This window comes from Enterobacter sp. fkY84-1, from assembly GCF_052974705.1.
In genome coordinates, this window is record NZ_CP169393.1 from 3,939,499 (window position 1) to 4,396,246 (window position 456,748).

447 protein-coding genes, 6 tRNA genes, 4 rRNA genes, 1 other RNA gene, 2 pseudogenes and 1 riboswitch (2 of these 461 running past the window's edge) are annotated in these 456,748 nt (G+C 56.1%); of the genes and pseudogenes, 212 read left to right on the forward strand and 248 right to left on the reverse strand.

Annotated features, from left to right (window positions below):
• Positions 1-279: the 5' portion of a YggL family protein gene (locus tag ACEPLT_RS18790; protein WP_003862421.1), read on the reverse strand. Its footprint begins 48 nt before the window's first position; only the first 279 of its 327 coding nucleotides appear in the window; the start codon lies at positions 277-279; the stop codon falls past the left edge of the window.
• Positions 279-998, reverse strand: coding sequence for a tRNA (guanosine(46)-N7)-methyltransferase TrmB (gene trmB, locus ACEPLT_RS18795; RefSeq protein ID WP_045909936.1), 720 nt, complete (start codon positions 996-998; stop codon positions 279-281). Before trmB ends, ACEPLT_RS18790 begins: the two co-directional genes overlap by 1 nt.
• A gap of 144 nt (positions 999-1,142) precedes the next feature.
• On the opposite strand from trmB, the gene mutY reads away from it, so the two are divergent.
• From mutY to ACEPLT_RS18815, 4 genes are all read left to right on the forward strand, one after another.
• Positions 1,143-2,195: an A/G-specific adenine glycosylase gene (mutY, locus tag ACEPLT_RS18800; RefSeq protein ID WP_169809165.1), complete on the forward strand. Its 1,053-nt coding sequence runs from the start codon at positions 1,143-1,145 to the stop codon at positions 2,193-2,195.
• A gap of 26 nt (positions 2,196-2,221) precedes the next feature.
• Positions 2,222-2,494 (forward strand): oxidative damage protection protein, encoded by a 273-nt coding sequence (locus ACEPLT_RS18805; protein ID WP_008499765.1) that lies wholly within the window; start codon positions 2,222-2,224, stop codon positions 2,492-2,494.
• A gap of 124 nt (positions 2,495-2,618) precedes the next feature.
• Positions 2,619-3,695 (forward strand): membrane-bound lytic murein transglycosylase MltC, encoded by a 1,077-nt coding sequence (gene mltC / locus ACEPLT_RS18810; protein ID WP_021242082.1) that lies wholly within the window; start codon positions 2,619-2,621, stop codon positions 3,693-3,695.
• Positions 3,696-3,913: 218 nt separating this feature from the next.
• Positions 3,914-5,170, forward strand: coding sequence for a nucleoside permease (locus tag ACEPLT_RS18815; protein WP_008499767.1), 1,257 nt, complete (start codon positions 3,914-3,916; stop codon positions 5,168-5,170).
• 79 nt (positions 5,171-5,249) lie between these two features.
• Here ACEPLT_RS18815 and citG read toward each other — a convergent pair whose 3' ends face one another.
• Genes citG through ACEPLT_RS18855 form a run of 8 tightly spaced genes read right to left on the reverse strand, consistent with a single transcriptional unit; the run spans position 5,250 to position 12,561 of the window.
• A complete protein-coding gene (gene citG / locus ACEPLT_RS18820) occupies positions 5,250-6,053 on the reverse strand; it encodes a triphosphoribosyl-dephospho-CoA synthase CitG (RefSeq protein WP_032653334.1) in 804 nt (267 codons plus the stop codon).
• Entirely contained in the window at positions 6,031-6,570 is a 540-nt protein-coding gene (gene citX, locus ACEPLT_RS18825; protein ID WP_032653337.1) for a citrate lyase holo-[acyl-carrier protein] synthase, read from the reverse strand. The genes citG and citX overlap by 23 nt, the downstream gene beginning before the upstream one ends.
• Positions 6,567-8,090: a citrate lyase subunit alpha gene (gene citF, locus ACEPLT_RS18830; protein WP_032653340.1), complete on the reverse strand. Its 1,524-nt coding sequence runs from the start codon at positions 8,088-8,090 to the stop codon at positions 6,567-6,569. The genes citX and citF overlap by 4 nt, the downstream gene beginning before the upstream one ends.
• Before the next feature lie 10 nt (positions 8,091-8,100).
• Positions 8,101-8,976, reverse strand: coding sequence for a citrate (pro-3S)-lyase subunit beta (gene citE, locus ACEPLT_RS18835; RefSeq protein WP_032653343.1), 876 nt, complete (start codon positions 8,974-8,976; stop codon positions 8,101-8,103).
• Positions 8,973-9,266 carry a citrate lyase acyl carrier protein gene (gene citD / locus ACEPLT_RS18840; protein ID WP_032653346.1) on the reverse strand — a complete coding sequence of 98 codons (294 nt, stop codon included), beginning with the start codon at positions 9,264-9,266 and terminating at the stop codon, positions 8,973-8,975. The genes citE and citD overlap by 4 nt, the downstream gene beginning before the upstream one ends.
• Positions 9,267-9,282: 16 nt before the next feature.
• Positions 9,283-10,305 carry a [citrate (pro-3S)-lyase] ligase gene (citC, locus tag ACEPLT_RS18845; RefSeq protein WP_248213948.1) on the reverse strand — a complete coding sequence of 341 codons (1,023 nt, stop codon included), beginning with the start codon at positions 10,303-10,305 and terminating at the stop codon, positions 9,283-9,285.
• Positions 10,306-10,318: 13 nt separating this feature from the next.
• Positions 10,319-11,182: a fumarylacetoacetate hydrolase family protein gene (locus ACEPLT_RS18850; protein WP_021242089.1), complete on the reverse strand. Its 864-nt coding sequence runs from the start codon at positions 11,180-11,182 to the stop codon at positions 10,319-10,321.
• A 17-nt stretch (positions 11,183-11,199) separates the two neighbouring features.
• Positions 11,200-12,561, reverse strand: a complete 1,362-nt coding sequence (locus ACEPLT_RS18855) for a 2-hydroxycarboxylate transporter family protein (protein ID WP_021242090.1) — start codon at positions 12,559-12,561, stop codon at positions 11,200-11,202.
• 344 nt (positions 12,562-12,905) lie between these two features.
• Between ACEPLT_RS18855 and ACEPLT_RS18860 the strand changes: the two genes are divergently transcribed.
• Positions 12,906-14,531, forward strand: coding sequence for an ATP-binding protein (locus tag ACEPLT_RS18860; RefSeq protein ID WP_163341446.1), 1,626 nt, complete (start codon positions 12,906-12,908; stop codon positions 14,529-14,531).
• Complete coding sequence (locus ACEPLT_RS18865) at positions 14,521-15,213, forward strand: response regulator (RefSeq protein ID WP_008499779.1); 693 nt, start codon at positions 14,521-14,523, stop codon at positions 15,211-15,213. Before ACEPLT_RS18860 ends, ACEPLT_RS18865 begins: the two co-directional genes overlap by 11 nt.
• 88 nt (positions 15,214-15,301) lie before the next feature.
• On the opposite strand, the gene ACEPLT_RS18870 is transcribed toward ACEPLT_RS18865, so the two are convergent.
• A complete protein-coding gene (locus ACEPLT_RS18870) occupies positions 15,302-17,437 on the reverse strand; it encodes an ornithine decarboxylase (protein ID WP_232927432.1) in 2,136 nt (711 codons plus the stop codon).
• 182 nt (positions 17,438-17,619) lie between these two features.
• Here ACEPLT_RS18870 and ACEPLT_RS18875 point away from each other — a divergent pair, with 182 nt between their 5' ends.
• Positions 17,620-18,333 (forward strand): DUF554 domain-containing protein, encoded by a 714-nt coding sequence (locus ACEPLT_RS18875; protein WP_008499781.1) that lies wholly within the window; start codon positions 17,620-17,622, stop codon positions 18,331-18,333.
• A 95-nt stretch (positions 18,334-18,428) separates the two neighbouring features.
• Positions 18,429-18,504, forward strand: a tRNA-Phe gene (locus ACEPLT_RS18880).
• Positions 18,505-18,559: 55 nt separating this feature from the next.
• Here the strand turns inward: ACEPLT_RS18880 and ACEPLT_RS18885 are convergent.
• A complete protein-coding gene (locus tag ACEPLT_RS18885) occupies positions 18,560-19,087 on the reverse strand; it encodes a LuxR C-terminal-related transcriptional regulator (RefSeq protein ID WP_248248949.1) in 528 nt (175 codons plus the stop codon).
• A 672-nt stretch (positions 19,088-19,759) separates the two neighbouring features.
• Between ACEPLT_RS18885 and pgaA the strand changes: the two genes are divergently transcribed.
• The 4 genes from pgaA to pgaD are packed head-to-tail and all read left to right on the forward strand — an operon-like array spanning position 19,760 to position 25,896.
• Complete coding sequence (gene pgaA / locus ACEPLT_RS18890) at positions 19,760-22,198, forward strand: poly-beta-1,6 N-acetyl-D-glucosamine export porin PgaA (RefSeq protein WP_447088305.1); 2,439 nt, start codon at positions 19,760-19,762, stop codon at positions 22,196-22,198.
• 2 nt (positions 22,199-22,200) lie between these two features.
• Positions 22,201-24,144 (forward strand): poly-beta-1,6-N-acetyl-D-glucosamine N-deacetylase PgaB, encoded by a 1,944-nt coding sequence (pgaB, locus tag ACEPLT_RS18895; protein WP_232927435.1) that lies wholly within the window; start codon positions 22,201-22,203, stop codon positions 24,142-24,144.
• Positions 24,137-25,465, forward strand: coding sequence for a poly-beta-1,6-N-acetyl-D-glucosamine synthase (gene pgaC / locus ACEPLT_RS18900; RefSeq protein WP_032675489.1), 1,329 nt, complete (start codon positions 24,137-24,139; stop codon positions 25,463-25,465). The genes pgaB and pgaC overlap by 8 nt, the downstream gene beginning before the upstream one ends.
• Positions 25,465-25,896, forward strand: coding sequence for a poly-beta-1,6-N-acetyl-D-glucosamine biosynthesis protein PgaD (gene pgaD, locus ACEPLT_RS18905; RefSeq protein ID WP_008499789.1), 432 nt, complete (start codon positions 25,465-25,467; stop codon positions 25,894-25,896). The genes pgaC and pgaD overlap by 1 nt, the downstream gene beginning before the upstream one ends.
• A gap of 52 nt (positions 25,897-25,948) precedes the next feature.
• Here pgaD and gss read toward each other — a convergent pair whose 3' ends face one another.
• The 6 genes from gss to ACEPLT_RS18935 all read right to left on the reverse strand — a co-directional run bounded on the left by gss (position 25,949) and on the right by ACEPLT_RS18935 (position 33,378).
• Positions 25,949-27,811 (reverse strand): bifunctional glutathionylspermidine amidase/synthase, encoded by a 1,863-nt coding sequence (gene gss, locus ACEPLT_RS18910; RefSeq protein ID WP_232927436.1) that lies wholly within the window; start codon positions 27,809-27,811, stop codon positions 25,949-25,951.
• Positions 27,812-27,994: 183 nt separating this feature from the next.
• Positions 27,995-28,972: an ABC transporter ATP-binding protein gene (locus ACEPLT_RS18915; protein ID WP_232927437.1), complete on the reverse strand. Its 978-nt coding sequence runs from the start codon at positions 28,970-28,972 to the stop codon at positions 27,995-27,997.
• On the reverse strand, positions 28,969-29,946 hold the full coding sequence (locus ACEPLT_RS18920; RefSeq protein WP_232927438.1) for an ABC transporter ATP-binding protein: 978 nt from the start codon (positions 29,944-29,946) through the stop codon (positions 28,969-28,971). Before ACEPLT_RS18920 ends, ACEPLT_RS18915 begins: the two co-directional genes overlap by 4 nt.
• Positions 29,939-30,784 (reverse strand): ABC transporter permease, encoded by an 846-nt coding sequence (locus ACEPLT_RS18925; RefSeq protein ID WP_447088306.1) that lies wholly within the window; start codon positions 30,782-30,784, stop codon positions 29,939-29,941. Before ACEPLT_RS18925 ends, ACEPLT_RS18920 begins: the two co-directional genes overlap by 8 nt.
• A gap of 5 nt (positions 30,785-30,789) precedes the next feature.
• Positions 30,790-31,743 carry an ABC transporter permease gene (locus tag ACEPLT_RS18930; RefSeq protein WP_008499794.1) on the reverse strand — a complete coding sequence of 318 codons (954 nt, stop codon included), beginning with the start codon at positions 31,741-31,743 and terminating at the stop codon, positions 30,790-30,792.
• 45 nt (positions 31,744-31,788) lie between these two features.
• Positions 31,789-33,378, reverse strand: a complete 1,590-nt coding sequence (locus tag ACEPLT_RS18935) for an ABC transporter substrate-binding protein (RefSeq protein WP_232927439.1) — start codon at positions 33,376-33,378, stop codon at positions 31,789-31,791.
• Between the two features lie 245 nt (positions 33,379-33,623).
• On the opposite strand from ACEPLT_RS18935, the gene yghU reads away from it, so the two are divergent.
• Both yghU and ACEPLT_RS18945 read left to right on the forward strand, forming a co-directional pair.
• Positions 33,624-34,490: a glutathione-dependent disulfide-bond oxidoreductase gene (gene yghU / locus ACEPLT_RS18940; protein ID WP_008499796.1), complete on the forward strand. Its 867-nt coding sequence runs from the start codon at positions 33,624-33,626 to the stop codon at positions 34,488-34,490.
• Positions 34,491-34,648: 158 nt separating this feature from the next.
• On the forward strand, positions 34,649-34,981 hold the full coding sequence (locus ACEPLT_RS18945) for a glycine zipper domain-containing protein (RefSeq protein WP_032675495.1): 333 nt from the start codon (positions 34,649-34,651) through the stop codon (positions 34,979-34,981).
• A 119-nt stretch (positions 34,982-35,100) separates the two neighbouring features.
• Here ACEPLT_RS18945 and ACEPLT_RS18950 read toward each other — a convergent pair whose 3' ends face one another.
• The 3 genes from ACEPLT_RS18950 to ACEPLT_RS18960 all read right to left on the reverse strand — a co-directional run bounded on the left by ACEPLT_RS18950 (position 35,101) and on the right by ACEPLT_RS18960 (position 37,504).
• Positions 35,101-35,373: a hypothetical protein gene (locus tag ACEPLT_RS18950; RefSeq protein WP_032653384.1), complete on the reverse strand. Its 273-nt coding sequence runs from the start codon at positions 35,371-35,373 to the stop codon at positions 35,101-35,103.
• A gap of 202 nt (positions 35,374-35,575) precedes the next feature.
• Positions 35,576-35,830, reverse strand: a complete 255-nt coding sequence (locus tag ACEPLT_RS18955) for a hypothetical protein (protein ID WP_032653387.1) — start codon at positions 35,828-35,830, stop codon at positions 35,576-35,578.
• A 126-nt stretch (positions 35,831-35,956) separates the two neighbouring features.
• Positions 35,957-37,504: a methyl-accepting chemotaxis protein gene (locus ACEPLT_RS18960; RefSeq protein WP_025912490.1), complete on the reverse strand. Its 1,548-nt coding sequence runs from the start codon at positions 37,502-37,504 to the stop codon at positions 35,957-35,959.
• A gap of 550 nt (positions 37,505-38,054) precedes the next feature.
• On the opposite strand from ACEPLT_RS18960, the gene ACEPLT_RS18965 reads away from it, so the two are divergent.
• Positions 38,055-40,601, forward strand: coding sequence for an autotransporter family protein (locus tag ACEPLT_RS18965; RefSeq protein WP_223825737.1), 2,547 nt, complete (start codon positions 38,055-38,057; stop codon positions 40,599-40,601).
• A 181-nt stretch (positions 40,602-40,782) separates the two neighbouring features.
• Positions 40,783-41,823 carry an aldo/keto reductase gene (locus tag ACEPLT_RS18970; protein ID WP_023326069.1) on the forward strand — a complete coding sequence of 347 codons (1,041 nt, stop codon included), beginning with the start codon at positions 40,783-40,785 and terminating at the stop codon, positions 41,821-41,823.
• Between the two features lie 64 nt (positions 41,824-41,887).
• Here the strand turns inward: ACEPLT_RS18970 and ACEPLT_RS18975 are convergent, their stop codons facing one another.
• Positions 41,888-42,376 carry a TIGR00645 family protein gene (locus ACEPLT_RS18975; protein ID WP_008499805.1) on the reverse strand — a complete coding sequence of 163 codons (489 nt, stop codon included), beginning with the start codon at positions 42,374-42,376 and terminating at the stop codon, positions 41,888-41,890.
• Between the two features lie 82 nt (positions 42,377-42,458).
• The gene (locus ACEPLT_RS18980; RefSeq protein ID WP_008499806.1) at positions 42,459-42,962 is read right to left on the reverse strand and encodes an ESA_00282 family adhesion-associated protein; all 504 of its coding nucleotides are present in this window, start codon (positions 42,960-42,962) and stop codon (positions 42,459-42,461) included.
• Positions 42,963-43,065: 103 nt separating this feature from the next.
• On the opposite strand from ACEPLT_RS18980, the gene ACEPLT_RS18985 reads away from it, so the two are divergent.
• Together ACEPLT_RS18985 and ACEPLT_RS18990 are read left to right on the forward strand one after the other, a co-directional pair.
• A complete protein-coding gene (locus ACEPLT_RS18985) occupies positions 43,066-43,470 on the forward strand; it encodes a hypothetical protein (RefSeq protein ID WP_008499807.1) in 405 nt (134 codons plus the stop codon).
• A 1-nt stretch (position 43,471) separates the two neighbouring features.
• Positions 43,472-43,921, forward strand: coding sequence for a hypothetical protein (locus tag ACEPLT_RS18990; protein ID WP_023294557.1), 450 nt, complete (start codon positions 43,472-43,474; stop codon positions 43,919-43,921).
• A gap of 43 nt (positions 43,922-43,964) precedes the next feature.
• On the opposite strand, the gene exbD is transcribed toward ACEPLT_RS18990, so the two are convergent.
• Together exbD and exbB are read right to left on the reverse strand one after the other, a co-directional pair.
• Entirely contained in the window at positions 43,965-44,390 is a 426-nt protein-coding gene (gene exbD, locus ACEPLT_RS18995; protein WP_008499809.1) for a TonB system transport protein ExbD, read from the reverse strand.
• Between the two features lie 4 nt (positions 44,391-44,394).
• A complete protein-coding gene (exbB, locus tag ACEPLT_RS19000; protein ID WP_021242115.1) occupies positions 44,395-45,126 on the reverse strand; it encodes a tol-pal system-associated acyl-CoA thioesterase in 732 nt (243 codons plus the stop codon).
• Between the two features lie 251 nt (positions 45,127-45,377).
• Here exbB and metC point away from each other — a divergent pair, with 251 nt between their 5' ends.
• Positions 45,378-46,565 (forward strand): cystathionine beta-lyase, encoded by a 1,188-nt coding sequence (gene metC, locus ACEPLT_RS19005; RefSeq protein ID WP_023344922.1) that lies wholly within the window; start codon positions 45,378-45,380, stop codon positions 46,563-46,565.
• Positions 46,566-46,708: 143 nt separating this feature from the next.
• Positions 46,709-47,368, forward strand: a complete 660-nt coding sequence (gene yghB, locus ACEPLT_RS19010; RefSeq protein WP_008499812.1) for a DedA family general envelope maintenance protein YghB — start codon at positions 46,709-46,711, stop codon at positions 47,366-47,368.
• A 48-nt stretch (positions 47,369-47,416) separates the two neighbouring features.
• Here yghB and ACEPLT_RS19015 read toward each other — a convergent pair whose 3' ends face one another.
• A complete protein-coding gene (locus tag ACEPLT_RS19015; RefSeq protein ID WP_008502996.1) occupies positions 47,417-48,316 on the reverse strand; it encodes an AraC family transcriptional regulator in 900 nt (299 codons plus the stop codon).
• A gap of 194 nt (positions 48,317-48,510) precedes the next feature.
• Here ACEPLT_RS19015 and yqhD point away from each other — a divergent pair, with 194 nt between their 5' ends.
• Both yqhD and dkgA read left to right on the forward strand, forming a co-directional pair.
• Complete coding sequence (gene yqhD, locus ACEPLT_RS19020; protein ID WP_008502995.1) at positions 48,511-49,674, forward strand: alcohol dehydrogenase; 1,164 nt, start codon at positions 48,511-48,513, stop codon at positions 49,672-49,674.
• A gap of 105 nt (positions 49,675-49,779) precedes the next feature.
• Positions 49,780-50,607: a 2,5-didehydrogluconate reductase DkgA gene (dkgA, locus tag ACEPLT_RS19025; RefSeq protein WP_021242117.1), complete on the forward strand. Its 828-nt coding sequence runs from the start codon at positions 49,780-49,782 to the stop codon at positions 50,605-50,607.
• 97 nt (positions 50,608-50,704) lie between these two features.
• Here the strand turns inward: dkgA and ACEPLT_RS19030 are convergent, their stop codons facing one another.
• Positions 50,705-52,879, reverse strand: coding sequence for a YgiQ family radical SAM protein (locus tag ACEPLT_RS19030; RefSeq protein ID WP_045415160.1), 2,175 nt, complete (start codon positions 52,877-52,879; stop codon positions 50,705-50,707).
• A gap of 199 nt (positions 52,880-53,078) precedes the next feature.
• On the opposite strand from ACEPLT_RS19030, the gene ACEPLT_RS19035 reads away from it, so the two are divergent.
• Entirely contained in the window at positions 53,079-54,554 is a 1,476-nt protein-coding gene (locus ACEPLT_RS19035; protein ID WP_008502992.1) for a TrkH family potassium uptake protein, read from the forward strand.
• A 31-nt stretch (positions 54,555-54,585) separates the two neighbouring features.
• On the opposite strand, the gene ftsP is transcribed toward ACEPLT_RS19035, so the two are convergent.
• The 4 genes from ftsP to ACEPLT_RS19055 all read right to left on the reverse strand — a co-directional run bounded on the left by ftsP (position 54,586) and on the right by ACEPLT_RS19055 (position 59,736).
• The gene (ftsP, locus tag ACEPLT_RS19040) at positions 54,586-55,998 is read right to left on the reverse strand and encodes a cell division protein FtsP (protein ID WP_008502991.1); all 1,413 of its coding nucleotides are present in this window, start codon (positions 55,996-55,998) and stop codon (positions 54,586-54,588) included.
• A 58-nt stretch (positions 55,999-56,056) separates the two neighbouring features.
• On the reverse strand, positions 56,057-56,794 hold the full coding sequence (plsC, locus tag ACEPLT_RS19045) for a 1-acylglycerol-3-phosphate O-acyltransferase (RefSeq protein WP_008502990.1): 738 nt from the start codon (positions 56,792-56,794) through the stop codon (positions 56,057-56,059).
• Between the two features lie 163 nt (positions 56,795-56,957).
• Positions 56,958-59,216 carry a DNA topoisomerase IV subunit A gene (parC, locus tag ACEPLT_RS19050; RefSeq protein ID WP_045909972.1) on the reverse strand — a complete coding sequence of 753 codons (2,259 nt, stop codon included), beginning with the start codon at positions 59,214-59,216 and terminating at the stop codon, positions 56,958-56,960.
• 118 nt (positions 59,217-59,334) lie between these two features.
• Positions 59,335-59,736 (reverse strand): YgiW/YdeI family stress tolerance OB fold protein, encoded by a 402-nt coding sequence (locus ACEPLT_RS19055; protein WP_008502988.1) that lies wholly within the window; start codon positions 59,734-59,736, stop codon positions 59,335-59,337.
• Positions 59,737-59,874: 138 nt separating this feature from the next.
• Here ACEPLT_RS19055 and qseB point away from each other — a divergent pair, with 138 nt between their 5' ends.
• The 4 genes from qseB (at position 59,875) to ACEPLT_RS19075 (ending at position 62,913) form a co-directional block, all read left to right on the forward strand.
• Complete coding sequence (gene qseB, locus ACEPLT_RS19060; RefSeq protein WP_447088307.1) at positions 59,875-60,534, forward strand: quorum sensing response regulator transcription factor QseB; 660 nt, start codon at positions 59,875-59,877, stop codon at positions 60,532-60,534.
• Entirely contained in the window at positions 60,531-61,880 is a 1,350-nt protein-coding gene (gene qseC / locus ACEPLT_RS19065; RefSeq protein ID WP_232927440.1) for a quorum sensing histidine kinase QseC, read from the forward strand. The genes qseB and qseC overlap by 4 nt, the downstream gene beginning before the upstream one ends.
• A gap of 105 nt (positions 61,881-61,985) precedes the next feature.
• Complete coding sequence (locus tag ACEPLT_RS19070; protein ID WP_014833281.1) at positions 61,986-62,567, forward strand: NAD(P)H-dependent oxidoreductase; 582 nt, start codon at positions 61,986-61,988, stop codon at positions 62,565-62,567.
• A gap of 31 nt (positions 62,568-62,598) precedes the next feature.
• Entirely contained in the window at positions 62,599-62,913 is a 315-nt protein-coding gene (locus ACEPLT_RS19075; RefSeq protein WP_008502984.1) for a putative quinol monooxygenase, read from the forward strand.
• 96 nt (positions 62,914-63,009) lie between these two features.
• On the opposite strand, the gene ACEPLT_RS19080 is transcribed toward ACEPLT_RS19075, so the two are convergent.
• The 5 genes from ACEPLT_RS19080 to ACEPLT_RS19100 are packed head-to-tail and all read right to left on the reverse strand — an operon-like array spanning position 63,010 to position 67,683.
• Positions 63,010-63,897, reverse strand: coding sequence for a MurR/RpiR family transcriptional regulator (locus ACEPLT_RS19080; RefSeq protein ID WP_008502983.1), 888 nt, complete (start codon positions 63,895-63,897; stop codon positions 63,010-63,012).
• Positions 63,894-64,844 (reverse strand): iron-siderophore ABC transporter substrate-binding protein, encoded by a 951-nt coding sequence (locus ACEPLT_RS19085; protein WP_032676053.1) that lies wholly within the window; start codon positions 64,842-64,844, stop codon positions 63,894-63,896. The genes ACEPLT_RS19080 and ACEPLT_RS19085 overlap by 4 nt, the downstream gene beginning before the upstream one ends.
• 9 nt (positions 64,845-64,853) lie before the next feature.
• The gene (locus tag ACEPLT_RS19090) at positions 64,854-65,894 is read right to left on the reverse strand and encodes a FecCD family ABC transporter permease (RefSeq protein WP_032675504.1); all 1,041 of its coding nucleotides are present in this window, start codon (positions 65,892-65,894) and stop codon (positions 64,854-64,856) included.
• Entirely contained in the window at positions 65,891-66,874 is a 984-nt protein-coding gene (locus ACEPLT_RS19095; RefSeq protein ID WP_232927442.1) for a FecCD family ABC transporter permease, read from the reverse strand. The genes ACEPLT_RS19090 and ACEPLT_RS19095 overlap by 4 nt, the downstream gene beginning before the upstream one ends.
• Entirely contained in the window at positions 66,871-67,683 is an 813-nt protein-coding gene (locus ACEPLT_RS19100) for an ABC transporter ATP-binding protein (RefSeq protein ID WP_232927443.1), read from the reverse strand. Before ACEPLT_RS19100 ends, ACEPLT_RS19095 begins: the two co-directional genes overlap by 4 nt.
• A 385-nt stretch (positions 67,684-68,068) precedes the next feature.
• Here ACEPLT_RS19100 and ACEPLT_RS19105 point away from each other — a divergent pair, with 385 nt between their 5' ends.
• A complete protein-coding gene (locus ACEPLT_RS19105; protein ID WP_032675507.1) occupies positions 68,069-70,210 on the forward strand; it encodes a TonB-dependent siderophore receptor in 2,142 nt (713 codons plus the stop codon).
• A gap of 83 nt (positions 70,211-70,293) precedes the next feature.
• Here ACEPLT_RS19105 and parE read toward each other — a convergent pair whose 3' ends face one another.
• From parE to nudF, 5 genes are read right to left on the reverse strand one after another with little or no spacing between them, the layout of a single operon-like run.
• Positions 70,294-72,186, reverse strand: a complete 1,893-nt coding sequence (gene parE / locus ACEPLT_RS19110; RefSeq protein WP_008502977.1) for a DNA topoisomerase IV subunit B — start codon at positions 72,184-72,186, stop codon at positions 70,294-70,296.
• 28 nt (positions 72,187-72,214) lie between these two features.
• Positions 72,215-72,796 carry an esterase YqiA gene (gene yqiA, locus ACEPLT_RS19115; protein ID WP_032675509.1) on the reverse strand — a complete coding sequence of 194 codons (582 nt, stop codon included), beginning with the start codon at positions 72,794-72,796 and terminating at the stop codon, positions 72,215-72,217.
• Positions 72,796-73,623 carry a 3',5'-cyclic-AMP phosphodiesterase gene (gene cpdA, locus ACEPLT_RS19120; protein ID WP_008502975.1) on the reverse strand — a complete coding sequence of 276 codons (828 nt, stop codon included), beginning with the start codon at positions 73,621-73,623 and terminating at the stop codon, positions 72,796-72,798. The genes yqiA and cpdA overlap by 1 nt, the downstream gene beginning before the upstream one ends.
• Before the next feature lie 27 nt (positions 73,624-73,650).
• Positions 73,651-74,073, reverse strand: coding sequence for a DUF1249 family protein (locus ACEPLT_RS19125; RefSeq protein WP_003862516.1), 423 nt, complete (start codon positions 74,071-74,073; stop codon positions 73,651-73,653).
• Positions 74,070-74,702 carry an ADP-ribose diphosphatase gene (gene nudF / locus ACEPLT_RS19130; RefSeq protein WP_008502974.1) on the reverse strand — a complete coding sequence of 211 codons (633 nt, stop codon included), beginning with the start codon at positions 74,700-74,702 and terminating at the stop codon, positions 74,070-74,072. Before nudF ends, ACEPLT_RS19125 begins: the two co-directional genes overlap by 4 nt.
• Before the next feature lie 204 nt (positions 74,703-74,906).
• Here nudF and tolC point away from each other — a divergent pair, with 204 nt between their 5' ends.
• From tolC to ACEPLT_RS19145, 3 genes are all read left to right on the forward strand, one after another.
• Complete coding sequence (gene tolC, locus ACEPLT_RS19135; RefSeq protein WP_032675510.1) at positions 74,907-76,385, forward strand: outer membrane channel protein TolC; 1,479 nt, start codon at positions 74,907-74,909, stop codon at positions 76,383-76,385.
• 194 nt (positions 76,386-76,579) lie between these two features.
• Positions 76,580-77,245 carry a DUF1190 family protein gene (locus tag ACEPLT_RS19140; RefSeq protein WP_008502972.1) on the forward strand — a complete coding sequence of 222 codons (666 nt, stop codon included), beginning with the start codon at positions 76,580-76,582 and terminating at the stop codon, positions 77,243-77,245.
• 2 nt (positions 77,246-77,247) lie between these two features.
• Positions 77,248-78,408 (forward strand): glutathionylspermidine synthase family protein, encoded by a 1,161-nt coding sequence (locus ACEPLT_RS19145; protein WP_021242309.1) that lies wholly within the window; start codon positions 77,248-77,250, stop codon positions 78,406-78,408.
• A gap of 82 nt (positions 78,409-78,490) precedes the next feature.
• Here ACEPLT_RS19145 and ygiD read toward each other — a convergent pair whose 3' ends face one another.
• Positions 78,491-79,279, reverse strand: a complete 789-nt coding sequence (gene ygiD, locus ACEPLT_RS19150) for a 4,5-DOPA-extradiol-dioxygenase (protein ID WP_063616160.1) — start codon at positions 79,277-79,279, stop codon at positions 78,491-78,493.
• A gap of 196 nt (positions 79,280-79,475) precedes the next feature.
• On the opposite strand from ygiD, the gene zupT reads away from it, so the two are divergent.
• The 5 genes from zupT (at position 79,476) to ACEPLT_RS19175 (ending at position 85,473) form a co-directional block, all read left to right on the forward strand.
• Positions 79,476-80,249, forward strand: coding sequence for a zinc transporter ZupT (zupT, locus tag ACEPLT_RS19155; protein ID WP_032653443.1), 774 nt, complete (start codon positions 79,476-79,478; stop codon positions 80,247-80,249).
• Between the two features lie 331 nt (positions 80,250-80,580).
• Positions 80,581-81,141 (forward strand): fimbrial protein, encoded by a 561-nt coding sequence (locus ACEPLT_RS19160; RefSeq protein ID WP_032653446.1) that lies wholly within the window; start codon positions 80,581-80,583, stop codon positions 81,139-81,141.
• 74 nt (positions 81,142-81,215) lie between these two features.
• Positions 81,216-83,660, forward strand: a complete 2,445-nt coding sequence (locus ACEPLT_RS19165; protein WP_115437271.1) for a fimbria/pilus outer membrane usher protein — start codon at positions 81,216-81,218, stop codon at positions 83,658-83,660.
• 9 nt (positions 83,661-83,669) lie between these two features.
• Positions 83,670-84,428: a fimbrial biogenesis chaperone gene (locus ACEPLT_RS19170; protein ID WP_063616158.1), complete on the forward strand. Its 759-nt coding sequence runs from the start codon at positions 83,670-83,672 to the stop codon at positions 84,426-84,428.
• Positions 84,412-85,473, forward strand: a complete 1,062-nt coding sequence (locus ACEPLT_RS19175) for a type 1 fimbrial protein (RefSeq protein WP_032653455.1) — start codon at positions 84,412-84,414, stop codon at positions 85,471-85,473. The genes ACEPLT_RS19170 and ACEPLT_RS19175 overlap by 17 nt, the downstream gene beginning before the upstream one ends.
• A 44-nt stretch (positions 85,474-85,517) precedes the next feature.
• Here the strand turns inward: ACEPLT_RS19175 and ribB are convergent, their stop codons facing one another.
• Positions 85,518-86,171: a 3,4-dihydroxy-2-butanone-4-phosphate synthase gene (ribB, locus tag ACEPLT_RS19180; RefSeq protein ID WP_008502964.1), complete on the reverse strand. Its 654-nt coding sequence runs from the start codon at positions 86,169-86,171 to the stop codon at positions 85,518-85,520.
• Between the two features lie 106 nt (positions 86,172-86,277).
• Positions 86,278-86,428: riboswitch (FMN riboswitch) on the reverse strand.
• A 119-nt stretch (positions 86,429-86,547) separates the two neighbouring features.
• On the opposite strand from ribB, the gene ubiK reads away from it, so the two are divergent.
• Positions 86,548-86,844, forward strand: a complete 297-nt coding sequence (ubiK, locus tag ACEPLT_RS19185) for a ubiquinone biosynthesis accessory factor UbiK (RefSeq protein WP_003862539.1) — start codon at positions 86,548-86,550, stop codon at positions 86,842-86,844.
• Between the two features lie 114 nt (positions 86,845-86,958).
• On the opposite strand, the gene hldE is transcribed toward ubiK, so the two are convergent.
• Genes hldE through ACEPLT_RS19200 form a run of 3 tightly spaced genes read right to left on the reverse strand, consistent with a single transcriptional unit; the run spans position 86,959 to position 92,608 of the window.
• Entirely contained in the window at positions 86,959-88,389 is a 1,431-nt protein-coding gene (gene hldE, locus ACEPLT_RS19190) for a bifunctional D-glycero-beta-D-manno-heptose-7-phosphate kinase/D-glycero-beta-D-manno-heptose 1-phosphate adenylyltransferase HldE (protein WP_003862540.1), read from the reverse strand.
• Positions 88,390-88,429: 40 nt separating this feature from the next.
• Positions 88,430-91,285, reverse strand: a complete 2,856-nt coding sequence (glnE, locus tag ACEPLT_RS19195; RefSeq protein ID WP_232927444.1) for a bifunctional [glutamate--ammonia ligase]-adenylyl-L-tyrosine phosphorylase/[glutamate--ammonia-ligase] adenylyltransferase — start codon at positions 91,283-91,285, stop codon at positions 88,430-88,432.
• Positions 91,286-91,306: 21 nt separating this feature from the next.
• Entirely contained in the window at positions 91,307-92,608 is a 1,302-nt protein-coding gene (locus ACEPLT_RS19200) for a CYTH domain-containing protein (RefSeq protein WP_447088308.1), read from the reverse strand.
• 229 nt (positions 92,609-92,837) lie between these two features.
• Here ACEPLT_RS19200 and ACEPLT_RS19205 point away from each other — a divergent pair, with 229 nt between their 5' ends.
• Positions 92,838-93,458: a TIGR04211 family SH3 domain-containing protein gene (locus ACEPLT_RS19205; protein ID WP_025912514.1), complete on the forward strand. Its 621-nt coding sequence runs from the start codon at positions 92,838-92,840 to the stop codon at positions 93,456-93,458.
• A 60-nt stretch (positions 93,459-93,518) separates the two neighbouring features.
• Entirely contained in the window at positions 93,519-94,760 is a 1,242-nt protein-coding gene (locus ACEPLT_RS19210) for a multifunctional CCA addition/repair protein (RefSeq protein ID WP_232927445.1), read from the forward strand.
• A 10-nt stretch (positions 94,761-94,770) separates the two neighbouring features.
• On the opposite strand, the gene bacA is transcribed toward ACEPLT_RS19210, so the two are convergent.
• Together bacA and folB are read right to left on the reverse strand one after the other, a co-directional pair.
• On the reverse strand, positions 94,771-95,592 hold the full coding sequence (gene bacA / locus ACEPLT_RS19215; RefSeq protein WP_008502957.1) for an undecaprenyl-diphosphate phosphatase: 822 nt from the start codon (positions 95,590-95,592) through the stop codon (positions 94,771-94,773).
• 106 nt (positions 95,593-95,698) lie between these two features.
• On the reverse strand, positions 95,699-96,067 hold the full coding sequence (gene folB, locus ACEPLT_RS19220; RefSeq protein WP_008502956.1) for a bifunctional dihydroneopterin aldolase/7,8-dihydroneopterin epimerase: 369 nt from the start codon (positions 96,065-96,067) through the stop codon (positions 95,699-95,701).
• Between the two features lie 107 nt (positions 96,068-96,174).
• On the opposite strand from folB, the gene plsY reads away from it, so the two are divergent.
• From plsY to ureG, 10 genes are all read left to right on the forward strand, one after another.
• The gene (plsY, locus tag ACEPLT_RS19225) at positions 96,175-96,789 is read left to right on the forward strand and encodes a glycerol-3-phosphate 1-O-acyltransferase PlsY (RefSeq protein WP_008502955.1); all 615 of its coding nucleotides are present in this window, start codon (positions 96,175-96,177) and stop codon (positions 96,787-96,789) included.
• A gap of 90 nt (positions 96,790-96,879) precedes the next feature.
• Positions 96,880-98,346: an MFS transporter gene (locus ACEPLT_RS19230; protein ID WP_032653467.1), complete on the forward strand. Its 1,467-nt coding sequence runs from the start codon at positions 96,880-96,882 to the stop codon at positions 98,344-98,346.
• A 209-nt stretch (positions 98,347-98,555) separates the two neighbouring features.
• Positions 98,556-99,383: an urease accessory protein UreD gene (locus tag ACEPLT_RS19235; RefSeq protein WP_032653471.1), complete on the forward strand. Its 828-nt coding sequence runs from the start codon at positions 98,556-98,558 to the stop codon at positions 99,381-99,383.
• A gap of 10 nt (positions 99,384-99,393) precedes the next feature.
• Entirely contained in the window at positions 99,394-99,696 is a 303-nt protein-coding gene (locus ACEPLT_RS19240) for an urease subunit gamma (protein WP_003862556.1), read from the forward strand.
• Between the two features lie 10 nt (positions 99,697-99,706).
• Complete coding sequence (locus tag ACEPLT_RS19245) at positions 99,707-100,021, forward strand: urease subunit beta (protein ID WP_021242322.1); 315 nt, start codon at positions 99,707-99,709, stop codon at positions 100,019-100,021.
• Complete coding sequence (ureC, locus tag ACEPLT_RS19250) at positions 100,014-101,717, forward strand: urease subunit alpha (RefSeq protein ID WP_232927446.1); 1,704 nt, start codon at positions 100,014-100,016, stop codon at positions 101,715-101,717. Before ACEPLT_RS19245 ends, ureC begins: the two co-directional genes overlap by 8 nt.
• 9 nt (positions 101,718-101,726) lie before the next feature.
• A complete protein-coding gene (gene ureE, locus ACEPLT_RS19255; RefSeq protein ID WP_023326095.1) occupies positions 101,727-102,191 on the forward strand; it encodes an urease accessory protein UreE in 465 nt (154 codons plus the stop codon).
• A gap of 9 nt (positions 102,192-102,200) precedes the next feature.
• Positions 102,201-102,740: a HupE/UreJ family protein gene (locus ACEPLT_RS19260; protein WP_032653478.1), complete on the forward strand. Its 540-nt coding sequence runs from the start codon at positions 102,201-102,203 to the stop codon at positions 102,738-102,740.
• Complete coding sequence (locus ACEPLT_RS19265) at positions 102,740-103,414, forward strand: urease accessory protein UreF (RefSeq protein WP_032653481.1); 675 nt, start codon at positions 102,740-102,742, stop codon at positions 103,412-103,414. The genes ACEPLT_RS19260 and ACEPLT_RS19265 overlap by 1 nt, the downstream gene beginning before the upstream one ends.
• Before the next feature lie 9 nt (positions 103,415-103,423).
• Positions 103,424-104,041, forward strand: coding sequence for an urease accessory protein UreG (gene ureG, locus ACEPLT_RS19270; RefSeq protein ID WP_008503187.1), 618 nt, complete (start codon positions 103,424-103,426; stop codon positions 104,039-104,041).
• A gap of 87 nt (positions 104,042-104,128) precedes the next feature.
• On the opposite strand, the gene tsaD is transcribed toward ureG, so the two are convergent.
• The gene (gene tsaD, locus ACEPLT_RS19275) at positions 104,129-105,142 is read right to left on the reverse strand and encodes a tRNA (adenosine(37)-N6)-threonylcarbamoyltransferase complex transferase subunit TsaD (protein ID WP_008503186.1); all 1,014 of its coding nucleotides are present in this window, start codon (positions 105,140-105,142) and stop codon (positions 104,129-104,131) included.
• 236 nt (positions 105,143-105,378) lie between these two features.
• On the opposite strand from tsaD, the gene rpsU reads away from it, so the two are divergent.
• From rpsU to rpoD, 3 genes are all read left to right on the forward strand, one after another.
• A complete protein-coding gene (rpsU, locus tag ACEPLT_RS19280; RefSeq protein WP_001144069.1) occupies positions 105,379-105,594 on the forward strand; it encodes a 30S ribosomal protein S21 in 216 nt (71 codons plus the stop codon).
• A gap of 114 nt (positions 105,595-105,708) precedes the next feature.
• On the forward strand, positions 105,709-107,454 hold the full coding sequence (dnaG, locus tag ACEPLT_RS19285; RefSeq protein ID WP_023294585.1) for a DNA primase: 1,746 nt from the start codon (positions 105,709-105,711) through the stop codon (positions 107,452-107,454).
• Positions 107,455-107,608: 154 nt separating this feature from the next.
• The gene (rpoD, locus tag ACEPLT_RS19290) at positions 107,609-109,456 is read left to right on the forward strand and encodes an RNA polymerase sigma factor RpoD (protein ID WP_008503184.1); all 1,848 of its coding nucleotides are present in this window, start codon (positions 107,609-107,611) and stop codon (positions 109,454-109,456) included.
• Between the two features lie 88 nt (positions 109,457-109,544).
• On the opposite strand, the gene mug is transcribed toward rpoD, so the two are convergent.
• Positions 109,545-110,051, reverse strand: coding sequence for a G/U mismatch-specific DNA glycosylase (gene mug, locus ACEPLT_RS19295; protein WP_008503183.1), 507 nt, complete (start codon positions 110,049-110,051; stop codon positions 109,545-109,547).
• A 124-nt stretch (positions 110,052-110,175) separates the two neighbouring features.
• Between mug and ACEPLT_RS19300 the strand changes: the two genes are divergently transcribed.
• Positions 110,176-110,251, forward strand: a tRNA-Ile gene (locus ACEPLT_RS19300).
• 143 nt (positions 110,252-110,394) lie between these two features.
• The gene (locus ACEPLT_RS19305) at positions 110,395-111,225 is read left to right on the forward strand and encodes an abortive infection family protein (RefSeq protein ID WP_232927456.1); all 831 of its coding nucleotides are present in this window, start codon (positions 110,395-110,397) and stop codon (positions 111,223-111,225) included.
• Positions 111,226-112,023: 798 nt separating this feature from the next.
• Here ACEPLT_RS19305 and ACEPLT_RS19310 read toward each other — a convergent pair.
• Together ACEPLT_RS19310 and ACEPLT_RS19315 are read right to left on the reverse strand one after the other, a co-directional pair.
• Positions 112,024-112,497, reverse strand: a complete 474-nt coding sequence (locus ACEPLT_RS19310) for a hypothetical protein (RefSeq protein WP_126289368.1) — start codon at positions 112,495-112,497, stop codon at positions 112,024-112,026.
• Positions 112,475-112,777: a polymorphic toxin type 44 domain-containing protein gene (locus ACEPLT_RS19315; protein WP_008503179.1), complete on the reverse strand. Its 303-nt coding sequence runs from the start codon at positions 112,775-112,777 to the stop codon at positions 112,475-112,477. The genes ACEPLT_RS19310 and ACEPLT_RS19315 overlap by 23 nt, the downstream gene beginning before the upstream one ends.
• 299 nt (positions 112,778-113,076) lie before the next feature.
• On the opposite strand from ACEPLT_RS19315, the gene ACEPLT_RS19320 reads away from it, so the two are divergent.
• Positions 113,077-113,568, forward strand: a complete 492-nt coding sequence (locus ACEPLT_RS19320) for an Hcp family type VI secretion system effector (RefSeq protein WP_023294612.1) — start codon at positions 113,077-113,079, stop codon at positions 113,566-113,568.
• A 389-nt stretch (positions 113,569-113,957) separates the two neighbouring features.
• On the forward strand, positions 113,958-115,127 hold the full coding sequence (locus ACEPLT_RS19325; RefSeq protein ID WP_232927457.1) for a DNA repair protein: 1,170 nt from the start codon (positions 113,958-113,960) through the stop codon (positions 115,125-115,127).
• Here ACEPLT_RS19325 and ACEPLT_RS19330 read toward each other — a convergent pair whose 3' ends face one another.
• Complete coding sequence (locus tag ACEPLT_RS19330) at positions 115,128-115,892, reverse strand: siderophore-interacting protein (RefSeq protein ID WP_045406995.1); 765 nt, start codon at positions 115,890-115,892, stop codon at positions 115,128-115,130.
• A gap of 147 nt (positions 115,893-116,039) precedes the next feature.
• Between ACEPLT_RS19330 and ACEPLT_RS19335 the strand changes: the two genes are divergently transcribed.
• Positions 116,040-116,534: a PadR family transcriptional regulator gene (locus tag ACEPLT_RS19335; protein ID WP_008503175.1), complete on the forward strand. Its 495-nt coding sequence runs from the start codon at positions 116,040-116,042 to the stop codon at positions 116,532-116,534.
• Here the strand turns inward: ACEPLT_RS19335 and ACEPLT_RS19340 are convergent.
• Positions 116,531-118,090 carry a methyl-accepting chemotaxis protein gene (locus ACEPLT_RS19340; RefSeq protein ID WP_232927458.1) on the reverse strand — a complete coding sequence of 520 codons (1,560 nt, stop codon included), beginning with the start codon at positions 118,088-118,090 and terminating at the stop codon, positions 116,531-116,533. The genes ACEPLT_RS19335 and ACEPLT_RS19340 overlap by 4 nt on opposite strands.
• Before the next feature lie 337 nt (positions 118,091-118,427).
• The gene (locus ACEPLT_RS19345; protein WP_232927459.1) at positions 118,428-119,948 is read right to left on the reverse strand and encodes a methyl-accepting chemotaxis protein; all 1,521 of its coding nucleotides are present in this window, start codon (positions 119,946-119,948) and stop codon (positions 118,428-118,430) included.
• A 436-nt stretch (positions 119,949-120,384) separates the two neighbouring features.
• Here ACEPLT_RS19345 and ygjG point away from each other — a divergent pair, with 436 nt between their 5' ends.
• The 10 genes from ygjG to ACEPLT_RS19395 all read left to right on the forward strand — a co-directional run bounded on the left by ygjG (position 120,385) and on the right by ACEPLT_RS19395 (position 129,994).
• Positions 120,385-121,764 carry a putrescine aminotransferase gene (gene ygjG, locus ACEPLT_RS19350; protein WP_008503172.1) on the forward strand — a complete coding sequence of 460 codons (1,380 nt, stop codon included), beginning with the start codon at positions 120,385-120,387 and terminating at the stop codon, positions 121,762-121,764.
• A 510-nt stretch (positions 121,765-122,274) separates the two neighbouring features.
• Complete coding sequence (locus ACEPLT_RS19355) at positions 122,275-122,817, forward strand: fimbrial protein BcfA (protein WP_008503171.1); 543 nt, start codon at positions 122,275-122,277, stop codon at positions 122,815-122,817.
• A 72-nt stretch (positions 122,818-122,889) separates the two neighbouring features.
• Positions 122,890-123,423, forward strand: a complete 534-nt coding sequence (locus ACEPLT_RS19360) for a fimbrial protein (RefSeq protein ID WP_021242352.1) — start codon at positions 122,890-122,892, stop codon at positions 123,421-123,423.
• A 45-nt stretch (positions 123,424-123,468) separates the two neighbouring features.
• Positions 123,469-124,176, forward strand: coding sequence for a fimbria/pilus periplasmic chaperone (locus ACEPLT_RS19365; protein ID WP_008503169.1), 708 nt, complete (start codon positions 123,469-123,471; stop codon positions 124,174-124,176).
• 77 nt (positions 124,177-124,253) lie between these two features.
• Positions 124,254-126,881, forward strand: a complete 2,628-nt coding sequence (locus tag ACEPLT_RS19370) for a fimbrial biogenesis usher protein (RefSeq protein ID WP_447088309.1) — start codon at positions 124,254-124,256, stop codon at positions 126,879-126,881.
• Positions 126,882-127,889 (forward strand): fimbrial protein, encoded by a 1,008-nt coding sequence (locus tag ACEPLT_RS19375; RefSeq protein ID WP_232927461.1) that lies wholly within the window; start codon positions 126,882-126,884, stop codon positions 127,887-127,889.
• Between the two features lie 10 nt (positions 127,890-127,899).
• Positions 127,900-128,445: a fimbrial protein gene (locus ACEPLT_RS19380; protein ID WP_023326134.1), complete on the forward strand. Its 546-nt coding sequence runs from the start codon at positions 127,900-127,902 to the stop codon at positions 128,443-128,445.
• A 9-nt stretch (positions 128,446-128,454) separates the two neighbouring features.
• Positions 128,455-128,985, forward strand: coding sequence for a fimbrial protein (locus ACEPLT_RS19385; protein WP_023294617.1), 531 nt, complete (start codon positions 128,455-128,457; stop codon positions 128,983-128,985).
• Between the two features lie 10 nt (positions 128,986-128,995).
• On the forward strand, positions 128,996-129,697 hold the full coding sequence (locus tag ACEPLT_RS19390; protein ID WP_046092490.1) for a fimbria/pilus periplasmic chaperone: 702 nt from the start codon (positions 128,996-128,998) through the stop codon (positions 129,695-129,697).
• Between the two features lie 9 nt (positions 129,698-129,706).
• Complete coding sequence (locus ACEPLT_RS19395; protein ID WP_021242358.1) at positions 129,707-129,994, forward strand: hypothetical protein; 288 nt, start codon at positions 129,707-129,709, stop codon at positions 129,992-129,994.
• 100 nt (positions 129,995-130,094) lie between these two features.
• Here ACEPLT_RS19395 and lsrG read toward each other — a convergent pair whose 3' ends face one another.
• The 6 genes from lsrG to lsrA are packed head-to-tail and all read right to left on the reverse strand — an operon-like array spanning position 130,095 to position 135,780.
• Positions 130,095-130,388, reverse strand: coding sequence for a (4S)-4-hydroxy-5-phosphonooxypentane-2,3-dione isomerase (lsrG, locus tag ACEPLT_RS19400; RefSeq protein ID WP_008503162.1), 294 nt, complete (start codon positions 130,386-130,388; stop codon positions 130,095-130,097).
• Complete coding sequence (lsrF, locus tag ACEPLT_RS19405; protein WP_032675525.1) at positions 130,385-131,272, reverse strand: 3-hydroxy-5-phosphonooxypentane-2,4-dione thiolase; 888 nt, start codon at positions 131,270-131,272, stop codon at positions 130,385-130,387. Before lsrF ends, lsrG begins: the two co-directional genes overlap by 4 nt.
• Before the next feature lie 11 nt (positions 131,273-131,283).
• Positions 131,284-132,285 carry an autoinducer 2 ABC transporter substrate-binding protein LsrB gene (lsrB, locus tag ACEPLT_RS19410; protein WP_232927462.1) on the reverse strand — a complete coding sequence of 334 codons (1,002 nt, stop codon included), beginning with the start codon at positions 132,283-132,285 and terminating at the stop codon, positions 131,284-131,286.
• A gap of 1 nt (position 132,286) precedes the next feature.
• Complete coding sequence (gene lsrD / locus ACEPLT_RS19415; RefSeq protein ID WP_232927463.1) at positions 132,287-133,264, reverse strand: autoinducer 2 ABC transporter permease LsrD; 978 nt, start codon at positions 133,262-133,264, stop codon at positions 132,287-132,289.
• Complete coding sequence (gene lsrC, locus ACEPLT_RS19420) at positions 133,265-134,296, reverse strand: autoinducer 2 ABC transporter permease LsrC (protein ID WP_095428750.1); 1,032 nt, start codon at positions 134,294-134,296, stop codon at positions 133,265-133,267.
• A complete protein-coding gene (gene lsrA, locus ACEPLT_RS19425) occupies positions 134,293-135,780 on the reverse strand; it encodes an autoinducer 2 ABC transporter ATP-binding protein LsrA (protein WP_063616144.1) in 1,488 nt (495 codons plus the stop codon). The genes lsrC and lsrA overlap by 4 nt, the downstream gene beginning before the upstream one ends.
• A 215-nt stretch (positions 135,781-135,995) precedes the next feature.
• Between lsrA and lsrR the strand changes: the two genes are divergently transcribed.
• The 3 genes from lsrR to ACEPLT_RS19440 all read left to right on the forward strand — a co-directional run bounded on the left by lsrR (position 135,996) and on the right by ACEPLT_RS19440 (position 140,788).
• Positions 135,996-136,967, forward strand: a complete 972-nt coding sequence (gene lsrR / locus ACEPLT_RS19430) for a transcriptional regulator LsrR (RefSeq protein WP_008503156.1) — start codon at positions 135,996-135,998, stop codon at positions 136,965-136,967.
• Positions 136,968-137,000: 33 nt separating this feature from the next.
• A complete protein-coding gene (gene lsrK, locus ACEPLT_RS19435) occupies positions 137,001-138,581 on the forward strand; it encodes an autoinducer-2 kinase (RefSeq protein ID WP_106105408.1) in 1,581 nt (526 codons plus the stop codon).
• Positions 138,582-138,766: 185 nt separating this feature from the next.
• The gene (locus ACEPLT_RS19440) at positions 138,767-140,788 is read left to right on the forward strand and encodes an NADPH-dependent 2,4-dienoyl-CoA reductase (protein WP_032653528.1); all 2,022 of its coding nucleotides are present in this window, start codon (positions 138,767-138,769) and stop codon (positions 140,786-140,788) included.
• A 90-nt stretch (positions 140,789-140,878) separates the two neighbouring features.
• On the opposite strand, the gene rlmG is transcribed toward ACEPLT_RS19440, so the two are convergent.
• The gene (gene rlmG, locus ACEPLT_RS19445) at positions 140,879-142,015 is read right to left on the reverse strand and encodes a 23S rRNA (guanine(1835)-N(2))-methyltransferase RlmG (RefSeq protein WP_008503153.1); all 1,137 of its coding nucleotides are present in this window, start codon (positions 142,013-142,015) and stop codon (positions 140,879-140,881) included.
• A gap of 83 nt (positions 142,016-142,098) precedes the next feature.
• Between rlmG and ACEPLT_RS19450 the strand changes: the two genes are divergently transcribed.
• The 4 genes from ACEPLT_RS19450 to sstT all read left to right on the forward strand — a co-directional run bounded on the left by ACEPLT_RS19450 (position 142,099) and on the right by sstT (position 146,340).
• Positions 142,099-142,602 (forward strand): YgjP-like metallopeptidase domain-containing protein, encoded by a 504-nt coding sequence (locus ACEPLT_RS19450; protein WP_008503152.1) that lies wholly within the window; start codon positions 142,099-142,101, stop codon positions 142,600-142,602.
• A 70-nt stretch (positions 142,603-142,672) separates the two neighbouring features.
• Positions 142,673-143,671, forward strand: a complete 999-nt coding sequence (locus tag ACEPLT_RS19455; RefSeq protein WP_021242366.1) for a Gfo/Idh/MocA family protein — start codon at positions 142,673-142,675, stop codon at positions 143,669-143,671.
• A 251-nt stretch (positions 143,672-143,922) separates the two neighbouring features.
• Positions 143,923-144,888 carry a TerC family protein gene (locus ACEPLT_RS19460; protein WP_021242367.1) on the forward strand — a complete coding sequence of 322 codons (966 nt, stop codon included), beginning with the start codon at positions 143,923-143,925 and terminating at the stop codon, positions 144,886-144,888.
• A 210-nt stretch (positions 144,889-145,098) separates the two neighbouring features.
• The gene (sstT, locus tag ACEPLT_RS19465; protein WP_008503149.1) at positions 145,099-146,340 is read left to right on the forward strand and encodes a serine/threonine transporter SstT; all 1,242 of its coding nucleotides are present in this window, start codon (positions 145,099-145,101) and stop codon (positions 146,338-146,340) included.
• 86 nt (positions 146,341-146,426) lie between these two features.
• Here the strand turns inward: sstT and ACEPLT_RS19470 are convergent, their stop codons facing one another.
• Both ACEPLT_RS19470 and uxaC read right to left on the reverse strand, forming a co-directional pair.
• The gene (locus ACEPLT_RS19470; RefSeq protein WP_032664503.1) at positions 146,427-147,914 is read right to left on the reverse strand and encodes a UxaA family hydrolase; all 1,488 of its coding nucleotides are present in this window, start codon (positions 147,912-147,914) and stop codon (positions 146,427-146,429) included.
• Between the two features lie 17 nt (positions 147,915-147,931).
• Positions 147,932-149,344: a glucuronate isomerase gene (gene uxaC, locus ACEPLT_RS19475; protein WP_232927464.1), complete on the reverse strand. Its 1,413-nt coding sequence runs from the start codon at positions 149,342-149,344 to the stop codon at positions 147,932-147,934.
• Positions 149,345-149,818: 474 nt separating this feature from the next.
• On the opposite strand from uxaC, the gene ACEPLT_RS19480 reads away from it, so the two are divergent.
• The 11 genes from ACEPLT_RS19480 (at position 149,819) to ACEPLT_RS19530 (ending at position 157,181) form a co-directional block, all read left to right on the forward strand.
• Positions 149,819-151,117: an MFS transporter gene (locus ACEPLT_RS19480; RefSeq protein ID WP_008503146.1), complete on the forward strand. Its 1,299-nt coding sequence runs from the start codon at positions 149,819-149,821 to the stop codon at positions 151,115-151,117.
• 180 nt (positions 151,118-151,297) lie between these two features.
• Complete coding sequence (gene exuR, locus ACEPLT_RS19485) at positions 151,298-152,074, forward strand: transcriptional regulator ExuR (protein WP_008503145.1); 777 nt, start codon at positions 151,298-151,300, stop codon at positions 152,072-152,074.
• A gap of 344 nt (positions 152,075-152,418) precedes the next feature.
• The gene (gene yqjA / locus ACEPLT_RS19490; RefSeq protein ID WP_008503144.1) at positions 152,419-153,081 is read left to right on the forward strand and encodes a DedA family general envelope maintenance protein YqjA; all 663 of its coding nucleotides are present in this window, start codon (positions 152,419-152,421) and stop codon (positions 153,079-153,081) included.
• 2 nt (positions 153,082-153,083) lie between these two features.
• Positions 153,084-153,467, forward strand: a complete 384-nt coding sequence (gene mzrA, locus ACEPLT_RS19495) for an EnvZ/OmpR regulon moderator MzrA (RefSeq protein WP_232927465.1) — start codon at positions 153,084-153,086, stop codon at positions 153,465-153,467.
• Positions 153,468-153,610: 143 nt separating this feature from the next.
• Positions 153,611-153,979: a DUF1090 domain-containing protein gene (locus ACEPLT_RS19500; RefSeq protein WP_008503142.1), complete on the forward strand. Its 369-nt coding sequence runs from the start codon at positions 153,611-153,613 to the stop codon at positions 153,977-153,979.
• Positions 153,980-154,008: 29 nt separating this feature from the next.
• Entirely contained in the window at positions 154,009-154,314 is a 306-nt protein-coding gene (locus ACEPLT_RS19505) for a DUF883 family protein (protein WP_008503141.1), read from the forward strand.
• A gap of 1 nt (position 154,315) precedes the next feature.
• Positions 154,316-154,714: a phage holin family protein gene (locus ACEPLT_RS19510; RefSeq protein ID WP_014885329.1), complete on the forward strand. Its 399-nt coding sequence runs from the start codon at positions 154,316-154,318 to the stop codon at positions 154,712-154,714.
• Complete coding sequence (locus tag ACEPLT_RS19515) at positions 154,711-155,007, forward strand: YqjK-like family protein (RefSeq protein ID WP_008503139.1); 297 nt, start codon at positions 154,711-154,713, stop codon at positions 155,005-155,007. The genes ACEPLT_RS19510 and ACEPLT_RS19515 overlap by 4 nt, the downstream gene beginning before the upstream one ends.
• Positions 155,008-155,258: 251 nt before the next feature.
• The gene (locus ACEPLT_RS19520) at positions 155,259-155,651 is read left to right on the forward strand and encodes a DoxX family protein (RefSeq protein ID WP_008503138.1); all 393 of its coding nucleotides are present in this window, start codon (positions 155,259-155,261) and stop codon (positions 155,649-155,651) included.
• 71 nt (positions 155,652-155,722) lie between these two features.
• Positions 155,723-156,709, forward strand: a complete 987-nt coding sequence (locus ACEPLT_RS19525) for a glutathione S-transferase family protein (RefSeq protein WP_023326148.1) — start codon at positions 155,723-155,725, stop codon at positions 156,707-156,709.
• Between the two features lie 106 nt (positions 156,710-156,815).
• The gene (locus tag ACEPLT_RS19530) at positions 156,816-157,181 is read left to right on the forward strand and encodes a DUF805 domain-containing protein (RefSeq protein ID WP_008503136.1); all 366 of its coding nucleotides are present in this window, start codon (positions 156,816-156,818) and stop codon (positions 157,179-157,181) included.
• Positions 157,182-157,222: 41 nt separating this feature from the next.
• On the opposite strand, the gene yhaJ is transcribed toward ACEPLT_RS19530, so the two are convergent.
• Positions 157,223-158,125 (reverse strand): DNA-binding transcriptional regulator YhaJ, encoded by a 903-nt coding sequence (gene yhaJ / locus ACEPLT_RS19535; RefSeq protein ID WP_008503135.1) that lies wholly within the window; start codon positions 158,123-158,125, stop codon positions 157,223-157,225.
• Positions 158,126-158,229: 104 nt separating this feature from the next.
• Between yhaJ and ACEPLT_RS19540 the strand changes: the two genes are divergently transcribed.
• Positions 158,230-158,931, forward strand: coding sequence for a pirin family protein (locus ACEPLT_RS19540; protein WP_008503134.1), 702 nt, complete (start codon positions 158,230-158,232; stop codon positions 158,929-158,931).
• A gap of 61 nt (positions 158,932-158,992) precedes the next feature.
• Here the strand turns inward: ACEPLT_RS19540 and ACEPLT_RS19545 are convergent, their stop codons facing one another.
• Complete coding sequence (locus tag ACEPLT_RS19545) at positions 158,993-160,294, reverse strand: L-cysteine desulfidase family protein (RefSeq protein WP_232927467.1); 1,302 nt, start codon at positions 160,292-160,294, stop codon at positions 158,993-158,995.
• A gap of 20 nt (positions 160,295-160,314) precedes the next feature.
• Complete coding sequence (locus ACEPLT_RS19550) at positions 160,315-161,646, reverse strand: amino acid permease (RefSeq protein ID WP_063622503.1); 1,332 nt, start codon at positions 161,644-161,646, stop codon at positions 160,315-160,317.
• A gap of 348 nt (positions 161,647-161,994) precedes the next feature.
• On the opposite strand from ACEPLT_RS19550, the gene ACEPLT_RS19555 reads away from it, so the two are divergent.
• The 3 genes from ACEPLT_RS19555 to ACEPLT_RS19565 are packed head-to-tail and all read left to right on the forward strand — an operon-like array spanning position 161,995 to position 163,271.
• Positions 161,995-162,444, forward strand: a complete 450-nt coding sequence (locus ACEPLT_RS19555) for an STM2901 family protein (RefSeq protein ID WP_111967435.1) — start codon at positions 161,995-161,997, stop codon at positions 162,442-162,444.
• Between the two features lie 2 nt (positions 162,445-162,446).
• Positions 162,447-162,764 (forward strand): DUF1493 family protein, encoded by a 318-nt coding sequence (locus tag ACEPLT_RS19560; RefSeq protein ID WP_223540595.1) that lies wholly within the window; start codon positions 162,447-162,449, stop codon positions 162,762-162,764.
• Positions 162,765-162,785: 21 nt separating this feature from the next.
• A complete protein-coding gene (locus ACEPLT_RS19565) occupies positions 162,786-163,271 on the forward strand; it encodes an Hcp family type VI secretion system effector (protein ID WP_232927468.1) in 486 nt (161 codons plus the stop codon).
• Between the two features lie 75 nt (positions 163,272-163,346).
• On the opposite strand, the gene ACEPLT_RS19570 is transcribed toward ACEPLT_RS19565, so the two are convergent.
• The 11 genes and pseudogenes from ACEPLT_RS19570 to garL all read right to left on the reverse strand — a co-directional run bounded on the left by ACEPLT_RS19570 (position 163,347) and on the right by garL (position 175,246).
• A complete protein-coding gene (locus ACEPLT_RS19570) occupies positions 163,347-163,757 on the reverse strand; it encodes a Spy/CpxP family protein refolding chaperone (RefSeq protein ID WP_045371418.1) in 411 nt (136 codons plus the stop codon).
• Positions 163,758-163,906: 149 nt separating this feature from the next.
• Complete coding sequence (pflB, locus tag ACEPLT_RS19575; protein ID WP_232927469.1) at positions 163,907-166,201, reverse strand: formate C-acetyltransferase; 2,295 nt, start codon at positions 166,199-166,201, stop codon at positions 163,907-163,909.
• 15 nt (positions 166,202-166,216) lie between these two features.
• Positions 166,217-167,425 carry a propionate kinase gene (gene tdcD, locus ACEPLT_RS19580; RefSeq protein ID WP_063616165.1) on the reverse strand — a complete coding sequence of 403 codons (1,209 nt, stop codon included), beginning with the start codon at positions 167,423-167,425 and terminating at the stop codon, positions 166,217-166,219.
• Positions 167,426-167,455: 30 nt separating this feature from the next.
• On the reverse strand, positions 167,456-168,787 hold the full coding sequence (gene tdcC / locus ACEPLT_RS19585) for a threonine/serine transporter TdcC (RefSeq protein ID WP_008501506.1): 1,332 nt from the start codon (positions 168,785-168,787) through the stop codon (positions 167,456-167,458).
• A gap of 9 nt (positions 168,788-168,796) precedes the next feature.
• On the reverse strand, positions 168,797-169,786 hold the full coding sequence (tdcB, locus tag ACEPLT_RS19590) for a bifunctional threonine ammonia-lyase/L-serine ammonia-lyase TdcB (protein WP_023326154.1): 990 nt from the start codon (positions 169,784-169,786) through the stop codon (positions 168,797-168,799).
• A 100-nt stretch (positions 169,787-169,886) separates the two neighbouring features.
• Positions 169,887-170,807 carry a transcriptional regulator TdcA gene (tdcA, locus tag ACEPLT_RS19595; RefSeq protein WP_008501504.1) on the reverse strand — a complete coding sequence of 307 codons (921 nt, stop codon included), beginning with the start codon at positions 170,805-170,807 and terminating at the stop codon, positions 169,887-169,889.
• Positions 170,808-171,561: 754 nt separating this feature from the next.
• A complete protein-coding gene (gene wcaA / locus ACEPLT_RS19600; protein ID WP_050595321.1) occupies positions 171,562-172,386 on the reverse strand; it encodes a colanic acid biosynthesis glycosyltransferase WcaA in 825 nt (274 codons plus the stop codon).
• A 129-nt stretch (positions 172,387-172,515) separates the two neighbouring features.
• A pseudogene (locus ACEPLT_RS19605) lies at positions 172,516-172,833 on the reverse strand (pentapeptide repeat-containing protein); the annotation flags it as partial.
• A gap of 294 nt (positions 172,834-173,127) precedes the next feature.
• Positions 173,128-173,504, reverse strand: an RNA gene (gene rnpB, locus ACEPLT_RS19610) — RNase P RNA component class A.
• Positions 173,505-173,563: 59 nt separating this feature from the next.
• Complete coding sequence (gene garR / locus ACEPLT_RS19615) at positions 173,564-174,454, reverse strand: 2-hydroxy-3-oxopropionate reductase (protein ID WP_008501502.1); 891 nt, start codon at positions 174,452-174,454, stop codon at positions 173,564-173,566.
• Positions 174,455-174,475: 21 nt separating this feature from the next.
• Entirely contained in the window at positions 174,476-175,246 is a 771-nt protein-coding gene (gene garL / locus ACEPLT_RS19620) for a 2-dehydro-3-deoxyglucarate aldolase (protein ID WP_447088310.1), read from the reverse strand.
• Between the two features lie 373 nt (positions 175,247-175,619).
• On the opposite strand from garL, the gene garD reads away from it, so the two are divergent.
• The 8 genes from garD to ACEPLT_RS19660 all read left to right on the forward strand — a co-directional run bounded on the left by garD (position 175,620) and on the right by ACEPLT_RS19660 (position 183,668).
• A complete protein-coding gene (garD, locus tag ACEPLT_RS19625; RefSeq protein WP_032653570.1) occupies positions 175,620-177,191 on the forward strand; it encodes a galactarate dehydratase in 1,572 nt (523 codons plus the stop codon).
• A gap of 176 nt (positions 177,192-177,367) precedes the next feature.
• Positions 177,368-178,222 carry a tagatose bisphosphate family class II aldolase gene (locus tag ACEPLT_RS19630; RefSeq protein ID WP_032675539.1) on the forward strand — a complete coding sequence of 285 codons (855 nt, stop codon included), beginning with the start codon at positions 177,368-177,370 and terminating at the stop codon, positions 178,220-178,222.
• Between the two features lie 34 nt (positions 178,223-178,256).
• Complete coding sequence (gene gatZ / locus ACEPLT_RS19635; RefSeq protein ID WP_021242238.1) at positions 178,257-179,528, forward strand: tagatose-bisphosphate aldolase subunit GatZ; 1,272 nt, start codon at positions 178,257-178,259, stop codon at positions 179,526-179,528.
• 13 nt (positions 179,529-179,541) lie between these two features.
• The gene (gatA, locus tag ACEPLT_RS19640; protein ID WP_032653576.1) at positions 179,542-180,009 is read left to right on the forward strand and encodes a PTS galactitol transporter subunit IIA; all 468 of its coding nucleotides are present in this window, start codon (positions 179,542-179,544) and stop codon (positions 180,007-180,009) included.
• A 28-nt stretch (positions 180,010-180,037) separates the two neighbouring features.
• Positions 180,038-180,322 carry a PTS galactitol transporter subunit IIB gene (gatB, locus tag ACEPLT_RS19645; RefSeq protein WP_021242240.1) on the forward strand — a complete coding sequence of 95 codons (285 nt, stop codon included), beginning with the start codon at positions 180,038-180,040 and terminating at the stop codon, positions 180,320-180,322.
• Positions 180,323-180,326: 4 nt separating this feature from the next.
• Positions 180,327-181,700 (forward strand): galactitol-specific PTS transporter subunit IIC, encoded by a 1,374-nt coding sequence (locus ACEPLT_RS19650; RefSeq protein WP_447088311.1) that lies wholly within the window; start codon positions 180,327-180,329, stop codon positions 181,698-181,700.
• 40 nt (positions 181,701-181,740) lie between these two features.
• On the forward strand, positions 181,741-182,784 hold the full coding sequence (gene gatD / locus ACEPLT_RS19655) for a galactitol-1-phosphate 5-dehydrogenase (RefSeq protein WP_032653582.1): 1,044 nt from the start codon (positions 181,741-181,743) through the stop codon (positions 182,782-182,784).
• A gap of 110 nt (positions 182,785-182,894) precedes the next feature.
• Entirely contained in the window at positions 182,895-183,668 is a 774-nt protein-coding gene (locus ACEPLT_RS19660; protein ID WP_032653585.1) for a DeoR/GlpR family DNA-binding transcription regulator, read from the forward strand.
• 62 nt (positions 183,669-183,730) lie between these two features.
• Here ACEPLT_RS19660 and rsmI read toward each other — a convergent pair whose 3' ends face one another.
• Positions 183,731-184,594: a 16S rRNA (cytidine(1402)-2'-O)-methyltransferase gene (rsmI, locus tag ACEPLT_RS19665; RefSeq protein WP_021242243.1), complete on the reverse strand. Its 864-nt coding sequence runs from the start codon at positions 184,592-184,594 to the stop codon at positions 183,731-183,733.
• A 62-nt stretch (positions 184,595-184,656) separates the two neighbouring features.
• Between rsmI and ACEPLT_RS19670 the strand changes: the two genes are divergently transcribed.
• From ACEPLT_RS19670 to dolP, 4 genes are read left to right on the forward strand one after another with little or no spacing between them, the layout of a single operon-like run.
• Positions 184,657-186,822: a penicillin-binding protein activator gene (locus ACEPLT_RS19670; protein WP_232927470.1), complete on the forward strand. Its 2,166-nt coding sequence runs from the start codon at positions 184,657-184,659 to the stop codon at positions 186,820-186,822.
• Positions 186,780-187,175 carry a YraN family protein gene (locus ACEPLT_RS19675; RefSeq protein WP_045910089.1) on the forward strand — a complete coding sequence of 132 codons (396 nt, stop codon included), beginning with the start codon at positions 186,780-186,782 and terminating at the stop codon, positions 187,173-187,175. The genes ACEPLT_RS19670 and ACEPLT_RS19675 overlap by 43 nt, the downstream gene beginning before the upstream one ends.
• Positions 187,176-187,196: 21 nt before the next feature.
• Entirely contained in the window at positions 187,197-187,787 is a 591-nt protein-coding gene (gene diaA, locus ACEPLT_RS19680) for a DnaA initiator-associating protein DiaA (RefSeq protein ID WP_003861754.1), read from the forward strand.
• Positions 187,788-187,796: 9 nt separating this feature from the next.
• On the forward strand, positions 187,797-188,372 hold the full coding sequence (dolP, locus tag ACEPLT_RS19685) for a division/outer membrane stress-associated lipid-binding lipoprotein (RefSeq protein WP_024906379.1): 576 nt from the start codon (positions 187,797-187,799) through the stop codon (positions 188,370-188,372).
• Between the two features lie 65 nt (positions 188,373-188,437).
• On the opposite strand, the gene ACEPLT_RS19690 is transcribed toward dolP, so the two are convergent.
• Positions 188,438-189,475: a permease gene (locus ACEPLT_RS19690; RefSeq protein WP_223539615.1), complete on the reverse strand. Its 1,038-nt coding sequence runs from the start codon at positions 189,473-189,475 to the stop codon at positions 188,438-188,440.
• Between the two features lie 39 nt (positions 189,476-189,514).
• The gene (locus ACEPLT_RS19695; RefSeq protein ID WP_045910091.1) at positions 189,515-190,159 is read right to left on the reverse strand and encodes an NAD(P)H-binding protein; all 645 of its coding nucleotides are present in this window, start codon (positions 190,157-190,159) and stop codon (positions 189,515-189,517) included.
• Positions 190,160-190,287: 128 nt separating this feature from the next.
• Here ACEPLT_RS19695 and ACEPLT_RS19700 point away from each other — a divergent pair, with 128 nt between their 5' ends.
• Positions 190,288-190,806, forward strand: a complete 519-nt coding sequence (locus ACEPLT_RS19700; RefSeq protein ID WP_115876340.1) for a type 1 glutamine amidotransferase domain-containing protein — start codon at positions 190,288-190,290, stop codon at positions 190,804-190,806.
• On the opposite strand, the gene ACEPLT_RS19705 is transcribed toward ACEPLT_RS19700, so the two are convergent.
• Positions 190,786-191,220 carry a YhbP family protein gene (locus tag ACEPLT_RS19705; protein ID WP_232927472.1) on the reverse strand — a complete coding sequence of 145 codons (435 nt, stop codon included), beginning with the start codon at positions 191,218-191,220 and terminating at the stop codon, positions 190,786-190,788. The two genes, ACEPLT_RS19700 and ACEPLT_RS19705, sit on opposite strands and share 21 nt — an antisense overlap.
• Positions 191,221-191,234: 14 nt before the next feature.
• Between ACEPLT_RS19705 and ACEPLT_RS19710 the strand changes: the two genes are divergently transcribed.
• Positions 191,235-191,564, forward strand: a complete 330-nt coding sequence (locus tag ACEPLT_RS19710) for a GIY-YIG nuclease family protein (protein ID WP_008501484.1) — start codon at positions 191,235-191,237, stop codon at positions 191,562-191,564.
• On the opposite strand, the gene ACEPLT_RS19715 is transcribed toward ACEPLT_RS19710, so the two are convergent.
• Complete coding sequence (locus tag ACEPLT_RS19715; protein ID WP_045910092.1) at positions 191,551-192,054, reverse strand: GNAT family N-acetyltransferase; 504 nt, start codon at positions 192,052-192,054, stop codon at positions 191,551-191,553. The genes ACEPLT_RS19710 and ACEPLT_RS19715 overlap by 14 nt on opposite strands.
• On the reverse strand, positions 192,048-192,572 hold the full coding sequence (gene ubiT, locus ACEPLT_RS19720) for a ubiquinone anaerobic biosynthesis accessory factor UbiT (protein WP_045910093.1): 525 nt from the start codon (positions 192,570-192,572) through the stop codon (positions 192,048-192,050). Before ubiT ends, ACEPLT_RS19715 begins: the two co-directional genes overlap by 7 nt.
• A 211-nt stretch (positions 192,573-192,783) precedes the next feature.
• Here ubiT and ubiU point away from each other — a divergent pair, with 211 nt between their 5' ends.
• The 3 genes from ubiU to ACEPLT_RS19735 all read left to right on the forward strand — a co-directional run bounded on the left by ubiU (position 192,784) and on the right by ACEPLT_RS19735 (position 195,752).
• On the forward strand, positions 192,784-193,779 hold the full coding sequence (ubiU, locus tag ACEPLT_RS19725; protein WP_021242249.1) for a ubiquinone anaerobic biosynthesis protein UbiU: 996 nt from the start codon (positions 192,784-192,786) through the stop codon (positions 193,777-193,779).
• A 7-nt stretch (positions 193,780-193,786) separates the two neighbouring features.
• Positions 193,787-194,665, forward strand: a complete 879-nt coding sequence (locus ACEPLT_RS19730; protein WP_111967404.1) for a U32 family peptidase — start codon at positions 193,787-193,789, stop codon at positions 194,663-194,665.
• 79 nt (positions 194,666-194,744) lie between these two features.
• The gene (locus tag ACEPLT_RS19735) at positions 194,745-195,752 is read left to right on the forward strand and encodes a luciferase-like monooxygenase (protein ID WP_023326163.1); all 1,008 of its coding nucleotides are present in this window, start codon (positions 194,745-194,747) and stop codon (positions 195,750-195,752) included.
• Positions 195,753-195,838: 86 nt separating this feature from the next.
• Here ACEPLT_RS19735 and mtr read toward each other — a convergent pair whose 3' ends face one another.
• The 12 genes from mtr to ACEPLT_RS19795 all read right to left on the reverse strand — a co-directional run bounded on the left by mtr (position 195,839) and on the right by ACEPLT_RS19795 (position 209,523).
• Positions 195,839-197,083, reverse strand: coding sequence for a tryptophan permease (gene mtr, locus ACEPLT_RS19740; protein ID WP_008501478.1), 1,245 nt, complete (start codon positions 197,081-197,083; stop codon positions 195,839-195,841).
• 142 nt (positions 197,084-197,225) lie between these two features.
• The gene (locus ACEPLT_RS19745) at positions 197,226-199,121 is read right to left on the reverse strand and encodes a DEAD/DEAH family ATP-dependent RNA helicase (RefSeq protein WP_048028855.1); all 1,896 of its coding nucleotides are present in this window, start codon (positions 199,119-199,121) and stop codon (positions 197,226-197,228) included.
• A complete protein-coding gene (yrbN, locus tag ACEPLT_RS19750) occupies positions 199,114-199,194 on the reverse strand; it encodes a protein YrbN (protein ID WP_100122156.1) in 81 nt (26 codons plus the stop codon). Before yrbN ends, ACEPLT_RS19745 begins: the two co-directional genes overlap by 8 nt.
• A 107-nt stretch (positions 199,195-199,301) precedes the next feature.
• Positions 199,302-200,186: a lipoprotein NlpI gene (nlpI, locus tag ACEPLT_RS19755; RefSeq protein ID WP_008501476.1), complete on the reverse strand. Its 885-nt coding sequence runs from the start codon at positions 200,184-200,186 to the stop codon at positions 199,302-199,304.
• 108 nt (positions 200,187-200,294) lie between these two features.
• Positions 200,295-202,433: a polyribonucleotide nucleotidyltransferase gene (pnp, locus tag ACEPLT_RS19760; protein ID WP_045910096.1), complete on the reverse strand. Its 2,139-nt coding sequence runs from the start codon at positions 202,431-202,433 to the stop codon at positions 200,295-200,297.
• 242 nt (positions 202,434-202,675) lie between these two features.
• A complete protein-coding gene (gene rpsO / locus ACEPLT_RS19765; RefSeq protein ID WP_003861789.1) occupies positions 202,676-202,945 on the reverse strand; it encodes a 30S ribosomal protein S15 in 270 nt (89 codons plus the stop codon).
• A 154-nt stretch (positions 202,946-203,099) separates the two neighbouring features.
• Entirely contained in the window at positions 203,100-204,050 is a 951-nt protein-coding gene (gene truB, locus ACEPLT_RS19770; protein WP_232927473.1) for a tRNA pseudouridine(55) synthase TruB, read from the reverse strand.
• The gene (rbfA, locus tag ACEPLT_RS19775) at positions 204,050-204,454 is read right to left on the reverse strand and encodes a 30S ribosome-binding factor RbfA (RefSeq protein WP_003024988.1); all 405 of its coding nucleotides are present in this window, start codon (positions 204,452-204,454) and stop codon (positions 204,050-204,052) included. The genes truB and rbfA overlap by 1 nt, the downstream gene beginning before the upstream one ends.
• Positions 204,455-204,543: 89 nt before the next feature.
• Complete coding sequence (gene infB / locus ACEPLT_RS19780; RefSeq protein ID WP_045910098.1) at positions 204,544-207,231, reverse strand: translation initiation factor IF-2; 2,688 nt, start codon at positions 207,229-207,231, stop codon at positions 204,544-204,546.
• 24 nt (positions 207,232-207,255) lie between these two features.
• A complete protein-coding gene (gene nusA / locus ACEPLT_RS19785; protein WP_003861798.1) occupies positions 207,256-208,758 on the reverse strand; it encodes a transcription termination factor NusA in 1,503 nt (500 codons plus the stop codon).
• 28 nt (positions 208,759-208,786) lie between these two features.
• On the reverse strand, positions 208,787-209,239 hold the full coding sequence (rimP, locus tag ACEPLT_RS19790) for a ribosome maturation factor RimP (RefSeq protein ID WP_014833432.1): 453 nt from the start codon (positions 209,237-209,239) through the stop codon (positions 208,787-208,789).
• A 207-nt stretch (positions 209,240-209,446) separates the two neighbouring features.
• A tRNA-Met gene (locus ACEPLT_RS19795) sits at positions 209,447-209,523 on the reverse strand.
• Between the two features lie 287 nt (positions 209,524-209,810).
• On the opposite strand from ACEPLT_RS19795, the gene argG reads away from it, so the two are divergent.
• Complete coding sequence (gene argG, locus ACEPLT_RS19800) at positions 209,811-211,157, forward strand: argininosuccinate synthase (protein ID WP_023294661.1); 1,347 nt, start codon at positions 209,811-209,813, stop codon at positions 211,155-211,157.
• A gap of 179 nt (positions 211,158-211,336) precedes the next feature.
• Here argG and ACEPLT_RS19805 read toward each other — a convergent pair.
• The 6 genes from ACEPLT_RS19805 to rlmE form a co-directional block, all read right to left on the reverse strand.
• Positions 211,337-211,423, reverse strand: a tRNA-Leu gene (locus ACEPLT_RS19805).
• A gap of 9 nt (positions 211,424-211,432) precedes the next feature.
• Positions 211,433-211,765 (reverse strand): preprotein translocase subunit SecG, encoded by a 333-nt coding sequence (gene secG / locus ACEPLT_RS19810; protein ID WP_021242256.1) that lies wholly within the window; start codon positions 211,763-211,765, stop codon positions 211,433-211,435.
• Positions 211,766-211,988: 223 nt separating this feature from the next.
• Positions 211,989-213,326, reverse strand: a complete 1,338-nt coding sequence (gene glmM / locus ACEPLT_RS19815; protein WP_008501469.1) for a phosphoglucosamine mutase — start codon at positions 213,324-213,326, stop codon at positions 211,989-211,991.
• Positions 213,319-214,167, reverse strand: a complete 849-nt coding sequence (gene folP, locus ACEPLT_RS19820; protein ID WP_008501468.1) for a dihydropteroate synthase — start codon at positions 214,165-214,167, stop codon at positions 213,319-213,321. Before folP ends, glmM begins: the two co-directional genes overlap by 8 nt.
• A gap of 98 nt (positions 214,168-214,265) precedes the next feature.
• Positions 214,266-216,200 carry an ATP-dependent zinc metalloprotease FtsH gene (ftsH, locus tag ACEPLT_RS19825; protein ID WP_013098921.1) on the reverse strand — a complete coding sequence of 645 codons (1,935 nt, stop codon included), beginning with the start codon at positions 216,198-216,200 and terminating at the stop codon, positions 214,266-214,268.
• Positions 216,201-216,302: 102 nt separating this feature from the next.
• Positions 216,303-216,929: a 23S rRNA (uridine(2552)-2'-O)-methyltransferase RlmE gene (gene rlmE, locus ACEPLT_RS19830; RefSeq protein ID WP_003861812.1), complete on the reverse strand. Its 627-nt coding sequence runs from the start codon at positions 216,927-216,929 to the stop codon at positions 216,303-216,305.
• Between the two features lie 127 nt (positions 216,930-217,056).
• Here rlmE and yhbY point away from each other — a divergent pair, with 127 nt between their 5' ends.
• Positions 217,057-217,350, forward strand: coding sequence for a ribosome assembly RNA-binding protein YhbY (gene yhbY, locus ACEPLT_RS19835; protein ID WP_003861814.1), 294 nt, complete (start codon positions 217,057-217,059; stop codon positions 217,348-217,350).
• Positions 217,351-217,501: 151 nt separating this feature from the next.
• Here yhbY and greA read toward each other — a convergent pair whose 3' ends face one another.
• Positions 217,502-217,978, reverse strand: a complete 477-nt coding sequence (gene greA / locus ACEPLT_RS19840; RefSeq protein ID WP_003861815.1) for a transcription elongation factor GreA — start codon at positions 217,976-217,978, stop codon at positions 217,502-217,504.
• A 228-nt stretch (positions 217,979-218,206) separates the two neighbouring features.
• Between greA and dacB the strand changes: the two genes are divergently transcribed.
• The 3 genes from dacB to pmrB are packed head-to-tail and all read left to right on the forward strand — an operon-like array spanning position 218,207 to position 221,345.
• Complete coding sequence (gene dacB, locus ACEPLT_RS19845; RefSeq protein WP_021242259.1) at positions 218,207-219,640, forward strand: serine-type D-Ala-D-Ala carboxypeptidase; 1,434 nt, start codon at positions 218,207-218,209, stop codon at positions 219,638-219,640.
• Positions 219,641-219,642: 2 nt separating this feature from the next.
• The gene (gene pmrA, locus ACEPLT_RS19850; protein WP_008501465.1) at positions 219,643-220,305 is read left to right on the forward strand and encodes a two-component system response regulator PmrA; all 663 of its coding nucleotides are present in this window, start codon (positions 219,643-219,645) and stop codon (positions 220,303-220,305) included.
• Complete coding sequence (gene pmrB / locus ACEPLT_RS19855) at positions 220,302-221,345, forward strand: two-component system sensor histidine kinase PmrB (RefSeq protein ID WP_045407062.1); 1,044 nt, start codon at positions 220,302-220,304, stop codon at positions 221,343-221,345. The genes pmrA and pmrB overlap by 4 nt, the downstream gene beginning before the upstream one ends.
• A gap of 34 nt (positions 221,346-221,379) precedes the next feature.
• Here the strand turns inward: pmrB and cgtA are convergent, their stop codons facing one another.
• The 4 genes from cgtA to rplU all read right to left on the reverse strand — a co-directional run bounded on the left by cgtA (position 221,380) and on the right by rplU (position 224,221).
• Positions 221,380-222,555 carry an Obg family GTPase CgtA gene (gene cgtA, locus ACEPLT_RS19860; RefSeq protein WP_021242261.1) on the reverse strand — a complete coding sequence of 392 codons (1,176 nt, stop codon included), beginning with the start codon at positions 222,553-222,555 and terminating at the stop codon, positions 221,380-221,382.
• A gap of 15 nt (positions 222,556-222,570) precedes the next feature.
• A complete protein-coding gene (locus ACEPLT_RS19865; RefSeq protein ID WP_008501462.1) occupies positions 222,571-223,536 on the reverse strand; it encodes a DMT family transporter in 966 nt (321 codons plus the stop codon).
• Between the two features lie 96 nt (positions 223,537-223,632).
• Positions 223,633-223,890 carry a 50S ribosomal protein L27 gene (gene rpmA / locus ACEPLT_RS19870; protein ID WP_004385076.1) on the reverse strand — a complete coding sequence of 86 codons (258 nt, stop codon included), beginning with the start codon at positions 223,888-223,890 and terminating at the stop codon, positions 223,633-223,635.
• A gap of 19 nt (positions 223,891-223,909) precedes the next feature.
• Positions 223,910-224,221: a 50S ribosomal protein L21 gene (gene rplU / locus ACEPLT_RS19875; protein ID WP_003025032.1), complete on the reverse strand. Its 312-nt coding sequence runs from the start codon at positions 224,219-224,221 to the stop codon at positions 223,910-223,912.
• A gap of 257 nt (positions 224,222-224,478) precedes the next feature.
• Here rplU and ispB point away from each other — a divergent pair, with 257 nt between their 5' ends.
• On the forward strand, positions 224,479-225,450 hold the full coding sequence (gene ispB / locus ACEPLT_RS19880) for an octaprenyl diphosphate synthase (protein ID WP_008501461.1): 972 nt from the start codon (positions 224,479-224,481) through the stop codon (positions 225,448-225,450).
• 229 nt (positions 225,451-225,679) lie between these two features.
• Positions 225,680-225,967: a DNA-binding transcriptional regulator SfsB gene (gene sfsB / locus ACEPLT_RS19885; RefSeq protein ID WP_008501460.1), complete on the forward strand. Its 288-nt coding sequence runs from the start codon at positions 225,680-225,682 to the stop codon at positions 225,965-225,967.
• Between the two features lie 60 nt (positions 225,968-226,027).
• Here sfsB and murA read toward each other — a convergent pair whose 3' ends face one another.
• From murA to mlaF, 7 genes are all read right to left on the reverse strand, one after another.
• Positions 226,028-227,287 (reverse strand): UDP-N-acetylglucosamine 1-carboxyvinyltransferase, encoded by a 1,260-nt coding sequence (gene murA / locus ACEPLT_RS19890; RefSeq protein WP_008501459.1) that lies wholly within the window; start codon positions 227,285-227,287, stop codon positions 226,028-226,030.
• Between the two features lie 50 nt (positions 227,288-227,337).
• Positions 227,338-227,592 (reverse strand): BolA family iron metabolism protein IbaG, encoded by a 255-nt coding sequence (gene ibaG, locus ACEPLT_RS19895; protein WP_008501458.1) that lies wholly within the window; start codon positions 227,590-227,592, stop codon positions 227,338-227,340.
• A 126-nt stretch (positions 227,593-227,718) separates the two neighbouring features.
• The gene (gene mlaB / locus ACEPLT_RS19900; protein WP_021242262.1) at positions 227,719-228,012 is read right to left on the reverse strand and encodes a lipid asymmetry maintenance protein MlaB; all 294 of its coding nucleotides are present in this window, start codon (positions 228,010-228,012) and stop codon (positions 227,719-227,721) included.
• On the reverse strand, positions 228,012-228,647 hold the full coding sequence (gene mlaC, locus ACEPLT_RS19905) for a phospholipid-binding protein MlaC (RefSeq protein ID WP_008501456.1): 636 nt from the start codon (positions 228,645-228,647) through the stop codon (positions 228,012-228,014). Before mlaC ends, mlaB begins: the two co-directional genes overlap by 1 nt.
• A gap of 18 nt (positions 228,648-228,665) precedes the next feature.
• Positions 228,666-229,214: an outer membrane lipid asymmetry maintenance protein MlaD gene (gene mlaD / locus ACEPLT_RS19910; protein ID WP_008501455.1), complete on the reverse strand. Its 549-nt coding sequence runs from the start codon at positions 229,212-229,214 to the stop codon at positions 228,666-228,668.
• Between the two features lie 4 nt (positions 229,215-229,218).
• Positions 229,219-230,001, reverse strand: a complete 783-nt coding sequence (mlaE, locus tag ACEPLT_RS19915) for a lipid asymmetry maintenance ABC transporter permease subunit MlaE (protein WP_008501454.1) — start codon at positions 229,999-230,001, stop codon at positions 229,219-229,221.
• 7 nt (positions 230,002-230,008) lie between these two features.
• Positions 230,009-230,821: a phospholipid ABC transporter ATP-binding protein MlaF gene (gene mlaF / locus ACEPLT_RS19920; RefSeq protein WP_008501452.1), complete on the reverse strand. Its 813-nt coding sequence runs from the start codon at positions 230,819-230,821 to the stop codon at positions 230,009-230,011.
• Between the two features lie 227 nt (positions 230,822-231,048).
• On the opposite strand from mlaF, the gene ACEPLT_RS19925 reads away from it, so the two are divergent.
• The 11 genes from ACEPLT_RS19925 (at position 231,049) to npr (ending at position 238,968) form a co-directional block, all read left to right on the forward strand.
• Entirely contained in the window at positions 231,049-232,026 is a 978-nt protein-coding gene (locus ACEPLT_RS19925) for a calcium/sodium antiporter (RefSeq protein ID WP_008501451.1), read from the forward strand.
• 13 nt (positions 232,027-232,039) lie between these two features.
• The gene (kdsD, locus tag ACEPLT_RS19930) at positions 232,040-233,026 is read left to right on the forward strand and encodes an arabinose-5-phosphate isomerase KdsD (RefSeq protein ID WP_008501450.1); all 987 of its coding nucleotides are present in this window, start codon (positions 232,040-232,042) and stop codon (positions 233,024-233,026) included.
• Positions 233,027-233,040: 14 nt separating this feature from the next.
• Complete coding sequence (gene kdsC, locus ACEPLT_RS19935; protein WP_008501449.1) at positions 233,041-233,607, forward strand: 3-deoxy-manno-octulosonate-8-phosphatase KdsC; 567 nt, start codon at positions 233,041-233,043, stop codon at positions 233,605-233,607.
• Positions 233,604-234,179, forward strand: a complete 576-nt coding sequence (gene lptC / locus ACEPLT_RS19940; RefSeq protein WP_021242266.1) for an LPS export ABC transporter periplasmic protein LptC — start codon at positions 233,604-233,606, stop codon at positions 234,177-234,179. Before kdsC ends, lptC begins: the two co-directional genes overlap by 4 nt.
• On the forward strand, positions 234,148-234,702 hold the full coding sequence (gene lptA, locus ACEPLT_RS19945; protein WP_008501447.1) for a lipopolysaccharide ABC transporter substrate-binding protein LptA: 555 nt from the start codon (positions 234,148-234,150) through the stop codon (positions 234,700-234,702). The genes lptC and lptA overlap by 32 nt, the downstream gene beginning before the upstream one ends.
• Positions 234,703-234,708: 6 nt before the next feature.
• The gene (gene lptB / locus ACEPLT_RS19950) at positions 234,709-235,434 is read left to right on the forward strand and encodes an LPS export ABC transporter ATP-binding protein (protein WP_008501446.1); all 726 of its coding nucleotides are present in this window, start codon (positions 234,709-234,711) and stop codon (positions 235,432-235,434) included.
• A gap of 47 nt (positions 235,435-235,481) precedes the next feature.
• Complete coding sequence (gene rpoN / locus ACEPLT_RS19955) at positions 235,482-236,915, forward strand: RNA polymerase factor sigma-54 (protein ID WP_163341264.1); 1,434 nt, start codon at positions 235,482-235,484, stop codon at positions 236,913-236,915.
• Positions 236,916-236,937: 22 nt separating this feature from the next.
• Entirely contained in the window at positions 236,938-237,225 is a 288-nt protein-coding gene (gene hpf, locus ACEPLT_RS19960; RefSeq protein ID WP_008501444.1) for a ribosome hibernation promoting factor, read from the forward strand.
• Positions 237,226-237,307: 82 nt separating this feature from the next.
• On the forward strand, positions 237,308-237,799 hold the full coding sequence (gene ptsN / locus ACEPLT_RS19965) for a PTS IIA-like nitrogen regulatory protein PtsN (RefSeq protein WP_008501443.1): 492 nt from the start codon (positions 237,308-237,310) through the stop codon (positions 237,797-237,799).
• 45 nt (positions 237,800-237,844) lie between these two features.
• Positions 237,845-238,699 carry an RNase adapter RapZ gene (gene rapZ / locus ACEPLT_RS19970; protein ID WP_008501442.1) on the forward strand — a complete coding sequence of 285 codons (855 nt, stop codon included), beginning with the start codon at positions 237,845-237,847 and terminating at the stop codon, positions 238,697-238,699.
• Entirely contained in the window at positions 238,696-238,968 is a 273-nt protein-coding gene (npr, locus tag ACEPLT_RS19975) for a PTS phosphocarrier protein NPr (RefSeq protein WP_003861872.1), read from the forward strand. The genes rapZ and npr overlap by 4 nt, the downstream gene beginning before the upstream one ends.
• Positions 238,969-239,009: 41 nt before the next feature.
• Here npr and mtgA read toward each other — a convergent pair whose 3' ends face one another.
• The 5 genes from mtgA to lptF all read right to left on the reverse strand — a co-directional run bounded on the left by mtgA (position 239,010) and on the right by lptF (position 245,269).
• Entirely contained in the window at positions 239,010-239,735 is a 726-nt protein-coding gene (gene mtgA, locus ACEPLT_RS19980) for a monofunctional biosynthetic peptidoglycan transglycosylase (RefSeq protein WP_163341267.1), read from the reverse strand.
• Positions 239,732-240,385, reverse strand: a complete 654-nt coding sequence (elbB, locus tag ACEPLT_RS19985) for an isoprenoid biosynthesis glyoxalase ElbB (RefSeq protein ID WP_232927499.1) — start codon at positions 240,383-240,385, stop codon at positions 239,732-239,734. Before elbB ends, mtgA begins: the two co-directional genes overlap by 4 nt.
• A 232-nt stretch (positions 240,386-240,617) precedes the next feature.
• The gene (arcB, locus tag ACEPLT_RS19990) at positions 240,618-242,951 is read right to left on the reverse strand and encodes an aerobic respiration two-component sensor histidine kinase ArcB (RefSeq protein WP_008501438.1); all 2,334 of its coding nucleotides are present in this window, start codon (positions 242,949-242,951) and stop codon (positions 240,618-240,620) included.
• Between the two features lie 135 nt (positions 242,952-243,086).
• Positions 243,087-244,169, reverse strand: a complete 1,083-nt coding sequence (gene lptG / locus ACEPLT_RS19995) for an LPS export ABC transporter permease LptG (protein WP_008501437.1) — start codon at positions 244,167-244,169, stop codon at positions 243,087-243,089.
• Complete coding sequence (lptF, locus tag ACEPLT_RS20000) at positions 244,169-245,269, reverse strand: LPS export ABC transporter permease LptF (RefSeq protein ID WP_021242268.1); 1,101 nt, start codon at positions 245,267-245,269, stop codon at positions 244,169-244,171. The genes lptG and lptF overlap by 1 nt, the downstream gene beginning before the upstream one ends.
• Positions 245,270-245,535: 266 nt before the next feature.
• Between lptF and pepA the strand changes: the two genes are divergently transcribed.
• From pepA to ahr, 5 genes are all read left to right on the forward strand, one after another.
• Positions 245,536-247,047 (forward strand): leucyl aminopeptidase, encoded by a 1,512-nt coding sequence (gene pepA, locus ACEPLT_RS20005; RefSeq protein ID WP_008501434.1) that lies wholly within the window; start codon positions 245,536-245,538, stop codon positions 247,045-247,047.
• A 117-nt stretch (positions 247,048-247,164) separates the two neighbouring features.
• Positions 247,165-247,608, forward strand: coding sequence for a DNA polymerase III subunit chi (gene holC, locus ACEPLT_RS20010; protein ID WP_008502815.1), 444 nt, complete (start codon positions 247,165-247,167; stop codon positions 247,606-247,608).
• A complete protein-coding gene (locus ACEPLT_RS20015) occupies positions 247,608-250,463 on the forward strand; it encodes a valine--tRNA ligase (protein WP_045910116.1) in 2,856 nt (951 codons plus the stop codon). Before holC ends, ACEPLT_RS20015 begins: the two co-directional genes overlap by 1 nt.
• A 123-nt stretch (positions 250,464-250,586) precedes the next feature.
• Positions 250,587-251,090 carry a GNAT family N-acetyltransferase gene (locus tag ACEPLT_RS20020; protein WP_008502817.1) on the forward strand — a complete coding sequence of 168 codons (504 nt, stop codon included), beginning with the start codon at positions 250,587-250,589 and terminating at the stop codon, positions 251,088-251,090.
• An 83-nt stretch (positions 251,091-251,173) separates the two neighbouring features.
• On the forward strand, positions 251,174-252,193 hold the full coding sequence (gene ahr, locus ACEPLT_RS20025; RefSeq protein WP_008502818.1) for an NADPH-dependent aldehyde reductase Ahr: 1,020 nt from the start codon (positions 251,174-251,176) through the stop codon (positions 252,191-252,193).
• Positions 252,194-252,236: 43 nt separating this feature from the next.
• On the opposite strand, the gene ACEPLT_RS20030 is transcribed toward ahr, so the two are convergent.
• On the reverse strand, positions 252,237-253,877 hold the full coding sequence (locus ACEPLT_RS20030) for a dihydroxyacetone kinase subunit DhaK (protein ID WP_070531698.1): 1,641 nt from the start codon (positions 253,875-253,877) through the stop codon (positions 252,237-252,239).
• A 137-nt stretch (positions 253,878-254,014) separates the two neighbouring features.
• Here ACEPLT_RS20030 and ACEPLT_RS20035 point away from each other — a divergent pair, with 137 nt between their 5' ends.
• On the forward strand, positions 254,015-255,517 hold the full coding sequence (locus tag ACEPLT_RS20035) for a helicase HerA-like C-terminal domain-containing protein (RefSeq protein WP_163341278.1): 1,503 nt from the start codon (positions 254,015-254,017) through the stop codon (positions 255,515-255,517).
• Here ACEPLT_RS20035 and ACEPLT_RS20040 read toward each other — a convergent pair.
• A complete protein-coding gene (locus tag ACEPLT_RS20040; protein WP_100245852.1) occupies positions 255,497-256,438 on the reverse strand; it encodes a TIGR01212 family radical SAM protein in 942 nt (313 codons plus the stop codon). The two genes, ACEPLT_RS20035 and ACEPLT_RS20040, sit on opposite strands and share 21 nt — an antisense overlap.
• Before the next feature lie 687 nt (positions 256,439-257,125).
• On the opposite strand from ACEPLT_RS20040, the gene gltB reads away from it, so the two are divergent.
• Together gltB and gltD are read left to right on the forward strand one after the other, a co-directional pair.
• Complete coding sequence (gltB, locus tag ACEPLT_RS20045; RefSeq protein ID WP_219984009.1) at positions 257,126-261,586, forward strand: glutamate synthase large subunit; 4,461 nt, start codon at positions 257,126-257,128, stop codon at positions 261,584-261,586.
• A gap of 9 nt (positions 261,587-261,595) precedes the next feature.
• Positions 261,596-263,014: a glutamate synthase subunit GltD gene (gene gltD, locus ACEPLT_RS20050; protein ID WP_032675552.1), complete on the forward strand. Its 1,419-nt coding sequence runs from the start codon at positions 261,596-261,598 to the stop codon at positions 263,012-263,014.
• Between the two features lie 34 nt (positions 263,015-263,048).
• Here the strand turns inward: gltD and nanQ are convergent, their stop codons facing one another.
• From nanQ to zapE, 10 genes are all read right to left on the reverse strand, one after another.
• Complete coding sequence (gene nanQ, locus ACEPLT_RS20055; protein ID WP_047054290.1) at positions 263,049-263,516, reverse strand: N-acetylneuraminate anomerase; 468 nt, start codon at positions 263,514-263,516, stop codon at positions 263,049-263,051.
• Positions 263,513-264,382 (reverse strand): N-acetylmannosamine kinase, encoded by an 870-nt coding sequence (gene nanK / locus ACEPLT_RS20060; protein ID WP_032645685.1) that lies wholly within the window; start codon positions 264,380-264,382, stop codon positions 263,513-263,515. The genes nanQ and nanK overlap by 4 nt, the downstream gene beginning before the upstream one ends.
• A 46-nt stretch (positions 264,383-264,428) precedes the next feature.
• Positions 264,429-265,919 carry an MFS transporter gene (locus ACEPLT_RS20065; RefSeq protein ID WP_022651922.1) on the reverse strand — a complete coding sequence of 497 codons (1,491 nt, stop codon included), beginning with the start codon at positions 265,917-265,919 and terminating at the stop codon, positions 264,429-264,431.
• Between the two features lie 112 nt (positions 265,920-266,031).
• Positions 266,032-266,925 (reverse strand): N-acetylneuraminate lyase, encoded by an 894-nt coding sequence (gene nanA / locus ACEPLT_RS20070; RefSeq protein ID WP_032675554.1) that lies wholly within the window; start codon positions 266,923-266,925, stop codon positions 266,032-266,034.
• A gap of 122 nt (positions 266,926-267,047) precedes the next feature.
• On the reverse strand, positions 267,048-267,830 hold the full coding sequence (gene nanR / locus ACEPLT_RS20075; RefSeq protein WP_032675555.1) for a transcriptional regulator NanR: 783 nt from the start codon (positions 267,828-267,830) through the stop codon (positions 267,048-267,050).
• A 92-nt stretch (positions 267,831-267,922) separates the two neighbouring features.
• The gene (sspB, locus tag ACEPLT_RS20080) at positions 267,923-268,420 is read right to left on the reverse strand and encodes a ClpXP protease specificity-enhancing factor (protein WP_032676057.1); all 498 of its coding nucleotides are present in this window, start codon (positions 268,418-268,420) and stop codon (positions 267,923-267,925) included.
• A gap of 5 nt (positions 268,421-268,425) precedes the next feature.
• Entirely contained in the window at positions 268,426-269,064 is a 639-nt protein-coding gene (sspA, locus tag ACEPLT_RS20085) for a stringent starvation protein SspA (RefSeq protein ID WP_008502830.1), read from the reverse strand.
• 308 nt (positions 269,065-269,372) lie between these two features.
• Positions 269,373-269,765: a 30S ribosomal protein S9 gene (rpsI, locus tag ACEPLT_RS20090; protein WP_003860436.1), complete on the reverse strand. Its 393-nt coding sequence runs from the start codon at positions 269,763-269,765 to the stop codon at positions 269,373-269,375.
• Between the two features lie 15 nt (positions 269,766-269,780).
• Positions 269,781-270,209, reverse strand: coding sequence for a 50S ribosomal protein L13 (gene rplM / locus ACEPLT_RS20095; RefSeq protein WP_003860434.1), 429 nt, complete (start codon positions 270,207-270,209; stop codon positions 269,781-269,783).
• Positions 270,210-270,508: 299 nt separating this feature from the next.
• Positions 270,509-271,633: a cell division protein ZapE gene (zapE, locus tag ACEPLT_RS20100; RefSeq protein WP_032675556.1), complete on the reverse strand. Its 1,125-nt coding sequence runs from the start codon at positions 271,631-271,633 to the stop codon at positions 270,509-270,511.
• Positions 271,634-271,822: 189 nt separating this feature from the next.
• On the opposite strand from zapE, the gene zapG reads away from it, so the two are divergent.
• The 3 genes from zapG (at position 271,823) to degS (ending at position 274,919) form a co-directional block, all read left to right on the forward strand.
• Entirely contained in the window at positions 271,823-272,221 is a 399-nt protein-coding gene (zapG, locus tag ACEPLT_RS20105; protein ID WP_008502832.1) for a Z-ring associated protein ZapG, read from the forward strand.
• A gap of 171 nt (positions 272,222-272,392) precedes the next feature.
• Positions 272,393-273,760: a serine endoprotease DegQ gene (gene degQ / locus ACEPLT_RS20110; protein ID WP_021242281.1), complete on the forward strand. Its 1,368-nt coding sequence runs from the start codon at positions 272,393-272,395 to the stop codon at positions 273,758-273,760.
• Positions 273,761-273,851: 91 nt separating this feature from the next.
• Positions 273,852-274,919, forward strand: coding sequence for an outer membrane-stress sensor serine endopeptidase DegS (degS, locus tag ACEPLT_RS20115; RefSeq protein WP_008502834.1), 1,068 nt, complete (start codon positions 273,852-273,854; stop codon positions 274,917-274,919).
• A 55-nt stretch (positions 274,920-274,974) separates the two neighbouring features.
• Here degS and mdh read toward each other — a convergent pair whose 3' ends face one another.
• The gene (mdh, locus tag ACEPLT_RS20120; protein WP_008502835.1) at positions 274,975-275,913 is read right to left on the reverse strand and encodes a malate dehydrogenase; all 939 of its coding nucleotides are present in this window, start codon (positions 275,911-275,913) and stop codon (positions 274,975-274,977) included.
• A 397-nt stretch (positions 275,914-276,310) separates the two neighbouring features.
• Between mdh and argR the strand changes: the two genes are divergently transcribed.
• The 3 genes from argR (at position 276,311) to yhcN (ACEPLT_RS20135) (ending at position 277,797) form a co-directional block, all read left to right on the forward strand.
• Positions 276,311-276,781: a transcriptional regulator ArgR gene (gene argR / locus ACEPLT_RS20125; RefSeq protein ID WP_008502836.1), complete on the forward strand. Its 471-nt coding sequence runs from the start codon at positions 276,311-276,313 to the stop codon at positions 276,779-276,781.
• 375 nt (positions 276,782-277,156) lie between these two features.
• On the forward strand, positions 277,157-277,420 hold the full coding sequence (yhcN, locus tag ACEPLT_RS20130) for a peroxide/acid stress response protein YhcN (RefSeq protein ID WP_008502837.1): 264 nt from the start codon (positions 277,157-277,159) through the stop codon (positions 277,418-277,420).
• A gap of 110 nt (positions 277,421-277,530) precedes the next feature.
• The gene (gene yhcN / locus ACEPLT_RS20135) at positions 277,531-277,797 is read left to right on the forward strand and encodes a peroxide/acid stress response protein YhcN (protein ID WP_008502838.1); all 267 of its coding nucleotides are present in this window, start codon (positions 277,531-277,533) and stop codon (positions 277,795-277,797) included.
• A gap of 61 nt (positions 277,798-277,858) precedes the next feature.
• Here the strand turns inward: yhcN (ACEPLT_RS20135) and ACEPLT_RS20140 are convergent, their stop codons facing one another.
• The 5 genes from ACEPLT_RS20140 to aaeX all read right to left on the reverse strand — a co-directional run bounded on the left by ACEPLT_RS20140 (position 277,859) and on the right by aaeX (position 282,838).
• Positions 277,859-278,131 carry a barstar family protein gene (locus ACEPLT_RS20140; protein ID WP_008502839.1) on the reverse strand — a complete coding sequence of 91 codons (273 nt, stop codon included), beginning with the start codon at positions 278,129-278,131 and terminating at the stop codon, positions 277,859-277,861.
• 45 nt (positions 278,132-278,176) lie between these two features.
• Positions 278,177-279,631 carry an NAD-dependent succinate-semialdehyde dehydrogenase gene (locus tag ACEPLT_RS20145; protein ID WP_232927481.1) on the reverse strand — a complete coding sequence of 485 codons (1,455 nt, stop codon included), beginning with the start codon at positions 279,629-279,631 and terminating at the stop codon, positions 278,177-278,179.
• A 90-nt stretch (positions 279,632-279,721) separates the two neighbouring features.
• The gene (gene aaeB / locus ACEPLT_RS20150) at positions 279,722-281,689 is read right to left on the reverse strand and encodes a p-hydroxybenzoic acid efflux pump subunit AaeB (protein WP_008502841.1); all 1,968 of its coding nucleotides are present in this window, start codon (positions 281,687-281,689) and stop codon (positions 279,722-279,724) included.
• A 5-nt stretch (positions 281,690-281,694) separates the two neighbouring features.
• A complete protein-coding gene (gene aaeA, locus ACEPLT_RS20155) occupies positions 281,695-282,627 on the reverse strand; it encodes a p-hydroxybenzoic acid efflux pump subunit AaeA (protein WP_021242282.1) in 933 nt (310 codons plus the stop codon).
• Between the two features lie 7 nt (positions 282,628-282,634).
• Entirely contained in the window at positions 282,635-282,838 is a 204-nt protein-coding gene (gene aaeX / locus ACEPLT_RS20160; RefSeq protein ID WP_003860416.1) for a p-hydroxybenzoic acid efflux pump operon protein AaeX, read from the reverse strand.
• A 179-nt stretch (positions 282,839-283,017) separates the two neighbouring features.
• Between aaeX and aaeR the strand changes: the two genes are divergently transcribed.
• Positions 283,018-283,944 carry an HTH-type transcriptional activator AaeR gene (gene aaeR / locus ACEPLT_RS20165; protein WP_008502843.1) on the forward strand — a complete coding sequence of 309 codons (927 nt, stop codon included), beginning with the start codon at positions 283,018-283,020 and terminating at the stop codon, positions 283,942-283,944.
• A gap of 219 nt (positions 283,945-284,163) precedes the next feature.
• Entirely contained in the window at positions 284,164-284,778 is a 615-nt protein-coding gene (locus tag ACEPLT_RS20170) for a YagU family protein (RefSeq protein ID WP_032664521.1), read from the forward strand.
• 45 nt (positions 284,779-284,823) lie between these two features.
• On the opposite strand, the gene tldD is transcribed toward ACEPLT_RS20170, so the two are convergent.
• The 7 genes from tldD to mreB form a co-directional block, all read right to left on the reverse strand.
• Entirely contained in the window at positions 284,824-286,269 is a 1,446-nt protein-coding gene (gene tldD / locus ACEPLT_RS20175; RefSeq protein ID WP_021242283.1) for a metalloprotease TldD, read from the reverse strand.
• 84 nt (positions 286,270-286,353) lie between these two features.
• Complete coding sequence (yhdP, locus tag ACEPLT_RS20180; protein WP_447088312.1) at positions 286,354-290,151, reverse strand: AsmA2 domain-containing protein YhdP; 3,798 nt, start codon at positions 290,149-290,151, stop codon at positions 286,354-286,356.
• Between the two features lie 41 nt (positions 290,152-290,192).
• Entirely contained in the window at positions 290,193-291,662 is a 1,470-nt protein-coding gene (rng, locus tag ACEPLT_RS20185) for a ribonuclease G (protein ID WP_008502847.1), read from the reverse strand.
• Positions 291,652-292,245 carry a Maf family protein gene (locus ACEPLT_RS20190; protein WP_021242285.1) on the reverse strand — a complete coding sequence of 198 codons (594 nt, stop codon included), beginning with the start codon at positions 292,243-292,245 and terminating at the stop codon, positions 291,652-291,654. The genes rng and ACEPLT_RS20190 overlap by 11 nt, the downstream gene beginning before the upstream one ends.
• Before the next feature lie 9 nt (positions 292,246-292,254).
• A complete protein-coding gene (gene mreD / locus ACEPLT_RS20195) occupies positions 292,255-292,743 on the reverse strand; it encodes a rod shape-determining protein MreD (RefSeq protein WP_008502849.1) in 489 nt (162 codons plus the stop codon).
• Positions 292,743-293,759, reverse strand: a complete 1,017-nt coding sequence (gene mreC / locus ACEPLT_RS20200; protein WP_008502850.1) for a rod shape-determining protein MreC — start codon at positions 293,757-293,759, stop codon at positions 292,743-292,745. Before mreC ends, mreD begins: the two co-directional genes overlap by 1 nt.
• A gap of 62 nt (positions 293,760-293,821) precedes the next feature.
• A complete protein-coding gene (gene mreB, locus ACEPLT_RS20205) occupies positions 293,822-294,865 on the reverse strand; it encodes a rod shape-determining protein MreB (protein WP_000913396.1) in 1,044 nt (347 codons plus the stop codon).
• On the opposite strand from mreB, the gene ACEPLT_RS20210 reads away from it, so the two are divergent.
• Positions 294,834-295,067 (forward strand): hypothetical protein, encoded by a 234-nt coding sequence (locus tag ACEPLT_RS20210; protein WP_162230876.1) that lies wholly within the window; start codon positions 294,834-294,836, stop codon positions 295,065-295,067. The genes mreB and ACEPLT_RS20210 overlap by 32 nt on opposite strands.
• An 80-nt stretch (positions 295,068-295,147) precedes the next feature.
• On the opposite strand, the gene csrD is transcribed toward ACEPLT_RS20210, so the two are convergent.
• Positions 295,148-297,088, reverse strand: coding sequence for an RNase E specificity factor CsrD (gene csrD, locus ACEPLT_RS20215; protein ID WP_032675559.1), 1,941 nt, complete (start codon positions 297,086-297,088; stop codon positions 295,148-295,150).
• Between the two features lie 182 nt (positions 297,089-297,270).
• Here csrD and acuI point away from each other — a divergent pair, with 182 nt between their 5' ends.
• From acuI to ACEPLT_RS20285, 14 genes and pseudogenes are all read left to right on the forward strand, one after another.
• Positions 297,271-298,245 carry an acrylyl-CoA reductase (NADPH) gene (gene acuI / locus ACEPLT_RS20220; protein ID WP_232927485.1) on the forward strand — a complete coding sequence of 325 codons (975 nt, stop codon included), beginning with the start codon at positions 297,271-297,273 and terminating at the stop codon, positions 298,243-298,245.
• Positions 298,246-298,322: 77 nt separating this feature from the next.
• Positions 298,323-299,324, forward strand: coding sequence for a protein-methionine-sulfoxide reductase catalytic subunit MsrP (msrP, locus tag ACEPLT_RS20225; RefSeq protein WP_008502853.1), 1,002 nt, complete (start codon positions 298,323-298,325; stop codon positions 299,322-299,324).
• Positions 299,325-299,924 carry a protein-methionine-sulfoxide reductase heme-binding subunit MsrQ gene (gene msrQ / locus ACEPLT_RS20230; RefSeq protein WP_008502854.1) on the forward strand — a complete coding sequence of 200 codons (600 nt, stop codon included), beginning with the start codon at positions 299,325-299,327 and terminating at the stop codon, positions 299,922-299,924.
• A gap of 234 nt (positions 299,925-300,158) precedes the next feature.
• The gene (gene aroQ, locus ACEPLT_RS20235) at positions 300,159-300,611 is read left to right on the forward strand and encodes a type II 3-dehydroquinate dehydratase (protein ID WP_232927487.1); all 453 of its coding nucleotides are present in this window, start codon (positions 300,159-300,161) and stop codon (positions 300,609-300,611) included.
• A gap of 21 nt (positions 300,612-300,632) precedes the next feature.
• The gene (gene accB, locus ACEPLT_RS20240) at positions 300,633-301,097 is read left to right on the forward strand and encodes an acetyl-CoA carboxylase biotin carboxyl carrier protein (RefSeq protein ID WP_008502856.1); all 465 of its coding nucleotides are present in this window, start codon (positions 300,633-300,635) and stop codon (positions 301,095-301,097) included.
• Between the two features lie 10 nt (positions 301,098-301,107).
• Positions 301,108-302,457, forward strand: coding sequence for an acetyl-CoA carboxylase biotin carboxylase subunit (gene accC / locus ACEPLT_RS20245; RefSeq protein WP_003860388.1), 1,350 nt, complete (start codon positions 301,108-301,110; stop codon positions 302,455-302,457).
• A gap of 108 nt (positions 302,458-302,565) precedes the next feature.
• Complete coding sequence (locus ACEPLT_RS20250; protein WP_232927488.1) at positions 302,566-302,808, forward strand: YhdT family protein; 243 nt, start codon at positions 302,566-302,568, stop codon at positions 302,806-302,808.
• Positions 302,798-304,249 carry a sodium/pantothenate symporter gene (gene panF, locus ACEPLT_RS20255; protein ID WP_008502858.1) on the forward strand — a complete coding sequence of 484 codons (1,452 nt, stop codon included), beginning with the start codon at positions 302,798-302,800 and terminating at the stop codon, positions 304,247-304,249. Before ACEPLT_RS20250 ends, panF begins: the two co-directional genes overlap by 11 nt.
• 11 nt (positions 304,250-304,260) lie before the next feature.
• Positions 304,261-305,142, forward strand: a complete 882-nt coding sequence (gene prmA, locus ACEPLT_RS20260; protein WP_232927489.1) for a 50S ribosomal protein L11 methyltransferase — start codon at positions 304,261-304,263, stop codon at positions 305,140-305,142.
• Between the two features lie 127 nt (positions 305,143-305,269).
• The gene (locus tag ACEPLT_RS20265) at positions 305,270-306,010 is read left to right on the forward strand and encodes a carbonic anhydrase (RefSeq protein WP_021242291.1); all 741 of its coding nucleotides are present in this window, start codon (positions 305,270-305,272) and stop codon (positions 306,008-306,010) included.
• Between the two features lie 330 nt (positions 306,011-306,340).
• Positions 306,341-307,306 (forward strand): tRNA dihydrouridine synthase DusB, encoded by a 966-nt coding sequence (gene dusB, locus ACEPLT_RS20270; RefSeq protein WP_008502861.1) that lies wholly within the window; start codon positions 306,341-306,343, stop codon positions 307,304-307,306.
• A 23-nt stretch (positions 307,307-307,329) separates the two neighbouring features.
• Complete coding sequence (gene fis / locus ACEPLT_RS20275) at positions 307,330-307,626, forward strand: DNA-binding transcriptional regulator Fis (protein ID WP_000462905.1); 297 nt, start codon at positions 307,330-307,332, stop codon at positions 307,624-307,626.
• 177 nt (positions 307,627-307,803) lie between these two features.
• Entirely contained in the window at positions 307,804-307,968 is a 165-nt protein-coding gene (locus tag ACEPLT_RS20280; RefSeq protein WP_008502862.1) for a DUF2556 family protein, read from the forward strand.
• 138 nt (positions 307,969-308,106) lie between these two features.
• Positions 308,107-310,187, forward strand: a pseudogene (locus tag ACEPLT_RS20285) (putative bifunctional diguanylate cyclase/phosphodiesterase).
• Here ACEPLT_RS20285 and envR read toward each other — a convergent pair.
• Positions 310,103-310,822 (reverse strand): acrEF/envCD operon transcriptional regulator, encoded by a 720-nt coding sequence (envR, locus tag ACEPLT_RS20290; protein WP_008502864.1) that lies wholly within the window; start codon positions 310,820-310,822, stop codon positions 310,103-310,105. The pseudogene ACEPLT_RS20285 and the gene envR sit on opposite strands and share 85 nt — an antisense overlap.
• A gap of 388 nt (positions 310,823-311,210) precedes the next feature.
• Here envR and ACEPLT_RS20295 point away from each other — a divergent pair, with 388 nt between their 5' ends.
• From ACEPLT_RS20295 to ACEPLT_RS20325, 7 genes are all read left to right on the forward strand, one after another.
• Positions 311,211-312,350, forward strand: a complete 1,140-nt coding sequence (locus ACEPLT_RS20295; RefSeq protein WP_045372042.1) for an efflux RND transporter periplasmic adaptor subunit — start codon at positions 311,211-311,213, stop codon at positions 312,348-312,350.
• An 11-nt stretch (positions 312,351-312,361) separates the two neighbouring features.
• Positions 312,362-315,475, forward strand: coding sequence for an efflux RND transporter permease subunit (locus tag ACEPLT_RS20300; RefSeq protein ID WP_023294691.1), 3,114 nt, complete (start codon positions 312,362-312,364; stop codon positions 315,473-315,475).
• 304 nt (positions 315,476-315,779) lie between these two features.
• On the forward strand, positions 315,780-316,001 hold the full coding sequence (locus ACEPLT_RS20305) for a lipoprotein (protein ID WP_008502867.1): 222 nt from the start codon (positions 315,780-315,782) through the stop codon (positions 315,999-316,001).
• A 473-nt stretch (positions 316,002-316,474) separates the two neighbouring features.
• On the forward strand, positions 316,475-317,500 hold the full coding sequence (locus ACEPLT_RS20310) for an amino acid ABC transporter substrate-binding protein (RefSeq protein WP_021242295.1): 1,026 nt from the start codon (positions 316,475-316,477) through the stop codon (positions 317,498-317,500).
• 67 nt (positions 317,501-317,567) lie between these two features.
• Positions 317,568-318,749 carry an amino acid ABC transporter permease gene (locus ACEPLT_RS20315; RefSeq protein ID WP_008502869.1) on the forward strand — a complete coding sequence of 394 codons (1,182 nt, stop codon included), beginning with the start codon at positions 317,568-317,570 and terminating at the stop codon, positions 318,747-318,749.
• Between the two features lie 9 nt (positions 318,750-318,758).
• Positions 318,759-319,862 (forward strand): amino acid ABC transporter permease, encoded by a 1,104-nt coding sequence (locus tag ACEPLT_RS20320; protein ID WP_193148821.1) that lies wholly within the window; start codon positions 318,759-318,761, stop codon positions 319,860-319,862.
• Positions 319,863-319,869: 7 nt separating this feature from the next.
• Positions 319,870-320,628: an amino acid ABC transporter ATP-binding protein gene (locus tag ACEPLT_RS20325; RefSeq protein WP_008502871.1), complete on the forward strand. Its 759-nt coding sequence runs from the start codon at positions 319,870-319,872 to the stop codon at positions 320,626-320,628.
• Positions 320,629-320,734: 106 nt separating this feature from the next.
• On the opposite strand, the gene rrf (ACEPLT_RS20330) is transcribed toward ACEPLT_RS20325, so the two are convergent.
• From rrf (ACEPLT_RS20330) to ACEPLT_RS20355, 6 genes are all read right to left on the reverse strand, one after another.
• A 5S ribosomal RNA gene (rrf, locus tag ACEPLT_RS20330) occupies positions 320,735-320,850 on the reverse strand.
• A 43-nt stretch (positions 320,851-320,893) separates the two neighbouring features.
• Positions 320,894-320,969: transfer RNA gene (locus ACEPLT_RS20335), tRNA-Thr, on the reverse strand.
• Positions 320,970-320,983: 14 nt separating this feature from the next.
• Positions 320,984-321,099 (reverse strand): 5S ribosomal RNA (gene rrf, locus ACEPLT_RS20340).
• A gap of 66 nt (positions 321,100-321,165) precedes the next feature.
• Positions 321,166-324,069 (reverse strand): 23S ribosomal RNA (locus ACEPLT_RS20345).
• 182 nt (positions 324,070-324,251) lie between these two features.
• Positions 324,252-324,327: transfer RNA gene (locus tag ACEPLT_RS20350), tRNA-Glu, on the reverse strand.
• An 85-nt stretch (positions 324,328-324,412) separates the two neighbouring features.
• Positions 324,413-325,954: ribosomal RNA gene (locus ACEPLT_RS20355) — 16S ribosomal RNA — on the reverse strand.
• Together the 16S, 23S and 5S rRNA genes with 2 tRNA genes alongside form the textbook arrangement of a ribosomal RNA operon.
• 471 nt (positions 325,955-326,425) lie before the next feature.
• Between ACEPLT_RS20355 and ACEPLT_RS20360 the strand changes: the two genes are divergently transcribed.
• Positions 326,426-326,980, forward strand: coding sequence for a gamma carbonic anhydrase family protein (locus ACEPLT_RS20360; protein WP_023326204.1), 555 nt, complete (start codon positions 326,426-326,428; stop codon positions 326,978-326,980).
• Here the strand turns inward: ACEPLT_RS20360 and ACEPLT_RS20365 are convergent.
• Genes ACEPLT_RS20365 through dprA form a run of 6 tightly spaced genes read right to left on the reverse strand, consistent with a single transcriptional unit; the run spans position 326,956 to position 330,739 of the window.
• Positions 326,956-327,204, reverse strand: a complete 249-nt coding sequence (locus ACEPLT_RS20365; RefSeq protein ID WP_023326205.1) for a DUF1488 family protein — start codon at positions 327,202-327,204, stop codon at positions 326,956-326,958. The two genes, ACEPLT_RS20360 and ACEPLT_RS20365, sit on opposite strands and share 25 nt — an antisense overlap.
• The gene (aroE, locus tag ACEPLT_RS20370; protein ID WP_023326206.1) at positions 327,201-328,019 is read right to left on the reverse strand and encodes a shikimate dehydrogenase; all 819 of its coding nucleotides are present in this window, start codon (positions 328,017-328,019) and stop codon (positions 327,201-327,203) included. The genes ACEPLT_RS20365 and aroE overlap by 4 nt, the downstream gene beginning before the upstream one ends.
• A gap of 4 nt (positions 328,020-328,023) precedes the next feature.
• On the reverse strand, positions 328,024-328,596 hold the full coding sequence (gene tsaC / locus ACEPLT_RS20375) for an L-threonylcarbamoyladenylate synthase type 1 TsaC (protein WP_008503475.1): 573 nt from the start codon (positions 328,594-328,596) through the stop codon (positions 328,024-328,026).
• The gene (locus tag ACEPLT_RS20380) at positions 328,589-329,143 is read right to left on the reverse strand and encodes a DNA topoisomerase family protein (RefSeq protein ID WP_021242977.1); all 555 of its coding nucleotides are present in this window, start codon (positions 329,141-329,143) and stop codon (positions 328,589-328,591) included. Before ACEPLT_RS20380 ends, tsaC begins: the two co-directional genes overlap by 8 nt.
• A 26-nt stretch (positions 329,144-329,169) precedes the next feature.
• Positions 329,170-329,643, reverse strand: coding sequence for a DUF494 family protein Smg (smg, locus tag ACEPLT_RS20385; RefSeq protein WP_008503477.1), 474 nt, complete (start codon positions 329,641-329,643; stop codon positions 329,170-329,172).
• Positions 329,615-330,739, reverse strand: coding sequence for a DNA-protecting protein DprA (dprA, locus tag ACEPLT_RS20390; protein WP_025912246.1), 1,125 nt, complete (start codon positions 330,737-330,739; stop codon positions 329,615-329,617). Before dprA ends, smg begins: the two co-directional genes overlap by 29 nt.
• Before the next feature lie 127 nt (positions 330,740-330,866).
• Between dprA and def the strand changes: the two genes are divergently transcribed.
• The 5 genes from def to mscL all read left to right on the forward strand — a co-directional run bounded on the left by def (position 330,867) and on the right by mscL (position 335,643).
• A complete protein-coding gene (gene def, locus ACEPLT_RS20395; RefSeq protein ID WP_008503479.1) occupies positions 330,867-331,376 on the forward strand; it encodes a peptide deformylase in 510 nt (169 codons plus the stop codon).
• Positions 331,377-331,401: 25 nt separating this feature from the next.
• Positions 331,402-332,349, forward strand: coding sequence for a methionyl-tRNA formyltransferase (gene fmt / locus ACEPLT_RS20400; protein ID WP_008503480.1), 948 nt, complete (start codon positions 331,402-331,404; stop codon positions 332,347-332,349).
• Between the two features lie 52 nt (positions 332,350-332,401).
• Positions 332,402-333,688, forward strand: coding sequence for a 16S rRNA (cytosine(967)-C(5))-methyltransferase RsmB (rsmB, locus tag ACEPLT_RS20405; protein WP_232929282.1), 1,287 nt, complete (start codon positions 332,402-332,404; stop codon positions 333,686-333,688).
• 22 nt (positions 333,689-333,710) lie between these two features.
• Entirely contained in the window at positions 333,711-335,087 is a 1,377-nt protein-coding gene (gene trkA, locus ACEPLT_RS20410) for a Trk system potassium transporter TrkA (RefSeq protein ID WP_008503482.1), read from the forward strand.
• A gap of 145 nt (positions 335,088-335,232) precedes the next feature.
• Positions 335,233-335,643 (forward strand): large-conductance mechanosensitive channel protein MscL, encoded by a 411-nt coding sequence (gene mscL / locus ACEPLT_RS20415; protein WP_008503483.1) that lies wholly within the window; start codon positions 335,233-335,235, stop codon positions 335,641-335,643.
• On the opposite strand, the gene ACEPLT_RS20420 is transcribed toward mscL, so the two are convergent.
• From ACEPLT_RS20420 to rpsJ, 31 genes are all read right to left on the reverse strand, one after another.
• A complete protein-coding gene (locus ACEPLT_RS20420) occupies positions 335,644-335,859 on the reverse strand; it encodes an alternative ribosome-rescue factor A (RefSeq protein ID WP_023294702.1) in 216 nt (71 codons plus the stop codon).
• 57 nt (positions 335,860-335,916) lie between these two features.
• Positions 335,917-336,342, reverse strand: a complete 426-nt coding sequence (zntR, locus tag ACEPLT_RS20425) for a Zn(2+)-responsive transcriptional regulator (protein ID WP_032675567.1) — start codon at positions 336,340-336,342, stop codon at positions 335,917-335,919.
• 2 nt (positions 336,343-336,344) lie between these two features.
• Complete coding sequence (locus ACEPLT_RS20430; protein WP_232929284.1) at positions 336,345-336,713, reverse strand: DnaJ family domain-containing protein; 369 nt, start codon at positions 336,711-336,713, stop codon at positions 336,345-336,347.
• 107 nt (positions 336,714-336,820) lie between these two features.
• Positions 336,821-337,204 (reverse strand): 50S ribosomal protein L17, encoded by a 384-nt coding sequence (gene rplQ / locus ACEPLT_RS20435; RefSeq protein WP_001216368.1) that lies wholly within the window; start codon positions 337,202-337,204, stop codon positions 336,821-336,823.
• 40 nt (positions 337,205-337,244) lie between these two features.
• Positions 337,245-338,234: a DNA-directed RNA polymerase subunit alpha gene (locus ACEPLT_RS20440; RefSeq protein ID WP_002919219.1), complete on the reverse strand. Its 990-nt coding sequence runs from the start codon at positions 338,232-338,234 to the stop codon at positions 337,245-337,247.
• 25 nt (positions 338,235-338,259) lie between these two features.
• Positions 338,260-338,880: a 30S ribosomal protein S4 gene (gene rpsD / locus ACEPLT_RS20445; protein WP_004868345.1), complete on the reverse strand. Its 621-nt coding sequence runs from the start codon at positions 338,878-338,880 to the stop codon at positions 338,260-338,262.
• 32 nt (positions 338,881-338,912) lie between these two features.
• Entirely contained in the window at positions 338,913-339,302 is a 390-nt protein-coding gene (gene rpsK, locus ACEPLT_RS20450) for a 30S ribosomal protein S11 (protein ID WP_003863312.1), read from the reverse strand.
• Between the two features lie 16 nt (positions 339,303-339,318).
• Positions 339,319-339,675, reverse strand: a complete 357-nt coding sequence (rpsM, locus tag ACEPLT_RS20455) for a 30S ribosomal protein S13 (RefSeq protein ID WP_008503488.1) — start codon at positions 339,673-339,675, stop codon at positions 339,319-339,321.
• A 146-nt stretch (positions 339,676-339,821) separates the two neighbouring features.
• Positions 339,822-339,938 (reverse strand): 50S ribosomal protein L36, encoded by a 117-nt coding sequence (rpmJ, locus tag ACEPLT_RS20460; protein WP_000868187.1) that lies wholly within the window; start codon positions 339,936-339,938, stop codon positions 339,822-339,824.
• 31 nt (positions 339,939-339,969) lie between these two features.
• A complete protein-coding gene (gene secY, locus ACEPLT_RS20465) occupies positions 339,970-341,301 on the reverse strand; it encodes a preprotein translocase subunit SecY (protein WP_003863305.1) in 1,332 nt (443 codons plus the stop codon).
• Between the two features lie 7 nt (positions 341,302-341,308).
• On the reverse strand, positions 341,309-341,743 hold the full coding sequence (rplO, locus tag ACEPLT_RS20470) for a 50S ribosomal protein L15 (protein WP_003863304.1): 435 nt from the start codon (positions 341,741-341,743) through the stop codon (positions 341,309-341,311).
• Between the two features lie 3 nt (positions 341,744-341,746).
• Positions 341,747-341,926, reverse strand: a complete 180-nt coding sequence (gene rpmD / locus ACEPLT_RS20475) for a 50S ribosomal protein L30 (RefSeq protein ID WP_003863301.1) — start codon at positions 341,924-341,926, stop codon at positions 341,747-341,749.
• A 6-nt stretch (positions 341,927-341,932) separates the two neighbouring features.
• A complete protein-coding gene (gene rpsE, locus ACEPLT_RS20480) occupies positions 341,933-342,433 on the reverse strand; it encodes a 30S ribosomal protein S5 (protein WP_003863299.1) in 501 nt (166 codons plus the stop codon).
• Between the two features lie 14 nt (positions 342,434-342,447).
• Positions 342,448-342,801, reverse strand: a complete 354-nt coding sequence (gene rplR, locus ACEPLT_RS20485) for a 50S ribosomal protein L18 (protein WP_003863297.1) — start codon at positions 342,799-342,801, stop codon at positions 342,448-342,450.
• A gap of 9 nt (positions 342,802-342,810) precedes the next feature.
• Positions 342,811-343,344 carry a 50S ribosomal protein L6 gene (rplF, locus tag ACEPLT_RS20490; protein WP_003863296.1) on the reverse strand — a complete coding sequence of 178 codons (534 nt, stop codon included), beginning with the start codon at positions 343,342-343,344 and terminating at the stop codon, positions 342,811-342,813.
• A 12-nt stretch (positions 343,345-343,356) separates the two neighbouring features.
• Positions 343,357-343,749 carry a 30S ribosomal protein S8 gene (gene rpsH, locus ACEPLT_RS20495; protein WP_006178918.1) on the reverse strand — a complete coding sequence of 131 codons (393 nt, stop codon included), beginning with the start codon at positions 343,747-343,749 and terminating at the stop codon, positions 343,357-343,359.
• A gap of 30 nt (positions 343,750-343,779) precedes the next feature.
• The gene (gene rpsN / locus ACEPLT_RS20500; RefSeq protein ID WP_003863291.1) at positions 343,780-344,085 is read right to left on the reverse strand and encodes a 30S ribosomal protein S14; all 306 of its coding nucleotides are present in this window, start codon (positions 344,083-344,085) and stop codon (positions 343,780-343,782) included.
• Positions 344,086-344,099: 14 nt separating this feature from the next.
• Positions 344,100-344,639: a 50S ribosomal protein L5 gene (gene rplE, locus ACEPLT_RS20505; RefSeq protein WP_001096202.1), complete on the reverse strand. Its 540-nt coding sequence runs from the start codon at positions 344,637-344,639 to the stop codon at positions 344,100-344,102.
• A gap of 14 nt (positions 344,640-344,653) precedes the next feature.
• Positions 344,654-344,968, reverse strand: a complete 315-nt coding sequence (gene rplX / locus ACEPLT_RS20510) for a 50S ribosomal protein L24 (RefSeq protein ID WP_003863287.1) — start codon at positions 344,966-344,968, stop codon at positions 344,654-344,656.
• A gap of 10 nt (positions 344,969-344,978) precedes the next feature.
• On the reverse strand, positions 344,979-345,350 hold the full coding sequence (gene rplN, locus ACEPLT_RS20515) for a 50S ribosomal protein L14 (protein WP_002919748.1): 372 nt from the start codon (positions 345,348-345,350) through the stop codon (positions 344,979-344,981).
• Between the two features lie 166 nt (positions 345,351-345,516).
• Positions 345,517-345,771, reverse strand: a complete 255-nt coding sequence (gene rpsQ, locus ACEPLT_RS20520; RefSeq protein WP_008503489.1) for a 30S ribosomal protein S17 — start codon at positions 345,769-345,771, stop codon at positions 345,517-345,519.
• Positions 345,771-345,962 carry a 50S ribosomal protein L29 gene (rpmC, locus tag ACEPLT_RS20525; RefSeq protein ID WP_003863282.1) on the reverse strand — a complete coding sequence of 64 codons (192 nt, stop codon included), beginning with the start codon at positions 345,960-345,962 and terminating at the stop codon, positions 345,771-345,773. Before rpmC ends, rpsQ begins: the two co-directional genes overlap by 1 nt.
• Positions 345,962-346,372 (reverse strand): 50S ribosomal protein L16, encoded by a 411-nt coding sequence (gene rplP / locus ACEPLT_RS20530; RefSeq protein WP_002919759.1) that lies wholly within the window; start codon positions 346,370-346,372, stop codon positions 345,962-345,964. The genes rpmC and rplP overlap by 1 nt, the downstream gene beginning before the upstream one ends.
• 12 nt (positions 346,373-346,384) lie before the next feature.
• Positions 346,385-347,086, reverse strand: coding sequence for a 30S ribosomal protein S3 (rpsC, locus tag ACEPLT_RS20535; protein WP_000529945.1), 702 nt, complete (start codon positions 347,084-347,086; stop codon positions 346,385-346,387).
• 17 nt (positions 347,087-347,103) lie between these two features.
• Positions 347,104-347,436 carry a 50S ribosomal protein L22 gene (gene rplV, locus ACEPLT_RS20540; protein ID WP_002919773.1) on the reverse strand — a complete coding sequence of 111 codons (333 nt, stop codon included), beginning with the start codon at positions 347,434-347,436 and terminating at the stop codon, positions 347,104-347,106.
• A gap of 14 nt (positions 347,437-347,450) precedes the next feature.
• Positions 347,451-347,729, reverse strand: a complete 279-nt coding sequence (rpsS, locus tag ACEPLT_RS20545; protein ID WP_001138117.1) for a 30S ribosomal protein S19 — start codon at positions 347,727-347,729, stop codon at positions 347,451-347,453.
• Between the two features lie 16 nt (positions 347,730-347,745).
• The gene (gene rplB / locus ACEPLT_RS20550; RefSeq protein ID WP_008457150.1) at positions 347,746-348,567 is read right to left on the reverse strand and encodes a 50S ribosomal protein L2; all 822 of its coding nucleotides are present in this window, start codon (positions 348,565-348,567) and stop codon (positions 347,746-347,748) included.
• A gap of 17 nt (positions 348,568-348,584) precedes the next feature.
• A complete protein-coding gene (rplW, locus tag ACEPLT_RS20555) occupies positions 348,585-348,887 on the reverse strand; it encodes a 50S ribosomal protein L23 (RefSeq protein ID WP_000617546.1) in 303 nt (100 codons plus the stop codon).
• On the reverse strand, positions 348,884-349,489 hold the full coding sequence (gene rplD / locus ACEPLT_RS20560; protein WP_000424395.1) for a 50S ribosomal protein L4: 606 nt from the start codon (positions 349,487-349,489) through the stop codon (positions 348,884-348,886). Before rplD ends, rplW begins: the two co-directional genes overlap by 4 nt.
• A gap of 10 nt (positions 349,490-349,499) precedes the next feature.
• On the reverse strand, positions 349,500-350,129 hold the full coding sequence (gene rplC, locus ACEPLT_RS20565; protein ID WP_003863274.1) for a 50S ribosomal protein L3: 630 nt from the start codon (positions 350,127-350,129) through the stop codon (positions 349,500-349,502).
• Positions 350,130-350,161: 32 nt separating this feature from the next.
• Positions 350,162-350,473 carry a 30S ribosomal protein S10 gene (rpsJ, locus tag ACEPLT_RS20570; protein WP_001181005.1) on the reverse strand — a complete coding sequence of 104 codons (312 nt, stop codon included), beginning with the start codon at positions 350,471-350,473 and terminating at the stop codon, positions 350,162-350,164.
• A gap of 380 nt (positions 350,474-350,853) precedes the next feature.
• On the opposite strand from rpsJ, the gene ACEPLT_RS20575 reads away from it, so the two are divergent.
• On the forward strand, positions 350,854-351,327 hold the full coding sequence (locus ACEPLT_RS20575) for a prepilin peptidase (protein ID WP_032655644.1): 474 nt from the start codon (positions 350,854-350,856) through the stop codon (positions 351,325-351,327).
• Here ACEPLT_RS20575 and bfr read toward each other — a convergent pair.
• The 11 genes from bfr to fkpA form a co-directional block, all read right to left on the reverse strand.
• A complete protein-coding gene (gene bfr, locus ACEPLT_RS20580) occupies positions 351,311-351,787 on the reverse strand; it encodes a bacterioferritin (protein WP_063617109.1) in 477 nt (158 codons plus the stop codon). The two genes, ACEPLT_RS20575 and bfr, sit on opposite strands and share 17 nt — an antisense overlap.
• 72 nt (positions 351,788-351,859) lie before the next feature.
• Positions 351,860-352,054: a bacterioferritin-associated ferredoxin gene (gene bfd, locus ACEPLT_RS20585; protein ID WP_008503493.1), complete on the reverse strand. Its 195-nt coding sequence runs from the start codon at positions 352,052-352,054 to the stop codon at positions 351,860-351,862.
• 179 nt (positions 352,055-352,233) lie between these two features.
• Positions 352,234-353,418 carry an elongation factor Tu gene (gene tuf / locus ACEPLT_RS20590; protein ID WP_014068448.1) on the reverse strand — a complete coding sequence of 395 codons (1,185 nt, stop codon included), beginning with the start codon at positions 353,416-353,418 and terminating at the stop codon, positions 352,234-352,236.
• A 69-nt stretch (positions 353,419-353,487) separates the two neighbouring features.
• Positions 353,488-355,602 carry an elongation factor G gene (gene fusA / locus ACEPLT_RS20595; RefSeq protein ID WP_008503004.1) on the reverse strand — a complete coding sequence of 705 codons (2,115 nt, stop codon included), beginning with the start codon at positions 355,600-355,602 and terminating at the stop codon, positions 353,488-353,490.
• A 96-nt stretch (positions 355,603-355,698) separates the two neighbouring features.
• Positions 355,699-356,169 carry a 30S ribosomal protein S7 gene (rpsG, locus tag ACEPLT_RS20600; RefSeq protein WP_004106370.1) on the reverse strand — a complete coding sequence of 157 codons (471 nt, stop codon included), beginning with the start codon at positions 356,167-356,169 and terminating at the stop codon, positions 355,699-355,701.
• Between the two features lie 96 nt (positions 356,170-356,265).
• On the reverse strand, positions 356,266-356,640 hold the full coding sequence (gene rpsL / locus ACEPLT_RS20605) for a 30S ribosomal protein S12 (RefSeq protein ID WP_000246815.1): 375 nt from the start codon (positions 356,638-356,640) through the stop codon (positions 356,266-356,268).
• 124 nt (positions 356,641-356,764) lie between these two features.
• A complete protein-coding gene (tusB, locus tag ACEPLT_RS20610) occupies positions 356,765-357,052 on the reverse strand; it encodes a sulfurtransferase complex subunit TusB (protein ID WP_008503005.1) in 288 nt (95 codons plus the stop codon).
• Positions 357,053-357,059: 7 nt separating this feature from the next.
• Positions 357,060-357,419 (reverse strand): sulfurtransferase complex subunit TusC, encoded by a 360-nt coding sequence (tusC, locus tag ACEPLT_RS20615; RefSeq protein WP_032653688.1) that lies wholly within the window; start codon positions 357,417-357,419, stop codon positions 357,060-357,062.
• The gene (tusD, locus tag ACEPLT_RS20620; protein WP_023345014.1) at positions 357,419-357,805 is read right to left on the reverse strand and encodes a sulfurtransferase complex subunit TusD; all 387 of its coding nucleotides are present in this window, start codon (positions 357,803-357,805) and stop codon (positions 357,419-357,421) included. Before tusD ends, tusC begins: the two co-directional genes overlap by 1 nt.
• Complete coding sequence (locus tag ACEPLT_RS20625; protein ID WP_003861697.1) at positions 357,805-358,527, reverse strand: helix-turn-helix transcriptional regulator; 723 nt, start codon at positions 358,525-358,527, stop codon at positions 357,805-357,807. Before ACEPLT_RS20625 ends, tusD begins: the two co-directional genes overlap by 1 nt.
• Positions 358,528-358,693: 166 nt before the next feature.
• Positions 358,694-359,512: an FKBP-type peptidyl-prolyl cis-trans isomerase gene (gene fkpA, locus ACEPLT_RS20630; RefSeq protein ID WP_032653695.1), complete on the reverse strand. Its 819-nt coding sequence runs from the start codon at positions 359,510-359,512 to the stop codon at positions 358,694-358,696.
• A 238-nt stretch (positions 359,513-359,750) separates the two neighbouring features.
• Here fkpA and ACEPLT_RS20635 point away from each other — a divergent pair, with 238 nt between their 5' ends.
• Entirely contained in the window at positions 359,751-359,969 is a 219-nt protein-coding gene (locus ACEPLT_RS20635; protein WP_008503009.1) for a protein SlyX, read from the forward strand.
• A gap of 51 nt (positions 359,970-360,020) precedes the next feature.
• Here ACEPLT_RS20635 and slyD read toward each other — a convergent pair whose 3' ends face one another.
• The 4 genes from slyD to kefG all read right to left on the reverse strand — a co-directional run bounded on the left by slyD (position 360,021) and on the right by kefG (position 363,275).
• A complete protein-coding gene (gene slyD, locus ACEPLT_RS20640) occupies positions 360,021-360,611 on the reverse strand; it encodes a peptidylprolyl isomerase (RefSeq protein ID WP_008503010.1) in 591 nt (196 codons plus the stop codon).
• 94 nt (positions 360,612-360,705) lie between these two features.
• Positions 360,706-360,906, reverse strand: a complete 201-nt coding sequence (locus ACEPLT_RS20645; protein ID WP_008503011.1) for a YheV family putative zinc ribbon protein — start codon at positions 360,904-360,906, stop codon at positions 360,706-360,708.
• 12 nt (positions 360,907-360,918) lie between these two features.
• A complete protein-coding gene (gene kefB / locus ACEPLT_RS20650; RefSeq protein ID WP_008503012.1) occupies positions 360,919-362,724 on the reverse strand; it encodes a glutathione-regulated potassium-efflux system protein KefB in 1,806 nt (601 codons plus the stop codon).
• The gene (gene kefG / locus ACEPLT_RS20655; protein WP_014885493.1) at positions 362,724-363,275 is read right to left on the reverse strand and encodes a glutathione-regulated potassium-efflux system ancillary protein KefG; all 552 of its coding nucleotides are present in this window, start codon (positions 363,273-363,275) and stop codon (positions 362,724-362,726) included. The genes kefB and kefG overlap by 1 nt, the downstream gene beginning before the upstream one ends.
• Before the next feature lie 138 nt (positions 363,276-363,413).
• Between kefG and ACEPLT_RS20660 the strand changes: the two genes are divergently transcribed.
• Positions 363,414-365,318, forward strand: coding sequence for an ABC transporter ATP-binding protein (locus ACEPLT_RS20660; RefSeq protein WP_232929191.1), 1,905 nt, complete (start codon positions 363,414-363,416; stop codon positions 365,316-365,318).
• A 13-nt stretch (positions 365,319-365,331) separates the two neighbouring features.
• Positions 365,332-366,264, forward strand: a complete 933-nt coding sequence (locus ACEPLT_RS20665; RefSeq protein WP_021242218.1) for a LysR family transcriptional regulator — start codon at positions 365,332-365,334, stop codon at positions 366,262-366,264.
• 84 nt (positions 366,265-366,348) lie between these two features.
• Here the strand turns inward: ACEPLT_RS20665 and mdcH are convergent, their stop codons facing one another.
• The 8 genes from mdcH to mdcA form a co-directional block, all read right to left on the reverse strand.
• On the reverse strand, positions 366,349-367,245 hold the full coding sequence (gene mdcH / locus ACEPLT_RS20670) for a malonate decarboxylase subunit epsilon (RefSeq protein ID WP_023294708.1): 897 nt from the start codon (positions 367,243-367,245) through the stop codon (positions 366,349-366,351).
• The gene (locus tag ACEPLT_RS20675) at positions 367,245-367,862 is read right to left on the reverse strand and encodes a malonate decarboxylase holo-ACP synthase (protein ID WP_023294709.1); all 618 of its coding nucleotides are present in this window, start codon (positions 367,860-367,862) and stop codon (positions 367,245-367,247) included. Before ACEPLT_RS20675 ends, mdcH begins: the two co-directional genes overlap by 1 nt.
• 2 nt (positions 367,863-367,864) lie before the next feature.
• Positions 367,865-368,824 (reverse strand): AEC family transporter, encoded by a 960-nt coding sequence (locus ACEPLT_RS20680; RefSeq protein WP_023294710.1) that lies wholly within the window; start codon positions 368,822-368,824, stop codon positions 367,865-367,867.
• A 122-nt stretch (positions 368,825-368,946) separates the two neighbouring features.
• Positions 368,947-369,747: a biotin-independent malonate decarboxylase subunit gamma gene (gene mdcE / locus ACEPLT_RS20685; RefSeq protein ID WP_025910348.1), complete on the reverse strand. Its 801-nt coding sequence runs from the start codon at positions 369,745-369,747 to the stop codon at positions 368,947-368,949.
• On the reverse strand, positions 369,747-370,580 hold the full coding sequence (locus tag ACEPLT_RS20690) for a biotin-independent malonate decarboxylase subunit beta (RefSeq protein WP_021242213.1): 834 nt from the start codon (positions 370,578-370,580) through the stop codon (positions 369,747-369,749). The genes mdcE and ACEPLT_RS20690 overlap by 1 nt, the downstream gene beginning before the upstream one ends.
• Positions 370,573-370,872: a malonate decarboxylase acyl carrier protein gene (mdcC, locus tag ACEPLT_RS20695; RefSeq protein ID WP_023294711.1), complete on the reverse strand. Its 300-nt coding sequence runs from the start codon at positions 370,870-370,872 to the stop codon at positions 370,573-370,575. The genes ACEPLT_RS20690 and mdcC overlap by 8 nt, the downstream gene beginning before the upstream one ends.
• Positions 370,873-370,881: 9 nt before the next feature.
• Positions 370,882-371,739 (reverse strand): triphosphoribosyl-dephospho-CoA synthase, encoded by an 858-nt coding sequence (locus ACEPLT_RS20700; RefSeq protein WP_063436674.1) that lies wholly within the window; start codon positions 371,737-371,739, stop codon positions 370,882-370,884.
• Positions 371,739-373,394, reverse strand: coding sequence for a malonate decarboxylase subunit alpha (gene mdcA / locus ACEPLT_RS20705; protein ID WP_021242210.1), 1,656 nt, complete (start codon positions 373,392-373,394; stop codon positions 371,739-371,741). Before mdcA ends, ACEPLT_RS20700 begins: the two co-directional genes overlap by 1 nt.
• Positions 373,395-373,622: 228 nt before the next feature.
• On the opposite strand from mdcA, the gene ACEPLT_RS20710 reads away from it, so the two are divergent.
• Genes ACEPLT_RS20710 through ACEPLT_RS20720 form a run of 3 tightly spaced genes read left to right on the forward strand, consistent with a single transcriptional unit; the run spans position 373,623 to position 375,760 of the window.
• A complete protein-coding gene (locus tag ACEPLT_RS20710; protein WP_023616525.1) occupies positions 373,623-374,645 on the forward strand; it encodes a hydrolase in 1,023 nt (340 codons plus the stop codon).
• Positions 374,642-374,860: a YheU family protein gene (locus ACEPLT_RS20715; protein WP_008503016.1), complete on the forward strand. Its 219-nt coding sequence runs from the start codon at positions 374,642-374,644 to the stop codon at positions 374,858-374,860. Before ACEPLT_RS20710 ends, ACEPLT_RS20715 begins: the two co-directional genes overlap by 4 nt.
• 30 nt (positions 374,861-374,890) lie before the next feature.
• Positions 374,891-375,760 carry a phosphoribulokinase gene (locus ACEPLT_RS20720; protein WP_008503017.1) on the forward strand — a complete coding sequence of 290 codons (870 nt, stop codon included), beginning with the start codon at positions 374,891-374,893 and terminating at the stop codon, positions 375,758-375,760.
• Between the two features lie 84 nt (positions 375,761-375,844).
• On the opposite strand, the gene ACEPLT_RS20725 is transcribed toward ACEPLT_RS20720, so the two are convergent.
• Positions 375,845-376,249 carry an OsmC family protein gene (locus ACEPLT_RS20725; RefSeq protein WP_008503018.1) on the reverse strand — a complete coding sequence of 135 codons (405 nt, stop codon included), beginning with the start codon at positions 376,247-376,249 and terminating at the stop codon, positions 375,845-375,847.
• A 311-nt stretch (positions 376,250-376,560) separates the two neighbouring features.
• Between ACEPLT_RS20725 and crp the strand changes: the two genes are divergently transcribed.
• Complete coding sequence (crp, locus tag ACEPLT_RS20730; RefSeq protein ID WP_000242758.1) at positions 376,561-377,193, forward strand: cAMP-activated global transcriptional regulator CRP; 633 nt, start codon at positions 376,561-376,563, stop codon at positions 377,191-377,193.
• A 57-nt stretch (positions 377,194-377,250) separates the two neighbouring features.
• A complete protein-coding gene (locus ACEPLT_RS20735; RefSeq protein WP_008503019.1) occupies positions 377,251-379,338 on the forward strand; it encodes a YccS/YhfK family putative transporter in 2,088 nt (695 codons plus the stop codon).
• On the opposite strand, the gene argD is transcribed toward ACEPLT_RS20735, so the two are convergent.
• From argD to ppiA, 4 genes are all read right to left on the reverse strand, one after another.
• Positions 379,335-380,555, reverse strand: a complete 1,221-nt coding sequence (gene argD / locus ACEPLT_RS20740) for a bifunctional acetylornithine/succinyldiaminopimelate transaminase (protein WP_021242207.1) — start codon at positions 380,553-380,555, stop codon at positions 379,335-379,337. The genes ACEPLT_RS20735 and argD overlap by 4 nt on opposite strands.
• A gap of 85 nt (positions 380,556-380,640) precedes the next feature.
• Positions 380,641-381,204, reverse strand: a complete 564-nt coding sequence (gene pabA, locus ACEPLT_RS20745) for an aminodeoxychorismate synthase component 2 (RefSeq protein ID WP_008503021.1) — start codon at positions 381,202-381,204, stop codon at positions 380,641-380,643.
• A 30-nt stretch (positions 381,205-381,234) separates the two neighbouring features.
• Positions 381,235-381,819: a putative adenosine monophosphate-protein transferase Fic gene (locus ACEPLT_RS20750; RefSeq protein WP_063616643.1), complete on the reverse strand. Its 585-nt coding sequence runs from the start codon at positions 381,817-381,819 to the stop codon at positions 381,235-381,237.
• A 105-nt stretch (positions 381,820-381,924) separates the two neighbouring features.
• Complete coding sequence (ppiA, locus tag ACEPLT_RS20755) at positions 381,925-382,497, reverse strand: peptidylprolyl isomerase A (RefSeq protein WP_014885514.1); 573 nt, start codon at positions 382,495-382,497, stop codon at positions 381,925-381,927.
• 278 nt (positions 382,498-382,775) lie between these two features.
• Between ppiA and tsgA the strand changes: the two genes are divergently transcribed.
• Positions 382,776-383,960: an MFS transporter TsgA gene (gene tsgA, locus ACEPLT_RS20760; RefSeq protein WP_032675571.1), complete on the forward strand. Its 1,185-nt coding sequence runs from the start codon at positions 382,776-382,778 to the stop codon at positions 383,958-383,960.
• Positions 383,961-383,963: 3 nt separating this feature from the next.
• Here tsgA and ACEPLT_RS20765 read toward each other — a convergent pair whose 3' ends face one another.
• Positions 383,964-385,280 carry a cytosine deaminase gene (locus tag ACEPLT_RS20765; protein ID WP_447088313.1) on the reverse strand — a complete coding sequence of 439 codons (1,317 nt, stop codon included), beginning with the start codon at positions 385,278-385,280 and terminating at the stop codon, positions 383,964-383,966.
• Between the two features lie 239 nt (positions 385,281-385,519).
• On the opposite strand from ACEPLT_RS20765, the gene nirB reads away from it, so the two are divergent.
• From nirB to ACEPLT_RS20785, 4 genes are all read left to right on the forward strand, one after another.
• Positions 385,520-388,063, forward strand: a complete 2,544-nt coding sequence (gene nirB / locus ACEPLT_RS20770) for a nitrite reductase large subunit NirB (protein WP_021242204.1) — start codon at positions 385,520-385,522, stop codon at positions 388,061-388,063.
• Positions 388,060-388,386 carry a nitrite reductase small subunit NirD gene (gene nirD, locus ACEPLT_RS20775; protein WP_008503027.1) on the forward strand — a complete coding sequence of 109 codons (327 nt, stop codon included), beginning with the start codon at positions 388,060-388,062 and terminating at the stop codon, positions 388,384-388,386. Before nirB ends, nirD begins: the two co-directional genes overlap by 4 nt.
• A gap of 134 nt (positions 388,387-388,520) precedes the next feature.
• The gene (cysG, locus tag ACEPLT_RS20780) at positions 388,521-389,894 is read left to right on the forward strand and encodes a siroheme synthase CysG (protein WP_032675572.1); all 1,374 of its coding nucleotides are present in this window, start codon (positions 388,521-388,523) and stop codon (positions 389,892-389,894) included.
• 143 nt (positions 389,895-390,037) lie between these two features.
• The gene (locus ACEPLT_RS20785; protein ID WP_008503029.1) at positions 390,038-390,208 is read left to right on the forward strand and encodes a YhfL family protein; all 171 of its coding nucleotides are present in this window, start codon (positions 390,038-390,040) and stop codon (positions 390,206-390,208) included.
• A gap of 143 nt (positions 390,209-390,351) precedes the next feature.
• Here the strand turns inward: ACEPLT_RS20785 and trpS are convergent, their stop codons facing one another.
• The 12 genes from trpS to pilM form a co-directional block, all read right to left on the reverse strand.
• Positions 390,352-391,356 carry a tryptophan--tRNA ligase gene (gene trpS, locus ACEPLT_RS20790; protein ID WP_023298773.1) on the reverse strand — a complete coding sequence of 335 codons (1,005 nt, stop codon included), beginning with the start codon at positions 391,354-391,356 and terminating at the stop codon, positions 390,352-390,354.
• Positions 391,349-392,110 carry a phosphoglycolate phosphatase gene (gene gph, locus ACEPLT_RS20795; protein WP_023326223.1) on the reverse strand — a complete coding sequence of 254 codons (762 nt, stop codon included), beginning with the start codon at positions 392,108-392,110 and terminating at the stop codon, positions 391,349-391,351. The genes trpS and gph overlap by 8 nt, the downstream gene beginning before the upstream one ends.
• The gene (gene rpe / locus ACEPLT_RS20800) at positions 392,103-392,780 is read right to left on the reverse strand and encodes a ribulose-phosphate 3-epimerase (RefSeq protein WP_008503032.1); all 678 of its coding nucleotides are present in this window, start codon (positions 392,778-392,780) and stop codon (positions 392,103-392,105) included. The genes gph and rpe overlap by 8 nt, the downstream gene beginning before the upstream one ends.
• Positions 392,781-392,821: 41 nt before the next feature.
• A complete protein-coding gene (gene dam / locus ACEPLT_RS20805) occupies positions 392,822-393,634 on the reverse strand; it encodes an adenine-specific DNA-methyltransferase (RefSeq protein WP_008503033.1) in 813 nt (270 codons plus the stop codon).
• A 67-nt stretch (positions 393,635-393,701) separates the two neighbouring features.
• Positions 393,702-395,003 carry a cell division protein DamX gene (gene damX / locus ACEPLT_RS20810; protein WP_032675573.1) on the reverse strand — a complete coding sequence of 434 codons (1,302 nt, stop codon included), beginning with the start codon at positions 395,001-395,003 and terminating at the stop codon, positions 393,702-393,704.
• Positions 395,004-395,095: 92 nt separating this feature from the next.
• Positions 395,096-396,184, reverse strand: a complete 1,089-nt coding sequence (aroB, locus tag ACEPLT_RS20815; protein WP_008503035.1) for a 3-dehydroquinate synthase — start codon at positions 396,182-396,184, stop codon at positions 395,096-395,098.
• Positions 396,185-396,241: 57 nt separating this feature from the next.
• Positions 396,242-396,763 carry a shikimate kinase AroK gene (gene aroK / locus ACEPLT_RS20820; RefSeq protein WP_003861630.1) on the reverse strand — a complete coding sequence of 174 codons (522 nt, stop codon included), beginning with the start codon at positions 396,761-396,763 and terminating at the stop codon, positions 396,242-396,244.
• 286 nt (positions 396,764-397,049) lie between these two features.
• Positions 397,050-398,288 carry a DNA uptake porin HofQ gene (gene hofQ, locus ACEPLT_RS20825; RefSeq protein ID WP_032675574.1) on the reverse strand — a complete coding sequence of 413 codons (1,239 nt, stop codon included), beginning with the start codon at positions 398,286-398,288 and terminating at the stop codon, positions 397,050-397,052.
• Positions 398,200-398,568 carry a HofP DNA utilization family protein gene (locus tag ACEPLT_RS20830; RefSeq protein ID WP_371876917.1) on the reverse strand — a complete coding sequence of 123 codons (369 nt, stop codon included), beginning with the start codon at positions 398,566-398,568 and terminating at the stop codon, positions 398,200-398,202. The genes hofQ and ACEPLT_RS20830 overlap by 89 nt, the downstream gene beginning before the upstream one ends.
• A 25-nt stretch (positions 398,569-398,593) precedes the next feature.
• Positions 398,594-399,049, reverse strand: coding sequence for a HofO family protein (locus ACEPLT_RS20835; RefSeq protein WP_032675576.1), 456 nt, complete (start codon positions 399,047-399,049; stop codon positions 398,594-398,596).
• A 3-nt stretch (positions 399,050-399,052) separates the two neighbouring features.
• Positions 399,053-399,547, reverse strand: a complete 495-nt coding sequence (locus tag ACEPLT_RS20840; RefSeq protein WP_032675577.1) for a PilN domain-containing protein — start codon at positions 399,545-399,547, stop codon at positions 399,053-399,055.
• Positions 399,544-400,320 carry a pilus assembly protein PilM gene (gene pilM / locus ACEPLT_RS20845; protein WP_032675578.1) on the reverse strand — a complete coding sequence of 259 codons (777 nt, stop codon included), beginning with the start codon at positions 400,318-400,320 and terminating at the stop codon, positions 399,544-399,546. Before pilM ends, ACEPLT_RS20840 begins: the two co-directional genes overlap by 4 nt.
• A 120-nt stretch (positions 400,321-400,440) precedes the next feature.
• Here pilM and mrcA point away from each other — a divergent pair, with 120 nt between their 5' ends.
• Entirely contained in the window at positions 400,441-402,993 is a 2,553-nt protein-coding gene (gene mrcA / locus ACEPLT_RS20850) for a peptidoglycan glycosyltransferase/peptidoglycan DD-transpeptidase MrcA (RefSeq protein WP_032675579.1), read from the forward strand.
• An 80-nt stretch (positions 402,994-403,073) separates the two neighbouring features.
• Here mrcA and nudE read toward each other — a convergent pair whose 3' ends face one another.
• Positions 403,074-403,634 carry an ADP compounds hydrolase NudE gene (nudE, locus tag ACEPLT_RS20855; protein WP_008503041.1) on the reverse strand — a complete coding sequence of 187 codons (561 nt, stop codon included), beginning with the start codon at positions 403,632-403,634 and terminating at the stop codon, positions 403,074-403,076.
• 324 nt (positions 403,635-403,958) lie between these two features.
• Here nudE and ACEPLT_RS20860 point away from each other — a divergent pair, with 324 nt between their 5' ends.
• From ACEPLT_RS20860 to pckA, 5 genes are all read left to right on the forward strand, one after another.
• Entirely contained in the window at positions 403,959-406,094 is a 2,136-nt protein-coding gene (locus ACEPLT_RS20860) for an intracellular growth attenuator family protein (RefSeq protein WP_008503042.1), read from the forward strand.
• Positions 406,095-406,161: 67 nt separating this feature from the next.
• Entirely contained in the window at positions 406,162-406,845 is a 684-nt protein-coding gene (gene yrfG, locus ACEPLT_RS20865) for a GMP/IMP nucleotidase (RefSeq protein WP_008503043.1), read from the forward strand.
• Positions 406,842-407,243, forward strand: coding sequence for a ribosome-associated heat shock protein Hsp15 (hslR, locus tag ACEPLT_RS20870; protein WP_008503044.1), 402 nt, complete (start codon positions 406,842-406,844; stop codon positions 407,241-407,243). The genes yrfG and hslR overlap by 4 nt, the downstream gene beginning before the upstream one ends.
• Before the next feature lie 18 nt (positions 407,244-407,261).
• Entirely contained in the window at positions 407,262-408,146 is an 885-nt protein-coding gene (gene hslO / locus ACEPLT_RS20875) for an Hsp33 family molecular chaperone HslO (protein ID WP_161958630.1), read from the forward strand.
• A gap of 353 nt (positions 408,147-408,499) precedes the next feature.
• Positions 408,500-410,119: a phosphoenolpyruvate carboxykinase (ATP) gene (pckA, locus tag ACEPLT_RS20880; RefSeq protein ID WP_021242192.1), complete on the forward strand. Its 1,620-nt coding sequence runs from the start codon at positions 408,500-408,502 to the stop codon at positions 410,117-410,119.
• 66 nt (positions 410,120-410,185) lie between these two features.
• On the opposite strand, the gene envZ is transcribed toward pckA, so the two are convergent.
• Both envZ and ompR read right to left on the reverse strand, forming a co-directional pair.
• A complete protein-coding gene (gene envZ, locus ACEPLT_RS20885) occupies positions 410,186-411,532 on the reverse strand; it encodes a two-component system sensor histidine kinase EnvZ (RefSeq protein WP_008503047.1) in 1,347 nt (448 codons plus the stop codon).
• Complete coding sequence (ompR, locus tag ACEPLT_RS20890; RefSeq protein WP_001157751.1) at positions 411,529-412,248, reverse strand: osmolarity response regulator transcription factor OmpR; 720 nt, start codon at positions 412,246-412,248, stop codon at positions 411,529-411,531. Before ompR ends, envZ begins: the two co-directional genes overlap by 4 nt.
• A 228-nt stretch (positions 412,249-412,476) precedes the next feature.
• Between ompR and greB the strand changes: the two genes are divergently transcribed.
• From greB to feoC, 5 genes are all read left to right on the forward strand, one after another.
• Complete coding sequence (gene greB, locus ACEPLT_RS20895) at positions 412,477-412,950, forward strand: transcription elongation factor GreB (protein ID WP_008503048.1); 474 nt, start codon at positions 412,477-412,479, stop codon at positions 412,948-412,950.
• Between the two features lie 88 nt (positions 412,951-413,038).
• Entirely contained in the window at positions 413,039-415,369 is a 2,331-nt protein-coding gene (locus tag ACEPLT_RS20900; RefSeq protein WP_232929190.1) for a Tex family protein, read from the forward strand.
• Between the two features lie 319 nt (positions 415,370-415,688).
• Positions 415,689-415,916 carry a ferrous iron transporter A gene (gene feoA / locus ACEPLT_RS20905; RefSeq protein WP_008503050.1) on the forward strand — a complete coding sequence of 76 codons (228 nt, stop codon included), beginning with the start codon at positions 415,689-415,691 and terminating at the stop codon, positions 415,914-415,916.
• A 30-nt stretch (positions 415,917-415,946) separates the two neighbouring features.
• Positions 415,947-418,265, forward strand: coding sequence for a Fe(2+) transporter permease subunit FeoB (gene feoB, locus ACEPLT_RS20910; protein ID WP_021242189.1), 2,319 nt, complete (start codon positions 415,947-415,949; stop codon positions 418,263-418,265).
• Between the two features lie 12 nt (positions 418,266-418,277).
• Positions 418,278-418,517, forward strand: coding sequence for a [Fe-S]-dependent transcriptional repressor FeoC (gene feoC, locus ACEPLT_RS20915; RefSeq protein WP_008503052.1), 240 nt, complete (start codon positions 418,278-418,280; stop codon positions 418,515-418,517).
• On the opposite strand, the gene bioH is transcribed toward feoC, so the two are convergent.
• Complete coding sequence (gene bioH, locus ACEPLT_RS20920; RefSeq protein WP_008503053.1) at positions 418,489-419,271, reverse strand: pimeloyl-ACP methyl ester esterase BioH; 783 nt, start codon at positions 419,269-419,271, stop codon at positions 418,489-418,491. The genes feoC and bioH overlap by 29 nt on opposite strands.
• A gap of 35 nt (positions 419,272-419,306) precedes the next feature.
• On the opposite strand from bioH, the gene gntX reads away from it, so the two are divergent.
• The 3 genes from gntX to gntT all read left to right on the forward strand — a co-directional run bounded on the left by gntX (position 419,307) and on the right by gntT (position 422,260).
• Positions 419,307-419,990 carry a DNA utilization protein GntX gene (gene gntX, locus ACEPLT_RS20925; RefSeq protein WP_128301786.1) on the forward strand — a complete coding sequence of 228 codons (684 nt, stop codon included), beginning with the start codon at positions 419,307-419,309 and terminating at the stop codon, positions 419,988-419,990.
• 61 nt (positions 419,991-420,051) lie between these two features.
• Positions 420,052-420,627: a Fe-S biogenesis protein NfuA gene (nfuA, locus tag ACEPLT_RS20930; RefSeq protein WP_008503055.1), complete on the forward strand. Its 576-nt coding sequence runs from the start codon at positions 420,052-420,054 to the stop codon at positions 420,625-420,627.
• A 316-nt stretch (positions 420,628-420,943) separates the two neighbouring features.
• Entirely contained in the window at positions 420,944-422,260 is a 1,317-nt protein-coding gene (gene gntT, locus ACEPLT_RS20935; RefSeq protein WP_232929189.1) for a gluconate transporter, read from the forward strand.
• 87 nt (positions 422,261-422,347) lie between these two features.
• Here gntT and malQ read toward each other — a convergent pair whose 3' ends face one another.
• Positions 422,348-424,426, reverse strand: a complete 2,079-nt coding sequence (malQ, locus tag ACEPLT_RS20940; protein ID WP_232929187.1) for a 4-alpha-glucanotransferase — start codon at positions 424,424-424,426, stop codon at positions 422,348-422,350.
• 9 nt (positions 424,427-424,435) lie between these two features.
• Entirely contained in the window at positions 424,436-426,829 is a 2,394-nt protein-coding gene (gene malP / locus ACEPLT_RS20945) for a maltodextrin phosphorylase (RefSeq protein ID WP_232929186.1), read from the reverse strand.
• A gap of 588 nt (positions 426,830-427,417) precedes the next feature.
• On the opposite strand from malP, the gene malT reads away from it, so the two are divergent.
• Entirely contained in the window at positions 427,418-430,123 is a 2,706-nt protein-coding gene (gene malT / locus ACEPLT_RS20950; RefSeq protein ID WP_008503059.1) for an HTH-type transcriptional regulator MalT, read from the forward strand.
• An 81-nt stretch (positions 430,124-430,204) separates the two neighbouring features.
• Here malT and ACEPLT_RS20955 read toward each other — a convergent pair whose 3' ends face one another.
• Genes ACEPLT_RS20955 through glpE form a run of 3 tightly spaced genes read right to left on the reverse strand, consistent with a single transcriptional unit; the run spans position 430,205 to position 432,190 of the window.
• Positions 430,205-430,963 carry a DeoR/GlpR family transcriptional regulator gene (locus ACEPLT_RS20955; RefSeq protein ID WP_008503060.1) on the reverse strand — a complete coding sequence of 253 codons (759 nt, stop codon included), beginning with the start codon at positions 430,961-430,963 and terminating at the stop codon, positions 430,205-430,207.
• 16 nt (positions 430,964-430,979) lie between these two features.
• Positions 430,980-431,810: a rhomboid family intramembrane serine protease GlpG gene (glpG, locus tag ACEPLT_RS20960; RefSeq protein ID WP_063453584.1), complete on the reverse strand. Its 831-nt coding sequence runs from the start codon at positions 431,808-431,810 to the stop codon at positions 430,980-430,982.
• A gap of 47 nt (positions 431,811-431,857) precedes the next feature.
• The gene (gene glpE / locus ACEPLT_RS20965; RefSeq protein ID WP_008503062.1) at positions 431,858-432,190 is read right to left on the reverse strand and encodes a thiosulfate sulfurtransferase GlpE; all 333 of its coding nucleotides are present in this window, start codon (positions 432,188-432,190) and stop codon (positions 431,858-431,860) included.
• A gap of 188 nt (positions 432,191-432,378) precedes the next feature.
• Between glpE and glpD the strand changes: the two genes are divergently transcribed.
• Positions 432,379-433,887 carry a glycerol-3-phosphate dehydrogenase gene (glpD, locus tag ACEPLT_RS20970; RefSeq protein WP_063616670.1) on the forward strand — a complete coding sequence of 503 codons (1,509 nt, stop codon included), beginning with the start codon at positions 432,379-432,381 and terminating at the stop codon, positions 433,885-433,887.
• 88 nt (positions 433,888-433,975) lie between these two features.
• Here the strand turns inward: glpD and glgP are convergent, their stop codons facing one another.
• From glgP to asd, 6 genes are all read right to left on the reverse strand, one after another.
• Complete coding sequence (gene glgP / locus ACEPLT_RS20975; RefSeq protein ID WP_008503064.1) at positions 433,976-436,423, reverse strand: glycogen phosphorylase; 2,448 nt, start codon at positions 436,421-436,423, stop codon at positions 433,976-433,978.
• An 18-nt stretch (positions 436,424-436,441) separates the two neighbouring features.
• Positions 436,442-437,875 (reverse strand): glycogen synthase GlgA, encoded by a 1,434-nt coding sequence (gene glgA, locus ACEPLT_RS20980; protein ID WP_008503065.1) that lies wholly within the window; start codon positions 437,873-437,875, stop codon positions 436,442-436,444.
• Positions 437,875-439,170, reverse strand: a complete 1,296-nt coding sequence (gene glgC / locus ACEPLT_RS20985) for a glucose-1-phosphate adenylyltransferase (RefSeq protein ID WP_008503066.1) — start codon at positions 439,168-439,170, stop codon at positions 437,875-437,877. Before glgC ends, glgA begins: the two co-directional genes overlap by 1 nt.
• A gap of 17 nt (positions 439,171-439,187) precedes the next feature.
• Positions 439,188-441,161: a glycogen debranching protein GlgX gene (glgX, locus tag ACEPLT_RS20990; RefSeq protein ID WP_023326238.1), complete on the reverse strand. Its 1,974-nt coding sequence runs from the start codon at positions 441,159-441,161 to the stop codon at positions 439,188-439,190.
• Positions 441,158-443,344: a 1,4-alpha-glucan branching enzyme gene (gene glgB, locus ACEPLT_RS20995; protein ID WP_128301783.1), complete on the reverse strand. Its 2,187-nt coding sequence runs from the start codon at positions 443,342-443,344 to the stop codon at positions 441,158-441,160. The genes glgX and glgB overlap by 4 nt, the downstream gene beginning before the upstream one ends.
• Before the next feature lie 248 nt (positions 443,345-443,592).
• Positions 443,593-444,696 (reverse strand): aspartate-semialdehyde dehydrogenase, encoded by a 1,104-nt coding sequence (gene asd / locus ACEPLT_RS21000; RefSeq protein WP_021242179.1) that lies wholly within the window; start codon positions 444,694-444,696, stop codon positions 443,593-443,595.
• Positions 444,697-444,873: 177 nt separating this feature from the next.
• Between asd and yhgN the strand changes: the two genes are divergently transcribed.
• Positions 444,874-445,467, forward strand: coding sequence for an NAAT family transporter YhgN (gene yhgN, locus ACEPLT_RS21005; protein WP_003861574.1), 594 nt, complete (start codon positions 444,874-444,876; stop codon positions 445,465-445,467).
• A gap of 129 nt (positions 445,468-445,596) precedes the next feature.
• On the opposite strand, the gene ACEPLT_RS21010 is transcribed toward yhgN, so the two are convergent.
• Both ACEPLT_RS21010 and tusA read right to left on the reverse strand, forming a co-directional pair.
• Positions 445,597-445,857, reverse strand: coding sequence for a hypothetical protein (locus ACEPLT_RS21010; RefSeq protein WP_227156901.1), 261 nt, complete (start codon positions 445,855-445,857; stop codon positions 445,597-445,599).
• Between the two features lie 44 nt (positions 445,858-445,901).
• On the reverse strand, positions 445,902-446,144 hold the full coding sequence (tusA, locus tag ACEPLT_RS21015; protein ID WP_017693840.1) for a sulfurtransferase TusA: 243 nt from the start codon (positions 446,142-446,144) through the stop codon (positions 445,902-445,904).
• A 167-nt stretch (positions 446,145-446,311) separates the two neighbouring features.
• Here tusA and ACEPLT_RS21020 point away from each other — a divergent pair, with 167 nt between their 5' ends.
• The gene (locus tag ACEPLT_RS21020; protein WP_008503072.1) at positions 446,312-446,977 is read left to right on the forward strand and encodes a 7-cyano-7-deazaguanine/7-aminomethyl-7-deazaguanine transporter; all 666 of its coding nucleotides are present in this window, start codon (positions 446,312-446,314) and stop codon (positions 446,975-446,977) included.
• A 72-nt stretch (positions 446,978-447,049) separates the two neighbouring features.
• A complete protein-coding gene (locus tag ACEPLT_RS21025) occupies positions 447,050-447,607 on the forward strand; it encodes a DcrB family lipoprotein (RefSeq protein WP_008503073.1) in 558 nt (185 codons plus the stop codon).
• 4 nt (positions 447,608-447,611) lie between these two features.
• Here the strand turns inward: ACEPLT_RS21025 and ACEPLT_RS21030 are convergent, their stop codons facing one another.
• Positions 447,612-448,829: an MFS transporter gene (locus tag ACEPLT_RS21030; RefSeq protein WP_232929184.1), complete on the reverse strand. Its 1,218-nt coding sequence runs from the start codon at positions 448,827-448,829 to the stop codon at positions 447,612-447,614.
• 145 nt (positions 448,830-448,974) lie between these two features.
• On the opposite strand from ACEPLT_RS21030, the gene ACEPLT_RS21035 reads away from it, so the two are divergent.
• The 11 genes from ACEPLT_RS21035 to ACEPLT_RS21085 form a co-directional block, all read left to right on the forward strand.
• On the forward strand, positions 448,975-450,024 hold the full coding sequence (locus tag ACEPLT_RS21035; protein WP_008503075.1) for an AI-2E family transporter: 1,050 nt from the start codon (positions 448,975-448,977) through the stop codon (positions 450,022-450,024).
• Between the two features lie 336 nt (positions 450,025-450,360).
• A complete protein-coding gene (locus ACEPLT_RS21040) occupies positions 450,361-450,750 on the forward strand; it encodes a hypothetical protein (RefSeq protein WP_222665161.1) in 390 nt (129 codons plus the stop codon).
• A gap of 69 nt (positions 450,751-450,819) precedes the next feature.
• Entirely contained in the window at positions 450,820-451,884 is a 1,065-nt protein-coding gene (locus ACEPLT_RS21045) for a class I SAM-dependent methyltransferase (protein WP_008503077.1), read from the forward strand.
• A 67-nt stretch (positions 451,885-451,951) separates the two neighbouring features.
• Positions 451,952-452,674: a beta-ketoacyl synthase chain length factor gene (locus tag ACEPLT_RS21050; protein WP_232929182.1), complete on the forward strand. Its 723-nt coding sequence runs from the start codon at positions 451,952-451,954 to the stop codon at positions 452,672-452,674.
• Complete coding sequence (locus ACEPLT_RS21055) at positions 452,671-453,486, forward strand: lysophospholipid acyltransferase family protein (RefSeq protein ID WP_008503080.1); 816 nt, start codon at positions 452,671-452,673, stop codon at positions 453,484-453,486. Before ACEPLT_RS21050 ends, ACEPLT_RS21055 begins: the two co-directional genes overlap by 4 nt.
• Positions 453,467-453,724, forward strand: coding sequence for a phosphopantetheine-binding protein (locus ACEPLT_RS21060; protein ID WP_008503081.1), 258 nt, complete (start codon positions 453,467-453,469; stop codon positions 453,722-453,724). Before ACEPLT_RS21055 ends, ACEPLT_RS21060 begins: the two co-directional genes overlap by 20 nt.
• 12 nt (positions 453,725-453,736) lie before the next feature.
• Complete coding sequence (locus tag ACEPLT_RS21065) at positions 453,737-453,988, forward strand: acyl carrier protein (protein WP_008503082.1); 252 nt, start codon at positions 453,737-453,739, stop codon at positions 453,986-453,988.
• A gap of 54 nt (positions 453,989-454,042) precedes the next feature.
• Complete coding sequence (locus tag ACEPLT_RS21070; protein ID WP_023294735.1) at positions 454,043-454,582, forward strand: COG4648 family protein; 540 nt, start codon at positions 454,043-454,045, stop codon at positions 454,580-454,582.
• Positions 454,575-455,936, forward strand: coding sequence for an AMP-binding protein (locus ACEPLT_RS21075; protein ID WP_232929179.1), 1,362 nt, complete (start codon positions 454,575-454,577; stop codon positions 455,934-455,936). The genes ACEPLT_RS21070 and ACEPLT_RS21075 overlap by 8 nt, the downstream gene beginning before the upstream one ends.
• Positions 455,923-456,276, forward strand: coding sequence for an ApeI family dehydratase (locus ACEPLT_RS21080; protein ID WP_008503085.1), 354 nt, complete (start codon positions 455,923-455,925; stop codon positions 456,274-456,276). Before ACEPLT_RS21075 ends, ACEPLT_RS21080 begins: the two co-directional genes overlap by 14 nt.
• A protein-coding gene (locus tag ACEPLT_RS21085; protein WP_069598852.1) for a glycosyltransferase family 2 protein crosses the window boundary here: on the forward strand, positions 456,267-456,748 show its beginning. 1,210 nt of this gene lie beyond the right edge of the window; 482 of the gene's 1,692 nt are visible here — the first part of the coding sequence; its start codon is at positions 456,267-456,269; its stop codon lies beyond the right edge, outside the window. The genes ACEPLT_RS21080 and ACEPLT_RS21085 overlap by 10 nt, the downstream gene beginning before the upstream one ends.

Consider the following 456,748-nt stretch of genomic DNA (forward strand, 5'->3'; position numbering starts at 1 on the left):
CTTGTGGTCTTCAAGCCATTTACGGACCAGGGCCTGATGTTCTTCGGTGCATTTACCCACTTCCTGGGTGCAGATCAGACCTTCCCAGGCCAGATAGCCGCTACCGTCGAAGGCCAGTTTGTTTGGCTCGATCACCTCGTTGATGAACGCATCCACGTCCTGATCGATCTGCTCAACGCTGGTGCCTTCCGGGAAACGCCACGCAACGGAGAAGCCCACTTCCTGGAATTCTTCGATGTGCATCTTTTTACGCAGACGACGGCTACGATTCTTTGCCATTATTTCACCCTCTCGAACATTAAGTCCCATACACCGTGACCAAGACGATGGCCACGCTGTTCAAATTTCGTTACCGGACGCGATTCCGGACGCGGTACATAGTCGTTGCTCGCAGACTGGTTTTTATAACCGTCGAGCGACGACATCACTTCCAGCATATGTTCCGCATACGGTTCCCAGTCGGTCGCCATATGGAAGACACCGCCCAGCTTCAGCTTGCTTTTAACCAGCTCGGCAAACGGCGCCTGAACGATACGGCGTTTATTATGACGCGCTTTATGCCACGGGTCAGGGAAAAAGAGCTGAACCATGGTTAAAGAATTGTCAGGAATCATTTTGTGCAGCACTTCCACCGCGTCGTGACACATCACGCGCAGGTTCTCAACGCCCTCTTCATGGGCCGTTGCCAGACATGCGCCCACGCCCGGGGAGTGGACTTCGATACCGAGGAAGTTCTGCTCCGGGCGCGCTTTCGCCATGGTCACCAGCGAGGCGCCCATACCGAAGCCAATTTCCAGCGTGATCGGCGCGTCGCGACCAAACAGCTCGCTGAAATCCAGAGGCTGCTCGCTGAACTCAACGCCCATCACCGGCCAGTAGTTGTCCAGCGCGTGTTGCTGACCTTTTGTCAGGCGGCCCTGACGACGGACAAAGCTGCGAATACGGCGCAGCGGGCGACCGTTTTCATCAAATTCCGGTGAAATGACGTCGTTTTTCATAAAAGAGTTGTCTGCTTGTGAGAATGTTCGGGAAACGGGCATTATCCAAAGTTAAGGCTTCTATGCAAGCATGGGAAAGATCCGGTTTACAGCAGATTGACGCTGTGCTGCAATCTGCGTCCCTGATTATGCGAATCGATGACCATGCAAGCCTCTCAATTTTCAGCCCAGGTGCTGGACTGGTACGACAAATACGGGCGTAAAACCCTGCCCTGGCAAATTGAAAAAACGCCTTACAAAGTATGGCTCTCCGAGGTGATGTTGCAACAAACGCAGGTCGCCACGGTAATCCCTTACTTCGAGCGTTTTATGGCGCGCTTCCCGACGGTCACCGATCTGGCGAACGCCCCGCTTGACGAGGTGCTGCACCTGTGGACCGGGCTTGGCTATTACGCCCGCGCGCGCAACTTGCACAAGGCCGCACAGCAGGTCGCGACGCGCCACAACGGTAAATTCCCGGAAACTTTCGACGAGGTGGCGGACTTACCCGGCGTCGGGCGTTCGACCGCAGGCGCTATTCTCTCCCTGTCTTTAGGCAAGCATTTCCCGATCCTCGACGGCAACGTGAAGCGCGTGCTGGCACGCTGCTATGCCGTTGACGGCTGGCCGGGGAAGAAGGATGTTGAAAAACGCCTTTGGGAAATCAGTGAAGCGGTTACCCCAGCCAACGGCGTCGAGCGTTTCAACCAGGCGATGATGGATCTCGGTGCCATGGTCTGCACGCGCTCAAAACCCAAATGCGAACTCTGCCCGGTAAATAACCTCTGCGTGGCGTATGCCAACCATTCCTGGGCGCAGTATCCGGGCAAGAAACCCAAACAGACGCTGCCGGAGCGCACCGGCTATATGCTGCTGATGCAGCACGGCGATGAGGTCTTCCTCGCCCAGCGTCCGCCGAGCGGTCTGTGGGGTGGTCTATACTGCTTCCCACAGTTTGAAGATGAAGACTTGCTGCGTGAATGGCTTAAACAGCGCGGGATTGCTGCCGATAACCTGACGCAGCTGACCGCGTTTCGCCACACCTTCAGCCATTTCCATCTGGATATCGTGCCGATGTGGCTTCCCGTGTCCTCCGTCGCCTCGTGCATGGATGAAGGCACCGCTCTCTGGTATAACTTAGCGCAACCGCCATCAGTCGGACTGGCGGCTCCCGTGGAGCGCCTGTTACAGCAATTACGTGCCGGTGCAATGGTTTAGCATCGACAAGAAAAAGAGGAATGAGTATGGCCAGAACGATTTTTTGTACTTTCCTGCAGCGTGACGCTGAGGGCCAGGATTTCCAGCTTTACCCGGGCGAGCTGGGTAAACGCATCTACAACGAAATCTCCAAAGAGGCCTGGGGACAGTGGCAGAAAAAGCAGACCATGCTGATCAACGAGAAGAAACTCAGCATGATGAACCCGGAACACCGCAAGCTGCTGGAGCAGGAGATGGTGAGCTTCCTGTTCGAAGGTAAAGACGTGCACATCGAAGGCTATACGCCACCGGAAAAATAACATCGAGCGGCTGTTGCCCGGCGGCGCTTCGCTTGCACGGGCCTACGGTTTTGTAGGCCGGGTAAGCGCAGCGCCACCCGGCGAAAGCAACGACTAAGCAAACACAACACGCACTCCCGGAATGATGAAAAAACTTTTAGCGCTAGCCCTTGTTGCGCCGTTGCTTGTCTCGTGTTCGTCAAAAAAAGGCGATGATTACAACGAAGCCTGGATCAAGGACACCAACGGTTTTGACATTTTGATGGGGCAGTTTGCCCACAACATCGAGAACATATGGGGATTTAACGAAGTTCTTATTGCCGGACCTAAGGACTACGTTAAGTACACCGACGCCTATCTGACCCGTAGCCACATCAACTTTGATGAGGGGACGATCACGATTGAGACCATTGCCGGCACAGACCCTGCCGCTCGGCTCCGTCAGGCAATCATCAAAACCCTGCTGATGGGTGACGATCCGGGCTCAATCGATCTCTACTCCGATGCCGACGACATCACGATATCCAAAGAGCCGTTCCTGTACGGTCAGGTCGTCGATCAGACCGGCCAGCCGATCCGCTGGGAAGGTCGCGCCACGAAATTTGCCGACTACCTGCTGCAAACGCGCCTGAAGAGCCGCTCTAACGGTCTGAAGATCATCTATAGCGTCACCATCAACCTTGTCCCGAACCACCTCGACAAGCGTGCGCATAAGTATCTGGGCATGGTGCGTCAGGCCTCGCGTAAGTACGGCGTGGATGAGTCGCTGATCCTGGCGATTATGCAGACCGAATCCTCGTTTAACCCGTATGCGGTAAGCCGTTCCGACGCCCTGGGGCTGATGCAGGTGGTGCAGCACAGCGCCGGTAAAGACGTGTTCCGCGCGCAGGGCAAATCCGGCACGCCGAGCCGCAGCTATCTGTTCGACCCGCAGAGCAACATTGATACCGGCACGGCCTATCTGGCGATGCTGAACAATGTCTACCTCGGCGGCATCGACAACCCGACGTCGCGTCGCTATGCGGTGATCACCGCCTATAACGGCGGCGCGGGCAGCGTGCTGCGCGTCTTCTCAAATGACAAAGTGCAGGCCGCAAACATCATCAACAGCATGGCGCCGGGGGATGTCTACGCCACCCTGACCACCCGCCACCCGTCCGCGGAATCCCGTCGTTATCTGTATAAGGTGAATACGGCGCAGAAGAACTACCGTCGCCGGTGATCCGCACACCTTCTCCTGCAAGGAGAAGGTGTTCTGCTTCCCCCCACCCATACGAAAATGTTATTTGCATCACAATCCAAACTGCAAATTAATGTGGATTGCATTTTTTTGCGGGAGGTAACAAAACATATCGTTGCCAACTGATAGAATTGCATCAAATAACAACCCTGAATGTTTCTATAACAACATATCTCCCGCTCACTTGTGAGGAAAGTAACATGAACCTTAAGCTGCAGCTTAAAATATTGTCGTTTCTGCAGTTCTGCCTGTGGGGTAGCTGGCTGACTACACTCGGCTCCTATATGTTTGTGACGCTCAAGTTCGATGGTGCGTCAATCGGTGCCGTCTACAGCTCGCTCGGTATTGCGGCTGTCTTCATGCCAACGCTGCTGGGGATCGTGGCGGATAAATGGTTAAGCGCCAAATGGCTGTACATGCTTTGCCACCTGGTGGGCGCGGGGACGCTGTTTATGGCAGCCCAGGTGACCACGCCGGGGGCGATGTTCATGGTGATTCTGCTCAACTCGCTGGCCTATATGCCAACGCTTGGGCTGATCAACACCATCTCCTACTACCGCCTGAAGTCCGCGGATATGGATATCGTGACCGATTTCCCGCCAATCCGTATCTGGGGCACCATCGGCTTTATCATGGCGATGTGGGGCGTGAGCTTCGCGGGCTTCGAACTGAGCCATATGCAGCTCTATATCGGTGCGGCGCTCTCCGTATTGCTGGCGATCTTCACCCTGACGCTGCCAACCATTCCGGTGTCTAACCAGCAGAAAAACCAGAGCTGGAGCACCATGCTCGGCCTGGATGCCTTCGCGCTGTTCAAAAACAAACGCATGGCGATCTTTTTCATCTTCTCCATGCTGCTGGGCGCGGAGCTGCAGATCACCAACATGTTCGGCAACACCTTCCTGCACAGCTTCGATAACAACCCGCTGTTCTCCGGCAGCTTTATCGTTGAGCATGCGTCGGTGATGATGTCCATCTCTCAGATCTCTGAGACGCTGTTCATCCTGACCATCCCGTTCTTCCTGAGCCGCTACGGCATCAAGAACGTCATGCTGATCAGTATCGCGGCGTGGATGCTGCGCTTCGGTCTGTTCGCCTACGGCGACCCAAGCCCGTTCGGCACCGTGCTGCTGGTGCTGTCGATGATTGTTTACGGCTGCGCCTTCGACTTCTTCAACATCTCCGGCTCGGTGTTTGTGGAAAAAGAGGTTAAACCTGAAATCCGCGCCAGCGCGCAGGGTATGTTCCTGATGATGACCAACGGCTTCGGCTGTATTCTGGGCGGCGTGGTGAGCGGTAAAGTGGTTGAGATGTACACCACCAACGGCATCACCAACTGGCAGCCGGTGTGGCTGATCTTCGCGGCGTACTCGCTGGTGCTGTTCTTCGCGTTCATCGCACTGTTCAAGTACAAGCACGTGCGTGAGCCGCACGGTGCGCAGCCGATCGCGCATTGATTGTTGTGCCCGGTGGCGCTGCGCTTACCGGGCCTACAAAACCAGACCGTAGGCCGGGTAAGGCGAAGCCGCCACCCGGCTATTTTATTGCAGAAAGCATCCCCCCCACCGACAATAAATCCGCGCTGCCGCCCGGGCTCAGGTTCCGTTCAATCAGTGCGTTATCCATTCTGATCAACGCCTCGCGGTCCCAGCCGTTATCCAGCAGTTCCCGCGCGTAGCCCTGAACGTAGCGCAGCCCTTCCATGCCGCCGCGCGACACGAGATTACTGTCCTGATTGACGGCCATCAGGCGCAACAGCAGGCCGTGAAGCGACTGTCCGTTCCACGAATCCAAAGCCTTACGCACCGTCGCAAAGCCGCTCTCCGCCTCACCGCGCGCGCCGGTTAAGCCGTACTGCTTAAACTGCCGCTCGCCCGCCGTCGCCTGTCCGCTGCGTGCGGCCAGCTCCCGCGACACCAGCCCGCGGCATATGTTACTCACCTCACAGCAGAGGCTCTCTGCGGAGACATTTTTCACTCGCCCGGCGGCGAAGCACAGTAAACCCAGGGCAAAAATCCCGCCCTTGTGGGTGTTCACTCCGTTCGTCGCGGCATACATCGCCTGCTCGCAGGCCAGCCCCATCGGGCGGAGAAGGCGTAGCTGTTCCCCAGCCGGTTTATCCGCATGCGCGCTGCCCAGCTCGGCAAAGCGCGAAAACCACGGCGTAATCGCCGCAATGCTGCGGACAAACAGCGCGTGGTCCATATCGCGATGGGAACCGTTGTTGAGCCTGTCCACCAGCCCCGGCTTGGGCGTCAGCTCCAGCTCCTGCCACAGCGCCGCTTCGGCAAGCGCGGGCACGTCAGCCGGGCGCGGTTTAGTCGCGAGCAAACCAGTCATCGATCGTCTTCTCCACGCGGGAAACCACCTGCTCAACGGGATGATTGCGCGAGCGGGAGCAAGCGTGCGCGGGCTCGTCGCAGATCAGGCAGCGTCTGAGATTGCTCCCCAGCGACTGTCGCCCGACGTGGCCGTGCTGCGGGCAGATCACATCCAGATCCCACAGCCTGCCGAGCGGGTGCGTCTGCTCCAGCTCCGCGCAGTGCGCTTTGATTTCCACCGCAGGATGGGCCACGCACCACAGGGCTTCCGGCCCGGTCGGGAGCCACAGCACCTGACGGTCCAGCACCTGCCAGCGGTTTTCCCACAGCAGCTGGTCGCACATCTGCAGCGCCACGCCCATGGTATTGCGGTAGCGCAGGCTGTCCTTGATTTCCCCCGGCGTGACCAGCGTGAGGGAGATCACCGGTTCTTGATAGTGCTCAAGCATGTCAGCCTGGCGCGCTGCGCGGCGCTCTTTCGCCGCCAGCAGTTCGTCAAGGCTGACACCCGCCCGCACGGGTGTCGCTAAAGTCATACGTCCTCCTTCACCTGTCGCACGGTGTCGATCACGCTGCCGTCGCGGTAGCGGATCACCCCGACGATTTTGTCGGTGAACTCAATCGGTTTCGGGACGCCGGTCAGGGAGATCGCTCGCTCGTACAGCGCGTTGATATCCACAACCTTCAGCCCGGCTTCCATGAGTCGTTCGCGGATCTCCGGGCGCGCCGGGTTGACCGCGATGCCGTGATCGGTGACCAGCACGTCGATGCTCTCCCCCGGCGTGAGGCGCGTGGTGACCCCCTTCACGACAGTCGGAATGCGGCTGCGCAGCAGAGGGGCAACGACGATGGTCAGGTTCGCCGCGGCGGCCACGTCGCAGTGCCCGCCGGACGCGCCGCGCATCACGCCGTCGGATCCGGTGATGACGTTGACGTTGAACTCGACGTCGATCTCCAGGGCGCTGAGGATCACCACGTCGAGCTGGTCGCAGCTTGCCGCCTTGCTGCCGGGGTTGGCGTAGACGTTGGTGGAGATCTCCACGTGGTTCGGGTTACGCGCCAGCGAGGCCGCCGCCTGACCGTCAAAGCACTGGGTATCGAGCAGCTTTTCGATGAGCCCCTTCTCGTGCAGATCCACCAGGCTGCCGGTGATGCCGCCGAGCGCAAAGCGCGCCTTCACGCCGCTGCGCTCCATCTTCTCTTCCATAAAGCGGGTGCAGGCCGTGGCCGCCGCGCCGGAGCCGGTCTGCATCGAGAAGCCCGGTTTGAAGTAGCCGGAATGCTCGATCACGTCCGCCGCATAGCGGGCAATCATCAGCTCGCGCGGGTTGCTGGTGACGCGCGCCGCGCCGACGCTGATTTTCGCCGGGTCGCCCACGCTCTCCACCTGCACGATGTAGTCCACCTGGTCCTGCACCAGGCTGGCGGGCATATTGGGGAACGGCACCAGGGCTTCGGTCAGCAGCACTACCTTGCGGGCAAAGTGGGCGTCCACCATGGCGTAGCCCAGCGAGCCGCAGCACGATTTTCCGTGCGTCCCGTTGGCGTTGCCAAACTCATCGCTGCACGGCACGCCGAGAAACGCCACGTCGATATTCAGCTCGCCGTCCTGGAGCAGCTTCACGCGCCCGCCGTGGGAGTGAATTTGCACCGGCTCGTCCATCAGCCCGTGGGAGATGGCGTCTGCCAGCCTGCCGCGCATGCCGGAGGTGTAAATCCGGGTGATGACGCCGCTTTCGATATGCTCGATCAGGGCGTCGTTACAGGTCATCAGCGAGCTGGAGGCCAGCGTCAGGTTTTTGAAGCCCATCCGCGCCAGCAGCGCCACGACGGTGTTAATCACCCGGTCGCCTTCGCGAAACGCATGGTGGAAGGAGATGGTCATCCCGTCCTGCAGGCCGCAGCGTTTAACCGCCTCTTCAATGGAGGCACACAGCTTGCGGCTGTGCTTCGCATCGCTGTCCGCCAGCCACGGCGTGGCGCTGTGGGCGGTATCAAAGGGTTTTAAGTCCCGCAGATGGGGAAAATTCACGTGAAGAAGTTCTGTCTGATTCATCATCTCATCCTTACCGACGCACGCCGGAGGCCACCGCGCGCTCCAGCACCACCTGCGCGTGGTTAATAATCGGTGCATCCACCATTTTGCCGTTGAGCGACACCACGCCCAGGCCGTTACGCTCGCCCTCTTCTGCCGCCTCAATCACCCTTCTGGCGTGATCCACCTCTTCCTGCGTCGGGGCGTAGGCGTTGTGCAGCAGGTCAATCTGGCGCGGGTTAATCAGTGATTTGCCGTTGAAGCCCATCTTGCGGATCAGATCGACCTCGCGCAGGAACCCGGCCTCGTCGTTAACGTCTGACCACACCACGTCGAAGGCGTCGATACCCGCCGCGCGGGCGGCGTGCAGCACGGCGCAGCGGGCGTAGAACAGCTCGGTGCCGTCGCCGCGCTCGGTCTGCATATCCATCACGTAGTCAAAGGCGGCCAGCGCAATGCCGATGAGGCGCGGAGAGCTGCGGGCAATCGCCACGGCGTTGATGACGCCAATGGCCGACTCAATCGCCGCCATTACGCGGGTGGAGCCGACCTCGCGGCCGCATGCCTGCTCGATACGCTCGAGGTGGCCTTCCAGCTCGTAAATATCGTCCGGGGTGTCGGTTTTCGGCAGGCGTATCACGTCCACGCCGGCCCGCACGGCGGCTTCCAGATCCAGCAGACCAAACGGCGTGCTCAGCGGGTTAATGCGCACCACGGTTTCGATATCCTGATACATCGGGTGCTGCAGCGCGTGGAACACCAGCATGCGCGCCGTATCCTTCTCGCGCAGGGCAACGGCGTCCTCAAGGTCAAACATGATAGAGTCGGGACGGTAGATAAAGGCGGTAGAGAGCATGGCGGCGTTAGCGCCTGGCAGGAACAGCATGCTGCGGCGGAGTTTGCTCATTTCAGCGCCCCCCAGTTGATGGCCTGGTCATCGGCGGCACGCAGCAGCGCGCTTTGCAGGCGGGCGCGGATCACACAGTCCAGCGCCCCTTTGTCTTCAATAATGATTAATCCCTGGTGCACGTTCATGGCGCGCAATGTGTCGTTGACCACCTGGCGAATCTGCTCGCCAAACTGCTTAATCACTTCGCTGTGGATGACGATCTCCAGCTCGCCGTGAGCGGGAGCAATTTTCACCATCAGGTCGCTGGACTCCTGCGTTCCGGCCAGCGCCTCCCTTACAATTTTCATGATAAATTCCTGGTAGTTAAGCGACTTCGGCACTCGCACGGTAATGCGTTTCGAGGTGCGCGAAGGTGGAGTCCGGGACAATCTCCCGGATCCGGGAAAACTGCTGTGTCTTCAGTAATCGGCGCACTTCGGACGCCGATATGGCGTTACCGGTGGCCTTGATGCGCGGCATTTCCACCACCTCAATATGCGAGGCCAGCAGGTCGTGCAGCGTCTGGTTGTACTGGCGGGTGATGTCGCAGAACGGCTCCGAGCCGATGAAGCGGTGCGTGATGCCGAGCGCCGGGGCGATGAAGTCCCGGAAGATCAGCACGTCGATCTCGCTCCACGCCTGCTGCACCTTGCCGGTCTCCTTCAGGAAGTAGGCCGGAAAGGTGGCGCGAGAGATGATGTACTGCGAGCCTTCATGCACCACCACGTTCGGCAGATGCGCCACGCCCGCGCGCACCATCTCCAGACGCGCGCTGAACGGGAAGAACGATGCGTCTTCACGCACCACGAACAGATGCAGGGCATCGCACCGCTGCGCCGCCTGCTCCACCAGATGGCGGTGGCCGAGGGTGAACGGATTGGCGTTCATCACGATGGCGCCAATCTTCTCCCCGCACTTGCGCTTCGCGCTCAGGGAACGGCAGTAGCGCGCGATCCCCTGCGGCGTGTTCTCCATCAGCACGGCGTTGTTCCCGCTCTGGGCAATCGGCCAGAAGCCGCTGCGGGCAAAGCGCTCCCGGTTGCACGGCCGGGTGCAGAGGAAGAGGTGAAAATGGCCGCGCTCCAGCGCCGCATTTTGCACCTCCGCCAGCAGCCGCGCGCTGAGGTTCTCGCCGCGAAGCTGCTCGTTGACCGCCACGCACTTGACGACGTTGGCGGCAAGCCCTGCGCAACCCACCAGCTGCGAGCCGGACCAGGCTTCGACGAACAGCGTGATGTCGTTGTCCAGGCCAAGGCCGCTGTCTGCCAGCAGGTAACGGATCTGACTTAAGCGTTCCGGATGTTTCGCCACCAGCGTGTGGCGAAAATCGATGGGTTGCGAGTGCATGCTGCCGCCTTACTTAATGTGCTGCCGCGAGCCCGACGGCTGGCGCTTCCACGATCACGTTGCTGAGATGACCGATATGCTCGATCTCCACCTCAATGCGATCCCCCTCTTTCATAAACAGCGGCGGATTGCGCTTTTTACCCACCCCACCTGGGGATCCGGTGATGATCACATCGCCAGGACTTAAGCGGGTGAAGGTGCTGATGTATTCGATCAGCTCCGCCACCTTGTGGATCATGCTGCTGGTGTTGTCTTCCTGCACCATGCGGCCGTTCAGCCAGGTGCGGATTGCCAGTTGGTGCGGATCCGGGATCTCGTCCGCCGTCGCCATCCACGGGCCAAACGCGCCGGTTTTGCGCCAGTTTTTACCGGCGGTAAACCAGGTGTGCTGCCAGTCGCGGGCGGAGCCGTCCATGTAGCAGCTGTAGCCCGCCACGTGGCGCAGGGCGTCGTCGCGGCTGATGTTCTCCCCGCCTTTACCGATGATCACCGCCAGCTCGCCTTCGTAGTCGAATTCGCTGGAGTGGCGCGGCTTCAGCACCGGCTCGTTGTGGCCGGTCTGTGAGTCGGGGAAGCGAACAAACAGCGTCGGGGCCGGGTTGTGCTGGTCAAACTCCTTGCGCTTGTCGGCGTAGTTCATGCCCACGCAGAGGATTTTTTCCGGCTGCTCAATCACCGGTAAGAAGGTGATGGCGCTCATCGGCACGTCCACGGCATCGTTCAGGTAGCGGGTGGCCTGCGCCAGCCCGTTGCCCTGCAGCAGCGCCTTAAGGTCGCTGTAGCGGTCGCCAAGACGGCGACCTAAATCAATCACGCCGTCGGCCTGGACGATGCCGTAGCTGCGTTTTCCCTGGTATAAAAAGCTTGCGAGTTTCATTGTTCTTTCCTGAAAACTTAAACGAGGAAGTTGCCCAGAATCAGCAGAGAGATGGAGACGTTAATCGCCCCGCCGATACGGGTAGCAATCTGGGCGAACGGCATCAGGCTCATGCGGTTGCCTGCGGTCAGGATCGCCACGTCGCCGGTACCGCCCTGGCCGCTCTGGCAGCAGGAGACGATGGCGACATCAATCGGGTGCATGCCAATCTTTTTGCCGACGAAGAACCCGGTCGCCACGAGCGCGGAGACGGTGCTGATAATCACCAGCAGGTTGGTCAGCGTGAAGGCGGCCACCAGTTCATGCCACGGGGTGATGGCCACGCCAACGGCAAAGAGAATCGGGTAGGTCACGGAGGTCTGGAAGAATTTGTACACCACCTGAGAGCCTTCCAGCAGGCGCGGAGAGGCGCCGTTGCATAGCTTCACCAGCACCGCCATAAACAGCATGCCGACCGGTGCAGGCAGGCCAATCAGCTTGTGGCCGAGCATGCCCAGCATGTAGAGCAGCACCGCCAGCAGCGCGCCGGAGGCGATGGTAGTGACGTCCGCTTTGCCGGAGAACGCGGGCTGAGAAACGGTGGCATCGGCATTGGCGCGGTTAGGCATCAGCTGGCCTTCACCGGTCAGGTGTGGATAACGCTTGCCCAGCTGGTTCAGGCAGCCGGAGATGATGATGGCGGTCAGACCGCCGAGCATGACCATCGGCAGCACGCGACCGAGCGCCACGCCCTGATCCATGTGCAGCAGGGTGGCATAGCCGATGGAAAGCGGGATTGCCCCTTCCCCGACGCCACCCGCCATGATCGGCAGGATGATAAAGAAGAAGATCTGGAATGGCTCAAGACCCAGCGCCAGGCCGACGCCCATCCCCACCAGCATGCCGACGATTTCGCCGCACAGCATCGGGAAGAAGATGCGCAGGAAGCCCTGAATCAGCACCGTGCGGTTCATGCTCATGATGCTGCCGACAATAATGCAGCAGATGTAGAGGTAGAGAATGTTGGTGGATTTGTAGAACTTGGTCGTAGACTCGACCACCACGTCCGGCAGCAGGCCGTAATAGACCAGCGCGGAAGGGATAAAGGTGGCGCAAATCGCCGCCGCACCGAGCTTGCCGACAATCGGCAGGCGTTTGCCAAACTCGCCGCAGGCAAAGCCGAAGAAGGCCAGCGTCGCCACCATCACCACGATATCGCTCGGCAGTTTTCCGCCCAGGCAATCAATCGCGATCAGTGCCCCCGCCAGAACGAACAGCGGCAGAGGAATAATCCCGATTTTCCAGGTATCCATAATATGCCACCAGCGCTCTTTGAGCGAAGGCCGCTGAATTTCAATCGGGTCGTGGGTAACAGAGAAAGAATCGTCAGTTGTGCTCATAATAAGCCCCTTGGTTATTTTGTGCGTTCAGCTTAGAGTCACAAAGGCTTACTTTATGTGAGGAATGGCATATTAAAAGCGAAGTTTTAATGGCAGCTATGGTTTTAATGGTTTCTTTTATTTAATGTGATTTACGCCTTATTTATGGCCGTGGTTTTTATGGTTTCTTTTCTGAATTGAACAAACAAATAACATTTATTCGTGCAGCCAGAGGCCACCCGTCTTTGGGATAACGCTTTTACAACGCCCGCTGTGCAAGGGATCACAAGTTTTCGGCAAAGCGGGCGTCCGCGCGAAAAAAGATGATATATTGGCGTTCTTTGTCGCTACCTTGCGTGAGAGTTATGAAAGTCTCTTTCCAGATAAAGCTGTTTATTTCGCTGGTTGCCTTTTTCTCAGTGCTTTTTGCGTTACTGGGCGGATATTATTATGCCGATGTCGGGAAACAGCTTTATCAGGAAATGAGCACGCGCGCCAAAATACAGGCTGAAGAGATTGCGCTTATTCCAACATTGCGACATGAAGTTGAACAAAAGAATATCATCGCCATCCATGATTTTATGCAGAAGATTTCTGCGCACAGTGACGCCAGCTTTATTGTGATTGGTGATAATAAGGGCCAGCATCTTTTTCACTCCGTCTTCGCCGACAGAGTGGGCACCACGCTGGTAGGCGGTGACAACGAAGCCGTATTGCAGGGTAAAAGCACCACCACCATCCGCAAAGGCGGGTTGGGTATTTCGCTGCGCAGTAAGGCCCCCATCTTCAACGCTGCCGGACAGGTGGTCGGCATTGTTTCGGTCGGCTATCTCACCAGCTACCTGGACACCATTACCGTCAGTAAAGTGGTCAATATCCTGATTGCCGCGGTGCTGCTGCTGATTGCTCTCTTTATCTTCTCCTGGTTCTTTACCCGCAGTATTAAAAAGCAGATCTTCTCCCTCGAGCCGCGCGAGATCGGCCTGCTGGTGCGCCAGCAGAAGGCGTTGATGGAGTCTATTTATGAAGGCGTAATTGCCATTGACGATCAAAGGCGGATTGAAGTCATCAACCAGGCGGCGCGCAAGCTGCTGGGGCTGAGCCAGCCGGCCCGTGAGCTTCGCGGGCAGCTGATAAGCCAGGTGATCGATCCGGTCCCGTTCTTCGACACGCAGACGATGCTGGCGAAAGATACCCATGATGAGATTTGCCGTTTTAACGATCTCACGGTGATTGCCAGCCGGGTCCACATCATGCTTGAGGGATCGCTGCAGGGCTGGGTGATCACCTTCCGCGATCGCAACGAGATCGACTCGCTAAGCGCCCAGCTCAGCCAGGTCAAACGCTACGTCGATAACCTTCGCATCATGCGTCATGAGCAGTTAAACCGGATGACCACCCTCTCTGGCCTGCTGCATATGGGCCGCTATGAAGAGGCGATTGGCTACATTCAGGCGCAGTCGGAGCATGCTCAGGAGCTGCTGGACTTTATCTCTTCGCGCTTCAGCTCCCCGACCCTGTGCGGCCTGCTGCTGGGGAAAGCCGCCCGCGCGCGGGAGAAAGGGGTCGAGCTGAGTTTCGACCCGGCCTGTCGGCTGGACAAGCCGTTCCTGCCGTTGGGGGAACAAGAGCTGATTTCGATTATTGGCAACCTGCTGGATAACGCTATCGAAGCGACGCAGCGGTCGCCGCTTCCCCACGCGCCGGTGGAGGTGCTGATAAAGCTCAGCGAACAGGAGCTGATCATTGAAGTGGCCGACCAGGGCGTTGGCATCAAGCCGGAGATCCGTGAGCGGATCTTTGAACGCGGCATCACCACCAAAACGCGCGGCGATCATGGGATTGGTCTGTATCTGATCGAAAGCTATGTCACACAGGCTGGCGGCGCGATAGAAGTTGCCGATAATATCCCGCGCGGCGCCATTTTCTCCCTGTTTATCCCGGCCACGGGAACCGCCCGGCAACTGGAAGACACCGACTATGCAACATGAACTTATCGACGTACTGATTGTTGAAGACGAGAACGAGCTGGCGCAACTGCACGCGGAGCTGATAAGCAAGCATCCGCGTCTGAGGCTGGTGGGCATTGCCTCGTCGCTGGCTGCGGCCCAGGCAGAGCTTGCAAGCAAACAGCCGCAGCTGGTGCTGCTGGATAACTATCTGCCGGACGGCAAAGGGATCTCGCTGATCAATAACCCCATGCTGGCCCGCGCCAACTGCTCGGTCATTTTTATTACTGCCGCCAGCGATATGGACACCTGCAGCCAGGCGATCCGCAACGGCGCGTTCGACTACATCCTCAAACCCGTCTCCTGGAAGCGGCTCAGCCAGTCGCTGGAGCGGTTTGTGCAGTTTGCCGAACAGCAGCGCGTCTGGAAGATTGTCGACCAGCAGAACGTCGATTCGCTGTATCAGCTTCAGGCGAAAAACTACCGCCAGGACAACGGCAGCAAGGGCATTGAGGAAAATACCCTGGCGCGGGTGCAGTCGCTGTTTAACGACAAGGCAACGCACTGCTTTACCGTGGATGAAGTGGTGAGCGAGACGGGACTGAGTAAAACCACCACCCGTCGCTATCTGGAGCACTGCGTAGAGACCGGGTTTCTCAGCGTGGAGATGCTGTACGGCAAGATTGGGCATCCAAGGAGGATGTACCGCCGCGCAGAAGCCTGAAGCTATATTGTAGGCCCGGTAAGCTTGCGCCACCGGGCAAATCGCCGGGTGGCGCTAACGCTTACCCGGCCTACGTTCGGGGGAGAGTTTACTTCAACACATATCCATACAGCCGCTTAATCCCGTCGGCATCCTTCTCGCTGTAAACGCCCTGCAGCTCCGGCGAGAAGCCCGGCAGCAGGTTGATGCCCTCCTCCAGCGCCAGGAAGTAACGCTGTACCGCCCCGCCCCAGACTTCACCCGGCACCACGCACAGCACGCCCGGCGGATAGGGCAGCGCCCCTTCGGCAGCAATCCGCCCTTCGGCATCCCGTATGCGAACCAGCTCTACATTCCCGCGAATATACGCCTGATTGGCATCCTGCGGGTTCATCAGCACCTCAGGCAGGCTCTCCTTGCGGAACATCGCCTTCTGCAAATCCTTCACGTCGAAGCTGACGTAGAGATCGTGCATCTCCTGACACAGCTGGCGAAGGGTATAATCCCGGTAGCGCACCGGGTATTTCTGGAAGATCGTCGGCAGCACGTCGGCCAGCGGGGTGTCGTCTTCAATATGCTGTTCAAACTGCCCCAGCATTGCCACCAGCTGAGCCAGCTTGTCGCTGCTTTCGGCAGGCGTCAGCAGGAACAGGATCGAGTTAAGGTCGCATTTTTCCGGCACGATGCCGTTTTCACGCAGGTAGTGCGCCAGAATCGTCGCCGGGATCCCGAAATCAGTGTACTCCCCGGTTTCGGCATCAATGCCCGGCGTGGTCAGCAGCAGCTTGCACGGGTCAACAAAGTACTGCTCGCTTGCATAGCCCTCAAATCCGTGCCATTTGGCCCCCGGCTCGAAGCTGAAGAAGCGCAGCTCGCTGGCAATGGCGGGCGTCGGATGATCCTGCCACGGCCGCCCCGCCACCACCGGTGGGATAAACGGCTTGATCATATGGCAGTTGGCGATGATGGCCTTGCGCGCCTCAATGCCCAGCTCCACACACTCGGCCCACAGCCTGCGCCCGCTTTCCCCTTCGTGGATTTTCGCATTGACATCCAGCGCCGCGAACAGCGGGTAAAACGGGCTGGTGGAGGCATGCAGCATAAAGGCGTTGTTCAGCCGCTTGTGCGGGCAGAAACGCACCTGACCGCGGATGTGGTTATCCTTTTTATGGATCTGCGAGGTTTGCGAGAGCCCGGCCTGCTGTTTGTGCACCGACTGGGTCACGAAAATGCCCGGATCGTTCTCGTTCAGTTCCAGCAACAGCGGGGACGTTTCCGCCATCATCGGAATAAACTGCTCGTAGCCTACCCAGGCGGAGTCAAAGAGAATGTAGTCGCACAGATGGCCGATCTTGTCGATCACCTGACGGGCGTTGTAGATCGTCCCGTCATAGGTGCCAAGCTGAATGATCGCCAGGCGGAAGGGACGCGGCTCGTCGGCTTTCTCCGGCGCCGCCTCGCGGATCAGGTCCCGCAGATACGCGTCGTCAAAGCAATGCTCGTCAATCCCGCCAATAAAGCCAAACGGGTTACGTGCGGCCTCAAGGTAAACCGGCGTGGCGCCCGCCTGGATCAGCGCCCCGTGGTGGTTAGATTTATGGTTGTTGCGGTCGAACAGCACCAGATCGCCACGGGTGAGCAGCGCGTTGGTCACTACCTTGTTGGCCGCCGACGTGCCGTTCAGCACGAAGTAGGTTTTATCCGCGTTGAAGACTTTAGCCGCAAACTTTTGCGCATGCTTGGCAGACCCTTCGTGGATCAGCAGATCGCCCAGCTTCACGTCGGCATTGCACATGTCGGCGCGGAACACGTTCTCACCGAAGAAATCATAGAACTGCCGCCCTGCCGGATGCTTTTTGAAAAACGCGCCGTGCTGGTGGCCCGGACAGGCGAAAGTGCTGTTGCCCATCTCCACATACTGACTCAGGGTGTCGAAAAACGGCGGCAGCAGGTTCTCTTCGTAACGGCTGGCAGCAGTCTCCAGTTCCAGAAACTCCTGAGCTTTACCCGAGATGACCGCGGTGGCGCCGTCGGGCACCTCCGTCGGCTCCTGAGAGAAAATAAACACCGGTAAATGAAAGCCCGTGCGTTTCAGCAAGGCAAGGATGCCGCTGCGACTCTCTGTCGTCGTCATGACGACGGCTGCCACATCGGTGAAATCCGTGCTGTCCAGCGTCACCTTTTCGCGGTGCGTAGACACCGTTGAGAGCAGCTCGCGGCTGACGGCGATTTTCATGGTTTTCATAAGCGCAATTACCCTCACCGAACGGTGAGACAGGGAGGAGAAAATTCGCGCAATAATGTCACCTTTTATTTTGAGGTGCAAGAAGGAATCAGTATGCACTTATATCACCCAAAGCTAAGGCCCTCGCAGCGCTGACGTGCCATAATAATGCAATATCAATGATTAAATAACAGGAGTTAAGCGTGGTTATCGGGCCATTTATCAACGCAGGAGCCGTATTGCTGGGCGGCGTACTCGGCGCAGTGCTGAGCCAGCGGCTGCCGGAGCGTATCCGCTCATCCATGCCCTCGATATTCGGTCTGGCCTCGTTAGGGATCGGTATTCTGCTAGTGGTCAAATGCGCCAACCTGCCGGTGATGGTGTTGGCCACCCTGCTCGGCGCGCTGATTGGCGAGTTTTGCTATCTGGAAAAAGGCATCAATAATGCGGTAGGCAAAGCCAAAAACCTGATAGCCCGACCGGGCAAGGCGAAGCACGGCACGCACGAGACGTTTATTCAGAACTACGTCGCCATCATTATTCTGTTTTGCGCCAGCGGCACCGGGATTTTCGGTTCGATGCAGGAAGGGATGACGGGCGACCCGAGCATTTTGATTGCAAAAGCGTTTCTGGATTTCTTCACCGCCACTATTTTTGCCACCACGCTCGGCATTGCCGTCGCGGCGATTTGCGTGCCGATGCTGCTTATCCAGCTGGCACTGGCTACCTGCGCCACGTTAATTCTCCCGCTCACTACGCCGGCGATGATGGCAGACTTTACCGCCGTCGGCGGCCTGCTGCTGCTGGCAACAGGGCTGCGCATCTGTGGGATCAAGATGTTTGCCGTGGTGAACATGCTGCCCGCGCTGCTGCTCGCCATGCCGCTCTCCGCGCTCTGGACGCACTTTTTCGCTTAAGGATGCGGCGAAATGGTGAGAGATTGCGCAGTCCGTAACGAAAACAACATTTTTCGTTGACGACACCGGGCAGATCGGGTTTAATGCGCCCCGTTGCCCGGATAGCTCAGTCGGTAGAGCAGGGGATTGAAAATCCCCGTGTCCTTGGTTCGATTCCGAGTCCGGGCACCACTATTTAGAAAACCCGCCCTCGTGGCGGGTTTTTGCTTTTGAATTCCTGACAACTTTAGGGATCGTTCCCACCTGCGCCCAGCAGTTTGTTTTTGAAGATAAACAAACACGCCTCGTTGAAGTTCTCCGCCCCCAGCCGTTCCGAGAGCGCCATTCGTTTGCGATAGAGACTTTTCACCGACGTATTCAGCTCGCCTGCAATCTCCTCCATTGACATCCCTGCTCTCAGCAACCGCAACATGATCGTTTCATGCGTGCTCAGCCGTAAATTCAGCAGCCACTTCGTGGTCAGGCGACGGCCCTTCATATTGAGCACCAGGTTAAACAGCGAGGCCATGTCCGGCGCCGTCAGCGACGTATTCATTAACAGCTTCATACTGAGCAGATTCTCCTCGCGATGGCGCATATCAAGCATAACGCAGCAAATCGTTTTTTTCGTTCTGGCCGGATGGCGTATCAGGTAATCATATAAACGGAGCGGCGCACGACTATCAATCAATACAGAATATTCATCTGCACCGTTATCAAATATGTTTCTGTCAATCGAATCGAGCAGGATAATATCCGGAAAAAATATCCGCATCCCCCTGACAAGGTAGCGATCCTGAGTCACTAACACTATTGAAGTTGCCACTAACCATCCCTTTTAGATTAAAGCAAGAACGATCCTGCGAAAAGAAGACCGCCTTCGTTTTATAGCGCTGTTATATTAACGATAGATGTATTCTGGCTTTAGACATCCCTCAATACACACATTGATGAGTAAGACTTCCTGTAGACTATCATTCAATGTCTGTCTTTAATTATAAATAAAAAACAATCGCAGAAAAGTCACTTCTCTAAACATTAAGAATTTTTGTCATGAAACTTCCCAAACATGCACCAGAAAGTACTTTAATTGAGGCTAGCAAGCGTCATTAAAAATATATACAAAACTGTCACAATAAAAATAAAATCATTATATTTCAACGAATTACAATTAATCACTCAATTCAAAATAAACACAAAAATCTGCTCATTACAGAATTATCTCAAAACGACACAGCCGCTTTTCAGCATATTTATCGGGCAACATATCGGGTGTACATTACCTCCCATCCAGTCCACTAAGATGAGGCGCCATAATTACCTTTAAGTAAGTACCCCTTAACGTTACTGCATTCAGATTTAATGTTCTCATTTATGGCCTTTAACGCAGAGTTAAAAGGCAGCCGTGTTATGCAATGGATTCATGATAAACAAATGGCAAATAGATATGGAAAGATCGCTTCGCTTCAGTACATTATTCTTTTATCGCACCCCAACATTATTGTCTCTGTTATTACTCTTTCCTGTTCTGGTTCAGGCGACGGAATCCGTTTATGAGCAACAGATTCAACAGGCGCGTAACGGTAATTACACGTCGTTTCTCGATTATCTTCAGCGTTATCAGCAGCAGCATGCCCTGACGCCTGAGCACGTTGCGGACTGGTTACAGGTGGCTGCCTGGGCAGGTCATGATGACGAGGTTATTCAGGTCTGGCAGCGCTACAGCATTTATATGCCGCTGCCCGCCCGCGGCGTTGCGGCTGTCGCACAGGCCAGGAGAAATCAGAAAGCGTGGGAGCCCGCTCTGGCGCTCTGGAAAGAAGCGCGCAGCCTTGCGCCGGATAACGACGATTATCGTATCGGCTATATCAAAACCCTGGCCGATGCCCGTAAAGATACGCTTGCCCTTCAGGAGGCCCGACGGCTGGTGGCGGAGGCCCCCTCGCAGGCGCATCTTCAGACGCTGGCATACGTCTGGCTACGCCAGGGAAAAAGCTGGGATCGGCTTTTAGCCGACACGCGCGCGCTGTATATCGCGCCAGAAAATCACGCGCTTCTCCGCGAGCGGGTCGACGCACTAACGGATAACCGGGTCAATACCCCCGCGCTCCTGCTTTCACAAAAGGTGGCGCTAGCCCCCGCGGAGCGTCGTCGTCTTGAGCTGAATGCCGCCGCCGAAAGCGTTCGCCTTGCAGACGTGCCGGGCAGAACAGAAAAGGAGCGCCTGCAGCTTGCGCAATCCGCGCTGAATCGTTACGACGCGCTGCTGTCTCGCTGGCAGAGCGAGCCGCAGGCCGCGGAAGACGTCGTGCTTGCGCGTATCGACCGGCTCGGCGCGCTGTATGCCCATGCCGATTACCCGCGGGTCATAAGCGAATATCAGGATCTGACGGCAGCCCGGCATCCGGTGCCGGGCTGGGCAATCGGCTGGGTGATCTCCGCATATCTGCAGGAGAAAAACGCTGCCGCCGCCTTCGCGCTTCTGCAACGCTATCCGCAATACGCATCTGACCCGCAGGACGAAGAGCACGCGCTTTTCTACGCCTGGCTGGATACGGGAGAGTATCCGTCCGCCCGCCGGTATGCAGAGCGCCACACCCGCAACGTTCCCTGGACCCGTTACGATTTCGGTTCCCCTACCCCTCAACCGAACGATCGGTGGCTTACCGGTCAGTCGCTCCGTTTTAACTATTTGCTGGCGACGAATGCCCTGCCGGAAGCCGAAAAGCTGGCGCGACGTCTGGCAGCAACCGCGCCGGGCAATCAGGGATTGCAGATTGACTACGCCACCCTGCTGCAGGCGCGAGGCCTGCCGCGCGCGGCGGAGCAAACGCTGAAAATGGCGGAGGCGCTGGAGCCCTCGAATCTGGAGCTTGAGCAGCAGCAGGCTTACGTCGCCATGGATCTGCAGGAGTGGCGGCAGATGGATTTACTGGCCGACGACGTCATTGCCCGCGCGCCGCGCGATCGCAGCGCAAGGCGTCTGGACAGGCTCCGCACCGTCCACCATATGTCCGAGCTGCGCCTCAACGCGAGCAAGGGTTTGCATTCCGATAACCCTGTCAGTGGGACGCACGACCTCAACTGGGACGCCACGCTCTATGGCCCGCCCATAGCGGATAACTGGCGGCTGTTTGCCGGCACCCGCTATGCAGAGGGCAATTTCGATGAAGGCAAAGGCTCCAGCCGTCACCTGTTGGGCGGCATCGAATGGCGGCCACGCGATCTCCAGCTCGAAGCCGAGCTCTCAAGCAACCGCTATCACGGGGCGAACAAGCCGGGCGCTCGCCTCTCAACGACGTACAGCCTCACCGATAGCTGGCAGGTCAGCGGCAGCCTTGAGCGCCTGTCGCGCACCACGCCCCTACGAGCGTTACGCAACGGGATCAGCGCCAACCGGGGGGAAGGCGGCATGCGCTGGTATCAAAACGAGCGCCGTGAGTATCAGTTCAGCGCCGCCCTCAGCCGCTTCTCGGATCATAACCGCCGACAGGAATACACCCTCACGGGCAAGGAGCGTCTCTGGCAGACCCCGTCCCTGACGCTGGATCTCGAACCGGGGATCGCCGCCAGCAAAAACAGCCTGCGGGACACCCTCTATTACAACCCGGCACGGGATCTTTCCGTGACGGCCGCCCTGGCCGTAGACCATGAGATGTATCGCCATTACGACACCCTCTGGAGCCAGCAGTTCGTTGCGGGAGGCGGCCGCTACTGGCAGAAAAATCAGTCCGCTGGCGCCATCGCTCTGCTGGGTTACGGACAACGCGTTCAGTGGAACAACGTCATGGACGCCGGCGTGATGCTGAACTGGGACAAGCGCCCTTACGACGGCAAACGCGAGAGCAACCTCTCCGTCACGTTTGATGCGACTTTACGCTTTTAAGGATGATGATAATGAACACACGTTTTTCCGCGAGCCTGATACTCATCGGCTGGCTCTGCCTCAGCGCGAGCGTCTGCGCGCAGGCACTCTCGTTTATTGCGCCCAGCGCGCGGCCACAGCTGGAGGCGAGCAAACCCTGGCCGCAGAACCAGTTTCTGGTGCTGGCCTACCACGACGTCGAAGACGATGCCGCCGATCAGCGCTACCTCTCCGTGCGCACCAGCGCGCTAAACGAGCAGATCGGCTGGCTGCTGCACAACGGTTATCACGTCATCAGCGTGCAGGACATTCTGGATGCCCATGACGGAAAAAAAACGCTGCCGCCCAAAGCCGTTCTGCTCAGCTTTGACGACGGCTACAGCAGCTTTTACACCCGCGTCTGGCCACTGCTTCAGGCGTGGAACGTCCCTGCGCTCTGGGCGCCGGTGGGCAGCTGGGTGGATACGCCGGAAAATCAAAAAGTTAACTTCGGCGGTCTGATGACGCCCCGCGATCGCTTCGCGACGTGGGATATGGTGCGCGAGCTCAGCCGGTCTCCGCTGATTGAGATCGGGTCGCACACCTGGGCCTCGCATTACGGCATTGTTGCCAACCCGCAGGGCAGCCGCGAACCCGCCATCGCCAACCGCTTTTACGATAAAGCGACGGGCCGCTATGAAACCGATCGGCAGTTCAGCCAGCGGATCGGCGATGACGTTCGCAAAGTGACTGAAAAAATCACGCAGGTGACGGGCAAGGCGCCGCGCGCCTGGGTCTGGCCCTATGGAGCCGCCAACGGCACGTCGCTCGCCATCGCCAGACAGCAGGGTTATCAGCTGGCCTTTACCCTTGAGGACGGGCTGGGGAACGTGCAGGAGCTGGGGAACATCCCCCGTCTGCTGATCGCCGGCAATCCCTCGCTCAAGGCGTTTGCCAGTACGGTCAGCCAGGTTCAGGAGCGCGAACCCGTGCGCGTCATGCACGTCGATCTCGACTACGTTTACGATCCCGATCCGGCCCAGCAGACGCAAAATATCAACAGGCTGATCCAGCGGGTCTACGACATGAAAATCAGCCATGTTTTCCTGCAGGCGTTTGCCGACCCGCAGGGCGACGGCAGGATCAGGGCGCTCTATTTCCCCAACCGCCAGCTGCCGGTCCGGGCCGATCTTTTTAATTTTGTCTCCTGGCAGCTGCAAACCCGGGCGAGCGTGAAAGTCTTCGCGTGGATGCCGGTGCTCTCGTTCGATCTCGATCCTGCCCTGCCGCGCGTGCAGCGTCGGGACCGCTCGTCAGGCCAGCGACGCGAAGCCACCGATCCCTATATTCGGCTCTCCCCGTGGGACCCGCAGGTGCGCCAGCAGGTGACGGATCTCTATGAAGATCTGGCCCGCTATGCCAGCTTCAACGGGATCTTGTTCCATGACGATGCGGTGCTGACCGACGTGGACGATGGCCCTCAGAGCACAACACGTCAGAAAAGCCAGACGCTTATCGGGTTTACCCACGCCCTGAGCCTCGCGGTGAAGCATATCCGTGGCCCGCAGATAAAAACCGCGCGCAACATGTTCGCCTTGCCCATTCTGCAGCCCGAAAGCGAAGCGTGGTTCGCGCAGAATCTTGATGACTTTCTGGCGGAGTATGACTGGACGGTGCCGATGGCTATGCCGCTGATGGAGTCCGTCCCGGCAGACGAGAGCGATGCCTGGCTGACGCGTCTGGTTAACGCGGTCGCCGCGCGCCCCGGCGCGCTCGATAAAACCATTTTCGAGCTGCAGGCCCGGGACTGGGAGCGGAAACCGCAGCGCGCCGTTTCCGACAGCCAGCTGGCACAGTGGATGCGCGTGCTCCAGCTGAACGGCGTCAAAAACTACGGCTACTACCCCGACGATTTCATCAACAACCAACCTGATATCTCACGCATCAGGCCTGTATTTTCTTCGTACTGGTACCCTGACAATGACTGATCGCATTATCGCCTTTTCTATTTTATGTCTGGTATTCGGGTTGCCGTTAGGCGTGGCCGCCCTCTTTACCGGCGAGCTGATTCTGGATTTTGTGTTCTTCTGGCCGCTGTTCATGTCGGTGCTCTGGATAACCGGCGGCCTCTATTTCTGGTTTCAGCTTGAACGCCACTGGTCGTGGGATAAAGAGACGCCCGCCCCGACGCTCGCCGGTGAGCCGCTCATCTCCATTCTTATCCCCTGCTTCAACGAGGGACGAAATGCCCGGGAGACCATCAGCGCCGCGCTGGATCAGCGGTATGAAAATATCGAAGTTATCGCCATCAACGACGGCTCGTCTGACAACACCGCGCAGGTGCTGCAGGCGCTGGCGCAGGAGCAGCCGCGCCTGCGGGTGATTAATCTTGCGGAAAACCAGGGGAAAGCGCTGGCGCTCAAAGCCGGTGCAGCGGCGGCCCGGGGCGATCTGCTGGTCTGCATTGACGGCGACGCCCTGCTCGACCGCGATACGGCAGCGTATCTGGTAGCCCCGCTGATTCAGTATCCCCACGTCGGGGCGGTCACCGGGAATCCGCGTATCCGCACGCGCTCCACGCTGATTGGCCGCATTCAGGTGGGCGAGTTCTCATCGATTATCGGGCTCATCAAGCGGACGCAGCGGATCTATGGCCGGGTCTTTACCGTCTCCGGCGTCATCGCCGCCTTTCGCCGACAGGCGCTGGCGGACGTCGGGTACTGGAGCCCGGACATGATCACCGAAGACATCGACATCAGCTGGAAGCTGCAGCTGCGCCACTGGGATATCTTTTTCGAGCCGCGGGCGCTGTGCTGGATCCTGATGCCGGAGACGCTGAAGGGCCTGTGGAAACAGCGTCTGCGCTGGGCCCAGGGCGGTGCGGAGGTGTTTCTGGTCAACCTTCGCAGGATTGTGCGCTGGGAGCATCACCGCATGTGGCCCCTGTTTCTTGAGTATGCCCTGTCAACGCTGTGGGCCTTCGCCTACGCCATGACGGTGCTGTTATTTATCCTCAGCCATATCACGCCGATTCCCGCCAGGCTGACCGTGGAGAGCCTCTTTCCACCGGAGTTTACCGGGCTGCTGCTGGGCGTGATGTGCCTGCTGCAGTTCCTGGTCAGCCTGTTCATCGAGCGGCGCTATGAACGGAAGGTGGCCAGCTCGCTTTTCTGGGTGATCTGGTTCCCGATGGTGTACTGGATGATCGGCCTGTTCACCACCCTCGTCGCGTTTCCAAAAGTCATGCTTAAACGCCAGCGCGCCCGCGCGCGCTGGATCAGTCCGGACCGGGGAAAAGGACGCATTTAATGAACGAAAATACCTTAATTCTGACCGAACATCGGCTGTTGCCACGTCTTTTCGATGCCGCGTTAACGCTGGTGGCGTGGGGAGGCTTTCTGTTTTTCCTGTATGCCCGGCTCTGGATGCAGCTCACCGAGGAGAGCGACCACCGCTGGAGCGTGATTATTGCGTCCTTTAATACGGTGTTGCTCTACCTGCTGTTCGCCGCGCTCAACGGCTGGCTGCTGATTTTGTGGTATCAGTACAATCGCCGTCGGGCCCACGCGAGGCGGCGTCAGCCGGGCTATTTTCACCAGGAGGAGCTGGCCCGCAGCTTTAATGTCTCACCGCAGATCATCTCTGAGATGAGCCAGTACAACCTGCTGACGGTCTATCATGACCAGATTGGCCGCATCATCGATCTGAAGATCAACGGGCAGGAAGAGGAAGAACAGTAACGAAAAGCCCCCGCAGGATGCCCTGCGGGGGCTTTTTTATTGCGGGTAAGAGCTACTTATCTTTAACCACGATCAGCGGCTCAATATCGCTCTCTTTCTTCACCACCAGCGAGTCATCGCCGCGCAGGCAGGTCCCACCGTAGTTCCCGCCCACGGTAAAGGTACAGACCTGTATGTACTTGCCGTCGACCTTCGGCAGGCACCACAGCTGCTGGTAGATGTTTTTGCGGTCAACAAACTTGCCGCTGGATTTATCCAGCAGTTCGTCCTGGGCGCTGATCAGATCGATATTACTGCCGCAGCGTCCGGCAATCGGCTTAACGGCGTATCCGGTCTGCTTCAGCAGATCGTTGACCTCAAAATCGGTGTCGAGCAGGTAGCGGTGGTTCGGGAACAGTTGCCACAGCACCGGGAGAATCGCCTTGTTGCCGGGAATAACGGTCCACAGGGGTTCAAAGACCAGCACCTCCGGGCGCAGCAGGACGTCAATCAGGCGCACTTCGCCTTCAGGATGTCCGGTGCGGATCGGCACCGCAGCGTATTCGGTTTCGCTGACCTCGCGGATCTGCTCAATCGCCGTCTCCCACGCCCAGGTTTTCCACACGCAGTTGACGTGGCGGCCTTCGTCGTCAATTAGCTGTCCGGCGGCATCCCAGCTGAGCGCCCCCAGCCCGTGGAGGATTTTGGTCTCGAACCCGGCCTGCAGCAGAGAACGCTGGATAAAGAGCGCGTGATAGTCCTCTTCGACATCGTTGTCCTGCATGATGTGGACGAACGGCCGGGCGTGGCTGTGCTTCCAGGCGCCGGTTAGCTCTTCCAGCAGGCCTTCTGCCGGGTTATGCCCGTTGCCGCGATAGCCGTTTTTCACCCACTCCTCAAGGATAAGCCCTCCCTCGGTATGGCAGGAGGCGGAGTCGGCGTTGTACTCGTAGACCTTGATGCCGCGCTCATCCATGCAGAAATCCATACGACCGGTGATCATATGGTGACGACGCCACTGCCAGGAGAGGCGCAGGCGCGGCCAGAGGATTTTCGGGATGTCGAAAAGCGCCAGCAGGCTATCGTCTTTCAGCACCTTGTCCGTCGCGTGCAGGTACATCAGGTGCAGCTCGTTGGTGGCTTTGATCAGCTCCTGCTCGGCGCTTTCGGTAATGGTGAAGTACTGGCAGGGATCTTTGTTGATCACGTGACCGTTGGCGCGAATATACGCCTGCTGCAGCGCGTCATTTTCGTTGAGCCATTTCCCGTCGAACTGACGTGTGTTTTTCAGCCGCGCGCCGCTGATTTTCAGCAGTTCGCCGTCGATTTCCGGCTGCGAAATGCTGTGTTCTGTGTCGTCGGTCTGGATCATCCAGCCGAGAATTTCCGTGTCGCTGAAGGTGTCGTGGAGGGTGTAACACCCGTTCTCCACGCTCAGGCGCAGCTCGCGCGTCCACTGCTGCCCGAGCGGCAGCGGGGAGTGAATCACGTTCTGCTCGGCGATACGCACCTTATCGTCCAGAAGCTGAGTGATCACCGCCACGTGGCCGGTCTCGTGAAACTCGCCGCCCTTTTGCCAGATCAGCAGCGCTCCGGCGCGCGGCGCGCGTTTTGAGCCGTTGGCAAAAGCCTGAAGGGGCAGAATGTTATCGTTCACCACCTGACGCAAAAAGCGCAGAGAGAAAATTTCCCACGCCATACCGACGTCGGTAAACACAAAGCCATAGTTGAGGAACAGGAAACGGCGGGCAAACTCAACGCACTGCCACTTGTGGCCCATGTATTCGTTGCCGATATAGCTGCGGAAATCCGCATCTTCCGGATAGTTTCGCGGGTCCAGACTGCCGTAATTTGAAGAGTAAATCGCCACGCCACCGGGCGCATAGCCTAACAATGTCCCGAATGGCGCATCACTGCTTAACGTTCCTTTACGCATGTATCCAACCTAAAACAGGCAGGCGGCAATTTTTATGGGTTGTCGTCGTCTGCACGTTGTAATTAACCTGACAGAGGAGCGTTTATCATACACCTGCGTGGTAAATAATTCGCCTTACCCGGCCGACAAAACACAAAACCCTTTAGGTCGGGTAAGCGAAGCGCCACCCGACACGTTTAAGGCTCACATCTTAAACAGCCAGCACGCCGCGAAATGCCCTGGCGCGATCTCCTGCATGGCAGGCTCCTGCGTCTGGCAAACCGGCACGGCGTGCGGGCAGCGGCTGCAGAACTTACAGCCCGGCAGCGCGGACGTTGGTCCCGGAATTTCGCCGCGCAGGGTGGCGTCTTCGAGGTTGCGAATGCGCGGGTCGGGCTGGGGAACCGCCGCCAGCAGCGCGCGGGTATAAGGGTGCGCCGGACGCTGATACAGCTCATTCGCCGGGGCCACCTCCACCAGTTTGCCGAGGTACATCACCCCAATGCGGCTGGAGATATGGCGCACCATCGAGAGATCGTGGGCGATGAACAGATAGGTCAGCCCCAGCTCCTGCTGAAGATCCTGCAGAATATTCACCACCTGCGCCTGCACCGAGACGTCCAGCGCCGAGAGCGGCTCATCGCACAGCACAAATTCGGGACGCACGGACAACGCGCGGGCAATACTGATGCGCTGGCGCTGCCCGCCGCTGAACTCATGCGGAAACCGCTCAAGGTGTTCCTGCTTAAGCCCCACTTTGTAGAGCAGCGTTTCCGTTCGTTCGCGCTGTTCTTCACGGCTGTAGCCGTGGATCTGCATCGGCTCGGCCACCAGCTGTCGCACCGTCATACCGGGGTTGAGCGAGGAGTAAGGATCCTGAAAAATCGCCTGCATCCGCTTACGCAGCGGCTTGAGCTCTTTTTCGCGGGCGTGGGCAATCGCCTGTCCGGCAAAGTGGATCTCGCCCGCGGTGATATCGAAAAGGCGCAGGATGGCGCGCCCGAGGGTGGATTTCCCGCAGCCGGATTCCCCCACCAGGCCAAACGTCTCGCCGGGCTGGATATCAAAGCTCACGCCATCAACCGCCTTCACCGCCGCGCCTTTACGCAGCAAATCGCCGTTAAGCGCATAGTGTTTGCGCAGATCGCGCACGCTTACTAAAGGGGCCTGTTGTTCACTCATGCCTGAATCTCCTTATCGGCCCATAGCCAGCAGGCGGCGCGATGGCCTTCACCCATGGCGTAAAAAGCGGGCTGCCGTTCACACTGGGGCATGCGTTTCGGGCAGCGTTCGGCGAACGGACAGCCCGGCGGCGGGTTAAGCAGACCAGGCGGCGCGCCTTCAATGGGTGATAAACGTTGATTGACCTCATCCGGGCGCGGCAGCGAGGCCAGCAGCCCCTGGGTGTAAGGATGCGCAGGGCGATAAAAAATGTCTTCCACGCTCCCCTCCTCCATCACCAGCCCGCCGTACATCACCACCACGCGGCTGCAGACCTGCGCCACCACGCCGAGATCGTGGGTGATCAGCAGAATCGCGGTTTGGGTCTGCTGTTGCAGGCTTTTCAGCAGTCGCAGGATCTGCGCCTGAATGGTGACGTCCAGCGCGGTGGTCGGCTCATCGGCAATAAGCAGCTTCGGGTTGCAGGAGAGCGCAATGGCGATCATCACCCGCTGGCGCATCCCGCCGCTGAACTCGTGGGGATACTGGTCGTATCGGCGTTCCGCCTCGGCAATCCCCACCTGTTCCAGCATGGCGATCGCCGCCGCTTTGGCCGCTTTTTTGGTGAGTCCTTTGTTGCGCATCAGGATCTCTGCCATCTGTTTACCGATGGTCAGCACCGGGTTCAGGGCGGTCATCGGATCCTGAAAAATCATCGCGATCTCGTTGCCGCGAATGGCGCGCATCTGCGCGGGCGTTTTCTGCGCCAGATCGTCATTCTGGAAGCGAATGCTGCCGCCGGTTATCCGTCCGTTGCTCCCCAGAAGCTGAATGATCGACTTACAGGTGACGCTTTTCCCGCAGCCCGACTCGCCGACGATGCCGACAAGTTCCCCCGGCTGCACCTGAAAGCTCACGCCGCGCACCGCGTGAACCTCGCCCTCGCGGGCGCGGAAGGTGGTTTGCAGGTTCTCAAGCGCTAATAAGCTACTCATCGCGATTCGCTCCTGGCTCAAAGGCGGTACGGAACACATCGCCCAGCACGTTAAAGCTGAACACCGTCAGCAGGATAAGAATGCCGGGGAACATCGCCAGCCACGACGATTCGCCAATATAAGACTGGGCGTTGTTGAGCATGCTTCCCCACGACGCCGCCGGTGCCTGTACGCCCAGCCCTAAGAAGCTGAGCGTTGACTCCATCAGAATGGCCGAGGCGATATTCAGCGTGGCGGCCACGATAATGGTCGGCAGCACGCCGGGAATGATGTGGCGCACGATAATGCGCAGCGGGTGTTCCCCCGATGCGCGGGCATAAAGAACATACTCGCGCTCTTTCACCGACAGGGTTTCTGCGCGCACCAGCCGCGACATGTTCATCCACGTCAGCAGGCTGATAATCAGAATGATGTTATCCACGCCCGGCTTGAGGTAAGCATTGACTACAAGCAGCAGGAAGAAGGCCGGAATGGCCATCAGGATATCCACGGCACGCATCATCAGGTTGTCCAGCCAGCCGCCAAAGTAGCCGCTCACCGTTCCCACCACCGTGCCGATAAGCGTGGAAAAGAGCATGGCGAGAAAACCGACCATCAGGGAGATCTGCCCGCCATACAGCGCGCGGGTGAAGTAGTCGCGCCCGTACTCGTCGGTGCCGAACCAGTGTGCGGCATCCGGCGGCAGCGTGCGTGCGCCGAGCGCCATCCGATCCGGATCGTACGGACTCAAGCCCGCACAGAGCGCGGCGACAACGAAAATAAAAAGCACAAACAGGGAGAACTGCGCCGGACGGTTGCGGCGCAGCTGGTGACGAACCTGCTGCCAGCGTCTGCTCATCCGGGTTACCTCAGCGTACGAATGCGGGGATCGGCGAAGCGATAAAGCAGATCGGCGATCAGGTTACCGACGATCAGCATCATCGACGAGAGCATGATGATCGCCATGATCAGCGGGTAGTCCAGCGAAGCGATCGACTGGATCCCGAGCAGCCCCATCCCCGGCCAGGAGAAGACGCTTTCCGTCACGTAGGCCCCCACAATCAGCTCACCGAACGACAGCCCAAACAGGGTGATCACCGGCAGCAGCACGTTTTTCAGCACGTGGCGGAACAGAATGCTGGAACGCGTGGCGCCGTAAGCCAGCTGGGTCTGCACGTAGTCGGCCGAGAGCTGCGAGATGGTGTTGGAGCGGATGTAGCGCACGTAGCTGGAGAGGTTGTAGAACGTGAGGGCAATACACGGCAGCACGCCGTGGCGCAGCACGTCCAGCGCATTATCCTCCATGCCGATGGTGCGCATCCCCATGCTGGGGAACCAGTTAAGCTGCACGGCAAAAACGGTGATGAGCAAAATGCCGAACCAGAAAATCGGCACCGAGATGCCGATATAGGCGAACAGGTTCAGGAGATGATCCAGCCAGCGGTGCTTAAATGCCCCCGCCAGCAGGCCCAGCGGGATCGCCAGCACGATCGCCAGCAGCAGCGACGCGCCCATCAGCCCCAGCGTGGCCGGAATGCGTTCGCCGATCATCTCGAGCACCGGACGGTGGTAGATCAGCGAATAGCCGAGATCGCCCTGCAGGACGTTTTTCAGCCACAGGACGTACTGCGTGACCAGGGGCTTATCCAGCCCCAGGCTCTGGCGAATACGTTCGATATCTTCCGGAGCCATACGCGGCGTGATGTACGCCGCCACCGGATCGCCGGGCGCGAGCTTGACCAGCAAAAACGCCACCAGCGAAATGAAGAAAAGCATCGGCAGCAGCTGCAGCAGCCGACGCGTGAGGAGTGTGTTCACGACGTGCCCTTACCAAGGCCCCGATCCGACGGCCGGGGCAATCGCTTATTTCTGATAGATTTTTGACAAATCCTGGAACAGATAGACCGGCTTCGGCTCCGCTTCCTGGGTGCCGCCGAAGCGCTTGTCCACCGCGACGGTCGCATTGGTATAGGCGATCGGATAGTACGTCATGTCGTTCGCCACGGTCTGCTGAATTTGCTTGTAGATATCGGCACGTTTCGCGGCGTCGGTTTCCACGGCGCCTTTATCCCACAGGGCATCAAACTGCGGATTTTTGTAGTGCGCGTAGTTATAGGCTTCGTTGCTCATGAACAGCGATTTGTAGCCGTCCGGCTCTGAGCCCATGATGTAGCCGCCCAGGTTCAGCTCCCACGCGGTGTTGTTCATATCGAGGCTGCGCTGGGACATGGCGTTGGAGTCCAGCGGCATCAGCTCCACGTTCACCCCAATGCCCTTCAGCGCCTGCTGAATGTAGAGCGCCATGCTCTCCTGGGTTTTGTTGGTATTCACATACGCCAGGCGCAGCTTGAGGTTGTCCGGCGCGCCGGACGCTTTAAGCCGCTCTTTAGCTTTTTGCAGGTCGAATGTGTATTGCTCGACGTCATCCGTCTTGTAAAGCGTATCGGGCGTCAGGAAGGACGTCGCGGGTTTGGCGTAGTCCAGCGAGGTAAAGGCGGTCTGGGTCAGCTCGTCTTTGTTGATGGCGTACGCAATGGCCTGACGCAGTGCTTTGCTCTTCATTACCGGCACGTTCTGGTTGAACGTCATATAGGCCAGACGGCCTTCCGGATAGACCACGAAGTCAAACTTACCGGTATTTTTCAGGCGGTTCACATCCTGCGGGTCAACCATCTTGAGGTTGATTTCACCGTTTTGCAGCGCAAGGTTGGCGGCGTTACTGTCTTTGGCGAAACGGTAGGTCACCGAATCTAGCTTCGCTTTGCCGTTCCAGTAATCGTCAAAACGGGTCAGGGCATAATATTGTCCGGCGCGGTACTCTTTAAATTTGAACGGCCCGGAGCCGACCGGTGCATCGTTTTTGCTGCTCTTTTCCAGGTCGCCTTCGCCGGCGAACACGTGCTGCGGGATCGGGTAGATCTGTACCAGCGTGCCGGTAAAGGCCGCGCTGACCTGCGGTAAGGTGAACTTAACGGTGCGGTCGTCAACCTTGCTTACCTGTACCGGCTTATCGCCGTAGGTGAACATGCTGCGGAAGAAGCTGTGCTGTTTGGCATCCAGCAGCTTGTTGAACGTAAAGACCACGTCGTCCGCCGTCAGCGGCTGGCCGTCCTGCCATTTCAGGTTGGGTTTTAACGTCAGGGTGTAGCTGAGGTTGTCGGCAGAGGGCGTCAGGCTTTCCGCCAGGCCCCATTCGATCTTACCGTTGTTGAAGCTATAGAGGGGAGCATACAACGCTTGCATGATCGTCAACGTGGTACGGTCGCTGGCGTAGAGCGGATTTAAAGCTAACGGGTCGCCGGAGGTAATACCGATAATCAGCGAACCGCCCGCTTTTGGCGCATCGCTTTTTGCCGCTGAGGGCGTATTTGTCTCTTTATTTTTCGCATCATCACAGCCCGCCAGGCCTAACGCGAGCGAAACAACCACTGCCGATAACAGAAGCTTGCGCATCTCACTAACTCCTTGCCTTATAAAGTGTTTATGACTGCATCTTTTATTTATGTTGAAGCATCATATGCAGCTTTATCCGTTTACGCATTAATTATGAAAATGCGATTTTCGATTAAGCTTATACCTGATTTGATATATATAAGCGCCGGAAGGAATAGCGGCAGATCGATTACGCTCAGTTCGTTAAACGCTTCACAAATCTCCTGCTACACTGCCTCAACACATCACAAAAAAGGCAGGCCAACATGTCAGACAACACCTATCAGCCACCCAAAGTGTGGGAATGGAAAAAGAACAACGGCGGCGCGTTCGCCAACATCAACCGCCCCATTTCCGGCGCGACCCATGAGAAAGATCTCCCTGTCGGTTCGCACCCGCTGCAGCTCTACTCGCTGGGCACACCGAACGGCCAGAAAGTGACGATCATGCTTGAAGAGCTGCTGGCGCTGGGCGTGACGGGCGCGGAGTACGACGCGTGGTTGATCCGCATCGGCGAGGGCGATCAGTTCTCCAGCGGCTTCGTTGAGGTGAACCCGAACTCGAAAATACCGGCGCTGCGTGACCACTCCACGAACCCGCCAACGCGCGTCTTTGAATCCGGCAATATCCTGCTCTATCTGGCGGAGAAATTCGGCCACTTCCTGCCGAAAGATCCCGCGGGACGCACCGAGACGCTGAACTGGCTGTTCTGGCTGCAGGGCGCGGCGCCGTTCCTCGGCGGCGGTTTTGGCCACTTCTACAACTATGCCCCGGTGAAAATCGAGTACGCGATTGACCGCTTCACCATGGAAGCTAAACGCCTGTTCGACGTGCTGGATAAACAGCTGGCGCGCGGTCGCTACGTGGCGGGTGAGGAGTACACCATCGCGGATATCGCCATCTGGCCATGGTTCGGCTGCGTGGCGCTGGGCAGCGTGTACAACGCCGCCGAGTTCCTGGATGCAGAGAAGTACACCAACGTGCAGCGCTGGGCGAAAGACGTGGCGAACCGCCATGCCGTTAAGCGCGGACGCATCGTTAACCGCACCAGCGGCGAGCTGAACGAGCAGCTCCACGAACGCCACGCGGCGAGCGACTTCGAGACCAATACGGAAGATAAGCGTCAGGCGTAATGTTCTGCCGGGCGGATCGCCGCCCGGCAACCGAGATCCTTTCGCAGGGCATGATTGGCCTAAAGGTTGAGCCGGTATTGCTGGCACTATCTGTGCGTTTTTCTCACCTCAGAGTGAGAAGCGACGTATCAACCGACAGCAGTCACAAAGGATCTGTTATGAAACTGATTAAAACAACGCTGGCTATCAGCGCCCTCATTTTTTCCACCTCGGGAATGGCCATCGATAAAACCGCCGCTGGCGCGGTAGCAGGTGCTGCCATTGGCGCGGCCACGGGCAAAGATCTGAAATCCACCGTTGGCGGTGCCGTTGTTGGCGCAGGCACGGGTGCCATGTTCAAAAACGGCGACAAAGGTAAAGCCGCGCGTAAAGGCGGCGCCGTAGGGGCTGCCGTGGGCGCAGGCGCCGCGGCGGTTACCGGCAAGAGCGTGCTGAAAGGTGCAGCCGTTGGCGCGGGCACGGGCGCGCTGATTGGTGAAGCGACGCACTAATAGTTTTCGCCGGGCGTCGCAGCGCGTGCCCGGCCTCATGGCTGTTCAGTAATAACTCCCTGCACCCAATCACGACTATTTGCCCTCAACTTATGGTCAGAAATGTCACCCGGAATATATCAATGGTGGTCGTCATACTGATGCTCAATCACCATTCCTTCCGCCACGCTCGCCACATGGCGTGCACGCGGATGATAGACCGGTGCAGGGGCGGCATACGTTGTTTGTACAGGTGCAGGCGCAACGCTTACCGCCTCAGGAACCGTAGCTGACTGCGGAACAATCACGACCTTATACCCGGCAGGAACATCGACCGTGACGCTCTGGGCCATCGCTGTATTGACCACGGCAAAACCTGCCAGGGCAGCAAATAAAATAATACGTTTTTTCATAAATTGAATTATTTCCGGCTTCAAGAAGATAATTCATTATGTCGACTGAATCTTAAGACAATATTAATTTTCATGTTCTGAAATGTGCAGAAAATGCCAAATATATTGTCACAAGCGAATATTTTAATTTTTGAAATATATTGACTTACGCTTTTTAAAAAGGCAGCAAGAAACATGCTCGCATGCCGCCTCGCCTGTTATGTTAATACTTTATATCCCGCGCTTTTTGCCGCCCGGTCTGTTTCATCTGACGTTTATCCTGGCGGCAGTCGTGATTACTCTGGTTATTGTTCGCCACGCAGGTCTGCTTCATCTGCCGTGACGCGTCGCGGGTTTCCTGCCTGACATCACGCGCCACGCGCCGCTCCTGCGCCTGCTGGGTCGCACTGGTGGAAACCGAGAAAAGCGTCAGAAAAATGAGAGAAAGGACAGGGATAAAAGATAACGATCTGTTCATAGCAACACCTCGTAGAAGAGAGTCCAGAACGTCAGGGGTTAGCAAAAGAATAGCAGTTTCAGAGCACGCGGAATGGGGAAGGCGTTAATAATGTAAGGCCGCTCAAGGCGGCCTTACAACGTTGCGTTATGCCGTAAGGCGGAACTTCTGCACCGAGCGCTGAAGATCTTCGGTCTGACGCTCCAGCGCCGAAGCCGCCGCGGAAACCTCCTCCACCAGCGAGGCGTTTTGCTGGGTGACGCCGTCCATCTGGGTAATGGCGATACCGACCTGCGAAATGCCCTTACTCTGCTCCTCAGAGGCAGAGGCGATTTGCTTCATAATGGTCGTCACTTCCGTCACGTCCCGCAAAATCGCATCCATGGTCGTACCCGTGTCGCTTACCAGCTTTGCACCCTGCTCGACGCGGGAAACGGAATCGGTAATCAGCCCCTCAATCTCTTTCGCCGCGTTGGCGCTGCGGCTTGCCAGGTTGCGGACTTCGCCCGCCACGACGGCGAAGCCGCGCCCCTGTTCGCCCGCGCGCGCTGCTTCAACCGCCGCGTTAAGTGCCAGAATATTGGTCTGGAAGGCAATGCTGTTAATGACGTTGGTGATTTCAGCAATTTTCTTCGAGCTTTCCGAAATACCGCTCATGGTGCTTACCACCTCTTCCACCAGCGAACCGCCGCGGCTGGCGGTGGTTGAGGCCACATCGGCCAGCTGGCTTGCCTGGCGGGCGCTCTCCGCGTTCAGTTTCACCGTAGCGGTCAGCTGTTCCATGCTGGCTGCCGTCTCTTCCAGCGCCGCCGCCTGCTCTTCGGTGCGGGAGGAGAGATCGTTGTTACCGCTGGAAATCTCCGTCGCCCCGCGCCAGATATTTTCACTGCCGGAGCGGATCGTGCTGACCGCCTCGCGCAGGCTGTCCTGCATGGCGCTCAGCAGCGGCACCAGCTGTCCCACGCAGTTGCGGCCGAACGGCTCAATGGGCTGGCTGAGATCGCCCTGAGCAATCTGGCGGAACTGCTGGCGAATGCGGTCCAGCGGTTTGACCAGCATCGCGACCAGGTAACGGTCGGTGAAGAGCAGGATCAGCAGACCGACGATCGTGGCGACGATAATCACCGTACGGGTCATGCTGGTCAGGCCGTCCACCACCACGCGGGTGCTGTCGAGCGACTTTGCAGCAGCACTGTTGAACTCTTCAGCCGCCGCGCCGAACGCGCGGCTCAGCGTTGGCGTGACGTTATTGGCCTGCTGACGATAGCCGTCCAGCGCGCCCAGTTTCGCCTGCTGCATTTGCGGCGTCACGCCCTGTTCGAGCAGCGCCTGCCAGGCACCGATCACCCGGGAAGAGACCTGGGGATCCATTGGGCCTGGGGAGATCGCCTTCATCTCGGCCAGCTTCTTGCCCATGTTATCCAGCGCCTGCTGGGCAGAGGCCAGATCCGGCGTGCCGCCTGCGGCTTTGACTTCCATTGCGCGGCTCAGACGGGTCACAAAGCGGAAATACTGATCGTTGCCCTGGCTGAGCACCGTCATCTGCTTGACCAGCTGGCGGTCCACCTCGTTGCCATCAGAAACGCGAGACAGAGACCAGGTGCTGTACAGCCCAACACCCGCCCACATTAAACAAAAGATCCCGAGAATCGCCAGCATGACGAAACGGATCGTGAAATTACGGAGCATATTCATAAGTCTTCCTTGCCGTGAGGGTGAATTCGCCCAGAGGCGAGTCTTACCCTCGTTATCGGCAGAAACTGACGAAGTTATACTATTTCGCGCGTAATTTTATAAAAATCTTCGCTACCCTTCCGTTCGCCGGAAAAGGATAATCACTGCGGGGAAAATCTTACTGCTCAATACATGTTTTCATATTTCAGCAGCCGTCGAAATGTAAAACAGACAAACAGTTAATTAACCTCACAACCCGAAAGGATGAATACCCTGATGAATGAGACGGTCAAAGAACCGCACGACCGGTCAAGAAACCCTTTAATTTGTATGCAAATCATTCCAAAGCATTTAGCTCATGAATTAAATTAAATTTATTAATCAGATTTAATTATTTAAACGCTAATTATTGTGCAGGATATTTTTTTAGATTTCATTACATCCTTACCTGCTGAGGAAGTTCTTATTTTAAATAAATTCATTTAAAAAGAGCCGGACAATTTTCGACTCATCCAGAGAACTTCAAATGCGCAAATTAATGAATCGTACATTGCTTTCGCAATGTGTATTAGTGGCTTTAACGTCATTTGGCGCCCAGGCTAACGTAACACCCGCTACGCCCTGCCAGCCGGGCGTGACATCGCAGACCTGCGGCTTAACGAAATATGTAGATAATAGTTTCTATGAAGATCCCGGCGTGACTAATGCCATTATGGCCGACACCACCGCAAATAATATCTTTATGGATGGAAGCCGTGAATCAGGGGATACCCAGTCATTAACCGTTTCTGGTACCGACATGTCCGGCCATTATATTCAGGGCAGCAACGGGGGGACGGCTAATATTACGGTGAATAACGGCGCCACCGTCGATATGATCGAAGTGGGCAATACCGGTGCAACCACCAATACGACGGTGACCATCGATGACGCCACGCTGAATGGCGAAAATGACGCCGGAAGCTACGAGGGCAAGAAAGCCTATATGATGGGTTCCGCCATTTATCTCGACCCCATGGATAAAGGTTACCACACCGTCAACGTTGAGGACGGCAGCATGCTGCACGGCAGTATTCTCAGTGCGGGAGCCGGTGCACAAAATATTGCCATCAGCAACAGCACGATGGATAAAGGCGGTATTTACGCGGGTAGCGATAAATCTGATACCAATATTACGCTGACTAACGCTTCCGTGGATGCCTCGCAGAGCGAAATCGCGCAGAACATCGACACGCTGGCGGTAAAACTGAGCGGATACAAGCCCTTCAGCGACATCAACCTGGATGCCTTTGGCGATGTCGCCATCGCGATGTACGGAACGAAGGCTGATTCGCTGGCGCTGGATAACAGTACGGTCACCGGCGACATTGGGGCCTTTAACGAAAACGGCACCACGCTGATTTCATTGACCAATAACAGCGTGGTAAATGGCAATGTGACCGTCGATGGTAACGCCGCAAATTCCGTTCTGGTGGATAACAGCACCGTGAATGGCGAGATAAATACCAGCCAGAGTACGGGCAATAGCACAATTACGCTGCAGAACAACGCGACCGTCAACGGTGATATTACAACGGGTGCAGGTGATGATACGGTCGTGCTGACCAATGATTCACATGTCAATGGCAATGTTAACGGTGGTGACGGCAGCGATACCCTGTCAATGGATGCGGGCAGTTCTATATCCGGACAAATAAGCCAGTTTGAAACGGTAAATACCACCAGTGATAACAGCATTGCCATTGATAAAATTAACGATGCAACCAGCTGGAGTTTGCAAAACGGTTCAACCCTGATTGCCAACACCACCGGCAGCAATGCGCTGGTTACCATGAGCACCGACAGCTACGTGAATTTCGGTAATATTACCGGCGCCAATAACGCCGTGGTGGTGAACAGCATTACGCCGTCAGCACAAAATCAGCAGGGAATAGTCCTGGGGACCTTCACCACGTCGGGCAGCAGTGCGCCGCAGAATTATGCAGCAGCCACGTTTACCAACGGCGACCAGACCGTGGAGAACCGTAGCGGCGCCTATAACTACAACAACAGTCTGAATATTGTTGCGGCCGACAGCGCGCCTCAGGCTCAGTTGACTGCAGATAATAGCCAGAGCTGGAATATTGAATTTAACAGCCAGAAGGGCAACCTTGCGAGCGACGTTCAGGGGCTGGTAGCCGGCCTGGATGCAGCGGAACAGGCCGGGCATCAGGTAGCGGATGACATCAGCAACCACATGAACCAGGTGCATCTGGCAAACCTGCTGGGAGAACAGCAGGACGGTGCGCAGGTCTGGGGCGATTTCCTTTATCAGAACGGTAATTTCAGCAACGATGTCGACTATAAAAGCATCACTCAGGGTGCGCAGGGCGGCGTAGACTGGACGGCGCATCTGGACAACGGCGACAGCGTCACCGGCGGTATCGCGCTGGCGTGGACGCGCAGCCGCGTGCAGGACACCAGCGACGGCGCGGATAGCTTCAAAGACAGCGTTTACGGTAACTACTACAGCCTGTATGGCGGCTGGCAGCAGGCGCTGAACGGCCGAACCTGGGGTCTGTTTGCTGACGGCAGCTTCAGCTACGGCGATATGCGTTACTCGCTGTCTGCCAACAACGTGACGGGCGATACCAGCGGCATGACGGAAGCGCTGCACGGCTCCACCGATGGCAGTCTGTATCTGGCGCAGGCCCGCACCGGGGTGAACGTGTTGCTGCCAGGCGAAACGCTGCTGCAACCCTACGCCACTCTTGGCTGGGATCAGACCAAAGCGAACGGCTTCTCTGACAGCGAAGTCACCTTTGCCGACAGCCAGGTCTCTTCCTGGAACGGCGGCGCGGGCGTGAGGCTCACCACCACCCTTCGCGATTTGAACAAAAACGTGAAGGTGATGCCGTGGATCGACGCGCGCTTCCAGAAAGAGTTCAGCGATGACACCGACATTCAGGCGGCGGATTATCACAATACCTCCGGTCACAACAACACCATGGGCATCTTTGGGGCAGGTATCAACGCCACCATCGCCCATAACTTCACCCTGACCACCGGCGTCTATGTCGGTACTGGCGATGTGGATAACGATGCCAGCGTACAGGCGGGGATGAGCTACAGCTTCTGATTGTCGTCTGATTGCCCGGTGACCTGCGTGTACCGGGCAGTGCGGGACTCAACGTCTGACGCATCCCGGGGAAAATTGCTGGCAGGGAGTTCTGCCATCGCTTCTCCCCGGGATTTGTGTTTTGATAAGGACAGAATGAAAACGCCGTTTCAAAAATTCATCGATAAGAAAAGGAGACATCATGTCCTGGTACCCTGCCCCTGACCGCTACGAGAACATGCAGTACCGCCACTGTGGCAAGAGCGGCCTTCGCCTGCCCGCGCTGTCGCTTGGCCTGTGGCATAGCTTCGGCCATATTCAGCCTCTTGATGCCCAGCGGGCGCTGCTGCGTAAAGCCTTTGACCTCGGCATTACCCATTTCGACCTTGCCAACAACTACGGCCCGCCAGCAGGCAGCGCGGAAGAGAATTTTGGCCGTCTGCTGCGGGAGGACTTTGCCGCGTATCGCGACGAGCTGGTTATCTCCACCAAGGCGGGTTACGACATGTGGCCCGGGCCATACGGCTCAGGCGGATCGCGCAAATATCTGCTCGCCAGCCTCGATCAGAGCCTGAAACGCCTGGGCGTCGACTACGTTGATATTTTCTATTCCCACCGCGTGGATGAAACCACGCCGATGGAAGAGACGGCCTCTGCGCTTGCCCACGCCGTGCAGAGCGGCAAAGCGCTGTATGTAGGCATTTCCTCCTATTCAACCGAGCGCACGCAAAAAATGGCCGAGCTGCTGCGCGAGTGGAAGATCCCCCTGCTGATCCACCAGCCGTCCTATAACCTGCTCAACCGCTGGGTCGATAAGACCGGTTTGCTGGATGCGCTGGCGGCAAACGGTACCGGGTGCATCGCCTTTACCCCGCTGGCGCAGGGGCTGCTGACCGGAAAATACCTCAACGGTATTCCTGAAGATTCACGCATGCAGCGTGAAGGCAAGAAAGTCCGCGGTCTGAACGAAAAAATGCTGACCGAAGCCAACCTGAACAGCCTGCGTCTGCTGAGTGAAATGGCGCAGGCGCGGGGTCAGACTATGGCGCAGATGGCGTTGAGCTGGCTGCTGAAAGACGCGCGCGTGACGTCAGTGCTGATTGGCGCAAGCCGCCCGGAACAGATTGAGGAGAACGTTCGGGCGCTGGATAACGTGTACTTCAGTGAGGACGAACTCAAGCGGATTGACCAGCATGTTGCGGATGGGGAGTTGAACCTGTGGCAGGCGTCGTCTGATAAATAAGGCCGCACCGAGCAGTCCCCTCTCCCCTTTGGGGAGAGGGTTAGGGTGAGGGGTAAGGCGTACTTTACTTCTTACTGATCTTATCCAGATACCCCATCACAAACGCAGACAGCACAAACGTCAGATGGATAATGACGTACCACATCAGTTTGTTATCCGGCACGTTCTTCGCGTCCATAAACACGCGTAGCAGGTGGATAGAAGAGATCGCCACAATCGACGCGGCCACTTTATTCTTCAGCGACGAGGCATCCATTTTGCCCAACCAGCTGAGCTTCTCTTTGCGCTCGTCGATATCCAGCTGAGAGACGAAATTCTCGTAGCCGGAGAACATCACCATTACCAGCAGCCCGCCCACCAGGGTCATATCCACCAGCGACAGCAGAACCAGAATCAAATCCGCCTCGGCAATGGAAAAGATATTCGGCAGAACGTGCAGGATTTCCTGAAAGAACTTAATCGTCAGCGCGATAAGCGCCAGCGAAAGGCCAAAATAGACAGGGGCCAGTATCCAGCGAGAGGCGTACATGGCGTTTTCAAAAAAGCGTTCCATAAAGTCCTGTTTGCAAAAGAAACCAGCGCCCAGTATATCCCAATGGCGCTGACTGTTTGCAATAGCTCACCAGTATGGTCACTCAGACGTTGTCGGGGTTAACCTCGGGACGGGCGTATTCCGGCCAGACCAGCACCACCAGCTCCGGGTAGGCTTCAAGGCTGAACTCACGAAAACACTGACGCAAATTTAATACGTCCAGATCGGAATAAGAGACCTTCTCGCCGTTAAGGCAGCGTTTTTTGATATTGTCATAATATTTATACACGGCTGAATTGAGATCGCTACAGCGTCGCTGTGCTTCAAACAGTCCGGGCGTGTCATTAATTTCCGACATTTTCATGCGTTTAATTGTCGCGTGTAAAAAGTCGATATATTCATGGTTCACCCGCCAGTACCAGACAGGCGTAACGGAGTTCATCAATACAGAGAAATGGTCTTCCCCTTCCTCTTTTGTCATGAGTTCCGGTTGCGGCGGTTCACTGGTGTCTTTCGACACTTTCGTTTTATTGAACTCCTGCATCAATAAAAGCACACCAGCGGTCAGTAATAGTAATGTGATGACCGTAAAAAAGATGCTGTTCATGGGTAGGCTCCATTTTTTTTGATTTTAAATTTGCCTCATGATATTGTCAACGAATCTCACGCCTTTACCAACCCCACCCTGTTGAAATTAAAGGAAATTAAAAATGCTGCCCGACTATCTCGTCCCGGCTAAGTACCACATTACGCCTGTGGAACAGCAACCGACGGAAGCAGAAAAAGAGGTCAGTTTCACTCAGGGGAAAAGAAAGCTCTCTGATTTCGAGCCTGATATATTAATTGGTGTTTCCCGTACCGGCAAATCCCGTAATATGTTGCTGGAAGAGCACGATCGTCATATAAAAGACCGCTTATTTCGCGCCATAAAAATTGAAGCTTTTGTCCACCTGCTGAACGATCTGCAGGCCGAAGGTGAAATAGATGCCCAGAAACTAAGTCAAATATTGGCCGAAAAAACCAAAGAAATTAACGAAGCGGGCAATGAAATTTGGCTTAACTTAATTACGCGCGAAAAAAACAACCCAATTTTTTATAGCCTGGGGGAGGATTAACGTGAAGGAAGTTAAAAATAACGACGTTTATTTGACTTTGGATGATAAAAAAAGTGATGAATTTATCTTAAAGCAAAATCTCGACGCGCTGCGAAACACAAAAAATGACGAGATGACGCGCATTACACAAGACCTGGTATCGATCCCGGCGACGCTGGTGCGGCTGAAATGGCAGAATCGCCGTGAGATTTATCCGCTGCAGGTCAAAGAAGAAATTTACGGCGCCGTGATGAACGCCATTATGGAACAGCGGCCAGAGCTAAAAGAGAAGCTTCTGGGACGCCTTGAGGCCAACTACCAGTACCTGCTTGCCAGAGAGATCGCCACCCTGCGTCTGACGCGCAAACTGTCAGACGGCGAGTACCGTACCTCAAACGTCACCTGCGTTGCGCTTGATGAGGACGCGCTGGCAACCCCCTCTACCGCACCGACGGAAAATAAAAACGCATAAACCCAACAGGCATAAAAAAAGCCGGCTTTCGCCAGCTTCTTTATCACTTCGCGGCCGCTTTCTCTTCGCCGACCAGCCCAATCTTCAGATAACCCGCCTGATGCAGCGTGTCCATTACCTTCATCATGGTTTCATAATCCACGGTTTTATCCGCACGGAAGAAGACCGTGGTGTCTTTTTTACCGCCGGTAAGCTGATCCAGCGCCGGGATAACAGAGTCGGCCGTTACCGGGTCGTTACCGAGGAACATCGATTTATCGGCCTTCACGGACAGATAGACAGGCTTTTCCGGGCGCGGCTGCGGCTGGCTGGACGAGGCTGGCAGATTCACCTTCACGTCCACCGTCGCCAGCGGCGCGGCCACCATGAAGATGATCAGCAGAACCAGCATGACGTCGATAAACGGCGTCACGTTGATCTCATGCATTTCGCCGTTATCGTCCAGATTTTCGTTTAGACGCATCGCCATAATATCAACCCACGCGCAGTTTGGACGCCGCGTGCACCGGCTTAACGGCGCTGGCATTCAGGTCGAGATCGCGGCTCTGCAGCAGCAGAACCTGCGCGGCAACGTCACCGAGGGTGGCTTTGTAGCTGCCAATCATCCGCGCGAAGATGTTGTAGATAACCACCGCCGGAATCGCCGCGACCAGACCAATCGCCGTCGCCAGCAGCGCTTCTGCGATACCCGGCGCAACGACCGCCAGGTTGGTGGTTTGGGTCTGCGCGATACCGATAAAGCTGTTCATGATGCCCCAGACCGTACCGAAAAGACCGATGAACGGCGAAATCGCGCCGATGGTGGCCAGATAACCATTGCCGCGCCCCATGTGTCGGCCAACTGCCGCCACGCGACGTTCCAGACGGAAACCGGTACGCTCTTTTATGCCTTCGTTATCTTCACTGCCCGCGGAGAGTTCCAGCTCGTTCTGTGCTTCATTCACGAGCAGGGTAGTCAGGCTTTTCGCGTGGAAGGATGAGGTCATATCTGAAGCCTGATCCAGAGAGCGGGCTTCTGCCAGCTGTTGCTGTTCCCGCTTGAGGCGACGCTTCTGCGAAAGCAGCTCGGCGCTCTTGCTGAAGAAGATAGCCCAGGTGACAACGGACGCCAGAATCAGGCCGATCATCACAATCTTAACCACGATGTCAGCATGCTGATACATGCCCCAAACGGAGAGATCCGCCTGCATCAAATTATTACCCACTCTGTATCTCCAGGACGCAAATCACAAAATCTGAACGTAATAATATCAAAACATCGTCGAATTGATAGTAGTTCTCATTAGTATTTGCATAGTGCCGCAATTTTCGTTCACTTTCCTTGCGCTTACGCAGTAAAAATTTCTTATGCGCTTTTTTGCTAATATTTTCTGCTTATTCGATAAGCCTGCGGGTGCAGTTTTTTCCAATCGTGGTAGTCTGGACGTCCAGACGTATAAAAACAGGGTTAGCGAACATGACAACGAAGCATCTTGATACCACGCTGGTACAGGCAGGACGCAGCAAAAAATATACTCAGGGATCGGTCAACAGCGTGATTCAACGCGCCTCCTCGCTGGTGTTTGACACCGTTGAGGAGAAAAAAAACGCCACGCGCAACCGCGCAAAAGGCGGGCTGTTTTATGGCCGTCGCGGCACGCTAACCCACTTTTCTCTGCAGGAAGCGATGTGCGAACTGGAAGGCGGCGCAGGCTGCGCGCTGTTCCCGTGCGGCGCGGCGGCGGTCGCCAACACCATTCTGGCGTTTGTGGAACAGGGCGACCATATCCTGATGACCAACACCGCCTATGAACCCAGCCAGGACTTCTGTACCAAAATCCTCAGCAAGCTTGGCGTGACGACCGGCTGGTTCGACCCGCTGATTGGTGAAGGTATTGCCGAACTTATTCAGCCAAACACGCGCATTGTGTTCCTGGAATCGCCGGGGTCACTCACCATGGAAGTTCACGACGTGCCGGCTATCGTCAAGGCCGTGCGCAGCAAAGCGCCAGAGGCGATCATTATGATCGACAACACCTGGGCGGCAGGCGTGCTGTTTAAAGCGCTGGAATTCGACATTGATATTTCCATCCAGGCGGCGACGAAATACCTGATTGGCCACTCTGACGGCATGATTGGTACTGCGGTTTCCAACGCGCGCTGCTGGGATCAGCTGCGTGAAAACGCCTATCTGATGGGCCAGATGGTGGATGCCGACACGGCGTACATGACCAGCCGCGGAATCCGCACGCTGGGCGTTCGCCTGCGTCAGCACCACGAAAGCAGCCTGAAGGTGGCCGAATGGCTGGCTCAGCATCCGCAGGTTGAGCGCGTAAACCATCCGGCGCTGCCGGGCAGTAAGGGGCATGAATTCTGGCAACGTGACTTTACGGGCAGCAGCGGTTTGTTCTCGTTTGTGCTGAAAAAACGGCTGAATAATGACGAGCTGGCAAGCTATCTGGATAATTTTAGCCTCTTCAGCATGGCCTACTCCTGGGGCGGTTTTGAATCCCTGATCCTGGCTAACCAGCCGGAGCAGATCGCGGCCCTGCGCCCCGGCGGTGAAGTGGACTTCAGCGGTACCCTAATACGACTGCATATCGGTTTAGAAAATGTTGACGATCTGATTGCGGATTTAGCAGCAGGGTTCGAGCGTATCGTGTAGAGTGCTGGCTTAAAATGTACTCTCTGGACGCTTTTGTGGACACCGCAAGCAGAAAAGTCTGCATGAGTTGCGCCCGGGATCAAACCCGACGGGCGAATTAGGGAGTACAATAGCGCTATATCTGCTGTTCCACAGGAAAGTCCATGGCTGTTATTCAAGATATTATCGCGGCGCTCTGGCAACATGATTTTGCCGCCCTGGCGGATCCTCACGTCATAGGCGTCGTCTATTTCGTGATGTTCGCAACGCTGTTTCTGGAAAATGGATTACTGCCAGCTTCGTTTTTACCCGGTGACAGTCTGCTTTTGCTTGCCGGGGCGTTGATCGGCAAAGGCGTCATGGACTTTACGCCCACGATGGTTATCCTCACTTCCGCAGCCAGCCTGGGCTGCTGGCTGAGCTATCTGCAGGGCCGCTGGCTCGGCAACACGCGCGTGGTCAAAAGCTGGCTGGCGCAGTTACCCCATAAATACCATCAGCGTGCAACCTGCATGTTTGACCGGCACGGCCTGCTTGCGCTGCTGGCCGGGCGTTTTCTGGCGTTCGTTCGCACCCTTCTGCCGACGATGGCGGGCATTTCCGGTTTGTCGAACCGCCGATTTCAGTTCTTCAACTGGCTGAGCGCCCTGCTTTGGGTTGGCGTGGTGACGACATTCGGCTACGCGCTGAATATGATCCCCTTCGTGAAACACCACGAAGATCAGGTGATGACCTTCCTGATGGTGCTGCCGATGTTCCTGCTGGTGGCGGGCCTGGTGGGAACCATCGCGGTAGTGATTAAGAAGAAGTACTGCAGCGCATAATTCAACAAAGCCGGGTGGCGCTATCGCTTACCCGGCCTACGTTTTTCGTCAGGCTCCCTGCATCGTTCTTATACGTGACGCATCCTCTCCCGGCGTGACGCCGAAATAGCGCTTAAACTCCCGACTGAACTGCGACGCACTTTCATAGCCCACCCGCATCGCCGCCGCGCTGGCCTTCATGCCGTCGTGGATCATCAGCATCCGCGCCTTATGCAGCCGGTAGGTTTTGAGGTACTGCAGCGGCGAAGTGCTGGTCACCGATTTAAAGTTATGGTGAAACGCCGAGACGCTCATATTGGCTTCCGCCGCCAGCTGGTCGACGCTGAGGTTTTCGGTGTACTGGCTTTCGATACGCTTGAGCACGCGGCTTATCAGGCTGAAGTGGGTCTGTCGGCTCACCAGGGCAAGTAACGCGCCGCCGCCCGGGCCCAGCAGCACGTGGTACAGAATTTCTCGGATAATCTGCTTGCCCAGTATGCGCGCGTCCAGCGGCCTCTCCATGACGTCCAGCAGACGCTCAATGGCGCAGAGGATCTCTTCCGACAGCGTTGCCGAGTTGATCCCGCTTGAGGCCATCGAAGGCTGGAAGAGTTCGTCTTCGCCAATCTCCATCAGCAACTCCTGCAGCTGGAGGATATCAACATTGACGCGGATCCCCGCCAGCGGAACCGCCTCTGTCGCGAAGGTTTCACATTCGAAGGGTAAAGGTACTGTCAGCAGCAGATATTCATTGGTGTCGTAGCGGAACACGCGCTCGTTGATATAGCCAATTTTATGGCCTGAAAAGAGAAAAACGATGCCCGGCTGGTACATGACCGGCGTACGCGTTCCGGGCTGCGTGCCGTAGAGCAGGCGAATGTCCGGCAGCAGATCGCTGGCACGATTTTCATTATCTATCAATCTCTTAATCTGCGCAGTGAGCTGCTGGCAGATAGCCTCACGGTTCATCTTGCGTTACTCCGGGTGCGGTTTTCGACGTTGACAGTGTGCGTTGTTTTCCGCGCTTTCTCCAGCGCTCTGTAGAAATGGGCAAGACATCGGCAGGAATGTGCATTGAGGGCGTAGCCCCGGACAGCCACAATGTGCAGCATCAGGTCGCCCTCTGCGCACCACGGTTTTTCACCCACTAAAGGGAACGAGCAATGAACAACTTTAATCTCCACACCCCAACCCGCATTCTGTTTGGTAAAGACGCTATCGCTGACCTGCGCGCACAGATCCCTGCTGACGCCCGCGTGCTGATCACCTACGGTGGCGGCAGCGTGAAAAAAACCGGCGTGCTGGATCAGGTTTACAGCGCGCTGGACGGTCTGGACGTGCGTGAGTTCGGCGGCATTGAGCCAAACCCGTCCTACGAAACGCTGATGAACGCGGTGAAAATCGCCCGCGAAGAAAACATCACCTTCCTGCTGGCGGTCGGCGGCGGCTCCGTGCTGGACGGCACCAAATTCATCGCGGCGGCAGCGCACTATGCTGACGGCATCGATCCGTGGCACATTCTGGAAACCCGCGGCAGCGACATCAAAAGCGCTATCCCGATGGGCTCCGTGCTGACCCTCCCGGCCACCGGTTCTGAATCCAACAAGGGCGCGGTGATCTCCCGTAAAACCACCGGCGACAAGCAGGCCTTCATGAACGAACACGTTCAGCCCGTGTTCGCCATCCTGGACCCGGTTTACACCTACACCCTGCCTGCGCGTCAGGTCGCGAACGGCGTGGTCGATGCCTTTGTTCATACCGTTGAGCAGTACGTCACGTATCCGGTGAATGCCAAAATTCAGGATCGTTTTGCGGAAGGCATTTTGCTGACGCTGATTGAAGAAGGTCCGAAAGCGCTGAAAGAGCCGGAAAACTATGACGTTCGCGCCAACGTGATGTGGGCCGCCACCCAGGCGCTGAATGGCCTGATCGGTGCTGGCGTGCCGCAGGACTGGGCGACCCACATGCTGGGCCACGAACTGACGGCGATGCACGGTCTGGATCATGCGCAGACGCTGGCCGTTGTGCTGCCTGCGCTGTGGAATGAAAAACGTGATACCAAACGCGCCAAACTGCTGCAGTACGCTGAGCGCGTGTGGAACATCACCGAGGGTTCTGACGATGCGCGTATTGATGCCGCCATCGAAGCGACCCGCAGCTTCTTTGAAGGTCTGGGCGTGCCAACGCGTCTGTCTGGCTACGGTCTGGACGGTAGCTCCATCCCAGCCCTGCTGGCGAAACTCGAAGAGCATGGCATGACCCATCTGGGCGAGCACGGCGACATCACCTTGGACGTCAGCCGCCGTATTTACGAGGCGGCACGCTAAGCGTTTTTGTCCCCCCGACTTTCGTTTTTTGACATTTCGTCCAGACTTAATGCACACCCCATCGCCGGAGTCTCCCTCCGGCGATGCGCACCTGAAGGAGGAAAAATGGCAAACCAAACCGTAATCAAGCTGCAGGACGGCAACGTGATGCCCCAGCTGGGGCTAGGTGTATGGAAAGCCGGTAACGACGAGGTCGTCTCCGCCATTCATAAAGCCCTGGAAGTCGGCTATCGGTCGATTGACACCGCCGCCGCGTACAAAAACGAGGACGGCGTGGGGACCGCACTGGCCAGCGCCGGTGTCCCCCGCGATGAGTTATTCATCACCACGAAACTGTGGAATGACGATCAAAAGCGTCCCCGTGAGGCCCTGCAGGAGAGTCTGGAGAAGCTCCAGCTCGATTTCGTCGACCTGTATCTCATGCACTGGCCGGTTCCGGCCATCGACCATTACGTTGATGCCTGGAAAGGGATGATTGAACTGCAAAAAGAGGGGCTGGTGAAAAGCATCGGCGTCTGCAACTTCCAGGTTCATCACCTGCAGCGGCTGATTGACGAGACGGGCGTCGCGCCGGTGATTAACCAGATCGAACTGCACCCGCTGTTGCAGCAGCGCCAGCTTCACGCCTGGAACGCCACGCATAAGATTCAGACCGAATCCTGGAGCCCGCTGGCTCAGGGTGGTGAAGGGGTATTCGATCAGAAAATTATCCGCGACCTGGCGGATAAATACGGCAAAACCCCGGCGCAGATCGTCATTCGCTGGCATCTGGACAACGGCCTGGTGGTGATCCCGAAATCGGTCACGCCATCGCGCATCGCCGAGAATTTCGACGTCTGGGATTTCCGTCTGGACAAAGATGAGCTGGGGGAAATTGCGAAGCTGGATAAGGGCAAGCGGCTTGGGCCAGACCCGGATCAGTTTGGCGGATAATCGCGTAAAAAAGCCGGGTGGCGGCTGCGCCTTACCCGGCCTACGCGCTGGCCTGTAGGCCCGGTAAGCGCTAGCGCCACCGGGCTTTGTTACAGGTTTAACCGATCTTACGTTTTACGGTCTTCTTCGTTCCCGCTCCACCGTTCGAACGCTGATGCACAATCGGCGTGTGCTTGGTCAGCGCCGGGCGCGTATTGCGATTCTGGCGACGCGCTTCGCGCATCTCCTCCAGCGTCGGGGCCGGTACCAGACAGTCGCGGCGCGAGCCGATCAGGTGCTTTTTGCCCATCTCTTCCAGCGCCTGGCGGATCAGCGGCCAGTTGGCCGGATCGTGGTAGCGCAGCAGCGCTTTATGCAGACGACGCTGTTTATCCCCTTTCGGCACCACCACGTCTTCACTCTTATAACCAATCTTACTCAGCGGGTTCTTGCCGGTGTAGTACATGGTCGTCGAGTTGGCGAGCGGTGACGGATAGAAGTTCTGCACCTGATCCAGGCGGAAGCGGCGCTGCTTCAGCCACAGCGCCAGGTTCACCATGTCCTCATCACGCGTGCCCGGGTGGGCGGAGATGAAGTACGGGATCAGATACTGCTCTTTGCCCGCCTGCTTCGAGTAGGTGTCGAACAGCTGTTTAAAACGATCGTAGCTGCCCATGCCCGGCTTCATCATCTTCGACAGCGGGCCTTCTTCGGTGTGCTCCGGCGCAATCTTGAGATAGCCACCCACGTGGTGCGTCGCCAGCTCTTTGATGTAGCGCGGATCTTCCACGGCGATGTCATAACGCACCCCGGACGCGATGAGGATCTTCTTGATGCCTTTCAGATCGCGCGCGCGGCGGTAGAGGTTGATCGTCGGCTCGTGGTTGGTGTCCATGTGCTCACAAATGCTCGGATAGACGCAGGAGAGGCGACGACAGGTCTGTTCCGCGCGCGGTGATTTGCAGCGCAGCATATACATGTTGGCGGTTGGGCCGCCAAGATCGGAAATCACGCCGGTAAAGCCCGGCACGGAGTCGCGAATGGCTTCGATCTCATTGATGATTGAATCTTCAGAGCGGCTCTGAATAATGCGCCCTTCGTGCTCGGTAATGGAGCAGAAGGAACAGCCACCGAAGCAGCCGCGCATGATGTTGATCGAGAAGCGGATCATCTCATACGCCGGGATGCGGGCGTTGCCGTACGCCGGGTGCGGCACGCGCTTGTACGGCAGCGCAAAGACGCTGTCCATCTCTTCGGTGGAGAGCGGGATCGCTGGCGGGTTGATCCAGATAAAGCGCTCGCCGTGCTTCTGCATCAGCGCGCGGGCGCAGCCCGGGTTGGTTTCATGGTGCAGAATACGGGACGCGTGCGCGTAGAGCACCTTGTCGGCTTTCACCTTCTCGAAGGAGGGCAGCAGTACGTAGGTCTTTTCCCACGGCTTCGGACGCGGCGGCTGCACGACGATCGCCTTCGCTTCCGCCTTCTTTGGCTCTACCGGTTTGTTATCGGCACACGGCAGATCGTCGCCGTACGGATGTGGGATCGGGTCGATTTTGCCCGGCATATCGATGATGCGGGAATCTACCCCGCGCCAGCCCGGCAGCGCCTCTTTCACCATGATCGCAGTATTGCGCACGTCGCGGATGCTGCTCACCGGCTCGCCCTGCGACAGGCGGTGCGCCACTTCCACCAGCGGACGCTCGCCGTTTCCGTAAATCAGCATGTCGGCCTTGGAATCCACCAGCACCGAGCGGCGCACGGTATCTGACCAGTAGTCGTAGTGTGCGGTACGGCGCAGGCTCGCCTCGATGCCGCCCAGGATCACCGGCACGTCTTTCCAGGCTTCTTTGCAGCGCTGGGTGTAGACGAGGGTTGCGCGGTCCGGACGTTTGCCCGCCACGTTATCCGGCGTGTAGGCGTCGTCATGGCGCAGCTTACGGTCAGCGGTATAGCGGTTGATCATCGAGTCCATGTTGCCCGCGGTCACGCCGAAGAACAGGTTCGGTTTACCCAGACGCATAAAGTCGTCTTTGCTGTTCCAGTCGGGCTGGGAGATGATCCCCACGCGGAAGCCCTGCGCCTCAAGCATGCGGCCACAGATGGCCATGCCGAAGCTCGGGTGGTCAACGTAGGCATCGCCCGTGACCAGAATGATGTCGCAGCTGTCCCAGCCCAGTTGGTCCATCTCTTCCCGGGACATCGGCAGGAACGGCGCCGGTCCAAAGCAGGCCGCCCAGTACTGGGGCCAGGAGAAGAGGTCACGATCCGGCTGGATCAGGGAAATTGCGCTCATAATGCTTCCGAAGAAAAAATAAACAAAAGGAGCGGGATTATACGCTGTTCATCTGCCAGATTTGAAGAAAAGGATGCAGGAAGCAGGCAGATATTCACGGAAGTCGTTAAAATACGCCGCCCTGATAATTTTGGATCATAATATTCACTCTATTTTCCGGTGATTTGCCCCGGAATGCGTGTTTGTGCGGAGCTCAGTTGTGAAGCCCAACGATTCGTTACATGTCTCCCAGCTGCGGGTTGTCCTGCACCTCTGCGGTTTCCTTGTGCTGCTGTACAGCCTTTCCATGCTGCCGCCGATGGTTATCGCCCTGCTGAACAAAGAGCGGACCTACTTTGCCTTCCTGACCACTTTTTTAACCTTTTTTAGTCTCGGAGGCTTAACCTGGCGGGCAACCCGCCACGCCGGCATCCAGCTGCGCACCCGCGACGGTTTCGTGATTATCGTGCTGTTCTGGCTGCTTTTTTCATTGATTAGCGCCATGCCGCTCTGGATGGATGACGGGCTTCAGCTCTCCTTTGCTGACGCGCTCTTTGAGGGGGTTTCCGGGATCACCACTACCGGAGCGACGGTGATCGGGGACGTCAGCGCCCTGCCTAAGTCGTACCTGTATTACCGCGCTCAGCTGAATTTCATTGGCGGGTTAGGCGTCATCGTGCTGGCCGTCGCGGTCCTGCCGCTGCTGGGCATTGGCGGCATGAAGCTTTATCAGTCAGAGATGCCGGGGCCGTTCAAGGAGGAGCGTCTGACGCCCCGCCTTGCCGATACCGCGCGCACGCTGTGGGTGACCTACTTCGCGCTGGGCGTGGCCTGCACTCTGGCCTACTGGCTGGCGGGAATGTCCTTTTTTGACGCCGTCTGTCACGGGCTTTCGACCGTGTCACTGGGCGGCTTCTCCACCCGCAGCGAGAGCATTGGTTTTTATGACAGCCACGCAATCGAGCTGGTTGCCGGGGCGTTTTCGCTGCTCTCCGCGTTTAACTTCACCCTCTGGTACGTCGCCATTGTCCGACGCACCCTGAAGCCGATTCGTCGCAGCCCGGAGGTTAAATTCTTCCTGAGCGCCGCTGCCGCGATTATCCTCATCACCGCCTGGCAGGTCTGGCATGCAGGCATGTACAGCCCCACGGATAGCCTGGTGCACGCCTTCTTCCTTGCCAGTTCGATGATGACCGATAACGGCCTGTCGACCGCCGACTACGCCCAATGGCCCACCCACACCATCTTCCTGCTGTTGAGCGCCAGCTTTTTTGGCGGCTGCGTAGGCTCGACCTGCGGCGGGATCAAAGCCCTGCGTTTTTTGATTATGTTCAAGCAGAGTATTCAGGAGATGAACCAGCTGGCGCATCCGCGCGCGCTGCTGAGCATTAAGGTGGGCAAAAGCGTGGTGAATGAACGCGTCCTGCGCTCGGTCTGGAGCTTCTTCTTTCTCTACGTGATGATCACGGGCTTTTTTGTCTGGGCGCTTAATCTGATGGGCTACGATCTGTTTACGTCATTCGCGACGGTCGCCGCCTGTATCAACAACATGGGGCTGGGATTTGGCGAGACGGCGTCGACGTTCGGCACGTTAACAGAAGGGGCTAAGCTGTTGATGTGCGCGGCAATGATCTTAGGGCGTCTGGAAATTTACCCGGTGCTGATTCTGTTCTCGCGCTTTTTCTGGCGGGCATAAACCATTCCCGGCGAACCGGGAATGTCAGAGGTTATGGCGCGGGGTTGATCAGCATCTGCCCTACGGAGCCCCTGTCCATCATCTCCAGCGTCTGGCTGTGGAACAGGAACGGGAAGTGCGGCCACGAAGGCTGGCCGTAGTAGACGAGCAGTTCAACCTGACCGTCCACCCAGACGGTGTCTTTCCAGCCGCGATCTTCCGGGAATGGCATCGCGCCGTTAACGTTGCGGATCAGGAAGCTTACCCCTTCAATATGGAAGGACTGCGGCATATCTGAACGCACCGTCCAGCGCTCCCAGGTGCCCTGCTGCGCGGTAATGTCGATGCGGTTGACGTCCCACAGCGCACCGTTGATGCCCGGATCGTCGCCCAGGCTGATATCACGGCTGCGCACCGGGGAGCCGCTCATGATCTCCTGCGGCAGCAGGCGCATGGGCAGGCTATCGGTCACCAGCGGCAGCAGGCCGGTTGGACGCAGGGTCAGCACCAGGGTCGAGACAAGTATGCTCGACGGTTCAAAGAACCCGCGAATACGGTCAACAATGCTTGCCGCTTCGCCGCAGGTCACAGAGACTTCATCCCCGTTGGTCATATCAATGAGAATTTCGCGACGCTCACCCGGCGCGAGCGCCAGCTGTTTGACGGACACCGGTGCCGGTAAAAAACCCTGATCGCCGGAGATCACGTGCAGCGGACGGCCATCGCTCATTTGCAGCTGATAGCGGCGCGAGTTAGACGCGTTGAGCAGGCGCAGGCGCACCCAGCCACGGGACACTTCGACATACGGGCTCTGCGCGCCGTTAACCAGCAGCGTATCGCCAACGAAGCCACCGCTCCCCGGTTCGCTGTATTCCGGCGTACCGAAATTATCCAGACGTTTGTCCTGGATGATAATCGGGAAGTCATCCACGCCGTAGTGGTTCGGGATCGGCAGGGATTTGCTGACTTCATCTTCCACCAGCCACATGCCGGCCAGGCCGTTATAGACCTGCTGCGCCGTGCGGTTAGGGGTGTTGGCGTGATACCACAGGGTTGCCGCGCTCTGGCGAATCGGCAGAACGGGCGCCCAGTCGGCGCTGGGCGACATCATGCGCGCCGCGCCGCCAATCAGAGGGCCAGGCACCTGCAGGCCGCTGATGGTCATGGCGACATTTTCAGGGGTACGGTTACTGTAGATGAGCTTTACGTCATCGCCATTCCACACGCGTATGGTCGGCCCAAGGTAACGTCCGTTAATGCCCCAGACCGGCGCACGCGTCCCCTGGGTAAAGGACCAGTGGCTGCGCTGCAGCGTCAGGAAAAGCGGCTGGCCGCGACGGGATTCAATGAGTGGCGGAATAGGCAGCGGCTGTTGCTGCCCGGCGGCGCTGGCTGTCAGCGGCATCGCACCCGCACAAAGGGCGATCCCTGAAGCCTGAATAAACTGACGCCGACTGAGTGACATATAAGCTCCATCTGAAACGACTAACAACGCGGGAATTCGTTTTCCCTTCAACGCCGGGTTAGATCTTACCGGCGGCTTCTCTCTCTGCGACTTCTTTGTCGAGCAGCGCAATATGCTCAGCCATCAGATCACGGCAGTGCGCTGCCAGCTCGCGCACCTGATCTTTACCGTATTTGCTGGTATCGACGGGTGGCAGCATTTCGACAATCACCAGCCCGTTATTCAGGCGGTTAAGATTAATCTTATTCGAAGTATTGGAAACGCACACAGGAATAATTGGAACACCTGCCGCAATTGCGGCATGAAACGCACCGGTTTTAAACGGCAGCAGACCGCGGCCGCGGCTGCGCGTCCCTTCCGGGAACATCCAGATTGAGATCCTGCGCTTTTTAAAATGATTCACCACTTCTGCAATGGTGCCGTGCGCTTTTGCACGGTTATTACGGTCAATCAGCAGGTTACCGGTAAGCCAGTACAGCTGACCAAAAAACGGGATCCACAGCAGGCTTTTTTTACCCACCGTCACGGTCGGTGGAAGCACGATATTGGAGGCCGTCACCATATCGTAGTTGTTCTGATGGTTGGCGATATAGATGGCGTTACCGAAATTCTCCGCTCCTTCCGGCAGGCGTTTTTCAACTTTCAGACCAAACAGCGGCGCAAGACGCCCGAACATATGGCCAAAGGTGGCGACATGCTTCGGATTACGCGGGCTGAACAGGCAATAAATAGAGCCGAAAATACAGACCAGAATACAGTAGATAACGGTAAGAATAAGACGAACAATATATAGCATAGCGACCTCTGAAGCCCTGACAGCTGACAATTATACTTCACCTGTGGCCAGGTAAGGACTTTATTACGAGCGCGTATTGTTAATCGCAACGCACGAATTAACAACGATTTTACGGGAAATTTTATTGAAATTCCCCCTCCGGACAGAGGGGGATATCATGACATTACTCTTCGCTGTCACCCGCCGCGCTGCGTGCAGGAGAGTCAATCTCCACGCGGTCGATACGCTGCAGGCCGCGCATCAGCGAGCCGCGGCGACCGCGCTCGCCCACCACCTTCTGCAGCTCTTCCGGACGAAGCTTGATTTTGCGCTTGCCGACGTGAATGGTCAGCGTGCTCTGCGGCGGCAGCAGGAAGAGGTGCGCCAGGCCATCTTCGCCTTTCGCGGCCTCCGCCGACGGGATGTTGATGATCTTGTTGCCCTTGCCTTTTGACAGCTCCGGCAGATCGCTGACCGGGAACATCAGCATACGTCCGGCGGTGGTGATCGCCAGCAGCATGTCGCTTTCGTTCTCGATCACCAGCGGTGCCATTACGTGAGCGTTGTCCGGCAGGCTAATCAGCGCCTTACCGGCACGGTTGCGGGAAACCAGATCGTTGAAGGTACAGATAAAACCGTAGCCCGCGTCAGACGCCAGCAGCAGCTTCTGGTCATCGGCTTCCATCAGCATATGGTCAACCGTCGCGCCCGGCGGCAGCGTCAGCTTGCCGGTCAGCGGTTCACCCTGCCCGCGTGCGGAAGGCAGCGTGATCGGGTCAATGGCATAGCTGCGACCGGTGGAGTCGATAAACGCCACCGGCTGGTTGCTCTTGCCTTTCACCGCCGCTTTAAAGCTGTCGCCCGCTTTGTAGCTGAGCCCCGGCGCGTCGATATCGTGGCCTTTGGCGCTGCGCACCCAGCCGCTCTGCGACAGGACAATGGTCACCGGCTCGGACGGCTGCATGTCGTGCTCGTTCATCGCCTTCGCTTCTTCGCGCTCGTGCAGCGGAGAACGACGGTCGTCGCCGAACGCGTCGGCATCAGCCTGCAGCTCTTTCTTCAGCAGGGTATTCATCTTGCGTTCGGACGCGAGGATCGCCTGCAGCTGATCGCGCTCTTTTTCCAACTCGTTCTGCTCGCCGCGGATCTTCATCTCTTCCAGTTTGGCGAGATGGCGCAGCTTCAGCTCGAGGATCGCTTCGGCCTGGGTTTCGCTGATGCCAAAGCGCGACATCAGGGCGGGCTTCGGCTCGTCCTCGGTACGGATGATCTCAATCACCTCGTCGATATTGAGGAACGCCACCAGCAAACCTTCGAGGATATGCAGGCGCTTAAGCACTTTCTCCAGACGATGGTTCAGACGACGGCGTACCGTATCGCGGCGGAACGTCAGCCATTCGGTGAGGATCTCCAGCAGGTTTTTCACCGCCGGGCGTCCGTCGAGGCCGATCATGTTCAGGTTAATGCGGTAGCTTTTTTCCAGATCGGTGGTGGCGAACAGGTGGTTCATCACCTGCTCCATGTCCACGCGGTTAGAACGCGGCACGATCACCAGACGGGTCGGGTTCTCGTGGTCAGATTCGTCACGCAGGTCGTCCACCATCGGCAGCTTTTTATTGCGCATCTGGGAGGCGATCTGCTCCAGCACTTTGGCACCGGAAACCTGATGCGGCAGCGCGGTGATCACCACGGCGCCGTCTTCTTTATTCCACACCGCGCGCATGCGCACGGAGCCGCGACCGTTCTGGTAGATTTTGCGGATTTCCGCACGCGAGGTGATGATTTCGGCTTCGGTCGGGAAATCCGGACCCTGCACGATATCCAGCAGATCGTCGAGCGAGGCTTTCGGCTGCTCAATCAGGGTGATGGCGGCTTTCGCCACTTCACGCAGGTTGTGCGGCGGAATGTCCGTCGCCATACCGACCGCAATCCCGGTGGTGCCGTTCAGCAGGATGTTCGGCAGACGCGCAGGCAGCATCTTCGGCTCCTGCAGCGTACCGTCGAAGTTCGGTACCCAGTCAACGGTCCCCTGCCCCAGCTCGCCCAGCAGCACTTCGGCATATTTAGAGAGGCGGGATTCGGTATAACGCATCGCCGCGAAGGATTTCGGATCGTCCGGCGCACCCCAGTTCCCCTGACCATCCACCAGCGGGTAGCGGTAAGAGAACGGCTGGGCCATCAGCACCATCGCTTCATAACAGGCGCTGTCGCCGTGCGGATGGTATTTACCCAGTACGTCACCGACGGTACGGGCGGATTTCTTGAACTTGGCGGTGGCGTTCAGCCCCAGTTCGGACATCGCATACACGATGCGGCGCTGAACGGGCTTCAGGCCATCCCCGATAAACGGCAACGCCCTGTCCATGATGACGTACATAGAGTAGTTCAGGTAGGCGTTTTCCGTGAATTCATGTAGCGCGAGGCGCTCTGCCATATCGCTCATTACGTGTGATTCCTCAACTCAGAAACCGAAGGGTTTCAGGCAATATTGCCGCAGATACTACCCTATCTGACGAGTTGAGTCACAAAGAAAAAGGGCCGCTTATGCGGCCCTTTTCGGGTTATTTGTTCAGCTTAATGACCTGCTTCACGTCGATTTCAAAATCGTTCCACTCTTTATCGACCTTGCCCTGGATTTCCACTTTATCCTGCGGGGTGACGGTCACGCCGTTCCAGCGCTTGTGGTCAATTTCCACGTTCACCGTGCCGGTCTCATCGCGGAAGGTGTAGCGGTCATCGGACAGGCGCTGGGTGATGTTCCCGCGCAGCTTCACCCAGCTGTCGTCCTTCATCTCTTTCACCTTCACCGCGGTGGTGAGGTTGGCGTCGTTATCGACAAAACCGCCTGCCTGCGTCTGGGTCTGGGTTTGCGTGGCCGACGGGCCGTTAAATCCGCCCTGCGCGGCAAAAACGGGGGCAGTGGCCATCATCATGATGGCGGCAATGGCAGCGAATTTTTTCATATTAACTCTCCCTTTAATCTGGTTTCGCAGTCCATTAAACAGGGTAATCCTTAACAACTTCTTAAGGGAAAAATTTATTTATTATTGCTGTACAGCAGGCGCTTACAGAGGGTTTACTGACGGCATCAAGGAGGGAACATGCGCATTTTACTGGTAGAAGACGACACGTTAATCGGCGACGGTATCAGGGCGTGTTTAAGCAAAATGGGCTTTAGCGTGGACTGGTTTACCGACGGTAAAACCGGTCAGGCCGCGCTCGCGTCTGCGCCCTATGATGCCGTGGTGCTGGATCTGACGCTGCCGGAAATCGACGGTCTGGACATCCTGCGCGCGTGGCGCGAAAGCGGGCGCAGCGAGCCGGTATTGATCCTGACCGCGCGGGATGCGCTTAACCAGCGCGTGGAAGGTCTGCGTCTTGGCGCGGATGATTATCTCTGCAAGCCGTTCGCGCTGATTGAAGTGGGTGCCCGCCTCGAGGCGCTGGTCCGCCGCAGCCACGGCCAGACGCATAGCGAGCTACGCCACGGCAAGGTCACGCTCGATCCGACCCGTCTCGTCGCCACGCAGGACGGTGAACCGCTGACGCTGAAGCCGAAAGAGTTCGCGCTGCTGGAACTGCTGATGCGCAATGCAGGCCGCGTGCTCCCTCGCAAGACGATTGAGGAAAAACTGTATACCTGGGACGACGACGTCTCCAGCAATGCGGTAGAAGTCCACGTTCATCATCTGCGCCGCAAGCTTGGCAGCGAGTTTATCCGCACCGTGCACGGCATCGGCTATACCCTGGGTGACGCATGAAGCTGACGCAACGCCTGAGCCTGAAGCTGCGCCTGACGCTCCTCTTTTTAGCGCTCTCCCTGACGGCATGGTTTGCCGCCAGCCTGGTGGCCTGGCAGCAGACCACCCACAAGCTGGATAAGCTCTTCGACACGCAGCAGATGCTGTTTGCCAAACGGCTGCTGACGATGGATCTGGACGAGATCCGCGCCCCCGAGCGGATGCGCGAGATCCCGAAAAAAGTGAAGCATGGCCGTCTCGATGACGACGCGCTGGCTTTCGCCATTTACAGCGTCGAGGGCAAAATGCTGCTGAACGACGGCGAGAACGGGCGCGATATTCCGTACCACTATCGCCGCGACGGGTTTGCTAACGGGCTGCTCCAGGACGACAACGACGAATGGCGTTTCCTGTGGCTGACCTCACCCGACGGGAAATACCGCGTGGTGGTCGGTCAGGAGTGGGAGTACCGCCAGGATATGGCGCTGGACGTGGTCAGCTCGCAGCTCACGCCCTGGCTGGTGGCGCTGCCGGTGATGCTGCTTTTGCTGGTTCTCCTCCTGAGCCGGGAGCTGAGGCCGCTCAAAAAGCTGGCGCAGACCCTGCGCTCCCGCTCGCCGGATGCGACCGATGCGCTTGTGCTTCAGGGTGTGCCCACGGAAGTGCGCCCCCTGCTCGACGCGCTGAATCACCTCTTCGCACGTACCCAGGAGATGATGACCCGCGAGCGCCGCTTTACGTCCGATGCCGCCCACGAGCTGCGCAGCCCGCTGGCGGCCCTGAAGGTGCAAACTGACGTGGCGCAGCTCTCGCAGGACGATCCGCAGGCGCGGGAAAAAGCGCTGGCACAGCTGCATGCGGGAATCGACCGCGCTTCGCGGCTGGTGGATCAGCTCCTCACCCTGTCGCGTCTGGACTCGCTGGATAACCTTGACGATGTCGAACCGATAACGCTTGCCGACTTACTGCAGTCGGCGGTGCTGGATATCTGGCATCCGGCGCAGCAGGCAGGGATTGATATTCGCCTCAACAACCATGCCCCGCAGGTCAAACGTCAGGGGCAGCCCCTGCTGCTCAGCCTGCTGGTGCGCAACCTGCTGGACAACGCCATCCGCTACAGTCCGCGCGGCAGCGTGGTGGACGTGACGCTGAACGCGCGTAGCTTTAGCGTGCGCGACAACGGTCCCGGCGTTGACCCCGAGGTGCTGGCGCGCATCGGCGAGCGTTTTTATCGTCCACCGGGCCAGAACGCCACGGGCAGCGGGCTGGGGCTTTCTATCGTCAGGCGCATTGCCGCGCTGCACGGGATGCGCGTCTCGCTGAGCAATGCGGCGGAAGGCGGCTTTGAGGTGAAGGTCAGCTGGTAACGGATTATTGCATCTCCAGCAAAAGACTTTGCACATTTTGCTCATTTTTCCGCTCCGTCCTCGCGCGTAGAATACCCGGCATACTCTCATCGTCGAGGACAAAAAATGAGCAACATTCTGATTATTAACGGTGCAAAAGAATTTGCGCACTCTAAAGGCCAGCTGAATGACACCCTGACCGAGGTCGCGGACGGTTTCCTGCGCGACGCCGGGCATGATGTTAAGGTCGTGCGTGCAGACAGCCACTACGACGTGAAAGCCGAAGTGCAGAACTTCCTGTGGGCTGACGTGGTGATCTGGCAGATGCCAGGCTGGTGGATGGGCGCGCCGTGGACCGTGAAAAAATACATGGACGACGTGTTCACGGAAGGTCACGGTTCGCTGTATGCCAGCGATGGCCGCACCCGCTCTGACGCGTCCAAAAAATACGGTTCAGGCGGCCTGATTCAGGGCAAAAAATATATGCTGTCACTGACCTGGAACGCGCCGCTGGAAGCCTTCACCGAGAAAGATCAGTTCTTCGAAGGCGTGGGCGTAGACGGTGCTTATCTGCCGTTCCACAAGGCGAATCAGTTCCTGGGCATGGATCCGCTGCCGACCTTTATCGTTAACGACGTGATTAAAATGCCTGATGTCCCGCGCTATATCGCAGAATATCGCAAGCATCTCGCGGAAATTTTTGCTTAACTGGTAGCCTGGAATTAAAGGAGTAGTAAACATGCTTACCGTTATCGCAGAAATCCGTACTCGTCCAGGTCAACATCACCGCCAGGCGGTGCTGGATCAGTTCGCGAAAATCATCCCGACCGTACTGAAAGAAGAAGGCTGCCACGGCTACGCGCCGATGGTGGATGCCGCCACTGATGCCAGCTTCCAGGCGACCGCGCCGGACTCGATCATCATGGTTGAGCAGTGGGAAACCGTCGCGCATCTTGAAGCGCATCTGCAGACCGCGCACATGAAAGCGTGGAGCGACGCGGTGAAGGGCGACGTGCTGGAAACCCACATCCGCATCCTGGAGCAAGGGGTTTAAGTTCGTGGAATTTGCCGGGTGGCACTGCGTTTACCCGGCCTACAAAACCTGAACCGTAGGCCCGGTAAGCGCTAGCGCCACCGGGCTTTGTTGTTTTTAGCTGCTTTTCTTCCCCGGCTTTAACCCGCGATGGAGCTCGTTGATGCGCTTCATTGACTTGATGGCGCGCTGCGGTTCGGTGGCGGCGACGGACAAAATGATCATCTCCAGACAGAGCAGCACCGTGCCGTGGAGCGGGATTTTACCCTTTTCACCGCCGCGCGGAACGTGGATCACCACGCTGGCCTCCTTACTGAAACGCGAATCAAGGGCGTTGGTCAGCAGGATGGTGGGAATGCCCAGACGTTTTGCTTCACGCAGGGTGGTTTGCCCCTCCCGGTGCGCGGATTTCTGCGCCATCATCACCAGCACGTCACCGCGCTGAAGCGCAATCAGCTGCTCGGCAAGCCCGATCCCGGTACGGTTGAGCGGCGTGGCGGGTAACCCCATACGGCTGAACAGCCTGGCGGTGTACTCGGCCAGAATGCCGGAGGCGCCAATGCCAAATATGGCGACCTGCCTTGCCTGCGCCAGCAGTGAGACCGCCTGCGCCATCGCGTAGCGGTTGTGGGGCTCGGATAACACCTCGCAGGTGTGCTGATGTCCCTCCAGCACAAAATCAATGCTCGCGTTGACGTCGCTGGCGAGCGTGTTCACCGTGGTGGACATCTTTTCGCTGGAGGTGACCACCGGGCCAAACCACTGCTCCAGCGTCTGCTTGAGATCGCGCAGCCCGGCGAACCCCAGCGCCTGTATGGCGCGGACCACCGTGGCATCCGAGGTTTTCAGTACGGCGGCAATCTCCATGGCGGTCTGCTCCATCACCGCTTCGCGGTTGTCATGGATATAGCGTGCGACCTGCAGCAGACGCGGCGTCAGCTGATGCGCCCGCGCGCGAAAGCGGTCGCCATAGACATCCACGCGCCCCTTCTCTTTGCGGATCACCGTGAGGCCTCCGGCAGCGGACGCCCGGCAATCTGTGACTGCACCTGCGCGGCCATTAGCCCTAATGATGCAAACGAATTAGAGATCGCTTCTTCACGCGAGATCAGCACGTAGTGCCCGGTGCGGCAGGCAGTCAGGAACTGACACCAGCCCGGCATCACCGCCTCCATCGCCGCCAGCTCGTCCTGCGGTTTCCCCCCCGTATCCCCGCGCCAGGTAGCAAAGACGAAATCGGCATCCAGCTCCGGCAGGCGCTCGGCGCTGACGTCGATGCGCCCCCCTTCCGGGATGGACTCAATCAGTGGCGGGAATTTGAATCCGGCGTCGCGCAGAACGCGGCCCAGCGAGTGGTAGCTGTGCATGGCGTTGATTTTCCCCTGATTGGCCTGAATCACCGATACGGTGATTTTGCGCGTGTCGATGGTCGCCTTCAGCGCCTTGATTTGCTCCTGATAGCGGCGTTCCAGAATGTTTAGCCTTGCCTGCGTGCCCGTGAGCTGCGCCAGCTTGCGGTAGATTTCTGGCGCGCCGCCGTCGAGATGATCGATGCTCACCGTCGGGGCAATTTTCGCTAATTGTTCCACCGGCGTGTTGCGGGTCGGCTCGGTAACGATCAGGTCAGGTTTGGCGGCGGCGATGGCTTCGATGTCGATATCCGCCGTGCCGATAAATTTGATATCGGAATTATCGAAGTCGACGCCGGTCAACATGCCGCTGGATCGCAGAAAATGGCTGCCGTCCGGCCGCGTGCGGCCATGGCTCGCCACCGGCGGCACGCCAAGCTCAATCAGCGGAATGGTGATGTCCAGATCGTGTAAGGAGACAATCCGTTTCGGGTGCACCGGCACCACCACCTTTCGGTTCAGATCGTCAGTAAAGACCTGCGTCGGCTCCGCCGCGCTCACCGCGAACCCCACCAGCAACAGCATCGAAAACAGTACGCGCATCATAATCCCCTAAAATCTGTCCCGACGCTGCCAGAGCAGCAGCAGGAAAAACGGTCCGCCAATCAATGAAATGACAATTCCCGCCGGCAGCTGCAGCGGGAGGAATGCCAGACGTCCGACGTTATCCGCCAGCAGCACCAGCAGCGCCCCCAGCACGGCGCTTCCCGTCAGGAGCGCGGTTTGCCCACCGCGCAGCAGCAGGCGCGCCATGTGCGGGGCAATCAGCCCCACGAAGCCAATGCTGCCCACGCAGGAGACGCAGGCCGCCGTCAGCACCACCGGAGCGAGAACCCGCAGCAGCGCCAGCCGGGTTGTGCGCACGCCAAGGCCCGTAGCGGCCTGATTGCCGAGCAACGCCACGTCCGCGGCCCGGGCGGTAAACAACAGCAGCGCAAACGCGGGGGCGGCCCAGAGTGCGGCCAGGCCCACCAGCGTCCAGTTTGCCGCATGCAGGCTTCCCGCCAGCCACAGCATCGCCGTCTGCACGTCGCGCACGTCGGCGGTGGTCATAAAGACGCCCATCGCTGCGGCAAACGCCCACGACACGCCGATGCCGATCAGGATGAACCGCGGGCGCGAGATATCGCGCGCCAGGACGATAACCAGCAGCGCGGTGAGCAGCCCACCGGCCATGCCGACCAGCGGACGCCAGGCCAGGCTCAGCGCCGGGAACTGAAAAATCAGCAGCAGTACCGCCGCGCTACAGCCCTCCTTCACGCCGATAAGCCCCGGGTCAGCCAGACCGTTGCGGGTGATGGACTGCATCGCCGCCCCCGCCATGCCGAGCATCGCGCCGCACAGCACCGCCATCAGCAGGCGCGGCAGGCGGATATCCATCACGACGTAGCGCGTCTCCGTCGTCAGACTTTCAGGCGAAAACAGCGCGCGCCCGATGGCAGAGGTTGGAATGGGCAGAGAACCGTGCGTCAGGCCAAAGCCCAGCAGGCTTAGCGCCGCCAGCGCGAAAAGCGACAGGTACGCCAGCGCTTTCGGGCGAATCAGCGCCGACAGGTGGCCAACGCGGATCGCGCGGAGTCCGGCCCGGTTCATTTGAACATCCTCGACGCCATAAAGATGAACACGGGCGCGCCGACCAGGGCCGTCATGATGCCGGTTGCCAGCTCCCAGGGGGTAAACAGCGTGCGGGCAGCGATATCCGCCAGCAGCAACACCAGCGCGCCGCACAGGGCCGACAGCGGCACCATCACGCGCAAATCGACCGACACCAGACGGCGGATGAGCTGCGGCACCACAAGGCCGATAAAGCCAATCGGTCCGGCGATGGAGACGGCCGTGCCGCAGAGCAGCGCAATGGCCAGCAGGGCAAGGAGGCGGGTTTTCAGCAGCGACACGCCAAGCCCCTGCGCCATTCTGTCGCCCAGCGCCAGCATGTTGAGCGAGGGCGACAGCCCGATAGCGAGAACAAAACCAGCGGCTGCAGCCCACAGGGCGCTCTGGAGCATCTGCGCGTTGATCCCGGCGATATCACCCGCCAGCCAGGTGCGCAGAGAGAGCAGCGTCTGTTCATCCAGGATTAACACCGCGGCGGTAATCGACGAGGCAAACGCCGACATCGCCACGCCGCACAGGGTGACCTTCATCGGCGTGAACCCGGTGCGACCGGACGAGGAGAACATCAGCACCAGCAGAAACAGCGCGGCGGCACCAGCGGCGGCAATCAGCGGGCGACCAAACGGCAGCGAAAGCCCAAGCGCGCTGGCGATCACCACCGCGAGCGCTGCCCCGGCGTTGAGCCCCAGAATATGCGGCTCGCCGAGCGGGTTGCGGATCACGGACTGCAGCAGCACGCCCGCCACGCCGAGCGCGGCGCCTGTCACCATTGCGGCGCAGAGGCGCAGCAGCCGTAGTCTGATGATGATGTTATGGTCGAAATTGCGCGGGTCGAAGTGAACGAATGCCTCCACTACCGTTTGCGGGGCGATAAAGCGTGCACCGATCCCCAGATGAGCAATCGCCCCCATTGCCAACAGCAGGGTGAAAATCAGGAAAGCCAGAGAGATGCGCATCATGGCTTCTGAATGCTCTGGCGAAACGGCATAAAGAACGGTTTGCCGGTTAGCGGATTAATCGACATATGCACGTCCACATCAAACACCGCTTTGATCAGCTCCGGCGTGCAGGCGTCGCCTTCATGTAACACCCCCTCGACTTTTCCCTGGCGTAAAAAGACCAGGGAATCACCGTAGTTCACGGCAAAGTTAAGATCGTGCAGCACCACCACGACGGTACGCCCGTGCTGGCGGGTCAGGGCGTGCAGCAGCTCCAGGATCTCCACCTGATAGCGGAGATCGAGGTACGTCGTCGGCTCGTCAAGCAGGATATACGGCGTTTGCTGCGCCAGCGCCATGGCGATCCAGCAGCGCTGACGCTGGCCGCCGGATAAGCTTTCCACCGGCATATGGGCAAACTCTGCAGTGCCGGTCAGGCGCAGGGCCTCTTCCACCGCCAGTTCGTCCTCGTCGCTCCACTGGCGCATAACGTTTTGCCAGGGAAAGCGCCCGCGCGAGACCAGCTCAAAAACGGTTAACCCTTCCGGGAGCAGCGGGGACTGCGGGAGAATACCAAGCTGGCGGGCGACGGCTTTGGTCGGCTGCTCGTGGATCGCCTTGCCGTCGAGAACCGCCGCGCCGCCAAGCGGCTGGAGCAGCCGCGCAATGGTGCTCAACAGCGTGGATTTCCCGCAGCCGTTTGCGCCCACCAGAACGGTTATTTTCTGCTGGGGGATCGCAAGGGAGATATCATCAACGATGATTTTTTTCTGATAGCCCGCAGAGAGGTTCTCCAGAACCAGTCCCGGTTGTTTTGTGTTGTGAGCCACGTGAACGCCAACGTAATAAAAAAGCGCAACAAATATAAATAAAAATCATTCTCTTTTGAGAGTTTGACGCCACGCCATGTAGTAGTCAAGCGAAGAAACACCCTGAAAAAACCAGGGGTAACGGAGCGTTACCGTGCAGACCACAAAATTAATAAATCATTATTTTTCAATTAAATAATTAATTACCCTTGTACTTTCCCGTTGCGTTTCATGCATGTAGCCGATTTTTATCATTTTTCATTTACTACTACATTCCCGCATGATTGAATGATTCTCAATTACATGTTCGATGCCGGTTCTGGCTAACGAGCAGAGCATAAAAGGGCAATGACTCACACATTCTTCCGTGAAGGTGATTCACGGATATTTTGGGATAACAGATGTAATGGCTACGTTCACACCTTCACTCTCTGGGGTAAAAGGGCGCGCGCTCTTTTCACTGCTGTTTATGGCGCCGCTGGCCCAGGCGGCGGACACCACCGCGGCTAAAGACGGCGAAACGCTTACCGTCACTGCCGATCCAAATACGCCGGCGGAAGCCACCAACGGCTACCAGCCGCTGAACACCTCCACCGCAACGCTGACCAACATGCCGATGCTGGATATCCCGCAGGTGGTGAATACGGTCAGCGATAAAGTGCTGGAGGATCAGCACGCCACCACGCTGGATGAAGCGCTCTATAACGTTAGCAACGTGGTCCAGACGAATACCCTCGGCGGTACGCAGGATGCCTTCGTGCGCCGCGGATTTGGCGCGAACCGGGACGGCTCGATCATGACCAACGGCCTGCGCACCGTCCTGCCGCGCAGCTTTAACGCCGCCACCGAGCGCGTGGAGGTGCTTAAAGGCCCGGCCTCAACGCTGTATGGCATTCTCGATCCGGGCGGCCTGATTAACGTCGTCACCAAACGCCCGGAGAGAACCTTCGGTGGTTCTCTGTCCGCCACCTCCTCCAGCTTTGGCGGCGGCACCGGACAGGTCGATGTGACCGGCCCGATCGACGGCACGCGTCTGGCGTATCGCCTCACGGGTGAGTATCAGGACGAAGATTACTGGCGTAATTTTGGCAACGAACGCAGCACCTTTATCGCCCCGTCGCTCACCTGGTTCGGCGATGATGCCACCGTGACCGTGCTCTATTCGCATCGCGACTATAAAACGCCGTTCGATCGCGGAACGATCTTCGATCTCAACACCAAAAAGGCCGTTGATGTCGATCGTAAAACCCGCTTTGACGAGCCGTTTAACGTGACCGATGGTCAGTCCGATCTGGCGCAGTTGAACGCGGAATACCGTCTTAACAGCCAGTGGACCGCGAAGTTCGACTACAGCTACAGCCAGGACAAATACAGCGATAACCAGGCCCGCGTGATGGCCTACGATGCAAAAACCGGCAACCTGACCCGCCGCGTGGATGCGACCCAGGGCTCGACCCAGCGCATGCACAGCACCCGCGCGGATCTGCAGGGGAATGTCGATATTGCAGGCTTTTACAATGAGATCCTGACCGGCGTGTCGTATGAGAATTACGATTTGCTGCGTACGGACATGATGCGCTGTAAGAACGTCAAAGGTTTCAACATCTACCATCCGGTTTACGGCAAACTCAACAAGTGTACAACCGTCTCCGCCGCAGACAGCGATCAGACGCTCAAGCAGGAGAGTTATTCGGCCTACGCGCAGGATGCCCTGTACCTGACGGATAAGTGGATCGCCGTCGCCGGGATGCGCTACCAGTATTACACCCAGTACGCGGGTAAAGGTCGTCCGTTCAACGTCAACACCGACAGCCGCGACGAACAGTGGACGCCAAAGCTGGGGCTGGTTTACAAGCTCACGCCATCCGTCTCGCTGTTTGCCAACTACTCGCAGACGTTTATGCCGCAGTCGTCCATTGCAAGTTACATTGGCGACCTGCCGCCGGAAACCTCAAACGCCTACGAACTGGGCGCGAAGTTCGACCTGTTCGACGGCGTTACCGCCAATATCGCGCTGTTTGATATCCACAAACGCAACGTGCTGTACAACGAAAGCGTGGGAGGTGAAACCATCGCCAAAACCGCGGGCCGCGTGCGCTCCCAGGGCGTGGAGGTGGATCTTGCCGGATCGCTGACCGAGAACACCAATATTATCGCCAGCTACGGCTATACCGACGCGAAGGTGCTTGAAGACCCGGACTACGCGGGCAAACCGCTGCCGAACGTGCCGCGCCATACCGGCTCCCTGTTCCTGACGTACGACATTCATAATGCGTTTGCGGGGAATACCCTGACGCTGGGCGGCGGCGGACACGGCGTGAGCCGTCGTTCAGCGACCAACGGCGCGGATTATTATCTGCCGGGCTATTTTGTGGCGGATGCCTTTGCGGCCTATAAGATGAAGCTGCAGTATCCGGTGACGCTGCAGGTCAACGTGAAGAACCTGTTTGATAAGACCTACTACACCTCGTCCATTGCGACCAACAACCTGGGCAACCAGATTGGCGACCCTCGCGAAGTGCAGTTTACGGTGAAGATGGAGTTTTGATGTAAAAAAGCCCGGTGGCGCTAGCGCTTACCGGGCCTACGATCCATTCCCTCTCCCTGCGGGAGAGGGTTAGGGTGAGGGCATCAAGCCTCAATATCCGCCATATCGCCTTTCTCCTGCAGCCAGTTACGACGGTCTTCCGAACGTTTCTTGGCAAGGAGCATATCCATCATGGCGTTGGTCTGCTGTTCGTCTTCGTCGCTGATCGTCAGCTGCACCAGACGGCGCGTGTTCGGATCCAGCGTCGTTTCGCGCAGCTGCATCGGGTTCATCTCGCCCAGCCCTTTAAAGCGCTGCACGTTTGGTTTGCCCTTCTTGCGCTTCAGCTGTTCCAGCACGCCCGCTTTCTCTTCTTCCGTCAGCGCGTAGTATACCTCTTTGCCGAGGTCGATACGGTACAGCGGCGGCAGCGCCACGTAGACGTGACCGTTTTTCACCAGCGTACGGAAGTGCTTCACAAACAGCGCGCACAGCAGCGTGGCGATGTGCAGACCATCGGAGTCCGCATCCGCGAGAATGCAGATCTTGCCGTAGCGCAGCTGGCTCAGATCGTCGCTGTCCGGATCGATGCCGATCGCGACCGAGATATCGTGGACTTCCTGCGAGGCCAGCACTTCGTCTGAAGACACTTCCCAGGTGTTCAGGATCTTACCCTTGAGCGGCATGATCGCCTGGTATTCACGATCGCGCGCCTGCTTGGCCGACCCGCCCGCCGAGTCCCCTTCCACGAGGAACAGCTCGGTGCGGTTGAGATCCTGCGCGGTACAGTCTGCCAGCTTGCCCGGCAGCGCAGGGCCGCTGGTCAACTTTTTACGCACCACTTTTTTCGCCGCACGCAGACGACGCTGGGCGCTAGAGATCGCCATTTCGGCCAGCATCTCCGCCGCCTGAACGTTCTGGTTCAGCCACAGGGTAAAGGCATCTTTCACCACGCCGGAGACGAACGCCGCGCACTGGCGTGACGACAGACGTTCTTTGGTCTGACCGGCAAACTGCGGATCCTGCATCTTCACGGAGAGCACGTAGGCGCAGCGGTCCCAGATATCTTCCGCCGACAGCTTCACGCCGCGCGGCAGGATATTACGGTATTCACAGAATTCGCGCATCGCGTCCAGCAGCCCCTGACGCAGGCCGTTGACGTGGGTCCCGCCGAGCATGGTGGGGATCAGGTTAACGTAGCTTTCGGTCAGCAGCTCGCCGCCTTCCGGCAGCCACAGCAGCGCCCAGTCCACCGCTTCGGTATCACCGCTAAAGTTGCCGACGAACGGTTTTTCCGGCAGCGTTGGCAGGCCGTTTACCGCTTCGCACAGGTAGTCGTTCAGGCCATCGGCGTAGCACCAGGTCTGCTCGGTATTATTAACGTGATCTTTAAAGGTGATTTCCACGCCCGGGCAAAGCACCGCTTTGGCTTTCAGCAGGTGCGTCAGGCGGGATACGGAAAAGCGCGGGCTGTCGAAGAAACTCTCGTCAGGCCAGAAGTGGACGCTGGTGCCGGTGTTGCGTTTGCCGCACGTGCCGACAACCTGCAAATCCTGCACCTTCTCGCCGTTTTCAAACGCGATGTTGTAGACCTGACCATCGCGACGGACGTTCACTTCCACGCGTTTGGACAGGGCGTTGACGACGGAAATCCCCACGCCGTGCAGGCCGCCGGAGAACTGGTAGTTTTTGTTGGAGAACTTACCGCCCGCATGCAGACGACAGAGGATCAGCTCAACGGCCGGGACGCCCTCTTCCGGGTGGATATCCACCGGCATGCCGCGCCCGTCGTCAATAACTTCCAGCGACTGATCGGCATGCAGGATGACGTCAACGCGTTTGGCATGGCCCGCCAGCGCTTCGTCCACACTGTTATCAATAACTTCCTGGCCCAGATGGTTTGGGCGCGTCGTATCGGTGTACATCCCCGGGCGGCGGCGAACCGGCTCAAGCCCGGTGAGGACCTCAATGGCATCAGCGTTATAGGTTTGCGTCATGATTTAAACTAGCAATTCGCATTGATTGTCAGTGGCTGTGCAGTCCAAGAAAATCGACAATCTGGGTGAAATGATTCTCAAAGCCCGTGAAAGCATGGTTTCCGCCCTCTTCTATCGTCTGGCGGCAGGAGGCGTAATACGCCACTGCCTGGCGGTAATCCAGCACTTCATCACCCGTCTGCTGCAGCAGCCAGATGAGATCCGGCGCCTCGAGCGGGTCGACCTGCATAACTTTGAGATCGTAAATATGGCGTGACTCTAGCACATATTGCTGGCCGGTGTAGGGGTTCTCGTTTTCGCCAAGAAAGTCCCGCAGCAGCTCAAATGGCCGTACCGCCGGATTAACCACCACGGCGGGCAGCATAAAGCATTGCGAGAGCCAGGTGGCGTAATATCCCCCCAGCGATGAACCGACCACACCAAAGGTTTCGCCGCCGTGCGCAAGCACGATGGATTCCAGCATTTCCGCGGCTTCTGCCGGGTAAGGCGGCAGCTGTGGGATAATCATCTCAACGTCAGGGTGATGCGCGCTCAGCCACTGGCGAAACTGTGTCGCTTTTGCGGAGCGCGGCGAACTGTTAAATCCGTGCAGATAAAGGAGCGTAGACATCAATAGCCTTCTGAAGCGGTGTCCGGGCGGAACTGTGCGCCGGTCAAACGGCAGACTTCCGTGGTCAGCGTGCCGTCGGGATGCAGTTCCAGCCAGCGCCAGCCTGGCGCGATGGTATCCAGCGTAAAGTTGGCGCAGTGCGGCTTAAACTGAACGCAGGTCGACGGCGTCGCCAGCATGCGGCGTCCGTTCCAGTCGAGATCCTGCTCCTGGTGAATATGCCCACACAGCAGATTTTTCACCCGCGGGAACTTCGCCAGCACGCGATCCAGCGCCGCGGAGTTGCGCAGGCTGTGCTGATCGAGCCAGCTGCAGCCCGCCGGCAGAGGATGATGATGAAGCAACAGCAGCGTGTGACGTTCAGGTTCAGCGGCCAGTTTGGTCTCCAGCCAGTCGAGCTGAAACTCACTGAGTTCACCGTGCGGGACGCCGAACACCTGGCTGTCCAGCAGCAGGATCTGCCACTGTTCACCCGCAAAAACACATTTCGCCGGAGAAATCCCCGCATCCTGGAGAGAACTGTACATGGCGGGCTGAAAATCGTGGTTACCCGGCAGCCAGACGCAGGGCGCGCTAAAGCTCGCGATGCCTTCAGCAAAATGCTGGTAGGCCGCGGAAGATTGGTCCTGCGCCAGATCGCCCGTTGCGACAATCAGATCGCATGCACGGTTTTCAGCGTGAATGGCGCTCAGTACCGCCTGATAACTCTCCCAGGTATTCACCCCCAGCAGCGTTTCATGCTTTTCGGCAAAAAGGTGGGTATCGGTGATTTGTAATATCCTGACTGGCGCCCCACCAGCAACAGTCAGGTTCAACAGGCTTTCCAAATGGTGTCCTTAGGTAGGTTTATGACGCTAACAAACCGGAATCGCCATTGCTCCATGTGCTAAACAATACCTTAGCCAGTCGGCTAAAAACTGGTTAATTTGATGCTTTTCGTCGCGTTGATGCAACTTTTTATTCGGGTAATCATACCGCGCCTTGAAGCGAAAGATCTGCTGGCTTGAACACACTTCAGCGACCATCGCGTCGTGATAGAGGCGTACCGTCATCGACGGCAGGCTCCAGTAGCTAATGCTGGGTGCCGTTTGCTCAATCTCCACCAGCGTAGTGTAGCGCGTTGATTCCGTTATCGTTAATCGATACTGCGCGTTGCTCACCTGATAGCTTACCGTTTCGCCGGGTGCGTCGTTTCTCGGCAGCAGGCGGCGCAATTGTGCAAAATTGGTTTCGCACAGGCGCATCATTTCTGGGAAGTCAGGCGTATAGCGCTTCATTTTTTCCACTCGTTTCGTAATGTCTGATAATGCAGCTGCAGCCATTGCAGGGCGATGACAGACGCTGCGTTGTCGATTTTCCCCTCTTCTACCCACTGATAAGCCTGTTCCCGGCTCACCACATGAACCCGAATATCTTCGTTTTCATCAGCCAGACCGTGAATCCCTTCTGCGGTCGTGGCGTCCACTTCGCCCACCATAATGGATAAGCGTTCGCTGGTGCCACCCGGACTCGCCAGATAGCTCAACACCGGTTTGGTGCGGCCCACCACCAGCCCCGCCTCTTCCAGCGCCTCGCGCCGGGCGACGTCTTCAACCGTCTCGCCTTCTTCGATCATCCCGGCCACCATCTCCAGTAGCCACGGGCTCTCACTGACGTCATAAGCGGCGATGCGGATCTGCTCCACCAGCACGACTTCGTCACGCACTGGGTCAAAGGGTAGCAAGACTGCCGCATGCCCGCGCTCAAAAATTTCGCGTCTGATTTCGCCGCTCATTTCACCGTTAAACAGGCGATGCCTGAAACGGTAAAGATCCATTGAAAAAAAACCGCTATAAAGCGTTTCTCGTGCAATAATTTCTACATCGTTTTTGGCGAATGTCACGGGCAACTTTTCTGGTTTTTGCATGAGTCGAGTCCTGGTAGCAATGGTGATGAAATTGTGAATTTCAAGGCTGTTTGGCTGCCGTTTGTAAGGCTATATGGTAGATTGGTGCAAATTACCGCCAGATGGCACGTAACGCCAACCTTTTGGTGTGGATGATTCTGTTAGAATCGGCAATTATTTTTTAATTAGATCAGCGCTAATACTGCTTCACAACAAGGAATGCAAATGAAGAAATTGCTCCCCATCCTTATCGGCCTGAGCCTGACGGGCTTCAGTGCAATGAGCCAGGCGGAAAACCTGTTACAGGTCTACCAGCAGGCACGTCTGGGCAACCCTGATTTACGTAAATCAGCGGCCGATCGTGATGCTGCGTTTGAAAAGATTAACGAAGCGCGTAGCCCCTTGCTGCCACAGTTAGGGTTAGGTGCAGATTATACCTACAGCAACGGTTTCCGCGACGCTAACGGCGTAAACTCCAATGCTACCAGTGCCTCACTGCAATTAACACAGACGCTGTTTGATATGTCCAAATGGCGTGCCCTGACCCTGCAGGAAAAGAGCGCGGGCATCCAGGATGTGACCTATCAGACCGACCAGCAGACGCTGATCCTGAACACAGCTACGGCGTACTTCAACGTGCTGAGCGCCATTGACGCGCTCTCCTACACCGAAGCGCAGAAACAGGCCATTTACCGTCAGTTAGATCAAACCACCCAGCGCTTCAACGTGGGTCTGGTGGCGATCACCGACGTGCAGAACGCCCGTTCACAGTACGACACCGTGCTGGCCAACGAAGTGACCGCGCGTAATAACCTCGACAACGCGCTGGAATCCCTGCGCCAGGTGACCGGGAACTACTATCCTGAGCTGGCCTCCCTGAACGTCGACAGCTTCAAAACGGATAAGCCGCAGGCCGTTAACGCCCTGCTGAAAGAGGCGGAAAACCGCAACCTGACGTTGCTGCAGGCGCGTCTGAACCAGGACCTGGCCCGCGAGCAGATTCGTCAGGCGCAGGACGGCCATCTGCCAACCCTGAGCCTGAGCGCCTCTACCGGCGTTTCTGACACCACCTACAGTGGCTCTAAAACCAATTCTGCCCAGTATGACGACAGCAATATGGGTCAGAACAAGGTGGGCCTGAGCTTCTCCCTGCCGCTGTATCAGGGTGGTCAGGTTAACTCTCAGGTGAAACAGGCGCAGTACAACTTTGTTGGCGCGAGCGAGCAGCTGGAAAGCGCCCATCGTAACGTGGTGCAGACCGTACGTTCATCCTTCAACAACGTGAACGCCTCAATCAGCAGCATCAACGCCTATAAACAGGCCGTTGTGTCTGCACAGAGCTCCCTGGACGCGATGGAAGCGGGTTACTCGGTTGGTACACGTACTATCGTTGACGTGCTCGACGCGACCACCACGCTGTACAACGCGAAACAGCAGCTCTCCAGCGCGCGTTATCAGTACCTGATTAACCAGCTGAACATTAAGCAGGCTCTGGGTACGCTGAACGAGCAAGACCTGCAGATGCTGAACAGCGCACTGGGCAAGCCGGTCTCCACCTCTCCGGACAGCGTTGCACCGGAGAACCCGGAGCAGGTTGCCGCGGTTGATAACTTCAACGCTAACAGCACTACCCCTGCTGCACAGCCTGCTGCCGCGCGCACCACAGCGCCTGCCAGCAAGGGCAATAATCCGTTCCGTAACTAAGCATTGCCCGATGGCGCTTCGCTTATCGGGCCTACTGAATCGTAGGCCGGGTAAGCGCAGCGCCACCCGGCGCAAAATCACATCCGAACGTAAGCCAACGTAAAGATCCCCCTGATTCCGCCCCTCTTCGCTTCATTTTCAACCACTCATCCTCTATCCTGAGCGTTATTACCACTGGGTCCTGGAAGACAAACATGAAACGGACAAAAACGATCAATCACGCGTCGTTCCGCAAGAGCTGGAACGCACGTCACCTCACCCCTGTTGCGCTGGCGGTTACCGCTGTCTTTATGCTGGCAGGCTGTGAGAAAAACGATGAAACGGTTTCGCTGTATCAAAACGCGGACGACTGCTCCGCCGCAACCGGCAAAGCGGCCGAATGTAAAACGGCCTACACCAACGCGCTGAAAGAAGCGGAACGCACCGCGCCGAAATATGCCTCACGCGAAGACTGCGTAGCGGAATTTGGTGAAGGTCAGTGCCAGCAGGCACCGGCTCAGGCAGGCACGGCACCTGAAAATCAGGCACAGGCGCAGTCCAGCGGCAGCTTCTGGATGCCGCTGATGGCAGGCTACATGATGGGCCGTCTGATGGGCGGCGGCGCGGGCTACCAGCAGCAGCCGCTGTTTAGCTCGAAAAACCCGGCCAGCCCGGCTTACGGTCAATATACCGATGCCAGCGGTAAAGGCTACGGCGCAGCGACTCCGGGCCGCACCGTAACCGTACCGAAAACCGCGATGGCGCCGAAGCCTGCGACCACCAGCACCATCACCCGCGGCGGGTTCGGTGAGTCTGTGGCGAAACAGACCAGCATGCAGCGCAGTGCATCAGGCACCTCTACTCGCTCAATGGGCGGCTGATCATGGAACGAGTCAGTATTACCGAGCGCCCGGACTGGCGCGAAAAAGCCACCGAGTACGGCTTTAACTTCCACACCATGTACGGCGAGCCGTACTGGTGTGAAGACGCTTACTACAAGCTCACCCTGGCCCAGGTTGAGAAGCTGGAAGAGGTCACGGCTGAGCTGCACCAGATGTGCCTCAAGGTGGTGGAAAAAGTCATCGACAGCGACGAGCTGATGGCCAAGTTCCGCATTCCAAAGCACACCTGGAGCTTTGTCCGCCAGTCGTGGAAAACGAATCAGCCTTCGCTTTACTCTCGCCTGGATCTGGCGTGGGACGGCGTGGGTGAACCGAAGCTTTTAGAAAACAACGCCGATACGCCAACCTCCCTCTATGAAGCGGCATTCTTCCAGTGGATCTGGCTGGAAGACCAGATGAACGCCGGAAACCTGCCGGAAGGCAGCGACCAGTTCAACAGCCTGCAGGAGAAGCTGATCGAGCGCTTTGCCGAGCTGCGCGAGCAGTTTGGCTTCAACCTGCTGCATCTCGCCTGCTGCCGCGACACGGAAGAAGATCGTGGCACGGTTCAGTATCTGCAGGATTGCGCCGCCGAAGCGGAAGTGGCGACCGAGTTCCTCTATATCGAGGATATCGGCCTGGGTGAAAAAGGTCAGTTTACGGACATGCAGGATCAGGTCATCAGCAACCTGTTCAAGCTCTACCCGTGGGAGTATATGCTGCGCGAGATGTTCTCCACCAAGCTGGAAGACGCGGGCGTGCGCTGGCTGGAACCGGCCTGGAAGAGCATTATCTCCAACAAGGCCCTGCTGCCGATGCTGTGGGAGATGTTCCCGAATCACCCTAACCTGCTGCCAGCGTACTTTGCGGAAGATGATTACCCGCAGATGGAGAAATACGTCGTTAAGCCGATCTTCTCCCGCGAAGGCGCGAACGTGTCGATCATCGAAAACGGTAAAACGCTGGAAGCGGTTGAAGGGCCTTACGGCGAGGAAGGGATGATCGTCCAGGCGTTCTATCAACTGCCGAAATTTGGCGACAGCTATACGCTAATTGGCAGCTGGCTCATTAACGATCAACCTGCCGGAATTGGCATTCGCGAAGATCGCGCGCTGATCACGCAGGATCTGTCGCGGTTCTACCCGCATATTTTTGTGGAGTAAGACTTGCCCGGTGGCGCTACGCTTACCGGGCCTACGCTCGACCTGTAGGCCGGGTAAGGCGAAGCCGCCACCCGGCATATTTTCACCCTACCTGTACCGACAGCATACTCAGGCTTCCCATCTCAATCCCGTCGACCGGGATCGTCACCGGCTCCTGGCCATCCCACGCGCCAAGCACGTACAGCAGCGGCAGGAAATGCTCCGGCGTCGGGTTAGAGAGCGAACCGCCCTCATGATCCAGATAGTTCACCAGCGGATGTGCCTCAGCCGGACCCTGCCAGGTCAGGTTCGCTTTAACGTAGTCATTAAAAGCGGTCGCCCACGGGTAAGGCGTATTCTCACCGTGCCAGCGTGCCGTGCGCAGGTTGTGCACCACGTTGCCGCTTGCCACCAGCATGATGCCTTCATCACGAAGCGTTGCCAGCTTACGGCCCATCTCCAGATGCCAGGCGGCCGGTTTGGTGCTGTCGATGCTCAGCTGCACCATCGGGATATCCGCATCAGGATACATTTTAATCAACACGCCCCACGAGCCGTGGTCAAAACCCCAGGCTTCTTTATCCAGCGCAACCGGAACAGGCGCCAGCAGTTCCACCAGCCTTTGTGCCAGCTCAGGCGAGCCGGGGGCCGGATAGTGGGTGTCATACAGCGCCTGCGGGAAGCCGCCAAAATCATGAATGGTCTTTGGCGCTTCCATGGCGGTCACGCCTGTGCCGCGGGTGAACCAGTGCGCGGATACCACCACAATCGCTTTTGGACGCGGCAGCGTCTCGCCCAGATGACGCCATGCGCGGGTATAGACGTTATCTTCCAGAACGTTCATTGGGCTGCCGTGGCCTAAAAACAGGGCTGGCATACGGGATGAAGTCATGATGATATCCTTACAGAAGGTGTCAATTTAATGGTGCTACATTACGCGCAATCGGACAAAGATGAACGCAGATAAGCGTGAAGATCATCATCAGGAAATTTGAATGTAAGGAATGTGTAAAGCCGGGGTTGGCCCCTCGCTTTGCCAGAAATGAATCATTTATATTAATGAGAATCATTATCACAAGGAGCAATGCATGTCAGTCCCTCTGATCCTGACCATACTGGCGGGCGCCGCGACGTTCATCGGCGCGATCCTCGGCGTGCTTGGTCAGAAGCCGTCAAACCGCGTGCTGGCCTTCTCGCTGGGCTTTGCTGCCGGGATCATGCTGCTCATCTCCCTGATGGAGATGCTCCCTGCGGCGCTGGGCACGGAAGGCATGTCTCCGCTGCTGGGCTACGGCATGTTTGTCGTTGGCCTGCTGGGATACTTCGCGCTCGACCGCATGTTGCCCCACGCGCACCCTCAGGACTTAATGCAAAAAAACGTAACGCCCGCGCCGCGCAACATTAAGCGCACCGCCATTTTGCTGACGCTCGGTATAAGCCTGCACAACTTCCCGGAAGGCGTGGCGACGTATGTCACCGCCAGCAGCAACCTGGAAATGGGCCTCGGCATCGCCCTGGCGGTGGCGTTGCACAATATTCCAGAAGGACTCGCGGTGGCCGGTCCGGTCTATGCCGCTACGGGCTCAAAGCGCACGGCAATCTTCTGGGCCGGGATCTCCGGCATGGCGGAAATTCTTGGCGGCGTGCTGGCCTGGCTCATCCTCGGTAGCCTGGTTTCGCCGGTCGTCATGGCTGCCATTATGGCCGCGGTTGCGGGGATTATGGTTGCGCTGTCGGTAGACGAGCTAATGCCGCTGGCGAAAGAGATCGATCCAAACAACAACCCAAGCTATGGCGTCCTGTGCGGGATGTCGGTGATGGGGCTAAGTCTGGTCTTACTTCAGGCCGCAGGCATTGGCTGACATGACGGGCGCCTCCTGAAACAGAGGCGCCTATTATTTGTTAAAGGAATAACTTTTTACGGAATATACGCCACGCCTCCTTCCTTATAAAAAAATCAAGTTTTTTATTGAACATTACTGTGCGTAATAACACTAAACAATGCATCCGGCATTATAATTTACACTTCTTGAAATTCATCCACTTACAATAACCCGTATTTATATTTTAATTATATCTACAATGATTTTTAAGCGTGGTTAATCGCATTACCCCGCCGGAGATCGATATACTTTCCTGGCAATATTCTGATTAATATTCAGGATATGAATTCAACTGAAAAAGGATATTTTCATGTTTACAGGAAAAAAAGTGCTTTTAGCCGTGGCAATGGCCACGCTTATTTCTGGATCGGCATTGGCTGCAGAACAAGGCTCAGGCAAGATCAAATTCAAAGGGGTGGTGATTGATGCGCCGTGCAGCATTGCTCCTGATAGCGTTGATAAAGAAGTCGATCTGGGTGAAATTACGACTGCCGTTATTAATGCCAATAAAAAATCGTCTCCCGTTGCGGTAGATATCAACCTGGAAAACTGCCAGCTGGACGATCCAGGCGATGAAACCGATACCCCAATCACCAAGGTTGACGTCACGTTCACCAGCTCCGCCACGGATACAACGGATACCAGCCTGATGACCAACACCTATGCCAGCGGTGCGCAGAACGTGGGCGTCCGTCTGCTGGATAATGCGGAAGCGAACATCACCCTGGGTAGCGCCAGTGAAGTTACCCTGCTGGCAGGCTCCGCCACCCAGACGCTGCACTTTAAGGCGCAGATGGAAGTGCTGAGCGGCAAAACGGCAACGCCGGGTCAGGTTGAAGCCACCGCAAACTATGTGCTGGCGTATAAATAATTCGAATTTACCTCGTTATCTACCGACTGGCTCGTTATGCCAGTCGGCATTTTATATTTACCTTGAGCAACAGGATGATGAAACATAAATCAACATGCATAATCATCATTACCGCCCTGTTAATGACGAAAGTCGCCTCTGGTACCGAATTTAATATTAATGCCATCGATAAAGATCAGCGCAACAGCGTCGATTTAACACAGTTTAAAGATCGCGCCTCCGTCGTCCCCGGTCGTTATTTTGTTACGATTTCAATTAATGACACCCCCTTAGCAAACGGCTGGCAGTTAACGTGGAAAAAAGTGAATGATGCAGTTCAGGTCTGTATTCCCGCCGAACTGGCCGACACGTTCGGCCTGCAGGATAAAATACGGGAATCGCTCACTGAAAAAGAGGGCTGTATAGACTTCGCCCCGCTGCCGGACATTCATTTTACCTTTGAACAAGCAAGCCAGACGCTAAACGTGTCCATTCCCCAGGCGTGGCTGCAGTACCGTTCTGCCGACTGGATGCCGCCGTCAACCTGGGATAACGGCGTGGCGGGCGTCCTGCTGGACTACAATCTTTTTGCCAGCCACTACCAGCCCAACAGCGGCAGCAGTTCAGATAATGCCAACACTTACGGCACGGCGGGCGCGAACGTCGGCGCCTGGCGGCTGCGCAGCGATTATCAATACAACCAAACGCACGCGGACGGCGGTTCAGAGCATAACGGGCGCTTCTCGCGCGTTTATATGTTCCGCCCCCTCCCCACCATGGGCGCAAAGCTGACGCTCGGCGAGACGGATTTCCAGTCGTCGATTTTCGATGCCTTCACCTACACCGGCGCGTCGCTTATCAGCGATGAGCGCATGCTGCCGTGGTCACTGCGCGGCTATGCGCCACAAATCTCCGGCATTGCCCAAACCAACGCGACGGTCACCGTAAGCCTCGCCGACAGGGTCATCTATCAAACAAAAGTCCCGCCGGGCCCGTTCATCATTCAGGATCTCAACCAGTCGGTGCAGGGCACGCTCGACGTGAAGGTGACGGAAGAAGATGGCCGGGTGAGTACGTTCCAGGTCTCCGCCGAATCCGTTCCCTTCCTGACGCGTCAGGGCCAGGTTCGCTACAAGCTGGCGGCAGGCAAGCCGCGAAAGGACGCATCGCATGACGTTGAGGACAGTACCTTCATGAGCGGCGAGTTTTCCTGGGGCATGCTGTCGCAAACCTCGCTCTATGGCGGAACGCTGGCCGATGGTGACCACTACCGCGCCCTGGCCGCCGGGCTGGGACAAAACATGGCGTATCTGGGCGCGCTCTCGTTTGATATCACCCGGGCCACCAGCCAGCTGCCGGGCGCGGATCCGCAGACGGGCTACAGCTACCGTTTTAACTACAGTAAACGGTTCGACACCACCGGTAGCCAGCTTACGCTGGCGAGCTACCGCTACTCGGACCGTCAGTTCCTGAGCTATGCGCGCTATCTGGATAACGACAACAGCGACAGCCAGACGGAAAAACAGACCCTCAGTGTCACCGCCAGTCAGTACATATCGGCCCTCTCGCTAAACCTTTATCTGAGCATGCTGCGCCAAACCTGGTGGGACGACTCGCCTTCCACGACCGGCAGCGTCACCGCTGGCTATAACTTCGACCTTGGCCGCTGGAAAAACCTTGGCCTGACCCTGTCGCTGAGCAGAACCCATTACGAAGATGATGAAGAGGACGATAACCAGTTTTATCTCTCGCTGAGCGTGCCGCTCGATCCTGACCATCGCCTGAACTACGACCTGCGCAACGGCGACAGCCTGAGCCAGAGCGTCTCCTGGTACGATACTTCTGACCGGAACAATACCTGGGGCGTTTCTGCTGGCACCGAGAGCGAAAAAGCCGATGCGGGCGCACAGTTCAGCGGAAACTATCAGCACTATTCTTCGCTGGGGGATCTCAACGTCTCGGGCAGCTATAAGGCGAATGAGTACAACTCAATGAGCGCCAGCTGGAACGGATCGTTTACCGGGACGGCGAAAGGGTTTGCCCTGCACCGTCGCAGCTACGGCAATGAGCCACGCGTCATGGTCAGCACTGACGGCGTGGGCCATATCCCGCTGAACGTATCGCATGACGAAACCAACGCGTCGGGTATCGGCGTTCTGCCGTCGTTATCCAGCTATACCCCGGCCAGCGTGCGGGTCAACATGAACAATTTGCCTGACGGCGTTGACGTCGATACGCGGGTGGTCACTTCCACCTGGACAGAAGGTGCCATCGGCTATCGTCAAATCGCGACCCGAGCCGGTAACGATATTGCCGGCATTTTGCGAACGCCTTCCGGGACACCGCCGCTCGGCGCCCTGGTCCGCCTGCAGGATAACGGCCTGCAGGTCGGCATGGTCGCCGAGGAGGGCCGCGTCTGGCTGGGCGCCGTCCAGCCTGAGCAACAGTTCCTGGTCACGTGGGGAGACAACCAACAGTGTCGCTTCTCGTTACCTTCTCACCTTGAAAACAGTATGCAGCTCATGCTGCCTTGCCAGTAAGAAACCATGATGAAACTCACCCCATTCAAGGCCCTGAGCCTGATATTGCTCGGCACCGCACTGAACGCGCATGCCGCCATTAACCTGGACCGCACGCGGATCGTTTTTCCCGAAGGGGACAAGGCAAGCAGCCTGAAAGTCGATAACCAGAGCAAAACCTTACCCTACCTGGCGCTTTCCTGGATTGAAGACGAAAACGGGCGCAAAGAGGACAGCCACTTCATGGCGCTACCGCCCATTCAGCGCATAGAAGCGGGCGCGTCATCGCAGGTCAGGATTGTGAAGCAGGCAGCGGTTGGGCAGTTGCCGAAGGACAGAGAGTCGCTGTTTTACTTCAACCTGCGAGAAGTTCCGCCCAAAAGCGGCGCCAGCGAGGCGCGCAGCGTTATGCAGGTGGCGATGCAGAGCCGCATTAAGCTGTTCTGGCGGCCAAAAGCCATCACCAAAAAGCCGGGTGATCAAAGCGAAATGCGCATGGAAATTACCGCCACCGCAACGGGGCTCAGCGTACATAACCCCACGCCCTATTACATCACACTCGCGTGGCTGAGTAAAAATGCGAAAACCCAGCTGCCGGGCTTCGACAGCCTGATGATTGCTCCGTTTGCCACGGCGTCCACCTCTACCGGCGACTACCACGGGAGCTACTACAGCGTGGGTTACATTGATGATTACGGCGCGCTGAAAAAAGTGGACGTTACCTGTGCGGGTAAGGCGCCATGCCAGCTCAGCGAGCGGAAGGGTCAAAACAATGCGCAAGCTCGTTAATTGTCTGTTTTTGCTGCTGTTCGCCCTTCTGCCCGTCAGAGAGGCGCTGGCGCTTGACTGCTATCTCGGCGTTTCCGGCGGGCCCGTCGAGGAGACAAAAACGATCTCCCCTTTTGCCATTCCCAGCAACGCGCAGGTGGGGGAAAAGATATGGGAATCTGACGATATCAAAGTCCCTGTGACCTGCGACCACAACACCACCAGTAATTTTGAAAAAGAGGACATCTACGCCTGGGTTAACCCCTACCCGTCGGCGTCCGATCCCTACTACGAACTCGGCGTAACCTATGAAGGGATTGACTACGATGCGACGGGGCAACCCAACGGGGTTGATACCTCCCAGTGCCTTGATAACAAACAGATCACTATCTATACCCCCGCCCAAATCCAGCAAATGGGCTGGGAGAACCGCATCTGTTCCGGCAATGCGAACGACATTCACACCTCACGCACGTTCATCGTGCGCTTTCGTCTGTACGTCAGAATCAAGGTCATGCCGCCGCACGGCTACGTCAGCACGCTCGGGGACTATATCGTGGTGCAGTTCGACGGCAAGGGCGGCGTCAACCAGATGTCCGATGCGAAAAACCTGAAGTATCATATTAATGGCCTGAACAATATCACCGTGCTGGACTGCGGGGCGACCTTCAGCATCTATCCGGAAAATCAGGAGATTGATTTTGGTACGTTCAGCGCTCGCGACATAATGAATCAGGGAAAGCGAACGCGCACGTTCTCGGTCAGAACGACCAAGATACAGGACGCCGAGTGTTCCGATGGGTTTAAAATGGATTCGTCGTTCTATACGAACGAGATGCTGAGCGAAGAAGATACCGCCCTGCTCATCGGTAACGGCCTGAAATTACGCATCCTGAACGGAACGCAGCCCTACACCTTTAACCGATACGATGAGTATGCCGATTTTACCGGCAGTACGTTGCAGTACGAACAGACCTATACCGCTGAGCTGACGCCGGTGCCGGGAAAAGCGATCCAGTCCGGACCATTTGAAACCGTGGTGCTGTTCAAAATTAACTACCACTAAACGTAAAAAAGCCGGGTTTCCCCGGCTTTTTCACATCAGCCATTTCAGCTGGCTTTGCGCTCGTGCGCCTGGCGATACTCGATCAGATCTTCAATCGTTACCACCGGCATGTTGTGCAGACGTGCGAAGGTGATGCACTCTGGCGCACGCGCCATGGTGCCGTCGTCGTTGGTCAGTTCACACAGCACGCCCGCAGGTTTGAAGCCTGCCAGCGTCACCAGGTCGATCGTCGCTTCGGTGTGACCGCCGCGGGTCAGCACGCCACCCGCCTGCGCGCGCAGTGGGAAGACGTGGCCTGGACGATGCAGATCGGAGGGCTTCGCATCATCAGCAATCGCGGCACGTACGGTGGTCAGACGGTCAGCCGCAGACACACCGGTGGTCACGCCATGCGCCGCTTCAATGGTCACGGTAAATCCGGTACCAAAGGCGCTGGTGTTGTTTTCGACCATCATCGGCAGCTCGAGCTGCTTACGACGATCTTCGGTAATACACAGGCATACGATGCCGCTGCCGTGACGGATGGTCAGCGCCATCTGTTCAACGGTCATGTTTTCGGCGGCGAAAATCATGTCGCCTTCGTTTTCACGGTTTTCATCGTCAAGCACCATCACACCGCGGCCTTCGCGCAGTGCATCCAGTGCATGTTCAACACGTTGAGTTGAAGTGCCAAAAGAGGAAAGTAGCGTCTGATTCATGGTAAAAAAACCTCATTAATATTATGGTTACCAGAATCAGGGCAGTCTTAGGAGCGCCGTATAAGCGGCAAAAAGATAACGTGAGCGGGCCCATGCCCGACTGGATCGTTACTCTCTCCCATCCGGACTCTAACCGTCGGCCCCGGAATTACACCGGATCTGCTGACCTTTGAGAATTCACCCAAAGCGCTCGCGGGCTTTCAGCGTTAAGCTGATTTACCGCCGGTGGGGAATTTCGCCCCGCCCTGAGAATAAGCGAGATAACTATAACGCTATTGATTATCCTGGGCAATGCATAAGCATCAAACAATTTTGTTTACCCCGGGCATGACGCGCTACAATGGACACTGACACCTTTCCATCAAGGGAAACGACAATGATTGACCCGAAGAAAATTGAGCAAATTGCGCGTCAGGTTCATGAATCCATGCCGAAAGGCATTCGTGAATTTGGTGATGATGTTGAGAAGAAAATCCGCCAGACGCTGCAGGCGCAGTTGGTTCGCCTTGATCTCGTCAGCCGCGAAGAGTTTGACGTGCAGACGCAGGTTCTGCTGCGCACCCGCGAGAAGCTGGCACTGCTGGAACAGCGTCTGACCGAGCTGGAAAACCGCAATGCGCCGGAAGAAGTGAAGCCAGCGCCGGCCATTCCACCGGTGGATGACCAGGCATAGTGCGGCCTGTTGAGCCCGGTGGCGGCTACGCCTTACCGGGCCTGGATGAACGCGTAGGTCGGGTAAGGCGCAGCCGCCACCCGACATAAAAAAACGGGCCAACTGGCCCGTTTTTTACTGACTGTCTTTCTGGATCTTCTTGATGATGTTGGTGGTGGAACACCCGTCCTCAAAGTTGAGCACCATCACCTCGCCGCCGTTGGCCCAGACCTCTTCGCTGCCCGCGATTTGCTCCGGCTTGTAATCTCCGCCTTTCACCAGCAGGTCCGGCAGAATACCTGCAATCAGGCGCTGCGGCGTGTCTTCTTCAAACGACACCACCCAGTCCACGGCTTCCAGCGCGCCGAGCACGATCATACGCTGCTCCAGCGGGTTCACCGGACGCGTTTCACCCTTCAGACGTTTGGTCGACGCATCGCTGTTCACTGCCACAATCAGACGATCGCCCAGCTTGCGCGCATTCGCCAGATAGGAGACATGGCCCGCGTGCAGAATGTCGAACACACCGTTGGTCATTACCACTTTCTCACCGCGCTTGCGCGCGGCGGCGACGGCCACTTTAAGCTCGTCTTCGGTCATCACACCAAAACCGGTGTCAGCACGGCCGCGCACCGCGTTTTCCAGCTCGATTGGGGACACGGTTGAGGTACCGAGTTTACCGACGACCACACCCGCCGCGGCGTTAGCGAAGTAGCACGCCTCTTCCAGGGAGTTACCCGCGGCCAGCGTCGCCGCCAGCACGCCGATCACCGTATCACCAGCACCGGTCACGTCATACACTTCCTGCGCCTGGGTTGGCATATGCAGCGGCGCCTTGCCCGGCTGCAGCAGCGTCATCCCCTGCTCGGAGCGGGTCACCAGCAGCGCAGAGAGCTCGAAGTCAGCAATGATCTTCATGCCGCGCTCAACCAGCTCTTCCTCGGTTTTGCATTTGCCCGCCACCGCTTCAAACTCGGAGAGGTTTGGCGTCAGCAGGGTTGCGCCGCGATAGCGCTCAAAGTCGGTGCCTTTCGGGTCGATCAGCACCGGTACGCTGGCCTTACGCGCCAGCTGGATCATTGTCTGTACGCTGGCCAGCGCGCCTTTCGCGTAGTCGGACAGCACCAGCGCGCCGATATTGCCCAGCGCCTGGTTAATCCGCTCGTGCAGCGGCTCGGGGTCAACACCTTCGAACCCTTCTTCAAAGTCGAGGCGTATCAGCTGCTGGTTGCGTGACAGCACGCGCAGCTTGGTGATGGTTGGGTGGGTCGGAACAGAAACGAAGTCGCACTTCACGTTCACGTCCGCCAGCGACTTGCTCAGCGCGCGCGCCGCATCGTCGATACCGGTCAGGCCAACCAGACGCGAGTGCGCGCCCAGAGAGGCTATGTTCATCGCCACGTTTGCCGCGCCGCCGGGACGCTCTTCAATGGTGTCGACCTTAACCACCGGTACCGGTGCTTCCGGAGAGATGCGGCTGGTCGGCCCATACCAGTAGCGATCCAGCATCACATCCCCAACAACCATTACTCCAGCACGTTCAAACTCTGGCAGTGTTACTTTCATTCCTGACTCCAGAAAGATTCACAATTTGCGCGCGATAATATCACACTTGATTTGTTACGCACGGTTCCACCAGCCACTTCTGCCAGCTGGCCGTTACCTGAGCGCGCTCTGCGACAAAACAGTCCAGTGCCACGTGCCCCGGCTGCTCCTGTAGCGCCAGGTGATGCAGCTCGTCGCGCAGCGTGGTGTAGGCGCGGGTTAAAGCCTGCGCCTCCTGCTCGTCCATAATGTCGTTTTGCGCCAGCAGCTCCAGAATGCGCACGTTATCCGACCAGCGGGTCAGCTTCGGCTTGTCGTGCGCGTGGAGCAGCACCAGATACTGGGTAATGAACTCAATATCGGTAATCCCGCCCTCGTCGGCTTTGATATCAAAGCGATCGCGGTGTTTATTACCCAGGTGCGCGCGCATTTTCTCGCGCATCTCGCGCACTTCCGTCTGCAGCGTACTGCCCTCGCGCGGGGTGGTCATCACATCCTTACGGACGGCATCGAACTGCGTTTTGAGCTGCGGATCGCCATACACCACGCGGGCGCGCACCAGCGCCTGATGCTCCCAGGTCCAGGCTTCATTCTTCTGATAATCGGCGAAGGACTCCGTTGAGGTGACCAGCATACCCGCCGCACCGGACGGACGCAGGCGCGCATCGACTTCATACAAAATGCCCGACGAAGTGCGGGTGCTGAACAGGTGCATGATGCGCTGGGCCAGGCGCAGATAAAACTGACGCCCGTCAATCTCACGCTCGCCGTCGGTCATCACGTCAACCGGGCAGTCGTGCAGGAAAATTAAATCCAGATCGGAACTGTATCCCAGCTCCCAGCCGCCGAGCTTGCCATAACCGACCACGGCAAAGCCTCGCCCCTCCCGGTCAGCAAGGTGCTTCGGCTGGCCGTAGCGGGACACCATCTGCACCCATGCCTGCTGCACGACCGCGTCGATGATCGCTTCCGCGAGCCATGTTAAGTGATCGCTCACTTTCATTACCGGCAGCGTTCCGGCGATATCCGCCGCCGCCACGCGCAGCATCTGGGCCTGCTTAAACTGTCGCAGCGCCTCCAGCTGCTGCTCTTCGTCCTCTTCCGGCACGCGCAGCAGATACTGACGCAGCTCGTCACGGTAGGCATCCGTCGCCGTGGGTTGATACAGGGTGTTCGGGTCGAGCAGCTCATCCAGCAGCAGCGGATAACGCGCCAGCTTGTTGGCCACCATCGGGGAGGCGGCGCAGAGCGTAATCAGGTGCTTGAGTGCCCCCGGAAACTCGCTCAAAAGTTCAAGGTACGTGGTGCGCGTGATGATCCCGCTCAGCAGCGGCATCATGCGCGACAGCGGCACCGGCGCATCCGCCCGCGAGCAGACCTCGCTCAGCAGGTGCGGCATCAGGTGATCCAGCACCTGACGGCCGCGCGGGCCAATGGCGCGCTTGTTCAGCTCAAGACGGAAATCGGCAATCAGCGCCACCACGCGATGGCGCGCGTCGTCGGTTAGGTGCGACAGCACCGGGGTGGTGTCATCTTCCTGGAGCGCGTCCTGCCACAGCTCACGCCAGTGCTCGGAAAGGGCATCGTCCTGCGATTCGCTTTCGTCATCACCGATCAGCTCGTTGAAGATGCGGCGCACGCCTGCCATATGGGCATCGAGCCGTTCGGTCAGCGTTGACCAGTCATCCACGCGCATCCCCCAGGCCAGACGCGCCCGGTTAAGGTCATCCCCCGGCAGGGTCTGGGTCTGTTCGTCGTTGATGCTTTGCAGCAGGTTTTCCAGACGGCGCAGGAAAAGATAGGCCTCGCGCAGGGTTTGCGCGTCGCCGTCCGGCAGCAGGTGAAGCTGCTCAATAGCGCTCAGCGTCGGCAGCAGCGAGCGGGACTGTAGCGACGGCTCGCGTCCGCCGCGAATCAGCTGGAAGACCTGGACGATAAATTCGATTTCGCGAATGCCGCCCGCGCCGAGCTTGATGTTGTCCTTCAGCCCGCGACGGCGAACCTCACGGGCGATCATCCCTTTCATATTGCGCAGGGACTGGATCACGCTGAAGTCAATATAGCGACGGAACACGAACGGGCGCAGCATGGCGCGCAGCTCGTTGGCGTAGGCGTCATCGCTGTCGCCCATGATCCGCGCTTTGACCATCGCATAACGCTCCCAGTCGCGCCCCTGCTCCTGGTAGTAATCCTCCAGCGCGGCAAAGCTCAGCACCAGCGGCCCGCTGTCGCCGAACGGACGCAGACGCATGTCCACGCGGTAGACAAACCCGTCCTGCGTCGGCTGATCCAGCGCCTTAATCAGACGCTGACCGAGGCGGGTAAAGAACTGGGCGTTGTCCAGCTCGCGACGGCCGCCGCGCGTGGAGCCGTTCTCAGGCCAGGCGAAAATCAGGTCGATATCGGAGGAGAAGTTCAGCTCGCAACCGCCCAGCTTGCCCATCCCCAGAATCAACAGCGGCTGAGGAACCCCTTCCTCGCTGCACGGCGTGCCCCACTCTTTACAGCAGGCGGCGTAGAGCCAGTCGCGCGCGGCGACAATCAACGTCTGCGCCAGCTCGCTTAACTGCTGCAACGTACTCTCTTCACTCACCAGTTCCAGCGCCTGCGCCCAGGCAATGCGCACCATCACACGACGGCGGAACTGACGCAGGACGCGCATCAGCGTCGCCTCATCCGCGACGTCTTCAAGCGCGGCCTGCAGCCAGGCGGCATAGTGCCGCCACTCGTCCGCCTGCGGCGGTGCGTTCTCAAGCTCCGCCAGCCAGTCCGGGTAGACGGCGATGCTTTCCTGCACAAAATCACTGAAGACGAGCACGCTTTTCGCCTGCTCGCTTAACGATGACGCCGGTAATGACTCAGGCAGACGTTCGCAAACGGTCTGCCACTGCTGCTGTAACGGTGAAGAAAGCGGCATTCTAAGGGTTCCTTGCCAGAGTTAACGTTTTCCGCTGTGCAGCCAGTACGGCTCCTGCGAAATGGCCTCGTTACGGAAATGCTCTATCTCAATATGCTGACGGGTTTCGATGGCATGCTTCAGCCCCTGCCAGTTTTCCAGCCACGCCTGCGCCTGTGGCCCGTCGTAGGCACCGGAAAGGAGCAGCATGCTGTCGATGTTGCGCGAAAGACGGGGAAGCTGATCGCCATACTTATCGCCGAGCGGATACGCAAAGGTGCTCTTCAGTTCAGCGGCATGACGGGAAAGATGAATGTCTGCGAAACGCTTAAAGTTTTCCGCGATTTTGGCCTCGGCTTTCGCATCCAGGAAGGCGCGCCAGCCGCGCGTCACCAGAAACTCGGTCAGCGCCAGTTTTGCCGAAGCGGCTTGCGGACTGTAGATCGCCGTCTGCGCAGATACGTCCGAGAGCATCAGCGTTTCGGTTTGCGTCAGCAGATCACGTAAGTGAGCGCTCGCTTTGCGAGGAACAATACCGCCGAAGAGCGTCAGGGTATGGCGCACCAGGGCAATGGCCGCCAGCACGTGGGATTTGGCGTTTTTCACATTTCGTACCCACAGCTCTTCATGGTACTGCCACTGAGAAAGCGCCAGCTCCAGCGCGGCTTCCAGCCCCTGCTCAACGCTGGCTTTCGGCGCAACGCGCAAAATGGTCGTCTCTTTCAGCACGCGCGGCGCATTTCCGGCGGCCAGATGGTAACCCCGCGCGGCTTTGCTCAGGTTCCCCTGGCGCAATCCGGACTGGTTCACCAGCTTGCGCGCCAGCTTCAGCACGTCATTTGCGTCCCCTTCCAGCAGCTCAAGCTCCAGTTCGCAGATCGGCTCCTGGTACTCACCCGCCTTCACCTCACCCAGATCGAGGGCGATTTCGATGCGGCTTTTACCTTCCGTCACCAGCCATTTCTCGCGCCAGAAATCGGTGCTGAACAGCGGCTGCACCTGCTCCGCCAGCGTGGCAGGCAGCTCGCCTTCCGGCCAGACTTCCGCCGGAAAACGTTCCAGCTCAAGTTCTGGCTGGCTGATGTCGATATTGTATTCCGGACGCTGATGTAACCCGCCGACCACGCGGCCGGCAATTTTCATCGTCATCTCGTAGCGCCCACTCGCGCCACGGATGCGCAGCCCCATATCGTGGCGGCGTAGCCAGTTATCCGGCGTTTCGTAATAGATATTAAGCAGTTGTACCGGTGCATGGTGTTCGCCGGAGAGCGTATGCAGATGCTGGCGGAGTGCGTCAACGCTGTCTTTTTCGACGATAAATTTTAATTCGATTTCCTGAGCCATAGCCTTGTACTTTTGCGGGCGTCACAGACGCGTCAATGAGGGCGAACTTCCTCGCCATTTGTTTGTCAGTACATAGTATTTTGCGCCAAATTGCCATGCAATGAGCAATTTGACGGGCGTAAATGTGTAGAGTCGTGACACAGATGATTCTGATTGCTGATGAATGCTTTGCGTAGAGACACTGTTGCCACTACTATCGTTCCACTATTTATGAAAATAACGACTAATGATGCTTAAATTACGCCTGATTGGACTTACTTTACTCGCTTTTAGCGCCGCAACCGCAGTGCACGCTGAAGAGAAGCGTTACGTTTCTGACGAACTGAACACCTGGGTACGCAGTGGCCCCGGAGATAATTATCGCCTCGTGGGCACGGTAAATGCCGGCGAGGAAGTCACCCTGTTACAGACCAACGCGGACACCAACTACGGTCAGGTTCGCGACAGTTCTGGCCGCACGTCCTGGATCCCGCTGAAAGAGCTGAGCACCGTGCCAAGCCTGCGCACCCGCGTACCGGATCTGGAAAATCAGGTGAAAACCCTGACCGACAAGCTGAACAATATCGACGGAACCTGGAACCAGCGTACCGCCGAGATGCAGCAGAAAGTGGCGCAGAGCGACGGCGTGATTAACGGCCTGAAAGAAGAGAACCAGAAGCTGAAAAACGAGCTGATTGTCGCGCAGAAGAAAGTGAATGCCGCCAACCTGCAGCTCGATGACAAACAGCGCACCATCATCATGCAGTGGTTTATGTATGGCGGCGGCGTGCTGGGCGTCGGCCTGGTGCTGGGTCTGGTTCTGCCGCACCTGATCCCAAGCCGTAAGCGTAAAGATCGCTGGATGAACTAATTCGTCTTCTCTGCCAGACTTACGTATCATTCTGGAAAAGAGAAAACGGGAGTGTCAGGTGTGAAGAGTTATCTGGTCGGTGGTGCGGTACGTGATGCGTTGTTAGGTCTGCCGGTCAAAGATAAAGACTGGGTGGTGGTTGGCGCCACCCCGGAAGAGATGCTCGACGCGGGCTACCAGCAGGTAGGCCGCGATTTTCCCGTGTTTCTGCACCCGCAAAGCCGCGAAGAGTACGCCCTGGCGCGTACTGAGCGGAAATCGGGCTCGGGCTATACCGGCTTCACCTGCTATGCCGCGCCGGACGTCACGCTGGAGGACGATCTCCTGCGTCGCGATCTCACCATTAACGCGCTGGCGCAGGACGAGCACGGCCAGATTATTGACGCTTATGGCGGCCAGGACGATCTGCGCAACCGTCTCTTACGTCACGTCTCCCCGGCGTTTTCTGAAGATCCGCTCCGCGTGCTGCGCGTGGCGCGTTTTGCCGCGCGTTACGCCCATCTCAGCTTCCGAATTGCCGATGAGACCATGGCGCTGATGACCGCCATGACCGAGGCGGGCGAGCTTGAACACCTGACGCCAGAGCGCGTCTGGAAAGAGACCGAGAATGCGCTCACCACGCGTAACCCGCAGGTCTTTTTCCAGGTTCTGCGCGACTGCGGCGCCCTGAAGGTGCTGTTCCCGGAAATAGACGCGCTGTTTGGCGTACCGGCTCCGGCGAAATGGCATCCGGAGATTGACACCGGCGTACACACGCTGATGACCCTGAGCATGGCGGCCATGCTCAGCCCTGACGTGGACGTGCGCTTTTCCACCCTGTGCCACGATCTCGGCAAAGGCTTAACGCCAAAAGAGCTCTGGCCTCGGCACCACGGGCACGGTCCGGCAGGGGTGAAGCTGGTCGAAGGGCTGTGCCAGCGCCTGCGCGTGCCGAACGAAATCCGCGATCTGGCGAAACTGGTGGCCGAATTCCACGACCTGATCCATACCTTCCCGATCCTGAAACCGGCCACCATCGTTAAGCTGTTCGATAACATCGACGCCTGGCGCAAACCCCAGCGCGTGGAGCAGATCGCGCTCACCAGCGAGGCTGACGTGCGCGGGCGTACCGGGTTTGAAGCCTGTGACTACCCGCAGGGACGTTTACTGCGTAAAGCCTGGGAGGTAGCCAAAGCGGTGCCGACGAAGGACGTTGTCGAGGCGGGATTCAAAGGCCCGGACATTCGCGAAGAGCTGACGAAACGGCGGATTCAGGCGGTATCAGAGTGGAAGGAAAAGCATTGCCCTCAGCCAAAAGACTGAGGGCAGTCGGTCAGAAGAAGACCACGTAAACCGCAGCGGCAACGATAAAGCGGTAGATCGCGAACGGAATGAACGAGATACGCTTAATCAGCTGCAGGAAGGTTTTGATGGCAATCAGCGCCACGATAAACGCGGTGATGAAGCCGACGGCGAACATCGGAATGTCGCCCGTGGTGAGGAAACCGATGCTTTTATAGAGGTCAAGCGCGGTGGCCCCCATCATCATCGGCACCGCCAGCAGGAACGAGAACTCTGACGCGGCGTAACGGCTTACGCCCATCAGCATCCCACCGGAGATGGTTGCGCCTGAACGGGAAAAGCCCGGCCACAGCGCCAGACACTGGAAGCAGCCAATGATAAACGCCTGACGATACGTCATATCGTCCAGCCCTTCCGCGCGCGGCGTTTTTGGCTTCAGCACTTCCGCGGCGATCAGCAGGAAGCCACCCACCACCAGCGCGTACATCACGTTAATCGGGTTAAACAGCGATTTGATGGCGTCGTGGAAAACCAGGCCCAGCACCACCGCCGGGATCATCCCGAGCAGAATATGGATCAGCGACAGGCGGCCTTTACTCATCCCTTCGTGCTGCGGCGGACGGCCAAAATGGATACCGATCAGGCCAAACAGACGGCGCCAGAACATCACCACCACCGCAAGAATAGACCCCAGTTGGATCACCACTTCAAACGTTTTGGCGGTATCGCCTTCAAAGCCCAGCAGATGACCAACGATGATCATATGGCCGGTACTGGAAACCGGTAAAAACTCCGTCAATCCTTCGACCACACCCAGTATTGCCGCCACCAGCAGCGAGTGCATATCGCTCATCTATAAACCCCTAAAAAAATATAAAAAAAACGGTCGCCCCAACGGCTACCGTGAAAGATACAGCTTTAAGACCGGTATAACCTAAAATGGTTTAGCTATTATGACGTTAAATCTTCCCTTTCAGATTTGTGCCACGCTCGATAATGACGCCCACATTGGCCGCGCGCGCCACCGCGCCCGGTTTGCTCAGCTTGATGCGCACCCACGGTGAGTTGAATTTTTTCAGCAGCAATTCTGCGACTTCTTCCGCCACCCGTTCGACCAGCGCAAAACGTTGCCCTTCCACGTGGCCGATGACCGTTTCACTGATGTCGGCGTAGCTGAGACAGTCGTTCACGTCATCGCTTTTTGCCGACTTGCGGTTATCCCAGCCCATTTCGATATCGAACACCAGCTTCTGCTCGATGGTCTGTTCCCAGTCGTAAACACCAATAGTGGTGATTACCGAAAGTTGCTCTATAAATACAATATCCATCACGACCTGCCTGCTTTTTGGCTAAACCGGATACCACTTCCGGCGAATTATGCGTATTATCCACAGATGCTGAGAATACAGATACATTTTCAAAACGGAACAGCGTTATGAGTGCAATCGCGCCTGGAATGATCCTCCTCGCCTATCTTTGCGGCTCAATCTCCAGCGCCATTCTGGTCTGCCGCATCGCCGGGTTACCTGACCCGCGTGAAAGTGGTTCCGGGAATCCGGGAGCGACCAACGTACTACGAATTGGCGGCAAGGGAGCAGCCGTAGCAGTTTTGATTTTTGATGTTCTGAAAGGGATGCTACCCGTCTGGGGCGCGTATGCGCTAGGCGTCACGCCGTTCTGGCTGGGCCTCATTGCCATTGCTGCCTGTGTCGGCCACATCTGGCCCGTATTCTTCGGTTTTAAAGGCGGCAAAGGCGTGGCAACCGCCTTTGGTGCCATTGCGCCTATCGGCTGGGATTTAACCGGCGTGATGGCTGGCACCTGGCTGCTCACCATTCTGCTGAGCGGCTATTCGTCGCTGGGCGCTATCGTCAGCGCGCTGATCGCCCCGTTCTACGTCTGGTGGTTCAAACCTCAGTTCACCTTCCCGGTATCGATGCTCTCCTGCCTTATCCTGCTGCGTCATCACGACAATATTCAGCGCCTGTGGCGTCGTCAGGAGACCAAAATCTGGACGAAGCTCAAGAGGAAGAAAAAAGACGCCCCGTAAGGTTAGTTATGCCTTATAGCCAAATGTGATTTTGGTCACCTTCTGCCTGTGGTAACTGTTAATGACACAACACAACCACATAAGAAGAAAATGGCAGAAATCACAGAAACAACCCCCCTTTCAACGGCAGGAAAACGTTCCGATGGCGACATCCAGTGGGTGCGCAGCGCATCGGATGTTTCACGCCTCGTTAATGATGGTTCTCAGGGCCGGGCCAATGCTCGCATCGTGATCGGTATCGCGCTGGGCGGGATTTTCCTCGATGCCTACGATCTGGGCGCGCTGGCCTTCGGCATAAAAGATATCACCCGCGAATTTAACCTGACGCCCGCCGGTACCGGCATGGTGGCGTCCGCCATTACGTTTGGCGCGATTGTCGGGGCGCTGCTCGGCGGTTATCTCACGGATAAAATCGGGCGCTATCGCGTCTTTATGGCCGACATGCTCTTCTTCGTGGTGGCCGCCATCGCCTGTGCGCTGGCCCCGAACGAATATGTGCTGGCGGGTGCCCGCTTTGTCATGGGGCTTGGCGTCGGGATCGACCTTCCCGTGGCGATGGCATTTTTAAGCGAGTTCGCCAGGCTAAAAGGCCCCGGCAATAAGGCCTCCAGCGTCGCCATGTGGTGCCCCACCTGGTATGCCGCCATCAGTATCTCCTACCTACTGGTGCTGTTCTTCTACGCCGTGCTGCCGGAAAGCCACAGCGACTGGCTGTGGCGCCTGATCCTTGGCTTCGGCGCGGTACCCGCGCTGGTGATTATCGCCATCCGCAGCCGCTATATGAGCGAATCGCCGGTCTGGGCGGCAAATCAGGGCAACCTGAAGGAGGCGGCGTCTATTTTGCGTCAATCGTATAACATCAATGCCCACGTGCCGCAGGATGCGCTCAGCCAGCCAGCTCCCGTCGTGAATAAAGCGAAATGGTCCAACTATCTGAACCTGTTCCGCGGCGTCTACTTACGCCGCACGACGCTCGCCACGCTGCTGTCCGTCGTCTCTTCGTTCGCCTATAACGCGGTGGCGTTTGGTCTGCCGGTGATCATCTCCAGCTTCTTTGTCCAGTCGATGCTGACCACCATCCTGATTTCTCTGGTGCTTAACCTGCTGTTTGCCTTCGTCGGCGGACTGCTGGCGGTACGCTACGTGCCGCGCTTCGGCGCATGGCGGATGTCGCTGGCGGGTTACGCCTGCCAGCTGGTCGCGCTGCTGGGCCTGGGGCTAATTGGTCGCCCGGAAGGCGCCACCGAAGGCGTGCTTGCCGTGGCGATGCTGGCGCTCTTCCTGTTCGGCCAGGGCTTCGGCCCGGGCGCGCATACCATGACGTTTGCCTCACTGAGCTACCCGACCTCGCTGCGCGGCGTCGGCGTTGGCCTTAACCAGACGCTGATGCGCAGCAGCTCGACGCTGTCGCTGTTCCTGTTCCCGCTGCTGGTCGCCTCGCTGGATACCGCCGTGTTCTGGGTGATTGCGCTGGCGCCATTTATCGGCCTGGCCTCGCTGCTGGCGATCCGCTGGGAGCCGTCGGGGTATGATGTGGATGCGGAGGATTACCGCTAGCCTTTCCTGCCGGGTGGCGCTGCGCTTACCCGGCCTACATTGCGCATTCTCTTGTAGGCCCGTGCAAGCGTAGCGCCGCCGGGCGATTATCAAAAGTTTGAAACCGGCTCATATGAGCCGTTTTTTTATCCATAAGCGACTCATATGACAGCCTTCAATTCTGCCAGGGCATACTGAAACGACCCCGATGATGAGCAGATGGATGCAGCATGTTAGCAGCTCAGGTCACTGATAATTCGTACAAAGGCTGGCAGGCGTCGCTTGCCCTGCAGTTTTGTCACACCCCTGAGAAAACCCTCCTGCACTCCGCTCATCACGTCGGGCCGCTTACCGTTCAGCGTCCGTTTTACCCTGAAGGCGAGACCTGCCACCTTTACCTGCTGCACCCGCCGGGCGGGGTTGTGGGCGGCGATACGCTGGACATTTCCGTTCGGCTGGACGCCAAAAGCCACACGCTTATCACCATGCCCGGCGCCAGCAAGTTCTATCGCAGCAGCGGCCCGCAGGCTCGCCTGCATCAGCACTTTTATCTTGATGAGGGATCCACGCTGGAGTGGCTACCGCAGGACACCATTATCTTCCCCGGGGCGAATGCCGCGCTGCGCTCCGCCTTCCACCTGAAGGCCTCCAGCACGCTGCTGGCGTGGGAGCTGTACTGTCTGGGACGACCGGTGATCGGTGAGACCTTCAGCCACGGCACGCTGGAGAGCCGCCTTGAGGTGTGGGTGGATGACGAACCGCGCCTGATAGAGCGCCAGCACCTCGGCGACGGCGATCTCACGCCCGTTGCCGGACACCCGTGGATCGGCACACTGCTGTTCTATCCGGCCAATGAAGAACATCTCGACACGGTGCGCGCGCTGCTCGCGCCTCTGGGCCATTTTGCGGGGGCAACGCTCACCGACGAGCTGCTGTCGGTGCGTTTTCTCTCCCACGATAACCTGATTTGCCAGCGGGTGATGCGCGATATCTGGCAGTCGCTTCGCCCGCTTCTCACCACCAAAACCGCCTGTTCGCCGCGCATCTGGCAGACATAAGAGAAACGCTATGGAACTGACTCCCAGAGAAAAAGACAAGCTGTTGCTGTTCACCGCCGCGCTGGTTGCCGAACGCCGCCTTGCGCGCGGGGTAAAGCTCAATTACCCGGAATCGGTCGCGCTGATCAGCGCCTTCATCATGGAAGGCGCGCGCGATGGCGAAACCGTCGCCTCGCTGATGGAGGCGGGCCGCCACGTCCTGACGCGCGACCAGGTGATGGAGGGCGTGCCGGAGATGATCCCGGACATTCAGGTGGAAGCCACCTTCCCGGACGGATCCAAGCTCGTCACCGTCCACAACCCGATCGTCTAAGGAGCGCGTGATGATCCCAGGCGAATACCAGATCCAGCCCGGCACGATTGCTATCAACGTCGGGCGCGAAACCCAAACCGTGATTGTCGAAAACCACGGCGACAGGCCGATCCAGGTCGGATCGCACTATCACTTTTACGAGGTCAACCCGGCGCTGAAGTTTGACCGTGAGGCGACCCGAGGCTACCGGCTGAACATCCCGGCAGGCACCGCCGTGCGCTTTGAGCCCGGCCAGAAGCGGGAAGTGACGCTGGTTCAGGTCGCGGGTGCGCAGCGTATTGTCGGCTTTCGCGGTGAGGTAATGGGCGAGGTGAAACATGGCTGACATTTCACGCCGGGCCTATGCCGATATGTTTGGCCCCACCACCGGAGATAAAGTCCGGCTGGCCGACAGCGAGCTGTGGATTGAAGTGGAAGACGATCTCACGATCTACGGCGAAGAGGTCAAGTTCGGCGGCGGGAAGGTGATCCGCGACGGCATGGGTCAGGGGCAGATGACCGCAGACGACTGCGTTGATCTGGTGCTGACCAACGCGCTGATCGTCGATCACTGGGGGATCGTGAAAGCCGATATCGGCGTCAAGAACGGGCGGATCTTTGCCGTCGGTAAAGCCGGGAACCCGGACATCCAGCCCGGCGTGACGATCCCGATTGGCGCGGCGACGGAAGTGATTGCCGCCGAAGGGAAGATCGTTACCGCAGGCGGGATCGACACCCACATCCACTGGATCTGCCCGCAGCAGGCGGAAGAGGCGCTGGTCTCCGGCGTTACCACCATGATCGGCGGCGGCACCGGTCCGGCGGCGGGCACCAACGCCACCACCTGTACGCCGGGGCCGTGGTATATCGCCCGAATGCTGCAGGCTGCCGATACGCTGCCGGTGAATATTGGCCTGCTCGGCAAGGGGAACGGCTCCAATCCGGCGGCCCTGCGCGAGCAGATCGCCGCGGGCGCCATCGGGCTGAAGATCCACGAAGACTGGGGCGCGACGCCTGCGGCGATCAACTGCTCGCTGGAGGTGGCTGAAGAGATGGACATTCAGGTGGCGCTGCACAGCGACACGCTGAACGAGTCCGGGTTTGTCGAAGATACGCTGGCCGCCATTGGCGGGCGCACCATCCACACCTTCCACACCGAAGGGGCGGGCGGTGGCCACGCGCCGGATATCATCACCGCCTGCGCGCACCAGAATATTCTGCCCTCCTCCACCAATCCGACGCTGCCCTACACGATCAATACCATCGACGAACATCTCGACATGCTGATGGTTTGCCATCACCTCGATCCGGATATCGCCGAGGACGTGGCGTTTGCCGAATCCCGCATTCGTCGGGAGACCATCGCCGCGGAAGACGTGCTGCACGATATCGGCGCGTTTTCGCTCACCTCGTCAGATTCGCAGGCCATGGGCCGCGTCGGGGAAGTGATTATCCGCACCTGGCAGGTCGCGCACCGCATGAAGGTCCAGCGCGGCGCGCTGCCGGAAGAGACCGGCGATAACGATAACTTCCGCGTGAAGCGCTACGTCGCCAAATACACCATTAACCCGGCGCTGACCCACGGTATCGCCCATGAAGTGGGTTCGATTGAGGCGGGCAAGCTGGCAGATCTGGTGGTCTGGTCCCCGGCGTTCTTCGGCGTCAAGCCCACCACCATCGTCAAAGGTGGGATGATCGCCTGCGCGCCGATGGGCGACATCAACGCCTCGATCCCCACGCCGCAGCCGGTCCATTACCGCCCGATGTTTGGCGCGCTGGGCGCCGCGCGCCACGCTACGCGGCTGACGTTTATCTCGCAGGCCGCCAGTGCGAACGGCATCCCGCAGCAGCTCAACCTGCAGAGCGCCACCGCGGTGGTGAAAGGCTGCCGGACGGTGAAAAAGGCGGACATGATCCACAACGCTCTGCAACCGAACATCACCGTTGATTCGCAAACCTACGAGGTGCGCGTCGACGGCGAACTGATTACCAGCGAACCGGCTGACGTTCTGCCGATGGCGCAACGCTATTTCCTGTTTTGAGGAGTGATGATGATTTATCTGACCCAACGTCTGGACCACGCGCACCCGACTACCGCCAGCGTCACGCTGCCGATTGACGTACGGGTGAAAAGCCGCGCCCGCGTAGCGCTGAACGACGGGCGCGAAGCCGGGCTGATGCTGCCGCGCGGCCTGCTGCTGCGCGGGGGGGACCTGCTGACCACCGACGACGGCAGCGAAGTGATCGAAGTGATCGCCGCCCCGGAGTCGGTCTCCGTGGTGCGCTGCGCCGATCCGTTCCTGCTCGCCCGCGCCTGCTACCACCTGGGCAACCGCCACGTGCCGCTGCAGGTGATGCCCGGCGAGCTGCGCTATCACCACGATCACGTTCTCGACGATATGCTGCGCCAGTTTGGGCTGGAGGTGACCTACGCCAGCCTGCCGTTTGAACCGGAAGCGGGCGCGTATGCCAGCGATGCCCACAGCCATAGCCACGCTCACGCCCATTCACATTAAGGATCCATCATGCGCAAGTTACTCCCCCTGTTACTGCTGGCTTTTTCCGTTCCCGCGCTCGCGCATCCCGGCCACGGTGCCGACAGCTTTCAGGCTGGTTTTTTCCATCCTCTGACCGGGCTCGATCATCTCCTGATGCTCACCGGTGCAGGCGTGCTCTCGGCACTGAGCGGCCGCAAGCTCCTGCTGCCGTTTGCCACCCTCGGGATGATGCTTGTCGGCGCCATCGCAGGCAGCCTGCTCGGCGGCTTTAGCGGCATGGAGATGCTGATTATCGCCTCGCTGGCGGTCAGCGGCGTGATGATGTTTAAGACTGAAAACCGTCTGCTGCTCGCGGTGCCTGCCCTGGCGATGTTCCACGGCTGGGCGCACGGCGTGGAGATGTCCGGCCATAGCTTCTGGCTGTTCACCAGCGGGTTTATGTTCGCCAGCGCCACGGTGCTGTGCGCCAGCTTTGCCGCTGGGCTGCTGCTGCGCCGTCACGACGGGCTGCGTAAAACCTTCGGCGGCGGGCTGATCGTCTCCGCCCTGCTGGCGCTGATGAGCTGATGGAGCACGCCCGCCAGTGGCTGCGCCTGATGCAGCTCTCCAGCAGCAGCCTGCCGGTCGGGTCGTTTACCTGGTCGCAGGGGCTGGAGTGGGCCGTGGAGGCGGGCTGGGTCGCGAACGCCGACGCCTTTAAACGCTGGCAGATCCAGCAGATGGAGCAGAGTTTTTTCTGCGTCGATCTGCCGCTGTTTCACCGTCTCTGCCAGGCCTGCAATCGGAACGACCTGGCGACGGCCAGACGCTGGACGGCATACCTGCTCGCCTGTCGGGAAACGCGCGAGCTGCGCGAAGAAGAACGCAACCGCGGAGCGGCCTTTACGCGTCTCATCAAAAGCTGGGAGCCGGACTGCCCGACAGAATGGCTGGCGCTGTGCAGGCAAAGCCAGCTCTGCGGCATGGCGTGGCTCGGCGTGCGCTGGGGCATTGACGTGCGCGAGCTGGCGCTGAGCCTCGGTTACAGCTGGATTGAGAGCGCGGTCATGGCAGGCGTCAAGCTGGTGCCGTTTGGGCAGCAGGCCGCGCAGCAGCTGATTATCGAGCTGAGCGACCATTTTGCCGCCGGGCTTGAACAGGCCTTTTTACGTCGCGACGACGCGCTGGGGGCCGCTACGCCGCTGTCCGCCATCGCCTCCGCGCGCCACGAAACCCAATATTCACGACTATTCCGTTCCTGAGGAGTCAACATGGCTGATTACAAACATCCCCTGCGCGTGGGCGTGGGTGGCCCGGTAGGGTCAGGCAAAACCGCGCTGCTGGAAGCGCTCTGCAAGGCAATGCGCGACACGTATCACCTGGCGGTGGTGACCAACGATATCTACACCAAAGAGGATCAGCGCATCCTGACCGAGGCGGGCGCGCTGGCGCCGGAGCGCATCGTGGGCGTGGAGACCGGCGGCTGCCCGCATACTGCCATCCGCGAAGACGCCTCGATGAACCTGGCGGCGGTGGAAGCGCTCAGCGAGAAGTTCGGCAATCTGGATCTGATCTTCGTGGAAAGCGGCGGGGACAACCTGAGCGCGACCTTCAGCCCGGAGCTGGCGGATCTGACCATTTACGTGATCGACGTGGCCGAAGGGGAAAAAATCCCGCGCAAGGGCGGGCCGGGGATCACCAAGTCCGATTTTCTGGTGATCAACAAAACCGATCTCGCGCCGTACGTGGGGGCGTCGCTGGAGGTGATGGAGCGCGACACCAACCGCATGCGCGGCGAGCGTCCATGGACCTTTACCAATCTGAAAGCGGGAGACGGTCTGGGGACGATTATTGCGTTTCTGGAAGAGAAAGGGATGCTGCGGGTGTAGTGCGGGTTATTGCCGGGTGGCGGCTTCGCCTGACCCGGCCTACGGTTTTGTAGGCCCGGTAAGCGCAGCGCCACCGGGCAAAAAAACTCACGCCTCAGGCAGTTCCGCCAGCGGCCAGCGCGGACGCACGGACACGCTCAGGTCAGACGTTGCGCCAGCGTTCAGGCGCACCATACCGGCGTAGGCAATCATCGCCCCGTTATCGGTACAGAATTCGGGACGGGCGTAGAACACTTCCCCACGACGCTTTTGCATCATCTCGGCGAGCTTCGCGCGCAGCGTGCGGTTGGCGCTGACGCCGCCCGCCATCACCAGACGCTTGAAGCCGGTCTGATCCAGCGCGCGCTTGCACTTGATCATCAGCGTATCCACCACCGCATCTTCAAACGCGCGGGCGATATCGGCGCGGGTCTGCTCGCTGTCGTCGTTATTGCGTATCGTGTTGGCCGCGAAGGTTTTCAGCCCGGAGAAGCTGAAGTCCAGCCCCGGACGGTCGGTCATCGGACGCGGGAAGACAAAGCGCCCTTCCGTTCCCTGCGCCGCCATTTTGGACAGCATCGGGCCGCCTGGGTAATCCAGCCCCAGCAGCTTGGCGGTTTTGTCGAACGCTTCACCGGCAGCGTCGTCGATTGACTCGCCCAGCAGCTCGTACTTGCCAATGCCCGTGACGCTAATCAGCTGCGTATGGCCGCCGGAGACCAGCAGCGCCACAAACGGGAATTCAGGCGGATTCTCTTCCAGCATCGGCGCCAGAAGGTGCCCTTCCATATGGTGAACCGGGATGGCCGGCACATCCCACGCGAAGGCCAGCGAACGGCCAACCGTCGCGCCAACCAGCAGCGCGCCGACCAGGCCCGGACCCGCGGTGTAGGCCACGGCATCAATATCGGTTGAACTCAACCCGGCCTCTTTCAGCGCCGCCTGAATCAGGGGAACCGTTTTACGCACGTGGTCACGAGAGGCCAGTTCAGGCACGACGCCGCCGTAGTCAGCGTGCAATTTCACCTGACTATACAGTTGGTTGGCCAGAAGCCCTTTTTCGTCGTCGTAAATGGCGATGCCGGTTTCATCGCAGGATGTTTCAATACCCAGTACACGCATGACTTGTTTTACCTCGTTTCAATACCGCGCAGTGTAGAGCCTGGGCGGGTTGATGTAAAACTTTGTTCGCCCCAGGAAGAAGGCTCGTGTATACTCCTCACCCTTATTAAAGTCCCTTTCAAAATCGCATCGGTGCTTTACAAAGCAGCAGCATTTGCAGTAAAATTCCGCACCATTTTGAAATAAGCTGGCGTTGATGCCAGCGGCAAACCGAATTTATTAAAGGTGAGAGTTACATGCCGGTAATTAAAGTACGTGAAAACGAGCCGTTCGACGTAGCACTGCGTCGCTTCAAACGTTCATGCGAGAAAGCAGGTGTTCTGGCTGAAGTTCGTCGTCGTGAGTTTTATGAAAAACCAACGACCGAACGTAAGCGCGCTAAAGCTTCCGCTGTGAAACGTCACGCGAAGAAACTGGCTCGCGAAAACGCACGCCGTACTCGTCTGTACTAATTGGTTGAGGGCCTCAGCCCTCAATTGACAGACAGAGTAGTAGTCGTAAGGCCGTGCTTCCGGAAGGAATGCGCGGCTTGTTTTCGTTTATAAGTCGCTTAAATTTTGGGGCATATGGCCGGAAGAATCCCACGCGTTTTCATCAATGACCTGCTCGCCAGAACCGACATCGTCGATCTCATCGACGCGCGGGTAAAGCTGAAGAAGCAGGGCAAGAATTACCATGCGTGCTGTCCGTTCCATAACGAAAAAACCCCCTCCTTCACCGTAAACGGTGAAAAGCAGTTTTACCATTGCTTCGGCTGTGGTGCTCACGGTAATGCCGTCGATTTTTTAATGAACTACGACAAGCTCGAGTTCGTTGAAACCGTCGAAGAGCTGGCGGCAATGCATAACCTTGAAGTGCCGTATGAAGCTGGCAGTGGGCCAAGTCAGATCGAGCGCCATCAACGGCAAACGCTGTATCAACTGATGGATGGCCTGAATTCGTTTTACCAACAGTCTCTTAAGCACTCTGCGGCTGAGCCTGCGCGTCAGTATCTGAACAAGCGCGGACTGAGCGACGATGTCATTGCGCGTTTCGCTATTGGCTACGCCCCGCCCGGCTGGGACAACGTGTTAAAGCGTTTTGGCGGCAATAGCGAAGATCGTAAGTCTCTCATCGATGCAGGCATGCTGGTCACCAACGACCAGGGACGAAGCTACGACCGCTTCCGCGAACGGGTAATGTTCCCAATCCGCGACAAGCGAGGCCGGGTAATTGGTTTTGGTGGTCGCGTGCTGGGTGATGCCCTGCCGAAGTACCTCAACTCCCCGGAAACCGATATTTTCCATAAGGGCCGCCAGCTTTACGGCCTTTATGAGGCGCAGCAGGATAACGCGGAACCTCCGCGTCTTCTGGTCGTCGAAGGCTATATGGACGTCGTTGCGCTGGCGCAGTACGACATTAACTACGCGGTTGCGTCGTTAGGAACGTCCACGACGGCGGATCACATCCAGCTGCTGTTCCGCGTGACCAACAACGTGATTTGTTGTTACGACGGAGACCGCGCCGGACGCGATGCCGCCTGGCGCGCGCTGGAAACCGCGCTACCCTATATGACCGACGGGCGTCAGTTGCGCTTTATGTTCCTGCCCGACGGTGAAGACCCGGATACGCTGGTGCGTAAAGAGGGCAAAGCAGCATTTGAAGCGCGGATGGAGCAGGCACAGCCGCTCTCCACGTTTTTGTTTAACAGCCTGATGCCGCAGGTTGATTTGAGTACCCCTGACGGGCGCGCGCAGCTCAGCACGCTGGCGCTGCCGTTAATCAGTCAGGTGCCCGGCGAAACGCTGCGCATCTACCTGCGTCAGGAGCTAGGCAACAAGCTCGGCATTCTGGATGACAGCCAGCTTGAACGTTTAATGCCTAAACAGGCTGAAAACGGTGCGGTTCGCCCCGCGCCTCAGCTAAAACGCACAACCATGCGTATACTGATAGGGTTACTGGTACAAAACCCCGAGCTGGCGCCACAGGTGCCGTCGCTGGCGGGTTTGAACCACGAAAAATTGCCCGGACTTGGCTTATTTTCAGAACTGGTCAACACGTGTTTGTCTCAGCCAGGTCTGACCACCGGACAACTTTTAGAGCATTATCGCGGCACAAAAGAGGCCGCTACCCTTGAAAAATTGTCGATGTGGGACGATATAGCAGATAAGGACATTGCAGAAAAAACGTTCACCGACTCACTCAACCATATGTTTGATTCGATGCTTGAGCTGCGCCAGGAAGAGTTGATAGCTCGCGAGCGCACACACGGTTTGAGCAGCGAAGAACGCCGGGAGCTCTGGATGATTAACCAGGAACTGGCGAAGAAATAAATAAATTTAACGGCTTAAGTGCCGAATATCGATCGGGAAGCCCCCGGCAGCCGCACTGAGAGGCAGCGGCAAAAATATAAGTACGCCCTCGCTTTAAAGGTTGGCAGCCCCATCGCCGACACCAATCAAACGAATTAAGTGTGGATACCGTCTTATGGAGCAAAACCCGCAGTCACAGCTGAAACTTCTTGTCCAACGTGGTAAGGAGCAAGGCTATCTGACCTATGCCGAGGTCAATGACCATCTGCCGGAAGATATCGTCGATTCAGATCAAATCGAAGACATCATCCAAATGATCAATGACATGGGCATTCAGGTGATGGAAGAAGCACCGGATGCCGATGATCTGTTGCTGGCTGAAACCTCCAACAACACTGACGAAGATGCGGAAGAAGCTGCTGCACAGGTACTGTCCAGCGTGGAATCTGAAATCGGGCGTACCACTGACCCGGTCCGCATGTACATGCGCGAAATGGGTACCGTTGAACTGTTGACCCGCGAAGGCGAAATTGACATCGCAAAACGCATCGAAGACGGGATCAACCAGGTTCAGTGCTCTGTTGCTGAGTACCCGGAAGCGATAACCTATCTGCTGGAGCAGTACGATCGCGTTGAAGCGGAAGAAGCGCGCCTGTCTGACCTGATCACCGGTTTTGTCGACCCGAACGCTGAAGAAGATATGGCACCTACCGCCACTCACGTCGGTTCTGAACTGTCTCAGGAAGAGATGGATGATGACGAAGACGAAGATGAGGAAGAGAGCGACGACGACAGCGCCGATGATGACAACAGCATCGACCCGGAACTGGCGCGCGAGAAGTTTGCCGAGCTGCGTACTCAGTACGAAGTGACGCGTGACACCATCAAAGCGAAAGGCCGCAGCCACGCAGCCGCTCAGGAAGAGATCCTGAAACTGTCTGAAGTGTTCAAACAGTTCCGCCTGGTGCCAAAACAGTTCGACTACCTGGTGAACAGCATGCGCGTGATGATGGATCGCGTACGTACCCAGGAACGCATCATCATGAAGCTGTGCGTTGAGCAGTGCAAAATGCCGAAGAAGAACTTCATCACCCTCTTCACCGGCAACGAAACCAGCGAAACCTGGTTCAACGCGGCTATCGCGATGAACAAGCCGTGGTCTGAAAAACTGCACGACGTGAAAGAAGACGTGTATCGCGGCCTCCAGAAGCTGCAGCAGATTGAAGAAGAGACCGGCCTGACCATCGAGCAGGTTAAAGACATCAACCGTCGCATGTCCATCGGTGAAGCGAAAGCCCGCCGTGCGAAGAAAGAGATGGTTGAAGCGAACTTGCGTCTGGTTATCTCTATCGCCAAGAAATACACCAACCGCGGTCTGCAGTTCCTGGATCTGATTCAGGAAGGCAACATCGGTCTGATGAAAGCGGTAGACAAGTTTGAATACCGTCGTGGTTACAAGTTCTCCACCTACGCAACCTGGTGGATCCGTCAGGCTATCACCCGCTCTATCGCGGATCAGGCGCGCACCATCCGTATTCCGGTGCATATGATTGAGACCATCAACAAGCTCAACCGTATTTCCCGCCAGATGCTACAGGAGATGGGTCGCGAGCCGACGCCGGAAGAGCTGGCCGAGCGCATGCTGATGCCGGAAGACAAGATCCGTAAAGTGCTGAAGATCGCCAAAGAGCCAATCTCCATGGAAACACCGATCGGTGATGATGAAGATTCGCATCTGGGTGATTTCATCGAGGATACCACCCTCGAGCTGCCGCTGGACTCTGCCACCACCGAGAGCCTGCGTGCCGCAACGCACGACGTTCTGGCTGGCCTGACCGCCCGTGAAGCGAAAGTGCTGCGTATGCGTTTCGGTATCGATATGAACACCGACCACACGCTGGAAGAAGTGGGTAAACAGTTCGACGTTACCCGCGAACGTATCCGTCAGATCGAAGCGAAGGCGCTGCGTAAGCTGCGTCACCCAAGCCGCTCTGAAGTGCTGCGTAGCTTCCTGGACGACTAACCCAGATAAACAGCAAAAAGCTCCCAATCGGGAGCTTTTTTTGTTTATTCCCTCTCCCTGTGGGTGAGGGCATCAGGCCGCAGAGGAGCTAAAGCCCCCGCACCATCAGCGCCTCATCCAGCTCCCGATACGCCTCTACCAGCTTATCCAGCGTCGCCCTGTTGAGCCCGCTCGGGTTCGGCAACACCCACACCTGCGTAACGCCAATCATGATGCTCTGCTTACCCCACTTAGCCCCACGCTGGCTGAATGCCTGCTCGTAGGCCTGCTTGCCGAGGATCGCCAGTGCGGCCGGCTGGTAGTCTTCAATCTTCTTCACCAGCTCCCGCCCGCCGCTGCGCAGTTCATGCAGGTTGACCTCGCTTGCCTGTACCGTCGGCCGCTCGACCAGCATGGTAATTCCGCAGCGCGTGTCCAGCAGATGCTGCTCCTCTTCGGGCTTGAGTAACCTGTCGGTAAACCCGGCCTGGTAGATCACCTTCCAGAAGCGATTGCCCGGATGGGCAAAATGAAAACCGGTGTGCGCCGAGGACTTGCCCGGGTTGATTCCGCAGAACACCACCCGCAGGCCAGGGGCCAGAATGTCGTTGATCATCTTTACTCCCGCTGATACATCGTTATGGAAGTATAAAGGATTGATAATGCGTTGTTTATAAAAACAGCATGCAGGTGTGAATGGCTGGATTGCTACGGGGAGTTACTTTATAATTCACCGCCACGGCCCCTTAGCTCAGTGGTTAGAGCAGGCGACTCATAATCGCTTGGTCGCTGGTTCAAGTCCAGCAGGGGCCACCAAATTTTCCCTTTAGTATCAGCAAAATATCCATCTCAAATCCTTGTAAAACTAGCTGTTCTCTTCCGTTGTGTCGCAAAAGTGTCGCACGACTTAGCCACTGCGAGCCAACGCACCAACATTTCAAACGACGAGTTAGAGGAAAATGGAAAGAAAAATTCCGCAGCCTTTAGTGTCAGTTGTAGCCGATCACATATCATCCGTAGAAACCCACGCTAGTTTAGATAGTCTTTTTTTCTATGCCGATGCTCCGGGAGATGCTCCCGAAGGTTCAAAGCATGTAAAAGCTTTAGAATGGTTACGTAGAATTAATAAAGTGTGCGAAGACCCTTTATCGGTACTCGGCAAGTTGATCGAGGGATACATGGAGAGTGAGGAATCTTACCCTACACCATCGCCGTTCAGCTTTCTTGCAGATAACAAAAACGAGCCAACCTTCAAAGAAAACGTAAATAAAATGTTGGCTAAATACGGTTTTTCTTACATGACAGGCGGCTTTATTGCTTCTGGTGGATCGAAGCCATCGCTATCATTGCAAGAGGCAATTGTAGGTAGAAACATGCCCGCGATTGAAATGGAATTCAATCGAGCCCTGGAGCACATTCAAAAAGAGCCAAAAGAATCAGTTTCGGCTGCATGTAACATTCTTGAATCTGTATGCAAAATTTATATTACAGACGAAGGTTTACAAATGCCCGCCAAACAAGACCTTCAGAGCGTCTGGAAGGTAGTGAAAGATAGTTTAGGTATGAATCCACAAGTCATTGAGGATAATGATCTGCGCAGAATCCTCACAGGATTGTTCTCTATAGTAGATGGTATTTGCGCTTTTCGTACACATGCCAGCACAGCACACGGCGCAGGAAGAAAGTCCTATAAGGTTCTGCCTCGCCATGCAAGGCTTGCAATTAACTCAGCTCATACGCTTGTTTTGTATATTCTTGAGTCATGGGACGAGAGGAAAAAGAAAGAATAGATTTCAGTTTTTATATAACAGATTACTGTCCACAAACCCGCACCCTACTTGGTTTCGCGGGTTTCTATTTCCCTCCTCGCACCAACATAACTTGATCCATTCAACTCACAAAAATCAAAAAATATTCATATTTTTCTGGATGTTAAGCTCACAATCAGATCCTGTTAAGATCCACTAAACTGAAAAATACTGAAATTCTTTTCACTCTTTTCAGTTCTGGTTTTACGCAAAAGCGCCAGCACTGGCGCGGTCTGGCGGTCTGGTTTGAAGAAAAATAAAACTGAAAAATTTTTATGATCCAAAAACCGCAGGCGGCTGCGGTAATGTTTGGGGCGCACTCACGCCGGTTGCAGCTAGTGGAGCAAACTGCATAAACCACAACAATTAAAATGATATTATGTTCTGCGCCCGGCGTGTCCATCATCACATTTTAGAGATTCATGCTGTGAACTGTTATTTGTGACGAGCGCCAGAACCTTAGCAAAACTTAACATTTCAAATTGCGAATTCGTAATTTTGACGGATCCGCGTGTCGGTTTCGTTTTTTAACGGTAATTTTCTGCGAATTCGCAGATCGTATGTGGGGGATTCTGGCTGTAATTTTTGCAGGGAAGTTCTTCCCTGACAATATCAACCGGATCTCCCCCTCGCCCCAGCCATTAACCTGCATGGGTAATACCCGGCGGGCAATCACAATGTACTTTTGATCCATGAACCGCTACGGGTACGCCGTGAAACTTACACGCGGCTCATCGAGTCATTGACACGACCGCAGGGGATTTTTAAATAAATAATTATCTATCGACTAAATTTCCCCTTGCCCCAGCCCTCGCCACGGGCCGTTAAGTCGATTGACGGCGCGGCAGCTATTCCCTCAGCATCATAAAAAAATGCGGACGTTGTAAAGCTGTACACGGTGCCATAAACAGTAAATGAGATATTGTTGCCTATGCCGTCAACTTTCGCACGGGCGGTGTTCGCGGTAAGCGTTGGGGCGATATGTTGTTTTTCGAGAGCCGCCAGCGGATCGCCGTCAATCTTGCTTGCTAAAAAATAACGATATACTTCCCCTGTGGTCATGTTCGAGCCGTCATATTCAGTTATATATAACCACGTACGGGGCGTGAGTTGGCGAACCTCATAAAGTTTGTCACTCACCGTTAAGCGCTGGATATGCTGAAAATAACAGTATCCCGCAATCACGATAGCCATGGTGAATGTAGCCACCCAATGCAACGTCTTAAACGCCTTAATAGTGGTGCTGCTTAACATAGTCTATGCCTTGCTTTATCCAAAATTGGTCCATCGGATCATCACCAAACGGCGGGGCTCCCGTAAAATTGCCCCATTCCGGCCTTGATGTGCCGGCCTTCCACTGCGCCGCGCCAGCGGCAATAAGCAAAATCTTTTCAGGGATGCACGCTGCATAACCCACAGCGCCGTAATGAAAATTTCCGAAGTCAGCGTAAGCCCGTTTTTGTTGTTTGTAATCCCACGGTCCGCCGTTCCTTACTCGCTCATAAAACCACGTATACGTAAGCGGGGTGGCCATGTCCTGAACTCCGTGACGCGCCCGCGCAAGCCTGATGTGTTCGCGCAATATCTCCAGCCCGCGGGGCGGGTAAATCGGTATACATGCCATCGTTATTCCCTTTTACCTGGCAAAACCAGCAACATAAGAGCAACAGCACGGCGCGATACTGTTTGAGATCAATCTATTAATTTTATTTGCAACATCAATAAGTAACCCGATTAAATAACACGAATCTATAACACAATTTGTATCACCTGCGATCGGTTTTTAGCCGTTAATGAGGGTTTATTCTCTTTACATAAAATGGAGTTTTAAAAATGGCTATTCCTGCTTACCTGTGGCTTAGAGACGATGGCGGCAACCCGATTTATGGATCTGTGGATGTTCAAAACCGCGAGGGAAGCATTGAGGTGCTTTCTTTTAGTCACGGCCTGTTAGTTCCTACCGATAACAACACGGGCAAAATCACCGGTACACGCTTACATGCGCCGCTCGTAATAGAAAAGGAGTTTGATAGCTCCAGCCCATATCTTTATAAGGCCGTAGCTACCGGGCAGACGCTGAAAAGCGCGGAAATTAAGTGGTATAAAATCAACGATGCGGGGCAAGAGGTAGAGTATTTCAACATGCTGTTGGAAAACGTCCGGATAGTCAGCATTAACCCCGTTATGCATAACTGCAAAGAGCCAGGTTTACAGATGCATAATCATAATGAGGGCGTACAGCTGCGCTATGAGCGGATCACCTGGAAGTATTGCGATGGGAACGTCCAATATTCAGACGCGTGGAACGAGCGTGTAACAGCGTAAAAAAAAGGGCGGTTAATCCGCCCTATATTGTTTTTAGTGCCAATTCTTTCGCACCTTGGGTTTGCCAGCACGTAGCCTCCCTCGATGGCAATACCTCGCGCGATCACCCGGTGCCGGCTCTCCGCACTTCTTACACGTTTGGGGTATTTTAATCATGCTTAATGCTGTTAAGCATTCTCTGGCAGTTACCGCCTCTGATTTTTGCTGCACCCTATGCAAGCACATACGGAATCAATCACACATAGTCCGGCCTGCCGCTCACCCTCACAAACCCTAAAAACTAAAGAAATCCCCCATCGCGCCGATCATCATCCGTGTGTATTATTTCCTGTGGCTTTTACAACAACTAACCTTAACTCAAATACTTAAGCGCCAAAGCGAAAGGCATCATGAGCACACCGATCAAACGGCTAGAAATCATTAAAAATGCCATTGAACTGGAAGATGACGACATCATCCAGAGCCAGCTGACACGCCTGAAAAATGAAGCGTTTGACGATGATCTACAGGCAATCGTCGTGGCGCTTGAGGAGAAGAACTACACCGCGGCCATGGCGGCCATAACCGCCTGGCTGCTGGGCCAGCGCGCCGTGACGCCGTGGCGCGATCCGCAGGTGGCGGCCAGCAAGCTGGAGCTGAAGGCGCTGGAAGAGCGTCTGCGCGATCTGATTGACCGCCGCAACGCGCGGGTGCAGCAGCTTGATGAGTTCAACGATCTCTATTTCTCCCGCCTGGGGCCGCTGATGCAGCAGATCCTCGCCCTGCGTAAAACGCTGGCGGAGCTGAACCTGCGTCGTCAGCAGGCGGAAGCGCGTCGTCGCGAGGAGGATTACCGTCGCTGCCAGCACTATATGGCGCAGGCGGTAGAGGTGCTGGTGACGCTCACCCAGCGCTGGCGCGATCTCCCGGCGGACTCCGTCCAGGCCGCCGAGGCGCGTAAGCATCTGGAGCAGCAAAGCAATCTGATTGCCAACCTGCTGGCCGAAGCGCTGGAGCTGGAGAGCGGCTTAACGCGCGAGGAGGAGCCTGCGCGTCAGGCTCGCGACGAGGCCAACGAAGAGTACGAGAAGTATCGCGAACAGCATCACGATGCCGAAGTGCGGCTGCGCAAAGGTAAGCATCTTTCACAAGAGGACCAGAACGAACTCAAGCGTCTCTGGCGGCAGGCGAGCAAGCTCTGCCACCCGGATCTGGTGGCGGACGATCTGAAAGAAGAAGCCAACAACATGATGGTGCAGCTTAACCAGGCGAAGCAGCGCGGGGATGTGAAAGCCATTCGTTCGCTGGTGGCCCGCCTGCAGCAGGGCTTCGAGCCATTGATGGCAAGCGACAGGCTGAACGATCTGGAACGTATCCGCAAAAAAATGGCGCAGGTTCGCGAGCAAATCGACATTTTAGTGAACGAGCTGGCGGAGCTGGAGAAAGAGGAGTCCTGGCTGCTGGTCTCCTCGCTGAGCAATATGGAAGCGTACTTTGCTCAGCAGGAGAAAGCGCTGCACGAGGTCCGCGCCTCGCTCGAACATCAGGTGAACGAAGCGCAGCTGGATTCGGCAGCCTGATTATTTGGCGTGCCAGTATGCGCTGGCACGCACCAGCTGTGGGTCAATCGCGTCGGTTTCAAACTGACGGCTCAGGCGTTTCACCACCTTCCCTTCCCCGGTCAGCCAGATAAAGTAATCGTCCTCCGGAACAGTCAGCGCCGCCAGATGGTCAGCGACTGCCTGCTCGCTGTGGCCCACCACCCACGTGATATTGAACGCGCTCAGGTCCGCCAGATAGTCTTGGTACGATTCATCCCCAACCGTCACGACCGCGTGTATGTCCGGGCGAACCGGCAGTTGAGCAATGCTCTCTAAGCGTCGGCGCAGCGCGGGCATGCCGGATTCATCGCACACGTACAGCTGCCAGGCGTAATCCTCCGGCACCACCAGCGAACCGCGCGGGCCGCCGATGGTCAGCTTGTCTCCCGCTTTCGCCTCAACCGCCCAGCTGCTGGCAATGCCGCCGTCATGAATGAAGAAATCGAGAACCAACTCATGATTTGCCTCATCGTATAGCGGCGTATAGTCGCGCGCCTGCGGACGCACGCCGTCGCCCCAGTCGATGCCTTCATCGGTGACCACCGGCGGCGTAAACGTCGTCCCGGGTGCCGGGAAAAAGACTTTGGTATGGTCGTCGAAACCGCGGGAGCTAAAGCCCTCCAGCGCCTCGCCGCCTAGCACAATGCGCTGAAAACCCGCGCTGGCGCGCTCAACGCGGAGCACCGTCAGCTCGCGAAAACGCAGGTCATTACGAACACGCTGTGGATAACGAGTAGATGCCATTTTTAGACCCTTTTCTGGTGAATACGATATATCTAAATCAATTTTCAAATGATAATGATTACTAATAAGGAAAAATGCAAGATCTTTTAGATTGCATCTGAATATATCTTAGATATAGTTTAGATATATCAAAAAAAAGGGAATACTATGCGACACGAACACGAGGGCGGCGGACGTCGGCCGCGTTTTTTCGGCCACGGCGATTTGCGGCTGGTGATTCTGGATATCCTGACCCGCAACGCGAGCCACGGCTATGAGCTGATTAAAGAGATCGAGAACCTGACCCAGGGGAACTACACCCCGAGCCCGGGCGTCATCTATCCAACCCTGGATTATTTGCAGGATCAGGCGTTTATCACCATTACAGAAGAAGAGAACGGGCGTAAGCGCATTGCGATTACCGCTGAAGGACAACGCTGGCTGGACGAAAATCGGGAACAGCTGGAACAGATCCAGGTGCGTATCAAAGCGCGCAGCGTCGGCTTTCAGCTGCGCAAAAACCCGCAGATGAAGCGGGCGCTGGATAACTTCAAGGCGGTATTAGACCTGAAGGTGAATCAGGGAGAGCTCAGCGACGCGCAGCTTAAGCAGATTATCGGCGTAATCGACCGCGCGGCGCTGGAGATCTCCCAGCTGGATTAAGCCGGTGCGTGCTCGCTCACGCGGAAGACGCGTACCAGCTCTTTCAGGTGCATCGCCTGTTCGTTAAGCGATGCCGCCGCCGCGACGGATTCCTCCACCAGCGCGGAGTTTTGCTGGGTAGTGGCATCAATCAGGCCAATCGCGCTGTTGATCTGCGAGATCCCCTCCGTCTGCTCATGGCTGGCCTGACGGATCTCGCGCAGGATCGCATCCATCTCCTCCACGTTGCCAACCATGCCGTTGATCAGCCCACTCGCTTTTTCGACCAGGTTCATCCCGTCCTGGGTCTGGCTGGTGGAGCTCTCAATCAGCTCGCGGATTTCGCTGGCAGACGACGCGCTCTTCTGGGCAAGCTGGCGCACCTCTCCGGCCACTACCGCAAAGCCGCGGCCGTGCTCACCGGCGCGCGCCGCTTCCACCGCCGCGTTCAGCGCCAGAATATTGGTCTGGAACGCAATAGCGTCGATCAGGTCGATAATGTCGGACATCCGGTTGGAGGTCTCGTTAATCAGGCGCATTTTGCTGGTCACCTGCTTCATCATCTCACCGTTGTTTTTGACCACCGTGGCGGCATCGGCAGAAAGGTTGGTCGCTTCACCGGTATGCGAGGCGGTATTTTTCACCGTGGCGGTGATCTGCTCCATCGAGGCGGCAGTCTGTTCAACGGAGCTGGCCTGCTCTTCCGTGCGTGCGGCCAGATCCTGGTTCCCGGCGACAATCTGCGCGGCAGCGCTGGAGATATTCTCCGAGCCGGTTTGCACCTGCTGCACAATGTCCAGCAGACGCGTCTTCATCTCCATCAGCGCATGCAGCAGCAGGCCCGTTTCGTCTTTGCCGTGCGGCGTGATGCTGCCCGTCAGATCGCCCTCTGAAATCGCTTTTGCGAAATTCACCGCCTCACCGAGCGGGCGGGTGATAGCGCGCACGATAAACCAGCCAATCAGGCTGCCTGCCGCAACGCTAAAGAGCGTGAGCAGGATCAGCAGCAGACGGTTAGACCTGAAATCCCCTTCCACCTGCGTACCCGCACGCTGCATCTCGCTGTTCTGAATGGCGATCAGCTCCTTCACCTTCGCTTTATAAGCCTGCTGCACGGCGAGGGTGGTAGTCATCATTTCCTGTATGGCGCCCGCACGGTTGTTGTTCTGCACCGCCTGCAGAATGCGGTAGCGTGAATCCAGGTACTGCTGGCGCACGCTGCGGATATCCGCCAGCACCTGCTGAGACTGTTGATCCTGCAAGGCGTTGTTCAGCTCGCCCAGGATCACCGTGATATGCTCGCTGATCTCTTTCAGGCGCTGCTGAGATTGCCCCGTGTAAGTACCCTGCTCGTCCAGCAGCATCAGCTGTTGAGTGCTAATAAATTCCTGGAAGTTATCAATTAACTGGTTCGCTTTTACCGTGGTCGGATAGTCATGGGTAACAATGGACTGCATCCCGTTATTAGCCCGGTTCAGACTCAGCAGAGACAGGCTCGCGCTGATCGCCATCAGGACAATAAAGAACCCAAACGCCAGAAATAATTTCGTGCCGATCTTTACGTCATGAAAGAACATATTTTCTCCATCGATGTGATTATTTCTCAGACGATCGCTGTTATCGGTAACGATTTCGCTAACTTTATGAGTTTGATCGTTTTTTTATTTCATAATCCTCACAATACATAGGCGCAGGCTATTAATATGGCCTCATCGATCGTTACCAGACCGCCAAACGGGGTATTTTCGAAATAGCATTCTGAAGAACTGACTTAGGCAGGAATAAATAACTGAGGCACTTTCTTTAGTTATTTAATATTAAATTAACAACAAACCCCATTAATAGTCACAATCAGAAAAATAAAAAGCCGTTTATTCCCTACGGTATAAACGGCTTTTTTGGAACATGACTGACTCAATGGAGCACGGTCACCGCATCCTTAAGGCGTCCGGCGCGGTGCTTCACCATGGCCGAAATGTGCGCGCTCTCCTCGACCAGATCGGCGTTTTTCTGCGTGATGCTGTCGAGTTCAGCTACCGCGCGGGTTAGCTCTGATAAGCCGGTTGCCTGCTCGGAGGTCGCGTGGCTGATCTGGGCGATAAGCTGGGTCACGTTTTTCACCTGCACAACGATATCATCCATCGTACGGCCCGCGGCATGAACCTGCTCAGAACCGGACTGCACCTTGCTGGCACTGGCATCAATGAGTTTACGAATATCGTTAGCCGCACTGGCGCTGCGGCTGGCGAGATGACGGACTTCGCCCGCGACCACGGCAAACCCTTTGCCCTGCTCCCCTGCCCTTGCCGCTTCAACTGCCGCGTTTAGCGCCAGAATGTTGGTCTGGAACGCGATATCGTTAATCAGGGAGGTGATCGAGCCAATGCGCTGCGTGCTGTCGGCAATGTCATCCATCGTTTTAACGACGGTTTGCATCGCGTTGCCCCCTTTCGTCGCCGCGCTGCTGGCGGCCACGGAGAGTTTGTCCACCTCGGCGGCGGTTTCGGAGTTACTCTGAACGGACGCGGCCATCTGGTTCATTGTCGCGACGGTCTGCTGCACGTTCGCCACGGTCTGACGGGTCCGATCGTTCAGATCTTCATTTCCCTGCGCCAGCCTGTCGCTGCCGTCACGGACGCTCACCACCTGGCTCGACACGTCATTGATCAACCAGCGGCACATCAGGCCAAGTTGTCCTACCGCGCGCAGCGTCAGGCCCAGCTCATCGCTGCGGTTAAGATGCTGCACGCTGTTGCGCTCGCCGGTGGCGACCTTCAGCGCCTGTCGCGCCACATTCTCTATTGGGCGGACAATCTGTTGCTCAAACAGCAGCGTTCCCATCAGCATCACCACCGCAGCGGCGGCAAGCGGTAACCAGCCTGCGGAGGTGGCGGCCAGCGTGGCGGCGAGTCCGGCAAAGAGCACCGCCATCACGCTGCGCACGCGCCAGCGCAGCGCCATGGCCGGGAGTTTACCCAGCCAGCCCTTTCCCACCACCAGCCCTTTGTGAATACGTTTTTTACAGCGCCCGTCGTTCAGCGCCCGGTAGAGCGGCTCCACGGCGGCGATCTCTTCCGCTGTGGCTCTGGTGCGAATCGACATATAGCCCGTCACCTGCCCGCGGCGCACCATCGGCACCGCGTTAGCACGCACCCAGTAGTGGTCACCGTTTTTGCGCCGGTTTTTGACAATCCCGCTCCACGGCTCGCCCTGCTGCAGCGTGTACCACATATCGGCAAACGCAGCTTTTGGCATATCGGGATGGCGCACCATATTGTGCGGCTGGCCCGTCAGCTCATCGAGCTGATAGCCGCTCACCTGCACAAAGGTGTCGTTGGCGTGGGTGATGTAGCTGTGGACGTCTGTGGTAGACATTAAGGTGGTGTCATCGTCCAGAGGATATTCATTCTGGGTGACATAGGTTGGAGAGGACATCGTGAGCATCCCTTGCAGGTTATTTGAATGTTAATTTTGTGGGTCAATGTTTTTTCGGCGGTAAACAATTTATCTTTAGTTGTTAAACTTGATGAAGATCGCAGATTTGACTTAAACCATACTTTTTGTACGATATTTTAATTCATTGATTTCAAATACTTTCGTGGAGAAATTACCGACAAAGCATGACCTGTTAATGCCCGCTTAAGTTGCAGCCTATGCACCTCTTTAGTGCAGCGACGCTCTTCCCCCCTTTCTTTATACTTGCTGCCCCGTACCGCTAAATCCCGTTTGGCTTCTATCGGCATGATTAAATATTGTGCAACATTATTTTAACCTGGCGTTTATCCCGATTTTCGTTAAGGCCTCTGAAGTGGCGTAATCCCTGCAATACTTAAACCAGTATCATGTGATACGCGATCCCCGGGAGCACATTTTGAACAGGTTACCTTCCAGCGCCTCGGCTCTTGCCTGTACCGCGCACGCACTGAATCTCATTGAGAAGCGAACGCTTGATCATGAGGAGATGAAACAACTTAACCGTGAGGTCATCGATTACTTTAAAGAGCACGTCAATCCAGGGTTTCTGGAGTATCGCAAATCTGTTACCGCCGGCGGGGATTACGGAGCCGTAGAGTGGCAAGCGGGAAGTCTCAACACGCTTGTCGACACCCAGGGACAGGAGTTTATCGATTGCCTGGGAGGTTTTGGAATTTTCAACGTGGGGCACCGTAATCCAGTTGTGGTTTCCGCCGTACAGAATCAACTTGCGAAACAACCTCTCCATAGCCAGGAACTGCTCGACCCGCTTCGCGCCATGCTCGCGAAAACGCTGGCGGCCTTAACGCCCGGCAAACTGAAATACAGCTTCTTCAGCAACAGCGGCACAGAATCGGTCGAAGCGGCGATTAAGCTCGCCAAAGCGTACCAGTCGCCGCGCGGGAAATTCACCTTTATCGCCACCAGCGGCGCGTTCCACGGTAAATCCCTCGGCGCACTGTCGGCGACCGCGAAATCCACTTTCCGTAAACCGTTTATGCCGCTGCTGCCGGGCTTCCGCCACGTGCCGTTCGGCGACATTAACGCCATGCGCACCGTGCTGAGCGAATGCCGTAAAACCGGCGATGACGTGGCGGCGGTGATCCTGGAGCCCATTCAGGGTGAAGGCGGCGTCATCCTCCCTCCGCAGGGCTATCTGCCTGCCGTGCGTCAGCTGTGCGACGAGTTTGGCGCGCTGCTGATCCTCGACGAAGTCCAGACCGGCATGGGGCGTACCGGCAAGATGTTCGCCTGCGAGCACGAAAACGTGCAGCCGGACATTCTGTGCCTGGCAAAAGCGCTCGGCGGCGGCGTGATGCCGATTGGCGCGACGGTCGCCACCGAAGAAGTCTTCTCGGTGCTGTTCGACAATCCGTTCCTGCATACCACCACCTTTGGCGGTAACCCGCTGGCCTGTGCGGCGGCGCTGGCGACCATCAACGTGCTGCTGGAGCAAAACCTGCCTGCGCAGGCGGAGCAAAAAGGCGATATGCTGCTGGACGGCTTCCGCCAGCTGGGCCGGGAATACCCTGACCTTGTACAGGAGGCGCGCGGTAAAGGGATGCTGATGGCGATTGAGTTCGTTGATAACGAAATCGGCTACAGCTTCGCGAGCGAGATGTTCAGGCAGCGTGTGCTGGTGGCCGGGACGCTTAATAACGCAAAAACCATTCGTATTGAACCGCCGCTTACGCTGACCATTGAGCAGTGTGAGCAGGTGCTAAAAGCGGCACGTAAAGCGCTGGCAGCACTCAGAGTGCGCGTAGAAGAGATCTGATCAATCCCCCCTCTTAACCGAGGGGGATTTCATTTTTCTGGTATAAATATTACAAATTGAAATAATAGTATTATATTTCAGACATACATTTATACTTTTAAAATTATAAAGTTCCTTTTCTCTTACATGATTTTTTTGCAACCAAACCGATATCCATACACCACCTTTATCTATTTGACCGCAAACAGGGCGCCCATTGTTAAAATCCGGTAAAAACACCACTACTTACATCATTTAAAAATATTAATTAATTCTAATATTATACCTAAAAAAAACTAACGACACATTATACCACCATACATTGAAATAATATTTCACGACTCCTAGAATACCTGCCGCGGAACATCATAAACATGATGAAAAGAGCTTTTCAATAAGCCCATCCATTATGCGAAATGCATATTCTAAATAACGGAACTTGTTAAACGTTATTCAAGTTCACGCTGTAAAAGCATATAGCTTTTACTCAATTTCAATTTGACAGAAAGATGTTTATTTAAAAGGATTTGTATGAAAAAGCACGTTTTAGCAATGGTCATTGCAACGGCAATGGTAAGTGGCGTAGCGATGAACGCACAGGCAGACACCGTCACGGTTTCTGGCGGTACGGTTAACTTCGTTGGCCAGGTTGTTAATGCTGCATGTTCGGTCGCAGCTGACTCCGTAGATCAGACTGTAACGCTGAGCCAGGTTCGTACTGTGAAATTGACGACAAAAGGAATGCAGGCGAACCAGAAAGAAGATTTCAAAATCGTTCTGGAAGATTGTGACACCACGGTAAGCCAGAACGCCGCTGTGATTTTCAACGGTCAGCAAGACGCAGCACTGGCAGGTTCACTGGCTAACACAGCGGGAGCTGGCTCAGCAACTAACGTCGCACTGCAACTGTTCGGACCGGATGGTAACGTACTCAATATCGGTGATACCTCCTCCAACGTGAAGCTGATCAATGGCGAGAACACCATCCCGCTGAGCGTTGACTACATCGCTACCGGTGCGGCCACGCCGGGTAACGTATCCTCGACTGCAACATTCCAGATGGTTTACTCCTGATTCGTTAGCTGCAGTAACACCCCCGGAATCTGATTCGGGGGTGTTTTGCCGATCCATCGAAACGGAGTCACTATGCGACAGGTCACCAGGCAATCAGTGTTGTTTTTCAGCGTATTGCTGTGCGTTGCACTGCCCGCCTCGGCAATTGACGACGGAAGCGTGCATTTTCAGGGGCAAGTCGTCAACACCGGCTGTTCCGTCAGTGCAGAAAGTCAGGACCAGATTGTGCGTATGGGCCAAATACGCAATAACGAATTTGCCGCAACGGGCGATTGGGCAGCACCGACAGCCTTTCAGATAACGCTAGAAGACTGCGATACCAGCGTCAGTCAACGTGCGGGCGTACTGTTCAGCGGCGAGTCCGATGCAAAAGACCCGCAAATTTTTCGCGCAGGTTATGGCGCAGGCGCAGCGCAGGGGATTGGTGTGGGAATATTTGACGCAACCGGCCATCTACTTATTCCGGATACAGCCCCGCCCTGGTACGCCCCCTTGCAGAACGGCGCCAATGTTCTGCGTTTTATGGCGAAATACCGCTCCACACAACCGCACGTTCAGGCTGGTACGGCCGACGCCCAGGTATGGTTTAACGTCGTCTACCAGTAAAACACTCAGAGGCCCGAGTGCCTCGTCATGAGAATTGAGGGAACAATGCAAATGAACACATCACCTACGTCTTTGTCTCGCCTGATGATGGCTGGTACGTTGCTGCTGACAATGGGTCTGGCAACGAATGCCTCTGCAGGTGGAATTGCTTTAGGGGCTACCCGCGTCATTTATCCGCAGGGGGATAAACAGGTTTCATTACCGGTGATCAATTCGTCGGCAGACAATACGTTCTTAATACAATCATGGGTAGCCAACGTTGAGGGTATCAAGTCACCAGACTTTATCCTTACGCCACCGTTGTTTGTTATCCACCCTAAGAAAGAGAACACGCTGCGTATTATGTATATCGGCCCCGACCTTCCTGCCGATCGCGAAACTGTTTTCTATCTGAACAGCAAGGCTATTCCGTCTGTCGATAAAAATAAGCTTCAGGGCAATACGCTGCAAATAGCAACACAGAGTGTGATTAAGTTATTCATTCGCCCTAAGAAATTAACATCCCTTTCCGTGGATGCGCCCAAAACGCTGACGTGTCGGACAGAAAATGGAAAAGTCATCATAACGAATCCATCACCGTATTACGTATCGTTGGTGCAGTTCTTTGTTGGGGGAACCCGTCTTCCCAATTCAATGGTCGCACCTAAAAACACGTTGACGGTGGATATCCCCGGCGGCGGTTCCGGCAGTGTGAAATTCCAGACAGTGAATGATTTCGGCGCAAATACCCCTACGCAGATTTGTTCCCATTAACAACCTGAAATGAAATAGCAGACCTGCATTTTGTCTTCAAGGAAGGAAGTACTTAGCATTTACTGCAGGGAAAAGAGATGAAACGTAATACTTCACTGATTTTTAGCACATTTTCTTTAACATCCCTTACGCCAGTGGCGATGGCGATAGCAGGATTGCTATCGCCATCAGATGCAAGTGCAGAATATTTTTTCAACCCGGCATTTTTGTCTAGCGATCCCTCTGCCGTTGCTGACCTGTCGCGGTTTTCCACCAATGGCCAGGCACCAGGCGTCTATCGTGTCGATCTCTGGCTTAACGGGGCGTTTGTGGCGACTCGCGATATCACCTTTACGGCAAGAAATACGGCGTCGACGGCACAACCGCAGGCGGATGATACCGGTCTGACCGCCTGTTTATCAGCAAAAGCGCTGGAAAACCTGGGCGTTAACCTTCAGGCGTTTCCTGCGCTGACGGCGGAAAAAACGGACAGCTGTATTGATATTGCGTCAATCATTCCCGCCTCATCAACCACCTTTGATTTTGAGCATCAGCGGCTGGATATCAGTATCCCGCAAGCCGCCCTGAGGAATAGCGCACGCGGATATATTCCGCCTGAACAATGGGATGAAGGCATTAATGTCCTCCTGCTGAATTATAACTTCACCGGCTCTCGTAGCCGCGATCGGGGGGAGAGCAACTCAACCAGTAAAAGCTATTTCCTCGGGCTTAACAGCGGGTTGAACCTTGGCCCGTGGCGGTTAAGGGATTACTCAAGCTGGAATTATCACAACAGCGATGACTCACGCAGCGACAACTGGCAGCACATTAATACCTATGTTGAACGCGCGGTCATTCCGCTGAAAGGAAGACTGACGCTGGGCGACAGCTACACCCCATCAGACGTATTTGACAGCCTCCCTTTTCGCGGTGCGCAAATCGCCTCTGATGACAATATGCTGCCCGATAGCCTGAAGGGTTTCGCGCCCACGATCCGTGGTATCGCAAAAAGCAATGCTCAGGTAACCATTAAGCAAAATGGCTACACCATTTATCAAAGCTATGTTCCACCGGGTGCATTTGCGATTAGCGACCTGTTTCCCACGTCCTCAAGCGGTGACCTCAGTGTTGAGGTAAAAGAATCTGACGGTAGCATCAACAGCTATTCCGTGCCGTATTCCACCGTTCCCGTACTCCAGCGTGAAGGCCGCGTAAAGTACGCATTAACAGCGGCCGAATACCGCAGCAGCAGCGATCAACAGGATGAGGTTAATTTCGTTCAGGGGTCTCTAATCTGGGGTCTTTCGCATGGCTTCACGCTGTATAGCGGATCGCAGATAACCAACAATTACCACTCGCTGGCATTCGGCACCGGCCTGAATATGGGTGAACTGGGCGCTATCTCTGCGGATGTGACTCACGCGAAGAGCACGCTGGCGGATGACAGCACGCATTCAGGGCAATCGATCCGTTTTCTGTATGCAAAATCCCTTAACGGCCTCGGCACTAACTTTCAGCTGCTGGGCTACCGGTACTCGACCTCGGGATTCTATTCCCTGGATGAAACAGCCTATAAGCAAATGCGCGGCTACACAGGTGACCACGAGGACAACGATACCGAACAGCAAAATCCCTGGATGGATTATTACAATCTGTACTACACCAAGCGAGGAAAGGTTCAGTTCAACATCTCTCAGCAGCTTGGTCATGCTGGTTCGCTCTTTGTCACGGGCAGCCAACAGACCTACTGGCATACCGATGAAAAAAATACGCTACTCCAGGTAGGCTTTAGCGGGACCATTAAAGATGTGTCCTACAGCCTGTCCTACAACTACAACAAATCACCGGGCATGTCGAAAAGCGACGAGATTTACGCGCTGAATTTGTCGCTGCCATTGAGCCTGTGGCTGCGTCCACAAAACGATGTCAGCCAGAAGCATAACTATGCTTATGCCACCTACAACATCAGCACCGACAAAAAGGGTGAAACCTCGCAAAGTGCCGGGATCAACGGCACATTGCTTGAGGATAACAACCTGAGCTACAGCGTTCAGGAAGGGTATTCAAGCCAGGGGACCAAATCACAAGGCTCCAGCAGTCTTGAATACGATAGCGCCTATGGCAATGCGAACGTGGGCTATAACTACAGCGGAAACGGCGACTACCAGCAGGTGAACTACGGTTTGAGCGGCGGCGTCATTGCTCACCGGAATGGCATCACCTTTAGCCAGCCGCTGGGTGATACCAACGTGCTGATTGCCGCTCCGGGCGCGAGTAACGTCAAGGTCGAAAACGAGCCGGGTATTCATACCGACTGGAGAGGCTATGCCGTGGTTCCCTACGCGTCCTCGTATCATCTCAACCGCATGGCACTGGACATCAACTCACTGGCTGACGATATGGATATCGATGATGCCGTAACCAATGTGGTCCCAACCCGTGGCGCGGTTGTGCGTGCAACCTTCAAAGCCCGGCCTGGTACGCGTGCGTTAATGACCTTAACCCATCGGGGCAAACCCGTTCCTTTCGGCGCCATGGTGTCACGTGATGACAATGGCAGCGATACGATTGTGGGTGAAGACGGAGAGGTCTATCTCTCTGGCCTGAGCCCGGCGGGAACGCTGAAAATTCAGTGGGGTGAAGGGTCAGACAAGCAATGTAGCGTGAAGTATCAATTACCTGAAAGTAAACAGCCGCTGCTGCGGTTGAAAACGGAGTGTATATAAATGAAATTATGGATGATTTTATTTTATGTGGTCGGGCTGGCATTCTCACCTGAGGGAATAGCCGATATTTGTAAAAATGCTAACGGTGGCATCTCGATTGTTAACTATGATTTGACCACCACGCTGAACACCAATCAGAACATTAAAGGTGGCTCCACAGAGCTGGAAAAAAATCAGGATGTGCAGGTTAACGCCATCTGTCCACCGGGTGAGTGGGAAAAACGCACCTATCGCTCCTATTTGAGCCCTTTTCCGGTCGTCAAAACGGATGGTGAATGGAAATATCTCCAGCTTGACCCGGATTATATTATTGGCGCCATGAAAATAAATGACGCAACCATTGGTGAGTTTTATCCCCCCATTGAGTACGTTCACATGGGCGGCCACGATGAGGTGGATACTGGCGGCGTTTTCCCGGTCAACGATAATGACCTGATCTTTAAATTACAAATTGTCAGGCCTTTTATCGGCACCGTGGTTATCCCGCCAAAATTGATGTTCAATGTGTACGTCACCACGACGAATAACGATCGCCTGACCAATATTGTCTACCAGATTACCTACAGTGGCGTCATTACCGTGCCGCAAAACTGCGTCATTAATGCCGGGCAAACCGTAACGGTGGATCTGGGTTCTCTTTATCACGGTGATTTTACGCGCGCCGGGCAGATGCCGGACAACGCTCAACCCAAAACCTTCAATGTGCCCATTGAATGTAATGCTGACGTGAACTCGCCGGCACAATTAACCTTGCGCGTTATGGGCACATCGGACCCTCGCTACCCGGAAGCGCTGGCATCGGATAATCCTGATGTTGCCGTCGTGGTTACCAATGAGCAAGACAACATACTGAAACCGAATGTCTTTTCAAGTAGCGCACCTTTTACGACTGATGAGGCGGGCAAGGCCAACGTGACGCTGAAAGCATATCCTATCAGCACAACGGGCAATTCCCCGGAACTGGGCGTGTTCACCGCTCTGGCCTTGTTACGCGTTGATTTCGCATAAGGATTGGGTGATGAAAAAGCGCTATTTTCTCCTGTTTCTGCTGGCAAATCTGGCGTTGTCCTTACAGACCGCCAGAGCAGATAATGACAGTTTCAATGTTCAGTTTATCGGCACCATCGTGGGGGAGTCCTGCAACGTCGACACAGGCAGCGTTGAGCAGACGGTCGAACTCGGTGACTTTACCGCGGATGATTTCCCGTCGGTTGGCACCACAACGCCGGATACAAAGTTTGATATCACGTTGAAAGGTTGCACCCGCGCCATTACCGGCACCAAAGTTTGGTTTACCGGGAATGTGGATGCGAACAACCCGACATTGCTGGCACTTTCAGATAACGGAAAGGGAACGCCTGGCAGGATGGCAACGGGCCTCGGCGTTGAGCTACTGGATTCCAATCGCACCCCAATACCGATCAATAATACGGAGTCCTCGCTTTATCCGCTGCTGCCGGGGGATAACACGCTCACGTTTTATTTGCACTATAAATCCACGCTGCCCGTTGTGACGTCAGGAAATGCGACTGCCGTTATGTATTTTGACCTGCTTTATCAGTAAGGAATATGAATGAAACCGTTTCTCCGGTTATTTTTCTTCTGCATTATTCTGATGCACCTGGGCAGTGCGAGTACAATGGCGCACGACGGGACCGTTTATATTGTAGGCACCGTAAAAAGCAAAACCTGCATCATATCGCCTGATTCGGAAAATCTTATCGTTCGTATGAGCGACGTCGCCACAGGGCAATTTACGAACCAGAAAAATAATACGCCATGGGAACATTTTGCTATCAATCTTGAAAACTGCGGCGCAGGGTTGAATAACATCAGTACCCATTTTGAAGGCACACCCAATCAGGGCAACGCAGATTTGCTTTCGCTGACAGGCGGTCCGGGTTATGCCAGCGGCGTGGCTATCGGTATTTATAATCCGGACAAAACGCTTATACCGCTGGGCGATGAAAGCCAGCTGTTTACGCTGTCAAATAACCAGCTTACTGCCACCCTTGATTTTTATGCCCGTTATCTTGCTGACGGAGGCGCTGTATCGCCTGGAACAGCCAATGCTGCAGCAACCTTTATTTTGACTTATGCCTGATAACACCGTGATGAAACTGCGCATCCTGATCCCTGTTTTAGCACTCTTAACGTTCATCTCTTTTGCGCATGCAGGCGTCGTGATAGGGGGGACACGCTTCGTCTATCCTGAAAAACAGCACTCCATTACCGTTTCAGTGCGCAATAAATCCACGCTTCCCTGGCTGGTCAGCGCAAAAATTTATGCTGGCGGAAACTGGCCAGGGGCAACCTCTGCCCCCCAGGCGACCTCGGCGCTTGTTGCAACGCCCGCGCTTTTTGCACTACAGGGCGGACGCGAAAATAGCATCAGGATTTTTCGTGCCGATGAGGGTTTGCCTGCTGACCGTGAAACGCTTTTCACCCTCAGCATCTCAACCATTCCAGCCAGTAAAACCAGCAGCGACAACGTGCAAATGGCCGTACGTTCAAGCTTCAAAGTGTTCTATCGCCCTGAGGGATTAAACGGCAATCCAGAAAACGCGTATCGGGAAATCCTCTGGTCATATTCAGCAAACCAGCTCGTGGTGAAGAACCCGACCCCCTACTACGTGACGCTCTTCCAGACGCGTATTAACAACAAATCCATTGATAACGCGGGCATCATTGCCCCTTTTAGCCAGCGAACAATGGACGAGTGCCAGAAGGCGCCTCGCTGCGAAATACGCTGGCAAACCATAAACGACTATGGCCGGGTTATGCCGCCCGTGGTTAACATCCTTAATCTGAAATGAGTACCCATCATGTTTTTCATAAAGCACCCCTTCCTCGTTCTGACCGTTTTCGTCACACTGACCGCACCGGCGCTGAGCCAGGCCGCTGAGTTTACCGCTGAGCAGAAGACGGAAATCGGCAAAATCGCCGAGGATTACTTTACCGCCCATCCGGAAAAAATGGGTGAAGCGATATCTATCTACCTGGCTAATCATCCTGAGTTTCTGGTTGCCGCGAGCGAAAACCTACGCCAAAGCCAGCAAGCGGCCGCACAAAAAATGAAAGAGATGCAGGACGCAGCCAAAAAAGCGCAGTAAAGCAAAATCAAAAGCCGGGCGGACTACGCTCATCCGGCCTACAAAACCATTCCACCTTTTCCTCAAAAGCCCGGTAAGCCAGCGCCACCGGGCAAGACCATTACTCCGGCAATAACCCGACAAAGCTGCGTTTTTTGCGCGGCTCCGACATCAGCTCCTCCAGCTTATCCACGCACGCGAGATAGTGCGGGGTTTGCTTATGCGCCAGCACCGCCTCTTCGTCTTTATAGGCTTCGTAGATAAAGAACCGGGTTTTCACCCTCGGGTCCTGCAATACGTCAAAACGCAGGTTCCCCGGCTCCTGGATTGCGCCCTCATGGTTGGCGCGAAACACCTCCAGAAACTCGTCCACCCGCTCGGGCTTAATGTTGATCTCTACCAGCGTCACGTTCATTTTGCTTCTCCCTGTTTCTCTTCCTGCCAGAACTGGAACGCATCACGGGCATTCCAGTTATCGTGCACCACTTTCTTCACCGCCTTCAGCATGGCGAGCGGCGCGCTGGACTGGAAGATGTTGCGCCCCATGTCCACGCCGGACGCGCCCTGGTCTATCGCGCGCCAGCACATCTCCAGCGCCTCGTGCTCCGGCAGCTTTTTGCCACCCGCGATAACGATCGGCACCGGGCAGCTGGCGGTGACTTTTTCAAAACCCTCATCCACGTAGTAGGTTTTGACGAACTGCGCCCCCATTTCGGCGGCAATGCGGCTTGCCAGCGAGAAATACCGAGCGTCACGCGCCATCTCTTTCCCCACGCCCGTCACCGCCAGCGTCGGCATGCCGTAGCGCGCCCCTGCATCGACAAGCTTGATGATGTTGTTGATCGACTGATGCTCAAACTCGCTTCCGATGTACACCTGCGCCGCCACCGCGCAGACGTTCAGGCGCAGGGCGTCTTCCATCGCCACCGCCACGCACTCGTTGGACAGTTCGCCCAAAATCGAGTTACCGCCGGAGGCGCGCAGCACCACCGGTTTGTTCGTCGCTGCGGGCACCTGGCTCCTGAGGATGCCGCGGGTACACATCAGCACGTCGGTTTCACCAAACAGCGGCGCGATAGAGAGGTCGATACGCTCAAGGCCGGTAGTCGGCCCCTGAAAGTAGCCGTGGTCAAAGGCCAGCATCACCGTACGGTTGCTCTGCGGATTGAAGATGCGCGCCAGCCGCGACTGCATGCCCCAGTCCAGCGAGCCGCAGCCCTTCAGGGTGAACGGCACATTTTGCTGCGGCGTGCCGATGCCAAAATCCTTGCCGTCTTTGATGTCGTCTAAATCAGCCATTTGCTCCCCCGTCAGAAATCGTATTTGCTGATGTTCTCTTTGGTGAACACCACGCGTTCCGGCAGCAGCACGATGCCGTTGCCCTTCGCCTCATACTGGTAGCCCTGCACGCTGTTCGGCTCGACCTTCAGCGTCCCGATATTTTTCACGTCCACGCTGTCGCCAACGTTAAGATCGCCTTTTTTCAGCAAACGATCGGCGACATTGACCGCAATTTTGCCCTGTTGCACCACGTCCCACAGGCCGAAGGCCTTCACCGTGCCGCGCTCAACGTACGGGCGCATCACGTTCGGCGTGCTGAACCCGACAATCGCCACGCCTTCCCGCTTCAGGTTTTCTGCCGCCTGCGCGGCAGCAGGAAGCGCGTTGGCGTCCGGGGCGATGACCGCATCCAGATCCGGATAGGCTTTTAAGATCCCTTCGGCGGTCTGCAACGATTTGGTGGCGTCGTTATAGCCAAACTGGGTGGTGACGATCTGCCACTGGGGATGGTCTTTCTCGATTTTGGCCTTCGCCTCTTTCACCCACTGGTTCTGGTCGGTGACGGTCGGGCTGGAGTAGAAGAACGCCACTTTCGCGTTCGGTTTGGTGACCTGCTTGCCCGCCATCTCCACCAGCAGGCCGCCCAGCTGTTCCGGCGTCCCCTGATTGATGTAGATGCTGCGGCACTCCGGTTTGGTATCGGAATCCCAGGTCAGAACCTTGACGCCGCGCTGCATCGCGCGCTTCAGCGCCGGACACAACCCATCCGGCGACACGGCGGAGACGATAATGGCGTTATAGCCCTGGTTGACGAAGTTATTGATGAGCTGCACCTGGCCGGAGACGCTCGGCTCGGTTGGGCCGTCGTAGGTCACGTCCACGCCAAGACCTTTCCCCGCCTCTTTCGCACCGTTGCCGCCGCTGGTGAAGAAGCCGACGCCCACCAGCTTCGGGATAAAGGCAATGCGGTCCGCCGCCTGCGCCGAAGCGAAGCTGAGGGCCATTGCCAGGACGAGCAGTTTTGTTTTCATCTTACGCTCCGGATAGTTTTCTAAAGAGAGATCGCACCCATTCGCGGTGCAGACTCAGCGAACGCCCCATCACCACCACAACCAGCAGCGCCCCCGACAGCGCGCTCGACACCTGGTTGGGGATGCCGACCATTTGTAAACCCTGTTGCAGGTACCCCACCAGCAGCGCCGCCAGCGCCGTACCGACAACCGAACCTGACCCGCCGTAGATATTGGCTCCGCCGAGCACGGCGGCGGTGAGCGCAGGCATTAATAGATCGCGCCCCAGATCCGAACGCGCGGAGCCGAAATAGGAGACCATCACCAGCGCGGCAATCGCCGAGGCCACGCCCACCAGGCCGTACAGCACGTAGGGCATGCCGTTCACCGGCAGCGCCGCATAGCGCGCCGCGCGCGGGTTCTGCCCAATCAGGAACAGATGACGGCCAAAGCGCCCGCGGTGGGTAATGAGCCAGAAGAAGACGGAGATTACCGCGAACAAGACCAATGGGATCGGCAGACCCAACACCGTGAGGTTAGCGAACGCCGTGAAGCTGTCCGGGAAACCGCCGATGCCCTCGTAGCCCGTCGCGCCCGCCATGCCGGAGAGCAGCAGCGCGCCGCCGCCGTAGAGGTAGAGCGTGCCGAGGGTAATGACCAGCGGGCTGATGCCGGTGTAGTGGATCAGCGCCGCGTTTACCAGCCCGCACAGCAGACCCAGCAGCAGCGTAAGCGGAACGGCGACCGCCATCGGCCACCCGGCCTGCATCATCACCCCCAGCGCAATCGCGCACAGGCCGATGGTCGAGCCGAGGGAGATGTCGATCCCGCCGCTGACGATCACCAGCGTCAGCGGCAGCGCCACAATACCGATGCAGATGAAGTCGCTGGTGCTGAACAGCAGCATGCTGATATCGAGCATCCGCGGGTTGATGGCCCCGAAAAGCAGGATCTCCAGCACCAGCAAAATGAGCAGCGCGCTTTCCCAGTTAAGCCTCATTTACGCCACCTCTTTTTTACGTTTGGGAAAGGGGGTGACGTGCTTTCCCCCTCTGTTGCCCGGCTGGAAACGACCGTACTTCAGCGCCCGCTGATGCCGCGCCAGTGCCTGACGCAGACGCCCGTCGAGCACCAGCACGCCCAGCAGCACCAGCCCGGCGATAAAGTCGTTCCACCACGCCGGGAGCCTGAACAGCACCAGCACGGTATCGATTTGGGTGAGGAAGAACGCGCCGAGGAAAGCACCGACCAGCGTGCCGGTGCCGCCCAACAGTGAAATGCCCCCCAGTACGCAGGCGGCAATGGCCTTCATCTCCAGCCCGCTGCCGGTCTGGTTGGGCACGAAGCCTATCTGCGCGGCAAAGACGATCCCGGCGCAGGCCGCCAGCAGGCCGTTCAGGGTAAAGGCGATCATGCGGGTGCGATTCACCGCCACGCCCAGCTGGCGCGCGGCGGCGAGGTTATCCCCCACCGCGTAGAAATCACGCCCGAACGCGGTGCGCGACAGCGTCCACGCGCCGGTGACCACGATAATCAACACCACCATGCCAAGGGGCGACACGCCGATGGCCGCAGGCTCAGAGAGGGATTTCAACCCCGGCGGCAGCCCTTCAATCCACTTTCCGCCCGTCCAGAGCAGCATCGCTCCACGGTACAGCCCCAGCGTGCCGAGGGTGGCGACAATCGCCGGGATGCGTAATCCCACCACCAGAAAACCGTTGAATGCCCCCGCCAGCGCGCCAACTGACAGCGCGAAGAGAATGGAAACGGGCAGGCTGTAGCCACTGTTCAGCGCCACGCCGACGGCGATGGCGGACAGCCCGACGGTCGACCCCACGGAGACGTCGATATTGCGGGTCAGCATCACCAGCGCCGCGCCGATCGCCAGCAGGATCAGGATCTGCGAGCTGGCGAAGATCATCCCCAGCGTCTGCAAACTCAGGTACGACGGATTGAGCGCCACCAGCACGGCGAACAGCGCCAGAATGGCGAGAAACGCGCTCAGCTCGCGGTTTTTCAGTAAGATCTTCATGATTGCCCTCCAAACGCCAGCGCCATCATGCGATCGAGGCTGACGGCATGGCGCGGCAGTTCGCCGCTGAGTACGCCCTGGTGCATCACCAGCACGCGATCGGCAAGGCCGGGAAACTCATCGAGATCGCTTGAGATCATCAGCACCGCCACGTTCTGCGCCGCCACGCTTTTGATAAGCTGGTAGATATCCGCACGCGCCGAGACGTCCACCCCGCGCGTCGGTTCATCGACGATCAGCAATAACGGGTTGGCTTCCAGACAGCGTGCCAGCAGCACCTTCTGCTGGTTGCCGCCGGAGAGCGTGCGCACGGTTTGATCCGCATGGTTGAGCTTGATCCCCAGCGCCCGGTGATAGCGCTCCACCACCGCGGACTCTCTTTTCCGCTGCTGCCAGAGCGACGGCTCGTTCAGCGCCACGGTGTTCCAGCGGATCGGCGCGTCGAGGAACAGGCCGGACACCTGCCTGTCTTCCGGCAGGTAGACCAGGCCTTTGTCCAGACGTGAACTTACCGGTGCGGCGGTGATGTCCTGGTTCTCCAGCCAGACGCGCCCCCCGCGCACAGGCCGCAGGCCATAGAGCGTTTCGGCAAACTCGGTGCGCCCGGAGCCTACCAACCCGGCCAGGCCGACGATCTCCCCGGCGTAGATCTCAAGGCTGAGATCGATAAACCCTTCCCCGGTAAGATCCTCCACCCGCAGCACCGGAAAGTCCTGCGGCTGGGTGCGACGGTTGCCCGGCAGCGCCAGCCACAGCTTTTGCGTATCGCTGAGGGATTTCTCGCGGCTTACCGGCGTCATGGCGGCGATCAGGGCGCTATCGTCAAACTGCGCGGTTTCACCGCTGAGCACCACCGCGCCGTCGCGCATCACCGAGACGTGGCTCGACAGCATGCGAATTTCCGGCAGCTTGTGCGAGATAAACACGATCCCGACGCCGAGCGCCTGCAGAGAGCGGATCTGACGAAACAGCCGCTCAGTTTCACCCGGCGTGAGGGAGGCCGTGGGCTCGTCGAGGATCAGGATCCGGGCGTTGCGCATTAATCCGCGCAGGATCTCCACCATCTGCTGATCCGCCACTTCCAGGGTGCTGGCGGCGGCGTCGAGGTTCAGCCGGCACTGCAGCTGCTCAAGTTTCTCCGCCAGCCGCTTTTCCCGATCGCGTTCGCGCGGCAGGCGGAACAGGATGTTTTCCCGCACCGTCAGGTTGGGGAACAGCAGCGGCTCCTGCGGCACGAGGTAAATGCCGAGCCTGTGCGCCTGCACGGGCGTCAGCCGCGCATATGACTGCCCCTCGACGGAAAGTTCACCCTCATCCGGCGTCTCGACCCCGGCGATGATCTTCATCAGCGTCGATTTTCCCGCGCCGTTCCCGCCCATCAGCGCGTGCACCTGGCCCGCAAGCAGCGTGAAATCAATGCCTTTTAGAACCGGCACGCCTGAGAACTGCTTGCTGATACTTCGCGCGTCGAGAAGTGGGATCATCATCGCTCCGCTATTGAACAAATGATTTTTAGATTTAATAATGTTCAAAAGCGTAGACGGTGAACTATATTTACAACCGTGCAGGGATCACAGTTTTATCGATTGAGATTCAGATAAACCAGAAACGATCGAAATGATCCGTTTTGTCGCGTGGCTCACACTTTCCCTCCGCGCCATCACGAACATATGATCTAAATTTTTATAAGAGTTCAACTATGAGCGATAAACGCACTGCGGAAGAAGGACGGTTTGCCGGACTGGCGCTGGCGGAAGAGGAGCTGGTGGCGCGCGTAGCCTGGTGCTACTACCACGACGGGCTGACCCAGAACGATATCGGCGAACGCCTCGGGCTGCCGCGATTAAAAATCTCCCGCCTGCTGGAGAAAGGCCGCCAGTCCGGGGTGATCCGCGTGCAGATTAACTCCCGCTACGAGGGCTGCCTGTCGCTGGAAACCGAGCTACAGCAGCGCTTTGGCCTGAAGCTGGTGCGCGTGATGCCTGCCCTAAATACGCCGCCGATGAACGTGCGGCTGGGCATTGGCGCGGCGCAGTCGCTGATGGGCGTGCTGGAGCCCGGCCAGCTGCTGGCGGTGGGGTTCGGTGAAACCACCATGAGCAGCCTGCAGCACCTGAGCGGCTTTATCAGCTCGCAGCAGATCCGCCTCGTGACGCTGTCCGGCGGCGTCGGGCCGTACATGACCGGTATCGGCCAGCTGGATGCGGCCTGCAGCGTCAGCATGATCCCCGCCCCGCTTCGCGTGTCTTCCGCCGAAGTGGCCGGGATCTTAAAGCGCGAGACCAGCGTGCGGGACGTTATCCTCGCCGCCACCGCCGCCGACGTCGCGGTGGTTGGCATTGGTTCAGTGAACCAGCGCCGTGATGCCACCATCCTGCGCTCCGGCTACATCAGCGAAGGCGAGCAGCTGATGTACGCCCGCAAAGGGGCGGTCGGCGACATTCTCGGCTATTTCCTCAATGCCGAAGGGGAGTGCGTTGAGGAGCTGGAGATCCACAAAGAATTACTCGGCGTCTCGCTTGATGAGCTGGCGCAGCTGCCCACCATCGTTGGCGTGGCCGGCGGGGAAGAGAAAGCCGATGCGATTTATGCCGCACTGAAGGGTCGCCGTATCAATGGCCTGGTGACGGAAGAGACGACAGCCCGCGCGGTGCTGGCTCTGGCCAAATAAGAGCCCGCCCTGCGCTAACAGCGAGGCAAGCTCATGAGTTACCTTTTAGCGTTAGATGCAGGGACCGGCAGCGTTCGCGCCGTGATTTTCGATTTGCAGGGCAACCAGATTGCCGTCGGCCAGGCCGAGTGGAAGCACCTGAGCGTGGAGAACGTGCCGGGCTCGATGGAGTTTGACCTCGAGACCAACTGGCAGCTGGCCTGCCGGTGCATTCATCAGGCGCTGGAGCGTGCGCGCCTGAGCGCGGCAGATATCCAGTCCGTCGCCTGCTGTTCAATGCGCGAAGGGATCGTGCTGTACGACCGTAACGGCGAGGCCATCTGGGCCTGCGCCAACGTCGACGCCCGCGCCAGCCGCGAGGTGGCCGAACTCAAAGAGATCCACGACAACCGTTTTGAATCCGAAGTGTATGACGTCTCCGGCCAGACGCTGGCGCTGAGCGCCATGCCGCGCCTGCTGTGGCTGGCGCACCATCGTCCGGATATTTACCGCAGGGCCGCGACTATCACCATGATCAGCGACTGGCTGGCGGCGAAGCTCTCCGGCGAGCTGGCGGTCGACCCGTCGAACGCGGGCACCACCGGCATGCTGGATCTCTTCTCCCGCGACTGGCGTCCGGCGCTTCTCGACATGGCCGGGCTGCGTGCCGATATTCTCTCTCCGGTAAAAGAGACCGGCACCGTACTGGGTGCTATAACCCGGGAGGCCGCGCAGCAGAGCGGCCTGCGCGAAGGCACGCCGGTGGTGATGGGCGGCGGCGACGTGCAGCTGGGCTGTCTGGGGCTGGGCGTGGTTCGCGCCGGACAAACGGCGGTGCTGGGCGGCACCTTCTGGCAGCAGGTGGTCAATCTGCCGCAGGTACGCACCGACCCCGACATGAACATCCGCGTGAATCCGCACGTCATCCCCGGCATGGTGCAGGCGGAGTCGATCAGCTTCTTTACCGGGCTGACCATGCGCTGGTTCCGCGACGCCTTCTGCGCGGAGGAAAAGCTGATTGCCGAGCGGATGGGGATGGACACCTATTCCCTGCTGGAAGAGATGGCCAGCCGGGTGCCGGCGGGCTCCCACGGGGTAATGCCAATCTTCTCCGACGCCATGCATTTCAAGCAGTGGTACCACGCCGCGCCGTCGTTTATTAACCTCTCCATCGACCCGGAAAAATGCAATAAAGCGACGCTGTTCCGCGCCCTGGAAGAGAACGCGGCGATTGTTTCGGCCTGCAACCTGGCGCAGATTTCACGCTTTTCCGGCGTGACGTTTGAGAGCCTGGTGTTTGCGGGCGGCGGGTCAAAAGGTGCCCTGTGGAGCCAGATTTTAAGCGACGTCACGGGCCTGCCGGTGCGCGTGCCGGAAGTGAAAGAAGCCACGGCGCTGGGCTGCGCGATTGCCGCGGGTACGGGCGCGGGGCTGTTTGCCGATATGGCCTCGACGGGCGAGCGGCTGGTGAAATGGAGCCGCGAGTTCACGCCAAACCCGGCGCACCGCGAGCTGTACGACGGCATGATGCAGAAATGGCAGGCGGTATACGCGGACCAGCTCGGGCTGGTGGACAGCGGACTGACCACGTCGATGTGGCAGGCGCCGGGGCTGGTGCGGGCAGCGGCGCCGTAAATAACGCCGGATGGCGCTACGCTTATCTGTCCTGGGGTTTTGTAGCCCCGGTAAGCGCAGCGCCACCGGGGAAGTTCTTTGAGATCTATCACAATCATTCGATCCCGCTTTTACCTTTCCGCTGCCGCTGGCTAAATTAGTAACTCATCCGACCACATAACAATAATTTTACACTGGAAGAGACTATGAGCCGCTACCCGTCGTTATTCGCCCCTCTCGATCTGGGGTTCACCACACTCAAAAACCGCGTGTTGATGGGCTCGATGCACACCGGGCTCGAGGAGCATCCGGACGGGGCCGAGCGTCTGGCAGCTTTCTATGCCGAGCGCGCGCGCCACGGGGTGGCGCTGATTGTCACCGGCGGCGTGGCCCCTTCCCCTTCCGGCGTCGGCATGGAGGGCGGTGCGGTCCTGAACGATGCAGCACAGCTGCCGCATCACCGCATTGTGACCGACGCGGTACACAACGAGGGCGGTAAAATCGCCCTGCAAATTCTGCACACCGGACGCTACAGCTACCAGCCGAATCTGGTTGCGCCATCGGCCATTCAGGCGCCGATTAACCGCTTCACTCCGCATGCTCTGAGCCACGACGAGATCCTGGCGCTGATTGACGACTTCGCCCGCTGCGCCGCGCTGGCGCGTGAAGCGGGCTATGACGGCGTTGAGGTGATGGGCTCCGAAGGCTACCTGATTAACGAGTTCCTCGCCGCCCGCACCAACCAGCGCGACGACGAATGGGGCGGCGACTATGCCCGCCGGATGCGCTTTGCCGTGGAGGTGGTGCGCGCGGTACGTAAACGTGCGGGTGCGGACTTTATCATCATCTTCCGCCTGTCGATGCTCGACCTGGTGGAGGGCGGCGGGACGTTTGACGAAACCGTGCAGCTGGCGCAGGCTATAGAAGCCGCGGGCGCCACGATTATCAATACCGGGATTGGCTGGCACGAGGCGCGCATTCCCACTATTGCCACGCCGGTGCCGCGCGCGGCGTTCAGCTGGGTAACGCGCAGGCTGAAAGGAAAAGTGTCCGTTCCGCTGGTCACCACCAACCGCATTAACGATCCGCAGGTGGCGGACGATGTGATTTCACGCGGCGACGCCGACATGGTCTCAATGGCGCGCCCGTTCCTCGCGGATGCCGAGCTGCTGTCGAAAGCGCAAAGCGGCCGTGCGGATGAGATCAACACCTGCATCGGCTGTAATCAGGCCTGTCTGGATCAGATCTTCGTCGGGAAGGTCACCTCCTGCCTGGTTAACCCCCGCGCCTGCCATGAAACCAAAATGCCGATCGTTCCGGCGGTCAATAAAAAACGCCTGGCCGTCGTGGGCGCTGGCCCGGCAGGCCTGGCGTTTGCGGTCAATGCCGCCTCGCGCGGGCACGGCGTGACGCTGTTTGATGCGCAGGGGGAGATTGGCGGGCAGTTTAATATCGCCAAACAGATCCCCGGCAAAGAGGAGTTCTACGAAACGCTGCGCTACTACCGCCGGATGATCGAGCTGACGGGCGTCGAGCTGCGGCTTAACCAGTTTGTCCACGCGGCGGATCTGACTGATTTTGATGAGGTGATCCTGGCGAGCGGGATCGTACCGCGCACGCCTGCGATCGAGGGTATCGATCATCCAAAAGTGCTGAGCTATCTCGACGTGCTGCGTGACAAAGCGCCGGTTGGCGAGAAGGTGGCGATTATCGGCTGCGGCGGGATCGGTTTTGACACCGCGATGTATTTAAGCCAGCCGGGCGAAGCCACCAGCCAGAACATTGCCGAATTCTGCGTGGAATGGGGTATCGACACCAGCCTCAGCCAGTCCGGCGGCCTGCGACCCGAAGGGCCACAGCTGCCGAAAAGCCCGCGCCAGATCGTGATGCTGCAGCGTAAAGCCAGCAAACCGGGCGAAGGGCTGGGGAAAACCACCGGCTGGATCCACCGCGCCACCCTGCTCTCGCGCGGGGTGAAGATGATCCCGGCGGTGAGCTACCAGAAGATCGACGACGACGGGCTGCACGTCACGATCGGCGGCGAGCCGCAGCTGCTGCGCGTGGATCATGTGATTTTGTGTGCCGGGCAGGAGCCGAAGCGGGATCTGGCGGATCCGCTGCGCGAGGCCGGTAAAACGGTGCATCTGATCGGCGGGTGCGACGTGGCGATGGAGCTGGATGCGCGGCGGGCAATTGCGCAGGGGACGAAGTTAGCTCTGGCGATCTAGGGCATAGCCGGGCGGCGCTTCGCTTGCCCGGCCTACGGGTTCGAGGCCATTGTAGGCCCGGTAAGCGAAGCGCCACCGGGCAAAACAATCTTACCGACGACGTCCCAGCTTCACCGACTTCAGCACCACAAACTTATTGTTCGTCGCAATGGTGACGCAGTTACCGAAAATCTTCTTCAGCTTGTGGAAGTAGTCCAGGTGGCGGTTCGCCACGATGTACAGCTCGCCGTTAATCTTCAGGCAGCGGCGCGCGTGGTGGAACATCTCCCAGGCGACGTTATCCGTCAGGGCGTGCTTCTGGTGGAACGGCGGGTTACAGAACACGGCGTTGAAGCGGAACGGCTCTACGCCCGACAGCGCGTTGTTGATCATAAACTCGCAGCGGTCCAGCGCGTCCGGCATGTTCGTTTCCACGTTCAGACGGCTGGAGGCCACCGCCATCGGCGATTCGTCGCTGAACACCACGCTGGCCTCCGGGTTCTTCGCCAGCAGCGTCAGGCCAATCACGCCGTTGCCGCAGCCCAGATCGACAATTTCCCCTTCCAGATTTTCCGGCAGGTGTTCCATAAAGAAACGCGCCCCGATATCCAGACCGGTACGGGAGAAGACGTTCGCATGGTTGTGGATGGTCCAGTCGGTCCCTTCCAGTTTCCAGCTCAGCGTGTCCGGCGCGTCGGCCAGCTCGGGTGCGGCGAACGTACAGTTGATCAGGCGCGCTTTTTTCCAGGCCAGCGTGGTGGTGGTCGGGCCAAGGACTTTCTCGAACAGCTCCAGCGTCGAAGTATGAATATCGCGCGCTTTGGCACCCGCGATGATGCGGGTTTCTGGCGTGACGACCTTACGCAGCGCGCGCAGCTGTTGCTCCAGCAGCGCCATGGTTTTTGGCACTTTGATGAGCACCACGCCCGGCGCCTGCGGGTAGTCCGCGGTGCTGTCGAGGAACTTCACGCTGGATTCGTCGATGTCGTTATGGCGCAGGTTTTCACGCGTCGCCAGCTCGCTTAAGTAGGAATCGCCGATGCTGTACGGCGTGTGCTCCGCCAGGGCGCAGCCCAGCGCGCCGAAGGCGTCATTCAGGATCAAAACCGGGCCGCGGATTTCAGTCTCATCCAACTGCTGCAGCAGATATTCATCCGCCGCTTCCCACGCCTGAAGCGGGTTAACGTCGTCCGTTTCCGGGAAACGTTTAAGGTTGAGTGAACGGAAACCGTTGTCTAAGTGGCTCATCGGCCCTCCTGAATGGTAAAATTTGGCGTATCCCTGAAAAGGGTGCGTGAGTATACCCGTTTTATTGTCGATTTGGGGCGTTGATGAACCAACTTACTTATCTCCAGGGCTACCCGGAGCATTTACTTTCTCAGGTTCGCAGCCTGATTGCCGAGCAAAAGCTCGGCGCGGTGCTGGAAAAACGCTACCCCGGCACCCACGATTTCGCGACCGATAAAGCCCTCTGGCAGTATACGCAGGATCTGAAAAACCGGTATTTGAAGAGCGCGCCGCCGATCAACAAGGTGATGTACGACAACAAGATCCACGTGCTGAAAAACGCGCTCGGCCTGCACACCGCCGTTTCCCGCGTGCAGGGCGGCAAGCTGAAGGCCAAGGCGGAGATCCGCGTCGCGACGGTTTTTCGCAACGCGCCGGAAGCCTTTCTGCGGATGATTGTGGTGCACGAGCTCGCACACCTGAAAGAGAAAGAGCACGACAAAGCGTTCTATTCTCTGTGCTGCCATATGGAGCCGCAGTACCACCAGCTGGAGTTTGATACCCGGCTGTGGCTTACGCATTTATCGTTAAAAGGTAATGCGGAATAGCGCACGCGAATTGTCATGATGACGTGCTACAGTGGCTAAAGGTTCCCCGCTACGGAGTACGTAAACGTTTATGATACGTTTCGCAGTCATTGGAACGAACTGGATCACGCGCCAGTTCGTCGACGCCGCCCACGAAACCGGCAAACTGAAACTTACCGCAGTCTATTCCCGCAGCCTTGAGCAGGCGCAGAGTTTTGCCAACGATTACCTCGTCGAGCATCTCTTCACCTCGCTTGATGACATGGCGCAAAGCGACGCCATTGACGCGGTCTATATCGCCAGCCCGAACGCCCTGCACTTCCCGCAAACGAAGCTGTTCCTCAGCCATAAAAAGCATGTGATTTGCGAGAAGCCGCTGGCGTCGAACATCGAAGAAGTGGAAGCGGCCATCGCGCTTGCCCGCGAAAACCAGGTGGTGCTGTTCGAAGCGTTCAAAACCGCCAGCCTGCCGAACTTCCTGCTGCTGCAGCAGTCCCTGCCGAAGGTGGGCAAAGTGCGCAAAGCGTTTATCAACTACTGCCAGTACTCGTCGCGCTACCAGCGCTATCTCGATGGCGAGAACCCGAACACCTTTAACCCGGCCTTCTCGAACGGCTCGATTATGGATATCGGTTTCTACTGCCTGGCCTCTGCCGTGGCCCTGTGGGGCGAGCCGCACGGCGTCACGGCCACCGCCAGCCTGCTGGAGAGCGGCGTGGATGCGCACGGTGTCGCGGTGCTGGATTACGGTGATTTCAGCGTGACGCTGCAGCACTCCAAGGTGAGCGATTCTGTCCTGCCGAGCGAAATTCAGGGCGAAGCGGGCTCGCTGGTTATCGAGAAGATCTCCGAGTGCCAGAAGGTGAGCTTTGTCCCGCGCGGCGGCAAAGCGCAGGAGCTGACGCAGCCTCAGCATATTAACACTATGCTCTATGAGGCAGAGGTCTTCGCCCGTCTGGTGGAAGACAACGAAGTGAATCACCCAGGCCTTGCGGTGAGCCGCACCACGGCGAAGCTGCAAACGGAGATCCGCCGTCAGACCGGCGTGGTGTTCCCGGCAGACGGCGTGAGCGCGGAAGTTATCGCGTAAAGCTGTGTAATGAAACGGCGCAGGCCATTGACGAAACCGATGGTCTGACATATTTTGTTACCTGCAAAGGGGAGTAACTTCTTCGCCGGTGGATCGTCATTACGATGCGTGCAATACCGCATCCGGTCGCCGGGCAACCCTCGTGGTTGTAAGTGAGACCTTGCCGGAAGGCGAGGTCTATGCATAAAAAGCTAACGGCTATCGTCTTCTGACCATGGCCGTTTTTGTTTTTTATGTGTAAGGAAAATAGTATGCATTCTGTCGGCACTCCAATGTTGTGGGGCGGATTCGCGGTTGTCGTGCTCATCATGCTGGCGATCGACCTCTTTTTGCAGGGCCGTCGCGGCGCGCACGGCATGACCATGAAACAGGCCGCCGCCTGGTCGCTGGTCTGGGTTACTCTCTCCCTGCTCTTCTGCGCCGCCTTCTGGTGGTATCTGGCCTCGACCGAAGGCCGCGCGGTGGCCGATCCTCAGGCGCTCGCCTTCCTCACCGGCTATCTGATTGAAAAAGCCCTGGCGGTTGATAACGTCTTCGTCTGGCTGATGCTGTTCAGCTACTTCGCCGTGCCTGCGGCTCTGCAGCGTCGCGTGCTGGTGTACGGCGTGCTGGGTGCAATTATCCTGCGTACCATCATGATCTTCGCTGGCAGCTGGCTGATTACCCAGTTCGAGTGGCTGCTGTACGTCTTCGGCGCGTTCCTGCTGTTCACCGGGGTCAAAATGGCGCTGGCGAAAGAGGACGGCTCCGCGATTGGCGATCGCCCGCTGGTGAAGTGGATCCGCGGCCATCTGCGCATGACCGACAAGATCGAGAGCGAGCACTTCTTCGTGCGCAAGAACGGCCTGCTGTTTGCCACCCCGCTGCTGCTGGTGCTGATTCTGGTTGAGCTGAGCGACGTGATTTTCGCCGTGGACAGCATTCCGGCCATTTTCGCGGTGACCACCGACCCGTTCATCGTTCTGACCTCTAACCTGTTCGCCATCCTCGGCCTGCGCGCGATGTACTTCCTGCTGGCGGGCGCGGCGGAGCGCTTCTCCATGCTGAAGTACGGCCTGTCGGTGATCCTGGTGTTTATCGGTATCAAGATGCTGATCGTCGATTTCTACCATATCCCGATCGCCATTTCGCTCGGCGTGGTGTTTGGCATTCTGATCGTGACGCTGATTATCAATACCTGGGTTAACCGCCAGCACGATAAGAAGCAGCAGGCTTAATGCGTTTTGCCCGGTGGCGCTGCGCTTACCGGGCACTTTCGTTAATCAATAGTTAAAAAACATGACGCAACACGTAAAATCCAGCATTTTACGCTTCCCTCCTTTCGCGCATTCCCTATACTCGACCAGGCAAACATTTACTTACATCCGGACATAAATGTGACTAAGAGCACATTCGGAATGGAACGCAATTTCACTCAGGAATAATGTATGAGCACACAATCGACGGGTCTTTTTGCGCGCCTGGCGCAGGGAAGTCTGGTTAAACAAATTCTGGTAGGACTGGTGCTGGGTATTCTGCTGGCCATGGTGTCAAAACCTGCTGCGGAGGCCACGGGGCTGCTCGGGACGCTGTTTGTGGGCGCCCTGAAAGCCGTCGCGCCGGTACTGGTTCTGATGCTGGTCATGGCATCGATTGCCAACCACCAGCACGGACAAAAAACCAACATTCGCCCTATTCTGTTCCTGTATCTTCTGGGAACCTTCTCTGCAGCCTTAACGGCCGTGGTGTTTAGCTTCCTGTTCCCGTCCACGCTGCACCTGACCAGCGCGGCCGGTGATATCACGCCGCCGTCCGGGATTGTGGAAGTCCTTCGCGGTCTGCTGATGAGCATGGTCTCTAACCCCATCACCGCGCTGATGAGCGGAAACTACATTGGCATCCTGGTCTGGGCGATTGGTCTGGGCTTCGCGCTGCGTCACGGCAACGAAACCACGAAAAACCTGGTCAACGATTTGTCCAACGCTGTCACCTTTATGGTGAAGCTGGTGATTCGCTTTGCGCCAATCGGTATTTTCGGCCTGGTCTCCTCTACGCTTGCAACCACCGGTTTTGACGCGCTGTGGGGCTACGCGCAACTGCTGGTTGTGCTGGTCGGCTGTATGCTGCTGGTGGCGCTGGTGATCAACCCGCTGCTGGTGTTCTGGCAGATCCGCCGCAACCCGTATCCGCTGGTGCTGACCTGCCTGCGCGAGAGCGGCGTGTATGCCTTCTTCACCCGCAGCTCTGCGGCGAACATACCGGTGAACATGGCGCTGGCGGAGAAGCTGAACCTGGATCGCGATACCTATTCCGTGTCGATCCCACTGGGTGCGACCGTGAACATGGCGGGCGCGGCGATTACGATCACTGTACTGACCCTGGCGGCGGTGCATACGCTGGGTATTCCGGTGGATCTGCCAACCGCGCTGCTGCTGAGCGTGGTGGCATCGCTGTGTGCCTGCGGCGCATCCGGCGTGGCGGGCGGTTCGCTGCTGCTGATCCCGCTGGCGTGTAATATGTTCGGCATCCCGAACGAAATCGCCATGCAGGTGGTTGCCGTCGGCTTTATCATCGGCGTGCTGCAGGACTCCTGCGAAACCGCGCTGAACTCCTCTACCGACGTGCTGTTTACCGCGGCGGCCTGTCAGGCGGAAGACGCGCGTTTAGCGAAGAACGCCCTCCGCAGTTAAAAAGAAAAGCCCGGTGGCGGCTACGCCTTACCGGGCCTACAGGGTTTAGTAGGTCGGGTAAGCGCTAGCGCCACCCGACAAAGTACTTATAGCGTCACACCGCTCTTAAAGATTGCCAGCTCGCGGAAATCGTTCTTCTCGTTGCAGGTCTGCTTGCCGCTGGCAATTTCCACAATCGCATCCACGAATTCCGTCAGCAGCTGCGGCATCGCCTTGCCGTGGATAAGCTGCCCGGCATCAAAGTCAATCCAGTGTTTTTTCTTCGCCGCCAGCTCGCTGTTGGTGGCGATTTTCACCGTCGGCACAAAACCGCCGTACGGCGTGCCGCGACCGGTGCTGAACAGCACCATATGGCAGCCGGCTCCCGCCAGCGCGCTGGTGGCAACCGCATCGTTACCCGGTGCGCTCAGCAGGTTCAGACCGTGCGTTTTCAGGCGCTCGCCATAGCGCAGAACGTCAACCACCTGGCTCGCGCCCGCTTTCTGGGTGCAGCCGAGGGATTTCTCTTCCAGCGTGGTGATCCCTCCCGCTTTGTTACCCGGCGACGGGTTCTCATAAATAGGCTGATTGTGGGCAATGAAGTACTGCTTGAAGTCGTTCACCATGGTGACGGTTTTTTCAAACGTCTCCTCGTCACGGCAGTGGCTCATCAGAATACGTTCCGCACCGAACATCTCCGGCACCTCGGTCAACACCGTCGTGCCGCCGTTGGCGATCACATAGTCCGAGAAGCGCCCCAGCATCGGGTTGGCGGTGATACCGGACAGGCCATCAGACCCGCCGCACTCCAGACCAAACTTCAGCTCGCTCAGCTTGCCCGGCTGGCGCTTGTCGTGGCGCATCACCTCATACAGCTGATGAAGCTGTTCGACGCCCGCTTCCACTTCGTCGTCCTGATGCTGGCACACCATAAAGTGCACGCGCTCAGGGTCAAACTCACCGAGCGTCTCGCGGAAGGCGTCCACCTGATTGTTCTCGCAGCCCAGGCCAATCACCAGCACCGCGCCCGCGTTCGGGTGGTGCACCATGTTTTGCAGCATGGTTCGGGTGTTGATGTGGTCGTCACCCAGCTGGGAGCAGCCGTAGGTGTGGCTGAACAGATGCACGCCGTCAGTGCCTTCGGCATCGTTGGTCTCTTTCAGGAAGCGCGTCTGGATCTGACGCGCAATCCCGTTCACGCAGCCGACGGTCGGGAGGATCCACAGCTCGTTGCGGATCCCCACGTCGCCGTTTGCGCGGCGATAGATCTGCACCTCACGATCCGCCGCCTGCTCTTGTGCCGCAGGTAAATCAGGTTGATAGCTGTACTCGTCCAGATCGCTCAGATTTGTGCGGGCGTTGTGGGAATGGATGTATTCACCCGGCGCAATATCCGCCAGCGCATGACCGATGGGCAGACCGTACTTCACCACGTTCTCCCCTTTGGCGATGGGGATCAGGGCAAACTTATGTCCACGTCCAACGGACTGGCGTAACGTCACCGACTGGTTGTCGAAGGTGACTTCCGTCCCTTCGGTTAAATCTGCCAGCGCGACGGCCACGTTATCCAGCGAATGGATTTTGATGTATTGCATATCAACCTCAAACGGCCCTAGTTCAGTTCAATGGCGAAGTAGTCACGCGCATTGTTAAAGCAGATGTTTTTCACCATGTCGCCCAGCAGATGGATATCCGCCGGCGCTTCGCCTGCGTGCACCCAGCGGCCAATCATCTGGCACAGAATGCGGCGGAAGTATTCATGACGGGTATAGGACAGGAAGCTGCGGCTGTCGGTCAGCATGCCGACAAAGCGGCTCAGCAGGCCAAGCTGCGCCAGCTGCGTCATCTGACGCTCCATGCCGTCTTTCTGATCGTTGAACCACCAGCCGGAGCCGAACTGCATCTTGCCCGGCATCCCTTCGCCCTGGAAGTTGCCGATCATCGTGCCCAGCACTTCGTTATCGCGCGGGTTCAGGCAGTAGAGAATGGTTTTCGGCAGCAGGTTTTGTTCGTTCTGTTTGCTCAGCAGTTTTGACAGCTCTTCCGCCAGCGGACGGTCGTTGATGGAGTCAAAGCCCACGTCCGCACCCAGCAGTTTAAACTGGCGCTGGTTGTTATTGCGCAGCGCACCGATGTGGTACTGCTGTACCCAGCCGCGACGCGCGTATTCGGCACCGAGGAACACCAGTACCGCCGTTTTGAACTGCGCCACTTCGTGCTCGCTAAGCGATTCACCGGAGAGGCGACGCGCCAGAATACCGTCCAGCTCGGCCTCGTTTGATTCCGCAAACAGCACCACGTCCAGCGCGTGGTCAGAGACTTTACAGCCGTGCGCCGCGAAGTGATCCAGACGTTTGGTCAGCGCGGTTTGCAGATCGGCGAAACGACGGATGTCGGTATCGGACACTTCCGCCAGCTTCGCCATGTAGTCGTTGAACGTGGCCTGCTCAATGTTGAAGGCTTTGTCCGGGCGCCAGCTTGGCAGCACTTTGATATCAAAAGAGGTGTCTTTGGCGACAACGGCATGATGCTCCAGGGAGTCAATCGGATCGTCGGTGGTGCCCACCATCTTCACGTTCATCTGCTTCATGATGCAGCGTGCGGAGAAGTTATCCTGCGCCAGGAGCGCATTGCACTGGTCCCAGATTTCATCGGCGGTCGTTGGAGAGAGCAGTTTGCCGGTGATGCCAAACGGGCGACGCAGCTCAAGGTGCGTCCAGTGATAGAGCGGGTTACCGATGGTGTGCGGGACGGTCGCCGCCCAGGCGTCAAACTTCTCGCGATCGGTCGCATCGCCGGTGCACAGGCGCTCAGCCACGCCGTTGGTGCGCATCGCACGCCATTTGTAATGGTCACCCTTCAGCCAGATGTCATACAGGTTTTTGAAACGGTAATTTTCGGCAACCTGCTGCGGCGGCAAATGGCAGTGGTAGTCGAAAATCGGCTGATCTTTTGCATAGTCGTGGTACAGGCGGCGAGCAAATTCGGTATCTAACAGAAAATCGTCGGTCATAAACGGCGTCATTATCGTCTTCCTCATTACGGGAGCGTCAGAAAGCGTATGTTCACATGCTGCAAAGTTATCACACCAATTTCCACCATCCGACGTTTTTTTCGTGAGTGAGATCAATAAACGCAGACAAATACATTACCCAAATTGGGGTAAATCCTTCTACAAGCCGCGCCAGTACTGGCTTGAAGCGACACGAATAATGTCCCCACAAAGAATCATACATTTGTGATGTCACTCACCTTTTAAAGCTGTATGACAAGTTATCTTTTCGCCGTCGCAAACTATAAGCCGACGGAATGCATTCTTGGTGTCAGTTACACCAGATTTAACGGTACGGAAACCGACTTATGCAGATGACTTTTGGCAAGGTTCGGGCCGTTCCGGGACATTTCCCGGTTACGCCCCTCCCGTTACTGAACGGCTCCCGGCAACGGTCGAGCGGTTACCGTGTCCCGGCACGGCAATACTATAACGATGAGGTTTTACATGCGTAAAATTAAAGGGTTACGTTGGTATATGATCGCACTGGTGACGTTAGGTACCGTGCTGGGCTACCTGACGCGTAACACCGTCGCAGCCGCAGCGCCGACGTTAATGGAAGAGCTGCATATCTCCACGCAGCAATACTCCTACATCATTGCTGCCTATTCCGCGGCGTACACCATCATGCAGCCTGTTGCAGGCTACGTGCTGGATATCCTCGGTACCAAAATCGGCTATGCCTTCTTCGCCATCGCCTGGGCGGTGTTCTGCGGAGCCACCGCGCTGGCGGGCAGCTGGGGCGGCCTGGCGCTGGCGCGCGGTGCGGTCGGTGCGGCAGAAGCCGCGATGATCCCGGCGGGACTGAAGGCCAGTTCCGAGTGGTTCCCGGCAAAAGAGCGCTCTATTGCTGTCGGCTACTTCAACGTGGGTTCGTCCATCGGGGCGATGATTGCGCCGCCGCTGGTGGTGTGGGCTATCGTGATGCACAGCTGGCAGATGGCTTTCATCATTTCCGGCGTGCTGAGCTTCGCCTGGGCAATCGCGTGGCTGGTTTTCTATAAGCACCCGCGCGATCAGAAAAAACTCTCCGAAGAAGAACGCGAGTACATCATTGGTGGTCAGGAAGCGCAGCATCAGACCAACAACGGCAAAAAAATGACCGTCTGGCAGATCCTGGGCACCCGTCAGTTCTGGGGTATCGCCCTGCCGCGTTTCCTGGCGGAACCGGCCTGGGGGACCTTCAACGCGTGGATCCCACTGTTCATGTTTAAAGTCTACGGCTTTAACCTGAAAGAGATCGCGATGTTCGCCTGGATGCCGATGCTGTTCGCTGACCTGGGCTGTATCGTGGGCGGCTACCTGCCACCGCTGTTCCAGCGCTGGTTTGGCGTGAACCTGATCGTTTCCCGTAAGATGGTGGTCACCATGGGCGCACTGCTGATGATTGGCCCGGGCATGATCGGCCTGTTCACCAGCCCGTACGTGGCCATCGCCCTGCTGTGCATCGGTGGTTTTGCGCACCAGTCCCTGTCCGGCGCGCTGATTACGCTCTCGTCTGACGTCTTCGGTCGCAACGAAGTGGCCACCGCCAACGGCCTGACCGGGATGGCCGCCTGGACCGCGAGTACGATGTTCGCGCTGGTCGTCGGCGCGCTGGCGGATACCATCGGCTTCAGCCCGCTGTTTGCGGTACTGGCGGTCTTCGACCTGCTGGGCGCGGTGGTGATCTGGACGGTGCTGAAAAGCAAATCGGCAGAGGAGCTGGCAAAAGAGTCCCTCGGGAAACCGGCCACGCAGAGTTAGCATTGCTGTGCCGGGTGGCGCTACGCTTACCCGGCCTACAAAACCCGTAGGCCCGTGCAAGCGAAGCGCCGCCGGGCATTTAAAGGCCACTCAGTAGTGGCTTTTTTAATGGCAAAATCTGGAGAGTGGCACGCAAAAGTGGTATAACAAATCATCTGCCGTACCCTGCCTGGAGCGCATATGGAAATCACCGAACCACGTCGTTTATATCAACAACTTGCTGCGGAGCTGAAAGATCGCATCGAGCAGGGTGTCTATCTTGTCGGTGATAAACTGCCCGCCGAGCGCTTTATCGCGGATGAAAAAAGCGTCAGCCGCACCGTGGTGCGCGAAGCGATCATCATGCTGGAAGTCGAAGGCTACGTTGAGGTACGCAAAGGCTCCGGCATTCACGTCATTTCCAATCTGCCGAAACACTCTCCCGTCGCGGACGAAAGTCTGGAATTCGCCAGCTACGGTCCGTTTGAGCTGCTCCAGGCTCGCCAGCTGATTGAAAGCAACATTGCTGAATTTGCGGCCACGCAGGTGACCAAGCAGGACATCATGAAGTTGATGGAAATCCAGGAGAATGCCCGCAAGGAAAAATGTTTCCGCGATTCTGAGTGGGATCTGCAGTTCCACGTCCAGGTCGCCCTGGCAACCCAGAATACGGCACTGGCGGCAATCGTTGAGAAAATGTGGACTCAGCGCGTTCACAACCCGTACTGGAAAAAACTGCACGACCATATCGATTCCCGTACCGTCGACAACTGGTGTGACGATCACGATCAAATCCTTAAAGCGCTGATTCGTAAAGATCCGCACGCCGCTAAGCTGGCGATGTGGCAGCACCTGGAAAACACCAAGCAGATGCTGTTCAATGAAACCAGCGACGACTTCGAATTTAACGCTGACCGCTATCTTTTCGCCGATAATCCCGTTGTTCATCTCGATACGGTCCCCAGTGCCGCAAAATAGATGACCTTCCCGCTGGCAGGCGCTTCGCTGCGCCTTCCGGCGAACGTGGGTAAGCAAAACATATATAGTGTCAGCCTTTGTAAATCCTCTCGCTCACTTTCTGGGCTTACGCCAAAATCAACTCACGCCTGCAAATTCTGTGACGCAGAACGTTGGGCTTTGTTACAATTGGATTCACTTCGTTATTTTGTAAGTTAGTGCTTGCTAACAAGCCAATTAACAGGGAACAGTGTTGGCCACACCGCAATGTGTCCGCGAGCGACCATAATGAAATCACAACCATGTCGCCGTGCTGTTTGTCCCGGATAACAGGCATGACGTTAACCGATTTCCAGGAACACTGAATGGAACTTTTGACCCAACTACTGCATGCCCTCTGGGCGCAGGATTTTGAAACGCTGGCCAACCCTTCCATGATTGGCATGCTCTATTTCGTCTTGTTTATGATCCTGTTCCTTGAGAACGGCTTGCTGCCTGCTGCTTTCCTGCCCGGTGACAGTTTACTGGTGCTTGTCGGCGTGCTGTGCGCCAAAGGGGCGATGGCATTCCCGCAAACTATTTTGTTACTGACCGTCGCCGCGAGTCTCGGCTGCTGGGTCAGCTACATCCAGGGAAGATGGCTGGGCAATACCCGGATCGTCCAGAACTGGCTCTCGCACCTGCCTGCACATTATCACCAGCGGGCGCACCACCTTTTCCATAAGCACGGGCTTTCTGCGCTGCTGATTGGCCGCTTTATCGCCTTTGTACGCACCCTGTTGCCGACCATTGCCGGTCTGTCGGGGCTGAGCAGCGCGCGCTTCCAGTTCTTTAACTGGATGAGCGGCCTGCTGTGGGTACTGATTCTGACGACGCTCGGCTATGCGTTGGGGAAAACGCCAGTCTTTATGAAATATGAAGACCAGCTGATGTCCTGCCTGATGCTGCTGCCTGTGGTGCTGCTGGTCTTCGGTCTGATCGGCTCGCTGGTCGTCCTGTGGAAAAAGAAATACGGAGCCAGAGGCTAACGATGGCTATCTCACCGCTCGCCCTGCGCCGTTTTGCCTATGCCGTGATGACACTGGTGGTGCTCAGCGCCATGCTGCTGGCATGGAGCGCGCTTTCGCACCAGGAATCCACGCTGGCCATTCGCCCGGTGAACCAGGGTGCCAGCGTGCCTGACGGTTTTTCTGTCTGGCACCATCTGGACGCGAACGGGATCCGCTTTAAAAGCATCACCCCGCAGGACGATGTTTTACTGATCAAGTTTGATTCCCGAGCGCAAAGTGCCGCCGCAAAAGTGGTTCTCGACCGTACGCTGCCGCACGGGTATATCATCGCTCAGCAGGAAGATGACAGCCAGCCTGCTGCCTGGCTGTCGCTGATTCGCGATACGTCGCATCGGTTTGGATAATTACCAGGATTCCGAATCTTTTCACTCACTTTGGTGAATCCCCCGTTTACTTACTATGCTTAAGTACGCGGAGCACCCCTCGAATGTACTCCGCATAACTTTGGATAGCGGCTTACGCCGCAACACAATGGAAGGTTTCGATAATGAAATTCCGCATGACTCTGGCTCTGGCCCTTTTTTCTTTAAGCACAGCATCCTTCGCAAATTCTCTCTGTCAGGAGAAAGAACAGGATATTCAGCGTGAGATCGGTTATGCCGAAAAGCATAACAATCAGCACCGTGTTGATGGTCTTAAAAAAGCGCTGAGCGAAGTGAAAGCGAACTGTTCAGACAGCAAGCTGCGTGCCGACCACCAGAAGAAAATCGCTGAACAGAAGGACGAGATAGCCGAGCGCCGTCGCGACCTGCAGGAAGCGAAAGAGAAAGGGGATGCGGAAAAAATTGCTAAGCGCGAGAAGAAGTTGAAAGAAGCGCAGGACGACCTGAAAGCGCTGGAAGCTCGCGATTATTGAGTTAACGGAAATCTCAACAGGAGAGAATCATGTCAAAAGATACGACGTCTGAACATCTGCGCGCTGAACTGAAATCCCTGGCCGATACCCTGGAAGAGGTGCTGAACTCCTCTGCTGACAAGTCAAAAGAAGAGGTCAGCAAGCTGCGCAGCAAGGCGGAGCAGGCGCTGAAAGAGAGCCGCTATCGCCTGGGTGAAACCGGCGATGCGCTGGCAAAACAGACCCGCGAAGCGGCCGCGCGTGCGGACGAATACGTGCGTGATAATCCATGGACGGGTGTCGGGATTGGTGCCGCAGTCGGTGTGGTACTGGGTGTCCTGCTGACGCGTCGTTGATATGGAAGATCCTCGTCACGCACAAGGGCCTGCTAACAACGTCCTCGGCATCGGCCAGCGTATTTTGACGACGCTGGTCGGGATTGCCGAAACGCGCGTCCGGCTGGCAGTGGTCGAACTGGAGGAGGAGAAAGCGAACCTCTTCCAGATGCTGCTGATGCTTGGACTGACCATGCTCTTCGCCGCGTTTGGTCTGATGAGCCTGATGGTGTTAATCATCTGGGCCATTGACCCGCAGTATCGTCTTAACGCCATGATTGCCACGACCGTCGTTCTGCTGGTCGCGGCGCTGATTGGCGGCATATGGACGCTGCGTAAAGCGCGTAAGTCCACGTTCCTGCGCCATACGCGTCAGGAGTTGGCTAACGATCGCGCCCTGCTGGAGGATGACAAGCCGTGAGCGGTAAAGCCGAACGTCAAAAGCGAAAAGCGTACCTGCTAAGCCAGATCCAGCAGCAACGGCTGGATCTGTCGGCCAGCCGTCGCGACTGGATTGACGCGACGCGACGGTTTGACCGGGGCTGGAACACCTTCCTGAGCCTGCGTTCATGGGCGCTGGTCGGCAGCAGCGTGATGGCTATCTGGACGGTTCGTCATCCAAATATGCTCATCCGCTGGGCGCGCCGTGGTTTTGGTGCCTGGAGCGCCTGGCGTCTGGTGAAAGCCACGATCCGTCAGCAGCAATTACGCTAGCCTTCTCGCCGGGTGGCGGCTACGCCTTACCCGGCCTACTTACACTCGTAGGCCGGGTAAGCGCAGCGCCACCCGGCAAAATCCTCCCCCTCCCTTACTCAATATCTTTGAAGAAGATTGACAGTTTTCCTTGCTAACAATCGCCCACCGTCACGTTTATGATGCTCTCCATCGACAGCAACGACGCGGTATCTACCCGGAATTGCAGACAAATAACGTTCAGCCGCTGATGTGGTTTCCTGGAGAGTAAAATGAAAAAATTAGAAGATGTTGGTGTACTGGTCGCGCGTATTCTGATGCCAATTCTGTTCATCGTGGCAGGTTGGGGCAAAATCACCGGTTATGCGGGTACCCAGCAGTATATGGAAGCCATGGGCGTTCCGGGGTTCCTGTTGCCACTGACCATTCTTCTTGAGTTCGGCGGCGGCCTGGCAGTGCTGTTCGGCTTCCTGACCCGCACCACCGCGCTGTTTACCGCAGGCTTCACCCTGCTGACCGCGTTCATCTTCCACAGCAACTTTGCGGAAGGCGTGAACTCACTGATGTTCATGAAAAACCTGACCATCGCGGGTGGCTTCCTGCTGCTGGCCGTCACTGGCCCGGGCGCATACAGCATCGACCGTCTTCTGAATAAGAAATGGTAAGCACGCTATACTGAATAAACACAAAGCGAGGAGACATCTCCTCGCTTTTGCTATCTGACGGAGGAGAAAAAATGGGACAACTCGTAGACGGCGTCTGGCAGGATGTCTGGTATGACACCAAATCCACCGGAGGTCGCTTTAAGCGCTCTGTTTCGGCCTTCCGTAACTGGCTGACCGCCGACGGCGCACCAGGCCCGAGCGGCGAAGGCGGCTTCGCGGCTGAGAAAGATCGTTATCATCTTTATGTTTCCCTCGCCTGCCCGTGGGCCCACCGCACGCTGATCGTGCGCAAGCTTAAAGGTCTCGAATCCTTCATTCCGGTTTCCGTGGTCAACCCGCTGATGCTGGAAAATGGCTGGACGTTTGACAGTGATTTCCCTGCGGCAACCGGCGACGATCTTTATCACCACGATTTCCTGTACCAGCTCTATCTGCGCGCCGATCCGCACTACACCGGGCGCGTGACCGTGCCGGTACTGTGGGACAAGAAAAACCAGACGATTGTCAGCAATGAGTCTGCGGAAATCATCCGCATGTTCAATACCGCGTTTGACGCGCACGGCGCCCGTGCCGGAGATTACTATCCGGTGGAGCTGCGCGAGAAAATTGATGAGCTGAACGGCTGGATTTACGACAACGTCAATAACGGTGTCTATAAGGCCGGTTTCGCCACCAGCCAGGAAGCGTATGACGAAGCGGTCGGAAAGGTGTTTGAATCGCTGGAACGCCTGGAACAGATCCTGGGCCAGCATCGCTACCTGACGGGCGATCGCCTGACGGAAGCGGACATTCGCCTGTGGACCACGCTGGTTCGCTTTGATCCGGTCTATGTCACCCACTTTAAGTGCGACAAGCACCGCATCAGCGACTACCTGAACCTGCATGGTTTCCTGCGCGACATCTACCAGATGCCGGGCATCGCGGAGACGGTCGACTTCGACCATATTCGCACCCACTATTTCCGCAGCCACAAGACCATCAACCCGACGGGTATTATCTCCATCGGGCCGTGGCAGGATCTGGATGAACCGCACGGGCGCGACGTCCGTTTTGGATAAATATTAAGGGCATCACCAGATGCCCTTTTTTAATTCACAATCTCCATCTATTCTTACCTCGATCGCTTAGAAAACAAGTGATTGACTGACTAATGAGGCAAGGAAAATGGACTGGTATTTAAAAGTACTGCGCAACTACATTGGATTTGGTGGCCGCGCCCGCCGCAAAGAGTACTGGATGTTCGTTCTGGTGAACTTCATCCTCATCATGGTGCTGGGTATTGTGGATAAAATTCTTGGCTGGGAGCGGGCTGGCGGTGAAGGCGTGCTGACCACCATTTATGGCCTGTTAGTCCTGCTGCCATCGTGGGCGGTATTGTTCCGTCGGCTGCACGACACCGATCGTTCGGCGTGGTGGTTATTGCTGCTGTTGATCCCGATCGTGGGCTGGATCGTGATTCTTATCTTCAACTGCCAGAGCGGCACCCCAGGTGAAAACCGCTTTGGTCCGGATCCTAAGATCGTCGCGTAAATTACTGCCCGGTGGCGCTTACGCTTACCGGGCCTACTCGTTTATTTATTGTGGTGGGCGAAGAGTTTGGGTATTTCGCGCAGGCACCATGATTTGGCTTCGCCCATGCTGTCGCGACGCCACGCCATAATGATATCCACTTCGCTGGTGTACTCCGGACTCACGACCCGCAGCCGCCCTTCCGCAATATCTTTCTCCACAAACGGGTACGGCATCGTCGCCACGCCCAGACCGGCCAGCAGCGCCTGCCGTTTGTCTTCCAGTGAGGTCACCGTCAGACGTGGCTGCTTATCCAGCAGCTGCACCGTCAGCACCGGACGCTCGCGCGCGGTATCCGCGACCGCCACGCCGCGATATTTCACGCGCGTCACTTCAGAGAGCGGCTCCGGCTCCTGGTGAATCGGATGGTTGGGGGCGGCAACGTAGACGTTCATGACGCTGTAGAGCTTGCGCGAGTTGATTTCCGATGAGGAACGGAAGTGCATGTCCGGCGCAATAACGATATCTGCCCTGCCCGTCTCCAGACGTTCCCACGCCCCTGCCAGCACCTCGGTGATGATCGACAGCTGCGTATTGGCCTTCGCCGCCAGGCGGTCCACCAGCGGAAACAGCGCTTCGGTCGGCACCAGCGCTTCGGTCACGAGCGTCAGATGGGTTTCCCAACCGCGCGCCAGCGCTTCGGCGTCGGTCGTCAGCTTATCCGCCGCTTCCAGCAGCACGCGGCCGCGCTCCAGCAGCATTCGGCCGACATTGGTGAATTTTGTTCGATGACCGGAGCGGTCAAAAAGCACCACGTCCAGCTCTTCCTCCAGCTTCTGCATGGTGTAGCTCAGCGCAGACGGAACGCGCCCCAGTTCATCGGCCGCCGCCGCAAAACTGCCGCGCCGGTCAATCGCGTCCATGACGCGAAGCGCCTCAAGCGTCAATGCTCTCTCTTTAGCCATCTCGTTCTCATTCAGGAAATTTGAACATACCAGGCAGAATATCTGGCTAACAATGAAGCGTCCATACCTTTACCATTGTTTTAGTGTAAAGAGAGGTCACGTTTATGATTACGACAAGAACAGCTAAACAGTGCGGACAAGCCGATTTCGGTTGGCTGCAGGCCCGCTACACCTTTTCCTTTGGACACTACTTTGACCCTAAACTCCTCGGTTACGCTTCACTGCGCGTGTTGAACCAGGAAGTGCTCGCCCCGGGCGCCTCCTTCCAGCCGCGTACGTACCCGAAAGTCGATATCCTGAACCTGATCCTGGAAGGCGAGGCAGAATACCGCGATAGCGAGGGCAATCATGTCCAGGCAAAGGCTGGCGAAGCGCTGTTAATTTCCACGCAGCCGGGCATCAGCTACAGCGAGCATAACCTCAGCAAAGACAAAACGCTGACGCGCATGCAGCTGTGGCTCGACGCCTGCCCTGAGCGGGAAAATCCGCTGGTACAGAAGTTAGATTTAACGGGCGATAAGCAACAGCTGATTGCATCCCCTGATGGCAGTAAAGAGAGCCTGCAGCTGCGTCAGCAGGTGTGGCTGCACCATATCGAGCTGAAGAAAGGTGAGCAGGCAAGCTTCCAGCTTCACGGCCCGCGCGCCTATCTGCAGTCGATTCACGGTACGGTGCATGCGGTGACGCACGCGGAAGAGAAAGAAGCGCTCACCTGCGGCGACGGCGCGTTTATTCGTGATGAAGCGAATATTACCCTGGTGGCGGATACGCCGCTGCGCGCGCTGTTGATTGATTTGCCGGTTTAAAGAACGCCCTCACCCTAACCCTCTCCCACAGGGAGAGGGAACCGATAGAGCCCTGAACTCGCTACACCTTACTCGCCATGATCTCAATAATCTGCCGGTCCGTGGCCTGCATCGAGCGGCACGCCAGCGCGCACAGGTTCGCGATCGACTGCTCCACATCGTGCGCGACAATCCCCTCGTTGCCCGTCACGCCCGACTCATCCAGCGCCATCATCACCGCTTTCCAGGCGCTACTGACGCTGGTGGAGACCTTCATGGCGCAGCTGTTTGACGCCCCGTCGCAGATCATCCCGCTGACGTCACCGATCATACTGCCGATCGCCATCGCGATGGTCTGGTAACAGCCACCCATCAGCCACGCCATTCCCGCCGCAGCGCCCATCGCCGCCGTTGTCGCCGCACACAGTGCGGACAGGCGTGGAAGCTGATAATGGATATAGATCGCCGACAGATGCGACAGCATCAGCGCCCGCGCCAGCCGTTCGTCACCGGCCTGAAGATGCTCAGCCACAACAACGACGGGCATGGTGGCGGTGATCCCCTGGTTACCAGAGCCCGAATTGCTCATCGCCGGCAGCGTCGCGCCGCCCATCCTGGCATCCGAGGCGGCACTGGTGCGAATAACAATGTCTGAACCCAGATCCTGCGCCAGCCATCCGCGCGAGCGCTGCTTATCAAGCGTTGCGCCAATATGCAGCCCCCACTTCCCACTGAGCCCCTCGCGAGAGAGCGCATCGTTCAGTTGTCCTGCTTCCAGGATGAAGCGGATGGCCTCAAACGGCACCTGCTCGACAAATTCCAGGATCTGCGACAGCGTAGCGTGCGACAGTACCGCCAGCGGATCGCCATCCGCCTCGGTCACGGGCTTATCCAGCGTAAAGCGCGTTTCCCCCTGGCAAACCACTTCCACCACCCGGGTATGCCCGCCTGCGATGGTCACCATCGCCGAGATATCCCCGGCATAAACGCAGGCGCGGGAATAGAGGATCTCATCACACGGCTCCTGCAGTTTTACCTGCACTTGCCCTGCCTCAAGCAGGGCTTTGGCGCGGACCAGTGCATCGGCGGTGGCATCTTTCAACACCTCCAGTCCGGCGTGCGCATTACCGCCAATCGCGCCCAGCGCTGCCGCAATCGGTAACCCGACCATGCCGGTACCCGGCACCGTCACGCCCAGTCCGTTTTTCATCAGGTTCGGCGAGACCCACGCCTCAATCCGTGTGACCTCCCCCGGCAAAAAGTCTGCGGCAATCGCACAGGCCAGTGCCAGAGAGACGGGTTCGGTACACCCAAGGGCAGGCTTCACTTCTTCCTGCACCGCGCGAATAAATTGATTCCATAAAGGATGAGTTTGCTCAGACATCGTTACGACCTTAATGACCCTCAGGAGAATGCGAGGAAAGGAGAAACACAAAGCAGCAGTCCGGTGATGATGATTATCACCAGCGATACGCCTTTATATTTATGCAGCGCCGGTACCTTGTAGACCAGCCATGCCGGGATCAGACAGCCCACCATGCCGAAGATGGGGCTGCAAATGGAGGTGAAGCTCAACACCGGCGCGTTCAGGACTATCGCGCTCCAGGCCAGCAGAATGGCGAACAGCATAATCCCGCGCTGGACGGCGTTTTCATTGATTCTTTCTGCCGGCATTTTGCGGCGCAGGATGTTCATGACGATACCCTGCGTAGCCTCGCGGAAGCCGAGGTAAACGCCGAAAAACGCAGTCATCACAGCGAAGATATTGAGGATCACGCTGACGATTTTGACCCAGCCCGCGCCGTCGCCGCTGATAAACTGCGCCGCAATCGCCAGGGCAGAGATATTCTGCTCGTAGGCTTTGACCGCCTCATCGTGCCCCATCGCCAGGGTGAAGGAGACGGCGTAGAAGAAGACCGTCACAAACAGGATACCAAAGGCAATGTTCATCGCCCGCAGTGCCTTATGACGCGCCACCTCCACCGATTTTTCACGTGAACGGTACGAGATCACCATCGGGCTCAGGGTCTGAATAAAGAGAATGGAGGTTAAGGTAAAGGGCAGCGTAATGATGGCATTTTTAATCAGCAGCCCCAGCGGCGGCAGCATGCCCACGTTGGCTAAATGCCAGAGGCCAATCATTGACAGCCCCAGCGCCGCAACGACAAACAGCTTGGTAAGCACCATCAGGCTGGACACTTTAAACAGCAGCTTTTCACCGCGTGACGAAATCGCGACCAGAATGCAAATCAGAAATAAACCGTAGAACGGATTTTCCGAGAGCAAACCGTCGGTCACGCCGAAGGTGTGCAAATACGAGGCGCTGTCGTTGGTAATGGCCGTGGAATAGACAAACATCCAGATCACCAGCATGACGAAATAGAGCGCACCTAATAAAATGCCCCAGTTTTTGCCCAAATACCCGCTAATCACGCTCGGGTAGTCTTTGCATTCCGGGGATTCCGCCAGCGTGTTAATAAACAACCGCTGGAATAAATACATGGCGGGATAACCAATAATGGAGGAGAGCAAAAATACCCACAGCCCCATTAATCCGACCTGCACGGGGAGAAAAACAATCCCCGCGCCGATAGCCATCCCAATACTCATGATGACCCAACCCGTGTCGGTGCTGTCGAATTTAATCGCCTCTCGCCACTCGCTTTCACTCATTCCCGCCCGCCTTGGCGCGGGGGAATCATTCACAATGACACTGCTGTTTGTTGCCGTATCCATGGGGCACTCGCTTATTATGTAGGGTAAACAGTTGTTTTTATAGGGTTCCGATCGCCAGCGATTGCGATTCAGATGGCAGCAGGTGCTTGTTATTGGTGTGAGAAAATCTTAACCGGAGCGAGGGAGAAAAAAGTCACAACTTTTATGAGAGTTTTCCGCATTAAGAGTAAGAAATTCTATTAAACCATAAAAAACAGATAACATTTTCCAAAAGTGATGCAGTTCAAAAAATCATATCATCATTAAAACGAGAATATTTCAGAATTTATAAAGATGAAAGCCCTACTCTCAGCCTTTTCTTTTTTATAGGATGATATTTCAACAAACCACCGGATGATTACGGTTACTATGGACAGCGTTGAAGAACTCAATGGAACATACTTTTATAAAGGAGTATGTAACATCTCAGCATCTGAGTTATTTTTTTGGATTTTTCTGGATGCCACCGATGAACAGTTCGGCGGATTAAAGGATGTCGTAATGATGGCCACTATGGTTCTTGGTTTACCGATACTTGAAACCAGAACAAAGCCAGAAACGGCTACAATAGGCACATCTGTAGCATCTAAATACCTGCGAGATCTACTGAATGTACAGCTACCACACCGACTACCTACAATTACACTTGCAAGCTTCAGATACCGAAAACCAATGTATACAAAAAACTTAGGTGCATTCATCGGTAGATGGATACCGGCATTAGGAATAACCATACTTACTGCAGATGTTGCAATGATAAGTTACAAAACGCTCTCACGCTATAATACAATTGCTCATCCTAAAGATCGGATTTGGTGAATATGACTAGTGAAACGGATGTTTTGAAATTCTTCAGAGATATTTTACCAGAACAAGGAACATTTACTGGCAAGCGAATCCCACTTGAGATGGATGATGTTCTACAGGATTACACCGATCTGGATGATGTTGTATATGCCATTGAGAGATTTGAAAAAGTGTACCTTATCGACGTTAACACTGAAAATTATTTCCCCTGGACTCAAACCTGGTTTTTCAGGAAATGGTTTACTAAAGAACCGGTTAAGCAAATATCAAAGCCATTGACGGTAAGAATGTTTGCCGAAGCGGTTAAAGCAGGTAAATGGATACACGATTGATATTTAGAAGGAGTATTTATAATGGCCATACCTGTTCACATTTGGTTCTATGACGATGGTGGCTCACTCATTAAAGGTTCATGTGATGTTCAGGATCGTGAAGGGAGTGTTGAAATTAGAGGTTTAACCCATAATGTGAGTATTCCAACCGATCCACTCTCCGGAAGATTAACCGGGACGAGGAAACACGCTCCTTTTCTTTTCGAGAAGGAAATTGATAGCTCATCTCCCTATCTTTATAAGGCGGTAGCGACAGGACAAAACCTTAAGAAAGTTGAGATTAGATATTACCGAATTAATGATGCAGGTCTGGAGGTAGAATATTTTAAAACTGAGCTGGACAGTGTGAAAGTTGTCTCTATCTCCCCAATTGTTAACGATACTCGTCACTGTCCTGGTACTGGCCACCTTGAATCTATTCAATTGCGCTACGAAAAAGCGACCTGGACCTATTGCGACGGGAACATTCAATTCTCAGATGCATGGAATGAACGGGCATCAGCATGAAAGTCAGGATCATTCCTCACAGAATCTATTTAAAGCGATTCTGTGAGGTCTCATTTCTAATGAATGATTTCAGGATTACTCAGCCAGCGCGTTAGCCATATCCGTTCTAATCTGTTTGCGCTGTTCCGGCGTTAACACCTGGCTGACGTCGAAGTAATATTTCACGCGGTAATAGCGGGTCTGCTCTTCAATTTTGCTGAATGCACTAAGCTGGCTTTTCACCGTGCTTTCGTCCCATTTACCCGCCTGGAACATGTCGATCAGCGCACCGTCCTTCACGCCCGTCATTGGGATCTTGCTGACATTTTGTTCCAGCTGCTTATGCAGATCTTCAATCTTCTTAACCTGCTCATTGCTGAGCTTCAGGTGCTGAACCAGCGGGTCCTGCGATGGAGACGGAGCAGCCTCAACGTTAGCGGCCTGCGCCGTAAAACTGCACACGGCCAGCGCGGCGGCTGCCAACGCAATACGGGTCATTTTCATCATCTTACTGTCCTTACATTCTGTTATAGGAAAAAGCAGGAGCATTGTTTTTCAAGAGCGGATGAATATGTGTGAGTAATTATATAAACAATTTTGTATGTTTAGCGGGCAAAAAAATGCCCCCTGCGTTGAGGGGGCATGAGAACTCACATTTAGATAGATTGGGTAAACGTTCGCGAAATCACATCCTGCTGCTGCTCGCGCGTCAGGGCATTAAACCGCACCGCATAGCCCGAGACGCGGATGGTCAGGTTCGGGTAGTTCTCGGGATGCGCAATGGCATCGAGGAGCATCTCCCGGTTCATCACGTTAACGTTCAGGTGCTGCCCGCCCTCAATAGACGCTTCGTGATGGAAGTACCCGTCCAGCAGCCCTACCAGGTTGGTTTTGCGCACCAGCTCGTCCTTACCCAGCGCCTGCGGCACGATGGAGAAGGTGTAAGAGATCCCGTCTTTAGCATAGGTGAACGGCAGCTTGGCGACCGACGTTAACGAGGCCACCGCCCCTTTTCTGTCGCGGCCGTGCATTGGGTTCGCGCCTGGGGCAAACGGCGTGCCGCCGCGGCGTCCGTCAGGCGTGTTCCCGGTTTTCTGCCCGTAAACCACGTTGGAGGTGATGGTCAGGATCGACTGGGTCGGTACCGCGTTGCGGTAGGTTGGCAGCGCCTGAATTTTCTTCATAAAGCGCTCCACCAGATCGCAGGCGATGCTGTCCACGCGATCGTCGTTGTTGCCGTACTGCGGATAGTCCCCTTCTATTACGAAATCGACCGCCAGACCGGTATGGTCGCGCACCGGCTTCACCGTGGCGTATTTAATGGCGGACAGGGAGTCCGCCGCTACCGACAACCCGGCAATGCCGCAGGCCATGGTACGGTAGACATCCCGATCGTGAAGCGCCATTAACGAGGCTTCGTAGCTGTACTTATCATGCATGTAGTGAATGAGATTCAGCGCGCTGATGTACTGCACCGCCAGCCAGTCCATAAAGTGATCGAGGCTCGCCATCACGGTGTCGTAATCCAGCACGTCGTCCAGCAGCGGCTCGGTTTTCGGGCCGACCTGGATCTTCAGCTTCTCGTCCACCCCACCGTTGATCGCATACAGCAGCGTTTTGGCGAGGTTGGCGCGCGCGCCAAAGAACTGCATCTGCTTACCGATCACCATCGGGCTGACGCAGCAGGCAATCGCGTAGTCGTCGCTGTTGAAGTCGGCACGCATCAGGTCGTCGTTTTCATACTGAAGCGACGAAGTGACAATCGACACCTGCGCGGCATATTTCTTGAACGCGATCGGCAGCTGTTCTGACCAGAGGATCGTCAGGTTCGGCTCCGGCGCGGGTCCCATGGTGTGCAGCGTGTGCAGATAGCGGAAGCTGTTTTTGGTCACCAGCGTGCGGCCGTCCAGCCCCATGCCGCCGATCACTTCCGTGGCCCAGATCGGATCGCCGGAGAAGAGCGTGTCGAATTCCGGCGTGCGCAGGAAACGCACCATGCGGATCTTCATAATGAAGTGGTCGATCAGCTCCTGCGCCTGCACCTCATTCAGGCGTCCCGCCTGCATGTCGCGTTCGATGTAGATATCGAGGAACGAGGCCGTGCGCCCCAGCGACATGGCTCCGCCGTTCTGGGATTTCACCGCTGCCAGGTAGGCAAAATAGAGCCACTGCACCGCTTCCTGGGCGTTCATCGCCGGGCGTGAGATATCAAAGCCATAGTTCGCCGCCATCTGCTGGATCTGCAGCAGCGCGCGCTTGTGCTCCGCCAGCTCTTCACGCAGGCGGATCGTCGCCTCCAGATCTTCGCCGCGCTCCAGCCTGCCCTGCAGATCGGCGAACTGAAGTTCACGCTCGCGTACCAGATAGCGGATGCCGTAGAGCGCCACGCGGCGGTAATCGCCGATGATGCGCCCGCGCCCGTAGCCGTCCGGCAAACCGGTCAGCACGCCGGATTTACGGCAGCGCATCATCTCCGGTGAATAGACGTCAAACACCCCCTGGTTGTGGGTTTTGCGCAGCTCGGTAAAGAGATATTCAAACTGCGGATCCATCTCCCGCCCGTAGGCCTCAAACGAGCTGCGGATCATGTTGATCCCGCCGTACGGATGCAGGGCGCGCTTGAGCGGCTTGTCGGTTTGCAGGCCGACGATCGTCTCCAGATCCTGATCGATGTAGCCCGGCCCGTGAGCCGTAATGGTGGTGGCAATGTTGGTGTCAAAATCCACCGGGGCGTGGGTGGCATTCTCCTGACGAATACCGACCATCACCTTCTGCCACAGCGCCGTCGTTGCTGGCGTCGCCTGCGCGAGGAAAGCTTCATCGCCGTCGTAAGGGGTGTAGTTATGCTGAATAAAATCGCGCACGTTGACGGCGTTTTTCCATTCTTCACCGCGAAACCCGGCCCATGCGTCGCTGTAGGGGGCGACGCCCGTTTCGATTGTTACTTTCATCAGATTCTCGCTTTATCAGGCGTAAGCCGCAGCCGGGGTAACCTTCCCAAGACGGAGGGCGTCCAGCGCGATCATTTTTTCTTCGTTGGTAGGGATCACCGCGCAGATCACGCGGGAGGTATCAGTGGAGATGACGCGCTCACCCGCGCTACCCGGCAGGGCATTTTTGGCGTCGTCGAGGCGGATGCCGAACACGTTCAGATGTTCCGCCACCAGCGCGCGGACAAGCGTTGAGTTTTCGCCGATGCCGCCGGTAAATACGACCCCATCGAGGCGGTGCAGCGACGCCGCGTGCCCGGCGATATGTCGCGCTATACGGTGAACGAAGGTCTGGATAGCCAGCTGCGCCCGCTCATTACCGGCGTGCCAGGCTTTCTCCAGCGCGCGTAAATCGGAGGAGATGCCGGAGATCCCCAGCAACCCGGACTCTTTGTTGACCACGCGCTCCAGATCCTCAAACGACTGGCCGGTCTGCTGGGCAATCCACGCCATCGCGCCAAAATCCACGTCGCCGCAGCGCGTGCCCATCATCAGTCCTTCCAGGGGGGTCATCCCCATCGAGGTATCCACGCTTTGGCCGTTGCGCACCGCGCAGATGGACGCTCCGTTGCCGAGGTGGGCAACCACCAGGCCGCTGTCATCGGGGGACAGCCCGAGGAGCGAATGCGCCTGCGCGGCTACGTAGCGGTGAGAGGTGCCGTGGAAGCCGTAGCGGCGCACGCCCAGCGCTTCAAAATAGCGGTACGGCAAACCGTACAGGTACGCCTGCGGCGGCAGCGTCTGGTGGAAGCTGGTATCAAATACCGCGACCTGCTGCACGCCCGGAAACAGGCGCTCTGCGGCTTCCACGCCGCTCAGGTTGGCGTAGTTATGCAGCGGCGCCAGCGGGGAGACCTGGCGGATCTGCTCAATCACCTCTTCCGTAATCAGGGTCGACTCGCTGAAGAGGTCACCGCCGTGCGCAATGCGGTGGCCAATTAAGGCCACGCTGCTCATCAGGTCACGCTTCTCCAGCTCCAGGGCGATGGCAGCCAGCGCCCCTTCGTAGTCCTGGTGAGCCAGTGTGGCTGGCTCACCCCCGTTCACGGAAATAAAGGCTTTATCCGTGTTGATGCCGTCTGCAATGCCCGTCATCAGGGCGTCGCAGCTGCTGGCATCGAGCACCGAAAACTTAACAGAGGACGAACCGCAGTTAATTACCAGTACAACCGGAAACTCAATCATCATGTGACTCCGCTCTTCCTGAGCAATGGTTTAGAACAGTTTGTAAACGATATTCAGAATGGTCAGCAGGCCCACAACCGTGACGAAGATGTTCTCGGGTTTGCCCTTATATTTCGCCATGGCCGGTGCTTTGCGGATGGCGTACATCGGCAGCAGGCACAGCAGAGAGGCGATGATTGGCGCGCCCATGGCTTCGATAAGGTCGAGAATGTTCGGGTTGGCGTACGCGACAACCCAGGTGGAGCCCATGATGAACACCATGCTGATGGTGTTCAGTTTGCCGACAGAGACCTTCTTCTTATCGCCTTTGTAGCCGAACTTGAGGATCAGGCCATTCAGCCCTTCCAGCGTGCCCAGGTAATGACCGAAGAAAGATTTGAAGATAGCGACCAGGGCAATAATGGAAGCGCCATATTCCAGTACCGTCGCGAACGTCGATTTAGTGCCGGACATGGAGGCAAAGTGGTTCGCCAGGTAAGAGAGCACCGGAATGTTCTGCGCTTTGGCGTCCGCCATGTTCTGCGGAGAGAGCGTAAACAGGCAGCTAAAGGCGAAGAACATCACCACGGCGACCATCAGCATGCTGGCGCGACCGATGATTTTGGAACATTTCTGCTCGGTGAATTCTTTACCGAACTCCGGCTCGTACTCTTCGCGCTTGGAGACCACAAACGAGGAGACGATAGGCGAGAAGTTGAAGGAGAAGACCATGATGGAGATCCCCAGCCACACCGTGACCAGAATGCCGTCATGGCCGGTGAAGGCGATATCGCTCAGGTTGACCTGGTCGATCACCGCGGAGTTCCAGTAAGGGATCAGCGACAGGGAAATCAGCACCAGACTGGCAATAAACGGGAACACCAGGAAGCTCATCACCTTCACCATCAGGTCTTTACCAAACCAGATAACAAAAGCCATCAGCAGCAGCAGGAACAGCGCCACCACGCCGCGGTTTAGCGCAGGCAGCTGGAGCTGGTTTTCCCAGAAGGTCATGAAGGTGTTAGTAATAGTGACGCCGTAAATCCACAGCAGCGGGCAAATGGCAAAGAAGTAGAGGAACGTGATCACCACCCCACCGGTTTTACCGAAATGCTCTTCCACCGTTTCGGTGATGTTGCCGGAGACGTTGCTGCCGGACAGGCAGAGGCGCGCCAGCGCGCGGTGGCAGTAAAACGCTATCGGGAACGCGAGAACCAGCATCAGCAGGATAGGGATTAAGCCCCCAAAGCCTGCGCGAATGGGGAAGAACAGCACGCCTGCGCCAATGGCGGTACCAAACAGGCCAAGCGTCCAGGTGGTATCAGACTTACGCCAGGAGGACGTTTTTGTCTGGCCAACGATAATGCTTTCTGTGTTGCTCATAGGTCACCTTTATGCGTCAACGAAGCCGGTAATTTGGGAAACACGGGAGAGATCGATATTGCCGCCGGAAATAATGCAGACGGTTTTGCGGCCCTGAATATAGTGGTCAAGCTTGCCGCTTAATAACGCGGCACAGGCCAGCGCGCCGGCGCCTTCCGTCACCACTTTATTTCGCTGAATAAGGGCAATCATGCTGTTGCGAATATCGTCTTCGCTCACCAGCACAATGTCATCGACCAGTTCACGAACGATTTCGAAGGTTAATTTACCCGGACGAGAGACGTCGCAGCCGTCGGCTAACGTGCCGGTAACGCGATGGTTGGTTATTTCTCCTGCCTGCCAGGAAGCTGCCATTCCGTGTACGTTTTCAGACTGTACGCCGATAATATTAATGGTCGGGTTGATGGATTTAATCGCCGTTGCAATCCCGGCAATTAATCCGCCGCCGCCGATAGGGACAATGACGTTATCCACGTCGTATAAATCTTCGAGAATTTCGAGGCCGATGGTGCCCTGCCCGGCGATCACTTTGGCGTCATCGTAAGGCGGAATAAAAATGCGCCCTTCCATCTCGACGATTTCGCTCACTTTAGCGATGGTGTCGTTGAAGTTCTCACCGTGGAGCACCACTTCCGCCGAGTAGTCGCGGGTTGCGGCCACTTTAGATTTTGGTGCGCCCATCGGCATCACCACTTTACCGTCGATGCCGAGCATGGCGCAGGAGAGCGACACTCCCTGCGCGTGGTTTCCCGCAGAGCAGGCGACCACGCCTTTGCGCTTTTCAGCATCGGTCAGCGAGCTTAATTTATTAAACGCGCCGCGAATTTTGAACGAACCGGTACGCTGCATGTTCTCAAACTTAAGGAATATTTCGCCCTTACACCGTTCGCTGAGATAATTCGAGCGCGGCATACCGGTTTTATATATCTTGCCTGCCAGTCGTTTTCTGGCGTCCTGAATATCTTCAATGGTTACCGGGAGATCGTAGGTAATATGCATAATATCCTCGTTATAATAATTCATTCTTTTCAGGCAAAGTCAGGGTATCAGAGCGTTAATACGTTAAGCTCTGGGTATTTTTAAAATTAAAACTTATTACTCATCGTCGTCTTTCGATATTCATCGACGAATATTGTTTAGCCAGCTCAACTAATACTGACGCCGATTTTTTAATCCTGTAATTTTTAGACCACACGGCAGCATAACGCGCCACGGGTAATTCGTCTTCCACGGGCAGCACAATAAATTGATCCGAACCGAATGGGGCAATCATGTCGCGGGGAATCACCGTCAGATAATCGGCATTCAGGACAAGGTTATAAATGGTGACGACGGAATCGGTCTGGACGATGTTTTCGATGCTGATGTGGTTGTCTTGCAGAGTGGTCAGAAGTTCTTTGTAGTAGCCCATATCGGTTTGCGGCATCACCCACTGCTCGTGCGTAAGCGATGCCAGTGTCGTCGGGCCGGTGCACGTTCGCGTTTTGCTGGCGACCAGCACAAACTCAGACTCAAACAGCGGTTCGACGTGCAGATCCTGCAGCAGCATTTCATCGCTCAGCGTGCCGATAGCGAAATCCAGACGACCATCGCGAATGGCCGGGAGGAAAGAGGAGAGCTGAGCTTCATACATTGAGACGCGCGCTTTCGGGAACACTTCCTTGAATTTTTTGATCATCTCAGACAGGAAGGTAAAACCAATCAGCGACGGATAGCCAAAGGAGACATCCATAACGGTGCTAAAACTGAGACTGTTGATTTCGCTCACCATGTTTTTCATTTCACGGGTGATCGACTCGGAGTACGAGAGCAGAACCTGGCCTGCAGCCGTCAGTTTTACGCCCGTATTTTTACGTACCATCACTTCCACACCGAAGTAAGATTCGATATCGCTGATGATTTTGCTGACGGCGGGTTGCGTCAGGCCCAGTTGTCTTGCAGCAGAACCTATGGAGCCACTTTTAATGACTTCCTGAAATACCACGAGGTGCTGTGTTTTCGGTAGAATAATAGTGTTCATAATATTCTGCGCTTATTTCCCTATGACGGGGTGAATTCTACTCAATAATGTTTAAAGGGGTATGTGCTGTTACTCACAATTTGCTTTGAGCACCCCTTAACTCACGCTTCAAAAACCCACCAAAAACTTTATAAATCAATACATTGAAGGCAATTAAATACGCTACGACGCTGATATTGATCAACAAAAATAGCGCTAATAAATTTATTTTATGGCGATAACCCGGATTTATTTCACCGTTCTTAAAAAAACAATAAAGACGATATTTCAGGCAATTAAAGGCTAATAAATAACCGTCATTTGTTTGAAACATACTTTCATTTAAGCCATTTTTTACGACGTAAATTTTCAAATTTCAGGAAAAGGGTGGAATACGTCACATATTCACGGAGGAAATGTATTTGATTTCAATAAGCGCACATCAAACGAGAAAAGATTTACGAACATTAAGCTAACAATCATAACAAATTATCAATACTACAGATCGCCGGTTTTTTAGATTTAAATTTTGTGATGGCGATCGTCTGCAGATGCCGAGGCGGAACCGGCGAGTGAAAAACAGTGAAATGTGCTTAATGTCGCAAATATGAGAATTGATGTCGTTTGTGTGGTGCCGGGTGGCGCTGCGCTTACCCGTTCGTCGTGGTTGTCCGCCGGGGTAATTCCCGGCGACTTATCCAGCCCCTCGTCACAATGATTGCCGTATTAAACTACTATTTCCAGACACCACAACGACTCTTGTCGTTTGTACGCATCAGAACTTTTTGTTCCGGAAGCGGGTATACATCATCAGATAGCGTTTCAGATTGCGTAGCGTCATCAGTTTCATCAGGGTTTGCGGGCGCATCTTTTTGTTGCGAATGTAGTATAGAGTGAAGAGCTGATATTTTTTACTCGATACGTCTAATTTGGCTTTGTGTTTCCTGTAAAAACGTAGATAACCTGAAAACTTTCGTCCTGAGCAGGTAATGCGGGCTTCGCCGTGATTGACATAAAGCACCTGTGTGATGTCATCCAGTTTGAAAGGTTCACCGAAGGTTTCTGCAAGCCGATAAAAAGCATCATAATCCTGAGCAGCCGGCAAGGCATCGTCGAACAGGATCTGCTGCATTCTACTGGTTAAGGTCAGCATTTGGTTGCCTATAATATTCCGTTTATCAAACAGGCTTTTTTTATAAGCCGGTTTCGGATACACCTGTAATTCATCAGGATGATGATATCCGGTACCGTCACAGAGATAATCATTTGCGTACAAAAAACTGTGCAACTGAAGTTTATGTTGCCAGGTAAGAAAAGAGGACAGGCGTGTCGGCAGCCATTCATCATCATCATCCAGACCCGTAATAAGGTCACCACGGGCCATTCGTATAGCCTGATTTCGGACTGCACAAGCGCCAGAGTTAAATTCATTGCGGATATAGGTAATGCGTGAGTCATTCAGTTCGGAGATATACGTCAAGAGTTGGTCAAATGACGATGAGAAATCGTCAATGATAATGAGTTCCCAGTTCACATAGTCTTGATTCAGTACCGATTGTATGGCTCTGATCGTCAATGCCTGGCGGTTCCAGGTTGGCATATAGATGGAGATGAGTGGTCGGGATAGTGGCGTGTCACTTTCATTTTGTTCATATTCCGTCAATAACCTGACATCATGGATATCACTTCCAGTAAAATCCACGCAAGTACAATCAGCGTGACTAAAAATTGTACCTTCCGTTTTACAGTAGCTAAGATTAGCGCCTGCAAGGTTGGCACAGGAGAAATCGGCTCCTCGAAGATCACAAAACGAAATATCGCATCCCGATAAATTAATATTGCGTAAATAGAGCCCCCTGAGATCCATAAACCTCAGATCTGCACCTGCTAAACCAGGCTGATATCGGTGATTTTTAAGTATATTTTTATGATATTTGATTAGTTTTTTTAGTTTGTTTTTTCTGTCCATGCTCAACCGAATACCGATGAGAAAATTAGGTATTGAGTTAAGCGCTCTTATCATTCTATAGCAATAGTCCCCCTTCATTTTCAGAAATTAATTAGGGACAAACTGTATTTATTAACGTTTTATTTATTTTTCTCATACATTGTAGTGAGCCAGGGGGGTCTGTAGAGCCAATATTGTCAGTAAATAAATATGAATCGCAATCCAGAGACATACATATAAACTGAAGGCAGACGGAAATGAAGGCTGTCGCGGTTGCTAGGTTTCAGGATAGTCGGGATGGAACAGCCGTTGGTGTGCCTCGTTTGTATCACAGTCTGTGTCACATTTTCACCAGGGAAAGCCTGAGACACACCAACGTATTGTTTTAGAAGAAGTTGAAGCTGACCGATAAGCCGGGTTCTGTCGTGGACAGTCATTCATCTAGGCCAGCAATCGCTCACTGGCTCAAGCAGCCTACCCGGGTTCAGTACGGGCCGTACCATGTGAACCCCTATTTGGCCTTGCTCCGGGTGGAGTTTACCGTGCCACGGACTGTTACCAGCCGCGCGGTGCGCTCTTACCGCACCCTTTCACCCTTACCTGATCCCGCTTGCGCGGGCCATCGGCGGTTTGCTCTCTGTTGCACTGGTCGTGGGTTTCCCCCCCAGGCGTTACCTGGCACCCTGCCCTATGGAGCCCGGACTTTCCTCCCCTCCGCCCGTCTCCCCCGAAAGGGACGACGACGAAGCGGCGACTGTCTGGTCAGCTTCGGCGCGCAGTATAGAGGGTTTGCGCGCCGCTGTCACCCTCGGCTGTGGGTAAGCCGTGATTAACGCGCCACTTCCACCTTCGCCAGTTTTTCGTAGTAGCATGCAATTGCGCTGTGATCGGCCGTGCCCAGGCCATCGGCACGCAGCGCCTGCATCATCTCCATGACCGCCGCGGTCAGCGGCAGCTGTGCGCCCACGCCGTGGGAAGTGTCCAGCGCGTTCGCCAGATCTTTGATATGCAGGTCGATGCGGAAACCGGGTTTGAAATTGCGGTCCATGACCATGGGCGCTTTGGCATCCAGCACGGTGCTGCCCGCCAGACCGCCGCGAATGGCCTGGTAGACCAGGTCCGGATTGACGCCCGCTTTGGTCGCCAGCGTCAGCGCTTCAGACATGGCGGCAATGTTGAGCGCCACAATCACCTGGTTTGCCAGCTTGGTCACGTTACCCGCCCCGATCTCCCCGGTGTGTACCACGGAGCCCGCCATGGCTTTCATCAGGTCGTAAAATTTATCGAAAATAGCTTTATCACCGCCGACCATCACCGACAGCGTGCCGTCGATCGCTTTCGGCTCACCGCCGCTGACCGGCGCATCCAGCATATCGACGCCCTTTGCCTTTAGCGCCTCGCTGATTTCACGGCTCGCGAGCGGTGCGATAGAGCTCATATCGATCAGCACCAGGCCCGGTTTCGCGCCGTCGATAATGCCGTTTTCACCCAGCGCAACCTCTTTTACGTGCGGGGAGTTTGGCAGCATGGTGATGATGACATCGCACTGCTCGGCAATGGCTTTCGCGGTGGTGGCCGCTTCTGCGCCAGCCGCTATCACCTCAGCCACGGCCTGTGGATTATGATCGGAGACCACCAGCGAGTAACCCGCTTTGATGAGGTTCTTACTCATTGGTTTACCCATGATCCCCAGGCCAATAAAACCCACTTTCAGCGTCATAATCTGTTTCCTCAATGATGGTTATTTTTTAAAAGCGTCCGCTAATTTCTGCGTGGCAGAGCGAAAGGCGCCAAGGTCGCTGCCGACGGCAACGAAGGTGGCTCCCCACTCCAGGTAGCGGCGGGCATCAGCCTCTACCGGCGCCAGAATGCCGCACGGCTTGCCGTGCGCTTTTGCGCGAGCAAAGATGTGCTGGATCGCGTGCTGCACGTCAGGGTGGCTGGCGTTACCGAGATGGCCAAAGGCCGCAGCCAGATCGCTTGGGCCGACGAAGATACCGTCCACGCCGTTGGTGGCGGCAATCGCGTCGACGTTATCGACGCCCTGCTGGCTCTCGATCTGAACCAGAATGGTGATGTTGCTGTTGGACTGCGCGAAATAGTCCGGGACGGTGCCAAACATGTTGGCGCGATGCGAAACGGAAACGCCGCGGATCCCTTCGGGAGGGTAGCGCGTAGACGCCACGGCCAGTGCCGCTTGTTCTTCCGTCTCCACAAACGGGATCAGGAAGTTGTAGAAGCCGATATCCAGCAGACGCTTAATAATCACCGGTTCGTTGGTGGGGACACGCACCACCGGGGCACTGTTGCTGCCTTTCAGCGCCATCAGCTGCGGAATAAACGTGCTGATATCGTTTGGTGCATGTTCGCCGTCCAGCACCAGCCAGTCGAAACCGGCCAGGCCCAGCACTTCGGTGCTGATAGGGTTTGCCAGCGCGGACCAGCAGCCAATCTGAATCTGGTGCGCTGCGAGAGCCGCTTTAAATTTATTCGGGAAGATAGCGTTATTCATCGTATTTACCTTTTTAATTCCGCAGCCTTTTTCAGCATCATTTTATTTATTCAGACACCGCGCCAGCATGATATTTATTATTCGGACATATTCTGGCGTAATAAAATCGTCATTCAGTATAAGATGCAATCCACGACCGCACATTGTTTTAATGCTCAGGTATTACGCTATTTTTTGATAAAAATTTTTGCATATGCACAAAGCACTGGGCGCTAATGCACAGAATCAAGGATTACGGGCTCGCGAGCGATCGGGATCACATTTTGATATTGAATCTGCTGACATGCTTTATTTCTGAAAGCCGCGTATTTATTTCTACCATCAGAAAAATGGCTGAACCTATTATCAGAATTTTGCTGGAGAATACTGACCAATGGCCGACATTGAAATTCGACAGGCACCGCCGACGGCGTTTTATATAAAAGTGCACGACGCCGATAACGTGGCGATTATCGTCAACGACAATGGCTTAAAAGCAGGAACCCGCTTCCCGGACGGGCTGGAACTGACTGAGCATGTTCCGCAGGGACATAAAGTCGCCCTGGTGGATATCCCTGCTGAAAGCGAAATTGTGCGTTACGGTGAAGTCATCGGCTATGCCGTCCGTCCTATTCCGCAGGGAAGCTGGGTGGAGGAGTCGCTGGTGGCGCTGCCAGAAGCGCCGCCGCTGAACACGCTTCCGCTAGCAACCCGCGTGCCGGAACCGCTTCCCCCGCTGGAAGGCTATACCTTTGAAGGGTATCGCAATGCGGACGGCAGCGTCGGTACCAAAAATCTGCTCGGCATTACCACCAGCGTGCACTGCGTGGCGGGCGTCGTGGATTACGTGGTGAAAATCATCGAACGCGATCTGCTGCCAAAGTACCCGAACGTCGACGGCGTGGTGGGCCTGAACCACCTCTACGGCTGCGGCGTGGCGATTAACGCGCCCGCTGCCGTGGTGCCTATCCGGACCATCCACAATATCGCCCTGAACCCCAACTTTGGCGGCGAGGTGATGGTCATTGGCCTGGGATGTGAAAAGCTCCAGCCCGAGCGCCTGCTGCAAGGCACGGAAGATGTCAAAGCCATTCCGGCAGACGAGGCCAGTATCGTGCGCCTGCAGGACGAACGCCACGTCGGTTTCCGCTCAATGGTCGACGATATTTTGCAGGTAGCAGAACGCCATCTGGACAAGCTCAACCGCCGCCAGCGCGAAACGTGCCCGGCCTCTGAGCTGGTTGTGGGCACCCAGTGCGGCGGTAGCGATGCCTTCTCCGGCGTGACGGCCAACCCGGCGGTGGGCTTTGCATCCGATCTGCTTGTACGCTGCGGCGCCACGGTGATGTTCTCCGAGGTGACTGAAGTGCGTGACGCCATCCATCTGCTGACGCCGCGCGCCGTTAATAAAGAGGTCGGCAAGCGACTGCTTGAGGAGATGGCCTGGTACGATAACTATCTCGATATGGGCAAAACCGACCGCAGCGCCAACCCGTCTCCGGGCAACAAGAAAGGCGGCCTGGCAAACGTGGTGGAAAAAGCCCTCGGCTCTATTGCCAAATCCGGGCAGAGCGCCATTGCAGAAGTGCTCTCTCCGGGCCAGCGCCCGACGAAACGCGGCCTTATCTACGCGGCAACGCCGGCCAGCGATTTTGTGTGCGGCACGCAGCAGGTGGCATCCGGCATTACGGTACAGGTCTTTACCACCGGGCGCGGCACGCCGTACGGCCTGATGGCGGTGCCGGTGATCAAGATGGCGACCCGCACCGAGCTGGCAAACCGCTGGTATGACTTAATGGATATTAACGCGGGCACCATCGCCACCGGAGAAGAGAGCATTGAGGACGTGGGCTGGAAGCTGTTCCACTTCATTCTGGATGTCGCCAGCGGGCGAAAGAAAACCTTCTCGGACCAATGGGGATTGCATAATCAGCTGGCGGTGTTTAACCCGGCACCGGTGACGTGAGTTTGCTGTAAACCTCGCTTAGCATGGCTTCGGCCATGCTTTTTTTTTCTTTCATTTCTTTCGCATCCTTACCTTTCATTTCGATTCTTTCATTTTTAAGATATCAATCACAAAATAACATTCCGAAACCCTATATTGTCTTTCGCATAAATAAAACGAAAGGTTTCGGAGGAAAGATGTTCATCATCTCGTCGAAAGCGATGCTGCTAAAAGCACAGCGCGAAGGTTACGCCGTACCGGCATTCAATATTCATAATCTCGAAACGCTGCAGGTGGTCGTTGAAACGGCCTCTGAGATGCGATCTCCGCTGATCGTGGCGGGTACGCCCGGCACATTCAGCTATGCAGGAACCGGTAACGTGGTCGCCATCGCCAGCGATCTGGCCAAAACGTACAACCAACCGCTGGCGATCCACCTCGATCATCACGAAGATTTCGACGATATCGCGCAGAAAGTCCAGAGCGGGATCCGCTCGGCGATGATCGACGGATCTCATCATCCGTTCACTGAAAACGTCGCCCTGGTGAAGAAAGTGACAGACTACTGCCACCGTTACGATGTGAGCGTGGAGGCTGAACTTGGCCGTCTTGGCGGGCAGGAAGATGACCTTGTGGTCGACAGCAAAGATGCGCTTTACACCAACCCGCAACAGGCACGCGAGTTTGTTGAATTAACGGGTATCGACTCATTGGCCGTCGCCATCGGTACCGCGCACGGCCTCTACACTGCCACGCCGAAACTTGATTTTGAACGTCTGGCAGAGATCCGCAATCAGGTCGATATCCCGCTGGTGCTGCACGGCGCTTCCGGTTTATCTACGGCCGATATCCTTCAGGCCATTCGCCTCGGTATCTGCAAGGTCAACGTTGCCACAGAACTCAAAATCGCCTTCTCGAATGCCCTGAAAACCTATCTCGCTTCACATCCCGAAACCAGTGACCCGCGTCATTACATGGTGCCCGCCAAACGCGCCATGAAAGAGGTGGTACGTAAAGTTATTAACGATTGTGGTTGTGAAGGAAAGCTCTAAATACGAAAGCCTGAAGTCCTGACCAGGAGGAAACGTGAAAGATATTATTACCCGCCATAAAGCGGGAGAAGATCTCGGTATTTGCTCTGTTTGCTCAGCGCACCCGCTGGTTATCGAAGCCGCATTGCGGTTCGATTTGCATACCGACAACAAGGTACTGATTGAAGCTACCTCAAATCAGGTGAACCAGTTCGGCGGTTACACCGGTATGAAACCCGCTGATTTCCGTGATTTTGTTCTGAAGATCGCTAAAGAAGTGGGCTTTCCGCATGAACGTTTGATCCTGGGTGGCGATCATCTGGGGCCAAACTGCTGGCAAAATGAACCGGCTGACGCGGCGATGGAGAAATCCATCGCATTGATCAAAGCCTATATCGCGGCGGGGTTTAGCAAGATCCACCTGGACGCCTCCATGTCCTGCGCCGACGATCCTGTCCCACTCCCGCCAGGGGTGGTGGCACAACGTGCTGCCCGACTGTGCAAAGCGGCAGAAGAGACGGCCACTGAAGAACAAAAAGCGGCGCTAACCTATGTGATTGGTACTGAGGTTCCCGTTCCCGGCGGTGAAGCCAGCAGTATTAACAGCGTTCATGTTACCCGCGTGGAAGATGCCGCGCAGACGCTGGAAACGCATCGTGAGGCCTTTGCCGCGCTCGGTCTGGACGAGGCTATGACGCGCGTGATTGCGATAGTCGTACAACCCGGCGTGGAATTCGACCATACGCAAATTATTCACTACCAACCGCACGCGGCAGAGGCGCTTTCCGGCTGGATCCGCCAGACCCCCATGGTCTATGAGGCGCACTCCACCGACTACCAGACACGTCAGGCCTATCGTGCTTTGGTTCGCGATCACTTCGCGATCCTGAAAGTCGGCCCGGCGCTTACCTTTGCCCTGCGAGAAGCCATTTTTGCCCTTGCACAAATGGAGAAGGCCCTCATCGCCCCTGAGCAACGCAGCCATGCGCTTGATGTGATCGACGAAGTCATGCTGAACGAGCCGGATTACTGGAAGAAGTACTACCGCCCCACCTGGAGCCAGGCAATGGTGGATATTCACTTTAGCCTGTCCGATCGCATTCGCTACTACTGGCCGCACCCGCGCATTCGCCAGAGCGTTGAGAAGTTGATCGCTAATCTGAGCACAACCTCCTTGCCTCTGGGGCTGATTAGCCAGTTTATGCCCGTCCAGTTCGAACGATTGTCGATGAATGAGATCGCCGCAACACCGCAAAATCTCATCATCGACAAAATACAGGATGTATTACGCGCCTATCGATTTGGCTGCACCCCTGAACCCCTCTAATGCCGGAGAGTGTATGAGTCACGTTTTTGTCCGTACCGGAATTGAGTTTGAAACCTGCCAGCAGGCGCTGGCGCATATTGGCGAGGAGATGCTGGCTAACGGTGTTGTACACGCCACCTACCCTGCCGCCCTTCTGGAAAGGGAGATGAACTACCCCACCGGCATTGCCCTTGAACGCCATGCGGTCGCTATTCCGCACTGCGAAGCCGTACATGCGAAACGCCCCGCGATTTACCTGATTCGTCCGGACAAACCGGTGCATTTTCAGCAGGCCGATGATGATGGCGAGGTCGCCGTCTCACTCATCATCGCGTTAATCGTTGAAAACCCTGCGGCGCAAATGAAATTGCTGCGCCGCCTTTTCAGTGAGCTACAAAACCCGGACGTGCTGGACATGCTGCTGGCTGCGCCCGCAGAGCGCCTGGCCGATCGTTTACGGGAGACGATCCTTGAGCCTGTCGCCTGTGCCCGGGCTTCATAACATACTGATAATAAGAAAGGAGTACCCTATGAAACGCAAAGTTATTGTTGCCTGTGGCGGTGCTGTCGCCACCTCAACTATGGCAGCAGAAGAGATCAAAGAACTGTGTGAAGCCCACCACATTGAGCTGGATCTGGTCCAGTGCAGGGTGACTGAAATCGAAACCTATATGGACGGTGCAGACCTGATTTGTACCACGGCGAAAGTTGACAGAGCCTTTGGCGATATCCCGGTGGTGCATGGCATGCCGTTTGTATCCGGCGTCGGCATCGAAGCCCTGCAGCAAAAAATTCTGACCATCCTCGAGGGGTAAGATCATGTTTACCGAAATCATGCGGTACATCCTCGATCTGGGGCCAACCGTAATGCTGCCAATCGTCATCATCATCTTCTCTAAGCTGTTGGGGATGAAGCTGGGCGATTGCTTTAAATCCGGCCTACATATCGGCATTGGCTTCGTCGGGATCGGTCTGGTTATTGGCCTGATGCTTGACTCCATCGGCACGGCGGCCAAAGCGATGGCTGAGCAGTTCCAGATTAACCTGCACGTGGTGGATGTCGGCTGGCCAGGTTCATCCCCAATGACCTGGGCATCACAGATTGCACTTATCGCTATCCCTGTTGCCATTGGCGTCAACGTTGTCATGCTAGTGACGCGGATGACGCGGGTAGTGAACGTCGATATCTGGAACATCTGGCACATGACCTTCACCGGTGCGATGCTGCACCTGGCAACCGGCTCTTACTGGCTGGGGATCCTGGGCGTTGTGGTGCACGCCGCGTTTGTTTACAAGCTAGGGGACTGGTTTGCCAAAGACACGCGGGACTTCTTCGGTCTGGAAGGGATCGCCATCCCTCACGGCTCGTCAGCTTACCTCGGCCCAATCGCCGTTCTGGTCGATACGATTATCGATAAAATCCCAGGCCTGAAGCGTATTCATTTTAGCGCTGACGACGTGCAAAAACGCTTTGGCCCGTTTGGCGAACCGGTCACGGTTGGGTTTGTGATGGGACTGGCCATTGGCATGCTGGCAGGCTACGACACCAAATCCGTTCTCCAGCTGGCCGTGAAAACCGCCGCCGTGATGCTGCTGATGCCGCGCGTTATCAAACCGATCATGGACGGCCTGACGCCGATTGCTAAACATGCCCGTAAACGTCTGCAGGCAAAGTTTGGTGGGCAGGAGTTCTTAATCGGTCTCGATCCGGCGCTGCTGCTGGGCCATACGTCCGTCGTCTCCGCCAGCCTGATTTTCATACCGCTCACTATCCTGATTGCTGTTCTGGTGCCGGGAAACCAGGTGTTGCCGTTCGGTGACCTTGCCACTATCGGCTTTTTTGTGGCGATGGCGGTCGCGGTGCATCAGGGCAACCTGTTCCGCACGCTTATCTCTGGCGTCATCATCATGGGCATTACGCTGTGGATTGCGACCCAGACCATCGGCCTGCACACCCAGCTTGCGCAAAATGCTGGCGCGTTGAAAGCGGGCGGGCTGGTGGCCTCCATGGATCAGGGCGGTTCACCCGTCACCTGGCTGCTCATCCAGTTGTTCACCTGGCAAAACGTGGTGGGGTTCATCGTGATTGGTGCCATTTACGTCACCGGCATCCTGCTTACCTGGCGACGTGCCCGCGTGTTTACCGCGGCAGAAAAGAACGCCGCTGCCCCGCAAAGCCAGACGGTGTCTTGATATCCGGGGAGCAATGCTCCCCTCTTTTTCTGGAGTGAATATGAAATCAGTGGTAATTCACGCTGAGGGCAACGTGCGCGTTGAAGAACGTCCAATCCCTCACATTCAGGCTGCGGATGATGTGCGGGTGCGTATTGCCTGCTCAGGATTATGTGGCTCCGATATTCCGCGAATTTTTGCCGGAGGGGCACATTATTATCCCATCACCCTCGGACATGAATTTAGCGGTCATGTCGAAGCCTGTGGTACCGAAGTACACGATCTCAAGGCAGGCGATCCGGTTGCCTGCGTGCCATTACTGCCCTGCTTTTCCTGTCCGGCGTGTGAAAAAGGCTACTTCTCACTCTGCAAGCAGTATCAGTTTGTCGGATCTCGCAGCGAAGGCGGCAACGCGGAATATATCGTGGTGAAGCGAGCAAACCTGTTCCGCCTTCCTGCAGAGATGGCAATTGAAGATGGTGCATTTATTGAGCCCATAACCGTAGGGCTACACGCGTTTCATCTTGCTTCCGGCTGCGAGGGTAAGAACGTCATCATTGTCGGCGCAGGCACTATCGGCCTGCTGGCGATGCAGTGTGCACTGGCATTGGGCGCCAACAGCGTTATCGCGATCGATATCAATGACGATAAGCTCGCGCTGGCAACAACGCTGGGGGCAACTCAGGTGTTTAATAGCCGCGCTCTGGCCGCAGACGACATCCTTAACGCGTTGAGCGACAACCCGTTTGATCAGTTGGTTCTTGAGACTGCTGGCACACCGCAAACCGTTACGCTCGCCATTGATATCGCCGGGCCGCGGGCCCAGGTCGCGCTGGTGGGTACGCTGCATCATGACCTGAACTTACCTGCGGCGACATTTGGCAAGATACTGCGTAAGGAGTTGACGCTTCTGGGAAGCTGGATGAATTATTCGGCCCCGTGGCCGGGTGAAGAATGGAAAGCCGCAGCCCGTCTGCTCACAGAGAAAAAACTGCAGCTAAAGCCCCTTATTGCTCATATCGGCGATAGCGACAGCTTTGCTCAGGCCGTGCAAGGACTAAACGGTGCGCCTATGCAGGGCAAAATTATGCTGCGCTTTGCGTAGTGCTTCGAGCCAGCAACCTGAGCTGGCTCACATTTACTTTCGAATATTACCGTACACCTTTCGCATACCTTCGATTAGAATAGAGGCAGTTAATTATCAGGCAATTCAATATGAACTCATTTGAGCGACGCAATAAAATCGTTGACCTCGTCAACGCTCAGGGCAGTGTCATGGTGCTGGATCTGTCGAATATGTTTGGCATTTCAGAAGTGACGATTCGAACAGATCTGCGTCTGCTGGAAGAAAAGGGATTGGTCACGCGTTTTCACGGTGGCGCCGCAAGGCCCGGCAGCAACCTGGCAGAAAGCGAAAATCAGGAAGTGGTGCTGGAAGACCGTTATCAACTTGCGAGCGACCCGAAGAAGCGCATCGCACAGGCTGCCGCGGCCATGATTGAAGAGGGAATGACGATCATTCTGGACAGCGGAAGCACCACCATGCTCATCGCCGAAGCGCTGACCAAACGAGCCAATATCACCGTCATTACCAACAGCCTGCCCGCCGCGTTTGCCCTTTCGGAAAACAAAGATATTACGCTGGTGGTTTGTGGCGGCACGGTGCGCCATAAAACGCATTCGATGCATGGCACCATTGCAGAGCGTTCGCTTGCAGGCATTAGCGCTGATCTGATGTTTGTCGGGGCTGACGGTATCGACGCCACAAATGGCATCACCACCTTCAATGAAGGTTATTCGATTAGCAGCGTGATGGCGGCGGCCGCGCATAAGGTGATTGCCGTCCTGGACGCCAGCAAATTCAATCGTCGTGGCTTCAACCAGGTACTGCCGATGGAAAAAATAGACTGTGTCATTACGGATGAAGGGATCGGAAAGCAGGATAAAGAACTGCTGAGCAAAGCGGGCACGGAGGTCATTACGGTATAGAGAAGTCGCTTTGTAGGCCGGGTAAGGCGTAGCCGCCACCCGGCAAAACTGGCGGGGATGCCTTACTCCCCCTGCTGCTCCAGCGCATACTTATACAACGCATTTTTCTTCACGCCGTGAATTTCTGCCGCCAGCGCAGCGGCTTTCTTCAGCGGCAGTTCTGCCTGCAGCAGCGCCAGCGTGCGCAGCGCGTCGGCAGGAAGGGCGTCTTCTTCCGCCTTGTGCCCTTCGACAATCAGCACCATTTCACCCTTGCGGCGGTTTTCGTCTTCCTTCACCCACGCCAGCAGCTCGCCCACCGGTGCGCCGTGGATGGTTTCCCAGGTTTTGGTCAGCTCGCGCGCCAGCACCACGTAGCGGCCTTCCCCCCAGACGGTCACCATATCTTCCAGGCTCTCCAGCAGGCGGTGCGTGGATTCGTAAAAAATCAGGGTGCGCGGTTCCGCTTCCAGCTCTTTTAAGACGTCGCGGCGGCCTTTTGATTTAGCAGGCAGAAAGCCTTCATAGCAGAAACGGTCAGACGGCAGACCTGCGGCGCTTAACGCCGCAATCGCGGCGCACGGTCCCGGCAGGGGCACAACGCGAATACCGGCTTCGCGACAGGTACGCACCAGGTGATAGCCCGGATCGTTGATCAGCGGCGTACCGGCATCGGAGACCAGAGCAATGTTCTGCCCCTCTTTCAGCTTCGCCACCAGCGTTTCGGCTTTTTGTTGCTCATTGTGATCGTGCAGCGCAAACAAACGGGCGTTAATCGCGAAATGTTGCAGCAGCAGGCCGGTATGGCGGGTGTCTTCAGCAGCAATTAAATCAACAGCTTGCAGTACGGTGAGCGCACGTTGGGTAATATCAGACAAATTCCCGATAGGAGTAGGTACAATATAAAGCTGGCCTTGAGAATTATCTGCCGTTTCGTGTTGTTTCATTGTTTCGTCCGTATTGCCGATTTAATATTGAGCATTGCGTAAAAAAAATCACTGGATACAGTATGGTACCGTTAACGTTTCTTCGAAAAAAAGCCACGCGCAGCGTGCCGCTTCTGCTGGCAGCCCTGATCTTTGCAGGCTGTGGCACTCAGGCACCTGACCAGAGCACCGCCCATCTCCAGGGTTCTGCTCAGGCTGATTCTGGCTTTTATCTGCAACAAATGTCGCAGAGCTCAAATGATACCAAGACCAACTGGCAATTACTCGCCATTCGTGCACTGCTGAAAGAGGGTAAAACCCAGCGGGCAGCCGAACTGTTTAACCAGTTGCCAAAAGATCTTAACGACGCACAGCGTCGCGAGCAGAGCTTGCTCTCTGCCGAGCTGAAAGTCGCGCTGAAAGATTACGCCGCCGCGAAGAAGATCCTCGGTGATATCGACGTAAGCGCGCTGGATAAAAACCAGCAGGCGCGCTTCTGGCAGGCGGGTATTACCGCTGAGCAGGGACGCCCTTCGCTGACCTTGCTCCGCGCGCTCGTCGCGCAAGAGCCGCTGCTTGGCGGTGCTGATAAGCAGAAGAATATTGATGCCACCTGGCAAGCGCTGGCGTCGATGACGCAGGAACAGGCGCAGGCGCTGGTCATCAACGCCGATGAAAACGTCCTGCAGGGCTGGCTGGATCTGCAGCAGATGTGGTTTAACAACCGCAGCGATCCAAAAATGTTGAAAGCCGGCATTACGGACTGGCAGACGCGCTACCCGCAAAACCCGGGCGCGAAAATGCTGCCAACCCAGCTGGTGAACGTGCAGAACTTTAAGCCAGCTTCCACCAGCAAAATCGCCCTGCTTCTGCCGCTCAACGGCCAGGCGGCGGTGTTTGGACGTACCATTCAGCAGGGTTTTGAAGCGGCGAAAAACGGCACGACGTCGGTAGCCGGCAGCGCCGTTCCCGCACAGGCAGCCCAGGCGGCTAATGTGAATAATGATGTTGTCAGCCCATCCGCCGCAGAGACCAGCGACCTGACCACGGCGCAAACGCCAGCGCAGGGCACGATGCAAAACCCTGTGACGGCCCCGACGACGCCTCCAGCTGAAGCTGCACCGGCTACAGCAGCACCTGCGGCCCAGGCTCCGGCCGAGACACAAACGGCGCCAGCTCCTGCCACAACAGCAGAACAGCCTCAACAGCAGCCTGCACAACCCGCGGCTCAACCTGCCGCGCAGCCGCAGTCCGTGGCAACCACCAGCGCCAACCCGGGCGCTGAATTGAAAATCTACGATACCAGTTCGCAGCCGCTGGACCAGGTTCTGGCGCAGGTTCAACAGGATGGCGCGAGCATCGTTGTCGGTCCGCTGCTGAAAAACAACGTGGAAGAGCTGATGAAGAGCAATACCACGCTGAACGTACTGGCGCTCAACCAGCCAGAGCAGGTTCAGAACCGGGCCAATATCTGCTACTTCGCGCTCTCTCCGGAAGATGAAGCCCGCGATGCGGCGCGTCATATTCACGAGCAGGGTAAGCAGGCACCGCTGTTGCTCATCCCACGCAGCGCGTTGGGCGATCGCGTGGCCAATGCCTTTGCCGATGAGTGGCAGAAGCTGGGCGGCGGCGTGGTACTGCAGCAGAAATTCGGTTCCGTCTCTGAACTGCGCGCGGGCGTCAACGGCGGGGCGGGTATCGCGCTTAACGGTAGCCCGGTCGCCGCGAGCCTGCCACAGCAGCAGGGCGTGACGATTGGCGGCCTGACGATCCCTGCACCGCCAACCGACGCGCAGATTAGCGGTGGCGGTAAAGTGGATGCGGCCTATATCGTTGCCACACCGCAGGAGATCGCCTTTATCAAACCGATGATTGCAATGCGTAACGGCAGCCAGAGTGGCGCAACGCTCTACGCCAGCTCCCGCAGCGCACAGGGCACCGCAGGCCCGGATTTCCGTCTGGAAATGGACGGTCTGCAGTACAGCGAAATCCCGATGCTGGCTGGCAGCAATCCATCCCTGATGCAGCAGGCGCTGAGCGCGGTGCGTAACGATTACTCTCTGGCGCGTCTGTATGCGATGGGGGTTGATGCGTGGGCGCTGGCGAACCACTTTACCCAGATGCGTCAGGTGCCGGGCTTCGAGCTTAACGGCAACACCGGCGATCTGACCGCCACTCAGGATTGTGTGATTAACAGGAAGTTATCATGGCTCAAATACCAGCAGGGGCAGATCGTCCCGGCCAGTTAAGCCGCAAACAGACCGGCGATGCGTGGGAGTTAAAGGCGCGTCGCTGGCTTGAAGGCAAAGGACTGCATTTCATCGCCGCCAACGTCCGCGGGCGTGGCGGCGAAATCGACCTGATCATGAAAGACGGTCAGGTCATCGTGTTTGTAGAAGTGCGCTTTCGACAGTCCTCCCGTTTTGGCGGTGCTGCCGCCAGCGTGACGCTCGCCAAACAACATAAATTATTACAGACTGCCCACTTGTGGCTTGCCCGCCATAATGGGAGTTTTGATACTGTGGATTGCCGGTTCGATGTGATAGCCTTCACCGGAAATGAGATCGAATGGCTTAAAAACGCTTTTGGCGAAGACGCATAATTAAGATTTAAAAGGGATAACGTGCTCGAAAGAATTAAAGTGTGCTTCACAGAAAGCATCCAGACTCAGATTGCCGCGGCGGAAGCCCTTCCGGATGCTATCTCGCGTGCCGCAATGACGCTGGTGCAATCCCTGCTAAACGGCAACAAAATCCTCTGTTGTGGCAACGGCACGTCAGCCGCCAACGCACAGCATTTTGCTGCCAGCATGATCAATCGTTTTGAAACAGAACGCCCGAGTTTACCTGCCATTGCACTTAATACCGATAATGTGGTCTTAACGGCGATTGCTAACGATCGTCTGCATGACGAAATTTACGCAAAGCAGGTGCGAGCTCTGGGTCATGCCGGAGATGTGCTGCTGGCCATCTCCACGCGCGGCAATAGCCGGGATATCGTCAAAGCCGTTGAAGCCGCCGTCACCCGCGACATGACCATCGTGGCCTTAACCGGCTATGACGGGGGTGAGCTGGCGGGTCTGCTTGGGCCGCAGGATGTGGAAATCCGCATTCCGTCTCACCGGAGCGCGCGTATTCAGGAAATGCATATGCTCACGGTGAACTGCTTATGTGACTTGATCGATAACACGCTTTTCCCTCACCAGGATGATTAAGGAGTTCTTATGAAGGCTTTATCGACCCTCGCAGTCCTTATGTCTGCATTACTGCTTCAGGGATGTATCGCTGCGGCCGTTGTGGGTACCGCCGCAGTAGGCACCAAAGCAGCAACCGATCCGCGCTCTGTGGGGACACAGGTGGATGACGGTACGCTGGAGCTGCGCGTCAACAGTGCGCTGTCGAAAGACGAACAGATCAAGAAAGAGGCGCGTATCAACGTGACGGCTTACCAGGGCAAAGTGCTGCTGGCAGGCCAGGCGCCGAATATGGAACTCGCCTCGCGTGCGAAACAGATTGCGATGGGTGTTGAAGGGACCACAGAGGTGTTTAACGAAGTGCGTCAAGGCAAGCCAATTGGCCTGGGTGATGCTTCTTCCGATACCTGGATCACCACCAAAGTGCGTTCCCAGCTGCTGGGTTCGGACCAGGTGAAATCCTCCAACGTGAAGGTGACGACGGAAAACGGTGAAGTGTTCCTGCTGGGTCTGGTGACCGACCGTGAAGGGAAAGCGGCGGCCGATATTGCCAGCCGGGTGAGCGGCGTGAAGCACGTCACCACCGCGTTTACTTACATTAAATAAAAAAATCCCCTCAAGTGAGGGGATTTTTTTGTAGGCCCGGTAAGCGTAGCGCCACCGGGCGTTTTTCACAGAAGCGCAATACTCCCCACCATCACCCCACTCAACGCCACCAGCCCTGCGGTCAGCCACAGCGCTTTCGCCGGGAATGACTTACGCAGCATAATCAGCGACGGCAGGCTGATGGCAGGCAGCGTGATGAGCAACGCCAGCGCCGGTGCGGTGCCCATGCCGGCCAGCATCATGGTCTGAACAATGGGAATTTCTGCGGCGGTAGGGATCACAAACAGGCAGCCTGCAACGGCCATCGCAATGACCCACAACAGCGTGTTGTCGATAGCGCCATCCGCATGCGGGAAGAGCCAGACGCGCGCCGCCCCGAGAACCAGCACCGCCAGGATATAGACCGGGATGGTGCTCCAGAAAAGCTGCCATAGCGCCCTGCCCCAGCGGGCAAAGAACCCGCCCTGCGGCTCGCTGACGTCCAGCTCAACAGACGCGGACTCTGGCGTCTTATCCTTCACCAGATTTTGCACCAGCGTCGCCACCACCAGCACGGTCAGCAGTCCTGCCACCAGACGAATGAACGCGAAATGCCAGCCCAGGACAAAGCCCATAAACACCAGCGTCGCCGGGTTGAGCAGCGGGTTGCCCATCCAGAACGCCAGTGCGCCGCCCATTGATACGCGCTGGCGGCGCATGCCTGCCGCCACAGGTGCAGCACAGCAGGAGCACATCATGCCCGGCAGGGAGAAGATCGTTCCCAGCAACGTACCCTGAAAGCGCGGCTGCCCGAGGGTTTTCACCAGCCAGTTGCGCGGGATCAGCACCTGAATCAGTGAGCCCAGGATCACGCCCAGGACGGCAGCCTTCCAGACGGCAAGGAAGTAGACCATGGCATAGTCCCACGCCGCCTGAAGCGGATTGGCATCAGCCTGAGCGAGAATAGATTTACCGATGCTGTGCGTTTCGGCGGCGGTGAAGGCTTTGCCGTAGTATGGCTGCCATTTCACGTACCAGAGGCCAATAATGACCACGAGAAAGAAGAGTGCGGGCTTCCACCATTGAACAGGTGTTGCCGCCTGAGATGAAGACTGACCAGTCATAGCATTCCCCGGAGAGTATGAGTAATTAGCCGGGGGAGTTTACGCCTCGCCCTGCGCGATTTCACGCAGTTTTGCCGAAGGGATAATGTTTACGCCCGCTTTTGACGGGGCCAGTCCCTCTTTTAACATCGCCCGCGCGACGTCCCGCGCCTCGATGGCTTTCCAGTTGCCGGGAAGGATCCGAAACAGCGGGGCCAGGATCGACTCGTTAAAGCGGCGCTCGTCGCGGTGGCCGATCAGCATCGAGGGGCGCACAATCGTCAGCTGCTCCCATTTCTGCGCAATCAGTGCATCCTCCATCTTGCCCTTCACCTTGTTGTAGAAGAAAGGCGATCCGGCACTGGCGCCCAGCGCGCTGACCACCAGAAAATGTCTGGCTCCCAGCTTTTTCGCCGTAAGCGCGGTGTCCACCACCAGCGTATAGTCGGCGTGGATAAATGCCTCTTTGCTCCCCGCCTCCCGCCGCGTGGTGCCCAGACAGCAAAACGCGATATCAATGGGATCCTGCACCTGCGCCAGCGCATCCGTCAGCTGAGGATCGTGCGGATTAAAGACGCCGGAGATGTCCGCCAGCGGTCGACGCGTCGGGGCGGCGATGTAGTTCACGCGGCGATCCTGAATCAGCAGCCGCAGCAGATGATCGCCCACTAGCCCGGTAGCCCCGGTAATCAGTACCTGACTCATCGTATCCCCTTTACAGAATTGTCCGTTTGCGAACTCAGCGTCGTCGACCACACTTAGAAGTCTGTTAAAGGTAAGTATTTACCACAAGCGGAGAAAAATCAGTCTGAAGCCAAAACAACGGAGGAAGCATGGGCAAGAAAATCGCAGTCTTGATTACCGACGAGTTTGAAGATTCAGAATTCACCTCTCCTGCAGAGGCGTTCCGCAAGGCGGGACATGAGGTCATCACCATCGAGAAAGAAGCGGGCAAAACGGTGACAGGTCATAAGGGCGAGGCCAGCGTGACCATTGATGAGACCATCGATAACGTTAGCCCCTCCGATTTTGACGCCCTGCTGTTACCCGGCGGCCATTCACCGGATTCCCTGCGCGGAGACGAGCGCTTCGTGACCTTCACCCGGGACTTTGTCTCTACCGGCAAACCGGTCTTTGCCATCTGTCACGGCCCGCAGTTGCTCATCAGCGCGGAGGTTGTCCGCGGGCGTAAGCTCACGGCGGTGAAACCGATCGTTATCGATCTGAAAAATGCGGGTGCCGAATTTTACGATCAGGAGGTGGTCAACGACAAAGACCAGTTGATCACCAGCCGGACCCCGGACGATCTCCCGGCGTTTAACCGCGAAGCGCTACGCCTGCTCGGCGCGTAGCCAGTGCAGCTTCTTGCCAAAGCCCAGGGTGTTGTCGGTAAATTTCAGCTCATCGAGGCGGATTTCCCACACCGGGGCTTTTAGCGCAGCGGCAACCGGAAAGCGGCGCGTGTAGTGCTTACGACGCGCGTCGCTCTCTTCTCCGTCCAGACGACGGATTTCCCCTTTAAACTGTACCCCACGGATCAGCGCGACCGTTTTCGGCTGGCCATTCACCGTGCCCGCGACCTTCGCCTGCTGGCCGGTCATCTGCGCATGACGCGTTTTGTCTTCACTCATGACATAAAACGCGACGCGCTGCGGATCGTAGTAGTAAAACGCGTTTGCGCACCACATCTCACCCTCGCTGTAGACGCACCAGGTGACGACGTGCTGCTTCGCCAGCCAGCGGTTGATGGCTGCCAGTGTTTCCATTTTCGTTCTCTCTCATGCTATGGTGCGTTCACCTTAACATACTGAATCTGTTTACCGTGTGCTGGTTTCTCTATCTTGTCCGAACCGCTGATAACGCACTCTACACCGGGATCACCACCGATGTGGCGCGGCGTTTTTTACAACATCAAACGGGGAAAGGGGCAAAAGCACTGCGGGGGAAAGGGGAATTACAGCTCGCCTTTTCGGCGCCCGTCGGTGACCGATCGCTGGCGCTCAGGCTGGAATACCGCATCAAACAGCTGACGAAGCGCCAGAAAGAGCGCCTCGTGACCGGAGACGGCTCCTTTGAGGCGCTACGCGAGAGCCTGATTAAAAGCGATTGAAATGGTCGTGGTACTCGACCAGGCCATTGACGCCGTTGAGCGCATCGTCCGCCAGACGGTGCACCTGGAACGCGGATTCCGTACCCGGCCAGCGGCAGCGCAGATCGTAATGCGCGGCCTGCTCGAAGCCTAAACGGCCATAGAACGCCGGATCGCCCAGCGCAACAACGGCCGCATAACCGAACTCATTGAGCGAATCCAGCCCTTCATAGACCAGCTGACGCGCCAGCCCCTGCCCGCGATAGTTTTCATCCACCGCCAGCGGCGCCATACCGACCCACTGCAGCTCTTCGCCCTGAACGGTGACCGGACTGAAGGCAACATAGCCCACCACCTGACCTTCGTCATCGGTGGCGACCAGCCCCAGCGTAATCAGACCGTCTTCGCGGAGATCGTGGACCAGCTGGGCTTCGGCATCGCTCGCGAAAGCACGGCGCAGCAGCGCATCGATCCCCGGCGCATCAATCCCTATTTCGACTCGAATCAGCATGGCTCACCTACTGAAGTGTGTTTACTGTCCGGCGGGGCTTTCAGCCCGGCCTCAACGAAATCTGCCATTTGCATCAACATCACGCGCAGCGCTTTCGGCATCTGCTCCAGCTCAATGGCATCCATTAAATTCTTCACGTACAGGCCCAACTCCGTGTCGCCTTCAATCACCAGACGGCGCTGGAAGAAGAGCGTATCCGGATCCTGTTTACGCGCGGCGATCATCAGCAGATCGCTGGCGTTGGCGCTAAAGCTCACGTCCGCCTCGGCGGTTTCACGGACGATCAGCTGGTCATTCTCAACGGAGGTAAACCAACGCAGCCCGATGTCACGCACTTCAATGCTCAACCAGCGGCCTTCCAGGAATTCCAGCTCGCCATCCTGCAGCGCCTGGCGGAACTGCCAACTCAGGACCTGCTCCAGCACCTGACGTTTGAGCGCGAACGGCGCCAGCTTGACCGGCACGCTCAGCATTGATGGGCCAAATTGTACGAGACGTGAACGCAGTTTATCCAGCACGAGCTTTACTCCCTGATATCTATAGTCCTGCTATTTTGCCATATCCGACGCACAACATAGCGGCGTAAATCAACAAACCGTCGTCCGGACAACCTCATTATTGGTGCCATCAATACGCCATTAGCTGCCTTAAATCAAAAATTGTCGCGTATGGGTTAATTAAAATCCCAGCTCGTTAACATTTTTGCGATCGATAACATCAGGATAAATTATGGAGCTGCTCTGCCCTGCCGGAAACCTTCCGGCGCTTAAGGCGGCCATCGAAAATGGGGCCGATGCGGTCTATATCGGGCTAAAAGATGACACCAATGCCCGCCATTTTGCTGGCCTTAACTTTACGGAGAAAAAGCTTCAGGAAGCCGTTAACTTCGTTCACCAGCACCGCCGCAAGCTGCATATCGCCATCAATACCTTTGCTCATCCTGACGGGTACGCCCGCTGGCAGCGCGCGGTGGATATGGCGGCACAACTGGGTGCCGATGCGCTGATTCTGGCCGACCTCGCCATGCTTGAGTATGCGGCAGAACGCTATCCCCATATTGAGCGCCACGTCTCTGTTCAGGCATCTGCCACCAACGAAGAGGCCGTGCGTTTTTATCACCGAAACTTTGACGTGGCCCGCGTGGTGCTGCCGCGCGTGCTCTCTATTCATCAGGTTAAGCAACTCGCACGCGTCACGCCAGTGCCGCTGGAAGTTTTTGCCTTTGGCAGCCTGTGCATTATGGCCGAAGGCCGTTGCTATCTTTCCTCGTATCTGACCGGCGAGTCGCCAAATACTGTCGGGGCCTGCTCCCCTGCCCGCTTTGTCCGCTGGCAGCAAACGCCGCAGGGGCTGGAATCCCGCCTGAATGAGGTGCTGATCGACCGCTATCAGGACGGTGAAAACGCCGGTTATCCCACCCTGTGTAAAGGCCGCTATCTGGTCGACGGCGAGCGCTATCACGCGCTGGAGGAGCCGACCAGCCTCAACACGCTGGAGCTGCTGCCGGAACTGCTGGCGGCCAATATTGCCTCGGTGAAAATCGAAGGTCGCCAGCGTAGCCCGGCCTACGTGAGCCAGGTGGCGAAAGTGTGGCGTCAGGCCATCGACCGCTGCATGGCGGACCCGCAGAACTACGCTCCGCAGCAGGCCTGGATGGAGACGCTCGGATCGATGTCCGAAGGCACGCAAACCACGCTGGGCGCGTATCACCGTAAATGGCAGTGAGAAAATCATGAAATATTCATTAGGGCCGGTGCTCTACTACTGGCCAAAAGAGACGCTGGAAGATTTTTACCAACAGGCCGCCACCAGCAGCGCCGATGTGATTTACCTCGGCGAGGCGGTGTGCAGCAAGCGCCGCGCCACCAAAGTGGGCGACTGGCTGGAGATGGCGAAAAGCCTGGCCGGCAGCGGCAAGCAGGTGGTGCTCTCCACGCTCGCGCTGGTGCAGGCCTCTTCCGAACTGGGCGAGCTGAAACGCTACGTAGAGAACGGCGAGTTCCTGCTGGAAGCGAGCGATCTCGGCGTGGTGAACATGTGCGCCGAACGCAAGCTGCCGTTTGTCGCGGGCCATGCCCTGAACTGCTACAACGCCGTGACCCTTCGCCTGCTGCTCAAACAGGGCATGACGCGCTGGTGCATGCCGGTTGAACTCTCCCGCGACTGGCTGGCAAACCTGCTCACGCAGTGCGAAGAGCTGGACATTCGCAACAAGTTTGAAGTGGAAGTGCTGAGCTACGGGCATCTGCCGCTGGCCTATTCCGCCCGCTGCTTTACCGCACGCTCGGAAGACCGTCCGAAAGACGAGTGCGAAACCTGCTGCATTAAGTACCCAAACGGGCGCAGCATGCTGTCGCAGGAGAACCAGCAGGTGTTTGTTCTCAACGGTATTCAGACCATGAGCGGCTATGTCTATAACCTCGGCAACGAGCTGGCGTCGATGGACGGGCTGGTAGATATGGTGCGTCTGTCGCCGCTCGATACCGGCGTGTTCGCGATGCTGGACGCCTTCCGCGCTAACGAAAACGGTGCCGCTCCGCTGCCGCTGACGGCGAACAGCGACTGTAACGGCTACTGGAAGCGTCTGGCCGGGCTGGAACTTCAGGCCTAAAAAAAGGCTCACTTTGTTAACAACGGTTATCATTTTTTAATGCAGTATTAAAGATTCACCGTCGACAAAGTGAGCTGTTATGACTGACAAAACCCTTCCGTTTTCGGTGCTGGATCTGGCGCCGATCCCACAAGGCTCCTCGGCGAGAGAAGCCTTTTCGCACTCTCTGGATCTGGCTCAGCTGGCCGAAAAGCGTGGCTATCACCGCTACTGGCTGGCCGAACACCACAACATGGTGGGCATTGCCAGCGCCGCCACCTCGGTACTGATTGGTTATCTGGCGGCAAATACCACCACGCTGCACCTGGGCTCCGGCGGCGTGATGCTGCCGAACCACGCCCCGCTGGTGATCGCCGAGCAGTTCGGCACGCTGAATACCCTCTATCCGGGCCGTATCGATTTAGGGCTTGGCCGTGCGCCGGGCAGCGATCAGCCGACCATGCGCGCCCTGCGTCGCCATATGAGCGGCGATATTGATAACTTCCCGCGCGACGTGGCCGAACTGGTGGACTGGTTCGACGCACGTGACCCGAACCCGCACGTGCGCCCGGTACCTGGTTACGGCGAGAAGATCCCGGTATGGCTGTTGGGCTCAAGCCTCTACAGCGCGCAGCTCGCCGCACAGCTGGGGCTGCCGTTTGCGTTTGCCTCCCATTTCGCGCCGGATATGTTGCATCAGGCGCTGCATCTTTACCGTACGCACTTCAAACCGTCCGAGCGTCTGGAGAAACCGTACGCGATGGTGTGTATCAACATCATTGCTGCCGACAGCAATCGCGACGCGGAATTCCTGTTCACCTCCATGCAGCAGGCGTTTGTAAAGCTGCGTCGCGGGGAGACGGGCCAGCTTCCGCCGCCAGTGGAGAATATGCATCAGCTGTGGTCAGCTTCAGAGCAGTATGGCGTTCAACAGGCGCTGAGCATGTCGCTAGTTGGCGATAAAGCGAAAGTGCGTCACGGGCTGGAGGCGGTGCTGCGTGAAACGCAGGCGGATGAAATTATGGTTAACGGCCAGATTTTCGATCACCAGGCGCGTTTGCACTCGTTTGATTTGGCCATGCAGGTGAAGGAGGAGTTGGTGGGGTAGCCTTTTTGCCAGGTGGCGCTTCGCTTACCAGGCCTACGGGGACGCGTAGGCCGGATAAGGCGTAGCCGCCATCCGGCACAAAATGTTTACTGGTACACCGGCAACAGATTAAAACTCGACAGCACGTGTACCAGGGCATTGCCCGCGCCGAACACCAGGATCAGCGCAATCATCGGCTTACCGCCCCAGACGCGGAATTTCGGGCTACCGAAGCGTTTACGTGATTTACGCGCCAGCAGCGCGGGCACTATTGCCGCCCAGATGGTTGCCGCCAGTCCGGCATAGCCGATGGCGTACAGGAAGCCGTTCGGCCACAGCAGGCCGCCCACAATCGGCGGCAGGAAGGTCAGCAGCGCGGTTTTAAAACGCCCCATCGCAGAATCATCAAAGCCGAACAGATCCGCCAGGTAGTCAAACAGGCCCAGCGTCACGCCGAGGAAAGAGCTCGCCACCGCAAAGTTAGAGAAGATAACCAGCAGCAGATCCAGGCTGCGGCTGTTCAGCACGCCGCTCAGCGCCTGCACCAGCACGTCAATGTTACCGCCCTTCTGCGCAATACCGATAAATTCCGGGCGCGGGATGTTGCCCATCGTTCCGAGCAGCCAGATGACATACAGCGCCAGCGCCAGCAGCGTGCCGTAGACCAGACACTTCACAATGGTGCGCGGATCTTTGCCGTAGTACTTCATCAGGCTCGGCACGTTACCGTGGTAGCCGAACGACGCCAGACAGAACGGCAGCGTCATCAGCAGGTACGGCGTATAGGAGGTATTCACTTCGGCAACGTTAAACAGCGTGGCGGGCGTCACGTGCCCCAGCAGGCTGCCGAAGGTCAGGAAGAAGGTGATGACCTTCGCGCCCAGTACGATTGCCGTCATCCGGCTTACCGCTTTGGTACTCATCCAGACGATAAACGCCACGCCCAGCGCAAAGCACAGCCCGGCCAGACGCGCCGGAACGTTCAGCGACATCTCAGAGAAGGTGTGATGCAGAATCGAACCGCTCGCCGAAATATATGCGTAGGTCAGGATATAGAGCACAAACGCGATGGACAGACCGTTCACCAGGTTCCAGCCTTTGCCCAGCAGGTCTTTGGTAATGGTGTCAAAGCTCGCGCCAATGCGGTAGTTCAGGTTGGCTTCGAGGATCATCAGCCCGGAATGAAGCATACAGAACCAGGTAAAGACCAGCGCGGCCAGCGACCAGAAGAACCACGCACCGGACATGACCACGGGCAGGGAGAACATCCCGGCACCTATAATGGTTCCGCCGATGATCACCACGCCGCCAAGCAGCGAAGGTGACGTTTGGGTGGTGGTTAGTGTCGCCATACAGCCTTTTCTCCAGTCAATCATGCGGTTCTGCATTTTAATGTGACGCACTGTACCAGTACAAGAGTACAAAGGGAATAAAAAAAGCCCCGATAGCATGTATCGGGGCTGTATATTTTACTTTACGTCAGAAGCGTAAGGCTTACGCGTCACCGAAACGACGACGGCTGGTGCCTTCTTCACGACGTGGACCACGGCTTTCGCGGCGCTCGCCGGAGAAACGACGACCTTCACCACCGCGACCTTCGCTGCGACCGCCTTCACGACGCTCGCCGCCGAAACCGCGACCACCACCACGGCGTTCGCCGCCACGGTCAGGACGTGGCTGTGCATCGCCCAGCAGCTGCATGTTCATCGGCTTGTTCAGGATGCGGGTACGCGTAAAGTGCTGCAGTACTTCACCCGGCATGCCTTTTGGCAGCTCGATGGTTGAGTGGGATGCGAACAGCTTGATGTTACCGATGTAACGGCTGCTGATGTCGCCTTCGTTAGCGATCGCGCCAACGATGTGACGAACCTCAACGCCATCATCACGGCCCACTTCAATGCGGTACAGTTCCATGTCGCCTGCGTCGCGACGTTCACGACGTGGACGGTCTTCACCACCACGCTCTGGACGGTCACCACGTGGGCCACGATCGTTACGGTCGCCACGACGTTCGAAGCGATCGTCACGGTCACGGAATTCACGCTTAGGACGCATCGGCGCATCTGGTGGCACGATCAGGCTACGTTCGCCCTGAGCCATTTTCAGCAGTGCTGCAGCCAGGGTTTCCATATCCAGCTCTTCGCCTTCAGCAACAGGCTGAATCTGCGACAGCAGCGCACGGTACTGATCCAGATCGCTGCTTTCCAGCTGCTGCTGTACTTTGGCGGCGAATTTTTCCAGACGGCGTTTGCCCAGCAGCTCTGCGTTTGGCAGGTCCGCTTCTGGAATGGTCAGCTTCATGGTGCGTTCGATGTTACGCAGCAGACGACGCTCGCGGTTCTCAACGAACAGCAGCGCACGGCCAGCACGACCCGCACGACCGGTACGGCCGATACGGTGAACGTAAGACTCGGAATCCATCGGGATGTCGTAGTTAACAACCAGGCTGATACGCTCAACGTCCAGACCACGTGCTGCCACGTCGGTTGCAATCAGGATATCCAGACGACCGTCTTTCAGACGCTCCAGAGTCTGCTCACGCAGGGCCTGGTTCATGTCACCGTTCAGCGCTGCGCTGTTATAGCCGCTACGCTCCAGGGCTTCAGCCACTTCCAGGGTCGCGTTTTTGGTACGAACGAAGATAATCGCCGCATCAAAATCTTCCGCTTCCAGGAAACGTACCAGCGCTTCGTTTTTACGCATACCGTACACAGACCAGTAGCTCTGGCTGATGTCCGGGCGAGTGGTTACGCTGGACTGAATACGCACTTCCTGCGGCTCTTTCATGAAGCGGCGGGTAATGCGACGGATAGCTTCCGGCATGGTTGCAGAGAACAGCGCGGTCTGATGACCGTCCGGGATCTGCGCCATAATGGTTTCAACGTCTTCGATGAAGCCCATACGCAGCATTTCATCTGCTTCATCCAGTACCAGACCGCTCAGTTTAGAGAGGTCCAGGGTACCGCGCTTCAGGTGATCCAGCAGACGGCCCGGCGTACCGACAACAATCTGTGGGCCCTGGCGCAGGGCGCGTAACTGCACGTCATAACGCTGGCCGCCGTACAGGGCAACCACGTTTACGCCGCGCATATGTTTAGAGAATTCCGTCATGGCTTCTGCAACCTGAACAGCCAGTTCACGGGTTGGAGCCAGAACGAGGATCTGCGGTGCACGCAGGTCCGGATCAATGTTGTTCAGCAGCGGCAGCGAGAACGCTGCAGTTTTACCGCTACCAGTCTGGGCCATGCCCAGCACGTCACGACCAGAAAGCAGGTGTGGGATACACTCAGCCTGGATCGGAGATGGTTTTTCGTAACCCAGATCGTTAAGGGCTTCAAGGATAGGAGCCTTCAGGCCCAGATCTGCAAAAGTGGTTTCGAATTCAGCCATGTAGTACGAGTGCCTCAATGTCAATGGCGGCCAGTCTACTTAGCTCATCGTGAAAATGATTAGCAATTTTCATTGAAAAGTGTGAACCGGCTCAAAGTAGGTGTATTGACGAACAACAACGCCCTCACCAGTTAAGGTGATGGCAATCAAAAGATTACGGGCTGATGTTTATGTCGTCAGCTATTGCTGGTCCGATTCTGCCAGGTCGTCTTGCTCCTGGCCCAAGAGCGATAATTCCAACAATGCATAACGGTGCTCAACGAAGTTGTGTACGTTGTTAGCAACCGCTAATTTGAACAGTGCCGTAGCGCTGTCCTTATCCCCCAGACTTAGGTAGTACTTACCTAAATAGAAGTTGGTTTCACTGAGATGCTCAGCGAGCGAGGTGTTATCCGTTGCGTCCGCCTTGAGGCGTTCCATCAGCGTTGCTTCGCTAATGTTGCCCAGGTAGAACTCGACAATGTTCCATCCCCACTGTTCCTTGTCCGATTTATCGAAGCGCTGTTTCAGTGCCTCTTTTGCCTGCTTCTCATCGAGCTTCCGCTCAACGATGTAAAGCCACAGGCTACGGAAAGGATCATTAGGATCGTCTTGATAAAACGCCAGCAGATCATCTTGCGCTAACTTGTCACGACCGCCGTAATACAATGCGATACCGCGATTCAAGTGCGCGTAGTTGTAAGTTGGATCAAGCTCAAGTACAGAATCAAACGCTTCATAGGCAGCATCAAAATTGCCTGCCTGCGTTAAATAAATGCCTAAGTAATTGAATACTTCAGGCATATCAGGTCGGATAGCCAGCGCTTGTGAAAAATCATTTCGCGCCAATGCCCTCAGACCGAGACTATCATACAACACTCCGCGCTCATATAAAAGCTGTGCGCGTTCGTCATCGGTTAAAGCCCGACTGGCAAGTATTTGTTCCATGCGTGCCAGGATCACTTCCTGCTGCAAAGTCGGTTGCAATGGCACTGCGAGGACTTCGCTCTTACGCCAGGCAGAGTTGCTGCATCCTGCCAGCGTTAAAGCTGTCGCAACGAAACACCAGCGCAAAAAAGGCTTCATTTCCCACTCCCGAAGACAACTATTGGATGAACGTCCTGTCCCCCGGCGGCTTAACAAGGCGTCCTGCCTGATAATAGGCCCTCCGCAAAGCGGAGGGCAAATGGCAACTTACTCGCCTTGCTGTTCTGCGGCCTGTGCTTCTGGCGCAGCAGCTGGCTGAGACTGCTCGGTTGCTTCTTTAATGCTCAGACGGATACGGCCCTGGCGATCAACTTCCAGAACTTTAACCGGTACTTCCTGACCCATCTGCAGGTAATCGGTCACTTTCTCAACGCGCTTGTCAGCGATCTGAGAGATGTGAACCAGACCTTCTTTACCGCCACCGATGGCAACGAACGCGCCAAAGTCAACGATACGGGTCACTTTACCTGCATAGACGCGGCCCACTTCGATTTCTGCAGTGATTTCTTCGATGCGACGGATCGCGAATTTCGCTTTCTCGCCGTCGGTTGCTGCGATCTTCACAGTACCGTCATCTTCGATTTCGATGGTGGTGCCAGTCTCTTCGGTCAGCGCACGGATTACGGAACCGCCCTTACCGATAACATCTTTGATCTTGTCTGGATTGATCTTGATGGTGTGAATACGCGGTGCGAATTCAGAGATATCACCGCGTGGCGCGTTGATAGCCTGTTCCATCACGCCCAGGATGTGCAGACGCGCACCTTTAGCCTGGTTCAGAGCAACCTGCATGATCTCTTTGGTGATACCTTCAATTTTGATATCCATCTGCAGCGCAGAGATACCGTCGCGGGAACCCGCCACTTTGAAGTCCATATCGCCCAGGTGGTCTTCGTCGCCCAGAATGTCAGACAGAACAACATAGTTGTCGCCTTCTTTCACCAGGCCCATTGCGATACCCGCAACGGCGGCTTTGATTGGCACGCCTGCATCCATCAGCGCCAGAGAGGCACCACACACGGAAGCCATAGAAGAAGAACCGTTGGATTCGGTGATTTCAGACACCACACGTACGGTGTACGGGAATTTGTCTGCTTCTGGCATGACTGCCAGCACGCCGCGCTTCGCCAGACGACCGTGACCAATTTCACGACGCTTCGGCGAGCCAACCATACCGGTTTCGCCTACGGAGTACGGAGGGAAGTTGTAGTGGAACAGGAAGCTGTCAGTGCGCTCGCCCATCAGTTCGTCGATGATCTGTGCGTCACGTGCCGTACCCAGGGTCGCGGTAACCAGCGCCTGCGTTTCGCCACGGGTGAACAGCGCGGAACCGTGAGTACGTGGCAGCACGCCAGTACGCACATCCAGACCACGGATCATGTCTTTTTCACGGCCATCGATACGCGGCTCGCCTGCCAGAACGCGGCTACGAACAACGTTTTTCTCGATAGCGTGCAGAATTTCGCTCAGCTCGTTAGCATCCAGCGTTTCGTCTTCAGCAACCAGCGTTGCGATAGTTTCAGACTTGATCACGTCAACCTGAGCGTAACGCTCCTGTTTGTCAGTAATGCGGTACGCATCGCTCAGACGAGATTCTGCCAGAGCTGCAACGCGTGCATTCAGCGCGTCGTTAGCTGCTTCTGGCTGCCAGTCCCAACGTGGTTTACCGGCTTCTTTCACCAGATCGTTGATGTTCTGGATAACAACCTGCTGCTGGTCATGGCCGAAGACCACAGCGCCCAGCATCTGGTCTTCGCTCAGCAGTTCTGCTTCGGATTCAACCATCAGCACAGCGGCTTCAGTACCCGCAACCACCAGGTCCAGCTTACTTTCTTTCAGCTCTTCCTGAGTTGGGTTCAGTACGTACTGGTCGTTGATGTAACCGACGCGCGCGGCACCGATTGGGCCATTGAATGGAATACCAGACAGTGACAGGGCAGCGGACGCACCGATCATCGCCACGATGTCCGGGTTAACCTGTGGGTTAACGGAAACAACGGTCGCGATAACCTGTACTTCGTTAACGAAGCCTTCCGGGAACAGCGGACGAACCGGGCGGTCAATCAGACGCGCGATCAGGGTTTCGCCTTCGCTTGGACGGCCTTCACGACGGAAGAAGCCACCCGGGATTTTACCGGCAGCGTAGGTACGCTCCTGGTAGTTAACGGTCAGCGGGAAGAAGTCCTGACCTGGTTTAGCTTTTTTCTGGCCCACAACGGTAACGAATACCGCGGTGTCATCCATGCTTACCATAACGGCAGCAGTAGCCTGACGTGCCATCATGCCGGTTTCCAGCGTGACGGTATGTTGACCATACTGGAATTTACGAACGATCGGATTCAGCAAAGTTCTGTCCTTTCTTAAATGTTTGACAGCACACCACCGGTGTGCTGTCGATTTGACCCGACCTTCTTCGCATCCTCGCGACTAATGACAACCAACACCCCCCTGGGTGAAGCCTCTCATTAGCCGCGCGAACCTCTGCAATGAAGATCATTTATAGCAACAATACAATAGTTTCCAGTGAATTGCTGCCGTCTGCTTGAAAAAAGGGGCCATCAGGCCCCCTTTTCTGAAACTCGCAAGAATTAGCGACGCAGACCCAGACGCTCGATCAGCGCGGTGTAGCGTGCAACATCTTTACGTTTCAGGTAGTCGAGCAGTTTACGACGCTGAGAAACCATACGCAGCAGACCACGACGGCTGTGGTGATCTTTTTTGTGCTCTGCAAAGTGACCCTGCAGGTGGTTAATCTGTGCAGTCAGCAGTGCAACCTGAACTTCGGTAGAACCGCTGTCGTTAGTACCACGACCAAACTCAGAAACGATTTTAGCTTTAGCTTCAACGCTTAGAGACATTTTCAAACTCCAAAGTATAAAGAATGTAAGGATGCCGATCTCTAATTCAGCAATCCCATGTACGCCCCGCAGATTGTTAAACAATTTACCAGGCGTTAAGCGGCGATATTCTACTCGTCTCCCCTGCTTATCGCAAGGTGAGCCGTTATCACCGTCATGCCTCGGCCGGATATTCGACGACCAGACGACGCGGCGCAACGCGCCCTTCGCCATCCATTTCGCCCATCCCGATGAATTTCCCTTCGTCACCTTCGGTCACGCGTACCAGGCCTTCCAGCGGCGCTTCCGCCGTACGAACCGGGTTGCCGTTCTTAAAGTAAACGGACGATGTTAAAGGAAGATTAACAACCGGGAAGTCCGCAGCCGGACTGTCCATCGGCATCAGCAACGGATCCAGCAAATCTGCCGGCGCGATCCCCTGCGCTTCCGCCTGTTCAACCAGCTCGCGCAAATGTTCCAGGGTTACCATCCGCTCCACCGGGTACTTGCTCACCGCCAGACGACGCAGATAAATCACATGCGCGCCGCAGCCCAGCTTTTCACCGAGGTCATCGATGATGGTGCGAATATAGGTTCCTTTCGAACAGTGCACTTCCAGCTCCAGCTCATCGCCTTCGTGGCGAATAAAGAGCAGCTCATACACGGTAATCGGACGGGCTTCACGCGGGACCTCAATGCCCTGGCGCGCATATTCGTAGAGTTTTTTCCCCTGATACTTCAGCGCCGAATACATCGACGGTACCTGCATCGTATCCCCACGGAAGCTCTCCAGCGCCGCATCAAGCTGCTCCGCGCTGAACGTCACCGGACGCTCCTCCACGACCTGACCATCCGCGTCGGAGGTATCCGTGCGCTGGCCCAGCTTAGCGATAACGCGATAACGCTTATCGGAGTCGAGCAGGTACTGGGAAAACTTTGTCGCCTCTCCCAGACAGACCGGCAGCATGCCGGTTGCCAGCGGGTCGAGCGCGCCGGTGTGGCCCGCACGGTTGGCGTTAAAAATACGCTTCACTTTCTGCAGCACGTCGTTGCTGGAAGCGCCCTGGGGTTTATCCAGCAGCAGCACACCATGCACGTCGCGACCACGACGACGAGGACGACTCATCAGTCCTCCTTGCTGTCGTCCGCCGGGTTAACACGACGCTCATCGTCATGTTTAACCACGCTGGTCACCAGGTTGGACATACGCATACCTTCGACCAGCGAGTTGTCGTAGAAGAAGGTCAGTTCAGGCACGATACGCAGGCGCATCGCCTTACCGAGCAGAGAGCGGATGAAACCAGACGCTTCCTGCAGCGCTTTGATGCCGTTTTTCACTGCGGCTTCGTCCTGATCGTTCAGGAAGGTGACGAACACTTTGGCATAGGCCAGGTCACGGGACATTTCCACACCGGAAACGGTGGTCATCATGCCGACGCGTGGGTCTTTAATTTCACGTTGCAGAATGAGTGCGATCTCTTTCTGCATTTCCTGCGCTACGCGCTGAGGGCGACCAAATTCTTTCGCCATAATAAATTCTCCAGACAAAAAAGGGGCTAAAGCCCCTTTTTGAAATTATTGCCGGGTGGCGCGAGGCGATCCCGGCTTACAATCGGTAATTAAGCGATGGTACGCTGAATTTCGATGATCTCGAACACTTCGATCATATCGCCAACGCGAACGTCGTTGTAGTTCTTCACGCCGATACCACATTCCATGCCGTTACGGACTTCGTTAACGTCATCTTTGAAGCGGCGCAGGGATTCCAGCTCGCCTTCGTAGATAACCACGTTGTCACGCAGTACGCGGATTGGGTTGTGACGCTTGATGTTACCTTCGGTAACCATACAGCCCGCGATCGCACCGAATTTCGGTGATTTGAACACGTCACGTACTTCAGCCAGACCGATGATCTGCTGTTTCAGCTCAGGAGACAGCATGCCGCTCATCGCTGCTTTCACTTCGTCGATCAGGTTATAGATGACGGAGTAGTAACGCAGATCCAGACTTTCGGATTCAATCACTTTACGCGCAGACGCATCCGCACGAACGTTGAAGCCAACCAGGATAGCGTTGGACGCAGCAGCCAGGGTTGCGTCGGTTTCGGTGATACCACCTACGCCAGAACCGATGATCTTCACTTTCACTTCGTCGGTAGACAGTTTCAGCAAGGAGTCGGAGATCGCTTCCACAGAGCCCTGAACGTCGGCTTTCAACACGATGTTCACTTCGTGAACTTCGCCCTCGGTCATGTTGGCAAACATGTTCTCGAGTTTAGATTTCTGCTGACGAGCCAGTTTAACTTCACGGAATTTGCCCTGACGATACAGTGCCACTTCACGCGCTTTCTTCTCGTCACGCACAACGGTCACTTCGTCACCAGCAGCCGGAACACCGGACAGACCCAGGATTTCCACTGGAATGGACGGACCCGCTTCCAGCACTTCCTGACCCAGTTCGTTACGCATCGCTCGAACGCGACCGTATTCGAAACCGCACAGAACGATATCGCCTTTATGCAGCGTACCTTCACGAACCAGAACGGTAGCAACCGGGCCACGTCCTTTATCCAGGAAGGATTCGATAACCGCACCGCTCGCCATACCGTTACGGATGGCTTTCAGCTCCAGAACTTCGGCCTGCAGCAGGATCGCGTCCAGCAGTTCGTCGATACCGGTACCCGCTTTCGCAGACACGTGTACGAACTGGCTTTCGCCGCCCCACTCTTCCGGCAGGATACCGTACTGGGAGAGTTCGTTTTTAACACGATCGGGATCCGCTTCTGGCTTATCGATCTTGTTCACGGCAACCACAACCGGCACACCGGCTGCTTTCGCGTGCTGGATAGCTTCGATGGTCTGCGGCATGACGCCGTCGTCCGCCGCAACAACCAGAACAACGATATCCGTCGCCTGAGCACCACGAGCACGCATAGAGGTAAACGCGGCGTGGCCCGGGGTATCCAGGAAGGTGATCATACCGTTGTCAGTTTCTACGTGGTATGCACCGATGTGCTGGGTAATCCCACCCGCTTCGCCAGAGGCAACCTTGGTAGAGCGAATGTAGTCAAGCAGAGAGGTCTTACCGTGGTCAACGTGACCCATGATGGTCACTACCGGTGCGCGCGGTTCTGCCGCAGCACCTGTGTCACGGTCGCTCATTACTGCTTCTTCCAGCTCGTTTTCACGACGCAGGATAACTTTGTGGCCCATCTCTTCCGCAACCAGCTGTGCAGTTTCCTGATCGATCACCTGGTTGATGGTTGCCATCGCGCCCAGCTTCATCATCGCTTTGATGACCTGAGAGCCTTTAACCGCCATCTTGTTCGCCAGTTCGCCAACGGTAATGGTTTCGCCGATCACAACGTCACGGTTAACGGCCTGAGCCGGCTTCTGGAAGCCCTGCTGCAGAGCGGAACCTTTACGCTTGCCGCCTTTACCACCGCGAACCGCCGCGCGTGCTTCTTCACGGTCAGCTTTGGATTCAGCGTGCTTGTTACCTTTTTTCGCCGGACGCGCTGCTTTTGCATTACGACCACGGCCACGGCCGCCTTCTACTTCACGGTCGTTATCATCTTCAGCCTGACGTGCGTGCTGAGAAGTGGTCACGTGATAGTCGCTGGTGTCTTCAGACTGCTCAGCGGTATCAACACCGTTCTTCTCATTTTCTTCAGCCATACGACGCGCTTCTTCGGCGACGCGGCGAGCTTCTTCTTCCAGCTTACGGCGGGCTTCTTCTTCCGCTTTACGCTTCAGCTCGGCAGCTTCATTTTCACGGCGGGCTTTTTCAGCCTGGGCGGTTTTGGTCATTTCGTCTGTCTGTTGATTGCTCACTTTGTCTTTTTCCGCAGCGTCACGCTTCACTTTATCACTTGCGTCGCGTTTCGCTTTTTCTGCGGCCTCACGTTCAGCTTTTAATTCTGCTTCACGTTTGGCGGCTGCTTCCGCCTCACGCTGAGCTTGTTCTTCCGCTTCACGCTGTGCCTGCTCTTCCGCGGCAAGGCGTTCTGCCTCTTGCGGATCACGTTTTACAAAGGTGCGCGTCTTGCGGACTTCAATTTGTACCGATTTGCTTTTGCCACCGGTACCAGGGATGTTTAACGTGCTACGCGTTTTGCGCTGCAGCGTTAACTTGTCAGGCGTAGAGCCGTGTTCACGGTTCAGGTGCGTTAACAAGGTTTGTTTTTCTTGCGCGGTCACCGAGTCATCAGCGGACTTCGGGATCCCTGCATCAGCAAATTGCTGTACCAGGCGGTCCACGGAGGTCTGAATCTCAGCAGCCAGCGATTTTACAGTTACATCAGTCATGCTGTTCCTTCCTGCTACAGTTTATTACGCTTCGTCGCCGAACCAGCAAATATTACGTGCGGCCATGATGAGCTCGCCGGCTTTCTCGTCGGTTAAACCTTCGATATCAGCCAGGTCATCAACGCCTTGCTCAGCGAGATCTTCCAGCGTACAAACACCACGGGCAGCCAGCTTGAACGCAATCGCACGATCAAGACCTTCCAGATTCAGCAGGTCATCAGCCGGCTTCTTATCGCCAAGGCTTTCTTCCTGAGCCAGTGCCAGGGTGGTCAGTGCGTTTTTAGCGCGTTCACGCAGGGCTTCAACGGTTGGTTCATCCAGACCGTCAATTTCCAGCAGCTCTTTCATTGGCACATAGGCCAGTTCTTCCAGCGTAGAGAAACCTTCTTCAACCAGAACAGTGGCGAAGTCTTCGTCAATATCCAGGTATTTCGTGAAGGTATCGATCGCCGCATGGGCTTCAGCCTGATGCTTAGCCTGCAGGTCATCAACGGTCATGACGTTGAGTTCCCAGCCGCTCAGCTGTGACGCCAGGCGTACGTTCTGACCGTTACGGCCGATTGCCTGCGCCAGGTTGCCCGCTTCAACAGCGATATCCATGGTGTGTTTGTCTTCGTCAACAACGATAGACGCCACATCAGCCGGAGCCATTGCGTTGATCACGAACTGCGCCGGGTTGTCATCCCACAGAACGATATCAATACGTTCGCCGCCCAGCTCAGTAGAAACTGCCTGGACACGCGCACCGCGCATACCGACGCAAGCACCGACCGGGTCGATACGCTTGTCGTTGGTTTTCACCGCAATTTTCGCACGGGAGCCCGGATCGCGAGCCGCCGCTTTAATTTCGATAACTTCTTCACCGATTTCCGGTACTTCGATACGGAACAGTTCTACCAGCATTTCTGGTTTAGAACGGGTCACGAACAGCTGCGCACCGCGAGCTTCTGGACGCACAGCGTACAGAACACCACGAATACGGTCGCCCGGACGGAAGTTTTCACGCGGCAGCATATCTTCACGCAGGATCACGGCTTCAGCGTTACCCGGCAACCCTTCGGATTTGATCTCCAGGGAGATGTTGTCGCGGTTCACTTTCTTCACCACGCCAGTGATGATTTCGCCTTCCTGATCGCGGAACTGATCGACAACCAGCGCGCGCTCGGCTTCGCGCACTTTCTGCACGATAACCTGTTTAGCGGTCTGGGTAGTGATACGGTCGAAGGTCACAGACTCAATCTGATCTTCAACGTAGTCACCCACGTTCAGACTTTCGTCTTCAAAACGGGCGGCTTCCAGCGTGATCTCTTTAGTCGGCTGGGTCACTTCTTCAACGATTACCCAACGACGGAATGTATCGAAGTCACCGCTTTTACGATCGATTTCTACGCGAACATCGATCTCTTGTTCGTATTTTTTCTTGGTTGCTGTAGCCAGTGCACTTTCCAGCGCTTCAAAAATCTTCTCACGCGGCAGTGATTTCTCGTTGGAGACGGCTTCAACAACAGCCAAAATTTCTTTGTTCATCGCGGGCTTTTCACCTCAATCCAGACTGTTAAAAGTGGGGAACCAGGTTCGCCTTCTGGATATTACTCAGCGCGAACACTTCATCTTTGCCTTCGACTGTCACCGTGATCATTTCACCATCAACGGCTTTGATAATTCCCTGCCATTTACGGCGGTTCTGTACGGCCATACGCAGAACGAGAGCCACTTCTTCACCGGTAAAGCGCACATAGTGCTCGGCCGTGAACATCGGGCGATCGAGGCCAGGTGAGGAAACTTCCAGGTTGTACGCAACGGTAATTGGGTCTTCAACATCAAGAACCGCACTCACCTGGTGGCTGACATCAGCACAATCATCAACATTGATGCCATCTTCACTATCAATATAGATGCGCAGCGTCGATGTACGGCCGCGAACGAATTCGATGCCGACCAGTTCGTAGCCCAGTGCTTCGACCGGTGCAGTAATCATCTCTGTTAATTTTTGCTCTAATGTGGACAAGCCCACCCCCAAGACATAAAAAAAGGGCGTAAAGCCCAGTTATTCTGTAGTCAGATAACAAAAAACCCCGATAAATCGGGGCTTTAGATAACTGAACCCTATAGCCACAACTGTGGCCTGGAGCACTCTCCGAAAGAATTTTTTCAAATCCAGCTACGAAGGCTCTAAGTCTTCACAGTATATTTGAAAAAGAACTTTATGGGAAAGTGGTTGCGGGGGCCGGATTTGAACCGACGACCTTCGGGTTATGAGCCCGACGAGCTACCAGGCTGCTCCACCCCGCGCCTGAAACGTGGCAAATTCTACGCGTTTTAGACAGAATTTGCAAATAATGCTGGGATTTGGTACCGAAGACGGGACGTAAAATCGGCGTTTAGTATATTGATAGTTGACCCCACCTGTCAAGGCGACTTCCGCCAGATCGATCAGACCAAAATTTTTACAAAAAACGCACGAGTCTCTTCCGGTCTTCGCCAAAAGATGATTAAATGAATACTCACTTATTTTGCATAAAAATGCACAAGAGAGCGAAAGCGGTCTCTAATCAGTCAATCAAGCAGGGTTTTATTCTATGACGACGATTCTCAAGCATCTTCCGGTAGGACAACGTATTGGCATCGCTTTCTCAGGTGGCCTGGATACCAGCGCTGCACTGCTGTGGATGCGCCAGAAGGGAGCGGTTCCGTATGCCTATACTGCGAACCTGGGTCAGCCGGATGAGGACGACTATGATGCCATTCCTCGTCGCGCGAAAGAGTATGGTGCAGAGAACGCGCGCCTGATTGACTGCCGTAAGCAACTGGTCGCGGAAGGTATCGCGGCGATTCAGTGTGGTGCATTCCATAACACCACCGGCGGCCTGACCTATTTCAACACCACCCCGCTGGGCCGTGCGGTCACCGGTACCATGCTGGTTGCCGCCATGAAAGAAGACGGCGTCAACATCTGGGGTGATGGCAGCACCTATAAAGGAAACGATATTGAACGTTTCTATCGTTATGGCCTGCTGACCAACGCCGAATTGCAGATCTACAAACCGTGGCTGGATACCGACTTCATCGACGAGCTGGGTGGTCGTCATGAGATGTCCGAGTTTATGATCGCCTGCGGCTTTGACTATAAGATGTCCGTCGAGAAAGCCTACTCCACCGACTCCAACATGCTGGGTGCGACGCACGAAGCGAAAGACCTGGAATTCCTGAACTCCAGCGTGAAGATCGTTAACCCAATCATGGGCGTGAAGTTCTGGGATGAGAACGTGAAGATCCCGGCAGAAGAAGTGACCGTGCGTTTCGAACGTGGTCATCCGGTTGCGCTGAACGGCAAAACCTTCTCTGATGACGTTGAGCTGATGCTGGAAGCAAACCGTATTGGTGGTCGTCACGGCCTGGGCATGAGCGATCAGATTGAAAACCGTATCATCGAAGCGAAAAGCCGTGGCATCTATGAAGCCCCGGGAATGGCGCTGCTGCATATTGCTTACGAGCGTCTGCTGACTGGTATTCACAACGAAGACACCATTGAGCAGTATCACTCTCATGGCCGTCAGCTGGGCAAACTGCTGTATCAGGGCCGCTGGTTCGATCCGCAGGCGCTTATGCTGCGTGATGCGCTGCAGCGTTGGGTGGCGAGTGCAATTACCGGTGAAGTGACCCTGGAACTGCGTCGCGGTAACGACTACTCCATCCTGAACACCGTGTCTGATAACCTGACCTATAAAGCAGAGCGTCTGACCATGGAGAAAGGTGAGTCAGTGTTTTCACCGGACGATCGTATTGGCCAGCTGACCATGCGTAACCTGGACATCACCGATACCCGTGAGAAGCTGTTCAACTATGTTGAGAATGGCCTGCTCTCTGCGAATTCAGGTAACGGCCTGCCGCAGGTTGAAAACCTGGAACACAGCGATAAGAAGTAATCGATAATGAAACATGCAAAAGGCGCCCAATGGGCGCCTTTTTGTTCGGCTTTTGTAGGGCGGGTAAGCGCAGCGCCACCCGCCATTTTGCCCGGTGGCGCTGCGCTTACCGGGCCTACGAACGGCAAAAGCTACAGACGAAAAAAAAGACGTCTTTCGACGTCTTTCTTCTGGAATATTGGTACCGAGGATGGGACTCGAACCCACAAGCCCGTTAGGGCACTACCACCTCAAGGTAGCGTGTCTACCAATTCCACCACCTCGGTACGGAATACTTACTGCGGGATATCGCTGGTTGGCTTAGCCGGTGCAGCTGGCTGAGTTTGCTCAGTTTTTGCTGGCGCGCTCAGGTTTTCCCACTCGCTTCCTTTGCTGGTCTTGTTACTGTTGATATTGCCAAGCACCAGACTGATGATGAAGAACAGCGTCGCCAGAATCGCCGTCGTGCGGGTCATGAAGTTCGCAGAACCACTTGAACCGAACAGCGTACCGGAAGCGCCTGCTCCGAAGGAGGCTCCCATATCAGCGCCTTTACCTTGCTGCAGCATAATCAGCGCTACGAGAGCGATGGCTACAATAAGGAAAACAACTAAAAGAGCTTCGTACATAATCAACCTGTTCCTTGCGGATTTGCCGCATACCAATGCTTCGACCAATTAGCAGGATTTCTGTTTCCCACTGAAGCGGGTGTGAATACTAACCAAAGCGAATCACCTTCGCAAGGGCATTTTCGACGCATTGTATCAACTGCGGAAAAAAACAGCAAAAAGCCATTAATTGCTTAAAACAAAGGCGGCAAACGCCGCCTTTTTAAACATTTAGCGTGCAAGATTATGCAGCTTTAACAGCATCCGCAATACGGTGCGCAAATTCGGTTACCTGCGCTTCGTCTTCGCCTTCCACCATCACGCGGATCAGCGGTTCAGTACCAGACTTACGCAGCAGCACGCGACCACGGCTGCCCAGGGCAGCTTCAACGTCAGCCATCACCGCTTTCACGTTCTCATTTTCCAGCGGATCGCCTTTGCCGGCAGTGAAACGTACGTTTACGAGGATCTGTGGGAACATTTTCATGCCGCTGCACAGATCGTGCAGGCTCATATGGTTTCGCGCCATGGCGGCAACCACCTGCAACGCGGCCACAATACCGTCACCGGTGGTGGTTTTGTCGAGCAGGATCACGTGACCTGAATTCTCAGCGCCGATACGCCAGCCCTTCTCCTGCAATTTTTCCAACACATAGCGGTCACCCACTTTCGCGCGAACGAACGGAATACCGAGCTGTTTAAGCGCCAGTTCCAGGCCCATGTTACTCATCAGCGTCCCGACCGCACCGCCGCGCAGCTGGCCCTGACGCAGACCTTCACGCGCAATAATGTAGAGGATCTGGTCGCCGTCGACCTTGTTACCTTCGTGATCAACCATGATCACGCGGTCACCGTCGCCGTCCAGCGCAATGCCCAGATCGGCTTTTTCTGCCAGCACGCGCGCCTGCAGGGCACGAACGTCAGTTGCCCCCACCTGCTCGTTAATGTTCAGACCATCCGGCTCGCAGCCAATGGTGATTACTTTCGCACCCAGCTCGCGGAAGACATTCGGGGCGATGTGATAGGTCGCGCCATTTGCGCAGTCCACCACAATTTTGAGGTGGGCCAGGCTCAGCTCATTCGGGAAGGTGCCTTTACAGAATTCGATATAGCGACCCGCCGCATCAACGATACGGTTCGCTTTACCCAGCTCGGCGGAATCAACACAGGTGATCTCTTTTTCCATTTCAGCTTCAATGGCTTCTTCCACCTCATCCGGCAGCTTGGTGCCATCAATAGAGAAGAACTTAATGCCGTTGTCGTAGAACGGGTTGTGAGAGGCCGAGATAACAATCCCCGCTTCCGCACGGAAGGTGCGCGTCAGGTACGCGACTGCAGGCGTTGGCATTGGGCCTGTAAAAGAGGCGGACAGTCCAGCCGCCGCCAGCCCCGCTTCCAGCGCGGATTCCAGCATATAGCCGGAAATACGGGTGTCTTTACCGATGATAATTTTACGTGAGCCATGACGCGCCAGAACCTTGCCGGCAGCCCAGCCGAGCTTCAGGACAAAATCAGGGGTGATGGGAGCATCGCCTACGCGCCCGCGGATACCGTCGGTACCAAAATATTTACGATTACTCATAGCGTTTGTTTTCCTTCGCTGCCAGTGTGGCTTCCACCACACGCATGGCTTCTACTGTTTCTTTGACGTCATGGACACGAATGATGTGCGCCCCCTGCATCGCCGCAATCACCGCGCAGGCCAGGCTGCCGCTCAGGCGTTCGCTCGGGCCTACATTCAGCAACTGGCCAATCATCGACTTTCTCGACATCCCCACCAGCAGCGGCAGGCCAAAGTGATGAAATTCCGATAAGCGCGCAAGCAGCGCATAGTTGTGTGAGAGATTTTTACCGAAACCGAACCCCGGGTCGAGCAGCAATTTCTCTTTTGGGATACCGGCACGTTCACAACGTTCGATATGCTCAATAAAGAAGCGATTTACGTCGGCAAAGACATCGTCATACTTCGGCGCGTCCTGCATGGTTTTCGGTTGCCCCTGCATATGCATCAGGCAAACCGGCAGCCCGGTTTCCGCAGCCGCCTCAATCGCTCCCGGCTCGGTAAGTGAACGAATATCATTGATAATGTGAGCGCCCACTTTCGCCACTTCTCGGATGACTTCCGGTTTGGAGGTATCTACTGAGATCCACACTTCAAACCGCTGCGCGATTGCTTCAACGACCGGCACCACGCGCGCCAGCTCTTCTTCCACAGACACGTCCGCCGCACCGGGGCGCGTCGATTCGCCGCCAACATCAATGATGGTGGCACCTGCATTAATCATTAAATTCGCATGCTTAACCGCCTCGATAAGCGTGTTATGCGTGCCGCCGTCAGAGAAGGAGTCAGGGGTAACATTCAGGATCCCCATCACATGGGGATGTGAAAGATCGAGATGCGAGTCCTGAGCGAATAATTTCATGGCGAAATCCCTGATATTTAAATGGTTAAACAGAAATGAAAAACCCCGGAGCAAGCTCCAGGGTTTGAGGTACAAACAAACGCTTCAACAGCAGTGACTTACTTATCGCCCAACTGTTCTGACATGGTGTTGCCCGGGTTTGGCGTACGCGGTTCATCAACCGGACGCGGCGCACGCGGGGTGCCATTGTTGTCAGAGTTATTGGAAGCGCCTGGGTCTTCCCAGCCTGCTGGCGGACGCACTTCGCGGCGCGCCATCAGGTCGTCAATCTGCGGTGCATCGATGGTCTCATATTTCATGAGCGCATCTTTCATGGAATGCAGAATGTCCATGTTGTCATTCAGGATCTGACGCGCGCGACCGTAGTTACGTTCAATCAGCGCTTTCACTTCCTGGTCGATGATACGAGCCGTTTCATCGGACATATGTTTCGCTTTCGCGACAGAGCGGCCCAGGAACACCTCACCCTCTTCCTCTGCATACAGCAGCGGACCGAGTTTGTCGGAGAAGCCCCACTGAGTCACCATGTTACGCGCCAGGTTTGTCGCCACTTTAATGTCGTTCGACGCACCGGTAGAAACATGTTCCGGACCGTAGATAATCTCTTCCGCCAGACGACCGCCGTACAGGGTTGAGATCTGGCTTTCCAGCTTCTGACGGCTGGCGCTGATCGCGTCGCCTTCAGGCAGGAAGAAGGTCACACCCAGCGCACGACCGCGCGGAATAATCGTCACTTTATGCACCGGATCGTGTTCCGGCACCAGACGACCGATAATCGCGTGACCGGCTTCGTGGTAAGCCGTGGACTCTTTCTGCGCTTCCGTCATCACCATGGAGCGACGTTCCGCACCCATCATGATCTTGTCTTTCGCTTTCTCGAACTCCACCATCGACACGACGCGCTTGTTACCGCGAGCGGCAAACAGTGCAGCTTCGTTGACCAGGTTAGCGAGATCCGCACCGGAGAAGCCCGGAGTACCGCGCGCAATGATTGCCGCGTCGATATCTGGTGCCAGCGGTACGCGACGCATGTGAACTTTCAGAATTTGTTCACGACCGCGAACATCCGGCAGACCGACAACAACCTGACGGTCGAAACGGCCTGGACGCAGCAGCGCCGGGTCAAGTACGTCCGGACGGTTAGTTGCCGCGATAACGATGATACCTTCGTTACCTTCGAAGCCGTCCATCTCAACCAGCATCTGGTTCAGCGTCTGTTCACGTTCATCGTGACCACCGCCCAGGCCTGCGCCACGCTGGCGGCCTACGGCGTCGATTTCATCGATGAAGATAATGCACGGTGCTGCCTTCTTGGCCTGCTCGAACATGTCACGCACACGAGATGCACCAACACCCACGAACATTTCGACGAAGTCTGAACCTGAAATAGTAAAGAACGGCACCTTCGCTTCACCCGCGATGGCTTTCGCCAGCAGAGTTTTACCGGTACCCGGAGGGCCAACCATCAGCACGCCTTTCGGGATTTTACCGCCCAGTTTCTGGAAACGGCTCGGCTCGCGCAGGTATTCAACCAGTTCACCCACCTCTTCTTTTGCTTCGTCACACCCGGCGACGTCTGCAAACGTGGTTTTGATCTGATCTTCCGTCAACATACGCGCCTTGCTCTTACCGAACGACATGGCACCTTTGCCACCGCCGCCCTGCATCTGGCGCATAAAGAAGATCCAGACGCCGATAAGCAGCAGCATCGGGAACCAGGAAATGAAGATAGAAGCCAACAGGCTTGGTTCTTCTGGCGGCTCGCCTACCACTTTGACGTTTTTGGTCAGAAGGTTATCAAGCAGCTTAGGATCGTTCACCGGGATGTAAGTCGTGTAACGGTTACTATCTTTCTTGGTAACGTTGATCTCACGTCCGTTGATACGCGCTTCGCGAACCTGGTCCTGATTGACCTCCTGCAGGAAGGTAGAATAATCCACCTTGCGGCCATTCGACTCGCTGGGCCCAAAGCTCTGGAATACTGACATCAGCACAACGGCAATGACCAGCCAGAGTATTAGGTTTTTCGCCATGTCACTCAAGGGATTAACCTCATATTACAACTGTGTTAAAAACAGCGTCAGGATACTCTATATCCAGTTTCATTCAAACTTTCGTCTGAAATCTCCCGGTTATCATTTTCGCCCGGTCGCTACAATATACACTTCACGGGAACGGGCCCGGGAAGAGTCCGGCTTACGAACTTTGACCTTCGCAAACAGGGAGCGAATTTCCTTAAGATACTCCTCGAAACCTTCGCCCTGAAACACCTTCACAACAAAACTACCACCAGGCGCTAGTACATCACGACACATTTCTAACGCTAGCTCCACCAGATACATGGCGCGGGGGATATCCACCGCCGGTGTTCCGCACATATTTGGTGCCATATCTGACATGACAACCTGGACCTTACTGTCACCTACACGATCAAGTAACGCTTTCAGCACTAATTCATCACGAAAGTCGCCCTGAAGGAAGTCGACACCGACGATGGGATCCATTGGTAAAAGATCGCACGCGATGATTCGGCCCGTTCCGCCGATCTGCGTTACCGCATACTGGGACCATCCGCCAGGTGCCGCACCGAGGTCAACAACCGTCATCCCCGGCTTAAAAAGTTTGTCACTTTGCTGTATTTCATCAAGTTTAAACCAGGCACGGGACCGCAACCCCTTTTTCTGTGCCTGTTGAACATATTTATCGCTAAAGTGTTCCTGAAGCCAGCGGCTGGAGCTGGCAGAACGCTTTTTACCTGTCATTTAACATTTCCGTCCTGGTTCATCGTTACTTGCCTGTGACGTAAATTTCTACGCAGCTATTTGGCGATATTAGGGAGATGGCGGTAGAATGAACCGTTTTCAATCCCAACGTAAGCAAAAATATACGATGAATCTGAGTACTAAACAAAAACAGCACCTTAAAGGTCTGGCACATCCGCTCAAGCCTGTAGTGATGCTTGGCAACAATGGTTTGACCGAAGGGGTGCTTGCCGAGATTGAACAAGCGCTGGAACACCACGAGCTGATCAAGGTGAAAATCGCCTCTGAAGACAGAGACACTAAAAACCTGATCGTGGAAGCCATCGTGCGCGAAACCGGCGCCTGTAATGTACAGGTCATCGGTAAAACGCTGGTGCTCTACCGCCCATCTAAAGAGCGTAAAATCTCGCTGCCACGTTAAGGATATCCTGAATTAAACACATTTTCTGTGTGAAACGAGGGATTTCTGTCAGCAGGCGAGCAAAATGCCATGCTCCTTGAGTTGATAAAAGGCCGCTACGCGGCCTTTTTCTTTTCTTTACAATGTATCAACATCTTAGTAGAGAAGCGAATTACAGGTATTCAACCTTAATAATTTCGTATTCCACTTCACCACCAGGGGTGCGGATGGTGACAACATCGTCCTGCTCTTTGCCAATCAGGCCGCGAGCAATCGGTGAGTTCACCGAAATCAGGTTCTGTTTGAAGTCAGCTTCATCATCACCCACGATGCGATAGGTCTGCTCTTCGTCGTTGTCCAGGTTCAGCACGGTAACGGTTGAACCAAAAATCACACGGCCATTATTCGGCATTTTGGTGATATCGATAACCTGTGCATTGGACAGTTTTGCTTCGATATCTTTAATACGCCCTTCACAGAAGCCCTGCTGCTCACGCGCGGCGTGGTATTCAGCGTTCTCTTTCAGGTCGCCATGCTCACGCGCTTCCGCGATAGCGGCGATGATTTCAGGGCGACGTACGGATTTCAGAAAATCCAGCTCTTCGCGCAGTTTTTCGGCACCACGTAAGGTCATCGGAATAGCTTGCATTTGTTATACCTCTTAAACATTCCTGTTGGGAGCAGTGTTCCCTGCTCCAGCCCACCTGAACAGGCCAGAAGCAAAAAGAAAACCGACCCGGGAGCAACGCCCCAGGTCAGCAGCAATTTTTCAATTTGATACGCATTTTACCGCGAAGTTCACTATGGGTCATCGTTTACTTTGCAGTGCCATGCACCGTAGTATGACGGTTTGTTTTCGGGTTGTTAGCGCGAGATTATGCGATTTTCCAGTTTTATCATCGGATTGACTACCAGTATAACGTTCACCGCCCAGGCCGCGAATGTTGATGAGTACATTAATCAGCTTCCCGCAGGCGCGAACCTTGCCCTGATGGTGCAGAAGGTTGGCGCACAGGCTCCCGAGATTGACTATCACAGTCAACAGATGGCGCTGCCTGCCAGTACCCAAAAGGTGATCACCGCCCTCGCCGCTCTGCTCCAGCTCGGGCCTGACTTCCGTTTTACGACCACCCTTGAAACCAAAGGTAACGTCGAGGGTGGCGAACTGAAAGGCGATCTTATCGCCCGTTTTGGCGGCGATCCAACCTTTAAACGCCAGGATATCCGCAATATGGTTGCGGTGCTAAAAAAAACCGGCGTGCAAAAAATTGATGGCAATGTGCTGATCGACACGTCCATCTTTGCCAGCCACGACAAAGCCCCGGGCTGGCCGTGGAACGACATGACGCAGTGTTTTAGCGCCCCGCCCGCCGCTGCGATTGTTGACCGCAACTGCTTCTCGGTTTCGCTTTACAGTGCGCCGAAGCCGGATGATTTAGCGTTTATCCGCATCGCGTCCTACTACCCGGTCACCATGTTTAGCCAGGTTCGCACGCTGGCCAAGGGTTCCCCCGATGCCCAGTATTGCGAACTGGATGTGGTGCCAGGCGACCTTAACCGCTTCACGCTCACCGGCTGCCTGACGCAGCGCGCCGATCCGCTGCCGCTGGCCTTTGCGATACAGGATGGCGCAAGCTATGCAGGCGCCATTCTGAAAGATGAGCTGAAACAAGCGGGAATAACCTATTCCGGCACCCTGCTTCGTCAGACGCAGGTCAACCAGCCCGGCACGGTCATCGCCAGCAAACAGTCTGCGCCGCTGCACGATTTACTGCGAATTATGCTGAAAAAGTCGGACAACATGATTGCCGATACGGTGTTCCGCATGATTGGCCACGCCCGTTTCGGCGTGCCGGGAACCTGGCGCGCGGGCTCAGACGCGGTGCGTCAGATTCTGCGCCAGCAGGCGGGGATCGATCTGGGTAATACCATCGCCGTCGATGGCTCCGGCCTGTCGCGCCATAATTTGATCTCTCCGGCCACGATGATGCAGGTGCTTCAGTACATTGCACAGCATGACACTGAGCTAAACTTTATTTCAATGCTGCCGCTGGCCGGACATGACGGTTCACTGCAGTACCGCGCAGGGCTTCACGCTGCCGGCGTGGATGGCAAAGTCTCCGCGAAAACAGGCTCACTGCAGGGGGTTTACAACCTTGCAGGCTTCATCACTACCGCCAGCGGACAGCGCATGGCATTCGTGCAGTATCTTTCCGGCTATGCCGTCGAACCGACCGATCAGCGCAATCGTCGTATTCCGCTGGTTCGCTTCGAAAGCAGGCTTTATAAGGACATCTACCAGAATAACTAGCGATGAAACTACTTATAGTTGAAGACGATCTGTTATTGCAGGAAGGGCTGGCGCTGGGGCTGGCCAATGAAGGGTATGCTCTCGACTGTGCAGGCACCGCAGCAGAGGCGGATGCCCTGATCCAGAGCGGCGAATACAGCCTGGTGATCCTCGATTTGGGCTTGCCGGATAAAGACGGCGCCACGCTGCTCAGCCAGTGGCGACGTCGCGGCATCAACAATCCCGTCCTGATCCTGACGGCACGTGATGCCATTGAAGATCGTATCACCGGCCTCGATGCAGGCGCAGATGATTATCTGGTGAAGCCTTTCGCGCTCGCGGAGCTGCAGGCACGAGTGCGAGCGTTGATTCGCCGTTATCAGGGCCATAGTGATAACTTACTGACCGACGGCGACATTACGCTGAATTTGCAAACCCAGCAGGTGCTGCAACAGGATCAGGCCGTAGAGGTCACACCAAAAGAGTTCGCCTTGCTTACGCGTCTGATCATGCGCAGCGGGCAAACGGTACACAGAGAAACGCTCCAGCAGGATATCTACTCCTGGCAGGACGATCCCGGGTCAAATACCCTTGAGGTCCACATCCATAATCTGCGGCGTAAGCTCGGTAAAGACAGGATCAAAACCGTTCGCGGCGTCGGCTATCGTCTGGAGAGCCAGAAATGAACAGCATGCGTCGGCGTCTGATGGTACTGCTGGCGGTCATTCTCCTGTTTTTCCAGCTGATAAGCGTCATCTGGCTATGGCATGAAAGCCGTGAACAGATTGGTTTTCTGGTCAACGAAACGCTGTCAGCGAAAGCGCGCAATAATCACGTTGAGAAAGAGATACGCGAAGCGATTGCCTCGCTGCTGGTCCCTTCCCTGGTGATGGTTGGCTTTACCCTGCTCTTCTCTTTCTGGGCGGTCACCTGGATAACCCGGCCGCTGAATAAACTCCGCGCCAGCCTCGCTAATCGTTCAGCCGATAACTTAACCCCGCTTCCCATGTATTCCGACATGGAAGAAATTGGCGCGGTGACGACCTCCCTGAACCAGCTGCTGGCCCGGCTGGATAGCACCATTAAGCAGGAACGTCTCTTCACCGCAGACGCCGCTCACGAGCTGAGAACGCCTCTGGCCGGTATCCGGCTCCATCTGGAGCTGATGTCGCAGTCAGGTGCGCCACAGGCCGCCACGCTGATTAGCCGTATCGATCAGCTCATGCATACCGTCGAACAGCTGCTGATGCTGGCCCGGGCCGGACAGGCCATGGCGAGCGGACACTACGAAACCGTGAACTGGACGGAAAATATCATTGAACCTCTCGGCCTGGGGCATGAAGCCAAAGAGCATACGGTGATTTGGCCCGCTAAAAGCGCGCTCACGGTTCAGGGAGACGCCGTTCTCCTGCGCCTGATGCTGCGCAACCTGCTGGAGAATGCCGGGCGCTACAGCCCGGCAGGGACAACGATTACAGTGACATTAACCGAGGTCGACGGCGGGACGCAGATTAGCGTTATCGATCAGGGTCCTGGAATTGATGAAGCGCACCGACAGTCAATTACCGAGCCGTTCCGCCGTCTTGACCAGCGCTACGGAGGCAGTGGGCTGGGCCTGAGCATCGTGCAGCGCATCCTCCAGCTCCATCACGGCAGGCTAACGCTTGAGAATGGTGCTGAAGGTGGCTTAATCGCCAGCTGCTGGCTGCCCGCAACGCTGGAATAAAAAAAGCCCCCATAACGGGGGCTTTGAACAGCAATTAGTGCTTGTAGATGAACTCGACGCCTTCTTCGTCGTCTTCATCCCAGTCATCATCCCAGTCTTCATCGTCTTCTTCCGCTTCCAGCTCTTCGAGCTGCTGGCGGTGGTAGTCATCCCACATGAATTCGACTTTTTCAGGCTGTTTGACTTCTTCCGCCTGAACAATTGGGTTCTCAATGATGAAGGTCATCACATCCCAGCACAGATCTTTCACGCCAACCTGGCTTGCCGCAGAGATCAGGTAGTATTTATCTTCCCAACCCATCGCTTCAGCAATGGCTTTCGCTTTTGCTTCCGCTTCGGCTTTGTCCATCAGGTCGATCTTGTTGAAGACCAGCCAGCGTGGTTTGTTCGCCAGTTTCTCGCTGTATTTCTCCAGCTCGCCAACAATGATGCGGGCGTTTTCAACCGGATCGGAACCGTCGATAGGATCGATATCAATGAGGTGCAGCAGCACGCGGCAGCGCTCAAGGTGTTTCAGGAAGCGAATACCCAGACCCGCCCCTTCCGCGGCGCCTTCAATCAGGCCCGGAATATCGGCGACCACGAAGCTCTTCTCGTTATCCATACGGACAACGCCCAGGCTTGGTACCAGCGTGGTAAACGGATAGTCAGCCACTTTTGGCTTCGCCGCAGAAACCGCGCGAATAAACGTCGATTTACCTGCGTTTGGCATACCCAGCATGCCCACGTCAGCCAGAAGCATCAGTTCCAGCTGCAGGTCGCGCTTATCGCCCGGCGTACCCATCGTTTTCTGACGCGGCGTACGGTTAACGGAAGATTTGAAACGGCTGTTACCCAGACCGTGCCAGCCGCCTTTCGCCACCATCAGGCGCTGACCGTGTTTGGTCATGTCGCCCATGGTTTCACCCGTCCCCTGGTCAATCACACGCGTACCGACCGGAACTTTAATGGTGACGTCTTTACCGCGTTTCCCGGTACAGTCACGGCTCTGGCCGTTCTGGCCACGTTCAGCGCGGAAGGATTTTTCGAAACGGTAGTCGATCAGCGTGTTGAGGTTCTCATCCGCCTCCAGCCACACGTCACCACCATCCCCACCGTCGCCGCCATCAGGACCGCCACGAGGGATATACTTTTCACGGCGGAAGCTCACGCAACCGTTGCCGCCATCACCAGCCACGACCAGGATCGTCGCTTCATCAACAAACTTCATTTTACTCTCCGTAACTCATTCGCCTGAGCGGGGGACTACTACAACCGCTTCATTTTTGCGCCAACGTCCCCAAAGACGATGACCAATGGCGGAATACATCGCGCCCGCAACCACGACAAACGCACCGAGATAACCCAACAGGTTGAGCATCGGTCTGACGAAGACATCGGGCCAGGCCATTGATAACAAATCTGAAAATAACAGCGTAAACAGCGGGGTAAGCGTGATCAACGCGCTCACCTGTGCTGCCTGCCAGCGCGCCATCGCTTCGGCCAGCGCGCCATAACCGACCAGCGTGTTCAGCCCACAAAAAATGAGGCACGCCAGTTGCCAGTCGCTAAGCTGGGTAATCACGCCCGGCTTCGCTAATGGCAGCAATGCTATTGTACACAAAGTGTACAGCAAAAAGAGGATCTGCTGTGAGGCAAGCCGACGCAATAACACCTTTTGCGCGACGCCATAGCTCACCCAGACCGTTGCTGCCCCCACGCCGAAAATGACACCCCAGGTGTAATCCGTCAGGCGGGTAAAAATCTCGATCAGACTGGTGTTGAAGAACATCACCAGACCGCACAACAGCATGCTCGCCCCGATAATCTGCGTACCGCGCATCTTCTCCTTGAGGATAAAGACGCTGGCGACCATCATGCCCACCGGCGAAAGCTGACCAATCACCTGCGACGCCGTGGGGCTGAGATATTGCAGGGAAGAGCTGAACAGGATGAAGTTACCGAACAGACCGCCCGTCGCGATAGCCAGCAATACCAGCCAGCGCGGTTTACGGAAGAGCCGCAAGGGTGGAAGCTTACCTTTGATGGCCAGAATCGCCCCGAGGCCGATGCTTGCCATCAGAAAGCGATAAAAGACCACCGTAGGCGGCTCCATCACTTCCAGTACCTGCTTCATTGCAATTGGCAGCGCACCCCAGCACATTGCGGTTGTGAGCGCCAAAAGAATTCCTATGCCGGCCTGCTGCTTCATGCCCGTTTTCCCTACAGAAAAAATTACCGGGTTTCCAATGTAAAAAGCCCCGCAACAGGGTGCGGGGCTTTAATCCGTTACCGGACCGAGAAAACCTTACTCAGCAACGATGCTGATGTATTTACGGTTGTTCGGGCCTTTAACTTCAAATTTCACTTTACCGTCTGCTTTAGCAAACAGAGTGTGGTCACGACCGCAACCTACGTTGTTGCCAGCGTGGAATTTGGTACCACGTTGACGAACGATGATGCTACCCGCCAGAACGGATTCGCCACCGAAACGCTTAACGCCCAGGCGTTTAGCTTCTGAATCGCGACCGTTACGTGTGGAGCCGCCAGCCTTTTTATGTGCCATTTAAATCTCTCCTCAGGTCTTAGGCGCTGATGCCAGTAATTTTCACATCAGTGAACCACTGACGGTGGCCCTGCTGCTTACGGTAGTGCTTACGACGACGAAACTTAACGATTTTAACTTTCTCGCCACGACCGTGTGCAACAACTTCAGCTTTGATAACGCCGCCATCAACGAAAGGAACGCCGATTTTGACTTCTTCACCGTTTGCGATCATCAGAACTTCTGCGAACTCAACAGATTCGCCAGTTGCGATGTCCAGCTTTTCCAGGCGAACGGTCTGACCTTCGCTTACTCGGTGTTGTTTACCACCACTTTGGAAAACCGCGTACATATAAACTCCGCTTCCGCGCACGTCCTCGTATGAATCAGAGTGCGCTATAAATATTCACAATAGGGCGCGAATATTACGCAAAACGCGAGCCTTTGACAAGTGCTACCGTCAATACATGAAGAAAAAAAACACAACACGTACGGTAACGTTTATCTGAGCCGTTTTTTCAGTACAATCAGCACTAGTATTGATAAACCGAAACCCTTCGTTACCCCATTGAAGATGGGATCAACAGGATAAAAAGCCCGGCTTTTGCGATGAATTTAGAAAAAATCAACGAGTTAACCGCGCAAGATATGGCGGGTGTGAATGCAGCAATCCTGGAGCAACTCAACTCTGACGTTCAGCTGATCAATCAGTTGGGCTATTACATTGTCAGCGGCGGCGGTAAACGCATTCGTCCGATGATTGCTATTCTGGCTGCCAGAGCCGTTGGCTATCAGGGAAATGCCCACATCACTATCGCCGCGCTCATCGAATTTATCCACACGGCGACGCTTCTGCACGACGATGTGGTGGATGAATCGGATATGCGTCGTGGCAAAGCTACGGCTAACGCCGCTTTCGGGAACGCAGCCAGCGTCCTGGTGGGAGATTTTATCTATACCCGCGCCTTCCAGATGATGACCAGCCTGGGTTCCCTGAAAGTGCTGGAAGTGATGTCCGAAGCCGTTAACGTCATCGCTGAAGGCGAAGTGCTGCAGCTGATGAACGTCAACGACCCGGACATCACTGAAGAAAACTACATGCGCGTCATCTACAGCAAAACCGCGCGCCTGTTTGAAGCGGCGGCCCAGTGTTCCGGTATTTTGGCGGGCTGTACCGAAGCGCAGGAAAAAGGCCTGCAGGACTATGGCCGCTATCTGGGCACAGCCTTCCAGCTGATTGACGATCTGCTGGACTACAGTGCGGACGGCGAGACGCTCGGCAAAAACGTTGGCGATGACCTGAACGAAGGCAAACCGACCCTGCCGCTGCTCCACGCCATGCGTAACGGAACGGCCGACCAGGCGAAGATGATCCGTGAAGCGATTGAGCAGGGAAATGGCCGCCATCTTCTGGAACCTGTACTGGAAACCATGGCAATCTGCGGATCGCTGGAATGGACGCGTCAGCGTGCAGAAGAAGAAGCCGACAAGGCCATCGAGGCCCTTCAGGTCATTCCAGACAGCCCATGGCGCGAAGCACTGATTGGCCTTGCCCACATCGCCGTTCAGCGCGACCGTTAATCTCCCTTTTTCTCCCCGCGAACCTGGCGGGGAGATTCCAGTACACACCAGTAAATTCCGCGTTCATGTAAATTCATCGGTTTAGAGACCGCATGAATAAAGCCATGTCTTATTCTGAATATTCCTTCAAGTAACGCGAACTTTTTAGAACAAGAGTTCGAAATGGGTATAGTAAACCCGTCGTTTCAGAAGAAACGGCGTAGGTGAATCCGAACTTAAGGACGGCGTTATGGATACGAAATTTATCGACTGGCACACGGCTGATATTATTGCCGCACTGCGCAAAAAAGGCACTTCACTGGCAGCAGAGTCCCGCCGCCATGGACTGAGTTCTTCAACTCTGGCAAACGCCCTCACCCGCCCCTGGCCAAAAGGAGAATTAATTATCGCAACGGCGCTGGACACGCATCCGTGGGTGATTTGGCCTTCGCGCTACCACGATCCTGTCACCCATGAATTTATCGACAGATCGCGCATGATTCGCCAGAGAAAAGTAAAAAAAGAATCGCAGGAATAAGGTTTTTTTGACAGGAACAGCAACCCCCCGGTCATTTCTGGCAGGGGGCTGCCGGAACGATTACTCGCCCTTCACACGCTCGATATTGGCACCCAGCGCGCGCAGTTTATCTTCGATACGCTCATAACCACGATCGATGTGATAAATACGATCCACGATCGTTGTGCCTTCTGCGATACAGCCCGCCAACACCAGGCTGGCAGACGCACGCAGATCGGTTGCCATCACCTGAGCACCGGACAGTTTCTCAACGCCGTGGCAAATCACAGTATTACTTTCGATCTCGGCACGTGCCCCCATACGGATCAGCTCCGGTACGTGCATAAAGCGGTTCTCGAAAATGGTTTCCGTGATAAAGCCGGTCCCTTCGGCGACCAGGTTCAACAAGGTGAACTGTGCCTGCATGTCAGTTGGGAACGCCGGATGCGGTGCCGTACGCACATTGACCGCTTTTGGACGCTGTCCATGCATATCAAGGCTGATCCAGTCTTCACCGATTTCGATATCCGCACCCGCATCGCGCAGTTTCGCCAGCACTGCATCCAGGGTATCTGGCTGCGCGTTGCGACAAACAATTTTCCCGCCAGAGATCGCAGCAGCGATCAGGAAGGTACCGGTTTCGATACGGTCCGGCAGTACGCGATAGACACCCCCGCCCAGACGCTCAACGCCTTCGATGGTGATGCGGTCGGTACCCTGACCGGAGATCTTCGCACCCAGCGCCACGAGGAAGTTGGCAGTATCCACAATCTCCGGTTCACGCGCGGCGTTTTCGATGATCGTGGTCCCTTCTGCCAGCGTTGCCGCAGACATAATGGTCACCGTTGCGCCCACGCTCACTTTGTCCATAACAATGTGCGCGCCTTTCAGACGACCATTGACGGACGCTTTAACGTAGCCTTCTTCCAGCTTGATCTCTGCGCCCAGTTTTTCCAGGCCAAAGATGTGCAGGTCAACCGGACGCGCACCGATAGCGCAACCGCCCGGCAGCGAAACCTGACCCTGACCGAAACGCGCCACCAGCGGGCCAAGCGCCCAGATGGAAGCACGCATGGTTTTCACCAGATCGTAAGGGGCAGAGAAGTTATTCACCTTGCTGGCGTCGATCCAGACGGAACCGTTACGCTCGACTTTCGTGCCCAACTGGGTGAGCAGCTTCATGGTGGTGTCGATATCTTTCAGCTTCGGTACGTTCTGAATCTCTACCGGCTCTTCCGCGAGCAGCGCAGCAAAGAGGATGGGCAGCGCGGCGTTTTTCGCGCCAGAAATTGTGACTTCGCCCTGGAGACGCGTTGGCCCCTGTACACGAAATTTATCCATGGTGTGCTCTCTTATAAATTCAACCGTGCTGCGGGCCTGTCGCCCTCAGCTCAAAAACCGTTTAGTTTGCGATCGCGTGCCCACTCTTGCGGGGTGAACGCTTTAATCGACAGGGCGTGGATGCGGTTATCCGCAATATATTCCATCAGCGGCGCGTATACAGCCTGCTGTTTCTTCACACGGCTCATACCGTCGAACATCTCACCCACAGCAATAACCTGGAAGTGACTGCCATCGCCTGTGACGTGGGCTTCCTGAAGGGAGAGTGCATTCATCAGCACTGTCTGGATTTCATGATTTTCCATGGGCTCTTAATCATCTGATAGTGAAAACAAGCCCAACATCTTAGAGCAAAGTGGCGTCGTCTTAAACAAGCAAAAAGCCCCGACGATGAAACTGTCAGGGCTTTCGGAAGTAACGCACTGAAAATATTAACGAGGCAGTACGTCCTGAGGGAGATTGTAGAGCTGCGCCAGGGTCACGACATTCTCGCTCGCGCCGCGAAGCGTGACGCTCGCCCCCTGCTTTTTCCCTACCGCAACCAGATGGGCAAGCAGTGCAACGCCTGCCGTATCTACCCGCGTGACGTCGGTTAAGTCAATAACCGTCACGCCCTGCATGGCCTCATGGCGTTTATCCCATAAGGGGTTCAGCAGATCCTGATCCAGCTCACCGGACAGCTTTAATGTCTCGCCTTCACGCGACCAGCTGAGTTGCTGTGACATTACTTCTTCTCGTCCAGACTAATTTTCTGACGAGCGATGGACTGCAGCTGCGCGGTCAGGCCATCAATCCCCTTGGTGCGCAGCAGGTCGCTCCACTCGTTCTGTTTGGTGGTGATCATGCTTACGCCTTCGGCGATCATGTCATACGCCTGCCAGTGGCCGGTCTGGCTGTTTTTACGCCACTGGAAATCCAGACGCACCGGCGGACGGCCGTTAGGATCGTTGATCGTTACGCGAATAGGGACGATGGTCGCATCACCCAGCGGCTGCTCCGGGGCGATCTGATAGGTCTGACCGTGGTACATCGCCAGCGCCTGACCATACGCCTGCTTCAGGTATTCACGGAAAGCGGCAAAATAGGCATCACGCTGAGCCGGGGTTGCGTCTTTGTAATAGCGGCCCAGCACCAGGGCTCCCGCATATTTGATCTGCACGTACGGCAGCAGCTCCTGGTCAACCACGTCACGCAGGTAATCAGGATTAGCACGAATCTTAGGCTGCTCGTTTTTAAGACGATCGAAGGTTTTCTTCGCGGCTTCGTCCATCAGTTTGTACGGGTTACTCTGATCCGCCGCGTGCACCGCGGTGAGAGGGGCAATAACCAGCATGGCAACCATTAACAGTCGTTTAAACATGAATGACTTCTCCTGATATTAATTCGCAGCACCTGGGGTCGGCGCAGCATTGGTATGGTCTTCACTCTGCGCAGGGGCATTGTCAGACTTTTTATCATCCCCTTTACTGTTGTAAAGGAACTGACCAATCATATCTTCCAGCACCATGGCGGACTTGGTGTCCTGGATCACGCTCCCGTCCTTAAGGATAGTCGTTCCCAGCTCGGGGTCTTCAAAACCGACGTTAAGCGCCAGATATTGTTCGCCCAGCAGACCGGAAGTGCGGATAGAAAGGGAGCTGGTGTCCGGAATGTGGTTGTAACGCTCTTCGATATCCATCGCGACACGTGGCAGATAGGTCTTCTCATCCAGCGTAATGTCAGATACGCGTCCGATCACCACGCCGCCAATACGGACCGGTGAACGCGCCTTCAGCCCGCCGATGTTATCGAAGGTGGCATAGATGCGATACGTCGGCTCGGTGCGCACAGACGTGATATCCGCCGCTCTCAGGCAGATAAACAGCGCGGCCAGCAGCGCCAGCAGCAGGAATACACCGACCCAAATTTCATTTTTTCTCGTTTGCATGAACTCAATTCCCAAACATCAGTGCGGTGAGCACAAAATCCAGACCCAGTACGGCCAGCGACGAATGAACGACTGTACGTGTAGTTGCGCGGCTAATGCCCGCCGACGTCGGGATGGCATCGTAACCATTGAACAATGCAATCCAGGTGACCGTAATGGCAAATACCACGCTCTTAATCAGGCAGTTAATCAGATCCATTCGCAGATCAATGGCGTCCTGCATGGCAGACCAGAAGAAACCGGCATCAATGCCTTTCCAGTGCACGCCAACCAGCGAACCGCCCCAGATCCCCACGGCGACAAACAGAATCGTCAGCAGCGGTAAAGAGATGACCCCGGCCCAGAAACGCGGCGAGATCACGCGACGCAGCGGATCGACCGCCATCATCTCCATGCTGGAGAGCTGCTCGGTCGCGCGCATCAGGCCAATTTCAGCCGTTAAGGCCGACCCCGCGCGCCCGGCGAAAAGCAGCGCCGCCACAACGGGCCCCAGTTCACGCAGCAGCGAGAGCGCCACCAGCATCCCGAGGCTGGTTTCCGCACTGTAGGTTGTCAGCACCAGGTAGCCCTGCAGACCCAGCACCATACCGATAAACAGACCGGAGACAATGATGATGAGCATCGACAGCACGCCGACGTTATAAAGCTGACGCACCAATAGCGGCGCGTGCTTACGGAATTCCGGCTTGCCGACCAGCGCGTTGAATAACATCAATCCGGCACGCCCGAACGTCCTGATGGTTTTTATGCCACGGTGTCCGAGAGCGGCCAACGCATTTAACAGCATGAGTGGCTTAACTCCCTATTCCCAGTAAATCGTCACGATAGTCGCCCGCCGGGTAGCGGAACGGCACAGGGCCATCGGCAATACCGTCAAGGAACTGCCGCACGCGCGGATCGCAATTTTCCTGCAGCGCCTGGGCGCTACCGTGTGCGACGATCTTTTTGTCCGCTACGATGTAGGCGTAATCGGCAATGCTCAACACTTCAGGTACATCGTGAGACACCACAATGCAGGTGACGCCAAGCGCGCTGTTCAGCTCAGAGATGAGCTTCACCAGCACGCCCATCGTGATGGGATCCTGCCCGACAAACGGTTCGTCGAACATAATTAAATCAGGTTCTAATGCGATGGCTCGCGCCAGCGCGGCACGACGCGCCATCCCGCCGGACAGCTCCGAAGGCATCAGCTTCGCGGCGCCCCGCAGCCCGACGGCTTCTAGCTTCATCATCACCGTGCTTTTCAGCAGCGCAGGCGGCAGGCTGGTATGCTCGCGCAGCGGATAGGCAACGTTATCAAAGACGTTCATGTCGGTGAACAAAGCCCCCGACTGAAAGAGCATGCTCATGCGTTTGCGAACAGTATACAGGCGCGAGCGCGACATCTCCGGGATGTTTTCGCCGTCAAAGAGGATTTCACCGCTATCCGGTGGGATCTGCCCACCAATAAGGCGGAGCAGGGTCGTTTTACCGATCCCGGACGGCCCCATGATGGCAGTAATTTTGCCACGCGGCACGGTCAACGAAATATCATCAAATATCAATCTGTTGGCGCGAGAAAAACTCACCCCGCGGACATCGACTAAATTCGCCATGGTTTGGCTCATTTATGGTTCCTTTCTTATCCTGCTCACGTTAAGGCATGTAGCCTGAATCAGCCCTAAACTCCGCATTTTTACAGAATAATAACCGTAGAGGTTAGCGAAAGCTGGCATTTGTTTTACTTTTCCGGCGCATAAAGTCAAAATTAGGAATTCGTTACGCCTCAGACTGTATGCAGTCCAGCCATTCCCGAGCAATGGACCGACGAGTATACCTGAAGAAAGGACTTTTGATGCTTTTAGCAACAGCACTGTTAATAATTGGTTTACTGTTGGTGGTCTACAGTGCTGACCGTTTAGTGTTTGCTGCATCTATCCTGTGTCGCCTGAGTGGCGTACCGCCTGTTGTCATCGGCATGACCGTGGTCAGCGTAGGAACGTCGCTTCCTGAAATCATCGTCTCTGTCTCCGCCTCGCTGCATGGTCAGGTAGACCTGGCAGTCGGCACCGCCATTGGCTCTAACATCGTCAATATTTTATTGATTTTAGGCCTGGCCGCGCTGCTCCATCCTTTTCGCGTGCATTCTGATGTTCTGCGCCGTGAATTGCCGCTAATGTTACTCGTAAGCCTGCTGGCAGGATGCGTATTTTACGATGGCGTACTGAGCTACAGCGACGGCATTTTCCTGCTGGCGCTGGCCGTTATTTGGCTGCTGTATAGTGTTAAAATCGCCCGTCTGGCTGAAAAGCAGGGTCAGGATAGCCTCACGCGCGAGCAGGTCGCCGAGCTTCCGCGAGAAGGCACGCTGCCTGTTGCCCTGCTCTGGCTGGGCGTCGCGCTGATCATCATGCCGATGGCAACGCGCATGGTCGTGGATAACGCGACGGTGCTGGCGAACTATTTTGCCATCAGCGAGCTGACTATAGGCCTGACGGTGATTGCCATCGGCACCAGCCTGCCGGAGCTGGCCACCGCCATTGCGGGTGCACGTAAAGGTGAGGATGACATTGCCATTGGTAATATCATCGGTTCTAACATTTTTAATATCGCCATTGTGATGGGACTGCCGGCCCTGATTTCGCCAGGGCCCTTTAATCCTCTGGCGTTCTCACGTGATTACGGCGTGATGTTGCTGGTCAGCGTGATTTTTGCCCTGCTCTGCTGGCGGCGGCAACGACAGATCGGCAAAGGCGCAGGCGCGCTGCTGACGGGTGGATTTATCGTATGGATGGCGATGCTGTACTGGCTCTCGCCTCTTCTCTCTGGGTAAACGGAAACGCATTATGTCGCAAATAGAATTGCAGCCGGGTTTTGACTTTCAGAAAGCAGGCAAAGACGTTCTGGAGATTGAACGTGAAGGTCTGGCGCAGTTAGATCAGTACATTAATCAGGATTTTAGTCTGGCATGTGAGAAGATATTCTACTGCGCCGGCAAAGTCGTGGTGATGGGGATGGGCAAGTCCGGTCACATTGGACGCAAAATGGCGGCAACCTTTGCCAGTACCGGCACCTCTTCCTTCTTTGTCCACCCGGGGGAAGCCGCGCACGGGGACTTGGGTATGGTCACGCCGCAGGATATCGTCATCGCGCTCTCCAACTCCGGTGAGTCCAATGAAATCCTGGCGCTCATCCCGGTTCTGAAGCGACTGCAGGTGCCGCTGATTTGCATGACCAGCCGCCCGGAAAGCAGCATGGCGCGTGCAGCCGATATTCACCTGTGCGTGAAGGTTCCCAAGGAGGCCTGTCCGCTCGGTCTGGCGCCGACCTCCAGCACCACCGCTGCACTGGTCATGGGCGATGCGCTTGCCGTGGCGCTGCTTGAAGCCCGTGGCTTTACGCCGGAAGATTTCGCGCTTTCCCACCCGGGCGGCGCGCTGGGGCGCAAGCTCCTGCTGCGGGTAAACGATATTATGCACACCGGGGATGAGATCCCTCACGTCAGTAAAGAAGCCTCCCTGCGTGATGCTCTGCTGGAAATCACCCGTAAGAATCTGGGGATGACGGTCGTGTGCGACGATCTGATGAAAATTCAGGGGATCTTCACCGATGGCGACCTGCGTCGCGTGTTCGATATGGGTGTCGATGTCCGCACGCTCGGCATTGCCGACGTGATGACGCCGGGCGGTATCCGCGTGCGTCCGGGTACGCTGGCCGTGGATGTGCTGAACCTGATGCAGTCCCGCCATATCACCTCCGTTATGGTTGCCGATGGCGACCAGTTGCTGGGTGTGGTACATATGCATGATCTGCTGCGCGCAGGCGTAGTGTAATGAAGGATAAGACAATGAGTAATGCGGGTGCATCCCTTGCAACCTGTTATGGTCCGGTCAGTACGCAGATGATGGCAAAGGCGGAAAACATTCGTCTGCTCATCCTCGATGTGGATGGGGTTCTCTCCGACGGCCTGATTTACATGGGCAATAATGGTGAAGAGCTGAAGGCGTTTAACGTTCGCGACGGCTACGGTATCCGCTGTGCGCTCACCTCGGGGATTGAGGTGGCGATCATCACCGGACGAAACGCTAAACTGGTAGAAGACCGCTGTGAAACTTTAGGTATTACCCATCTGTATCAGGGTCAATCCGATAAGATGGCGGCGTTCAATGATTTACTGGGTAAACTGGCTATCGCACCGGAAAACGTGGCCTACGTCGGGGACGACCTGATTGACTGGCCGGTGATGGCTGAAGTTGGGCTGAGCATCGCCGTTGCCGATGCGCATCCGCTGCTGATCCCGCGCGCCGACTACGTTACCCACATCAACGGTGGCCGCGGCGCTGTCCGTGAAGTCTGCGATCTGCTTCTGCTGGCGCAGGGCAAGCTTGATGAGGCCAAAGGGCAATCGATATGAGTAAAACCAGACGTTGGATTATCATTTTGCTTTCGCTTGTCGCACTGGTATTGATTGGCGTGAACCTTGCCGATCGCGACGATACGCAAACGGAAGTGATCAACAATACCGATCCAACCTATAAAAGCGATCACAGCGACACCGTGGTCTATAGCCCGGAAGGCGCGCTGAACTATCGCCTGATTGCCCAGCATGTTGAATATTTTTCCGATGATGGCGTTTCATGGTTTACCCAACCTGTGATGACCACATTTGATAAAGACAAAGTGCCGACGTGGTCAATTAAGTCAGATCGGGCCAAACTGACAAATGACCGTATGCTTTATCTGTATGGCCACGTTGAAGTCAACGCCCTGACCGCTGACTCGCAACTGCGAAAAATTACGACGGATAATGCCCAGATCAACCTGGTAACCCAGGACGTGACGTCGCAGGATCTGGTCACACTGTATGGCACAACATTTAATTCCAGCGGTTTAAGAATGCGCGGGAACTTACGCAGCAAGAACGCCGAGCTGATTGAAAAGGTTAGAACCTCCTATGAAATTCAAAACAAACAAACTCAGCCTTAAAGTAATTATCGCCAGCGCGATGCTGGCGGCCAGTCTCCCCGCGCTTGCTGTAACGGGCGATACCGACCAGCCGATCCATATTGAGTCCGACACCCAGTCTCTCGATATGCAGGGTAACGTCGTCACCTTCACGGGTAACGTCGTCATGACCCAGGGCACCATCAAAATCAACGCCGACAAAGTGGTCGTAACCCGTCCGGGTGGCGAGCAGGGCAAAGAGATTATTGATGGTTACGGCAACCCGGCAACCTTCTATCAAATGCAGGACAACGGCAAGCCGGTGAAAGGCCGCGCTACGCACATGCACTATGAGCTGGCGAAGGATCTGGTCATCCTGACCGGGAATGCGTATCTGGAACAGCTGGACAGCAACATTACCGGCGACCAGATTACCTATCTGGTTAAAGAGCAAAAAATGCAGGCCTCCAGCGAGAAAGGCAAACGCGTGACCACCGTACTGGTTCCGTCGCAGCTGCAGGACAAAGGCAAGGGCCAGGCCCCGGCACAGAAGAAGAGTAACTAATTCGTTATGGCAACATTAACTGCAAAAAACCTCGCGAAGGCCTATAAGGGCCGCCGTGTCGTAGAAGATGTCAGTCTGACCGTCAACTCCGGCGAAATCGTGGGGCTGCTTGGCCCGAACGGTGCGGGTAAAACGACCACCTTCTACATGGTGGTGGGTATTGTGCCGCGCGATGCCGGCAACATTATCATTGACGATGAAGACATCAGTCTTCTGCCGCTGCACGCGCGCGCGCGTCGCGGGATCGGCTATCTGCCGCAGGAAGCCTCCATTTTCCGTCGTCTCAGCGTTTACGACAACCTGATGGCGGTCCTGCAAATTCGTAACGACCTGACCAACGAACAGCGTCAGGATCGTGCTAACGAGCTGATGGAAGAGTTCCACATTGAGCATCTGCGCGACAGCCTCGGTCAGGCACTCTCCGGGGGCGAACGCCGTCGCGTTGAGATTGCGCGTGCGCTGGCCGCAAACCCGAAATTTATCCTTCTGGATGAACCGTTTGCGGGCGTTGACCCCATCTCCGTTATCGACATTAAACGTATCATTGAGCACCTGCGCGACAGCGGGCTTGGCGTACTGATTACCGACCACAACGTGCGTGAAACGCTGGCCGTGTGTGAACGCGCCTATATTGTCAGCCAGGGCAATCTGATCGCCCACGGTACGCCGCAGCAGATCCTCGAAGACGATCATGTTAAGCGCGTCTATCTTGGGGAAGACTTCAGACTCTGATAGGGTAGAGGTAACGTAACGCCGAACCGGAGAAAAATGCTCTGAACATGAAGCAAGGTTTGCAATTAAGGCTCAGCCAACAACTGGCGATGACGCCGCAGCTACAGCAGGCAATTCGCCTGTTGCAACTGTCCACGTTAGAACTTCAGCAGGAGCTCCAGCAGGCGCTGGACAGTAACCCCCTGCTGGAACAAACCGATCTTCATGACGAGGTAGATACCCAGCAATCGCAGGATACTGAAGCGCTCGATACCGCGGATGCACTCGAACAAAAAGAGATGCCCGACGAGCTTCCGCTTGATGCCAGCTGGGATGAAATCTACACCGCCGGAACCCCTTCCGGTACGCGTGCAGACTACCAGGACGATGAGCTACCGGTCTATCAGGGCGAAACCACCCAGTCGCTGCAGGATTACCTGATGTGGCAGGTGGAACTCACCCCCTTCTCCGATACCGACCGCGCGATTGCCACGTCAATTGTCGATGCCGTTGACGACACTGGCTATTTGACCGTCACGCTGGACGATATTCTGGAAAGCATGGGCGACGACGAGATTGAGCTTGAGGAAGTTGAAGCTGTTCTGAAGCGCATCCAGCGTTTCGATCCGGTAGGCGTAGCCGCAAAAGATCTGCGCGACTGCCTGCTGATCCAGCTTTCTCAGTTCAGCAAAGAGACGCCATGGCTCGACGAGGCGCGCGTGATCATCAGCGATCATCTTGATCTGCTGGCGAACCACGATTTCCGCACCCTGATGCGCGTCACGCGCCTGAAAGAAGAGGTGCTGAAAGAAGCGGTGAATCTGATCCAGTCGCTCGATCCGCGCCCCGGTCAGTCGATCCAGACCAGCGAGCCCGAGTACGTGATCCCGGACGTGCTGGTCAGAAAACACAACGGCCGCTGGGTCGTTGAACTGAATTCAGACAGCATCCCTCGCCTGCAAATCAACCAGCAGTATGCCTCCATGTGCACCAGCGTGCGTAACGACGCCGACAACCAATATATTCGTAGCAATTTGCAGGAAGCGCGATGGCTGATCAAAAGTCTGGAGAGCCGAAATGATACGCTGCTACGCGTCAGCCGCTGCATTGTCGAACAGCAGCAGGCTTTCTTTGAGCAGGGCGAAGAGTATATGAAACCGATGGTGCTGGCGGATATCGCCCAGGCCGTCGAGATGCATGAATCAACCATTTCCCGTGTCACCACGCAGAAGTATCTGCACAGTCCACGCGGTATTTTTGAGCTTAAGTATTTCTTCTCCAGCCATGTGAATACCGAGGGCGGCGGCGAAGCGTCGTCAACGGCCATTCGTGCTCTGGTGAAGAAGTTGATCGCCGCGGAGAATCCCGCGAAGCCACTAAGCGACAGTAAGTTAACCACCATGCTGTCCGATCAGGGTATTATGGTGGCACGTCGTACTGTTGCGAAGTATCGAGAGTCTTTATCCATTCCGCCGTCCAACCAGCGTAAACAGCTGGTCTGACACAACCGATAAGGAAGACACTATGCAGCTCAACATCACTGGACAAAACGTCGAAATTACTGAGGCTTTACGCGACTTTGTGAACGCGAAGTTTGCAAAACTCGAGCAGTATTTCGAAAGGATCAATCAGGTCTACATTGTGTTGAAAGTGGAGAAAGTGACTCATATCTCGGATGCCACCCTGCATGTTAACGGGGGGGAACTGCATGCCAGTGCGGAAGGGCAAGACATGTACGCTGCTATCGACGGCTTGATTGATAAGCTTGCGCGACAGCTCAATAAACATAAAGATAAACTGAAACAACACTAATTGTCCGGGCAGTTAACGGGTGCAGGACGGCCTGTTGTGAAACACAACAGGCCATTTGTACAGTTAGCGCTTAGGTGAAATTATGATGAACAACGATTCCGCTCTTCAACTGAGCAATGTCCTTAACCAGGAATGTACCCGCAGTGCGGTTCACTGCCAGAGCAAAAAACGTGCGCTGGAAATCATCAGTGAACTGGCCGCAAAACAGCTGGGCCTGCCGCCGCAGGTGGTGTTCGAAGCGATTCTGACCCGCGAAAAGATGGGCAGTACCGGTATCGGCAACGGCATCGCAATCCCGCACGGCAAGCTGGAAGAGGATACCCTGCGTGCCGTCGGTGTGTTTGTGCAGCTTGAAACACCGATCGCCTTTGATGCCATTGATAACCAGCCCGTCGATCTCCTCTTCGCGCTGCTGGTGCCTGCTGACCAGACGAAAACCCATCTGCATACGCTGTCGCTGGTCGCCAAACGTCTGGCTGATAAAACCATTTGCCGTCGACTGCGCTCGGCTCAAAGTGATGAAGAGCTTTATCAAATTATCACCGAAGCAGAAGGCAATCAGGATGATGCATAACCAGGAGATGGCCTTCACATCTGTTGTCCTGAGGAGAAACGGAACATGGTGCTGATGATTGTCAGCGGTCGTTCAGGGTCGGGGAAATCCGTTGCTCTGCGCGCGCTGGAAGACATGGGTTTTTACTGCGTCGATAACCTTCCGGTCGTGTTGCTGCCCGACCTGGCCCGTACGCTTGCGGAGAGACAGACCTCGGCCGCCGTCAGTATCGACGTTCGTAACATGCCGGAATCGCCAGAGATCTTCGAACAGGCAATGAGTAACCTGCCTGACACGTTCTCGCCTCAGCTGCTGTTCCTCGATGCAGACCGGAATACCCTGATCCGCCGCTACAGCGACACCCGTCGTTTGCACCCGCTTTCCAGTAAGAACCTCTCCCTGGAGAGCGCAATCGATGAAGAGAGCGATCTGCTGGAGCCGCTGCGTTCTCGCGCCGACCTGATTGTCGACACCTCTGAGATGTCCGTTCACGAGCTGGCAGAAATGCTGCGTACCCGCTTGCTGGGAAAACGCGAACGCGAACTGACGATGGTGTTCGAATCCTTTGGCTTCAAGCACGGTATCCCGATTGATGCGGATTATGTTTTCGACGTGCGCTTCCTGCCGAACCCGCACTGGGATCCGAAACTGCGTCCCATGACCGGTCTGGATAAACCCGTCGCGGCCTTCCTCGACAGGCACACAGAAGTTCACAATTTTATCTACCAGACGCGAAGCTACCTTGAGCTATGGTTACCTATGCTGGAGACAAACAATCGCAGCTACCTGACGGTAGCGATTGGCTGTACCGGCGGTAAACATCGTTCGGTCTACATCGCCGAACAGCTGGCCGACTACTTCCGCTCGCGCGGAAAGAACGTTCAGTCCCGTCATCGCACGCTGGAAAAACGTAAAACATGACCGTAAAACAGACCGTTGAGATCACCAATAAGCTGGGCATGCATGCGCGCCCGGCGATGAAGCTGTTTGAGCTGATGCAGGGTTTCGATGCAGAAGTTCTGCTGCGGAATGACGAAGGTACCGAAGCGGAGGCGAACAGCGTGATTGCGCTGCTGATGCTGGATTCCGCCAAAGGGCGTCAGATTGAAGTCGAAGCCACCGGCCCCCAGGAAGAGGAAGCGCTGGCGGCGGTGATTGCGCTGTTTAACGCAGGGTTCGACGAAGATTAAGGTCTCTGCCCTTCAGGCGGGTGGCGCTGCGCTTACCCGCCCTACATAAGTTTGTTGCTCTCCATAAACCCTTCTCCTCCCAACTGACGCATCTGGCGCATAATCCACGCCTGACGGCTTCGCACGTAACCTGACGGGGCACTGGCTTTAAAGCGGAGGGGATTAGGCAGAACAGCCGCGAGCAGCGCCGCCTCCGACATGCTCAGCTTGCTGGCGGATTTATTAAAATAGCGTTGTGATGCAGCTTCGACACCAAATACCCCGTCGCCAAACTCGGCAACGTTGAGATACACGGTCAGAATGCGCTTTTTGCTCCAGACCGTTTCCATGCCCAGGGTGAGCCCCGCTTCCAGCCCCTTTCGCACCCAGCTGCGGCCGTCCCACAGAAACAGATTTTTGGCCGTCTGCTGCGACAACGTTGACGCGCCGTGCACGCGGTTTTCATGGCGTTCATTATGCGCCAGCGCCTTCTCAATGGCCGCAACGTCGAACCCCCAGTGCTCCGGGAATTTCTGATCCTCCGCTGCGATGACCGCCAGCCCCATGAACGGAGAGATCTCGTCCATGCTTACCCAGTCAGAATGGGCAACGTAGCCGAAATCGCCGCTGAGCCACGCGCCGAGCTGACGCTCAACCATCACGGCAGAGAACGGGACCGGCATAATGCTGAACACGGCCAGCCCGCCTCCCCAGAACACCGCCATGACGAGAACGATGCGTAGAAGAAGGCGTTTCACCCATGCGCCTGCGGAAAACGGACGCCTCATTCCGTCAGCACCAGCACGCGGGCGACCAGCTTTTCAATGCCCACAGCGGCTTCCGCGATATTCTTCGCCAGCATATACGCAGGCGTGGTGACAATCTTGTTATCTTCATCAACCACAATGTCATCCACCGGGCACGGAACGTGTTCGCCCCCCATTTCTTCGACAATCTCTGCGGTATCAATATCCGTCCCGATGGTCAGGCGCAGCGGGAAATCAAAAATTTTAGGCAACATCGCCGGTGCGATACAGATAAAGCCCAGCGGTTTCCCTGCCGCATGCATGGCCTGCGACAGCGCTTTGAGATGAGGATCGATCTGACACTCCGCGCCCTGCGCGGCAAAGGTACTGAGATTTTTGGCTGCGCCAAACCCACCTGGCACAATGAGCGCATCAAGCTCTGCGGCATCTGCCTGAATAAGAGGATGGATGTCACCTCGCGCAATGCGCGCGGCTTCAATCAGCACGTTACGGGTTTCCGCCATTGGCTCACCGGTCAGATGGTTAATCACATCCGCCTGATTTTTGTCCGGTGCAAAACAAATCACCTCGGCTCCCTGCTTAGCCAGGGCCAGCAGCGTGATGACGGCTTCATGTATCTCAGAGCCATCGTAAACACCGCATCCGCTTAGCACGACACCAATATTTTTCATCATGACAATCCTTTTCTACAACTTGCTGAAGCACATTAATAATTTTGATTAAAACGCTATGCTTCACACATTTCACTGATTCATGTAACAAACCATTTAAGATTTGCTATCTTATCTGCGTGCGGCCTAAATTTTTCAGGCAGCGCCCTTTCAAAAATAACGTTTAAAAACAGGCGCAGCCACGATTTCCCTGGTGTTGGCGCAGTATTCGCGCACCCCGGTTAATCCGGGGTCATTTTTTTCTGGCGTCAACCCAGGCTTTTAGCACCGCCACATCGTTTTGCCATTCCTGTTTCATCTCTTCAACCCAATCACCCACGTTATCTTCCCATGCAGGTAAATCAGGCGACTGAATCTGTTGCCCCAGCTGCTGCAGATGGCGTAAGCCAACCGAGCCGGCGGCACCTTTGATTTTATGTCCTTCTTCCACGATACCCTTCTGGTCACGGGCCGTCAGGTTGGATTCCAGCACGCTCAGATAGCCCGGCATCATTTTTTCGAACACCGCCAGACCGTCGGTAATCAGTTTCGGCCCCACCAGATCGATGTACTGCTCCAGCATCGCGGTATCGAGTATCGTTTGGGCTTTTGCGCTATCAACAGACGTCATGGTGCTCTCCTCTTCATCATGGGTATCCCAGAACTTTTTGATCATAGCGGTCAGAGCAGGCACCGCCAGCGGCTTGCTGAGTACATCGTCCATACCGGCATCGAGATACTCTTTTTTATCTTTCAGCACGTTCGCCGTCAGGGCAACCAGCGGCGGCAGTTCGTCGGCCGCGTACTGACGCGTCAACTCGCGCGAGATATCCAGCCCGGTCATATCCGGTAATTGAATATCCAGCAGAACAAGATCGTATTCGCCGGGTTTAAACATCTCCAGCGCGGCTTTACCGGTCATCGCGACATCCACGCTGTTGCCCAGTTTTTCCAGCACAGAGCGCGCCACAATTACGTTCAGCTCAATATCTTCCACCAGCAGGACGTGCAGGGCAGGCAGCGGCATATCGTCATTTTCAAAGGTATCCTCTACCTCTTCCGCCACCGCAGGGGCATGGACCGTCAGCGTGAAGGTTGACCCTTTGCCCGGCTGGCTGGCAACGGTGATATCGCCGCCCATACTCTTCGCCAGACGTTTAGAGACCGCCAGGCCAATGCCCGTACCGGTGGCCGGTTTCCCACCGTTGCTGTCTTTCACCTGATAGTACATGGCGAAGATTTTGTCCTGCTCCTCCAGCGGAATACCCATCCCGGAGTCTTCAACCTCGAAGTGCAGCATGTCACCTTCGTCATAGCGGATACGCACCGCCACCTTTCCTTTCTGGGTAAATTTCACTGCGTTGCTGATCAGGTTCCACAGGATCTGGCGCAGTCGCGTGCCGTCCGTCACCACTTTATGCGGCAGCGGCAGGGTTGGCTCCATGACAAAGCTCAGTCCCTTCTGCTGCGCCTGCAGACCAGAGAGGTTTTCCAGATCGGCAAGGAAGCTGGTGAAATCCACAGGCTGGTTATCAAGCTGAACTTTACGGCGCTCCATCTTATCCATATCAATAATATCGTTGAAGATATTACCCAGCGTGACCGCTGAAACATGGATAGTCTTGAGATATTTTTCCTGCTCTGCGGTCAGGTCGGTATCCAGCAGAATACGGCTCAACCCGACGATGCCGTTAAGCGGCGTACGCAGCTCGTGGCTGATGGTGGAGATAAAGGTGGTCTTGTCGCGGCTGGCGCGCTCCAGGGCATCCTGATAGCGCTTACGCTCGGTAATATCGCGGCCAAAGCCCATCAGGCCGTGGCGTTTCCCCACGCGGTCATAGTAGGGCACCTTACGGATCTCAAAGCAGGCTTTGCGCCCGTCCGGGTAATCCAGCCACTGTTCATAGGTCAGCGAGACGTTATGACGGAAGACTTTTTCGTCGGTCTCCATGACCTTGGCCGCCGCCTCTTCAGAGTAAACGTCCTGCGGCTTCAGGTGTATCAGCTGCTTCTCGCTTTTCCCGGTGAGCAACTCCATCGCCCGGTTACAGCCGGAAAACTCTTTATCTTCATTACGGTAGAACACCAGATCCGGCGACGCATCCAGGAACGATCGCAGGAAAGAAGATTGCTGCTCAAGCTGGATCTGCGTGACCTCGCGCTCTTTCATTTCGATTTTCAGCTGCTCCAGGGTGGCCTGACGCTCGGCCTCCGCTTTCTCACGATCTGAAATCTCCTGATTCAGCTGCGCAATGTTGTCTTTGAGCTGGACGTTGAGCTTCAGGTCGCGCTCGCGCATCTCTTCCAGCTTATCCACCAGCTTAGACAAACGCTGACGGGACTCTTCCAGCTGTTCAACCACCACGGAAAGGAAATAGACCGCCCAGGGAGTAATAAGCAAGCCAAAGAAGATGGAGCGGATGACGTCGATACTCTCGACCTGACCATGCAGAACCATGGTAACCGCCATTTGCACGACAATGGCCAGAACGACCAGCGCCAGCGCAAGCAGCATGGAAAAACGCACCAGCCCAAGCTTCATCATCAGGTCGACGTAATACTGGGCAAGCATTCGAATTTGCTTCATAGAGGATCCCTTCACGACGTTATCGCTCAATAATACTCAAATTCGCGGCGGGACGTTGAAGGTTGTGAGAAAAAGTGCGGGGTGAAACAGGAGATTAGCCTCGCTCCCGGGTAACCGGAAGCGAGGCGAGGTCAATCAGGAGCGTTTCAATAGCAGCCAGAGACTGATCAGGAGGAAGCTGGCGCTTGGCAGCAGCGCACCGATAATCGGCGGAATGCCATAAACCAGCGTCAGCGGACCGAAGATCTGATCGAGCACGTAGAACACAAAGCCGAAGCTGATGCCGGTCACGACGCGGACCCCCATCGGCACGCTGCGCAACGGACCGAAGATAAACGACAGCGCCATCAGCATCATTACCGCCACGGACATCGGCTGGAAGATTTTGCTCCACATGTTGAGCTGATAGCGTCCCGCATCCTGTCCGCTCGACTTCAGGTATTTCACATAGTTGTGTAAACCGCTGATGGAGAGCGCGTCAGGATCCAGCGCCACGACGCCGAGCTTATCGGGCGTCAGGTTGGTTTTCCACGTACCGGTTACCGTCTGAGAACCCGTAATCTGTTTCGGATCGGTCAGGTCAGATTCATCAACCTGGGACAACCGCCACTGCTTATGTTCGGCGTCAAACTTCGCCGAAGAGGCGTGGCGAACGGACTGCAGACGGCGCTGGTCATCGAAAGCGTAGATGCTCACCCCGCCCAGCTCATCATTCCCCTTCACCCGTTCGATGTAGACGAAGTTTTTACCGTCTTTCGCCCATAAACCTTGCTGAGTCGAGAGCAGTGAGCCGCCGTACATGGCCTGAGCACGGTAGTTACGCGCCATCTGTTCGCCCTGCGGTGCGACCCACTCGCCAATCGCCATGGTCAACAGCACCAGGGGGATGGCGGTTTTCATTACCGACAGCGCGACCTGCATACGGGTAAAACCCGAAGCCTGCATAACGACCAGCTCACTGCGCTGCGCCAGCATCCCCAGCCCCAGCAGCGCCCCCAGCAGGGCCGCCATCGGGAAGAAGATCTGCACATCTTTCGGCACGCTGAGCAGGGTATACATCCCCGCGCCCAGCGCGTCATAGCTCCCCTGCCCGGCTTTTTTCAGCTGATCGACAAATTTGATAATGCCGGAGAGGGACACCAGCATGAACAACGTCATCATGATGGTGGTAAAAATGGTTTTACCGATATAGCGATCAAGAACGCCAAACGCCTGCATTAGATGGCTCCTTTACGCGAGAATCGGGCACGTATGCGGCGCACAGGCACCGTATCCCACAGGTTTAACCCCAGCGCCAGTAAGATGTACAGGCTGTTAACGAACCATGTCCAGACCATAGGGTCCAGCTTACCCTTCGCGCCGTTGGAACGAATCGAGGTTTGCAGCAGGAAATAGATCAGGTAAAGCAGCATCGCTGGCAGCATAGAGAGCACGCGTCCCTGACGCGGGTTCACCACGCTCAGCGGAACGACAATCAGCGCCATCATAAACACGGTGAAGACAAGCGTAATACGCCAGTGGAACTCAGCACGCGCTCGGTTGGTATCGGTATTCCAGAGGGTACGCATGTCCATTTGCTCGGTATCCGTTGGATCGAGCGCCACGGTCTGATGGCCGATAATGGCCTGATAGTTCTGGAAATCCGTAATGCGGAAGTCACGCAGCATCGCGGTGCCTTCGAAACGGGTGCCTTTGTTCAGCGTCACGACCTGAGAACCATCTTTGCGCTGAGCAAGCTGACCGGAGTCGGCAACCACCACAGAAGGACGCGCGTTACCTTTAGGACGCAGCTGCGCCAGGAAGACATCGTTGAATTTGCTGCCGTCAACGCTCTCAATAAACAGCACGGAGTTCCCGTCGGTTGCCTGCTGGAACTGCCCCTGGGCTAATGCCGCCATGCCGGGGTTGGCTTTCGCTTCGGCCAGCACTTCGTCCTGATGGCGAGAAGACAGAGGACCCGCCCACATCACATTCACCGCCGCAACGATACCCGTGAACAGCGCCAGTATCATGGCGGCTTTGACCAGCACCGCTTTGCTCAGGCCACAGGCATGCATCACCGTGATTTCACTCTCGGTGTAGAGTTTCCCAAGCGTCATGAGCAGGCCAAGGAAAAGACTTAGCGGCAGGATAAGCTGCGCCATTTCCGGGATCCCTAAACCAAGCAGGGAAAGCACCAGATTTGTTGGAATTTCGCCGTCAACGGCCGCACCGAGGATCTTAACCAGCTTCTGACAGAAAAAAATCAGCAGCAGGATGAAGAGGATCGCCAGTTGGCTTTTGAGCGTCTCCCGCACCAGATATCTTATGATTATCACTTTAAATACGCCCGTAAAAACCCGTCTCTTTGCTGGAAAATCGCTTGTTTCATGGCTTAAACGTCATTTATTCTCTTGAGTCGTCGAAATCATCGCTAAGATTAAAACATCCGGCGGATTCACGCTTCAGGACTTTTTCTGACGTGTCGAAACCGTAGTAACGTAAGATTAACACGAAGTCACCACAACAGCGGACATGAGTTACGAAAGGTTTCAATTCTATCCGTAGCCGCCGCCGTTGTCTTTAAGATTCAGGAGCGTAGTGCATGGAGTTCAGTGTAAAAAGCGGTAGCCCGGAGAAACAGCGGAGTGCCTGCATCGTTGTGGGCGTCTTTGAACCACGCCGACTCTCCCCGATCGCCGAACAACTCGATAAAATCAGTGACGGCTATATTAGCGCCCTGCTGCGCCGTGGCGAACTGGAAGGCAAACCTGGGCAGACGCTGTTACTGCACCATGTTCCGAACGTACTGTCAGAGCGCATTCTGCTGATTGGCTGCGGCAAAGAACGCGAGCTGGATGAACGTCAGTACAAGCAGGTGATTCAGAAAACCATCAATACGCTGAATGATACCGGTTCAATGGAAGCGGTATGCTTCCTGACCGAACTGCACGTTAAAGGGCGTAACACCTACTGGAAAGTGCGTCAGGCAGTCGAAACGGCAAAAGAGAGCCTGTACAGCTTCGATCAGCTGAAGACCAATAAAAGCGAGCCGCGTCGTCCGCTGCGTAAAATGGTCTTTAACGTGCCAACCCGTCGCGAGCTGACCAGCGGCGAGCGCGCCATCCAGCACGGTCTGGCGATTGCCGCCGGTATTAAAGCGGCAAAAGATCTCGGCAACATGCCGCCGAACATCTGTAACGCCGCTTACCTCGCCTCTCAGGCGCGCCAGCTGGCCGACGCCTACAGCAAAAACGTGATTACCCGCGTCATCGGCGAACAGCAGATGAAAGAGCTGGGAATGCACTCTTACCTGGCGGTCGGTAACGGCTCTCAGAACGAATCCCTGATGTCGGTTATCGAGTACAAGGGCAACCCGGCCGAAGACGCGCGCCCTGTCGTGTTGGTCGGTAAAGGCCTGACTTTCGATTCCGGCGGTATCTCCATCAAGCCTGCCGAAGGCATGGATGAGATGAAATACGACATGTGCGGCGCGGCGGCGGTTTACGGCGTGATGCGCATGGTCGCGGAGCTTCAGCTGCCGATCAACGTGATCGGCGTCCTGGCGGGCTGCGAAAACATGCCCGGCGGTCGCGCGTATCGCCCGGGTGACGTCCTGACCACCATGTCTGGCCAGACGGTAGAAGTGCTGAACACCGACGCTGAAGGCCGTCTGGTACTCTGTGACGTGTTGACCTACGTTGAGCGCTTCGAGCCGGAAGCGGTCATTGACGTCGCCACCCTCACCGGCGCCTGTGTGATTGCTCTTGGCCACCACATTACCGGCCTGATGTCGAACCACAACCCGCTGGCGCACGAGCTGATTAGCGCCTCGGAGCAGGCCGGTGACCGCGCATGGCGTCTGCCGCTGGGTGACGAATATCAGGAGCAGCTGGAGTCTAACTTCGCGGATATGGCGAACATTGGCGGACGTCCTGGCGGGGCGATCACCGCGGGATGCTTCCTGGCGCGCTTCACCCGCAAGTACAACTGGGCGCACCTGGATATCGCGGGCACCGCATGGCGCTCCGGTAAGGCCAAAGGCGCAACCGGTCGTCCGGTGGCGCTGCTGTCGCAGTTCCTGCTCAATCGTGCGGGTTTTAACGGCGACGAGTGATATAAAGTGCCGGGTGGCGGCTTCGCCTTACCCGGCCTACACGCCACTCAACCGTAGGCCGGGTAAGCGAAGCGCCACCCGGCTTTGCATTTAAATCCACGACAAGAAGCCCCATATATGAAGAATGCAACGTTCTACCTTCTGGACAACGACACCCATCAGGATGGACTCAGCGCCGTCGAACAGCTGGTGTGTGAAATTGCCGCAGAACGTTGGCGCGCAGGCAAACGCGTGTTGATAGCCTGTGAAGATGAGCAGCAGGCGATTCGTCTCGATGAAGCGCTGTGGGCCCGCCCGCCTGAGAGCTTTGTTCCGCATAACCTGTCAGGCGAAGGGCCACGCGGCGGGGCGCCGGTGGAAATTGCCTGGCCGCAAAAGCGCAACAGCAGCGCGCGCGACATTCTGATTAGCCTGCGGATAGATTTTGCAGATTTTGCCACCGCTTTCACAGAAGTGGTAGACTTTGTCCCTTACGAAGAATCCTTGAAACAACTGGCGCGCGAACGCTATAAAGCGTACCGCCTGGCTGGTTTTAACCTGAATACGGCAACCTGGAAATAATGGAAAAGACATATAACCCACGCGATATCGAACAGCCGCTTTACGAGCACTGGGAACAGCAGGGCTATTTCAAGCCTAACGGCGACGAAAGCAAAGAGTCCTTCTGCATCATGATCCCGCCGCCGAACGTCACCGGCAGTTTGCATATGGGTCATGCTTTCCAGCAGACCATCATGGACACCATGATCCGCTACCAGCGCATGCAGGGCAAAAACACCCTGTGGCAGGCGGGGACTGACCACGCGGGTATCGCTACCCAGATGGTGGTTGAGCGTAAAATTGCCGCTGAAGAAGGGAAAACCCGCCACGACTACGGTCGCGACGCGTTCATCGACAAAATCTGGCAGTGGAAAGCGGAATCTGGCGGCACCATTACCCGTCAGATGCGCCGTCTCGGCAACTCCGTGGACTGGGAGCGCGAGCGCTTCACCATGGATGAAGGCCTTTCCAACGCCGTGAAAGAAGTCTTCGTCCGCCTGTACAAAGAAGACCTGATTTACCGCGGCAAGCGCCTGGTTAACTGGGATCCAAAACTGCGCACCGCGATTTCCGATCTGGAAGTGGAAAACCGCGAGTCTAAAGGCTCCATGTGGCACATCCGCTATCCGCTGGCCGACGGCGCAAAAACCGCTGACGGTAAAGATTACCTGGTGGTCGCGACTACCCGTCCGGAAACCCTGCTGGGCGATACCGGCGTGGCCGTTAACCCGGAAGATCCGCGTTATAAAGATCTGATTGGCAAATTCGTGGTGCTGCCGCTGGTAAACCGCCGTATTCCGATTGTGGGCGACGAACACGCCGACATGGAAAAAGGCACCGGCTGCGTGAAAATCACCCCGGCGCACGACTTCAACGACTATGAAGTGGGTCGTCGTCACGCCCTGCCGATGATCAACATTCTGACCTTCGACGGCGATATCCGCGAAAGCGCAGAAGTGTACGACACCAAAGGCAACGAATCCGACGTTTATTCCAGCGACATCCCGGCCGAGTTCCAGAAGCTGGAACGCTTTGCCGCGCGTAAAGCCATCGTGGCTGCTGTTGACGCACTCGGCCTGCTGGAAGAGATCAAACCTCACGATCTGACCGTGCCGTACGGCGACCGTGGCGGCGTGGTTATCGAGCCAATGCTGACTGACCAGTGGTACGTGCGTGCCGACGTGCTGGCGAAACCGGCTGTGGAAGCGGTTGAAAACGGCAGCATTCAGTTCGTGCCGAAGCAGTACGAAAACATGTACTTCTCCTGGATGCGCGATATTCAGGACTGGTGTATCTCCCGTCAGCTGTGGTGGGGTCACCGTATCCCGGCATGGTACGACAACGACGGCAACGTGTACGTTGGCCGCAGCGAAGATGAAGTGCGCCAGGAAAACAACCTGAGCGCTGACGTTGCCCTGCGTCAGGACGAAGACGTGCTGGATACCTGGTTCTCCTCCGCGCTGTGGACCTTCTCCACCCTCGGCTGGCCAGAAAACACCGACGCGCTGCGTCAGTTCCACCCAACCAGCGTGATGGTGTCCGGCTTCGACATTATCTTCTTCTGGATTGCCCGCATGATCATGATGACCATGCACTTCATCAAAGACGAAGACGGCAAGCCGCAGGTTCCGTTCCATACCGTCTACATGACCGGTCTGATCCGCGACGACGAAGGCCAGAAGATGTCCAAATCCAAGGGTAACGTCATTGACCCGCTGGATATGGTTGACGGTATTTCTCTGGAAGAGCTGCTGGAAAAACGCACCGGCAACATGATGCAGCCTCAGCTGGCGGAGAAAATCCGCAAGCGCACCGAGAAACAGTTCCCGAACGGGATTGAGGCTCACGGTACCGACGCCCTGCGCTTCACCCTGGCAGCGCTGGCCTCGACCGGCCGTGACATCAACTGGGACATGAAGCGTCTGGAAGGTTACCGTAACTTCTGTAACAAGCTGTGGAACGCCAGCCGCTTTGTGCTGATGAACACCGAAGATCAGGATTGCGGCTTCAACGGCGGCGAGATGACCCTCTCCCTGGCCGACCGCTGGATCCTGGCGGAATTCAACCAGACCGTGAAAGCGTTCCGCGAGGCGCTGGACAGCTACCGCTTCGATATCGCGGCGGGCATTCTGTATGAATTCACCTGGAACCAGTTCTGTGACTGGTATCTGGAGCTGGCGAAGCCGGTCATGAACGGCGGCACTGAGGCGGAACTGCGCGGCACGCGCAACACGCTGATTACCGTTCTGGAAGGCCTGCTGCGCCTGGCGCATCCGGTTATTCCATTCATCACCGAGACCATCTGGCAGCGCGTGAAGGTGATTGCAGGCATCAACGCCGACACCATCATGCTGCAGCCGTTCCCGGCGTTCGATGCGGCTAAGGTTGATGAAGCGGCGTCTGCGGATACCGAGTGGCTGAAGCAGGCGATCGTGGCGGTACGTAACATTCGTGCTGAAATGAACATCGCGCCGGGCAAACCGCTGGAGCTGCTGCTGCGCGGCTGTAGCGAAGCGGCCGTTCGTCGCGTCACCGAGAACAACACCTTCCTGAAAACCATGGCGCGTCTGGAAAGCATCACCGTGCTGCCTGCTGATGACAAAGGTCCGGTTTCCGTGACCAAAATCATCGACGGCGCCGAGCTGCTGATCCCGATGGCAGGTCTGATCGACAAAGACGCTGAGCTGGCTCGTCTGGCGAAAGAAGTGGCGAAAGTCGACGTGGAAATTGGCAAAATCGAAAGCAAGCTGGCGAACGAAGGCTTTGTTGCCCGCGCGCCGGAAGCGGTCATCGCGAAAGAGCGTGAGCGTCTGGTTGCCTTCGCCGATGCGAAGACCAAGCTGATTGAGCAGCAGGCGGTTATCGCTGCCCTGTAATGCTTTTACCCCTTACGCTTCAGGGTGCAAGGGGTAACCTTCCTGAAAACTCCTCGCTTGCACTCCCCTTTCTGCGGTGCTATTAACAGCAGTTATGTGTCAATTTTTGTAATGAGTAATGCTATGAGCGTGATTACCCCCGTCGCGACGACGATGCGCCGGATCGCTGAGCAGGATAACCCGGCTATCGCCGCCGTTATTCGCACCGTTTCTGCCGAATATGGACTGACGGCTGACAAGGGCTACACGGTTGCCGACCCGAATCTGGACGCGCTTTTCCAGCTCTACAGCCAGCCTGGTCATGCCTACTGGGTCATCGAGCAGAACGGTCAGGTCGTGGGCGGCGGCGGCGTGGCGCCCCTCAGCTGCAGCGAGCCGGATATCTGCGAACTGCAGAAAATGTATTTCCTGCCAACGGCACGCGGACAAGGACTGGCAAAAAAGCTGGCGCTGATGGCGCTGGACCACGCGCGCAAGCAGGGTTTTACCCGCTGCTACCTTGAAACGACCGCCTTCCTCAAAGAGGCCATCGGCCTGTATGAACATCTGGGCTTTGAGCATATCGATGCGCCGCTGGGCTGTACCGGCCACGTTGATTGCGAAGTCAGGATGCTGAAAAGTCTGTAACTTTCGTTCCTGCCCTCTTCTGTTAAGCGGCTGTAAACTGAATGCTCTACACTCTCAGTTCACACCACAACGGGGGAAACACGATGTCGAAGATAAAAAGCTACGCCGCACCGCAGGCGGGTGCAGAACTTGAGCTGTACGAGTACGATGCGGGCGAACTAAAAGCAGAAGACGTCGAAGTACAGGTTGATTACTGCGGGATCTGCCACTCGGATCTCTCGATGATCGACAACGAATGGGGCTTCTCCAGCTATCCGCTGGTTGCCGGGCACGAAGTTATTGGTCGCGTCGTGGCGCTCGGTAGCGCCGCGCAGGACAAAGGGCTCAAAGTGGGCCAGCGCGTGGGCATTGGCTGGACGGCACGCAGCTGCGGTCACTGCGATGCCTGTATCAGCGGCAATCAAATCAACTGCCTCGAAGGCGCCGTTCCCACCATTCTCAACAAAGGTGGTTTTGCCGATAAACTGCGCGCCGACTGGCAATGGGTTATCCCGCTGCCGGACAGCATTGATATCGAATCCGCCGGTCCGCTGCTGTGTGGCGGCATCACCGTCTTCAAGCCGCTGCTGATGCACCATATCACCGCTACCAGCCGCGTCGGCGTCATCGGTATCGGCGGACTGGGGCATATTGCCATTAAGCTGCTGCACGCGATGGGCTGTGAAGTCACGGCGTTCAGCTCGAACCCGGCGAAAGAGAAAGAAGTGCTGGCGATGGGGGCGGATAAAGTGGTGAACAGCCGCGATCCGGACGCGCTGAACGCGCTGGCGGGCCAGTTTGACCTGATCATCAACACCGTGAACGTCGATCTCGACTGGCAGCCGTACTTTGAAGCGCTGGCCTACGGCGGTAACTTCCACACCGTGGGTGCGGTGATGAAGCCGCTGCCGGTTCCGGCGTTTACCCTGATCGGTGGGGATCGCAGCATCTCTGGTTCTGCAACCGGTACGCCGTACGAGCTGCGCAAACTGATGAAATTCGCCGGACGCACCAAAGTGGCGCCGACCACCGAACTGTATCCGATGTCAAAAATCAACGAAGCGATCCAGCACGTGCGCGACGGCAAAGCCCGCTACCGCGTGGTGCTGAAAGCAGATTTCTGATGTGAGTTTGCCGGGTGGCGGCTTCGCCTTACCCGGCCTACTTTCACTGCTGCGCCAATACGTTAAATACTTCCGCTACCGCGACCGCTCCCGGATCCATCACCCCATCCAGGTTCTCTTTATTGACATACGACGAGCGTCCCGCGCCGGCTTTCGCCATTTTTGCCGTTGCTTCTGCGCCCTGCTGCGCGGCCTGCGCTGCCGCCTGAATATTGCCTTTCTGTAACGCCTCCAGCGCCGGTTGCAGCGCATCGATCAGCGTGCGATCGCCAAGATCCGCTCCGCCGTACTGCTTCATCTGCGCAAGTCCACTGAGCAAGGCCTCCGGGAGCGTCTGACCATCGTGAAGCTTTTGCCCGGCCGCGGTGAAGAAGATCGACATCAGCACGCCGCTCGACCCGCCCATCACCGTAGCCAGCCGCTCGCCAACCAGCAGCAGCAGCTTAGGCACGTCATTAAGCGGGAGCGCGTTCTCCTCCAGGCGCTGCGCAATATCCCGCGCCCCTTGCGCAAAGGTAGAGCCGGTATCGCCATCCCCCACCTTGGCATCCAGCGCGTTCAGGCGGTTTTCCAGCTGGATCAGCGTTGTCGACACGGAGGAGACAAACGCACGCACCTGTGGATTGTCAGACGGAGTGTACTCCACACGGTCATGAATGGCGCTATGCGCCACGGTGCGCAGTGGCGCAAACGCGACGGGCTTCTGCCATCCCAGCGTCTCGACGTCGGCGTGAATCGCTTTTTCAAAGAAATCGTTGAGCTTCAGCAGCGTCAGAGAAAAGCCTTTCATATCCAGCGCGCTGACCAGCGGCGCAGGGCCAATCAGGTACGCGATATTCTCTTTCAGCGCCGAGTGCGCCAGCTCTTTGGTCAGCAGCGCCATCTCCAGCGCCGATACGCCGCCAAGATTGTTAATCAGCACCGCAAAACGCCCCTCCCCCGCCTGCGCGCGTAACGGCGTCACCAGGGTGTCGATAATGGCTTTGCTGTTTTGCGTATCCACCACGGAAGCCCCGGGCTCGCCGTGAATGCCCAGGCCCAGCTCGACATGGCCTTGCTTAATGCGCCCCTCTTCATCGTCGCTGCCCGGCAGGTTGCACGTTTGCATCGCTACGCCCAGGCTCCAGAGGTTATCGCAGGCCTGTTGCGCAATATCCCGCACCTCGCTCAGCGATTTCCCCTGTTCCGCCGCATAGCCCGCAATCTTGTGCACCAGCGCCGTGCCGGCAATACCGCGCGGCTGCTTGTTATCCGGCAGCGCGATATCGTCCGCCACAATCACCATCTCCACCTTCAGGCCGTAGCGTTTGGCCTTTTCAGCGGCCAGGCCGAAGTTCAGGCGGTCGCCGGTGTAGTTTTTGACGATCAGCAGACAGCCGCGATCGCCCGTGACCGCGACGATGGCATTCAGTACCGCATCCACGCTCGGCGAGGCAAACAGATCGCCGCACACTGCCGCCGTCAGCATCCCTTTGCCAACAAACCCGGCGTGTGCGGGTTCATGGCCTGAGCCGCCGCCGGAAATTACCGCCACGCGGCTTTTATCCCAGTCGCCGCGCGCGACGATCCGGATGGCCGGATCGATATCAAGCTTGACGAGATTGGCATGTGGCGCAGAGAGCAGTATGCCTTCAATGGCATCGTTGACCAGCTGTTTGCGATCGTTAAAGAAGAATCTGGACATAGTTTCCCACTATTTTGTGAACCGTATGCAAAAGCATAGTCCGCGCTGGATAATGCGCCGCAAAGTCAGCAATTTACTCAGCCGTTTTACCGTCAGGTTGCCTATACTCCACCCAGGACTACGAGAGGAAGCGCATCATGAGTACACCATTGTTAATTGCCCGGACGCTGGAAAAAGAGCTCTATTTACTGCCCGCGATGGCGAACCGCCACGGTCTGATCACCGGTGCGACCGGGACGGGGAAAACGGTCACCCTGCAAAAGCTGGCGGAGTCGCTTTCAGAGATTGGCGTACCGGTCTTTATGGCTGACGTAAAAGGCGATTTAACCGGTGTGGCTCAGGAAGGGACCGCCTCTGAAAAACTGCTCGAACGGCTGAAGAATATCGGCATCACGGACTGGACGCCGCACGGTAACCCGGTGGTGGTATGGGACATCTTCGGTGAAAAAGGCCACCCGGTGCGCGCCACCGCCTCCGATCTCGGTCCCTTGCTGCTGGCCCGTTTGCTTAACCTCAACGACGTGCAGTCCGGCGTGTTGAATATCATCTTCCGTATTGCCGATGACCAGGGGTTGCTGCTGCTTGATTTCAAAGATCTGCGCGCCATTACGCAGTACATCGGCGATAACGCCAAATCCTTCCAGAACCAGTACGGCAACATCAGCAGCGCCTCAGTGGGCGCAATTCAGCGTGGCCTACTGACGCTGGAGCAACAGGGTGCCGAGCACTTCTTCGGCGAGCCGATGCTGGATATCAAAGACTGGATGCGCACCGACAGTAGCGGCAAAGGGATTATTAACATCCTGAGCTCAGAGAAGCTCTACCAGATGCCGAAACTCTACGCCGCCAGCCTGCTGTGGATGCTCTCTGAACTTTACGAACAATTGCCCGAAGCGGGCGATCTGGAAAAACCCAAACTGGTCTTCTTCTTTGACGAAGCGCACCTGCTGTTTAACGATGCACCGCAGGTGCTGCTGGACAAGATCGAGCAGGTTATCCGCCTGATCCGCTCCAAAGGCGTCGGCGTCTGGTTTGTCTCGCAAAACCCGTCGGATATCCCCGATAACGTACTGGGACAACTCGGTAACCGCGTACAGCACGCCCTGCGCGCCTTCACGCCGAAAGATCAAAAAGCGGTAAAAGCCGCCGCGCAAACCATGCGCGCCAATCCGGCCTTTGATACCGAAGCCGCCATTCAGGCGCTGGGCACCGGTGAAGCGCTAATCTCGTTCCTGGATGCGAAGGGCAGCCCGTCCGTAGTGGAACGCGCCATGGTCATTGCGCCTTGCTCGCGCATGGGGCCGGTGACCGACGATGAACGCAACGGACTGATTAACCACTCACCGGTTTACGGGAAGTACGAAGACGAGGTGGATCGCGAATCTGCTTTCGAGATGCTGCAAAAAGGAGTCCAGGCGACAACGGAATCGCAGGATGCGCCTGCCGCTAAAGGGCAGTCTGTCGCCGTGGATGACGGCATTCTTGGTGGACTCAAAGACATCCTGTTCGGCAGCACCGGGCCGCGCGGCGGCAAACGCGACGGCGTAGTGCAGACCATGGCGAAAAGCGCCGCGCGACAGGTCACCAATCAGATCGTGCGCGGCATGCTGGGGAGTTTGTTAGGCGGCCGTCGCCGCTAGACGCGGAACCCACGGTCGGCCCAGCGCCGAACCCTGTACGCCGTTCTCCTGCAGGTAGCGGTCAATTTCCACCATCCCCGTCCAGCGGTTCTCACACCACAGCGGTGCCAGAAGCGTTGGACGGCGGGCGCTGGCCGAGATGCGGTGGTAGACAATCTCCGCTGGCGTGTGGCGAATCATCTCCCCCGCCGTCACCGTATAGTCCTCAAGCTCGATACCGCTTAACCGCCCGGCCTCCCAGGCTTTCGCCATAATGCTGCCCTTCACGATATGCAGCGGATGAAGCTTGATGCCGTCCACGCCGGTTTCAACGACTTTTTCCAGCGTTTCAAGGCCATGCTGTTGACCTTCACCGGGCAGACCGACAATCAGATGTGAACAGACCTTCAGCCCGCGCTCGCGTGCCAGCCGCGTGGTGCGCTGGTAGCAGGCGAAATCATGGCCACGGTTGATACGGTGCAGCGTTTTGTCATGTGCGGTTTGCAAGCCCAGCTCCAGCCAGATCTCGTAGCCTTGTTCTTTGTACTCGCTGAGCAGATCCAGCACCGCGTCCGGTACGCAGTCCGGGCGGGTTCCCACGCACAGCCCAACGATGTTGGCCTGGCTGACGGCCTGCTGATACATCGATCGCAATACCTGCACCTCCGCCCACGTGCTGGTGTAAGCCTGAAAATAGGCCAGATACTGCTTCGCACGGTTCACCAGGCTGGCCTGATGAGCAAGCTGTTCAGCGATAGAGTTATGTTGCTGTGCTTCATCGGCAAACGACGCAACGTTACAGAAGGTGCAGCCTCCGCGCCCGATGGTGCCGTCGCGATTCGGGCAGCTAAACCCGCCGTGCAGCGTCAGCTTATGAACCTTTTGCCCGTAGCGCTGCAAAAGATCCCCACCAAACATATTGACTAATTTCTGTAACTGCATAATCTGATAGACCGTCCCGGAGAAAGGGGACAAGCCTGCCATTTTTAGCCTCTGTCGGCGATGACCTGGATCAATCGCCCTGGACGGCCTTTATCTATATGAATAAATACTCAGGATTACTGCAATTTCATTCACGCCGCATGTGATTACTTTTCCTTATGTTCTGATTGTTTTTTTCATTTATAGCGCCATCACTGAAAAACAGTGTGTTTATGCGGGTTTTCGACCAATGCCAGATTATTGTTCTGCTATAAAACCGCTATTCAGCACGCTACATGGATAATACCGCTTTCATATAGTGAGTCAGATCACACTCCGCTGCGCTCTTTCAGGGCAATCAATCAATGTAAAATTAGTTAAATAGCCTTAAAATACAGGCAGATAAACTCTCTTTAGCACATTTTTGTATAAATAAGATTGCCATTTGACCTGTGTACCAATTCCCGATAAGTTGGAAATCCGCTGGAAGCTTTCTGGATGAGCGGCCTGCTCATCATATTTATGCAGTAATTGAGATTCCCTCTGAAGCAAGTCCTCAAACTTGTTTACCTGCGCGAAAGGATGAAAAAGAGGGCGAATGCGAGGTCCGCGTATGAAACGCAAACCCCGTCGCCATGCTCTTTCTGTGCCTGTGCGCCACGGTAAAGTTCAGTGGGAAGCCCGACGAGCCTGGGGAGGTTCACTGATATGTTGTACGATAAATCCCTTGAGAAGGATAACTGTGGTTTCGGCCTGATCGCCCACATAGAAGGCGAACCTAGCCACAAGGTGGTGCGTACCGCTATTCACGCACTGGCCCGTATGCAGCACCGTGGCGCCATTCTTGCCGATGGTAAAACTGGCGACGGTTGCGGCCTGCTGCTGCAAAAACCGGATCGTTTCTTCCGCATCGTGGCGGAAGAGCGCGGCTGGCGTTTAGCCAAAAACTACGCTGTCGGCATGCTGTTCCTGAACCAGGATCCTGAAAAGGCTGCCGCCTCACGCCGCATCGTCGAAGAAGAACTTCAGCGTGAAACCCTGTCGATTGTCGGCTGGCGCGATGTGCCAACCAACGAAGGGGTGCTCGGTGAAATCGCCCTCTCCTCGCTGCCTCGTATTGAACAGATTTTCGTCAATGCGCCTGCGGGCTGGCGTCCGCGTGATATGGAACGCCGTCTGTTTATTGCCCGCCGCCGCATTGAAAAACGTCTCCAGGACGATAAAGAGTTCTACGTCTGTAGCCTCTCTAACCTGGTGAACATCTATAAAGGTCTGTGTATGCCGGCTGACCTGCCGCGCTTCTACCTGGACCTGGCGGACCTGCGTCTGGAATCGGCCATTTGCCTGTTCCACCAGCGCTTCTCCACCAACACCGTTCCACGCTGGCCGCTGGCGCAGCCGTTCCGCTACCTGGCGCATAACGGCGAGATCAACACCATCACCGGTAACCGCCAGTGGGCCCGCGCCCGTACCTACAAGTTCCAGACGCCACTGATCCCTGACCTGCATGATGCCGCGCCGTTCGTGAACGAAACCGGCTCGGACTCCAGCTCGATGGATAACATGCTGGAACTGCTGCTGGCGGGCGGGATGGATATCGTGCGCGCCATGCGTCTGCTCGTGCCGCCGGCCTGGCAGAACAACCCGGATATGGACCCTGAGCTGCGCGCGTTCTTCGACTTTAACTCCATGCACATGGAGCCGTGGGACGGCCCGGCGGGTATCGTCATGTCCGACGGTCGTTTCGCTGCGTGTAACCTGGACCGTAACGGCCTGCGTCCGGCGCGCTACGTCATCACCAAAGATAAGCTCATCACCTGCGCCTCTGAAGTCGGCATCTGGGATTACCAGCCTGACGAAGTGGTCGAGAAAGGCCGCGTCGGTCCGGGCGAGCTGATGGTGATCGACACCCGCAGTGGACGCATCCTGCACTCCGCCGAAACCGACAACGATCTGAAGAGCCGCCATCCGTACAAAGAGTGGATGGAGAAAAACGTGCGTCGTCTGGTGCCGTTTGAAGATCTGTCGGATGAAGAAGTGGGCAGCCGCGAGCTGGACGATGACACCCTCGCCAGCTACCAGAAGCAGTTTAACTACAGCGCGGAAGAGCTGGACTCCGTCATCCGCGTGCTCGGTGAGAACGGCCAGGAAGCGGTCGGCTCTATGGGTGACGATACCCCGTTTGCCGTGCTCTCCAGCCAGCCGCGCATCATTTACGACTACTTCCGCCAGCAGTTTGCGCAGGTCACCAACCCGCCAATCGATCCGCTGCGTGAAGCCCACGTGATGTCGCTGGCCACCAGCATCGGTCGCGAGATGAACGTCTTCTGCGAGGCCGAAGGCCAGGCGCACCGTCTGACCTTTAAATCGCCGATCCTGCTGTACTCCGATTTCAAACAGCTCACCACCATGAAAGAGGAGCACTATCGCGCCGACACGCTCGATATTACCTTCGACGTGAACGACGCGAGCCTCGAAGAGACGGTGAATGCGCTGTGCGACAAAGCCGAACAGATGGTGCGTAACGGTACCGTGCTGCTGGTATTGTCCGACCGCAACATCGCGAAAAACCGTCTGCCGGTGCCTGCACCAATGGCGGTGGGCGCTATCCAGACGCGTCTGGTGGATAAGAGCCTGCGCTGCGACGCCAACATCATTGTTGAAACCGCCAGCGCGCGCGACCCGCACCACTTTGCCGTGCTGTTAGGCTTTGGCGCGACGGCGATCTATCCGTACCTGGCCTATGAAACGCTGGCCCGTCTGGTGGATACCCGCGCGATCGACAAAGATTACCGCGCGGTGATGCTGAACTACCGTAACGGCATCAACAAAGGTCTGTACAAGATCATGTCCAAAATGGGCATCTCGACCATTGCCTCCTACCGCTGCTCGAAGCTGTTTGAAGCGGTCGGCCTGCATGATGAGGTCGCCAACCTTTGCTTCCAGGGCGTGGTCAGCCGCATCGGCGGTGCCGGTTTTGCTGACTTCCAGCAGGATCTGGTGAACCTGTCCAAGCGCGCCTGGCTGGCACGTAAGCCGCTGGATCAGGGCGGTCTGCTGAAATACGTTCACGGCGGCGAGTATCATGCCTACAACCCTGACGTGGTGCGCACGCTGCAGCAGGCGGTTCAGAGCGGCGAATACAGTGATTATCAGCAGTATGCTGAGCTGGTGAACAACCGTCCGGCGGCGACGCTGCGCGACCTCATTGCCCTGAATCCGGGTGATGAAGCGGTCAGCATTGACGAAGTCGAACCGGCATCCGAACTGTTCAAACGCTTCGATACCGCGGCGATGTCCATCGGCGCGCTGAGCCCGGAAGCCCACGAGGCGCTGGCGGAAGCCATGAACAGCATCGGTGGCAACTCTAACTCCGGCGAAGGCGGTGAAGATCCTGCCCGTTACGGCACCAACAAAGTGTCCCGTATCAAGCAGGTGGCATCCGGCCGCTTTGGCGTGACGCCAGCGTACCTGGTCAACGCCGACGTGATTCAGATTAAAGTCGCTCAGGGTGCGAAACCGGGCGAAGGCGGTCAGCTGCCGGGTGATAAAGTTACCCCGTACATCGCCAAACTGCGCTACTCGGTACCGGGCGTGACGCTGATCTCCCCGCCGCCGCACCACGATATCTACTCTATCGAGGATCTGGCGCAGCTGATTTTCGACCTGAAGCAGGTCAACCCGAAAGCGATGATCTCCGTGAAGCTGGTTTCCGAACCGGGCGTCGGCACCATTGCCACCGGCGTGGCGAAGGCCTATGCGGACCTTATCACCATCGCCGGTTATGACGGTGGTACCGGCGCAAGCCCGCTCTCCTCCGTGAAATATGCGGGCTGCCCGTGGGAACTTGGCCTGGTGGAAACCCAGCAGGCGCTGGTGGCTAACGGTCTGCGTCACAAGATCCGTCTGCAGGTGGACGGTGGCCTGAAAACCGGCCTCGACATCATCAAGGCGGCGATTCTGGGTGCGGAAAGCTTCGGCTTCGGTACCGGCCCAATGGTTGCGCTCGGCTGTAAATACCTGCGTATTTGCCACCTGAACAACTGCGCAACCGGTGTTGCGACCCAGGACGAGAAGCTGCGTAAGAATCACTATCACGGTCTGCCGTTCAAAGTGACCAACTACTTTGACTTCATCGCCCGTGAAACCCGCGAGCTGATGGCGCAACTGGGCGTGAAGCGTCTGGTGGACCTGATTGGCCGTACCGACCTGCTGAAAGAGCTGGAAGGCTTCACCGCCAAGCAGCAGAAGCTGGAGCTGTCTAAGCTGCTGGAAACCGCGCAGCCGCATCCTGGCAAAGCGGTCTACTGCACCGAGAACAACCCGCCGTTCGACAACGGCGTGCTGAACGCACAGCTGCTGCAGCAGGCGAAACCGTATGTGGACGAGAAGCAGAGCAAAACGTTCTGGTTTGATATCCGCAACACCGACCGTTCCGTGGGTGCCTCCCTCTCCGGCTACATCGCGCAGACGCACGGTGACCAGGGGCTGGCAGCCGATCCGATTACCGCACACTTCAGCGGTACTGCGGGTCAGAGCTTCGGCGTGTGGAACGCAGGCGGCGTTGAGCTGTACCTGACCGGCGATGCCAACGACTACGTCGGCAAAGGCATGGCGGGCGGTCTTCTGGCGGTACGTCCTCCGGTCGGCTCAGCCTTCCGCAGCCATGAAGCCAGCATTATCGGTAACACCTGCCTGTACGGCGCGACCGGCGGTCGTCTTTTTGCCGCGGGCCGTGCGGGCGAGCGTTTTGCGGTGCGTAACTCCGGTGCTATCACCGTGGTGGAAGGCATTGGCGATAACGGTTGTGAATACATGACGGGCGGGATTGTTTGCGTTCTGGGTAAAACCGGCGTGAACTTCGGCGCAGGCATGACGGGCGGTTTTGCCTACGTCCTGGATGAAGACGGTGAGTTCCGTAAACGCGTGAACCCTGAACTGGTAGAAGTGCTGGACGTTGACACGCTGGCCATTCACGAAGAACACCTGCGCGGTTTGATTACCGAACACGTGCAGCATACCGGTTCTTCGCGCGGCGAAGAGATCCTGGCGAACTGGCCGGCGTTCTCTGCGAAATTCGCGCTGGTTAAGCCGAAGTCCAGCGATGTTAAAGCCCTGTTGGGTCACCGTAGTCGTAGCGCAGCAGAGCTGCGCGTGCAGGCGCAGTAAGGAATTCAGATGAGCCAGAACGTATACCAGTTTATCGACCTGCAGCGTGTTGATCCGCCAAAGAAACCGCTGAAGATCCGCAAAATTGAATTTGTTGAAATCTACGAGCCGTTTTCAGAAGGCCAGGCCAAAGCACAGGCAGACCGCTGCCTGTCCTGCGGTAACCCTTACTGCGAATGGAAATGTCCGGTACACAACTACATCCCGAACTGGCTGAAGCTGGCCAACGAAGGACGTATTTTTGAAGCCGCCGAGCTATCTCACCAGACCAACACCCTGCCGGAAGTGTGCGGCCGCGTGTGTCCTCAGGACCGTCTGTGCGAAGGTTCCTGTACGCTGAACGACGAGTTCGGCGCGGTGACCATCGGCAACATCGAGCGCTACATTAACGATAAAGCGTTTGAGATGGGCTGGCGTCCGGACATGACCGGCGTGAAGCAAACTGACAAGCGCGTGGCGATCATTGGCGCGGGCCCGGCGGGCCTGGCCTGTGCGGACGTGCTGACCCGCAACGGCGTGAAGGCGGTGGTCTTTGACCGTCATCCGGAGATCGGCGGCCTGCTGACCTTCGGTATCCCGGCCTTCAAGCTGGAAAAAGAGGTCATGACCCGTCGCCGCGAAATCTTCACCGGCATGGGCATTGAGTTCAAACTGAACACAGAAGTGGGCCGCGACGTACAGCTCGACGATCTGCTGAAGGATTACGACGCCGTGTTCCTGGGCGTGGGTACCTATCAGTCCATGCGCGGTGGTCTGGAAAACGAAGACGCGCCGGGTGTTTATGACGCGCTGCCGTTCCTGATTGCCAACACCAAGCAGATTATGGGTTACGGCGAAACCGCCGATGAGCCTTTCGTCAGCATGGAAGGCAAACGCGTGGTGGTGCTGGGCGGCGGTGATACCGCGATGGACTGCGTGCGTACCTCCATTCGTCAGAATGCGGCACACGTGATCTGCGCCTACCGTCGTGACGAAGAGAACATGCCGGGCTCTAAGCGCGAAGTGAAAAACGCGCGTGAAGAGGGCGTGGAGTTCCAGTTCAACATCCAGCCTCTGGGTATTGAAGTGAATGCCAACGGTAAAGTGAGCGGCGTGAAGATGGCGCGTACCGAGATGGGCGCACCGGATGCGAAAGGCCGTCGTCGCGCCGAGATCGTGGCCGGTTCTGAACACGTGATCCCGGCCGACGCAGTGGTGATGGCGTTCGGTTTCCGTCCTCACAGCATGGAATGGCTGGCGAAGCACAGCGTTGAGCTGGATTCACAGGGCCGTATTATTGCGCCAGAAGGCAGCGATAACGCGTTCCAGACCAGCAACCCGAAAATCTTCGCCGGTGGCGACATCGTTCGCGGCTCTGACCTGGTGGTCACGGCGATTGCCGAAGGCCGTAAAGCGGCTGACGGGATCATGAACTTCCTGGAAGTGTAAGAGACAAGCCGGATGGACATCCCATCCGGCTTTTTTATGCGGTTAACAGGCTGGCCCGGACTTTCACCACGGCTTTTTTAATTTCCCCCTCCGATTCAACAAGACATCCCGGCTTATGCGGCTCACCCGGCATAAAGACCACGAACATACCAGGCTTTAATACAATGGATTGTTCATCATTGATGTGGCGGCAAAGCTGATAATCTTCTGCGCTATGCATTTCTTCACACGCCCGCGCGGACCCCATAACCCCAAAAAAGATGCGTTCTTCTCCAGCGAGCAGAAGCTGAATATCAATATACTGTGCGTGCAGTTCCGCCTTTTTCTGCTTCGGCTCTTGCGTGGCAAACTGCATCACGTTCATAAAGATATCCGTGCCCTGGAGTTCATAATGACCAGGGCGTTTCTCTTCTGGCCGTGCCGCCACGGCCAGCGTGAGGGCATTGATCAGAACCCCGGTCAGGCCAGATGTCGCCAGCGACTGCAACTCTCCCAGCATCATAACGCGTCTCCATGTGCTAACAACGCCGCACCTAACAGCCCGGCATCGTGGCGATAGTGTGCAGGCCGAAGTGCGGCCTGATAGACGGCGGGCTCCCGCGACAGATACGCCTCCACGAGCCCCAGATACCCCTCTGCCAGCCCCACGCTGCCTCCAATAACTACAATCTGGCAATCAGTCACGGCTTTGACATCGGCAATAAGACGCGCCAGCGTCTGCGCTGAACGCGCAATCAGCGCCTGTGCCTGTGGATTACCTTGCGCTGCAAGGCTGAATATCGCTTTCGAATCCAGCCCGGACAATACGCCTTCTGCCTGAGCAGCGATGCCGCGCCCCGAGGCGATAGCCTCAACGCACCCTCTTCGCCCGCAGCCACAACGCGGACCGGCGGGATCGGCCAGCGTGTGACCCAGATGTCCAGCCAGACCGCCGCTGCCCGTTTGCAGTGTTCGATTGAGGACCACGCCACCACCGACACCGGTTGAGACGGTCAGAAAGACCATATCGTCATCATCCGGCAAGGCGCAGAACTCAGCCCAGGCGGCGGCCTGCGCGTCGTTGATCGCCATCACCGGCAGATCGGTTATTCCCGAGAGAAATTCCACCAGTGGAAATTCCGCCAGCCCGCCCAGATTAGACGGATTAATGGAGGTCAAAATACCGTTGTGAATGATCCCGGTTGATGCCACCGCGACCCGCGTTGCCTGCGCCGTAAAGGGTGCAATCAGCGTTTGTAGCGCAGCCTGCAACGCCTCCGGCGTCTGGCTGGCAGGCGTCTGACACTCGCGACGGGCAGTAATGGTCTGCCCCTCCACGCACGCAGCCGCGAGTTTGGTGCCGCCAATATCAATAGCCAGGGTTGTCATTTCACCGCCTCGCGCTGCTGTCTTCTGGTTTAGCAATGACATCAGCTTATCCTTTGTGTTTGATCAGACCGCTTTTACTGGCACCAAAAGGGAGTGCGCCACTCAGCGGTTTACCGTCAATAGCATCATGCGTACGCAGGGCTTCTGGCCTGATCCAGCGCTGAACGCGGGAGGGCATATCCAGACCAATAAGCAAGATCACCACAAACGTCAGGCCAAAGGAGAGCGACCCCAGGGCCGTGCCCAGCGCCATATCCTGCGACAGCAGCGCGCCAATCACCGGGGCAATCGCGCCGCCCAACGCGCCAACGTTGTAGGTAAAGCCCAGACCCGCCGCACGCTGGTCGGTATCGAAATAGCCGCCGATGAGTTTGGGTAAGATCCCGGAGATCCCCTGCCCCAGCATCTGCTGGAAAAAGAGTAACAAGCCCAACACCCAGACATTGGCGCCGCCAATCGCAAAGACGGGAACAATCAGGAGCTGTGAGGCCAACAGGCTACAGACATAGGCCTTGCGGGTGCCAAGCCAGTCACCGAGAAAACCACCCACGCAGCAGCCTACCGCCGCGCCGAAGCCGCTAAAGAACAGCACCTTCGCCACCGTTGACGGATCATAGGCCAGGTCGGTTTTCAGATAAGTGGGTAATAGCGCCTGAATCGGCCAGGAGTAGAGAAAGGCGAAGAGCACGACAACCATCAACGTGACGCCCGTCGGCCAGCGTTTACCGCTGCTTTGCACCATAAAGCTGATAAAGACGATGGCGCACAGCAGGCCGAGAATAACGACCAGCCCCGCGTTGTTGAGTTCGCCTGCAAAACAGAACCACAGCGCCGTACCGGCAAACAGCGTCATCGCCATATTGATGACGCGGTATTTGCCGCGATACAGAATATCAACCATGGTGCGCACCGGGGCTTTGCCTTCGTGCTTCGCTTTCCAGTCCTCAGCTTCCGGAATATTTTTCCGCAGCCACAGGGCAAAGACGATGGGCAGAATGCCGATAAAGAACAGCGCCCGCCAGCCCCAGACGGGCACGACAAGGCTGTAGACCTGGGCCGCAACCACGGCGCCGACGGAGAAACCGGAAATCAGAAAACCACTCGCCTTGTTGCGCAGGTGCTTTGGCCAGCTTTCAATCACATAGGTTGCGCTGGAGCCATATTCCCCCGCCATCCCCATGCCTATCACCATGCGGGCGATAAACAGGGTGACGTAACCCGGCGCAAAACCGCAGGCCAGCGTACCGCAGGAAAAGAGCACGATGCTGGTGATCATCGCCAGCTTGCGGCCATAGCGGTCGCCCATGGCGCCCAGCAGCAGGCCGCCGAACCAGCGCGATATAAAGGCCGCCGAAATCAAGCTCGCCGCTTCCACTGTCGTCAGGGCAAACTCGCTTTTTATTTCTGTCAGGACTAAGGCTATCAATACAAAATCGAAGCCATCAAGCAGATATCCCAGCCAGGCGGCGGAGAAGGCGCGCCACTGAGGACGGGTAAGATGGCGGTACCACGGGATGCTTTGGGTAGACTTACTCATTTCACTCTCCCGACGATTTCTCTGTCGTTTTGCCGGATGGCGGCTGCGCCTTATCCGGCCTACGTAGCATGTTTTTGTAGGCCGGATAAGGCGAAGCGCCCCCGGCTATGCGTTAGCGTTTTTCCGCCATTAGCTGCTCCGCCAGCGCTTTCAGCGCTGGCACGAATTTTTCATCCACAGGGGCAAACGGCTTACGGCACAGCGGCACGGATACCACGTCCATATAGTGCAGAACCGTTTTCAGACCACGGAACACCCCGGCTTTAATCAGCAGATCGATCACCGTGTTGCATTCGCTTTGCAGGCGCTGTGCGGTGGCGTTATCCCCTTCACGAACCGCTTTAGCGATCGCCTGGTAGCGCCAGCCCATAATGTTGTAGGTGCTGCCGATCCCCCCGTCCGCGCCGACCAGCAGGCCGGAGGCGAAGATCTCGTCATAACCGTTGTAGAGCACCAGATCCGGATGTTCACGACGGATCTGCTCCATCTGGAAGAGATCGCCGGAGGTTTGCTTCAGCGCGCCGACGCCCGGCAGCGTCACCAGCGTGTTGATCTGATCCAGGCTTAACTTCACGCCGCTTAACGCCGGAATGTTATAGACCACCATCGGCAGACCATCCGCCGAATCAATAATTGCACGGTAATGATCGCAATGTTCTTCAAAGCTAAAGGGATAGTAAAACGGTGTGACGGCGGATACAGCGTCAAAACCGACGCGGGCGGCGGCCATGGCTAACTGCTGGCTTTCCGCCGTGCTGACGCAGCCAACATGGGCGATGAGCGTGATTTTCCCCTTCGCCTCTTCCGCCACAATCTCCATCACCTGCTCTCGTTCCGAAAGGCTCTGTACAAAGGCCTCTCCCGTTGAACCGCCGACGTACAGCCCATCGATACCCTGTTCAATATTGAACCGCACCAGACGGCGCAGGCTTTCTTTATCCAGCATCTGCTCAGAGTTAAACGGGGTCAGGAGTGCGGCCATTACGCCGCGTAATTGCGTTGCCATAGTTACCTCAATCGATCGTGTGTTTGTTATAACGACATACCTTTATACCTGTTATACCAGATCAATTAAGCAGCAGTAGAATACAGAACGCTTATATTGCGATCTGCTTCACTAAAGGATCGTTATTTTTTGGCTTTTGAATGCTGGCCGAAAGCGTGCCAGGTGGCGGAGACGCTGTTAAGGTGAGTTTGCAACGCCCGATCCGCTTCATCGGGATCGCGGCGGCGGATCGCATCCACAATTGCGATATGCTGGCGATAGCTGACTTCATTATGCTGATAAAGCTCTGCGTCCGGCACTTTAGGACGCGCCGCAATTAACCAGTCAAGCAGCGCAACGTGGATCGCATTGAAGATCGGATTGCCGGGGATCTCCGCCAGCACGCGGTGAAAATCGACATCGGAACGAATAAATAGCGTGTTGTCATCCAGGGACTGGCTGTTGATCTCCACGGCTTTCGTGAGCTGCGCAATCTGATCGTCAGTGGCATATTCTGCGGCATAACGGACAAGGCTGGATTCAAAGAACAGGCGAAGCTGCTCGAAATGGGCAATACCGCCGGGCTGGGTCAGAAAGTCTTTCGCCATTCCCGACAATTCACTGATGATGGTATCGGCAGACGGCATGGTTACGCGGGCACGTTCACCGTTGTTAATCTGCACCAGCCCTTTACGCTTTAGCGCCGCCAGCGCTTCGCGCACCGAGGGGCGACCCACGTTGAAGAACTCCATCAGTTCGCGCTCGGAGGGTAACTGCTCTCCCTGGGCAAATTCCTTCCGACGGATCATCTGCTCCAGCTCTTCTTCCACCATATCAGACAGTTTTTTGCGCGCCAGCGGCCGACGGCGCAGGCTGCGGCCAATGGTTTCATCAGAGTTTTCAGCTTTAAGATCAGTCGGTTTCATTGCAGTCCGGTGCCGTAGAAGGAAAACAATTCATCATAACACAGGAAATCAGAGGGGGCGGAAAGCAAAACAGGCCCAATGGGCCTGTTTGATTATTTCACGACGCGCAGCGCCGGACGGCCGCCGCGCGGTGGCGGATCGTCGTCAGGGTCGTTGTCGTCCTGGTGATCGGGTTTATCGCCATCAATGAGCGACATAACCGTGTCGCTTTCGCGTTCATCGGTTGCGTCGTCGTCGTTCAGGCTGGAAACATCTTCGTCATATGCCGCTTCCGGCTCGAACATGGTGCCCGCACCGTTTTCGCGGGCGTAGATCGCCAGTACCGCAGCCAGCGGCACAGAAACCTGACGCGGCACGCCGCCGAAACGCGCATTGAAGCGCACTTCGTCGTTTGCCAGTTCAAGGTTACCCACCGCGCGCGGGGCGATGTTCAATACAATCTGTCCGTCACGTGCGTATTCCATTGGAACCAGCACGCCCGGCAACGTCACATCCACAACCAGGTGCGGCGTGAGCTGGTTATCCAGCAGCCATTCATAGAAGGCGCGCAGCAGATACGGACGGCGTGGGGTAAGTTGTGACATTTCCACAGTCATTAGCCTCGGCCGAGACGCATTTCACGTTCCGGTTCAGTTAAAGATGCCAGGAAAGAGTCGCGTTCAAAGACGCGAGTCATGTAGCCCTTCAGCTCTTTCGCGCCAGGACCGCTGAATTCTACGCCCAGGATTGGCAGACGCCACAGCAGCGGTGCCAGGTAGCAGTCTACCAAGCTGAACTCATCGCTCAGGAAGAACGGTTTCTGACCAAACACCGGGGCGATTGCCAGCAGCTCTTCACGCAGTTGCTTACGCGCAGCGTCGGCTTCGGCAGCGGATCCGCTGGTGATCACGTTCATCAGCGAATACCAGTCTTTCTCGATACGCTGCATGTACAGGCGGCTTTCACCACGCGCAACAGGGTAAACAGGCATCAGCGGCGGATGCGGGAAACGCTCATCCAGGTATTCCATAATGATACGGGATTCCCACAGGGTCAGCTCGCGATCCACCAGCGTCGGTACGCTTTGGCTCGGGTTGAGATCGATCAGATCCTGAGGCGGGTTATCCTTTTCCACATGCTCGATCTCAAAACTGACACCCTTCTCGGCCAGCACGATACGAACCTGATGGCTATAAATGTCAGTAGGACCAGAAAACAGCGTCATTACCGAACGTTTGTTGGCAGCGACAGCCATGAAAACCTCCAGGTATATTCAGAATTTTTACTGCTACCAGCCCAACAGGGGCCAGCCAGATGTTGTATCGCCCATCCCAGAGAAGACACATTGTTCAAGAATCGAACAAAAATCGAGTATTCACCGATATTTGGGCAGAAAATTGGATGATAGTTTACCAGATTTTGATGGCTTTGTGGTGAGGGGATTCTGGAAATGTGGAAAAAGAGAAGATATATGCATGGATATTGTGGATAACCTGCGCATTATCCATAAAAAAACCCGCCGAAGCGGGTTTTTCGCCAATCGTTCTGCGTAAGCAGAATGGATTAACGTTTGGAGAACTGTGGACGACGACGTGCTTTACGCAGACCCACTTTCTTACGTTCAACCTGACGCGCGTCACGAGTAACGAAGCCAGCTTTACGCAGTTCAGAACGCAGGGATTCGTCGTACTCCATCAGAGCGCGGGTGATACCGTGACGGATCGCACCTGCCTGACCGGAGATACCACCACCTTTAACGGTGATGTACAGATCCAGTTTTTCTACCATATCAACCAGTTCCAGCGGCTGGCGAACTACCATGCGGGCAGTTTCGCGACCGAAGTACTGTTCCAGAGAACGCTGGTTGATTACGATTTTACCACTGCCCGGTTTGATGAAAACGCGAGCTGCGGAACTTTTGCGGCGACCAGTGCCGTAGTATTGATTTTCAGCCATTGCCTATAATCCCGATTAGATGTCAAGAACTTGCGGTTGCTGTGCCGCGTGGTTGTGCTCGTTGCCTGCGTAAACTTTCAGTTTACGGAACATAGCACGACCCAGCGGGCCTTTTGGCAGCATGCCTTTAACCGCGATTTCAATCACACGCTCAGGACGGCGGGCAATCATCTCTTCAAAGGTCGCTTCTTTGATACCACCGATGTGGCCGGTGTGGTGGTAGTACATTTTGTCAGTACGCTTGTTGCCGGTAACAGCAACTTTGTCAGCGTTCAGAACGATGATGTAATCACCGGTATCAACGTGCGGAGTGTATTCCGCTTTGTGCTTACCGCGCAGGCGACGAGCCAGTTCAGTAGCCAGACGGCCCAGAGTTTTACCGGTCGCGTCAACAACATACCAGTCGCGCTGTACGGTTTCTGGTTTAGCTGTAAAAGTTTTCATTAAAAGCTTACCCAAATAATAAGTTACACGTTGGTGAACACCCAAACGTTTAGTCAGTTGAGGTTCACACGACAAAGTCCGGCAAACCTACCCCTTCGAATAGCACATGCCGACACATAGAAAGTTTCGGGAAAAAAACCTTCTCGTAACGTGGGGTCGCAAGATTATAGAGAAGTTGAGGTCAAAGATCGACCCTTAAATGTGATTCAAATTGGGTTTTTCGAGGCGGTGGAAAATGCCGGGTGGCGGCTGCGCCTTACCCGGCCGACAAGTCCCCCTTCACAGGGAGAGGGTGGCGTTTATGGCATATGCTCCAGCTTCAGGTATTCCTCGCTCTGCATCTCCTGCAGGCGAGACAGGCAGCGCTGGAACTCAAACTTTAGCCGCTCCCCCTGGTAGATCTCATATAAAGGAACCTCGGCGCTAATCACCAGCTTAACGTGGCGCTCGTAAAACTCGTCCACCATCGCGATGAAGCGCCGCGCCTCGCTCTCCATCAGCCGCGTCATCACCGGCACATCCAGCACCATCACGGTGTGGAACAGACGTGAAAGCGCAATGTAGTCGTGCTGGCTGCGGGCATCAACGCACAGCGTCGTAAAGGAGACCGCCAGCGTTTGGTTTTCAACGCCGAGCGTTGGCAGCGGGCGATGGTTAATCTCGAGTTCCGGGGCGTGCTCGCGTTTTGCCCCCGCCAGCGCCAGCCAGAGTTTATCCATCTCGCGGGTGGTCTCTGCATTTAACGGCGAGAGCCACAGGTGCGCCTGGGTTAAGGTGCGCAGGCGATAATCGACACCGGCATCAACGTTCATAATGTCACAATGCTGCTTAATGGCGTCGATGGCAGGCAGGAAGCGTGCCCGCTGTAGGCCGTTGCGGTAAAGCTCATCCGGCGGAATATTCGACGTGGTCACCAGCGTGATCCCGCGGGCAAAAAGCGCTTTCATCAGGCCGCCTAACAGCATGGCATCGGTGATGTCAGACACAAAAAATTCATCGAAGCAGAGCACGTCCGTTTCCGCCTTGAACCTGTCGGCCACAATCTCCAGCGGATCGCTTTTACCCTGCAGCGCAGTCAGCTCTTCATGCACACGCAGCATAAAGCGGTGGAAGTGCAGACGCTGTTTACGCGCCCCCGGCAGGCTCTGGTAGAACATGTCCATCAGCCAGGTTTTTCCGCGACCGACCCCGCCCCACATATAAAGACCGCGCACCGGCGCGTGGGCCTGTGGCGTTTTTTTTCCGAGCAACCGTCCAAATGCCGCCTTTAGCCCGCCATTCTGTTCGGTTTCAGCGGGTTTGGCCGTGAGTTCCTGATAAATCATCTCCAGACGACTTACCGCCTCACGCTGTACGTCATCCGGCTGATGAGTGCCCTCGTTTAGGGCCAGTTGATATCGCGATGCAGGGGACAGGTTTTGCATAATCTTATTGTTATTCCTTCAATTAACGCTCACCAGCAGACGTGACTGATGAAAAAAAGGCCGTTCTACACTACGCGATGATACGTCAGGATTCCACTTCTACGGAAATAGCGGTTATAGTGGCATTATCAGGCACAGGCAGGAGCCGAGCCAACACCCTACGGAACAACAAGACAACGGGAGAAGTTCATGACCTGGGAATATGCGCTAATCGGTTTAGTCGTCGGCATCGTCATCGGTGCTGTGGCCATGCGTTTCGGTAATCGCAAATTGCGTCAGCAGCAGTCACTGCAGTACGAACTGGAAAAGAACAAAGCCGAGCTGGAAGAGTATCGTGAAGAGCTGGTCAGCCATTTTGCCCGTAGCGCCGAGCTGCTGGACAACATGGCGACCGACTATCGTCAGCTGTATCAGCATATGGCAAAAAGCTCCAGCAGCCTGCTGCCGGAAATGACGGCGGAAACCAATCCGTTCCGCAACCGTCTGGCAGACTCTGAAGCCGGTAACGACCAGGCGCCTGTTCAGATGCCTCGCGACTATTCAGACGGCGCGTCCGGCCTGCTGCGCGGCGGTGTAAAACGCGATTAATCGCACAACCTGAATTTATTTTACGGGCGCAGCGATTGCGCCCGTCCTTTCTTCCTGACCCCAGCTATCATTTAGTTAAACACCTCATTGTTCAGCGGTTTAAAATTCAATAACATCAACGTGTTTTTGGGGCCGTTTTTCCTTTATTCCAGGTTACGAGAGTCAACATCGATGAAGAAAAAAAACCAGCTGTTGAGCGCTATCGCGTTAAGTGTCGGGTTATCTCTCTCGGCGTCCGTCCCTGTATTTGCCGCCCTTCCCTCCCAGGTGCCTGGCCAGGCGGCCATTCCAAGCCTTGCCCCCATGCTGGAAAAAGTGTTGCCTGCGGTGGTCAGCGTTCAGGTTGAGGGCACGGCGGTACAAAGCCAACGCGTCCCTGAAGAACTGAAAAAATATTTTGGCGATGAGTCTCCCGACCAGCAGGCCCAGCCTTTTGAAGGCCTGGGTTCCGGCGTCATTATTGATGCGGCAAAAGGCTACATTCTGACTAACAATCATGTCATCAGCCAGGCCGATAAAATCAGCGTCCAGTTAAACGATGGCCGCGAATTTGATGCCAAACTGATTGGCGGTGATGACCAGAGCGACATTGCGCTGTTGCAGGTACAAAACCCGAGTAACCTGACCCAGATTGCCATCGCAGACTCCGACAAACTGCGCGTCGGTGATTTTGCCGTCGCCGTGGGTAACCCCTTTGGCTTAGGGCAAACCGCCACTTCCGGGATCGTCTCCGCGCTGGGACGCAGCGGCCTCAATCTGGAAGGGCTGGAAAACTTTATCCAGACCGATGCCTCAATCAACCGCGGGAACTCCGGCGGGGCATTGCTTAACCTTAACGGTGAGCTGATTGGGATCAACACAGCCATTCTGGCCCCGGGTGGCGGCAGCATCGGGATCGGTTTTGCGATTCCCAGCAATATGGCCAAAACCCTGGCGCAGCAGCTCATTCAGTTCGGCGAAATCAAACGCGGGCTGCTGGGTATTAAAGGTATGGAGATGAGCGCCGATATCGCCAAAGCGTTCAACATCAACGTACAGCGCGGGGCGTTTGTCAGTGAAGTGCTGCCTAACTCCGGCTCGGCAAAAGCAGGTATCAAATCGGGCGATGTGATCGTCAGCCTCAACGACAAGCCGCTGAGCAGCTTTGCCGAGCTGCGCTCGCGGATAGCGACCACCGAACCCGGCGCCAAAGTGAAGCTGGGTCTGATCCGTGACGGTAAGCCGCTGGACGTTGAAGTGACGCTGGATAAGAGCACCTCCTCCTCTGCCAGTGCGGAGCTGATCGCCCCGGCGCTGCAGGGTGCGACGCTGAGCGATGGACAGCTGAAAGACGGTACGAAAGGCATTCGCATCGACACCGTTGAGAAGAGCAGCCCTGCCGCACAGGCCGGATTGCATCAGGAAGATGTGATCATTGGGGTAAACCGCAATCGCGTGCAGTCCATTGCCGAACTGCGCAAGGTGATGGAGAGTAAACCGGCGGTTATTGCCCTGCAGGTCATGCGCGGCAATGAGTCTATCTATATTCTGTTGCGCTAAGCATTTGCGACCCGGACATCACCGCTGCGTGTGATGTCCGGATAACTCATGTTATGCTGCAAATCGTTCCTTTTTTAACGACACGCGCATCATGCTTTTAAAGCTCTTACGTTCTATTGTCATCGGTTTGATTGTCGCTGGCCTGCTGCTGCTGGCGCTGCCGTCTTTACGTCAGTTCAATAAACTGTCGGCCCCTCAGTTCGATAGCACGGATGAAACGCCGGCCACCTATAACCAGGCCGTTCGCCGTGCCGCACCTGCCGTAGTTAACGTCTATAACCGTGGCCTGAATACCTCAGCCCATAACCAGCTGGAGATCCGCACTCTCGGCTCCGGGGTAATCATGGACGAGCGCGGCTACATTATTACCAACAAGCACGTGATAAACGATGCCGACCAGATCATCGTCGCCCTACAGGATGGCCGCGTGTTTGAGGCATTACTCGTTGGCTCTGACAGCCTGACTGACCTCGCCGTCCTGAAGATTAACGCCACGGGCGGTTTGCCGGTCATCCCGATCAACCGTAAACGTACCCCGCATATTGGTGACGTCGTCCTGGCGATTGGTAACCCTTACAACCTGGGCCAGACCATCACCCAGGGGATTATCAGCGCGACCGGGCGTATTGGCCTCAACCCATCCGGGCGGCAGAACTTCCTGCAAACCGATGCCTCCATCAACCACGGTAACTCTGGCGGTGCGCTGGTCAACTCGCTGGGCGAACTGATGGGCATCAACACCCTCTCGTTCGATAAGAGTAACGACGGCGAGACGCCGGAAGGCATCGGCTTTGCCATTCCGTTCCAGCTGGCGACCAAAATTATGGATAAGCTGATCCGCGACGGACGCGTGATCCGCGGCTATATCGGTATCGGTGGCCGTGAAATTGCGCCGATGCATACCCAGGGTGGCGGGATCGATCAGATCCAGGGCATCGTGGTGAACGAGGTGGCGCCAGGGGGTCCGGCGGCCAACGCGGGGATTCAGGTCAATGACGTCATTGTGTCGGTTAACGGCACGCCGGCGGTTTCTGCGCTGGAGACGATGGACCAGGTGGCAGAAATTCGCCCGGGCTCTATCATCCCTGTTGAAGTCATGCGCAACGATAAGAAACTGACGCTGCAGGTCACCATTCAGGAATATCCGGCAACGAACTGACAGGCATAAAAAACGGAGCGATAAGCTCCGTTTTTTTGCCGGGAGACGGTTCGTATTACTTGTTAACGAACTCTTCGCCCAGGGTGATATCTTTCTTCAGCGTATCCAGCATGCCTTCCATCGCGTGTTGTTCAAACGCGCTCAGCGTACCAATGGATTTACGCTCTTCGATACCATTTTTGCCCAGCAGCAGCGGCTGAGAGAAGAAGCGAGCATGTTCGCCATCGCCTTCAACGTAAGCGCATTCAACAACGCCTTTCTCGCCCTGCAGGGCGCGAACCAGTGACAGACCGAAACGTGCAGCCGCCTGGCCCATAGACAGGGTTGCAGAACCGCCACCCGCCTTCGCTTCCACCACTTCGGTGCCCGCGTTCTGGATGCGTTTAGTCAGGTCAGCCACTTCCTGCTCGGTGAAGCTCACGCCTGGGATCTGCGACAGCAGAGGCAGGATGGTAACGCCAGAGTGACCGCCGATGACCGGCACTTCCACTTCTGTTGGCTGTTTGCCCTTCAGCTCTGCAACAAAGGTGTTGGAGCGAATAATATCCAGCGTGGTTACGCCGAACAGTTTGTTTTTGTCGTAAACACCTGCTTTCTTGAGCACTTCTGCCGCGATAGCAACGGTGGTGTTCACCGGGTTAGTGATGATACCGATGCACGCTTTCGGGCACACTTCAGCAATCTGCTGCACCAGGTTTTTCACGATGCCCGCGTTGACGTTGAACAGGTCTGAACGATCCATGCCTGGCTTACGCGCCACGCCTGCAGAAATCAGCACCACGTCGGCACCCTGCAGAGCAGGACGCGCATCTTCACCGGAGAAGCCTTTGATTTTTACAGCGGTAGGAATGTGGCTCAGGTCAACCGCCACGCCTGGGGTTACCGGAGCAATATCGTACAGGGAGAGTTCTGAGCCTGAAGGCAGTTGGGTTTTCAGTAGTAGGGCAAGCGCCTGGCCGATACCACCAGCAGCGCCGAGGACTGCGACTTTCATCCTAAACTCCTTATTATGGTTAACTTAAGTATCTGTAAATCCGTTGCGGCGACCATAATTCAGCAAGTGTTTAATTACAATTTTCGTAGCTAAAGAATTTGAGGTCGCGCGACTTTATCTCTCTTCAGAAGGCTATCTGACGACAGACGGCAACGAATTAAGAGGTGGTTACAATACACCCTGCCCCGCCACCAAAACAACATCATTTTGATAACATTTAATTTACTTTTAAGCTTATTTGCGCGGCGTGACCCAGGCATGTTTTCTGATAACGAATTCTGATAAAATCACTCCCTTTCATAACATTATTTCAGCCTGGCGCTGAGTAGATAATTTGCATAAAAATTCATCCACATGCATAATAATGTTGTTTCTATCGTCATATTCCGGGTGACTTATGCGAAGCTCGTCTAAGCAAGAAGAATTAGTAAAGGCGTTTAAAGCGCTACTTAAAGAAGAGAAATTCAGTTCTCAGGGAGAAATTGTTCAGGCGCTGCAGGAACAGGGCTTCGACAACATCAATCAGTCGAAGGTCTCCCGCATGTTAACGAAATTTGGCGCGGTACGTACCCGTAACGCCAAGATGGAGATGGTCTATTGCCTGCCGGCTGAACTTGGCGTGCCGACCACCTCCAGCCCGCTCAAGAATCTGGTTCTGGATATCGACTACAACGATGCCGTTGTGGTGATCCACACAAGCCCAGGTGCCGCACAGCTGATTGCCCGCATGCTGGACTCATTGGGTAAAACGGAAGGTATCCTCGGGACTATCGCCGGTGATGACACCATCTTTACCACGCCAGCCAGCGGTTTTTCCGTTAAAGATCTCCACGAAGCGATTCTGGTTCTGTTCGAACAGGAACTCTAATCCCTTTTCCCCGTAGCGCCGCTGCGGGGATCGTTCTGCCTCCACACCGTTTCCCCCTCTTTTTCACTGCCTCTGCCTTTGACAAATAGTGCTTTTTACCACCCATTAACATTCACCTGGTGAATGATAAATCAAAAAATCGCACAAAAAATCAAAAGCTGATATCCATATGATTTCATTAGACGTAACCAACTAAAATGTGCAAAAAATACCCAATATTATGCAATTTGGTTATAAAAAAAAGACTGGTTAACACGTAATAACAATAGAAACCATTAGTCTGGTATTAATTTTTTCCGTTATTAGTGTATACTTGATTTTGTGATGAGGGTCACGAAACAAGACCCCACTAAAAAATTCGACGAGGTAAAAATCATGAAAATCAAATCAACTGTAGCGGCGCTGAGCGTCCTGTCTGTCCTGTCATTCGGTGCCTTCGCGGCTGACGCTATCAATGCTGACCAGGCGCAATCCCGCCAGGCCATCGGTACGGTTTCTGTCGGCGCGGTCGGCACATCGCCAATGGACATGCATGAGATGCTGAACAAAAAAGCGGAAGAAAAGGGTGCGTCATCCTATCGCATCATCGAAGCGCGCTCTGGTGCACACTGGCACGCCACCGCTGAGCTGTACAAATAAGTTTTAGTAATAACTGAACACGTAAATCTCCACTCAACGGCACCAGGCATAAAAATAGCGGTTCAACCCTTCTCGCCGTTGAGCAAAAACCCTATTCAGGAGTAAAGACTATGAAAACCAAATTGATCATCGCAACCCTCGGTCTGGCATCTGTTCTCTCTTTCGGCGCAAGCGCAGCCGTACAGCAGGTGAATGCCGACCAGGCACAAAATCTGCAGCCTATGGGCAGCATCTCCGTGACGTCTGTTACCGGCTCTCCGATGGATATCCGTCACGAACTGGCTGCCAAAGCTGAAAAAGCAGGTGCCAGCAGCTATCGCGTCACCGAACTGAATCAGGGTGACCACTGGCATGCAACTGCAGAACTGTATAAATAAACCCTCGTCGTATCTCATCATACGACTTGCCCCTGGCCTGATGGTCAGGGGCTTTTTTCATTCAGTGCCGCGCGTTAAAACGCAGCTGCCCTTCCAGCTCTTCTTCCGCTTCATCGAACAGTAATATCAGTGCGCCAAAACGTCTGCGCAGCTTATCGGGCAAATGGATGAACTCAATTTCCAGCGGTAGCGGCAGCAGACTCCCGGTCACCACGTCCCACAGCGTATCCAGATTCGTCACGCTTTCCCGTTCAAGATCAAACACCCGGATAAACTCACGGTAGAAGTCTTCCTGACTGTCGATCTCGTCAAAATCAAAGGTATAGGTTTTCATTGCCAGCCACCCAGTCCAGGCGAGCGGCAGATGCCGCCCTGTCTATTATAATCCCCCAATGTGAAGGGTTTTCACTTCCAGATACTCTTCCAGGCCCAGCACGGAGCCCTCACGACCCAGGCCTGACTCCTTCACGCCACCAAAGGGCCCCAGTTCCGTGGAGACGGCACACTCGTTAATGCCGATCATCCCGCTCTCGATCGCCTGGGAAACGCGGAAAACACGTGATAGATTCTGGGTATAGAAGTAAGCCGCCAGCCCGTAGGGCGTATTGTTGGCACGCTGGATAACTTCATCTTCCGAGGTGAAACGGAAACACGCCGCAACCGGGCCAAACGTCTCTTCTTCTGCCAGCTTCATGCCTTCATGGCAGTCGCCCAGCACGGTTGGCATCCAGAAATTCCCGCCAAGCGGATGGGGCTTCCCCCCTGCCAGTACGGTTGCCCCCCGGGAGACGGCATCGTCGACATGCTCACGCACCTTGTCGACCGCAGCAGATTCAATCAGCGGTCCGACAACGACGCCCTCGTCAAGGCCATTCCCCACCTTGAGCGCCTTCACGGCATCGGCAAGTTTATTCACAAACTTGTCGTAGACGGTTTCCTGAATATAAAAACGGTTCACGCTGACGCAGACCTGCCCGGCATTGCGGAACTTGTTGGCAATCGCCCCCTTCACCGCCGCGTCGATATCTGCATCCTCAAAAACGATATACGGGGCATTTCCCCCCAGCTCCATCGAGACTTTTTTCATGGTTTCGGCAGCATTACGCACCAGCGTTTTGCCGACGGAGGTCGAGCCGGTAAAGGAGATTTTACGCACGTCTCGGCTTGCCATAATCGCATCGCTGATTTCATGGGTATTCCCGGCCACGGCGTTGAGCACGCCGTCGGGTACGCCGGCCTGTTTTGCCAGGGTGAGCAGCGCAAAGGCACTGAGCGGCGTGTTATTGGCCGGTTTGATCACTCCGGTGCACCCCGCAGCCAGCGCCGGGCCTAATTTGCGGGTGAGCATGGCCATTGGGAAGTTCCACGGCGTTATCGCCGCCACCACGCCTATGGGTTCGCGGGTCGCCAGAATGCGCGAGCTGGGTTTGACAGGCGGAATAATTTCCCCGTTGGCGCGCTTGGCCTCTTCGGCAAACCACTGGATAAAGCTGGCAGCGTACTCCACCTCACCTTCCGCTTCTTTCAGCGGCTTGCCCTGCTCGGTGGTCATTAACTGCCCGAGCCAGCTTTTATTCTCAATAATCAGTTCGTACCAGCGATAAAGAATCGCCGAGCGCTCTTTCGCGGTTTTGGCACGCCAGGCCGGGAAGGCTTTGGTGGCCGCTGCGATAGCCTCTTCGGTTTGTGCTTTACCCGCTTTCGCGACTTTCGCGATGACTTCCCCGGTAGCGGGGTTAAGCACATCGAAGGTCGTGTCCAGCGTTTTCCAGATCCCGTTGACCAGATAACCAGTCTGAAAAAGGATGTGATCCTGAAGCGCCTGGGTCGTCATGTGTCCTCCCTTCCTGAAATGTAAGAACGTGCTGGAATAAGTATAGCTACAAAAAAACCGACGCTTTTGGCGTCGGTTTTTTTACTTCAGTCAGCTATCCGTGAGGGCATTCTGGTAGCGATGCAGCATCAACACCAGCCGTCCTACCGGCTCGGTCACCTGAGGCGGCGCTTCCCAGGTTTTAAGCTTCTCCTGGTAGATATCAAGCTCTGCAAGCAGCTGCGTAAAGTAGCGACGTCGTTTGTCATCACTGCTGGCGGAAAGCACGTGGTCCGCGGTACGACGCAGCTGGCGGTGCCAGGCCGACAGATCGTCGTTGATCGGCACCGGCGCATTGCGCAGACGCTGGTGTGCAATGATCATGGTCAGCGCCAGGCGGAACTTCGCAATGTCGCCCGGGAACTTGTTCAGCAGTAAAAACAGCTGCTGGTAGAGCGCGGGCAGGTGGTTCTCTTTGCGGCGCGCGGTGTTGGTTGTCATCGACGACACGGCGGCCGACACAAACTGGTTCAACAGCACGCGGCCCGTTCTTGCCTGCGAATTATCGCGGACCAGCAGAATCACCATCATCGCCAGGAAACAGCCCACCAGCTGACCTAACGCGCTGTCGAGGAACTGGCTGAAATGGAACGTCATCGGGTTATCCAGCACGATGATGTTAATCGTACTCGCCAGCGCCCCCAGCGATCCCAGACGCCGCTTTTGCACTTCTATACCGATAAAGAACGCCATCACCGCCAGGCTAATACAGAGCAGCAGCATGCTCTGCTGCGTCGACGGGATGATGACCAGAAAATAGAGCGCGCCGATCGGCAGGGCGGCAAGGGTGCCGTACAGGAAATCGATGGCGACCATACGCGGGTTAGGCAGACGCATCGCCAGTGCGGTCACGACGGCAATCATCACCATCGCGCCGCTGCCGGACGTCCAGCCCGTCCACAGCCAGAACAGCGTGCCGAGCATACAGGCAAGCGTCGTACGCCAGAAGTTGACCATCGCGTGATGGCGCTCGGCGGATTCCGGCTTGATCACCACTTCGCCCTGCAGTACCTCTTCTTCCGCCGCGCTGATTTTGGTATTCCCGATCACGCCGCGTTTCAGCAGCAGGTAGCGCGTCGCGGCGCCGACCCAGGTGTAGATCGTTACCGGCGTGTCACGTTCTCCTGTCCAGGCAATAACCCTGCGCATACGCTTAAGCTGCTTGTGCACGTCCTGCACCGTTTCCACTGGCTCAGCGAACAGTTCGCGGAACGTATCGGTGACCACTTCCGGGCGCGTGTTCTGAATCAGGTAGGTTTCACATGCCTGGGTAATCAGCGTTAACGAGACCGTATTAAGGGCTTTCAGACGACGGTTAGCGCGAGCCCAGCGTGACGACTCCATATTGAGATTGCTGCGCATCCCTTCCAGCGCCTGCGTCCGGCGAACCAGCCCGCTCCAGGCTTTATCCACCTCTTCGCTGTCGCCGTGCTTAATGCAGAGCTGCATCAGCTGGTACTGGGCGACAATCAGCGCATCAAGCTCTCGGTCGACTTCCTGCTTGATGGAGCGCGGGGAGAACAGCAGGTCCGCGACAATTGCACTCACGATACCAATGACAATCTCACTGCATCGCTCCACCGCAAACTGCGGAGCCAGCAGCGGCTCGGACTGGATGGTGATGATAATAATCAGCGCGGTATAGCCCGCCAGACCCCAGGCATAGGAGTTCTCCACTTTCACCAGAGACGAGATCCAGGTGCAGAAGCCCGCCCAGATACAGCACACCATCAGCATCAGCAGCGGCGTGCGGATCATCAGGATAATAATGGTGAGCGCCGCGATACAGCCGATGAACGTCCCGATGATACGCAGCATTCCGCGATAGCGGATCGCGCCTGAATAGGGTTCCCCACCCGCGGCAAAGGCGGGACCCGCCGCGACAATCGCGGCCGTCAGCACTGCCCAGCGCGGGGTCTCAAGCTGGAAGTGGAAGCCAACAAACAGCGCCAGCACAATGGCACACGCCAGCTTCACGGCGAAGCGAATGTGCTGGCTGGCGATGGAAAAGATGCCCATAGCGATTAACCAAACTCGCGCAGACGGTGGGCGATTTTACGGAAGAATGAGTCCTGGCTGGCATCCCGATCTTTTTCACCGGTAATCACCACCGTCGCCGTGGTACCCGCAGGCCACAGATTGCCCTGCTGTTCATCCAGGTGGATACGGACCGGCACGCGCTGGGCCAGACGCACCCACTCGAGGTTGGAATCCACCGTTGCCATCCCTTTTGCATCACGCGAACTGCTGGAGTTGGTCACCCCTGCGGCGACGCTGTCGACGGTACCTTTAAAGACGCGGTTGCTGCCCAGCGGCGTGATTTCTGCCCGATAGCCGGGACGTACGCCTTCCAGCTTGGTCTCTTCCATATAGGCGAGTACATAGAAAGAGTTCTGTTTCACCAGCGCCACGGCGGTTGAGCCACGGGTAATGAATTCCCCGGCATAGACGTTAAGGTTGGTCACCCAGCCATCAGACGGCGCGCGGATCACGGTACGCTCCAGATCGAGCTTCGCCAGATCGCGCGTTGCTTCTGCTTTCGCCAGCTGGTGCAGCACGGTTTGCAGCACGTTGTTGGACTGGTCAATCTCTTCACGGGACATTGCCTGAACGCCAAGCTGATTACGGCGGCCCGCCTCACGGCGTTTCTCCGCAGCCAGCGCCTGGTAATAGGCCACGTCCGCTTCCGCCTCTTCCAGCGCTTTCTGGTAACGAGGCTGGTCGATGGTGAACAGAACCTGATCTTTTTTCACCAGCTGGTTATCGTGAACGTTAACCGCCGTGATAAGACCGGCCACGTCAGGGGCGATGGCCACCACATCGGCGCTGAAGCGTGCATCACGCGTCCACGGTGATTCGGTGTAATAGACCCAGGCGCGGAAAATGGCAATGAAGGCGAGGATAACCAGCGCCATGGTGATGGCAGTGCGGGAGATTTTTCTTGTTAGCGTTTTCACATCAACCTCAGACAAACATGCGCGATATCAGGTAAAACAGGCAGCAATACAGCGCGGTATTGAACAATGCAGGGTGCCAGACGAAATCGTAGATCCCGGTAGGGACCAGCACCTTGCGCACCAGCCAGAAGATCGCCAGTGATAAAAGAAGCTCGAAAAATATCGGTGGGAACGACAGACCGAACACCACGATAACGGGAAACAGACTCATGTTGACCTTGATAAGAGAGAGTGCAGGCTTCAGAATTTTTTAGCGCACGCCACCGCAGGAGAGCAAGAAACGCCGGGCGAGAATGGCGCAGCCGTTATGTAATTAATAATATATTAACGTAACTGTTATGCTGTTATCTATAATATGTGATCTAAATCACTTTTAAGCCAGAGTGAACAATGGAACGTTTAAAACGCATGTCAGTCTTCGCCAAAGTGGTTGAACTGGGCTCCTTTACCGCCGCTGCACGCCAGCTTCAGATGAGCGTCTCCTCTATCAGCCAGACGGTGTCCAAACTGGAAGATGAGCTTCAGGTCAAGCTGCTCAACCGCAGTACCCGCAGCATTGGTCTGACGGAAGCGGGTAAAATTTACTATCAGGGCTGTCGTCGCATGCTTCTGGAAGTGCGGGATGTTCACGAACAGCTCTACGCCTTCAACAACACCCCCATCGGCACGCTGCGCATCGGGTGTTCTTCAACTATGGCACAAAATGTTCTCGCTGCCATGACGGCGGATATGCTGAAAGAGTACCCCGGGCTTACCGTCAATCTGGTGACGGGTATCCCGGCGCCGGATCTGATTGCCGACGGCCTGGACGTGGTGATCCGCGTCGGCGCGCTGCAGGATTCCAGCCTGTTCTCGCGTCGGCTGGGCAGCATGCCGATGGTCGTCTGCGCTTCGAAGAGCTATCTGGCCCAGTACGGTGTGCCGGAGAAACCTGCCGATCTCACCAACCACTCGTGGCTGGAGTACAGCGTGCGGCCCGACAATGAATTTGAGCTGATTGCCCCGGAAGGGATCTCCACCAAACTGCTGCCGGAGGGGCGGTTTGTCACTAACGACCCCATGACCATTTCGCGCTGGCTGGTGGCTGGCGCCGGGATCGCCTACGTGCCGCTGATGTGGGTGATCAACGAAATTAACAGCGGCGTGCTGGAGATCCTCTTCCCGCGCTACCAATCCGATCCGCGTCCGGTGTACGCCCTGTATACCGAAAAAGACAAGCTCCCGCTGAAAGTCCAGGTGTGTATTAACTATCTGACCGAGTATTTTGTGGACGTGGCGGAGCTGTTTCAGGGGATGCGGGGAAGACGAAAGGAATAATCCATTTATTCCAGAACGTATAGGACCGATGAATATTCCCAGGATGAATCCCGTATTCATTCAGGAATATTCCTTCGCCACTATCAGGAATAGCTAATTGACACTACCGCCATCAGCCCATTACTTTATAAGCAGTCTGCTCGTCAGGCTGTTATTAATTTGTTGCTGATATGAATAATAAAATGTATTTCGCAGGATGACGTTAAACAAGGAAAAGAAATGAATCTATTTGAACAAACACCGCCTTCACGCAGGCGCTATGGACTCGCCGCGTTCATCGGTTTAATTGCAGGGATCGTCTCCGCTTTTGTCAAATGGGGAGCCGAAGTGCCGCTTCCGCCACGCAGCCCCGCCGACTTATTCACCGGCGCATGCGGACCTGAGCACTTAATAAGAGCCGCAGGGCAGATTGACTGCTCCCGCAATTTTTTAAACCCTCCCTATGTATTTTTACGTGACTGGCTTGGCGTTGTCGATCCTAACGCAGCAGTTTATACATTTGCCGGACATATATTTAACTGGGTCGGCGTAACGCATATTATTTTCTCCATCGTCTTCGCTGTTGGCTATTGTGTCGTGGCTGAAGTCTTCCCGAAAATTAAACTCTGGCAGGGTTTGCTGGCGGGTGCGTTAGCTCAGCTCTTTGTGCATATGATCTCCTTCCCGCTGATGGGGTTGACGCCACCGCTGTTTGAACTGCCGTGGTATGAACACGTGTCAGAGATCGTGGGCCATCTGGTCTGGTTCTGGTCGATCGAAATTATTCGTCGTGACTTGCGTAACCGCATCACACACGAGCCGGATCCGGAGATACCGCTGGGTAACTTACGTTAAAAAAAAGGCGCTACATCTGTAGCGCCTTTTTTATGTTTGCTCAGGTCAGGCTGTGCCGCCCACCGTCAGGTTGTCTACTTTCAGCGTTGGCTGGCCCACGCCCACCGGCAGGCTCTGGCCCTCTTTACCGCAGACGCCCACGCCGTTATCCAGCTTGAGATCGTTACCGACCATTGAGATCTGCTGCATGGCTTCAATACCGGAGCCGATCAGCGTTGCACCTTTCACCGCTTTGGTCACTTTGCCCTTTTCGATCAGATACGCTTCTGAGGTAGAGAAGACAAACTTACCGGAGGTGATATCCACCTGGCCGCCGCCAAAGTTAGGCGCAAAGATACCGTAATCAACGGATTCGATAATCTCCTGCGGCGTGGATTTGCCCGGCAGCATGTAGGTATTGGTCATGCGCGGCATCGGCAGGTGCGCGTAGGACTCACGACGGCCGTTACCCGTTGGCGCAACGCCCATCAGGCGCGCGTTGAGTTTGTCCTGCATGTAGCCTTTCAGCACGCCGTTTTCGATCAGCACGTTGTACTGGCCGGGCGTACCTTCATCGTCGATAGCCACCGAGCCGCGACGATCGCGCATGGTGCCATCATCCACCACGGTGCACAGTTCAGAGGAGACAAGTTGACCAATCTGACCGCTGAATACCGACGTTCCGCGACGGTTAAAGTCGCCTTCCAGACCATGGCCCACCGCCTCATGCAGCAGCACGCCCGGCCAGCCGGCACCCAGCACCACCGGGAATGAACCCGCCGGCGCCGCGACGGCATTCAGATTCACCAGCGCCATGCGCACGGCTTCTTTTGCCCACGCGTCAGCGCGCGCTTCACCGTCAACGTCGCCCAGGAACCAGTCATAGCCAAAACGACCGCCGCCGCCGCTTGAACCGCGCTCGCGTTTGCCGTCCTCATCGACCTGCACGCTGATAGAGAGACGCACCAGCGGACGGACATCTGCCGCCAGGGTACCGTCCGTTGCCGCCACCAGAATCAGTTCATACACACCGCTCAGGCTGGCTGAAACTTCCTGCACGCGTTTATCTGCCGCGCGCGCCACTTTGTCCACGCGGCGCAGGATATCCAGCTTCTCTTCACGGCTCATGCTCTGCAGCGGATCGATGCTGGTATAGAGCGCAGAGTGCTGCACTTCTCCCAGGGTTTTCACGCGACCATCGCCGGTATCACGCACAATGGTGCGCGCGGCCTGCGCGCTCTGCTCAAGTGCGGCGAGGCTAATCTGATCGGCATACGCAAAACCGGTTTTCTCCCCGCTGACGGCGCGGACGCCAACGCCCTGGTCGATGTTGTAAGAGCCATCTTTAATGATGCTGTCTTCTAAAACCCAGGATTCGTGATAGCTCGACTGGAAATAAAGGTCGCCGTAGTCGAGACGGCGTTCGGTCAGTTGACCAAGAATGGAGAACAGGTCCTGATGGTTCAGGCCGTTCGCTGCGAGCAAATGTTCACTTACCAGGTTCAGACTCATCGTATTGCTACTCGTTCGTTGCCGCCCGTGGCGGTATAAAGATCGTATTTATTGAGAGTGAGGCAATTACCTGCCCACGTCAAATCATTGCTGTGCATCTTTGCGCGGCTGGCGCAGCACCTCGTTAATCTGCGGTTTATCGACCGGACCGGTAATGCGGTAGCGCAGAATGGAGACCTTGCTCCACAGCGGCCCCAGCACTTTGCTGGCGGCAAACACCGCCGCACCGACAATCGGGTTCACCACGAAGGCCGCCGCAACGCCCACGCTCGCGGAAATTTCCGGCGCCACCACGGCTTCCATATCCAGCTCGCGGCGCACGAGGTTGACCGAGCCTTTCATGGCGATATCCGCTTCCAGGCCATCCACCAGCGTATCGTCCGTATGCAGAACGCCGTCCTTGATCCACGCCGTACTGCGGATGGAATCGTAGTAGAACCCTTCGCTGAAGGTATCGCTGAAATCGAAGCGCAGCTTGCGCAGCAGCGCATCAAAACTCAGCAGGCGCAGGATCTGCCCGGCGCGCCCCGTGCTCACGTCGGCGATTTCACCTTTGCCGAAGCGGGTTTTCAGAATGCCGTTCAGCGAGGCCTCATCCGGCTTCCACGGGGCGTCGCGCCAGTGAAGATCGTAATCGACGTCAAATGACGAACCGCGCAGCGGCGTGCTGATGCCAAAGAAATTGGCTGCCGCATCCAGTTTGTTGCCTTTAATGTCTCCCTTGAGGGACGTTCGCTGCTCGCCCGGATTATTCACCCATTCCCCGCCTGCCGTCATGCGGCCAAAGCCGGTGTCGATCAATCCACCGGTGAGCGTAAGCGTATTTCCCTGAATGGCAAAATCACCGTCGATACGGCCATATTTCTGTCCCCACAGCCAGCACTCCGCGCAGCGCAGCTGGAGATCGGGCCAGCCGCTAAAATCGACGCGGGAGGTTTGACTCAGCGGCGAGGTATCCGCCGGTTTATCTTTACTCGCGGCGGCCGGGTTGTAGTAGAGATAGCGGATCGCCGCCTGCCACGGCGCGTGATCGCGCATGGTCAGCGTGCCGTTGATCTCCCGACCCTGGGCCTCCACTTTCGTACCGTTAGCAGCAGGCTGCGAGACAATACTCAGGTTGTTCCACTGCTGCCCACCCAGCATCAGCGACGGCGTGCGTACGGTAATGGTTTGCGGGAACTGGGCGGTTTCATCAACGTTTTGCCCAACGCCTTTCTGGAACAACGCCAGCCACTCTGCACCGTCCATCGGCGGCAGATTCAGCTCAACGCCCGTCTGCTCTGGCAGCGGCGGCGTGGAGCGGCTATCCGTCGTCCAGATGGCCCTGTCGAGAGTGAGCTTGCGGTTAAGCAGCCAGCGGCTGTTGAAGTGGTTCGTCCCGCCCGCGTTTCCGGTCAACGCGAAGCTGCTCAGGTTGCCCTCGACGTTCAGCTTCACCGGCAGCGGCTGTCCGGCCTGTTTATCCAGCGGCGCAGGCAGCTGGCTTCGAAGATTCTTCAGATCCCCCGTGATGTCGACCTTGTACTGGGCACCCGCGTGATAAGGCAGGTCGATTGCCACTTTACCCTGCCAGGCGACCGCCCCCTCCACCGACGCCTCAATCGGCTTCGGCAGGACATCCATTCGCGCTGGCTGCCAGTTACCGTCCAGATTGACGGCCACCTGATACGCCTTTTCACCCTCTGTGGTCGTGAAGTCGATATTCACGGGCTGATTAAACCAGCTGGCGGTCAGCGGCTCGCTCTTCAGGTTACCGTTCTCAAAGCTGAACTGCCCGCTGAGATTTTTCAGGGTGCTCTCAAGGGGTTTAATGTACAGACTGTTGTTCTTCAGACGGACGTCGCCTTTCGCGGTGGTCATCTCACCGTCCAGCGGGATATCAAGATGTAAGCGAGCATTCACATCGCCATCAAGCTGCAGCTGCTGAAGCGTCGCCGCCAGCGACTCTTTCAGGGGGGTCTCCTCAAAGTACGGTCCCACCGCCTTGCCGGGACCGTTGATGTCGGCATCAATCAGCAGCTTCTCTTTTGAGTAGTCCGGAATGTTGGCCGTCAGGTTGCTGGCCGTTACGCCGCCCAGCGCCACGCTGTCGGACTTCATCCACAGGCCGTCATTGAGGAAGTTAAGTTCGATATCCAGGTTTTTCAGCGCGGGCCAGCCCGGCTGGAACGCGAAGGTGGCGTCGTGCAGCGGCACCAGCACCTGGAACTGACCTTCATTATGTTTGTACGGGAACAGATGGGGGTTACCGCCGTAGACCAGCGTGGCGTTTTCCGCCTGACCGCCCTGAATTGCGCCGCTCAGATAGTCGACCAGCGCTTTACCCATCAGGTTTTCCGGGAAATAGCGCCAGGCCTGCGAGCCATCATCGGTACTGATTCCGGCCAGAATACCCAGCCACGGCTCGTCCCCCTGCGGTTGCAGATAGCGGAAGTCACCCCGCGCGTGTACCGCTTTGGCTTTGACGTCGATATGGCGACCATCGAGCTGGAAGCCCTTATCGTTACGGAGCCAGTTAAGCACTGCGTTGCCCTGTTCGATTTCCAGCGGTGCGCGGAAGACCGTCTCGTACGGCATTCTGGCGTCGTGCATATCAACCGTCAGCCTGCCGTTCTCCACGCTGCCTTCCAGCTTGCCGCTAAAGTGCTCCGCACCCGGCAGCAGCTTCCACTGCTTCCAGGCAAGATCTTTCCATGTTGCCTGGAAACGGGTTTTTTCCGTCGCCTGAAGCGGGATATCCAGCGCCAGAGAATCGATCTTTCCGCTCGGCTGCGTAGCCAGCCAGATCTCGCCCAGGTCTGGAGAGAGCTTTGCCGCCATTGAGCGCAGCCCTTCAATGGCGGCCAAATCCAGGTTGCTGGCGCGGATGCGCAGCTCGTCGCTGCGTTTACTGGCCGTGCCGCCAACGTCCTGCTCCGGCATCCAGGCCAGCGTCAGCGCACCGCGCGGCCACGGCTTGCCGTCCATCACGATCCGCGTATCGGGAATGGCAAACTGCCAGCCCTCTTTCTCCTGCGTCACGTGGGCGGTGAGGTTATCGACGGAAAGCTGATGCTGCTGTTTTTCGCCTTTCCAGCTCGCGCCCCCCTGCTTGAGCCAGATATCACCGCTGGCAAATTCGCCTTTCGTCAGGGTCAGCCAGCCTTCAAGGCTGAATCGGGCCGTTTCCAGCTGCATATTCTGCTGGAGCCAGTCGCCCAGCCACGGTTTGACGTCCACATCGTCGGCCTGCAGCCAGACTTTGCCGTTATTTAGCAGACCGTCATCGTCACGCAGATCCATGCGCACCTGCATCACGCCGTGCTGACCGTTCAGGCTGGAGAGACTCACCTGCCCCTCAGCGCGGTGCCGGTTCCTGCCGTTGAGCCAGGTCAGCTGGGGGATCGCCAGTTCCGCGCGCTGGCCGGAAAGGGTAATAAAGCTCACTTCGCTGTCGCGCAGATCGAAATGATCGAACTGACGCAGGAAAAGATCGCTAAAACGGTTGGCCTCAAGCCCCTGGCTGCTGTCGCCGCCCGAGATGGGCGTATTGGTCAGAAACTGGAGCTGATAAAAGGTAAGATCGCGAAACTGCCAGCGCAGATGCAGCAGGCTTTGCCAGACGTCCAGCGCCAGGGTCACGCGTTTGATTTTGAGGTGGCCGCCATCTTTCAGGCTGGCGTTGATATCCCGCACATCGAGCGTCGGGCCAAAGTTCTGCCAGCTGGCGCTTACCTGGCTGACGTTCACCGGCACGCCGGTGGTGGATTCGATTTTTGCCAGCAGCTGCGGACGCCAGCTGTCCAGATGCGGTAAAACGAGGCGTAGCCCGCTCACGAGCAACGCGACAATCACGACCAGCGTTGCCCCTGTAAGCAATAAAATCCCCGGCAATCGCCTCACGCATCTCTCCTTGTCAGCTTTGGTCACGCAGCGTACTGCGCTTACATCATCACGACGTCAAACTGCTCCTGGTTATAGAGCGGTTCAATTTGTACTTTTACCTGTTTGCCGACAAAGATTTCCACTTCCGCCAGCGCGTGTGACTCTTCGCCTTTCAGCGCTTCAGCCACCGCAGGGGAAGCATAGACCAGAAAACGATCGGAGTCGTAGGCATGATGAACACGGACGATTTCACGCATGATCTCGTAGCAGACCGTCTCAACCGTCTTTACCGTTCCGCGTCCATGGCAGGTCGGGCATTCATTACACAGCACATGCTCCACGCTCTCGCGGGTACGCTTACGCGTCATTTCCACCAGCCCCAGCTGTGAGAAGCCGTTGATGCTGGTTTTCACGCGATCTTTACTCAGGGCCTGCTCAAGCGAGTGCAGCACGCGGCGGCGATGGTCTTCATTACTCATATCGATGAAATCGATGATGATAATGCCGCCCAGATTGCGCAGACGAAGCTGGCGCGCAATGGCCTGCGTGGCCTCGATGTTGGTGTTGAAGATGGTGTCATCCAGGTTGCGATGGCCGACGAACGCGCCGGTGTTGATATCGACGGTGGTCATCGCTTCGGTCTGATCGATGATCAGATAGCCGCCGGACTTCAGCTCAACCTTACGCTCCAGGGCACGCTGGATCTCGTTTTCGACATCATAGAGATCGAAGATCGGCTGACGCCCGGTGTAGTGCTCCAGCAGGCCTGGCATCTCCGGGATATATTCGGCGGTAAACTCCAGCAGCGCTTCATACGTCAGGCGGGAATCCACGCGAATGCGGTCGAGCTGCGCGTCGGCAAAGTCACGCAGCACGCGCTGCGCCAGCGCCAGCTCACCATAGAGCTGATAGCGGGTCTGGTTGCGTTTTTTACGCTCCATCACTTTGGTCCAGACGCGCTTCAGGTAAGCCGCATCTGACGCCAGGTCTTCCTCGCTGATCCCTTCCGCGGCGGTGCGGATGATAAATCCGCCCTGTTCATCGCAGTAGGCGCTGACGACTTTCTTCAGGCGCTCGCGCTCGCTTTCGCTCTCAATACGCTGCGAAACGCCCACGTGCGACGCGCCGGGCATAAAGACCAGATAGCGGGAAGGTAAGGTGATATCGGTGGTCAGACGGGCGCCTTTGGTACCAAGAGGATCTTTCACCACCTGCACCATTAAGTCCTGCCCCTGACGCACCAGTTCAGAAATGTCGCGCACGGCAAACTGCTTTTGCTCTTCGCCCGCGACGCACTCGGTGTGCGGCATGATGTCGGAGGCATGTAAAAATGCCGCCTTATCCAGTCCAATATCTACAAAAGCCGCCTGCATACCCGGCAGTACACGACTGACACGACCTTTGTAGATATTGCCTACTATTCCGCGCCGCGCTTCACGCTCAATATGAATTTCCTGAAGAATGCCACCGTCAATATAGGCCACACGGGTTTCCGATGGCGTTACGTTTACCAACAATTCAGCCGTCATAATTATCCCTTCCCTCACGCAGTGAGTTAAAATTGCTCAGCAACTCATACGTTTCCACCAGCGGTAAGCCGACTACGGCGTGATAGCTGCCATGAATCTTCCTGACAAAACAGCCACCCAGCCCCTGAATACCGTATGCACCTGCTTTATCCATCGGTTCACCGCTGGCAATATAAGCGGCGATCTCGTCGTCGGTAAGTACTCTGAACGTGACATCCGTCACCACCAGGCAATCCAGCACGTGCTGGCGGTCCGCCAGCGCGACGGCCGTCATCACCTGATGCGTTTGCCCGGACATTTTGCGCAGCATGCGCGCCGCGTGTTCGGCGTCATGCGGTTTCTCCAGCACTTCACCGTTAAGGATAACGATGGTATCAGCTCCCAGCACGGGCAGATCGCGCGGCACGCAGGCCACGCCCGCCTGCGCTTTCTCGCGCGCCAGACGTGACACGTACTGTTGAGCACTTTCGCCCTCAGCACGTTTTTCTTCAATGCCGGTCACGATGCGTTCAAAAGAGACCCCAAGCTGCGTCAGGAGTTCCTGACGGCGCGGGGAGCCGGAAGCGAGATACAAAGACGTCATAGAAACCTTTTATTGCACAGCAAACTGCTGGCGAACCTTACGCATCAGCAGGAATAGCCACGGCCAGAGCACACCGTTTACTACACTACTCCAGAACACTTCCGGTCGGAAAGAGACGTTGATCACTAAAAACTCTGCCCAGAAAACAACGATATCCGCAGCAAGCGACAACAGCATCACGACCAGGGCCTGTTGCCAGAGCGCGAGGTTACGGAAGAGCTGGAATTTCAGTGCGACGAGGTACGCAATAATGCTCATGGACAAGGCGCGTACGCCCAGCGTAGAGCCACTAATGAGATCCAGTATGGCACCCATCACAAAACCCGTGCCGACATTTACGCGATGCGGCAGGGCAAGGATCCAGTAGAGCAAAATGAGCAAGACCCAGTTTGGCCGGAAAACGAGAATGTTATCCGGCCAGGGCATAATCTGCAGCAACAGTGCAATGAGGAACGAGAGCCAGATGACCCAGCGTCCCTGGCTACGATAGCTTGCCACTACTGCCCTCCCGAAGAGAGTTTAGGCGGTGGCGGCGCATCCGGCAGCGGCTGCGTTAACCCCGTTGCCGGTGCCGGGACTGGCGCAGGCGGCCCCATAGAGTCCGCAGGCGGGAGAACCTGCGGCATCATCTGCATCAGGCGTTCATTTGCCACACGATGGACCTCTTCAGGCGTCATCGGGTTAGTACCGTTACGATCGGCGCCCCACAGCAGCAGCAGGTAGCGCAGACGCTGTAAACCGGCGGTTGGACGCGCCTGAATCACGGTATAGGCACGCTGCGTATCCAGCTTCACCGAAGAGACCACCGCAACCGGATAGCCTTCAGGGAAGCGGCCACCCAGACCGGAGGTCACCAGCACGTCGCCCACGCGGATATCCGTGTTGGCCGGCAGGTGTTCCAGCTGCAGATCGTCCGTACAGCCGTTCCCGGCCGCAATCACGCGGATGTCGTTGCGCAGCACCTGGATCGGCAGCGCATGCGTGGCGTCGCAAATCAGCAGCACGCGGCTGGTCAGTTTGGCGACGGCAACAACCTGGCCTACTACGCCTTTATCGCTGATGACGGGCTGGCCTTCATACACCCCGTTGACGCTCCCTTTGTCGATCACAACCTGATCGCTGTAAGGGTCGTTCACGGTGGAGATCACCTGGGTAACCATCTTCTGCTCATCCTGACGCAGCGGCGAGCCGAGCAGCTCACGCAGACGCGCGTTTTCCTGCTTGTATTGCCCCAGCATCAGAAGTTCGCTGTTTTTCAGCAGCAGTTCCTGGCGTAATGCCCGGTTTTCAAGTTCGAGCTGGTCTCGTGAAGACAGCGTTTGAGAAACGGAGTCGAGCAGTTCACGGGGACCATTTGATATAAAGTAGAAAGGACTGACGGCGGTATCCATGTACGTTCGGATCTGGCTGAACGTACCGAGGCGGCTATCGGCAATAATGACCCCAAGCGCAACCAGAACCGCCAGAATGAGGCGAAACTGTAGCGATGGGCCACGGCTAAAAATTGGCTTCATAGGCTATGCGTATTCTCGCGTCAGAGAGAAAGGGTAGCAAATTGCTACCCTCTCAAACTCGACTACTCTTCGCTGAACAAATCGCCGCCGTGCATGTCGATCATTTCCAGCGCCTTGCCACCACCACGGGCGACGCAAGTCAGTGGATCTTCTGCAACTACGACAGGAATACCTGTCTCTTCCATTAACAGGCGGTCGAGGTTACGCAGCAGCGCACCACCACCGGTCAGAACCATACCGCGCTCGGAGATATCGGACGCCAGCTCTGGTGGGCACTGTTCCAGCGCGACCATTACCGCACTCACGATACCCGTCAGTGGCTCCTGCAGTGCTTCCAGAATTTCGTTGGAGTTCAGGGTGAAACCGCGTGGAACACCTTCAGCCAGGTTGCGGCCACGTACTTCGATCTCGCGCACTTCATCGCCCGGATATGCAGAGCCGATTTCGTGTTTGATACGCTCTGCGGTGGCTTCACCGATCAGAGAGCCGTAGTTACGGCGCACATAATTAATGATGGCTTCGTCGAAGCGGTCACCACCGATACGTACGGAAGAGGAGTACACCACGCCGTTCAGAGAGATAACGGCCACTTCAGTGGTACCACCACCGATATCCACCACCATGGAACCGGTCGCTTCAGACACAGGCAGACCTGCACCGATTGCCGCCGCCATTGGCTCTTCAATCAGGAACACTTCACGCGCACCTGCACCCTGAGCAGATTCACGGATTGCGCGACGCTCTACCTGGGTTGCGCCAACCGGCACACACACCAGAACACGCGGGCTTGGACGCATGAAGCTGTTGCTGTGAACCTGCTTGATGAAGTGCTGAAGCATTTTTTCAGTCACGAAGAAGTCAGCGATAACGCCGTCTTTCATTGGGCGAATAGCGGCGATGTTGCCAGGGGTACGACCCAGCATCTGCTTCGCGTCATGACCCACAGCGGCTACGCTTTTCGGCGAGCCTGCACGATCCTGACGAATGGCCACAACGGAAGGCTCATTCAATACGATGCCTTGTCCTTTTACATAAATAAGGGTATTCGCAGTACCCAGGTCAATGGACAGGTCATTGGAAAACATGCCACGAAATTTTTTCAACATACTAAGGGATAATCCTGAAAGCTGGGGCGGAAAACAAAATCCGCTTACTTTACCAACCACACGCAGCAGCGACAAGGCGCAAAAATCATCTGCAACGGTGAAAATTTGTGCAGTACGTTTCCTGATGTTACAAAATCATCCCCTGACTCCCTCAGGGCTGAGTAAACAGCAGCATTCCTTACTGACCTTTGTAACCCGTTAAAGGTCGTTCACTGGCTTTTTGCTCGACATACTCAAAGCTACAGGCGCGATATTCTACGTGAAAACAGCGTAAACGGCAGGTCAAACCGAGTATCTTTGCAAATATTTTTTCACATTGGTGTCAAGCGGCTGAGAGGCAGCAAAAAAATCCCCCTGACCACCCATTACACCGCGCTCTGTTAACATTTGCCATTCGCCTCTGGCGCGCACGCCCGCGGCAAACACCTGTGTTCGCGTTCCTTTGCACGCCTCAACCAGGCTCTGTACCAGCAGCTGGTTTTCCGTGCGCTTTTCAATATTCCTTACCAGCCCCGGATGTAGCTTTAATAGCTCCACATCCAGCTCCTTGATCCAGTTGGTGCTGACCAGCGTTAAACCTGCCTGCGTCACCGCGACGCGCGCGCCGAGCGCGTTGATCAAACGAACCACCGGACGTAACCGGCTGATGTGTTGACCTACATCCGCCTCAGCAAGTTCAAAAATAATGCGTTTGCGTTGCGATTTTTCGCATTGCATTAATGTATCACGCAGCCAGCGCTGAAAACGCGGGCGTATTAATGACTCCACGGTGACCTGTAACGCCAGGCTCTCTTCAGGCCAGAATGATAAAAACGGAATCAAGCGGCTAATTTGCTGACGGTCATACTCTTCGGACAGCCCAAATTGCAGCACCATTGGCAGATATTCCGCAGAAATAACCTCTTCCGTACCGTCAAAAATACGACACATCAGTTCACGGTGATGAACGTTGCCGTTTTTCATGACCGCGGGTTTTTGATAAATACGCGGTCCGCCGCGACTTAGCATTTGCTCAATCAACGTACGCCAGCGCACGTTACCGCGCCCTTTTTCCGGCAGCGAATCATCATAGACCGCCCATCCGTTCGCGCCCTGCAGCACGGCGTTGCGGGTGGCAGCTTCCGCATGCTCCATCACCTGTTCTGTCGATTGTCCGCCACGCCAGGCGCAGATCCCCATGTGGACCATATCGTCCCTGTCGAGCATTTTGCTCTGCGGCAGCGCATCAACCGCCTTCAGCAGCTGGCTGGCGATGCTTTCCGACTCCTTCAGCGTCCGATGCGGCAGCAACACGGCAAAGTCGCTGCGGTGGTAGCGGGCCAGCAGCGCGCCCGGGTAGCGCATAATAAAGGTGGAGAGCAGGTTGATCAGCGTAAAGAGATTTTCTTCCGCGGCCCGCTGTCCCCAGGTGTCGCGCAGGAGATCGAAATCAGGCAGGCGAATCATCATCACCACCCCGTGCGTCCCCACTTTTTCCGAATCGTCGAGCAGCGTGGCGAGCTGATTATCAAAGAAAAGGCGGTTGTTGAGGCCGGTTTTATTATCCTGCGCGGCATAGGAGCGGATCAGCGTATCCATACGGCTGCGCTGGTCGCTGGCAAACTGGATTTCCGAGAGCAGCGTATCCAGGGCGCTGCTGGCGCGTGACGGCCATTCGTGGACTGAACCACGGACATGCGGGCCGCGTTCACCGTTAAGGATCCGCACGGAGCGCATCTCCAGCAGCTCCTGGCCGGAGAGCTGGCGGCGCAGCCAGCGGACCGCGAGAAAGATCAGCAGGACGATAAACGCCACCGCGACGGTGAGCGGCGCGGTGGTCATCATGGAACGGAAATAGCTGGCCATCGGATCAAGATAGACCATGTGTATGGTCATCCCCGGATTTTTAAGGGAATGTACGGTCACTTCCCGATACTGGCTCACCACGCCCGCAGGCCGATAGCTTCCCGGGCGTTCGTGGCTTAACACACGATGCTTTCCCTGCTGAATGTCGATCTGAACAATATCAACAGGTACCATCAGCTCATCGAGCTCCCTGGAGAGTGCCGGTAGCGGCGTCGTCAGCAGACGCGTATCAATTACCGACGCGACAGACTGTACCCGGTTAACCAGTTTGTCCTGAATGGCGTTGTAAAAGCTCAGAGAGCAGCCCAGAAGGGTGACAAAAATGGTAAGCCCCGTCAGCAAGGTGATAAAAGCTGAGAACTTCGTCGTTAATCGCATCCTTGAGATTACTCCGTGGGTTGATGGGGTAGCGAGTAAGCGCTAACTTGCATTTCAAATGCGGCATACTACCAAATCGGGTGTATCTGGCAATTTATTGCGTTAAATCGGCACTGCGTTTCCCTGAGCGAGTATAGTCTTCAGAAATTATTTTCCAATCAAATGAGTCGAGAGGACCCCGTATGCAGGCTTTGATCTTAGAACAGCAGGACGGCAAAACGCTTGCCTCAGTGCAGGCGGTAGAAGAGAGTCGCCTGCCGGAAGGCGAAGTAACCGTCGACATCGACTGGTCCAGTTTAAATTATAAAGATGCGCTGGCGATTACCGGGAAGGGTAAAATCATCCGAAATTTCCCTATGGTGCCGGGTATTGATTTCGCTGGCCGGGTACATACCAGCGAGGATCCGCGCTTCCATCCGGGCCAGCAGGTCCTGCTCACCGGCTGGGGCGTAGGTGAAAATCACTGGGGCGGGCTGGCCACGCAGGCGCGCGTGAAGGGCGACTGGCTGGTGCCGATGCCGAAAGGTATGGATGGCCGCAAGGCGATGATCGTCGGCACGGCAGGCTTTACCGCGATGCTGTGCGTGATGGCGCTGGAAGACGCAGGCATCCGCCCTGAATCGGGGGAAGTTGTCGTCACCGGTGCCAGCGGGGGCGTGGGCAGCACGGCAGTGACGCTACTGCACAAGCTGGGCTATCAGGTTGCGGCGATTTCCGGTCGGGAAAGTACCCACGATTACCTGCGCCAGCTCGGTGCAAACCGCATTCTCAGCCGTGACGAATTCGCCGAAACCCGTCCACTGGAAAAACAGGTCTGGGCGGGCGCGGTGGATACCGTCGGTGATAAAGTGCTGGCAAAAGTCCTGGCGCAGATGAACTACGGCGGCTGCGTGGCCGCCTGCGGGCTGGCGGGCGGATTTGCCCTGCCAACCACCGTGATGCCATTCATTCTGCGTAACGTCCGCCTGCAGGGCGTGGATTCCGTGATGACACCTGCGGCTCGTCGTACTGAGGCATGGGAACGTCTGGTGCGCGATTTGCCGGCATCTTTCTACACCCAAAGCGCCACGGAGATTACGCTCAGCCAGGCACCGGACTATGCCAGTAAGATCATGGATAACCAGTTCCACGGTCGCGCGCTGGTGAAAATCGCCTAATCTTCAAATTTTCGTGACATATTCGCGCGAATCACTCTCCTCCGTCATGCTTAGGAAAACGCATGACGGAGGATGCCATGAAAAACCGAAAACTGACGGAAGCCGACGTAACGTCCGAGTCTGTCTTTATGTTACAGCGCCGCCAGATCCTGAAAATGCTTGGCATCAGCGCCACCGCGCTCTCGCTCTCGCCTTCGGCTCACGCTGACCTGCTCGACTGGTTTAAAGGCAACGATCGGCCGAAGGCCCCTTCCGGCGCCCCGCTCACCTTTACGAAACCCGCCCAATGGCAGAACAAACTGACGCTTACGCCAGAAGACAAAGTGACGGGCTATAACAACTTCTACGAATTTGGCCTCGACAAGGCCGATCCTGCGGCCAACGCCGGTAGTCTCAAAACCGATCCGTGGACGCTGAAAATCGACGGCGAAGTGGCAAAACCCCTGACGCTGGACCACCACGATCTGACCACCCGTTTCCCGCTCGAAGAGCGTATCTACCGCATGCGCTGCGTGGAAGCCTGGTCGATGGTGGTGCCCTGGATCGGCTTCCCGCTGCATAAATTGCTGGCGATGGTGGAGCCCACCAGCAACGCAAAATATGTCGCTTTCCAGACGCGGTATGCGCCGGACGAGATGCCGGGCCAGAAAGACCGGTTCATTGGCGGCGGGCTGGAGTATCCCTACGTTGAAGGGTTACGCCTTGACGAAGCCATGCACCCTCTTACGCTGCTGACCGTCGGCGTTTACGGCAAGGCGCTTCCGCCGCAGAACGGCGCGCCCATCCGTTTAACCGTGCCGTGGAAATACGGTTTCAAAGGAATTAAGTCTATCGTCAGCATTAAGCTCACCCGCGAGCGTCCGCCAACCACCTGGAATCTGGCGGCTCCGGACGAATACGGTTTCTTCGCCAACGTGAATCCGCACGTGGATCATCCGCGCTGGTCGCAGGCGACCGAGCGTTTTATCGGTTCCGGCGGCGCGCTGGACGTGAAGCGCCAGCCAACGCTGCTGTTTAACGGTTATGCGGATGAAGTGGCCTCGCTGTACCGTGGCCTCAATTTACGGGAGAACTTCTGAGTGCGTTTAACGGCAAAACAGATTACCTGGCTGAAAGTGCTGCTGCATTTAGCCGGAATACTCCCCTTTCTCTGGCTGTTCTGGGCCGCCAGCCAGGGGCTTTTTAGCGCCGATCCGGCCAAGGATATCCAGCATTTTACCGGTCGGATGGCTCTGAAATTTTTACTGGCCACCTTGCTCGTCTCGCCGCTGGCGCGCTACGCTAAACAGCCACTATTGATACGCACCCGTCGGCTTTTGGGGCTATGGTGTTTTGCCTGGGCCACGCTGCATCTGACCAGCTATGCCCTGCTGGAACTGGGAATTAACAATCTGACACTGCTTGGCCGCGAACTGGTGACGCGCCCTTATCTGACGCTGGGTATTGTAAGCTGGGTGATTTTACTGGCGTTAGCGCTGACATCCACGCAATATGCGCAGCGAAAGCTGGGCCGTCGCTGGCAGTTGCTGCATAACTTCGTCTATCTTGTCGCGATCCTCGCACCCATTCATTATCTGTGGTCGGTGAAGATCCTCTCTCCGCAGCCGGTCCTTTACGCGCTGGCGGCCGTGGCGCTTTTAGCATGGCGTTACAAGAAGTTCCGCCAGTGGTTGCGATAGTTCGCGAAACTGTGCGTTTTCCCGCAGATTGCCTCTCAACCGCAAATCTTTTTTGGATTGCGGTTGATAATCTTCCCTGATAAGACCAGTATTTAGCTGCCAAATGCTACGAAATCGTTATAATGTGCGACCTTGGTTCGCCTGACAGTGGTTTTTGGCCTCTGAAAAGGTGACATTTGCGCTTCGACGGTATATTTTGTTTTTTACCCGAAAATCGCAGGAGATAGCGGCATAATGACTGATAAGTTTCAGATCTTAGTTTTGAACGGACCGAACCTGAACATGCTCGGCAGCCGTGAGCCGGAGAAGTACGGCACGCTGACATTAAGCGAAATTGTTAACCGTTTGAGCACGGAAGCAGCGTCGCTGAATGTGGATTTGGATCATTTTCAGTCAAACGCGGAGTACGCAATCATCGACCGTATTCATCAGGCTAAAGACAATGTGGACTATATCCTGATCAATCCGGCCGCGTTTACGCACACCAGTGTTGCTATCCGCGACGCACTGCTTGCGGTGAGTATCCCGTTTATCGAGATCCACCTGAGTAACGTGCACGCCCGAGAGCCGTTCCGTCACCACTCGTATCTGTCGGATATCGCTGCTGGCGTTATCTGTGGACTGGGCGCAGACGGCTATTCATACGCTTTACAGACAGCGGTAAAACGCTTGTCACAATCACACTAAACAAGAGTACGGAACCCACTCATGGATATTCGTAAGATTAAAAAACTGATCGAGCTGGTTGAAGAATCAGGCATCTCCGAACTGGAAATTTCTGAAGGCGAAGAGTCTGTACGCATCAGCCGTGCAGCCCCAGCCGCTAGCTTCCCGGTAATGCAGCAAGCTTACGCTGCGCCAGTGCAGCAGCCTGCGCTCTCCGCAGCCGTTGCACCAGCAGCAGCTGAAGCCGCACCTGCCGCTGCAGCAGAAATCAGTGGTCACATCGTACGTTCCCCAATGGTTGGTACTTTCTACCGCACCCCGAGCCCGGACGCGAAGGCGTTCATCGAAGTGGGTCAGAAAGTCAACGTAGGCGATACCCTGTGCATCGTTGAAGCGATGAAAATGATGAACCAGATCGAAGCAGACAAATCAGGTACTGTGAAAGCGATTCTGGTCGAAAGTGGTCAGCCGGTTGAATTTGACGAGCCGCTGGTCGTCATCGAGTAACGAGGCGTACATGCTGGATAAAATTGTTATCGCCAACCGCGGCGAGATCGCACTGCGTATTCTTCGTGCCTGTAAAGAACTGGGCATCAAGACTGTCGCTGTGCACTCAAGCGCGGATCGCGATTTAAAACACGTATTGCTGGCGGATGAGACGGTCTGTATTGGCCCGGCTCCGTCCGTAAAAAGCTATCTGAACATCCCGGCTATCATCAGCGCCGCTGAAATCACCGGCGCGGTGGCAATTCATCCGGGTTACGGCTTCCTCTCTGAGAACGCCAACTTTGCTGAGCAGGTTGAACGCTCTGGCTTTATCTTCATCGGCCCGAAAGCCGACACCATCCGCCTGATGGGCGACAAAGTGTCGGCGATCACCGCGATGAAAAAAGCCGGTGTACCAACCGTACCAGGCTCTGACGGCCCTCTGACCGACGACATGGATGCTAACCGTGCTCATGCTAAACGCATTGGCTACCCGGTTATCATCAAGGCGTCCGGCGGCGGCGGCGGTCGCGGTATGCGCGTTGTGCGCAGCGATGCTGAACTGGCGCAGTCCATCTCCATGACCAAAGCAGAAGCGAAAGCCGCTTTCAGCAATGACATGGTGTACATGGAAAAATACCTGGAAAACCCACGCCACATCGAAATTCAGGTGCTGGCTGACGGTCAGGGTAACGCGATCTATCTGGCTGAACGTGACTGCTCCATGCAGCGTCGTCACCAGAAGGTGGTCGAAGAAGCACCAGCGCCAGGCATTACTCCGGAACTGCGTCGCTACATCGGCGAGCGTTGCGCTAAAGCGTGTGTCGATATCGGCTATCGTGGAGCGGGTACCTTTGAGTTCCTGTTCGAAAACGGCGAGTTCTACTTCATTGAGATGAACACCCGTATTCAGGTTGAACATCCGGTTACCGAAATGATCACCGGGGTTGACCTGATTAAAGAGCAGCTGCGTATCGCAGCCGGTCAGCCGCTGTCCATCAAGCAGGAAGAAGTTGTGGTGAAAGGCCATGCGGTAGAATGCCGTATCAACGCCGAAGACCCGAACACCTTCCTGCCAAGCCCGGGTAAAATCACGCGTTTCCACGCGCCGGGTGGCTTTGGCGTGCGCTGGGAGTCTCATATCTACGCCGGTTACACCGTACCGCCGTACTATGACTCAATGATCGGCAAGCTCATCTGCTACGGCGAAAACCGTGACGTGGCGATTGCCCGCATGAAGAACGCCCTGCAGGAACTGATCATCGACGGAATCAAAACCAACGTTGATCTGCAGATGCGCATCATGAGCGACGAGCACTTCCAGAATGGTGGAACCAACATCCACTATCTGGAGAAAAAACTCGGTCTGAACGAGAAGTAAGAGACCTGTGTTGTGAAAAGGCCGGATTATCCGGCCTTTTTTATTTCTGGGGCCTGGAAAGCCTCATCATGTACAATCCCCGCTTTCTTCATCCACAAGGGACAAAAAATGGACAAACGTTTTGTTCAGGCCCATAAAGAAGCGCGCTGGGCGCTGTGGCTGACCCTTCTCTATCTTGCTACATGGTTAGTAACCGCTTACTTACCAGACTCTGCTATTGGCATCACCGGCCTGCCGCACTGGTTCGAATTGGCCTGCCTGCTGGTTCCGCTGGTGTTTATCCTGCTGTGCTGGGCAATGGTGAAATTTATCTACCGGGATATTCCGCTGGAGGACGATGATGCAGCTTGAAGTCATTCTGCCGCTTGTCGCTTACCTGCTGGTCGTATTTGGATTGTCCATTTACGCCATGCGCAAAAGAACGACCGGTGCCTTTCTGAACGAGTATTTCCTCGGCAGCCGTTCGATGGGCGGCGTTGTGCTGGCAATGACGCTGACCGCGACCTATATCAGCGCCAGCTCGTTTATTGGCGGCCCCGGTGCGGCCTACAAATACGGGTTAGGCTGGGTTTTGCTGGCGATGATCCAACTGCCTGCCGTCTGGCTCTCGCTGGGCATACTGGGTAAAAAATTTGCCATTCTGGCGCGCCGTTACAATGCCGTGACGCTCAACGATATGCTCTTTGCCCGTTACCAGAGCCGCTTGCTGGTGTGGCTGGCGAGCTTGAGCCTGCTGGTGGCGTTTATCGGTGCGATGACCGTACAGTTTATCGGCGGTGCGCGTCTGCTGGAAACGGCGGCCGGCATCCCTTACGAGACAGGCCTCATCATCTTCGGGGTAAGCATCGCGCTCTATACTGCGTTTGGCGGATTCCGCGCCAGCGTGCTGAACGATACGCTGCAGGGAATGGTGATGCTCATCGGTACGATCGTTCTGCTGGTGGGGATTGTCCATGCGGCGGGTGGACTCACTCACGCGGTGGAAACCCTGGAAGCGATTGACCCGAAACTGGTCTCGCCGCAGGGCGCAGATGATATCCTCTCTCCGACCTTTATGACCTCATTCTGGGTGTTAGTCTGCTTCGGAGTAATTGGTCTGCCGCATACCGCCGTGCGCTGTATCTCCTATAAAGACAGCAAAGCCGTTCACAAGGGCATCATCATCGGGACGATTGTGGTCGCTGTCCTGATGTTTGGTATGCATCTGGCGGGGGCATTAGGGCGCGCGGTAATCCCCGATCTTACCGTGCCGGATCTGGTGATCCCGACGCTGATGGTCAAAGTGCTGCCCCCCTTTGCCGCCGGGATTTTCCTCGCTGCGCCAATGGCCGCCATTATGTCGACCATCAACGCTCAGTTACTGCAAAGTTCCGCTACGATCATTAAAGATCTCTATCTGAACCTGCGCCCTGAACAGGTTGAAAATGAACGTCGCCTGAAGCATATGTCGGCGGTGATTACGCTGGTGCTAGGCGCGTTGCTGCTGTTAGCCGCATGGCGCCCGCCGGAGATGATCATCTGGCTGAACCTGCTGGCATTTGGTGGGCTTGAGGCGGTATTCCTGTGGCCGCTGGTGTTAGGGCTCTACTGGGAACGCGCAAATGCTGCCGGTGCGCTGAGCGCGATGATTGTTGGCGGCGTGCTGTACGCCGTCCTCGCAACGTTTAAGATTCAGTACCTGGGCTTCCATCCGATTGTGCCTTCGTTACTGCTAAGTTTACTGGCGTTTGTGGTGGGGAACCGTTTCGGTCAGCCCGTCCCACAGCCCGCTATGATTTCTACTGATAAATAAAGAGTTTTGCCATGCCGTGGATCCAACTAAAACTGAATACAACCGGCGCGAACGCCGAAGAGCTGAGCGATGCGCTGATGGAGGCCGGCTCGGTCTCTATCACCTTCCAGGACACGCATGACACGCCGGTCTTTGAACCGCTGCCGGGCGAAACCCGCCTGTGGGGCGATACCGACGTGATTGGCCTGTTCGATGCTGAAACCGACATGAAAGAGGTCGTCGCGATTCTGAAAAACCACCCTCTGCTGGGCGCGGGCTTTGCGCACAAAATCGAACAGCTGGAAGACAAAGACTGGGAACGCGAATGGATGGATAACTTCCACCCGATGCAGTTCGGCAAACGTCTGTGGATCTGCCCAAGCTGGCGCGAGGTTCCTGATGAAAACGCGGTTAACGTCATGCTCGATCCGGGTCTGGCGTTTGGTACCGGCACCCATCCAACGACCTCCCTTTGCCTGCAGTGGCTGGATGGCCTCGATCTGGATGGTAAGACGGTGATCGACTTCGGCTGTGGATCCGGGATCCTTGCGATTGCCGCCCTGAAACTGGGCGCGGCAAAAGCTATCGGGATCGATATCGATCCGCAGGCCATTCAGGCCAGTCGCGACAACGCCGAGCGCAACGGCGTTTCCGATCGACTGGAGCTGTATCTGCCGGATGCGCAGCCAGAAGCCATGAAAGCCGATGTGGTGGTTGCAAACATTCTGGCGGGCCCATTGCGCGAGCTGGCTCCGTTAATCAGCGTGCTGCCCGTTGAGGGCGGTCTGCTGGGACTTTCGGGTATCCTGGCAAGCCAGGCAGACAGCGTGTGTGAAGCCTACGCCGATCTTTTCGCTCTCGACCCGGTGGTGGAGAAAGAAGAGTGGTGTCGTATTACCGGTCGTAAAAAATAAGCATTTGGCGTGGTCCTCTGACCACGCCCCTCTTCCTCTGATAATCCTCTCTCCCTCTGCCATTCTTCGGTAAAATAACCACACAAATCATGTTGATTTGTATTAAAAAATTCACCGGAAGAATATGATGAAACACATTACAGGCAAGGCAGCGCTGTTTGCGCTGAGCATGGTTTCGGCTTCAGCATTCGCATCACACTGGGGCTATGAAGGGGAAGGTTCACCGGAACACTGGGGTGAACTGGACGAGGCCTACAAGACCTGCCAGAGCGGGATGAACCAGTCTCCGATAAATATTGATTCGACCGCTAACGCCCATCTCTCCCCGCTGCAAACACACTACATTGATGGTCCTGTAACGCTGACCAATAATGGCCATACCATTCAGGCTAGCGAACAGGCTGACACCCGTGACACCATCACTCTGGACAAGCAAACCTGGACGCTCCAGCAGTTCCACTTCCATGCACCAAGCGAAAACACCGTGCACGGCAAGAAGTACGCGATGGAGATGCATCTGGTACATAAAAACAGCGCGGGTGAGCTGACCGTGGTAGCCGTCATGTTTGATAAAGGGGCTGCGAATCCGGAGCTGGATAAGCTGTGGAGCGTAATGCCGCAGCAGGCTGAACAGAACGTCTCCATTGAGAAGGATCTCAACCTGAACAAGCTGCTGCCGAAGGTGAAAACCTACTGGCGCTTTAGCGGATCTCTGACCACGCCACCGTGTTCTGAAGGGGTCACCTGGATCGTACTCAAACAGCCGTTAACCGTCTCAGCAGAACAGCTTGAGAAATTTACCCATACCATGCATCACGATAATAACCGCCCGGTACAGTCTCTGCATGGGCGCGTTGTGGTCGAATAACGCCCATTCTGAGGCTTAAGATCATGTTCTAAAATGCGACGCAGATCGCAAAGAAGAGGGAAAATCTGCTGCTAAAAACAGCAGATTATCCCGTTCAGGTAGGCCATTTATTCAGAAATGATGAGAAGTTACGGGAAATTGTAAGCGCTCATAAAATAGCCATTCCTGTCTAACACAATGATTTAAATAGTGAATAATTCTTAACGGAAAGATTGAGCGGCGATTCCTTGATCTACAACAGTGGATTGTTCAAAGTTTGGCCTTTCATCTCGTGCAAAAAATGCGTAATATACGCCGCCTTGCAGTCACAGTATGGTCATTTCTTAACTCATGCGCATCGGACACCACCAGCTTAGAAATCGCCTGATCGCAGCCCCTATGGCAGGTATTACCGACCGGCCGTTCAGGACGCTGTGCTATGAGATGGGAGCCGGTTTAACCGTATCCGAGATGATGTCGTCTAACCCGCAGGTTTGGGAAAGCGATAAATCCCGCCTTCGGATGGTGCACATTGATGAACCCGGTATTCGCACCGTGCAAATTGCCGGAAGCGTGCCTGAAGAGATGGCAGATGCCGCGCGTATCAACGTGGAAAGTGGTGCCCAGATTATTGATATCAATATGGGGTGCCCGGCCAAAAAAGTGAATCGCAAGCTTGCAGGTTCAGCCCTTCTGCAATACCCCGACCAGGTGAAAGCTATCCTGACGGCGGTTGTCAGCGCAGTGGACGTTCCTGTTACGTTAAAGATTCGCACGGGTTGGTCGCCGGAACACCGTAACTGTGTAGAGATTGCCCAACTGGCCGAAGACTGTGGCATTCAGGCCCTGACCATTCATGGACGCACGCGCGCCTGTTTGTTCAACGGTGAAGCTGAATACGACAGCATTCGGGCAGTTAAGCAGAAAGTTTCCATTCCGATTATCGCGAATGGCGACATAACTGACCCGCTTAAAGCCAGAGCGGTGCTCGACTATACGGGAGCTGATGCTCTGATGATAGGACGTGCCGCTCAGGGAAGACCCTGGATCTTTCGGGAAATCCAGCATTATCTGGACACTGGAGAGCTGCTTGCTCCCCTGCCTCTGGCAGAGGTTAAGCGCTTGCTTTGTTCGCATGTTCGGGAACTGCATGACCACTACGGTCAGGCGAAAGGGTACCGAATTGCGCGTAAACACGTTTCCTGGTATCTCCAGGAGCACGCTCCAGATGACCAGTTTCGGCGCACATTCAACGCCATTGAGGATGCCAGCGAACAGCTGGAGGCGTTGGAGGCATACTTCGAAAATCTTGCGTAATGAAATAAAGAGCTGACAGAACTATGTTCGAACAACGCGTAAATTCTGACGTACTGACCGTTTCTACCGTTAACTCTCAGGATCAGGTAACTCAAAAGCCCCTGCGTGACTCGGTTAAACAGGCACTGAAGAACTATTTTGCTCAACTGAACGGTCAGGATGTTAATGACCTGTATGAGCTGGTACTGGCTGAAGTTGAACAGCCACTGTTGGACATGGTGATGCAATACACCCGCGGTAACCAAACCCGCGCTGCGCTGATGATGGGTATCAACCGTGGTACTCTGCGTAAGAAACTGAAAAAATACGGCATGAACTGATACTAATCAGTTAAATGCTTGTTTAAAAAGGCGCTCTTCGGCATGGGGAAGCGCCTTTTTTATTCCCTGCTTCACTCCGTCAACGCTTTGTAAACCTTCACTTATCCCGCTTTAAAACCGCCGCTTTTGGTGTATATTTCCCCCACTTTACTGGCGCTCTTCTCGCGGAATGACACAATGATTCGTAAATACTGGTGGCTGGTTGTTTTTGCAATCTCCGTTTTGATTTTCGATGCACTTCTGATGCAGTGGATTGAACTGATGAGCACCGAAACCGATAAGTGTCGCAATATGAACTCCGTGAATCCCCTGAAACTCGTAAACTGTTCAGAGCTCGACTAGCCGCCTGATTGCGCAAACTCCCCGTGATTACCTACTAAAAACGGGGATTTAAATCCCTTTGAGCCATTACCCGACGGTGATAATGTCTCGCCCTTCTCAACCGCTCTAGCGTAACCCCACACTCGAGTAGAACCGTCCATGCTGGTCAGCCAATACAACCATATCCTTGTTGTCCTCTCCTTTGTTGTTGCCATCCTTGCCGCGTATACCGCACTGAATATGGCGGCACGTGTCGCCGGGAGTGAGGGTGTCGCTGCTCGCGTCTGGCTGGCTGGCGGCGGTATTGCAATGGGCATCGGCGTGTGGGCCATGCATTTTATCGGCATGCTGGCGATGGATCTCTCCATGAGCATGAGCTACAACGCCAGCCTGACGGTGTTATCCATGGTCATCGCCGTCGGGTCGTCACTGTTCGCGCTCTGGCTCGTGAGCTGCGATCAATTACGCTTGCGCCGTCTGCTGCCCGGTGCGCTGGTGATGGGAAGCGGTATTGTTGCCATGCATTACACCGGCATGGCCGCGCTGGAAGTGATGCCCGGGATAATCTGGGACAAGGCCTGGATGGCCATTTCGGTCGCCATTGCGCTTGCCGCTTCACTCGCGGCATTGTGGCTGACCTTCCGCCTGCGTCACGACGCCGCGCAGGTCGTGCTGATGCGCACGGGGGCCGCCATCACCATGGGCATAGCCATTGCCGGGATGCACTACGCCGGGATGAAAGCCGCACAGTTTCCGATGTCCACAATGGTTCACCATGAGGGTATTAACGGGAGCTGGCTGGCGGTGCTGGTGAGCGTTGTCGCGCTCTCTATTCTTGGGATTACCCTGTTGGTATCAATGCTGGACGCCCGCCTTCAGGCGCGTACCGCCCTTCTGGCCTCGTCCCTTGCAGAAGCTAACCGGGAACTCGCACAGCTGGCCCTGCACGATACCCTGACGCGGCTGCCCAACCGTATCCTGCTGGAAGACCGACTCGATCAGGCCATCAGCAAAGCCGATCGCGAGGGGACCCATTTTGCCCTGATGTTCATGGATCTCGACGGCTTTAAAGCCATCAATGACGCTTACGCCATGATGTCGGTGACAAGCTGCTGATTGCCGTAACGGAGCGCCTGCTGCATCTCCTGAAGGGCCAGTTCACCCTGGCACGTATCGGCGGTGATGAGTTTGTTCTGCTGGCTGAGGGGGAAGGCCCGGACGATGCGGCATCGCTGGCGAATTCGCTGGTGCGCGCGATCGATAGCCCGTTCAACCTCGACCACTATGAACTGATGGTCACCCTCTGCATTGGGATCGCGCTGTATCCTCACGACGGCAAAACCGAACGTGAGCTCATGTTTAACGCCGATGCGGCGATGTACCATACCAAGCATATGGGCCGGAACGGTTACCACTTTTTCCAGCCCTCGATGAATACGCTGGCGCAGACCCACCTTCAGTTAATGAACGATCTGTGGATGGCGATCGATCGCAATGAACTCCGCCTGCTGTATCAGCCAAAATTTCACGCCCCCGCCGGCCCTCTCCTTGGATTTGAGGCGTTATTGCGCTGGCAGCATCCTAAGCAGGGGTTACTGACCCCGGACCTTTTCCTGCCGCTGGCGGAGAAAACGGGGCTGATTATCCCTATCGGCAACTGGGTAATTAATGAAGCCTGTCGCCAGCTGCGTGAATGGCATCTTCAGGGACATCAAAGCTGGTCAATGGCAGTAAACCTGTCGACGCTGCAGTTTGAACAGCCTTCGCTGGTCAACACGGTTCTCAACTGCCTGGCACTTCATCATGTGCCACCAGAAATGTTGATCCTGGAGGTGACGGAAACCACGGCCATGAGCAACCCGGATGAAAGTGTACGGGTGCTGACAGAGCTGACGAAAGCGGGCGTAAAGGCCTCCATTGATGATTTTGGCACCGGCTATTCAAGCCTGCTGTACCTCAAACGCTTACCCGCCTGTGAATTGAAAATCGACAGGGCGTTCGTGAAAGAGCTCAGCGGAGAAAGCGAGGATGCCACCATTGTCTCAGCGATTGTGGCCCTCGCCAAAACACTCAATCTGAAAGTCGTGGCTGAAGGCGTAGAAACCGAAGCACAGCAGGCCTTTTTGACCGAGTTGGGTTGCAACACCCTTCAGGGTTATCTGTTAGGTAAACCCGTCAGCGCGCAAACCATAGAGGCGCTTTGTGCGCGAGGGGAGATGCTACCTGGCGCAGGGCTGTAAGCATCATCATGAGGCGATACGCGAATGACAGGGAGTGTCGCCAGAATGCTATCGACCAGGGCGGGCGCCTGCTGATAAAGATTGAAACTTTCGTTATTCATTAACCAGTTTTTAATTATTCCGCTAAAAAAGCCGTGGAATACGATCAAGGTCAGATCAACATTTACCTTTGGCGAAATGATGTTACGTGAAATACAGGCCTCCAGCGAGGCACGCAGCGTGTCATAATTGAATCCAATCCGTTTTCTGATGTCTCTCTCTGAAATCATGTCACTGCTAAATTCACATTTATGATACAGAATTTGTAAAAGTGCACATTGTCGAGGCTCACGCGCAATATACTGCAACGCAGTAATAAATTGCTCACGAAGTATTAACAATGGATCATCACCTTCGGAAAGGGAAAGCCTGTCGCGAATAATGTCGCGAAGCGGTAATTGCTGCTCCCAGATGGCATTAAATATTTCAGCTTTACTGGTGAAGTGCCAATAGATTGCACCGCGCGTCACATTTGCAGCATCCGCGATGTCCGTCAGCGTGGTGTTGGCTACGCCACGCGTCGCAAACTGCCCGATAGCCGCCTCAATCAACTGCTGCCGGGTTTGTTGAGCTTCTTCTTTCTTTTTCCGCGCCATAGACAACGACTCGCTACTCACAAAGTTTATACGTAACACAGGTCAGGAGAAAGAAAGTATTCACCAATTCCCGTTTTAGTTTTGCACAAAAAAAGTCAATCTTCTTAATTTATAGTTTAGCTAAATACATATTTAAGTTTAAATTCATGTCATGAATAAATGAGGCACATAAAGCGCTATTTAACTGATTAGCTTGCCGGAAGAAGACCGAGAAATAAACCGAGTCTGATTCTGATTTTTCTGCTCAGACCTTGCCATTCGCACTTATAAATTAAAAAACATTAAATACCCTCATTATTATACGCAGCTACATTTTATTTTTTTATCCCGCTGCCCCTGCTACCGATTCACGCTAAATATCGGTTACCGGGTATTTAAAGGAACAGTAATGACGAATCATTTCAGACGCTTACCCTTAGCCGGTTTCATTGTCTGCGCTGTGCTGCTCTCAGGATGCGATGGCCAGGAAAACCAACAACAACATCCGCAGGCTCCCCAGGTCACTGTGCATATTGTGAAAAGCGCACCGCTGGCTGTCACCACTGAACTCCCGGGCAGAACAGATGCGTTCCGCGTTGCAGAGGTTCGTCCGCAGGTTAGCGGTATTATCCTGCGTCGCAACTTCACGGAGGGCAGCGATGTAAAAGCTGGAGATTCGCTTTACCAGATTGATCCTGCAACCTATCAGGCGGCTTACGACAACGCCAAAGGCGAGCTGGCGAAGGCCCAGGCGGCGGCCAATATTGCTCACCTGACGGTGAAACGTTATCTCCCGCTGGTCGGTACACAGTATGTCAGCAAGCAGGAGTATGACCAGGCCGTGGCCACGGCCCAGCAGGCAGACGCCAGCGTCGTCGCCGCCAAAGCAGGCGTTGAAAGCGCGCGCATCAACCTTGCCTATACCAAAGTGACATCGCCCGTTGATGGTCGCATCGGCAAATCCAGCGTAACGGAAGGGGCGCTGGTCACCAACGGGCAGGCAGCGGCGCTGGCAACGGTTCAGCAGCTTGATCCGATGTATGTCGATGTCACCCAGTCCAGTAATGATTTTTTGCGCCTGAAGCAGACGAGCCTGCAAAAAGGCGATACCGCCAGCAGCGTTGAGCTACTGATGGAGAACGGGCAGCCCTATCCGCTGAAAGGCACATTGCAGTTCTCAGACGTCACGGTGGATCAAAGTACCGGCTCGATTACCCTGCGCGCCATTTTCCCGAATCCTCAACATCTGCTGTTACCGGGTATGTTCGTTCGCGCCCGGATTGATGAAGGTACGCAGCCGGATGCGATTCTGGTTCCCCAGCAAGGCGTGACTCGTACGCCGCGAGGCGATGCCACCGTGATGGTGGTGAACGATAAAAATCAGGTTGAGTCTCGCACCGTCGTTGCGCCTCAGGCGATTGGCGACCGCTGGCTGGTGACGGAAGGGCTGAAAAACGGTGACCGCGTGATTGTTAGCGGGCTACAAAAGGTCAGACCGGGCGTAACCGTCGTCGCCACGCCTGATACCACCACCGCTCCAGCCAGTTAAGGGACGACGACATGGCTAATTTCTTTATTCAGAGACCGGTTTTCGCCTGGGTACTTGCCATCATTTTGATGATTGCTGGTGGGCTAGCCATTCTCAAACTTCCCGTCGCACAGTATCCGACCATTGCGCCTCCCGCCGTGGCGATATCCGCGACCTACCCGGGAGCAGATGCTCAAACGGTGCAGGATACCGTGACCCAGGTTATCGAACAGAACATGAACGGTATCGATAACCTGATGTATATGTCCTCCACCAGCGATTCAGCGGGTAACGTCACCATCACCCTGACCTTCGAGTCCGGAACCGATCCGGACATCGCCCAGGTGCAGGTGCAGAACAAGCTACAGCTCGCCATGCCGCTGCTGCCGCAAGAGGTGCAGCAGCAAGGGATTGGCGTTGAGAAGTCCAGCAGTAGCTTCCTGCTGGTCGCCGGTTTTGTTTCAGACAACAAAAACCTCACGCAGAATGACATCTCCGACTATGTCGCCTCGAACGTCAAAGATGCCATCAGCCGAACGTCTGGCGTCGGTGACGTGCAGCTGTTTGGCGCCCAGTATGCGATGCGTATCTGGCTCGACAGCAATGCGATGAACAAATACCAGCTGACGCCGCTGGATATTATCAACCAGCTGAAAACGCAGAACGACCAGATAGCGGCAGGCCAGTTGGGCGGGACGCCATCCATCCCAGGACAGCAGCTGAATGCCTCGATCATCGCGCAAACCCGCCTGAAATCACCGGAAGAGTTTGGCCGCGTGACGCTCAAGGTGAACCAGGACGGCTCGATGGTGCATCTGAAGGATGTGGCTCGCATTGAGCTGGGTGGCGAAAACTACAACATGGTGACAAAAATCAACGGGCAGGCGGCAACCGGCCTGGGGATTAAGCTGGCAACAGGGGCAAATGCGCTGGATACAGCGGCAGCCATCAAGAGCAAGCTGGCACAACTGCAGCCGTTCTTCCCGCAGGGGCTAAAAGTCGTCTACCCCTATGACACCACACCGTTTGTGAAAATCTCCATCCACGAAGTGGTGAAGACCCTGTTTGAAGCGATTATTCTCGTCTTCCTGGTTATGTACCTGTTCCTGCAAAACCTGCGGGCAACGCTCATCCCGACTATCGCGGTTCCGGTCGTTCTGCTGGGTACCTTCGCGGTTCTGGCGGCGTTCGGTTTCTCCATCAATACCCTGACAATGTTCGGCATGGTGCTGGCGATAGGTCTGCTGGTTGATGACGCTATCGTGGTCGTTGAGAACGTTGAACGCGTCATGGTCGAGGACAAGCTGCCGCCGAAAGAGGCTACGCAGAAATCGATGGGACAGATCCAGGGGGCACTGGTGGGGATCGCCATGGTGCTCTCGGCGGTCTTTATCCCGATGGCCTTTTTTGGCGGCTCGACGGGGGCGATCTATCGCCAGTTCTCGCTAACTATCGTTTCCGCTATGGCATTGTCAGTACTGGTTGCGCTAATCCTGACGCCAGCGCTCTGTGCAACGTTGCTTAAGCCTGTTTCAGCCGATCATCATGAGAAAAAAGGGGGTTTCTTCGGCTGGTTTAATGCGCTCTTTGATAAGAGCGTTGAGCACTACAGTAACAGCGTGAGCGGTATCTTGCGCAAGACCGGACGCTATCTGTTGGTGTACGTCATTATTGTCGGTGGAATGGCGGTGCTCTTCCTGCGCTTACCGACCTCCTTCCTCCCCGAAGAGGATCAGGGGGTGTTTATGACAATGGTTCAACTCCCCGCAGGTGCAACCCAGACGCGTACTCAGCAGGTTCTCGACCAGGTTCAGGACTACTACCTGAACAAAGAGAAAGCAAATGTTGAATCCGTCTTTACCGTAAACGGCTTTAGCTTTAGCGGCCAGGGTCAGAACTCCGGTATTGCCTTCATCAGCCTGAAGCCCTGGGAAGAGCGTCCTGGGGCGGAAAATGGCGTTGAAGCTATTGTGGGTCGCGCGACAAAAGCTTTCAGCCAGATTAAAGACGGCCTTGTATTCCCGTTTAACCTGCCCGCTATTATTGAGTTAGGTACCGCAACGGGCTTCGACTTTGAACTTATCGATCAGGCTAACCTGGGGCATACCCAGCTGACGCAGGCGCGTAACCAGTTGCTCGGCATGGTGAAAGAGCATCCTGACCTGCTGGTGCGCGTACGTCCAAACGGTCTTGAAGATACGCCTCAGTTCAAACTGGATGTCGATCAGGAGAAAGCACAGGCGCTGGGCGTCAGTCTTTCTGACGTCAACCAGACGATTTCGACGGCCTTAGGGGGCACCTATGTGAATGACTTTATCGATCATGGCCGCGTGAAAAAAGTCTATGTACAGGCCGACGCGAAATTCCGTATGTTGCCAGGGGATATTAACAACCTTTATGTGCGCAGCGCGAACGGGGAAATGGTGCCGTTCTCAGCCTTTAGCAACGCTCACTGGGTTTATGGTTCACCTCGTCTGGAGCGCTACAACGGAATGCCTTCGATGGAGATCCTCGGCGAATCAGCCCCGGGTAAAAGTACCGGTGAGGCCATGGCTATGATGGAAAGCCTCGCGGCAAAATTGCCTTCCGGCATCGGTTATGACTGGACGGGAATGTCTTACCAGGAGCGACTTTCGGGTAACCAGGCGCCTGCACTGTACGCCATTTCACTGATCGTGGTGTTCCTGTGTCTGGCAGCGCTGTATGAAAGCTGGTCCATTCCGTTCTCCGTTATGCTGGTTGTGCCGTTGGGGGTCATCGGGGCCCTTCTCGCAGCCTCGCTGCGCGGGTTAAACAATGACGTCTATTTCCAGGTCGGCCTGCTGACCACAATTGGTCTGTCGGCGAAAAACGCCATCCTGATCGTCGAATTTGCTAAAGACCTGATGGAGAAAGAAGGTAAAGGCATCATTGAAGCTACGCTTGAAGCGTCAAGGATGCGCCTTCGACCGATCCTGATGACCTCCCTGGCCTTTATCCTTGGCGTCATGCCGCTGGTGATCAGTACCGGAGCCGGGAGCGGTGCGCAAAACGCCGTCGGTACGGGTGTGATGGGGGGAATGCTTTCCGCAACGCTTCTGGCGATTTTCTTCGTGCCCGTCTTCTTTGTGGTTGTTCGTCGACGCTTTACCCGCCATAAAGATTAACATTTCCCTAAAAAGGCACCTCTGGTGCCTTTTTTATTTTTAACATAAACAATGAATTAGGCATTAAGCAAAAGCTATGTTAAAAATACAGTGATTTGCATTAAGTAAAAACACTCTCTTACCCCTTCATAATGTCTCCATTAATTCGTCCGGAAATCGATTTTTCTCCACGATTTTTACAAACTACATAATTTGAGATTATTCCTCGTGTAACGCGGACTTACCCCGGTGGTAAAATAACCTCCAGTTCGTTAATTGCCCTCCTGGCTTTATAGCGGACGAGAAATAATACTGAGGTAACATCATGAAAAGATTCATTTCCGTTGCACTACTCGCTGCGCTGCTTGCTGGTTGCGCGCACGACTCTCCATGTGTACCGGTTTACGACGACCAGGGCCGACTGGTTCATACCAATACCTGTATGAAAGGCACCACCCAGGACAACTGGGAAACAGCAGGTGCGATCGCTGGCGGCGCTGCCGCAGTGGCGGGCTTGACGCTGGGTATTGTTGCCCTGACGAAGTAACATCAGTTAAGAAAGCGCGGCTCTGGCCGCGCTTTTGCTTTTAATCAGTGCACTATTTTCAAAGAAGTAAAAAAATAGCCCCGTATTTATTCGTGCCTTTCATTTCAGCCTGAAGCCAGTCACATCTTTTTCGTACACTTTTTTAAATTACCTGTTCTATTGTGATGATTTTCACACATTAATATTATTGAATATCCTGCCAATATTCACTCTGGAAACTATCTCTTCTTTTTTCTGGCGCGACTCAAAACTTTTGCTCCAATTTGTGGCACAGGTTGTAATTTCGCACCGTTTCAGGGCGCTCGTTTTATTTAAGCCTGTCTACACTCAGCATTAAGCGTTCACTCATCTCTTATTTTGCCGAACGCAAAACTGGCATTACGTTTGCTTTATAAACGTTGGCCAAAGCCACAGACAGGTAAAGCGTTTAAAAACGCCTCTATAACGATAAATTTCGCCACACAGGAAGCATTATGAAAAAGACGATGATAGCCAGCCTGGCCGCTGCAGGCATGATGTTTGCCGTAGCCGGTCAAGCCCATGCGGGAACGACACTGGATGCCGTTAAAAAGAAAGGTTTTGTTCAATGTGGTATCAGTGACGGTTTGCCTGGCTTCTCTTATGCCGATGCGAACGGCAAATTTACCGGTATTGATGTAGATGTCTGCCGCGGTGTTGCCGCCGCCGTTTTTGGCGATGACAGCAAGGTAAAATATACCCCGCTGACGGCGAAAGAACGCTTTACGGCACTGCAGTCCGGCGAGGTTGACATGCTCTCCCGTAATACCACCTGGACCTCCTCCCGCGACGCGGGTATGGGGATGTCATTTACGGGCGTGACCTATTATGACGGGATCGGCTTCCTGACCCACAATAAAGCAGGCCTGAAAAGCGCCAAAGAGCTGGATGGTGCGACCGTTTGTATTCAGGCGGGCACCGATACCGAGCTGAATGTCGCCGATTATTTCAAAGCAAATAACATGAAATACACGCCAGTGACATTTGACCGCTCGGATGAGTCGGCTAAAGCGCTGGAATCCGGCCGTTGCGACACGCTGGCTTCTGACCAGTCACAGCTGTATGCCTTACGCATTAAGCTGAGCAATCCGGCAGAGTGGATTGTCCTGCCTGAAGTGATCTCCAAAGAACCTCTCGGCCCTGTCGTTCGTCGCGGCGATGAAGACTGGTTCTCTATTGTTCGCTGGACGCTGTTTGCCATGCTGAACGCAGAAGAGATGGGCATCAACTCGAAAAACGTGGATGAGAAAGCGGCTAACCCATCTAATCCGGATATGGCGCACCTGCTCGGTAAAGAAGGTGATTTCGGCAAAGATCTGAAGCTGGATAATAAATGGGCTTACAACATCATCAAACAGGTGGGCAACTACTCGGAGATCTTTGAACGCAACGTGGGATCGGAAAGCCCGCTGAAGATCAAACGCGGCCAGAACAATCTCTGGAACAACGGCGGTATTCAGTACGCGCCACCAGTACGTTAAGTCATAGCTGTAACGGGCACTGCTCATGCAGTGCCCACTCCAGAGTCATGGTTACTGAGGTTTCTTTATGTCCCATCGCCGCTCAGCCGTAAAAGGATCGCTATCCTTTTCTCATCCCGCGGTCCGCGCCTGGCTATTCCAGATTATTGCTATTGTTGCGGTTGTTCTCATCGCCGTGTATCTCATCCATAACACCATCACCAACCTGAACAATCGCGGCATTACCTCCGGTTTTGCGTTTTTGGATCGCAGCGCGGGCTTTGGCATTGTTCAGCATCTTATTGATTACCAGGAAGGTGACACGTACGGACGCGTATTCGTGGTCGGTTTACTGAATACGCTGTTGGTATCGGCGCTTTGTATCGTCTTCGCGTCGATACTGGGCTTCTTTATTGGCCTGGCACGTCTTTCAGAAAACTGGCTCCTGCGGAAGCTGTCGACGGTTTATATCGAGACGTTCCGCAATATCCCCCCGCTGCTGCAGATCTTCTTCTGGTATTTCGCCGTACTGCGTAACCTTCCTGGTCCCCGTCAGGCCGTCGACGCGTTTGAGCTGTTTTTCCTGAGTAACCGTGGGTTGTCCATTCCTTCTCCTCAGCCGGGCGAAGGACTGTATGCTTTCATCGGCGCAATTGTGATAGCGCTTGCCCTCTCCGCTGGGGTATTCCGTTTTAACCGCAAGCATCAGATCAAAACCGGTCAGCTTCGTAGAACCTGGCCCACCGCAGTCATCCTGATCGTTAGCCTGCCGCTAGTGGCACACTGGCTATTTGGCGCCGCGTTGCACTGGGATGTTCCCCATCTGCGAGGCTTTAACTTCCAGGGTGGAATGGTGTTAATTCCTGAACTGGCGGCTCTGACATTGGCGCTATCGATTTATACCTCAGCCTTTATCGCTGAGATTATTCGTGCCGGGATCCAGGCCGTCCCGCACGGGCAACACGAAGCGGCACGCTCACTAGGATTACCGCATACGGTGACGCTTCGTCAGGTCATTATTCCGCAGGCGTTGCGGGTCATCATTCCGCCGCTGACCAGCCAGTATCTCAACATTGTCAAAAACTCGTCGCTGGCCGCCGCTATTGGTTACCCGGATATGGTGTCACTCTTCGCCGGAACCGTGCTTAACCAGACCGGACAAGCCATTGAAACCATCGCCATCACCATGTCTGTCTATCTCATCATCAGCCTGGTAATTTCACTGCTGATGAACCTCTATAACCGTCGTATAGCACTGGTCGAGCGCTAAGGATCTATGATGACAAAAGCGATACTGTCGCACGCCTCGCGCCCTGCCAACTCGACAAGTGGACGTTTCATTCTCTGGGCGCGAAAGAATCTGTTCTCCAGCTGGAGTAACAGCCTGCTGACGATTGTCTGCCTGTGGCTCATGTGGGAATTGATTCCTCCCCTGCTGAACTGGGCGTTTTTACAGGCCAACTGGGTCGGTTCAACCCGAGCTGATTGTACAAAAGCCGGTGCCTGCTGGGTGTTTATTCATGAACGTTTCGGTCAGTTCATGTATGGATTGTATCCCCACGAACAGCGCTGGCGGATTAATCTCGCGCTGGTTATCGGCCTGCTCTCTGTTGCGGTCATGTTCTGGAAAAAGCTGCCTCATCGTGGACGCTATATTGCCGTCTGGGCAGTGGTTTATCCAATTATTGTCTGGGTGCTCTTGTATGGCGGTTTTCTGGGGCTGGAACGCGTTGAAACACGCCAGTGGGGCGGACTGACGCTGACGTTGATTATCGCGTCAGTGGGGATAGCCGGTGCTCTGCCGTGGGGGATTTTACTTGCCCTCGGACGGCGTTCAAAAATGCCGATCGTTCGCGTGCTCTCCGTTATCTTCATTGAGTTCTGGCGCGGCGTACCGCTTATCACCGTTCTGTTTATGTCATCGGTCATGCTGCCGCTATTTATGGCAGAAGGAACAACGATCGACAAACTGATCCGTGCCCTGGTCGGGGTGATCCTCTTCCAGTCCGCCTATGTCGCTGAAGTTGTGCGCGGTGGTCTGCAGGCGTTGCCTAAAGGCCAGTACGAAGCGGCGGAATCACTGGCGCTCGGCTACTGGAAAACCCAGGGGCTGGTCATTCTTCCCCAGGCACTCAAGCTGGTCATTCCGGGCCTGGTCAACACGATCATTGCCCTCTTCAAGGATACCAGCCTGGTGATCATCATCGGGTTGTTCGATCTCTTTAGCAGCGTACAACAGGCAACCGTTGACCCTGTCTGGCTGGGTATGTCCACCGAAGGATATGTCTTTGCTGCCCTAATCTACTGGATCTTTTGTTTTAGCATGTCGCGCTACAGCCAGCATCTGGAAAAGCGCTTTAACACCGGGCGTACACCGCACTGAGGAAAATATGAGCCAAATAACTATGACACCCGCCGACGCGATGATTACGCTGGAAGACGTGAACAAATGGTACGGACAGTTTCATGTCCTGAAGGACATTAATCTTAAGGTCAAACAGGGCGAACGCATTGTCCTGTGCGGCCCGTCCGGCTCCGGGAAATCCACAACCATTCGCTGTATTAACCACCTTGAAGAGCATCAGCAAGGACGCATCGTGGTTGATGGTATCGAGCTGAATGAAGATATCCGCAATATCGAACGCGTGCGTCAGGAAGTGGGAATGGTATTTCAGCACTTTAATCTGTTTCCGCACCTGACCGTTCTGCAAAACTGTACGCTTGCACCGATTTGGGTACGAAAGATGCCGAAAAAGGAAGCCGAGGCGTTGGCAATGCACTATCTGGAGCGTGTACGTATCGCAGAGCATGCCAATAAGTTTCCCGGTCAGATATCGGGTGGACAGCAGCAGCGTGTGGCTATCGCCCGTTCGCTGTGCATGAAACCCAAAATCATGCTGTTTGACGAACCGACATCTGCGCTGGATCCGGAAATGGTGAAGGAGGTTCTGGATACCATGATTGGGCTGGCCCAATCCGGCATGACCATGCTGTGCGTCACGCATGAGATGGGATTCGCGAGAACCGTGGCCGACCGGGTGATCTTTATGGACCGCGGCGAGATTGTTGAGCAGGCACCGCCGGATGAGTTCTTTGCGCATCCGAAGTCAGAACGTACGCGAGCATTCCTGTCGCAGGTGATTCATTAATCAGATCTTTTTGCCCGGTGGCGCTGCGCTTACCGGGCCTACCGTTTTCACGAGAATCATAACGCAAAAAGGCCATCCTTTCGGATGGCCTTCTCACTTATTTGATGTCTGGCAGTTCCCTACTCTCACATGGGGAGACCCCACACTACCATCGGCGCTACGGCGTTTCACTTCTGAGTTCGGCATGGGGTCAGGTGGGACCACCGCGCTAAAGCCGCCAGACAAATTCTTTTACTTCTTGCCGAACTTTAACCTAAGTATAAAGTGGTGCTGATACCCAGAGTCGAACTGGGGACCTCACCCTTACCAAGGGTGCGCTCTACCAACTGAGCCATATCAGCACGCTAAATTTGATGCCTGGCAGTTCCCTACTCTCACATGGGGAGACCCCACACTACCATCGGCGCTACGGCGTTTCACTTCTGAGTTCGGCATGGGGTCAGGTGGGACCACCGCGCTAAAGCCGCCAGGCAAATTCTGTTAAATCTGTATCAAAGCTGAAAATCTGTCTCTTCGCCAAAACACCTTCGGCGTTGTAAGGTTAAGCCTCACGGTTCATTAGTATCGGTTAGCTCAACGCATCGCTGCGCTTACACACCCGACCTATCAACGTCGTCGTCTTCAACGTTCCTTCAGGAGACTTAAAGTCTCAGGGAGAACTCATCTCGGGGCAAGTTTCGTGCTTAGATGCTTTCAGCACTTATCTTTTCCGCATTTAGCTACCGGGCAGTGCCATTGGCATGACAACCCGAACACCAGTGATGCGTCCACTCCGGTCCTCTCGTACTAGGAGCAGCCCCCCTCAATTCTCCAGCGCCCACGGCAGATAGGGACCGAACTGTCTCACGACGTTCTAAACCCAGCTCGCGTACCACTTTAAATGGCGAACAGCCATACCCTTGGGACCTACTTCAGCCCCAGGATGTGATGAGCCGACATCGAGGTGCCAAACACCGCCGTCGATATGAACTCTTGGGCGGTATCAGCCTGTTATCCCCGGAGTACCTTTTATCCGTTGAGCGATGGCCCTTCCATTCAGAACCACCGGATCACTATGACCTGCTTTCGCACCTGCTCGAGCCGTCACTCTCGCAGTCAAGCTAGCTTATGCCATTGCACTAACCTCCTGATGTCCGACTAGGATTAGCTAACCTTCGTGCTCCTCCGTTACTCTTTGGGAGGAGACCGCCCCAGTCAAACTACCCACCAGACACTGTCCGCAACCCGGATCACGGGTCTACGTTAGAACACCAGCCATTAAAGGGTGGTATTTCAAGGACGGCTCCATGCAGACTGGCGTCCACACTTCAAAGCCTCCCACCTATCCTACACATCAAGGACCAGTGTTCAGTGTCAAGCTATAGTAAAGGTTCACGGGGTCTTTCCGTCTTGCCGCGGGTACACTGCATCTTCACAGCGAGTTCAATTTCACTGAGTCTCGGGTGGAGACAGCCTGGCCATCATTACGCCATTCGTGCAGGTCGGAACTTACCCGACAAGGAATTTCGCTACCTTAGGACCGTTATAGTTACGGCCGCCGTTTACCGGGGCTTCGATCAAGAGCTTCGCGTTGCCGCTAACCCCATCAATTAACCTTCCGGCACCGGGCAGGCGTCACACCGTATACGTCCACTTTCGTGTTTGCACAGTGCTGTGTTTTTAATAAACAGTTGCAGCCAGCTGGTATCTTCGACTGATTTCAGCTCCACCCGCAGGGGCTTCACCTACATATCAGCGTGCCTTCTCCCGAAGTTACGGCACCATTTTGCCTAGTTCCTTCACCCGAGTTCTCTCAAGCGCCTTGGTATTCTCTACCTGACCACCTGTGTCGGTTTGGGGTACGATTTGATGTTACCTGATGCTTAGAGGCTTTTCCTGGAAGCAGGGCATTTGTTACTTCAGCACCGTAGTGCCTCGTCATCACACCTCAGCGTTAATAAACGACCGGATTTACCTAATCGTTCCGCCTACATGCTTAAACCGGGACAACCGTCGCCCGGCTAACATAGCCTTCTCCGTCCCCCCTTCGCAGTAACACCAAGTACAGGAATATTAACCTGTTTCCCATCGACTACGCCTTTCGGCCTCGCCTTAGGGGTCGACTCACCCTGCCCCGATTAACGTTGGACAGGAACCCTTGGTCTTCCGGCGAGCGGGCTTTTCACCCGCTTTATCGTTACTTATGTCAGCATTCGCACTTCTGATACCTCCAGCATGCCTCACAGCACACCTTCAACGGCTTACAGAACGCTCCCCTACCCAACAACACATAGTGTCGCTGCCGCAGCTTCGGTGCATGGTTTAGCCCCGTTACATCTTCCGCGCAGGCCGACTCGACCAGTGAGCTATTACGCTTTCTTTAAATGATGGCTGCTTCTAAGCCAACATCCTGGCTGTCTGTGCCTTCCCACATCGTTTCCCACTTAACCATGACTTTGGGACCTTAGCTGGCGGTCTGGGTTGTTTCCCTCTTCACGACGGACGTTAGCACCCGCCGTGTGTCTCCCGTGATAACATTCTTCGGTATTCGTAGTTTGCATCGGGTTGGTAAGCCGGGATGGCCCCCTAGCCGAAACAGTGCTCTACCCCCGAAGATGAGTTCACGAGGCGCTACCTAAATAGCTTTCGGGGAGAACCAGCTATCTCCCGGTTTGATTGGCCTTTCACCCCCAGCCACAAGTCATCCGCTAATTTTTCAACATTAGTCGGTTCGGTCCTCCAGTTAGTGTTACCCAACCTTCAACCTGCCCATGGCTAGATCACCGGGTTTCGGGTCTATACCCTGCAACTTAACGCCCAGTTAAGACTCGGTTTCCCTTCGGCTCCCCTATACGGTTAACCTTGCTACAGAATATAAGTCGCTGACCCATTATACAAAAGGTACGCAGTCACACCCGAAGGTGCTCCCACTGCTTGTACGTACACGGTTTCAGGTTCTTTTTCACTCCCCTCGCCGGGGTTCTTTTCGCCTTTCCCTCACGGTACTGGTTCACTATCGGTCAGTCAGGAGTATTTAGCCTTGGAGGATGGTCCCCCCATATTCAGACAGGATACCACGTGTCCCGCCCTACTCTTCGAGTTCACAACCTGTGCGTTTTCGTGTACGGGACTGTCACCCTGTACCGTGCGACTTTCCAGACGCTTCCACTAACACACAAGCTGATTCAGACTCTGGGCTGCTCCCCGTTCGCTCGCCGCTACTGGGGGAATCTCGGTTGATTTCTTTTCCTCGGGGTACTTAGATGTTTCAGTTCCCCCGGTTCGCCTCGTTAACCTATGTATTCAGTTAACGATAGTGTGACGAATCACACTGGGTTTCCCCATTCGGACATCGCCGGGTCAAAGGTTCATATCACCTCGCCGGCGCTTTTCGCAGATTAGCACGTCCTTCATCGCCTCTGACTGCCAGGGCATCCACCGTGTACGCTTAGTCGCTTAACCTCACAACCCGAAGATGTTTCACTTCTGATTGCGAAAATTTGAGAGACTCGAACACACCATTAAGATGTGTCGTTTCAATTTTCAGCTTGATCCAGATTTTTAAAGAGCAAATATCTCAAACGTCACCCGAAGATGAGTTTTGAGATATTAAGGCAGGTGACTTTCACTCACGAACCAGCAAGTGGCGTCCCCTAGGGGATTCGAACCCCTGTTACCGCCGTGAAAGGGCGGTGTCCTGGGCCTCTAGACGAAGGGGACACTGAAGTCTCAATCGCAAGACGCCTTGCTATTTACTTTTCATCAGACAATCTGTGTGAGCACTGCAAAGGCAGGTTCTTTAAGGTAAGGAGGTGATCCAACCGCAGGTTCCCCTACGGTTACCTTGTTACGACTTCACCCCAGTCATGAATCACAAAGTGGTAAGCGCCCTCCCGAAGGTTAAGCTACCTACTTCTTTTGCAACCCACTCCCATGGTGTGACGGGCGGTGTGTACAAGGCCCGGGAACGTATTCACCGTAGCATTCTGATCTACGATTACTAGCGATTCCGACTTCATGGAGTCGAGTTGCAGACTCCAATCCGGACTACGACGCACTTTATGAGGTCCGCTTGCTCTCGCGAGGTCGCTTCTCTTTGTATGCGCCATTGTAGCACGTGTGTAGCCCTACTCGTAAGGGCCATGATGACTTGACGTCATCCCCACCTTCCTCCAGTTTATCACTGGCAGTCTCCTTTGAGTTCCCGGCCTAACCGCTGGCAACAAAGGATAAGGGTTGCGCTCGTTGCGGGACTTAACCCAACATTTCACAACACGAGCTGACGACAGCCATGCAGCACCTGTCTCAGAGTTCCCGAAGGCACCAAAGCATCTCTGCTAAGTTCTCTGGATGTCAAGAGTAGGTAAGGTTCTTCGCGTTGCATCGAATTAAACCACATGCTCCACCGCTTGTGCGGGCCCCCGTCAATTCATTTGAGTTTTAACCTTGCGGCCGTACTCCCCAGGCGGTCGACTTAACGCGTTAGCTCCGGAAGCCACGCCTCAAGGGCACAACCTCCAAGTCGACATCGTTTACGGCGTGGACTACCAGGGTATCTAATCCTGTTTGCTCCCCACGCTTTCGCACCTGAGCGTCAGTCTTTGTCCAGGGGGCCGCCTTCGCCACCGGTATTCCTCCAGATCTCTACGCATTTCACCGCTACACCTGGAATTCTACCCCCCTCTACAAGACTCTAGCCTGCCAGTTTCGAATGCAGTTCCCAGGTTGAGCCCGGGGATTTCACATCCGACTTGACAGACCGCCTGCGTGCGCTTTACGCCCAGTAATTCCGATTAACGCTTGCACCCTCCGTATTACCGCGGCTGCTGGCACGGAGTTAGCCGGTGCTTCTTCTGCGGGTAACGTCAATCGCTGAGGTTATTAACCTCAACGCCTTCCTCCCCGCTGAAAGTACTTTACAACCCGAAGGCCTTCTTCATACACGCGGCATGGCTGCATCAGGCTTGCGCCCATTGTGCAATATTCCCCACTGCTGCCTCCCGTAGGAGTCTGGACCGTGTCTCAGTTCCAGTGTGGCTGGTCATCCTCTCAGACCAGCTAGGGATCGTCGCCTAGGTGAGCCGTTACCCCACCTACTAGCTAATCCCATCTGGGCACATCTGATGGCAAGAGGCCCGAAGGTCCCCCTCTTTGGTCTTGCGACGTTATGCGGTATTAGCTACCGTTTCCAGTAGTTATCCCCCTCCATCAGGCAGTTTCCCAGACATTACTCACCCGTCCGCCGCTCGCCGGCAAAGTAGCAAGCTACTTTCCGCTGCCGCTCGACTTGCATGTGTTAGGCCTGCCGCCAGCGTTCAATCTGAGCCATGATCAAACTCTTCAATTTAAGTTTGATGCTCGTGAATTAAACTTCGTAATGAATTACGTATGTTCACTCAGAGACTTGGTATTCATTTTTCGTCCGAGGACGTTAAGAATCCATGTCACTTTGAGTGCCCACACAGATTGTCTGATAAATTGTTAAAGAGCAGTGCAACGCGGCTTTCGCTCACCGTTGCGAGGTGGCGTATATTACGCTTTCCTCTTTCAGAGTCAACCCGTTATTTCAGGATTTTTTCTCTTCAACCGACCGCGTTGTCTGTGAAGTGTTTCACATCCGCCGTGTCGATGGAGGCGCATTATAGGGATCCCAATTTTTAGCACAAGTATTTTTTAGATCTTTTTTTCCGACTGCTGATTTTCCGCGCTTTTCGCTGAAATCCCGCCCGATCTGCTTAAATATTGACGTATTTTGCCTTGCCTCGATCCATTAATACGATCAAAGTCTTCTGTATAGCGCTCATTCTTAGAGGTAGATATGTCTGCAGTATTGCGTCCTTATAAAGATCTGTTCCCCCAAAAAGGCGATCGCGTGATGATCGACGCCAGTAGTGTGGTCATTGGTGATGTCCGACTGGCCGAAGATGTCAGCATCTGGCCGCTCGTCGCCATCAGGGGAGATGTTAACTATGTGTCGATTGGTGCACGTACCAACATTCAGGACGGTAGCGTTCTGCATGTCACGCACAAATCCTCCTATAACCCCGAGGGTAATCCCCTCATCATTGGAGAGGATGTTACCGTCGGCCATAAAGTGATGCTCCACGGCTGCACGATCGGAAATCGCGTCCTTGTTGGCATGGGGTCGATTTTGCTGGATGGCGTCATAGTAGAAGATGACGTAATGATTGGTGCCGGTAGCCTGGTCCCGCAGAACAAACGGCTGGAGAGCGGTTATCTCTATCTGGGAAGTCCGGTAAAACAGATCCGCCCCCTTAAGGAGGCAGAGATCGAAGGATTAAAATACTCGGCGAACAACTACGTAAAATGGAAGAATGACTATCTGGATCAGGATAACCAAACCCAGCCCTGATCGTCTTCCTGCTGTTCGCGGATTAAATCGCTGGCTTCCTCTTCCAGATCCCAGCGATTTTCGCAAAATACCGCTAGCGGGTCTGCGCCGCCAAAACGATGCAACAGCGTTTCTCCATGGATGGCACAGGTAAGTTGCATGCCCTGCACCAGCACCGGAAAACAGACCGCTTGTTTATGCTCATCCCAGCTCTCTCTGTCCGGGAAATGAATAGCCTGATTCACGCCGAAAGCTCCTGCTTTAGCTTTTCAATGACCGGCTCGACCGCAGGCAACACGCCGTGCCAGAGCAGCACCGCATGCGCAGCCTGCCCCACCAGCATTCCCAGCCCATCGGCTAACTGTTTCGCGCCGTGTTGTTCACACCAGTTCAGGAAAGGCGTCTTCCCTTTCTGATAGAACATGTCATAGAAGTACATATGCGCACTGACCAGCGAAGCGGGGATCGCCGGGATCTCACCGTTGATGCCGCTGGATGTGGCATTAATGACAAGATCGAACTCACGTTCGACAAGATCGTCAAGCGCTACCGCGCTCACGCTGCCGGTATGCGCAAACAACGCCGCCAGTGCTTCTGCCCGGGAAAAGGTTCTGTTCGTGATGGTCACCGAACAGTCCAGTGAAAGCAGAGGCAACAAAACGCCCCGCGATGCGCCACCCGCGCCAATCAGCAGGATTCGGAATCCGGGCTTGATAAAGGAGAGTCTTTCCAGATCGCTGAGTAAACCAATCCCGTCGGTGTTGTCCCCCAGAAGGCGTCCATCCTCAAGCCGTTTTAGGGTATTGACTGCACCAGCAAGTGAAGCGCGTTCGGTCAGCTCATCCGCACGTTCAAAGGCTTCTTCTTTAAACGGGACCGTCACATTCGCACCTTTGCCCCCCGCGGCGAAAAAGGCCTCCAGCGTAGGGATAAAGGCATCCACTGGCGCCAGTACGCGACCATAGGGGTGATCTATCTGCAACTGCTCCGCGAATTGCTGATGAATCAACGGTGACTTGCTGTGTGCAATGGGATTACCAAAAACAGCATAGGTTTCCATGAGATTACCCCTGGCGAAAACGTTCGCCGGTCAAAGCGTCGCGAATTTCAGATGGATTCAGGCGCCCTCCCGTTTCACCGACAGCGACAGGGAAGTCATTCCCGAACTGCGCCAGCACTTCTTCGGTTGTCCGACAAGGCGGCTGCCCGGTCAGGTTGGCGCTGGTTGAGACCAGTGGTTTACCAAATGCCAGGCACAGCTCCACCACCAGCGGATGGTCAGTGACGCGAACGGCAAGGGAATCAAAGCGTCCGGTTAACCAGCGCGGGGTTGTCGGCTGCGCCGGGAAAACAAAGGTGACCGGTCCAGGCCACGCGGAGAAGATTGTCTCGCGCTGTGCTGGCGTTAGCATAGAGTCATCAATATAGGGCTTAAGCTGCTCGTAATTCGCAGCGATCAAAATCAGTCCTTTCTCGACGGGTCTTTGTTTCAGGGTAAGCAGACGGCTTACAGCCGTCTCGCTGTCAGGATCGCAACCGACCCCAAAAACAGCTTCAGTTGGATAGGCGATGACTTCTTCATTTTTCAGTACGTCCACTGCATGCGCAATGGAGCCTGATGGCAGGTTATTATTCACTATTTTGATCCGCCGTAACCGGCTTTCCACATTGTTTACTGGCGCAGAAGCGTTTCATGCCTTGCGCGGTTTTCTTCTCTATCAGTAGCGGATAATTGCAATGAGGGCAGATTCCCGCTACCGGCTTAAAATTGATAACGAACTGGCATTCAGGGTAGCGATCGCACGAATGGAAAGTCTTACCATAACGGGAGCGGCGCTGTACCAACTGACCGCGCTGACACTGAGGGCATGAGATTGCCGTTTCATCAGGCTTATCAATTTGTTCCGTATGTTCACATTCCGGGTAGCGGCTACATCCAATAAACATGCCGAAACGCCCCTGGCGTAGCGCGAGTTCGCCACCGCAAAGAGGACAAAGCTGCCCCTCCAGAATTTTAACGATATGTCCATCCGCCTGGCTTTTCAGAGGACGAACATAATCACATTCCGGATAGTGAGAACAACCGAGAAACGGGCCGTGTTTCCCGGACCGAATAACAAGTTCAGCCCCGCACTGCGGGCAGGGCTCGTTTTTATGCACCGTGAATAGTGCTGATTTGGCCATAACAACTCTTGGTGCTGCACATTGAATTAGTGCAGCATACCTTCATTCACTTCAAAGAGTAATTCTTCCATTTGCTGATAGGCATTTTCACAGCCCGGGATATTAAACAGAACCATCAGGATCACCCATTTGAGATCTTCCAGTTCAAATTCTGCGGTATCCAGCGCCATGACGCGCTCTATCACCATTTCTCTCGTTTCGAGGTTTAGCACCTGAATCTGCTCAAGGAATAAAATGAATCCCCGGCAGCTGGCGTCCAGCCGTTCACACTCTTCAGCGGTATAAATGCGTACTGACAATGGGTCAGAAGCAAGCTGCATCGGTTCGGCAAGGCCTTCCTGATAATCAGCCAGTTTTTCCAGCCACATCAACGCATTGTAGATATCTTCCCGCTCAAATCCCGCATCGGTAAGATCCTGTGTCAACTTGTCCTGATCCACTCGCATTTCTGCTTCGTTATGGATGTAAGTCTCAAACAAATACATCAGTACGTCGAACATGGCATGCCCTCCTTAATCGGACATAGCCGCCGGGTACAGCTGCGATCCACCCTGCTAACTCCAGTTCGAGTAGCTGTGCTACCGTTACTGGCACAGGTTGGCCGGCACGTTCAGCGACAACGTCAACAGGTGTTACCTCATCTCCTACGTTAGCCAGGAGCTTGGGAAATGGCAATGCCACCTTTCCCTGATCTGATGAATATTGTCGCTTTTCGGGATCTTCCTGCAGCCATTGCAGCCCATATTGCAAATTTTCAAGAATGTCCGCGACTTCCGTTACCGGTGTTGCCCCCTGCTTAATCAGCCAGTGCGGTCCCTCGCATCCGGGATTACCTATCGGGCCTGGCAAGGCGAAGACTTCTCGCCCCTGTTCGAGCGCGCACCGTGCCGTGACCAGCGAACCGCTTCGCCGCGCGGCTTCGACCACCAGCACGCCTTTGCTAAGGCCGCTGATGATGCGATTACGACGCGGAAAGTTTGCCGGTCGGGGCTGCGCGGAAAGCGGAAACTCAGACACTATCGCGCCGTCAGACTCAATAAGCCGCATCGCCAATGCCTGATGCCGACGTGGATAAATACTAAAAAGACCGTTTCCCAGCACCGCGACACTTCGTCCTTTTACTGACAGCGCCGCGCTGTGGGCAACGCCGTCAATACCACAGGCCAGCCCGCTGGTGATCGTGAAACCACTTTGTGAAAGTTGTTCGCACAGGATTTTCCCCCACCGCTCGCCGTACCATGACGGCGCACGACTGCCTACCACCGCCAGCTGAACGGTATTAAGCGTCTCAGGGTTACCTTTTATGAATAATGCTCCGGGATAATCAGGGATCGTGCGGAGCAAAGGGGGATAAAGGGGATGGTTGGCCGTTAATAAATGATGACCCGGCTGCTCAAGCCATATCAGGCTACGTTCCAGCTCACTCTCATTGAGCGCAACGAACCGTTCAGCCTGCTTAGCTGTCAAACCAGCGTTTCTCAGAACAAGCGTGTCGATGCCTTCCTGCCTCTGCAGTCGTGCAGCCGCTTCCACCATGACATCACCACACAAAGAACCTGTGTGCATGAGCCGTAGCCAAATCTCGGTAGATGTCATCCTTTCCCCTGCCATAAGCGGTCTCCGCAATCATTGCGATTGGTCACTGATGCTGTCAATCGATGGGGGATTTGTCTAGAATAGAGGGAGTATTCTTATCAACTCCTGAACACGACTCTGGAAATTTATGGCAGTTTTGCAAGTATTACATATTCCGGACGAGCGCCTTCGCATCGTCGCTGAACCGGTTAAAGAAGTGAATGCAGAAATCCAGCGTATCGTTGATGATATGTTCGATACCATGTACGCCGAAGAAGGCATTGGCCTGGCGGCAACGCAGGTGGACATTCACAAGCGTATTATCGTGATCGACGTTTCTGAGAATCGCGATGGCCGTCTGGTGCTGATCAACCCAGAGCTGCTTGAAAAGAGTGGCGAAACCGGTATTGAGGAAGGCTGTCTGTCTATTCCAGAACAGCGTGCGTTAGTGCCGCGTGCTGAGAAAGTGAAAATTCGCGCTCTGGATCGTGACGGTAATCCGTTCGAACTGGAGGCAGACGATCTGCTGGCGATTTGTATTCAGCATGAGATGGATCACCTGGTCGGTAAACTGTTTATCGATTATCTCTCGCCGCTGAAACAGCAGCGTATTCGTCAGAAAGTAGAGAAACTGGATCGTTTGCGTTCTCGCGCATAACGTCCCACCGGATACAAGGATCATCGTGTCTAAATCACTACGTATTATCTTCGCGGGAACCCCTGATTTTGCAGCGCGTCATCTTGACGCGCTGTTATCGTCTGGTCACCAGGTTGTTGGCGTCTTTACCCAGCCGGATCGTCCTGCTGGTCGCGGCAAAAAACTGATGCCGAGCCCGGTCAAGGTGCTGGCAGAAGAGCATGGGCTTCCTGTTTTTCAGCCCGCATCGCTGCGCCCGCAGGAAAATCAGCAGCTTGTTGCTGACCTGAATGCCGACGTAATGGTGGTGGTGGCTTACGGTTTAATTCTGCCAAAAGCCGTGCTTGATATGCCGCGTCTGGGTTGCATCAACGTGCATGGGTCCCTGCTCCCACGCTGGCGTGGTGCAGCACCTATCCAGCGCGCGCTGTGGGCGGGTGATGCCGAAACGGGCGTTACCATCATGAAGATGGACGTAGGTTTAGACACCGGCGACATGCTCTATAAACTGGCCTGCCCCATTACGTCAGACGATACCAGCGCCACGCTGTATGACAAACTGGCAGAGCTTGGCCCACAAGGGCTCATCGAGACGCTTCAGCAGCTTGCTGACAATACGGCAAAACCAGAAGTTCAGGACGACGCGCTGGTAACCTACGCCGAAAAGCTGAGCAAAGAAGAAGCGCGGATCGACTGGTCCCTGTCAGCCGCTCAACTTGAACGTTGCATTCGCGCTTTTAATCCGTGGCCGATGAGCTGGTTGGAAATTGATGAGCAGCCAGTAAAAGTCTGGAAAGCCTCCGTCATTAGCGGTGCGACTACGGCGGAACCCGGTACGATTATTGATGCCAGCAAGAACGGCATCCAGGTGGCAACTGCGCAAGGGATTTTGAATCTTGAATCGCTCCAACCGGCCGGTAAAAAAGCCATGAGTGCTCAGGATCTACTAAATTCCCGTCGCGAATGGTTTATCCCTGGCAATCGCCTTGCCTGAGCAAATTTATTCTTAAGGCCCGGTGTTTCCGGGCATTTTTATTTTTACGGTTATGAAAAAACAAAATCTACGCAGCATGGCGGCCCAGGCCGTCGAGCAGGTTATCGAGCAGGGCCAGTCACTGAGCAACGTCCTGCCTCCCCTGCAGCAAAAAGTCTCTGATAAAGATAAAGCCCTGCTTCAGGAGCTCTGCTTTGGCGTCCTGCGCACACTCTCTCAGCTTGAGTGGTTGATTAACAAGCTGATGTCCCGCCCAATGACGGGCAAGCAGCGCACCGTACATTATTTAATTATGGTGGGTTTTTATCAGCTTCTTCATACCCGCATCCCACCTCATGCCGCGCTGGCAGAGACGGTGGAAGGTGCCGTTGCGATTAAACGTCCTCAGCTGAAAGGGCTGATCAACGGCGTATTGCGTCAGTTCCAGCGACAGCAGGATGAGCTTCTGGCTGAATTTGCCCAAAACGAAGCGCGCTTCCTGCATCCGGACTGGCTGTTGAAGCGCCTGAAAAAAGCTTATCCGCAGCAGTGGCAGGACATTGCCGATGCCAACAACCAGCGTCCGCCAATGTGGTTACGCGTGAATCGTAATCACCACACCCGTGACGCATGGCTGGCATTACTCGAAGAAGCTGGAATGAGCGGCTTCACCCATGACGCATACCCTGATGCCGTGCGCTTAGCATCGCCTGCACCGGTACATGCATTACCCGGCTTTGAAGAGGGTTGGGTAACGGTACAGGATGCTTCTGCTCAGGGTTGCATGGCCTGGCTTGAACCCCAAAACGGTGAGCAGATCCTCGATCTCTGCGCCGCACCAGGGGGCAAAACGACGCATATTCTTGAAGTGGCTCCGCAGGCCAGCCTGATGGCAGTGGACGTTGATGAGCAACGTCTTTCACGCGTCTACGACAACCTCAAGCGCCTGGGCATGAAGGCACAGGTTAAGCAAGGCGATGGACGCCAACCCGCAGAATGGTGTGGCGAAACACAATTCGATCGCATTTTGCTGGATGCCCCCTGCTCTGCAACCGGTGTGATTCGTCGTCATCCGGATATCAAGTGGCTGCGTCGCGATCGTGATATTAGTGAGCTTGCCCAACTGCAATCCGACATCCTCGACGCCATCTGGCCGCATCTCAAACCCGGCGGCACGCTGGTCTATGCAACCTGTTCAGTACTGCCGGAAGAAAACAGTCAGCAAATCGCGGCCTTCCTTAAACGAACCCCGGACGCGGCGCTGCACGATACGGGAACGCCTGAATGCCCGGGTCAGCAGAATCTGCCGGGTACAGAAGAGGGTGATGGCTTCTTTTACGCTAAGCTAATCAAAGAGTGATGTTGAGAACAGGTCACGAGAGATGAAGATTATCATTCTGGGCGCAGGACAGGTTGGTGGAACGCTGGCGGAAAATCTGGTTGGCGAAAACAACGATATCACCATAGTGGATACAAACGGCGATCGCCTGCGTGTTTTACAGGACAAATTTGACCTGCGCGTTGTGCAGGGTCATGGTTCGCACCCCCGCGTCCTTCGTGAGGCGGGCGCTGACGATGCCGACATGCTGGTTGCGGTGACCAGTTCTGACGAAACCAATATGGTGGCCTGTCAGGTGGCCTACTCGCTTTTTAACACGCCAAACCGAATCGCGCGCATCCGCTCTCCGGACTATGTCCGCGATGCTGAGAAACTGTTTAATTCAGAAGCAGTTCCTATTGACCATCTCATCGCGCCAGAACAGCTGGTGATCGACAATATCTACCGTCTGATCGAATATCCGGGCGCCCTGCAGGTGGTGAACTTTGCCGAAGGTAAAGTGAGCCTGGCCGTCGTTAAGGCCTATTACGGCGGCCCGTTGATTGGCAACGCGTTGTCCACCATGCGCGAGCATATGCCGCATATTGATACGCGCGTCGCGGCTATTTTCCGCCACGACAGACCTATCCGCCCGCAGGGCTCTACGATTGTCGAAGCCGGGGACGAAGTCTTCTTTATTGCGGCTTCACAGCATATTCGTGCGGTGATGAGTGAACTCCAGCGTCTCGAAAAACCCTATAAACGCATTATGCTGGTCGGCGGCGGCAATATTGGTGCCGGTCTGGCACACCGGCTTGAAAAAGATTACAGCGTAAAATTGATCGAACGCGATCAGCAGCGAGCGGCAGAACTGGCGGAAAAACTGCAAAATACGATCGTATTTTATGGCGATGCGTCAGATCAGGAGTTGCTGGCTGAAGAGCATATTGATCAAGTTGATCTTTTTATTGCCGTCACCAACGACGACGAGGCGAATATAATGTCCGCCATGCTCGCGAAACGTATGGGGGCAAAGAAGGTCATGGTGCTTATCCAGCGCAAGGCCTATGTTGATCTGGTTCAGGGCAGCGTTATTGATATTGCCATTTCGCCGCAGCAGGCGACAATTTCCGCGTTACTGAGCCATGTGCGTAAAGCGGATATTGTTGGGGTATCATCGCTTCGTCGCGGGGTAGCGGAAGCCATTGAAGCCGTAGCGCACGGAGATGAAACCACATCACGCGTCGTGGGCCGTTCGATAGACGAAATTAAGCTGCCACCGGGCACCATTATTGGTGCTGTCGTGCGCGGGAATGATGTCATGATTGCCAATGATAATTTGCGCATTGAGCAAGGCGATCACGTTATTATGTTCCTTACCGATAAAAAGTTTATTACCGACGTCGAACGTTTATTCCAGCCAAGCCCATTCTTCCTTTAATGTGTCGGGTGCTCTCAATGGGTACCCGCTCTTTATCCATCTCATTTCTGTGCCTTATATTTTGCATAACGTTTAATTATCACGAATGGCAATTAGCTAATCATTTGTTAAACTTATAGTCGTCAGCTGGCACAAGGAGAACAAAATGAGTTTTATTAAAGAATTTCGCGAATTTGCGATGCGCGGAAACGTGGTGGATTTGGCAGTGGGTGTCATTATTGGTGCAGCATTCGGCAAGATTGTTTCATCATTAGTGGCCGACATTATCATGCCACCTTTAGGGTTGCTGATCGGGGGCATTGATTTCAAACAGTTCGCTTTCACGCTGCGTGAAGCACAGGGTGATGTGCCGGCAGTCGTGATGCACTACGGCGTATTTATTCAGAACGTATTTGATTTCGTGATTGTGGCGTTTGCCATTTTTATGGCTATCAAGCTGATCAATAAACTCAACCGTAAAAAAGAAGAGCCGGCAGCAGCGCCTGCACCGACAAAAGAAGAAGTGCTGCTGAGTGAGATTCGCGATCTGTTAAAAGAGCAGAACAAGCGCGTTTAATCAGAAGCTTAAAGCAGGAAGGCCAGTGGTAAATAAGCGATTCGCTTGTTTGCCACTGGCCTCCCAGTTACCCCGTTTTGCATGCTTGTCTTTACGCAGATAACTTCCTTTCCCTTTTTTATTCTTCTCAACGCGCTGTCTGAATAGCGGGTCATGAAGAAGTGCCTCAATGGCATTGTCTTTAATCTGTCCTTTCGTGTGCTGATAGCGGCTCATAAATTCTCCTGAGCATGGTTTATGTCGACGGGAGTCTAGACCTGGTTGGACTAAAAATCAACAGTCCTCGTTTTCCCCACTGGCCCCCTGTTCAAGGGCTTCCAGAATAGAACAATAAATACTGCTGTGGGCCGTGCCACAACAAGCATCATTCAGCCTTTGCAGAGAGCGCTGCATGGTTTGCAATTCCTGAATGCGTGCTTCAACTTCATCCAACCGGGCCTGCACAATGCTTTTCGACTCTTGACAGGTGTGATGTGCCGGATCGATGCGGATCGATAATAACTCGCGGATCGAATCTAATGTGAAACCAAGCTGACGCGCATAACGAATAAACCGCAGGCGCTGCAGATCGTTATCGGTATAAAGTCGGAAGCCACCTTCAGTACGAACTTCATGATCGATCATCTGCTGCTTTTCGTAATATCGGATGGTATCCGGTGTGACGTTCGCGAGCTTCGCAAGTTCACCGATACGGTACATAACTACTCCTCGTTTATTTTCCGCAACAAGCGTTCACCGTATTCACCGTGCAGAAAGTCAGTATTCATTCCTGCCTGACGCAGTTTAAGTTCAAGCAGGGCGAGGCGGCGGCTAATTTCAGAATGTCGCGGATCGTCCTGACGGATCCCTTTTAGCAGATCGACAAGTTCAACAGCCTCTCTGCGCTGTTGGAGTTCAGGAGGGAGACAGCCTGCATTCTTTAGTAAACGGTATCCCGCCCGTAATTCAGGCGCAATATGCGAGTCATCGTCAAGCATAAGGGGTTCGCCGCGTCCCGGAAGATCGTCGAATTCACCTTTTTTTTGGGCATCACGAATATGGCGTTCTGCCCACTGGTCAAGCAGCCACATTACCCGCTCCAGAGGATGAACAGAATTGATACAGATATTGTAGAGAAGTGGGGATATCGCGGATATAAAAAAACCCGCCGGAGCGGGTTTTTTTACGTTACTGCAGATTACTCTGCAGCAGCTTCTGCTTTCTCTGAACGATCAACCAGCTCGATGTAAGCCATCGGCGCGTTGTCGCCTGCACGGAAGCCACACTTCAGAATGCGAGTGTAACCACCGGCACGGCTCGCGAAACGCGGGCCCAGTTCGTTAAACAGTTTTGCCACGATCTCGTTATCACGAGTACGGGCGAATGCCAGACGACGATTAGCAACGCTGTCAGTCTTGGCAAGAGTAATCAGCGGCTCAACTACGCGACGCAGCTCTTTCGCTTTAGGCAGGGTCGTCTTGATGATCTCATGACGAACCAGTGAACCTGCCATGTTGCGGAACATAGCCTGGCGATGGCTGCTGTTGCGGTTCAGTTGACGACCACTCTTACGATGGCGCATGACCTTATCCTTCTCAGTAAAACCTTAACCTGTGATCCGGTTACTCGTCAGCAATGCTTGCCGGTGGCCAGTTTTCCAGGCGCATGCCCAGAGACAGACCACGAGAAGCCAGCACGTCTTTAATCTCGGTAAGAGATTTTTTACCCAGGTTCGGCGTTTTCAGCAACTCAACCTCGGTACGCTGTACCAGATCACCGATATAGTGGATAGCTTCTGCCTTGAGGCAGTTAGCAGAGCGGACAGTCAATTCGAGATCGTCAACAGGGCGCAGCAGGATCGGATCGAATTCTGGTTTCTCTTCTTTCACTTCCGGCTGACGAACATCACGTAAGTCAACGAAAGCTTCCAGTTGTTCTGCCAGGATGGTTGCCGCACGACGAATCGCCTCTTCAGGATCGATTGTGCCGTTGGTTTCCATTTCGATGACCAGCTTGTCCAGGTCGGTACGCTGTTCTACACGCGCTGCTTCAACATTGTAGGCAATACGCTCTACAGGGCTGTAGCATGCGTCGACCAGCAGACGGCCGATTGGGCGCTCATCTTCTTCCGAATGAATTCGGGCAGAAGCCGGCACATAACCACGACCGCGCTGAACTTTGATACGCATGCTAATAGCTGCGTTCTCATCGGTCAGGTGGCAGATCACGTGCTGCGGCTTGACGATTTCAACATCACCGTCGTGGGTGATGTCGGCTGCAGTCACAGGGCCAATGCCAGATTTATTCAGAGTAAGAATAACTTCATCTTTACCCTGAACTCTCACCGCCAGCCCTTTCAGGTTGAGCAGGATTTCAAGGATATCTTCCTGAACGCCTTCTTTGGTGCTGTACTCATGAAGTACACCATCAATCTCAACCTCGGTCACCGCGCAACCCGGCATCGATGAGAGCAGAATACGGCGCAGTGCGTTACCCAGAGTATGGCCAAAGCCACGCTCTAAAGGCTCAAGGGTCACCTTGGCGTGCGTCGAACTCACTTGCTCGATATCTACCAGGCGCGGTTTTAGAAACTCTGTCACAGAACCCTGCATTGTGTCCTCTCTTTGGTACTAAGCTTTACTTGGAGTAAAGCTCGACGATCAGGTGTTCGTTAATGTCCGCAGACAGATCAGAACGTTCTGGCTGACGCTTGAACGTACCTTCCATCTTGCCAGCATCAACTTCCAGCCAGGTTGGCTTTTCACGCTGCTCAGCCAGCTCCAGAGCGGCCTTCACGCGAGATTGCTTTTTCGCTTTCTCACGAATGCTAACAACGTCATTCGCTTTAACCTGATAAGAAGCGATGTTAACAACACGACCGTTTACCATGATTGCTTTGTGGCTAACCAGCTGACGTGATTCAGCACGAGTAGCGCCGAAGCCCATACGGTATACAACGTTGTCCAGACGACCTTCCAGCAGAGCCAGCAGGTTTTCACCTGTGTTGCCTTTCAGACGTGCTGCTTCTTTATAGTAGTTACGGAACTGACGCTCCAGCACACCGTACATACGGCGAACTTTTTGCTTTTCACGCAACTGCACACCATAGTCAGACAGACGCGGTTTACGCGCACCGTGCTGGCCAGGAGCTTGTTCAATTTTACACTTGGTATCGATCGCGCGAACGCCAGACTTAAGGAATAAGTCGGTGCCCTCACGACGGCTCAGCTTGAGCTTAGGACCCAAATATCTTGCCATTTTCTATCTCCAACTAACCTAAAAAACGAGCGTTATACGCGACGTTTTTTCGGCGGACGACAACCGTTATGAGGGATCGGAGTCACATCAGTAATATTAGTGATGCGGAAACCAGCGGCGTTCAGAGCGCGAACAGTAGATTCACGACCCGGACCCGGACCTTTAACCATAACTTCCAGATTCTTGATGCCGTATTCTTTTACGGCTTCTGCGCAACGCTCTGCTGCAACCTGAGCTGCGAACGGAGTGGATTTGCGAGAACCACGGAAACCGGAACCACCGGCTGTTGCCCAACCCAATGCGTTACCCTGACGATCAGTAATAGTAACGATGGTGTTGTTGAAAGAAGCATGGATATGAGCCACGCCGTCAGAGACTTGTTTTCTTACACGTTTACGTGCACGAACTGGTGCCTTTGCCATTATTCAATCACCCCGATTATTTCTTGATCGGTTTGCGCGGACCCTTACGGGTACGTGCGTTGGTCTTAGTACGCTGACCGCGCACTGGCAGACCACGACGATGACGCAAACCGCGATAGCAACCAAGATCCATCAGGCGCTTGATGCTCATGCTGATTTCACGGCGCAGATCACCTTCAACGACAAATTTGGCAACTTCGTCACGCAGCGTGTCGATTTGTTCTTCAGACAGCTCACTGATCTTAACATCTTCAGCGATACCCGCTGCAGCCAGAATGGCTTTAGAACGGGTCTTGCCGATGCCGTAGATCGAAGTTAATGCGATCACAGCATGTTTCTGATCAGGAATGTTAATGCCTGCTATACGGGCCACTATGCACTCCTACTATTTAATATGTACGCACCATGCTGAAAAGCCCGTTTTCAGGATACTCAAATGGAAACGTACAGACATACAAAAGATTGGCTGGCTAATCTAGCCAGCTCAACCCAACTTTGCAAGAAAAATATGCGAAATAATCAGCCTTGGCGCTGTTTATGCTTCGGCTCGGCACTGCAAATCACACGGATGACACCATCACGCTTAACGATTTTGCAGTTACGGCATAATTTCTTGACGGAAGCACGAACTTTCATTTTTACTCTCCGTAACTTCTCAGGCGACCAATTAGCGGCCGTAGCCTTTCAGGTTCGCCTTCTTCAATGCAGACTCATACTGACTGGACATCATCAGAGTTTGCACTTGAGCCATAAAGTCCATAATCACGACAACAACGATAAGCAGTGAGGTCCCACCGAAGTAGAACGGTACTTTCATTGCATCACGCATGAACTCCGGGATCAGGCAGATAAAAGTAATATAGAGCGCACCAACCAAAGTCAGGCGGGTCATTACTTTATCGATATACTTCGCCGTTTGCTCTCCCGGACGAATTCCTGGTACAAATGCACCGGACTTCTTCAGGTTATCTGCTGTTTCACGCGGGTTGAAGACCAACGCCGTGTAGAAGAAACAGAAGAAGATGATCGCAGACGCATAGAGTAACACATAAAGTGGTTGCCCAGGCTGCAAATACAGCGAAATTGTTGTCAGCCAGTTCCAACCAGTACCGCCCCCGAACCATGACGCGATGGTTGCCGGGAACAGAATAATACTGGAAGCGAAGATAGCCGGGATAACCCCCGCCATGTTCACTTTCAGCGGTAAATGTGTGCTCTGTGCAGCATAGACACGACGACCTTGCTGACGCTTAGCGTAGTTCACCACAATGCGGCGTTGACCACGTTCAACGAAGACAACAAAGAACGTCACTGCAAATACTAATACTGCAACCAACAGCAACAGGAGGAAGTGCAGGTCGCCTTGACGCGCTTGCTCGATAGTGTGGGCGATGGCTGGCGGGAGGCCCGCAACAATACCGGCGAAGATAATGATTGAGATACCGTTACCGATACCACGCTCAGTAATCTGTTCGCCGAGCCACATCAGGAACATTGTCCCTGTGACCAGACTTACAACAGCGGTGAAGTAGAATGCAAAGCCCGGGTTTAACACCAGGCCCTGCATACCAGGCATATTCGGAAGACCGGTAGCAATACCGATCGACTGGAATATTGCCAGCACCAGAGTACCGTAACGGGTGTACTGACTAATCTTACGACGTCCAGACTCCCCTTCTTTCTTCAACTCTGCCAGGGCCGGATGAACGACCGTCAGCAGCTGGATAATAATCGATGCCGAAATGTACGGCATAATACCCAGTGCGAAGATAGAAGCACGGCTGAGAGCACCACCAGAGAACATGTTGAACATTTCAATGATGGTGCCTCGCTGTTGCTCAAGCAGTTTGGCAAGTACAGCGGCATCGATACCAGGGATCGGAATAAAAGAGCCAATACGGAACACAATCAGCGCGCCGATAACAAACAGCAGTCTGCGTTTCAGCTCGCCAAATCCACCTTTGGCACTTTGAAAATCTAATCCCGGTTGCTTAGCCATCTGCTACTTATTCCTCAATTTTACCGCCAGCAGCTTCGATAGCAGCACGAGCACCTTTAGTAACACGCAGGCCACGAACAGTTACCGGAGTAGAAACTTCACCAGCCAGGATCACTTTCGCGAACTCGATCTGGATACCGATAATGTTTGCTGCTTTCAGCGTGTTCAGGTCTACAACGCCGCCTTCAACTTTCGCCAGGTCAGACAGACGGATTTCCGCCGTGATCGCTGCTTTGCGAGAGGTGAAGCCGAACTTCGGCAGACGACGGTACAGTGGCATCTGGCCACCCTCGAAACCGCGACGTACGCCACCGCCAGAACGAGAGTTCTGACCTTTGTGACCACGACCACCGGTTTTGCCGAGGCCAGAACCGATACCACGACCCAGGCGTTTACCCGCCTTTTTAGAGCCTTCGGCCGGAGACAGAGTATTTAAACGCATCTCTTACTCCTCAACTTTAACCATGAAGTAAACCGCGTTGACCATACCACGAACAGCAGGAGTATCCTCGCGCTCAACGGTATGACCAATACGACGCAGACCCAGGCCAAGCAGCGTTGCCTTGTGTTTCGGCAGACGACCGATTGCACTGCGGGTTTGAGTGATTTTAATAGTCTTTGCCATGGTCAATTACCCCAGAATTTCTTCAACGGATTTACCACGCTTGGCAGCGACCATTTCTGGAGAATTCATATTTTCCAGGCCATCAATAGTTGCACGAACCACGTTGATCGGGTTGGTGGAACCATATGCTTTAGCCAGAACGTTATGAACCCCAGCAACTTCCAGAACGGCGCGCATTGCACCACCGGCGATGATACCGGTACCTTCTGAAGCTGGCTGCATGAATACACGAGAACCCGTGTGAACACCTTTAACTGGGTGCTGCAGGGTGCCGTTGTTCAGCGCGACGTTAATCATGTTGCGACGGGCTTTTTCCATCGCTTTCTGGATCGCTGCTGGAACTTCACGCGCTTTACCGTAACCAAAACCAACGCGACCGTTACCATCGCCTACTACAGTCAGAGCTGTGAAGGAGAAAATACGACCACCTTTAACGGTTTTAGATACGCGGTTTACCGCGATCAGCTTTTCCTGCAGTTCGCCAGCCTGTTTTTCGATGTGAGCCATCTTACACCTCTACCTTAGAACTGAAGGCCAGCTTCACGGGCAGCATCTGCCAGTGCCTGGACACGACCATGATATTGGAACCCGGAACGGTCAAAGGAAACATTGCTGATGCCTTTTTCCAGAGCGCGTTCAGCAACAGCTTTACCTACAGCTGCAGCGGCGTCTTTGTTACCGGTGTACTTCAATTGTTCTGAGATAGCTTTTTCTACAGTAGAAGCAGCTACCAGAACTTCAGAACCGTTCGGTGCAATTACCTGTGCGTAAATATGACGCGGGGTACGATGTACCACCAGGCGAGTTGCACCCAGCTCTTTGAGCTTGCGGCGTGCGCGGGTCGCACGACGGATACGAGCAGATTTCTTATCCATAGTGTTACCTTACTTCTTCTTAGCCTCTTTGGTACGCACGACTTCGTCGGCGTAACGAACACCCTTGCCTTTGTAAGGCTCAGGACGACGGTAGGCGCGCAGATCTGCTGCAACCTGACCGATCAGCTGTTTATCAGCGCCTTTCAGCACGATTTCAGTTTGAGTCGGACATTCTGCAGTGATACCGGCCGGCAGCGGATGCTCAACAGGGTGTGAGAAGCCCAGAGACAGGCCTACTGCATTCCCTTTGATAGCTGCACGATAACCTACACCAACCAGCTGAAGCTTTTTAGTGAAGCCTTCGGTAACACCAACAACCATTGAGTTCAGCAGGGCACGCGCGGTACCAGCCTGAGCCCAACCATCCACGAAACCATCACGTGGACCGAAGGTCAGAGCGTTATCTGCATGTTTAACTTCAACAGCTTTGTTGAGGGTACGAGTCAGCTCGCCGTTTTTACCTTTGATCGTAATAACCTGACCGTCGATTTTTACATCAACGCCGGCAGGAATAACGACCGGTGCTTTAGCAACACGAGACATTCTTTCCTCCGATTAGGCTACGTAGCAGATAATTTCGCCACCAAGACCAGCCTGGCGCGCTGCACGATCAGTCATAACACCTTTAGAGGTAGAAACAACTGCGATACCAAGACCAGCCATAACTTTTGGCAGCTCATCTTTTTTCTTATAGATGCGCAGGCCTGGGCGGCTGACACGCTGAATGCTTTCTACAACAGCTTTACCCTGGAAATACTTGAGAGTAAGTTCCAGTTCCGGCTTGGTGTCGCCTTCAACTTTAAAATCTTCGATAAAACCTTCTTCCTTCAGCACGTTGGCAATTGCCACTTTCAGCTTGGCGGAAGGCATGGTGACCGCAACTTTGTTCGCGGCCTGACCGTTACGGATACGGGTCAGCATATCCGCGATCGGATCTTGCATGCTCATCTGTCTTTACTCCCGTGATTCAATTGGTAATTACCAGCTAGCCTTTTTCAAGCCTGGCACTTCACCGCGCATGGCGGCTTCACGCAGTTTGATACGGCTCAACCCAAACTTGCCCACATAACCATGTGGACGACCTGTTTGACGACAGCGGTTACGCTGACGAGACGGGCTGGAATCACGCGGCAGAGACTGCAGCTTGAGAACCGCATTCCAACGATCTTCGTCGGAAGCGTTCACATCAGAAATGATCGCTTTCAGTTCAGCGCGTTTAGCGAAGAATTTATCAGCTAAAGCTACGCGCTTTACTTCGCGTGCTTTCATTGATTGCTTAGCCATTCAGTAACCCTACCTTACTTGCGGAACGGGAAGTCAAAGGCAGCCAGCAGAGCACGGCCTTCTTCGTCAGATTTCGCAGTAGTGGTAATGGTAATATCCAAACCACGCACGCGGTCGACTTTATCGTAGTCGATTTCTGGGAAGATGATCTGCTCACGGACACCCATGCTGTAGTTACCACGACCGTCGAAAGACTTAGCGGACAAGCCACGGAAGTCACGGATACGTGGAACAGCAATAGTGATCAGGCGCTCAAAGAACTCCCACATGCGTTCGCCACGCAGAGTTACTTTACAGCCGATCGGATAGCCCTGACGGATTTTGAAGCCTGCAACAGATTTGCGTGCTTTGGTGATCAGCGGTTTTTGACCGGAGATTGCTGTCAGGTCAGCTGCTGCGTTATCCAGCAGTTTCTTGTCAGCGATCGCTTCACCAACACCCATGTTCAGGGTGATCTTCTCGACCCGAGGGACTTGCATGACAGAATTGTAGTTAAACTCGGTCATGAGTTTCTTAACTACTTCGTCTTTGTAGTAATCATGCAGTTTCGCCATCGTACTACTCCAAATTACTTGATAGTTTCGCTGTTAGACTTGAAGAAACGGACTTTTTTACCGTCTTCGAATCTAAAGCCTACACGGTCAGCCTTGCCGGTAGCCGCATTGAAGATTGCAACGTTAGAAACCTGAATAGCAGCTTCTTTTTCAACGATGCCACCTGGTTGGTTCAGGGCCGGAACCGGCTTCTGATGTTTCTTAACCAGGTTGATACCTTCAACGACAAGTTTGCCGGAAGACAGAACATTTTTTACTTTACCGCGTTTACCTTTATCTTTACCGGTTAACACGATAACTTCGTCATCACGACGGATTTTCGCTGCCATGATTCGCTCCTTAGAGTACTTCTGGTGCCAGAGAGATAATTTTCATGAACTTCTCAGTACGAAGTTCACGAGTTACCGGCCCAAAGATACGCGTGCCGATAGGCTGCTCGCTGTTATTGTTTAAAATAACGCATGCATTACCATCGAAGCGAATGACAGAACCGTCAGGGCGACGAACACCCTTCTTGGTGCGCACCACTACCGCCTTCAGCACATCACCTTTTTTGACCTTACCACGTGGAATTGCTTCTTTGATGGTGATCTTGATGATGTCGCCTACGCCTGCGTAGCGACGGTGCGAGCCACCCAGAACCTTGATACACATTACGCGACGTGCACCGGAGTTGTCGGCGACGTTCAGCATAGTCTGTTCTTGGATCATTTTAGTGCTCCGCTAATGTCAACTACTACCTGAGACTCTAAAATCAGAGCCGTTAAAAAGCCCCATATCGAGGGCGCGGCATTATAACACCGCTTCTGCAATATGGGTAGAAAAAATAAACGGCTCATCGCTGAGCCGTTTATTCGTATTGAGAAGGCGTACTGTATTACAGAACCGCTTTCTCTACAACGCGAACCAGCGTCCAGGACTTAGTCTTGGACAGTGGACGGCATTCACGGATTTCAACCTTGTCGCCGATACCACATTCGTTGTTCTCGTCATGTACGTGCAGTTTGGTCGTACGCTTGATGAATTTACCGTAGATCGGGTGTTTCACAATACGTTCGATAGCTACAACAATGGATTTCTCCATTTTGTCGCTAACAACACGACCTTGCAGAGTACGGATTTTATCGGTCATTACGCACCCGCCTTCTGAGTCAGTAAAGTCTTAACGCGTGCAACATTGCGACGCACTTGCTTCAGCAGGTGAGTCTGTTGCAGCTGGCCACTTGCAGCCTGCATACGCAGGTTGAACTGCTCACGCAGCAGGTTCAGCAGCTCAGCGTTCAGCTCTTCAACGCTTTTTTCACGCAGCTCTTTTGCTTTCATTACATCACCGTCTTAGTTACAAAGGTGGTTTTGATAGGCAGTTTCGCTGCTGCCAGGCCGAAGGCTTCACGGGCCAGCTCTTCCGGAACACCGTCCATTTCATACAGGACTTTGCCCGGTTGGATCAAGGCAACCCAGTACTCCACGTTACCTTTACCTTTACCCATACGAACTTCCAGCGGCTTCTCGGTGATCGGTTTGTCCGGGAATACACGGATCCAGATCTTACCTTGACGCTTAACTGCACGGGTCATTGCACGACGTGCTGCTTCGATCTGACGTGCAGTCAGACGACCACGGCCAACAGCTTTCAGACCGAAAGTGCCGAAGCTAACATCCGTACCCTGCGCCAGACCACGGTTGCGGCCTTTGTGCACTTTACGGAATTTTGTACGCTTTGGTTGTAACATCAGCGACGCTCCTTATTTACGGCCTTTACGCTGCTGCTTTTTAGGTTGAGCAGCCGGTTTTTCCGGTTGTTCAACAGCAGCCATACCACCCAGGATCTCACCTTTGAAGATCCATACCTTAACGCCGATTACACCGTAAGTGGTGTGCGCTTCAGAGGTGTTGTAGTCGATGTCAGCACGCAGAGTGTGCAGCGGTACGCGACCTTCACGGTACCATTCGGTACGTGCGATTTCCGCGCCGCCCAGACGGCCGCTAACTTCAACTTTGATACCTTTAGCGCCCAGACGCATTGCGTTCTGTACAGCACGCTTCATAGCACGACGGAACATAACACGACGTTCCAGCTGAGAAGTGATGCTGTCAGCAACCAATTTAGCGTCCAGTTCAGGCTTACGAACTTCAGCGATATTGATCTGTGCAGGAACGCCAGCGATATCCGCTACGACCTTGCGCAGTTTTTCTACGTCTTCGCCTTTCTTACCGATAACGATGCCAGGACGAGCAGTGTGAATAGTCACACGGATGCTCTTCGCTGGACGCTCGATAACGATACGAGATACAGACGCTTTAGCCAGTTCCTTAGTCAGGTACTGACGTACTTTAAAATCGCTGTCCAGGTTGTCAGCGAATTCTTTGGTGTTCGCAAACCAGGTAGAGTTCCATGGTTTTACAATACCCAGGCGAATACCATTAGGATGTACTTTCTGACCCATTGCTAGTCTCCAGAGTCTCAGCGATCGGACACAACCACAGTAATGTGGCTGGTGCGCTTCAGGATGCGATCTGCACGACCTTTCGCACGCGGCATAATGCGCTTCATGCTTGGGCCTTCATCTACGAAAATTTTCGCGACTTTCAGATCGTCGATGTCAGCGCCATCGTTGTGTTCAGCGTTAGCAATGGCAGATTCCAGTACTTTCTTGACCAATACCGCAGCTTTCTTGTTGGTATAGGTCAGGATGTCCAGGGCCTGCGACACTTTCTTACCGCGAATCAGGTCAGCAACAAGGCGAACCTTCTGTGCAGAAGAACGAGCATGGCGATGTTGAGCTAAAGTTTCCATCTCTTCCTCCTACCTTATTTCTTCTTCGCTTTTTTATCAGCAGCGTGGCCGCGATAAGTACGAGTCGGTGCGAATTCACCCAGTTTGTGACCAACCATTTCGTCGGTAACAAAGACTGGAACGTGCTGACGACCATTATGGACAGCGATGGTCAAACCGATCATGTTAGGAAAGATCGTTGAACGACGGGACCAAGTGCGCAGGGGCTTCTTGTCTCCGCTTTCCACCGCTTTCTCTACCTTCTTCAGCAAGTGCAGGTCAATAAAAGGACCTTTCTTGAGAGAACGTGGCATGGCTTATCCTCTAAAATTATTTGCTACGGCGACGTACGATAAATTTATCAGTACGCTTGTTGCTGCGGGTCTTCTTACCTTTGGTCTGAACGCCCCACGGAGATACCGGGTGCTTACCAAAGTTACGACCTTCACCACCACCATGTGGGTGGTCGACTGGGTTCATCGCAGTACCGCGAACGGTAGGACGAACACCACGCCAGCGTGCAGCACCTGCTTTACCCAGAACGCGCAGCATATGCTCAGCATTGCCAACTTCGCCCAGAGTAGCGCGGCAGTCTGCTTCGACTTTACGCATTTCACCAGAACGCAGACGCAGGGTGACATAAGCACCATCACGCGCAACGATCTGAACGTAAGTACCCGCGGAACGCGCCAGCTGACCGCCTTTACCTGGTTTCATTTCTACGTTATGAACGGTAGAACCAACCGGGATATTGCGCATCGGCAGGGTGTTGCCTGCTTTGATTGCAGCATCAACGCCAGACTGAATCTGGTCGCCAGCTTTCAGGCCTTTAGGGGCCAGGATGTAACGGCGTTCGCCGTCTTTGTACAGAACCAGCGCGATGTTCGCGGAACGGTTCGGATCGTACTCAAGACGTTCAACAACTGCTGGGATACCGTCTTTGTTGCGTTTGAAGTCAACAATACGATAAGCCTGCTTGTGGCCACCACCGATGTGACGAGTGGTGATACGGCCATTGTTGTTACGACCACCGGATTTGCTGTTTTTTTCCAGCAACGGAGCAAAAGGTTTGCCCTTGTGCAGCTCAGGGTTAACCACTTTAACTACGTGGCGACGACCCGGAGATGTCGGTTTACATTTAACAACTGCCATTGTATTACTCCTCCGACTTACTCAGCGCCGCCAACGAAGTCCAGATTCTGGCCTTCTTTCAGGGTGACGTAAGCTTTTTTCCAGTCGCTACGACGACCGATACGCTGTCCGTGACGTTTAACTTTCCCTTTAACGACCAGGGTGTTAACGACTTCGACTTCGACTTCAAACAGTTTCTGCACAGCAGCTTTGATCTCTGCTTTGGTCGCGTCTTTAGCAACTTTGAGAACGATGGTGTTTGTTTTTTCCATCGCAGTAGACGCTTTTTCAGAAACGTGCGGTGCGCGAAGCACCTTCAGCAGACGTTCTTCACGAATCATGCCAGCATCTCCTCAACTTGCTTAACAGCATCAGCAGTCATTACGACTTTGTCGAAGGCGATCAGGCTAACCGGGTCGATACCAGTCGCATCGCGTACGTCAACCTTGTGCAGGTTACGTGCGGCCAGGAACAGGTTCTCGTCCAGCTCACCGGTGATGATCAGCACATCTTCCAGAGCCATGTCTTTCAGTTTCTGTGCCAGCAGCTTAGTTTTAGGCGCTTCAACAGAGAACTTCTCGACAACGATCAGACGATCCTGACGTACCAGTTCGGACAGGATGCTTTTCAGCGCGCCGCGGTACATCTTTTTGTTAACTTTTTGACTGTGGTCCTGTGGACGCGCAGCGAAGGTCACGCCACCTGAACGCCAGATCGGGCTCTTGATAGAACCTGAACGCGCACGGCCGGTACCTTTCTGGCGCCATGGCTTTTTGCCAGAACCAGTTACTTCAGCACGAGTCTTCTGAGCACGAGTACCCTGACGAGCACCAGCTGCATAAGCAACAACAACCTGGTGAACCAGCGCTTCGTTGAAATCACGACCGAAGGTAGTTTCGGAAACAGTCAGCGCGCTCTGCGCGTCTTTCAATACTAATTCCATTGCTATCCCCTTACGCCTTCACAGCTGGTTTAACGATCAGGTCGCTACCGGTTGCACCCGGGACCGCACCTTTAACCAGCAGCAGGTTGCGCTCAGCGTCAACACGTACTACGTCCAGGCTCTGAACGGTTACACGTTCGTTACCCAGCTGACCTGCCATTTTCTTGCCTTTGAACACTTTGCCCGGAGTCTGGTTCTGACCGATAGAACCCGGAACGCGGTGAGACAAGGAGTTACCGTGAGTAGCGTCCTGGGTACGGAAGTTCCAGCGCTTAACGGTACCAGCAAAACCTTTACCTTTAGAGGTACCGGTTACGTCAACTTTTTTAACGTCAGCAAACAGCTCAACGCTAATGTCCTGACCTACGGTGAACTCTTCGCCTTCAGCAAGGCGGAATTCCCACAGACCACGGCCAGCTTCTACGCCAGCTTTAGCGAAGTGACCCGCTTCTGGTTTGGTTACACGGTTAGCTTTTTTAGCACCAGTGGTAACCTGAATAGCGCGGTAGCCATCGTTAGCCAGATCTTTAACCTGAGTAACGCGGTTTGCTTCAACTTCGATTACGGTTACTGGGATAGAAACGCCATCTTCAGTGAAGATGCGGGTCATACCCACTTTTTTACCGACTAAACCAATCATTGTTTCAACCTCTCAATCGCTCGATGACCTGATTAACCCAGGCTGATCTGCACGTCTACACCGGCAGCCAGATCCAGACGCATCAGAGCATCAACGGTTTTCTCAGTTGGCTCAACGATGTCAACCAGACGCTTGTGAGTGCGGATTTCGTACTGATCGCGCGCGTCTTTGTTAACGTGCGGAGAGATCAGAACGGTGAAGCGCTCTTTGCGGGTCGGCAGCGGGATCGGACCACGGACTTGCGCACCAGTGCGCTTAGCAGTCTCGACGATTTCCGCGGTTGATTGATCGATCAGACGATGATCAAACGCTTTAAGGCGGATACGGATTCTTTGGTTCTGCATGAGACCAGAGCTCCAATTATTTTATAAACGAAAATGATTACTCCTCAAACCCATTACGATTGATGGGAGAGTGTAACCGTTCTTACGTAGCTCCCCAATTGGGAGCATTGTTGAGTAACAAAATGAGCTACTCTGGTTCTGATTGAACCCGCCGTCAATTACGACAAGCCCGCGCATTATACGTAAATCTGGGCAAGACGCAAGTGCCGTTTAGAAATTAAGCGCCAATGTCGCAGGGTGTGTAAGAGCGCGCAACGTTTTATGCAATGTATTCTGCGGCGATGCTTTGTTTCGAGCCGCTACGCATCTCCGTTTTTTGTGCATTGCCGGACAGGCCGATTATAACGACTATGCGCTCAAACCCGTTTGAGGCCTTTTAAATGCTGACCACCCTCCCCTTTCTGCTGATCTATCTTTTACTGACAGCCTTACTTGTAAATGCCGATATTCGCTACGGTCTGCTTCCCGATAAATTTCTCTGTCCGCTGCTATGGGCGGGGCTGCTCTTTCAGCTCTGTATCCAACCTGATTTTCTGCCGAGTGCGGTGGCGGGTGCGATGGCCGGATATATTGCCTTTGCCGTTATTTACTGGGGCTATTGGTTTATCTGCCGGCGTGAAGGGATGGGATATGGCGATGTGAAGTACCTGGCGGCGCTTGGTGCATGGCATGGCTGGTGCGTACTGCCTGCGCTGGCGTTGCTCGCGGCGCTGATGGCGCTTCTTTGTATTCTTGTTTTTTCGGTAATCCGCCCTGATAAGAAAGCAATAAAAAACCCGCTGCCTTTTGGGCCATTTCTGGCAGCAGCGGGTTTATGCGTAGGGTGGAAGACGTTGGTTATTCTTCCACTTTAATCTGTGACTGAAGATAGTTTTGCAGGCCGATTTTAGCAATGAGATCCAGCTCTGTTTCCAGCCAGTCAATATGCCCTTCTTCATCGGCCAGGATCTGGATCATCATATCTCGGCTGACGTAGTCATATACGCTGTCAGCATAGGCAATGGCTTCACGGAGATCTTTGGCACCTTCAAGTTCTAGCCTGAGGTCGGAACGCAGCATCTCTTCGACATCTTCTCCGATGCCCAGCTTGCCGAGATCCTGCAGGTTTGGAATGCCTTCAAGGAATAAAATACGCTCGATGTATTTATCAGCGTGTTTCATCTCATCGATAGATTCATGGTACTCAACGTCGTTTAAACGTTTGAGTCCCCAGTTTTTGAACATTCTCGCGTGAAGAAAATACTGGTTGATTGCGACAAGCTCATTTCCCAATAATTTATTGAGATAACTTATGATTTTAACATCACCTTTCATTATATAGTCCCTCCGCTTCCACTCATTGAAGCGTAGATCGGGCTACAGGGATGTCAAAAAAAAGATGGGCGCTTAGGCGATCTCTTTGTATTCCGGGATCTGCATCAGCTCGTCCTGCATGATCTCTCGCGCAGCACGTACGCATTTACCGCATTGATTTCCCACCGGAACAAATTTGCGAAGCTGCTGGAATGACTGGGGCTGAAACTGGCGAACGGCCTGACGTATTTTTTTGTCGCTTACACCATTACATAAACAAACGTACATAGAAACTCCCGTTCAAATTATGCGCAAAGTGTAAGTGAGAATGGTTATGATTACAATAGCACAAACGCCAGAATGCGGGGCGGGAGCAGGCAAAAAATGCGAAATTTTGTGACGACGCCTGAGCGGTAGAAAACAAAAAAGGACGCCGAAGCGTCCTTTTTTAATTCAGGGATAATTAATTAGCCCAGAACTTTAGCAACAACGCCCGCGCCAACGGTACGGCCGCCTTCACGGATTGCGAAACGCAGACCGTCGTCCATCGCGATTGGGTGGATCAGAGTCACAACCATCTTGATGTTGTCGCCTGGCATTACCATCTCAACGCCTTCTGGCAGTTCGATGGTACCGGTCACGTCAGTAGTACGGAAGTAGAACTGTGGACGGTAGCCTTTGAAGAACGGAGTATGACGGCCGCCTTCGTCTTTGGACAGGATGTACACTTCAGATTCGAACTTGGTGTGTGGCTTGATTGAGCCTGGCTTCGCCAGAACCTGACCACGTTCGATTTCTTCACGTTTGATACCACGCAGCAGAACACCAACGTTCTCACCAGCACGGCCTTCGTCCAGCAGTTTGCGGAACATTTCAACGCCAGTACAGGTAGACTTCGCAGTCTCTTTGATACCAACGATTTCAACTTCTTCACCAACTTTGATGATACCGCGCTCTACACGACCGGTAACAACGGTACCACGACCGGAGATGGAGAATACGTCTTCGATTGGCAGCAGGAATGGCTTGTCAATCGCACGCTCTGGTTCTGGGATGTAAGAATCCAGGAAGCCAGCCAGTTCGATGATTTTCGCTTCCCACTCAGCTTCGCCTTCCAGCGCTTTCAGAGCAGAACCACGAACGATTGGAGTATCGTCGCCTGGGAAATCGTACTGAGACAGCAGTTCACGAACTTCCATCTCTACCAGTTCCAGCAGCTCTTCGTCATCAACCATGTCGCATTTGTTCAGGAACACGATGATGAAAGGAACGCCTACCTGACGACCCAGCAGGATGTGCTCACGAGTCTGAGGCATTGGGCCGTCAGTCGCAGCAACAACCAGGATCGCGCCGTCCATCTGCGCAGCACCGGTGATCATGTTTTTAACATAGTCGGCGTGGCCTGGGCAGTCTACGTGTGCGTAGTGGCGAGTCGGGGTGTCGTATTCAACGTGGGAAGTGTTGATGGTGATACCACGAGCTTTTTCTTCTGGTGCGTTATCGATCTGGTCGAATGCACGAGCAGAACCACCGTAGGTTTTAGCCAGAACGGTAGTGATTGCAGCAGTCAGGGTAGTTTTACCATGGTCAACGTGGCCGATAGTACCAACGTTGACGTGCGGTTTTGTACGTTCAAATTTTTCTTTAGACACGGCTATATTCCTTACTATAGTGCTCTCCCCTGTGGAGAGAGCACGGGACTTAGGTTTTAATCCTGTGGATTACTTACCACGGGCTTCAATAACGGCCTGAGCAACGTTGTTAGGCGCATCATCATACTTCAGGAATTCCATGGTGTATGATGCACGACCTTTGGTCAGAGAACGCAGCTGAGTTGCATATCCGAACATTTCAGACAGCGGAACTTCAGCGTGGATCTTAACGCCAGTTACTTCGGATTCCTGACCACGCAGCATACCGCGACGACGGCTCAAGTCACCGATAACGTCACCGGTGTTCTCTTCAGGAGTTTCTACTTCAACCTTCATGATTGGCTCAAGCAGAACTGGTTTTGCTTTCTTAAAGCCTTCTTTAAAGGCAATAGACGCAGCCAGTTTAAACGCCAGTTCAGAGGAGTCAACGTCGTGGTAAGAACCGAAGTGCAGACGAACACCCATATCAACAACCGGATAGCCAGCCAGAGGGCCCGCTTTCAGCTGTTCCTGGATGCCTTTATCAACGGCTGGGATGTATTCGCCAGGAATTACACCACCTTTGATGTCGTTGATGAACTCGTAACCTTTCGGGTTAGAGCCCGGCTCCAGTGGGTACATGTCGATCACAACGTGACCGTACTGACCGCGACCACCAGACTGCTTAGCGTGTTTACCTTCAATGTCGGTAACTTTCGCGCGAATCGCTTCGCGGTAAGCAACCTGAGGTTTACCCACGTTCGCTTCAACGTTGAATTCACGCTTCATACGGTCAACGATGATGTCCAGGTGCAGTTCACCCATACCAGCGATGATGGTCTGGTTAGATTCTTCATCAGTCCATACGCGGAATGATGGGTCTTCTTTCGCCAGACGGCCCAGAGCCAGACCCATTTTTTCCTGGTCAGCTTTGGTTTTTGGTTCAACCGCGATGGAGATTACCGGCTCTGGGAATTCCATACGCTCCAGAATGATCGGGTGATCCGGGTCACACAGGGTGTCACCAGTGGTCACGTCTTTCAGACCGATAGCTGCAGCGATGTCGCCCGCACGAACTTCTTTGATCTCTTCACGTTTGTTAGCGTGCATCTGTACGATACGGCCAAAACGCTCACGCGCCGCTTTCACGGAGTTCAGGATGGTGTCACCGGAGTTAACCACACCAGAGTAAACGCGGAAGAAGGTCAGGTTACCCACGAATGGGTCGGTAGCAATTTTGAACGCCAGTGCAGAGAATGGCTCTTCGTCGCTTGCGTGACGCTCAGCCGGGGTATCTTTACCGTCGTCCAGGATGCCGTTGATCGCAGGAACATCAACTGGGGATGGCAGGTAGTCAACTACCGCATCCAGCATCGCCTGAACACCTTTGTTCTTGAACGCAGAACCACAGGTTACCAGGATGATTTCGTTGTTCAGAACGCGCTGACGCAGAGCTTTTTTGATCTCTTCTTCAGTCAGTTCTTCACCACCCAGGTATTTCTCCATCAGCTCTTCAGAAGCTTCAGCAGCGGATTCGATCAGGTTCTGGTGCCATTCGTCAGCCAGGTCCTGCATTGCAGCTGGGATATCTTCGTATTCGAAGGTAACGCCCTGGTCTGCATCGTTCCAGTTGATGGCTTTCATTTTCACCAGGTCGATAACGCCGGTGAAGCCTTCTTCAGCACCAATTGCCAGCTGCAGCGGAACAGGGTTCGCGCCCAGACGGGTTTTGATCTGACCAACAACTTTCAGGAAGTTAGCACCCATACGGTCCATTTTGTTAACGAACGCGATGCGTGGAACTTTATATTTGTTCGCCTGACGCCATACGGTTTCAGACTGTGGCTGAACACCACCAACTGCGCAATAAACCATTACCGCGCCGTCAAGAACACGCATGGAACGTTCTACTTCGATGGTGAAGTCAACGTGCCCTGGGGTGTCGATGATGTTTACGCGATGCGGTTCGTACTGCTTAGCCATACCTGACCAGAATGCAGTAGTCGCTGCGGAGGTGATAGTGATACCACGCTCCTGCTCCTGTTCCATCCAGTCCATGGTGGCTGCGCCGTCATGAACTTCACCGATTTTGTGGTTTACACCGGTGTAGAACAGAATACGTTCGGTAGTAGTGGTTTTACCGGCGTCGATGTGCGCACTGATACCGATGTTACGGTAGCGTGCGATGGGTGTTGTACGAGCCATTTGATTCCTCGTTTATATCTTTAGGCGTTCAGTTAAGTTACCCAGAGCGGGCGGCTTCTCTGAAGCGCCCGCCTGGTGACTAAGACTCCGAAGGGATTACCAACGGTAGTGTGCGAACGCCTTGTTGGCTTCTGCCATACGGTGAACGTCTTCACGTTTCTTAACTGCAGTACCTTTGTTGTCTGCAGCATCAGAAAGTTCGTTCGCCAGACGCAGAGCCATGGATTTATCACCGCGTTTACGAGCAGCTTCAACGATCCAACGCATTGCCAGGGCATTACGACGAACCGGACGAACTTCAACTGGAACCTGATAAGTAGAACCACCAACGCGGCGGGACTTAACTTCTACAGTTGGGCGAACGTTGTCGAGAGCGACTTCGAAAGCTTCCAGTTCATTTTTACCAGAACGCTGAGCCAGGGTCTCCAGCGCGCTGTATACGATTGCTTCTGCAGTAGATTTTTTACCATCTACCATCAGGATATTTACAAATTTTGCCAGCAGTTCTGATCCGAATTTCGGATCTGGAAGAATTTTACGCTGACCAATGACGCGACGACGTGGCATGGGAATACTCCGTTGTTAATTCAGGATTGTCCAAAACTCAAAGAGTTTAGTATGACATTAAGATAAATCAGTTTGGCCTTACTTAACGGAGAACCATTAAGCCTTAGGACGCTTCACGCCGTACTTGGAGCGAGCCTGCTTACGGTCTTTAACACCTGAGCAGTCCAGCGCACCACGAACGGTGTGGTAACGAACACCCGGAAGGTCTTTAACACGACCGCCACGGATCAGGATCACGGAGTGCTCCTGCAGGTTGTGACCTTCACCACCGATGTAGGAAGTCACTTCGAAACCGTTAGTCAAACGCACACGGCATACTTTACGCAGTGCGGAGTTTGGTTTTTTAGGAGTGGTGGTATATACACGAGTACATACACCACGTTTCTGCGGGCAGGCTTCCAGCGCAGGCACGTTGCTTTTCGCAACTTTGCGTGCACGTGGTTTGCGTACCAGCTGGTTAACTGTTGCCATTAAATAGCTCCTGGTTTTAGCTTTTGCTTCGTAAACACGTAATAAAACGACCTCATACAATATGAGGACGCGAAATTTTAGGGCTACGTCGAAAAGGTGTCAAGAAATATACAGCGATCTCAAATCACCAGTTCATTTGACTGGCGTGCGTCACAGTAAGATTGACGAAATCAGTATAGCCAACCACGTCAATTTTGGCTGAAATTTGACCAGAAAGACCCCGCGCATCCAGATCGTCTTTCAGCGCAGAAACTGTTATGGGGGCATTCGTGAGCATTTCAACGAAGCGGCTGCCTTCAAGTGCGGCAAGCACGCCGTCCTGAATCAGCAGCAGGTCATCACCGTCGCGCAGCATACTCAGTAACGCGTCGATATCACATTGCCATGGTGAATGGCTCAGAGTATGGAGCATGGCAGCCTCAGAAAGTCAGAACGGTGTCGTAGTGGGAAAGGTGTTCGCGCAATGCCGCAGAAGAGACGACGGTCACATCCAGCACGAAAGGCGTCTTCTCATCCAAACCGCGAGCGGCCAGCGAGTCGGCGCAGACATACAGGGTTTCAATGTCATACAGCGGCAGCACTTTAAACGTAGCGATGTAATCCCGCGCCAGAATGGCCTGTGGCTGCTGATCCGCCAGAAGCTGAAACACACCGTCCCCTAAAAAGAAGACGCCGATATCTTCGGTCAGCGCGGACGTCGCAAGTAACGCATCCAGCCCTTCGCGGCCAGAAGCGCTCCCGTGCGGTGCAGACGCAAAAACAAATGCCACGCGCTTCATCAGAATTGCACCACTCTGTCGCAGGTGAGCGCCGCCTGTGCCAGCGCACCCAGACCGCTTAACGAAAAACCGGGCTGCAGGTTAGAACCCGATAAACCAAGACGGGCGGCTTCGGTTGCATCGGTCACGCCGCGGCGCAGTGCCGCCGCCACGCAGATGTGCAGTTCTACGCCCTGCTTTTCGTTTAATGCCTGCCAGCCGCGCACCACATCAAACTCATCGCTCGCCGGTGACGTAAACTGGTTCGCGTTATACACCCCTTCCCGATAGAAGAAGACGCTCGCCAGCTCATGTCCGGCTGCCAGCAGCGCATGCGCAAACTGCAGCGCGCTGCTGGCCTGCTGAGTCCCGTACGCCGGGCCTGTCACCATTAACGCATAACGCATTACTTATCTTGTCCCAGGAAATCACCGCTTTTGAACTGGCGAATATAGAGGTAGACCGTGTGCTTGGAGATGTTGAGACGATCGGCCACCTGGTTGATGGCGTCTTTAATATCAAAAATCCCTTTTTCATAGAGATTGAGCACGATCTGGCGATTCTTGGCGTTGTTCGAGACGTTGCGGTCGGCATTCACCTCTTCAATGGTGAACTCAAGCGTCTGCGTGACGAGATCTTCGACGGAAGAGGCAAAGTTAACAGAAGAGCCAACATCCGGCGTTTCGGGTGGAATAAAGGTGCTCATGATCTGCGAGAAAGGCACATCAAGGTTCATGTTGATGCACAGCAGCCCAATTACACGATGCTCGCGGTTTCGAATCGCGATGGTTTCTGATTTCATCAGCACGCCGCTTTTGGCGCGGGTGAAATAGCATTTGGAGACGCTGCTGTCCGCGCCGGTCATGTCATGCAACATACGCAATGCAAGGTCGGTAATTGGCGAGCCAATTTTACGGCCAGTATGCTCACCATTCGCAATGCGGATGGCGGAACACTTCAGATCTTGCAGGGAGTGCAATACGATTTCGCAGTGGGAGCCAATGAGCATCGCTAACCCGTCCACTACCGCTTCATAGGATTTCAGAATATCGAAGTCGGTCTGGTCAAAAGGACGTTGATCCAGCAAATCAAGTTCACTGGTTTCGTTGGTTAAAAGCGACCTGGACATGAAAAAAACACTCCTTTTCAGGAGCCTGTCGTTAGGTTTTCAGGGCAGGCTCATTATCTACACGGACAACTAAATTAATACAGCGTGCCTAACGCTTTCCAGTGTTAATTATATCTGCCCCACAATAAAAAACCGCCGCCTTAAAGGCGGCGGTTTTTTTTCAGCATTACTTCTTAGCAGCATCGGCTTTATCGTCAGCCGGTGCGTCTGCCTTGGCATCCGCTTTCGGTGCCGGTTTGATGTCCAGCAGCTCTACGTCAAAGACCAGCGTAGAGTTGGCAGGGATCCCCGGAACGCCGGTTTTGCCATAGGCCAGATCCGGTGGGATGACCATCTTGATCTTGCCGCCTTTCTTGATGTTTTTCAGGCCTTCAGTCCAGCCAGGGATCACACCATCCAGACGGAAGGAGAGCGGCTCACCACGGGTGTAAGAGTTATCGAACTCTTTACCGTCGATCAGCGTACCTTTGTAGTTCACGACAACCGTGTCGCTGTCTTTAGGTGCATCGCCGGTGCCTTCTTTCTCAACTTTGTACACCAGGCCAGTCGAAGAGGTTTTCACACCCTTCTCTTTAGCGAAGGCATCGCGGTAGGCTTTGCCTTTCGCTTCGTTGTCTTTAGCGTCCGCGTCCATCTTAGTCTGCGCGGCGCCCTTCACACGCGCTTCGAACGCCTGCAGAGTCTGTTCAATTTCCTGGTCAGACAGCTTGCTCTTATCGGCAAATGCGTCCTGAACGCCTGCGATCAGCTGAGCTTTATCCAGTTTGATGCCCAGTTTCTCTTGTTCTTTCAGAGAGTTTTCCATGTAACGACCCAGAGATGCGCCCAGTGCGTAGGCGGATTTCTGGTCGTCATTTTTGAACGCTGCTTTGCTGTCTGCAGTGGCAGCAGGCTTCGCAGCAGTATCAGCAGCGAATGACAGCGGCGCGTTCAGCGCAACAGCCATCGTCGTCGCCAGCAGCGTTACTTTAAACAGTGATTTCATCCATATCTCCAGGGCCTGGGGACTCTCACCCCAGCGTTAAACGTAAATGAGTGACGTACTATAAAACGTTGCAGAAGAAATCTACAGACAGACACGTCCAATTCTCGCCACTTTTCAGACTATTTTTGTTTAAATAAGTTTCTTGCCAGAGGGATGCGAACTGTACTTAAGGATAAACTCAGTTAAACTGCGCCGCCGCTGGGCCATTATGGCGAATCTGAAATAAACGAGGTGAATGATGAAGGATACAACGATAGAAGCGAGAATGGCTGAGCTGGAAAGCCGCCTGGCTTTTCAGGACATCACCATCGAAGAGCTAAACCAGACCGTGACCGCACATGAGCTCGAAATGGCGAAACTGCGGGATCATATGCGCCTGCTGACGGAAAAGCTGAAGGCTACGCAGCCGTCGAACATCGCCTCTCAGTCAGAAGAGACGCCACCTCCTCATTATTGAGGCGTAAAAAAAGCGGGATAATCCCGCTTTTTTATTTTCCGCATGACGGAATTAGTGGCAGCCGCAGCCGCCGTTACCGCAACCACCTTTACCGTGGCCGTGGTCATGACCATGGTCGTGGCCGTGACCACCGCAGCAGCCGTCGTGGCCGTGATCGTGGTCATGGTCGTGACCGTGCGCACCGTGAACGTGGCCATGAGCCAGCTCTTCTTCGGTCGCTTCGCGGATCGCAACAACTTCTACGTTGAACTTCAGGTTCTGGCCAGCCAGCATATGGTTGCCGTCAACCACGACGTGGTCATCTTCCACTTCGGTGATTTCAACAGGAACCGGGCCCTGGTCGGTTTCCGCCAGGAAGCGCATGCCAACCTGCAGTTCGTCAACGCCCATGAACACGTCTTTAGGAACGCGCTGAACCAGGTTGTCGTCATACTGACCGTAAGCGTCGTTCGCGCCTACAGCAACGTCAAATTTGTCGCCAACTTCATGACCTTCCAGCGCGTTTTCCAGGCCGGAAATCAGGGAACCGTGACCATGCAGGTAGTCAAGCGGCGCACTCACCGGAGACTCATCAACCAACACACCGTCTTCTGTACGTACCTGATAGGCCAGGCTGACCACCAGGTCTTTTGCTACTTTCATGATATCTCCTGAGCGTGGGAAAATTGCTGGCGCAGATTGTAGCGGAAATCTGCACCTGTGTACCCTTTAGCTTAAAAAAACTCAGGGCATATCGCTAGTCCGGATGAAAAATCCCGATAACTTGCTCTTCTTTGCGAACGTGCTCGCGCGCCTCTTTGTCGGCCTCACGCATCTGGTGACCGCACTTAACACACTCAACAACATCAATATTATTTTCCCGCCACATCGCCAGGGTATCTTGCGCCTGGCAGGTCGGGCATTTTGCACCCGCGATAAAGCGTTTACGTACAGCCATCTTTCGTTACCCTTATTCAAATTCATCCCAGCCATCGAGCTGGCGTCGTTCCTGCTGCATCTCGCGCTGGAAGATCTCCTCCAGCTCGCGACGCGCTTCCCGCACGCGGGAGATCTGCGCCGTATCGGTATGGACCGGCATCAGCTCGCGCAGCATCCGCATATCCAGCCGGCGGAAATGCATCTGGGCGCGCTGCGCCTGATGCGGATGCATGCCAAGCGAGATCAGCGCCTTGCGCCCCAGCTCCAGCGCACTGGAGAACGTCTCACGGGAGAAGTGTTTCACACCCGCCTGCAATAATTCGTGAGCTTCAACACGTCCCCGCGCACGCGCCAGAATATGCAGATGCGGGAAATGCTGCTGGCACAGATCCACCAGCTTCATCGTGTCTTCCGGGTCGTTACAGGTAATCACGATGGATTCGGCCGCCTCTGCCCCCGCCGAGCGCAGTAGCTCGAGCTGGGTCGCATCGCCGTAGTAAACCTTGTAGCCATATTTGCGCATCAGGTTGACCGCGCTGATATCCCGCTCCAGCACCGTAATGCGCATTTTGTTCGCCATCAGCAAACGGCCGATTACCTGTCCAAAGCGGCCAAAGCCCACCACGATCACCTGGGGCTTATCGTCTTCCACCCACGGCGCTTCGTCTTCGTCGTCTGCCGGGTTCAGGCGGCGCGACAGCAGTCTATCCACCATCTTCATCAGCAGTGGCGTGGTCATCATGGACAGCGTGACCGTTACCAGCAAAAGCGCCATCTGATCGTCTTTAAACAGCTTCTGGGACGAGGCGGTAGAGAACAGCACAAACGCGAACTCACCTCCCTGGCTCAACACGCTCGCAAACTGCATGCGCTCCGAACTGCGCAGGCCGTAAATGCGCGCCATAACGTACAGCACCAGCGTTTTCACCGCCACCAGGATAGCGACGCTCACCACAACCCACAGGAGATGGGTATAGAGCACGCCAAGGTTGAGCGCCATCCCCACCGAAATAAAGAACAACCCCAACAGCAACCCTTTGAAGGGATCGATGGCAATTTCCAGCTCGTGGCGGTATTCACTTTCCGCCAGCAGCACCCCGGCGATAAAGGTCCCGAGCGCCATCGACAGCCCCAGCGCGTCCATAAACAATGCCGACCCCAGCACCAGCAGCAGCGTCGCGGCGGTAAACACCTCGCGCACGCCGGACGCGGCAATAAAGCGGAATACGGGACGTAACAGGAAACGTCCGCCAATCAGCATCCCCGCGAAGGCCAGCACCTTCATCGCGATTTTCGCCCAGTCGAAGTGGTCGTCGCCGGAGCCCGCCAGCAGCGGCACCAGCGCCAGCGCCGGGATGACCGCCAAATCCTGGAACAGCAGCACCGAAAAACCCAGCTGACCGGCTTCGTTACGGTTCATCCCCTTGTCGCGCATCAGCTGCAGGGCCATCGCCGTCGACGACATCGCAAGGCCTATCCCGCCGATCACCGCCGCCTGCCAGGAGAAATTCGTCAGCATTAACAGGCCACCCAGAATCGCGGCGCTGAGCAACACCTGAGCGGCACCTACGCCAAAGATGGAGCGTCGGAGCTGCCACAATTTTGAAGGGTTAAGCTCAAGGCCAATGATGAACATCAGGAACACCACGCCCAGCTCGGAGAAGTGGAGTATTTCATCCACATCGCTGATGAATCCCAGTCCCCAGGGGCCAATGGCGATCCCCGCCAGCAGATACCCCAGTACCGCACCGATACCAATACGCGCTGCAAGCGGCACCGCGACGACGGCCGCAAATAAAAACAGCACCCCGGCGAGGAGCAAATTCGATCCTTCCATTAACGCCCTCCTGCCGGAATCGGTGACGCCAGCCATTCACCGTAGGCTCTGGCGTGGCTGGCCAGCTCTTTCGGATCCTGACGACGGGCCCAGTAGACAATAATCGGGCTCATCCAGTGCATACGGCACATGGCCGCCGTCAGCTCAAAAGGCCGCAGAATGTCGCTCATCGGATAGCGGTTCAGCCCGTCGTGGCGGTAGGCGCTTTCGGGTTCACCGGTCGTAATCACACTACGCCAGTACTTTCCCGCCAGCTGGTTGCCCCCCACCCCGCTGGAGAAGCCCCGACTCAGCACGCGGTCCAGCCACTCTTTGAGCAGCGCCGGACAGCTGTAGGTATAAAGCGGATGCTGGAACACAATCACGTCATGCTGACGCAGCAGTTCCTGCTCGTAAGGAATATCAATAAAGAAATCAGGATAGTGCGCGTAGAGATCGTGCACCGTCACGTTGCTGAGCTGAGTAGCCGGCTTAAGCAGCACCCGGTTTGCCACCGAGTCCTGAGATTCCGGATGGGCATACAGCAGCAGCACTTTTGCTGTCTGAGACATCATTCCCCTCCCGGTCTTGTTTCTGTTTTTGTGTATCGTCGCTGTTTTGGGCTACCATGACGGCCCGGTGCGGAAAATGGCCCACACCTTACATTATCATAATGACAAATTAACATAGTCGGAACATACGGCGCTTCTATGATTGTTTTCTCCTCGTTACAAATTCGTCGCGGCGTGCGCGTCCTGCTGGATAACGCCACTGCTACCATCAACCCGGGCCAGAAAGTGGGTCTGGTCGGCAAAAACGGCTGTGGTAAATCCACCCTGCTGGCGCTGCTGAAAAACGAGATTAGCGCGGATGGCGGTAACTTCACCTTCCCGGGGAACTGGCAGCTCGCCTGGGTAAACCAGGAGACGCCCGCGCTGAGCGAACCGGCACTCGACTATGTTATCGACGGCGACCGCGAATACCGCAGGCTCGAAGCGGAGCTCAATGCCGCCAACGAGCGCAACGACGGTCACGCCATCGCCACCGTTCACGGCAAGCTGGACGCCATTGACGCGTGGACCATTCGCTCCCGCGCCTCCAGCCTGCTGCACGGCCTGGGCTTCAGCAATGAGCAGCTGGAACGCCCGGTCAGCGACTTCTCCGGCGGCTGGCGTATGCGCCTCAACCTGGCGCAGGCGCTGATCTGCCGCTCTGACCTGCTGCTGCTCGATGAACCGACTAACCACCTCGATCTCGATGCGGTTATTTGGCTGGAGAAGTGGCTCAAGAGCTATCAGGGCACTCTGATTCTGATCTCCCACGACCGCGACTTCCTCGACCCGGTGGTGGATAAAATCATTCATATCGAACAGCAAACGATGTTCGAGTACACCGGCAACTACAGCTCCTTCGAGCGCCAGCGCGCGACGCGTCTTGCCCAGCAGCAGTCCATGTACGAAAGCCAGCAGCAGCGCGTGGCGCACCTGCAAAGCTTTGTGGATCGCTTCAAGGCCAAGGCGTCAAAGGCGAAGCAGGCCCAGAGCCGCATCAAGATGCTGGAGCGCATGGAGATGATCGCCCCGGCGCACGTCGACAACCCGTTCCACTTCAGCTTCCGGGCCCCGGAAAGCCTGCCAAATCCCCTGCTGAAAATGGAAAAGGTCAGCGCGGGTTATGCCGACCGCATTATTCTCGACTCCATCAAGCTCAACCTGGTGCCGGGTTCACGTATTGGTCTGCTCGGGCGCAACGGTGCCGGTAAATCCACGCTGATCAAACTGCTGGCGGGCGAGCTTAATCCGGTCAAGGGTGAAATCGGCCTGGCGAAGGGCATCAAGCTGGGTTACTTCGCCCAGCATCAGCTGGAATTTTTACGCGCTGATGAATCCCCGATTCAGCACCTCGCGCGTCTGGCGCCGCAGGAGATGGAGCAGAAGCTGCGCGACTATCTCGGCGGCTTCGGCTTCCAGGGCGATAAGGTCACCGAAAACACCGAGCGCTTCTCCGGCGGCGAAAAGGCCCGTCTGGTGCTGGCGCTGATCGTCTGGCAGCGCCCGAACCTGCTGCTGCTCGATGAACCGACCAACCACCTGGATCTCGACATGCGTCAGGCGCTGACCGAAGCGCTGATTGAATTCGAAGGGGCGCTGGTTGTCGTTTCACACGATCGTCACCTTATCCGCTCCACCACGGACGATCTCTACTTAGTGCACGACGGCAAAGTCGAACCGTTCGACGGCGATCTGGAAGACTACCAGCAGTGGCTGACGGACGTGCAGAAGCAGGAGAACCAGCCGGAAGAGTCAGCGAAAGAGAACGCCAACAGCGCGCAGGCGCGTAAAGACCAGAAGCGCCGTGAAGCGGAGCTGCGCACCCAGACGCAGCCGCTGCGTAAAGAGATTGCCCGTCTCGAAAAAGAGATGGAAAAGCTCAACGCCACGCTTGCTACCGTTGAAGAGAAGCTCGGCGACAGCGGTCTGTATGACCAGAGCCGTAAAGCCGAACTGACGGACTGCCTGCAAACGCAGGCGAAGACCAAATCGAGCCTTGAAGAGTGTGAGATGGCGTGGCTGGACGCGCAGGAACAGCTGGAAGCGATGCTGCAGGCTGACTGATACCGGGAGGGCTATGAGTTTCGATAACACGAGCGAGATTACATTCCGCAAGCTCAGCATCTTCATGACGTTTATGGAGAAGGGGAATATCGCGCGTACCGCCGAAACTCTGGGCCTGAGCGGCGTCAGCGTTCACCGTGCGCTGCACACGCTGGAAGAGAACGTGCGCTGTCCGCTCTTTACCCATAAGGGGCGCAACCTGATTGCTCTCCCTTCCGCCTGGACCTTACTGGAATATTGTCAGGAAGTGATGCAGGTGATGGAGCGCGGGCTGGAAGCGTCGCGCAAAATTGCCGGGATCGGCCAGGGGCGGCTGCGAGTCGGAACGCTCTACTCGCTCACCCTGGAAACCGTGCCGCGTCTGATCATGGGCATGAAGCTACGTCGTCCGGATCTGGAAATGGATCTGACGATGGGCTCCAACGAAACCCTGCTGCACATGCTGGATGAAGGCTCTCTGGACGCCATTCTTATCTCCATTTCCGAGAGCGATATCGACCGTAACAGCCTGGAAGTGCTCCCGCTGTTCCATGACGACATCTTCCTTGCCGCACCGGCCTCCGCGACGCTCAATACCCGCGGCCCGGCCGATCTGCGCGACTATAAAGATCGGAAATTTGTCTCTCTTGCGGAAGGGTTCGCCACCTATGCAGGCTTCCAGGAGGCGTTTCATATCGCCGGGTTCGAGCCGGAGATTGTTACCCGGGTGAATGACATTTTCTCCATGCTCAGTCTGGTGCAGGCGGGAGTGGGCTTTACGCTGATGCCGGGCAGGATGAAAAAGGTCTATGAGAATTCCGTGCAGCTCCTGAAGCTTGCCGAGCCGTACCAGATGCAACAGCTGATCGCCATCGTCTTTGCCCGCAACCGCGAGCAGGATCCAAGCCTGCGGGCGCTGGCCGCCGAAGGGCGGATGTATGCCCGCAGTTTGCAGGATAGTGCCTGATGGTATTGCCCGGTGGCGCTACGCTTACCGGGCCTAGAGTCCGTAGTAGGCCCGGTAAGGCGCAGCCGCCACCGTGCTAAACCATCACGCACGGAGTCGCTTCGCCAGATGTACCGCCACGTCCACCCCGCTGCGCTCCAGTGAAATCGTCTCTCCTTCCCACGGCGCCTGACGCGTCAGGCAGGTCAGTACGCCGCCGGGGGGCATCTCGATCGCCAGCCGGGCTTCGCGTTCATTCGCTGAAATCATCGCCTCCTGCCAGCGCACCGTACGCGCCATGTTCATCGCCAGATCGTCGGCGATCTTTTCCGGCTGCCACAACACGCGCCCGGTGCTGCCGCTCAGGTAGGCGCAGCGTGGGCGTGAAAGCGTGACCGATTCAAACGCCGTTGCCAGCTTTTGCGCGGGTGCTGTCAGCAGTTCGCAGTGCGACGGCACGCTGACCGCCAGCCGTTTGGCCTTGCTCGCCCCTTTCGCCAGCGCGCGCGACGCCGCCTCCGCCATCCCTTCATCGGTTCCGGCAATCACGATCTGCGTTTCGGCATTCAGGTTGGCAATGTAGGTCCCGGTGCCCTGGATAAGGTCTTCCACCTGCGGCAGAGTGAGCCCCATAATTGCCGTCAGGCCGTAGCCGTGCGGATACGCCTGCTCCATCAGATCGCCACGCAGCGCCACCAGCTTCAGCGCATCCGTGAAGTCCAGCGCGCCTGCAATGACCGCCGCCGGATAAGCGCCGATGGACAGCCCGCTGACGATATCCGGCGCCACGCCGCGCCGTTCCAGCTCGCGCGCCCAGGCCACGCCTGCAATTAGCAGGCAAAGCTGAACCGCGCGGGTATGGCTTAACGCGTCTGCGCTATCCAGCGTATCCACTTCGGTGCCAAGCACCTCACGCGCCTGAGCCAGTTCCGTTCCCGGCAGGTTTTGCAGCATGCCTTCGTGCTGCGTGCCCTGCCCCGGAAAGGTAAACACTATTTTCATCACTCCTCCCTGCGCCACGGATCCGCCACCAGGCGCGGTCCACGGCGGGTTTTCAGCAGCGTTTTGCCGTCGCGCAGCCACTCCGCCAGCGCGAAACCGCCCTCGGGCGTATCCACCTGCGTATCGGCACGACACAGCGCACGGCTTAGCCGGGACTGCCACGTCGTCAGGGCGTCCGGTGAGATCGGCAGCGGAGCGCGGATAAGCAGATCGAGATCGCTGTCGGCATGGATCACCGGGATACCGGTCGCCAGCGCGTAGCCGGTACTGCCGGTAATGCCCCACGTCCACGGCCACGCCTGCTGAGAAAGCTGAAGCGCCACCTGAACGGGTGGCTGAGTCACAAAGGGCGAGCGCAGCAGTTCGGCCGCAACGCTCAGATCTTCTGGTGAAACCACGCGTAACACGTTTTCGGGCTTCCCCCATCCGGCCGCCCGCTGATCGCGACGTAAACCGCGCACGCCAACGGGGATCCGGCCTTCGCTATCCACATCACGCCGCACCACCACCGGCAGGCCGGTATGCCAGGCGGCCTCCACCCAGGATTCAGTGATGCCTTCCAGCGCATCGCGGGAAGTAAGCCAGATAAGGTCGTGCGGGCGTAATGTTGTGGTCATGGTTACATTCCTGAAGTCAGCGAGATAAACAGCGGCAGCGACAGGATACACAGTACGGAGCTTAACAGCAGCACGGCTTCAGCATCCGGCGATTGCACGCCAAAGCGGTTACCGAACACCACGCCGAAGAAGCCCGCGGAGAGCGCAATCATGAGGATCGCGGTGATCGCCACGGAGCCATGCAGACCAAAGATCAAGACGATACCCCAGGCGATGGCAGGCTGAATCAGCAGCTTGGCGATGGTGGAGGTGATCACCATGGTGTTGATCTGCAGCTTACGGGCAGAGAGGATCACCCCGGTCAGGAACAGCGCCGCAGCGGTCGCGGACAGTCCCAGCGGTTTAATCGCCGCCAGCACCAGCTCCGGCATTTTGATGCCGATGGCGGACAAAATCACACCCAGCAGCGGGCCCATCACGATCGGCTTTTTAATGGAGCGCCACATCAGCACCGGCAGCATGGAAAGCGTTGAACCGGAGTTATTGCCCTCGGCGCGCGCTTTTTCACGCTCCAGAATGAGCAGGCAGAACGGGGTCATCAGCACCGAACCGCAGGCGATGGAGACCGCGACGGAGAGCGACGTAGAGGAACCTTCGCCCAGCACGCTGCCCAGAATCGGCAGACCCAGCGCTGCATAGTTGGGCAGCGCGACGGTGAGCGTCAGCACGGCCGCATCCTGTGGCGATTTCTTAAAGACGCCGGTGGCGAGGAAGTAGATGACCGCATAGGTGATCCACATCGCCAGCGTCAGCACCAGGATCAGCGGCGACTGGGCAACGATGCCGGTCCACGGGGTTTGCACGGTGGCACTGAACAGCGCGGCAGGGAGTGCAAAATCCATTACGAAGATATTAAGCAGGGAAACATTTTTGTTATCGACCATCTTTGCCTTGCCGGCCCAGAATCCCAGCAGCATGATGACGAAAATCGGTGCAAGAGCATGAACAATTACGTAAGTCATAAATCACCTGTAGTAAAAAAGTTTTAGCACTGGCGCGATGATTATTATTTTCAGGATGCAGGTTCCCGCGTGGGCGCTGTCACGCGCCCACGGGTTGATGCATCTGGCAGGTCTCTTTTTACTTACCAGCTGGCTCGCATACGTTCGCGTACGAGCGCCGAGCTGCGGCGATTGTCAGCACCCAGACGGTTTTTCAACGTGGTGTCCTGACGAGCGTCACTGATGGCCTGTTGCAGGGTGGATTTCACCAGCGTCAGATCGTTATCGGAGGGGGCATCCGGGTTGCTGATATCCAGCAGGTTAGAGAGCAGCCCCAGCGTGGCGTAGTTGCTGATGTCGTAGGCCATTGGCGGAATGGTCGCCGCCAGTTTTTCCAGCGCCTCGACGGTACGCAGCGTGATGCGCGCCGCAGACTCTTTGCCCATCGCGTGGATCAGCACGCCTTTGTCGTTAAAGGCGATCAGACGGTTAGCCTGGTAGCCGTGCGCCAGGAACGCGCCGGACATCGCCTTGCCGACGATAAGCCCAATCACCGGGTGACCGGCCAGGCGGGCATTCGCATAGGCTGCTGCCGCACCGGCCAGCGCCTGATGAATCCCAAACGCCTCTTCGCGTCGGCCATAGGCCTGGCTTGGGACGTCGATCACCGCCACAATCGGGCGCTTCACGGGTTTGTCAGCATCCGCCGCGACGGTTTCACTGACCACTTTCGCCAGGGTCCAGCCTTCCAGCAGCCCCACTTCCCCTTTCGCCGCACGCGGGAAGTGGTTGTTGGCATCCGGCACCACGGCAACAAAGCGCACCGCCTCGCCGTTCAGCTCGCCGTCTGCCGCCTGGACGGACGGGCATAGCCCCTCGATACGTTTGGCGTTCGGGGCGAGGATGTCCAGCCAGCGTTCGCCACGGCTTATTGCGTTACTCATCATTTCACCTCCCGGGCAAAAAGCGCGTTAATCTGTTCGGCATCAGCCTGTTTGCGGGTGTCGAAATTCGTCAGACGATTCAGGTAATCGTCGTAGTTATCGGTGCGATGTTTCGCGGGAACGCCTTTAGCAATCGCGTCGTTCATCGCCTGTTTCACCGCGTTGATACCGTCGCCGACGAGCGCATCCACCAGCCCGCTTTGATAGCGCACTTCACCGCCGGTCATGCTCCAGATAAACGGACGATCGCGGGAGTCGTACTCCTCAATGCCCGCCTCCTGTTCGATAACCTGCGGGCCGTTGAGGCCAAGACGCGCTTCGCGGGTCACGATCAGGTAGCTGCAGAGCGCCGCCGCGATGGACATCCCACCGAAGCAGCCCACGGTTCCGGCCACAATGCCAATAACCGGCGTGTAGCGACGCAGGTCCACAATCGCCGCGTGAATATCGGCAATCGCCGCCAGGCCGAGGTTCGCCTCCTGCAGACGCACGCCGCCGGTTTCGAGGCACAGTACCGCCTGAGTCGGAATGCCGTTGCGGTTATCCTCCGCCGCCAGCTCCAGCGCCGCCGCCATTTTGGCGCCGGACACTTCGCCCATGCTGCCGCCCTGGAACGCGCCTTCAATCGCCACGACGACGGCAGGCTTGCCGTTGATGGTGCCCTTCGCCACCACCATGCCGTCGTCCGCCTGCGGCACAATGCCCTGTGGCCCAAGCCACGGAGAAATAATGCCTTCAAACGGATCCAGCAGTTCGCGGTAGCTGCCCTCGTCGAGCAGGGCCTGCGCGCGCTGGCGCGCTTTCAGTTCGATAAAGCTGCTGTCATCACGCATGGCTCACCCCCTCAAAAACCTGTTCGATGCGAATGCGCGCCACGCCCGGCGTCGCGCCGAAGTCGTGGATGGTCAGCTTCCCTGCGGGCAGGCTGCTGACGGTTTGCAGACGGTTGAACAGCGCCTCCCAGCGCCCCCGGCTGTTGTCCACGGAGGTGGTGATATCAATGGTTAACGTCTGGCCCGGTTCGGCGGTGAAGAGCACCTCCATATCCCCGGAACCGACTACCCCTGCCAGCGCCCTGCCGCTTAACGTGCGGCTGGCTGGCACGGTCAATGTGATTTTTTCCATAACATCCTCTTAATGCTTTGAATTTGGCGTTTCGACGCGGTCGAGAAACAGCGTGGCGGCAAGCAGGTCGGCAGCGCCGCCCGGTGAGGCGTTGAGCGCCAGCATCTGACGGTCTAACCTCGCCAGCGCCTGCTGGCCCGCAGGCGTTGCGCTGCCGCCGGCATTCAGCACCGCACGGGCGCCGTCCTGCATGGCATCAAGCCCTTCCATTCCGGCACGTGACAGCACGCAGGTGTCGGTGAGTGAGGTCATGATGGCCATCAGCGCGTCGAGCCTGGCGTGCGTTTCGCTGCTGCCGTTGAGGCGGCTCAGACGAAGCTGCGGCAGCGCGCGCTGCATAACGTGCGGGAACGCCTGCTGCGCCTCTTCACGCGCGCCCGGCACGCGGTAACGGTGCGTGGCGCGCAGGCCTTTACTGAACACCTTCGGCGCCGCGTCGTCCGGCAGTCTCGCCAGCTGTGCGGCGGTGCGGGCGACGTCTTGCGCCCTGGCATCACCGCCGAGCATCGCCACCGCGCTGACCAGCAGCCCCAGCGCCCAAATCGCGCCGCGATGGGTGTTTACGCCACCGGTTGCGGCCATCATCTGCTGCTCGCCTTCGCGACCGAGTCGCCCGACGGTTTGCCGAAGTGCGATATCTGCCGGGCGCTGCCAGCTTTGCAGCGCCAGTGCCTGAAACGTGGAGGTCAGGCTGTGCGCGGAGCACTCCATCAGCGCAAGGGATAAATCGTGGTGCGCGCCGTTCCCCCGACTGTCCACCAGACCGGGTTTCGGGCTTAAACGTGCTTCGTCAATCAGACACTGCGTGGCGGTTCGCGCCAGCCATTCGGCACCGCCTTCAACCTGAATCTGGGGGAGAAGTTTCATTACCAGCTCCGGAATTTCGCAGGTGGGTTATAGAGACCGCCGGACCATTCCACGAGATCAGACACGCTGCCTGCCGCCAGCAGAGAGCGGGTGGCATCAGTGCGGCGAATCCCCATATCTTCCGGATAGAGCACCTTGCCGCTCTGACGCAGTTCCGCCACGCGTTTGGCATCCACGCCCAGACCGATGTCGGTGATCCCCGCGACGGCGGCGACCATGGCGCGACGCTCTTCCAGATCTTTCGCCCGATAGAGGTAGGCAATCCCCTCTTCCGTCAGCACGTGGGTGACGTCATCGCCGTAGATCATCACCGGCGCCAGCGGCATACCGGAGGCTTTCGCCACGTCAACGGCATCGAGTTTTTCCACGAAGGTCGGCTTCACGCCCGCCTGGAAGGTTTCCACCATCTGCACGACGAGTTTTTTGCCGCGCTGCATTGGGTCAGGTTCGGTGATCATGTTCAGCCAGGCTGGCGTGGCGTGGCGACGACCGTGCGGGTCGTGACCCATGTTTGGCGCACCGCCGAAGCCGGACAGACGACCACGGGTCACGGTTGAGGAGTTGGCGTAGCCGTCCACCTGCAGCGTAGAGCCGATGAACATATCCACCGCGTACTGACCTGCCAGCTGGCAGAACGCGCGGTTGGAGCGCATGGAGCCGTCGGCACCGGTAAAGAAGACGTCCGGACGCGCGCGGATGTACTCTTCCATCCCCAGCTCGCCGCCGAAGCAGTGCACGCTCTCGACCCAGCCGCTTTCAATAGCCGGGATCAGCGTCGGATGCGGGTTCAGCGTCCAGTGTTTACAGATTTTGCCTTTAAGGCCGAGCTGTTCACCGTAGGTAGGCAGCAGCAGCTCAATCGCCGCAGTGTTAAAGCCGATCCCGTGGTTCAGGGACTGCACCTGGTGTTCCGCATAAATACCCTTGATGGCCATCATCGCCATCAGGATGTGTTCCTGTTTAATCAGGCGCGGGTCGCGGGTAAACAGCGGTTCGATAAAGAACGGCTTATCGGCCACCACCACAAAGTCAATCCACGAACCCGGAATGTCCACGCGCGGCAGGTCACACTCGTCATCCACCAGCTCGTTCACCTGCGCGATGACGATGCCGTCATGGAACGCGGCGGCTTCCACCAGCGCCGGGGTATCTTCGGTGCTCGCCCCGGTATAGAGGTTGCCTTTGCGGTCAGCTTTAAAGCCAGCAATCAGCGCCACGTTGGGCGACAGGTCGACGTAGAGACGGGAGTAGAGTTCGATGTAGGTGTGAATCGCGCCGATTTCGAGCTGACCATCCTCCAGCAGTTGGGAGATGCGCAGGCTCTGCGTCCCGGAGAAGGAGAAATCCAGCTTGCGGGCGATGCCTTTCTCAAAGATATCCAAATGTTCGCTACGGCCAACGCTCGGCATGATCATATGCAGGTCGTGGACGATCTGCGGGTTCACTTCGGCCAGCGAGCGGGAAAGGAAATCGGCCTGCTTCTGGTTGTTACCTTCCAGCACGACCTTGTCGCCTGGCGCGATCAGTTTTTCCAGCATGGCGACGAGATCGCCGGTTGGCAGTACCTTGCCCTGCACCGGTACGGAGGCCAGACGACGCGCTTTTTCGCTGCGTCGCGTGTTCCATTGCCGGGTGGGTGTTTGCCCAGATAACATTATTAACCTCCTGATTCAGCTAATCATTTTGATTTGCTTAACGTTGAGTAGAGTGTGCGCTCTGGTGAGAAAGGCATCAATTAAGCGTAGAGCTGAATCATTAGCCTGAGAGTAATAATCAAGGTAAATATTTGTGATCGGGATCAGTTCATGTTTCGGAAAACCAGGCTAAACGGGGTACAATTCGGAAAGTATCGTTAATTTCCGACAAGAATCAGCATCGCGCCTATGACCCAAATCATTCCATCAGGCTTCGACATTGCCGCCGAAGACAGCACTGAGTTCGTGCCTATGCGCGGCGTCGCCAATCGCCATTTGCAGACCATGCTGCCGCGACTGATCCGCCGCAAGGTGCAATTCACCCCACACTGGCAGCGGCTAGACCTGCCAGACGGTGACTTTCTGGATCTCGCCTGGAGCGAAGCGCCGGATCAGGCTCGCCATAAGCCGCGGCTGGTGGTTTTTCACGGTCTGGAAGGCAGCCTGCACAGCCCGTATGCGCACGGGTTAATTGAGGCGGCCAAAGCGCGCGGCTGGCTCGGCGTGGTGATGCATTTTCGCGGCTGCAGCGGCGAGCCGAACCGGCAGAAGCGTATCTATCACTCGGGTGAAACCGAAGACGGCACGTGGTTTTTACACTGGCTGCGGGACAACTTTGGCACCGTGCCCACCGCGGCCGTAGGCTACTCGCTGGGCGGAAATATGCTGGCCTGCCTGTTAGCTAAAGAAGGGGAAAGCGTCCCGCTGGATGCCGCCGTCATCGTCTCCGCCCCGTTCATGCTGGAGCAGTGCAGCTACCACATGGATAAAGGCTTTTCACGCGTCTATCAGCGCTACCTGCTCAACCTGCTGAAGGCCAATGCCGCGCGTAAACTGAAAGCCTACCCGGACACCCTCCCGGTAAGCCTGCGCCAGCTGAAAAAAGTGCGCCGCATACGCGAATTCGACGATCTGATCACCGCGAAAATTCACGGCTTCGCCGATGCAATTGACTATTATCGTCAATGCAGCGCCATGCCGCTGCTCAGCAAGATCACGCAGCCAACGCTGATCATTCACGCCAAAGATGACCCTTTTATGGATCATCACTCGATTCCCGCTCAGGAATTCCTGCCCGACAACGTTCACTATCAGTTGACCGAGCACGGCGGCCACGTCGGGTTTATCGGCGGCACGCTGCGCCGCCCGAAAATGTGGCTTGAGACGCGTATTCCTGACTGGCTAACCCCTTATCTGGACGGTGCAACATGATTATTCCCTGGCAGGATCTGGCTCCCGAAACGCTCGATAATCTGATTGAAAGCTTTGTATTACGCGAAGGCACCGATTATGGTGAACAGGAACGCTCGCTTGAGCAAAAGGTCAACGATGTAAAGCGCCAGCTGAAAAGCGGCGACGTGGTGCTGGTGTGGTCAGAACTGCATGAGACGGTCAATATCATGCCCCGCAACGCGTTTCACGGCTGATCTTCCACCCTTTTCAGTCAGGGAGTTGCTATGTCTGCCAGACATCCGGTTATTGCCGTTACGGGGTCGAGTGGTGCGGGAACCACCACCACCAGCCTCGCATTTCGCAAGATTTTCGCCCAGCTGAATCTCCGTGCGGCGGAGGTCGAAGGCGACAGCTTTCACCGCTACACGCGCCCGGAGATGGACATGGCCATCCGTAAGGCGCGCGATCTGGGTAAACACATCAGCTACTTCGGTCCGGAAGCCAATGACTTCGGCCTGCTGGAACAAACCTTTATTGAGTACGGCCAGAGCGGTAAAGGGCAGTCCCGCAAGTATCTGCATACCTATGATGAAGCCGTTCCCTGGAATCAGGTGCCTGGCACCTTTACCCCCTGGCAGCCCCTGCCGGAACCTACCGACGTGCTGTTCTACGAAGGATTACACGGCGGCGTGGTCACGCCGCAGCACGACGTGGCGCGCCACGTGGATCTGCTGGTTGGCGTGGTGCCTATCGTTAACCTGGAGTGGATCCAGAAGCTGACGCGTGACATGAGCGAGCGCGGCCACTCGCGCGAAGCAGTGATGGATTCGGTGGTGCGCTCCATGGAAGACTACATCAACTTCCTGACGCCGCAGTTTTCCCGCACCCATATCAACTTCCAGCGCGTGCCGACGGTGGACACCTCCAACCCGTTCGCGGCCAAAAGTATCCCATCCCTGGATGAGAGCTTTGTGGTGATCCATTTCCGCAATCTCGAAGGCATTGACTACCCCTGGCTGCTGGCGATGCTGCAGGGCTCGTTTATTTCTCACATGAATACATTAGTCGTACCGGGCGGAAAAATGGGGCTGGCGATGGAGCTCATCATGACGCCGCTGGTGGAGCGATTGATGGAAGGGAAACAGATCGCGTGAGTTTTTTGCCCGGTGGCGCTGCGCTTACCGGGCCTACGGTCGTGCTTTTGTAGGGCGGGTCAGCGAAGCGCCACCCGCCAAACATTAAGCCTCGATCACTTCATACGAATGGGTGATTTTTACCGCTTTCTCCAGCATTAACGCCACAGAGCAGTACTTCTCCGCAGACAGGTCCACCGCACGTGAAACCGCCGCGTCTTTCAGTTCTTTACCGGTGACCACAAAGTGCAGATTGATGTGGGTGAACAGGCGTGGCGCCTCTTCGCGGCGTTCTGACGTGAGTTTGACCTCACAATCCGTCACGTCATGACGGCCTTTTTGCAGAATCGACACCACGTCAATGGCGCTGCATCCCCCTGCCGCCATCAGCACCATTTCCATTGGGCTGGGCGCTTTATCGCCGGAGTTACCATCCATCAAAATCTGATGTCCTGACGCGGACTCGCCCAGGAACGTTAAACCTTCAACCCACTTCACGCGCGCTTGCATATTCTTAAACTCCAACGTTGCATTTTTGGTGACAGATTACGCGTGCGTTACATTTCTCGCAATGGAAGGCGACCTGCATCATGCTGAAGCGAGACACCAGGAGACACGCGGCGAAAGCTATGCTAAAACACTCAGGATGCTACAGTAATACATTGACGTTACACATGTATGCAGAGGACATCAAACTTTACTGGCTGCGAAACGTTACGGTAGCCGACTTCCCAGGGTATGGGTAAGAATTCGATTGCAACCCCAGAGTCCGGATGCATCTGATGACTCTGGTGACAGCTTATAACAGAGGATAACAGCGCATGGTGCTTGGCAAACCGCAAACAGACCCGACTCTCGAATGGTTCTTGTCTCATTGCCACATTCATAAGTACCCATCAAAGAGCACGCTGATTCACCAGGGTGAAAAAGCGGAAACGTTGTATTACATCGTTAAAGGCTCGGTGGCAGTGCTGATCAAAGATGAAGAAGGGAAAGAGATGATCCTTTCTTATCTGAACCAGGGCGATTTCATCGGTGAACTGGGCCTGTTTGAAGAGGGCCAGGAACGTAGCGCCTGGGTTCGTGCAAAGACAGCATGTGAAGTGGCTGAAATTTCTTACAAGAAGTTCCGTCAGCTGATTCAGGTTAACCCTGACATTCTGATGCGTCTCTCTTCCCAGATGGCGCGCCGTCTGCAGGTCACCTCAGAGAAAGTGGGCAACCTCGCCTTCCTGGACGTGACGGGCCGCATCGCACAAACTCTGCTGAACCTGGCGAAACAGCCGGACGCCATGACCCATCCGGACGGCATGCAAATTAAAATTACCCGTCAGGAAATTGGTCAAATCGTCGGTTGCTCCCGTGAAACAGTGGGCCGTATCCTGAAAATGCTGGAAGATCAAAACCTGATCTCCGCCCACGGTAAAACCATCGTGGTTTACGGAACGCGTTAATTCCGCTTAAACGGCGTGCCATCGCAAGGTGTCACGCCGTTTTTGTCTCTACTCCTCATGTGGCGCAGGCTGATCTATCACCCGGAAGTTAACTACGCACTGCGACAAACGCTGGTGTTGTGTCTACCCGTGGCCATCGGCCTGATCCTCGGACACCTTCAGCAAGGCCTGCTCTTTTCCCTCGTGCCCGCCTGCTGCAACATTGCTGGCCTGGACACACCGCATAAGCGCTTTTTCAAACGTCTGATCGTGGGCGGCTGCCTGTTTGCTGGCTGTAGCCTTGCCGTACAGCTTTTACTGGCCCGGGATATCCCGCTGCCGCTGATCCTGACGGTGCTGGCGATGACGCTCGGCGTCACGGCGGAAATCAGCTCGCTGCACGCCCGCCTGCTTCCCGCCTCGCTGATTGCGGCCATCTTCACGCTGAGCCTCGCCGGGAATATGCCGGTGTGGGAGCCGCTACTGATCTACGCGCTGGGGACACTGTGGTACGGGCTGTTTAACTGGTTCTGGTTCTGGCTGTGGCGGGAACAGCCGCTGCGCGAATCCCTGAGCCTGCTCTATGTGCAGTTGGCGGAATACTGCGAAGCCAAATACACCCTGCTCACCCAGCATACCGATCCGGAAAAAGCCTTACCGCCGCTGCTGACGCGCCAGCAGAAGGTGGTGGATCTGATAAGCCAGTGCTATCAGCAGCTGCATATGCTCGCCGCCAACAAGAACCACGAGTACAAACGGCTGCTGCGCACCTTCCAGGTAGGCCTGGATCTGCAGGAGCATATCTCTGTTAGCCTGCACCACCCGCAGGAGGTGCAAAAGCTGGTTGAGCGCAGCCACGCCGAAGCGGTGATCCGCTGGAACGCGCAGACCGTCTCGGCACGCCTGCGCGTGCTGGCTGACGATATTCTCTACCACCGCTATCCCACGCGCTTTAACATGGAAAAACAGCTCGGCGCGCTGGAGAAAATCGCCCGTCAGCATCCGGATAACCCGGTCGGCCAGTTTGCCGCCTGGCACTTCAGCCGCATCGCCCGCGTGCTACGCACCCAGCGCCCGCTTTATTCCCGCGACCTGATGGCGGATAAACAAAAACGGCTTCCCCTGTTGCCCGCGCTCAAAAGCTATCTATCTCTCAAATCGTCCGCCCTGCGCAATGCCGCACGAATTAGCGTCATGCTCAGTATCGCCAGCCTGATGGGCATGGCGCTGCATCTGCCGAAGCCCTACTGGATCTTAATGACCGTGCTGTTCGTCACCCAGAACGGCTACGGCGCCACGCGGGTGCGTATTCTGCACCGGGCGGGCGGCACCATGGCCGGGCTGATCATTGCAGGCGTAACGCTGCACTTCCACGTGCCGGAAGGCTATACCCTGGCAGGCATGCTGGCGATCACGCTGGTGAGCTACCTGATTATCCGCAAAAATTACGGCTGGGCGATGGTGGGCTTTACGGTGACGGCGGTATACACCCTGCAGCTGCTTACGCTGAACGGCGAACAGTTTATTATCGCCAGGCTGATTGATACCCTGATCGGCTGCCTGATTGCCTTCGGCGGTATGGTCTGGCTCTGGCCGCAGTGGCAAAGCGGACTGCTCAGGCAGAACGCCCACGACGCGCTGGAGGCCGACCAGCAGGCCATTCGCCTCATCCTGAGCGACGACCCGCAGCCCTCCCCGCTGGCGTATCAGCGCATGAAGGTCAACCAGGCGCACAACGCCCTGTTCAACTCGCTCAACCAGGCGATGCAGGAGCCGGGCTTTAACTCACATTATCTGGCCGATATGAAGCTGTGGGTAACGCACAGTCAGTTTATCGTTGAGCACATTAACGCCATGACGACGCTGGCGCGCGAGCATACGATGCTGACGCCGGATCTGGCGCAGCGCTACCTGCAGTCGTGTGAAATTGCGTTGCAGCGCTGCCAGCAGCGTCTGGAGTATGACTCACCGGGCGAGTCGGGGGATTTAAATATTCTGGAAGCGCCGGAGACGTTAACCCACGGGCCAATGAGCACCCTTGAGCAACACTTGCAGCGCGTGCTGGGGCATCTGAACACCATGCACACCATTTCGTCGGTGGCATGGCGTCAGCGTCCGCATCATGGGGTTTGGTTAACGCGCCGGTTGAAACGAACCGAATATTAGCCTTTAACGATCTTTGCAACCGCCGCGGCAAAGCGGGTTAAGCCGTCTTCGATGTCTTTGTCTTCCACCACCAGCGACGGCGCAAAGCGCATCACGTCCGGCCCGGCGTTGAGCACCATCACCCCTTCGCGAGCGGCGGCGTGCAGGAAATCACGCGCGCGGCCCTTGTACTGCGGCTTCAGCTCGGCGCCAATCAGCAGCCCCATCCCGCGGATCTCGCTGAACACGTCGTACTGCTCGTCAATCTGCTTCAGGTGCTTCACAAACAGCTCGCGCTTCGCGCTAACGCCGTTTAGCACCTCTGGCGTGTTGATGATGTCGAACGCGGCCCCCGCTACGGCGCTCGCCAGCGGGTTACCGCCGTAGGTAGAGCCATGAGAACCGACGTGGAACGCGGAGGCGATCTCCTGCGTCGTCAGGACCGCACTCACCGGGAAACCGCCGCCGAGCGCTTTCGCGCTGGTCAGAATATCCGGCGTCACGCCGTAGTGCATATAGGCAAACAGGTCCCCGGTACGCCCCATCCCGCACTGCACTTCATCAAACACCAGCAGCGCCTGATGTTCGTCGCACAGCGCGCGCAGCCCTTTCAGGAATTCCGGGGTTGCCGCGGTCACGCCGCCTTCCCCCTGAATAGGCTCGACCACCACCGCGCAGGTGTGGTCGTCCATCACCGCTTTCACCGCGTGCAGATCGTTAAACGGCACATGGATGATGTCGGCTGGTTTCGGACCGAACCCGTCGGAATACTTCGGCTGGCCGCCAACGGAGACGGTAAAGAAGGAGCGCCCGTGGAAGGCATTGTGGAAGGCGATGATTTTGGTTTTGTACGGGCTGTGGCGCGTGGTCGCGTAGTAGCGCGCCAGCTTAAAGGCGGTTTCGTTGGCTTCGGTGCCGGAGTTCATAAACAGCACGCGCTCGGCAAACGTGGCATCAATGATCTTACGGCCCAGGCGCAGCGCCGGTTCGTTGGTGAACACGTTGCTGGTGTGCCACAGGGTTTCACCCTGGGTTTTCAGCGCCTCCACCAGCGCGGGATGGCAATGACCCAGCGCCGTGACCGCAATCCCGCCCGCGAAATCCACATACTCCTTGCCCTGCTGATCCCAGACGCGGCTGCCTTTCCCCTTCACCGGGATAAATTCAGCCGGTGCATAAATCGGCAGAATCACTTCATCGAATGTCGCGCGGGTAATTGCTGGTTGTTCAGTTGCCATGTCATGACCATCCATTTATGTCACATTGATTGTGAAAATATAATCACAAAATATGCATAAAAAATCACAGCAAGGCAACAGATATTCAGCGATGGAGGAAATTTGCCAGCAGCGCGTGCCCCTGCTCGCTGAGGATGCTTTCCGGATGGAACTGCACGCCTTCGAGATCCCATTCGCGATGTCGAATCCCCATGATCTCCTGCGTATCGCTCCAGGCGGTCACCTCAAAGCCGTCGGGCAGCGTCGACGGGTCAATGACCAGGGAATGGTAGCGCGTCACGGTTAACGGATTATTGAGCCCCGTGAACACTCCGGTGCCCGTGTGGGTGACCGGCGAGGTTTTGCCGTGCATGACTTTGGCGGCGCGCACGATGGTGGCACCAAAGGCCTGAGCAATCGCCTGATGGCCCAGACAAACGCCGAGGATCGGCAGCTTGCCGGCATAGTGCTGGATAACCTCCAGCGAAATACCTGATTCCGACGGCGTGCAGGGGCCGGGTGAAATCACGATTTTCTGCGGAGCCAGCGTCTCGATATCGGCCAGGCCAATCTCGTCGTTACGTCGGACAACCACCTCTGCACCCAGTTCGCAAAAATACTGGTAAAGGTTCCAGGTGAAGGAATCGTAGTTATCAATCAGCAGAATCATGGCGGCTCCCGAAAAAAATGCCGCCCTATTCTACTCAGATTCCCGCGCTTCGCTCACTACTTTGGCAAAGATCGCGTTTAGCGCGGTTAAATCCCCCGTTGCGCCGCTGCGGTTAGCGGACACCCACTCCTCGGGATCGATATCGCGCCAGTCCAGTGAATAGCCCGCATGGATCGCCAGCTGCTCAAAGAAAACGCGCTGAGCAATACCGTTACCTCTCGAAAAAGGATGCAGCATGTTGATTTCACAATAATAATGGCTAATTTTTTCAATGAACGCCGCTTTCTCAAGGCCAGCCAGATACTTTTCGCTTTCCAGCGCCGCCATCAGTTCATTACCCATCTTTTCGATGTATTCGAAATGGCAGAAGGGAATATCACCTTTGAAAATATCGTCGGTCCGGAACTCACCTGCCCGCTTCATCTCTCTGCGGTAGAGATGGCGGTGAATAAGGCACAGATGGGGTAATCCGGGCGCGGAAGGCCCAAGCGCCAGGCTCTCAATCTCGGGATCCGATGGACCATTACCTTTCTCAAGGAGACAACTGGCCTGAAAGTTGACGCTACGCTGCTGCTCCCAGAGACGGGATTTTTGCTTGTCGGTGAGTTTTTTCACTTAACGCCTCCCTGAATAGTCCGTTTGCCACAAGTATAAGCAGCAAAACGCGCTTTCGCAGGGAGGGGTCACAACACGGGCGAGCATCGCCCGCGTCGAAGAACGTTACGGCAGAACTTTTGCGGAGAGGATCACGACAGGTTTGGACGGCACATTCTGATACGGACCGACGTCATGGGTAGGCACCTGAGAAATCTTATCGGCCACGTCCATCCCTTTCACGATTTTACCGAACACCGCATAGCCGAAGTCGCGCTGGCCGTGGTCGAGGAAGGCGTTATCCGCCACGTTGAGGAAGAACTGGCTGGTCGCGCTATCTTTGTCTGCGGTACGCGCCATAGAGATCGTGCCGCGTTTGTTCAGCAGGCCGTTGTCCGCTTCGTTTTTGATTGGCGGGTTCGGCTGTTTCTGCTGCATCTGCTCGTTGAAGCCGCCACCCTGAATCATGAAGCCCGGGATCACGCGGTGGAAGGTGGTGTTGTTATAGAAACCACTGTTCACATAGTCGAGGAAGTTTTTCACAGAAACCGGAGCTTTCTGGCTATTCAGTTCCAGCTCAATATTCCCGGCGGAGGTGGTCAGCAGAACGTGAGGGTCCCCTTTTGCTGCCAGCGCAGCAGGGGAAACGGCAGAAAGAGCAAACACAGCTGCGACAGCCGCCAGTGTTGATTTGAGCATGAGAATTCCTTAACAAAGCGCAGTATAAAAAGCGAATGGCTTGATTCTAAAGAGCAGTATGAACGTAGACCAGCCTTTTACCTAATTTTACGAAATTGAAACAATTATTACTGCGCAAACGATTGGTTAGACCGCCATTTAATGTGATTTAGATCACATTAAAACCTGCAATGACATAATCATTACCCTTAAAAGATAGGAATGGATCACTTTAGCGACTAAAATCTGCCCGCTCTCAGCGCCCCTTCGGCGCTTTTCTTTTTTTGAACAGGCCAGACATGACTAACAGCAATCGCATCAAGCTCACATGGATCAGCTTCTTCTCCTACGCCCTGACCGGCGCGTTGGTGATCGTCACCGGGATGGTGATGGGGAATATCGCAGACTACTTCCAGCTGCCCGTTTCCAGCATGAGCAACACCTTCACCTTCCTCAACGCAGGGATCCTGATCTCTATCTTCCTGAATGCCTGGCTGATGGAAATCGTGCCGCTGAAAACCCAGCTTCGCTTCGGCTTCGTGCTGATGGTTGCCGCCGTGGCGGGTCTGATGCTCAGCCACAGCATCGCCCTGTTCTCAGCCGCCATGTTCGTGCTCGGCCTGGTCAGCGGGATCACCATGTCGATCGGGACGTTCCTGATTACCCATATGTATGAAGGCCGCCAGCGCGGCGCGCGCCTGCTGTTTACCGACTCCTTCTTCAGCATGGCCGGAATGATCTTCCCGATGGTCGCTGCCGTTCTGCTGGCGCGCAGCATTGAGTGGTACTGGGTCTACGCCTGCATCGGTCTGGTCTACGTTGCTATTTTTATTCTGACCTTCGGCTGCGACTTCCCGGTTCTGGGTAAAAAAGCGCAAACCACGGCAGAGCCTGTGGCGAAAGAGAAATGGGGTATCGGCGTGCTGTTCCTCTCCATCGCCGCCCTGTGCTACATCCTGGGCCAGCTGGGCTTTATCTCCTGGGTACCGGAATACGCCAAAGGCCTGGGCATGAGCCTGAACGATGCGGGTAAACTGGTGAGCGATTTCTGGATGTCTTACATGTTCGGCATGTGGGCGTTTAGCTTCATCCTGCGCTTCTTCGACCTGCAGCGCATTCTGACCGTGCTCGCAGGCCTGGCGACCGTGCTGATGTACCTGTTCATCAACGGTTCACCGGAGCATATGCCGTGGTTCATTCTGACCCTGGGCTTCTTCTCCAGCGCGATTTACACCTCGATCATCACCCTGGGCTCCCTGCAGACCAAAGTGGCCTCGCCGAAGCTGGTTAACTTCGTGCTGACCTGCGGCACCATCGGCACCATGCTCACCTTCGTGGTGACGGGCCCGATCGTTGCCCACAGCGGCCCGCTGGCGGCGCTGCACACCGCTAACGGTCTGTATGCCGTGGTGTTCATCATGTGCTTCGTTCTGGGCTTTGTGACCCGCCACCGCCAGCACAACGCGACAGCGGCGTCTCACTAATCCCTACGCCCCTTTGCGCTCGGCAGAGGGGCTGTTTCTGGCAAAGCTCACCTCTTCTCCCCCGATATCCATCTGGATCCACGTCTGCGCCAGCTGCGTAGTAGCAATCACCCTCCCCTGACGGATTGACCAGCGCACCGGCACTTGGCAGCGCACCGCTTCAAACCCGCTCTCCGCAGGCAGAATAATCAGGTTTGCCGGATTTCCCGTTTCAATACCGTAATCGCTCAGGCCAAAGGTGCGGGCGCTGTTATGGGTAATCAGGTTCAGGCCGCTGTCGATTTGCGGATAGCCCATCATCTGGCAGACATGTAGCCCCATATGCAGCACCTGCAGCATGTTGCCGGTGCCGAGCGGGTACCACGGGTCGAAGACGTCGTCATGACCAAAGCAGACGTTAATACCTGCCTCCTGCAGCTCTTTCACCCGGGTGATACCGCGACGCTTCGGATAGTCATCAAAGCGCCCCTGCAGGTGGATGTTGACCAGCGGGTTAGCGACGAAGTTAATCCCCGACATCTTCAGCAGACGGAAAAGCCGCGAGGTGTAAGCGCCGTTGTAGGCGTGCATGGCGGTGGTGTGGCTGGCCGTCACGCGCGGGCCGATGCCGGCCTCATACGCCAGCGCGGCCACCGTCTCGACAAACCGCGACTGTTCGTCGTCAATTTCATCGCAGTGGATATCCAGCGGGCGGTCATACTTCTTCGCCAGCTCAAAAGCGATATGCAGCGACTGCACGCCATATTCCCGGGTAAATTCGAAGTGCGGGATCGCCCCCACCACGTCGGCCCCCAGTTTTAACGCCTCTTCAAGCAGCGCCGCGCCGTTCGGGTAAGAGAGAATACCTTCCTGAGGAAACGCGACGATTTGCAGCGTTACCCACGGGGCCACCACCTGCTTCACCTCCAGCATCGCCTTCAGGGCGGTAAGCGTTGGGTCAGAGACATCCACATGGGTGCGGACAAACTGAATGCCGTTAGCGATTTGCCACTTCAGCGTTTTCCAGGCGCGTGCTTTCACATCCTCGTGGCTGAGCAGCGCCTTGCGCTCCGCCCAGCGTTCAATGCCTTCGAACAGCGTGCCGGACTGGTTCCAGTTCGGCTCCCCCGCCGTCTGGGTGGTATCAAGATGAATATGCGGCTCGATGAACGGCGGGAGAGCAAGCCCACCGCGCGCGTTCAGTACCTCATAACTTTCGGCGTGGGTATCGTCCATGGGGGTGATATCACCAAAACGCCCGTTCTCGATGGCAAGTTGCCACAGCCCTTCCCGACCCGGTAAACGCACATTCTGAACAAGCCATAACGGTGATGTAGACATAACTTTCCCCTCATAAACGCAGCTGATATTCAGGCGTATCGATTTTTGCAAAACCGCCCCTGATTTGTACACAAATTCAACGAACACGAAAAGCCTGCGATTTCCGCCACTTATAAAAATCCTGACAAATCAGTCATATACCACCTAAGGAGTAGGCGAAGGCGTATTTGATTTGCATCAATAAGCGCCCCTGCTGAATCGTTAAGGTAGGCAATAATAGAAAAGAAATCGAGGCAATAATGAGCAAAGTCAGACTCGCTATCATCGGTAACGGCATGGTCGGCCACCGCTTTATTGAGGATCTTCTCGATAAAGCCGATGCTGAGCAGTTCGATATTACCGTGTTCTGTGAAGAACCCCGCAAGGCGTACGACCGTGTGCACCTGTCTTCCTACTTCTCCCATCATACCGCCGAAGAGCTCTCTCTGGTGCGTGAAGGTTTCTACGAGAAGCATGGCGTAAAAGTGCTGGTGGGCGAACGCGCTATCACCATCAACCGTCAGGAAAAAGTGATCCACTCCAGCGCCGGCCGTACGGTTTTTTACGATAAGCTGATCATGGCGACGGGCTCGTATCCGTGGATCCCACCCATTAAAGGCTCGGAGACTCAGGATTGCTTCGTTTATCGCACGATTGAGGACCTCAACGCCATCGAATCCTGCGCGCGTCGAAGCAAACGCGGCGCGGTGGTCGGCGGCGGTCTGCTGGGTCTGGAAGCGGCTGGCGCGCTCAAAAACCTCGGGGTTGAAACCCACGTTATCGAATTTGCGCCGATGCTGATGGCCGAACAGCTGGACCACATGGGTGGTGACCAGCTGCGTCGTAAGATCGAAAGCATGGGCGTGAAGGTTCACACCAGCAAAAACACCAAAGAGATCGTTCAGGAAGGGACTGAAGCACGCAAAACCATGCGCTTTGCCGACGGCAGCGAGCTGGAAGTGGACTTCATCGTCTTCTCCACCGGCATCCGCCCGCGCGACAAGCTGGCAACGCAGTGCGGCCTGGCCGTCGCGCAGCGCGGTGGGATCATGATTAACGACACCTGCCAGACCTCCGACCCGGATATTTACGCCATCGGCGAATGCGCCAGCTGGAACAACCGCGTATTCGGCCTGGTCGCGCCCGGGTACAAAATGGCGCAGGTCGCCGTGGATCATATCCTGGGCAGCGAAAACGCCTTCACCGGCGCAGACATGAGCGCCAAGCTGAAGCTGCTGGGCGTGGACGTAGGCGGTATTGGCGATGCGCATGGCCGCACGCCCGGCGCGCGCAGCTATGTCTATCTCGACGAAAGCAAAGAAGTCTACAAACGTCTCATCGTCAGCCAGGACAACAAAACCCTGCTCGGCGCGGTGCTGGTGGGCGACACCAGCGACTTCGGTAACCTGCTCCAGCTGGTGCTCAACGCCATCGAGCTGCCGGAAAACCCGGACGCGCTGATCCTCCCGGCGCATGCCTCCAGCGGCAAGCCGTCCATCGGCGTGGATAAACTGCCGGACAGCGCGCAGATTTGCTCCTGCTTCGACGTCACCAAAGGCATGCTGATCTCCGCGATCAACAAAGGGTGCCACACCGTTGCGGCGCTGAAAGCGGAAACCAAAGCCGGTACCGGCTGCGGCGGCTGTATTCCGCTGGTCACTCAGGTGCTGAACGCCGAGCTGGCGAAACAGGGCATCGAAGTGAACAACAACCTGTGCGAGCACTTCGCTTACTCTCGACAGGAGCTGTACCATCTGATCCGCGTGGAAGGCATCAAGTCCTTCGACGAACTGCTGGCGAAGCACGGCCAGGGCTACGGCTGTGAAGTGTGTAAACCGACCGTCGGCTCCCTGCTGGCCTCCTGCTGGAACGAGTACGTGCTCAAGCCCGAGCATACGCCGCTGCAGGACACCAACGACAACTTCCTGGCCAACATCCAGAAAGACGGCACCTACTCCGTGATTCCACGCTCTGCCGGTGGTGAAATTACGCCGGAAGGGCTGGTCGCGGTGGGCCGTATCGCACGTGAATTTAACCTCTACACCAAAATTACCGGCTCCCAGCGTATCGGCCTGTTTGGCGCGCAGAAGGACGACCTGCCGGAAATCTGGCGTCAGCTGATTGAAGCGGGCTTCGAAACCGGCCATGCGTATGCCAAAGCGCTGCGCATGGCAAAAACCTGCGTGGGCAGCACCTGGTGCCGCTACGGCGTCGGCGACAGCGTGGGCTTCGGCGTTGAGCTGGAAAACCGCTACAAAGGTATCCGTACCCCGCACAAAATGAAGTTCGGCGTCTCCGGCTGTACCCGCGAATGTGCGGAAGCGCAGGGTAAAGACGTGGGTATTATTGCCACCGAAAAAGGCTGGAACCTGTATGTATGCGGCAACGGCGGGATGAAACCGCGCCATGCGGACCTGCTGGCGGCGGATCTCGATCGCGACACGCTGATTCAGTATCTCGACCGCTTCATGATGTTCTACATCCGTACCGCCGATAAGCTGACCCGTACCGCCTCCTGGCTCGATAACCTCGAGGGCGGCATCGACTACCTGAAATCGGTCATTATCGACGACAAGCTGGGCCTGAACGAACATCTGGAAGCGGAGATGGCGCGCCTGCGCGAGGCGGTGATCTGCGAGTGGACGGAAACCGTCAACACCCCGGCGGCGCAGACGCGCTTCAAACACTTTATCAACAGCACCCAGCGCGACCCGAACGTACAGGTTGTGCCGGAGCGCGAACAGCATCGTCCGGCCACGCCGTATGAACGTATTCCGGTCACGCTGGTGGAGGAAAACGCATGAGCCAGTGGGTAAACATCTGCAATATTAACGACATTCTCCCCGCCACCGGCGTCTGTGCGCTGCTGGGCAACGAGCAGGTGGCGATTTTCCGCCCTCGCCACGATGAACAGGTCTTTGCTATCAGCAACATCGACCCGTTCTTCGAGGCCAGCGTGCTCTCCCGCGGACTGATTGCCGAGCATCAGGGTGAACTGTGGGTCGCCAGCCCGTTGAAAAAGCAGCGTTTCCGCTTAACCGACGGACTCTGCATGGAAGATGAAAGCTTCTCGGTCAAACACTACGACGTCCGCGTGAAGGACGGCGAGGTGCAGCTGAAAGCGTAACCCCTCGCCTTTTCAATAGGAAAGGCTTATGACCCCTTATGGGTAACGGCAGGAAAAACCGTATGTTCTGTACGATTCCTGCTGTTATCCTGACGTCAATTCTTCCCCCGCCATGAATGCTGTGAGGTAACGTCGTGGATCACCTGCCGATTTTTTGTCAATTACGCAACCGCGACTGCCTGCTCGTGGGCGGCGGCGACGTGGCCGAGCGCAAAGCGCGCCTGCTGCTAGAGGCTGGCGCCCGCCTGACCGTGAATGCCCTGTCCTTCGCCCCCCAGTTTGAGGTTTGGGCCCAGGAAGGGATGCTCACGCTGGAACAGGGCGCGTTTAATGAATCCCTGCTGGACACCTGCTGGCTGACCATTGCCGCGACGGATGACGATGAAGTGAACCAGCGCGTGAGCGACGCCTGCGAAGCGCGCCGTATCTTCTGCAACGTGGTGGATGCGCCGAAAGAGGCCAGCTTTATCATGCCGTCGATTATCGACCGCTCGCCGCTGATGATTGCGGTATCGTCCGGGGGACGTTCGCCGGTTCTCGCGCGTCTGCTGCGGGAAAAACTGGAAGCCCTGTTGCCCCAGCATCTTGGCCAGATTGCGCATTATGCCGGGCAGCTGCGTTCACGCGTGAAGCAAACCTTCGCGACCGTGGGCGAGCGCCGTCGCTTCTGGGAAAAATTCTTTGTGAACGACAGGCTGGCGCAGTCGCTGGCGAATCAGGACACCAAAGCCGTTGAAGAGACGACCGAACAGCTGCTGAGCGAACCGCTGGACCATCGCGGCGAAGTGGTGCTGGTAGGCGCAGGCCCCGGAGATGCGGGTTTGCTGACGCTGAAAGGGCTACAGCAGATCCAGCAGGCGGATATCGTGGTGTACGACCGTCTGGTCTCCGATGACATCATGAATCTGGTGCGCCGCGACGCCGACCGCGTTTTCGTGGGCAAGCGCGCGGGCTACCACTGCGTGCCGCAGGAGGAGATTAACCAGATCCTGCTGCGCGAAGCGCAAAAGGGAAAACGCGTGGTCCGCCTGAAGGGGGGCGATCCGTTTATCTTTGGACGCGGCGGTGAAGAGCTGGAAACCCTGTGCGACGCGGGTATTCCGTTCTCCGTGGTGCCCGGCATTACGGCGGCGTCCGGCTGTTCAGCATACTCTGGCATTCCGCTGACCCACCGGGATTACGCCCAGAGCGTACGTCTGGTGACGGGGCACCTGAAGACCGGCAGCGAGCTGGACTGGCATAACCTGGCCGCCGAAAAGCAGACGCTGGTGTTCTACATGGGGCTCAATCAGGCCGCCACGATTCAGGCGAAGCTGCTGGAGCACGGTATGAATGCGGATATGCCCGTCGCGCTGGTCGAAAACGGCACCGCCATTACGCAGCGCGTGGTGAATGGCGTGCTGACGCAGTTAGGCGAGCTGGCGCAGCAGGTCGAAAGCCCGGCGCTGATTGTGGTGGGCCGCGTGGTTGAACTGCGCAACAGGCTGAACTGGTTCTCGAATCACTAACGCATATTCTCCCTTCCTGGAGTAGTCCTTAAGCGGACTACTCCCCTCTTACCGCTACCGATAACATACCGCCCCGAAGTGGAACTTTTCCCTTTATTCCCTTGAGTTACATCCAATTTTCGTTTTAAAGACAAGGAATGCGTATGTTCAAACTGGCAAAGGCCGCCGTTCTGGTTGGCCTGTTATCGACTCTGACGGCCTGCACCGGTCACGTTCAAAACACCAAAAATAACTGCAGCTACGATTACCTGCTGCACCCGGCGATCTCCATTTCGAAGATCATCGGTGGTTGCGGCCCGGCGGCACAGCAGTAAGCGTTTTACAGGCGTAAAAAAACCGGGATATCCCGGTTTTTTAGTTTTGGAGAGTGTGTTTTTTGTCGGGTGGCGCTGACGCTTACCCGACCTACACGGTCCCGTAGGCCGGGTAAGGCGAAGCCGCCACCCGGCACAGCGGCTTAAGGTTTCGCCACAAACCCAATCGCTTCATACACCGCTTTCAGGGTTTCGGACGCGCGCGCGCTGGCTTTTTCCGCCCCCTCTTTCATCACTTTCTGCAGGAAAGCTTCGTCGTTACGGTAGCGGTGATAACGCTCCTGCAGCTCGGTCAGCATGCCGGAAACGGCATCTGCCACTTCGCCTTTCAGGTGGCCGTACATCTTGCCTTCGAAGTGTTTTTCCAGCTCAGGGATGCTCTGGCCGGTGACGCCCGAGAGGATATCCAGCAGGTTGGAGACGCCCGCTTTGTTCTGCACGTCGTAGCGCACGACTGGCGGCTCGTCGGAATCGGTCACCGCGCGCTTGAGTTTTTTCACCACCGATTTCGGATCTTCCAGCAGGCCGATAACGTTGTTGCGGTTATCGTCAGACTTGGACATCTTCTTGGTCGGCTCCAGCAGCGACATTACGCGTGCGCCGGACTTCGGAATAAATGGCTCTGGTACTTTAAACACATCGCCGTAGAGCGCGTTGAAGCGCTGGGCGATATCGCGGCTCAGCTCCAGGTGCTGCTTCTGGTCTTCGCCGACAGGAACCTGGTTTGTCTGGTACAGCAGAATGTCTGCCGCCATCAGTACCGGATAGTCAAACAGGCCGGCGTTGATGTTTTCAGAGTAGCGCGCGGATTTATCCTTGAACTGCGTCATGCGGCTCAGCTCGCCAAAATAGGTGTAGCAGTTCAGCGCCCAGCCCAGCTGCGCGTGCTCCGGCACGTGAGACTGAACGAAGATGGTGCTCTTCTCTGGATCGATGCCACAGGCAAGATACAGCGCCAGGGTGTCCAGCGTGGCTTTGCGCAGCTTCTCAGGATCCTGACGGGCGGTAATCGCATGGAGATCGACGATGCAGTAAATGCAATGGTAGTCATCCTGCATGCTGACCCACTGACGTAACGCGCCCATGTAGTTACCAATGGTCAATTCACCTGAAGGCTGTGCGCCACTAAAAACGATGGGCTTAGTCATTGTTCAATTCCTGATGTTCACTGTGCGAAAGCCCGAGTGCGGGCAACAAATCTTTGAAGTGGTCGAAAACGACGTCCGGCTCACTCAGCGTAATGGCCTCACCGTAGTTGTAGCCATAGGTTAACCCCACGGAAGGACACCCGGCCGCGCGGGCAGCCAGAATATCATTGCGGGAATCGCCGACAAAGAGCAGCTCCGCAGGCGTTAAGGATAATTTTCCTGCCACCAGCAGCAGCGGTTCCGGATGGGGCTTTTTGTTCTGCACGTCGTCGCCGCCCACAATCACGGAGAAATACTTCGCGATATTGAGCGCTTCCAGCAGCGGTGCGACAAACGGCGTGGGTTTGTTGGTCACCAGACCCAGCGGGATGCCCTTCGCGTGCAGCGCGCTCAGCGTTTCCTGAACGTCAGGGAACAGGAAGCTGCCCTCCTCGACGGTCTCTTCATAGAAACGATCGAACAGTTTGCGCAGAATACGCAGCTGCTCTTCCTGCGGGATGTCCGCGTGATCGACGCTCGGTTTTCCCTGGGCGGAACGCTGCGACGCACGCTCCTGACGCGCCCACGTCAACGCGCGCGCCATCAGAACATCGGCGCCGTTGCCAATCCACGTGACGACACGCTCTTCACCCGCAACGGGGAGTTCAAGTGCATACAGCGCCTGGTCGACGGCGCTCGTTAAGCCCGGCGCGCTGTCAACCAGCGTGCCGTCGAGGTCGAATGCCACACCCCGAATAGCCTGTAATTTATCCATGACTTACCTTCGCCAGCTCGCGGCGCATTTCATCAATGACTTTTTTGTAATCCGGTTGGTCGAAAATGGCAGAACCAGCAACGAACATATCCGCGCCTGCCGCCGCAATTTCACCAATGTTATTCACTTTCACGCCGCCGTCTACTTCCAGACGAATGTCGTAGCCTGACTCGTCGATACGACGGCGGACTTCACGCAGCTTATCCAGCGTGTGAGGAATGAATGACTGGCCGCCAAAACCGGGGTTAACGGACATCAGCAGGATCACGTCCAGCTTGTCCATGACATAGTCGAGATAGCTCAGCGGCGTGGCCGGGTTAAACACCAGACCCGCTTTACAGCCGTTCTCTTTGATCAGCTGCAGCGTGCGATCCACATGTTCAGAGGCTTCCGGATGGAAGGTGATGATGCTGGCACCCGCCGCGGCGAAGTCAGGCACGATGCGATCAACCGGTTTCACCATCAGGTGAACGTCGATCGGGGCGGTAATGCCATAGTTACGCAGCGCCTTGAGCACCATCGGACCGATGGTCAGGTTAGGAACGTAGTGGTTATCCATCACGTCGAAATGGACGACATCCGCGCCAGCCGCCAGTGCGTTGGCGGTATCTTCACCCAGGCGGGCAAAATCGGCCGACAGAATTGAGGGAGCAATCAAAAACTGTTTCATCCGCTTCTCCTTGAAATGTGTTTACCGGCGGGCAAAACGGCTCAGGGGCGATAAAGAGCCAGGAGTTCGTCCACCTTTTTACGTGTGCCGCCGTTGCTGCTAATGCTACGCCGCACCTTAACCTGAAAATGCTTCGCGGCTTTGTACCATTCGCGCGTATCAGGCGTGTCGTGATTCGAAATTAACACCGGAATTCTTTTGCTGACCAGCTTTTCCGCCATCTCCGCCAGACGCGCCTGCTCGGCAGGGCTGAAGCTGTTGGTGTGGTAGGCGGTGAAGTTCGCCGTCGCAGACAGCGGCGCGTATGGGGGGTCACAGTAAACCACCGAATTGACGCCTGCCAGTTCCATACACTCTTCATAGGAGAGGCAATGAAACTCCGCGTTCTGCGCTTTTTCAGCAAAGTGATAAAGCTCGTCCTGTGGGAAATACGGGCGCTTGTAGCGACCAAACGGCACGTTAAATTCCCCGCGCAGGTTATACCGGCACAGGCCGTTGTAACCATGACGATTGAGATAGAGGAACAGCAGGGCTCTGCGGAACGGATCCTGGCTCTGGTTAAACTCCGCGCGGAACTGGTAGTAAACGTCCGGGTTATTGTTCTCGGGCGTAAACAGCTTGCGCGCCTCTGCAACATACTCATCGGTACGGAGCTTAACGATGTTATAGAGGCTGATAAGGTCGCTGTTGATATCCGCCAGGATATAACGAGAAAAATCGGTGTTGAGGAACACCGATCCCGCACCCACGAAAGGTTCGATAAGACACTCGCCTTCAGGCAGGTGCTTTTTAATATCATCGAGCAGGGGGTATTTCCCCCCTGCCCATTTCAGAAAAGCGCGATTTTTTTTCATGCTGACTAACTGATTACACCTTCTCCGGCTGTGGAGAAAGCTCCGACAGCATCCTGCGCTTTAAACATTACTTCAGATCGGCCTGAACCTGATGAATCGGCTTCGCCCATGGGTTCTTCGCCTGAACGTCAGCTGGCAGCGCCGCTACGGCACGTTTTGCTTCATCTTTTGACGAATAAACACCACTCACCAGCACATACCACGGCTGACCGTTACGGGTCGTCTGATAAACAACATAGTTTTTCAGATTTGATTTCTTCGCCCAGCTGTTGAGGTTGTCGTAGTTAGACGAACTGCTCAGCTGCAGCGTGTAGTTGCTGGAAGGCGCAGACTTCAGCGAACCGACGTTACCTGCCGTTTTACCTGCCGCGCTGCTGGAGGCGGTTGCCGTCGCGGCTGGTGCCGCTGTGGCAGCCGGTGCCGTGGTGGTCGCCGTGGCTTTCGGCGCAGTCTGCGTGACGGGCGCTTTAGCAGGCTCGCTCACCGCAGCCGTTTCCGTGCGTTTCGGCTGGGCCGGTACGGCTTTCACTTCAGGCGCTTTTACCACTGCCTGAGGTTTGGTTTCACGCTTAGGCTCAATCACTGCCTGCTTACGTTCAGGACGTGTTGTAGTCTGCGTCTGGTGCGGTTTGGTTTCCGTCGCGGCCGTTTGCGGCTGAGCGTTACCGCCGCGAATCGGGGCAACGGTTGCAGGTTCAGTTGGCAGCGTAGAGTTAACCACGACGTTATCAACCTGCTGCTGGTTCTGCGGCTGCGTCAGCGCATTGTTCAGGTCTCCCTGAACTTCCACACGCTGCTGACCTTCTGGCGCAGCAGGTGCCTGACCCTGAGCTGGGGTTGAAGAAACGGGCGGCAGAGAAACATCCTGCGGCGCTGTGGTGTTACCGGCGGTCTGCTCTGCGGAAGTAGCACCCGGCGCTGGCTGTGCGCCATTCGCCTGATTGGACGCATCGTTACCGGAAAGGTTGATGCTCTTCTCAGCGGAAGCCGTTTGCTCGGTTGAGTTCGTTGACGGTGCTTTAAGCGCGGAGCCAATGCCGACAATCAGCAGCACAAGCACCAGAACGCCAAGGCCCATCATAATGTACTGGCGGGACGCCGGTTTTGGCGCAGCGGCTTTTTTACGTTTACGCGGGCGACGCTCTACAGGCTGTTCGTCCATTGAATCTTCTTCGGACTCATAATCCTCTTCTGCTCGCTCTTCGTGCGCGTTGCGGCTGCGCGAAGGGCGACGATCGTCTGCATCCAGATCAACATCGTCAAAGTTGATCTGCGGCTCGTTATCACGTTCTGAAGATTGACGAGAACGACCAGTACGACGATCGCTGGGATCGGGTTTCAGCTCGTCTTCTGGTTTGAATTCATCCATTTAACACCCCACTCAAAGGCTTATGCCAACGACTTTGCATTTCACCTGAAGCTAAACGACCACCTGCGACAGTGGCCTGACCTTTCTAGTTGTTACGCCTGCTGACAGTCAGCGATAGCGCCAAGAACGACATCGTGCGGCACTCCGCCGCGCACTTCACTCTTCCCTATTGCAAGCGGGAGTACAAGACGCATCTCACCTGCCAATACTTTTTTATCGCGCATCATGTGGGGTAAATACGCTTGCGCCGACATCTCCTGCGGCCCGTTCACCGGCAAACCTGTACGCTCAAGCAGCGCAATGATACGTGCCGTCTCTTCCGGTTTGAACTGCCCAAGGCGTTCAGAGGTGCGGGCAGCCATCACCATGCCGGCCGCGACGGCTTCACCGTGCAGCCAGTTGCCGTAACCCATTTCGGCTTCAATCGCGTGACCAAACGTATGCCCAAGATTCAGTAAAGCACGTAAGCCCGTTTCACGCTCGTCTGCGGCTACAACTTCTGCTTTCAGCTCACAGCAACGACGAATGCAGTATGCCAGTTTTGCCTCATCGAGGCCCAGCAGCGCATCCATATTCTCTTCAAGCCAGTTAAAGAACTCGCCGTCCAGAATAATGCCGTATTTGATCACTTCCGCCAGACCCGAAGCCAGTTCGCGCTTCGGCAGGGTTTTCAGACAGTCGAGATCCACCACCACCGATGCGGGCTGATAGAACGCGCCAATCATGTTTTTGCCGAGCGGATGGTTCACTGCCGTTTTGCCACCCACAGAGGAGTCGACCTGGGACAGCAGCGTGGTAGGGATTTGAATAAAGCGGACACCACGCTGATAGCTTGCGGCCGCAAAGCCGGTCAGATCGCCCACAACACCGCCGCCCAGGGCAAGCAGTGTTGTATCGCGACCATGCGGTTTTTGCAGCAATGCGGTAAAGACGGTATCCAGTACCGTCAGGCTTTTATACTGCTCGCCATCGGGGAGAATCACACTGTCGACTTTTACGCCCGCCTGCTCAAGCAGGTGGCGTACGCGGTCGAGATAAAGCGGAGCCAGCGTCTCGTTGGTGACCAGCATCGCCTGATCACCCGCTTTCAGTGGTAAAAAGGAAGCTGGGTCGTTAAACAAACCAGCCGCGATGGTGATAGGGTAACTACGTTCCCCGAGAGTAACTGTAATCCTCTCCATGACGCGACATCCACCTTTAATGCTATTACCCGCAGGCGAGTGTATATAAAGCCAGAATCAGTTGCTTTCCAGCATATGAATAATCTGGTTTGCAACCACTTTAGCGCTCTGGTCGTCGGTACGAATGGTCACATCGGCAATCTCTTCATACAGCGGATTGCGTTCATCGGCCAACGCTTCCAGAACTTCGCGTGGTGGCGTTTCAACCTGCAGCAGCGGGCGCTTTTTATCGCGCTGCGTACGTGCCAGCTGTTTCTCAATGGTCGTCTCAAGATAGACCACTACGCCACGGGCGGAGAGACGGTTGCGGGTTTCGCGAGATTTCACAGAGCCGCCGCCTGTTGCCAGAACGATGCCCTGTTTTTCCGTGAGTTCGTTGATCACTTTTTCTTCTCGGTCACGGAAACCTTCTTCGCCTTCTACGTCGAAAACCCAGCCCACATCAGCTCCGGTTCGTTTCTCAATCTCTTGATCAGAATCGTAAAATTCCATATTGAGTTGTTGAGCTAACTGACGCCCAATAGTGCTTTTGCCGGCACCCATAGGCCCAACCAGAAAGATATTGCGTTTCTCTGCCATTTTATCGGTACTACTAAGACTATTCGTTAATGGTAATCCCCGCTTCGCAGACACCCGGCGTAGCAGGACATGAACTGAAACCTCATATGCAATAGAGCGAGAGTCAGACTAAAAATTATCTCAATACTCCGGCTTGTTTGGCAACTGATTAAATCACCGCGCCGGGCGCATAAGGTAATAAGACGTAAGTCCAACTCAAATCGGTACTCCTTGTATGCTAATTCATGCCCCACGTCAAACATCTGCAACAAACTGAATGCAAAATCATTGCGGGGATCGTTATCCGTCAGCGAATACCGACCAGACGTGGTGTAATAAACACCACTAATTCACGCCGTTCGTTGTCTTTCCCGTCATGACGAAAAAGCGATCCAACCCAGGGGATGCTTCCCAGACCGGGTACGCTGTCACTGCCGGTTTTGTTCTTCTGGGAAAAAATTCCGCCCAACGCCAGCGTTTCTCCACTTTTTACCTCCACCTGGGTTTCTATCTCCTGCTTATCGATAGCCAGCGTTTCGCCATCGGCCTGCTGCAGAACCTGTCCCGGCATATTTTCGCTGATGTGTAATTTCAGGCGCACGCGTCCTCCCGGCAATACTACCGGTGTGACCTCCATTCCGAGTACCGCCTCTTTAAACTCAACGGAGGTGGCGCCGCTTTCCCCGCTTGAGACCTGATACGGAATTTCGCTGCCCTGCTTAATGCTGGCAGGTTGCATATGCGAGGCCAACAGCCGCGGGCTGGCAATAATATCGACCTGCTGTTTTTGCTCCAGCGCTGAAAGTTCCAGATCAAGCAACCTGCCGTTAATCCGACCGATATTAAACCCCACGTGGCTGGTGGCGCTGGCGACGGAAAGATCGCTGCCCAGCGTCGTCAGTTGTCCCACCTTGCCCGCGTCGGTAGCGTCGGCGAGATTCCACTTCACCCCCAGCTCGCGCAGGCTTTTTTCGTTGATGGTCACAATATGCGCCGCCAGTTCGACCTGCTCGACGGGAATATCCATCTCGGCGGCCCAGCGCTGCAGCGTATCCACCGCAGCCTGGTTATCCCGAATCAGCAGGCGGTTAGTACGCGTGTCGACGGATAAGCTCCCCTTTGGGCTCAGGAGTTTTTCCGCGGCTTTTTGCAGCTCCCCGGCATCCGCATAAGAAAAGGGAATGCCCTGAGTGACCAGCGGGGCATCAAGCTGTCGACGCGCCTGTTCCTGTTCTGAACGCTCCCGCTGTTCACGCTGCCAGGCCGCGGTATGCACATAAAAAATACCGCCCTCCTCGCGCAAGACGAGTCCGGCGCTGGAGACGACCGTTCGTAACGCCTGCCTCCAGGGAACGCGCGTCAGGTTAAGCGAAAGCGTACCGCTGACATCAGGCGATACCACCAGATTACGGTTCTCCTGTGCGACCAGGGCCTGTAACACCTGGACCACAGGCACGTCATCCACCACCAGCGTGACCGGTTTTGGCGCGGCGGCCCACAGCGGTTGGCTGAACGCCAGCAGCCACAGCATTATCCGTAAATTCATTTTTGTCCGTTCCTTCTCGTTGCCACGTCCATTTTCCCGGGTCACAGGTGTCACCCACATCAACCGCCAGCTCCGCTGCATTGACGGCGGTTATCCTCCAGCCAGCCGGGAAGCGCTCATGCATTTTCAGCCGGTACCAGCGCTTTTGCCCATCCTGTAAAATGCCGATAGTCTCCTGCCCTTCCACCATGCCGCGAAAGCGCCACTGCGCCAGCTCGCCAATGGCGCAAGGATCGTCCGGAGGACGAAACGGATCGCGCATACCGGTCAATAGCAGCACTGAGCAAACCAGCAAACATCGCGCGCTATTTCGCATGTTCCAGCTCCAGCTGCAGGCGCAACGCCGTACCTTGTGGCGCAATCGCGAAAGCGGCGATCTGCACATCCTGCTGTGCCAGACGGGAAAAAAGTTCCGGAATGGCCTGCCACTCCGTATCCAGCGTCAGTTCCCCTCCATTCTGCAGCGGCTTCCAGTGAACCAGCGTCGTCTCATCGTTCTGAAAATCGAGCGGGGAGAATGGTGCCAGCTCCCTTGTCTTTGCAGCGTCCGGAAGAAACAGCCCCTTTCTGACAACAGGCCATAACGATGCATTAGTGCTTACATTCTCAATCAGCTGGCGTTGTTGTTCAGCACACTGCCTGTCTACCGGTCTGAGCAACGCGCCCCACGCGACCAGCCCTGCCAGGAGACTCCCCAGGCACCAGCAGAGTACCCGATGCCAGGGACGGCTTTCGCACCAGCGTTCTAACAAGGTATTCACGCGTTACCCCTCACTTTTGAGATGAAGCGTAAACATCCAGTGCCCCCGGCTATCCTGACGAAGCTCGCCCGGCGTCCCGGGCGTAAAGCCCGCGAGTTGTCCCAGCCCATCGCGCAGGGCAGAGAGGGCCGGCAGGGTGATGGCGTAACCGGTCAAAATCAGCGCAGGCGGCTGATAGCGCAGCTCTGTCAGCCAGACCTGTGAAGGAATGGCGCGGGAAAGGGAGGCCAGCACCGGTTGCCATGCGCGTCGTTGCCTGGTTTGCGCGGGTAGCTGCGCCTGTGCGGCCAGTTTTTGCCGGGCGACCAGCGCGTGCTGCACGGACTGCATTCCCGTCAGATCCGTTTGCAGCGCGCGCAGTTTCACGAACTGGTTCATCCGCAGACAAACAATGACTACGAACATCAACAGTACTGTGCCGATACACATTGCGCCCCAGAAGCGCAGGCATCGCGCGCGCCGCTGCTGTCGCCAGGGCAGAAAATTCAGGATGCTCATCCGGGCACCTCGCTCATGGCCAACGCCAGCGCGACGGTATAATCAGCCCCGCATTCCGGCAGCGGAGCATGGCAGCGTTCCAGGATTTCCCACGGATCACGTCGGCAATCAAACAGCGCGATGTCATCCGGACCAAGCGCCAGCAGCGCCGCCAGCTCGGCCACATTTTCTGCTTCGGTAGTTAAGCGGCGTCCCCACTGGTGGCGCATCGCCCAGAGCCACTGACGATCGTCCCGCCAGGCAACGCACTGCGCCGGCGCCACTGCGGGAAGAAGATTCGTCAGCGCGCTGGCATCCGGGGTAATGGTCACCAGCCGCAAACGCAGCGTTTTCGCCAGCGCCAGAAGGGTATCGACCTCGTTGTTTTGTGCGGCCGTCACGTGGAAGGTATTGCTGAAGGTATCCTGCGCGTAATCGAAACAGAGGGTATCGGCAGACATCTCCAGTTCGCGGGCGAGCGCGCTACCCAGCCATGAGAGCTGCTCGCTGTCGCGCAGCGCAACGGTCGGGCGGGGAAGCGACCGCTGCAGGGTACGTGCTGCCGGGAAAGAGAGGAACACCCGATGGGCGTGCGGCAGCGTTTTTCGCCAGTCGCGCAACGCATCAACCAGCTGTTCTGGCTGACAAATTTTGCCGTCACGAATGATGCCTTCGCCCAGCGGGATTGCCCACCAGCGCCGCAGACGCCAGCCGGACTTATCCCGGTCCAGCGCCACGATCAGCACCCTATCCTGTTGAATATGAACGCCCGTTTGCCATGTTTTGAAGGCCATGCTTCACGATCTCCTTATCGCCCGTCGCCCTGACGGCTATATCAATGAATCAGGCTTGCCTTTATACTACCGCGCGATTGTTTAGAAACTGCCCAAGTAAAACCAAATGGGAAATCTCCGGTGAAGTTCGTAAAGTATTTATTCATCCTTGCAGTCTGTTGCATTCTGCTGGGAGCAGGCTCGATTTACGGTTTGTACAAATATATTGAGCCACAGCTACCTGATGTCGCCACGCTTCGCGATGTGCGTCTCCAGATCCCGATGCAGGTCTATAGCGCCGATGGCGAGCTCATGGCGCAGTATGGCGAGAAGCGTCGTATCCCGCTGACCTTAAACCAAATTCCACCCGTGATGGTGAAAGCCTTTATCGCCACGGAGGACAGCCGTTTTTACGAGCACCACGGTGTCGATCCGGTGGGGATTTTCCGTGCCGCGAGCATTGCGTTGTTCTCTGGTCACGCCTCTCAGGGGGCGAGTACCATTACGCAGCAGCTGGCGCGTAACTTCTTCCTCAGCCCTGAAAAGACGCTGACGCGTAAGATCAAAGAGGTGTTCCTTGCGATCCGTATTGAGCAGTTGCTGAGCAAAGACGAGATCCTTGAGCTGTACCTCAATAAAATCTACCTGGGCTACCGTGCCTATGGCGTGGGGGCGGCCGCGCAGGTGTACTTCGGTAAGCCTGTTGAGCAACTCACCTTAAGCGAAATGGCCACCATCGCCGGTCTGCCAAAAGCGCCGTCCACGTTTAACCCGCTCTACTCGCTCGACCGCGCCACCGCGCGTCGTAACGTCGTCCTGTCACGTATGCTGAGCGAAGGCTATATCAGCCAGAGCGAGTATGACCAGGCGCGCAACGACGTCATTGACGCTAACTACCACGCCCCGGAGATCGCCTTCTCAGCGCCTTACCTGACCGAAATGGTTCGCCAGGAGATGGTGAATCGCTATGGCGACAAGGCCTATGAAGATGGCTATCGCGTGTACACCACCGTCACCCGTAAAGTGCAGCAGGCGGCGCAGGACGCGGTACGCAACAACGTGATGGACTACGATATGCGTCACGGCTATCGCGGCCCCTCAAACGTGCTCTGGAAGGTGGGCGAAAGCGCGTGGGACAGCAAAAAAATCACCAGTACGCTGAGAGCGCTGCCTACCTACGGTCCGCTCCTTCCTGCGGTGGTGACGCAGGCCGATCCTCAGGAAGCCGTTGCAACGCTCGCGGACGGTACGTCCGTCTCCCTGCGCATGGACGGTATCCGTTGGGCGCGTCCGTACCGCTCGGATACCCTGCAGGGCGCCACGCCGCGTAAAGTGACCGATGCGGTGCAGACCGGGCAGCAAATCTGGGTGCGCAAGGTTGGCGAATCCTGGTGGCTGGCGCAGGTGCCGGACGTCAACTCGGCCCTGGTTTCTATCAATCCGCAGAACGGTGCTGTACTGGCCCTGGTCGGCGGGTTCGATTTCAACCAGAGCAAATTTAACCGCGCCACCCAGGCGCTGCGTCAGGTCGGTTCCAATATCAAACCGTTCCTCTACACGGCCGCGATGGATAAGGGCCTGACCCTCGCCAGCATCCTCAACGACGTGCCAATCTCCCGCTGGGATGCGGGGGCGGGTTCCGACTGGCAGCCGAAAAACTCCCCTGCGGAATATGCCGGCCCGATTCGTCTTCGTCAGGGTCTGGGACAGTCGAAAAACGTGGTGATGGTGCGTGCCATGCGCGCCATGGGCGTCGACTATGCCGCAGAGTATCTGCAGCGCTTCGGTTTCCCGGCGCAGAACATCGTTCGCACCGAGTCGCTGGCGTTAGGCTCAGCCTCCTTTACGCCGCTTCAGGTCGCGCGTGGATACTCGGTGATGGCCAACGGCGGCTTCCTGATTGACCCGTACTTCATCAGCAAGATCGAGAACGATCAGGGCGGCGTGCTGTTCGAGGCGAAGCCGAAAATTGCCTGCCCTGACTGCGATATTCCGGTCATTTATGGCAATACGCCGAAATCTGAAGTACTTGAAAACAAGGACATGGAAGACCCTGCCGTGTCGCAGGAGCAGCAGAGCGGCGTGGTGCCGCAGCCGCAGCTCGAGCAGGCGAACCAGGCGCTGGTGGCGCAGACCGGCGCGCAGGAATACGCCCCGCATGTGATCAACACGCCGCTGTCTTTCCTGATCAAAAGCGCGCTGAACACCAACATCTTCGGTGAGCCAGGCTGGCAGGGTACCGGCTGGCGCGCAGGACGCGATCTGCAGCGCCATGATATCGGCGGTAAAACGGGGACAACCAACAGCTCGAAAGACGCGTGGTTCTCCGGTTACGGTCCGGGCGTGGTGACCTCGGTCTGGATCGGCTTCGACGATCACCGCCGCGATTTAGGGCGTACCACGGCCTCCGGCGCGATTAAAGATCAGATTTCCGGCTACGAAGGCGGCGCGAAGAGCGCGCAGCCAGCCTGGGACGCCTACATGAAGGCCGTTCTTGAAGGCGTGCCGGAGCAGCCGCTGACGCCACCGCCTGGCGTGGTGACGGTCAATATCGACCGCAGCACGGGCCAGCTCGCCAACGGCGGTAATAGTCGCGAGGAGTATTTCATCGAGGGCACACAGCCAACCACGCAGGCGGTGCATGAGGTGGGTACAGAGATTATCGATAACGGCGAAACGCACGAGCTGTTCTAAATGTAAAAATGCCCGGTCAAAACCGGGCAACACAGCGTAGGCCGGGTCAGGCGAAGCCGCCACCCGGCTTTTTTTATGGCCTACAGCCGCCCCTGCCCCTTCAGCCACTCCCGTACCAGGAACAGCGCGCTCACGTTGCGAGCCTCATTAAAGTCAGGGTCTTCCAGGAGGTCCATCAGATGCGCCAGCGGCCAGCGAACCTGCGGCAGCGGCTCCGGCTCATCCCCTTCCAGCGATTCAGGATAGAGATCTTCAGCCACCACGATATTCATTTTGCTGGAAAAATAGGACGGCGCCATGCTCAGTTTTTTCAGGAATGAAAGCTCATTCGCCCCGAACCCCACCTCTTCTTTCAGCTCGCGGTTTGCCGCTTCAAAGACGGTTTCGCCCGGGTCGATCAGCCCTTTCGAGAACCCAAGCTCGTAAGATTCCGTTCCCACAGCGTATTCGCGGATCAAAATCAGATGATCGTCGACAATCGGCACAATCATCACCGCTTCGCGCGACGAGGGGCGCATACGTTCATAAACGCGACGCACACCGTTGCTGAACTCCAGATCCACACTTTCGACATTAAACAGGCGCGATTTGGCGACTGTTTCAACATTCAGAATGGTGGGTTTTTGTAGTGGTTTGCTCATCGTGATGGGTCTTAGCAGTGAGAACTGGCGTTATTGTGCGATACGCCGCACGGTTTCGGCAATGTCAATCGTTCTTTATTTACATTTATGCAACGTAGCAGGGATCAATCCTCAATTCAAAACAAATGTCAAGAGGTTGAAATGTTTCCAGGAATTTGCTGATATCGCGCCATAACAGGCTTTGCTATCATCACCGGTCACTGGGATGCGCTTCAGAATGCTCAAGTTCGACTCCATACTTGCCGATAGCCAGCCACAGACTCTCATTCAATGTAAAGGTGCTACTGACTACACCTGTAAGAAGATAAGTAAGATGGGGAAAGCATGAGCACCATTTTGATTGTTCTCGCTGCTATGCTGGCCGGCGCATTGGTTGCAGGGTGGTTGTACAGGCGCCGCATACAGCGCCGTTATCGCCTGCCTTTTTTAACTGCATTTGCGGGCGCGACCACGCGTAAACTCACGCAAGACGAGCGCGATGCGGTTGAAAACTATCTCGAAATCCTGAACCGTACTCAGCTCACGCCTGGGCCAACGGGTGCCACCGCTGCGCCCGTGGCGTTAAAGCTTAATGCGCAGAGTGATACCGTGCTCTGCGTGACGCGCTCCATCACGCGCTATGGCATCACGACTGATGACCCCAACAAGTGGCGCTATTACCTTGATTCCGTCGAAGTGCATCTCCCTCCGTCCTGGGAGCAATACATTAATGACGAAAACAGCGTTGAGCTGATTCACACCGATTCATTGCCCCTGGTTATCTCGCTTAACGGTCACACGCTGAATGAATATCTTCAGGAAGCTCCGCGTTTTGCGCTGGAGCGCGCCAGTTCGACGCAGGCTTCTATTCGTGGCGAAGAGACAGAGCAGATTGAACTGCTGAACATTCGTCAGGAGACGCATGAAGAGTACGCCCTGAGCCGCCCGGACGGCATTCGTGAAGCCCTGCTGATCGTCGCCGCCTTCCTGCTCTTTTTTTTCTGCCTGCTGACGCCGGATGTGTTTGTCCCCTGGCTGGCGGGCGGTGCGGTGCTGCTGCTGGCGGGCGGACTTTGGGGGCTCTTTGCTCCACCGGCCAAAACCTCGTTGCGCGAGATCCACTGCCTGCGCGGGACGCCAAAGCGCTGGGGTCTGTTCGGTGAAAACGATCAGGAACACCTCAACAATATCTCGCTCGGGATTATTGACCTGATTTACCCGCGCCACTGGCAACCGTGGATCGCGCAGGATTTAGGCCAGAAAACCGATATTGATATCTACCTTGACCGCCACGTTGTGCGTCAGGGGCGCTTCTTATCCCTGCATGATGAAGTGAAAAATTTCCCGCTTCAGCACTGGCTTCGCAGCACGGTCATTGCCGGGGGCGCGGCGCTGGTCTTAGTCATGCTGCTGCTTTTCGTGCCGCTGGATATGCCCATCAAATTCACCCTGTCGTGGATCAAAGGGGCGCAAACCATTGAAGCGACCAGCGTCAACAAACTGGATGAAGCCGGTGTGCGCGTGGGGGACACGCTGCGCCTGAAGGGAACCGGGATGTGTAATATTCACACCCCAGGGGCATGGAACACGCGCCAGAACTCGCCGTTCATGCCTTTCGATTGCTCGCAAATTATCTGGAACGACGCACCGCCGCTGCCGCTGCCGGAATCCGAAGTGGTGAATAAAGCCACGGCGCTTACCCAGACGGTTAACCGCCAGCTGCACCCGAAACCGGACGATGATTCACGCGTTAGTCCCGCACTGCGTTCGGCCATTCAAAAATCAGGCATGGTTCTGCTGGATGATTTTGGTGACATCGTTCTGAAAACGCAGGATCTCTGTTCTTCGCAGGATGAGTGCATACGTCTTAAAAATGCCCTGGTCAACCTGGGGAACAGTAAAGACTGGGACTCGCTGGTAAAGCGCGCCGAAGCGGGACGACTGGATGGCGTCAACGTGCTGCTGCGTCCGGTGAGTGCTGAATCGCTGGATAACCTGGTCGCCACCTCCACATCACCGTTTATGATGCGCGAAACCACCCGGGCGGCTCAGGCGCTGAACAGCCCGGCACCGGGAGGCTTTGTGATTGCAAGCGATGAAGGCAGCGACCTGGTCGATCAGCCTTACCCACAGGTTGCGCTTTATGACTACCCGGCGCAGGAGCAGTGGAGCCAGTTCCAGCGCCTGGCGCAGATGCTAATGCAAACGCCGTTCAGCGCAGAAGGGATTGTCACGAGTGTTTATACCGACGCCAACGGCACGCGCCATATCGGCCTGCACCGGATGCCGGATAGCGCAGGTTTATGGCGCTACATCGGCACCTCTCTGCTGATGACCGCGATGCTGATCGCCATTTTCTGGAACGGCTTTATGGCCCTGCGACGCTACCAGCGCTCGCGCACCCGGCTTGCAGAGATCCAGCAATATTATGAAAATTGCCTCAATCCTAAGCTGATCCCCTCCTCTGAGAGCCTGATCTGATAACGTCGTTGCGCGACAAGATGTGCTACCCTGTCGCGCACGATTCTTCTGGCTGGAGTTCCCCCCTATGCATCTTGATATCGACTGGCAGCAGGTCGACACCGTTCTGCTGGATATGGACGGCACGCTGCTCGATCTCGCCTTTGATAACTATTTCTGGCAAACGCTGGTGCCGGAAACCTATGGCGAGCAGCAGGGAATCTCCCCGGCAGAAGCGCAGGCATTCATTCGTTCGCAATATAGCGCCGTGCAACATACGCTAAACTGGTACTGTCTGGACTACTGGAGCGAACGCCTCGGTCTGGATATTTGTGCCATGACCACCGCCCAGGGCCCGCGAGCAGTACTGCGCGAGGATACGGTTCCGTTCCTGGATGCGCTGAAAGCAAGCGGCAAACGCCGTATTTTGCTGACAAATGCGCATCCCCATAACCTGGCCGTGAAGCTGGAGCATACGGGTCTGGCATCACACCTTGATTTATTACTTTCCACCCACACATTTGGTTATCCGAAAGAGGATCAGCGGTTGTGGCATGCGGTGAAGGAAGAGACGGGCTTGCAGCCGGAACGTACGCTGTTCATTGACGACAGCGAGCCCATTCTGGATTCCGCGGCAAGGTTTGGCATTCGCTATTGTCTGGGCGTCACCAATCCTGACTCTGGCCTGGCTGAAAAAAGCTATCTGCGCCACCCGGGACTGAACGACTACCGCCAGATGATCCCCTCACTGACCGTGAAGGAGAGGCCATGAAAGAAAAACCCTCTGACGGGGTAAGACTGGACAAATGGCTATGGGCGGCGCGTTTTTATAAAACGCGCGCCCTTGCCCGCGAGATGATTGACGGCGGAAAAGTGCATTACAACGGCCAGCGCAGCAAACCAAGCAAGCTGGTTGAGTTGAATGCCACCTTAACGCTGCGTCAGGGCAACGATGAACGTACGGTAGTGATTAAAGCCATTACCGAACAACGACGGCCCGCCCCGGAAGCCGTCCTGCTTTATGAAGAGACGGCGGAAAGCATTGAAAAGCGCGAGAAGACCGCGCTGGCGCGCAAAATGAATGCGCTGACCATGCCCCACCCGGACCGGCGACCGGATAAAAAAGAGCGCCGCGATCTGATGAAATTTAAACACGGTGAGAGCGAGTAACCCTCACCCGCACGAGAGATGAAAATGGCCCAACACGACCAATTACACCGCTATCTGTTTGAACAATTCGCCGTGCGCGGCGAGCTGGTCACCGTATCCGAAACCTGGAAACAGATTCTGGAAAACCACAACTACCCGCTGCCGGTGAAGACCCTGTTGGGCGAACTGCTGGTTGCCACCAGCCTGCTGACCGCAACGCTGAAGTTTGCCGGCGATATCACCGTGCAGCTGCAGGGTGACGGCCCAATGTCGCTGGCGGTGATCAACGGCAATAACCAGCAGCAGATGCGCGGCGTGGCGCGCGTTCAGGGCGACGTGCCTGAAAATGCTGACCTCAAAACGCTGGTAGGTAATGGCTACCTGGTGATCACCATCTCCCCGGAGGAAGGTGAACGCTATCAGGGCGTGGTCGGTCTGGAAGGCGATACCCTGGCAGCCTGCCTGGAAGATTACTTCATGCGTTCTGAACAGCTGCCGACGCGTCTCTTCATCCGCACCGGTGAAGTGGACGGCCAGCCAGCTGCTGGCGGGATGCTGCTGCAGGTTCTGCCTGCGCAGGACGCGCAGACCAATGATTTTGAGCACCTGGCGACGCTGACCGAAACCATCAAGGCGGAAGAGCTGTTCAACCTGTCGGCGACCGACGTGCTGTGGCGTCTGTACCACGAAGAAGAAGTGACCGTCTACGACCCGCAGTCCGTTGAGTTTAAGTGCACCTGCTCCCGCGAGCGCTGCGCTGGCGCACTGAAAACCCTGCCGGATGAAGAGATCGACAGCATCATGGCGGAAGACGGCGAAATTGATATGCACTGTGACTACTGCGGTACGCACTATGTGTTCAATTCGATGGATATCGCTGAGATCCGCAACAACGCCTCCCCGGCGGATCCGCAGGTTCACTAAACTTCTTTCCCCTCACCCTCTTCCGTTTGGGAAGAGGGCTGGGTTAAGGGGCAAAAAACACCCCCCAAGCTGAATCGTTTTCCCAATGTAACTCTTACGTAATTTTCTTATGTGTATGCGATTACATTCACATTCTTTCCGATAAAATCACCAGCCTTTAACCTTTTCGGAACATTTTCCCCAACAAAAAAGCGATTCCTGCGATAATCCGCCTGCGCTGTGACTGGAGTCGCAGCGTTTTCCGTTAGTAAGGGTTTTGTCCAGATGCGTGAATCTATGAGCCCCGTCGCGGTAAACAACCTCAGAAAAACCCTACAATTTCAGGCAGTACATATTGGCTAAGGAGCAGTGATATGCGTGTTACTGGTTTAACCCCGCAAGATCTCAAGGCTTATGGTATTCACGACGTCCAGGAAGTCGTCTACAACCCCGACTACGATACGCTGTATCAGGAAGAGCTCAATCCAGCACTGGAAGGATACGAGCGCGGTGTGTTGACGAATCTTGGTGCTATCGCCGTCGATACCGGTATTTTTACCGGTCGTTCGCCGAAAGATAAGTATATCGTCCGAGACGAAACCACCCGCGATACGCTGTGGTGGGCTGACAAGGGCAAAGGGAAGAACGACAACAAACCGCTCTCTCCGGAAACCTGGCAGCACCTGAAAGGGCTCGTCACCCATCAACTTTCCGGCAAGCGTTTGTTTATTGTCGACGCTTTCTGCGGCGCTAACGCCGACACCCGTCTCTCCGTACGTTTTATAACCGAAGTGGCCTGGCAGGCGCATTTCGTGAAAAACATGTTTATTCGTCCAACCGACGAAGAGCTGCAGGACTTCACCCCTGATTTCATCGTGATGAACGGCGCGAAATGTACCAACCCACAGTGGAAAGAGCAGGGTCTGAACTCCGAAAACTTTGTTGCCTTCAACCTGACCGAGCGTATCCAGCTGATCGGCGGTACCTGGTATGGCGGCGAAATGAAGAAAGGGATGTTCTCGGTCATGAACTACCTGCTGCCGCTGCGGGGCATTGCCTCCATGCACTGCTCGGCTAACGTCGGTGAAAAAGGCGACGTGGCGGTCTTCTTCGGCCTGTCCGGCACCGGGAAAACCACCCTGTCTACCGATCCAAAACGTCGCCTGATTGGCGATGACGAACACGGCTGGGATGACGACGGCGTATTCAACTTTGAAGGCGGCTGCTACGCGAAGACCATTCGCCTGTCTGAAGAGGCCGAGCCGGATATCTTCCACGCGATCCGTCGCGATGCGCTGCTGGAAAACGTCACCGTGCGTGCCGACGGCTCCATCGACTTCGACGATGCGTCGAAAACGGAAAACACCCGCGTCTCTTATCCGATCTACCACATCGACAACATCGTGAAGCCGGTGTCAAAAGCGGGTCATGCCACGAAGGTTATTTTCCTGACGGCGGATGCGTTTGGCGTGCTGCCGCCGGTGTCTCGCCTGACGGCCAGCCAGACGCAGTACCACTTCCTCTCCGGTTTCACCGCCAAGCTGGCGGGTACCGAGCGCGGCGTGACGGAGCCAACCCCAACCTTCTCCGCCTGTTTCGGCGCAGCCTTCCTGTCGCTGCACCCGACGCAGTACGCTGAAGTGCTGGTGAAACGCATGCAGGCATCCGGCGCGCAGGCATACCTGGTGAACACCGGCTGGAACGGCACCGGCAAACGTATCTCCATCAAAGATACCCGCGCCATTATCGACGCTATTCTGGATGGTTCTCTGGACGACGCCGAAACCTTCACGCTGCCGATGTTTGACCTGGCGATCCCAACGTCGCTGCCGGGTGTGGATACGCATATCCTCGACCCGCGCAATACGTACGGTTCGCCGGAGCAGTGGCGCGAGAAAGCGGAATCGCTGGCGAAGCTGTTTATCGAGAACTTCGAGAAGTATACCGATACCCCGGCGGGTGCTGCGCTGGTGAGCGCGGGTCCAAAACTGTAGCCCATGTCGGGTGGCGGCTTCGCCTTACCCGACCTGCAAAAAAGGGTGGCTCGTGCCACCCTTTTTTCAACTCTCTTTCACCTGCCCCCGCGTGACCGGAACCGGCAACCAGGCGCGAATGCTCAACCCGCCCCGCTCGCTGGTACCAATCTCCAGCAACCCGTTATGGTTATCCACAATACGCTGCACAATCGCCAGGCCTAAGCCCGTACCGCTGGTGCTGCGTGCGCTGTCGCCACGCACAAACGGCTGGAACAGATGCTTACGCTGCTCGGGTTTAATGCCCGGGCCGTCGTCTTCCACCTGGAACCAGGCGCGGTTGAGCTCAGACCCGCTGCTGACCTTAATCCAGCCGTTGCCGTAGCGCGCCGCGTTGACCACCATGTTCGCCACCGCGCGCTTAATGGAGAGCGGGTGCATACGAACCTGAATTTCACCGGCCTGAAGGTCAGTATCAATTTCACGCTCGTAGCCGCTTTCTGCCGCCACCACTTCACCCAGCACCGCGTTCAGGTCCGCCATTTCCATCGGCATCTCCTGGCCGGTGCGCAGGTAGTCGATGAACTGCTCGATGATGGCGTTGCACTCTTCGATGTCCTTGTTGATGGACTCGGCGAGATAACCGTCCTCTTCCCCCATCATCTCCGTCGCCAGACGAATACGCGTCAGAGGGGTGCGCAGGTCATGGCTCACGCCCGCCATCAGCAGCGTACGGTCATCCGCCAGCTGCTTCACGCCTGCCGCCATATGGTTAAACGCACGCGTCACCGAGCGGACTTCCGAGGCGCCATACTCGCGCAGCGGAGGAGGAATAATGCCTTTACCGACCTGCAGCGCAGCGTGCTCCAGGTCGACCAGCGGTCGGTTTTGTATTCGGATAAACAGCCAGGCTCCGCCTATCGCCAGCAGCATAATCGCCAGGGTATAGCGGAACAGCGGCGAGAAATCGCCCTGATGGATCTCGGTCAGCGGGACGCGCACCCAGATGTTGGGTGACAGCCAGGTTTTCAGCCAGACAACGGGCGAGCTTTTGTTGACCTCGACGCGCACTTCCGTCGGGCCACCCAGCTGCTGCGCCATCTGCTGGCTGAGAAATTCGTAGTGCTGCGCCCAGCGCAGACCCGCGTCTTCCGCCGCTTCATTCGAATAGAGCGAGATGCCCAGTTCACGGTAGATTTCACGACGAAACGCCGGGGGAACAACCAGCTGCGTGCCGTCCTCCAGCTGCAGCTTATCGGTCATCAGCATACGCACTTCGTAGGCCAGGACCTTATTAAACTGCTGGAGGCTCGGCAGGATCGCAAAGTTCAGCACCACCAGGTAGGTCGTCACCAGGCTGACGAACAGCAGGGTGACGATCAGTAACAGGGTGCGGGCAAACGAGCTTCGCGGCGAGAAGCGCATTCGCCTCATGCTTTAGAGCCGTCCGGGACGAACACGTAGCCCAGACCCCACACGGTCTGAATATAACGAGGATGCGCCGGATCTTCTTCCACCATGCGGCGCAGACGGGAGATCTGCACGTCGATGGAGCGTTCCATTGCGGAGTATTCGCGACCGCGCGCCAGGTTCATCAGCTTGTCGCGGGAGAGCGGCTCACGCGGGTGGCTAACCAGCGCTTTCAGCACCGCGAACTCGCCGCTGGTGAGCGGCATTGGCTCGTCTTCACGGAACATTTCGCGCGTGCCGAGGTTCAGCTTGAACTTGCCGAAGGCAATAACGGCTTCTTCCTGCGACGGTGCGCCCGGCAGCTCGTTCGCCTGACGGCGCAGCACGGCGCGAATGCGCGCCAGCAGTTCACGCGGGTTAAACGGTTTTGGAATGTAGTCGTCGGCGCCGATTTCGAGGCCCACGATACGGTCAACTTCTTCGCCCTTCGCCGTTACCATAATGATCGGCATCGGGTTGCTCTGGCTGCGCAGACGGCGGCAGATAGAGAGCCCGTCTTCGCCTGGCAGCATCAGGTCGAGAACCATCAGATGGAAAGATTCACGGGTCAACAGACGATCCATTTGCTCAGCGTTCGCGACGCTGCGAACCTGGAAGCCCTGCTCGGTCAGATAACGCTCCAGCAGCGCACGCAGGCGCATGTCGTCATCCACGACCAGAATTTTATAGTTTTCTTGCATTGTGTGTACTCCCAAAGGTTCGGATAGTCTTTGTAACAGCGTATTCTAAAAAAGTGCACGTATTCGACCAGTTAATTCTGGTATAAATTCTAGTCGAAATTGTTACAAAGCATATTTAACAGCAGCTTATCTTTTCATTTCACCATATAAATTATTATTAATCCTGTCTGTTACACTGTGTGGTACGTATTGTGCGCAAAACAGAGAACCGGCAGCAAAGGCAGCACCATGAAAACGCCCCTGATCACCCGCGAAGGGTACGAGAAGCTCAAAAAAGAGATGGATTTCCTCTGGCGCGAAGAGCGTCCTGAGGTGACCAAAAAGGTGACCTGGGCCGCGAGCCTGGGCGATCGCAGCGAAAACGCTGACTACCAGTACAACAAGAAGCGGCTGCGCGAAATTGACCGCCGTGTACGCTATCTGACGAAGTGCCTTGAGAACCTGAAAATCGTCGATTACTCCCCGCAGCAGGAGGGCAAAGTCTTTTTCGGCGCGTGGGTGGAGATTGAAAACGACGACGGTGACACCCTGCGTTTTCGCATCGTCGGCTACGATGAAATTTTTGGTCGTAAGGATTACATCTCCATCGACTCCCCGATGGCCCGCGCGCTGCTGAAAAAGGAAGTGGGCGATCTGGCCGTCGTGCAAACCCCAGCCGGTGAAGCCAGCTGGTACGTTAATGAGATCGTCTACGTAAAATAGTCCGAGAGCGCCCTCCCCGGCTGGCATTTTGCCGTGTCAGCCCGTATAACTATCCCCTGATTTTTTCGACTCAACAGATGATAAAGCCATGATGAAAGATTCGCTCTGCCGCATTATTGCGGGTGAACTTCAGGCCAGAGCCGAACAGGTAGAAGCTGCCGTTCGCCTGCTTGATGAAGGGAACACCGTGCCGTTTATTGCACGCTATCGTAAGGAAGTCACCGGCGGTCTGGATGACACGCAGCTGCGTAACCTGGAAACCCGTCTCGGTTATCTGCGCGAACTGGAAGAACGTCGTCAGGCGATTCTCAAATCCATCGGCGAACAGGGCAAGCTGACCAGCGAACTGGAAAGCGCCATCAATGGCACCCTGAGCAAAACCGAACTCGAAGACCTCTATCTGCCGTACAAGCCGAAGCGCCGCACGCGCGGACAGATTGCAATTGAAGCGGGTCTTGAGCCGCTGGCCGACCTGTTGTGGAACGAGCCGTCCCACGATCCGGATACCGAAGCGGCGAAATTCATCGACGCCGACAAAGGCGTAGCGGACACCAAGGCCGCCCTCGACGGCGCACGCTACATTCTGATGGAGCGCTTCGCTGAAGATGCCGCCCTCCTCGCTAAAGTGCGTGATTATCTGTGGAAGAACGCCCACATCGTCTCTACCGTCGTCGCGGGTAAAGAGGAAGAAGGCGCGAAATTCCGCGACTACTTCGATCACCACGAACCGATTTCCACCACCCCTTCCCACCGCGCGCTGGCAATGTTCCGCGGCCGTAACGAAGGCGTGCTGCAGCTCTCCCTGAACGCCGACCCGCAGTTTGACGAGCCGCCGAAAGAGAGCCACTGCGAGCAGATCATCATCGACCATCTTGGCCTGCGCCTGAACAACGCCCCGGCTGACAGCTGGCGCAAAGGCGTGGTGAGCTGGACCTGGCGCATCAAGGTGCTGATGCACCTCGAAACCGAGCTGATGGGCACCGTGCGCGAACGCGCCGAAGATGAAGCCATCAACGTCTTCGCCCGCAACCTGCACGACCTGCTGATGGCCGCCCCTGCTGGCCTGCGCGCGACCATGGGTCTCGATCCGGGTCTGCGTACCGGTGTAAAAGTCGCTGTCGTTGACGGCACCGGCAAGCTGGTCGCCACCGACACCATCTATCCGCACACCGGCCAGGCAGCGAAAGCGGCCGTCGTGGTGGCGGCGCTGTGCGAAAAATACAACGTCGAACTTGTCGCCATCGGCAACGGTACGGCGTCCCGCGAAACCGAACGTTTCTATCTCGACGTGCAGAAGCAGTTCCCGAAAGTGACGGCGCAGAAAGTGATCGTCAGCGAGGCCGGGGCGTCCGTCTATTCTGCGTCCGAGCTGGCGGCCCAGGAGTTCCCGGACCTGGACGTTTCCCTGCGCGGTGCGGTCTCGATCGCTCGCCGCCTGCAGGATCCGCTGGCGGAACTGGTGAAGATCGATCCGAAATCGATCGGCGTGGGCCAGTATCAGCATGACGTGAGCCAGACTCAGCTGGCGCGCAAGCTGGACGCGGTGGTGGAAGACTGCGTAAACGCCGTTGGCGTTGACCTGAACACCGCCTCCGTCCCTCTGCTGACCCGCGTAGCGGGCTTAACCCGCATGATGGCGCAAAACATCGTCGCCTGGCGCGATGAGAACGGCCAGTTCCAGAACCGTCAGCAGCTGCTGAAGGTAAGCCGTCTGGGGCCAAAAGCGTTTGAGCAGTGCGCGGGCTTCCTGCGCATCAACCACGGCGATAACCCGCTCGATGCCTCCACCGTTCACCCGGAAGCGTACCCGGTGGTGGAACGCATCCTGGCCGCCACCCAGCAGGCGCTGAAGGATCTCATGGGCGACAGCAGCGCCCTGCGCAACCTGAAAGCCGTTGATTTCACTGACAACAAATTTGGTGTGCCAACCGTTACCGACATTATTAAAGAGCTGGAAAAACCGGGCCGCGATCCGCGTCCTGAGTTCAAAACGGCGACCTTTGCTGACGGTATCGAGACCATGAACGACCTGCTGCCAGGGATGGTGCTGGAAGGTGCGGTGACCAACGTCACCAACTTTGGCGCGTTTGTGGATATCGGCGTGCATCAGGATGGCCTGGTCCATATCTCATCCCTTGCCGACAAGTTCGTTGAAGACCCGCACACCGTGGTCAAAGCGGGCGACATCGTGAAGGTCAAAGTGCTGGAAGTGGATCTGCAGCGCAAGCGTATCGCCCTGACCATGCGTCTGGACGAGCAGCCGGGTGACACCAGCGCGCGCCGCGGCGGCAACGGCGGGGGCCGCGAGCAGCAGCGTCCGGCCGCGAAAGCCGCGAAGCCGCGTGGACGTGACGCCCAGCCTGCAGGCAACAGCGCGATGATGGATGCGCTGGCGGCCGCGATGGGTAAAAAACGCTAAGGTTGTACATGCCCGGTGGCGCTACGCTTACCGGGCCTACGGTTTTGTAGGCCGGGCAAACGCAGTGCCGCCCGGCAAGCAGGCCGCAGGGAATTAAAATAAATAGCGTGTAGCCATATTTAAACCACGAATTATCACCCCGTTAACAAATACCTCTCTTTTCGTTTTCCCGGCATTTCAGCAAATATTGAGCAAGGTCAAACAGGCCGTAAATTAATACCGTAAACAACATTCCGTCACAGTTTTAATATTGCTGATAAAAACTATTCTCATTATCATCGCATAGTAGATAATTTAACCTTTCGTGGAATCAGGCGTTATGCAATTCACTCCAGACAGTGCATGGAAGATTACCGGTTTTACCCGCGAAATTAGCCCGGCCTATCGGCAAAAGCTGCTGTCGCTTGGCATGCTGCCCGGCTCGTCATTCCAGGTCGTACGCGTGGCGCCGTTAGGCGATCCGGTTCATATCGAAACCCGACGCGTGAATCTGGTCCTGCGTAAAAAAGACCTCGCGTTAATAGAAGTCGAAGCCTTATCCCGATAACAAGCCAGCGGTTTCAGTGAGTCCAGAAAAATGAAAAAGTTAACTATTGGCTTAATTGGCAATCCTAATTCCGGCAAGACTACGCTTTTTAACCAGCTGACCGGGGCTCGCCAGCGCGTGGGCAACTGGGCGGGCGTAACGGTTGAGCGTAAAGAGGGCCAGTTCACGACGACAGACAACCAGGTGACGCTGGTTGACCTTCCCGGTACCTACTCCTTAACCACCATTTCGTCGCAAACTTCGCTCGATGAGCAAATAGCCTGTCACTACATTCTTGGCGGCGACGCGGATCTGCTGATCAACGTGGTCGATGCCTCGAACCTCGAGCGTAACCTCTATCTGACGCTGCAGCTGCTGGAGCTGGGTATCCCCTGCATCGTGGCGCTCAACATGCTCGACATCGCAGAGAAACAAAAGCTACGCATCGACGTTGATGCCCTCTCCGCGCGCCTCGGGTGCCCGGTCGTTCCGCTGGTCTCGACGCGCGCGCGCGGTATTGATGCGCTGAAGCTGGCCATTGACCGTCACGCGGGAAATCGCGACGTTGAGCTGGTGCACTACGCCCAGCCTCTCCTGCGCGAAGCCAACGTGCTGGCGCAGGAGATGGACAAAGCCATGCCTGCGAAACAGCGCCTGTGGCTTGGCCTGCAGATGCTGGAAGGGGATATTTACAGCCGCGCTTATGCCGGTCATGCGGCCGATAAGCTGGACGTGACGGTGGCCCGTCTTAGCGACGAGCTGGACGACCCGGCGCTGCACATCGCCGATGCCCGTTACCAGGCTATCGCCTCGATCTGCGACGTGGTCAGTAACGCGCTGACGGCGGAACCCAGCCGCTTTACGGCGGCGGTGGATAAGATTGTGCTCAACCGCTTCCTCGGTTTGCCCATCTTCCTGCTGGTGATGTACGTGATGTTCCTGCTCGCCATTAACATCGGTGGCGCGCTGCAGCCGATTTTTGACGCCGGTTCCGTCGCGGTCTTCGTGCACGGCATTCAGTGGGTGGGCTACACCCTGCACTTCCCGGAATGGCTCACCATCTTCCTCGCGCAGGGGATCGGCGGCGGTATCAATACCGTTCTACCGCTGGTGCCGCAGATCGGCATGATGTACCTGTTCCTCTCGTTCCTGGAAGATTCCGGCTACATGGCGCGCGCGGCGTTCGTGATGGATCGTCTGATGCAGGCGCTGGGCCTGCCGGGCAAATCCTTCGTCCCGCTGATCGTCGGCTTCGGCTGTAACGTGCCGTCGGTGATGGGCGCGCGCACGCTGGATGCACCGCGCGAGCGTCTGATGACCATCATGATGGCGCCGTTTATGTCCTGCGGTGCCCGACTGGCGATCTTTGCGGTCTTTGCGGCAGCCTTCTTTGGCCAGCAGGGCGCGCTGGCGGTCTTCTCGCTGTATGTCCTGGGCATCGTGATGGCGATCCTGACCGGCTTAATGCTGAAACACACCATCATGCGCGGTGAAGCGTCACCGTTCGTGATGGAGCTGCCGGTGTACCACGTCCCCCATCTGAAAAGCCTGGCGATCCAGACCTGGCAGCGCCTGAAAGGCTTCGTCCTGCGCGCTGGTAAGGTGATTGTCATCGTCAGCGTTTTCCTGAGCGCCCTGAACAGCTTTACCCTGAGTGGACAGGCAGCGGATAACATTAACGACTCTGCCCTCGCCTCCGTCAGCCGCGTCATCACGCCGGTCTTCAAACCAATTGGCGTGCATGAGGATAACTGGCAGGCAACCGTCGGGCTGTTTACCGGCGCGATGGCAAAAGAGGTGGTTGTCGGTACCCTGAACACGCTCTACACCGCCGAGAACATTCAGGAGCAGGAATTTAATCCGGCGGAGTTTCACCTCGGTGACGAACTGCTGGGTGCCGTAGAGGAAACCTGGCAGAGCCTGAAGGACACCTTCAGCCTGAGCGTGCTGGCGAACCCGATTGAGGCGAGCAAAGGCGACGGCGAGATGGCGACCGGTGCCATGGGCGTGATGGGCGAGAAGTTTGGCAGCGCGTCCGCGGCCTACAGCTACCTCATCTTCGTTCTGCTCTATATTCCATGCATCTCCGTGATGGGGGCGATTGCCCGCGAGTCCAGCCGCGGCTGGATGGGCTTCTCCATCCTCTGGGGATTAAACATCGCGTATTCGCTGGCGACGCTGTTTTATCAAACCGTCAATTTCAGCCAGCACCCGCGCTACAGCCTGGTCTGCATTCTCGCGGTTGTGCTGTTTAACGTGATCGTTCTCGGCCTGCTGCGGCGGGCACGCAGTCGCGTCGACATCGACCTGCTGGCAAACCGTAAAACCGCGGCGACCTGCTGCAACAGCCCGGCAGGCGACTGTCACTAAGGAGCACACCCCATGGCATCGTTGATTCAGGTTCGTGACCTGCTGGCACTGCAGGGGCGAATGGAGGCGAAACAGCTGAGCCTCAGCCTGCATACGCCGCAGCCGATGATCGACGCCATGCTGGAAAGACTGGAAGCCATGGGGAAAGCGGTGCGCATTCAGGAAGAGCCGGACGGTTGTCTGTCCGGCAGCTGTAAACATTGCCCGGAAGGAAAAGCCTGCCTCAGGGAGTGGTGGGCACTGCGCGAATAAAGGCGGACAGCGCCGAACAAAACTCGCCAGGATGTGAGATAAATGGCGCGTGTGCCGCTTTAGCGACCACCATTGATTGGCTTTCCGGCCACAGGTTATCCAGCAGTGGAACCACCTTACGCGGAACCAGTCCGTCCAGATAGCCATACATACGCAGGTGCGGAAGCGCCAGCGACGCCAGCGGTTCACGCAGATCGATCGTCTTGAGTATCTCAAGCCCCCCGTTAAGCACCTCAACGTCAGGCATCGGCAGCGACAGCACGGTCTGCTTCAGCGTGCGCGCGTCCTGACGCGCGGTTTCTGTACCCATCGTCTGCAGCGCGAGAAAACGCTCCACCGTCCGCTGGAAATCGTCGCTTAGCTGCTGCTGGAATCCTGCCAGCACTTCAGGCTTGATCCCCGGCCACGCGTCCTGCGCGCTAAAGCAGGGTGACGAGGCAACGGTAACCAGCGCGCTCACGCGCCCGGGGTTATCCAACGCAATCTTGCTTGCCACCAGCCCGCCCAGGCTCCAGCCCAGCCAGACAGCGTTTTGCGGCGCGGCGTCCAGAACCTGCTGCGCCATCTCATCAAGCGACATCGCGCCAAAGCCGCGGCTGCGGCCATAACCCGGCAAATCCACCAGATGCAGCGTAAATTGCGAGGCAAGTTCCTCGCTTACGCAACGCCACACCTCAGCATTCAGTCCCCATCCGTGCAGCAGCACAAGATGGCAATTTCCCGTTCCGACGGTCTGCCACCACAGCGTCTTCATCAGTTACTGTTCTCTTTTTCACATGGAGGTTGCACATGCTAACAGTACCTGGGTTGTGCTGGCTATGCCGAATGCCGCTGGCACTCAGCAGGTGGGGCATCTGCTCCGTCTGTACGCGATCGCTGCAATGGCGTATCGGGATCTGTCCACAATGTGGTTTACCGGCCACAAATCCCTCTTTGCCCTGTGGCCGGTGCCTGAAAAAATCCCCGCCGTGGAGCGCGCTGGTGGCGGTGGATGATTATGTTCCGCCGCTGAGCAGGCTGATTCACGCGCTGAAGTTTTCCGGTCAAAGTTCCCTGGCACAGCCCCTTGCGCGACTGCTACTGCTGGCGGTTTTGCAGGCGCGGCGCCACCGCGCATTGCCGAAAATCGACAGGGTGGTGAATGTCCCCCTCTACCGACGCCGCCACTGGCGACGCGGTTACAATCAGAGCGACCTGATCTGCCGTCCCCTCGCCCGGTGGCTTGGCTGTCAGTATGATGCCCGCACGCTGACACGTGTTCATGCCACCGCCATCCAGCATCAGCTCAGCGCCCGGCTTCGCAAAAGAAACCTCAAAAATGCCTTTCGCCTTGAATTGCCGGTCGACGGTCTCCATATCGCGATTGTGGATGATGTCGTCACCACAGGCAGTACCGTTGCTGAACTTTCCCGACTGCTTTTGCAAAGCGGCGCCGCGTCGGTTCAGGTATGGTGTCTGTGCCGTACCTTGTAGCCCTTCTTCAATGGGCGTATGATTATACCCAGGTAATTTAGTCAACTATTAGGCCAAAGCTATGATCCGTATTTCCGATTCTGCACAAGCGCACTTTGCCAAACTGCTGGCAAATCAGGAAGAAGGGACGCAGATCCGTGTGTTTGTGATCAATCCAGGCACGCCGAATGCAGAATGTGGTGTTTCTTATTGTCCTCCGGACGCCGTGGAAGCCACCGACACTGCCCTTAAATTTGAACAGCTCACCGCCTATGTTGATGAGCTGAGCGCACCGTATCTTGAAGATGCGGAGATCGACTTCGTCACCGATCAGCTGGGTTCTCAGCTGACCCTGAAAGCGCCGAACGCGAAAATGCGTAAAGTGTCTGACGATGCTCCGCTGATGGAGCGCGTTGAGTATCTGCTGCAATCCCAGATTAACCCGCAGCTGGCTGGCCATGGCGGTCGTGTTTCCCTGATGGAAATCACCGACGAAGGTTTTGCCATTCTGCAGTTTGGCGGCGGCTGTAACGGCTGTTCAATGGTCGATGTCACCCTGAAAGAAGGGATCGAGAAGCAGCTGCTGAACGAGTTCCCGGAACTGAAAGGCGTGCGTGACCTGACCGAACACCAGCGCGGCGAGCACTCTTACTACTGATTCATTGCCCGTCTGTATTGCCCGGTGGCGCTGCGCTTACCGGGCCTACAAAACCCTGCTCCCCCTCTTCACTCCCCTCTATATGTTGACCTGCGTCTCATAATTCACATTTTGCCTTCCAGGGTGATTCTCAATCACGCCATGTTACCCGTATCATTCCCATGGGCACTAAGCACACTCATAACAGCCGACTAAACTTAATCGTTTAAAAGGCATCAGTATTAGTGCCGTTACTTCTCTGTTCCCAGTTGGGACAACCGGAATTTGTCGTTGAAACAATGACGTTACCCATAACAATTCAAAGGCCAGGTAAATCATGCCATTAGTCATCGTTGCTATCGGTGTTGTGTTATTACTGCTCTTGATGATCCGCTTCAAAATGAACGGATTTATCGCTCTGGTTCTGGTGGCACTTGCAGTCGGTCTGATGCAGGGGATGCCGCTGGTTAAAGTTATCAGCTCGATTAAAGCCGGTGTCGGCGGCACGCTCGGCAGCCTGGCGCTGATCATGGGCTTCGGCGCCATGCTCGGTAAAATGCTGGCGGACTGCGGTGGCGCCCAGCGTATTGCCACCACGCTTATCGACAAATTTGGTAAGAAGAACATTCAGTGGGCAGTGGTGTTAACCGGCTTTACCGTTGGTTTCGCGCTGTTCTATGAAGTAGGCTTCGTGCTGATGCTGCCGCTGGTGTTCACCATTGCGGCTGCCGCGAGCATCCCGCTGCTGTATGTCGGTGTGCCAATGGCCGCGGCGCTGTCCGTGACCCACGGCTTCCTGCCGCCGCACCCGGGCCCAACCGCTATCGCGACCATCTTCCACGCCGACATGGGTAAAACCCTGCTGTTCGGTACGATTCTGGCGATCCCAACGGTGATTCTGGCAGGCCCGGTTTATGCCCGCTTCCTGAAAGGCATTGATAAGCCGATTCCGGAAGGTCTGTACAGCGCCAAAACCTTCACCGAAGAAGAGATGCCTGGCTTTGGCGTCAGCGTCTGGACCTCTCTGGTACCGGTGATCCTGATGGCGATGCGCGCCGTGGCAGAGATGGTTCTGCCAAAAGGTCATGCGTTCCTGTCCGTTGCAGAATTCCTGGGTGACCCGGTGATGGCAACGCTGATTGCCGTGCTGATCGCGATGTTCACTTTCGGTCTGAACCGCGGCCGCTCCATGGATCAGATCAACGACACGCTGACCTCTTCCATCAAAATCATTGCCATGATGCTGCTGATCATCGGCGGTGGCGGTGCGTTCAAACAGGTTCTGGTCGACAGCGGCGTGGACAAATACATCGCTGCCATGATGCATGAAACCAACGTGTCGCCGCTCCTGATGGCCTGGTCTATTGCCGCGGTTCTGCGTATTGCGCTGGGTTCTGCGACCGTTGCAGCGATCACCGCAGGCGGCATCGTTGCGCCGCTGATTGCCACCACGGGCGTGAGCCCTGAGCTGATGGTTATCGCCGTCGGTTCCGGTAGCGTGATTTTCTCTCACGTAAACGATCCGGGCTTCTGGCTGTTCAAGGAGTACTTCAACCTGACGATCGGTGAAACCATCAAGTCCTGGTCCGCGCTGGAAACCATTATTTCGGTGTGCGGTCTGGTCGGGGTGCTGCTGCTGAATAAGGTGGTCTGATGCCCTAAGTCGGGTGGCGGCTACGCCTTACCCGACCTACATGAGCACCACCTGATAATAAAAAACCCGCCACTGGCGGGTTTTTTATTACTTCTTACCAGCAGCTTTTCGCCGCTTATCCAAATCCTTGATCAGCCTGTTCACCCCGTCATCGGCAAACATCGCCTCAAGCGTGGTGGACAGCTTACGACGCCAGTTCTTGTACTGATAGCTGGTACCCGGAATGTTCACCGGCTCCGCCATATCAATCCAGTCTTCCGGCTGCAGGCCCAGCAGGGCACTGTTGCTGTCGGCAATATAGCGCTGCAAACCGCGGTTGAGTGTCGCAGTCATCGCCATCAGCGACGCTTTATGCCCGGCACGCTTCGGCAGACAGCCATGCTTATGCAGCGCATCCAGCAGCCCCTGTTTGGAGAGCTCGCGATCCTGATAAAGACCGCGTAACACCTCTTCGTCAGGATACAGGCCCAGCGTTTTGCCAAGGGTCAGATCGCCGCTTTCCCAATAGCCACGAAGCGTAGGAAGGTCATGCGTCGTCGCGACTGCCATTGACTGTTCAGGGTACGCTTGCGGCGCGCGGAAGGTTTTCTCATGGTCGTTTTCAAAATAGAGCACTTTATAGGAGTAGACGCCGCTGTCGCGGAGCTTGCTGACAATCTCCACCGGCACGGTACCGAGATCTTCACCGATCACCATGCACTGGTGACGCTTGCTTTCCAGGGCCAGGATCGACAGCAGATCGTCAACCGGATACTGCACGTACGCCCCGTGATCCGCCGTTTCACCGTACGGGATCCACCACAGGCGCAGCACGGACATCACGTGGTCGATACGCAGCGCCCCGCAGTTCTGCATGTTCGCGCGCAGCAGGTCGATAAACGGCTCGTAGGCGCGCGCCGCCATGACGTGCGGGTCCATCGGCGGTAAGCCCCAGTTCTGGCCGAGCGGCCCCAGGATATCCGGTGGCGCGCCGACGGAGGCCTTCAGGCAGTAGAGTTCACGGTCGCACCAGGTTTCCGCGCCGCCCTCTGCCACACCGACGGCCAGATCGCGGTACAGGCCAATCGGCATTTTATAGCCCTGGCTCACCTGCCAGCAGGCGGCAAACTGGCTGTACGCCAGCCACTGCAGCCACAGGTAGAAGTCCACTTCATCAGCATATTTTTTACAGAACGCTTTCACTTCCGGCGTGTCGACGGATTGATACGCTTCAGGCCAGACCGGCCAGCCCCAGCGCATTTCGTCCTCTTTCACCTGATACGCGTGCAGCGCATCGAACGCCGCCTGCCAGTACAGGCTCTCGCCCTCCTGCGTCACGAACTGGCGGAACGCCGCCATCTGCTCGTCATCGCGCTGCGAAAAGCCTTTCCACGCCAGACGCAGCGCGGCCATTTTCAGCGCCGTGACGGTGGAATAGTCCACCCAGTCGGCTTCGCGCGCCTGCTTCAGCGCCTGCTGCGTGGTACTGAGTTTCCACCAGGCCTGCGCCTCTTTGCTGTTTTTGAAGTCATCTAAGGCGTTAACGTCGATATAAATCACGTTCAGCCAGCGACGGGAGGACGGGCTGTACGGGCTGGCGCTCTCCGGGTTGGCCGGATAGAGGGCGTGGATCGGGTTGAGGCCGATGAACTCGCCGCCGCGCTCGCCCACGGATGCCAGCATGTTCTTCAGATCGCCAAAATCACCGATCCCCCAGTTGCTGTCGGAGCGCAGCGTATAGAGCTGCACGCAGGCGCCCCACAGCTTTTTCCCTTCGAGCAGCGCCTGCGGCTCGTAGCAGCGTTTTGGCGCGACGATCACCCGGCAGTGGAAACGCCGATCGTCCTGGGTGAGCGTCAGGGTGTGGTAGCCCTCCGGCAGCTTCGCCGGAAGGTTAAGGGTTTTGCCGCCGGTGGCGTGGCCTTTGTGCTGATGCCCCTCTTCGGTCGTGAGCAGCCAGCTAAACTCGCCGCGCCCTTCCACCGCGAGCGGCATCTTTTTACCTGCGGTGAATACCTTCACGTTCGGCACCGGCGCAGCCGACGCTTTCGCGTCGGTTTTGTGCATGGCATCCAGCAAACGTCTTTTGGTGTCGGCGCCAATAGACTGTGGTTTGCCGTGAGCATTAATGTAACTGAGGCTAATTCCCGCCGCCTGCGCGGCACTGTCCAGACGTTTACTCTCCATCGCGCTTCCTTAGCGTTTTGCCTGCCAGATACGGGCCTGATAATCACGGATTGAGCGGTCAGAGCTGAACATACCGCAGCGGGCGGTGTTCAGAATGCACGCCCGGGTCCACGCTTCCTGGTCGCGATACAGCACGTCGACCTGTTTTTGCGCTTCAACGTAGGCCGTGAAGTCCGCCATGACCAGATACGGGTCACCGCCGTGTTTGTCCATGCTGTGCAGCATCTGGTCAAACGCGTGCTTGTCGCCGTCGCTGTATTTGCCGCTCTCCAGCTCCTTCAGCACCGCGTCAAGCACTTTGTCTTTCTTACGCCATTTCACCGGGTCGTAGCCTTTGGCCTTGATGGCTTTCACCTCTTCCACGGTATGACCGAAGATAAAGATATTCTCTTCGCCCACCTTCTCGGCGATTTCGACGTTCGCCCCGTCCAGCGTGCCGACGGTCAGCGCGCCGTTCAGCGCCAGCTTCATGTTGCCGGTACCGGAGGCTTCTTTTCCTGCGGTTGAGATCTGCTCGGAGATATCCGCCGCCGGGATCAGCATTTCAGCCGCCGAGACGCAGTAATCCGGCAGGAACACCACCTTCAGCTTGTCGCCCACGTTCGGATCGCTGTTGATCGCCGTCGCCACTTTATTGATGGCGAGGATGATGTTTTTCGCCAGATAGTAGCCCGGCGCCGCCTTCGCGCCGAACAGGAACACGCGCGGCACGCGGTCAGCCTGCGGGTTCTCGCGGATCTCTTTGTACAGCGCCAGAATGTGCAGCAGGTTCAGGTGCTGACGTTTGTACTCGTGCAGGCGTTTGATCTGGATATCGAAAATCGCATTCGGGTTGATCTCAATCCCGGTGCGCGCTTTCACGAACGCCGCCAGGCGAACTTTGTTCTCCAGCTTGATCGCGCGGTACTGTTCGCGGAATTTCGCGTCGTCAGCGTATTTTTCCAGGTTGATGAGCTGGTCCAGATCGTTGGCCCACTCTTTCTTGAGGGTCTTGTCCAGCAGGCCAGCCAGCAGCGGGTTGCACTGCTTGATCCAGCGACGCGGCGTAATGCCGTTGGTCACGTTGTGGAATTTGGTCGGCCACAGCTGGTGGTATTCCGGGAACAGATCTTTGACCACCAGATCCGAGTGCAGCGCCGCCACGCCGTTCACCGCAAAGCCGCTCACTACGCACATGTTCGCCATGCGTACCTGCTTATCGTGAACCACCGCCAGCTTCGCCCAGACCGCTTTGTTGCCCGGCCAGGTTTTATCCACCAGGGTTTTAAACTGGTCGTTAATCTTGTTGATGATCTGCATGTGGCGCGGCAGCAGCGCTTTCACCAGCTTCTCATCCCAGCACTCAAGCGCTTCTGGCATCAGGGTGTGGTTGGTGTAGGCAAAGGTACGGCTGGTGATGGACCAGGCGTCGTCCCAGCTCAGCTGATGCTCGTCAATCAGCACGCGCAGCAGTTCCGGGATGGCAATGGTCGGGTGCGTGTCGTTGAGCTGAATGACTTCGAAGTCCGGCAGCTGCGCCAGCTTGCGGCCCGCCAAGTGATGGCGACGCAGAATGTCCGCCACGGAGCAGGCGCACTGGAAGTACTGCTGCATCAGGCGCAGCTTTTTACCGGCCAGGTGGTTGTCGTTCGGGTAGAGGACTTTGGTCAGCTTCTCGGCGTCGATGCCCTGCTGCTCGGCACGCAGGAAATCGCCGTCGTTAAATTTGGTCAGGTTAAACGGATGGGCGTGCTTCGCCTGCCACAGACGCAGCGGCTGCGCCACGCCGTTACGGTAGCCAAGCACCGGCAGATCCCAGGCTTCGCCGGTAATGGTGAACGCAGGTTCCCAGAGGCCTTGCTTCGTCACTTTCCCGCCAATGCCAACCTGCACGTCCAGCTGCGCGTTATGGCGGAACCACGGGTAGGTATTGCGATGCCAGTCGTCCGGCGCTTCCATCTGATGGCCGTCAGCGAAGGACTGACGGAACAGGCCGTACTGGTAGTTCAGACCGTAACCAATCGCCGACTGGCCGACGGTCGCCATGGAATCCAGGAAACAGGCCGCCAGACGACCCAGGCCACCGTTGCCCAGCGCCGGGTCAATCTCTTCTTCCAGCAGATCGGTCAGGTTAATGTCGTGTTCTTTAAGAACGTCACCAACCTCCTGATACCAGCCGAGGTTCAACAGGTTGTTGCCCGTCAGACGGCCAATCAGGAACTCCATTGAAATGTAGTTTACATGGCGCTGCCCGTTTGCCGGTTTTGCCAGAGGTTGAGCATCCAGCTGCTCTGCGAGCGCACCGCTCACTGCCTGCCACCACTGGTGAGGCGTCATCTCGTTTGCAGCATGAAGGCCAAAACGCTGCCACTGACGCGTCAGGGCAGCCTGGAATTGAGCTTTGTTGAAGGTAGGCTGTGACATAGGGGATCGGCATCCTTTAGAAAGAAAACACAAGTTGGCGCTAGTGTGCCTGGCTCATTTCACCTCTTCCTCCTCCCGTAGGGGATTAGACAGGGAGGAGTAGCGGGGATGAGCAGAAAAGTGTGATCAAGGCCACTCTCAGAGCATAGTTCGAGTGTGCCCGGAAGATAAAAAAGTAACCGAGGAGAATGTCAAAGAAATGAAATGCAGTTTCGGATGAAATTAAACCCTGCCGAAATAATTACTTACCTGGAATAATATTTTTGCAACAGGATGTCATGACGATGAAAGGTATTATTCTCGCTGAACTTTACCCACACTTTATTAAATTTGACGTCACTATCCCTTCCTGAAACCAGTTTCAGCCCAGCCGCAGCACAACCATACAAGCCAGCATTGACGCGGCATTAAAGCCCTTTCCAGAAAGTTCCATCATCTGCCTGAATGTTTTGTGACAGAGTGCAAATTCAGAGCCACCAAATCCAGACATAACTTGCAATAGTTCTCTTTCTGACCGACCTTATATCGTATTAATTACGAAGCGCAAAAAAAATAAAATCTCTCGTTCCCCACAGTGAAGTGAAACCTATGTTGATTCCGTCTAAATTAAGTCGCCCGGTTCGTCTTGACCATACAGTGGTCCGCGAGCGTCTGTTGGCTAAACTTTCCGGCGCGCATAATTTCCGACTGGCGCTGGTTACGAGCCCTGCAGGTTATGGAAAAACAACGCTCATCTCGCAATGGGCCGCAGGTAAGAGCGATCTTGGCTGGTACTCCCTTGATGAGGGCGATAACCAGCAAGAACGTTTTGCCAGCTATCTGATTGCCGCCATACAGCAAGCCACCCATGGACACTGCGTCGCCAGTGAGGTGATGGTGCAAAAGCGCCAGTACGCCAGCCTGTCCTCCCTTTTCTCTCAGCTGTTTATCGAACTGGCTGAATGGCATCGCCCGCTTTACGTGGTGATTGATGATTACCATCTCATCACTAACCCGGTGATTCATGAATCGATGCGTTTCTTCCTGCGCCATCAGCCGGAAAACCTGACGTTAGTGGTGCTGTCACGCAACCTGCCGCAGTTGGGTATTGCCAACCTGCGCGTGCGCGATCAGCTTCTGGAAGTGGGTAGCCAACAGCTTGCTTTTACCCACCAGGAAGCGAAACAGTTCTTCGACTGCCGCCTGAACTCACCGATTGAGGCCGCCGAAAGCAGCCGTCTGTGTGATGACGTCGCGGGCTGGGCAACGGCGCTGCAGCTGATTGCCCTCTCTGCCCGGCAAAACAACAGTCCGGCACACCAGTCAGCGCGCCGTCTGGCCGGCATCAACGCCAGCCACCTCTCTGATTACCTGGTGGATGAGGTGCTGGACAGCGTCGATCCCTCGACGCGTAATTTCCTGCTGAAAAGCTCGCTGCTGCGCTCCATGAACGATGCGCTGATCGTGCGGGTGACGGGCTGTGAAAACGGTCAGCTTCAGCTCGAAGAGATTGAACGTCAGGGCCTTTTCCTGACGCGCATGGACGATCCCGGCGAGTGGTTTAGCTATCATCCGCTGTTTGGTAGCTTCCTGCGCCAGCGCTGTCAGTGGGAGCTGGCGGTTGAACTGCCGGAGATCCACCGCGCCGCTGCCGAAAGCTGGATGGCACAGGGCTTCCCAAGCGAGGCCATCCACCACGCGCTCGCCGCCGGGGATGCCAGCATGCTGCGCGATATCCTCCTCAATCACGCGTGGGGCCTGTTTAACCACAGCGAGCTGACCCTGCTGGAAGAGTCACTCAAAGCCCTGCCGTGGGAAAGCCTGCTCGAGAATCCGCGTCTGGTGCTGCTGCAGGCCTGGCTGATGCAGAGCCAGCATCGCTACAGCGAAGTGAACACCCTGCTGGCGCGCGCCGAGCAGGAGATGGAAAGCGAGATGGATACCACCCTGCACGGCGAGTTCAACGCGTTGCGCGCTCAGGTGGCCATTAACGACGGCGATCCGGACGAAGCGGAACGGCTGGCGATGGTCGCGCTGGATGAACTGCCGCTGGCCAACTTCTACAGCCGCATCGTGGCGACCTCCGTACACGGCGAAGTGCTGCACTGCAAAGGCGATCTCACGCGCTCGCTTTCACTGATGCAGCAAACCGAACAGATGGCGCGTCGTCATGATGTCTGGCACTACGCGCTGTGGAGCCTGATCCAGCAGAGCGAGATTTTATTCGCGCAGGGGTTCCTGCAGGCCGCCTGGGAAAACCAGGAGAAAGCGTTCCAGCTGATTCGCGAGCAGCATCTGGAACAGCTGCCGATGCACGAGTTCCTGCTGCGTATTCGCGCTCAATTACTGTGGGCATGGTCGCGTCTGGATGAAGCAGAAAGCTGCGCCCGCCAGGGTGTGGATGTTCTTTCCAGTTTCCAGCCTCAGCAGCAGCTGCAGTGCCTGGCGCTGCTGGTGCAGTGCTCGCTGGCGCGCGGCGATCTCGATAACGCCCGCAACCATCTTAACCGCCTGGAAAACCTGCTCGGCAACGGCCAGTATCATAGCGACTGGGTGTCAAACGCCGACAAGGTCCGGGTGATTTACTGGCAGATGACCGGCGATAAAAAATCCGCCGCCAACTGGCTGCGTCAGACGCCAAAACCGGAATTTGCCAACAACCACTTCCTGCAGAGCCAGTGGCGCAACATTGCCCGCGCGCAGATCCTGCTCGGTGAATTAGAGCCCGCTGAGATTGTGCTGGAAGAGCTGAACGAGAACGCGCGCAGCCTGCGCCTGATGAGCGACCTGAACCGCAACCTGCTGCTGCAAAATCAGCTCTACTGGCAGGCGGGCCGTAAAAACGATGCCCAGCGCGTGCTGCTGGAGGCGCTACAGCTGGCAAACCGCACCGGGTTTATCAGCCACTTTGTGATTGAAGGGGAAGTGATGGCGCAGCAGCTGCGCCAGCTTATTCAGCTCAACACGCTGCCGGAGCTGGATCAGCATCGCGCCCAGCGTATTCTGCGCGAGATTAACCAGCATCATCGGCACAAGTTCGCGCATTTCGATGAGAACTTCGTTGAACGTCTGCTAAACCACCCGGAAGTGCCGGAGCTTATCCGCACCAGCCCGCTCACCCAGCGCGAATGGCAGGTTCTGGGGCTGATTTATTCAGGCTACAGCAACGAGCAGATTGCCGGCGAGCTGGCGGTGGCGGCGACCACCATCAAAACGCATATCCGCAACCTGTACCAGAAGCTGGGCGTGGCGCATCGTCAGGATGCGGTACAGCATGCACAGCAGCTGTTAAAGATGATGGGGTACGGAGTGTAATTCATTGCCCGGCGGCGCTACGCTTGCACGGGCCTACGGGTGTTGTAGGTCGGGTAAGCGCAGCGCCACCCGACACAACCGTTAGCACAGTTCCAGCTGCAAATTATTATCTTTAATTACCTGCATCACGCCCGCTGGCGGCATCACGTCGGTATAGACCGCATCCACCATGCTGATGCTGCCCATGTTCACCATCGCGTTACGGCCAAACTTCGAGTGATCCACCACCAGCATCACGTGGCGTGAGTTTTCAATGATCGCGCGCTTGGTGCGCACCTCGTGGTAATCAAACTCCAGCAGCGAACCGTCGCTGTCGATGCCGCTGATGCCCAGAATGCCGAAGTCGAGGCGGAACTGAGAGATAAAGTCGAGGGTCGCTTCACCGATAATCCCGCCGTCGCGGCTGCGTAGCTCGCCGCCAGCGAGGATGATGCGGAAATCGTCTTTTTGCATCAGGGTATTGGCGACGTTCAGGTTGTTGGTGACCACGCGCAGGTTCTCGTGATCCAGCAGCGCATGGGCGACCGCTTCCGGCGTGGTGCCGATATCAATAAACAGCGTCGCCCCGTTCGGGATCTGACTGGCGACCTTGCGGGCAATGCGCTCTTTCTCCGCCGTCTGCGTCGCTTTTCGGTCGTGCCAGGAGGTGTTGACCGAGCTGGACGGCAGCGCCGCGCCGCCGTGGTGGCGAAGAATACGGTTCTGATCGGCCAGGTCGTTCAGGTCACGACGGATGGTTTGTGGGCTGACGGCAAACTGCTCCACCAGCTCTTCGGTGCTGACGTATCCCTGTTTTTTTACCAGTTCGATAATGGCGTCATGACGTTGTGTTTGTTTCATCAATTATCCCTGAGAATTATGTTCGTTTTCGCGCATGGAGCGTGTCGGCAATGGCCATCGCCAGCCCCACGGCCAGCCCGGCGACGTGCGCACCGTTGGCGATAGACATACCAAACAGATCAAACCATCCGGCAATTAGCCATATTAACGCAAAGGTTATCAATCCGCGTTGCAGATAGATGCCGCTTTGCGGATCGCGCTCCCCGCGAAGCCAGACGTAGCCCATCAGGGCATAGACGACACCCGACAGCCCGCCAAACCACGGGCCGCTGAACTTGTGCTGTACGTAGCCGCTCAACAGGGCGCTGATGATGGTGATAACGATCAGCTTGCCGCTGCCCAGACGCTTTTCAACGGCACCGCCGAGATACCACCACCAGAGCAGGTTAAAGAGGATATGCATCACCGAGAAGTGCATCAGCGCGTGGCTAAAGTAGCGCCATACGTCAAACTCAAGCGACGGATCATAGGGCCACGCCAGGGCAATCATCACGCTCTGGTCGCCGACCACGTTCATGATAATAAAGACGATGATGCAGGCCGCCATCAGCAGCAGCGTAAACGGGCCCGCGCGCTCGCGAAGGGTGGCGAGGAAGGGAAAGCGGCTGTAGTGCAATCCGCTGCCGGTCTGGCCGGATTGCCAGCTGGCCGCGAGATAGCGCGGGTCGCCAGGGTTCTCAAGAAAACGCGCCAGCTCCTCGTTTACCCGCCCGGCCTGGCTCTCATCGGCCAGCCAGACGTCGGTCTGCGTATGTTGCTGAATAGTGAGAATAACGCCCTGCGTCGCCATATAGTCGACAAACGCCTGGGCGACGCGCGGGTTGGTAAAAGAGGTGATCATCAACATGGGCAGCGGTCGCTTATTTCCACACAAAAGGGGACAGTATAGCGGGATCAGCGCTCAAACGCGTATTCCACTTCCGCCGGGAAATGACGATGCCAGGCATCGAAACCGCCGTCGACGCTGTAAACCGCGTCGTAACCCTGCTGAAGCAGATACTGCGCCGCGCCTTTGCTGCTGTTGCCGTGGTAGCACATGACCATCACCGGCGTGTCGAAGTCGTTATCGCGCATAAACGCGCCCAGCGTGTCGTTGGTAAGATGAAACGCGCCCGGCGTATGGCCCATCGCAAAACTCTGCGGATCGCGGATGTCCACCAGCACCGCTTTTCCCTGGTGCATCTTCTGGTGGGCTTCTTCTACGTTAATACATTCAAACTGATCCATGGTGTTCTCTTAACAGTGGTCAACGACAAGATTTTACCCCGTAGTTTACGTCCTGGCGGCGGGTAAACGCCATTATGTTATCCATATCACTCTAAATTGTTTTTTTGATGTTACCAAAAGCGCGTTCCTTTGCTATTATGAGCGATATCGAACATTTCTGAGCTTTAACGAAAGTGCATGAGGGTGTTATGGAAACCAAAGATCTGATTGTGATAGGCGGTGGCATCAACGGTGCCGGTATTGCGGTCGATGCCGCAGGACGCGGTTTATCCGTACTGATGCTGGAAGCTAACGATCTCGCCTGCGCGACGTCGTCCGCCAGCTCCAAACTGATTCACGGTGGCCTGCGCTACCTGGAACACTACGAATTCCGCCTGGTCAGCGAAGCGCTGGCCGAACGTGAAGTGCTGCTGAAAATGGCCCCGCATCTGGCGATTCCGATGCGCTTCCGCCTGCCCCATCGCCCGCATCTGCGTCCGGCGTGGATGATCCGCATTGGTCTGTTTATGTACGATCATCTGGGTAAACGCACCAGCCTCCCGGGTTCGAAAGGGTTGCGTTTTGGCTCAGAATCGGTCCTTAAGCCAGAAATCGTGCGCGGATTCGAATATTCCGACTGCTGGGTGGACGATGCGCGCCTGGTGCTGGCGAACGCGCAGATGGTTGAGAAGAAAGGCGGCGAGGTGAAAACCCGCACCCGCGCGACTTCTGCCCGCCGTGAAAACGGCCTGTGGATTGTCGAGGCGGAAGATATCGATACCGGCGAGAAGTTCAGCTGGAAAGCGCGCGGCCTGGTGAACGCTACCGGCCCATGGGTGAAGCAGTTCTTCGACGACGGCATGCATCTGCCTTCGCCGTACGGCATCCGCCTGATCAAGGGCAGCCACATTGTGGTGCCGCGCGTGCATACCCAGAAGCAGGCTTACATCCTGCAGAACGAAGACAAGCGCATCGTGTTCGTCATCCCGTGGATGGACGAATTCTCGATCATCGGTACCACCGACGTGGAGTACAAAGGCGATCCGAAGAACGTCGAGATCGACGAGAGCGAAGTGAACTACCTGCTCAAAGTGTATAACGCGCACTTTAAGAAACAGCTGTCGCGCGACGACGTGGTCTGGACCTACTCCGGCGTGCGTCCGCTGTGCGATGACGAGTCTGACTCACCGCAGGCCATCACCCGCGACTATACGCTCGATATTCACGACGTTGACGGTCAGGCGCCGCTGCTGTCCGTGTTTGGCGGCAAGCTCACCACCTACCGCAAGCTGGCCGAGCACGCGCTGGAAAAACTGGCGCCGTACTATAAAGGCATTGGCCCGGCATGGACCAAAGGCGCGGTACTGCCCGGCGGTGATATCGGCGATAACCGCGATGATTACGCCGCGAAGCTGCGCCGTCGCTTCCCGTTCATCACCGAAGGGATGGCGCGCCACTATGCCCGCACCTACGGCAGCAATACCGAGCTGATCCTGGGTGATGCAAAAGAGATTGTCGATCTGGGCGAGCATTTCGGCCACGAGCTGTACGAAGCCGAGCTGCGTTATCTGGTTGAGCACGAGTGGGTGCGTCGTCTGGATGATGCTATCTGGCGCCGTACCAAAGAAGGGATGTGGCTCAACGCCGAACAGCAGTCTCGCGTGGCGCAGTGGTTGCTGCAACATGCGGCGAAACGTGAGCTGTCGCTGGCGTCTTGATGCAAAAAAACGCCCGGTGGCGCTACGCTTACCGGGCCTACGGGATCAAGTAGGCCGGGTAAGGCGAAGCCGCCACCCGGCTTTGTTTTTACAACCTCACCGGATCAATATGCCAGATCGTCTCGGCATACTCCTTGATGGTCCTGTCTGACGAGAAATAGCCCATATTGGCGATGTTGTACATCGCGGCGCTGGTCCACTTCTCAGGCTGGCGATACAGTTCGTCCACCTTATCCTGACAGTCGACGTAGCTGCGGTAATCCGCCAGCACCTGGTAGTGATCGCCAAAGTTAATCAGCGAATCCACCAGATCGCGGTAGCGGCTCGGTTCATCAGGGCTAAACACGCCGGTTGCAATCTGCGTCAGTACCTGACGCAACTCTTCATCCTCTTCGTAATACTGACGGGGCGAGTAGCCTTTCCTGCGCAGCGCCTCTACCTCTTCCGTCGTATTACCGAAGATAAAGATATTCTCTTCGCCCACGTGCTCCAGCATCTCGACGTTCGCCCCGTCCAGCGTGCCGATGGTCAGCGCGCCGTTAAGGGCAAACTTCATGTTACTGGTGCCGGACGCCTCCGTGCCCGCCGTAGAAATCTGCTCAGAAAGATCCGCTGCCGGGATGATCAGCTGCGCCAGGCTGACGCTGTAGTTCGGAATGAACACCACCTTCAGCTTGTCGCCAATGTCCGGATCCTGGTTAACCACCTTCGCCACGTCGTTGATGAGATGAATAATGTGCTTCGCCATGTAATAGGCCGACGCCGCCTTACCGGCGAAGATCTTCACGCGCGGCACCCATTCGGCCGTCGGATCGGCCTTGATGCGGTTGTAATGGGTGATCACGTGCAGCACGTTCATCAGCTGACGCTTGTATTCATGGATGCGTTTGATCTGTACGTCGAACAGCGCTTTCGGGTTTGCCACCACGTTGAGGTGCATCGCCAGCCAGACCGCCAGACGTTTTTTGTTCAGCAGCTTGGCTTCGCGCACGGCTTTGTTCACCGTCGGGAAATCAATATGCTGTTCCAGCTCGCTCAACTGGCTCAAATCGGTACGCCAGGTGCGGCCAATATTCTCGTCCAGTACCTCAGAGAGCGGCTGGTTGGCCAGCGCCAGCCAGCGCCGCGGGGTGACGCCGTTGGTCACGTTGCAGAACCGCGTCGGGAAGATCTTCGCGAAGTCCGCAAACAGCGACTGCACCATCAGGTTCGAGTGGAGCTCGGACACGCCGTTGACCTTGTGGCTGATGACAACCGCCAGCCAGGCCATGCGCACGCGACGACCGTTCGACTCATCAATGATGGACGCGCGGCTCAGCAGGCCGGTATCGTTCGGATACTGCTCCTGCAGCGTCTTGAGGAAGTAGTCGTTAATCTCAAAGATAATCTGCAGATGGCGCGGCAGGATTTTGCCAAGCATGTCCACCGGCCACGTCTCCAGCGCTTCGCTCATCAGCGTGTGGTTGGTGTACGAGAACACCTGGCAGGTCACCTCAAAGGCGTCGTCCCAGCTGAACTTATGCTCGTCGATCAGCAGGCGCATCAGCTCCGGAATAGAGAGCACCGGGTGGGTGTCATTAAGGTGGATCGCGGTTTTTTCCGCCAGGTTGGCGTAGGTTTTGTGCAGCTGATGGTGGCGGCTGAGGATGTCCTGAATGGTCGCCGAAACGAGGAAATACTCCTGACGCAGGCGCAGCTCGCGGCCTGAGTAGGTCGAGTCATCCGGGTACAGCACGCGGGATACGTTCTCGGAGTGGTTTTTATCCTCCACCGCCGCGAAGTAGTCACCCTGGTTAAATTTACCGAGGTTAATTTCGCTACTGGCCTGAGCGCTCCACAGGCGCAGCGTGTTGGTGGCATCGGTGTCGTAGCCGGGGATGATCTGGTCGTAGGCCACAGCCAGGATCTCTTCCGTTTCCACCCAGCGGGATTTTTTTCCTTCCTGCTGAATACGCCCGCCAAAGCGCACCTTGTAGCGCGTGTTGTGGCGCTTGAACTCCCACGGGTTGCCGTACTCCAGCCAGTAGTCCGGGGACTCTTTCTGACGCCCGTCGACGATGTTTTGCTTGAACATGCCGTAATCGTAGCGAATACCGTAGCCGCGGCCCGGCAGCGCCAGCGTCGCCAGCGAGTCGAGGAAGCAGGCGGCAAGACGTCCCAGACCGCCGTTACCGAGGCCCGGGTCGTTCTCTTCGTCGATCAGTTCTTCTAAATCTAACCCCATCTCTTCCAGTGCGGTTTTGACGTCGTCATAAATACCGAGCGACAACAGCGCATTGGACAGCGTGCGGCCAATCAAAAATTCCATCGACAGATAGTAAACCTGACGCGTCTCCTGCGAGAGCTGGGCGCGGTTTGAGCGCAGCCAGCGTTCAACTAAGCGGTCGCGCACCGCAAACAGGGTGGCGTTCAGCCACTCGTGCTTGTTGGCAATAACCGGATCTTTTCCGATGGTGAACATCAGCTTGTAGGCGATGGAGTGCTTTAACGCCTCAACGCTGAGCGTGGGTGAAGAGTAGCTAAATGGAGCGTTCATATCAGTAACTTCGCCTCGTTACATCAAGCGTTGATAGAGATCGCGGTATGACTGCGCCGCAACGTGCCAGCTAAAGTCCATGGACATCGCCTGGCGTTGGACGTAGCGCCACAGCGATGGACGGGACCACAAGACGAAAGCACGCCGAATCGCCCGAAGCAGCGACCAGGCATTACTGTCCTCAAAGACAAACCCGCTGGCGATACCGTCCGCCAGGTTTTCCAGTGAGCTATCCGATACCGTATCCGCCAGTCCGCCCGTGCGGCGCACCAGCGGCAGGGTGCCGTATTTCAGGCCGTAAAGCTGCGTCAGGCCGCAGGGTTCGAAACGGCTCGGCACCAGGATGACGTCCGCGCCGCCCATAATGCGGTGCGAAAACGCCTCGTGGTAGCCAATCTGAACGCCCACCTGCCCCGGATGTTCCGCGGCGGCGGCAAGGAAACCTTCCTGCAATACCGGGTCGCCCGCGCCGAGCAGCGCCAGCTGCCCGCCCTGCTCCAGTAAACCGGGCAACGCCTCCAGCACCAGATCCAGCCCTTTCTGGCTGGTCAGGCGGCTTACGACGGCGAACAGCGGCACTTTGTCGTTAACCTTCAGGCCCATCGCAATCTGGAGCTGGCGTTTGTTTTCCGCTTTGTCTTCCACGGAATCACGGCCATAGCGCGCCGCCAGCAGGAGATCGGTTTCCGGGCTCCAGATCTGTTCATCCACGCCGTTCAGAATGCCCGACAGGCGGCCTTCGCGGTGGCGCTGCTGCAGCAACCCTTCCATGCCGTAGCCAAATGCCGGCTGGGTGATCTCACGCGCGTAGGTTGGGCTCACCGCCGTGATGTGATCGGCGTAGTACAGCCCCGCCTTCAGGAACGAGATCTGCCCGTTAAACTCCAGACCGTGCATGTTAAAGAACGACCATGGCAGATCGATGTCATTCATGTGATGGGCGTAGTACATCCCCTGATAGGCCAGGTTATGCACGGTAAAGACCGATTTCGCCGGGTGGCCGCGCGCCGCGAGATACGCCGGAGCAAGCCCGGCGTGCCAGTCGTGCGCATGCACCACATCCGGACGCCAGAACGGATCCAGCCCCGTCGCCATTTCTGCTCCAACCCAGCCGAGGAGCGCAAAGCGCAGCACGTTGTCGGTATAGGCGAACAGGTTCGTATCGTGATACGGGCTGCCCGGGCGATCGTATAAATGCGGCGCGTCGATCAGGTAAATCCCTACGCCATTATAATGTCCAAACAGCAGGGTAATGCGTCCGGCAAACGTTTCACGGCGGGTCACCACTTTTGCATCAGGTATACCGCGCCGGATATCCGGAAAGGCGGGCAGCAGGACTCGGGTATCCACGCCTCCGGCGATTTGCGCCGCCGGTAATGCGCCAAGCACATCTGCCAGACCGCCCGTTTTTAATAACGGGAACATCTCAGAACATACGTGTAAAACCTGCATCATCGCTCCTGTTTGATTTGCAGCTTCCGCAACATTTCCCGTGTGACTAACACGATCCCCTCTTCCGAACGGTAGAAACGACGCGCGTCTTCTTCCGCATTCTCCCCAATGACCATCCCTTCAGGGATGACGCAGGCACGGTCGATCACGCAACGACGCAGACGACACGAGCGCCCTACCCAGACGTCCGGCAACAAGACTGCCGAATCGATATTACAGAATGAATTTATCCGCACGCGCGGGAACAGCACCGACTGCACCACGACCGAACCGGAGATGATGCACCCGCCGGACACCAGCGAGTTCAGCGTCATACCGTGGCTACCGGAGCGGTCCTGCACGAATTTGGCTGGCGGCAGCGACTCCATATGGGTACGAATCGGCCAGTTCTGGTCGTACATATCCAGTTCAGGCGTGACCGATGCCAGATCGAGGTTCGCTTTCCAGTACGCTTCCAGCGTGCCCACATCGCGCCAGTACGGTTCCGCATTCGGGTCGGACTGCACGCAGGACAGCGGGAAAGGATGTGCATACGCCATGCCAGCTTTGGTGATTTTCGGAATGATGTCTTTACCGAAGTCGTGGCTTGAGTTTTCGTCTTTGTCGTCTTCTTCCAGCAGCTCATAAAGATAATCTGCGTCAAAGACATAGATCCCCATGCTGGCGAGCGATTTGGTGTCATCGCCCGGCATGGTTGGCGGGTTCGCCGGTTTTTCAACGAAGTCGATAATTTTGTCGTCGGCATCCACGTGCATGACGCCAAACGCCGTCGCTTCAGCAACGGGCACAGGCAGACACGCCACGGTGCAGCGCGCCCCTTTTTCGACGTGGTCGATCAGCATGTGGGAGTAATCTTGCTTGTAGATGTGGTCCCCGGCGAGGATCACAATGTATTCCGCGTTATAGCGACGAATGATGTCGAGGTTCTGGGTCACCGCATCCGCCGTTCCGCGATACCAGTTCTCGCCGTGAACGCGCTGCTGCGCAGGAAGGAGATCGACAAATTCGTTCATCTCTTCGCTGAAGAATGACCAGCCGCGCTGAATATGCTGCACCAGGGTGTGCGACTGATACTGCGTGATGACGCCAATGCGGCGAATGCCCGAGTTCAGGCAGTTGGAGAGCGCAAAGTCGATAATACGGAACTTACCACCAAAGTGAACGGCCGGCTTGGCGCGCTTGATGGTCAAATCTTTCAGACGGGTACCACGCCCGCCCGCAAGTATCAGGGCAACCGTTTTTAATGGTAGCTGGCGTGCCAACATTAAGGGATCGTTCTTCTCTAATCTAACCATGACTAACTCCTTTTTTATCATCTTTGGAATACGCACACTCCGTGCGCAGGCCCGTGCCAGACAGCCATTACTACCGGATTATCCGCTCCGGCAAAGGGGGGAACGGCTCGCCACTCCCCGTCAGGTAAAACAATCTCTGCGACGTCATCCGTCGCGTTCAGCGTGACCAGCCATTTATCCGACAGCAGGATTTGCAGGCGTGGTACGCCGTGTTGCCACTCTTGCGCGCTTAACGGTTGCGCGTCTTTATTCAGCCAGCGAACGTTGCCGTCACCCTCTTCCCACCAGCTGTTGGCGGTCAGCGCGGGGATCTGCTGGCGAAGATGGATCAGCGCAGCGGTAAAATGAATCAGCCCGCTGTTGGCTTCACCCCAGTCGAGCCAGGTTAAGGTGTTGTCCTGGCAATAGGCGTTGTTGTTACCGTGCTGGCTGTGACCATGCTCGTCGCCTGCCAGCAGCATCGGCGTGCCCTGCGACAGTAAAAGCGTTGTCAGCAGCGCATGAACGCTGGCGCGTCGCCGCTCTATCACATCCAGACTTCCGCCTAACCCTTCTATACCATGATTAAAGCTATGGTTATTGTTAGTGCCATCGCGATTCTCTTCGCCGTTCGCCTCATTGTGTTTCTGATTGAAACAAACGCAGTCCCTGAGCGTAAAACCGTCGTGCGCCGTCAACAGATTAACGGTGGCCGACGGGCGTTTGCCGTCGCGCTTAAAGAGATCGCTCGACGCGGCAAAGCGCCCGGCAAATTCCCCCAGCGACAGGTTCCGCTCCAGCCAGAAGCGGCGTACGGCGTCGCGGTAGTGGTCGTTCCACTCGGCAAACAGCGGCGGGAAATTCCCGACCTGATAACCGCCTTCACCGATGTCCCACGGCTCGGCAATCAGCTTCACCTGCGAGAGCACCGGACAGTTTTTTATCGCCTCAAACAATGGCGCCTGCTGGCTGAACGCCGGCGTGCGTCCCATGACGGGCGCCAGGTCGAAACGAAAACCGTCGACGTGGAACGTCTCCACCCAGTATTTCAGGCATTCATACGCAAAATGCGTGACCGCCGGATGGCTGAGATTGAGCGTGTTACCGCAGCCGGTCCAGTTCTCATAATCGCCATCGTGCCTGATCCAATAATAGCTACGGTTATCAATTCCGCGCATGGAGAGCGTCGGGCCGTCGAGATCGCTTTCTGCGCTGTGGTTCAGCACCACGTCCAGAATGACCTCAATGCCCGCCGCGTGGAGCGCCTTCACCGCATCGCGGAACTCGTCCCGCGCCTTTTCCGGATGGACGGCATAGCGCGGCTCGAGCGCGAACATCGCCAGCGGGTTATAGCCCCAGTAGTTGCTCAGCCCCAGCCGCTGCAGACGCGGCTCGCTGGCAAAATGGGCGACGGGGAGCAGTTCCAGAGCGGTGATGCCGAGGTGTTTCAGGTAGGCGATCATGGTGGGATGCCCGAGCGCCTTGTAGGTGCCGCGCATCTCTTTGGGGATCGACGGATGCAGGTACGTCAGCCCTTTGACGTGGGCTTCATAAATAACGGTCTTGCCCCACGGCGTCTGCGGCGGGGCATCGTCTTCCCAGTCATAAAGATCGTTCACCACCACGCTTTTTGGCGCGACGGGCGCGCTGTCGCGGTGGTCGGGCTCGCCGTAGCCCACGTGGAAGAGCGGATCATCTTTAAATTCGCCGTCCACGCGATGCGCGCACGGATCAATCAGCAGCTTCGCCGGGTTGAACCAGTGCCCCTGCGCGGGATCCCACGGACCGTGAACGCGAAAGCCATAGTGCATACCGGGCCGTCCTCCGGCCAGGTAGCCGTGCCAGGTATCCCCCGTGCGCGCGGGTAAATCGTAACGGTGCTCGTTACCTTCCCCGTCAAACACGCACAGTTCAACCCGCTCGGCGTGAGCGGAAAAGAGGGTGAAGTTCACCCCTTTTCCGTCAAAATGCGCCCCGAGCGGTTCGGGTTTACCTGCCGTAAGCTGCGTCATTCGCCCTCCCGCATCAGCCAGATGGTGCCAAGCGGCGGCAGCGTCAGGCTCAGGGAGTTGGGTCGCCCGTGGCTTTCAATGGCGTCGCTCTGTACCAGCCCACCGTTACCGGCGTTGCTGCCGTGGTAGTGCATCGAGTCGGTATTCAGAATTTCGCGCCATTTGCCCGGCTGATTAATGCCGAAGCGGTAATGTTCGCGCGGCACCGGCGTAAAGTTGCTGGCGACGATGATCTCGTTACCCGCTTTGTCACGACGCACAAAGACAAACACCGAGCGCTCGTGGTCGTCCACCACCAGCCATTCAAAGCCGTACGGATCGAAGTCGAGCTCGTGCAGCGCTTTGTGGTGGCGATAGGTCAGGTTCAGATCGCGCACCAGACGCTGCACGCCGTGGTGCCAGTTGTCGCCGCCTTCCAGCAGATGCCAGTCGAGGCTGGCGTCGTGGTTCCACTCGCGCCCCTGGGCGAACTCATTGCCCATGAACAGCAGTTTCTTGCCCGGGAAGGCAAACATCCAGCCGTAATAGGCGCGCAGGTTGGCAAACTTCTGCCAGGCGTCGCCCGGCATGCGGTCGAGAATCGATTTTTTACCGTGTACCACCTCATCGTGCGACAGCGGCAGCATGAAGTTTTCGGTGTAGTTGTAGAGCATCCCGAACGTCAGCTTGTCGTGATGATACTTACGGTGAACCGGATCCAGCTTCATGTAGTCGAGCGTGTCGTGCATCCAGCCCAGGTTCCACTTATACCAGAACCCCAGGCCGCCTGATGACGGCGGACGGGAGACGCCCGCAAAGTCGGTTGACTCTTCCGCCATGGTCACGGCACCGTCCACCTGCTCGCCGATAATGCGGTTGGTATTACGCAGGAATTCAATGGCTTCCAGGTTTTCGCGGCCGCCAAACTCGTTCGGGATCCACTCCCCCTCTTTGCGGCTGTAGTCGCGGTAGATCATTGACGCCACCGCATCCACGCGCAGGGCGTCAATGCCAAACCGCTCGATCCAGTACAGGGCATTCCCGACCAGGTAGTTCGACACTTCACGGCGACCGTAGTTGTAAATCAGCGTGTTCCAGTCCTGGTGATAGCCCTCGCGCGGATCGCTATGCTCGTACAGCTTCGTGCCGTCAAACTCTGCCAGCGCAAAATCATCCGCCGGGAAATGGCCCGGCACCCAGTCGAGGATCACGTTCAGCCCGGCGGCGTGCGCGGCATCAATGAAATAGCGGAAGTCGTCGCGGGTGCCGAAGCGGCGGGTCGGCGCATACAGCCCGGTGGGCTGATAGCCCCAGCTGCCGTCGAACGGATGCTCGTTGACCGGCAGCAGCTCAAGGTGGGTAAAGCCCATCCATTTGGCGTATGGCACCAGCTGGTCGGCAAGCTCCCGGTAACTCAGCCAGAAGTTGTTATCGGTATGGCGGCGCCAGGAGCCGAGATGGACTTCATAGACGGATATTGGCGCATCAAAACGGTTGGCCTGTTTACGCTCCTCCGTCTGGACGACCTTCTCCGGCAGGCCGCAGATCAGCGACGCGGTATCCGGGCGCATCTGCGCTTCGAAGGCATACGGGTCGGCTTTAATGCGCAGCTTGCCGTGGGCGTCGATCATCTCGAATTTATAAAGCTGCCCGTGGTGCGCCCCGGGGATAAACAGCTCCCAGATGCCGGTTTCCAGACGCAGGCGCATCGGGTGACGGCGGCCGTCCCAGTAGTTGAACTGGCCGACAACGGAGACGCGCTGGGCATTGGGCGCCCACACGGAGAACCGCGTGCCGGTAATGCCGTCCATGGTATCGGCATGAGCGCCCAGCGTTTCATAAGGACGCAGATGGGTCCCCTCGGAGAGCAGCCAGGCATCCATCTCTTTAAGCAGAGGGCCAAAGCTGTAGGGATCGTCAATCAGGTTCTGCTGGCCGTGCCAGAGAACGGCGAGCTGATAGCGAAAAGGGTTTTTACGACGGGGCATCACGCCCGAGAAGAAGCCACGGGAATCGAGGCATTCAAGGTTACCGACTTTGCGGCCGGTTTTGGGTTCAATCACCCAGACTTCTGTGGCATCCGGCAACAGGGCACGAACCTCCAGACCTGCCTCAGTACGGTGCATCCCAAGCACAGAAAAGGGGTCAGCGAAATGACCCGCAATAAGCGCATTAATCACGTCTCTATCCACACGATCGGACATGGTATTCATCCTGTTTTTATGTCGTCCTTTTTAAGCGCTCCGGGACGACTTTTAATGTGACCTGAACGGGACAGCACAAAAATGTGCATCCATTCTGCTCCGTTCGAACCTCAGGTAAGAAATGACTCTTCCTTAAAGCATAGCCAACGCTCTAAATGACTCCTGATAAAAAATAAGACATACGCGTGTTACTCCATGTAGTACGCAAAAAAAAGGGGTGAAAATCACCCCCGGTATTTAACAAATTATTACGCCAGCTGGCGCAGCATGCGGCGCAGCGGCTCAGCGGCGCCCCACAGGAGCTGGTCACCGACGGTGAACGCGGAGAGATACTCCGGCCCCATGTTCAGCTTACGCAGACGGCCAACCGGCGTGGTCAGCGTGCCGGTCACCGCTGCCGGGGTCAGCTCGCGCATGGTGATATCGCGATCGTTTGGCACCACTTTCGCCCACGGGTTGTGCGCGGCCAGCAGCTCTTCCACGGTCGGAATAGACACATCTTTTTTCAGTTTAATGGTGAAGGCCTGGCTGTGGCAGCGCAGCGCGCCGATACGCACGCACAGACCGTCAACCGGAATGGTGTTCGCGGTATTGAGGATTTTGTTGGTCTCGGCCTGGCCTTTCCACTCTTCGCGGGTCTGGCCGTTATCCAGCTGCTTGTCGATCCACGGGATCAGGCCACCGGCCAGCGGTACGCCAAAGTTATCCACCGGCAGCTCGCCGCTGCGGGTCAGCTCGGTCACTTTACGCTCGATATCGAGAATAGCCGACGCCGGGTTTGCCAGCTCGGTCGCGACGCTCTGGTGCAGCTGGCCCATCTGGGTCAGCAGCTCGCGCATGTGACGCGCGCCGCCGCCGGACGCCGCCTGGTAGGTCGCCACGGAGACCCACTCCACCAGATCCTGCGCGAACAGGCCGCCGAGGGACATCAGCATCAGGCTGACGGTGCAGTTACCGCCAACAAAGGTTTTTACGCCGTTGTTCAGGCCATCGGCGATCACGCCCTGGTTAACCGGGTCGAGAATGATGATGGCATCGTCTTTCATGCGCAGCGAAGAGGCCGCGTCAATCCAGTAGCCCTGCCAGCCGCTTTCACGCAGCTTTGGATAGATTTCGTTGGTATAATCGCCGCCCTGGCAGGTCACAATAATGTCGAGTGCCTTCAGCGCTTCCAGATCGTAAGCATCCTGCAACGTGCCTGTGGTACCACCAAAGGACGGAGCAGCCTGGCCGAGCTGGGAAGTGGAGAAGAAGACCGGGCGGATAGCGTCGAAATCGCGCTCTTCAACCATGCGTTGCATGAGTACAGAGCCGACCATACCGCGCCAGCCGATAAAACCAACGTTTTTCATAGCATTTTTTTCCTGCTGAGGGTGTGTGCTGATTGTGCAAGCCAGTATTGAACTGGGATATGCTTCACATTACAAAATGCTGCCAAAGTCGCAAGCGAAATTAATCGATGATTGCCCGGCAATCAGAAATACAGCTAATTATCATAATAACCTTAGAGAAATTCAGGGATAATTTACATGAGTGAAATCATTTCCGCCGCGGTTTTATTGATCCTGATAATGGATCCCCTGGGTAACCTGCCGATATTCATGTCGGTGTTGAAGCACACCGAGCCGAAGCGCCGCCGGGCGATCATGATCCGCGAGCTGCTCATCGCCCTGCTGGTGATGTTTATCTTCCTGTTTGCGGGTGAAAAAATCCTCGCCTTCCTGAACCTGCGCGCTGAAACCGTGTCGATTTCCGGCGGGATTATTCTGTTCCTGATTGCGATTAAGATGATTTTCCCGAGCGCGGAAGGCAGCAGCAGCGGCCTGCCTGCGGGTGAAGAGCCGTTTATTGTGCCGCTGGCGATCCCGCTCGTCGCGGGGCCAACCATTCTGGCGACGCTGATGCTGCTGTCGCACCAGTATCCGAATCAGATGAGCCATCTGGTCATTGCCCTGCTGATTGCCTGGGGCGGGACGTTCATTATCCTGCTGCAGTCGTCCCTGTTCCTGCGCCTGCTGGGCGAAAAAGGGGTAAACGCGCTGGAGCGCCTGATGGGGCTCATTCTGGTCATGATGGCAACGCAGATGTTCCTGGATGGGATCAGGGCGTGGATGAAGGGATGACGTTCTCCCTCTCCCTGTGGGAGAGGGCATCAGGCGCCGTATTCTTGCCGGGTGGCGGCTTCGCCTTACCCGGCCTACAACGGCTCTAGTCTCGTAGGTCGGGTAAGCGTTAGCGCCACCCGACTTTTTTCACAGTGGCAAGATGCCTTCATTTGTACGCAACCAGCGCGGTGCTTTCAACATACCGCTATACAGCCCAACTAAGCCTTGCAACAAATCTCCAGCCACTCTTTCATCACTCTCTGAAAGTGAACGAGCCAACAGCAACTGCGTTAATAGCGTGCAATAGCTTCCCAACTGATCAACTTCCGGCTCGAAGGCAGGGACGTCCAGAGGCAGGTCATCTACCGTTAAACTCGCTTTTAAATATTCAGGAACAGGTTCAAGCATGGGTGCGGCCTGATACCCTCAACCTCCCCCCAAATAAGTGAGGGCTACCCCTTACGAATCAAATACCGGTACGGCAGCGTTTCCGTCTGCTGCGCCACCAGCTCATGCTCCATAAAGGTACAAAAACCGGGAATGTCGCGCGTGGTGGCAGGGTCGTCGGCAACGATCAGCAGCGTTTCACCGGTCTGCATGTTGCGCACGGTTTTACGTACCATCATTACCGGTTCCGGGCAGCGAAGGCCCTGGGCATCAAGAGTGTGGTCTGGGCTGGAAAACAGGTCGGTCATGATCTTCTCGGTCAGGTAAAAACGGCTGTAGTTTACGCCCCGTTGCGGTCAATGCAAACCAGGTTAACGATTGCGTAAAAACTAACCATTGCAATGTCCCGCCAAAGCAGTATCATGCTGCGGTTTTTATTGGGTTCCCTCACCCCAACGTATAAAAAGGTCACAATATGACGCAGTTTTCTGAATCACAGCGCGTAAAAGCGTTGTTCTGGCTTTCGCTTTTCCATTTGCTGGTGATCACCTCCAGCAACTATCTGGTGCAGCTCCCTATCTCCATCTTTGGTTTTCATACCACCTGGGGCGCGTTCAGTTTTCCGTTTATTTTCCTCGCCACCGATCTGACCGTGCGTATTTTTGGCGCACCGCTGGCTCGCCGCATTATTTTTGCGGTCATGCTCCCGGCGCTGTTCATCTCGTACGGGGTGTCGTCCCTGTTTTATATGGGAAGCTGGCAGGGCTTTGAGGCGTTAACCCACTTCAACCTGTTTGTCGCCCGTATCGCCGCAGCAAGCTTTATGGCCTACGCGCTGGGGCAGATTCTGGACGTGCACGTGTTTAATCGCCTGCGTCAGAATCATCGCTGGTGGATGGCACCCACCGCCTCCACGCTGTTCGGTAACGTGAGCGATACGCTGGCCTTCTTCTTCATCGCCTTCTGGCGTAGCCCGGATGCGTTCATGGCCGAACACTGGATGGAAATCGCGCTGGTGGACTACTGCTTCAAGGTGCTCATCAGCATTGTGTTCTTCCTGCCCATGTACGGCGTGCTGCTGAATATGCTGCTGAAAAGGCTGGCAGATAAATCTGAAATCACGGCATTGCAGGCTGGTTAAGGGTTCGCTTTATCAGTTGTGATAAGATGAGCGAATGAGCCGTTATGGCCGTTTATCGAAAGGAAGAAGTCAATGCGCAATCTGGTTAAATATGTCGGGATTGGCCTGCTGGTTGTGGGTCTTGCAGCCTGTGATAACAGCGACACGAAAACGCCTGCTCAGGGCGCATCCGCAGAAAGCAATGCGACCGGCCAGCCGGTGAATCTGATGGATGGCAAACTCAGCTTCTCTCTGCCAGCCGATATGACTGACCAGAGCGGCAAGCTGGGCACTCAGGCGAATAACATGCACGTTTACTCCGACGCAACCGGGCAGAAAGCGGTCATTGTGATTGTGGGCGACGACACCAGCGAAGATCTGGCGGTCCTGTCCAAACGTCTGGAAGATCAGCAGCGCGGCCGCGACCCGCAGCTGCAGGTCGTGACCAATAAATCCATCGAGCTGAAAGGCCATAAGCTACAGCAGCTGGACAGCATCATCTCTGCGAAAGGCCAGACCGCGTACTCCTCTGTCGTGCTGGGCAAGGTTGATAACAAACTCCTGACCCTGCAGATCACCCTGCCAGCGGAAGATCAGCAGAAAGCGCAGACGGCTGCTGAAAACATCATTAACACCATCGTAATCCAGTAACGTTTCACGATGATGACGTGGCCTCCGGTGCCTGCACCGGGGGCCATTTTTTTAGCCGCCACGTCAGCAGCAATGCCATCATGACCAGACCCGCCGCGGCGAGATAGATCACCGGTACCCCCGCGCGGGCCATTACCAGCCCTGCCAGCGGCCCGGTAATGCCCAACGACATATCCATAAACACCGTATAGGTCGCCAGCGCCGCCCCCTGGTTCTGCTGCGGCACCGCTTTCACCGCGACCACGCCCAGCGCCGGAAAGACCAGTGAAAAACCGGCTCCCGCGAGAAATACGCCCATTTTCGCCATCCAGGGCGCGCTGGCTACGCCGGTCAACAGCAGCCCGACAATCTCTACCGCAAAGCAGATCGTCGCCACGTTCAGCCCGCCCAGACGGTTGATGCCGTTAGGGAAAAGCAGGCGCGCACCAACAAACGCACAGCTGAACAGGGTTAACGCAAAGGCCGCGCCGTCCCAGCCTTTGGCGTCATAGAACAGGGTAATGAAGGTGGCGATGACACCGAAGCCGGTGGTCGCCAGCGCCAGCGCCATCCCGTATGGCCAGACCCGCCCGAGCACCGCCCGGAACGGCAGCGGCTTGCCCTTGCTGGCCTTCACTGTCGGGCGCGGCAGCGCAAACAGTATCGCCACAAGCGCGACCGCCATAATGGTGAGCGACAGTCCATACAGCCCGCCAAACGCATAGCAGGCCACGCCAAGCGGCGCACCGAGCGCCATCGCGCCGTAGGTGACAATCCCGTTCCAGGAGATCACCCGACCAATGTGTGGCGTCCCGACAACCCCCACGCCCCAGAGCGTCGAGCCGGTTCCCGCCAGGCTTTGCCCAATGCCGAGGATGACGCGGCCCAGGCAGAGCAGCGCCAGGCTGACCAGCGGCCAGTGGCTGGCTGAGGCGGCCAGCAGGTAGCTCAGGCCACTGAGGAAGCAGCCGCACAATCCCAGCACCACGATGCTTTTTGGACCGAACGTGTCCGCGTAGCGCCCGGCATGCGGGCGGCTCAGGAGCGTGGCGAAATACTGCAGGCTAATCACCAGCCCCGCCCAGAAGGCACTGAAGCCCATGACGTCATGGACATAGCCCGGCAGAACCGCCAGCGGCAGGCCGATGGTGAGATAGCTGGCAAAGTTAAAAATCACAACGGAAACGATGCGCAGATTGAGGCGCAGTCCGCTCAGTGCCGGTTCAGCGGCAGGTTCGGGCATGGGGTTCTACCTGGATTTTTTACAACAGTGTTTCACTATTACCACGCCCCAATAAGAAAATCAGCAGCGACTTTCAGATTAACGGTGCCAGACGAAGCGAGGCCCGGGCACTACACTTACCGGGTCATCACACTAAGGAACGCGCATGATCGCTAACCCGTCCGACAAAGCAGGACTCCACATCTTATTAAAACTCGCCTGTCTGGTGGTTATCCTTGCGGGTATCCATGCGGCCGCCGACATCATAGTTCAGCTCCTGCTGGCGCTCTTTTTTGCCATTGTGCTTAATCCTCTGGTCACCTGGTTTCTGCGCCGGGGCGTTAGCCGCCCGGTAGCCATCACTATCGTCGTCATCGTGATGCTGATTGCCCTGACGGCGCTCTTCGGCGTGCTGGCGGCCTCGCTGAGTGAATTCTCCACCATGCTGCCGCAGTACAACAAAGAGCTGACGCGGAAGATCGTCGCACTCCAGGAGATGGTGCCTTTCCTTAATCTGCATATCTCACCCGAACGGATGCTGCGCAGGATGGACTCCGAGAAGGTCATGACCTACGCCACCACCTTGATGACGGGGCTTTCCGGCGCGATGGCCAGCATTCTGCTGCTGGTCATGACGGTGGTGTTTATGCTGTTTGAAGTCCGCCACGTCCCGTATAAGCTGCGCTTTGCACTGAATAACCCACAAATTCACATTGCTGGCTTACACCGGGCGCTGAAGGGCGTCTCTAAATACCTGGCGCTGAAAACGCTGCTGAGCGTCTGGACCGGGATCATCGTCTGGCTGGGGCTGATGCTGATGAACGTGCAGTTCGCGCTGATGTGGGGCGTGCTGGCGTTTCTGCTGAACTACGTGCCCAACATTGGCGCGGTGCTTTCCGCCGTGCCGCCAATGATTCAGGCGTTTCTGTTTAACGGTTTCTACGAATGTATGCTGGTCGGCGCGTTATTCCTCGTCGTGCACATGGTGCTGGGCAATATTCTCGAACCACGCATGATGGGGCACCGGCTCGGCATGTCGACGCTGGTCGTCTTTTTATCCTTACTGGTTTGGGGATGGCTGCTGGGCCCGGTCGGTATGCTGCTCTCGGTCCCCCTGACCAGCGTGTGTAAGATCTGGATGGAGACCACCAAAGGCGGCAGCAAGCTGGCCATTTTGCTCGGGCCGGGAAGGCCGAAAAGCAGGTTGCCTGGGTAGCTGACCTACCTGTATAGGTAGGTTTAAACCGGCAATAATCCGCCTTAAATTACCGCGTTCATAACCTGTCGCGGTATTTTTATTTGCGTTAAGGAAATATTAATTCTGTTTTTGTTTACGTCGGTCGCATTACGTTGAAACGCAAATCATGATTTAACGCAAATTAAAAAAAATGAAATTGTTAATTATTTTCCATGTTATTATGCCCGCCTTCGCGTCAACGTAATGCAAACCTTAATATTGATTAAAAAAACATCTGGCACAAAAGAAACGCCGGATGAATATTATTTGTAAAAACCACTACCTTTAATTGTTATTATTGATATGGAGTTGTTGATGAAAAAGATCGTTAAATGGTGTGCTGCCGCCGTATTCGTTGGCGCACTGGCAGGCTGTGCGCGTACTGCCCCAATCGCTCAGGTTCACTCTACTGTGAGCGCGGGTCATACCGCCGACCAGGTAAAAACCGCGATTTTGAAAGCAGGACAAAAACGTGACTGGATCATGACGGAAGCCGGTCCGGGCGTTATCAAAGGTCGTCTGCAGGCGCGCGACCACTCGGTCGACATTCGTATTCCTTATTCCGCAACAAGCTATTCCATTAACTACGAAAGCAGTATGAACCTGAAAGCGGCTGACGGTAAAATTCACAAAAATTATAACCGTTGGGTGAATAACCTCGACCACGATATTCAGCTGAACCTCTCCGCGGGCGCCGCACTGTAATATTTTTCTAAAGTCGGGCCGCATTTGGCCCGATAACCCTTATTTCTTGCCCTGAAAGGTTACGCAGCAATGTACGAAAAGGATACGCTCAGCGCACTGGATGCCATTACCGAAGCGCAACGCATCGCTTTTGCTCCGATGTTATTTCAGACCGCGCTTTGTCTGCGTAACTCAGGCATTCTCGCCTGGCTCGATAAACAAGGTAAAGAGGGTGCCAGCCTCGAGGAAATAACCGAACACAGCACGCTCGGCAGCTATGGCGTCAGCGTACTGCTGGATATGGGATTAAGCGGGCGGATCGTTACCCAACAGCATGGACGTTATTTTCTGGCAAAAGTGGGCCACTTTTTACTGCACGATGAAATGACCCGCGTAAATATGGATTTCACTCAGGACGTTTGTTACAAAGGGCTATTTCACCTGGCGGACGCCCTGAAGGAAGAAAAACCTGCGGGATTAGCGGTGTTTGGCAACTGGCCAACCATCTATCCGGCATTATCCCAATTACCGGCTCAGGCGAAAGAGAGCTGGTTCGCCTTTGATCATTACTATTCCGACGCCGCGTTTGATGCCGCTTTGCCATATATATTCGCAAGCTCGCCGACAAAATTGTACGATGTGGGCGGAAATACGGGTAAATGGGCGTTACGCTGCTGCCGCTATGACGAAAATGTTGCCGTGACGATCCTCGACCTGCCGCAGCAGATAGCGCTGGCGCAGGAAAACATCGCAAAAGCAGGTTTTTCTCATCGTATTGGATTCCATGCTGTCGATATGCTTAGCCCAGCAGCCTTGCCGGGTGAAGCCGACGTCTGGTGGATGAGCCAGTTTCTGGATTGTTTCTCTCCGGATCAGATTGTCGCCATGCTGACGCGCGTCGCACAGGTCATGAAGCCAGGCGCACGTTTGTGCATCATGGAGCTTTTCTGGGATGCCCAGAAGTTTGAAGCGGCCTCTTTCAGCCTGAATGCCACCTCGCTCTATTTCACCTGTATGGCGAATGGCAATAGCCGGTTTTACAGCGTAGAGGCGTTTTATCGTTACCTGGAGAGCGCAGGTTTCAGCGTTGAACAGCGTCTGGATAACCTTGGGGTCGGTCATACCCTGCTGATATGCACCAAACGTGAACAATAGAGCAGCTTAGCTGCCCGGGTGGCCAGGTCTGCCCTTTGAATACGGTTTTTTTCGCGGACGCGCGTAGATGAAATTTTCACTGAACATTATCGACTGGCAGGCGAGAGCCCCAGGACTCAGCGATGTCACAGAGTGGCAGGCGTGGTCACGCCTGCAGCTGCCCGTCGATCCAGCGGCCCCGCTTCCCCGGCTGACCGCTTTACCCATGATGACCGCGCGCCGCCTCAATTCAGGCAGTAAGCTGGCGGTGGACATTGGTCTCGCTATGCTGCAACACCACGCCATTGATGCCGTCGTCTATTCCAGCCGCCACGGCGAGCTGGAGCGCAACTACCGTATTCTGCATGCTCTGGCGACGGGGCAATCCGTATCGCCTACCGACTTCGCCATGTCCGTGCACAACTCGGCGGTGGGCAATCTCACGATTACCGCACGCCAGGCAATCGTCTCGTCATCCATTTCTGCCGGGCTGGACACCTTCCAGCAGGCATTATGTGAAGTCCTTAGCCTGCTGCAGGCGGGCTACTCCCGCGTCTTGCTGGTCGATTTTGACGGCGCACTGCCGGAATTTTACCACCCGGCGTTACCGCACCAGATGCCCACCTGGCCCTACGCGCTGGCGCTGGTGATTGAATCCGGCAAGGAATTGCAGTGTGAAACCCGCAGCGGCAGCACGGGGGATGAACCCGCCCTTCCGCAAAGCCTGATGTTCCTGCAACGCTATCTCAGCGAGGCACGCCAGTTTGTGGTACCCGGCGAACGTTTGCTGTGGCAATGGACGCGCGCATGAATCGCCTGACTGCCCGAATTAACTGGTTATGGCGTCTGGTGATGACCGGATTCTGCTTCGTGCTGTTTGGCGTGGGCGGGCTGCTGCTGTCACTGGTATGGTTCAACCTGCTGCTGATCGTCCAGCGCGACCGCACCAACCGCCGTCGCCTTGCGCGGCGCAGCATTGCGGCCAGCTTCCGCTTCTTCCTGACCGTTGCCCGTGGCCTCGGGGTACTGGACTATCGCATTCACAATCTTGACGCCCTGCGCAACGATCGGGGTTGTCTGGTGGTGGCTAACCACCCCACGTTAATTGACTACGTGATTCTGGCATCGGTGATGCCAGAAACAGACTGTCTGGTGAAAAGCGCGCTGCTGCGCAATCCGTTTGTCAGCGGCGTCATCCGCGCGGCGGATTACCTGATTAACAGCGAAGCCGAGCCTCTGCTGGCTGCAAGCCAGCAGCGTCTGGCTCAGGGCGACACGCTGTTAATCTTCCCGGAAGGCACACGTACCCGGTCTGGCGAAGCTATTTCCCTCCAGCGCGGCGCAGCAAATATCGCCGTGCGCTGTAACAGCGATCTGCGGGTGGTGCTGATCCACTGTAGCGAACATCTGCTGGATAAAAAAAGTCGCTGGTATGATGTGCCGCCAGAAAAACCTGTCTTCACCGTGGATGTCCGCGACCGCGTGAACATCGACGAATTTTACGATGCAAATGAACAAGAACCGGCGCTGGCGGCAAGGCAGTTAAACCGGCATCTACAGCATCGATTAACATCAGGCCTTCAATCTTTGTCAGGAATTAATGATGCAAGCGCTTTATCTTGAAATTAAGAATCTCATTATCACCACGCTGAATCTGGACGAGCTTACCGCAGAGGATATTGATACCGATGCCGCGCTGTTTGGCGATGGGCTGGGTCTCGACTCTATCGACGCGCTGGAACTGGGTCTGGCCGTGAAAAACCAGTATGGCGTGGTGCTTTCCGCTGAAAGCGAAGAGATGCGCCAGCACTTCTTTTCCGTCGCCACGCTGGCGTCCTTTATCAACGCTCAACGCGCCTGAGATGTGATCACGATGACCGAACAAGAAACCATTTATCAGGAAGTCTGTGGCCTTCTGACCCGACTGTTTGAAATCGACCCGCAGGATATTACCCCTGAAGCCCGTCTTTACGAAGACCTGGAGCTGGACAGCATTGATGCGGTGGACATGATTGTTCATCTGCAGAAGAAAACGGGCAAGAAAATCAAGCCGGAAACCTTCAAATCGGTTCGTACCGTTCAGGATGTGGTAGACGCCGTCGAACAGCTTCTGCGCGAAGAGTAAGACGTCGTGCGCGGCGGACGGACATTCCCGATCATCCCACTTCTGACGGGGTTGATGCTGCTGGCGTGGCCCTTCCTGATTGGATTTGGGCTGGCGCATAACAGCCTGCAGTGGCTATTACCCGTGATGGCTCTGGTGTTACTGCTGCGGCTGCGTCAGGCGCAGCGGAACACAAGCCCGATGCGGTATGTGGTGCAGTGCGTGGCGCTGGCGGGGATCGCCCTCTGCACGGCAAGCTACCTGCTGAAAGCTCACCAGTGGCTGCTGCTCTACCCGGTGGTCGTCAACCTTGTCATGCTGGCCGTGTTTGGCGGTTCGCTGTGGACAGCGATGCCGCTTGTCGAACGACTGGCGCGCTTGCGCGAGCCAAACTTGCCCCCGGAGGGCGTGCGCTATACCCGTAAGGTGACCCTCGTCTGGTGCGGTTTTTTCGTCGGCAACGGCACGATGGCGCTGTTTACCGTCCTCCACGGCGACATGCATCTGTGGACGCTATGGAACGGTATGGTGGCTTACATCCTGATGGGGATGCTGATGGCAGCAGAGTGGCTGGTGCGCCAGCGGGTGATAAAAAAAGAGATGCACAATGACTAACCCCCTTCCGCTGGGCCAGTGGTTAAATGCGCCGCGCCCTGACGACACGCCTGTTGCCTGGCTCGACGATCGTACCTGGACGCTGGGCCAGTTGCGCCACGACGTAACCTTACTGGTCGAGACCCTGCGTCAGCAGGAAGGCGAGCGCTGGGCGCTGTGCTTTGAAAACAGCTACCTGTTTATTGTTGCGCTGCTGGCCTCGCTGCACGCCGGTAAAACACCGGTCATTCCCGGCCATAGCCGCGTCTCGCAGCTTGAAGAACAGCAATCTTTGTTTAGCGGCGTTGTGAGCGATCGCACTCTTGGTTTTCATGGGAAACAGATTGTGGTGGCCTCCAGCCACCAGACAGCCAGCCACTGGGTGCCTCTGCCGGCCATTGACGAAAACCGCTTCGTTGAACTGTTCACCTCAGGCTCCACGGGCACGCCGCGCCGGGTGGTTAAGCACATCGTCAGTCTGGATCGCGAAGCCCGCCTGCTGGCTAACCGCTTTGGTGAGCGTCTGGCCGGATGCAGCATTGTGGCCTCGGTCGTACCGCAACATCTGTATGGCCTGACATTCCGTATCGTCTTGCCGATGGCGCTGGGCCTGCCGCTGCATGCCGCGATGCTCTATTACGCAGAACAACTGGCCGCCCTGCCTCCTGACAGGCAATACCTGTTTATCAGCAGCCCGGCGTTCCTGAAGCGCCTGGATACCGAGCTTGCCGCGCCGCCCGTCAGGATGCTGATTTCAGCAGGTGGAATGCTGCCCTGGCGTGACGTCTCGACCACCTCCGGCTGGCTTAACCTTTGGCCGGATGAAATTTATGGCAGTACCGAAACCGGGATCCTCGCCTGGCGCCATCGTCAGGAGGATAACGTGCCCTGGCTACCGTTCCCCGGCGTGATCTTCCATCAGGAAGATCACGCCTGTCGCGTTACGTCGCCACTGATCCATGAGCCAGAAGGGCTCCAGCTCGACGATATCCTGCACTTCGACAGCGAGGGGCTTTTCAGCATCGCCGGTCGCCGCGGGCGAGTGGTCAAAATTGAAGAAAAACGCATCTCGCTTAACGAGATCGAACGCCGCCTGCTGGAGCTTGACGGTATTTGCGAAGCGGCCGCACTGCCTGTCACGCGCGGGGGTCGTCAGGGGATTGGCGCCCTGCTGGTTCTGGATGAAACGGCCCGTCAGCGCGGGTATGTGCAGGATAAAAAAGCGCAGGAGTTCGCCTGGCGTCGCGCCCTGCTGCCGTGGCTTGAACCTGTCGCGGTGCCGCGCTACTGGCGCATCGTTGATGAAATGCCGGTAAACAGTATGAACAAGCGTGTCTATGCGCAGTTAGAGGAGTTATTTCATGAAAATTCATGAAATTGAGCGCCACCAGACACAGCCGGAGAAGCTGGAGATCGTTTTGCATCTCGACGCAACGCTGTTCTGGTTTCAGGGCCATTTCGCCGTACAACCGCTGCTGCCCGGCGTTGCGCAGCTTGACTGGGTGATGCACTACGCCACGACGTTACTGGCACCGGGCTATCGCTTTCACAGCATTCAAAACGTGAAGTTTCAGGCACCACTGCTGCCGGAAACCACGGTGACGCTGATGCTTGAGTGGCATGCCGAACGTCAGATGCTGACCTTCAGCTATCAACGCCATGCCGGGGCTGAGCGCCACACCGCCAGCAGCGGGAAAATTCGTCTATGTCAGTAATCTTTCGTCCCTGTGTGCTGATCCCGTGCTACAACCACGGCGCGATGATTGCCAGCGTGCTGTCACGTCTCGCGCCGTTCGGCCTGCCGTGCCTGGTGGTGGATGACGGCAGCGACGCAGTCACCCGTCAGGAGCTTGAGCGCCTGGCGGCGGAGCAGCCGCAGATGACGCTGGTTCGTCTGGCGCAAAACGCCGGAAAAGGTGCCGCGGTCATCAGAGGGCTGGAGGAGTGCGCGCGGACGGGCTACACCCACGCCGTGCAGGTGGATGCGGACGGTCAACACGCCATCGAAGATATCCCCAAACTGCTGGCGCTGGCGGAGCGCCACCCGGACGCGCTGATTTCCGGCCAGCCCATTTACGATGACTCTATTCCGCGCTCACGACTTTACGGGCGCTGGATCACCCACGTCTGGGTGTGGATTGAAACCTTATCGCTGCAGCTTAAAGACAGCATGTGCGGCTTTCGGGT

Coding starts and splice junctions, on each gene's coding strand:
- rsmI (WP_021242243.1), bottom strand. CDS start 184,594: ATGAAACAACACGAAACGGCAGATAATTCTCAAGGCCAGCTTTATATT.
- yrbN (WP_100122156.1), bottom strand. CDS start 199,194: ATGAAAATTGCTAATCATTTTCACGATGAGCTAAGTAGACTGGCCGCC.
- rplN (WP_002919748.1), bottom strand. CDS start 345,350: ATGATCCAAGAACAGACTATGCTGAACGTCGCCGACAACTCCGGTGCA.
- ibaG (WP_008501458.1), bottom strand. CDS start 227,592: ATGGAAAATCATGAAATCCAGACAGTGCTGATGAATGCACTCTCCCTT.
- ACEPLT_RS19335 (WP_008503175.1), top strand. CDS start 116,040: ATGCGACACGAACACGAGGGCGGCGGACGTCGGCCGCGTTTTTTCGGC.
- citG (WP_032653334.1), bottom strand. CDS start 6,053: ATGACTGGTTTGCTCGCGACTAAACCGCGCCCGGCTGACGTGCCCGCG.
- ACEPLT_RS21050 (WP_232929182.1), top strand. CDS start 451,952: ATGAAATTTTCACTGAACATTATCGACTGGCAGGCGAGAGCCCCAGGA.
- ACEPLT_RS19240 (WP_003862556.1), top strand. CDS start 99,394: ATGGAACTGACTCCCAGAGAAAAAGACAAGCTGTTGCTGTTCACCGCC.
- ACEPLT_RS19520 (WP_008503138.1), top strand. CDS start 155,259: ATGAAAAAATTAGAAGATGTTGGTGTACTGGTCGCGCGTATTCTGATG.
- ACEPLT_RS18865 (WP_008499779.1), top strand. CDS start 14,521: ATGCAACATGAACTTATCGACGTACTGATTGTTGAAGACGAGAACGAG.
- dkgA (WP_021242117.1), top strand. CDS start 49,780: ATGGCAAACCAAACCGTAATCAAGCTGCAGGACGGCAACGTGATGCCC.
- ACEPLT_RS19570 (WP_045371418.1), bottom strand. CDS start 163,757: ATGATGAAAATGACCCGTATTGCGTTGGCAGCCGCCGCGCTGGCCGTG.
- mzrA (WP_232927465.1), top strand. CDS start 153,084: ATGGCTATCTCACCGCTCGCCCTGCGCCGTTTTGCCTATGCCGTGATG.
- lsrA (WP_063616144.1), bottom strand. CDS start 135,780: ATGATCCCACTTCTCGACGCGCGAAGTATCAGCAAGCAGTTCTCAGGC.
- ACEPLT_RS19710 (WP_008501484.1), top strand. CDS start 191,235: ATGCTATGGTGCGTTCACCTTAACATACTGAATCTGTTTACCGTGTGC.
- arcB (WP_008501438.1), bottom strand. CDS start 242,951: ATGAAGCAAATTCGAATGCTTGCCCAGTATTACGTCGACCTGATGATG.
- gatD (WP_032653582.1), top strand. CDS start 181,741: ATGAAATCAGTGGTAATTCACGCTGAGGGCAACGTGCGCGTTGAAGAA.
- tusD (WP_023345014.1), bottom strand. CDS start 357,805: ATGCGTTATGCGTTAATGGTGACAGGCCCGGCGTACGGGACTCAGCAG.
- aroB (WP_008503035.1), bottom strand. CDS start 396,184: ATGGAGAGGATTACAGTTACTCTCGGGGAACGTAGTTACCCTATCACC.
- ftsH (WP_013098921.1), bottom strand. CDS start 216,200: ATGGCGAAAAACCTAATACTCTGGCTGGTCATTGCCGTTGTGCTGATG.
- hslO (WP_161958630.1), top strand. CDS start 407,262: ATGAAAATGGCCCAACACGACCAATTACACCGCTATCTGTTTGAACAA.
- rplU (WP_003025032.1), bottom strand. CDS start 224,221: ATGTACGCGGTTTTCCAAAGTGGTGGTAAACAACACCGAGTAAGCGAA.
- ACEPLT_RS20955 (WP_008503060.1), bottom strand. CDS start 430,963: ATGAAACAAACACAACGTCATGACGCCATTATCGAACTGGTAAAAAAA.
- mdcC (WP_023294711.1), bottom strand. CDS start 370,872: ATGGAAAAAATCACATTGACCGTGCCAGCCAGCCGCACGTTAAGCGGC.
- trmB (WP_045909936.1), bottom strand. CDS start 998: ATGAAAAACGACGTCATTTCACCGGAATTTGATGAAAACGGTCGCCCG.
- ptsN (WP_008501443.1), top strand. CDS start 237,308: ATGATGAACAACGATTCCGCTCTTCAACTGAGCAATGTCCTTAACCAG.
- ACEPLT_RS19090 (WP_032675504.1), bottom strand. CDS start 65,894: ATGAACCGGGCCGGACTCCGCGCGATCCGCGTTGGCCACCTGTCGGCG.
- ureC (WP_232927446.1), top strand. CDS start 100,014: ATGGCTGACATTTCACGCCGGGCCTATGCCGATATGTTTGGCCCCACC.
- crp (WP_000242758.1), top strand. CDS start 376,561: ATGGTGCTTGGCAAACCGCAAACAGACCCGACTCTCGAATGGTTCTTG.
- tldD (WP_021242283.1), bottom strand. CDS start 286,269: ATGAGTCTGAACCTGGTAAGTGAACATTTGCTCGCAGCGAACGGCCTG.
- bacA (WP_008502957.1), bottom strand. CDS start 95,592: ATGAGCGATATGCACTCGCTGCTGGTGGCGGCAATACTGGGTGTGGTC.
- lsrB (WP_232927462.1), bottom strand. CDS start 132,285: ATGAAAACAAAACTGCTCGTCCTGGCAATGGCCCTCAGCTTCGCTTCG.
- argR (WP_008502836.1), top strand. CDS start 276,311: ATGCGAAGCTCGTCTAAGCAAGAAGAATTAGTAAAGGCGTTTAAAGCG.
- ACEPLT_RS20725 (WP_008503018.1), bottom strand. CDS start 376,249: ATGCAAGCGCGCGTGAAGTGGGTTGAAGGTTTAACGTTCCTGGGCGAG.
- ACEPLT_RS18815 (WP_008499767.1), top strand. CDS start 3,914: ATGAACCTTAAGCTGCAGCTTAAAATATTGTCGTTTCTGCAGTTCTGC.
- ACEPLT_RS18870 (WP_232927432.1), bottom strand. CDS start 17,437: ATGAAAACCATGAAAATCGCCGTCAGCCGCGAGCTGCTCTCAACGGTG.
- mdcA (WP_021242210.1), bottom strand. CDS start 373,394: ATGTTATCTGGGCAAACACCCACCCGGCAATGGAACACGCGACGCAGC.
- mlaF (WP_008501452.1), bottom strand. CDS start 230,821: ATGAGCCAAACCATGGCGAATTTAGTCGATGTCCGCGGGGTGAGTTTT.
- glpG (WP_063453584.1), bottom strand. CDS start 431,810: ATGTTGATGATCACCTCTTTTACCAACCCGCGCGTCGCCCAGGCGTTT.
- rpmJ (WP_000868187.1), bottom strand. CDS start 339,938: ATGAAAGTTCGTGCTTCCGTCAAGAAATTATGCCGTAACTGCAAAATC.
- ACEPLT_RS19505 (WP_008503141.1), top strand. CDS start 154,009: ATGTCAAAAGATACGACGTCTGAACATCTGCGCGCTGAACTGAAATCC.
- csrD (WP_032675559.1), bottom strand. CDS start 297,088: ATGCGATTAACGACGAAGTTCTCAGCTTTTATCACCTTGCTGACGGGG.
- ACEPLT_RS19015 (WP_008502996.1), bottom strand. CDS start 48,316: ATGAACCGTGAGGCTATCTGCCAGCAGCTCACTGCGCAGATTAAGAGA.
- lsrG (WP_008503162.1), bottom strand. CDS start 130,388: ATGAACGTGACGCTGGTAGAGATCAACATTAAGCCCGAGCGGGTGGAC.
- mutY (WP_169809165.1), top strand. CDS start 1,143: ATGCAAGCCTCTCAATTTTCAGCCCAGGTGCTGGACTGGTACGACAAA.
- ACEPLT_RS19450 (WP_008503152.1), top strand. CDS start 142,099: ATGAACCAACTTACTTATCTCCAGGGCTACCCGGAGCATTTACTTTCT.
- ACEPLT_RS19345 (WP_232927459.1), bottom strand. CDS start 119,948: ATGTCCTCTCCAACCTATGTCACCCAGAATGAATATCCTCTGGACGAT.
- glpE (WP_008503062.1), bottom strand. CDS start 432,190: ATGGATCAGTTTGAATGTATTAACGTAGAAGAAGCCCACCAGAAGATG.
- ACEPLT_RS19705 (WP_232927472.1), bottom strand. CDS start 191,220: ATGGAAACACTGGCAGCCATCAACCGCTGGCTGGCGAAGCAGCACGTC.
- rplO (WP_003863304.1), bottom strand. CDS start 341,743: ATGCGTTTAAATACTCTGTCTCCGGCCGAAGGCTCTAAAAAGGCGGGT.
- ACEPLT_RS21035 (WP_008503075.1), top strand. CDS start 448,975: ATGATCGCTAACCCGTCCGACAAAGCAGGACTCCACATCTTATTAAAA.
- ACEPLT_RS19700 (WP_115876340.1), top strand. CDS start 190,288: ATGGGCAAGAAAATCGCAGTCTTGATTACCGACGAGTTTGAAGATTCA.
- pgaA (WP_447088305.1), top strand. CDS start 19,760: ATGGAAAGATCGCTTCGCTTCAGTACATTATTCTTTTATCGCACCCCA.
- rplQ (WP_001216368.1), bottom strand. CDS start 337,204: ATGCGCCATCGTAAGAGTGGTCGTCAACTGAACCGCAACAGCAGCCAT.
- ACEPLT_RS20320 (WP_193148821.1), top strand. CDS start 318,759: ATGACAAAAGCGATACTGTCGCACGCCTCGCGCCCTGCCAACTCGACA.
- glpD (WP_063616670.1), top strand. CDS start 432,379: ATGGAAACCAAAGATCTGATTGTGATAGGCGGTGGCATCAACGGTGCC.
- yqhD (WP_008502995.1), top strand. CDS start 48,511: ATGAACAACTTTAATCTCCACACCCCAACCCGCATTCTGTTTGGTAAA.
- sspA (WP_008502830.1), bottom strand. CDS start 269,064: ATGGCTGTCGCTGCCAACAAACGTTCGGTAATGACGCTGTTTTCTGGT.
- yqiA (WP_032675509.1), bottom strand. CDS start 72,796: ATGTCTACGCTCCTTTATCTGCACGGATTTAACAGTTCGCCGCGCTCC.
- yrfG (WP_008503043.1), top strand. CDS start 406,162: ATGCATCTTGATATCGACTGGCAGCAGGTCGACACCGTTCTGCTGGAT.
- envZ (WP_008503047.1), bottom strand. CDS start 411,532: ATGAGGCGAATGCGCTTCTCGCCGCGAAGCTCGTTTGCCCGCACCCTG.
- ACEPLT_RS20015 (WP_045910116.1), top strand. CDS start 247,608: ATGGAAAAGACATATAACCCACGCGATATCGAACAGCCGCTTTACGAG.
- ubiK (WP_003862539.1), top strand. CDS start 86,548: ATGATTGACCCGAAGAAAATTGAGCAAATTGCGCGTCAGGTTCATGAA.
- accB (WP_008502856.1), top strand. CDS start 300,633: ATGGATATTCGTAAGATTAAAAAACTGATCGAGCTGGTTGAAGAATCA.
- ACEPLT_RS19140 (WP_008502972.1), top strand. CDS start 76,580: ATGAAACGGACAAAAACGATCAATCACGCGTCGTTCCGCAAGAGCTGG.
- feoC (WP_008503052.1), top strand. CDS start 418,278: ATGGCATCGTTGATTCAGGTTCGTGACCTGCTGGCACTGCAGGGGCGA.
- ACEPLT_RS19175 (WP_032653455.1), top strand. CDS start 84,412: ATGCGCAAGCTCGTTAATTGTCTGTTTTTGCTGCTGTTCGCCCTTCTG.
- gss (WP_232927436.1), bottom strand. CDS start 27,811: ATGCGTAAAGGAACGTTAAGCAGTGATGCGCCATTCGGGACATTGTTA.
- glgA (WP_008503065.1), bottom strand. CDS start 437,875: ATGCAGGTTTTACACGTATGTTCTGAGATGTTCCCGTTATTAAAAACG.
- ACEPLT_RS19395 (WP_021242358.1), top strand. CDS start 129,707: ATGTTTTTCATAAAGCACCCCTTCCTCGTTCTGACCGTTTTCGTCACA.
- ACEPLT_RS21060 (WP_008503081.1), top strand. CDS start 453,467: ATGCAAGCGCTTTATCTTGAAATTAAGAATCTCATTATCACCACGCTG.
- ACEPLT_RS19370 (WP_447088309.1), top strand. CDS start 124,254: ATGAAACGTAATACTTCACTGATTTTTAGCACATTTTCTTTAACATCC.
- fkpA (WP_032653695.1), bottom strand. CDS start 359,512: ATGAAATCACTGTTTAAAGTAACGCTGCTGGCGACGACGATGGCTGTT.
- ACEPLT_RS20575 (WP_032655644.1), top strand. CDS start 350,854: ATGCTGACCACCCTCCCCTTTCTGCTGATCTATCTTTTACTGACAGCC.
- ACEPLT_RS20765 (WP_447088313.1), bottom strand. CDS start 385,280: ATGTCTACATCACCGTTATGGCTTGTTCAGAATGTGCGTTTACCGGGT.
- mlaC (WP_008501456.1), bottom strand. CDS start 228,647: ATGTTTAAACGACTGTTAATGGTTGCCATGCTGGTTATTGCCCCTCTC.
- ahr (WP_008502818.1), top strand. CDS start 251,174: ATGTCGAAGATAAAAAGCTACGCCGCACCGCAGGCGGGTGCAGAACTT.
- trkA (WP_008503482.1), top strand. CDS start 333,711: ATGAAGATTATCATTCTGGGCGCAGGACAGGTTGGTGGAACGCTGGCG.
- tdcD (WP_063616165.1), bottom strand. CDS start 167,425: ATGATTGAGTTTCCGGTTGTACTGGTAATTAACTGCGGTTCGTCCTCT.
- gatB (WP_021242240.1), top strand. CDS start 180,038: ATGAAACGCAAAGTTATTGTTGCCTGTGGCGGTGCTGTCGCCACCTCA.
- ACEPLT_RS21025 (WP_008503073.1), top strand. CDS start 447,050: ATGCGCAATCTGGTTAAATATGTCGGGATTGGCCTGCTGGTTGTGGGT.
- ACEPLT_RS19455 (WP_021242366.1), top strand. CDS start 142,673: ATGATACGTTTCGCAGTCATTGGAACGAACTGGATCACGCGCCAGTTC.
- aroK (WP_003861630.1), bottom strand. CDS start 396,763: ATGGCAGAGAAACGCAATATCTTTCTGGTTGGGCCTATGGGTGCCGGC.
- zapG (WP_008502832.1), top strand. CDS start 271,823: ATGACCTGGGAATATGCGCTAATCGGTTTAGTCGTCGGCATCGTCATC.
- argD (WP_021242207.1), bottom strand. CDS start 380,555: ATGGCAACTGAACAACCAGCAATTACCCGCGCGACATTCGATGAAGTG.
- yghU (WP_008499796.1), top strand. CDS start 33,624: ATGTCAGACAACACCTATCAGCCACCCAAAGTGTGGGAATGGAAAAAG.
- ACEPLT_RS19265 (WP_032653481.1), top strand. CDS start 102,740: ATGGAGCACGCCCGCCAGTGGCTGCGCCTGATGCAGCTCTCCAGCAGC.
- rpmD (WP_003863301.1), bottom strand. CDS start 341,926: ATGGCAAAGACTATTAAAATCACTCAAACCCGCAGTGCAATCGGTCGT.
- yhcN (WP_008502838.1), top strand. CDS start 277,531: ATGAAAACCAAATTGATCATCGCAACCCTCGGTCTGGCATCTGTTCTC.
- rplB (WP_008457150.1), bottom strand. CDS start 348,567: ATGGCAGTTGTTAAATGTAAACCGACATCTCCGGGTCGTCGCCACGTA.
- glgC (WP_008503066.1), bottom strand. CDS start 439,170: ATGGTTAGATTAGAGAAGAACGATCCCTTAATGTTGGCACGCCAGCTA.
- ACEPLT_RS19390 (WP_046092490.1), top strand. CDS start 128,996: ATGAAACTGCGCATCCTGATCCCTGTTTTAGCACTCTTAACGTTCATC.
- lptB (WP_008501446.1), top strand. CDS start 234,709: ATGGCAACATTAACTGCAAAAAACCTCGCGAAGGCCTATAAGGGCCGC.
- ACEPLT_RS20430 (WP_232929284.1), bottom strand. CDS start 336,713: ATGTGGCTGCTTGACCAGTGGGCAGAACGCCATATTCGTGATGCCCAA.
- rng (WP_008502847.1), bottom strand. CDS start 291,662: ATGACGGCTGAATTGTTGGTAAACGTAACGCCATCGGAAACCCGTGTG.
- rplE (WP_001096202.1), bottom strand. CDS start 344,639: ATGGCGAAACTGCATGATTACTACAAAGACGAAGTAGTTAAGAAACTC.
- ACEPLT_RS19550 (WP_063622503.1), bottom strand. CDS start 161,646: ATGGATACGGCAACAAACAGCAGTGTCATTGTGAATGATTCCCCCGCG.
- ACEPLT_RS19245 (WP_021242322.1), top strand. CDS start 99,707: ATGATCCCAGGCGAATACCAGATCCAGCCCGGCACGATTGCTATCAAC.
- ACEPLT_RS20140 (WP_008502839.1), bottom strand. CDS start 278,131: ATGAAAACCTATACCTTTGATTTTGACGAGATCGACAGTCAGGAAGAC.
- exbD (WP_008499809.1), bottom strand. CDS start 44,390: ATGGCGATGCGTCTAAACGAAAATCTGGACGATAACGGCGAAATGCAT.
- envR (WP_008502864.1), bottom strand. CDS start 310,822: ATGGCGCGGAAAAAGAAAGAAGAAGCTCAACAAACCCGGCAGCAGTTG.
- ACEPLT_RS18935 (WP_232927439.1), bottom strand. CDS start 33,378: ATGCGCAAGCTTCTGTTATCGGCAGTGGTTGTTTCGCTCGCGTTAGGC.
- ACEPLT_RS20440 (WP_002919219.1), bottom strand. CDS start 338,234: ATGCAGGGTTCTGTGACAGAGTTTCTAAAACCGCGCCTGGTAGATATC.
- tdcA (WP_008501504.1), bottom strand. CDS start 170,807: ATGAACACTATTATTCTACCGAAAACACAGCACCTCGTGGTATTTCAG.
- ACEPLT_RS19865 (WP_008501462.1), bottom strand. CDS start 223,536: ATGAAGCAGCAGGCCGGCATAGGAATTCTTTTGGCGCTCACAACCGCA.
- dprA (WP_025912246.1), bottom strand. CDS start 330,739: ATGACATCTACCGAGATTTGGCTACGGCTCATGCACACAGGTTCTTTG.
- dusB (WP_008502861.1), top strand. CDS start 306,341: ATGCGCATCGGACACCACCAGCTTAGAAATCGCCTGATCGCAGCCCCT.
- ACEPLT_RS19105 (WP_032675507.1), top strand. CDS start 68,069: ATGGCTACGTTCACACCTTCACTCTCTGGGGTAAAAGGGCGCGCGCTC.
- ACEPLT_RS19510 (WP_014885329.1), top strand. CDS start 154,316: ATGGAAGATCCTCGTCACGCACAAGGGCCTGCTAACAACGTCCTCGGC.
- rplF (WP_003863296.1), bottom strand. CDS start 343,344: ATGTCTCGTGTTGCTAAAGCACCGGTCGTTATTCCTGCCGGCGTTGAT.
- ACEPLT_RS19260 (WP_032653478.1), top strand. CDS start 102,201: ATGCGCAAGTTACTCCCCCTGTTACTGCTGGCTTTTTCCGTTCCCGCG.
- ACEPLT_RS19385 (WP_023294617.1), top strand. CDS start 128,455: ATGAAACCGTTTCTCCGGTTATTTTTCTTCTGCATTATTCTGATGCAC.
- tdcB (WP_023326154.1), bottom strand. CDS start 169,786: ATGCATATTACCTACGATCTCCCGGTAACCATTGAAGATATTCAGGAC.
- ACEPLT_RS20295 (WP_045372042.1), top strand. CDS start 311,211: ATGACGAATCATTTCAGACGCTTACCCTTAGCCGGTTTCATTGTCTGC.
- rsmB (WP_232929282.1), top strand. CDS start 332,402: ATGAAAAAACAAAATCTACGCAGCATGGCGGCCCAGGCCGTCGAGCAG.
- prmA (WP_232927489.1), top strand. CDS start 304,261: ATGCCGTGGATCCAACTAAAACTGAATACAACCGGCGCGAACGCCGAA.
- mdcH (WP_023294708.1), bottom strand. CDS start 367,245: ATGAAAATAGTGTTTACCTTTCCGGGGCAGGGCACGCAGCACGAAGGC.
- ACEPLT_RS19235 (WP_032653471.1), top strand. CDS start 98,556: ATGTTAGCAGCTCAGGTCACTGATAATTCGTACAAAGGCTGGCAGGCG.
- ACEPLT_RS19695 (WP_045910091.1), bottom strand. CDS start 190,159: ATGAGTCAGGTACTGATTACCGGGGCTACCGGGCTAGTGGGCGATCAT.
- mlaE (WP_008501454.1), bottom strand. CDS start 230,001: ATGCTGTTAAATGCGTTGGCCGCTCTCGGACACCGTGGCATAAAAACC.
- uxaC (WP_232927464.1), bottom strand. CDS start 149,344: ATGACGCCGTTTATGACCGACGATTTTCTGTTAGATACCGAATTTGCT.
- lsrC (WP_095428750.1), bottom strand. CDS start 134,296: ATGAAGATCTTACTGAAAAACCGCGAGCTGAGCGCGTTTCTCGCCATT.
- rplD (WP_000424395.1), bottom strand. CDS start 349,489: ATGGAATTAGTATTGAAAGACGCGCAGAGCGCGCTGACTGTTTCCGAA.
- ACEPLT_RS19360 (WP_021242352.1), top strand. CDS start 122,890: ATGCGACAGGTCACCAGGCAATCAGTGTTGTTTTTCAGCGTATTGCTG.
- ACEPLT_RS21070 (WP_023294735.1), top strand. CDS start 454,043: ATGCTGCTGGCGTGGCCCTTCCTGATTGGATTTGGGCTGGCGCATAAC.
- ACEPLT_RS20710 (WP_023616525.1), top strand. CDS start 373,623: ATGACCCAAATCATTCCATCAGGCTTCGACATTGCCGCCGAAGACAGC.
- aroQ (WP_232927487.1), top strand. CDS start 300,159: ATGACTGATAAGTTTCAGATCTTAGTTTTGAACGGACCGAACCTGAAC.
- accC (WP_003860388.1), top strand. CDS start 301,108: ATGCTGGATAAAATTGTTATCGCCAACCGCGGCGAGATCGCACTGCGT.
- ACEPLT_RS19530 (WP_008503136.1), top strand. CDS start 156,816: ATGGACTGGTATTTAAAAGTACTGCGCAACTACATTGGATTTGGTGGC.
- lsrR (WP_008503156.1), top strand. CDS start 135,996: ATGAGCGATAAACGCACTGCGGAAGAAGGACGGTTTGCCGGACTGGCG.
- ACEPLT_RS21020 (WP_008503072.1), top strand. CDS start 446,312: ATGACGCAGTTTTCTGAATCACAGCGCGTAAAAGCGTTGTTCTGGCTT.
- feoA (WP_008503050.1), top strand. CDS start 415,689: ATGCAATTCACTCCAGACAGTGCATGGAAGATTACCGGTTTTACCCGC.
- pilM (WP_032675578.1), bottom strand. CDS start 400,320: ATGGCCTTCAAAACATGGCAAACGGGCGTTCATATTCAACAGGATAGG.
- nanK (WP_032645685.1), bottom strand. CDS start 264,382: ATGACAACCCTGGCTATTGATATTGGCGGCACCAAACTCGCGGCTGCG.
- ACEPLT_RS20310 (WP_021242295.1), top strand. CDS start 316,475: ATGAAAAAGACGATGATAGCCAGCCTGGCCGCTGCAGGCATGATGTTT.
- damX (WP_032675573.1), bottom strand. CDS start 395,003: ATGGATGAATTCAAACCAGAAGACGAGCTGAAACCCGATCCCAGCGAT.
- tolC (WP_032675510.1), top strand. CDS start 74,907: ATGAAGAAATTGCTCCCCATCCTTATCGGCCTGAGCCTGACGGGCTTC.
- fis (WP_000462905.1), top strand. CDS start 307,330: ATGTTCGAACAACGCGTAAATTCTGACGTACTGACCGTTTCTACCGTT.
- ACEPLT_RS20700 (WP_063436674.1), bottom strand. CDS start 371,739: ATGAAACTTCTCCCCCAGATTCAGGTTGAAGGCGGTGCCGAATGGCTG.
- ACEPLT_RS18970 (WP_023326069.1), top strand. CDS start 40,783: ATGTCCTGGTACCCTGCCCCTGACCGCTACGAGAACATGCAGTACCGC.
- aaeX (WP_003860416.1), bottom strand. CDS start 282,838: ATGAGTCTGTTTCCCGTTATCGTGGTGTTCGGTCTGTCGTTCCCACCG.
- mreC (WP_008502850.1), bottom strand. CDS start 293,759: ATGAAGCCAATTTTTAGCCGTGGCCCATCGCTACAGTTTCGCCTCATT.
- plsY (WP_008502955.1), top strand. CDS start 96,175: ATGAGTGCAATCGCGCCTGGAATGATCCTCCTCGCCTATCTTTGCGGC.
- rplW (WP_000617546.1), bottom strand. CDS start 348,887: ATGATTCGTGAAGAACGTCTGCTGAAGGTGCTTCGCGCACCGCACGTT.
- ACEPLT_RS19560 (WP_223540595.1), top strand. CDS start 162,447: ATGACTAGTGAAACGGATGTTTTGAAATTCTTCAGAGATATTTTACCA.
- rplP (WP_002919759.1), bottom strand. CDS start 346,372: ATGTTACAACCAAAGCGTACAAAATTCCGTAAAGTGCACAAAGGCCGC.
- lsrD (WP_232927463.1), bottom strand. CDS start 133,264: ATGAGGCTTAACTGGGAAAGCGCGCTGCTCATTTTGCTGGTGCTGGAG.
- nanR (WP_032675555.1), bottom strand. CDS start 267,830: ATGAAACCGACTGATCTTAAAGCTGAAAACTCTGATGAAACCATTGGC.
- ACEPLT_RS20040 (WP_100245852.1), bottom strand. CDS start 256,438: ATGCAGTTACAGAAATTAGTCAATATGTTTGGTGGGGATCTTTTGCAG.
- ACEPLT_RS19365 (WP_008503169.1), top strand. CDS start 123,469: ATGCAAATGAACACATCACCTACGTCTTTGTCTCGCCTGATGATGGCT.
- ribB (WP_008502964.1), bottom strand. CDS start 86,171: ATGAATCAGACGCTACTTTCCTCTTTTGGCACTTCAACTCAACGTGTT.
- ACEPLT_RS20420 (WP_023294702.1), bottom strand. CDS start 335,859: ATGAGCCGCTATCAGCACACGAAAGGACAGATTAAAGACAATGCCATT.
- hpf (WP_008501444.1), top strand. CDS start 236,938: ATGCAGCTCAACATCACTGGACAAAACGTCGAAATTACTGAGGCTTTA.
- ACEPLT_RS20035 (WP_163341278.1), top strand. CDS start 254,015: ATGAGTACACCATTGTTAATTGCCCGGACGCTGGAAAAAGAGCTCTAT.
- rplV (WP_002919773.1), bottom strand. CDS start 347,436: ATGGAAACTTTAGCTCAACATCGCCATGCTCGTTCTTCTGCACAGAAG.
- ACEPLT_RS20675 (WP_023294709.1), bottom strand. CDS start 367,862: ATGACCACAACATTACGCCCGCACGACCTTATCTGGCTTACTTCCCGC.
- rpsK (WP_003863312.1), bottom strand. CDS start 339,302: ATGGCAAAGGCACCAGTTCGTGCACGTAAACGTGTAAGAAAACAAGTC.
- rplM (WP_003860434.1), bottom strand. CDS start 270,209: ATGAAAACTTTTACAGCTAAACCAGAAACCGTACAGCGCGACTGGTAT.
- ACEPLT_RS20360 (WP_023326204.1), top strand. CDS start 326,426: ATGTCTGCAGTATTGCGTCCTTATAAAGATCTGTTCCCCCAAAAAGGC.
- rpsJ (WP_001181005.1), bottom strand. CDS start 350,473: ATGCAGAACCAAAGAATCCGTATCCGCCTTAAAGCGTTTGATCATCGT.
- greB (WP_008503048.1), top strand. CDS start 412,477: ATGAAAACGCCCCTGATCACCCGCGAAGGGTACGAGAAGCTCAAAAAA.
- ACEPLT_RS19125 (WP_003862516.1), bottom strand. CDS start 74,073: ATGAAGCGCTATACGCCTGACTTCCCAGAAATGATGCGCCTGTGCGAA.
- nlpI (WP_008501476.1), bottom strand. CDS start 200,186: ATGAAGCCTTTTTTGCGCTGGTGTTTCGTTGCGACAGCTTTAACGCTG.
- wcaA (WP_050595321.1), bottom strand. CDS start 172,386: ATGCCAACCTGGAACCGCCAGGCATTGACGATCAGAGCCATACAATCG.
- ACEPLT_RS20665 (WP_021242218.1), top strand. CDS start 365,332: ATGAGTTTCGATAACACGAGCGAGATTACATTCCGCAAGCTCAGCATC.
- pflB (WP_232927469.1), bottom strand. CDS start 166,201: ATGAAAGTAACAATCGAAACGGGCGTCGCCCCCTACAGCGACGCATGG.
- ACEPLT_RS19715 (WP_045910092.1), bottom strand. CDS start 192,054: ATGCTGATTCGAGTCGAAATAGGGATTGATGCGCCGGGGATCGATGCG.
- ACEPLT_RS19320 (WP_023294612.1), top strand. CDS start 113,077: ATGGCTATTCCTGCTTACCTGTGGCTTAGAGACGATGGCGGCAACCCG.
- acuI (WP_232927485.1), top strand. CDS start 297,271: ATGCAGGCTTTGATCTTAGAACAGCAGGACGGCAAAACGCTTGCCTCA.
- hofQ (WP_032675574.1), bottom strand. CDS start 398,288: ATGAATTTACGGATAATGCTGTGGCTGCTGGCGTTCAGCCAACCGCTG.
- lsrF (WP_032675525.1), bottom strand. CDS start 131,272: ATGGCTGATTTAGACGACATCAAAGACGGCAAGGATTTTGGCATCGGC.
- ACEPLT_RS18980 (WP_008499806.1), bottom strand. CDS start 42,962: ATGAACAGCATCTTTTTTACGGTCATCACATTACTATTACTGACCGCT.
- parC (WP_045909972.1), bottom strand. CDS start 59,216: ATGAGCGATATGGCAGAGCGCCTCGCGCTACATGAATTCACGGAAAAC.
- panF (WP_008502858.1), top strand. CDS start 302,798: ATGCAGCTTGAAGTCATTCTGCCGCTTGTCGCTTACCTGCTGGTCGTA.
- ACEPLT_RS19690 (WP_223539615.1), bottom strand. CDS start 189,475: ATGACTGGTCAGTCTTCATCTCAGGCGGCAACACCTGTTCAATGGTGG.
- bfd (WP_008503493.1), bottom strand. CDS start 352,054: ATGTACGTTTGTTTATGTAATGGTGTAAGCGACAAAAAAATACGTCAG.
- gatA (WP_032653576.1), top strand. CDS start 179,542: ATGAGTCACGTTTTTGTCCGTACCGGAATTGAGTTTGAAACCTGCCAG.
- ACEPLT_RS19070 (WP_014833281.1), top strand. CDS start 61,986: ATGAGCAACATTCTGATTATTAACGGTGCAAAAGAATTTGCGCACTCT.
- feoB (WP_021242189.1), top strand. CDS start 415,947: ATGAAAAAGTTAACTATTGGCTTAATTGGCAATCCTAATTCCGGCAAG.
- ACEPLT_RS21030 (WP_232929184.1), bottom strand. CDS start 448,829: ATGCCCGAACCTGCCGCTGAACCGGCACTGAGCGGACTGCGCCTCAAT.
- metC (WP_023344922.1), top strand. CDS start 45,378: ATGACAACGAAGCATCTTGATACCACGCTGGTACAGGCAGGACGCAGC.
- ACEPLT_RS18985 (WP_008499807.1), top strand. CDS start 43,066: ATGCTGCCCGACTATCTCGTCCCGGCTAAGTACCACATTACGCCTGTG.
- ACEPLT_RS20900 (WP_232929190.1), top strand. CDS start 413,039: ATGATGAAAGATTCGCTCTGCCGCATTATTGCGGGTGAACTTCAGGCC.
- rapZ (WP_008501442.1), top strand. CDS start 237,845: ATGGTGCTGATGATTGTCAGCGGTCGTTCAGGGTCGGGGAAATCCGTT.
- ACEPLT_RS21075 (WP_232929179.1), top strand. CDS start 454,575: ATGACTAACCCCCTTCCGCTGGGCCAGTGGTTAAATGCGCCGCGCCCT.
- ACEPLT_RS19480 (WP_008503146.1), top strand. CDS start 149,819: ATGCGTAAAATTAAAGGGTTACGTTGGTATATGATCGCACTGGTGACG.
- rpmC (WP_003863282.1), bottom strand. CDS start 345,962: ATGAAAGCAAAAGAGCTGCGTGAAAAAAGCGTTGAAGAGCTGAACGCT.
- lptA (WP_008501447.1), top strand. CDS start 234,148: ATGAAATTCAAAACAAACAAACTCAGCCTTAAAGTAATTATCGCCAGC.
- garD (WP_032653570.1), top strand. CDS start 175,620: ATGGCCGACATTGAAATTCGACAGGCACCGCCGACGGCGTTTTATATA.
- pabA (WP_008503021.1), bottom strand. CDS start 381,204: ATGATTCTGCTGATTGATAACTACGATTCCTTCACCTGGAACCTTTAC.
- ACEPLT_RS19500 (WP_008503142.1), top strand. CDS start 153,611: ATGAAATTCCGCATGACTCTGGCTCTGGCCCTTTTTTCTTTAAGCACA.
- ACEPLT_RS18975 (WP_008499805.1), bottom strand. CDS start 42,376: ATGGAACGCTTTTTTGAAAACGCCATGTACGCCTCTCGCTGGATACTG.
- rpsN (WP_003863291.1), bottom strand. CDS start 344,085: ATGGCTAAGCAATCAATGAAAGCACGCGAAGTAAAGCGCGTAGCTTTA.
- ACEPLT_RS18855 (WP_021242090.1), bottom strand. CDS start 12,561: ATGAGCACAACTGACGATTCTTTCTCTGTTACCCACGACCCGATTGAA.
- plsC (WP_008502990.1), bottom strand. CDS start 56,794: ATGCTATATATTGTTCGTCTTATTCTTACCGTTATCTACTGTATTCTG.
- ACEPLT_RS20145 (WP_232927481.1), bottom strand. CDS start 279,631: ATGACGACCCAGGCGCTTCAGGATCACATCCTTTTTCAGACTGGTTAT.
- ACEPLT_RS20170 (WP_032664521.1), top strand. CDS start 284,164: ATGAATCTATTTGAACAAACACCGCCTTCACGCAGGCGCTATGGACTC.
- ACEPLT_RS20690 (WP_021242213.1), bottom strand. CDS start 370,580: ATGCGTGATGACAGCAGCTTTATCGAACTGAAAGCGCGCCAGCGCGCG.
- ACEPLT_RS20305 (WP_008502867.1), top strand. CDS start 315,780: ATGAAAAGATTCATTTCCGTTGCACTACTCGCTGCGCTGCTTGCTGGT.
- kdsC (WP_008501449.1), top strand. CDS start 233,041: ATGAGTAATGCGGGTGCATCCCTTGCAACCTGTTATGGTCCGGTCAGT.
- ACEPLT_RS19660 (WP_032653585.1), top strand. CDS start 182,895: ATGAACTCATTTGAGCGACGCAATAAAATCGTTGACCTCGTCAACGCT.
- gltD (WP_032675552.1), top strand. CDS start 261,596: ATGAGCCAGAACGTATACCAGTTTATCGACCTGCAGCGTGTTGATCCG.
- lptC (WP_021242266.1), top strand. CDS start 233,604: ATGAGTAAAACCAGACGTTGGATTATCATTTTGCTTTCGCTTGTCGCA.
- lptG (WP_008501437.1), bottom strand. CDS start 244,169: ATGCAGGCGTTTGGCGTTCTTGATCGCTATATCGGTAAAACCATTTTT.
- tusB (WP_008503005.1), bottom strand. CDS start 357,052: ATGCTCCATACTCTGAGCCATTCACCATGGCAATGTGATATCGACGCG.
- pepA (WP_008501434.1), top strand. CDS start 245,536: ATGGAGTTCAGTGTAAAAAGCGGTAGCCCGGAGAAACAGCGGAGTGCC.
- ACEPLT_RS18920 (WP_232927438.1), bottom strand. CDS start 29,946: ATGAGTAGCTTATTAGCGCTTGAGAACCTGCAAACCACCTTCCGCGCC.
- glnE (WP_232927444.1), bottom strand. CDS start 91,285: ATGCCGCTTTCTTCACCGTTACAGCAGCAGTGGCAGACCGTTTGCGAA.
- rlmG (WP_008503153.1), bottom strand. CDS start 142,015: ATGAGCCACTTAGACAACGGTTTCCGTTCACTCAACCTTAAACGTTTC.
- mtgA (WP_163341267.1), bottom strand. CDS start 239,735: ATGAGGCGTCCGTTTTCCGCAGGCGCATGGGTGAAACGCCTTCTTCTA.
- sstT (WP_008503149.1), top strand. CDS start 145,099: ATGAGCACACAATCGACGGGTCTTTTTGCGCGCCTGGCGCAGGGAAGT.
- ACEPLT_RS19745 (WP_048028855.1), bottom strand. CDS start 199,121: ATGGCTGAATTCGAAACCACTTTTGCAGATCTGGGCCTGAAGGCTCCT.
- folB (WP_008502956.1), bottom strand. CDS start 96,067: ATGGATATTGTATTTATAGAGCAACTTTCGGTAATCACCACTATTGGT.
- ACEPLT_RS20380 (WP_021242977.1), bottom strand. CDS start 329,143: ATGGCCAAATCAGCACTATTCACGGTGCATAAAAACGAGCCCTGCCCG.
- ACEPLT_RS19545 (WP_232927467.1), bottom strand. CDS start 160,294: ATGTCTGAGCAAACTCATCCTTTATGGAATCAATTTATTCGCGCGGTG.
- tsgA (WP_032675571.1), top strand. CDS start 382,776: ATGACTAACAGCAATCGCATCAAGCTCACATGGATCAGCTTCTTCTCC.
- mdh (WP_008502835.1), bottom strand. CDS start 275,913: ATGAAAGTCGCAGTCCTCGGCGCTGCTGGTGGTATCGGCCAGGCGCTT.
- ACEPLT_RS19355 (WP_008503171.1), top strand. CDS start 122,275: ATGAAAAAGCACGTTTTAGCAATGGTCATTGCAACGGCAATGGTAAGT.
- rpsO (WP_003861789.1), bottom strand. CDS start 202,945: ATGTCTCTAAGCGTTGAAGCTAAAGCTAAAATCGTTTCTGAGTTTGGT.
- mdcE (WP_025910348.1), bottom strand. CDS start 369,747: ATGAGTAACGCAATAAGCCGTGGCGAACGCTGGCTGGACATCCTCGCC.
- rpsL (WP_000246815.1), bottom strand. CDS start 356,640: ATGGCAACAGTTAACCAGCTGGTACGCAAACCACGTGCACGCAAAGTT.
- rpoD (WP_008503184.1), top strand. CDS start 107,609: ATGGAGCAAAACCCGCAGTCACAGCTGAAACTTCTTGTCCAACGTGGT.
- ACEPLT_RS20660 (WP_232929191.1), top strand. CDS start 363,414: ATGATTGTTTTCTCCTCGTTACAAATTCGTCGCGGCGTGCGCGTCCTG.
- cgtA (WP_021242261.1), bottom strand. CDS start 222,555: ATGAAGTTTGTTGATGAAGCGACGATCCTGGTCGTGGCTGGTGATGGC.
- ACEPLT_RS19540 (WP_008503134.1), top strand. CDS start 158,230: ATGATTACGACAAGAACAGCTAAACAGTGCGGACAAGCCGATTTCGGT.
- tusA (WP_017693840.1), bottom strand. CDS start 446,144: ATGACCGACCTGTTTTCCAGCCCAGACCACACTCTTGATGCCCAGGGC.
- aroE (WP_023326206.1), bottom strand. CDS start 328,019: ATGGAAACCTATGCTGTTTTTGGTAATCCCATTGCACACAGCAAGTCA.
- yghB (WP_008499812.1), top strand. CDS start 46,709: ATGGCTGTTATTCAAGATATTATCGCGGCGCTCTGGCAACATGATTTT.
- ACEPLT_RS19330 (WP_045406995.1), bottom strand. CDS start 115,892: ATGGCATCTACTCGTTATCCACAGCGTGTTCGTAATGACCTGCGTTTT.
- ACEPLT_RS19085 (WP_032676053.1), bottom strand. CDS start 64,844: ATGCGCGTACTGTTTTCGATGCTGTTGCTGGTGGGGTTCGCGGTGAGC.
- citE (WP_032653343.1), bottom strand. CDS start 8,976: ATGAGCAAACTCCGCCGCAGCATGCTGTTCCTGCCAGGCGCTAACGCC.
- nanA (WP_032675554.1), bottom strand. CDS start 266,925: ATGGCAACGCAATTACGCGGCGTAATGGCCGCACTCCTGACCCCGTTT.
- citX (WP_032653337.1), bottom strand. CDS start 6,570: ATGACTTTAGCGACACCCGTGCGGGCGGGTGTCAGCCTTGACGAACTG.
- gph (WP_023326223.1), bottom strand. CDS start 392,110: ATGGATAAATTACAGGCTATTCGGGGTGTGGCATTCGACCTCGACGGC.
- ACEPLT_RS21080 (WP_008503085.1), top strand. CDS start 455,923: ATGAAAATTCATGAAATTGAGCGCCACCAGACACAGCCGGAGAAGCTG.
- ACEPLT_RS19375 (WP_232927461.1), top strand. CDS start 126,882: ATGAAATTATGGATGATTTTATTTTATGTGGTCGGGCTGGCATTCTCA.
- bfr (WP_063617109.1), bottom strand. CDS start 351,787: ATGAAAGGTGATGTTAAAATCATAAGTTATCTCAATAAATTATTGGGA.
- aaeR (WP_008502843.1), top strand. CDS start 283,018: ATGGAACGTTTAAAACGCATGTCAGTCTTCGCCAAAGTGGTTGAACTG.
- ACEPLT_RS20020 (WP_008502817.1), top strand. CDS start 250,587: ATGAGCGTGATTACCCCCGTCGCGACGACGATGCGCCGGATCGCTGAG.
- nudF (WP_008502974.1), bottom strand. CDS start 74,702: ATGCAAAAACCAGAAAAGTTGCCCGTGACATTCGCCAAAAACGATGTA.
- rbfA (WP_003024988.1), bottom strand. CDS start 204,454: ATGGCGAAAGAATTTGGTCGCCCTCAGCGCGTAGCGCAGGAAATGCAG.
- ACEPLT_RS20720 (WP_008503017.1), top strand. CDS start 374,891: ATGTCTGCCAGACATCCGGTTATTGCCGTTACGGGGTCGAGTGGTGCG.
- gltB (WP_219984009.1), top strand. CDS start 257,126: ATGTTGTACGATAAATCCCTTGAGAAGGATAACTGTGGTTTCGGCCTG.
- kdsD (WP_008501450.1), top strand. CDS start 232,040: ATGTCGCAAATAGAATTGCAGCCGGGTTTTGACTTTCAGAAAGCAGGC.
- ACEPLT_RS19160 (WP_032653446.1), top strand. CDS start 80,581: ATGTTTACAGGAAAAAAAGTGCTTTTAGCCGTGGCAATGGCCACGCTT.
- glgX (WP_023326238.1), bottom strand. CDS start 441,161: ATGACGCAGCTTACGGCAGGTAAACCCGAACCGCTCGGGGCGCATTTT.
- nanQ (WP_047054290.1), bottom strand. CDS start 263,516: ATGATGCTGGGAGAGTTGCAGTCGCTGGCGACATCTGGCCTGACCGGG.
- rplR (WP_003863297.1), bottom strand. CDS start 342,801: ATGGATAAGAAATCTGCTCGTATCCGTCGTGCGACCCGCGCACGCCGC.
- hslR (WP_008503044.1), top strand. CDS start 406,842: ATGAAAGAAAAACCCTCTGACGGGGTAAGACTGGACAAATGGCTATGG.
- ACEPLT_RS18885 (WP_248248949.1), bottom strand. CDS start 19,087: ATGCGGATATTTTTTCCGGATATTATCCTGCTCGATTCGATTGACAGA.
- folP (WP_008501468.1), bottom strand. CDS start 214,167: ATGAAATTATTCGCTCAGGACTCGCATCTCGATCTTTCACATCCCCAT.
- ACEPLT_RS19525 (WP_023326148.1), top strand. CDS start 155,723: ATGGGACAACTCGTAGACGGCGTCTGGCAGGATGTCTGGTATGACACC.
- def (WP_008503479.1), top strand. CDS start 330,867: ATGGCAGTTTTGCAAGTATTACATATTCCGGACGAGCGCCTTCGCATC.
- ACEPLT_RS19165 (WP_115437271.1), top strand. CDS start 81,216: ATGATGAAACATAAATCAACATGCATAATCATCATTACCGCCCTGTTA.
- garL (WP_447088310.1), bottom strand. CDS start 175,246: ATGAATAACGCTATCTTCCCGAATAAATTTAAAGCGGCTCTCGCAGCG.
- ACEPLT_RS18805 (WP_008499765.1), top strand. CDS start 2,222: ATGGCCAGAACGATTTTTTGTACTTTCCTGCAGCGTGACGCTGAGGGC.
- tusC (WP_032653688.1), bottom strand. CDS start 357,419: ATGAAGCGCGTGGCATTTGTTTTTGCGTCTGCACCGCACGGGAGCGCT.
- smg (WP_008503477.1), bottom strand. CDS start 329,643: ATGTTCGACGTACTGATGTATTTGTTTGAGACTTACATCCATAACGAA.
- degQ (WP_021242281.1), top strand. CDS start 272,393: ATGAAGAAAAAAAACCAGCTGTTGAGCGCTATCGCGTTAAGTGTCGGG.
- ureG (WP_008503187.1), top strand. CDS start 103,424: ATGGCTGATTACAAACATCCCCTGCGCGTGGGCGTGGGTGGCCCGGTA.
- ACEPLT_RS19145 (WP_021242309.1), top strand. CDS start 77,248: ATGGAACGAGTCAGTATTACCGAGCGCCCGGACTGGCGCGAAAAAGCC.
- glgB (WP_128301783.1), bottom strand. CDS start 443,344: ATGTCCGATCGTGTGGATAGAGACGTGATTAATGCGCTTATTGCGGGT.
- ACEPLT_RS19735 (WP_023326163.1), top strand. CDS start 194,745: ATGACTGACAAAACCCTTCCGTTTTCGGTGCTGGATCTGGCGCCGATC.
- murA (WP_008501459.1), bottom strand. CDS start 227,287: ATGGATAAATTTCGTGTACAGGGGCCAACGCGTCTCCAGGGCGAAGTC.
- ACEPLT_RS19340 (WP_232927458.1), bottom strand. CDS start 118,090: ATGTTCTTTCATGACGTAAAGATCGGCACGAAATTATTTCTGGCGTTT.
- ACEPLT_RS18860 (WP_163341446.1), top strand. CDS start 12,906: ATGAAAGTCTCTTTCCAGATAAAGCTGTTTATTTCGCTGGTTGCCTTT.
- glmM (WP_008501469.1), bottom strand. CDS start 213,326: ATGAGTAATCGTAAATATTTTGGTACCGACGGTATCCGCGGGCGCGTA.
- mtr (WP_008501478.1), bottom strand. CDS start 197,083: ATGGCGACACTAACCACCACCCAAACGTCACCTTCGCTGCTTGGCGGC.
- ACEPLT_RS19325 (WP_232927457.1), top strand. CDS start 113,958: ATGAGCACACCGATCAAACGGCTAGAAATCATTAAAAATGCCATTGAA.
- ACEPLT_RS19555 (WP_111967435.1), top strand. CDS start 161,995: ATGGACAGCGTTGAAGAACTCAATGGAACATACTTTTATAAAGGAGTA.
- ACEPLT_RS19650 (WP_447088311.1), top strand. CDS start 180,327: ATGTTTACCGAAATCATGCGGTACATCCTCGATCTGGGGCCAACCGTA.
- gntT (WP_232929189.1), top strand. CDS start 420,944: ATGCCATTAGTCATCGTTGCTATCGGTGTTGTGTTATTACTGCTCTTG.
- nirB (WP_021242204.1), top strand. CDS start 385,520: ATGAGCAAAGTCAGACTCGCTATCATCGGTAACGGCATGGTCGGCCAC.
- mlaB (WP_021242262.1), bottom strand. CDS start 228,012: ATGTCACAGCAACTCAGCTGGTCGCGTGAAGGCGAGACATTAAAGCTG.
- ACEPLT_RS19630 (WP_032675539.1), top strand. CDS start 177,368: ATGTTCATCATCTCGTCGAAAGCGATGCTGCTAAAAGCACAGCGCGAA.
- ACEPLT_RS19055 (WP_008502988.1), bottom strand. CDS start 59,736: ATGAAAAAATTCGCTGCCATTGCCGCCATCATGATGATGGCCACTGCC.
- tsaD (WP_008503186.1), bottom strand. CDS start 105,142: ATGCGTGTACTGGGTATTGAAACATCCTGCGATGAAACCGGCATCGCC.
- ubiU (WP_021242249.1), top strand. CDS start 192,784: ATGGAGCTGCTCTGCCCTGCCGGAAACCTTCCGGCGCTTAAGGCGGCC.
- ACEPLT_RS20785 (WP_008503029.1), top strand. CDS start 390,038: ATGTTCAAACTGGCAAAGGCCGCCGTTCTGGTTGGCCTGTTATCGACT.
- trpS (WP_023298773.1), bottom strand. CDS start 391,356: ATGACTAAGCCCATCGTTTTTAGTGGCGCACAGCCTTCAGGTGAATTG.
- ACEPLT_RS19200 (WP_447088308.1), bottom strand. CDS start 92,608: ATGGCTCAGGAAATCGAATTAAAATTTATCGTCGAAAAAGACAGCGTT.
- holC (WP_008502815.1), top strand. CDS start 247,165: ATGAAGAATGCAACGTTCTACCTTCTGGACAACGACACCCATCAGGAT.
- ACEPLT_RS20625 (WP_003861697.1), bottom strand. CDS start 358,527: ATGTCCAGGTCGCTTTTAACCAACGAAACCAGTGAACTTGATTTGCTG.
- nirD (WP_008503027.1), top strand. CDS start 388,060: ATGAGCCAGTGGGTAAACATCTGCAATATTAACGACATTCTCCCCGCC.
- parE (WP_008502977.1), bottom strand. CDS start 72,186: ATGACGCAAACCTATAACGCTGATGCCATTGAGGTCCTCACCGGGCTT.
- aaeB (WP_008502841.1), bottom strand. CDS start 281,689: ATGGGCATCTTTTCCATCGCCAGCCAGCACATTCGCTTCGCCGTGAAG.
- ACEPLT_RS18945 (WP_032675495.1), top strand. CDS start 34,649: ATGAAACTGATTAAAACAACGCTGGCTATCAGCGCCCTCATTTTTTCC.
- yhaJ (WP_008503135.1), bottom strand. CDS start 158,125: ATGGCTAAAGAGAGAGCATTGACGCTTGAGGCGCTTCGCGTCATGGAC.
- mlaD (WP_008501455.1), bottom strand. CDS start 229,214: ATGCAAACGAGAAAAAATGAAATTTGGGTCGGTGTATTCCTGCTGCTG.
- ACEPLT_RS19440 (WP_032653528.1), top strand. CDS start 138,767: ATGAGCCGCTACCCGTCGTTATTCGCCCCTCTCGATCTGGGGTTCACC.
- yqjA (WP_008503144.1), top strand. CDS start 152,419: ATGGAACTTTTGACCCAACTACTGCATGCCCTCTGGGCGCAGGATTTT.
- ACEPLT_RS21055 (WP_008503080.1), top strand. CDS start 452,671: ATGAATCGCCTGACTGCCCGAATTAACTGGTTATGGCGTCTGGTGATG.
- ACEPLT_RS20315 (WP_008502869.1), top strand. CDS start 317,568: ATGTCCCATCGCCGCTCAGCCGTAAAAGGATCGCTATCCTTTTCTCAT.
- ompR (WP_001157751.1), bottom strand. CDS start 412,248: ATGCAAGAAAACTATAAAATTCTGGTCGTGGATGACGACATGCGCCTG.
- rplC (WP_003863274.1), bottom strand. CDS start 350,129: ATGATTGGTTTAGTCGGTAAAAAAGTGGGTATGACCCGCATCTTCACT.
- pckA (WP_021242192.1), top strand. CDS start 408,500: ATGCGTGTTACTGGTTTAACCCCGCAAGATCTCAAGGCTTATGGTATT.
- qseB (WP_447088307.1), top strand. CDS start 59,875: ATGCGCATTTTACTGGTAGAAGACGACACGTTAATCGGCGACGGTATC.
- slyD (WP_008503010.1), bottom strand. CDS start 360,611: ATGAAAGTAGCAAAAGACCTGGTGGTCAGCCTGGCCTATCAGGTACGT.
- ACEPLT_RS20190 (WP_021242285.1), bottom strand. CDS start 292,245: ATGACGTCTTTGTATCTCGCTTCCGGCTCCCCGCGCCGTCAGGAACTC.
- rlmE (WP_003861812.1), bottom strand. CDS start 216,929: ATGACAGGTAAAAAGCGTTCTGCCAGCTCCAGCCGCTGGCTTCAGGAA.
- pmrA (WP_008501465.1), top strand. CDS start 219,643: ATGAAACTACTTATAGTTGAAGACGATCTGTTATTGCAGGAAGGGCTG.
- ACEPLT_RS20065 (WP_022651922.1), bottom strand. CDS start 265,919: ATGAGTAAGTCTACCCAAAGCATCCCGTGGTACCGCCATCTTACCCGT.
- rpsC (WP_000529945.1), bottom strand. CDS start 347,086: ATGGGTCAGAAAGTACATCCTAATGGTATTCGCCTGGGTATTGTAAAA.
- ACEPLT_RS20325 (WP_008502871.1), top strand. CDS start 319,870: ATGAGCCAAATAACTATGACACCCGCCGACGCGATGATTACGCTGGAA.
- zupT (WP_032653443.1), top strand. CDS start 79,476: ATGTCAGTCCCTCTGATCCTGACCATACTGGCGGGCGCCGCGACGTTC.
- npr (WP_003861872.1), top strand. CDS start 238,696: ATGACCGTAAAACAGACCGTTGAGATCACCAATAAGCTGGGCATGCAT.
- bioH (WP_008503053.1), bottom strand. CDS start 419,271: ATGAAGACGCTGTGGTGGCAGACCGTCGGAACGGGAAATTGCCATCTT.
- yhbY (WP_003861814.1), top strand. CDS start 217,057: ATGAATCTGAGTACTAAACAAAAACAGCACCTTAAAGGTCTGGCACAT.
- citD (WP_032653346.1), bottom strand. CDS start 9,266: ATGAAAATTGTAAGGGAGGCGCTGGCCGGAACGCAGGAGTCCAGCGAC.
- malT (WP_008503059.1), top strand. CDS start 427,418: ATGTTGATTCCGTCTAAATTAAGTCGCCCGGTTCGTCTTGACCATACA.
- kefG (WP_014885493.1), bottom strand. CDS start 363,275: ATGTCTCAGACAGCAAAAGTGCTGCTGCTGTATGCCCATCCGGAATCT.
- asd (WP_021242179.1), bottom strand. CDS start 444,696: ATGAAAAACGTTGGTTTTATCGGCTGGCGCGGTATGGTCGGCTCTGTA.
- secG (WP_021242256.1), bottom strand. CDS start 211,765: ATGTACGAAGCTCTTTTAGTTGTTTTCCTTATTGTAGCCATCGCTCTC.
- malP (WP_232929186.1), bottom strand. CDS start 426,829: ATGTCACAGCCTACCTTCAACAAAGCTCAATTCCAGGCTGCCCTGACG.
- ACEPLT_RS19730 (WP_111967404.1), top strand. CDS start 193,787: ATGAAATATTCATTAGGGCCGGTGCTCTACTACTGGCCAAAAGAGACG.
- ACEPLT_RS20030 (WP_070531698.1), bottom strand. CDS start 253,877: ATGTCCAGATTCTTCTTTAACGATCGCAAACAGCTGGTCAACGATGCC.
- secY (WP_003863305.1), bottom strand. CDS start 341,301: ATGGCTAAGCAACCGGGATTAGATTTTCAAAGTGCCAAAGGTGGATTT.
- dacB (WP_021242259.1), top strand. CDS start 218,207: ATGCGATTTTCCAGTTTTATCATCGGATTGACTACCAGTATAACGTTC.
- rpsH (WP_006178918.1), bottom strand. CDS start 343,749: ATGAGCATGCAAGATCCGATCGCGGATATGCTGACCCGTATCCGTAAC.
- citF (WP_032653340.1), bottom strand. CDS start 8,090: ATGAATCAGACAGAACTTCTTCACGTGAATTTTCCCCATCTGCGGGAC.
- ACEPLT_RS18925 (WP_447088306.1), bottom strand. CDS start 30,784: ATGAGCAGACGCTGGCAGCAGGTTCGTCACCAGCTGCGCCGCAACCGT.
- ACEPLT_RS20715 (WP_008503016.1), top strand. CDS start 374,642: ATGATTATTCCCTGGCAGGATCTGGCTCCCGAAACGCTCGATAATCTG.
- ACEPLT_RS21040 (WP_222665161.1), top strand. CDS start 450,361: ATGAAAAAGATCGTTAAATGGTGTGCTGCCGCCGTATTCGTTGGCGCA.
- ACEPLT_RS19075 (WP_008502984.1), top strand. CDS start 62,599: ATGCTTACCGTTATCGCAGAAATCCGTACTCGTCCAGGTCAACATCAC.
- ACEPLT_RS19170 (WP_063616158.1), top strand. CDS start 83,670: ATGAAACTCACCCCATTCAAGGCCCTGAGCCTGATATTGCTCGGCACC.
- citC (WP_248213948.1), bottom strand. CDS start 10,305: ATGCACTCGCAACCCATCGATTTTCGCCACACGCTGGTGGCGAAACAT.
- nusA (WP_003861798.1), bottom strand. CDS start 208,758: ATGAACAAAGAAATTTTGGCTGTTGTTGAAGCCGTCTCCAACGAGAAA.
- rpsD (WP_004868345.1), bottom strand. CDS start 338,880: ATGGCAAGATATTTGGGTCCTAAGCTCAAGCTGAGCCGTCGTGAGGGC.
- rpmA (WP_004385076.1), bottom strand. CDS start 223,890: ATGGCACATAAAAAGGCTGGCGGCTCCACACGTAACGGTCGCGATTCA.
- ACEPLT_RS18955 (WP_032653387.1), bottom strand. CDS start 35,830: ATGAACAGATCGTTATCTTTTATCCCTGTCCTTTCTCTCATTTTTCTG.
- ACEPLT_RS19675 (WP_045910089.1), top strand. CDS start 186,780: ATGGCTCAAATACCAGCAGGGGCAGATCGTCCCGGCCAGTTAAGCCGC.
- ACEPLT_RS20680 (WP_023294710.1), bottom strand. CDS start 368,824: ATGACTTACGTAATTGTTCATGCTCTTGCACCGATTTTCGTCATCATG.
- rpsE (WP_003863299.1), bottom strand. CDS start 342,433: ATGGCTCACATCGAAAAACAGGCTGGCGAACTGCAGGAAAAGCTGATC.
- dolP (WP_024906379.1), top strand. CDS start 187,797: ATGAAGGCTTTATCGACCCTCGCAGTCCTTATGTCTGCATTACTGCTT.
- ACEPLT_RS19205 (WP_025912514.1), top strand. CDS start 92,838: ATGCTTAAATTACGCCTGATTGGACTTACTTTACTCGCTTTTAGCGCC.
- qseC (WP_232927440.1), top strand. CDS start 60,531: ATGAAGCTGACGCAACGCCTGAGCCTGAAGCTGCGCCTGACGCTCCTC.
- ACEPLT_RS19925 (WP_008501451.1), top strand. CDS start 231,049: ATGCTTTTAGCAACAGCACTGTTAATAATTGGTTTACTGTTGGTGGTC.
- lsrK (WP_106105408.1), top strand. CDS start 137,001: ATGAGTTACCTTTTAGCGTTAGATGCAGGGACCGGCAGCGTTCGCGCC.
- glgP (WP_008503064.1), bottom strand. CDS start 436,423: ATGAACGCTCCATTTAGCTACTCTTCACCCACGCTCAGCGTTGAGGCG.
- yhcN (WP_008502837.1), top strand. CDS start 277,157: ATGAAAATCAAATCAACTGTAGCGGCGCTGAGCGTCCTGTCTGTCCTG.
- ispB (WP_008501461.1), top strand. CDS start 224,479: ATGAATTTAGAAAAAATCAACGAGTTAACCGCGCAAGATATGGCGGGT.
- infB (WP_045910098.1), bottom strand. CDS start 207,231: ATGACTGATGTAACTGTAAAATCGCTGGCTGCTGAGATTCAGACCTCC.
- ACEPLT_RS19380 (WP_023326134.1), top strand. CDS start 127,900: ATGAAAAAGCGCTATTTTCTCCTGTTTCTGCTGGCAAATCTGGCGTTG.
- pgaC (WP_032675489.1), top strand. CDS start 24,137: ATGACTGATCGCATTATCGCCTTTTCTATTTTATGTCTGGTATTCGGG.
- ACEPLT_RS19310 (WP_126289368.1), bottom strand. CDS start 112,497: ATGTTAAGCAGCACCACTATTAAGGCGTTTAAGACGTTGCATTGGGTG.
- rpe (WP_008503032.1), bottom strand. CDS start 392,780: ATGAAACAGTTTTTGATTGCTCCCTCAATTCTGTCGGCCGATTTTGCC.
- mreB (WP_000913396.1), bottom strand. CDS start 294,865: ATGTTGAAAAAATTTCGTGGCATGTTTTCCAATGACCTGTCCATTGAC.
- dam (WP_008503033.1), bottom strand. CDS start 393,634: ATGAAAAAAAATCGCGCTTTTCTGAAATGGGCAGGGGGGAAATACCCC.
- elbB (WP_232927499.1), bottom strand. CDS start 240,385: ATGAAAAATATTGGTGTCGTGCTAAGCGGATGCGGTGTTTACGATGGC.
- pgaD (WP_008499789.1), top strand. CDS start 25,465: ATGAACGAAAATACCTTAATTCTGACCGAACATCGGCTGTTGCCACGT.
- rpsS (WP_001138117.1), bottom strand. CDS start 347,729: ATGCCACGTTCTCTCAAGAAAGGTCCTTTTATTGACCTGCACTTGCTG.
- greA (WP_003861815.1), bottom strand. CDS start 217,978: ATGCAAGCTATTCCGATGACCTTACGTGGTGCCGAAAAACTGCGCGAA.
- ACEPLT_RS20840 (WP_032675577.1), bottom strand. CDS start 399,547: ATGAGCATCCTGAATTTTCTGCCCTGGCGACAGCAGCGGCGCGCGCGA.
- ACEPLT_RS20265 (WP_021242291.1), top strand. CDS start 305,270: ATGAAACACATTACAGGCAAGGCAGCGCTGTTTGCGCTGAGCATGGTT.
- rpsG (WP_004106370.1), bottom strand. CDS start 356,169: ATGCCACGTCGTCGCGTCATTGGTCAGCGTAAAATTCTTCCAGATCCG.
- degS (WP_008502834.1), top strand. CDS start 273,852: ATGCTTTTAAAGCTCTTACGTTCTATTGTCATCGGTTTGATTGTCGCT.
- ureE (WP_023326095.1), top strand. CDS start 101,727: ATGATTTATCTGACCCAACGTCTGGACCACGCGCACCCGACTACCGCC.
- ACEPLT_RS20300 (WP_023294691.1), top strand. CDS start 312,362: ATGGCTAATTTCTTTATTCAGAGACCGGTTTTCGCCTGGGTACTTGCC.
- ACEPLT_RS21065 (WP_008503082.1), top strand. CDS start 453,737: ATGACCGAACAAGAAACCATTTATCAGGAAGTCTGTGGCCTTCTGACC.
- ACEPLT_RS20860 (WP_008503042.1), top strand. CDS start 403,959: ATGAGCACCATTTTGATTGTTCTCGCTGCTATGCTGGCCGGCGCATTG.
- pmrB (WP_045407062.1), top strand. CDS start 220,302: ATGAACAGCATGCGTCGGCGTCTGATGGTACTGCTGGCGGTCATTCTC.
- rpsU (WP_001144069.1), top strand. CDS start 105,379: ATGCCGGTAATTAAAGTACGTGAAAACGAGCCGTTCGACGTAGCACTG.
- sfsB (WP_008501460.1), top strand. CDS start 225,680: ATGGATACGAAATTTATCGACTGGCACACGGCTGATATTATTGCCGCA.
- ACEPLT_RS20735 (WP_008503019.1), top strand. CDS start 377,251: ATGTGGCGCAGGCTGATCTATCACCCGGAAGTTAACTACGCACTGCGA.
- truB (WP_232927473.1), bottom strand. CDS start 204,050: ATGAGTCGTCCTCGTCGTCGTGGTCGCGACGTGCATGGTGTGCTGCTG.
- ACEPLT_RS18950 (WP_032653384.1), bottom strand. CDS start 35,373: ATGAAAAAACGTATTATTTTATTTGCTGCCCTGGCAGGTTTTGCCGTG.
- pgaB (WP_232927435.1), top strand. CDS start 22,201: ATGATGATAATGAACACACGTTTTTCCGCGAGCCTGATACTCATCGGC.
- rplX (WP_003863287.1), bottom strand. CDS start 344,968: ATGGCAGCGAAAATCCGTCGTGATGACGAAGTTATCGTGTTAACCGGT.
- nudE (WP_008503041.1), bottom strand. CDS start 403,634: ATGAGCAAACCACTACAAAAACCCACCATTCTGAATGTTGAAACAGTC.
- ygiD (WP_063616160.1), bottom strand. CDS start 79,279: ATGACTTCATCCCGTATGCCAGCCCTGTTTTTAGGCCACGGCAGCCCA.
- ppiA (WP_014885514.1), bottom strand. CDS start 382,497: ATGCTCAAATCAACACTGGCGGCTGTCGCAGCTGTGTTTGCTCTTTCT.
- tdcC (WP_008501506.1), bottom strand. CDS start 168,787: ATGAGCAACACAGAAAGCATTATCGTTGGCCAGACAAAAACGTCCTCC.
- ACEPLT_RS20280 (WP_008502862.1), top strand. CDS start 307,804: ATGATTCGTAAATACTGGTGGCTGGTTGTTTTTGCAATCTCCGTTTTG.
- ACEPLT_RS18915 (WP_232927437.1), bottom strand. CDS start 28,972: ATGAGTGAACAACAGGCCCCTTTAGTAAGCGTGCGCGATCTGCGCAAA.
- msrP (WP_008502853.1), top strand. CDS start 298,323: ATGAAAAACCGAAAACTGACGGAAGCCGACGTAACGTCCGAGTCTGTC.
- ACEPLT_RS19470 (WP_032664503.1), bottom strand. CDS start 147,914: ATGCAATACATCAAAATCCATTCGCTGGATAACGTGGCCGTCGCGCTG.
- hldE (WP_003862540.1), bottom strand. CDS start 88,389: ATGAAAGTAACACTGCCAGAGTTTGAACGTGCTGGAGTAATGGTTGTT.
- ACEPLT_RS19305 (WP_232927456.1), top strand. CDS start 110,395: ATGGAAAGAAAAATTCCGCAGCCTTTAGTGTCAGTTGTAGCCGATCAC.
- ACEPLT_RS19315 (WP_008503179.1), bottom strand. CDS start 112,777: ATGGCCACCCCGCTTACGTATACGTGGTTTTATGAGCGAGTAAGGAAC.
- fusA (WP_008503004.1), bottom strand. CDS start 355,602: ATGGCTCGTACAACACCCATCGCACGCTACCGTAACATCGGTATCAGT.
- nfuA (WP_008503055.1), top strand. CDS start 420,052: ATGATCCGTATTTCCGATTCTGCACAAGCGCACTTTGCCAAACTGCTG.
- ACEPLT_RS21045 (WP_008503077.1), top strand. CDS start 450,820: ATGTACGAAAAGGATACGCTCAGCGCACTGGATGCCATTACCGAAGCG.
- ACEPLT_RS19670 (WP_232927470.1), top strand. CDS start 184,657: ATGGTACCGTTAACGTTTCTTCGAAAAAAAGCCACGCGCAGCGTGCCG.
- exuR (WP_008503145.1), top strand. CDS start 151,298: ATGGAAATCACCGAACCACGTCGTTTATATCAACAACTTGCTGCGGAG.
- ACEPLT_RS19460 (WP_021242367.1), top strand. CDS start 143,923: ATGCATTCTGTCGGCACTCCAATGTTGTGGGGCGGATTCGCGGTTGTC.
- malQ (WP_232929187.1), bottom strand. CDS start 424,426: ATGGAGAGTAAACGTCTGGACAGTGCCGCGCAGGCGGCGGGAATTAGC.
- zntR (WP_032675567.1), bottom strand. CDS start 336,342: ATGTACCGTATCGGTGAACTTGCGAAGCTCGCGAACGTCACACCGGAT.
- rpsI (WP_003860436.1), bottom strand. CDS start 269,765: ATGGCTGAAAATCAATACTACGGCACTGGTCGCCGCAAAAGTTCCGCA.
- rpsQ (WP_008503489.1), bottom strand. CDS start 345,771: ATGACCGATAAAATCCGTACTCTGCAAGGTCGTGTTGTTAGCGACAAA.
- ACEPLT_RS20635 (WP_008503009.1), top strand. CDS start 359,751: ATGAAGGATACAACGATAGAAGCGAGAATGGCTGAGCTGGAAAGCCGC.
- ftsP (WP_008502991.1), bottom strand. CDS start 55,998: ATGTCACTCAGTCGGCGTCAGTTTATTCAGGCTTCAGGGATCGCCCTT.
- ACEPLT_RS20645 (WP_008503011.1), bottom strand. CDS start 360,906: ATGGCTGTACGTAAACGCTTTATCGCGGGTGCAAAATGCCCGACCTGC.
- garR (WP_008501502.1), bottom strand. CDS start 174,454: ATGACGCTGAAAGTGGGTTTTATTGGCCTGGGGATCATGGGTAAACCA.
- mscL (WP_008503483.1), top strand. CDS start 335,233: ATGAGTTTTATTAAAGAATTTCGCGAATTTGCGATGCGCGGAAACGTG.
- rpoN (WP_163341264.1), top strand. CDS start 235,482: ATGAAGCAAGGTTTGCAATTAAGGCTCAGCCAACAACTGGCGATGACG.
- ACEPLT_RS18850 (WP_021242089.1), bottom strand. CDS start 11,182: ATGAAACTCGCAAGCTTTTTATACCAGGGAAAACGCAGCTACGGCATC.
- ACEPLT_RS19095 (WP_232927442.1), bottom strand. CDS start 66,874: ATGATGCGCATCTCTCTGGCTTTCCTGATTTTCACCCTGCTGTTGGCA.
- dnaG (WP_023294585.1), top strand. CDS start 105,709: ATGGCCGGAAGAATCCCACGCGTTTTCATCAATGACCTGCTCGCCAGA.
- ACEPLT_RS19565 (WP_232927468.1), top strand. CDS start 162,786: ATGGCCATACCTGTTCACATTTGGTTCTATGACGATGGTGGCTCACTC.
- ACEPLT_RS21010 (WP_227156901.1), bottom strand. CDS start 445,857: ATGCTTGAACCTGTTCCTGAATATTTAAAAGCGAGTTTAACGGTAGAT.
- ACEPLT_RS20250 (WP_232927488.1), top strand. CDS start 302,566: ATGGACAAACGTTTTGTTCAGGCCCATAAAGAAGCGCGCTGGGCGCTG.
- ACEPLT_RS19030 (WP_045415160.1), bottom strand. CDS start 52,879: ATGAGCGCAATTTCCCTGATCCAGCCGGATCGTGACCTCTTCTCCTGG.
- argG (WP_023294661.1), top strand. CDS start 209,811: ATGACGACGATTCTCAAGCATCTTCCGGTAGGACAACGTATTGGCATC.
- gntX (WP_128301786.1), top strand. CDS start 419,307: ATGCTAACAGTACCTGGGTTGTGCTGGCTATGCCGAATGCCGCTGGCA.
- ACEPLT_RS19230 (WP_032653467.1), top strand. CDS start 96,880: ATGGCAGAAATCACAGAAACAACCCCCCTTTCAACGGCAGGAAAACGT.
- mltC (WP_021242082.1), top strand. CDS start 2,619: ATGAAAAAACTTTTAGCGCTAGCCCTTGTTGCGCCGTTGCTTGTCTCG.
- mug (WP_008503183.1), bottom strand. CDS start 110,051: ATGATCAACGACATTCTGGCCCCTGGCCTGCGGGTGGTGTTCTGCGGA.
- ACEPLT_RS18960 (WP_025912490.1), bottom strand. CDS start 37,504: ATGAATATGCTCCGTAATTTCACGATCCGTTTCGTCATGCTGGCGATT.
- zapE (WP_032675556.1), bottom strand. CDS start 271,633: ATGCAAAACCTGTCCCCTGCATCGCGATATCAACTGGCCCTAAACGAG.
- yhgN (WP_003861574.1), top strand. CDS start 444,874: ATGAGTGAAATCATTTCCGCCGCGGTTTTATTGATCCTGATAATGGAT.
- kefB (WP_008503012.1), bottom strand. CDS start 362,724: ATGGAAGGATCGAATTTGCTCCTCGCCGGGGTGCTGTTTTTATTTGCG.